Genomic DNA, 332,079 nt, shown 5'->3' with positions numbered 1-332,079 from the left:
CCGCGACGGGGGGTCAGGTCGTGATCTTGAAGGTGGCGTCGGCCTTGCCGACGCTGTCGCCGCTAGGAATCACAGCGGTCCGGAGGATGTTGTACGCGTGGCGCACATGCCGGCTGGTGTCGCCGTAGAGCTGGAATGAGGTCCAGGTCGAGTCCGCGAGGCCGGCGACCGCGCGGAAGGTGGCGTCCTCGGCGAACTGCGCCGAGCCGTCGTTCTCTTCCAGCTTGAGGACCGTGTCGTTCACGCGCAGGTAGTAACCGGGGAGGTTGACCGACTCGAACGAGACGCAGTCGTCGGCGCGGTCGGCCAGGCCTGCGGAGACCTGGAACCAGGTGTCCGCTGCGGGGCTCGCGTTCTCCGCGATGCCCGCGGCGAAGCCGACGTGGCGCCAGTACCGGGTCTGGAAGTTGTAGGACTGGATCCGGTTGTAGGGCACCGTGGCCCGGTCGCGGGAGTACAGGAGTGTGCCGTACCCGAGGGCGTCGTATCCGCCGGAGGTCGTGCCGTAGTCGCCGCCGCCCCCTTCCGGAGCGACCTGCTCGGTGATCGCGGCTGTGTTCGGCATCGCGATGCCGCGCCGGGAGTAGTAGTGGCCGTAGACCATCGCCCACACCGGCCGCACGCTGCCGCGCCCACCGCTGCCGATGACCGTCTGCTCGTTGTAGGCGCAGTTGTTGCCCGAGCCCCAGCTGTAGGTCGTGTAGGGGACGTTGTTGCCGAGGTTGTAGGAGGCGACGTACTCGGCGGCCTTGGCGAACGCGTTGTCGTCTGCCGAATAGAGGTCGATCCCCTGGTTCCAGGCCGTCTCCATGAACGTGGCCATGAGCCCGATGCCGAGGATGGTGTGGGCCTGGTCGCGGCCGGACTCCTGCCACTGCGCGAGGCCGTCGTCGTGGGTGAAGGGGATCGCGCCCCGGATGGAGCCGTTGCCGACGCCGTTCCAGAAGTAGTCGATCGCCTGGTCGATGATCGTGTCGTCGTCGCAGAGGATGCCGGTTGCGATCACCTCGTTCATCGCGGCCAGGTCCCAGTTCGCCCAGTAGTGGGTCGCGCAGGTCCCGTTGTGGCTGCCCAGGAAACCGGTGGTCAGAGGATGGAAGACGTCCATCATCATGTTCTGGAACGCGCCGAGGTCGAAGCCCGGGGCGCCGCGCAGCAGTTCGGCGGCGTTCGCGAACTGGTAGCCCTGGAGCCCGGCGCACAGCAGTGCGTCCGTGCTGCCGTTGATCTCGGTCAACGTCGACGACCACGCGTTGCAGATCGCGACGGCGGCGTCGCGGTTGGCGGTCGTGCCGGCGATGCGCCAGCGCAGCGCGTTCTGATAGGCGGCGTGGACGTCCCGGTAGAGCACCGGGTAGTTCTGGGTGCCGGAGCCTCCGCGCGTGATGACCGAGGTGGCGCTGGGGGTCCAGGTGCTCTGCGAGTGGGAGCTGGCCGTCAGCTTGCTCCAGCCGGTGAGCCAGGGCTCGGCGCCGGCGGCGACTTTGGCCGAGATGTAGTCGAGGTCGGACTGGGTGTGCAGCAGCGCCGGGTGGCTGACGGCCTGGATGCCGGACGTCTGGGCCTCGGCGTTCCGCGCCGTGTCGAAGGCGAGGCTGCCGAGTCCGGCGAGAGCCAGGCCGCCAGTGACAGCGGCGCCTTTGAGGAGGGGTCGCCGGGCGAGGCGGCCGGTGTCGAATGGTGTCATGGTGCTCCTTTGCGCCATGCGATGTGCGATGCCGGGGAATTGCCACCGCGAACCGGATTTGATCTGCGTGATCGCTCACGCAGCATGAGTACGATAGCGCTTTCTATGAATTCATGTCAATACACCGAGGTGTCTGATGTGCGGATACGCGGTGGCGTCCGGCGATAGAACGCAGTCCTCCACCTGATCGAGGGCTAAGCCGAGGGGCGAATTATCGCCGAGGCGAACGACCAGGGCGGCAGGATCAGGTCGATCCCGTTCTCGCCCTTGGCCTTCTCGGTGACCGGTCTGATCGGCGACGCCTCGAAGAGTGCACCCTCGTCGGGTCCGGCCCCGGCCAGGAGCTCGATGTCGGCCGCGACTGCGCCGGGCGCGTCGTCGAGGTCAACGCGGACGGCCTTCTCGGTTTCCTCGGCGTTGACGAGCCTCACCAAATACTCGGTCCCGCCGTCTGCCGCGGTGCGCGAGAGCGCCCCCGCGGCGACGCGGTGTTCGGGCCGGGTGTCGAGTTCGAGGTCATGGTGGAGTTCGCCGTCGACCCAGACCCGGAGGCGCGGCCCGTCGAGTCGGACCCGCACTCGGACGGGGACGCCGTCGCCCCACTCGGGCCACGGGCAGGTCGCCTCCCAGTTGTCGATCCTGTCGTCGCGTCGGAGCACCACGGTGTCGCGGTTGCCCCCCATGCAGAAGTTGAACTTCACGGAACTCAACGGGTCGTCCGGGCCCAGGCGCAGTGAAAAGCCGTCGGCGCCGTCCCGTCGGACCGCGGTGAACTCGATGTCGGCGGCGTCGGGGCCGATCGCTGCGAGCACCGCGCCGTCGCTTCCGGGGACGGTGGCGAAGTCGGAGACCGGTCGCCCGTCGACCACGACATCGCTGAAGGCCGCGGTGGCCCGAGGCGAGTGCACGTGCGCCTCGCCGGTTCCCGAGACGGGCCGGGTCCACGGCACCACGCCTTCGAGCTCGACTGCACGAACCCGCTCGCCTCGCTCGGTGCCGAACGCGCGCTGCACGTAGTAGGAGGCGGTGAGCCGCACCTCGTCGGCGGTGAAGTAGATGAGGTCAGGGGTCCATTGCGAGTGCCCGACGCGGGCGAGGAGCGGGGCGTAGGAGGCGAGGCGCACGACGTCGGGGTTGCGTTCGAGGCCGATCATGTACGCCGCCTCGGCGAGCGCCGAACGCACCGTGCTGGAGCAGCCCGCGTATTCGCCGAGGTAGACCTTGGGCCCGTCGGGGTCGTAGGCGGCGTAGCGGTCGAGGTTCTGGTGCAACCAGCGGGGGCTCTGATAGCCGTGCTCGTCGACCATCGCGACGCCGCGCTCTCGCGCGTACTGCCAACCGGCCTCGAAGTCGGGACCGGTGGTGCACGGTCCGGAGGTGCCGATGACGGTGATCTCGGGGTGGGCTTCGCGGACGGCGTCCTCGATGCGGGCGTACCGGTCTCGGAACGCGTCGGTGATCTCGTCCTCGTTGCCGAGACCGAGGTACCGCAGCCCGTACGGCTCGGGGTGCCCGTGCTCGGCCCGTTTCGCGCCCCAGCGCGTCTCAGGTCCGCCGTTGGCGAACTCGATCAGGTCGAGCACGTCCTGGATGTAGTCCTTCATCTGCGATTCTGGGATCGCGTGCTGGCCGCCGGGCGAGTTCTGGCAGCAGACGCCGGCGGCGACGATGGGGATCGCGGTGGCGCCGAGCGCTTCGCAAAGCTCGAAGTACTCGCCGTAGCCGATCTGGCGGGACTGGTGGTAGGCCCAGATGTTCCGCGTCTGCGCTCGCCTCCAGCGTGGCCCGATCGTCTCCTTCCAGTGGTAGATGTTGCCGAGGCCGTAGCCGTGGGCGAGGCAGCCGCCGGGGAAGCGGATGAAGCTCGGAGCCAGGTCCTTCAAGGCTTGGAGCAGGTCTGGCCGGAAGGTCAGGGGCGAGCCGTCGTCGGCGAGGGGCCGCAGGGAGACGGCGTCGAGGTCGGCGTCGCCTCCGGCGGGCACGGTGATCCGCAGTTCGCCGCACCCCGTCGCGGTCGGAGCGAGGTCGGCCTCCAGGTAGCGCCATCCGCCGGGCTCGACGTCGAGATCAGTGCTCGCGAGGCCGTTGCCAAGGGTCACGGCCAGGCGGGTCGGCTCGGTCACGCGGGCGAACAGGGACAGCCGCAGTCGCTCGCCTTTGGTCACGCGGATGCCGTACCAGCCGCTGTTGGCGATGGCGGCCGGGCCGATGAGTGACGCGTAGTGGCGGTTGTTCGGGTGCAGCGGGGATCCGGTCCGCACCTGGACAGGGCCCTCCGTGGCCCATCCGGTGAGGTGGTGGAAGTCGTTCCGCTCGGACGGGTCGAACTCGAAGTCGCCGTTGCGGATGAGTTCGGCGTTGAGCCCGCCGTCAAGGGCGTCGTTGAGGTCTTCGATGAACAGGCCCCACAGGTCGGGGGCGGTGTCGGCGGTCGCGGCACCGACGCGGACGGCGATTCGGTCGTTCATGGTTGCCTTCCTGGGCAGTTGGTACAGGACCGTCTGCGGCGGCGCCGCTTCCGGCTGTGGGGTGAAACCGCGTTCCGACCGGAACCGCATCGACGGGGATAATGGGGAATATGCAGCGACGTGTAACGATCGAGGACATCGCCCGCGAGGCTGGAGTCTCCCGGCAGACCGTGACCCGGGCGATGAACGGGATGCCGCGGATCAGCGAAGCGACACGCGCCCGCATCCTTGAGATCAGCGAGCGGCTCGGCTACCGCCCCAGCCGCTTTGCGTCGAACCTGGCCCGGACGAGCAAGACGAAGACGATCGCATTCGTCGTCGATTCGTTCCGCAACCCCTACTACTCCGAGCTCGCCGCCGACCTGCTCGACGCCGCGTCGGCGCGCGGCTGGCAGATGACGATCGTCTCGCACGAGGACGAACCGGAACTCCAGCTGATCAGCCGCCTCGCGAACCAGGTCGACGCGGTCGTCGGCTATCTCGGCCAGACGGACGAGGCGGCGTTGACTGCGGCTGCCCGCGGTGTCCCGTTGGTCCTTCTGGGCCGCACTGCTACCGCCGAAGGTCTCCACTCGGTCGACTTCGACTTCGGTCCCGCCTTCGCCCACCTCGTGGACGAGCTGCGGAAGCGCGGTTCGAAACGGTTCGGGCTGCTGGAGAGCCAGCCGCTCGGCGCGGTCTACAAGCCGAGCACTCGCCGGATCGCCTATGAGGACGCGGTCGACCCGGTGTCGGCCGAAGCGGTGGTCGTCTGCGAGGCGCCGCCGCAGTCGGTGGACGCCGGTGAACTCGGGTTCAACGAGCTCATGGACCGCTTCCCCGAAACCGACACCGTGATCGCCTTCAGCGACCTCATGGCAATGGGCGCACTGAGGGCCGCCCACCGCCGCGGCATCGACGTGCCGGGACAAGTCCGACTTGTCGGCGTCGACGGGCTGTCGCTCGGCGCCGTCACCTCCCCCGCGCTCACCACCCTGGCGATACTGGGTACCGCATTCGCCGAGCAGATCGCCGACGTCATCGGGGAGGCTTTGGACGGCGCCGGGGACAGCGCCGAGCGGCGACGCACGGCGCTGCCGATCCTCTGGCGCGAATCCGCCTGAGCGGCAAGGGTTCACGGCCCGCCTGGCGGCAGGATGGGCGCGGTCAGCACCTCGTCCCGGTCGCACACCAGCCGCCCGTCCACCACATGCGCCCGCGCAACCTGGATCGAGGTGCGGCGGTGGGCGTACAGGTCGTCGCGGATCTGCTCGCCGGGGACGCGCCCGGGATGGGTGAAGTAGAAGACGAGCGCGTCCTCGCCGACCACGACCACGTCGGCGTGGAGCCCGTTGCCGCCGTCGTCGGCACCCGAGCCGGACTCGGCGAGGATGCGGTCCTGGATCTCCCAGACGCGCAGATCATCGGAACGGTGGACCCGCAGGCCGGCCCATTCGTCGGTGAGCATCCAGTACGAGCCGCCGAGCGCGAAGACGTTCGGCCCCTCATGCGGGCGGTTCTCGATGGCGGGCCCGGTCGGTCGCCACTGGTACAGGTCGGGGCTGTCTGCGGTGTAGGTGTGCGCGCCGCGGGAGCTGTCCTTGAACCACATGCGCCAGCCGCCCTCGGGGAGCGGGAAGACGCACGCGTCGATGACCTGCTTCGAATCGAGGTCCAGCGTGGACTGGTAATCCCAGTGTGCGAGGTCCGCGCTGGTGTAGTGGCGGATCAGTCCTTCAGCCCCCCACCGCGAATGGACGCCCTCGATGCAGCTCGCGTACATGTGGTAGGTCTCGCCGTCGTCGATGATCTCGGGCGCCCAGAACGTGTTGCGGCCCCAGCCGGTCTCCAGGCCGTCCGCGATGCCGCGGTGGACCCAGGTCGCCCCGCCGTCCTCAGAGGAGGCGATGCCGATGTCGGTGCCGAATACCCAGGACACGTCGTCGAACGGCGGCGACCAGACTCGCCGGTTGGTGTAGAACATCCACCACTCGCCGAAGTCCCGGTTCCAGATCACGGTGGGGTCGGCGGCCCCGTCGTGGATCGGGTCGCGGAACAGCGGTTTCGGAATAGTGCTCATCATCAATTCCCTTCTTCGCTCAGCCGATGGTGATGCAGGTCCAGGAGACCGGCGGGAGCTCGATCGTGATCGTGCCGTTCTCGCGGCTGATCTTGGTGTTCTCGCGCAGGGTCACGCGCTCGGGCTGGTCGAGGGTGTTCTTCGCGTGGCGGTCCTCGTCCCAGACGCCTTGGGCGCGAATGGTTCCCTCGATGCCGAGGGCGGCGATGTCGATCGTGAACTGCGCGGTGTCGTCGATCGAGCGGTTGAGGACGAACACGGCGGCGCGGTCGCCGTCGAGGGTGGCGACGGCGTCGACGGAGGGCACGTCCCCGAACTTCGCGGTCGGGACTTCCGGTGCGTCCAGGACACCGCGCAGCGCGGTCCCCGTCGCCAGGCGTGAAGTCGTGGCGAACGGGAAGAACGTGGTCTGGCGCCAGGCCGGCCCGCCCGGTTCGGTCATGATCGGCGCGATCACGTTGACCAGCTGCGCGAGATTCGCGGCCGTGACGCGGTCGGCGTGTTTGAGCAGCGAGATGAGGAGCCCGCCGAGGACCACGGCGTCGGTGACGGAGTACTGGTCCTCCAGCAGCCGGGGGGCGACCGGCCACGCGTCGAGATCGAGGGTCTGCCCGGCCTGGTACCAGATGTTCCACTCGTCGAAGGAGATGTCGATCCGGCGGTCCGACCGCTTGACCGCGCGGACGTGCTCGATCGTGTGCACGACGCTTTCGATGAAGGCGTCCATGTCCACACCGGAGGCGAGGAAGCTCGCGACGTCGCCGTCCACTTCGTGGTAGTAGGCGTGGCAGGAGATGTAGTCGATCTGGTCGAAGGCGTGCTCCAGGACCGTCCGCTCCCAGACTCCGAAGGTGGGCATGCCCCGCCAGGAGGAACCGCAGGCGGCGAGCTTGAGGTCCTGGTCGATCGCGCGCATGGCGCGGGCGGTGACGGCGGCGAGCCGACCGTACTCCTCGGCGGTCTTCGACCCGATCTGCCAGTCGCCGTCGAGTTCGTTGCCCAGGCACCACAAGCGCACGTCGAGGGGCTCCTCGCGGCCGTTCTCACGCCGTGCGTCGGAGCGGGTGGTGCCGGAGGGGATATTGGCGTACTCGAGGAGGTGCAGGGTCTCGCGGATCCCCCGAGTGCCGAGATTGGTGCCCAGCATCAGCTCCGAGCCGACGAGGTCGGCCCAGTCGGCGAACTCGTGGAGGCCGACCTCGTTGGTCTCGGTCGAATGCCAGGCCGGGTCGAGTCGCCGGGGCCGCTGGTCCACCGGGCCGACGCCGTCCTCCCAGTCATAGGCGGACACGAAGTTCCCGCCGGGATAACGCACATGGGAGATGCCGAGCTCGCGGACGAGGTCGACCACGTCGCGGCGGAACCCGTCGGGGCCGGCGGTGGGATGGCCGGGTTCGTAGATGCCGCCGTAGATATGGCGGCCGAGGTGCTCGACGAACCCGCCGAAGAGCTGCCGGGAGACGGGGCCGACGGTGAAGGCGGGGTGCAGTCTGAGGGAGGCCTGGAACATGCCTTGGGTTTCCTGTTCGTTGGTGGGAGGCGGGGCGTGCGGGCTCAGCCCTTGACGCTGCCGGCGACGAGACCGGGGACGATGTGGCGCTGGGCCGCGATGAGGAAGACCACCAGCGGCGCGAGCACGATGACGCTGAGGGTCATGAACGCGGGCCAGTCCGGCGGGTGAGCCGGGGTTCGCTTGAAGGCTTCATTGCGCTTCTCCTCGGGGTTTTCAGTAGGGGTCGGAGAGGCGGACAGGGTCGCCGCACCTCGGGACGCCGCGCCGGGGCCGAATCGCCGCCGGCATCCTCCTGGATTGCGAATTCGCGTCGAGCGCTTGCCCGGTTCGAGCCGATCGAGGCCCGCGAGCGGAACCGCGGCCCCTATCGACGAGGACCATTGTTGCGTGAGCGCTCACGCATCTTCAACATATCACCGCCGTCAACCCCGGTGTCAAGGAGCACGGTGGAGGTGGGTCCGGTCGGCGGTTGGAGAGCAAGGACGGCCGCGAAGACAGTCCTTCTTTCGGATGCGCGACGATCGATTCCGATGTGCATGAAGTCGTCAAGCGATCCTCGGAGTGGACACCCCCGCTCGAAACCGCTTGGACCGCGTACGCGACCACGAAAACGGTCATCGAGGACATGGCAACGAACATTCAGGGCGACGCCGAACAGGAACGGCATTTGCCTGATAAGTGGAAATATGTCAATATGCCAGGCCGCGGCGGGCGGCGTGGGCACCTTTGCCACTTTGAGAACCGCAGAGGTCGGTGCCGCAGGTAGATGGACAGGTCACTATTTGCGTGATCGCTCACGCAAACGCTACGATGGCACCATCCCGACCCGGGCACCACATCGACGAGCAGGAGCAGCGCCATGTACTTCGGCGGCGACTACAACCCCGAGCAATGGCCCGAGGAGGTGTGGGATGAAGACGTCCGCCTCATGCGCGAGGCACGCGTCAACCTCGTCAGCGTCGGCATCTTCGCCTGGGCGCGCCTGCAACCGGACGAGGGCGAGTTCGACTTCGCCTGGCTCGACCGCCTCCTCGACAAGCTCCACAGCGGCGGCATCTCCGTCGACCTGGCAACAGCTACCGCCTCCCCGCCGAACTGGCTCGTGCGCCGCTACCCCGACGTCCTGCCGGTCACCGAGACCGGCACCGTCCTCGGCCCCGGCAGCCGCCAGCACTACGCCCCCACCGCACCGGACTACCGGCGCCTCGCTGCCGACCTCGTTGCGGCGCTCGGGCGCCGCTACGCCGACCATCCCGCGGTCGCCATGTGGCACATCAACAACGAGTACGCGTGCCATGTGCGCGCCGACTACTCCGAGCACGCCGCCGTGGCCTTCCGCACCTGGCTCACCGGCCGTTACGGCGACATCGACGCGCTCAACGATGCGTGGGGGACGGCCTTCTGGTCCCAGCACTACAACGACTTCGACGAGGTACGGCCCCCGCGGGCCTCGCCGACCACCCAGAACCCCTCGCTCGTGCTCGACTGGCGCCGCTTCACCTCCGACTCCATCCTGGACCTCTACCGGATGGAGCGCGACGCGCTCCGCGCCGCCGGCGCCGAGCAGCCGATCACGACGAACTTCATGGGCGCCTTCCCGGCGATGAACTACTGGGACTGGGCCGCCGAAGTGGACATCGTCTCCCACGACGGCTACCCCGATCCGCGCGATCCCGACGCGCACCGCCACGCCGCGTTCGCTGCCGACCTCATGCGGTCCCTGAAGCCCGACCGGCCGTGGCTGCTCATGGAGCAGGCCCCGAACGCCGTCCAATGGCGGCCCAACAACGCCGCCAAAGCACCGGGGCAGATGGCCGCCTGGAGCGAGCAGGCCGTCGCCCGCGGCGCCGACAGCGTCCTATTCTTCCAATGGCGCCAATCCCGAAGCGGCGCTGAGAAGTTCCATTCCGCGATGCTCCCCCATTCGGGGAAGCGATCACGGACCTGGAAGGAGATCGCCCAGCTCGGCGCCGCCCTGGAAGACCGCAAACCGGCATCGCCGCCGCCCGGCGACGTCGCCATCGTCTTCGACTGGGAGAACCGGTGGGCGCTCACCCAGCCCGACCTCCCCGCCGACATCGACTACCAGGCCGAGGTCTTCGCCTGGTACCAAGCACTGCACGCCCGACACGTCCAAGTGAGCTTCGTGCGCGCCGAAGCCGACCTCTCCAGATTCCGCCTGGTCATCTCCCCCGCCCTGTACCTGCTCACCGAGGCCGGCGCCGCCTCGCTCGCGCGGTTCGTCGAGACCGGCGGCACACTCGTCACCACCGCCTTCACCGACATCGTCGACGAGCACGACCGTTTCCGCCCCGGCGGCTACGGCACGCAGCTCAGCGAAGTCCTCGGCGGTCGGCCCGTCGACTTCTTCGGCGTCCTCCCCGAAGAAGGACGGGTCGCCCACGCGAGCGGCGCGGACTTCGCCGTCACGACGATGATCGAAGACTTCGACCTCGACGGCGGCGACGTCCTCGCGCACACCCGCGAAGGCCAACCCGTCCTGATCCGCAACCGCTTCGGTGCCGGCATCTCACTGCACCTGGCCTGCTTCACCGACAAGGCAGGCACCGAATTCGCATTGGACCGTGCCCTCGAAACCGCGACAGTGACGCCGATCGTCGACGGGCTCGACCCCGCGGTCGAAGCCGTCGCCACCGTCCACGGGGTCACGCTGATCAACCAGTCCGCGAACCCCGTCGGGATCAAGACCGAGAACCACGCTTTCACCCTGGCCCCGTTCGAAGTCCGCCACCTGTCCCAGTGACCCGCGATCAATTTCACCAACAGACCAGGAAACCTGCCATGCGCAACTCCGAACGCCCGAACGCCCGCGACCTCACCGGCCCCGGGCGGCTCCTCGTCGGCGCCAACTACCACCCGCACGACTCCGACCCCGCGACCTGGCGACGCGACGCCGCGATGATGCGCGAGGCCGGACTCGAGATCGTCCGGCTCGGCCACCTCGCCTGGGATACCTTCGAGCCCGCCGACGGCGACTTCCGCTTCGACTGGTTCGACGGAGTCATGGACCTCATGCACGAGCACGGCATCGGCGTCATCCTCGACATCGCCGCGCGCCCGGCGCCACTGTGGCTGCACCGCAAGCACCCCACCATCGATGTCATCGACCCCGACGGCACCCGCCGCTACCCCAACCACCGCTACACCCTGGACACGGGCGACCCCCACTTCCGCGAGCACGCCGTCCGTTTCACCGACCGCCTCACCCACCGCTACGCCGGCCATCCCGCCCTGGCGGCCTTCGGGATCGACAACGAGCCCGGCGACGGCCCGATCTCGTACTCCACGACCGTCCGCGCCCGCTTCATAGCCTGGCTCCAGGCGAAGTACGGCACCACGGAGACCCTGAACCGCGCCTGGGCAGGACATCGCTGGTCCCGCCAGGTCAGTGACTTCGAGCAGATCGGCCTGCCCCGTCCCGGCGTCGCGGGCGGCGCGCCCGAACGCGTCCTCGACTTCCGCCGCTTCATCTCTGACGAGATGAACGGCTACCTCGACGCGCTGTTCGACACGGTCGAGGCGAACGCGCCGGGCATGCTGACCACCTCCAACATGTGGTACTACACCGCGAGCAAGCACTTCGACTGGGCATCAGGCGCCTACGCCGGACGCCTGACCCGCCCCGGGAACGGCCTCTACCCCAGTCTCTCGCTCCTCGACACCGACAGCATCCGGGATGCCCTGTTCGGCATCGCCCGCATCCGCTACGAGAGCCCGGAACCGTTCTGGTGCACCGAGTTCACGACCATGACCGCCGCCCCCGGCTCCATCCGCCGCTCCGCCTACGCCTCACTGATGCTCGGCAACCAGCTGGTGTGCGGCTGGACCTGGCAGACCATGCACGCGAGCGAGGAGCAGTTCCTCCAGGGCATGGTCGACTGGGATGGCGAGCCCACCCGCAAGCTCGACGAGTACCGGCAGATCGCCGCCGAGTTCCGCAAGATCGAAGCCCACGGGTTCCCTTACGAAGTGAACGCCGAGATCGCGATCGCCATGGACTTCCCCAGCCAGATCGCCAGCGCCGCGTTCCCCGAACGCCACGACGACCAGGCGCTGACGGCGTTCCGCACCGTCCTGGACCGCAACCTGGACGTTCGCATCGTCGACCTGGCGCGCTCCGAACTGGACTACAAGATCCTCATCGTCCCCGGCCTGCTCGTCCTCGACGAAGCGGCCGCCGAGGCGATCCGCGGCTACGTCGAACGCGGCGGCACCGCCATCATGACCTCGTATTCGGCGATGATCGACGCCGATGGCCAGGTCTTCCGCTCCACCAGGCCCGGCCGCCTCGCCGACGTCTTCGGCGTCCGCGTCGGCCGCTACGAGGAGACCGCGCTGCTCAATGAACTCGCGAAGGGGCGCAGCGGAGACGACGAGGTCGCAGTGCGGTGCGGCGACAGTGCGGTGCGCACCAGTGCGCCGCGGTTCGACCTGGTCGAGCCGCGCGGCGCGGCGGTGGCGGCCACCATCGAGCTGGACCGCGAGTACCCCGCCGTCACGACGCACCGGTACGGCGAGGGCACCGCGATCTACGTGGCACTGCCCGCCCGCCGGGACGTGCTCGACTTGGTGCTGGACGGCGAGATCGAACGCCTCGGCGTCCGCCCCGGACCGCAGGTTCCCGAAGGCGTCATGGCCCGCGCCGTCACCGACCGGCATGTCCTCTACCTGAATCTCGACGGGGAGCCGAAACCAATCGACCTCCCCCGCAACACATCCGGCGTCCTCAGCGGCCAGCGCTTCAAGAAAGGCTTCAACATCGGCCCCTGGGACGCAGAACTCGTAGAACTTGACCCGCCCCTATGACCAACACGGCGGCGTCCCCCGCGCTCGCCCCGACCAGCCCGACCTTGATCGCGAAGGGAATCGGCAGGAGTGCTGATCGCCCAATTTGATGCGCGGGTGGGTCGAGGAAGAATCGGGAGGCCGACCCACTCGCCGTCGCCTCTCTCATCGTTCCGCTCCTGCACGCGCATGACGGACAACGACGGCCGGGAAGTCGACTTCGTGCTTGAACGACGCGACGGCACGTCGTCGTGCTTCGACTTCCCCTGCCGCAGCGGCATCGGGCGCCGCTGGTCTCGATCGCCAGCGCCTTGTGCATCCTGGGGAGCACCGTGATGAATGGCAGTGACTCGCAAGAGTTCCGCCCACCGGTGGTTCGTGTCGTCCGCCGACCACGGTCGACCACAGTGCGACCCGGCTTCCATCGATCCGTTCCCATCGATGCCTCGGGGCGGCTGCGACCCCCGACTTTCCGCCCGGCGGCGGGCACGGGCGACGAACTACCGGCTTCAGCCGGTGGCAGTTGACTTGTCGCGGTTGAGACACCACTTCCGAGCAGCGCGGGTCGCCAGGCAGGCGACGGCGGCAAGTGGCATCCCGAGGTACGCCAGAACCCAGAGCATCAGCTCGGGCGCGCTCTTGCGGCCGTACGCGTACGGTTCGGACATTATCGAGAGCAGATGGGCTGCGATGAGCCCCGCGACCGAGACGCAGAGCAGCATGGCTGCACACCAGGCGAGCAGGCCGCTCCGACTGAGCAGGGTCGACAGGACTCCAAAGGCTGCAGTGACGGCTGCGATCAGCGCGATACTGAGGTAGTGCCTCTCTCCATTCAAATAGAACTGCGTTCGGATGAACTCGTATGCCGTGACGGCGAACCCGTTGGCGAAGAGGAGCCACAGTAGCGTTTGGGCCACTGTGACGACCTCGGGTTTGGCTTGAGGCGGGGACGGTTCGGTGATGAGGACTCCTTATGTCGGGCAGGAAGATCGGACCCATGCTAGGCACTGGGTGCCAAGGCACCCGGGAAACGCCCTGAAGGACGAGCGACAGTTTGCGCGAGGGTCTTGTCGCGTTTGGTCTTCTTGCCGGGGTCGCGGATTGGTGCCCTGCGCCGGTTCCGTTGCCCGGCAGGGCGTCCGGGTCCGGGCTTACCGGGTGATGGGACGCTGGTGAGGCAGGGCAGTGTGGCGTGGAGGTTCGAGAAAGCCCGGCGGACGCGCGCCGGCCCCGGGGAAGCCCCGGCCGAGCACGGTCGTTCACATCTATTTGCAGCCGGTCACAGTGCACACGCGGTTACACGTCGACCTAATACTCCCGAACGGCTGGGCGGCGGTGCGTTTACGCACTCGCCTCAGACGCCGCACGGTGCCCTTCCTCGCGAGCCTGCGCGAGCATGGCCTCCAGGCGCAGCCGCGAACGGCGGCGGCCCCACACGCTTGAGCCGATCATCAGGGCTATGCCCGCCAGGACGATGACCTGGGGCCACGGCACGGCCCAGAAGCCGGCGTCCGCCGTCACCGCGTCGACCGCGGTGCCTTCGCCCGCGCCGACAACGGTCGGCGTCACCTCGAGCGAACCGGGCACGAACACCAGCGGCCACACCTCTTCGACGGTCACCGTGAACGACCGCCGGTCGCCGGGCAGCAGCTCTTGATCGATTTCGTCATCTCCGGGGAACGCGACCTCCTGGCCTCCGGCTGTCACCACGCCCGTGACCAGAAGGCGGGCGTTGCCGGAGTTCACCACGTCGAACGTCACCTGCGCCTCGCCCGGCGCCAGCGGATTCCACGACATGTCATACGACGACGCCACCGCTTCCAGCGACGCCGCAGGCGCCAGCTCCCCGGTCACGCGGGTCATCACGCGGAACCCCACGCGCGACTCCACCCCGACCGTCGCGCCGTCCTCGCCGACCTGCTGCGACAGGACCGACGCCGCGATTCCCGCCGCATGGTCTCCCGGGGTCGCGTTCTGCGGCACCGTCGTCGTGAAGGGCACGATCGCGGTCTCGTTCGCGCCGACCGTGACCTCGTCCTGCACCTCGATCCACAGGCCCGCGTCCACCGACTCCTCGCCGGATGGCAGCATGCTGAACCGGCCGTTGTCCTGGAAGTACCCGTCCGCCGCCGAGATGCGGAACGTCACCTCCTGATCCGAGAGGTTCCGGACCGCCAGGTGCTCCGTCGCGGTCTCACCCGGGTCGAGCTCCTGCTCCACCCACGACCGGCCGTCCTCCCCCGACTCGTCCGCCGGACGCACCGACCACGTCACGGTGCCCGGGTCCCCGCCGTCCGTCTGCGCGGCAGCGGGACCGGCGGGCCCCCACGCGAGCAGGAACGCCGCCGCAGCGGCGAGCAGGCCGCGCAAGGCGCGGGAACGGGGGGAGGGAACCATGATCGGCCTTTCCGGGAATCAGACGTCGAGGAGAGCCCGAACACGCGGGCGCACCTCGACCAGCATCGCCGATGGGCGGACGCCTCGCAAATACGGCGCCCGCCCGACCGGTCTCATTCGAACAGCGAGAGCGTGATGGTCGAGGAGTAGGAACCGGGCTCGACGTCCGACGGCACCAGCAGCGTCAGGCCCGCGTCGGCCTGCCACGAACCGATCGCCTCCTCGCTCGTGAGCGCCATCGCCAGCAGCTCGCGACCTTCGAGGCCCACGTTGTTCGGAGCCTGGTCCGTGTCCAGCACCGGAGCGACGTCGGGGCCCACCGCGACGGCACCCGAGCCGTCGTCCACGATCGACGGCGACCAGCCCAGGTTCTCCGCCCCGATCTCCGGCTGACCGGCATCGCCCACGAAGCTCGACGCCGTGCCCTCGACCCACCAGAACGCGCCGTCGGGGATCTCATCCGCCGTCCGCGTGTCCGTCACCGTCACCGTCGGCAGATCGCCCGTGAACTGACGCACAGTCCCGGTCGACCCGTCCTCCACCAGCGTCGTCGTCGTGCCCGCCACGCTCATCGCGAGAACACCGGTCTCGGTGTCCTCGATCGTCACATCGACATCCACGTTCGAACCGGACCCGACCTGCTCCTGCGCGAACGCCGCGCCGGCGACACCCGCCAGCATCGCGCCGCCGACCGCGGCCACCGACACCCGCTTCACCATTCCACGATTCATGATTGGAGACCTCTCCTCGATCCATTCCGGGGGGGCGACCATCGCCCTCCGGATCACCACGTCGTCCGGGATGCCCCGCCGCCGGCCCAGGTGCCGGAACGGCGGGGACGGCGGCCCCGGACCGCCGCCTTGCGCGTCTCAGCCGCAGCTCGCGGCCGCGAAGGCGACAGCGTTCTCCGACGACGCGCCATCCGCATCTGTCGCCGTCACGGTCACCGCGCCCGCTGCGATCTGCACGGCACGGGTCGTGAACGCGGTGGTCGACGTAGCGCCGGCCGCCAAAGACGTGATCGTCTTGTCGCCGTAGGGCGTCGAGACGACGAGCGACACCGGGCCGTCGTCCTCGTTGAGCGCCTTGACCGTCAGCACGACCTTGCCCGAGACGCAGCGCGACCCCGGCGTCACCGTGATCTCCGGTCCCGGCGAGGGCACGGTCTGCGGCGCGACGCTCGTGAGCGTCGGCGCGACGGGCTGGAACAGGCCGTCCTCGCCGATCTCGAGCTTGTCGATCGTCGTCTCGCGGTGGGTCCCGTCGCCGCCCGAGAGCGCGAACCGGTGGTAGGCGATGTACCAGTCGTCCGTGCCGGGCACGTTGACGATCGAGCTGTGGCCCGTGCCCTTGATGCCGAGCGACGTGTTCTTCTGGAGGATCACGCCTCGGTACGTCCACGGCCCGTCGAGGCTCGTCGACGTCGCGTAGCCGACGCGGTAGTTCTCCGAACCGGTGTCGTCGATCGAGTACGTCAGGTGGTACAGACCGTCGCGGTAGTTGAGGAAGACGCCCTCGCGGAAGTCGGTCAGTCCCGAGATCCGCTGGTAGGTGCCCGCCTTGATCGACACCATGTCGTCGTTCAGCTCCGCGATGACGGGGCTGCCGTTGCCCCACGCGAGGTAGTACTTCCCCGACACCGGGTCGTGGAAGGCCGCGGGGTCGATCGCCTGGCCCGACGTGACGGCCTCGTTGTTGAGGATCATCGCCGCCGGTTGCGCCGTGAACGGACCCTCGGGGCTGTCGGCGACCGCGACGCCGATGGTCTTGCGGTTCAGCGCCGTGTTGTGGCCGCTGAAGTAGAAGTAGTACTTCCCGTCCCGCTCGATGATCGTCGGCGCCCACGCGTTGCCGCTCGCCCAGGGGACGTCGCCGTTCGCACCGTCCAAGGTCAGGATGGGCTCATCAGAGCGCGTCCAGTCGACGAGGTTCTTCGAGGACCACACGTAGAAGTCCTTGCCGCCCCAGCCGGGGTATCCGTCGGTTGTCGCGTAGATGTAGTAGGTGTCGCCGAACACCGCGATGTTCGGGTCGGCGTAGAGCCCCGGCAGCACCGGGCTGTTCACGATCTGGGCGGAGAACGTCCACGTCGTGGTCTCCGTTCCGGCCGTGACCGTGTACTCGACCGGTTCGGACAGGTCCACGACCGTGCCCGACGGCGGAGAAGCGGTCGCGCCCGTGGACGTCGTGAAGATCGGCGCGAGCGCCGAGACGTCGGTGCCCTTCACGACCGGGAAGACGACGGTGTGCGCCTGGGTGTCCACGAACGGCGCGGTCGCGAGCGCCTCGGCGTCGGTGAGCGACACGTCGGTGACCGCGCCCGTCGCGCCCGCCGCGTCGAGCACCTCGGCCGAGCTCAGCGCGCGGTCGTAGATCGCGAACGACCGGAACTTGCCCTTGAAGCGGGCGTCCTGCTCGTACAGTGAGCGACCGAGGTAGTTCGCCCAGGTCTCACCGCCGGAGATGTCGCCGGGATCGATCGTCACGTCCGTCTTGGTCGCGACGAGCACGCCGTCGAGGTACAGGCGGGCCGTCGCTCCTTGGAGTGTGTAGGTGAGATGCGCCCAGCGTCCGCGCGGCAGCGCCGAACCCGAGCTCGCCGTCTGCTCCGACGTGTACGTGCTCTCCGTGATGCTCGTGCGGTACGAGCCGTTGCCGGTCGTGAAGAGGTACCCTCGTCCGGCGCCCGCGGCGTCGGTGTTGCCGAGTCCCCAGATGAAGTAGCTGCCCGACTGCGCCGTGTCGACCCACACGTCGGCGTCGACCGAGATGTCGGTGAGGCCGGCCATGAGGTCGTCGGGAAGGTCGACGTAGTCGTTCACGCCGTCGAAGGTCAGCGCGCCGTCGGCCCAGGTCGCCCCGTTGATCGTGGCGTCCCGTCCGTTGCCCGACACGTCCGAGAGCGTCGTTCCCGCGCCGTCCGAGAAGTCGTAGCGCACGACCTCGCCTTCGTCGTTCGACGAGATCGGTGCCCGGCCCTCGTAGAGGCCCGCCAGTTCCGCGGCGGTCACGGGGATGACGGTGCCGTGGCGCGGGCTCGCGGGGAGGTCGTAGTCCGAGGCGACGGTCCATCCGCCGGTCGCGATGTCGTCGGTCACGAGCGGGATGTAGCCGCGCCCGCCGTACTCGTCGACGAACAGGTAGTGCTTGCCGCCGCCGTTCACGTCGCCGGGGTTGGACTTGAAGATCGAGGGTCCCTCGACCGCGCTCGTGCCGGCGTCGCGGCCGATGCACGAGTCGATCATGGTCCACTCGGGAAGCGGGGCTCGCAGGGAGGTCGAGGACTCCTGGATGATGTCAGAGCATCCGGTCGATCCCGCGCCCTCGTCCTTCGTGAAGCGGTAGTAGACGCCGTCGTGCATCGTGACGGTCGAGTCGATGCGCGACTTGCCGTCCTGCCAGATCTGCGGCTCACTGAACGTGACGAAGTCGCGCGTCGTGGTGTACAGCATGCGGTTGTAGGTGTTGCCCGTGTGCCCCGGATCGCTCGCCGCGTACAGCTTCGACGCCCAGAACACGACGTAGGCGCCGAGCTCCTCGTCGTAGTACGCCTCGGGTGCCCACGTGTTGCCGGCCGTCTCGGGCGAGACGAGCACGTGGCGCTGCGCCGACCAGTTCACGAGGTCGTGCGACTCCCACACCTCGAGATACCGGCTGCCCTGGCGCTGCGAGGTGTCCCACGAGGTGCCGGAGCCGATCGAGAGGTCGGTCGCGATGAGATAGAACTTGTCGCCCTCGGGCGAGCGGATGATGAAGGGGTCGCGCAGGCCCTGCTCGCCGTACTGCGACGACAGGACGGGGAGCCCGCCGTTCAACTCGTTCCAGTCGAGGGCGTTGTTCCCCTCGCTCGCGGCGAAGTGGATGTTCTCGCCCGCCACGGAGTTGCCCGTGAAGTACGCGAAGGCGTAGCCCTCGTACTCCTCCTGCTCGTTGGCGGCCCGCACCGTGAGGGCGAACTCTCGCGTGAGGCCGCCCGCGGTCGCGGTCAGGACGACGTCCTGGTCGGCGGTTCCTCGCGTGACGACGCCGGGCGCGATCGCACCGTCGGCCTCGGTCGACACCACTCCCTCGGGTGACGCGGTCCACGTGATCGGGCTCCCGTGCACGGGGCCGGTCACGGGAAGCGTGATGTTGCCTCGGATGTCGTCGGCGTTCGGGATCGAGATGGCATCGAGATCGGCCTGGAGATCGGCCTCGCCCGTCGCGGGCACCGAGGCGGTGAAGTCGCGCGTCATCGTCGCGGAGCCCTTCGCGGCCGTCGCAGTGAGTGTGACCTCGGCCGTGCCGCTCGCGGGTCGCGTCACACGGCCAGTGGACGAGATGACGGCCTCGTCGCTGGAGGCCCACGTGATCGTCGAGCCGTTCGGCGCCGTCGTCGGGAGCGCGAGGTCGGTGGTCACGTTGGAGAGGTCGCCGAGCGAGATCGCGTCGAGGTCGCGCTGCGCCTTCGTCTGGTCGGACGGCTGGAGCGTCGCGACCTCGGATGCCGAGAGCGCGACGTCGTAGATGCGGAAGTCGCGGACGCTGCCGGCGAGGTACTTGTCGGCCGCGTAGTTCGAGCGGCCGATGTAGTTGGCCGTCGTCGTGCCGCCGCCGATCTGCGCGGGGGTGACCGTGACGCCGGTCTTCTGTCCGACCTGGACGCCGTCGAGGTAGATGGTCGCGGTGTCGGTCGCGTCGTCGAGCGTGTAGGTGATGGTCTTCCACACGCCGCGTGCGAGGTTCGCCCCGCTGGTCGTGTTCTGCTCGCCCGACCAGTTGCCCGTCGTGATGGCGGTGCGGTAGGCGTTGCCCGTCGAGAACAGGTATCCCGTGCCCGAGCTCGAGGTCGCGGCGTTGCCGAGACCGTAGATGAAGTAGGGCGTGCCCTGTTCCGGGCGAATGAGCACCTCGGTGCTCACCGTGATCGAGGTGAGCCCGGCGAGGATGTTGTTCGGCAGTTTGACGTGGTCGTCGGCACCATCGAGGCGGATGCCCTCGCCGCCGGTGAGCGTCGCGCCTCCGGCGATCTGGGCGTCGCGGCCGTTGCCGGAGCCGTCGACGGCGACGGTACCGCTCGTCTCGTCGAGCGCGTAGTGCGCCACGAGGTGGTCCTCGGCTGCGGCCTGGGCCGGGCTGATGCCGGCGGCCAGTGCGATGCCAAGTGTCGCAACCGATGCGACGAGCGCGCGAAGCGTGCGGCTCGCCAGGGGTGAGGCGACCATGCGCTCTCCTTCGAGGGGTCGTGGCAACATCATTGTTACCGGTATCAGAGTGTAACTGGGTCGGCTGTTCGAGGCAAGTGGAGCGACCCGGCCCTTCGGGCCGGGCCGCTTCGGTTCAGCCGCAGGTGGCGGCGGAGTAGTCGGCGACGACAGAGGACCCCGCGGCGGTCGTGGTCACCCTTCCCGCCGGGATGTCGGTGAGTCGCGTGGAGAACACCACCGACGAGGTCGCGCCGGGTTGGAGGCCAGAAATCGCCTTGGCGCCGTATGTCGACGAGAGCGCCACGTCGAGCGCGGTATCGCCTTGATTCGTCGTCTTCACGACCACCGTCGCCTTGCCGCCGACGCACCGAGTGATGGCCGAGACGGCGATCGGCGCCGTGACGGTGACGGTCGCCTCGACCGGAACGCGCGAGTCGTCCTGCGCCACACCCGAGACCGTGAAGACGCCCGGCTGCGCGTACTGCGCGGGATCGATGTCGTCCCACGCGACCGCGACGTCCTGCTCCGAGCCGTCGACCTTCGTCAGGTGCGCGCCCGGCAGCACGGGCGCCGTGCCCGCCTTCGTCGTCACGGCGATCTCGTCGGCCGCCGCGACCGCGATGCGGGGGGCGAAGGCCTCCAGCACGGTCTCGTACTCGGCACGCGTGACGGGGATGACGGTGCCGTGGCGGGGTTTGCCGCCGTCGGCGTTCTGCGGCAGGTTCTCCCGGAGCGTCGACCCGACCGGCTCCCAAGCATTCCCGTCGGCGATGTCGTCGGTGGCGAACGGGATGTAGTAGTTCGGGCCCGCGTGGTACGACGGCTGGTCGATGAACAGGTACCACTCGTAGCCGTTGACGTCGCCTTCGTTGGCCGGGAAGATGCTCGGACCCTCGCCCTGCGTGAACGTCCCGCCGGGCTCGCCGTTCGGCAGGCCGGTGGCGACCTGGTCCTTGACCAGCGTCCACTCGTCGGCGGCGCCCGTCGTGCCGGGGAGCGTCCCGGTGACCGTGGCGAGCAGGTCGTCCGACTGCTCCTGCCGGATGGTCATGGACGCCTCGTCCTTGATGAACCGGTAGTAGGTGTCGTCGACGCGGGCGATCGTCGCGTCGATCGTGCCGCGGCCGGTGCCGCGCTTGACGTCGACCCAGGGCTTCGCCTCAGAGAAGGTGACGAAGTCATCGGTGGTCGCGTACATCGTGCGGTTGTACGTGACGGCCGTGCGCGCTGAAGCGTCCGTCGTGTCGTACAGGTTCGAGGCCCAGTACACGACGTAGGTGTCGAGCTCCTCGTCCCAGTACGCCTCCGGCGCCCAGGTGTTGCCCGCGTAGTCGCTCGACACCTTGACGTGGCGCTGCTCCGACCAGTTCACGAGGTCGTTCGACTCCCACACCTCCATGTAGAGCGATCCGCTGCGCTGCGCGGTGTCGAAGCCGCCGGCGAGGCCGGCGACCTTGAGGTCGGTCGCGAGCATGTAGAACCGGTCGCCTTCGGCCGAACGCATGATGAACGGGTCGCGCAGGCCCTCCGTCCCCTGGTCCGAGGTGAAGAGGGGCGCTCCGTCGTTGAGCGTGTTCCAGCTGAGGGCGTCGTTGCCGCGGGAGGCCGCGAGGCTGACGCGCTCGGCGCCGTCGCCCTCGCCGGTGAAGAAGGCCCACACGTACGCCTCTTCATCGGCCTGGTCGGCCGGCAGCGGCTGGATGACCAGCGGCACATCGCGCGTGCGCACGGCGTCGCCGACGCGCGCGGTGGCGGTCGCGACGACCGTGACGGCCGGCTCGCCCGCGGCGGGGCGCTCGATGACGATCGTCTGCGTGCCCGCTGCCGCGCCTGCGCGCAGGGTCGCCGGCGCGCCGTCGGGGAGGGTCCATTCGATCGCGGATCCCTGCGCGCCCGTCGTGGGCACGGAGACGTTGGTGCGGACGTCGTCGGCGGTCGCGATGGCGATCGCGTCGAGGTCGGCCTGCGCCTTCTCGTCGTCGGTGAGGTCCTCGGGAACGATCAGGGTGTAGGACTTGGTCCGCGTCTCGCCTGCCGCCGTGAACGACGCCGTCAGCGTGACCGTCGCATCGCCCGATCCGGGCGCCGGCCGCGTCACGGTCGCGGCGCCCCCGTCGATCGCGATCGCGGCGTCGTTCGACGCCCACGAGATCGTCGCGCCGTAGGCGGAGGTCGGCAGTTCGAAGTCGGTCTCGGCCGTCCCCTGCACCGACACGGACGCGACGGCGCGATCGAGCGCACCGTCGGCGTACAGCGCCTGCGCTTCGGCGGTGCTGAGCGCCGAACCGTACACCGCGAGGTCGTCGAAGTCGCCCGCGAAGAACGCGTCCGGGTACGTCGAGCGGCCGAGGTAGGCGACGAGGCTGCTGCCGAAGCTCGAGATGTCGCGCGCGATGGCGTTCTCGGCCGCCTTCACGCCGTTGACGTAGAGGGTGAGCTTGCCGTTCGTCCCGTCGATGACGGTCGTGTAGAGGGCCATGCCCGACGGCGTCGTCACTCCCGACGTGGGCGTGTTGGTGGCGCCGGCGCCGACCTCGGTGCCCCACGGCGCCGACGCGTTCGTCGTGTTCGTGACGACCGACTTCACGTACCCGCGCGGGTTGGAGGGGTTGAGCAGCCAGTAGCCGCTCGAGAAGGAGGCGCCCGACGCGACGGGGGCACCCACGAACGCCGCGGCGACGTTGGCGGGTCCGGAGCGGTCGGACACCCACGCCGACACCGTGACGTCCTTCAGCCCCACGAGGTCGGCCGTCGGGATCTCGACGTACGCCGCCGAACCGGTGGACGATCCGCCGGGGAGCGAGAGCACGCCGTCCGAGAACGAGGCGCCCGACTGGCGCACCAAGCCGTCGTTGCCGTTGCCCGAGGCATCCGCGATCGTGACGCCGTCGGCCGGCGCCGCATCGAAGGAGTAGTGGATGAGGGGCGTCGCGTCGGCGGCGGTTGCGGGGACGGGCGCGACGGCCAGCCCCAAGGTGAGGGCGGCGGCTATGCCGAGCGCCGCGGGTCGGATGTTTCTCATGGAAGGAGCCTCTCGTCTTTGAGAAATGACGGCGCTACTCGCGACGCCGTGGGAGCACGGCGCGCTGCAGCAGGACGAACACGAGGAGGATGCCTCCCGTGATGATGGTCGTGGCCTCCGGCGGGATCCCGCCGTCACGTGTGATGAGGACGTTCATGAGGCCGAGCACGAGGGCGCCGACCACCGAGCCGAGCACGAAACCCGCGCCGCCCGTGAGGAGCGTGCCGCCGATGACGACGGCCGCGACGGCGTCGAGCTCCCAGCCGATGCCCGTGATGTTCTGCGCGCTGCCGAGCCGGGCCGTGTAGACGACCGCCGCGAGGCCGGCCAGCGAGCCGCTGATGATGTAGACCCGCAGCTTCGTCGCGGCCACGGGCAGCCCCATGAGCGCGGCCGACTGCTCGGAGCCGCCGATCGCGTACACCGTGCGGCCCATGCGCGTGCGGTGGAGCACGAAGTACGCCGCCGCGACAACGAGGGCTGCGATGACGACGCCCGGCGTGATGACGATGTCGTCGACCTTGGGGCCGTCGAGGATCTTGAGCTGCGTTCCCAGCAGGCGCAGGACCGAGTCGTCCGCGACGCGCTCCGGTTCCGTGCTGAGCATCGACGCGAGCCCGCGCCCGAGGAACATCATCGCGAGCGTCGCGATGAACGGCTGCACGTGGAAGTACTGGATGAGAACGCCCGAGGCCGCGCCGAACGCCGTGCCGATGAGCACCATGAGCGGCATCGCGAGCCACGGATGCCAACCCGCGTTGATGAGCAGGACGCCGGCGACGCTGCTGACCGCGATGACCGCGCCGACTGAGAGGTCGATGCCGCCCGTGAGGATCACGAACGTCAGCCCCACGGCCATGACGATGAGGTGCGCGTTGTTGATGAGCAGGTTCGACAGGGTGCTGAACTGCACGATCCGCCCGTAGGCGGCCTCGCCGTAGACGATCATGCCGACGAAGATCACGACCGCCGCCGCGCTGGGCAGCGTGTCGAGATGCGGCGACAGGCGCTTCGCGAGGGCACGGGCCCCTTCGGGCTCCGCCGCAGGAAGGGTGATGAGAGCGCTCATGCCGCGACGGCCTCTCGCTCGGCCGGACCGGCGGAGCCCGCTGCTCGGCGCTGCCGGAAGGCACGTCGCACCCGCTCCGACTGAAGGAGGCAGAGCGCGACGATGACGATCGCTTTGAAGGCAGGGGTCGCGGATGAGGAGACGCCGAGGAACACGATGGTCTTGTCGAGCGTCGCGATGAGCATCGCGCCGACGACGGCGCCCGTGATGTTGCACTTGCCGCCCGCGAGGGAGGTGCCGCCGATGACCACGGCGAGGATCGCGTCGAGTTCGAGCTGGTAGCCCGTGCGCGAGACGTCGACCGTCATGACGCTCGCCGTCGCGAACACGCCCGCGAACCCGGCGAGCACGCCGCCGAAGATGTAGACGGTGAACAGGAGCGCGCGGCGGTTGACGCCCGCGAGCCGAGCCGCCTTGGCGTCCATGCCGATGGCCTCCAGCATGAGCCCGAGCGCACTGCGCCGGACGAGGAGCCCGACCGCGATGGCGACCAGCAGGGCGAGGAGGAATACGACGGGGAGGCCGAAGACGTAGCCGTTCGCCGTCCACCGGAACGCCTCGTTCGTAGCGGCCGTGTTCTGCCCGCCGGTGATCGCCTTCGCGAGGCCGCGGCCCGCGAGCATGATGACGAGCGTGCTGATGAAGGGCTGCAGTCCCACGACCGACACGAGCATGCCGTTGACCGCGCCGAGGACCGCGCTCACGACGACGACGAGGCCGAGCGCGGCGAAGGCCGAGCCGACGGTGTCGGGCGCGTTCTTGAGGAACTCCATCGACACGGCCCCTGCGACGGCCATGACAGATCCGACCGAGAGGTCGATGCCGCCCGTGGCCACGACGAGGCACATGCCGACGGCGATCAAGATGACGGGCGCCGCGGCGCGCAGGATGTCGATGACGTTGCCGACGAGATTGCCGGACGACCCGATCGAGATGGCGAGGTAGCCGGGGTCCTTGATGAGGTTGACGAGGAGCAGCAGCGCGATGGCCGCGATGCCCCAGAAGTACGGGCGCCGGAAGAGGCCCTGGAGTGCCTCGATCGGCCCGTGTGCGTTGGCGCTCATGCTCTCGGCCTTCACTTGCGGCCGGCAAGGGCCGACTCGGCCGACTCGGGCGAGTCGAACGCCGCGCTCGGAACGACGATGCTCGATTCGACGGTCTCACCGGCGAGCACCTTCTCGACGACGTCGAGGGTCATCGCTCCGAAGAGCGGGTTGTACTCGGCGACGAAGCTCAGCTCGTCGGCGGCGAGTGCCTCGAGAGCGTTCTCGGTGCCGTCGATCGTCGCGATCTTGACGTCCTCGCCGGGGGTGAGCCCGGCCTCCTCGACGGCCTGGACGGCGCCGAGGCCCATCTCGTCGTTCTGGGCGAAGATGAACTGCACGTCGTCGCCGTTCGACTTGAGGACGGTCTCGACGACGCTCTTGGCCTCTCCCGTCGACCAGTTCGCCGTCTGCGAGCCGACCCTGACGAAGCTCGACTCGCCGCCGACGACCGCGTCGAAGCCCTCGTTGCGCTCGTTGACGACCGAGACGCCGGCCGGGCCTTCGAGCACGAAGTAGTTGGCGCCGTTGGGGAACGCCGAAACCGCCCAGTCGGCGACCGCCGTGGAGACCTCGAAGTTGTCGGGGGCGATGCGCGTGACGTAGAGGCTCGTGTCATCGGGCTCGATGCCGCGGTCGAGCAGGATGACGGGGATCTCCGCCTCCTGCGCGCGCTTGAGCGAGTCCTCCCAGCCCGTGGCCTCGGTGGCCGACAGCAGAATGACGTCGACGCCCTCGTCGACGAACGACGTGAAGGCGTCGATCTGCGATTTCTGGTCGAGGTTCGTCGCGGGAGCGTACTTGAGCTCGTAGCCCGCGTCCGCAGTGAACGTGTCCTGGATGTCGGTCTCGTTCGCTTCGCGCCACGCGCCCTCGGGGCCGACCGCGACGAAACCGATCGTCGTCAGGCCGTCGTCTCCCCCGGAACCCGAACAGGCGGTGAGGCCGAGCGAGAGTGCACCGACGGTCGCGAAACCGAGCACCGGGGCGATGCGCTGCCTTGCAGACATGGCTCTCCTCATTGAGAACGCCGGACGCGGGACCGTCCTACGAGGCGGATCCACGCGGATCCGCTGCCGATTGCAGTGACGCGGGGCTGCGTCGCATCGGTGATGTTACCGGGAACAATCAATCTCACGCAAGACCGTTGTCACAATCGTGACCTGGTAACTCTCCGGGCTCTCCGTCCAGGTCGGCCGCGATCATCTCGACGATCGTGTCGACGGTGACACCGGGGCCGTTGCTGAGCTCGCCGATCTTCTCCCTGTCCTTGAGCACGACGATCCGGTCGCTCAGTCGCACGACCTCCTCCAGCTCCGAGGAGATGAACACGACCGCGATGCCCTCGCCCGCCAACTGGGCTACGCGCCTTTGGATGTCGAGTTTGGCGCCGATGTCGATGCCGCGCGTCGGCTCGTCGAGGATGAGCACGTGCGGCCGCGTCGCGAGGAGGCGCGCGAGCAAGATCTTCTGCTGCGTGCCGCCCGACAGCTCCTCGATGGGGCGATCGATGTCGCTGGGGGAGATATGGAGCGCGTCGAGGTACGTCTCGATGAGCGCAGCCTGCTCGCCGCGCGACAGCGGGCGCGACCATCCGCGCATCGCCTGGAGGGCGAGCACGATGTTCTCCCGCGCCGTGAGCCCGCCGATGATCCCCTCCTCGCGGAGGTTCTCCGTCGACAGGGCGATGCGGCAGCGCAACGCGGCCCCGGGGCTGCGCAGCTGCACGCGAGCACCGTCGATCCACAGTTCACCGCTGTCGGCGCGCTCGGCGCCGCCCAAGAGGCGGGCGAGCTCGGTCCTGCCCGAACCGTGCAGCCCCGCGAAGCCGACGATCTCGCCGCGCGAGAGTTCGATGTCCGTCGGCTCCAGCGTGCCGCGCCGGCCGAGCGCGGAGGCCCGCAGCGTCGGCTCGGCGGAAGCCGAGTAGTGGTGCGCGAGCCGCTCCGACCGCAGTGCCTTGAGCGCCTCGATGTCCTCGCCGATCATCTTCGAAATGAGCTCGGCGCGATCGAAGTCGTCGGCGAGGAACTCCCCTACGAAGCACCCGCCGCGCAGCACGGTCATCCGGTCGGCGACGTCGAAGACCTGCTCAAGGAAGTGCGAGACGAAGAGGACGGCGACGCCGCGGTCGCGCAGGCCCCGCACCACTTGGAGGAGGGCGTGCACCTCGGCCGCGTCGAGGCTCGACGTCGGCTCGTCGAGGATGAGCACGCGCGGCTCCAGGACGAGTGCCCGCGCCACGGCCACGAGCTGCTTCACGGCGGGCGACAACGCCGACAAGGGGCTGCGGGGGTCGAGGTCGTCGAGTCCCAGACGGGCCAGCACCTCGGCCGTGCGAGCACGGTTCGCCTTCCAGTCGATGCCGAACGGCCCGCGCACCTCGTTGCCGATCATCACGTTCTCGGCGACGGTCAGGTGCGGGCTCAGGTGCGTCTCCTGGAAGACCGTCGCGATGCCCTCGGCTCGGCTGCGCGCGACACCCGTGGGCATGCGCTCCTCGCCGTCGATGCGCACCTCGCCGGAGAGGATCGGGAACGTGCCGGTCAGCGCGCCGATGAGCACCGACTTGCCGGCGCCGTTCTCGCCCATGAGCGCGTGGACCTCGCCCGGATACAGCGTGAGGTCGACGCCGTCGAGCACGCGCACCCCCGAGAACTCGACCGTGGTCCCCGTCATCTCCACGACGGGCCGACGCGCGGTCATCGGCCCGTCTTCCGAGGGGCGCCGGTCGACGACCGCACGAGGAGCTCGGCGGGAATCCTTGTCACGCGCGGGATCTCGCGCTCCTCGATGGCGGCGCGGAGCATGTCGACGGCCGAGACGCCCAGCGCGCGGAAGTTCTGCCGCACGGTCGTGAGCGGCGGCAGGACGTGCGCGGCCAGCGGCACGTCGTCGAAACCCACGACGCTGATCTCGTCGGGCACGGAGAAGCCGCGATCGTGCAGACCGTGGATGAGCCCCACCGCCATCTCGTCGTTGGCGACGAAGACCGCCGTGTAGTCGGGCAGCTCGTGGATGCCCTTGGCGAAGTCGTAGGCGAAGTCGGCGGTCCAGTCGCCCACGACGATCGGACGCTCCCGGACGCCCCACGCCTTGGCGCGCGCGTGGAACGCGCGCTCGCGAGCCCGTGCGTCGAGCCAGTCGAGGGGGCCGGCGAGATGGAGGATGTCGCGATGCCCCAGCGAGACGAGATGGTCGACGGCGAGCGTCGTCCCCTCCTGCTGGTCGAGCGAGACGGTGAGGAACGTCGGGTCCTTGTCGGGCTTCACGACCAGCACGGGGATGCTGATCGAGATCTTCCGGAGGGCCGCGATCGACGACGAGCGCGGCGTGACGACGCAGAGCGCGTCGATGCCCTGCGCCGTGAGGTTGTCGAGGGCCTCCTGCGGCGAGAGGTCGTCGCCGTCGCCGAGGGCGATCGAGCTGACGGCGTACCCGGACGAGCGCGCGGCGAACTCCAGCGCGCGCAGCGTGCTCGTCGGACCGAACTCGATGGCGCTGTCGACGAGGACGCCGATGCGCTGGCTCTTCTGCGTCGCAAGAGCGCGCGCGGCCATGTTGGGGCGGTAGTCGAGCTCCTCGATGACGTCGAGGACGCGTCGCCTCGTCGCCTCCTTGATGTGCGGGTAGTCGTTGAGCACCCGCGACACCGTCATGTGGGAGACCCCGGCGAGCCGCGCGACCTGCCGGATGTTCGGCCTCTCAGCGCTCGTGTTCGGCACGCGTTGCCTCCATCGGGTTCGTTCGTCTCGCGAGCTGGGGTGTGCCGCGCGTCGTGCCGCGCGGCACCTCCAGCCTACCGATCCGGACATTGGTATCGGAAACGTCAGCCGCAGGATGCGGCGGCATAGACCGCCTCACCTGCGTAGTCGCCTGCGGCCGAGGTGCCTTTCACTTCGACGGCGCCCGCCGGGACGGCCGCCTGACGGGTCGTGAAGGCGACGGAGGCCGTACGGCCCGGCGCGAGCCCCGTGACGGTCTTCCCTGCGCCGCCGGGGCGAGACTCCCGGCGATGATCGCCCCCGCGATCAGGCACGTCAGCGCGCGCCGCACGGTGGAGGTCGTCATGGTGCGCCTCCTCGTCATCCGCAGTGCAGTGCGGAGTAGTCGACTGATTCGGTGCGCTCGCCCTCGCCGGCGGTACCGGTCACCTCGACGGTCCCGGCGGGGAGGTCGGCCGTGCGCGTGTTGAACGCCGCCGACGACGTCGCGCCCGGTTCGATGCCGGGGAGGGTCTTGGCGCCGAACGGTGTCGACAACCGGAACGACGCGATCGCGTCGCCCGTGTTGCGCACGGACACGGTGACGTACGCCTTGCCCGCGACGCAGCGTGTCGTGGTCGTCGCCTCGAAATCGGGTCCGGCCTGCGGCTCGACGGTGACCGTCATGGTCACGGTGCGGTTCGCTGCGGCAAGCCATTCGGCGTCCGTCATGTCGAGGATGGGCGTGCCGTCGGTGCGGAAGTAGACCATCCGCACGCCGGCCGTCCGCGCGCCCGTCGCCGTCGGCTTCGCGTGGAAGACGTTGAGCAGGTTGCCGTCGTCGTCGAGGACGTACGCGTTGTGCCCTGGGCCCCAGTTGTTCGCGATCGGCCCTTCGTAGCTCCAGATCGGGTAGCCGCGCTTGTGCCACGACGCGGGGTCGGTGAGGTCGGCGTCGGCGGACGCCTCGATGAGCCCGACGGCGTACGTCTCGTCGACGCCCGACCCTGAGAACGTGATCATGATCCTGCCGTCGCGCTGGATGACGAACGGGCCCTCGTCGACGGGCGAGGTGTTGTAGTCCCAGCCGAGATCGGGGGTGGAGAGGATGACCGGATCGGTGGTGATCCGCCATGCGCCCGACGCCGACACGTCGGCCTTCGCGATCTTGACGACGGCCGGGGCCAATGCGCCGCTCGTCGAGGGCTGACCGCTCGCGTTGTACTTCGTGCGCTGGTTCCAGACGACGTAGTCCTGGTCGCCGACGCGCAGGTGCGTCATGTCGATGGTGAGCGTGAGACCCGCCGTGGCGAGGGGGCCGCCGTCCGTGCCCTGTACACGCTGCGGCGTCTCCCAGCTCGCAGCGAGGAGCGGGTCCTGCCCGGGCTTGAGGCGCATCGTGTGCGACTGGATGTTGGACAGGTCGCCGCCGCTCGCGACGTTGCCCGCGAACAGGAGGTACAGGTCGCCGTCGACTTCGTGGAACTCGGGAGCCCACAGTTGGCCGCCCCTGCCGTAGAGGCCCGTGCCGAGGATCTTGTTGTCGGGTGCCGTCTTGATGCCCTCGATCGTCGACGCCTCGCGGATGTAGAAGTCGTCCTGACCGCTCTCGTCGGTGGCGATGAAGAGCCAGGTCTTCTCGCCCGTGGTCGGATCGGTGTATCGGTGCATGTGCGGGTCGGCGCGGCCGGTGATGAGCGGGAAGACCTGGGGCTGCCACCGGGGTGTGCCCGTCACCGTGTAGGTGCCGGGTGTCGACGTGTCGACGGCCGCGAGCTGGTCGGCGTTCCAGGTCACGCCGAGGTCGTAGGTCTGTCCGTCGGAGTACTCGGCGGTGACCTTCTCGGGTGCGGTGAGTTCGTCGCCCTGCGCGATCGCGACCTCGGGGTTCTCGATGCTCGTGTTCGCGACGCGCCCGAGGAGCCGCCCGAGCTCCGACGCCTCTTCGCCCGTGAGCGGGATGAGCGACGCGGTCGTGGAGTTCGCGACCCCGATCGCCGACAGTCGGCCCGTGTAGGCGCGGGCGTCGGCTGCGGGGGTGAGCGTCGCCCAGTCCGTCGTCGTGGCGGCGTCCACCGAGCCGTCCGCCTCGCGCCACACGATGCGGTACGCCTCGGCCTGCGCATCCCATTCCGCGGCGGCGCGGGTCACCGCGGCCGAATCGCTCAGCGGCAGGACGCCCACTTCCGTGAAGTGGACGAGGTCGGGCGTCGTGAAGAGGATCGCGCCCCGGGCGTCGGCCGTCGTCTGCGTGCCGTCGACGTTGATGCGGCGCGCGATGACGCCGAAGCCCTCGTCGCCCGCAAGTCGGAAGACGCTCGGGTCGGCGAGACCGCGCTTGACGCCGTTCGCCGACTCGCTCTGCCCTTCGGCGGAGGCGTACACGACGCCGGCGCCCGAGTTGAGGGCCGTGTACGACGCGCCGTCGACGCTCAGTGCGAGGTGGACCGACGTCTCGAGTTCTGGGTCGTCGGTCCCGCGCGTGGTCTTGGTGGTCGTGTAGGCCGCGAGCGTCGCGTTGCCCTCCTCGATCACGCGCACGGGGATGTCGCGCTGCGCTGCGGCGTCGCCCGTGCCGACTACGGCGCGGAGCACGGCCTCGGCGAGCCCGTCGGCGGGGCCGGACGCGATGGCGCCGTCGACGACGCTCGTCGGTCCTGAGAGGACGCTCCATGCGATGTCGCGTCCGGCGATCGTGGCCGGAAGCGCGTCGCCGCGCGCGATGACGGACGGCAGCACGATGGCGGCGGCCGCATTCAGGTTCGCGCCGGCGGGGTCATCGGTCGCCGGCACCGCGAAGTCGTAGGTCGCGATCTCAGTGACCGTGCCGCGCTTGAAGGTCGCAGTGAGCGTGCCCGTGGCGTCCGTGTCGAGGCGGTTGACCTCCCCGGCGTCGCTCACGGCGTCGGGCGCCGAGCTCGACCAGCTGATGGCGACCTCGCCGTCGGCGCTCTTCGCCGGGAGCGAGAGGTCGGAGACGAGCGCCGAGAGGTCGCCGAGGTCGGTCTCGTCGATCGCCTTCGCCACGAAATCCCCGCTGTAGGTGTCGTACACGGATGCCACCTGCTCCCCCGTCAGCGCCTCGGACCACACCGTCATGTCGTCGACCGCGCCGTCGAAATAGGGGTCGACCGAGAAGGGCGACTTCGAGAGCCACCCCGAAGCTCCCGAGGTCGCGATGCTGGAGGCCGTGTAGCCGGTCGAGACGGAGCCGACGGGGGCGCCGTCCTGGTAGAACGCGAACGACGATCCGCCGTCGAGGACGATCGCGACGTCGACCCAGTCGTCTTCGGGGATCGTCGCGTTCTGCTTCGTCACGGCCGTCGAGCCGCTCTTCATCTCGGCTCGCCCGCAGCCGGCGAGGTAGGAGAGGTATTTCGTCGACGAGTCGCCGAGTGTGAAGGGGTACCGGCATCCCGTGGTCGTGTTCTCCCAGCGCACGCGCGCCGTGATCGTGACGTCCTGCTGACCGGACAAGATCGCGCCGTTGGGGATGACGACGTAGGGGGCCGCTGACCCAGCGGTGCCGCCGGGGAATCGCAGCGCACCGCCGCCGTGCGTGTCGTCGACGAGGGTCGCGCCGCTGTTCACGATGCTCGCCGTCAGCGCCGCGCCGCGGCTGCCGGTGTTGGCGATCGACGTGCCGGCCGTTGCGGCCGTCAGCTCGTCGAACGTGTACTGGACGGCGGGCGTCGGCAGGTCCGCCGCGACGGCTGGAGCGCCCACCACGAGCGACGCCGCCACGGCCATCCCGACGGCGCCCACCGCCGCGCGCACGGCGCCCCAGCGCCCGCTCGCACTCGATTGCGACCTCATCGTCGATCCTTTCCTCGCGACGGTTCCGTCGCGGACGTCGTTGTGAACCAGGGGCTCCCGCCGCAGTGGCGGGAGCCCCGGTGTCGATCAGCCGCAGGAAGCGGCCGCGTACGGCGCTACGAGCTCGGTCTCGCCGCCGGCATCGGTTCCCGTCACGGTCACGTTGCCGGCGCCGATCGAGGTCGCCCGCGTCGCGAAGACGGTCGAGACGGTGCGCCCCGGTGCCACGGCCGCATGGGTTTTCGATCCGTAGGCGGTCGAGACGACGACATCGGCCGCGGTGTCGCCGTCGTTGCGCACCGACGTCACGAGCGTCGCTTTGCCTGCGACGCACCTCGTCGACACGGTCGCGTCGAGTTCGGGGCCCGCGTCGGGGTCCTCGCCGACGCCGGCGTAGTGGAACATGAGGCGGTCGTACTCGCGCTGCGTGATCGGCAGGATCGTGCCGTGGCGCTTCTTCAGGGTGCCGAAGTCGACGTCGGTCGCCTTGCTCCAGTCGGCGGCCGAGGTCGAGCCCGGGTCCGTCGTGCGGAACGGCAGGTAGCCCTTCCCGGCGGCGTACTGGTCGGCCATGAGCCCGTAGAGCTCCTGCGCGGCGCCCTTGTCGTCGTCGCTGTAGCGGAAGAACTCGGGACCTTCGAGGCAGCCGCCGGAGTAATTGCGGCCCGTGCTGCAGGCCTCGGTCGTGCCGCCAAGGATGGACTGCAGCGTGCCGACGAGCACCCATTCGTTCTCCGAGCCCGTCGTAGGGGCCGTCGCCGAGATCGTCGGTGCGTCGATGGACTTCGACTTCTCGATCGTGATCTGGCCGTCGCCGGAGGCGCGGTAGTACCAGTCGCCGACCTTGAACATCGTCGTGTCGATGATGGAGTGCTGTCGATCGATCCAGACCTGCGGCGTCGAGAAGGTCACGAAGTCGCGGGTCGTGGCGATGTACACGTTCACGGGGTCGCCGAGGGTGTTCTCCGCGTCGGACTTCGTCGCCCAGTAGACGTAGTACTGCTGCGTCGCCTCATCCCAGAAGGCCTCCGGCGCCCACATCATCCCGGCGCCGGGGATGGGTCCGGCGAGATCGGGAAGGCGCGGCTCGCTCCAGTTCACGAGGTCCGTCGACTCCCAGACGACGATCTTCGTGGAGCCGGTCGTCGTCGCCTGCGCGGCGCCCCAGCCGCCGCGGTGGTAGATGCTGAGGTCGGTGGCGATGAGGTAGAAGCGGTCGCCCTCGGGCGAGCGCACGAGGAACGGGTCGCGGACGCCGCCGTCGCCCTCGTCGGCGGCGAGCGAGAGCACCGGCGAGCCGTTCGGGCGCGTATCGGTGAACGTCGCGCCGTTCTGGCTCGTCGCGAAGTAGATCTGCTCGTCGGTGTGGCTGCGCTCCGTGCCGGTGAAGTGCGCGAAGAGGTAGTCGGTGGTCTCGGGCATGTCATACGCCTTGCGCACCAGCAGCTCGAACTCGCGTGTCGCGACGGCGCCGCCGTTCGTCGCGGTCGCCGTGAGCGTCACCGTCGTGTCGGCTGCGGGCCGCGTCACGACGCCGGGCGCGACGTCGCCGTCCGGGTCGAGGTCGACGATCTCGGGATGGTCGACCGACCAGGCGACGGCTGATCCGTACCGCGAGCCGGTTTCTGGAAGGGCGATGCTGCTGCGGATGTCGTCCGAGCCGGGGAGGACGACAGCCGCGAGGTCCTTCTGGGCCTGCTCCGCAGCGCTCGGCGCGTGAAGCACCGTGACTTCGAACGTGCGCGAGGCGGTCTGCCCGCGCACCTCGGCCGTGGCCGTGAGGGTGACGTCGGTGTCGGCCTCCGGCTGTGTGACGGAGCCGTCGGCGGTGATGACCCCTGCGGGCTCGGCCGACCACGTCACGCCGCCCGCGGTGGGCAGCGCCATGTCCGACTCGATCTGCGCCAGGTCCTGCTCGTTCACCGCGTCGAGGTCGATGGCGGCGACGGTCTCCGCGGCGGCCGCCGGGGCGTCGGCGGCGGCGATGTCGCCGAGCTGGACGGCCGTGAGCGCCGTGTCGTAGATCCGGAACGACGACACCTTGCCGCGGTAGAGGGCGTCGGCCGTGTAGGCGCTCTTGCCGATGTAGTTGAGGGTGTGGGTCGTAAGGTCCGCGAGATTGACCGTCGAGTCGGTCTTCTCCGCCCACAGCTCGCCGTCGACATAAAGACGGAGCGTCGAGGTGGTGCCGGTTCCGTTGCGCGAGATGGTCGCCGCGATCGACTGCCATTCGTCGAGCGCGAGCTTGCGCGTCGCGGTCGCCGTCTGCTCCCCCGACCAGTTCGTCTTCGAGATCGACAGCCGCGGTGCGACGGGCTGGATGAAGAACTGGCCGGTGCCGGCATTGCCCGAGCCGCCGATGTTCCACAGGAACTGCGCCCCGGCGAGGTTCTCGGGGCTCGTCTCGATGACGATCGTCGCGGCGTCCTTGCCCTGCAGGATGCCATCGGGCAGTTCCACGTGGTTGGCCCCGTCGAACTGCATGTAGCCGGCGTGCCAGTCCTCGCCGCCGACGACCGCCGCGTCGCGGCCCGCGCCCGACGCGTCGTGCAGCACCGTGCCCGACGTCTCGGAGAAGTCGTACGACGCCAGCAGGCCCGTCGTCGGCACGTCGGCCGCGGCCGCGGGGGCGCCGGCGAGCAGCGCTCCGATGAGCGCCACCCCCGCGGCTCCCGCCGATGCCCGCCCGGCGCGTCGCCGCACCCTCTCGCGGGCAGTCCGATCACCCATGTCGATCTCCTTTGATCATCGCCGCGACGGTCGCCGCGGCCTTGTTCCATCGGCCCCGAGGGACCGCCGTCCAATCCGCGGCGCTATCCGCAGGTGTGCTCCCCGTAGTGCGCCGCCACCTCGGAGCCGACACGACCGTCCGCCGTCGCCGAGACCGTCACGTCGCCAGGCGCCACCGACGCGGAGCGTGTGGCGAACGCGATCGATACCGACTTGCCGGGGGCGACGGCCGCGAACGTCTTCGTCCCGAACACCGAGGCGATGTCGATGTCGGCCGCGACCGCATCGGTGTTGCGCGCTGTGACGACGAGCGAGACCTTGCCTGCGACACAACGCGTCGAAACCGTCGCGGCGACCGCGACCTCCGGTGCCTTCACCGTCACGACCGCTGTCACCGTGCGGTGCTCCGGTGCGACCTCCTGCTCGGCTGTGACGGCGAGGTCGAGCGTGCCGTCGGCGCGCACGTTGACGCTCTTGACCGCGGTCTGCCGGTCGGGGTCGTAGAGCCCGCCCGCGCCGGCCTGCCCGGCGTGCGGGTCGGGGTACGGCCGCGCGTGGTAGACGAGCGCGAGGTTGCCCGCCTCGTCGACGACGAAGGAGTTGTGCCCGCCGCCGACGTGCGCGGCGCCGCCGATGGAGCCGTCGACGGTGTCGTACGACGTGAGCAGCGGGTAGTCCCGCGCCGTCCACGAAGCGGGGTCCATGATGTCGGCGTTCGCGTCGGCCTGCAGGAGACCGAGGGTGTAGTACTTGTCGACGGTGGCGCCGCTGTAGGTCAGGTAGATGCGCCCGTCGTGCTCGACGACGTAGGGCCCCTCGACGACGCACTGGTCGACGCCCTCGTTCGTCGAGGAGTACGAGCCCTCCTGCTTGCCGTAGTGGAAGGGCTTGCTGCAGCCGTAGATCGTCGTCGTCGCGCCCGTCGTCTGCGGGACGACGCCCTCGCCCATCTGCGCCTTCACCACGCGGATGGTCGCCGCGCTCGGGATGAGGTAGTAGCCCTGGCCGTCCTGTTCGAAGTAGGTCACGTCGAAGGCGGCGACTCCCGGCAGCTCGATCGGCGTCCCCCAGTAGGCGGCGTCGAGCATCTTCCCGTCGCTGACGTCCTGCTCCGAGCCCGTGAAGGGGATGAGCACCGTGACGTCGGGGAAGCTGCCGCCCTGCGACCACCCGCGGTTGACGCCCACGAGGATGTACCACGTGCCGTTGATCTTGTGGAACTCCGGCGCCCAGATGAACCCGCTGTAGCCGTACGTGTGGCCGGCGACGTTGTCGGGGTCGACGATGACGTGCTCGGGGGCCGTCGCAAGGCCCTCGATCGTCGCGGCCCGGCGGATGCCGATGTTGCGGTAGCTGGTCGCCTGGACGATCTCGCCGTCCCACGGCTCGGTGTAGTGCGAGCCGGTCGCGTAGTAGTGCCCGTCGTCGGCGTTGTAGAAGACGTGCGGGTCGGCGCGGCCTGCGATGAACGGGAAGTCGTACGACGACTGCTGCACGGTGCCGGTCACGGTGTACTCGCCCGGGGTCGAGGTGTCGACGGCGGCGAGCTCATCGGCGTTCCATGCGACGTCGAGGTTCTTGGTGGAGCCGTCGTTGTAGGCCATGGTCGCCTGCGGCAGGTCGTCCGCTGTCAGCTGGTCTCCTCCGGAGACCTCGACCGCGATGGGCTCGACGCCGGTGTTCTGCAGGCCGCGGTAGGTCTTCGTGAAGGCGTCGAACTCGGCTGCCGACAGGGAGAGTTCGGAGGCCTGCGCGGCGAGGGCGCCCTCGGGGAGCGCACCGCTCGGCGTGTCGGCGACGGGATCGGCGTCGAAGGTCGCGCTCGGAGCGGCGCCCGCCGCGAGATCGGCGAGTTCGGAGACGAAGCCCGCGCCGGAGGCGTCGCTCCAGAAGACCTTGTAGACCTGCGCCGCGGCGTCCCACACGATCGACGGGTCGCGGACGACCCCGCTCTCGGCGATGCGGATGAGCCGCTGGTTCGCGAAGGTGCGCCCGTCGCCGTCCCAGACGTAGATGCCGGTTCCGGCGTCGTTCTGCGAAGCGACGGCGCCGAGCGAGCCGTCGGCGGCGCGGAACAGCGTCGGCGAGCCCATCTGGTTGTTCGGCGCGGCGCTCTGCGTGCCGTCCCAGGTGACGTAGAGGATGGCCTGGTTGCGGTTGAGGGCCGTCCACGTCTCGTCATCCTCGGCGCGCGCTGCGACGTAAAGGGCGTCGGAGCGACGGTCGTCGGGGTACGCCAGGAGGTCGCCCGCGCCGGTCTTCACGAACGATGCGATCGAGCCGCCGTCGTCGAGGATCTCGACCTCGGCGCTGACCGGGTCCGCCCCCTCGATCTCCGCGGTGAGCGTGCCCGCCACGGTCTCCGCCGGGCGCGTCACGACGCCGTCCTGCGCCACGATGCCGGGCACGCTGAACGACCACGAGATCGCGCGGCTGCGCGTCGAGCTCGGAAGGTCGCCGGACACCTTCGCGGGCAGCGCGAAGGAGCGCTCGGGCGAGACGGCGACGAGCGTCGCCTCGATCTCGCGCGTCACGCTCTGGCCGCGAACGGTCGCCGTCGCGGTGAGGAGGACCTGCTCGTCCTGGTCAGTCGGCAGACTCACGTCTGCCGTGACGCCGTCGGCTCGGACGACGACGGCGGGCGACGAGGAGCTCCAGGTGACGGTCCCGCCGCCGGTCGGCAGGGCGGCGACGCTGCGAGCGAGGGACACGGTTCCGAGAGCGCCGAGCGTCTCGCCCGCGACCTCCCCGGCGTCGGCCGCGGATGCCTGCGCGACCTCGGCCGCCGACAGCGCGCGGTCGTAGACGCGGAAGCTCGAGATGCGGCCGCGGAAGTTGGGGTCGTTCCATGCGCTCTTCGCGATGAAGTTCGCGGTGTGGTCGGCGATGCTCGCGAGGTTGTTCGAGGTCTGCACCGACACCTGCTGCACCCCGTCGACGTAGAACGCGAGGGTCGAGGTCGTCGTGTCGGCGTTCTTCGCGATCGTCGCCGTGACGCTCTGCCAGGCGCCCGCCTTGAGCTTCGTCGTCGAGTTCGCGACCGTCGCGCCCGTGTTGCCGGAGAGGCCGATCTGAGTGCCGGGGCGCGGTGGATGGGCGAACCACTGCCCCTTCGCGGGTGACGTCGTCGCGAGCCCGCCGATGTTCCACAGGAAGTTGTTGCCCGTGAGCGTCGCCGCGTCGGGCGCCGTCTCGACGACGATCGTCGCGGAGTCGCGCCCCTTCAGGAGGTCGTCGGGAAGGTCGACATAGTTCGGTCCCGTGAACGCCAGCGCGCCTGCGCCCCATGCCCCGCCGCCGACGAGGGCGGCGTCGCGCCCGTTGCCCGACACGTCGTAAAGCGTCGTCCCCGCCGTCTCGGAGAAGTCGTACGCCGCCACGAGGCCGTCCGCCGGCGCCGTCTCGGCGAGAGCCGGCTGCGCCGTGCCCGCCGCCAGACAGAGCACCGCGAACGCGGCCATGAACGTCCTTCGCTGCATGTCAGCGCCACCTAGCCTCATCGCTATCGGGTGAGCCCGACCAACGCACGACCGCGAGGAACGCGACCGGCTTCAGCCGACCGGTCACGAGCAAGTCGACGCGACCACAGAAATGTTACCGGGAACAATTCAGCTGCGTCAATACCTGCGCGGAGGGGCACGACCGGCGCGAGTTTCGAGCGGCTCCCTGATGGCGGCCGCGTCGACTGCTTTACTTTGCGGTATGACGGCACGCGACGACTTCCTCACTTGGGTCCACACCGAGCTCAGGGAGGCCGAGATGGCACTCCATCAGGGCGACGCCTCCGGTCGGCGGGCGATCTGGTCCCGCAATGAGCCGGTGACGGTCTTCGGTGCGTGGAGGAACGCGCTCGGCCGAGCCGAGGTCGACGCGCTGTTCGCCTACCTGGAGCAGACATTCTCCGGTTGCAGGTCCCATGAGTACGAGATCCTCGCCGCCGACGTCATGGGCGACATGGCCTACACCGTTGGCATCGAGCACACGCAGGCCACCGCTGAGGGCGAGGATCGCGCCTACTCGCTGCGCGTGACCCAGATCTACCGGCGCGAGGCGGGCGAGTGGAAAGTCGTCCACCGACACGGCGACGAGTCCCCTGAGCGGGACCAGGCCGTGTTCGAGAACTTGGGAAGTCCCCGATTAAATCCGTTGTGTTGCAACAGGATCTCGCGGGACTCCTGACAGGGTGTGGGCGAAAGTCGTTGATGCCGGCCATGGGGTGAAGTCGTTGAGGGCGGCCCCGTGCTCCCAGTGCGTGAAGAACCGGTCTCTTGGGAGGGCGTCGCGTTCGTAGCATCTTGGCCATGACCACGTTCGAATTCGAAGCAGTCTTCCTCGCCCGGTACGGGCAGACTCAGTGGAACACGGCAGGGCGCAAGCAAGGGCAGCTCGACTCGGCATTGCTACATGACCCCGCATCAACGTTTCGCGGGCCTGCGCTGTGGTTCGGGCAAGACGTTCAAACGCAGTTTTGAAGCGCAGTGAGTGGCGGGTATGGGATCGATCCATACCGCCTCGTGGTGCGTTCACTTGACTCGACAGGTACCGGGGCTCGAGGAATCTGCGCCCGTTCTCGGGGCTAATCACCCGCGACCGCGACTACCGGTCGGGCATGGCTGCCGGCACCCCTCCCCTCCTCAGTCCGAGTCCGGCCATGGGTCAGCTCGCTTTGCAGCACGAGGGCCGCTGCGCCGATCGCTGCTGCGTCGGGGCCGTTGACCGACGGCATCACCCGCACCGGGTGCGTCCGCCAGGTGACGGTGCGGCGGTCCACTTCCTCCTGGATCACGGTCTGGTAGATGGAGCCCGCTACCGCGAAGCTTGGACCGGCCAGGACGATCGCGTCCACATCGAAGAGGATGGTCATGGTGACGGCGGCGGCACCGAGGTAGCGGGCCGACCGCTCGATGAGGTCACGGGCGGCCGGATCGCCGGCGTTGGCGGCAGCCGCGATCCGCGCGAACTCGGTGAGGAAGTCGGCGGTGTCGGGGTCGGGCACCAGTCGCTCGGCCAGCGCGGGCGTGGCCGCGGCCTGCCGGACCAGGGCTGACGGTCCGGCGTAGTTCTCCAGGCAGCCGACGTTGCCGCACGGGCACTGGTCGCCGTTGACGTCGATCGACATATGGCCGAGTTCCACGCTGTTGGAGGAGCTGCCTCGGTATACCTCGCCGGCGACCACGATCCCGCCGCCGATCCCGCTGGCCATGTAGATGCAGCCGTAGGTGCTTCGTCGGTCGACCGCGCCCATCCAGTATTCGCCGATCGCGGCGGCCGCGGCGTCGTTGTCGAGCAGCACGGGCAGGCCAAGGCTCTGCGCGAGTCGCTCCGCGACCGGGTATTCGAGCCATGGCTCGGAGGGCTGCGGGCTCAACAGCACCCCCGCGCGGCGGTCCTGCGGGCCGTAGCTGACCAGCCCGACCCCCAGCACCCGGTCGCGGTCGACGGCAGCCGTGGCCAGCAGGGCGTCCACCTGCGAGGCGATCATCGGCAGTGCCTGGTCCGGCGGCATCGACGCCACACCCTGGAACGAGGTTCGGGCCACCGGCCGGCCGGCCAAGTCGACGATGACGATGACGCAGGCGTTGCGCTCCATCTGGACTCCGACGCTGTAGCGGGCCCGGGGGTCGAGCTGCACCAGCGTGCGCGGCTTTCCGCCGGTCGGCGCACCTCGGCCGGCCTCGACGACCAATCCGTCGTCGATGAGCTCCCGCACGAGCTCGGAGATCGTGGCGCCGGTAAGACTCGTCGCTGCCGCGAGCTCCACCCGGCTGATCGTGCGGGCCGCACGGATGGCGTCCAGGATCAGACCCCTGGTCCTCGATTTGTTTGTCCACGTCGGGCTGAGCGCCACGTGTGCCTCCTTCGCTGTACTTTGTCAGGCTGCCTTACTTACCCGCCTGCTTGCCCTTTCGCCCATTTCGCCCGATCGGCTGCACGATGATCACTAAGCATAGATTCATGTGAATGCTTGACTTTATTCGGGTGCCTAACTAAGGTGATAACGGAAGCGCTCCCATACGTCCCTCACGAGAATCAAGGAGCTTAGATGCGACATCGTCAGACACTGTTGGTCGCCGGCGCCGTCGGCACACTGGTACTGGGTGGCTTGGCAACGGCGACCCTTCCCGCATCGGCGGCCACCTCGGGCTGCGCGGTCACCTATACCGTGCAGAGCGAGTGGCCGGGCGGGTTCCGCGCCGACCTGGACGTCACCAACCTCGGCGACGCGATGTCCGACTGGACATTGACCTTCGACTTCCCGAACGCCGGCCAGCAGGTCACCCAGGGCTGGAGCGCCGGCTGGACCCAATCCGGCGCCAGCGTCTCCGCCGCCAGCACGAGCTGGAACAGGTCACTGGACACCGACGCCTCCACCTCGATCGGGTTCGTCGGTACATGGCGCGACGCCAACCCAGAACCGGCGTCCTTCGCGCTCAACGGCACGCCCTGCACCGGCTCGACGACACCTACCGGGGGCCCGACGACCACCCCCAGCGAGGACCCGACCACCTCCCCGCCGGACGGTCCGGCGCCGCAGCTCAGCGTCTCCGGCAACCAGATCGTCACCGAGGACGGCGAGCCGTACCGGCTGCTGGGTGTGGACCGGTCCTCCGCTGAGTTCGCGTGCGTGCAGGGCAAGGGCCTGTTCGACTCCGGCCCGGTCGATCAGGCGTCCGTCGACGCCATGAAGGCCTGGAACATCCACGCCGTGCGCCTCCCGCTCAACGAGGAGTGCTGGCTCGGCCTCAACGGCTCACCCAGCGGCGCCGCCTACCAGGAAGGCATCAAGGACTACGTCGATCTCCTGGTCGCCAACGGCCTCAACGTCATCCTCGACCTGCACTGGACCTGGGGCGCCTACACCACAGGACCGGACTGGCATTGCACCGATGTGCACGCCACCTGCCAGAAGCCGATGCCCGACGCGCAGTACGCCCCGCAGTTCTGGGCCGGCGTCGCCGACACCTTCAAGGGCAACGACGCCGTCGTCTTCGACCTCTTCAACGAACCGTACCCGGATATGGCCAGCAACTGGGACAAGACGTTGGGCTGGCAGTGCCTGCGCGACGGCGGCACCTGCGCCGGCATCGAGTACGAGGTGGCCGGTATGCAGGACCTCGTCGACGCGGTCCGCGACACCGGCGCCACGAACATACTCATGGTCAGCGGGCTTGAGTGGACTAACGACATGCGGGAATGGCTGGCCTACATGCCGAATGACCCGCTGAACAACATCGCCGCGTCCTGGCATTCGTACAGCTTCAACCGGTGCGTGACCGAGTCCTGTTGGGACGGTGAGATTGCCCCGCTGATGCAGGAGGTGCCGGTCGTGCTCGGCGAGTTCGGCCAGGACGACTGCGGGTTCGACTACATGCAGGGGCTGGTGGACTGGGCCGACGCGAATGGTTTGGGCTACCTGGCGTGGACCTGGAACCCGTGGGGCTGCACCAGCGGCGCGGTCCTCATCAAGGACTGGTCCGGCACTCCGGAGCCCGGTGTCGGCGAAGGCTACCGGAGCCACCTGCTCACCCAGAGCCCCTACCTGTGACCCGACGAGACGCTTAGGCCGTGTTTACGGACTGAGAAAGACTCCTGTTGAGTTCCGTTGTGCCACAACAGAACTCAACAGGAGACTTCCATATCGAACCAATTTCGGCGCGGGGATCTGTCCGAGCATCCACACCATAAGGGTCTTATTCGAACCTAGGACAGAAGTACAACAACGCACGCAAAATTCGCGAAACTGGACTTTCTGGCAGCGGCCGAGAACCTCCCGATCGTGCCGGCCGCTCGAAATTATCGACCAGTAACTCCGCTATATCAATGAACGCATACGAAAACACCGGGAACATCATCGATGTTCCCGGTGTCCGTTTGTCGGGCTGACAGTGTGTTGGTTCAAGGCATAGGAGATGCCGAAGCCGGGGGCGAGCTGCTCGTAGGTGTGGCCTTGATACAGGTAAGCGAGGGTGAGCAGGGCCTGGGCGCCGGGGTCGAGCACCCGCCAGCGGGACCCGATGGTCCGGCGGTGGGCTCGGATGAGCCGGGCGGTGAAGGTCAGGGTGCGGCTCGACAGCGGCAGGCCGCCTGGAACAACAGAATGGAAGCTCCTGGGAGACGACGTGTTTGGCGACTGTTGTTGTACCAGGAGCTTCTTCATTGCCGTGCAACGGAACTCACTCAGGATGAGAAGGGTTCAATCTAGGTCATGTGCAGCGTCTTGCGGTCTCGCTCAAAGGAGCTCCTTGCGGACCCGGTCGAGGTTGAATCGGAAGGACTCGAGAGCCCGTTCCTCCCAGGCGAAGACGGCGACGGTGGCGATGCCGTCGAACTTGAGGTCGCGGAGCGCTGTGAAGAATTCGTCCCACGGAACTTCGCCTTGGCCGATGTCGAGGTGCTGGTGGACGCGGGCCGGGGTGCCGGGTGGGTTGAGGATGTAGCGGAGGCCGGAGGAGGCCATGGGGTTGAAGGAGTCGGCGAGGTGCAGGTGGGCGAGCTTGTCGCCGGCGCTGCGGAGCATCTCCCCCACGTTGCCCTTGCCGTTGGAGACATGGAAGGTGTGGGGGGCACAGTAGACGTACTTCACCCACGGCTTGTTGATGGCGCGCACCAGGTTCAGGCCGGCTTCGTGTTCTTCACAGAAGTCGTCCGGGTGAGGTTCGAGGTTGAGGGCGATGCCCTCGCGCTCGAAGATCGGCAGGAGTTCCTCCATGGAACGCCAGAACTGCGCCTCAGATTCGGCCGCTTTTTCGGGGCGGCCGTTGAACTCCGAGTTCATCTGGTCGACGCCGAGTTCGGCGGTGATCTCGATGGCCCGCTTCCAATAGCGAACGGCGGCTTGGCGTTCGTCCTCGTCCGGGCCCGACCACTTGTACAGCGGCAGGACGCTGGCGATCTTGACTCCGGTCTCGTCGAGGGCCGCTTTGAGTTCCTTGATGCGGTCGGCGTCGGCCCGGGGGTGGACGAAGAACGGCATGAAGTCGTCGCGCGGGCTCAGCTCGATGTACTCGTAGCCGAGGTCGGCCACGGCGCGGACCATGTCGGTGAGCGACAGGTGCCGGATCATGGTGGGGTCAACGGCGATCTTCATCGGTCGGATCCTCCCTGGTCGTGGACCGCGCCGATCTCGGGCGCTTCGATGCGTTGGAGTTCGTGCTTGAGCGCGTCGAGCTCGGCCCCGCCGGACATGTGGTGGGTCAGGTCGTCAAGCGTGAGCTCCTTGCGCGGCGCCGAAAGCTCCAGCTCGCCCTGGCGCAGCACCGCGAAGTGGTCGCCGACGAGGAACGCGTGATGCGGGTTGTGGGTGATGAAGATGACCCCGAGCCCGGCGTCGCGAGCCGCAGAGATGTACTTCAGGACCACGCCGGACTGCTTGACGCCCAAAGCGGCCGTGGGCTCGTCGAGAATGAGGACCTCGGCGCCGAAGTGGATCGCGCGGGCGATCGCCACGACCTGGCGCTGGCCACCCGAGAGCGTGCCGACGGGCTGGTCGATGTCGGGCACCTGGATGCCCATCTTCTGGAGTTCCTCGTCCGCGGTGCGGCGCATGGTCGCCACGTCGAGCCGCCGCACGGGCCACGGGCCCTTGGTGAGCTCGGAACCGAGGTAGAAGTTCCGCCACACCGATTGCTGCGGCGTGAGGGCGAGGTCCTGGTAGACGGTGGCGATACCGCGGTCCAGGGCCTCGCGCGGAGAGGCGAAGCGGACCTTCTCGCCCGCCACACGATAGGCGCCCGAGTCGTAGCCGTGCAGCCCGGAGATGATCTTGATCAAAGTGGACTTGCCCGCGCCGTTGTCGCCGAGGATGCAGGTGACCTCGCCTTGGCGGACGGACAGGCTCACGCCGCGCAGGGCGTGGATGTTGCCGAAGTTCTTGCCGATGTCGGTCAGTTCCAGGATCGGCGGTTGCTTCTTGTCGACGGCCATGTCGGTCACCTCCGCTGGGTGCGCACGCGCACCCACATGTTGAGCACCACCGCGACGAGCAGGGTGGCGCCGATGAAGAACTTGAACAGGTCCGGGTTCCAACCGGCGAAGACGATGCCCTGGTTGGTGAGACCGAAGATCAGGGCGCCGATCGCGGCGCCGATGGCGGTCCCGTAGCCGCCCATGAGGGCGCAGCCGCCGACCACCGCCGCGGCGATGTAGATGAGCTCTTGGCCCACGCCGCCGCCGGACTGGATGCTGGAGAACAGGAACAGGTTGTGCATGCCCATGAACCAGGCCATGAAGCCCACGGCCATGAACAGGCCGATCTTGGTCCACTTGACCGGGACGCCGACCGCGCGGGCCGCGTCCTGGTTGTCGCCGACCGCGTAGATCCAGTTCCCCGCCTTGGTGCGCAGCAGGATCCAGGTGGCGATCGCGGTGAACCCCAGCCACCACAGGACCGTGACGCGAACGCCGACCCCGCCGATGTCGATCGTGGAGGCGAACACGGCCTTGGCCGACTCGAATCCGTCCATGTCCGAGATCGAGGGGCTGGAGACCGCGCCGGTCACCAGGCGGGTGATGAACAGGTTGAGGCCCTGCAGGATCAGGAACGCCCCCAACGTGATCAGGAAGCTCGGCAGTCTCGTCTTGGTGACCAGCCACCCGTTGAGGAACCCGATCCCGAGCGAGAACACGAGCGCGAACCCAACGCCGACCCATACGTTCACTCCGAACCACCAGGTGAACATGCCCCCGGCGAGTGCGGAGGTGATGACCGCGACGCCGGCGGAGAGATCGAACTCGCCGCCGATCATCAGCAGCGACACCGCGACGGCCATGATGCCGATGGTCGAGGTCGCATACAGGACCGTCGAGACCGCGTCGAGGCTCCGGATCGGCGGTGCGACCGCGAAGAACAGCACCACCACCGCGATCGCGCCCATGAGGGAGCCGATCTCGGGCCGGCCGGCGATCCGGCGGAACGTGGAGCGTTGCGATACGCGGGCGGCACGGTTGTCGGGCCCGGAGGCCGCGATCGGTGATGCGGCGCCGTCCGCGGTCTGCGGAGAGCTTTCAGTGGCAGCCATTGCTACTGGTCCTCTCATGAGTGGGTCGGGAAATGGAAGGCGGCGTCGACGGTCTGGCGGACCTCGGGCCAGCGGCTGGTGACGGTCTTGGCTCGCGTGTAGAAGCGGACGCCTTCGGGGCCGTGGATGGGACTGTCGCCGATGAGCGAGTCCTTCCAACCACCGAAGGAGTAGTAGGACATCGGGACCGGGATGGGGACGTTGACGCCGATCATCCCGACCTTCACCTCCCGCTGGAAGCGGCGCGCGGCCGCACCGGAAGAGGTGAAGATCGCGGTGCCGTTGCCGTACGGGTTGGCGTTGATCAGCGCGATCGCCTCGTCCACGTCGGCGGCGCGGGCGATGCCCAGGACGGGGCCGAAGATCTCCTCTTTGTACGCGTCCATGTCGGTAGTGACCCTGTCCAGGAGCGAGGGACCGACGAAGAAGCCCGCTTCGTGACCAACCACGTCGTAGTCGCGGCCGTCCACGACGACCTCGGCGCCCTGGTCCTGGCCGGAGGCCACGGCGCGGATGACGCGCTCCTTGGCGGCAGGCGTCACCAGCGGTCCCATGTCGGACTCCGGGTCCTCGCCGGGGCCGACCTTGACCTCCTCGGCCTTGCGCTTGAGGACCTCCACCAGAGCGTCGCCGGCCTCGCCGACCGCGACACCGATGGAGATGGCCATGCAGCGCTGCCCGGCCGAGCCGAACGCGGCCGCGGTCAGGTGGTTCGCGGCGAACTCGATATCGGCGTCGGGCAGGACCACGGCGTGGTTCTTCGCCCCGCCGAGCGCTTGGACGCGCTTGCCGGTCGCGGTCGCCTTCTCGTGCACGTACTTCGCGATCGGGGTCGAGCCGACGAACGAAACGGCGGCGATGTCCGGGTGGTCCAGGATCGCGTCGACCGCGGTCTTGTCGCCGTGGACGACGTTGAACACGCCCTCGGGCAGGCCCGCTTCGGCGTACAGCTCGGCGACGAGGTTCGAGACCGACGGGTCGCGCTCAGAGGGCTTCAGGATGAACGTGTTCCCGGTGGCGATGGCCATGGGGTGCATCCACATCGGGACCATGATCGGGAAGTTGAACGGCGTGATGCCCGCGCAGACCCCGAGCGGCTGGCGGAAGTTGAACACATCGACGCCTCGGGACACCTGGTCCGAGAACGAGCCCTTCAACGCGTCGGCGATGCCGCACGCGTACTCCACGACCTCGCGGCCGCGGATGATCTCGCCGCGCGCATCCTCGATCACCTTGCCGTGCTCGGAGGAGATCAGCCGGGCCATCTCGTCCTCGTGCTCCATGAGGAGCTCGCGGAAGCGGAACATGATCTTGGTGCGCTGCGACAGCGACGAGTCGCCCCAGGCTTCGAACGCCTTCGCAGCCGAGGCCACGGCCGCGTCCACGTCGGCGGTCTCGGCGAGCAGGACGTGCTTCTGCTCCTCGCCGGTCGCCGGGTTGAACACGGTGCCCGTCCGGGTCGAGGCGCCGCGCGTGTACGCTCCGCCGATCCAGTGCTCGATCGTCTTCGTTGACATGATCTTCCGGTCCCCCTAGAGATAGTGGCGCTGGGTGCGCTTGTGGTCGGCGTAAGTTTTGTAGGCCTCGCGGGTGGAGTCGAGTTCGGACACTTCACTGACGGGCACGTCCCACCACGCGGATCCGGGCGGGTTCGGGCCTTCGAGGTCGGTGTCGACGTGGACGACCGTGGTCCTGGTGCTCGCCTTGGCTTTGGCGATCGCCTCACGGAAGCCGGCGACGCCGTTCGCGGTGATGACCTCGGCCCCGAAGCTGGCCGCGTTCGCGGCCAGGTCGACCGGCAGGGTGTCGCCGTCGAGCTGGCCCGACTGCTCGTCGCGGTAGCGGTACTTCGTGCCGAAACGCTGGGAGCCAAGGGATTCCGATAGCGCGCCGATGGAGGCGAATCCGTGGTTCTGGACGAGCACGATGATGACCTTCAGGCCCTCGGAGATCATGGTCGTGATCTCGGAGGAGAGCATGAGGTAGGAGCCGTCGCCGACCAGGACCACGACCTCGCGGTCGGGTGCGGCCATCTTGGTGCCGATCCCCGCGGCGATCTCATAGCCCATGCAGGAGAACGCGTATTCGACGTTGTAGGCCTTCGGGTCGCGTGCGCGCCAGAGCATCTGGAGGTCGCCGGGCATCGAGCCGGCCGCGTTGATGACCACGTCCGAGTCGTCGAGGGCCTCGTTGAGAACACCGAGGATCTCGGTCTGGGCCGGCAGCGGGCCATGCCCGATCGTGAAGCAGCGGTCGGTGGTCGCCCGCCATGCGGCCGCCATTTCACGTGTCTCAGCCCTATACGCCTCGGGCACGGACCATTCGGCGAGGGCGTCGGCCAGCGCGGTGATGCCGGTTTTGGCGTCGGCGAGCAGCATTTCGGCCGAGTGCTTGGCCGCGTCAAGCCTGGCGACGTTCAGGTTCGCGAACACGACATCGGGGTCGGCGAAGAGCGTGTGGCTGGCGGTGGCGAAGTCGGAGTAGCGGGTGCCGATGCCGAGCACCACGTCCGCTTCGGCCGCAAGCATGTTCGCGGCGGCGGTGCCGGTGGAGCCGAGACCGCCGACCGCGCACGGGTGGTCCCACGGGACCGCACCCTTCCCCGCGTGCGTGTCCGCAACCGGGATGCCGGTGGCTTCGGCGAAGGCCCGCAGTTCGGCCATCGCGCCGCTGTAGACCACGCCGCCGCCCGCGACGATCAAGGGCCGCTCCGCGTTTCGCAGGAGCGCGGCGACGCGATCGACTGCGTCCGGCTCCGGTACTGGTCGGCCGATGCGCCAGGTGCGCTTGCGGAAGAACTCGACCGGCCAGTCGAAGGCCTCGGCCTGCACGTCCTGCGGCAGACACAAGGTGACCGCTCCGGTCTCGACCGGGTCGGTCAGCACCCGCATGGCGGCCAGAGCGGCCGGGATCAACTGCTCGGGTCGCGAGATGCGGTCGAAGTACTTCGAGACGGGCCGGAACGCGTCGTTCACGGTGACATCGCCTGCGCGGGTGTCCTCGAGTTGCTGCAGCACCGGGTCGGGCACCCGGGAGGCGAACATGTCGGAGGGCAAGAGCAGCACGGGGAGCCGGTTCGTGGTGGCGAGGGCCGCGCCGGTGATCATGTTGGTCGAACCCGGGCCGGTCGAGGCCGTGCACGCGAACGTCTGGAGGCGGTCGCGCATTTTCGCGAACGCGGCCGAAGCGTGGACCATGGCTTGCTCGTTCCGCGCCAGGTAGTAAGGCAGGTCGGCCTCGCCGGTTTGGGCGGCTTGGAGGAGCGCCTGTCCGAGCCCGGCCACGTTCCCGTGCCCGAAGATCCCCCACACACCCGGGATGAGGCGCTGCTCGATGCCGTCCCGTTCCGAGTACTGGGCGGCGAGGAACCGCACGAGCGCTTGCGATGTCGTCAGGCGGATCGTGCTCATCGGGCGCCTCCCTTTGTCTCCCAGGTGGATCGGATCCAGGCGTGGGCCGGGTCGTCGCTGATCAGCCAAGCGCGGTCCTCGCCGGGACCGGCCATCACGTTGAGGTAGAACAGGTCGTACCCCGGGGCGGCGGCGCTGGGGCCGTGCCAGCCGTGCGGCACGAGGACGACGTCGCCGGAGCGGACTTCGGCGGTGACGTCGATCGGGCGGTCCGGGGTGCCGTAGACGCGGTGGAACGCGAAGCCATCGCGAGCGACCTCGAAGTAGTAGATCTCTTCGAGCACAGACTCTCCCTCGCGCTCCTCGTCGTGCTTGTGCGGCGGGTACGAGGACCAGTTGCCGCCGGGCGTGATCACCTCGCACACCAGGAGTCGGTCGGCGTCGAACGTGCCGGGCAGGCAGTAGTTGCGGACCTGCCGTGCGCACGTTCCTGCACCCCGGTCTTCGACCGGGACCGCTTCCGCTTTGCCGTAACGGGCGGGGAGTCGCCGCTCGCACTTCGCGGAGGCCAGTGCGAATCGGCCGCCTCTCGCGCTCGTCACTGTGGCCTCGGTGCCCCTTGGCAGGTAGGCGAAGTCGGTCACGCCATCGAAGACGCTCTTGCGGCCTTCGAGTTCGAACAACTCGCCGTCGCAGGTGATGGTGCACCCTCCGGACAGCGGCAGCACGAGAGTCTCGGCGTCGCCAGTCGCGAACGTCGTGCCCCAGGGGCCGAGTTCGAGGATCTTCAGTCCGGAGTAGCCCCAGCCGGCGGATTCGGGCGTGACAACCGTGTCGTACTGGCCGTCCGCAGTGGATTGAGCGGGAAGGTGGTAGCGGCTCACAGCAGCTTCACCACCTTGTCGATCGCACCGGCGACGTCGCGGTCGGCGGGGTAGAGGAGGGACCGGCCCACGGTCAGGCCGATGACGTTCGGCAGGGCGAGCGAAGCGCCCCATTGGTCGCGCATGGCCTCGATGTCGGCGACTTCGCCGCCGAGCATCACGATCGGCAGCGTCGAAGCGGCCGCGACCCGGTCCATGCCGGGGACGGTGGGGAGTTTGAGCCAGGTGTAGGCGGAGGTGGCGCCGAGTCCGGAGGCGATCGCGGCGGACTTGATGACGGCTTCAGTGGAGAGGTCGTTGACGATCCTGCCGTCGACCCATGCGGAGATGAAGGGTTCGACCATGGCGATGCGTCCGAGGGCCGCGAGTTCGTTCACCGCGTTGGCGGTGTGCTCGAGGACCGAGGGGGTGGAGGGGTCGTCGAGGGCGATGCGGGTGAGGGTCTTGCCGCCGTCGAAGCCCATCGCGTGGATGGTCGCGGCGTCGTAGCCGGTGAAGCGGTCGTCGATCTCGAATGTGGATCCGGCGAGGCCGCCGCGGTTCATCGAGCCGAAGACCGCTTTGCCGTCGAGCGCCCCGAGCAGCAGCAGGTCCTCGATGATGTCGGCGGTCGCGAGCAGCCCGTTGCAGCCGGGGTTCGCGAGGGCGATGCGGAGCCGGTCGAGCAGGTCGCCGCGGTCGGCCATCGCCAGCGGGTCGCCGCCGGTGCCGAGCGCGCCGCGCGCGGGGTGGTCGGCGGCGATGATGAAGCACTTGCCGCTGGGCCCCACCGGGCTGTCGGCCTTGATACGTTTCGCGGCGGCTTCGGCGATCGCGCCGGGCCGGTGCAGACGGGTGTCGGCGAGCGAGGCGAGCGTGTCAACGTGCATCGGCACTCTCCTTCAGTTTGTGCTCGACCTCAGCCGCGGTGGGCATGGCGTCCGAGCAGGACAGTCGGCCGGCGACGATGGCGCCCGCCGCGTTGGCGAATGCGATGGTGCGCTCGACGTCCCAGCCTTCGAGGAGGCCGTGGCACAGGGCGCCGCCGAAGGCGTCGCCGGCGCCGAGGCCGTTGACCACGTCGACCGGGACGGGCGGCACTTCGACCGGGCCGGAGCCGTCGTCAGCGAGGACGCCCTTGGGGCCCTGCTTGACCACGGCCAGCGACGCCCCCGCGGCGAGCAGCGCCTTGGCCGCCGCGAGCGGTTCGCGGACGCCGACGGCGGTCTCGCATTCTTCGAGGTTGCCAACGGCCACAGTCACATACGGCAGGGCGCGTTGGACCTGTTCGCGGGCTTCCTCTTGGCTGGACCAGAACATGGGGCGGTAGTCGAGGTCGAGGACGGTGATGCCGGACTTGCCGCGCGCCTCCAGAGCGGCGAGGGTGGCCGAGCGGCTCGGCTCCTGGCAGAGTCCGGTCACGGTCACCCAGAAGACCTTCGCAGCGCGGATCGCGTCGAAGTCGAGTTCGTCGGGGTTGATCTCCAGGTCGGGGGCCTTGGGTTCGCGGTAGAAGTAGATCGGGAAGTCGTCAGGCGGGAAGATCTCGCAGAACGTGACCGGCGTCGGAAGCCCACGGACTTCGATGACGTACCGGTCGTCCACCCGGTAATCGCGCAGAGCTTGATGGATGAAGCGTCCGAACGGGTCCGCGCCGGTGCGAGTCACGACCGCGCTGGAACGCCCGTAGCGGGCGGCCGCGACTGCAACGTTGGTGGGGCTGCCGCCCAGGAACTTCCCGAACGAGGTCACCTCGTCCAGGCCCACGCCGATCTGGTTCGGGTAGACGTCCACGCCGACCCGCCCCATGGTGAGGACCTCGAACGGTGCTGATGTCTCTGACGACACCGGTTGACTCCTTTGCGTTGGGTGGGGCCGCCCTTGCTGATCGCCCGAAAAGCAAGGGCGGCCCCTGTCTTGAACCCGGCTTTAGCGAGTGCCGCGCTCGGCGTACTCGGCCACCGCGTCGACGTTGGTCGAGTCCACGAACGACGGTCCGGTCAGGACCGCTTCGCCGCCGCCGAGGGTGTTCCCGTTGGTGGCGTAGAGGACCAGGCCGTTGACCGAGTGGAAGCCCTGCAGATAGGGCTGCTGGTCGATGGCCCACAGGAGGCCGCCGTCCTGGATCGCGCCGACCACTTCGCCGTTGAGGTCGAAGGTGGCGACCTGGGCCTCGGACCCGGCTGCCTCGACCGACTGGATGGCGGTCATGGCGATCGGAGCGCCGAGCGTCATCACGTGCGTGATCGAGGGGTCCTCACGGAGTTTCGCCTCGAGCGTGGACTGGACCGAGGTCATGTCCTCGCCGTCCACGTACAGCTTCTCGGTCTCGCCGCCGAAGCCGGCGATGACGCCGTCGCAGCGAGCCTCCAGTTGCACCTGGCCCTGGGCCTGAAGGACGCACAGGACCTTGCCCGCGCCCTCGGTCTTGAGCCGCTCCCCCGCGGCCTGACCGGAGACGGTCTCGTTCTGGCCGAAGAACATCAGCGCGCCCGAGTCCTGCCAGTTGTCGACCCCGGCGTTGAACTCAACGACCGGGATGCCTGCGTCGATCGCCTCCTGGATCGCCGGGTTGAGGGCGTCCGGGTTCGGGTTCGAGACGGCGATGCCGTCCACGCCGCGGTCGACCGCGTTCTGGATGAGCGTCGCCTGCTCACTGATCTCAATGCTGTTCGAGTACTCGAAGTCGACGCCGTAGTTGTCGGCGGCGTCCTCGGCGCCCTTGCGGATGATGTCCCAGAACGTGTCCCCCGAGGGGGCGTGCGTGATCATGGCGATCGTCATGTCGACGTCGTCGGTGGCCGACTGCTCGTCGGTCTCCCGTCCGCCTTCACTGGAACAGGCCGCTGCGCCAAGTGCGATCGCGGCCACGACGGCCCCGAGTCTCCACTTGAAGGATGTCAGCTTCATCGGTGATCCTTCTTCCTTTACTTTCGTGCGTAATACATGGGCAGAGGTTCCGGAGCGGAACCTAGATTCCGGCCGCAGCGTATGCGGCATTCAAGTTGTCGGCCGCGAGTCGCAGACCCTCGACACGGTCGAAGTGCTGGTCCTCGTGCTCGATGTTGACCGCGATGTCCGGATCGACGGCGTGCAGCGCTTGGAGGAACCGGGTCCAGTAGGCGTTGTCGTGGCCTTGGCCGAGCGCGACGAACTCCCAGGTGGGATTCGCGGGCCATTTGGTGACGGTGTAGCGGCCGCCGACCGGGAGGGGATCGTCCTCCGCCGGGATGCGGGTGAACCGCTCGTCGAGGACGCCGTTGATCTTGACGCTGTCCTCGTAGATTTTGATGTCCTTGGCGGCGGCGTGGAAGATCCACTCGCCGAGGTGCTCGACCACCGCGACCGGGTCCATGCCCTGCCAGAACAGGTGGCTCGGGTCCATCTCGACGCCCACGTGCGTGGAGTCGATCGCCTCGGCGAGACGCAGGAACGTGGCCGGGTTGAAGACCGTGTTGTGCGGGTGCAGCTCGATGGCGATCTTCACGTCGGCGTCCGCGGCGCGGGCCTGGATGTCCTTCCAGAACGGGACCAGGACCTCCCACTGGTACTCGATCGATTCGAGCAGGGCGGTGTTCCAGGGGTTGACCACCCAGTTGACGCGTTCACCGCTCGCTTCGCCCGCCGGAAGGCCCGACATCGTGACGATCCGCTTGACGCCCAAGCGACTCGCGACCTCGATGGAGCGGCGCAGGTCCTCGGCGTGTGCGATCCCGACCTCGGGGTCGGGATGCAGCGGGTTGCCGTTGCAGTTGAGGCCGGTGAGTTCGATGCCGCGCTCGGCGAAGACGCCGAGGTAGTCCTTGGCGGCGTCCTCACTGGACAGGATGGCGTCGATCGGGACGTGCGGGGCTGGCAGGAACCCGCCGGTGTTCACTTCCGCGCTGGTGAGGCCCAGTTCGGCGAGGAGGTCGAGGGCCTGTTCGATCGGACGGTCGTGCAGGCAGGCGGTGTAGGCGCCGAGTTTCATACGATCACGGCCTTTCCGTTGGCGTTGTATGCCTCGACGACCGCGTCGAGGACCTTGAGGTTGTGGAGCCCGTGGGAGAAGGACGGGCAGGGCGGGAGCCGGTCGAAGCCGGCGATCTGCTCCAGGAAGGCGCGGGCCTGGAAGACGAAGCCCTCGTTCTGGCCGTAGCCGACCGAGGGGAAGTCCATCGCCATGCCGCCCTTGAGGTACGGATGCGAGGGCCCGGCGAGGACCTGCCGGTAGCCGATCGAGTCGGCCGGGGCGGTCTGGTCCGCGACGTCAAACTGGGCGGGGCGGTCGAGCTCGAACGCGGCCGAGCCGTTCAGGCTGAAGACGCGGAAACCCAGGGCGTTCGCGGAGCCGAAGGCGACGCGGGAGACCTGGATGGTGCCGGTGGCGCCGCCCGCGAAGGTGAGGTTGAAGGTGGCGATGTCCTCGTTCTCGACTGTCTGGCGTTCATCGGAGAGTGCGACGCCGCCCGCGTGGCCGACGGCCGTCCCGAGCGGGACGGGACGGGTCTTGTTCACCGTGGAGAAGACGGTGCCGCGCACGCTTTCAACAGGGCCACAGAGGAACTCGCCGACGTCGATCACGTGGCTGCCGGTGTCGGCGAGCATGCCCGAGCCGGGACCGCCCTTGTAGCGCCAGCTCATCGGCGCGTTCGGGTCGAAGCCGTAGTCGCACCAGTAGTGGCCCTCGAAATGGCGCACGGGCCCGAGTTCGCCGTTCTCGATGCGGTCGCGGATGGCGTTGATCGCCGGGTTGCGGCGGAAGGTGAAGCCGAGGGCGGCGACGAGGCCGGTCCCTTCGGCGGCGCGGACCATGGCCTGGGCGTCGGCGACGCTCGGGGCCATCGGCTTCTCGCACAGGACGTGCTTGCCGGCCGCGAGCGCAGCTTCGGCGATCTCGCGGTGGAGCGAGTTGGCGACAACGATGCTGACGGCGTCCACGTCAGGAGCGTCGATCACGGCCCGCCAGTCGGTCTCGGCCCGTTCATATCCGTAGCGCTTGGCGGCGTCGACCGCGAAGGGCTCGTGCTTGTCGGCGACCGCGACCAGCCGGATCTCGGGCAGGTCGGTCTCGTACAGCGTCGAGGCCGTCCGGTAACCGGCGGCGTGCGCGCGGCCCGCCATGCCGGCACCGATGACCGCTACGCCGATCGAAGGCTTCCCCATCGAAACTCCTCGTTTTAGAAGGCGATTATTACCGCCATGACCTGGTATTCCGATCCGTCGGTGACCACCGACACTAGACCGGTCTAGGCACAAACCTAGACCGGTCTAGACTCAACGTCAAGGGTTCGACCTAGACCGGTCTATACTTTTCCGCAACGGTTCGATAACGGCATCGAAATACGAGGCGGATTCGAATGCACCGCGGACGAGCGGTGCGACAGGGGATGCGGCAGGCTGGACAACGGCCGATCAGCGTGCTGCACATTTGAACGACGTGGAGAGACGACGTGAACGAGAACAGCCACGAGGCGCAAGGACCCGCGGGACGCCCGACGATGCGCGACGTCGCCGAGCGGGCGGGGGTCTCGAAGGCGCTCGTCTCGCTGGTCTTCCGCGGCGCACCCGGGGCGAGCCCCGAGAACCGCGCGAAAGTGCTCGAGGCCGCCAACGAGATCGGCTACCGGCACAACCGCACCGCGAGCCTCCTCGCCCTGCGGCGCAACCACCTCATCGGCGTCTCGATGATCCTGCGCAACACCTTCCACGCCGAACTGGTCGAGGAGATCCAGGCCGCGGCCGACGAGCGCGGCTACCAGCTAGCACTGAGCCCGCGCTCCCGCACGCACGATGAAGAGCGGTCCATCGAGACGCTGCTGGAACTGCGCTGCGAAGGGCTCATCCTGCTCGGACCCGACATCCCTGCCCCCCGGATCGATGAGCTCGGCCGCCAGTTCCCGCTCGTCGCGGTCGGCCGCCGCCTCAAGTCCGACCGCATCGACCTCGTCCGCACCGCCGATGACAAGGGCATCGAGCAGATCGTCGACCACCTCGTCGAGCTCGGCCACCGCAGCATCGTCCATGTGGACGCGGGCAAGGGCACCATCTCCTCCGACCGGCGCCGCGGCTACCGTAACGCCATGCGCCGCAATGGCCTAGAGGAATTCACTCAGATCATCCCCGGCGATTTCACCGAGGAGGCGGGCCGCCAGGCGGTCGGGGCCATCCTCGAGAACGACCGACGCCCCACCGCGGTCATCGCCGCGAACGACCGCGCTGCCACCGGCCTCCTCGACGGACTCAACCGGGCCGGCCTCGACGTCCCCGGCGACATCTCGATCGCCGGGTACGACAACAGCCTGCTGTCGCAAATGGCCTACATCAACTTGACCACGGTCAGCCAGACCATCCCCCAGCAGGCCGAGCACGCCGTGAACCTCGTGGTCGAGCGTCTCGAAGGCACCAGGACCGTCCCTCGCGACGTGGTCCTGACCCCCAAGCTCATCATCCGCGGCACCACCGGTCCCGCCGGCGCGACCGTTTAACCCGGCCGCAAAGCCGAAGGCCCACGCTCACAACGGAAGCGGCCGGTCCTCCACGACGCTCTTCATGACGAGTGTGGAGGTGAGGCGGAGGACGCCGGGGAGTGTGGAGAGGCGTTCGTCGTAGATCGCCTGGAACTCGGGCAGGTCGCGCGCAATGACACGTAGCAGGTAGTCGGGGTCGCCGAAGAGCCGCTGGGCCTGAATGACATCGGGTACTTCGGCGACCGCCTCCTCGAAGGTGGTGACGGTGCCGCGGTCGGCGGCGGTCATCGTGACGAAGACGAGCGCCTCGAAGTTCAGCCCGAGCGCCTGGGGATCGAGTTGAGCGCGGTAGCCGGTGATCACCCCCGAGGCCTCCAAGGCCCGGAGCCGCCGGTGACAGGCCCTCCGTTCCCGAGGCCGGCCAGGACGAGTCGGGCGACTCCCCGATCCGCCAGGCGCTCAAGGGCGCCGGGTGAGCGGACTGAACCCGAAGTGTTCCTGCTGTTCCTGGCCCTGCTGCCGCAGTTCACCGACCCCGACGCATCCTGGCCGGTCGCGTTGCAGATCATCGTGCTCGGCCTGGTCCACACCGCCACCTGCGCGGTGGTCTACTCGGTGGTGGGCGTGTGCGCCCAGCGGGTGCTGAAAACGCGGCCGACGGCGGCGCGGTGGACCGTCCGAATCTCCGGCGCCGCGCTCATCGTCATCGCCGCCGCGCTCCTGACCGAGCAGTTGGTCGCGTGAGTCCGGTGAGGCGCAAGGGAAGGAACGGCTCGTGACATCGAGTGATGCGTATTTCGAGCGCGAAAGCGAGGACCGGTTTCGGCCCACTCCGCAAGTAGGCGGCGGCTGGAATCCGGCCGAGCAGCACATTTCACCGGCGATCGGGCTCCTCGCCCACGCGATCGAGACCGAGCACGACCGGCGCCGCGGCCATCGCCTCCAGCTCTCGCGCCTGTCGTGCGACATCCTCGGTACCCTCCCTCTCGAAACCGTCGAGGTCGACGTGACCGTGGTGCGTCCCGGCCGGACGATCGAACTCGTCGAGGCTCGCCTCATCCAGGCCGGCCGTACCGCAGTCCTGGCCCGCGCATGGCTCGCCCAGCACTTCGACACCGCATCCCTCAATGCGACCCCGCTGCCGCGGATCCCACCGCCGTCGTCGACAGCGCTGGTGAAGACCGCGCTGAGGACCATTTTGAGCATGCGGCGGTTCGCCACCGAGAGCCCGCCGGCCTTGAGGATGGACAGCCACTGCTTGATGGTCGTCGGAATGATGTCGCTCAGGCGCCGGTGACCGAAGAACGGCAGCAGATGTGCGTGGAGGGCGCAGGTGTAGCCCTCGCGCGTTGAGGCCTCGACGGGGTGGTTGGGCAGCCAGTACCGCAACGCGTACTCCCCGAAAAGGATCCCGTCACCGAAGCAGGCGCCAGCCGGGCCCGAGGTGGTCGTATCGGGCGGTTCTCCCCCGCCGAAGGGACGCAGTGCCCCGGGCTGCGGTGGTGGGGTGTCGATGCCGTGGATAGCCATCGCGTAGAGCGCCGAGCGCTGGGCTCGGCGATTGGTCAGCATGCTCATGCCGTTCTCGCCTCCATTCATGCGACCAGCTCCTGTATCGCCGGTCTGCGGAGGGGACGGATCGGTCCAGCATCTATGACGAGAAATGCGACAGAACCACAGATGTTCACCTGTTCGGGTGTAGACACGGCCGCACTTGAACCCGCCACCCTTTGGCGTCCTGACAAGTGCGAGCGGCGGACCCTACCGGAACAACAACGCAGCGTTTCCGCAGGTTACACGATTGCGGGCGTGGCAGTGTCACTTGAACCTGCCGCCCTTTAACCACGTCCAGAGTGGGCGAAAATCGTCCATAAACGACGAAACCCAGGTCAGAGAAACCTCTCTGACCTGGGCATTTGTCGGCCTAACACTCGCTTATTCGAACCCAAACCCCCAGCTAGACGGCCTGTTGAAACGCCTGACCGGCCCCTCGCCCGCCCGCGGCCCCGAAACCGGCCCGTTGGCCCCCGAATCCCCCGGCGAACCGCCCCCGGTCGCGTACCCGCCAGCACCCTCACGAGCCCTCGGAAAGCGCCTCTCCCCCACCGACCGCGACACCCTCGTCGCCGCCTTCAACGCCGGCGCCAGCCAGCAGCACCTCGCCACCGAATACGGCATCAGCATCCGAAGTGTCAAACGCCTCGTCCACGGCAACTCCAACCGGCCCCAAGCCACCAACAACCGCCTCACCCCCGACCAACGCCACACCATCGTCCGCGCCTACGCAACCGTCGGCACCACCCAAGCCGAACTCGCCCGCGCATATGGTGTCGACATCAGCACCATCAAACGCATCCTCCGCGAACACCGATAGGCACGAAAGCCAAGAGCCACTGGTTCGTGTTGGGGCAGGCCGAATCGGCCTGCCCCACCTGGGATTAGTGGCCGGCGGCGGTTTCGCGAAGCCAGACGGCCATGGTGGATTTGCCGCGGTTGGCCCACGAGAAATAGGGCACGGCGCGGATGCTCGTAGGTTCGGCCTTCGGTGCGTCGGTGCTGTAGAGCGCGTCGCCGCTCTGGCGTTCGCAGACACCCTCGACGGTGACGGTGTCGAGGTTGGAGCTGCTGTCGTGTTCGATGCGGAGTTCGGCGTCGGGCCGGATCGTCAGGGCCGGGACGGCACCGGCGTTGTCGATGCCTTCGGCGCAGTAGATGATCGGGCCGTTCTGGAGGGCGACCTTGCCGAGGACGGCGGCGACCTTCTGGTTGGCGCGCACCCGCTTGGGGGACATGCCCAGGTCGAGGTCGATGACGGTGCCCGGGGCCCAGGTGCGGGCCAGGTGCAGGTAGCCGTCCTCGATGGTGGTGTCGACTTCGGTGCCGTCGATGGTGAGCGTCGGGCCGTCTGACCAGTCCGGGAGGCGCAGCTTGAGCGTGAGGTCGGTGTCGTGGTCGGCCTCGAGGGTGAGGCGGACGCGTCCGTCCCAGGGGTAGTCGGTGGCCTGGGCGAGGCGGATGGTCTGACCGCCGTGTTCGAGGCGGGCGCTGCCGGCGATGTAGAGGTTGACCACGAGTCCGGTCGGGTCGGTGGCGTAGATGTAGTGCTCGAGGGAGGCCAGGAGGCGGGCGAGGTTGGGCGGGCAGCAGGCGCAGCCGAACCATTCGGAGCGTTCGACGGAGCCGTCGCTGGCGAGCGGGTTGCCGTAGAAGTAGCGGGTGCCGTCGGCGGAGATGCCGGAGAGGACGCCGTTGTACAGGGCCCGTTCGAGGACGTCGGCGTACTTCGCCTCGCCGGTCAGCAGCGTCATGCGCTGGGCCCACATGACCAGGCCGATCGCAGCGCACGTCTCGGCGTAGCCGTCGCGGTCGGGGAGGTGGTAGGCGGGGCCGAAGCCTTCGATCTCATGGAGTGCGCCGAGGCCGCCGGTGACGTACAGCTTGGTGCCGACCATGTCGTCCCATAGCCGTTCGCATGCTGCGGTGAGGGTCGCGTCGCCGGTCTCGGCGGCGAGGTCGGCCATGGCGGTGTAGAGGTACATGGCGCGGACGGCGTGCCCGACGGTCTCGGTCTGCTCGCGGACGGGCAGGTGGGTCTGGTTGTACTGGCGGAACCAGTCGACGCGGCGGACGCGGTCTTGGAGAAAGGTGCCGAAGTAGCCCTCGGTGCCGCGGCGTTCGCATTCGGCATCGAAGTAATACGGCTGGGTGCCGCGGTTATCGACCAGGCGCAGTGCCAGGTCGAGGTAGCGGCGCTCGCCGGTGGCACGGTAGAGCTTGACGAGGGCCAGTTCGATCTCCTCGTGGCCGTCGTAGCCGCCCTCGCAGGATCCGCCGGGACCGAATTCGCGGTCGATGAGGTCGGCGTAGCGGCGCACGATGTCCAGCAGCGTCGTCTTGCCGGTGGCTTCATGGTGCGCGACGCCGGCTTCGATGAGGTGACCGGCGCAGTACAGCTCGTGGGCGTCGCGCAGGTCAGTGAACCGCTGACCGGGTTTGACGACGGTGAAGTAGACGTTCAGGTAGCCGTCGTCCTGCTGGGCGCCGGACAGGAGCGCGATCGCCTCGTCCACGGCCGCATCGAGGTCGGGGTCCTCTTCGCGTGCGAGGACGTAGCTGGCGGCCTCGATCCACTTGGCGACGTCGGACTCCCAGAAGATGTGCGGCTCGCCCGCAACTCCGGGCTTCCATTCCAGTTTGAGGGCCTCGAATTGCCCGCCTGTGCGCAGCTGGTGCTCTTGATGGGGGAGGGACTTGGTGCGGACGGTCTCGCGGTGCGGGGCCCAAAACGCGTCCTCGATGGTGACGTCGGGGATCGGCAGCGGGGTGCGGCGGGAGTGGTGGCTGGACATGTGTTTCCTTTCGAGTGGTGGTCAGCGCGGTTGTGCCGCGCGCTGGCGCCCTTCCAGATCGTTGCGGCTGGCGAAATCGTTCACGATCGCCTTCTTCTCGTTTCGATGCCTCAGCACGTAAGCGAAAAGGATTTCGAACGCTCCGAATGGCCGGCGGAGCTGAACAGGGCTGCGCTCGCTTCGGCGATGCCATATGTCATGAATCGCCTGTGAGATGCGGTTGTCTGTCGCATGACAGTCGGGCGAGGGGCGGTGCATCTCATGATGAGCCTCCTAGGTGTGCGGAGCGGTCCCGTAGGTGTCCTTCGCGGTGCGGGGAAGTTTCGAAAAGGTTTTCGAGGATGCTAGACTGTCGATCGACCGCCTGTCAAGCCGCCCCCGAAAAGGAGCCCGATGTCCGAGGAGCCGCGAGCGCGCGCGACGTTGACGGACGTGGCGAAAGCGGCCGGCGTCAGCGTCGGCACCGCCTCCAAGGCGCTCAATGACCGCTTCGACGTCAAAAGCGAGACCAAGGCCCGCGTGCAGCGAGCGGCCGCCGATCTCAACTTCCGGCCCAACGCCCTCGCCCGGGGCCTGTTGGCCGGGCGCACGCAATCGGTAGGCATCGTCACCAACGACCTCGACGGGCGCTTCGCACCAAAGATTGTGGTGGGCGTGGAGAACGCGCTCGGCGCCGACCAGTCCAGCGTCCTGCTCTCCATCACCCGAGGCGACCCCGCGCTGGAGGCCCACTACATCCGCGGGTTCCAGGAGCGCAGGGTGGACGGCATCCTCATCGTCGGCAACATCCCCGAGTCCCGGCCCCCCGCTCAGGACCTCCACGACACCCCCGCGGTCTACGTCTTCGCGCCCTCCTCCGACCCCCGCGACGCCTCAGTCATCGCCGACAACCTCGCCGCCGGCACCATGGCGACCAAACACCTCACCGACCTCGGCCGCCGCGACATCTTCCACCTGGGCGGCAGGCCCGGCGAAGTCGCCGCTCGCGACCGCGCCGAAGGCACCCGATCGCAGCTCACTGCCGCTGGACTCCCGGTCAGCCCCTTCCAGATCCTCTACGGCGACTGGTCCGAGCAATGGGGCTGGGATGCCGTCGGCGGGATCCTCGCCTCAGGAGCCGCCGTCGACGGCCTCGTCTGCGGCGACGACACGATCGCCCGCGGCGCCATCGACCGCCTTCTGGCCGAGGGCATCACCATCCCCGACCAGGTCGCCGTCGTCGGCTTCGACAACCGCCCCGTCCTCGCCCAGTACGGACGCCACCCCATCACCAGCGTCGACATGGAACTCGAGGCCATCGGCTCACGCGCTGCTCAAGCGCTCATGACCGGCCACCCCGCCCCCGGCGTCCTCGCCCACCCCGGCCACGTCGCCGCTCGCTGGTCCACCCTCGGCACCGCCAACCAGCGCTGAACAGCCGACTTGCCGCAGAGGCGCGTGGTACAGACGGTGTGGAATGGCCCAGGCCCACTCTCGACATCATCTTGGGCAGGCGGGCCGGACGAAGGCTACGCGTTGGTGGTGGCCAGAAGGTCGGCATTGGAAACGCACTCGTCCGGCATGACGGCGACCAGCTCGGAGGTCCAGGTAGTCAGTCGGCGCCGCCGAGGCGGAGCATGGCGCGGTAGAGCTGTTGGGCGGTCAGGGGCGGTTCGGGGAGTGGGTGGGCGCGGTCGGCGCGGAAGCCGTCGAGCATCAGGTGCAGGTGGCGGCGCCAGGCATGCGGGGCGATCCCGTCGGTCGCCTCGATGATCCGGCTGTGGGACCAGATGATGAAAGCGAGGTCCTCAGGCGCCAGGTCGGGTCGTAGGCTGCCCTGTTCTTTCGCCCGTTCGACAATGCGCACGCCGAGGTCATGAATCCGGGTCTGCTGGCCGGCCAGGCAGGCGTTCTCCGGCAGCCGGATCGAGACGAAGTCGTTGAAACCCCGGTCACGGGCCTGAAGCTCGCACATGGTTTCCAGGAACAGGCACAGCCCTTCCCACGCGTCCTCCATGTTCAGCGCCTGCTCGGCGGCGGCGACCCAGATCGCGAGCTTGCTGGCGAAGACCTCCTGCACCAGGTCGAGCCGGGCGGGGAAGTGTTTGTAGAGCGTGCCGATGGCCACCCCGGCGCGCTTGGCGACCTGCTCCAGCGACGCCTTCATCCCGTGCTCGGCGAACATGGCCCGGGCTGCGGCAAGCAGCGAGTCGCGGTTGCGCTGCGCGTCCCGACGCAGCGGCCGGGCGGGCGCGGAGGCTGTGGTCGCGGCCGGTACGGGTTCAGGAGGCATACTCCGCAGCTTACCAACTTGAGGGGGGACTCGACTTCCGTGCTACGCTCGCCCCGAAAGGTGAGGCACCCCTCGTGTTGTTTGGCAGTGCCCCGCTTCGGCTCGGACCAGGCTCGGGGGACTTGATGAAACTGACCATCTTCGGCGCCAGCGGGCGCACTGGCACGCACCTGGCCGAGCAGGCGCTCGCCGCGGGCCACGACGTGGTGGCGTTCATCCGAAATCCGGCGAAGCTCACCTTGCGCCACGAACGGCTGCGGATCGCGCAGGGCGAACTGACCGACGAGGTGGCCGTTGAGGACGCTGTCCGCGGCGCCGACGCCGTCCTCGCCGCCCTGAGACCCAAGATCTTCGGCGGGCCACGGGACCTGCCCCTCGCGTCAGGAACAGGGACCATCCTGGCCGCGATGCGCACCCACGGCGTCCGCAGGCTCGTCTACAGCTGGGGGCCGAGCATCTTGATTCCCCGCAACCCCCTGCTGCGCGCGTTGCGCGGCGCGAGCTTCGCTCTGTTCAGGCTGCTGCCCGCCACCCGCCCCATGGTCAACGAGTCGGCCGCGGTGGGCGAAGCCATTCGCAGCTCGGATCGCGACTGGACCATCGTGGCCGTCACCGCGCCTGACGACACGCCTGGATCGGGAAGTGTCAAGGTGCGCACCGCGACCGGATCCGGGGACCGGGTCGGCTCGCGCATCTCCCGGGCCGACCTCGCGGAGTTCATGCTCACTCAGGCCGATGACCCGCGATACGCGCGGCAGGAGTTGCGGATCAGCAACTGACACCGGCCCTGCACGCCGCCGAGCGCCTGCCCCGCCTGCATCTCTTCCGCCTCACCAACTCAAGCAGTCCTCGGTTCCACCGAATCCCGCTGTTCACAACGCTGTTCTCATCGAAGGAGAAGTCATGCCTACCATCGCCATCATGGGTGCCGGTCCCGGAATGGGGCTCGCCATCGCCCAGGCCTTCGGCAAGGAAGGCCACCGGGTCGCGCTGCTGTCGCGTAGTCCAGCCAAGCTGGACCCGGTCGTGGCCGAACTGACCGGCCAGGGCATCGAAGCGGCGGTCTTCGCCGCCGACGTACTCGACCGGCCATCGATCGTCTCCGGCCTCGCGGCGGTCAGGCAGCGATTCGGGCAGATCGACGTCTTCGAGTACTCGCCGGCCAACCCGACACTGCCGGCGGCTTCCTCCACCGAGCTGACTCATGACAACGTGCAGATCCAGCTCGACTTCTACGTGCACGGTGCCGTGGCGGCGGTCAACCAGGTGCTTCCGGAGATGCTCGCCCGAGGCTCGGGCACGATCCTGTTCACCACCGGCGCCTCGTCCGTGCACCCGGAACTCGGTCACGACATGTTCGGCAACATCGCCCCTGCCGCGGCGTGGCTGCGCAACTGGGCCCACGGTCTACACGCCGCCGCCGCTCCCCGAGGAGTACAGGTCGGCCACATAGCGATCGGCGCGTGGATCGGCCGCCAGCCGGGCGCCACCGCACCGGAAGAGATCGCGCCGCTGTACTGGGAGCTGCACACCCAACACGACCAGGTCGAGAAGGTCTTCTTCCCCAGCGACCAACCCGCGTCCTGAGCACACAGCGACAGCACCGAGGCCATGGACGAGCTGGGCGACCAGGCTTTCAGGGCATGCGGTGTCCGGCCCCGAACTGGAGTCGGACACCGCATGGGCGGCTGGGTCAGACGGCCGACCAGCCGCCGTCAACGGGGGCACGACTTCGAGCCAGGGGTGGGTCGGCGACCTGACCTGGATCGAGAAGACCCAGGTTCGCCCGAGCAGTCTTGCCGACAGGCCGGAAACCCGAGAGTTTCCGGCCCAGTTCGCTACCACATGCGGGAATGGTCGCACCATCGCCGCTACGCAGAGCAGTCGGTGCCCGCTCAGGTCCCGACTACTGCTCCCACCAGGAAGTCGCCATGGTGCGCAGCGTGTTGGTGCCGCAGTGGACTTCGCCGCCCATCACATGGTGGCTGTCCCAGTCGTCGATCCATTGCACGGTCATCCCCGCGTCGGCGTAAGCGCGCGAGACGGCTTCAGCGAAGATGTCAGTGCCGTCCACGACCGGTCCCCACTGCTGCGGGGCGAGGTAGTCGGTGCCGATGACGATGCCGTTGATCGCCCCCGGCACGTAAGCGGCGGCCCAGCCGTGGTCCGGGTCGTCCGGTCCCCGGTCGTCGTTCGCGAACCCCGGCGGCATCTCGAACTCCTCCGCGCCCTCGTCGGAAGGCTCACCCTCGGCGGGCGCCTCTTCGCTCGCACCGGCATCGGAGAAGAACGCCATGTCCTCGAACAGCGCCGGGATGCGCACCACCTCGTCGGCGCCGACCCCGGTCTCCTTGAGCAGGACTTCCAGGTTCTCCTCGATGTGCGACGCCGCGCTCTCGTTCTGCGCGAGGGCATCGGCGTCGGCCAGGTACTCGTCGATCGTCCGCTTCGGCGGCTCGGGGAAGAAGGAGTCGGAGCCTCCCTCCTGGACCGGGCGGGAGTTCGTCAACGCGTCCCCGTGCCCGGCCGCCTGCGCATCCTCGAGGACCTTGCGGCCCACGGCCGGGTCCATGACCGCGATCGTCCAGCCCCGTTCATTGTCGGCTGGCAGGAACTGGACGAACTCGTCCACGTGCCCGATGCCGAGCCAGTTGGAGTCGAGCACGATCGGGTCCTGCGCGCCCTGCGCCTGGAAGAACTCAAGCGACGCCGGCAGTTTCTGTCCCTGGGCGCCGGTGATGATCCGGCCCGCCGGGTAGGAGACCCCGTTGAGCTCGTACGGCGGGGTGGTCTCGACGTTGCCCATCGAGTTCACCTCGTCGCGCCGGCCCTCCTCGAACTGGATGGCGCCGACACCGGGCCCGCGCAGCTCGAACACCTGGCGTCCGGCCTCGCGCACGGTCTGCGGCGAGCGGATGATGATCCGGATCGACGTGACCGTCCCGTCCGGGCCCGGCATCGTCGCGTAGCCCGGCTCCATGTAGTCCTGCGCCCACTGGTCCCACGGCGCGTTCAGCGCGATCGGATCGGGCTGCCCGATCACCCCCGTCCGCTCGGTCAGGTCCGCGACGAACCTCGTCTGCTCCGGACTGCCAGGGTCCGAGGAGGTGACGACCTGCTCGACCTCCTGCAGGTGGTGATGGGTGAGGACCGGCGCGACGCGCATCTGCACCTCGTCGGTGTCGTCCATGAGCCCCTGCTCGACGGTGAACCGCACCGTGACCGTGCCGTCCCACTCGCCCGGGCGGATCACGTCGCGTCCGTCGATGCCGAGCACGAGACCGGCCGCGAGCTCGTCGCGGGTCAGCTCCGTGGACTCGTCGACGAAGACCCATTCGCCGCCCCGCTCCAGGAACAACCGAGCCTTGTCGGCGCCGTCTCCCACGAGCGCGACCGTGCCGGTGGCGTCGCCGTCGAGGTCGTCGATCGGCATGGTGCGCAGCGGCGCAAAGTTCTCCGTCGCCCTGGGCACGTCGTCGTTCGCGTCGTGGATCGCCGCGAGCTCCGCGTCGCTCAACCCCGCGTTGGCCGGGTCGCTCGGCCTGCCGCGTCCGGCGCTGTCACCGATGTTCGGCAGGAAGACCGCGCCACGCTCCTCCGTCCACTCGCCCTTGCCCTCGACATCGCTGTCGCCCTCGACGTCCACGACACCGTCCCGGTTCGTGTCAGCGCGCAGGTCCGCGACGCCCTGCCCGGCCAGGGCCCAGGGGACTGCGATCACGACCGCCGCGACAGCGACGGCCCCGGCCACCAGGCCGCCGATCACCGCCGTCCGCTTCCGGCGCACCGGGGGTTCCTCTTCGTTCGCCATGAGACTGCTCCAAACTGTTCGTCTGGATACAAACTGCTCGAACGCACCGGCCGGACTCATCGGCCGATCGGGTACGGTCGCGTCCGACCGGGTGGGGTCGCGGCCTGAGAGGTCCGACTTTCGTCGGACGGCTCCTAAGATGGGACCATGCCCGACTCCGCGCCGATCCGCCTCGTCATCGTCGACGACGAGGCCCTGATCCGATCAGGGTTCGAGTACATCCTCGGTGCCGCTCACGACATCAAGGTCGTCGCGACGACCGACGGGTACAACGCGGTCAAGGTCATCGAGGCACACCGGCCCGACGTCGTGCTCCTGGACATCCGGATGCCCGGACGCTCCGGGCTCGACGTCCTCACCGACCTGCGCCGGCGCGGCAGCACCACCACGGTCGCCATGCTCACCACGTTCGGGTCCGACAAGCACGTCGCCGCCGCGCTGGCCGCGGGCGCGGCCGGGTTCTTCCTCAAGGACACCGATCCCGAGCAGCTCCCGCAGCTCGTGCGCACCCTCCACGGCGGCGGGGTGGTGTTCTCGCCTGCGGTGAGCCGCACGGTGATCGCCGGATACCTCCGGCCGAAGGCCCCTGACGATGTCAGGCTCGTCGGGAAGCTCACCGACCGCGAGCGCACGATCCTCATCCGCCTGGCGACCGGCGCGTCCAACGCGGAGATCGCTCAGCAGCTCTACCTGAGCCCGGCGACGGTGAAGGCGCACATCAGCACCATCCTCAGAAAGCTCGAAGTCGAAGGCCGCGTCGCCGCCGCGCTCGTCGCCGAACGCGCCGGGCTGCTGCGCGTGGCGCCATGAGCCTGCGCCGCATCGCGATCGAATCGTCGATCGTCGCAGTGGCACTCATCGACGGCGTGCTCGGCCTGTACCGGCACGGGGCGGTGGAACTCGCGCTCACCGTCGTCGCCGCCCTCGGCCTCGTCCTGCGCCGCCGATGGCCCTGGGCCAGTGTGCTGCTCGCACTTCCTGCACTGTTCGTCGTGGGCGGGCCGACCGCCGCGGTCATCGCTCTGTACTCTCTCGCCGCCTCGACCAGCTCGATACCCGTCCTCGCGATCGCCGGGAGCGCCGTCTTCCTCGGTCTGAGCGGGTTCTGGGTGTACTTCGCATCGGTCAACACGACGCTGATCTTCGCGGTCTACGCCCTCATGACCGCCGGAGGCGCCATCGCGATCGGGCAACTGCAGCGCACCCGGCACATGCTCAAATCCAGCCTCGCCGCGCTCCGCGAGGCCCGCGAGCACGAGCACGGGCGGATCGCCCAGGAAGCGGCCGCGACCGAACGCGCCCACCTCGCCCGGGAGATGCACGACGTCGTCTCCAACCAGGTCAGCCTCATCGCCGTCCAATCCGGTGGCCTGCAAGTGCGCTCAGAGGACCCGACCACCGTCGAGACCGCCCGGAGGATCCGCACCCTCGCGGCCGCGACCCTCGACGAACTCCGCCAGATGGTGCTGCTGCTGCGCGACAGCGACGCGCCGGTGTCCGACCTCGCCCCTCCGCCCACCGTCGACCGGCTCCGCGAACTGCTCGCCGAACAGGACCTGCCGATCGAATCCCACCTGGACCTCCCGGACGACCTCGCCCCGGCGATCCAGCGCGCCGTCTACCGGACCGTCCAAGAAGGACTCACCAACATCCGCAAGCACGCCCCGGGGGCCCGCGTCCGCATCACCGCGACCGCCGACGCCCAAGGCATCCTCGTCGAAGTCTCGAACTCGCCCGCGACCGAACCGCCTGACGAACCGCTGCCCTCTGCCGCGACAGGCCACCTCGGACTCGCCGAACGCGCCGCCAATCTCGGCGGCACACTAGTAGCCGAATCACTCCCGGACGGCTCACACCTCTTGCGCATGCGCATCCCGCACTACCGGCGATAGCCAAGGGGCAGCCCAACCGCCTTCATACTCGCCTCCGCGGCCCCGGTGGGCCCATGTTCGCCCAGACGACTCGAGTGCAGCCTTTCCTCACTGTCTGACCCGGAGGTCGGGCCGTCGACGGGTCATTTGTCCGGCCGGAGGCCCGACCAGCCTCCTGTGGGCACGCTCGACCACCGACGAGTTCACCACGACTCCATCGCATGTCGGATCACCGCCGCGAGTTCCTGCACGACCTGGTCGACGGGGTCGCCCGCGATTATGGCGGCTTCAGCCTTGCCCACGACCCGCCATACTGTCCGCATCTGAGGGAATGCCGGCATCATGTTGCCAACCTGGCACTCCGCCTGCAGCATGGCTACGACCGAGTCGTGCGGCACGAGGTCGACAAGCGCGACCAGTGCGTCCAGCCCAGCCATCAGCGCCTCCATGACATCGACCCGGGAGAGGTAGTCCGGAACGAAATCGTGTCCAATGAGCTTCGTGCGCCCGCGCCGCGAGACGAACATGCCGTTGAGACTCACGAAAGGGAGCGGACCGGTAGTTCCTGCTCGGCGCGGCGATCGACCGGTCCCGCGTGGGCACCAGCGTGCCGTCCACGATCAGCACGGGTTTCTTGGTGAATCGTCTGCGCGGACGCAAGACCAACTTCGGCCAGGTCATCGATGATCCGGTCGGCGGCGGATTTCGAGATGCCGAACAAGGGCACGAGCTGGCACAAGGTGAGGTTGGTCCGCCAGTAGGAGACCACCAGCAGCAGTCGGTAGGACAGCGGCAGGGCCGACCAGGACGAGGCGCGTTTGGGCCAGATCTCGTTGAGCACCAAGCGATCTCGCGGCGAGTACAACGAAAGGAACTCATGCAAGATGAGTCCATCTCGCACGAGTTCCCTTGCCGCACAATGAATATGAATCATATTCATACTCGTATATATAGTTGTCGGGCTGACAGGACTTGAACCTGCGACCCCTTGACCCCCAGTCAAGTGCGCTACCAAGCTGCGCCACAGCCCGTTTTCCGCCGCGTTGTCCGCAGCGGTGACAACTTTAGCCTATAGCCACTGGGGCCTCGGAGGCGAGGTCCCCAGTGTGAGACTGGCTATTTGCGCTTGTCCTTCTTGCGGGATTCGCGGGGTTTGACCACCAGTTCGATGGGCGTTCCCACGAAGCCGAAGTCCTCGCGGAGCTTGCGCTGGATGAACTTGAGGTACTGCTTCTCGAACGGCGCGTTCGTGAAGAGGAGGAAGCGCGGCGGCTCGGCCGCGGCCTGGGTCGCGTAGATGACCTTCGGGGCCTTGTTGGCGCGAGTCGGGTGCGGAGTCGCGGCCTGGAGGTCGCTGATCCACTTGTTCAGTTCGCCGGTGCTGACGCGCTGACCCCAGCCTTCCAGGGCCTCACGCAGCGCGCGGGCGATCTTCTCCACGGCGCGGCCGGTCATGGCCGAGACGTTCACCCGCGGGGCCCAGGAGACCTGGCCCAGCTCGCGGTCGATCTCTTTTTCAAGGTAGTAGCGGCGGTCGTCGTCCACCAGGTCCCACTTGTTGAAGGCCAGGACCATCGCGCGGCCGGACTCCGTCACCTGCGTCAGGACCCGCTGGTCCTGCTCGCTGATGGGCTCGGAGGCGTCCAGGAGGACCAGGGCGACCTCGGCGGCCTCCACGGCGGCTTCGGTGCGCAGCGAGGCGTAGTACTCCGTGCCCGACGCGAACTTCACGCGCTTGCGCAGGCCCGCGGTGTCGACCAGGATCCAGTCCTCGCCGTCGATCTCCACGAGGGAGTCGACGGAGTCGACGGTCGTGCCCGCCACGTTGTCGACCACTACGCGGTCTTCACCGGCGATGCGGTTGAGCAGGCTCGACTTGCCGACGTTCGGGCGTCCCACCAGGGCCACCTTGCGAGGGCCCTGCTCCTTGAGCTGGCCCGTCGGCTCCTCCGGGAACGCCCAGATGATCTTGTCGAGCAGGTCGCCCGAGTTGCGGCCGTGCAGCGCCGAGATCGGGAACGGCTCGCCCAGGCCCAGGCTCCACAGCTCGTGGACCTCGGCCTCCTGCCGCTCCGAGTCGGCCTTGTTGGCCACCAGGATGACCGGCTTGCGGGTCGAGCGCAGGATGCGCACGGCCGCCTCGTCGGCGTCCGTGGGACCCACGCGGGAGTCGACCACGAACACGATCACGTCCGCGGTGCGCATCGCCAGCTCGGCCTGCAGGGCGATGGACTTCGCCATGCCCTCCGCGTCCGGGTCCCAGCCGCCGGTGTCGACCAGGCTGAACTCCCGCCCGGCCCACTCGGCGTCGTACGCCACGCGGTCGCGGGTCACGCCCGGCTCGTCCTGCACCACCGCGGCGCGGCGCCCCAGGATGCGGTTGACCAGTGTCGACTTGCCCACGTTGGGGCGGCCGACCACGGCCACCGTCGGGACCGGGCCGCGCTCGTCGGTGTCCTCGCCGTCAATCCAGCCGGAACCGTCGAACTCGGCCATGGTCTCTTCGTCAGTCATCAATGTCCCTGTTATTGAGCAATGCCAGAATCTTGGCCACTACCTCCACGATCGGCAGCGTCGTGGAGTCGATCACCACGGCCCCCTCCGGAGCCTCCAGGGGTTTGGTGGTCTTCGAGTCGGCCGTGTCGCGCCGCTCGATGTCCTGCTTGGTCGCGGCCTGGTCCGCGCCGTTCTCGGCGGCGCGGCGCTTGGCGCGCTCCACCGGGTCGGCGGTCAGGTAGACCTTCACGTTCGCGTCGGGGGCGACCACCGAGACGATGTCGCGGCCCTCGACCACGATGCCCGCCTTGGCTTCGGCGATGATCCGCCGCTGCTCGTCGATGAGGAACTTCCGCACCGTCTTGTTCCCGGCCACCGCCGAGACCGCCTTCGTCACGTCGTCGCTGCGGATCGCCAGGTCGGCGTCCTCGCCGTCGACGCGCGTGAACGGGTCTTCGGGAGTCGTCCCGAATTCGAGCTTCGCGTTCTTCACCGTCTTGGTGACCTGCGCGGTCTGCGAAGGGTCGACGCCGGCGTTGAGGACCGCCAGCGTCGCGGCGCGGTACATGGCGCCGGTGTCGAGGTACGCGGCGTCGATCGCGGTCGCCAGGGTCTTGGCCACGGTCGACTTCCCTGCCCCGGACGGGCCGTCGATCGCGACGACCGGTCCGCTCTTCTGCTCAGGCACTGTCGCGCTCCGTTCTTCAACTGCAAACCCAGCAAACCTACATCATGCCGGGTTTTACCTGGTGACCACGGCGAACGCGCGGTGACTCAGCGGCGGTCGACCACCTGGGCGCCCATCGGCCACAGCGCCAGCGGAATCATCTTCCAGTTCGCCACGGCCAGCGGGATCCCGATGATCGTGACCGCCTGGGCCAGACCGGTCACCAGGTGGGCGATCGCGAGTTCCCAGCCGAAGAGGATCAGCCACAGGATGTTGCCGATCAACGAGAAGCACCCGGCCGACCGGTCGTACACGACCGTTCTTCCGAAGGGCCACAACACGTATCCGGCCAGCCGCATGTTCGCGATGCCGAAGGGGATCGTCACGATGAAGATGCAGAAGATCAGGCCGGCAACGAAATAGCCGATGGCGAGCCACAGCCCGGCCAGCACGAACCAGATCACGTTCAGAATGGTTGACATGCCGGAACCCTAACCGGGCCTTGCCCTTCCCGTCAGTACAGCTAGCTAGAGTCCGACTTCGCGGTACAGCTCCCCGATCTCGTTCGGGGTGAGCCGCCGCAGGGTCCCCGGCTTGAGGTTCCGCAGCTTGACGGGCCCCATCTCGGTGCGCACGAGTCGCGAGACGTGATGCCCGACCTCGTCCATGAGCCGCCTCACAATGTGCTTGCGGCCCTCGTGGATCGTGATCTCGATCAACGACTGCCCGGCGTGCTCGTCGATGATCTTGAGCTTGTCGGCCTTCGCCAGGCCGTCCTCGAGCTCGACGCCCTTGAGCAGCTTGTTCCAGGTGTTGCGGTCCATGATCCCGGCGACCTGCGCCCGGTAGACCTTCGGCAGGCCGTGCGAGGGGTGCATGATGCGGTTGGCGAGCTCCCCGTCGTTGGTGAGCAGCAGCAGGCCCTCGGAGTCGGTGTCGAGCCGCCCCACGTGGAAGACGCGCTGGTCGATGCCCTTGGCGAACTCGGCGAGCGAGGGGCGGCCCTCGTCGTCCTCCATGGTCGAGACGATCCCGCGCGGCTTGTTGATCGCGAAGTACACCAGGTCGACGTTCGTCACGACCCGCTTGCCGCCGACCTTGATGACGTCCTTGGCCGGGTCCACGCGCTGGCCGAGGCGGGCGGGCTCGCCGTTGACCTTCACCTTGCCGCGGGAGATCAGGTCCTCTGCGGCACGGCGGGAGGCGATCCCGGCCTGCGACAGCACTTTCTGCAGGCGGATGCCCTCTTCGTCAGCGTTGTTCATCTTCCTCGATATCCGTCACGTCGTCCGGTAGGAACGGGGCCAGCTCTGGGAGCTGTGCGACCGTGTCCAGTCCGATCTTCTCCAAGAACAGGGTGGTGGTGCGGTAGAGCGTCGCCGTCGAGTCCGGGTCGGTCCCGCACTCCTCGACCAGGCCGCGCGCGACCAGCGTGCGCATGACGCCGTCGCAGTTCACGCCCCGGATGGCCGAGATGCGGCCGCGGGTGACCGGCTGCCGGTAGGCCACCACGGCGAGCGTCTCCAGCGCCGCCTTGGTGAGGCGGGCCGAGGCGCCGTCGGTGACGAACCGCTCCACGTAGCGGGCGTAATCAGCCCGGGTATAGAAGCGCCAGCCGCCGGCTTGGCGACGCAGATCGAATCCGCGTCCATCACCAGTGTATTCGGCGCTGAGTCGGCCGAGCTGCTCGCGCACCTGTGAACGTGGCCGCTCCAATACCGAGGACAGGAAATCCTCGCTCAGCGGCTCCTCGGCGATCATGAGAATCGCCTCCAGGACCGCGCCGAGGTCGACGTCGTCGGGGACGGGGCTCGTGTCCTCGACCTCGTCCCCCGGTGCCGCCGCGGCCTCGGCGGAGGACTGGGACGGGACGCCGACGGCCTGCGCGTACTCGTCGGGGTCGCCGACGGGTTCGTCCGCGGGCGTGTCCGGCCGGGCAGGGGCCGCTTCGTCGTGCGGGGCGTCCTCGTGGCGCTGCCAGGGCGGGCGCCATTCGGCCACCTCGTCGGCTCTCAGGTGCTCGGTCATGTCGCGGCTTCCTCCCCCGTCTCCGGTGTTCCGGCGTATTCGTCGACCTCGATCTCGGTGATGTTCCCGCCGAGCCAGCGCACTGTGAGTTCGCCGAGCGCCTGCATCTGCTCGAAACCGACCAGGGCCTCCCGGTACAGCTCCAGGAGCGCGAGGAACCGGGCGACCACTTCGAGGTGGGATTCGCAGTCCGAGGTGAGGGCCCGGAAGGTCGCGGTCTGGACGCGCTGGAGGCGGCGGGAGAGGATCACGGCGTGCTCGCGCACCGAGACGCGCTGCATGTGGATGTGGCCGGTGCCCACGGTGGGCACCTGTTTGGGGACCATCGCCTTGGCCGCCAAGGCAGCCAAGGCTTCGGGGGTGAGGTCGAGGACGAGTTCGGGGAGCAGGCCTTTGTAGCGCTCTTCGAGTCCGACGTTGCGGGGCACGCGGGTCGAGGCGGACTCGACGAACGTGGCGAGGGCGCCGGCGGCCTCCTTGTAGGCCTTGTACTGCAGGAGCCGGGCGAAGAGCAGGTCGCGGGCTTCCAGGAGCGCGAGGTCCTCTTCGTCGTCGACGACGGTGCCGGGCAGGAGCCGGGCGGTCTTGAGGTCGAGCAGGGTGGCGGCGATGAGGAGGAACTCGGAGGTCTCCTCGAGGTTCCAGGCGTCGTCGAGTCCGGTGACATAGGTGATGAACTCGGAGGCGACCTGGTGGAGGGCGAGTTCGGTGACGTCGAGCTTGTGCTTGCCGATGAGCTGGAGCAGCAGGTCGAACGGGCCCTCGAAGTTGGCGAGCCGGACGTGGAAGCCGCTCTCGGCCTCCTCCGGTTCGCCCTCCCGCTGGGTCGGGAGCTGGGGCGGCTGCTGGTCGGTCACGCACGCAAGCTTAGACGGGCGCCCAGGACACTACGGGGTGAACTCCGGGTTTCATGTGCCGTAAGGACTTCGACACCCTATTTGTCGGTGGCGGCGATCAGCTCACGCGCGAGCTGGCGGTAGGCGCGGGCGCCGGAGGAGGCGGGGGCCCACGTGGTGATGGGCTCGCCCGCGACCGTGGTCTCGGGGAAGCGCACCGTGCGGGTGATGACGGTGGAGAACACCTTGTCGCCGAAGGCTTCCACGACGCGCTGGAGCACCTGGCGCGAGTGCGTGGTGCGCGAGTCGTACATGGTGGCGAGGATGCCGTCGAGCTCGAGGTCGTAGTTGAGGCGTTCGCGGACCTTGTCGACGGTGTCGAGCAGGAGGGCGACGCCGCGCAGCGAGAAGAACTCGCACTCGAGCGGCACGAGCACCGAGTGGGCGGCGGTGAGCGCGTTGATCGTCAAGAGCCCCAATGAGGGCTGGCAGTCGATGAGGACGTAGTCGAAGTCGGGGATCACCGGGCGCAGGACGCGGGCGAGGGTCTGCTCGCGGGCGACCTCGTTGACGAGCTGGATCTCGGCGGCCGAGAGGTCGATGTTGGCCGGGAGCAGGCGCAGGCCGGCGACGTTCGTCTTGACCATGACGTCGTCGATGTCGACGTCGTCCTGCATGAGGAGGTTGTAGACGGTGAGGTCGAGCGTGTGGGGGTTGGTGCCGAAGCCGACCGAGAGCGCGCCCTGCGGGTCGAAGTCGACCATGAGGACCTTGCGGCCGTACTCGGCAAGGGCCGCACCGAGGTTGATGGTCGTGGTCGTCTTGCCGACCCCGCCCTTCTGGTTGGCCATGGCGATGACGCGGGCCGGGCCGTGTCGTTCCAGCGGCTGCGGCTGGGGGATCTCGCGCTTGTTCGTGTACGCCTCGGGGTCGGGCGAGGAGAGGTCCTCGGTTCCGTCAGCGGGAGGCATCTGCGCGGCACCGCGCAGGGCCGCCCATTTGTCGTTGCTGTCCACACTGCTCATTTCTTCGCGCCTCCGGGTGCGAGGTCGACACCGGGTGCCGGGCGTCTCACCATTGCCTGTCTTAGCGACTGTACGTCAGTGTATCGAGGCTGTCGACGGCTTGGGAGACTCCGAGGCACCCGGCGTGAGTTCGCCCGCTGTGCGGGTGAGCGGCTCGAGTCCTGTTGGGACGTCAGTTCTCCGCGAGCACCTGCGCGATCGGTTTGAGCGGCAGGTGGTGCGTGAGCGCGACGGGTTCGTTGGCGACCTGTCCGGCGTAGGTGTTGAGGCCGCGGGCGAGGGCCGGGTCGGCCTTGAGGGCGGCGACCCAGCCGAGGTTGGCGAGCTTCATGACGTACGGGAGGGTGGCGTTGGTGAGCGCGTACGTGGAGGTGTTCGGGACGGCCCCGGGCATGTTCGCGACGCAGTAGAAGAGCTTGCCCGCGTGGGTGAACGTGGGGTCGTCGTGGGTGGTGGGCTTGGAGTACGCGAAGCAGCCGCCCTGGTCGATCGCGATGTCGACGAGGACCGCGCCGTCCTTCATGTCGGCGAGCACTTCGTCGTCGACCACGGTGGGGGCCTTGGCTCCTGGGACGAGGACGGCGCCGATGACGAGGTCGGCCTCGCTGCAGGCGCGCTTGACCTCGAAGCGGTTCGAGACGATGGTGCGCAGGCGCCCTTGGTAGAGGTCGTCGGCGGCGTGGAGCTTGTCGATGTTGAGGTCGAGGAGTTCGACGTCGGCGCGCATGCCCACGGCGATGGCGGCGGCGTTCATGCCCGAGACGCCGGCGCCGATGATGACCACGCGGGCGGGCGCGGTTCCGGGGACGCCGCCCATGAGGGTGCCGCGGCCGCCTTCGGGGCGCTGGAGGTGGTAGGCCCCGGCCTGGACGGCGAGGCGTCCGGCGACCTCGCTCATGGGCGCCAGGAGCGGCAGGCGCCCGTCGGCGGTCTGGACGGTCTCGTAGGCGATGCCGGTGATGTGGCGCTCCAGGAGCGCGTCGGTGCATTCGGCGCTCGCGGCGAGGTGGAGGTACGTGAAGAGGGTCTGGCCGGGCCGCATCCGGTGGAACTCGTCATGGATCGGCTCTTTGACTTTGAGGACGAGATCGCCTGCGTCCCAAGTCGAGTCAGCGTCTGGGTAGATGAGCGCGCCGGCGGCGCGGTAGTCGGCGTCGCTGATCGCGGAGCCGAGCCCGGCACCGGTCTCGATGACGACGTCGTGGCCGGCGGCGACGAGCTCGTGGACCCCGGCGGGGGTGAGGGCGACGCGGTACTCGTTGTTCTTGATCTCGCGGGGGACGGCGACTTTCACGTGCGGGTTCCTTCCGAAGCGTTGTGCCAGTTCGGGGCCGATCGGCATCCCGCACGGGCAGTCTAGGACGCCAGGCGTCCGAGAACCCGCATTCCTTCTGGGTCAGCGGTTCGGACGGCGTCGTCGCCGTGATCGTAAGTCGGCCCGCCGCACAACGCGCGGCGGGCCATGTGAGCGTGCGCCTTATTTACCGAGGTGCAGCTTGGCGAGGCTCAGCGCGAGGGCGCAGACGCCGTTGCGGATCTCGCCGTCGGCGACCGCGGCGAGGGCCTTGTCGAAGTCCCACCAGACGAGCTCGATGTGGGTCTCCTCGTCGGTGCGCTCGTGCCGCTCGGCCTCGGGCACCGGCGAGAGGCCGGTGGCGAGGAAGTAGTGGATCAACTCATTGGAAATGCCTGGGCTGGTGAAGAACTCGCCGAGCTTCACCATGTCGGCGGCCTGGAGGTCGGCCTCTTCGGCGAGCTCGCGGCGGGCGCAGTCGGCGGGGTCCTCGTCGGGGATGTCACGGATGCCGGCGGGCAGCTCCCACATGAGTTCCTTTGGCGGGACCCGGAACTGGCGGATGAGGCCGACCCGGCCCTGCTCGTCGAGCGGGACCGCGACGACGGCGCCGATGTGGGCGATGAACTCGCGGCGGGCACTGCCGCCGCCGGGCATCGCCACGGTCTCGGCGGTCAGGTCGTAAGCCCAGCCGCGATGGATGATTTCGCTGTCGAGAACTCGGTACTCATGCACGAGGGCCACACTAGTCGGCTCAGGTAACCGGCTCAGTCCTCTCCGGCGGCGTCTTTGAGTCGCCGCAGGATCCCCTCGATGACCTCATGGCTCGGGAGGGGCACGCCCGAGAGCGCCGAGAGGAACAGGCCGTCGCCGACGAGGCGGACGATCTCGGCGGTGACCGGGTCCTCGATCTGCTCGTGGATGAGCTCGGACCAGCCGTTGAAGATGAAGAGCACGTCGTCCTTGGCGGCTTCGGAGAGCTCGGCCTTGCCGCGCATGGCCGTCAGCAGGGCCCAGAGTCCGGCCGCCGACTCGGCCGACTCGACCTCGGAGACGCGCAGGAAGGTCTCGACGACACCGGTGGCGCGGGCCCGGGCGATGTTCGCCTCTTCCTGGAGGCGGAAGCGGCGGGCCAGGCCGTCGTAGAGGTCGGACTTCGACTTGAAGTGGTAGAGCAGGCCGCCCTTGGAGACACCGGCCTCGGCGGCGACCTTCTCCAAGGTCACGCCCGAGGAGCCCTCGTCGACGAGGATGCGCTGGAGCGCGTTGAGAATGCGGTCCCGGGTGGTGATCTCCGGCTCGTTCATGTTTCCTCCTCGTGACAACTGTACCGTCCGGACGGTACAGTTGGTGGGCGTGTCGGCCTCCGGCACGCCCGGCGTCTGGGATGCCGCCTCGCGAGCCGTGCTTCGGCTCACGTTCAGAAAGTAGTGAAACCCATGGCCACCACGCTTCGCGCACCGCAGGAGCCCCGCGCCCGCATGAGCGCCAAGCAGGGCTGGGCACTGGCGGTGCTCGTGCTCCCGGTGCTGCTCATCTCCATCGACATGACGGTGCTCGGCTTCGCCGTGCCGTTCCTGTCCGAAGACCTCGCGCCCACCAGCTCGCAGCTGCTGTGGATCGTCGACGTCTACGGCTTCGTCCTCGCCGGACTCCTGGTCACCATGGGCACGCTCGGCGACCGCTTCGGGCGCCGCCGCCTGCTGATCATCGGCTCGGCCGCGTTCGCCGCCGCGAGCGTCCTCGCCGCATACGCGCCGAACGCCGAATCGCTCATCGCCGCCCGCGCGCTCCTCGGCGTCGCCGGCGCGACGCTCATGCCGACCACGTTGGCGCTCATGCGCAACCTCTTCCACGACGACCGTCAGCGCCGCTTCGCGATCGCCGTGTGGGCCTCCGGGTTCTCCGCGGGCTCGGCGGCCGGGCCGATCATCGGCGGCTGGCTCCTGGAGCACTTCTGGTGGGGCTCGGTGTTCCTGATGGCCGCGCCGGTCTCCATCGCGGTCGTGCTGGCCGCGCCGTTCCTGCTGCCGGAGTCGAAGAACCCGAACCCGGGCACGCTCGACCTGGCCAGTGTCGCGCTGTCGTTCCTGGCGCTGTTCCCGTTCGTGTACGGGGTCAAGACCATCGCCGAGCACGGCTTGACGTGGACGGCCGCCGCCGCGATCGGCGTCGGCGCGCTCGCGGGGGTGCGGTTCGTGCGTCGCCAGAAGCGGCTGGAGCACCCGCTGATCGACGTGGGACTCTTCAAGCTGCGCCGCTTCAGCGCCTCGCTGGCGACGAACTTCACCATCGTGTTCGCGATGATCTCGGCGCTGTTCCTGCTCACGCAGTACCTGCAACTGGTGCTGGGCTACTCCCCCATGGAGGCGGGGCTGCTGCTCCTGCCGGGCATGGCGGTCTCGGTCGTCACCGGTCTGGTGGCGGTGCGCATGTCCGAGCGGATCGGCATGGTGCGCACCATCATCGGGGGTCTGGTGTTGGTGATCGCCGGATTCGCGGCGATGGCGTTCATCGGGGTCGACTCGGGGGCGCTCGTGGTCGCGGTGTCGTTCGCCCTCATCGGCGGCGGCTCCGGGCTGGCGCAGACGGTGACCAACGACGCGATCCTCGCGGCGGCCCCGGCCGACCGGGCGGGCGCGGCCTCGGCGATCTCAGAGACCGCGTACGAGCTCGGCGGCGCGATGGGCGTGGCGCTCCTCGGTTCGCTCTCGACCGGGATCTACCGGGCCGAGATGGGCGATGCCCCGGCCGCCGCGGCCGAGACGCTCGGCGAGGCCGCGCACATGGCCGCGACGCTCCCGGCCGCGGCCGGCGACGCGCTCATGGAGACCGCTCGCACCGCGTTCACCGACGGCCTGCGCACCGTGGCGGTCATCGCCGCGGCACTGGTCCTGATCGCCGCCGTGGCGGTCGGCCGGGCCCTGCGGACGCGGTCCTCGGAACGCTGAAGTCCGCTCTACTGTCGACGGTTTCGCCCTACGATGTCCTGGTCCGGTGCCGTTCGGTGCCGGATCATGGCATCGCTCCGCCACGCGGAGCGGGGAAGGGGCACGGCTATGAGCTGGTACATGACCGCCCTCAAGAAGTACGCGGTGTTCAGCGGCCGCTCCCGCCGTCGCGAGTTCTGGTGGTTCGTCCTGGTCAACGCCATCATCGGCGCGATCTTCCAGTGCCTGGGCAACGACCAGAACGACCCGAACTTCTGGAACTTCATCGGCTGGCTCTACGGACTCGCGGTCCTCATCCCGAGCATCGCGGTGCAGGTGCGCCGGCTCCACGACACGGGCCGGTCCGGCTGGTGGTGGTTCATCGGGCTCATCCCGTTCGTCGGCTGGATCGTCCTGGTCGTCTTCGACCTGTTCGACAGCGAACCGGGCCCCAACCAGTACGGCCCCAATCCCAAAGGCATGTAAGCGGATACGACGAAGGCGGGGCTCGAGCGAGCCCCGCCCTTCTCGTGTTCGGTTACGCCGCTTCGATGTCGAGGCGGTCGGCGGCCTGGCGCTTGAGGGCCGCCTCGACCAGGCCCGCGAAGAGCGGGTGCGGGCGGGTCGGACGGGACTTCAGCTCCGGGTGGGCCTGGGTCGCCACGAAGTACGGGTGCACCTCGCGGTCGAGCTCGATGAACTCAACGAGGCGCCCGTCGGGCGAGAGGCCCGAGATCACGAAGCCGGACTTCTGCAGCTGGTCGCGGTAGGCGTTGTTGACCTCGTAGCGGTGGCGGTGGCGCTCGTTGACCTCGGTCGCGCCGTAGACCTCGGCGGCGATGGAGCCCTCGGCGAGCTGCGCCGGGTAGGTGCCCAGGCGCATCGTGCCGCCCATGTCTCCGCGCCCGGCGACGATGTCGGTCTGGTCGGCCATCGTGGAGATGACCAGGTGCTCGGCCTCGCGGTTGAACTCCTCGGAGTCGGCGCCGACGAGCCCGGCGACCTCGCGCAGGCCCTCGATCGCCATGCACTGCATGCCGAGGCACAGGCCCAGGGTCGGGACGAGGCGGGTGCGCGACCACGTGAGCGCCTGGATCTTGCCGGGCACGCCCCGGTCGCCGAACCCGCCGGGGATCACCACGGCGTCGACCCCGGCGAGGGCCTTCGCGGTGCTCTCGGTGGAGGCGCACTCGTCGGAGACCACCCAGCGGACCTTGACCTTCGCGCGGTTGGCGAAGCCGGCCGCGCTCAGCGCCTCGACCACGGACTTGTAGGCGTCCGGCAGTTCGACGTACTTGCCGACGATCGCGACCTCGACCGTGGCGCTCGGGTTGTGGACCCGGTCGAGCAGGTCGTCCCACGCGGTCCAGTCGACGTCGCGGAACGGCAGGTCGAGCTTGCGGACCACATACGCGTCAAGGCCCTCCGAGTGGAGGGTCTTGGGGATCTCGTAGATCGACTTCGAGTCGGGGGCCGAGACCACGGCGGCGTCGTCCACGTCGCAGAACCCGGCGATCTTCTGCTTGAGCCCGTCCGGCAGCGGCCGGTCGGAGCGGCAGACGATCGCGTCGGGCTGGATGCCGATGCTGCGCAGCTGCGCCACCGAGTGCTGGGTCGGCTTGGTCTTCATCTCCGAGGACGCGGCCAGGTACGGCACCAGCGAGACGTGGAGGAAGAAGCAGTTGTCGCGGCCGATGTCGTGCCGGTACTGGCGGATCGCCTCGAGGAACGGCAGCGACTCGATGTCGCCGACGGTGCCGCCGACCTCGGTGATCACGACGTCGGGGACGCGCCCGGTCTCGGGGTCCGGGTCGGCCATGGCCGCGAGGCGGGACTTGATCTCGTTGGTGATGTGCGGGATGACCTGCACGGTGGCGCCGAGGTAGTCGCCGCGGCGCTCCTTGGCGATGACGTCGGAGTACACCTGGCCGGTGGTCACGTTGGCGTGCTTCGACAGGTTGCGGTCGAGGAACCGCTCGTAGTTGCCGATGTCGAGGTCGGTCTCGCCGCCGTCGTCGGTGACGAAGACCTCGCCGTGCTCGTACGGGTTCATCGTGCCGGGGTCGACGTTGAGGTACGGGTCGATCTTCTGCATCACCACGTACAGGCCGCGCGCGGTCAGCAGATTGCCGAGACTGGCGGCGGTCATGCCCTTGCCGAGAGCGGAGGTGACTCCACCGGTGACGAAGAGGTGCTTCGTGGAACGGATCTGACCATTAGCGGCGCTGGCCAAGGCGGACTCCCGTGATGTTCGTGGCGAACGAGCCGCTCAAGAAAGCAGCCGGTGGATCGCATCATCCACGGGATTCCACACTAACACTTTCGCCGCTGTTTTCCTCATCGACCCACGAGGGTGCGTCGACGATCATGTCCGAGTACTGGCCGTCCTTGACGTGCGCGCGGGCCAAGACGCGGTGACTCATGATGACCGCCAAGGGAACCATGACCGCGAGGGCCGAGCCGAGGCTCATGAGGCCCTTGCCGAGGAGGAGGCCCGCGATGGCGGACCCGGCGACCGCGGCCGAGAACGCGGCGCGCAGCGGCGGGTACAGGCCGAAGGCGCGGCGCAGACCGCCGCCGGGACGCAGGAGGATGAGCCAGCAGTAGGCGCCGGCCATGACGGTGAGCACGCTCAGCGGCGAGGTGAAGACCGCCACGATGTTCGAGCCGACGCCGGAGGCGATGACGCCGTTGGTGTCTCCCAGGATGTCGCCGAGGAAGGAGCCGAGCACGCCGCGTTCGGCCGCGGGCCGCTGGTAGTCGATCCACGAGAGGCCGAACAGCACCGCGACACCGGCCAGGCCCGACCACACGAAGCGGGGGAAGGTGACCCAGCCGCCGGTCGCGAGCGCGGCCGCGAGGCAGGTGCCGACGATGATGGCGACGGCCGCCGGGACGGAGTCGCCGAGGAACCCGACCGAGACGATGAGGACGCCGACGCAGCCGATCCCGGCCATGGCCGGGGACTGGAAGCGGCGCGGGAGGCGCCAGGCCACGGCCGCGGCGAGCAGCCACAGCGAGGCGATGAACATGCCGGTGGCGACCGGCCCGAGCGCGTTCGAGGCGGAGTCGGCCACCGTGTAGTCGCCCAGGAGGGTCCCCAGCGGGTCCTCGGTGTGGAGGAGCATCGCGAGGACGGTCACGAGGATGCCGAAGGCGGACACCGAGACCATGAGGCTCGAGGGCCCGTGGCGGCCGGGCAGTCCGATCGCGATGAAGGCGCACACGATCGCGATGCCGAGGGCGGTGAGCGGTCCGATGAGGCCGGGGCGCTCGGCGGACCACCAGCCGAAGAAGTCCGCGAGGATCCCGGCGGCCACGAAGAGGGCGCACACGAGGGCCGTGACGATGTTCAGCCGCATGAGCCACAGCGGCGGGGGTTTGACGCCGGGCTGCCCGGCGCGGCGCAGGAGGTGCAGCAGCGGCCAGGCCACGAAGGTCAAGGCGAGGAACAGGAGCACCTGGAGCCACTGCGTCGCCGGGGCGGCGACGTCGGCGGCCATGAGCCGGGTGTCGGTGTCGTCGAAGACCGCCTGTCGGTCCTCATAGGTCAGCAGGTCCTCGGTGGCCCCGGCCGCGGTGCCGGTCACGGTTTCGGGGAGCGGAGAGTCCAGGAGGGTCAGGACGGTCGCCGTCAGGTCGGTGAGCCTGAGGTAGCCGGGGCGTTCGGCGGCCAGGTCGAGGAGGTTGTGGCCGTTCCCGGTGCCGAAGTTCGCGATCGTGGCGAGGAGCCGGTTCGGATCGGCCACTTGGCTGACGCCGGTGATGATGAACGCCGAGTCCTCCCCGCGGGCCGCCTGGAGCTCACCCACGGTGGCGTCGAGGCTTTCGAGTGCGGCGGCGCGCGACTGGGGCTCGGTCGGCAGCACGCCGCCGTCCACCACCGAGAGCGGGCACTCGGCGAGCGCATCGGTCAGGTCGTCGCCGGTCGGCATGGCCGGCACGTAGTCGGCCACGCGCCCGACCGAGTTCGCGGTCGCGTACGCCGCACCGGAGCCGATCGCGGTCGCGCAGCTGGTCCCGGCGGCGAGCATCCCGAGTTCGGTGCCCTGGTCGAGTTCGCGGTTGAGGGTCACGAGGTCGGTCATGTCCCCCACCGTCGCGGTGGATCCGGAGACCGTGATCTGGTCGGAGGTGACCAGGCCGCAGTCGGAGGACTGGCCGTAGGGGTCGCTGACGGCGGGCGCGCCCGCCGAGAGGGTGAGCCAGCCGTCGAGGGTGCAGGTGAAGTTGCGGCCCGAGTCGGTGTTCAGCTCGGCGAGCGAGCCGTTCTCCGCCAGCGCGGCGAGGTTCGGGGTCGTGTCGGCGTCGATGTCGGTCCAGGAGAGGCCGCCGACGCCGAGGAGGACGACGGAGCCGACCGTCTCGGGCAGGGCCTCTTCCGCGTCGTCGGGCAAGAGCTGGAAGGCGGCCGCACCGGCGAGGACGGCGACGCCGAACCAGGCCGCGATGGGGCCCAGGTTCTCGGTGATGCCGCGGCTGATCGCCTTGCGGGCTTTGCGGGTGAGGCGCCCGGCATCGAATTTTCGCGACACGGCGGCGCTATCTTCCCGTCAATTCCAGATAGAGCGCGTCGAGGGCGTCGAGCATCTGGGCCTCGTCGGGCCAGGTGGCCGCGCGGGCGAGGCCCTTCTCCGCGTAGGCGGCGAGGCGGGCGGGGTCGTCGAGGAGGTCGCGCACGGTCTGGTCGAGAGTGTCGACGTCGCCCACTTCGAAGTAGACGGCGGCGTCGCCCACGAGTTCGGGGATGCCGCCGGTGCGGGTGGTCACGAGCGGCACGCCGGCCTGCAGCACCTCTTGCGCGAAGAGCTGGCGGGCCTCCCACTGGCTGGTGATGACGGCGAGGTCGGCGGCGGCGAGGAGGTCGGCCACGTCGGTGCGGTGGCCGAGGAGGCGCACGTCGGCACCGGTGGCGTCGATGAGTCCTTGCAGCCGCATCCGTTCGGGGCCGTCTCCGGCTACGGCGACCACGGGCTGGGCGGCGAGGTCGGTCCAGCGTTTCGCGGCGGCGATGAGGGTGTCGTAGTCCTTCTGCGGGTGGAGGCGGCCGACGGTGAGCAGTAGCGGGCGGTCGCCGATGCCGAGTTCGGCGCGGATCGACTCGGGGTCGCTCACGGCGGTCCGCGGCGGGGCGGCGACGGGCGCGAGGCGGGCGTCGCGCGCGCCGAGTTCGATGAGGTGCTCGTGGAGGTCGGAGGAGGCCGCGAGGGCGACGTCGACGCCGCGGGCGAGGCGCTTCTCGATCTGGTCGGAGACGCGCCGCTTGATCCCGGTGGTGATGAGCTGGTTGTGCCAGGTGGTGACGAGGGCCGCGCCGGTGGGGCGGGCGGCGAGCGCGGTGAGCCCGGCGGTGAGGCCGTGGGCGTGGACGAGGTCGACGCCGCGTCCGGTGATGCCGCGCAGGGCATTGCGGGCCGCCCACCAGGCGAGCGGGAGTTCGGGCGAGGGCTTGGCGGTGATGGGCGCGGGCAGGAATCGGGCGCCCTTGGCGCGGAAGCCGAAGCGCTCCTCGGTCTCGGGCGGGCCGACGACCAGGACGGCGTCGCCGCGCTCGACGAGGCCCGCGGCCACGGAGGCGACGTGCGTCCCGATGCCGCCGGTCGAGGGGCCGAGCACCAAGGCGATTCGGCGATGGCTCACTTGTCTGCTCCAGTGGGTTCGTCGGGTGCGTGCTCGTCGGATGCGGGTTCGTCCGGTATTTCAGACGCTCGGATTATGCCAGCGCGTCGCAGGACCGGGCGCACGACACCGGAACCGCCGATGAGCGCGGCGAGTCCAAGGTAGATGACACCGGTCGCGGCGCCGACGACTATGCCCTGGAAGAGGGCCGAGTAGAACGAGTCGGCGTGGCCCCAGAGGGCGATGATTTCGCGGGCGGCGAGGACCGCACCGATCGCGGACACGATCGTCGCGAGCGCGGCGCGCGGGATGCCCCTGAGGCTGGCCGCGCCGGTGTGGCGGGCGATGGCGGCGGTGAGGGCGAGGCCGATCACGGTCATGCCCGCGGACCAGGAGATGGCAAGCGCGAGCGTGCGGTCCTCGACGGGCATGGCCTCGGAGAGGACGATCGCGGCGACTGCGCCTGCGGCCCAGCCGATCGAAGTTGCACCGGCGGCGTACTTGTTGCGGCCGATGGCGTACAGGCCCCTCGAGTAGATCGCGAAGACCGAGTAGCCGAACAGGCCGAAGGCGAGGCCGGTGAGCGTCGCCTGGAGCTGCGGCTGGGTACTCAGTCCGCTGTCGGCCGAGACGGAGGCGAGGACGGTGCCGATGGGTTCGGCGAGGCCCGCGAGCGCGGCGACGCCGAGGCCGGAGAGGAGCAGGATGGCTCGGCCGGTCTGGGACAACCGGCGCTGGTAGCGCTCGTGCTCGCCGAGTGAGAATGCTTCGGCGAGAACGGGATAGGCGGCGGTGGCGAGCGGGACGGCGAGCACGGCCCACGGCAGGAGGAAAAAGGTCTGCGAGACGGTGAAGATCGCGGCCGGTCCGGTCCCGGCGTCGTTGGCGAGCCGCAGCAGCAGGGCCTGGCAGAGCTGCTGGGCGCCGACGGTGATGGCTCCGGCGATGGCGAGGGACTTGAGGCCGGAGGCGACGTGGGTGTCGAGCCGCCACGCGGGCCGCAGGCGCAGACCGAGGCCGCGCAGCGGGAAGATGAGGCACCCGGCGAGGACTGCCACGCCGCAGGTGGTGCCGAGGGCGAGGAACACGATGCCGTTCTGGCCCAGGTTCTCGACATCGGCCTGGCGCCCGGAGATGACGCCGTAGACGACGTAGACCCCGGCCATCACGACGCTGGAGAGGAGCGGTGCGAGGGCGGGCCAGGCGAAACGGCGGTGTGATTGGAGGATGCCGGTGAGGACGACTGCGACGCCGTAGAGCGGGATCTGCGGGGCGAAGAGGACGAGCATCTCTGTGGCGGCGTCGATCGTCGCTTCCCTGGCGGCCGGGTCATCGACTGCGTTGTCCGGCATGAGCAGGACGATGATCGGGCGCGCGAAGAATGCGACGATGAGCCCGGCGGGGATGAGGATGGTCAGCGCCCAGGTCATGAGCGCGGAGGAGATGTGGCTGACCTGCTTGGGGTCGTTCCTCGCGAGCGGCGCGGCCAGGAGCGGGATCACGAGTGCGGCGAGCGCGCCTCCGGCGACGAGCTCGAAGATGATGTTGGGGATGCTGTTGGCGGTCTGATAGGCGGTACCGAGCGTCCCTAGACCGATGGCCCAGGTGAACACCATCGTGCGGCCGAATCCGGCCAGGCGGGAGGCGACGGTGATCGCACCGATGACCGAGGCGGCACGACCGACTTCGCGTCGGGTCTCGGTCAAGACTTCGTCCGACCCAGCTCGTCCAACTCCCGCAGCACGGGCGTCTCGGCGATCACTTTCGTGAAGCTCACTTTTTCGGAGGTGGCGATGAGCGCGGCGACGCCCGCGAGGGCGACGTGGCGGCCGATCATGCCGGTCCGGGCGATGAAGGCCAGGCCGAGGAGTGCGCCGAGGGCGTTCGCGCCGCCGTCGCCGAGCATGGTCTTGCCGTCCAGGTCTTCGGCCATCGCGGCCCCCGCGGCCGCGGAGACCGCGAGCGCGGTGTTGGCGCCGCCCGCAGCGGTGCGGCGGCGGGACTTCGGGCCCGCCGGGCGCGAGAGCGGCGCGGAGGCGAGGGTGACGACCTTGAGGGCGCGGCCGGGCCGCAGGTCGAACAGGTTGATGACGTTGGCGGCACCGGCGATGACGCCGCCGCCGACGCCCACGTTCCAAAGGCGCCGAATCAAGGGGCGGCGTTCGTCGGTGAGTTCGCCGTTCTGCAGGTCGATGAGGGCGGCGGAGGCGATCCCGGCGGTCGAAATGCCGAGGACTTTGATGAGGCCGGCGCTCATGCGGCCCTTGAGGAGCGCGCCGACGTGGCCTTTGAAGCCCTTGGCCTTCTCGCCCTTGGCGTCGGCGATGTCGTCGTAGAGTCCGACCGCTCCGGCGGTGAGTCCGGCGGTGGCCGCCGCGGCGGCGTAGGCCGGCGAGTTCGCTCCGACTATCGCCCCGGCGGTGGCGCCGATGGTGATCCCCGGGCCTTCGGCCAGGGACACGGTGTCGCCCTTGTGGTTGACGCGTTCCAGATCGGCCGCCCACTTGGAGCGCCGTACGGCGCTGATCGCGGCGATGGTGCCGCCCGCGGCGAGGCCTCCGATGAACGCCCGCCCGACCGTGCGCGTTAGCTGGCTCATGGGCGCGATACTAGGCCGCGTCGGGAAGCAGGCCTGAAGCGCCCTCCCCGATCCCGAGATGGTCGACGGTGGCGTTGTTGACGAAATCGGCGAGCGCGGCGACCGCGGCGATCTGGCCCTGCGGGAGGGAGACGTTGTCGACGGTGGCGATCGTCTCGGCGTTCTCGGTGCGCAGCGTCAGGATCGGGTTGCTGTCGCCGGTCGAGGTCGTGGCGGCGTAGACGGTGGGGTCGTCGGCGGCGAAGGCGTTGGCGAAGTCGACCATCCCGGCGTTGCGGTCCTCGGCGTCGGAGTCCGTGAAACCGGACCCGGCGAGGACGAGGACGCCGTCGGCGACGCCGGTCGGCGGGGTCTCGACGGTGAGCATCGACATCGCGGAGAGGCCGGCGGTGACGGTGGTGATGTCGCCCGGTGCGATGGTCACGGCCGCGCCGGCGGCCTCGCCGGTGGTCACAGCCGCGAGCACGTAGCTCATGGCGGTCACGCCGTCGTAGGTGACGGGGGTTTCGACGGTCTGCGGGGTGGTGGTCTCGGCGAGGTCGCCGAGGGCGTCGGTGTTGGCCGGGTCGAAGTAGTCGTCGAGGACCGAGAGGCGGCCGGTGACCGTGGCCCCGGAGTAGCCGAGCATCTCGACCGCGCTGTCGACGACCTCCGTGTCGACGCCGGGGAGGGCGACGACGAGGATGCTGCGGCCCGTGAGCTGCTCGGACAGGTAGGCCGGGGCGATCTCGGCGGCGAAGGCCTGGTCTTCGCCGAGCTGGTTGTCCAGTTCCCGGTTCTCGTCGCGCAGCTGCTCGTTGCCGTCGCGCAGGCTCTGAATGGTGTTCTCGAAGGCCACGATGGCGGGCCCGTTGAGCGCGGCGGTGCCCAGGATGAGGCCCACGGTGAGGGCGAGGAACACCGCGGTGAGGCTCACCAGGTGGTAGCGGAAGTTGATCACGAGAACAGCCTTTGGATTTGGAAGAGCAGTCCGTCCCACCAGTCGGCGACGACGTCGACGAAGGAGCGCCCGACGGTGGAGATGGCGACGGCGGTGGCCATGGCGGCGAGTCCGGAGACGATGAGCAGGAGCAGTGCGGAGATCGACATGTCCTGGCGGTAGAGGCGTGAGACGCCCTTGGCGTCGACGAGCTTGCCGCCGACGCGCAGTCGGGTGAGGAAGGTGGAGGCCATGCCGCCGCGTCCCTTGTCGAGGAACTCGACCATGGTGACGTGGGTGCCGACGGCGCAGATAAGCTCGGCGCCCTTCTCGTCGGCCATGAGCATGGCGATGTCCTCGGAGGTCGCGGCCGCCGGGAACGGGATCGCGGGGACCCCGAGCTTGTCCATGCGCTCCATGCCGGGGGCGCGCCCGTCGGCGTAGGCGTGGACGACGATCTCGGCGCCGCAGCGCAGGGCGTCGTCGGAGACCGAGTCCATGTCGCCGACGATCATGTCGGGCGTGTAGCCGGCCTCCAGGAGCGCGTCCGCGCCGCCGTCGACGCCCACGAGCACGGGCTTGAACTCGCGGATGTACGGGCGCAGGACGTCGATGTCCTCTTTGTAGTTGTAGCCGCGGATGACGATGAGCGCGTGGCGGCCGTTGAAGGAGGTCTTCACGTCGGGCACGCCCACGCCGTCGAGCAGGAGGTCCCGCTCGCGCTTGAGGTACTCCATCGTGTTGGCCGCGAAGGCCTCCAGCTGGATCGAGAGCCCCTCTTTGGCGGCCTCCATGTCGGCAGTCACGGACTCGGTCGTCTGGACGGCGCCTTCGGCGATCAGGTCGCCGCCCGAGAAGATCTGCCCCGCTTCGAGGTCGACAGAGACGGGCTTGCCCTCCCGGACGAGGTCGAAGATCTCGTCGCCGACGCCGTCGATGAGGACGATCCCGGCTTTGACGAGCACTTCGGGGCCGAGGTTCGGGTAGCGGCCGGAGATCGACTTCGAGGCGTTCACGACCACGGGCACGCCGGTGCCGACCAAGGTGTCGGCGGCGACCCGGTCGAGGTCGACGTGGTCGATTATCGCGATGTCGCCGGGTTCGAGCCGACCGCACAGCCGTTTCGTGCGGCGGTCGAGGCGGGCGGTGCCGACCAGCCGTTCATCGGAGGGATCGCCCTCCGGGTTCCGCCCGGGCAAACGCAAGCTAGGTACACGCATCGTGCATCATCATGCCATCCGATCGCACGGGTCGAGGCGACGGCGCGCCGCTTCGCACCGTACGGGTGAGTTGTCGCTAGGACTTCATCTTCGCAGCCTCGGCAAGGAGTTCCTCGGCGTGGGCCACGCCCAGGTGGGAGTCGGGCATGCCGGCGAGCATGCGAGCAAGCTCACGTGCCCGCTCCGCGTCGTCGACGACCCGGACGCCGGAGACCGTGACGGCCCCGGAGGTGTCCTTCGAGACCACGAGGTGGCGGTCCGCGAACGCGGCGACCTGCGGCAGGTGGGTGACGACGAGCACTTGGTGGCGGCGGGCGAGCTTGGCGAGGCAGCGGCCGATCTCGATCGCGGCGCCACCGCCGACCCCGGCGTCGACCTCGTCGAACACCAGCACCGGCGGGCCGCCGATCTCGGCGAAGACCACTTCGATGGCGAGCATGACGCGGGAGAGCTCTCCGCCCGAAGCGCCCTTGTGGAGGGCGGCGGGCAGCGAACCCGGGTGCGGGCGCAGGAGCAGTTCGACCTCGTCGGCGCCGTCCTCAGTGGCACCGGAGACGGCCGTCTCCACGGCCAAGTCGACACCGCCGCGACCGGCAGGGCGCGGCTCGACCGCGGCCGTGACCGCGGCGTGCGGCATCGCGAGGCCCTTGAGCTCGGCCGAGACCGAGGTGGAGAACCGCTCGGCGGCGGCGCGGCGCGAGGCGCGCAGCTGGGTGGCGAGCTCGGCGGCCCGCGCGGTGAGCTCCGCGTGCTGCGTCTCGAGCTCGGCGACGCGCTCATCCGAGACGTCGAGCTCCCCGAGGCGCTTGGTCGCGTTCTCGGCCCAGGCCAGCACGCCGGGGAGGTCCTCGGCGTACTTGCGGTACAAGGTCTTCAGGGCCGCCTGACGCTGGTAGATCTCCTCCAGGCGCCGCGGGTCCGCCGTGAGGTCGTCGAGGTAGGCGGAGAGGTCCACGGCGGCTTCGGCGAGCAGCGCCCCTGCCTCGGCGAGGCGCTCGGCGAACTCGGCGAGCTTGGGATCGGCGTGGGCGTCGTGCTCGAGGGCGCGCGCGGCGGCGCCGACGGTGTCGGTAGCGCCGCCTTCCCCGGTGGCCGGGTCGCCGGAGATCGCGCCGTGCGCGGTGGCGGCGGCCAGGCGCAGGGCCTCGGCGTTCTCCAGGCGGCGGGCCTCTTCGGCGAGCTCGGCGTCCTCCCCGTCCTGCGGGTCGACGGCGGTGATCTCGTCGAGGCCCAGACGGAGCATGTCCGCCTCGCGGGCCATCTCGCGGGCGCTGGTGCGCAGGCGGGCGAGCTCGGCGGCGCACGTACCGAGCTGGCCGTAGGCGGCTCGGTAGGCGTCGAGGAGCTTGCCGTGGTCGGCACCGGCGAAGCGGTCGAGCGCGGCCCGCTGCTCGGCGGGTTGCAGCAGGCGCATCTGGTCGGACTGGCCGTGCACCGAGATGGCGAGCTCGCCGAGTTCGGACAGGACGCCGACTGGCGCGGAACGCCCGCCGACCCAGGCCTTCGAACGGCCTTCCGAAGAGACCGAGCGGGCCAGCAGCAGCTCGCCGTCCTCAAGGTCGGCACCGGCCTCGATCGCGCGTTCGCGCAGCTCGAGCGCACCTTCGCCCACGGCGAAGCGACCCTCCACAAGGGTTTTCTCCGTGCCTAGGGGGGCACGGGAGGCACGACCGCCGAACAGCAACCCGAGACCGGCGACGACCATGGTCTTCCCGGCCCCGGTCTCACCGGTGATACAGGTCAGACCCGAATCAAGCGGCAAGGTGGCGTCAGCGATCACGCCCAGATTCTGGATGCGAAGCTCCTCCAACACGCTTCGAAGCCTAGCCGGTCCGTCCGACAATCGGCGCGTGGTGCGAACTAGATTCGGCCGTGACGCCAACCGTCAACGGGCAGAGAGAGTTTCGACACCAGTCGCTGTGCGAAGGGGTGACCCGACATGCGCACCAGGCGCACCGGGCGATCGGAGCGGCGGATCGTCACCGTCGAACCGGACGTGAGCCGCGTGAGCTCCTTGCCGTCGGCGATCAAAGCGCCCTCGGTCCCGATCGACTCGACGCCGATGCGGATCACCGAAGAGGAATGCACCACCATCGGCTTGGCGAACAGGGCGTGCGCGTTCATGGGGACGACCACGAGAGCGTCCACATCGGGCCAGACCACCGGGCCGCCCGCCGACATGGCGTGCGCGGTCGAACCGGTCGGCGAGGCGACCACGACCCCGTCAGAGCCGTAGCGGGAGATCCGGGTGCCGTCGATCTCGATGAACAGCTCCAGCATCCGCGCCGGCTCGGCCTTCTCCACGGCGATGTCGTTGAAGGCCCAGGCGAGCTGCTCCTCGCCGTCGTTGCCGGTGGCCTCCACGGTCAGCGCCGTGCGCTCCTCGACCGTGTACTCGCCGTCGAGCAGGCGCTGGACCACGGTCTCGAGTTCGCCGGTCTCGGCCTCGGCGAGGAAGCCGACCTTGCCGAAGTTGACGCCGAGCAGCGGCACATCGGCCGCGGCGGCGATCTTCGCGGAGCGGAGCACGGTGCCGTCGCCGCCGAGGGCGAGCACGAGGTCGGCGGTGTCGCCGGTGACCTCGTCGCCGACCAGGAGGGCGTCGGGGCGACCGAGCGACCGGGTCGCACCGGAGCAGATCTTCACCGCCACACCCGCCGACCGCAGGGCGGCGGCCAGTTTCTCGGCGAGCTCGGCGACGTCCTCGCGGAGCGGATGCGTCACGACCAGGACGCGGTCCGGCTTCTGCTGCGACCCCACTCGCGCTCCTTCACTGACGGCTACAGGGCCTCGAACTGTACTCCAGGCGGGATCACCCGCAGTACCGGAGAGCATACCGAGGACAACGCTTGCACGAAGTGGTTCGGACGAAAGGCCTGCGAGCCGACTTTCCTTGGGCGGCAACCCGCTTTGACGCTTCGGCAGGTGTGATTCCTTGCGGCACAATGTGTCCCCAACACCACCCGAAACCATTGGAGACCCCATGGCAACCCGCAGACGAATGCTCGGCTACTCGGCGCTCACCGCCGCCGCCACCGCCGGGCTCGCCACCGTCGGCCCCCGCGCCGCCGCCGCGAACGGCGCACACGTCCCGGCCATCGTCATCGGCTCCGGCTACGGCGCCGCCGTCTCCGCCCTGCGCCTCGGCGAGGCCGGCATCGAGACCACCGTCCTGGAGATGGGCCGCCTCTGGAACGAACCGGGCGAGGACGGCAACGTCTTCTGCACCATCACCGCCCCCGACGAGCGCAGCATGTGGTTCAAGAACCGCACCGAAGCGCCCCTGTCCACCCTGCTGTGGCTCGACGTCGTCAACCGGAACATCGACCCCTACCCGGGCGTGCTCGACCGGGTCAACTACGACGACATGTCCGTCTACGTCGGACGCGGCGTCGGCGGCGGCTCGCTCGTCAACGGCGGCATGGCCGTCGTCCCCCGCCGCGACTACTTCGAGGAAGTCCTCCCCGGCATCGACGCCGCAGCCATGTACGACCGGTATTTCCCGCTCGCACAGGCCGAACTCCACGTCAACACCATCGACCCCGAGTTCTACGCCTCCACCGAGTACTACCGCTTCAGCCGCGTGGCCGCCGCCCAGGCCGAGGCCGCCGGGCTCAAGACCACCTTCGTCCCCGACGTCTACGACTTCGACTACATGGAGCGCGAAGCGGCCGGAACCGCGACCAAGTCGGCCCTCGGCGGCGAGGTCATCTACGGCAACAACCACGGCAAGATGAGCCTCGACAAGACCTACCTGGCCTCCGCACTCGCCACGGGCAACGTCACCATCGCCTCCCGCCACCAGGTCCGCGCCATCGAACGGGACGCCGACGGGAACTACGCGCTCACCGTCGAGCACCGCGACGACGCGAACGAGCTCATCGAGACCAAGCGCTTCACCTGCCGCCACCTGTTCCTCGGCGCCGGCAGCCTCGGCACCACGGAACTGCTCCTGCGCGCCCGCGACACCGGCGCCCTCCCCGACCTCGACGAGGCGATCGGCTCCGGCTGGGGCCCCAACGGCAACGTCATGACCGCCCGGGCAAACCACATCTGGAACCCGACCGGGCTCAAGCAGTCCACGATCCCCGTGATGGGCATCGACGACTGGGACAACCCCGAGGCCAGGGTCTTCGCCGAACTCGCGCCGCTCCCCGCCGGCATCGAGACCTGGATCAGCCTCTACCTCGCGATCACCGACAACCCCGAGCGCGGCCACTTCACCTACGACGCCGCCACCGACTCGGCCAGGCTCAACTGGAGCGCCGAGCAATCCCAGCCGAGCGTCGCCGCCGCCAAGTCGATGTTCGACCGCATCAACAAGCAGCACGGCACCTCGTACCGCTACGACCTGTTCGGCGACCACCGGGCCTTCGCGGACGACTTCTGCTACCACCCGTTGGGCGGGTGCGTGATCGGCGAGGCCACCGACGCGTACGGGCGCCTCAACGGCTACGACCGGCTCTACGTCACCGACTCCTCGCTCATCCCCGGATCGATCGGGGTGAACCCCCTGGTGACCATCACGGCGCTGGCGGAGCGGAACCTGGAGGCGATCCTCGCCGCCGACTTCGCTTAAGCGGGGACGCCGCAGGCCGTGTCGACGCCGGCGCGGTCGATCGGGTCGCCTTCGGTGACCATGCGGCAGAAGAACTCCACGTTCCCCTTCGGGCCGGGCAGCGGGCTGGCGGCCACCGCAGTGGTGGTCCAGCCGAGCTGTCCGGCCTTTTCGATGACGTTCCAGACCGCGTCGGCGCGCTGCTTCGGGTCCGCGACCACTCCCCCGGGGCCGACCTGGCCCTTGCCGACCTCGAACTGGGGCTTGACCATCGGCAGCATCACGCCAGTGGACTTGGTGCAGGCGGCCAGCGCGGGCAGGACGAGTTCGAGGGAGATGAAGGAGAGGTCGCCCACGGTGAGGTCCACCTGGCCGCCGAGCAGCTCGGGGGTGAGGTGGCGGACGTTGGTGCGGTCGTGGACGACGACGCGTTCGTCGGTCTGGAGCTTCCAGGCGAGCTGGCCGTAGCCGACGTCGACGGCGAGGACCTCGGCCGCGCCGCGGCGCACGAGGACGTCGGTGAAGCCGCCGGTGGAGGCGCCGGCGTCGAGGACGCGGAGGCCTTTGGGGTCGACGTCGAAGGCGTCGAGGGCGCCGATGAGCTTGTGGGCGCCGCGGGAGACGTAGTCGTCGACGTCGCCGACGAGGCGAATGGAGTCGTCGCCGGTGACGCTCGTGGCGGCCTTGGTGGCGGGGATGCCGCGCAGGTGGATGCGGCCGGCCGCGATGAGTTCGCGGGCGTGTTCGCGGGAGCGGGCGATCTTGCGGCGCACGAGTTCGGCGTCGAGTCGGTAGCGCGTCGGCATGGCGCGGGATCAGTGCTTTCTAGGTCAGGCGTCGTCGACGTTGCTGAGGATCTCCGAGAGGCGCTGCTGGACGCCTTCGAAGACCTGGACGTGCTCGGTGATGGGGAGGTCCGGCAGGGCTTCGAGGCGGCCCAGGGCCTCCTCGACTTCCATTTCGACGTCCTCGGTGTCGCTCGAGGGCTTCAGGCGGCCGGCCAGGGCCCCCGGGTTGGGCATGTCGGTCATGCGTCCTCTTCCTCGTCGCTGGGCGCTTGAGTCGCGGCGGGGGCGGAGGGTTCGGGGGCGTCGGTCGGATCCGCGTGCTTCGCGGACGCCGATGCCGCGGTCGCGCGGGCCTCGGCTTCGGCGAGGCGGATGCGGAGGTCCCGGATCTGCTCTTCGGAGTGCTCGAGGCGGAGGTTGAGGTCGTCGAGGTCGGCCTGGGTGGCGACGCCGAGGCGGGTGAGGCCCGCGTCCATTTCGGCGCGGAGGAGCCGGCCGATGTCCGCGACGGTGCGGGAGCCGTGCTCGCGGGCCTGCTCGGCGCCGGTCTTGAGGTTCTCGGAGCCGGAGCGGAGGTCCTCGCGGACCTTGCCGGCGAAGTCGCGGGCGCGGCGGGCGGGGTCGCCGGCCATGCCGAGGATCGTGTCGAAGTAGGCGCGGGCGGAGTCCGTCATGGTGGTCCCACTCCCTCCAGGGTCGGCCGTGTCCGCGGGACGCGTGTCCCACTGCGCGGTGCGTGCGAGCCGTAGTCTGACTCTGGCCTCAACGGTACTGCCAAGCTACCGGTCCACGGCCATGCCCGCACGGCCGTACCGGCCGGTAACATTCTGACCGGGCGCACTGCCGCGCCCGCGCCGATCGAACAGGAGGGCCCCATGGCCACCATCGACGAATGCCGGACCGCGCTCGAGCAGTTCGCTGACAACCTCGCCTCGAACCCGAAGTCGGTGCGCAAGCTCCAGGGCTTCCAGCGCAGTCTCGCCGCCGACATCACCGACCTCAGCGTGTCCTTCAACGGGAAGTTCGACGGGGGCAAGCTGGTCGACATCGTCGACGGCGACAACCCGGACGCCGAGATCCGCATGGTCGTCTCCTCGGACAACCTGCTGAAGCTCGTCGCCGGGGAGCTCGACTTCATGAAGGCCTTCACCGGGGGCCAGGTCAAGTTGAAGGCCAACATGATGGACCTCATGAAACTCCGTGGCGTGCTTTAGTTCCGCCGCTCACGGGGCCGATTCGCATTGGGGCGCTTGTGTTCTCTTTGTGACGTAGGGTGCGCGAGCTCGGGCCGTGAGGCCGAGTTCGCGCCCTTCGAGTTCCACATGGCCAAATCCGTCCCGGTCGGACGCAAGGGCATTCGGGGCACGTTGTAATCTCTCGGCAGTCGAGCGCTTCGAGCTCAAAACTATTCCGGGAGGACCGTATGGCCACTGTTGACGAATGCCGCAATGTTCTGGAGAAGATGGCGGGCAAGGTCTCCAAGAAGTCGGACGAGCTGCAACTCGAGGACGACTTCGAGCGCACGCTGGCCGTGGAAATCACCGACCTGAACCAGGTCTTCAGCGCCAAGCTGGCCGGCGGCAAGCTGACCGACCTGCTCGACGGCGACGCCCCCGACGCCGAGGTCCGGATCTCGCTCGACTCCGAAGCCCTGATCCGCATTGCCAAGAAGGAAATCAAGCCCGCCAAGGCGTTCCTGCGCGGCCGGATCAAGGTCAAGGCCTCCGTGAAGGACCTCGCCAAGCTGCGCAAGGCCCTGAAGGTCGACTAAGACCGGCAAGCCCGCTGGACCCCGAGGCACTGTCGCCCGAAAGCGCAGTGCCTCAAAGAAAACGAAGCCCGGACTGCGGCAGTCCGGGCTTCTCGCTTGTCCTGCTCAGGCCGACAGGAGCTTCTCGGCGGCCTCGCCGACCGGGATCGGCGGCACCGTCGGGTCGTATCCGGCCATATCGGCTGCGGCCCAACTCAACTCGCACAGGGCCCGCCAGGCGTCGAGCTCGGCGCCCTGGCCACTGAGGCGGATCTCCTTGCCGTCCAACGCAGCGGTCCAACCGCCGCATTCGATGCGGTCCACCGCCTCGTTCCAGTCCGGCTCGGGGTGCGTCTCGGTAAGGGCCGCAAGGCTCCAGCCGAGGTACGTCGGCCGCTGCTCCGGCGGGAGCGCCAGCGCCTGGCGCGGCGAGACGACGCCGGTGAACACCAGCAGCGAGTCGATGCCGGCCCGGTTGGCGCCCTCGATGTCGGAGTCGGGACGGTCGCCGACCATGAGTCCGCGGCCTCCGGGCTTGCGCGCCAATGCTTCCCGGTAGATCGCTTCGCCGGGCTTGCCTGCCACCACGTCCGGCCCGCGGCCGAGCGCGATGCGGATGGCCTCAGCCAGTGCCCCAGTGCCCGGGAGCGGACCGTCCGGAGTGGGCAGTGTGGCGTCGAGGTTCGTGGCGACCCAGATCGCGCCCTGGCGGGCCGCGATGGTCAGGTCGGCCAGGTCGCGCCAGGTGGTCGTCGGCGTCATGCCGTACCCGATGCCCTGCGCCACTGCCGGATCGGTCGTGAGCGTCAGCCCTGCGGCCTCGACGGTGGCTCGCAGCGCGTCGGAACCGCAGATCAACACCGGCGCCCCCGCGGGGAGCCGCTCGCGCAGCTCCGCCGCGACCACCTGCGCGGAGGTCAGGACCTCGGCCGCGTCGGCCGGGATGTCCATGCCCCGCAAGGCGTTGGCGACGGTCTCAGGGCTGCGCGAGGCGTTGTTCGTGACGAACACCGGCGCGCAGTCCAGCCCCGGAAGGGCCGCGATGGTCGCGGCCGCTTCCGGGATCGGCTGGCTCAACAGGTAGACGACGCCGTCGAGGTCGAGCAGCGCCAGGTCGTAAGCGCCGGCGAGTGCCTCAGGGGCGCCTTTCAATCGAGTCATCGGAGTCCTCAGCGTCGGGGGTCGACTCGGCGTTGGAAGGCGCCGGGGTCGCGAACGGTGTGGTCGAAGGCGGCGCAGGCGTCGTCCCGGCCTTCACGTCGCCCTTGACGTCGGCCTCGGACTCCTCGTCTTCTTCTTCGTCGTCGAAGTCGTCGTCCTCGTCGTCTTCATCGTCGTAGTCGTCGTCTTCGTCATCACCGTCGAAGTCGGCTTCCGCGCCGCGGTCGTCGTCCGAGTCCTCGTCGTCTTCATCGTCGAAGTCGTCGTCGTCTTCTTCGTCGTCATCGAGGTCGTCTTCGTCCTCGTCTTCGAACTCGTCGTCCTCGTCGTACTCCTCGACGACGATGCCTTCGAGTTCGAGCAGGCGCTCAGCGGCACCGGTCTCGCCGGTCTCGTCGGCCGCAACGGCCTTCGAGAGCCACTCGCGGGCCTCGTCCTCGTGGCCGTCGGCCAGGAGGCCTTCGGCGTACGCGAAGCGCAGACGCGCGACCCACGGCTCGGTCTTCGGCGAGTTGAGCCCGCCGACCTTGAGCATCGCGGTGGCGGCTTCGCCCATGCCCATGTCGCGGCGTGCGCCGGAGGCGACGATGAGCAGCTCGACCCGCACTTCGGGGTCGACGCTCTCGTCGCTCCCGAACTCGCGGTAGAGGTCGATAGCGCGCTCCGGGTGCCCAAGGGCGCGTTCGCAGTCGGCGATGAGCGCCACGTGGTCGTGGGTGCCGCCGAGGCGCTGCGCGGCGCGCAGCTCGTTGACGGCCAGCTGCCACTCTTCGGCGCCGTACGCGGCCACACCGGTGACTTCGCGGACCACGGCCACGCGGGACGCCTTGCGGCGGGCGTAGCGGGCCTGCTCGAGCGCGCCTTCGACGTCGTCCTCGGCGAGAAGCGCGGCGGCGGCGATGAGCCGGTTGCCGACGGCCTCGGCGAGCTGCTTGTTCAAGCTGCGCAGCCCGGCCTTGGTCTCCTTGTCGAGCTGGTCGAAGCCGTACTCGATGCCCTCGGGGAGGTTCGGGGCCTCGTCGGACTCGCCCAAGCGGATCGGGCCTTCGTGCCCGGCCTCGCGCTCTTCGAGCGGACGCAGGTTGTCCTTGCCGCGGCGTTCCTTGCCGTCCCGACCGAAGCGGTCATCGCCCCGGTCTTCGGTACGGCGCGGGCGGTCGTCGCGGCGCGGGCCGCCTCGGTCGTCACGGCGGGGTCCGCTCCGGTCGTCACGGCGCGGTCCACGGTCGTCGCGGTTGCCTTCGAAACGGCGGGGACGGTCGTCACCTTCGCGGCGCGGACGATCATCACGGTTCTCGAAGCGACGCGGACGGTCGTCGTCCCTGCGGGGGCGGTCCTCGCGGTTGCCTTCGAAACGACGCGGACGGTCATCACCTTCGCGGCGCGGCCGGTCGTCCCGGCTGCCCTCGAAACGACGCGGGCCGCGGTCGTCGCCGTCACGGCGCGGGCGGTCGTCACGGTTGAAACCGCCACGTCCGCCTCGGTCATCGCGGTTGAAGCCACCGCCGCGGTTGTCGCGGTTGAAACCGCCGCCACCACGGCTGTCGCCGTCACGGCGCGGACGGTCATCCCGGCTGCCCTCGAAACGACGCGGACCACGGTCGTCGCGGCTGTAGCCGCCACGGCTGTCGCCATCGCGGCGCGGCCGGTCGTCGCGGTTGCCTTCGAAACGGCGGGGTCCACGGTCGTCGCGGTTGAAACCGCCACCCCCGCGGTTGTCACGGTTGAAGCCACCGCCGCGGTTGTCGCGGTTAAAGCCGCCACCACCACGGCTGTCGCCGTCACGGCGCGGACGGTCGTCGCGGTTGCCTTCGAAGCGACGGGGACCACGGTCGTCGCGGTTGCCCTCGAAGCGGCGCGGACGGTCATCGCCGTCACGGCGGGGACGGTCGTCGCGGTTGCCTTCGAAACGGCGGGGTCCACGGTCGTCGCGGTTGAAACCGCCACCCCCGCGGTTGTCACGGTTGAAGCCACCGCCGCGGTTGTCGCGGTTAAAGCCGCCACCACCACGGCTGTCGCCATCGCGACGGGGACGTTCGTCACGGTTGCCCTCAAAGCGGCGAGGACCCCGGTCATCGCGGTTGAAACCACCACGGCCACCGCGGTCGTCGTCACGGCGAGGACCGCGGTCATCGCGGTTGAAACCGCCGCCGCGGTTGTCGCCGTCCCGGCGGGGACGGTCGTCGCGGTTGCCCTCGAAACGGCGCGGACGGTCGTCACCGTCACGACGGGGCCGGTCGTCCCGGTCCTCGCTGCGCCGCGGGCGATCGTCGCGGCTTTCGTTGCGGCCGTAGCCGCCTCGGCTGTCCCCTCGGCCGTCCTGGCGGTTGTAGCCGCCTCGGCCCGAACGGTCGCCGTAGCCGCCGCCCTCGCGCCGGCCGTAGCCACCACGTCGGTCATCTCCACCCTTGCGGGCGCGGCCGTCTTCAGCCACTCGATTCTCCCCCTCTATTCACCGCGACAAAACCGTTCAAGTGTAGGCCTCAGCCGACGACCTCGAACCCGGCGACGGTCTTCTTGCCGCGCCGGGTCACTCCGTACCGTCCGTGAAGCAGGTCAGAGGGGTCGATAACGGCCTCAGGATCGCTCACCCGGTCGTTGTTCAGGTAGGCCCCGCCCTCCTTCGCGGCGCGGCGGGCCTCGCCCAGGCTCGCGACCACGCCGGACTCCTTCATCGCCTCGGCCACGGTCACGCCGGGCTTGGTGATCTCGGCGAGGCCGGCCTCCACGAGCGCGGCGCGCAGCGTCGACTCGGGCAGCTCGGCGAGGTCGCCGCGCCCGAACAGGGCCTGCGAGGCGGCGACGACGTGCGCGGTCTCCTGGGCGCCGTGCAGCAGCGTGGTCAGCTCCTCCGCGAGCGCCTTCTGCGCGAGGCGGGCGGCGGGCTTCTCGGCAGTTGCCCGCTCCAGCTCCTCGATCTCCTCGTGGGACTTGAACGAGAAGTACTTGAGGTAGCGCACCACGTCGGCGTCGCCGGAGTTGAACCAGAACTGGTAGAACGCGTAAGGGCTGGTCAGCTCGGGGTCGAGCCAGACCGCGCCGCCCTCGGTCTTGCCGAACTTCGTGCCGTCGGCCTTGGTGACCAGCGGGGTCACGAAGGCGTGCACGTGCTCGGCCGCCTTGCGGCGCACGAAGTCGACCCCGGCGGTGATGTTGCCCCACTGGTCGGACCCGCCGAACTGGAGGGTGCAGCCGTGGCGGCGGTGCAGTTCGTAGAAGTCGTTCGACTGCAGGAGCTGGTAGGAGAACTCGGTGAACGAGATGCCGGACTCGAGCCGGGCCTTCACGACCTCGCGGGCGAGCATCTTCGAGATCGGGAAGTGCTTGCCCACGTCGCGCAGGAACTCCACGACGCCCATCTCGCTGGTCCAGTCGAGGTTGTTGACCGGGATCGCGCCGTTGTCGCCGTCGTAGGTGACGAACGGGGCGAGCTGGCCGCGGATCTTCTCGACCCAGCCGGCGACGACCTCGGGCGGGTTGATGCTGCGCTCCCCCGCTTCTTTCGGGTCGCCGATCTGGCCGGTCGCGCCGCCCACGAGCAGCAGCGGCTTCAGCCCCGCCTGCTGGAGGCGGCGGGCGGTGACGACCTGCATGAGGTGGCCGACGTGCAGGCTGACGGCGGTCGGGTCGAAGCCCACATAGAAGGTCGTCGGGCCCGCGTCGAGGTGCTCACGGAGAGCGTCGATACCGGTCGAGTCCTGGAGGAGGCCGCGCCACGCGAGGTCGTCGAGAATATGCACGTCACCATTGTGCCCTAGCGGCCGAAACGCTTTTCGCGCTCCGCGCGCGGTCGTGACCCGCGCCGTCAGGCCTCCGGGGGCCGTCCCGTCTCGCCGAGGGCGAGCGCGACCTCGATGTGGACGCGCAGTTCAAGGGCCGCATTGGTCTTCGCGACCTGCTTGGTCGGGCCCTTGCCTTCGGCGGTGACGCGTTCGCCCGTGCTCGGCATCCAGCCTTCGGCACGGCACGTGAAGATCCGCTCATGTGAGGGACCGTCGACCACGAAGTCCCAGGTGAGCGGTTTGACCATGCCTCTGGCGGCGTAGATCTGGACGGCTTCGGCGGGATTGACCGCGGCGTCCACGAGGAGCTTCTTCGGGCCCTCCACGCGCGGCATCGCGGCGGCGTCGGCGGAGAGGTCCGGCAGGCCGGCCAGCTTGGCCACGAGCGCCAGCGCGGCCTGGTTCCTGGCTTCCTTCTTGTTGCGCTGCAATCGCTTCGGTGAGTCGACCCGTTCGCCGTCGTAGCGGATGACGACCTGCGCGGAGAAGAGCGGCCCCTCGAAACCGGGGGCGTCCTCGACGGTCCACAGCACGTTCGTCTCGTTGCTGACCGGGCCGCCGAGGCGGTCCTGGAGGTAGACGTTCACGATCGACTGAGCCTGCTGGGGCTCGTCGGCGAGCATCCGGTTCATGCGTTCGCGCAGCGGCTCGAACTCGCCGCGGCCGTACAGGTAGACGGAGGCGAACTCGCGCAGTTGGAGTTCGCGGGCGTCGAGGCGGCGGGCGGTGTCCTCGGCGAGCCCGGCGGGGGTCTCGCCCCGCTCGACCGCGAACTGCAGGACGCGGGAGAACTGCTTGTAGGGCAGGGCGGTGAAGTCGGCGGCCTCGGCGTGCCTCGCGGTCTGCTCGTGGGCCTTCTGCTTGAAGTACTCGGCCTTGGCGCGGCGTTCCTCGTCGACGCGTTCGTTGACGTGCTCGGCGACCGCGGTCAGCTCCTCGATCGGGTAAGGACTCGGGTGGCCGAGGGCGGCCGCGAGGATGATGCGCTGGGTGACGAGGTCGGGGTAGCGGCGGATGGGGCTGGTCGCGTGCGTGTAGGCGGGCAGTTGGAGTCCGTGGTGGCCGTGGACGGTGGGGCCGTAGGTGGCGGCGCGGGCGACCATGCGCATGCGGGTGCGGAGCATCTCGAAGGCGGTGCCGTCGCCGGCGGCCGCGATCGAGTCGAGTTCGTCGCGCAGCTCGGCCGGGTCGCCGGCGACGGCGGCGAGGCGGTGGTTGCGGAAGAGGATCGGGAGGTCCTCGCGGACGGCCCACGCCGCGATCTGCGCGTTGGCGGCGATCATGAACTCCTGCACGATGATGTAGCCGGAGTTTCGTTCGGCGCTGTCGAGCCGGACGAGTTGGCCCTCTTCGTTGGTGGCGAAGCCCGAGAGGAGGTCGTAGAACGCGAGCGCGCCCGCGTTCCGGCGGGCGGAGAGCATGGTCTGAGCGAAGCGCAGCGCGAGCGCGAGGGTGCCGTGGAGCGGGTGGTCGGGGTTCGCGGCGGCGTCGGCGGCCTCGCCGTGGGACATGATCCAGGAGCGGGTGAGGCGGCCGGGTCCGAAGTCGGCGGAGACGACCTGCCCGGTGGTGTCGAGCCGAAGGTGGACGGCGAAGGTGTCGTTCTCGCGGTCGGGTTCGAGGGAGGCGGCCTCGACGACGGGCGCGGGGAGCATGTGCCGGGTGTGCTCGGGCCGGTATCGGGTGTGGACGCGGCGGTGGGCCTCGGTGTCGGCGCGACCGCCCGTGGTGACGTGGTCGGCGACGCGGGCGATGTGGACCCAGACGTCGAAGCCGTCCCCGTCGGATTCGATCCAGATCGCGTCGTCGCGGTCCGCCGTGGTCACCGAGTCGATCATGATCCCGGTCTCGGCTGGGCTGTAGTCGGCCAACTGCGCTCCTTCGAAGTCCAGCCGCAATGTTGACATCCTCCCCGCCCTCAACGGACGGGGACTCCCGGCTTGCGGTCCGCTGGCGCGAACCGACTACGGGCGGGTTCCTCGTTCTTCAAGATTCCCACCCGATACAACTGAGAAGGCATTTCTGTTGAATCGAGCGGCCTGCCGTGCCGCGCGTTTCTTAAATCGAGGCGGCCCGATCCTCGGGCCTGGCCGTTTACCCGAGACGGACGCGAAGAAATCGGTGTAAGCCGTTGCGAGGTCGCACAGCGCCTGCTGCAACGGCACTGCTGACACCTCAGCCGACCATGCCCGCTCACCGGTTCGCTTCACATCAGTGGTGACCGCCTTCGCAACTGCACCCATCGAAGGCCGATCCCCTCCGGCTCGCCAAGCGTCCTGGAAGATCCTGAGCGCATCGTTGTAGACCGTGCGAACGCACCCGAACGTCCGAGCGAGCATCCTCGCCTGCGGACGTGTCGGGTAGATCCGGTACTGATACCGAAGCGCGACCATGGCGTACACAGTAACGCAGTGTGCGAGACCGGTCGCACGCCATTAGGGGCGCAGGTCCCAGGTCTCCAGGCGCCCGCACATGCCCCACTTGCGGGCAACGTCCCCGGCACTGGCGACGTGGGCGTCGCACAGGTGGGTCGCGTCGGCTTCGGCGAGGGCGTCCAGGTGGTCGCCGGTGGCGTCGGCCTGGGCCTTGGGTCCGTCGGCCCAGAGCCGGCGCCAGGTGTCGGTGCGGGAGGAGACGAGGTGGGCCGCTTTGTCCCACAAGGATTTCATGGCCGCCGGGCCTTCGGACTCGACGCGCTCGCGCAGGGCTAGGTAGCCGTCGATGGCGAGGTCCCGGCGGGTTCGGGCGGCTTCGCCGCGTTCATGGTCCTCGAGGTGCGGGGCAGCCGGTGCGGAGGCCGCTCTCGCGTAAGCCTCCGGGTCGGCCAGCACCGGTTCGGGGAAGGTGAACACGGCGTCCCCGGCTTCGGGGATGCCCGCGTTCTGCATGACCACCACGAGCTGCAGGTCGCCCGAGAGGTTGACGAGGCGGTGGACCGTCCCGGGGGTGAACCACAGAACGGTCCCTCGCGCGAGGTCGTGGCGCTCGTAGCCGTTCCCCGAGAGCGTCTCGACCGCTCCGGTGCCGCCGGTGACGACGTAGCCCTCGGTGGAGGCGGTGTGCAGATGCGGGCTGCCGCCCGCCTGACCGTCCACGGTGGGCCAGTCGTAGACCGTGACGAGTGAGACGGCCGTGCCGCCGGGGAAGCCGCTCATCGCTACCCCAGCCGGGCCAGTTCGGCGGCGGCGAGTTCGGCGGCCTTGGCGGCGCCCTCGACTCCGGTGTCGCCGTTGCAGATCGCGACCGCGTGCCGCAGGGTCACGGTGTCGCCGGGAGCCATCGGCAGCTCAGTGTCGAAGAACGGCGCGGGGCAGACCGCGGCGAACGGGGTGGTGCGGACGAACCACTTGACGGGTGCGCCGGGGTTCTCCGGGTGGTCGGTGAAGACCAGGGTGGAGGCGGCGTCGACCGAGTCGTGCGCGCCGCGGAAGGCCATCCAGTCCCCGCGCACGCCCATCATCTCGTCGCCGCCCTCGCCGTCGGCGGTGTAGACGCGGCCCTCCGTGAAGGAGCGCGGCCCACGCCAGAAGAAGCCGCCGTAGCCGGCGTTCTCGCGACCCTCGGTGGTGGGGCTGCCCATGACGACCGTGTCCTGCGTGTCGTTGGTGAACGCGGTCGAGAAGGAGAGCACCCACGTGTCGTCCGAGAGCACGGTGACGGTGAACGAGCGGGTCTCGGAGAAGAAGTGGCGGCCGTCCTCGGTGATCCAGTCGAGGCGCTCGACTGCCTTGACGCCGTTCTCGTCCGAGGTGAGCTCGGTGAACTCCTGGTGGACCATCGCGCCGTCGTTCTTCTCGTCCACGTAGCCCTTGCCACGGCGGAAGGTGCGCCCGCCCCAGAAGTTCTCGGGGCCGGCGTTCGGCAGCGAGAGAGCGATGCCCTTGTGCCACACGTGGTCGTGCGGGCGGTAGAGGCTCACCTGGTGGCCGGCGAGGTCGTACAGCGGCTCGAAGTAGGGCCGGGGGGATTCGAACTGGTCGTTGTCGGGGCGGTACACGTACCGCAGGATCTGCAGGTCGCCCTTGGTGATCGAGAGGGCGGTGCCGTCGTCGGCGAGGCTCAGCGTCATCGTGGTTCTCTCCAGTCGGATCTCGGTCGGGCGGTCACTTGCGGTCGGGCCAGGGGGCACCGGTGCCGTCCATGCGCTGGTAGAAGGGCGAGGTCGGGTCGATCTCCCCGGCGCGGATCCGCTTGCCGGTGAAGGCGGAGGCGTAGATCGCGGCGAGCAGTTCGAGGGTGCCGCGGGCGTCCTCGAGGGTGACCGGCGGGGCGGCCTTGCCGTCGAGGGCGTCGGCGATGCGGGCGAACTGGGCGCCGTGGCTGGAGTTGCGGCCGCGCGGCTCCCCGGCCCAGGCGCGGTTGACTTCCTCTGCGGCCGAGTCGATCGGGTGGACGCTCCAGTTGTCGTCGCCGTAGCCGTAGAGGTGGTCGAGCTCGACGGTGGCGTTGTCGAAGTCGAGGCGGATCTGGGAGACCTCGCGCGGGGAGAGCAGCGAATTCGTGATGACCGCGGACGCACCGGATTCGAGGGTGACGATCGCGTGCGAGACGTCTTCGGTGTTGGTGATGCGGCGGTGGCGGTGCGCGGTGGCGACCACTTCGGACCAGGGCCCGACCATCGACAGGAGCGTGTCGATCTGGTGGATGCCGTGGCCCATCGTGGGGCCGCCGCCTTCGGTCTCCCAGCGGCCGCGCCATTCGACCGCGAAGTACTCCTCGGGCCGGTACCAGAGGGTGTCGCATTTGGCGACGGCGAGGCGGCCGAGGACGCCGGAGGCCATCATGTCGCGCACGCGTTCGGCGGCGGACCCGAAGCGGTGCTGGGAGATGAGGGCGAAGTCGCCCTCCGAGCCGGAGGCGGCGGCCGCGATGCGGTCGAACTCCTCCAGGCTGAGGGCCGGGGGCTTCTCGCAGATGACGTCGACCCCGGCTTCGAGGGCGGCGATCGCGCCCGGGGCGTGGGCGACGGGAGGCGTGCACAGGTCGACCAGGTCGAGCGGCCCGGCGGCGAGCAGCTCCTCGATCGAGGCGTAGCCGTGCTCGACGCCGAACTTCTCCTTGAACGCGTCGAGGCGGGCGGTGTCGGGGTCGACGGCCGCGACCAGTTCGATGCGGCCCTTGCAGTGATCGAGCAGCTGCTGCGCGTGCAGATGTGCGATGCCGCCGGTGCCGACAACGGCAAGACGGTAGGGGGAGGTCACAGTGGACTCCTTTGTCACGAGGGTCTGTAAACGTTTTCCAGCGTCTCCGGCAATACTAGCCGACAACGGTCTCGGTGGTGGCCTGGGTCGCGAGAGCGCGGGTCCCCGGTTCCAGGCGCCGCGTGCCCGTCACCTCGACGCGCACCGGTGCGGCGAGGTCGGCGGCCGAGCGCCCGAGGCGCAGTTCGAGCGTCCCGGCCTCGACGACCCACTCGCCGTCGACGCCGACGAACGCGGCCAGGTCGACGGGCATCGCGAAGCGGGCCTCGCCGGCCTCGCCGGGGGCCAGGTCGAGCCGGGCGAAGCCGACCAGGCGCTGCACCGGGCGGACCACGGAGGCCACCGGGTCGTGGAGGTACAGCTGCACGACCTCGGAGCCCTGGCGACCGCCGGTGTTGCGCACACGGACGGCGACCTGCACCACGCCTTCGGTCCCGACCTCCGGGCCGGAGAGCAGTTCCGGTGCGTCCCAGGTGAACTCGGTATAGGACAGGCCGTGGCCGAAGACGTACCGGGCCGTGGGGTCGACGGAGGAGACCGAGGAGCGGCGGGCCAGTTCGGGGCCGAGGTAGGTGGCGGGCGGGGAGTCCGGGCGCGCCGGGACGCCCGCGGGCAGGCGTCCTTCGGGCTCGGCCGCGCCGGTGAGCACCGCGCTGATCGCGCCCGCGCCCTCTTGGCCGGGCAGGAACGCCTGCACGATCGCGGCGGCCCGGTCGGGAGCGGTGCCGAGCGCGTACGGGCGGCCGGAGATCACCACGACCACCGTGGGCGTGCCCGAGTCGAGGACCGCTTCGAGCAGGGCCGACTGGCGGCCCGGCAAAGCGTGCGAGGGCGCGTCGCAGCCTTCGCCGGAGGTGCCGCGGCCGAAGAGTCCGGAACGGTCGCCGACGGCGACGATCGCGAGGTCGGAAGCCGCGGCGGCGTTCGCGGCGGCGGCGATCTCGGCGTCGGTGGCGTCGAGGACCGAGCCCGAGGCGAGGTGCTCGATGGCGGCGGCCGGCAGGTCGGCGGCGAGCCGCTCCGCGAGGGTCGCGATCGCGACGCCCATGTCGACGTGCGGGTACGGGTCGTCGGAGTCGATGGAGTCGGCGTCGTTGCGGCCGTGGTGGTTCGGGAAGGCGTAGCAGCCGAGCATGACGGCCTTGTCGTCGGCGACCGGGCCGATGAGCGCGATCCGGCCGAGCTGTGCCTCTGCAGACCCTGCATTGAGCGGCAGCGTGCCGTCGTTGGCGAGCAGCACGATCGACTTCCGCGCCACTTCGGCGGCCAGCGCGCGGGCGTGCGGCGGGTCGAGGTCGATCGTCCCGGCGGGCTCGGGCAGCTCGTCGAGGAGGCCGAGCTCGATCTTCTGGGTGAGGACGCGTTCGACGGCGCGGTCGATCACGTCCTCTTCGATGCGTCCGGCGGCTACGGCGGCCCGCAGGGGCTCGCCGTAGCAGTCCACGCTCGGAAGTTCGACGTCCACACCGCCCGCGAGGCCGAGCGCGGCGGCGTCGGAGCGGTCGGCGGCGACGCCCTGCAGGGAGTTGAGGAAGTTGACGCCGAAGTAGTCGGAGACGACGGTGCCTTCGAAGCCCCATTCGTCGCGCAGGACGCCTTGGAGGAGTGCGCGGTTGGCGTGGGTGGCGACGCCGTCGTTGGCCGCGTAGGAGGGCATGACGGAGCGGGCGCGGCCGATGCGCACGGCCATCTCGAACGGGGTCAGGTAGGTCTCGGCGAACTGGCGGGGGCCGATGAAGACGGGGCCGAAGTTGCGGGCGGCGTGCGAGGCGGAGTATCCGGCGAAGTGCTTGAGGGTGGCGACGATCCCGGCGTCCTGCAGGCCTGAGACGTAGGCGGTGGCGAGGGTGCCGGTGAGGTAGGGGTCCTCGCCCATGGTCTCTTCGGTCCTGCCCCAGCGGGAGTCGGCGACGACGTCGAGGACGGGGGCGAGACCCTGGTGGACGCCGACGCTGCGCATGGAGACGCCGATCTGCTGGGCCATGGCGCCGATGAGTTCGGGGTCGAAGGTCGCGCCCCAGGCGAGCGCGGTCGGGAAGATGGTGGCGCCGTGGGCCATGAAGCCGGTGAGGCATTCCTCGTGGGCCAGGGCGGCGATGCCGAAGCGGCTGGAGGAGCGGATGCGCCGCTGGAGGGCGGCGAGGTTCGCGGCGCCCTCGGCGGCGGCCACGGGGGCCGAGCCGAAGGGCCGCGTCAGCTGGCCCAGTCCGTGCGCGATCGCCTCGTCCTCGGAGACGTCGCTGACCTGCTCGCTCTGGTGCGGGGCCATGTCGCCCGCGTCCGCGTCGACGCCGCGCCACAGGCCGTACAACTGCGCGCATTTCTCTTCGAGCGTCATTCGCTTGACCAGACCGGCGGCCCGTTCGGCCGCGTCCGCAGAGGTGACGGTGTCCATGCTGCTCCACTCAAGCGGCCCGAAGCGCTGGAGAACACTGCTTCCGGGCCGATAGTTTCTGAAACTTTTCTGATCGTTTTCGATACAGGTTCGCACACCATAACATCGATGACGGGCTACTTCTAGGGCTGATCTGAGGTTGGGATGCGTTTGCCCAGGGTCGCGAAACGGTCCTTATTCCCGAAACTTTCAGATGGAATCCGGGAGCCCGGGGAAGCCGCTATAGGATGTCGGCATTACGGTTGGGCATGGACGACCAGGAGGACTCTTGAGCGAAGACGAACACGGGCGCATCACGATCCGCGCCATCGCCGACGAGGCGGGGGTCAGCGTGCCGACGGTCTCGCGGGTCATCAACGGACGCTCGGACGTCGCGCCCGAAACGCGCAAACGCGTCGAGGAGCTGTTGAACGAGCGCGGCTACCAGCGCCGCCGCTCCACCCGCGCGCCGAGCCGTGCGCGCTTGGTCGACCTGGTCTTCAACGAACTCGACAGCCCGTGGGCCGTGGAGATCATCCGCGGCGTCGAGGACGCGGCGCACGCCGCCGGCGTCGGCACCGTGGTCTCGGCCGTCCACCGCCGCCGGGCCTCGACCGAGCAGTGGCTCGACAACCTGCGCACTAGGGCCTCGGACGGCGTGATCCTGGTGGTCTCGCAGCTGGCGTCCCCGATCCTGGAGCAGCTGCGCCACCTGGGCGTCCCGATGGTCGTGCTCGATCCCTCAGGCGGCCCGACGATGGACGCCCCGGCGATCGGGGCGACGAACTGGGCGGGCGGCCTGGCCGCGACCGAGCACCTGGTCTCCTTGGGGCACCGCCGGATCGGCTTCATCCACGGCCCGAAGCAGGTGCTGTGCTCGCGCGCCCGCTTCGACGGCTACCGCGCCGCGTTCGACGCCGCGGGCCTCGCGTACGACCCGACGATGGTCTACGACGGCGACTTCAGCCACCAGTCGGGCTTCGACGCGGCGGCCGCGCTGCTGCGTCTCCCCGAGCCGCCGACCGCGATCTTCGCCTCGTCGGACCAGATGGCCTTCGGCGCTTATGAGGCGATCCGGCAAGCGGGTCTGCGGATCCCCGAGCAGGTGAGCGTGGTCGGCTTCGACGACCTCCCCGAATCGCGCTGGACCAGCCCCCCGCTCACCACGGTCCGCCAGCCCCTGGCCGAGATGGGCGCCCTGGCGGCGCGCACGGTCCTGGAGATGGCGGCGGGCAACGAGATCGACTCCCCCAGGCTCGAACTCGCCACCGAACTCGTGGTGCGCGAGTCGACCGCGCGGTATACCGACTAGACGGGTCAGCCCTGGGGGATGCCGGCGTTCTCCAGGGGCACCGGCGCGGCCTCGACCTCGGTCACCTGGCCCACGTTGACGTTGTACGTGGTGCCCTCGTAGTCCTGGACGCCGTCCTCGATGGTGGCGATGCCGACGGTCTGGTATCCGGCGTGGTTGTCGTCGCTGTAGGAGAGCGGCACGATGCCGTTGCCGAGCAGCTCCCCCGATTCCACTGCGGCGATGAGCGACTCGCGCGTCGGCTCCTCGCCCGCTGCGGCGAGGGCCTCGGCGAACAGGTACCCGGCGCTCATGCCGAACACGGTGTTGGCGGTGAACGGCGCCCCGCCGTTGTACTCGTCGTTGATCTGCGTGAACAGCGCGACCCAGTCGCTGTCGGGGCTGAACGGCAGGTAGTTGACGCTCACCATGCCCTCCAGGAGAGCCGGGCCGGTCTCCTCGCCGAGGTACTGGACCAGCGTCGGATAGTCGGCGCCGGAGGAGGAGACGTACCACTGCGGCGACCACCCGAGCTGCGCGGCCGTGCCGATCGCCATGGCGGTGAAGCCGTTGATGGTGCCGAGGATGTTGACCTCGCACTCGGCCGCCATGAGCCTGCCGATCTGGTCGGTGATGTCGGCGTCCGAGGCCAGGTAGGTCTGGACCTCGGCGATCTCGTTGCCGCCCAGGACGGTCTCGACGCCTTCGAGGATGCCGTCCCCGTAGTCGTCGGCCTGCCCGAGCACGCAGACCCGGGCGTCCGGCTGCCGGTCCAGCGCGTACTGGGCCAGCGCGGCGCCCTCGGTGACGTACTCGGCGTTGAAGCCGAAGGTGTTGGGGTAGACGTGGGGCTGGTTCCAGACGCGCGAGCCCGAGGAGATGAACAGGTCCGGCACGCCCTCCTCGTCGACGTAGTCGAGCACCGAGGAGTGGGTGGGGGTCCCGAGGCCGTTGACGATGGCGAAGACCTCCTCTCCTTCGACCAGGTCGGTCACCGCGCTCTGGGTGTCGACCGGGTCGTAGGCGTCGTCCTTGACGAGGTATTCGATCTGGCGCCCGTTGATGCCGCCGTTGGCGTTGACGTAGGCGAAGTAGGCCGAGGTGGCCGCCGAGATCGACGCGTACCCGGCCGCCGCCTCACCGCTCAGCGGCTGGTGTGTGCCGATCGTCACCGTGTCGTCGGTGATGCCGGGCGTGCCTTCCTCGACCGGCTCGGAGCAGGCCGCAAGTGCCATTGACGCCGTTGCCGCCAGGGCCACGACGGCCGACATCGTTGCGGGAGTGCGCATTCCGATCACCTCTGTGTGTTCGCAGTCGATCCGGTCCCTACTGGCGAGTAGTAACCGGGGTGAAGCGAAATAGTACGTGCATTCGGTGAGCCGCGGGGTCCCGCCCACCTGGCCGATCGGTCAGAATTCCATCGAGCAACTCCGATATGTCGGACAAAGACGGGGCCGCCCTTCGGGCGGCCCCATCGTGCTCGATCGCGTCGTTTGTCGCCCCGAGGGGCATCGGTCCCGTCAGGCGTTCGGCGCCACGTCGGTGCCCGCCCCTCGCTTGCGGACCTTCACGGCTTCGCGGACCTCCGCCGGAGCCTGCTCCAGGCCGAGGGGCACGAGGCCGGCGTCGGCGATGAGCGCCAGGTCGTCCTTCGCGGCCTGGCCTTCGCTGGTCAGGTAGTCCCCCAGGAAGACCGAGTTCACGATCTGGAGCGCCACGGCCTGCATCTGCCGCAAGTGGACTTCGCGTCCGGCCGCGAGCCGCACCTCGGCGGCCGGGTTCGCCAGGCGCACCATCGCCAGGATGCGCACGCACCGGCGCGGGTCGAGCTCCCACGTGTCCTCCAGCGGCGTGCCGTCGAAGGGCAGCAGGAAGTTCACCGGGATCGAGTCCACATTGAGTCCCCTGAGTCCCAAGGCAACCGACACGAGGTCGGCGTCCGACTCGCCCATGCCCGCGATGAGGCCGGAGCACGGGGAGAGCCCCGCGCCGTGCGCGGCGTTCACCGTGTCCACCCGGTCGTTGAACGTGTGCGTCGAGCAGATCTCGGCGTACGAGTCCTCCGAGGTGTTCAGGTTGTGGTTGTAGGCGTCCGCGCCGAGGTCGGCGAGGCGCTCGGCCTGGCCGCCCTTGAGCAGCCCCAGGCACGCGCACACCTCGACCCCCGGCGCCGCGTTCTTCACCGCCGCGATCGTCTTGCCCACCCGCTCGACGTCCATATCGGTCGGCCCGCGCCCGCTCGCGACCAGGCACACCCGCGAGGCCCCGCCCGCGACGCCGGCCGCGGCCTGCTCGGCGGCCTGCTCCGGGCTCAGCCACGTGTACTTCAGGACGTCGGCCTTCGAGCCGAGCCGCTGCGAGCAGTAGTTGCAGTCCTCGGGGCACAACCCGCTCTTGAGGTTCACCAGGTAGTTGAGTTTGACGGTGTTCCCGAAGTGGCGGAAGCGAAGTCGCGCCGCGGCGGCCACCACGTCCATGAGCTCGGCGTCCGTGCTCGCCAGCACCGCTTCCAGGTCGGCGGCGGCCGGGGCCTCACCCGCGTCGGCGGCGGCGGACAGGCGGCTGAGGGCTTCATGCACTGCGGTCATGGCAAAAATATTGCCACAGCTCCGGCGCGCCGAACCTTTCGCATGGTTCGCGGCCATTGGGCGAAATAGCCTCCGGAGTTCACACTCCGACCGCAGCGTCGCCATCTGGATACACTTGCTACAGTGGGTGGTCGGTGCTGCGAAGAACGCGGCGGGCTGGTGGAGATCCCCCCTGCTCGCGTTTCATACGACGAACCGCCCGAACCATCCGGAGAGAATCAACCGTGCCGATCGCACCTGGACAACCGGCGTTGATCGCCGTCGCAGTCGCGACCCTCTGGGCCCAGCCCTCGGCCCCCAGACCTGAGGACCGGCTCGCGTTGGGCGTGCCGTCCGCCATCCGAGAATGGGTCGCCCGGCTCACCAACGACATCCGCGCCAACGGCCTCAAAGGACGTGTGCGTACACAATGCCTCCTCGGCACCCGTGTCGAGGTCCGCAAGGTCGAGGACGGCTGGGCCGAAGTGGTCTGCCCGCAGCAGGAGACCTCGGGCTGGGTACCGCTCGATCAGCTCGTGTACCCCGCCGAAGGCGACTCGGAGGGCGTCGAGCACCTCGTCAGCGCCACCGCCACCGCCGTGCGCGAAGAGCCGGGCGGCGACGTCGCCATCCCCGGCGTCACGCTCGGCACCCGCCTGCGGGTCGTCGGCGCGCCCTACCGCGGCTGGGTCCCCGTGGCCCTGCCCGGTCCCCGGCAGCCCGGCTGGGTGCCCCAGCGCGACCTTTCCAACGAGCCCGCCTCCGCCTCGCCCTCGGACTCGCTGATCGCGGCGGGGCTCGACGCGGTGAAGCTCGCCCATCAGCTGCTGGAGATCCCCTACCTCCACGGCGGTGTCAGCGCCTACGGCATCGACGCCCCGGGGCTGGTGTGGATCGTTTACCGCCAGTTGGGGATCGACGTGCCGCGCTTCAACGAGGCGCTCATCGAGACCGGCGAGTCGGTCGAGTTCGAGGACCTCCACCCGGGCGACCTCGTGTTCATCGAGCACGGCGGCGACCCCAGGACCCCGGCGATCATGGCCGAGCGCAGCCAGTCGGACCTGCCCGAGATCATCTTCTCCTCGCCGGTCTACGGCAAGGTCGTCGTCGAATCGCTCCGGGACGCCGAGCTGGCCCGCATCACCGCCTGCCGGCGGCTGCCCGTCAAGGCGGGCAACAGCAGCGCCGTCTGACACGGACACAGCGAAACGGCCCGCCTTCCCTTTCGGGGAGGCGGGCCGTTGCACTTGCCGTGGCGCTATTCGGCCGTCGCGACTGCGGGAGTCGCAGGCGCCATCGCGGCCTCGGACTCCGCGAAGAGTTCCTTCCAGGTCTTGCCATGACGGCGCAGGAGGACGCCGTTGGCGATCACGACCGTGGCGAGCACGCCGGCGATGACGCCGAGCGAGATCGTGGTCGGGATGTGCGGCATCCACTCGATGTGGTGGCCGCCGTTGATGAACGGCAGCTGGTTCTCGGCGAGGCCGTTCATGACGAGCTTGATGCCGATCCAGCCGAGGATCGCGGCCAGGCCCAGGTGCAGGAACTTCAGCGACTTGAGCATCGCGGCCAGCAGGAAGTACAGCTGCCGCAGCCCCATGAGCGCGAAGATCGTCGCGGTGAAGACCAGGTACGGCTCCTGGGTGAGCCCGAAGATCGCCGGGATCGAGTCGAGCGCGAACAGGATGTCCGTGGACCCGATCGCGAGCATCGCCAGCAGCAGCGGCGTCACGAACTTGACGCCGTCGATGCGGGTGAAGAGTTTGCTGCCGTGGTAGCCGGAGCTGACGCGCAGCTTCGACTCGACGAACGTCATGAAGCGGCCCTTGGAGAACTCCTCCTGTTCGCCTTCGGCCTCATGGGCTTCTTGGTTGTTCTCGCGAAGCTGGCCGATCGCGGTCCAGATGAGGATCGCGCCGAAGATGAGGAAGACCCAGCTGAACCGCTCGATGAGCACCGAACCGACGGCGATGAATCCGCCGCGCAGGATGATCGAGAGGACGATGCCGACGAGCAGCACACGGGACTGAAGCTCCGCGGGGACGCGGAAGCCTTGGATGATGAGGAGGAAGACGAAGAGGTTGTCGACCGAGAGCGCCAGCTCGGTCAGGTAACCGGCGTAGAACTCGCCGCCGTAGGTCGCACCTTGGGTGGCGAACATGATGAGGCCGAAGATCAGGGCCGCGCCGATGTACACGCCGGCCCAGGTGGCCGATTCCTTTGTCGATAGTTTGTGGGGGTTGCGTACGGCCATCGAGAGGTCGAAGACGACTACTGAGGCGAGCAGCACCATCGTGAGAGCCCAGGCCCACGCGGGGAGGTCCAATGTGTTGCCTTCCTTGCCTTTGGAGGGTCACATGGTCTCTCCCGGTCCCTGCGGACCAGCGCCACCGGGGACCGATCGCGGTCCCGTGCATTGACGACGACGCTAACAGCGGCTTACGCGCTGCGGGATACTCCCCATATACCTGATTCTGAACAGACGGGACTATTCTGCCTGCCGAAAGCCGACTTGTCATCAGTCAGATTTGTGACTTCACTCTCGACACTACAGCGGGTGGTGTCAGCGTGGCTGAAGCTGTGGGAGGCTCCGCCCATGGTTCTCGAAGTCGCTGAAATCAAGATCATCCCTGGCCAAGAAGAGGGCTTCAAGGAGGCCTACCGCACCGCCCGCGAGCTCGTCAAGGTCTCCCCCGGCCTGCGCTCGATGCGCATGACCCAAGGTGTCGAGTCGCCGAGCCGCTTCGTGCTCCTCATCGAATGGGACTCGGTCGAGGCCCACGAGCAGGGCTTCCGTGAGACCGACCGGTTCCCGAAGTGGCGCGAGTCCATCGGCCCGTTCTTCGCCGAGCCCCCGCTCGTGGAGCACGTCGCCGACATCGACTAAGGCCCCCAGCCGCCCTCAAGGGCTCGTGCCCGCGGCACGAGCCCTTTCGCCTTCTCAGGCTCCGGCTTCGTCGAGCTGGCGGAGTTCGCGTTTCAGATCGGTGATCTCGTCGCGGTAGGCGGCCGCGAGCTCGAAGCGCAGTTCCCTTGCGGCGGCGAGCATCAGGTCGTTGCGCTCTTCGAGCTGCTTCAGGATCTCCGAGCGGACCTTCCCTGCGCCCTTCTCCTGCTTGCTCTTCGGCAGCGTCGCCCACGGATCGTGCTCGACGAGGTCCTTGGTGTCGGACGCCGTGTCGTAGAGGTCTTCCATGATGTCGCCGATGCGCTTGCGCAGCGGCTGCGGGTCGATGCCGTGCTCGAGGTTGTAGGCCACCTGCTTCTCGCGGCGCCGGTCGGTCTCATCGAGCGCGGCCTTCATCGAGTCGGTGAGCTTGTCGGCGTACATGAGCACCGTGCCGGACACGTTTCGGGCCGCACGCCCGATCGTCTGGATCAGCGAGGTCCCCGAACGCAGGAACCCCTCCTTGTCGGCGTCGAGGATCGCCACGAGCGACACCTCGGGCAGGTCGAGGCCCTCACGCAGGAGGTTGATGCCGACGAGGACGTCGTAGTCGCCGCGGCGCAGCTCCCCGAGCAGCTCGACCCGGCGGAGCGTCTCGACCTCCGAGTGCAGGTACCGCACCCGGATGCCGTTGTCCATGAAGTAGTCCGTGAGGTCCTCGGCCATCTTCTTGGTCAGCGTGGTCACGAGCACCCGCTCGTGCTTCTTGGCCCGCTCGTTGATCTCGTACATGAGGTCGTCGATCTGGCCCTTCGTGGGCCGGACCTCCACATGCGGGTCGACCAGGCCCGTGGGGCGGATGACCTGCTCCACGAACTGGCCGTTCGTCTGCTCCAGCTCCCATTTGCCCGGGGTGGCCGAGAGGTACACGCTCTGGCCCACGCGCTCGCGGAACTCGTCGAACCGCAGCGGCCGGTTGTCCATCGCGCTCGGCAGGCGGAAGCCGTAGTCCACGAGGTTGCGCTTGCGCGAGGCGTCGCCCTCGTACATCGCGCCGACCTGCGGGACGGTCTGGTGCGACTCGTCGAGGATCGTGATGAAGTCCGAGGGGAAGTAGTCGATCAGCGTGTGCGGCGGCGTGCCCGGCTCGCGGCCGTCGATGTGCCGCGAGTAGTTCTCGATGCCGTTGCAGGTGCCGATCTGCTTCATGTTCTCCAGGTCGAAGACGGTGCGCATGCGCAGCCGCTGCGCCTCCAGTAGCTTCCCCTGGGACTCCAGCTCGGTGAGGCGCTCCTCGAGTTCGGCCTCGATGGTGCGGACCGCGCGGGCCATCCGCTCGTTGCCCGTGGCGTAGTGCGAGCCGGGGAAGATGAGCACCCGGTCGACCTCGCGGACCACGTCGCCGGTGATCGGGTGCAGGTAGTAGAGCCGGTCGATCTCGTCGCCGAACATCTCGATGCGGATCGCCAGCTCTTCGTAGGCCGGGATGATCTCGATCGTGTCGCCGCGGACCCGGAAGGTGCCGCGGGTGAAGGCGATGTCGTTGCGGCTGTACTGGACGTCGACGAGGCGGCGCAGCAGCTTGTCGCGGTCCCACTCCTGGCCGATCGCGACCTCGGTGGCCTGCTCGAGGTACTCGGCGGGGGTCGCCAGGCCGTAAATGGCCGACACCGTCGCGACCACGACTACGTCGCGCCGCGTCAGCAGCGAGTACGTGGCGCGGTGGCGCAGCCGCTCGACCTCCTCGTTGATCGAGGCGTCCTTCTCGATGTAGGTGTCGGACTGCGCGACGTACGCCTCGGGCTGGTAGTAGTCGTAGTAGGAGACGTAGTACTCGACCGCGTTGTTCGGCAGGAGCTCGCGGAGCTCCTTCGCCAGCTGCGCGGCCAGGGTCTTGTTGTGGACCATCACGAGCGCGGGCCGCTGGAGCTTCTCGATCAGCCACGCGGACGTGGCCGACTTGCCGGTGCCGGTAGCGCCCAGCAGGACCACGTCGCGCTCGCCGCGTTCGATGCGTTCGGTCAGGTCGGCGATCGCCGTCGGCTGGTCGCCTGACGGCTCCCACTCCGCGACCACCTCGAAGCGCCCTTCGGCGCGGGGAATGTCGAATGCCACGACCCAACGGTAGCGCCGGGGTACGACAGTGGTTCATCACGACTCCGCTCCCCCGGTATCGGCGGCCGGTATTGGCGGCCCGGGGCCGGTGACTTTTCCCGGCCCGACTCGTTGGACCCTGCGTGAGCTCCACTACCTCAGTTCCCTGGAAATCGGCCCTGATGTGGGTCATGGCCATCATCGTCGCGATCGCGGTCGCCGGCTGGTTCGCCGTCTCGTGCACTCCCGGCAAGACGAACGCCGAGCGGCCCGTCAACGAGGAGGAGGCCGCGCTGCTGGCCGGTATGCGCGAGCGCAACCACGACGCCGATCCGGTCGCGGTGCGCATGAGCGTCCCGATGGACGGCGAGACGGTGATCGCGGACGGCTACCTCGACTGGGCCGTCCCGATGCTGTACGCGCGCGTGCCGGACGGCGAGGGCTTCAAGCTGGTCCAGGCCATCCCCGGTCTCATCGCCACGCGAGCGGACGACGAGGCGGCCTTCACGGACCTCCGCGTCCCCGAGGACGGCTGGACCACCAGGCAGATGCTCTCGGGGGCGGAAACGCCACTGGAGACCACGGTCGACATCCTCGCGTCGTCGCTGTTCACGCTGACCGCCGACAAGGCTGACGACCCGGCCGTGCTGGCCGAAAAAGCCACCTGGCGCGAAGAGGGCGTCATCGACGGCGAGCCCGTCGAATCCTTCCGCGCGCCGATCATGGTCGAAACTGACACAGCCGAAACCGACCAGGAGGCCGCCGGTGAGGCCGGGGCGAGCCCCGAGGCGCTGTACTCGCTCGACGCCGAGGGAGACCTCCGGCGCTTCCAGGTGAACACCGGCGAGGCGAGCCTCTCGGCCGTGGACTTCCTGCGCGAGGTCGCCTTCGATCCGAGCGGCCTCGTCCCGGTGGACCTCCTGGGCGGCGCGGCGATCGAACCGGTCGCGGTCGAGCCCGAGCTGGCCGAGACCATCGCCGAGGTGCGCCACGAGAACTGGTCGAGCACCGCCATCGTGGACCTGACCGTGCCAACGGGCGACGGCCAGATGACGACGGGCGAGGGCACCATCGACTGGCGCACCATGACCGCGTACCTGCTCCTGACCGACACCGAAGCCGCGGGCGAGAGCGGCCAGCGGCTGTTCCTGGCGCGGCCCGGCGGGTACGCGACCCTCGCCCACGAAGGCGGCGAACGGCCCGAGACCCCGCCCGGCGAGGACTGGGAGACGCACGCGCTCACCGACGCGGACACGTCAGAGCAGTTCGGGCCGGTCGAATCGCTGGTCTTCCGGCTCCTGGAGATGGCGGCCGAGGAGGCCGAGGACGCGGACGCGATCGGCGAGAAGGCGCACCTGCTGCGGGTCGACGAGATCGACGACGCCCGGGTGCAGGTGGTCGAGTTCCCGGTCGCCGGAGACGCCGAGGCGGCCCCGGGCCAGTCCGCGTTCCGCTACCACCTCAGCGAGGAGCGACTGGGCGAGGTGGAGATGATGTCCTATTTCGGCGTCGCGAGTGCCGAACTTGCTTATGAGGACATCATGATGGCCGAGATCCCTTGGGACGTGGCCGAGAAGATCGGCTGACCGCAGAGGACCTGAGACGGGCCTGGCACTCCCGGCGACGCTTGCAAGTCGTCGATTGGCAGAGTGGCCAGGCCCGTCCGCATCTCACCTCCGCTAACAGAGGGGTGCGTGCCAGCCGGTTTCGGCGGCCCAGGCGTTGGCGCGCGGCCAGGCCTCCTGGTCGAACCAGGGTTCCTTGGCAGCGGTGTAATCAGTCACTGAATCGAACTTCGCGGCGAGCACGCCCTTGGCGTGGGCGTATTCGGCGCGGGCCTGCGGGTCGGCGCGCATCCAGTCGCGGAACAGCAGCGCGAAGCGCTGGCCGGGGCTGTCGATCGGCCGGAAGTGGATGTGCGCGAGGTTGCCGGGGTCGGCGTAGCCGTAGAAGCGCTTCTCCCACTGCGCACGGTCCGGGAACTCGAGTTTGATCGAGTCGAACATGACCTTGCCGAAGTACCCCGCGTCGGACAGCGCCTCCGCGAAGGCGTCCACGATGTGCAGCGTCACCACCGTGATCTGGATGTCGATGACCTCCTTCGCGGGGAGGCCGGCGACGGCGGTGGACCCGACGTGGTCGATGCGGACGGCGCTGGGGCCCATGACGCGGCGCAAGCGCGCGGCGTGGTGCTCGAAGCGGTGCGCCCAGGCCGGGTCGGACTCGACGAGCTGGAGCTTTTCGGGCCGGGGCTCGTACCTCCCGCTGCGCAGGTTCTCCGCGAACGGGACGATCCGCTCGTCCCAGAGCATCGCGACGCGGTGCTCCAGGTCCTGGTGGGAGTCCCGGTTGTAGAGGACGACGTCGCAGACCTCGCGGCGCTCCGCGTCGGAGGCCTGGGCGTCGATGCGTCGGATGGCGTCTTCGCGGGGAAGGCCCCGCTCGGCGAGCCGTTCGAGCCGGAGCTCTCGCGGCGCTTCCACGTCGATGTTGAGGTGGAAGCCGGGCGCCTGGCCGGTCTCGGCCAGGAGCGGAATGTCTTGGACGACGATGGCGTCCTCGGGAAGGGCATCGGTGAGTTCACGGGCGCGGGCTCGGACGCGCGGATGGACGATCGCCTCGAGCTCGGCCCTCGCGGGCGGGCTGCTGAAGACGATCTTCGCGAGTTCGGCACGATCGAGCGCGCCATCGGCGGTGAGCACCTCTGGGCCGAAACGGGAGACCACCGCGGCGAGCCCCTCGGTGTTCGGGGCGACGACTTCGCGGGAGAGGGCGTCCGCGTCGACGACGCGGGCTCCAAGCTCTGACAGCTTCGCTGCGACCGTGCTCTTACCGGCTCCGATGCCACCGGTCAATGCGACTTTAAGCACAACTAAAACACTACCCGCCCCAGGCGAACAGCCTGGGACGGGCAGTGGTCTATTCAGCTAAACGAGCGACAACTTAGTTGCCGGCGAGCTTCTCGCGCAGAGCGGCGAGCGCCTCGTCGGTGGCCAAGGTGCCCTGCGGCTCGGCCGAAGGAGCCTTCTTCGACTCGGAGGTCGTCGTCTTCTTGGCACCCTTCTCGCCCTTGGGGGCGGCTTCGCCCTCAGCGGGCTTGGCGGGAGCTTCGGTGATGACGCGCTCGGCGATCTGCTTGCCGTGCTCCTCCCAGCGGGTGCGGGCCTCGGCGTACTGCCGCTCCCACTCCTCGCGGGCCTCGTCGAAGCCTTCCATCCACTCGCCGGTCTCGGAGTCGAAACCGTCCGGGTAGATGTAGTTGCCCTGGTCGTCGTACTGCGCGGCCATGCCGTACAGCGTCGGGTCGAACTGCTCCTCGTTCTCGACGAAGGCCTCGTTGGCCTGCTTGAGCGAGAGCGAGATCCGGCGACGGTCCAGGTCGATGTCGATGACCTTGACCATGGCGTCGGAGCCGACCTTGACGACCTGCTCGGGCACCTCCACGTGGCGCTCGGCCAGCTCGGAGATGTGCACCAGGCCCTCGATGCCGTCCTCGACGCGAACGAACGCGCCGAACGGAACGAGCTTGGTGACCTTGCCCGGCACGATCTGACCGATCGCGTGGGTGCGGGCGAACTGACGCCACGGGTCTTCCTGGGTCGCCTTCAGCGACAGGGAGACACGCTCGCGGTCCAGGTCCACCTCGAGGACCTCGACCTCGACCGGCTGACCGACCTCGACGACCTCGGACGGGTGGTCGATGTGCTTCCAGGAGAGCTCGGAGACGTGCACCAGGCCGTCGACGCCGCCAAGGTCGACGAACGCGCCGAAGTTGACGATCGAGGAGACCGTGCCCTTGCGGACCTGGCCCTTCGCAAGCTGGTGCAGGAACTCGGTGCGGACCTCGGACTGGGTCTGCTCGAGCCAGGCGCGACGCGACAGGACCACGTTGTTGCGGTTCTTGTCGAGTTCGATGATCTTGGCTTCGAGCTCGCGGCCCACGTACGGCTGCAGGTCGCGCACGCGACGCATCTCGACCAGCGACGCGGGGAGGAAGCCCCGGAGGCCGATGTCGAGGATGAGACCACCCTTGACCACTTCGATGACAGAGCCGCGAACGACGCCGTCCTCTTCCTTGATCTTCTCGATGGTGCCCCAGGCGCGCTCGTACTGAGCGCGCTTCTTCGAGAGGATCAGACGGCCTTCCTTGTCCTCCTTCTGGAGGACGAGGGCCTCAACGTGATCGCCCACAGAGACGACGTCTTCGGGGTCCACGTCGTGCTTGATCGACAACTCGCGCGAGGGGATGACACCCTCGGTCTTGTAGCCGATGTCGAGCAGGACTTCATCCCGGTCGACCTTGACGACGGTACCTTCGACGATATCGCCGTCATTGAAGTATTTGATGGTCGCGTCGATCGCGGCGAGGAGCTCCTCGTCGGAAAAGACTTCTTCGACCGTGCTGTTCTCAGCGTTGCTCGAGGTGGCCTCGATGCTGCTCGTCATGTGGGCTGGTGCTCCGGATACGTAAGAATCGTGGGCTCGCGCCCGCGCCCTCGCTAGACGCGAATGCTCGCAGTTCGTTCCCGGGCCGCCCTTGCCGCTGGCAACGCGCCCTACTCCATTCTGAGGACGCGGACATGCCCAGGCCATCCCAGGTTACCGTGCGCGATAATGCCGCGCCAGTCCGGGCTGGGGACTCGTGTCCACAGCCACCGCTAATGGGCAGCGGCTTCCCAGGAAGCGCCGAATCCGGCCTGCACGGTGAGCGGCACCGCGAGCTCGGCGGCGTTCGACATCTGCTCGCGAACGAGCGTTTCGAGGCGCTTCGCTTCACCAGGTGCAACCTCGCACACCAATTCGTCGTGGACCTGCAGCAGCACGCGCGAATCGAGCTTTTCGGTCCGCAGCGCGCTGTCGACGCCGAGCATCGCGGTCTTCATGATGTCGGCCGCGCTGCCCTGGATCGGGGCGTTGAGGGCGGCCCGCTCGGCCATCTCGCGGCGCTGGCGGTTGTCCGAGGTGAGGTCCGGGAAGTAGCGGCGCCGGCCCATGATCGTCTCGGTGTAGCCGGTCTTGCGGGCCTCCTCGACCACCCGGTGCAGGTAGTCGCGGACCTTCCCGAAGCGCGCGAAGTAGTCGTTCGAGAGCTGCTGGGCCTCCTCGGTGGAGACCGCGAGCTGCTGGCTGAGCCCGTACGTGGACAGGCCGTAGGCGAGCCCGTAGGACATCGCCTTGATCTTGCGGCGGTGCTCGGCAGTGACCTTGCTCGGCGCGACCGCGAAGACCTTCGCGGCGACGGCGCTGTGGATGTCCTCGCCCGCGACGAACGCGTCGATCAGGCCCTCGTCGCCGGTGAGGCTGGCCATGATCCGCATCTCGATCTGGCTGTAGTCGATGGTCATGAGCGACTCGAAGCCCTCGGAGACCACGAACCCGGCCCTGATGTTGCGGCCGGCCTCGGAGCGGACCGGGATGTTCTGCAGGTTCGGGTCGGCCGAGGAGAGGCGCCCGGTGGCGGCCACGGTCTGGTGGAACGTGGTGTGGATGCGCCCGTCCGTCTGGATCGTGGCGCGCAGCGTGGCGACGATCTGCTTGAGCTTCTCCACGTCGCGGAACCGCAGGAGCTGCTCCAGGAGCGGGTGCTGGTTCTTCGCGTACAGCTGCTGGAGCGCCTCGGCGTTCGTGGTGTAGCCGGTCTTGGTGCGCTTGGTCTTCGGCATCTTCAGCTCTTCGAAGAGGATCTCCTGGAGCTGCTTGGGCGAGCCGACGTTGAAGGGGCGGCCCACGATCTCGTGGGCGCGCTCGGTGGCCTCCTTCGACTGCAGGGCGAACCCGGACTCGATGTCCGCGAAGTGGCCCTCGTCAGCGGCGATCCCGAGGATCTCCATGCGCGCCAGGACGCCCGCGATCGGGTACTCCATGTTCTCGGCGAGCTTCGCCTGGTGCCGGTCGGCCAGCCGCGTGGTCTGCTCGACGGCGAGTTCACCGATGACCGCCGCGGCGGCGCAGTCGGCCTCCAGGCGCGCGGCGCCCTCGTTCATGGCCGCGTCAAGGCCCACCAGCGCGCCGTCGTCAGCGGGCGACTCAGGGGTCTCCAGCTCACGGCCGAGGAACTGCATGGCGAGGTCGCCGAGCGCGTACGAGCGCTGCTCGGGCTTGAGCAGGTACGCGGCGATCACCGTGTCGGCCTTGAGCCCGGCGATCTCGGGCCAGCCCGCGGCGTCGGCGCCCCACAGGAAGGCCTTCGCGTTGTGGACGACCTTGCCCTTCTCGGCGTCGGCGAGCCAGGCGACCCAGGCCGACTCGTCTTCGGCGTCGAGCTGCGAGGGCTCGAACCACAGCGCCTGGCCGCCTTCGGCCAGCGCGATCGAGTCGAACGAGCCCGCGCCGGAGGCGAAGGTGCCGCTGTAGGCGACGGCGACGTCCCCCTCGCGGGCCTCGAGCCAGGCGGCGAGCCCGCCGGGCACGAGCGCGGCCGCCTCGGTGCTGGCGACCTCGGCGGCCGGGGCGGCGACGGCGCCGACGGCCTTGGAGGCGAGGTTGGCGTTGAGCCGCTCGCCGAGCGCGCGGAACTGGAGGGCGTCGAACAGGCGGTTGGTCTCGGCGACGGACCAGCCTTCCCAGGCGAGGTCCTCGATGCCCTTGTCGAGCTCGAGGTCGCGGACGAGGTTGTTGAGGCGGTGGTTGCGCAGCACGTCGTCGAGGTGGTCGCGCAGGCTCTGCCCGGCCTTGCCGGTGATCTCGTCGACCTTGGCGACCAGGCCGTCGAGGGAGCCGTACTTGACGATCCACTTCGCGGCGGTCTTGGGGCCGACGCCGGGCACGCCGGGCAGGTTGTCGGCCTTCTCCCCCACGAGCGCGGCTAGGTCGCGGTAGTGGTCGGGGGTGACCCCGTACTTCTCCTCGACGGCGGCGGGCGTGTAGCGCGCCAACTCGGTGACGCCCTTGACGGGGTAGAGGAGCGTGGTGGCCTCGTTCACCAGCTGGATCGCGTCGCGGTCGCCGGAGGAGATCAACGTGGACAGACCGGCCGCCTCGCTGCGCGCGGCGAGGGTGGCGATGATGTCGTCGGCCTCGAAGTTGGCCTTGGTGAGCCACTTGATCCCGAAGGCGTCCAGCACTTCCTGGATGATCGGGATCTGGCCCTTGAACTCCTCGGGGGTCTCGCCGCGACCGTCCTTGTAGGCCGGGTACTCCTCGGTGCGGAAGGACTTGCGGGAGACGTCGAAGGCGACCGCGACGTGCGTGGGCTCCTCGGCCTTGAGCAGGTTGATGAGCATTGAGGCGAAGCCGTAGACGGCGTTCGTGACTTGCCCGTCGTCGGTGGAGAACTTCTCAGCGGGCAGCGCGAAGAACGCGCGGAAGGCCATCGAATGGCCGTCGATCAGGAGCAGGCGCGATTGCGAAGCGGTCACGCCCCCGAGCCTAGCGAGTGGGTCCGACAAGTCCGGCACAAGCCGGTGACGGCGTGGCTCTGGCAAGCGAAAGGCCCGTGTCCGGCTGGACACGGGCCTCGTAAAACGCTTGGGAGCCTATTCGGCTTCCTGGGCTTCCTTCTGCGCTGCCTCGTCGATGACGCGCTCGGCGACCGCGCGCATCGAGAGCCGGTGGTCCATCGCGGCGCGCTGGATCCAGCGGAACGCGTCGGGCTCGGGCATCCCGTACTGGGTCATGAGCAGGCCCTTGGCCCGGTCGACCAGCTTGCGGACCTCGAGGCGCTCAGTGAGGTTCGCGACCTCCTTCTCGAGGGCGGTCATCTCGGCGAAGCGGGTGAGGGAGAGCTCGATCGCGGGGACCAGGTCCGACTTCTGGAAGGGCTTGACCAGGTAGGCCATGGCCCCGGCGGACTGTGCCCGGCTGATGAGGTCGCGCTGGCTGAAAGCGGTGAGGATCACGACCGGGGCGATGCGTGCGGAGACGATCTTCTCGGCGGCCTGGAGACCGTCCATGATCGGCATCTGGATGTCGCAGATGACCAGATCGGGCTGGTGCTCCTGGGCGAGGCGGACGGCGGCTTCACCGTCGGCGGCCTCGGCCACGACCTCGTAGCCCTCCTCGGTGAGCATCTCGGCCAGGTCGAGGCGGATGAGCCCCTCGTCTTCGGCGATGAGCACGCGCTTGCGCGGCTCCTCGGTGGCCTTGCTCGTCATGCGGTCCGTACCTTTCATACGCGTCTGTATGTGGGGGCGTGCGGCGATGCAGGCACACCAGGACGCTAGCCTAGCCGCTGCCGGTTGCGTCCGCACGTTCCTATGCCGAGCGTTTCGGACGGCAGGGCCCAAACATCGGCCGCTCCGCCACGGGAGTATCATATGCAGCGGTCCGGACGCACCATCCCGGCACCCGGCCCGGTATTCCAACTGGCAGAGAAGACGGATTCAAAACCCGTACAGTGTGGGTTCGAATCCCACCCGGGCTACTCGTCGCAGTAGCGGACAGAGCCGTAGAAAACCGCCGCTGACCAGCTTTGATGATGGTCAGCGGCGGTTTCTTCATGCACGGGTTCGGGCGGGCGTCGTCGGGACCGAGCGGTCCCGCCGTTCGCCTATGTGGACTTGACGGTTTCCTTCGCCGGGGCGGCGTCCTCGAGGTGCGGGTGGCGGCGCTCCAGGGCGGCGCCCTCGACGTCCACGTCCGGGAGCAGGCGGTCGAGCCACCTGGGCAGCCACCAGACCTTGTCGCCGAACAGGTGCATGAGCGCCGGGATGATGAGCATGCGCACCAGGAACGCGTCGACCAGCACGCCGAAGGCGAGCGCGAACCCGATGGGCCGGATCATCGCCGAGTGTGAGAAGACGAACCCGCCGAACACGGCGATCATGATGATCGCCGCGGCGGTGACCACCGACCGCCCGGCGCGCAGACCGTGCACGACGGCGAGCCGGGCCGGGGCGCCGTGGGCGTAGGCCTCGCGCATGCCCGAGCCGAGGAACAGCATGTAGTCCATCGCGAGTCCGAACAGGATGCCCACGAGCAAAGTGGGCAGGAAGTTCAGGATCGGGCCGGGGCTGTCGACGCCGAAGACGTCGGCCAGCCAGCCCCACTGGTAGATCGCGACGACCCCGCCGAGAGCGGCGAAGTAGCTGAGGACGAACCCGAGGGTGGCGACGACCGGCACGAAGATCGAGCGGAACACCAGGATCAGGATGAGCAGCGACAAGCCGACGACGACCCCGAGGTAGGTCGGCAGGGCGTCCGCGAGCTTGTCCGAGATGTCGATGTTGCCGCTCGCGTTGCCCGCCACGCCGATCGCGTCGACGCCGTCGATGTCGAGGCCGCGCAGAGTCTTCACGAGCGCTTCGGTGGCCTCGCTAATCGGACCGGATTCGGGCAGCACCTGGAAGGCCGCGACGGTGCGATCCTCGGAGGTGCCGATCGGGGCCACGGCGACCACGCCGTCCTGGTCGGCGAGGGCCTGTGCGATGTGGACCTGCGCGGTCTGCACCGCGGCCTCGTCCGGGCTGCCGGGGAGCGTCGCAACCACGAGCAGCGGCCCGTTCTGGCCTTCGCCGAAGCGATCGGCGACGGTGGCGTAGGCCTGGTACTGGGTGGTGTCGTGCGCTTCGGAGGAGCCGTCGGGCAGGTTGAGGCGCATGTCCATGGCGGGCATCGCGACGAGCGCGAGCGCGCCGATGCCGATGAGCACGCGCAGGAGGGCGCGCGGCGCGCTCATGGCCTTCAGGGCCGGCTTGTCCTCGGCGGCGGTCTCCGGCGTCGGGTGGTCTGCGGCGAGGGCGGTGCGCTCGGAGCGGCGGAGGATCTTCAAGCCCACCAACGAGAGCAGGGCCGGGATGAAGGTGACGGCGACGAGGACGGCCGTGGCGACGCACAGCGCGCCGACCGTGCCCATCAGGCCGAGGAACGGAATCCCGGTGATGTTCAGGGCCGCCAGCGCGATGAGCACGGTGGCGCCAGCGAAGACGACGGCGTTGCCTGAGGTGCCGGTCGCGAGGGCGATCGACTCGTCGAGTTCGTAGCCCTCTTTGAGCTGGCGGCGGTGACGGTTGACGATGAACAGCGAGTAGTCGATGCCGACGGCGAGGCCGAGCATGAGGCCGAGGATCGGGGTCACCGAGGCCATGTCGATGACGCCCGAGAGCGACATCGTGGTCATGGCGCCGACGCCGACGCCGACGAGCGCGGTGAGGAGCGGCAGGCTCGCGCCGATGAGGGTGCCGAGCATGACGATCAGGGCGACGGCGGCGACGACCAGGCCGATGACCTCGCCGACACCGAAGACGCTCGGCACGGATTCGAGCATGTCGGAGGAGTAGTCGGCCTCGACGCCGTCGATCGGGTTGTCGTCGAAGAGGTCGGTGACGGCGGCTTTGGTCTCGGGGGTGACTTCGAGCTGCGGTTCGGTGAAGGCGACGGAGACGACGGCGGCGCTGCCGTCCTCGGCGACCATGGTGATGCCCGAGGCGAGGTCGAGCAGGGTCGCGCCCTGTTCGAGTGCGGCCGATCGGGTTTCGAGGTCGGCGAGCCCGGCGTCGAGCTGGGCCTGCTGAGCGTCGAGCTCCGCGGAGTCCCCGGCCTGTTCGCGGGCGAGGTCGAGCTGGCTTTGGGCGGCGGTGAGTTCGGCTCGGGCCGTTTCAATCTGGGCCCGTCCGTCCTCGATGGCCTGTGCCTGCGCGGTGCGCTGGGCCTCGGTGGCGAAGGGGTCGATGGCGGTCTCGACGCCGTCGACGTCGCCGGCGCGGGCGACGAGGTCGCTGATCTGCGCTTGCTGCTCGGCGGTGAACGGCGTGCCGTCGCCGGCGCTGAGGACGATGCTGCCGGTGCCGCCCGCGGCGGCGGGTATCGCGTCCTTGAGTTGTTCGGTGACTGCCTCGGTGGGCGTGTCCGGGATGGAGAACGCGGTGGTGAGCGTGCCGCCGAAGAGCACGTAGGCGCCTGCGGCGGCGGCGAGGATCGCGACCCAGGCGGCGATGACAGTCCGGGCGCGGCGGGCGCACCAGCGGCCCACCCGGTAGAGGAATTCAGCCATGTCGGCCTTTCAAGTTCGCAGGGATCGGTCAGGACTCGGGTTCGCGCAGGACGGCGACCAGGCTGGCGAGGAGGTCGTTCCAGACGAGTCGGGAGGCGGCGGTGTCGGTGCCGCCGGTGGCGGCCGTCCACCGTTCGACGAGGCCGAGGAGGCCGCCGCAGAAGGCGGAGACCAGGAATGCGACTCGGAGTTCGTCGACGCGCGGGTGGCGGCGGGCGACGACGCCCGACATCTGTGCGGTGAACAGGGCGAGGGCCCGCTGCATGAGCACGGCCCCGCGCTCGGATGGCCCCTGGTCCATGTCGCCGAGGACTTCGATCAGGTAGGCGACGGTGGGCACCAGGTGATCGGCCGAGCTCGCCACCGCGAGGTCCCCGAGAACCGTGGCGCCGTCGCCGGAGGCGTTCGCTGCCTCGGCTTCCATGGCGTCGACGATGTCGACGAGCATGTGGCCCGCCACCGCGGTCACCACATCCGCCAGCGAGTCGAAGTGGTTGAACACGGTGCGGCGGGAGACGTCGGCGGCGGCGGCCAGTTCGTCCACGGAGAAGTCGGTGGATCTGCGGCGGCGCATCAGGTCAGCGGCGGCGTCGAGGATCGCCTGGCGACTCCTGGCCTTCAGGGCGGCGCGGCGGTCGACGGCTTCGGGTTCAACGGGCATGATAATTACACTAAGTGCAACGACGCACTGAGTGCAAATTCCCGATGGCGTGGCCCTGGCCACAGCGCCACTCGAATCCCAAGTACCCCCCGAACCCCAAGGGCCGCTTGCGGGGCGAATTCAGGAAGTCTCGGTACGTTAGTGTGGAGCGCGACACATGGGGGCGATTCGGCTTTAGCGAGTGGAGAGACGGTTGCGCGCTGGGCAGGTTGTGGGCGATCGGTACCGGTTGGAAGAGCGGCTCGGTTCGGGCAGCCAGGGACAGGTGTGGCGAGCCGCCGACCTGCGGCTGCGGGAGCGGCCTGTCGCGCTCAAGCGGGCCCTCAGCGGGGGCGACGCGGCCGCGGCCGCGAAGGTCCGGCGCGAGGCTGAAGTGCTCGCGAGCGTGAACCACCCCAACGTGGTCACGGTCTACGACGCCGTCGAGGAGGACGGCGACTGGTGGATCGTCATGGAGTACGTGAACGGCCGGACCCTCGCCGAGACCGGGACGGTCGCCGCCGAGGAGGCCGCCCGGTACGGCGCGCAGCTCGCCGGGAGCTTGGAGGCGGTGCACGCCAAGGGGATCCTGCACCGGGACGTCAAGCCCGCGAACGTCATGGTCACCGACCACGGGATCGCGAAGCTCGCGGACTTCGGGATCGCCCGGCAGGTGCACGCCGAACCGACCCTCACCGGGACCGGAGCCGTCACCGGCACGCCCGGGTACGTCGCGCCCGAGGTGGTCAAGGGCGCCAAGTTCGCTCCGGCTGCCGACGCCTTCTCGTTGGGCGCCACATTGTTCTATCTGGTCGAGGGCACTTCGCCGTTCGGCGAGGGCAACGCGCACTCGCTGCTGTGGCGGACCGCGCAGGGCGACCGGGTCGAACCGAAGCGGGCCGGGGCGCTCGCGCCGGTGCTCGACCGGCTGCTCCAGACCGATCCCAAGCGGCGCATGAAGGTCGGCGAAGCGCGCCTGGAACTCGGCAGGCTCAGCGGCGAAACGGTTCCCGGGCCCGGACGCCGGGCGGGCCGGAGGCGGCAGTGGATCTGGGCGGCCGCCGCCGCCGCGGCGCTCGTGGTCCTGACCGCCGCCGTATGGACCGGGTTGCGCCCCGGCGATGACGACCCGGCCGAGGACCGCACGTCCGCCGGGGCGGACACGGACCTCATCGGCGATGAGACCACCGCCGATCCCTGCGCGCTGCTGGACGTCGACGCACTGGCCTCCCTGGGCGAGGCCCGGCTCGACACCGACAACGGCAGCCCCGCCCACTGCAACGCCGTCGTCCATGCCGAGACCGGGTACGTCGAGATCGATCTGTACTTCTATTCCAGCAACGGCGAACCGCCGGAGGGCGAGACGACGATGGTCGGCTCGATCGGAGTCATCCGGTACGAAGGCGATCACGATCGGTGCGGGCGGCAACTGGTCCTGCCAGACGGAGTGCACCTCATCACCGTGAACGCCAGGCAGGACACAGGCGGCGAGTCTGACCTGTGCGCGGTGGCGGACGCGGCGGTCGACAGCGCGGTCGCCGTGCTGAACGAAGGGCAGGTGCCCCGGCGCGAACCGGAGCTTGAGGCCGCCTCCCTGTTCCGGCTCAACGCATGCGATCTGCTCGACGGTGCAGGGCTCGAAGGGTTCCCCGGCGTCGACGCCCACCATCCGCTGGAGGCATTCGGCGGATGGGAGTGCACGTGGTACAGCACGACCAGCGAGAACGAACTGGAGCTGGTCTTCGACCGCTCCGACCCGCCGAACGCCGACGACGGCCCGCAGATCGAGCTCGCCGGGAGGGTCGCGGTGAACCAGGGCGAACACTGGGGCGAGGACACCTGCATGGTGAGCATCGTCTACCGCCAGTTCCCCAGCCCCGACAACGACGGGACCACCACCGTCGAATACCTCCGGGTCATCGTCGAGAGCGACGACCCGCCGGACGAGCGGTGCGAGCTGGCCCTGGCCATGGCCGAGCCCGCGGCGGAGGCGCTGGTCTAGCCCTCACCGGGGTAGAGGCGGATCACGGCCCGGTCGCCGTCGATCGCGCGGGTCTCGATGTTGAGCACGTTGTTCATGTTGCCCACGTTCCCCGGGCCGAGGTTGAATGAGATGAACGCCCCGCCGCCGTTGCCCACGACGTTCACGTACTCGTCGATCGAAGCGACTGTCAAAGCGCCCGTGCGGAACTCGTCGTCCAGCTCGATGACGACGCCCTCGGTCACGAGCACCTCGCAGTCGCCGTCGTAGCAGGCGCCGTAGTCCTCGCCGTCGGCCGCGTCGGGGAACGGGAGCACGATGGGCGTCGGCGGGGCGGTGCGCTCCAAGGCGGCCCGCCCCGTGGGCGCCGCTTCGGGCGTGGCGGCGGCCTCTGACTCCGAGCCGCCGCAGGCGGTCAGGGCCAGCGAGAGCGCGGCGGTCAGGGCCGCGAGCGTCGCGTTGCGGTGCATGGGGTTCCTCCTCGATCGGGTGCCTGCTCCAGTTGTAGGCCGACCGGCTCGGGACGGGTCCCGGAGCGAGGTGCGAGGCTGTGAAGCAGGAAGTGATCCGGAGGTCGACATGACTGACATCCCCCAGGTCGAGGGATTGGAGCCGCTCTCGGCGAGCCACGCCAGCCTCGCGTTCGGCGTACCCGAATCCGAGCCGGGCACGATCTACGCCCTCTCGGTGTCCGGCGGGGTCCGATTCCGCCCCAAAGAGGAGCGGGTGGTCCTGTTCGGACGGAACCGGCCCGAGGTCCACGTGTGCGTCGGCGAGGACGACCGGCGCGTCAGCCGCAGCCAGGGCCGCCTGGCCCGGCACGGGGACCACTGGTGGCTCGCCAACACCGGGCACCTGCCGCTCCAACTGCCGGGCGCGCGGATGCTGTTCCCCGAGGACGAGGCGTATCCGCTGGAGGTCGGCTACACGCCGGTGTTCATCAGCGGCACCGCCCGGCGGCGGCACCTCGTCGAGCTGTACGTGGCGGGCGTCGACGGGCGCCTGCCGACGCCCGCGCCCGACGCGTCCACCTTGAAGGACCGGCCTTGGAAACTCGACGCGGACGAGCGACTGGCGCTCGTCTGCCTGGCCCAGCGCTACCTGCTGCACGACGCCTACCCGCAACCGGTGTCGTGGAAGCAGGTCGCCGCGGAGCTCGCGGAGCTGCAACCCGACGGCGGCTGGCGGTTGAAGAAGGCGGAGCACCTCGTCACCAAGGTGCGCAAGCGCCTGTCCGCGGCGGGCGTCCCGGGCCTGACCAGGGAGGAGGTCGGCGAGCCGGTGGGCAACATGCTCAACCACAACCTCGTCACCGAACTGCTGCGCACACGAACGCTGGTGCCGCCGGATCTGCTCGTCTTGGGTGAGGACTGAGAGCGAATCGGGACCGACCGGTGACACCACCACGCAGCGTCGGGGAGAATATCGTCCATGTTGATCGCAGTCCAAATCCTCGCCGCGCTCGCCGGCCTCCTGCACGTGTACATCTGGGTCATGGAGTGCCTGCGGTTCTCCGACCCGAAGGTGCACCACGGCGTGTTCCGGGTCGACACCGCGGACGTCGAACGCGTCCGCAGCTGGGCTTTCAACCAGGGCTGGTACAACCTGTTCCTGGCGATCGGGGCCTTGACCGGCGTCGCGGTGGTGCAGGCGGAGGCCGCCGTCGGGATGACGCTGATCGTGTTCGCGTGCGGCTCGATGCTGGGCGCGGCGCTCGTGCTCGTCCTGAAGGACCGGTCGATGGCCTCGGCGGCCCTCAAGCAGGGCCTGTTCCCCGCGCTGGCTTTGATCTTCGCGTTGACACAGATCTAGGCGGCCGGGTTAACCTGACGCCATGGACGATCGGCGGTTGGTGAAGGCCTCGAAGTACCTCTCACGGCATCTGCGCCACGACCCCGCCCGAATCGGGATCGAGCTGGACGAGCACGGCTGGGTCGAGGTCGACGTGCTCCTCAAGGCCCTTGCCGCACAGCGCTTCCGCCTTTCGCTCGAAGAGCTCGAAGCGGTGGTTGCCGGCAACGACAAGCAGCGGTTCGCCTTGCGGGACGGGAAGATCCGGGCCAACCAGGGCCACAGCGTCGAGGTGGACCTCGGTCTGGCCCCGGCCGATCCGCCGCAGGTGCTGTTCCACGGCACGACCGGCGGCTTCCTCGACGCGATCCGCGCGGAGGGCCTCAAACCGATGAACCGGCACGACGTGCACCTCTCCCCCGACCACGAGACCGCGATCCGCGTGGGCTCTCGCCGCGGCAAGCCCGTCGTCCTCGTGGTCGACGCGGCCCGCATGGCCGAGCAGGGACACCTGTTCCACCGCTCCGACAACGGCGTATGGCTGGCCGCCGCCGTCCCCGCGTGGGCGATCACGTTCCCCGGTTGATATTTCCGTTGCAGAGGGGTTCCACAGCGCACAGAATCACGTTCCATGAATGGAACTTTGATCATCACCGGGACCCCTGGGGCCGGTAAGACGACCGTTTCGCAACTGGTCGCCGAGCGGTTGCACCGGTCGGCGCGGCTCGACGGCGATGTCATGGCGCACATGATGGTCAGCGGGTGGGCCCCGATGCTCGACGAGGACGGGAACTGGAACCCCGGGCCCGAGGGGAAGCGACAGTTGCAGCTCAGGGCGATCAACGTGTGCTCGGTGGCCGACAACTTCGCCGCCGCAGGGTTCGTCCCGGTGATCGATCACGTCATCGAAACCCGGGAGGAGCTCGACTTCATCGCTGGGCGCTTGGCGGCCCGGCCGCTCATGCTCGTCGTCCTGTCGCCTTCGCTCGAGGTGGCGATGCGACGGAACGCGGCGCGGCCGGAGCGGGAACGGGTCGACTACGACTTCTCGCCGCTCGCGCGGACCATGCGACGTGAACTCGGCGAACTCGGCTGGTGGCTCGACTCCGGGGAGCTGACGGCGGAGGCCACCGCGGATCTCATCGTGGCCGAGGCCTCCGAGCGAGCCGTGCTCGACTTGTGAACGACACACGCCCGGGGCCGCCATCCTCAGTGGATGGCGGCCCCGGGCGTGTGTCGTGTCAGCCGACGGCCACCGGGATCGGTTCGGCTGCTGTGTCCGATGCCTTGCGGGTCTTGATCACCGTGATGGCGATGATCAGGGCCGCCGCGGCGAGGGCGGCCGCGACGCCGTAGCCGAGACGGAAGCCGCCGGTCAGGGCCTCGGCCTGGGACTGGCCACCTTCGAGGAGCGTGCCGGTGCGGGCGGAGACCACGGTGCTGATGACCGCGAGGCCGACCGCACCGCCGACCTGCTGGGCGGTGTTGAACAGACCGGAGGTGACCCCGGCGTCCTCGGGCTTGGAGTCGGCCATGCCGAGGGTCATCAGGGCGGGCATCGCCAGACCGAAGCCGAGCGGCGCGGTGACCATGCCGGGCAGCACGTCCACGAGGTAGTTGCCGTCGGCCCGCATCTGGGCGAACAGGATGAAGCCGACGACCATGAGCGACAGGCCGACGACCACCATCGGGCGGGCGCCGAAGCGGGTCAAGAGCCGCGGGGCGAGCGCCATCGAGACGACCGCGATCACGATCGGGGCGGGCAGGAACGCCAGGCCCGCCGCCAGCGGCGCGAACTCGAGCACCTGCTGGAGGTAGAGGACGGTGAAGAACATGAACCCGAAGGCCGAGCCGATCATGAGCGACTGCGAGATGTTCGCCCCGGCGATGTTGCGGGAGAACAGGATGCGCAGCGGGATCAGCGGCGAGGCGGCCTTGGCCTGGCGGACGAAGAACCCGGCGAGCAGGACGATCGCGACGGCGCCGAAGCCCAGGGTGCGGGCAGAGGTCAGGCCGTAGCGCTCGGACTCGATCAGGGTGTACACGCCGAGCATCAGACCGGAGGTCACGAGGGCCGCGCCGATCACGTCGGCTCCGGCCTTCAGGCCGATGCCGCGATCGGAGGGCAGCAGCTTCCAAGCCATCGCGGCCACGATGAGGCCCAGCGGAAGGTTCACGTAGAAGACCGATTCCCAGCCGAGCGTCTCGGTGAGCACGCCGCCCACGACGCTCCCGGCGGCGCCGCCGCCCGCGGAGGCGAAACCGTAGACGCCGATGGCCTTCACCTGGTGCTGCGGTTCAGGGAAGATCGTGACGATCATCCCCAAGAGGCCGGCGGCCGTGATCGCGCCGCCGATGCCCTGCACGAAGCGGGCGGCCAGCAGGAAGCCCTGGCTGTCGGCCAGCGCGGCGCCGACCGAGGCGAGGGTGAAGAGGGCCAGCCCGGCGAGGAACACCTGCTTGCGGCTGATCAGGTCGCCGAGCCTGCCGGCGAGGAGCAGCAGGCCGCCGAAGGGGATCACGTAGGCGTTGACGGTCCACACGAGGTTCGCCTGGCTGAACGCGAGGTCCTCGCGGATGGCCGGGAGCGCGATGCTGACGATGTTCTGGTCCAGGACGATCATGACCTGAGCGGCGGACAGGGCGATCACCGCGAGCCATCGGGTTCGAAGGCTTTGGGCTGCAATGGGTGACATCGGATTACTCCCTCGGATACTGCTGCACGGGGAACGTTTTGTTCCTGGGGTAATCATGTGTTCCAATGGAGGGATCCGTAAGAAGGCACTTTCATGTGCCAGGGGGGACATGGATGTTCCTGTCCAGGTCATCCGGACCTTTCCCTGCATGTGAGGTGCGTCATATGTGCCCCGCGCCTCCGGCCGGGACGAGAGGCGAACCGATGAGCGACGACTGCGTGCTGCCGAAGTCCGACGTGCAGGCCGAGGCCTGCCCCATCGTCCAGATCATCGACCGGGTCGCGGGCAAATGGTCGGTGTCGATCCTGGTCGCGGCGATCCGAAACCCGGTGCGCTACACCGAGCTCGAGCGCTCGATCCCCGGCATCAGCCGCCGGATGCTGACCTTGACGCTGCGGAACCTGGAACGCGACGGGCTCTTGGAGCGCACGGTCTACCCGACCGTGCCGCCGAAGGTCGAGTACAACGCGACGCCGAGCGCGCGGGAGCTGTACGGGCACTTGACGGGCCTGCTCGAATGGGCCGAACGGCATCGCCCCGACATCATCGAGGCGCGCAGGAACTACGACGAGCAGGCACTGGCGGCTTAGCGGCGCGGTCGAGCAGGCACTCGCCGCTTAAGATCAAGGGCCGCAACGGCTTCGCCGAGGCCGGCGTCAGGCGCGGGCCTGCAAGACCGTCTCGAACAGGTCGACGTGCAGGCCGGCCATCTGGTCGGGCTCGTAGCGCTTCGCAGTGCCGAACGCGTTGTCCGCGAGTTTGCGGCGCAATTGCGGGTCGTTCATCAGGCGGCGCAGCGCGGCCGCGAGTGCCGCGGGGTCGTTCGGTTCGACGAGCAGCCCGTTCGTCTCGGGTTCGATGAGCAGCAGCGGCCCGTGCTTGACCGCGCTGCACACCACCGGGACTCCGGCGGCCATGGCCTCGACGATGACCAGGCCGAACGGTTCGAAGCGCGAGGGGATCGCGGCGATGGAGGCCCGCTGCCACTCCTCGCCGAGCGCGGTCACGGCACCGGGCAGTTCGACGCGGTCCTCGAGGTCGTGGTCCGCGATGAGGCCCTGGAGGGAGTGCTTGGCCCGGCCCCGCCCGAAGATCTTGACCTTCCATTCGGGGAACTCGTCGGCGACCTGCGCGAAGGCCTTGATGAGGACGTCGAAGCCCTTCATCCCGGTCATCCGGCCGGCGGTCATGATGACCGGCTCCGTCAGTTCCGAAGGGGGCAGAGGGCTGGGCGGGACCACGTTGGGAACGCAGACGACCTTGTGCGCATGCTCCGGCAGCGCCTCCCGGTAGGCGTCCGCATCGGCCTCGGTGATCGTGACGACGGCGTCGAGCTTCGGGTAGTTCGCGAGAATGCGGTGCTTGACGGGGGCTTTGTAGACCTCGAGGTAGAGGTGCTCCTGGGCGACCGTACGGTACTGCTCCGGCCGCCCGTACTCGGCCATGTACAGGTTCATGGCGACCTGGGTGCCGATGAGGACGTCGGTGTGCAGGCCGCGCAGGAATCGCCGCACCCTGACGTCGAGCAGTTTCGAGGACTCGCCCATGTTGTTGACCTCGTCGGCGTCGAGGTACGACGGTCTCCTGGCCCGCCAACGGTCGAGGAGGGAAAGGCGATCGGCGCTTTCTCCGCGCCGGCGCACATCCCACAGTGAAACGACTTTGATGCGCGGGTCGATGTCGAAATCGGGGGTCGCCTTGGTCCGGATGCAGGACGTGATGGTCACGTCATGACCCAGGTCCACCAGGGCCGCAGCCGTATTGAGGGTGGCTTTGATGGTGCCGCCGACGCCCCAGATATTGCGCACCAGAAAAGTAATCCGCACTCGCTCGAGCTCGCTCTCACCGCATCGACACCACCGACCACAACAGACGGTCGAGGATCAGCTTTTTGCACTGTCCTCTCAGCCTTGACGCTCCGAGACCGGCATCTGGTTGCAACCGTCGGGCACGACACAGTCACCGGAAAGCACTGGCCCGCCTCCGCGATCCGGAAGCGGGCCTTCGAGCACATCGACGGCTATGGGCGAGCAGACCGGCCGTCAGCCGAGTTCGGCGAGCAGCGCCCGGTGGATCTGCGGACCCGCGGCCAGCACCGAGAGCGCACCGTCGCCGTAGTCCACGCCGTCGAGGTCGGTGACGAGGACTCCGGCCTCGCGGCAGATCACGGTGCCCGCGGCCACGTCCCAGAGGTTGATGCGCTCGTGGAGGACCGCGTCGACGCGGCCAGCGGCGAGCCAGCACATGTCGAGGGCGGCGGTGCCGAGCATCCGGATCCGCTGGACCTTCGGCACGAGCCGCTGGAGCGTCGCCAGGCGGCGGAGGTTGCGCTTGGCGGCGTCCTCGCCGACCGGGAAGTCCCCCATGGCGACCACGGCCTCGGCGAGCTCCGACGGACCCGTCGCGTGCAGGGCCTGCTTGTTCAAGGCCGCGCCATGGCCGAGGGCGGCGCTGAAGCGCTCCTCCGACATCGGTGCGAAGACGACGCCGACCACCGGCATCCCGTTGCGCATCAACCCGAGCGAGACGCCGAACATCGGCGAGTGGTGGGCGAAGTTGATGGTCCCGTCGATGGGGTCGAGCACCCATTCGTAAGGAGAGTCGGAGTCGCCGGTACGGCCCCGCTCCTCCCCCAGCATCGGGATGCCGGGCGTCTCCTGTTCGAGGAACGCGCGAACCGCGTCTTCAACGGCGTAGTCGAGGTCCGTGGCGAAATCGCGGTCGCCCTTGCCGCTGATGGAGCGTACGCGGCCGAGTCCCGTCCGGATCACCTCGACCGCCGTCTCTGCCGCCTGCTCCGCCGTGCCCAGGTACTCCAGCAGCTCGCTCATTATTCGGTTCCTCGTCTCGATCCGACCCACCCTGCGGAAATCATCCTAAAGGTGCAAGACCATGCGGCACTTGGACTCCCAGTGCGACGTTCCGCCGGATATTTCCGGCGGAACGCTCGAGAGGGGCCGGTGCTCCCGCATTCCGGTTCGCACCGGCCCAATCCGGTCAGCTCAGCGGCAGCCACACCCGCATCGAGGCCGGACCCCGGGTCGCCCTGCGGTGGAAGGGAACGAGCGCGACCTCGGCGGACTTCCCCTCCTCATCGGACGCGGCCGGGCCGTAGGGCCAGTCGGCCTCGCGGTCGTGGATCTGCGCGGACACGTACACGCGGCCGTCGCGCTCGACCGGAGCGACCGCCGCGTCGACAGTGAGTTCGGCCACGTCAGCACCGCCGGGCAGGTCGATCGACTCCGCGCACAGCACCACCGGGCCGCGTTCCACGGCGGCGCAACCGCGCACGGCGTCGATCCGCGGGTCCGGCACCGTCCAGCGCGGCTCGACCGGCAGGTGCAGACGGATCTCGTCGCCGGGCGCGAACGCCGCCGTCACCGTGGCGGGCCGCCCGGCCTCGACCGGCCGGGGCACGCCGTCGGGGCCCGTGACTTCGGCGCCTTCGGCCCAAACCGGCACCCTGAGCGAGACGGTGCGTTCACTACCCTGGTTGGCTTCCACCCGGATCACCACAGTGCCCTCGTCCGGGTACGCGGTCGCCACGGTGAGCGCGAACCGCGAACCGTCCACGAGCGTGTCGATCGAGGACGGGGTGTACTGGTGGATCTGGATCCCGGCGTCGTCGGCGGTGGCCACGTAGACGGCGAACTGCGCGAAGGTGCGGGCCAGGTTCGTCGGGCAACACGAGACGTCGTACCAGGGCGCGCGCTGGCCGCCCGCGGCCTGGTGCGGCAGGGCGTGGTCGTGGGGCGGCGTCGCGTCGGCGGTGCGCACGTGGAGCGGGTTGGCGTAGAAGAACGTCGTCCCGTCCGGTGCGACCGCACCTGAGAGGACGTTCCAGGAGACCCGTTCGATCACGTCGCCGTAGCCCAAGTCGCCGGTGGCGAGCATCAGCCGCCACGCGGTCATGACGGCGGCGACGCCCGCGCAGGACTCCGAGTAGGCCCGGTCCGGGGGCAGCGCGAAATCGGGCCCGAAAGCCTCGTCGATGTAGCGCGAGCCCATGCCGCCGGTGAGGTGGGTGCGGCGTCGCACGGTGGCGTCCCATTGGCGGCGAACGGCTTCCAGCAACGCGTCGTCGCCGGTGTCGACCGCGACGTCGATCGCGCCGGACGAGAGGTACAGCGCCCGCACGGCGTGCCCGCGCAGGACCTCGGCCTCGCGGACCGGCATGTCGTCCTGGTAGTAGGCGCGGCCGAAACCGCCGTCGCCGAGCGTGTGCGTGCCGCGCCGCTCGACGAACAGCCGGGCCTGCTCCAGGTAGCGCGCCTCGCCGGTGGCGCGGGCGAACTCGGCCAGGCCCGCCTCGATCACCGCATGGCCGCAGACCTTCTCGATGCCGCCGAGCCCGAACACGTCGCACACGTGGTCGGCGACGCGGCGGCACAGCCGCGTGAAGTCGTCCTCGCCGTGGCAGCGCAGCCGCGCCACCCCGGCCTGGAGGAGGTGGCCGTAGCAGTACAGCTCGTGCCCCCATTCCAGTTCGGAGTAGCGCGGCAGCTGGCCGGGGTGGCCGAACATGGTGTTGAGGTAGCCGTCCTCCTCTTGTGCGACAGCGATGACGGCGGTGAGCTCGGCGAAGCGCGCCTCGAGCCCGGGATCGCCGGTGCGGCCGATCTCCCAGGCCATGGCCTCGACGAGCTTGTAGATTTCGGAGTCGGAGAACTCGCGGCCGGCCCGCTCGAAGGGAGCGCCCGCGGCGGCCCTCGTGAAGTTCTCGATCCAGCCGATCGTCTCGAGCCAGTGCAGGCAGTGCCGGATGGTGTTGGCGGCGTTCACGGCCTGGCGTTCGCCCCAGTGGCCGCCGGTGAGGCGCACTTCCTGGAGGCCGAGCGGTCGCAGCCTGCCGCTCCCGGGTTGGACGGGTGTGGTCATCCTTTAATGGCTCCTGACATGAATCCTCGGACATAATGGCGCTGGAGCAGGGCGAACAGCACCAGGCACGGCAGCGCCATGACGACCACGCCCGCCTGCGTCGCCCCGAAGTCGATGGCGCCCATCGACTGCTGGCGCAGGTTGGCGATGGCCACCGGCAGCACGGCCTTGTCGGCCTCGCTGACGAGAATGAGCGGGGCGATGAAGTCGTTCCAGGCGGCCAGGAACGAGAAGAGCCCGACGGTGATGAGGCCGGGCCACACGGCGAACAGCATGATCCGGGTGAGGACCCCGAAGGTGCCCGCGCCGTCGCACATCGCGGACTCCTCGATCTCCTTCGGCACGGCCTCGAAGGAGATGCGCATCATGAAGATCGCGAACGGCAGCTGGTAGAGGGTGAGGACGAGGGCGAGCCCGAAGAGGGAGTTGCGCAGGCCCAGGTCCCCCAGCATCGAGTAGAGCGGGATCAGCAGGGTCGAGTACGGGACCATGAGGATCGCGATCGTGACGATGAACAGGGTGTCCTTGCCGGGGAACTTGAACCGTGCGAACGCGTAGCCCCCGAGGATCGACAGCGCGAGGGTGAAGGCGACCGTGAGCACTGAGACGTAGGTGCTGTTCCATAGGTAGCGCCAGAGCCCGGCGTCGTACCCGAGGAGGCTCACGTAGTTGCCGAAGCCGAAACCGTCCTGCTGGCTCGTCGCCCCGGCGGGGGCTACCGAGGCATAGCCGGTCCAGATGAGCGGGAACAGGAACAGGACGGCCAGGCTGCCGGCGAGCACGTAGTAGGAAGTGTTCCAGAGCCTCGGGCTCATCACGTGTCCTTTCTGAGGGCGCGGAGCTGCCCGATGTTGACCACCACGAGAGCGGCGAGGACGACCACGGAGATCGCGGCCGCGGCGCCGAGGTCGAAGCGCTGGAAGGCCTCCCGGTAGATCAGTTGCACGACGGTGACGGTGGAGTTGTCGGGGCCGCCCTTGGTGAGGATGAAGAACTGGTCGAACGCCAGGAGCGAGCCGGTGACGGAGAGGATGAAGACGAGCCCGAGCGCGGGCCGCAGCAGCGGGATCGTGACGTGCCAGAAGGCCTGCCAGCGGTTCGCGCCGTCCAGGCGGGCGGCCTCGTAGACGTCCGGAGAGATCGAGTGGAGGCCGACCAGCAGGATGATCATGAAGAACCCGGCGAACTTCCAGACGATGAGCACCACAGTGGACCACAGTGCGGCCGTTGGGCTCCCGAGCCAGGAGACCGGTTCGTCGATGAGGCCGAGCCCTTGCAGGATCGGGTCGAGCGGGCCGATCGCGGAGCTGTAGAACCCGTAGAACAGGAGCGACGCGGAGGCGAGCCCGAGCGTGGTCGGCAGGAAGTAGGCGGTGCGGAAGAACCCGGTGCCCTTCGCGTGACCCGAGACGATGAGCGCCAGGACCAGCGAGAGTCCGATGAGGAGGACGACGACGATCCCGGTGTACTTGAGCGTGAAGCCCACGGCGGGCCAGAACAGCGGGTTGTCGGCGATCCCTGCGTAGTTGTCGGGCATGTTGATGCCGAGGTCGCCGGCCAGCAGCGGCCAGTCGGACGCGGACATGCGCCCGACCAGCAGCAGCGGCGCGACGAAGAAGACCAGCACGAAGGCCGCCACCGGGGCGGCGTACGCGGCGCCGGCCAGCTTGCGCGAATGTCGCATATGGAGTTGTCCCGTCTAACTGGAGAGAGAGGCCGTGACGTCGTCGTTCAGGGTGCCGAGGTCCGCGCCCGCCTCGCCGTAGACCGCTTCGCGGACAAGCGGCAGCCAGGGGCCCTGCGGGTCGTTGAAGGTCTGGCCGAAGTTGAGCGAGTAGGGGGTGCGGCCGACCTGCACGAGGTCGTTCATGATCACGGCGTTCGGGTTGTCGGCGTAGTGCTCGTTGTCGCCGAGGTCGGTGCGGGCCATGACGTCGCCGTTGGCGGCGAGGATGTCGACCTGCTGCTCCTCCTCAAGGCTCCAGCGCAGGAAGTCCCACGCCTGGTTCGCATGCTCGGAGTTGGCGCTGATGCCGATGGAGTCGCCGCCCACGAACGTGGACCGGCCGCCGGTGAGGCCCGGGATGGGCGCGACGCCGATGTTCATGTCCTCGGGCATGAGCCCGAGCATCGTGGAGGGCATCGGCATGACGCCGATGTTCCCTTCGGGGAACAGGGAGACCCAGGTCGTGCCCGTCTCCTCGTTGTGGCCGGGGGCGACGACGTCGTCCTCGACGAGGCCGCGGTAGGTCGCGTAGACCTCTTGGGCCTCAGGCGAGCTGAGGAGGGACTCGGTGCCGTCCTCGTTCATGACCTCGGCGCCCTCGGCCCAGATCGTTGGCCACCAGGTGAAGACGTAGCAGCCGCCGCAGTTGCCGCCGAAGAACGTGCCGCTCACGTCGCCGCCGAGGGCGTCTACGGCACGGGCGTGCTCGGCGAACTCGGCGAGGGTGGTCGGCGGCTTCTCCGGGTCGAGCCCGGCCCGCTCATACAGTGTCCGATTGTAGAACAGGACAGAGAGATCGAGCGTGTGCGGGACCAGGTACCGGCGGTCGTCCACAGTGCCCACGTCGAGGTGCGAGGGCGCGAGGGCGTCCTTGAACTCGAGCGAGTCGATGCGGTCGGTGATGTCGAGGTAGGCCCCGGCGGTGGTGAAGTTCGGGGCGAAGACCACGTCGAGGGCGAACAGGTCGGGCAGTTCCCGGTTGCCCGCGGCGGTGCCGACGCGGGTCTGGTAGTCGTCGGTGGGCACGACCGTGAGCTCGATCTGGTTCTCGTGGCTCGCGTTGTAGGCGTCCACAAGGGCCTGCGACTGGGCCTCGGTGGCGGCGCGCGTCCACATGGTGAGGGTGGTGCCGTCGTCGACGCCTTCGAGGACGACCTCGTCACCGCCGCCGCCGTTCGGGCGTCCGTCGCCGCACGCGGCGGCGAACAGCGCCGCCGCGGCGACCGCAGCCCCCGCACGCAAGGCTCGTGAGGGGCGCTTGTCGATTCTCATTTCCGGTCTCCTCTGTGTAAGGGATCAAAGGGGTTCGGCGGTGGCTATCGCCGCCGCCAGTAGAGGTGGTACGGGGCGCGGTTCCCGAGGTGGAAGGGCGCGAAGGTGTAGCCGTCGGCGGTGAAGTGCAGCGGTTCGTCGGTCGGTTCGAACGCCGAGAGGTCGTCCCCGACGGCGACGTCGATGAGGCCGGTGGCGAGGTCGTCGCCGACCGCCTCGTGCTGGATCGCCAGCAGCGTCGGTCCGCAGTAGACCGATTCGATGCCGGGGTCGTCAAGGGCCGCTTCGGTGTGGAGGAGCAGCGGCATGGCGATGTCGACGGTGTCGCCGCTCCGCCAGGTGCGGCTGACGGTGACGTGGGCGCCGGGGGCGGTGTCGAGGTCCTGGGTGCGGCCGTTCACCTTCACGCTGAACTCCTCGGCCCAGGAGGGAACTCGGAGCTTCAGAGCGAAGGTGGCGCGGCGGCGGGTGCGCACGGTCAGACGGCTCGCGCCTTCGAACGGGTAGTCCGTGGTCTGCACGACCGTGACGCCGCCCCAGGCCAGGGTCGAGGGCATGTAGAGGTTCACGTAGAGCGCGTCGTCCCCGGCCGCGGCGAAGTAGACCGAGTCCTGGTACTTCGTGTGGTTCTCCATGCCGGTGCCGCCGCAGCAGGTGCCGGTGTTGCCGAAGTCGCGCCACCGGCCGGGCCGCACCGGCGCGAAATAGGTCACCTCGGGGTCCTCGGTGCTGTCCTCGTCGTGGCGCGAGCCGAGGATCTGGTTGTACAGGGCCCGTTCGTAGTACTCCATGTACTTCGTGTCCCCGGTGTGGAAGAACAGGTTCCGCGCCAGCTTGAGGAGGTTGTAGACGCAGCAGGTCTCGGCGTGGTTGGGGTCGTTCGGGTACTGCCACAGGGACCCGGCGATCACCCCGCGCCTGCGGAAGATCTCGCCGACCCCGGTGCCGCCGTGGGCGTAGAGCCGGTGCGGCGCGACCATGTCCCAGAACTGCAGGGCAGCGGTCTTGTAGTCCTCGCCCGCGCCCTGCTCGTGCATGCGCAGGTAGCCGGTGAACTGCGGGATGTGCTGGTTGGCGTGCTTGCCGTCGAGGAGGTCGGTGCCGGCGACGGTGGCCTGCAGGAGCGCGGTGTTGTCGAAGAGCTTCGCGGTCTCGAGGTACTCGGGCCGGTCGGGCCGCGCCTCGGCGAGGTTCGCCAGGCTCTCGTTCATGCCGCCGTACTCGCCCGCGATGTAGATGGACCACATGCGGTCCAGGCGCTCGCGCGGCAGCCGGGACAGTCGCGAGTGGATCCAGTCGCCGAGTCCCGTCGCCAGCTCCAGCGCCGCCGTGCTGCCCGAAAGACGGTGGACGTCAAGGAGTCCGGCCATGATCTTGTGGGTGGTGTAGTACGGCGCCCAGATCCCGGCGTTGCCGCCGTAGTTCGCGAACTCCTCGAGCCGCACGAACTGCGTCTCCGAATACGCGGCGATGAAACCGGCATGGCGGTTGCCGTCGCCGGGGCCGATCAGCTCGGCGTCGCGGCCGTTGCCGGAGGCATCGGCGCACACGGGACCGGGCTCGTCGTCGAAACGGTAGGCGGCCAGGTCACCGCCCTCGCCCTCCCCAGCGGCGAGGGCGGCGACCTGTTCGGCGCCGAGAGCGGCGCCGAAGACGTGGAACTCGTCGATATCGGCGTTGAGGTACTGGGTGAGCCCCTGCGGGAACTGCCCGCGCCCGATCCAGTTGGCAACTGACGCACCGAGATCGGCCGGGGTCAAAGTGACCGGGCCGGAGCCCGCGGCGGTGCCGTTCACGTAGAGGACGGCGTTGCCGCCCCCGAGAGTCACCGTGAGGTGCGTCCACTCCCCCGCAGGGAGCGGCGCCGTCGCGGTCACCCGCTGCTCAGCGGTGGCACCGCCGGTGGTGATCGCGAAGCGCGGGAACGGGTTCGCGTTGTCGGCGCGAACCGTGAGGTACATGTGCGCATTCGCGTCGGTTCCAAAGTCGAAGACCTTCACGCCGTTGGCGAGCGGGGCCGGGTCGGCGTTCGGGTCCGGCAGCTTCGAGCGGTCCGCCGAGCCGGGCTTGATCCAGGTCGCGACGGTGACGGCGGTCAGGCCGTCCACGAGCCCGGCCGGGAGCGCGAGGTGCTCGGCGTGCCCGATGGGCGAGCCGGTGAGCCGCACGGCGGTCCCGCTCCGGCCCTCCACCCGCGGCGTCGCCCCGGCGGCCGCGGCGGCGAGCGCGTCACGGCACTCGCCCAGGCCCGCAACGAGATGGTCGAGCTTGCGCTTGTAGACGCGGTCGCCCGTGCCCGCCCATGCCTGCGCGAGCATCGACAGGAAGTGCCCGCTGTAGTGGCCGCGCAGGTAACCGGTGTCGTTGTCCCAGCTGCCGGGCGGCTCGATGCCGTCCGGATTGGACAGTCCCGCCGCGGCGCGGAAGTTGTACAGCATGCGGTCGGGCCCGGCGAGCTCGCCGAGCTCGGCCGCGTAGCCCTTGGCGTAGCCGAGCATCCGGTCGCGCTTGTCGGTGAAGATCGAGTCGTCGAGCGCGACCTCGCCGAGGCCGAACGGGCGGATCGCCCAGGCGTCGGGCACCGCCGCCGCGGGGGCGGCCCCCGCCGGGCTCGCGAAGAGCCCGGCGGGTGCCGCTGACGCCAAGGCGCCCAGGCGGAGTGCGTTCCTACGGGTGAAACGCGGATTCATCGGGCGCCTCCGGTGGTCTGGATGACCTTCTGCATCGTGCCGTCCGCATTGAAGGTCAGCTCGTCGATGGCGACCGAGCGGCGGAAGTCGCCGCCGCCGGGGGCGTCGGCGGTGTGGTAGACCATCCACCACTCGCCGCCGAACTCCATGATCGCCGGGTGGTTGGTGGTCGAGGTGACCTGGCCGAGAACGACACCGCGGTGCGTCCACGGGCCGGCCGGGCTCGAGGCGGTGGCGTACCGGATGCACGCGTACGCGGAGCTGGTGACGCAGTCCGCGCCGGCGTTCGAGGCGTACGCCATGTAGTAGGTGCCGTTGCGCTCGAACAGCCAAGGGGCCTCCCAGAAGTCGGTGAGTCCCTGCGGGGTCGTCACCGCGCTCGCGAGCGAGGTCATGTCCTGGCCCAGCTTCACCATGCGCGGCTGCCAGTAGGAACCCCAGTACATGTAGATCTGGCCGTCGTTCGCGATGTGGACCGTCGGGTCGATGTTGAGCGCCGAGGAGTTCGGAGTCGAGTCGGCGATCAGCGGGGCGCCGATCGCGTCCTCGTAGGGCCCGAGCGGGTCGTCGGCGACCGCGACGCCGATGTTCATCCAGCCGTTGTCGGTCGCGCCGTCGACGGAGACGAACCAGTAGTAGCGCCCGTCGGGGCCCTGCACCACTTCGGAGGCCCAGGCGTTGGCCCCGGCCCAGTCGAAGGTGTCGAGCGAGAGGATCGCGCCGTGCGATTCCCACGCGGCCGGGTCGTTGTCGGGCGCCTTGGAGGAGAAGGCGTGCCATTCGTTCATCACGAACGCCTCCTGGCCCGGCTGGGCCTGGTCGCGCCCGGAGAAGATGTACGCGGTGTCGCCGACGACGAGCGTGGCCGGGTCGGCCGTGTAGATGTCGGTGACGATCGGGTTGCCCGCCTGGGACGCGCCGCCTTCGCCGAAGACCTTCCATTCGAGGACGCCGACGCTGGCCGCGCCGCTGGTGATCACGGCGCGCACGGCGGTCGTGGTGACCTGCGCGAAGTCCACCGAGTTGTACTGGTTCGCGGCGGTGCCGTAGGAACCGGTGGCGCTCACGGGCTGCCATGTGCCGCCTGCCAGGTATTCGATGCGCCAGGAGGCGGGGATCCGGACGCCGCCGGGGCCGCCTTCTCCGGAGTCGTCGAAGAAGTACATGTCGGAGGAGGCGACGGTGACCGGCTGGTTCCAGGTGAGCTGCACCCACTGGGTGCCCTCTTCGGGCCAGGTGCCCCAGCGGTCGTCGGCGGTGTCGTTGGAGCGGCTCGGATTGATGCCGTCGTTGACCGCCGAGACGGTCTCCCACGGCGAGGTGTACGAGGCGGTGGGCGTGGCCGAGGTCGCGAGGTTGACCTCCTGGGCCGCGGCCGGACCGGAGGGTACGGCTGCCAGCGCCAGCGCGAGTGCTGCCGTGGCCCCGGCGGACAAGAGGGTTCGCGGTCTGAGTGCTTTGTGCTGCATGGGAAGTCTCCTAAGTGCCGGTGGGAGATCAACTGACGACGGTGACGGTGGCTTCGGCGGCGAGGGAGGTGCCGGCGATGGTGCCTTGGACGGTGAAGGTGCCCGGTTGGGCGTAGTCGGCCGGGTCGACGGCCGCCCAGGTGACATCGGTGCTCACGTTGTCCTTCGAGCCGTCGTTGTAGACGGCGGTGACGGTGGGCGGCAGCTGGGGTGCTCGACCGGCGACGGTGGTGACCGCTTCGGCTTCGAGCGCGGTGATCTCCACCTGGTCGTGGAGTCTGACGTGGACGGTGGCGTTCGCGGGGAGCGCGAGGCCGGTGACGAGGCCGCCGACTTCGACGTGCGTGGCGGGCTCGTCCAGGTCCTCGGGCGTGAGCTGCTGCCAGACGACGGGCTGTTCGACGCGGGTGCCGTCGGCGTACACGCAGGTCACCGTGGATGGTAGGTCGGGCACGGTGCCGACGATGGTCGGCTGGTGCACGGCCCTGACCTCTTCGGGCGCTTCGGCGAAGGTCTTCCATTCGAGGATGCCGACGCTGGCGGCGCCGCTCTGCAGGACCGCGCGCATGCCGGTGGTGGTCACGGGGTCGAAGGTCACCTGGTTGTACTGGTCGGCGGCGGTGCCGTAGGCGCCGTCGGCGGCGACGTCCTTCCATGTCTCGCCGTCGCGGTACTGGATCCTCCAGGAGGCGGGGACTTGCACGCCGCCGCCGTCGTCGAGGAAGTACATGTCGCTCGCGTTGACGCGAACCGGTGTGTCCCAATCCAACTGGACCCATTGCTCGCCGGTCTCGGGCCAGGTGCCCCAGCGAGGGTTGTTGCCGTCGTTGGAGCGCGGCGGGTCGATGCCGTCGTTGACGGCGGTGACGTTCTCCCAGGAAGAGGTGTAGGAGGCGGTCGGTGTCGCGTAGAGGGCCGCGTTGGTGCGGTCGTCGGGTTCGGCGATCACCACGTCCACGGTGGAGGCGGCTTCGGCGGCGCCGTCGTCCGCGGCGAGCTGGAGCGTGTAGGTGCCCGGTTCGGTGAAGGTGGCGACGGTGGTCGAGGCGGCGGCGTCCTCGAAGACGACTGAGCCGGGACCTTCGACCTTGGACCACTGGGAGGTGACGGTGCCGTCGAGCGGCAGGCCGTCGTCCTTCACGGAGCCGGTGAGGAGCGCCTGCATCGGCTGACGGAAGTGGAGGTCCTGTCTCGCGAGTGCGTACGGCGCGACGTTCTCCGGTGGTGCGGCGTCGTGGCCGCTCTGCACCACTTGGACTTCCTTGAGTCCGGTGGCGTGGCCGTCCTGGTGGTCCATGAGGATCCGGATGCGGTCGGTGCTGACCCCCGGGAACTGCACGAGGTTGTAGTTGGCCTGCGGTATCGCGGGGGTCTTGGCCTGGTCCTCGACGGTGACCCAGTCGGTGCCGTCGTGGTACTGGATTTGGTAGACGGCGGGTTCGGCGAGTCCGTCGACAGTTCTGTCGCGGTAGAAGTAGAGCCGGGCCTCATCCACCGTGACCGTGCCGCCGAGGTCCACTTCGTACCAGTCGGTTTCGTCGCCGGACCCGGCGCTGGACCAGTAGGGGGCGTTGACGGTGGTGCCGTCCACGGCGCCTTCGACACTGCTGCCGGTCGCAGTGTGGGAGGCGGTCGCCGTCTGGCCTTCGGCGAGGTTCTCGGCGTCGCCTTCGAGGTCGGCGCCGGCCTTGGCGAACACGTCGACCACGCGGCCGTCGAGTTCGACGTCCTCGGGGGCCGAGAGCTCCTTGATCCTCTTGGTCTTGAGGACGTTGCCGCCTTCGGCCAGGTCGATCTGGCCGGTGTTCGGGTCCCAGACGGCCGGTACGAGGCTGTCGAGGGTGAAGGCGCGCTTGCCGTCGAGGTAGACGGAGTAGCCCTCGGGGACGCCGGGGTAGTGGACGGTGCCGTCACCGGGCTCGTCCCAGACGATGGTCAGGTCCGAGTCGCGGTAGCGGAGGTTGTCGACGGTGAAGTGGTCCCAGCCGATGTCGATCGGGGAGAGCTCGATCTTGTCGTCGGTGCGGGGCCGCAGGCCAGCCACGTCCTCCACATAGGTCCAGATGCTGGAGCCGAGGGTGGTGTGGTGGATCCAGGATCGGTAGTCGATGCTCTCGTTGCCGGCGTTCCAGTCGGCCCAGAACTCGTTCGAGTCCGGCCAGGCGGTGTCACCGCCGATGTATGTGGACCAGGCGTTCCAATACAGGAGCTTCTTGTAGTCCTCTGCGGTGATGGAGTCCTGGTCGTAGTCGCGGATCGCCGAGGAGAAGAGCCGGAACTGGACGGTGGAGTTGATCTGGGAGAAGTTGTTCGAGCCGGGGTTGCCCTGCTCGGCGGCCTCTTCCTTGTCGGCCTGGTTGGCGGTGTAGAAGGGGAACACCGGGTACTGGGCCGGGTCTTCGAACAGGCGCAGGGCGTCGGTGTACTGGGCCTCGTTCGGGATGGCGCCCACGGAGAACGGGTAGTAGTTGTTGATCTCCTTCCACGGCACGTGGTCGCCGGATTCGACGTGCACGTGCTCGAAGAGCTGCGTTTCGGGATTCCAGAGCACGTCGGTGAGCGCGGCCTGGATGTTCTCGGCGAGGGTGCGCATCTCGGCGGCCTTGGCGGTGTCGCCGATGAGCTCGTAGGCCTCGGCGGCGGCCATCGCGCCGGAGTACTGGTAGGCGGATTCGGCGCGGTCGAGGTCGCCTTCGCGCCAGTGGAAGGAGACGGCGTCGGCGTCGTTGCCGGTCATCGCGCCCCAGTCGTACTCGATGAGGTAGTTGTCGTTCGAGTCGAAGGTCTCGAGCTGGCCCTTCACATCGCCTTCGGCGTAGCGGGCCAGGTTCTCCACGACCTCCTCAGGGCCGCCGTGGATCTGGTAGGAGCGCCAGGCCGCCTCGGCGATGTACTGGGTGTAGGAGTTCGACCAGTTCTCGGGGTCGCCGGGGTTGTCCATGAAGCGGCCGCCCTTCGAGGTCTCGCCGGTGGAGACCCAGGGGCCGTAGGAGTACGCGGGGTCGCGCAGGTACTTCAGGTCGTCGATGAACATCGGCACGGTGAGGGCGATGGCGTTGTTGTAGCCGGTGACGCCCTCGATGGAGGTGGGGAACTGGAAGTCGTTGCCCGGGATGTCCGCGTCGAGGTAGTTGTAGCGCATCAGCCACCAGCGGTAGTAGATGAACTTCTTGTGGGCCTCGTCGGGGACGTCGAAGTAGGGGAGGTTGTCGGCCCACCACTGGTTGTAGGTCCGCACGTGGGTGGCGAAGGCGTCAGCAGGGTCCAGGGCCCGGTAGGCCTCGTACTCGTCGCTCGATGCCGGGAGCTCGGTGGCGATCATGCCGAGCTGGACCTTGAAGGTGGCCGATTCGCCTTGGGCGAGTTCGAGTTCACCGGTGAGGCCGCCGTCCTCGGGGGCCAGGCCCGAGCCGGAGAGGCGCGGGAAGACGGTGGTGAGGCGCTCGCCGCGGGAGTTCTGGACGTCGAGCACGCCGGTGAGTTCGTCTCCCGATGCCTGCCAGGCGAAGTCGGAGTCGACGCGGATCGGCACGGCGGCGGCGGGTCCGTCGTTCTCGACCGTCACGTTGGCGACCGCGACGTTGTCGTCGGTGATGAACTTCTGCACTTCAGCGGTGAGGTCGCCGCCCTCGTGCACGCTGGTCCAGTGGCTCGGCGTCTGGCGGCGCCGGTCCGCGACCTCGGTGAACTCGCCGTCGCCGATGTCGATCGTGAAGCCGTCGGTGTTCGAGGCGCGGTCGAAGAACGGGTCGTAGTAGGCGAGTTCGCCGCCGAAGCCGATCACCTCGGGGTCGTGGACGCGCATGAGCAGCGCCCGGCCGCGGGTCATGAGCCACTGGTCGCCCGCCGGGTCGTCGCCCTCGCGGGCGAGGAGGCGGTCCATCCAGAAGTCGGTGCCGTCGGCTTCGGCCTCGAACATGGCCGGCATCATGCCGCCCACGTCGTACGGCACGGGTTCATCGGGGACGGCGTCGCCGCCGGTGAACTCGGGGTAGCCGATGGTCTGCTGGGCCGCCGCGGGTCCGGCCGCGCCGACCACGAGTCCGGCTGCGAGGGCTGCTGAGGCGGCGGTGGCGAGGAGTCGGGTGGACGTGGGGCGATGCACCATTTGCGTGCCTCCGGAAAGGATGCGGGGGTGTGCCGGGGCACCGAAAGGATCCGAAAACCTTTTCGGCCATTGCGTCGAAACCGATGCTATGGGCCGCGGCAGGGCGATGTCAATGCATCGATTACCGTGAATTGAAATATTACTGATGGCCGAAAGCCGGTTCGGCAAAGTTTCGGCCGGTCGGCTACAGTCGAGCCAGCCCGGAGGAACACCGGCCGCCCCACCCGCGGTCCCGGTCCGGGCCGACCCAAGGAGGACGAGTGGCCCGAACCCCCGCGCCGCGCGGCACGCGCGCCACCACACTGTCCGATGTGGCCCGCCTGGCGGGCGTCTCCGTGGCCACGGCCTCGAAGGCGCTCAACGGCCGCAACCACGTGCACGCCCAGACCCGCGAACGGGTGCTGGAGGCCGCCGCGCAGCTCTCCTTCTCCCCCAACTCGCTCGCCCGCGGACTGCTCGCCGGCCGCACCGGCACCGTCGGACTCCTGACCTCGGACCTGGTGGGCCGCTTCAGCCTCCCGATCCTCATGGGCGCCGAGGACGCGTTCGGCGCGGGCCAGGTCTCGGTGTTCCTGTGCGATGCGCGCGGCGACGCGATCCGCGAACGCCACCACGTGCAGGCCCTCCTGAGCCGCCGCGTGGACGGCCTCATCGTGGTCGGCTCCTCCACCGATCCGCGCCCGCCGCTGGCCGACTCCGTCGACGTGCCGGTCGTGTACGTCTACGCGCCTTCGGAGAACCCCGAGCACCTCTCGATCGTGCCCGACAACGTGAACGCCGGCCGGATGGCCGTCGAGCACCTCGTCGCCTGCGGCCGCACCCGGATCGCCCACATCAGCGGCGACCGCCACTACAGCGCCGCGCGCGACCGCGCGGCGGGCGCGCAGGCGGCCCTCGACGCGGCCGGACTCGAACTCGTCGGCGAAGTCGCTTACGGCGCTTGGGAAGAGGGCTGGGGCCGGGCCGCGGCCGGGATGCTGCTCGACCGCGAGCCCGAGGTCGACGCCGTGCTGTGCGGCTCCGACCAGGTCGCCCGCGGCGTGCTCGACACACTCCGCGAACGGGGCCGCCGCATCCCCGAGGACGTGGCGGTCATGGGCTTCGACAACTGGGACGTCCTCGCCACCGGCGCCAGGCCGCAGCTCACCAGTGTGGACATGAACCTCGAAGAGCTCGGCCGCGCCGCCGCCCGGGCCCTGTTCGAGGCCATCGACGCCGAGCACGGCCTCGGCGTCCACACCGTCCAGTGCCGTGTCGTCGTCAGGGGCTCCACCGCTTCCGCCGGGTGAGAACCGCGATCTCGCGTTCTGGGTGGACGACCCCTGGAGGCATGACCGCGGTTCGCGCAGAATTTGGCGATTATTTTCATGTTAGAGACTACCCGTGTAACTGATTTTCATGGGATCTTGGGAAGGCCCCTGCACGCCACTCCCCCGAAGGCCAGGTTCCATCGTGCGCACGACCCCTTGGCTCGCCGCGGCCGTCCTCGCCGCGACGCTCGCCGCCCCGCCCGCGAACGCCCAAGAGGCGAGCGGCGACTCGATCCCCGTCGACTCGGGCGCCTCGACCCTCGCGCCCGGCGTCGACCTCGAATCCTTCGACCGCTGGGAGGACCAGGGCTGGATCCGCGGCGACGCGGCCGTCATCGACCTCACCGCCGAGGTGCGGGCCGAATACCTCTCCCCCGGAACGGTCGCCGCCGCCGAGCCCGTCCGCGAGCAGCTCGACGGCCTCAAGGGCGCAGTCCTGGCATTCAACGCCGACTTCTTCGACATCAACGACACCGGTGGCGCCGAAGGCGTCGCGATCGCGGACGGCGAGCTCGTCAAGTCCGCGGCCACCGGATCATCCAATGTGATCGGCTTCGACGCCGACGGGACGGCCTCGATCCAGTCGATCGGATTCACCGGGACGGCGACCACCGACACGGCCGCGCTCGACCTCCACGGCCTCAACACCACCGCCCTGCCCGCCGGAGCCATCGGCGTGTACGACGCCGACTGGGGCGACGCGAGCCGCGCCCGGGTCGCCGACGGCGCCACCGAGCTGGCCGAAGTCCACATTGCCGACGGCATCGTCACAGCCGTCACCGATGCGCCGCAAGAAGGCGCGATCGCCGAGGGCACGGTCACGCTCGTCGGCCGCGAGGCCGGCGCCCAGGCCCTCGACCGGCTGCAGGTCGGCGACCAGGTCGCGGTCGACTACGCCGCCGTCCCCCAAGGCGACCTTCCCGAGACCGCCGTCTCCGGCCGACAGATCCTCTTGCAGGACGGCGCGATCGTGCCGCACGCCGACCAGGCCCGCCACCCGCGCACCGCCGTCGGCGTCTCCGAGGACGGCCGCCGGCTCTTCGTCCTCACCGTGGACGGCCGCCAAGCCGCCAGCGGCGGCTACACCCTCCAAGAGACCGCCGAGCAGCTCCTCGTCATGGGCGCCCACAGCGCCCTCAACCTCGACGGCGGCGGCTCCTCCACGCTCATCGCCCGCGCCCCCGGCGCCGGCGACCTCGTCACCGTCAACAGCCCCTCCGACAACACCGAACGCGCCGTGGGGAACGGCCTCGCGTTCACCGTCCCCGCCGGCGACGGCGAGCCCGCGGGATTCGCGGTCGCCCCGCAAGCGCCCTTCAAACCCGGCGCGATCGACGGCGCCGACTACGACCGGGTCTTCCCCGGCCTGACCCGGCCGCTGTCCGTGGCCGCCTATGACGGCGCGTACGGGCCCGCTGAAGCCGACCCGAACTGGCAGACCTCCCCGTCCCGTCTCGGCTGGGTCGACGACGACGCGGTCTTCCACGCCCGCAACCGCTCCGGCACCGCCACCGTGACCGCGAAGGACGGCGACGCCGAAGGCTCGACCGAACTCACGGTCCTCGGCCCCCTGGCCGGACTCGAACCCTCCCAACGGCTCCTGTCACTCCCCGACGTCGCAGCCTCCGCGACCTTCCAGCTCCTCGGGGCCGACGCCGCGGGCTTCACCGCGCCCATCGACCCCGGCGACGTCGCCCTCGCCTACGACGACAGCCTCTTCACGATCGCACCGGACGGCCTCGGCGGCTTCACCGTCACCGCTAAGGCCACCGGATCAGGCACCGTCGAACTCGAGGTCAGCGGACTCACCACCGCGCTCGCCGTCACCGTCGGCCTTGAAGAGAGCGCCGTCGCCGACTTCGGCGATGCCGCACAGTGGACGTTCTCGACGGCCCGCGCGACCGGCTCGATGGCGCCCGCGCCCGGCCACGACGGCGACGGCCTCGCCCTCACCTACGACTTCACCCAGTCCACCGCCACCCGCGCCGCCTACGCCCGGCCGCCCGCCGACATCCCCGTCGAGGGCCAGCCGCAGCGGTTCGGCATGTGGATCGAAGCCGAGGGCGACGGCGAGTGGCCCTCCTTGCAGCTCAAGGACGCCAACGGAACCGACGTGGTCCTCCGCGGCGCCCACCTCAATGAACCGGGTTGGAACCGGGTCGAGTTCGCGGTCCCGGACGGCGTGAACTATCCGGTCTCGGTGTACCGCTTCTACGTCGCCGAGACCCGCGCGACCGCCTCCTACCACGGTTCGATCACCATCAGCGACCTCGTCGCGTACACCGCTCCCGATGTCGCTATCCCGAGCGCCGAACCCGCGGCCGACCCGCTGGTCGCCGGGGACTTGGACGGCGCCGACTGGACCTTCGCGGTCATGTCGGACGCGCAGTTCACCGCCGAGAACCCCGACGGCCCCATCGTCACCTCGGCCCGCCGCACCCTCCGCGAGATCAAGGCATCCGACGCCGAAATCCTCGTGATCAACGGCGACCTCGTCGACGAATGCGAGAGCGACGACCTGGCCCTCGCGGAACGGATCCTCGACGAAGAGCTCGGCGACGACCTCGACTGGGTGTACGTGCCGGGCAACCACGAGGCCATGGGCTGCACCGTGGACGACTGGTCGGCGGTCTTCGGGCCCGCTTATCGGACCTTCGACCGCGGCGGCACCCGCTTCATCACCCTCGACACGTCCGGCCTCACCGTCGCCAAGGGCGGCTGGGAGCAGATCCTCATGCTGCGCAACGCCCTCGACGAGGCCGCCGCCGACCCCGATGTCGACTCGGTCGCCGTCGTCGCGCACGTCCCGACGAACGACAAGAGCCCGCAGCAGGCGAGCCAGTTGGGCGACCGGCTCGAGGCCGAGGTGATCGAGGAGTGGCTCACCGGCTTCGAGACCGGCAGCGGCAAGGAAGCCGTCTACATCGGAGCGCATGCGGGCTACTTCGACGCCTCCCGCGTCGACGGCGTCTCCTACTGGGTCAACGGCAACTCCGGCAAGGCCCCTTCCAGCCCGCCCGAGGACGGCGGCTTCATCGGCTGGACCGAGTTCGGCATCGGCGCCTCAGGCCAGGAATGGCTCACCGCGCAGGTCCGGCCCCAGGTCGACGAGCTGACGGTGAACGCCCCCGACCTCGCGCCCGGCGCCACGGTCCTTGTCGAAGCCGAACTGGCCCAAGCGGGTTCGACCATCCCGGTCGTCTACCCGATGGGCGTGGAGTGGTCCGGATCGAACGTCCACATCGGCGAGCACCCGCCGGGGCCGCTCAACTGGTGGCGCTTCGACGCCTGGTTCGACCCCGAGACCCGCGAACTGCGCGCCTGGCGCACCGGCACGGTCGAGCTGACCGCCGCGGTCAACGGCGTCGAGGCCACCCGAACGATCACGATCGCCTGAACGCCCGGAGCCGGTCGGAAGGTTGGACGCCCGCTACGAACGCACGGGGACGTGGCAGTCGGCGAGGTGGTCGTCGACCATGCCGATCGCCTGCATCATCGCGTAGGCCGTGGTCGGGCCCACGAACTTGAAGCCGTGCTTCTTGAGCGCCTTCGACAGAGCGGTCGACTCGGCGGTCACGGCGGGCACGTCGGCGATCCGCTTCGGACGCTCGCGCGGCTCGGGCGCGAAGGACCACACCAGGTCGCTGAGGCCGCCGTCCAGTCGGGCGGCGGCCTTCGCGTTCGCGATGGTCGCCGCGATCTTCAAGCGGTTGCGCACGATGCCGGCGTCCTCCAGGAGCCGTGCGGCGTCGTCGTCGGTGTAAGCGGCGACCTTCGCGATGCGGAAGCCGTCGAAGGCCTTGCGGAACGCCTCGCGTTTGCGGAGGATCACCAGCCACGACAGGCCGGACTGGAAGGCCTCCAGGCTGACCCGCTCGAAGAGGGCGTCATCGCCGCGGATCGGGCGGCCCCACTCGAGGTCGTGGTAGTCCCGGTAGATCTCGGGCGCCGTGCCCCAGGGGCATCGCGCCAGGCCATCGCCATCGAACTCCACGGTATCGCTCACCGTTCACTCCCCTGCCTCGTGCGAACCGCCCGAGCGTACGCGCCGCCACCGACAGTCCCACATCGCCGGATCCCCCTAGCTTATTGCAAGTATCTTGCAATAGAGTGGTCGCGTACCCGACACCCCTTGAGGAGCCGCATGTCCACGCCCCACGCGATCCCCGAACTCGTCATGGCCTGGGGCGGCGGACGCGCCGTCTCGCGGCTCACCGCACCGCCGACGCCCGTCGAGGGCGGGTTCGAGGTCGCCGTGGGCCGACCCAGTCTCGAGGTCCGCCAGGTCTTCCACACCTACACCCCCGCGTCCCTCGCCGAAGCGGCCGAGCGCCTCTCGGTGCCGGGGCGCCAGCTCATGATCGCCGGACCGACGGCGCTGCTGCGCGAATCGGTGCCGTCGACGTGGACCATGGACGAGGCCGGGCACCTCATGGCGACCGAGTTCGCGCCCACCCGGTTCACCGTCCCGGAGGGCTACCGCCTGAGCGTCGAGACCGAAGAGGACCTCACCGTGGCGCGGGTCCACTACTTCACGGGCGACCTGGCCGCATCGGCCCGCCTCGGCCGGTCCGGCGAGTTCGGCGTCTTCGACAAGGTCATCACGAGCCCGGCCCACCAGCGCCGCGGCCTGGGCTCCACCATGATGCGGGCGCTGTCGAACCACGCGCTCGGGCTCGGCATGGCCTGGGGGCTCCTCGTCGGCAGCGACGAGGGCCGCGCCCTCTACGAGCACCTCGGCTGGGATCTCGTCGCCGACTTCCCCGGAGCGCGCAGCAAGGGAGATTGAGCAAACCGCTTGCCGCCCAGCCGGCCCGCTGCGAAAGTGGTGCCCATGACAAGTGGATCAGAGCACTCCGAGGAATGGATCGCGGCCAACCGGGCGATGTGGGACGAGCGCGTCCCGCTGCACGCCGCCAGCGCCCTGTACGACCAGGACGGGTTCCGCGCCGGGCGTGACGAGATCCGCGGTTTCGAGGCGGCTGAAGTCGGCGACGTGACGGGCAAGCGGCTCCTGCACCTGCAGTGCCACATGGGGCAGGACACGCTCTCGTGGGCCCGGCGGGGCGCCGCGAAGGTGGTGGGGCTGGACTTCTCCGAGCCCGCCGTCGCGGTCGCACGGAGTCTGGCGGCCGACATCGGGCTGGCCGACCGCGCCGAGTTCGTGGTCTCGGACGTGTACGAGGCCGCGGCGGCGCTGCCGGACAAGGACTACGACATCGTCTACACGGGCATCGGGGCGCTGTACTGGCTGCCGGACATCCGGCGCTGGGCCGAGACGGCCGCTTCGCTGGTCGCGCCGGGCGGGTTCCTGTACTTGACCGAGTTCCACCCGTTTCTGAACGTCTTCAGCTGGGACAACGCCACCGAGGTCAAGGAGGACTACTTCCGCGCAGAACCGCTGGTGACGGACGAGCCGGGCTCGTACGTCGATTTCGAGGCGGAGACGGTCGACAATCTCAGCTTCGCGCGGTTGCACACCTTGGGCGACATCGTCTCGGCGATCTGCGGGGCCGGGCTCCGGCTCGAGTTCCTGCACGAGCACGACATGACGGTGTTCCAGCAGTTTCCCGAGCTGGTGCAGGGCGAGGACGGCATGTTCCGGCTTCCCGAGGAGCGGCCGCGGCTGCCGCTGATGTACTCGTTGAAGGCGTCGCGTCCCCTGTGATCCCTCAAGTGCCCTTTTTCTCCGAGGTTTCTTTGACATCGTTCCGAGATTCGCCGGTGGTTCCGGCCGCAGACTTCGGTGGACGAACTGCCAGAGAGGGGAAAAACGGTGGGGACGAAGCAGCAGGAGACGCTGACCTATGAGGGTCGCCCGTACGCGAAGCAGGATGAGGAGCTGGTCGACCAGGGCCTGCAATTCGACATCGGGACGCTGATGAGCCGGCGCGGGGTGCTCTTCGCCGGCGGCGCGGTCGCGGCGGTGGGTCTGGCGGCGTGCACCACGTCCACCGATCCCGCGAGTGAGACCACCACCGGCGGCACGGACGCCGCCGCGGATCTGACCGAGATTCCGGAGGAGACTGCGGGCCCGTACCCGGGCGACGGTTCGAACGGGGTCGACGTCCTCGAGGAGAGCGGCATCGTGCGCAGCGACATCCGCTCGAGCTTCGGCGACAGCACGACCACGGCCGAGGGCGTGCCGATGACCCTCGAACTCACGATCTACGACATGGCGAACGGCAACGCGGCCTTCGAGGGTGTGGCCGTCTACGCCTGGCACTGCACCAACAACGGCGAGTACTCGATGTACTCGGAGGGCCTGGAGAACGAGAACTTCCTCCGCGGTGTGCAGGTCGCCGACTCGAACGGCGTCGTGACCTTCACGAGCATTTTCCCTGGCTGCTATTCGGGACGCTGGCCGCACATCCACTTCGAGGTGTACCCGGACGAGGCGTCGATCACCGACTCGGCGAACGCCATCGCGACCTCACAGGTGGCGCTGCCGCAGGAGACCTGCGACCTGGTGTACGCCGAAGAGGGCTATGAGGACTCGGTCGGGAACCTCGCGCAGATCACGCTCGAATCCGACAACGTGTTCAGCGACGACTCCGGGGCGTCCCAGCTCGCGGCGGCGAGCGGCGACGTCTCCAGCGGATTCGTGATCACCCTGCCGGTGGGCGTGGACACGTCGACCGAGGCCGGCGGCGGCGGTGCTGCACCGTCCGGTGGCGGCGGTGGCGGCGGCGAAGCCCCGGGCGGGAGCGAGATGCCTTCGGGCGAGCCGCCGTCGAACAACGGCTAGCACCACGCGAAAGGCCGCTTCCGTATCGGAAGCGGCCTTTCGCGTGCGTGGGTTCAGTGCAGCACCACGAGCCCGGTTTCGCCGAAGAGCGTGGCGGCCAGGGAGGGGCGGTTCCCGGCTTTGACGGGGAGCTTCGCGCCGACCGCCGCGATCTGCGGTTCGACCCGCTCCGGGTGGGGGTGGACGCCTTCGAGGCCCACGAGCGGCACCACCGGGAGGTTCACGGACGGGTGGACGGCCTGGCCCCAGTCGATGAGGAAGGGGACGAGGCCGGTGCGGCCGCGTTCGATGTCGAGGGTGAGCCGCCACGAGAGCTGCTCGCCGCTGGGGGTCTGGCGCGACATCGCGCGGGGTTCGCCCGGGTCGTGCCCGGCTTCGCGGGCGGCCCCGACTGCGGCGTCGATGTCCTGCACGCGGACGGCCCAGGTCGCGAGGCGGGCTTCGGTGAGGCCGTCGATGCCGAAGGGGCGCGGCCCTTCCGGCTCGCCCTGCTCCGGGTCGGGGCCGATGATCTCGAGATAGCCGCCCTCGCCGAGGCCGAGCAGGAAGTTCCTGGTGCCCAGGCCCAGGTGGACGCCACCGGGGGCCGGTCGGGTCCCGGTGAGTCGCGTGACTTCCGCGACGGTGGCGGCGAGGTCCGGTGTGGCGAGGACGAGGTGGTCGAGTGAGGACATAGGCCGCAGTTTAGTCACCGTGCGCCACTGGCATAACGGGTGCCGCGGTCTCGTTTCAGCGCCGGTCAGGGTCGGTGAGGGCCTCGAGGACCTCGTTGCCGGTTTCGGCGAGCGCCCGTTCGGTCGCCTCGCGGACTTCGGACTCGCCGTGCAGGTAGTCGAAGCGGCAGCCGTCGGGGCCGTACGCGGCGTCGGGTGCGGGCGGTTCGGTCTCGCGCCGCATGAGGTCGCCGATGCCGTGCTCGAGCAGCCCGAAGGCGTGGTGGGCGGCGTTCACCGCGGCGAGGCGGATGTCGTCGATCGGGTCGCCGGCCAGCAGGCGCCGGACGTTGACCTCGACGAGGATGTGCTGGGTGTGCAGCAGCTGGGAGGCGACCAGGCGCGAGGTGAGTTCGGAGTTGCCCTCCTCGATGAGGGCCGAGGCGAGCTGCACCGAGGCCTGGCGGCGGTAGTCCATGGCGCTGATGCGCAGGGACGGGGTGGCCATGATGAGGTGCTGGACCCGCAGGAACACGGGGTTGTCGCTCAGGCCGACCTGCGGCGCGCTCCGGTCCAGCAGGTGGAGGTAGTGCTCGCACAGGGCCCCGTGCGGGGTCTGGCCGCGCCGGCGCTCGCGCACGATCCGGGCGGCGTCGCCGGTGTGGTGCTTCATGCCGCCGATGACGAGGTCTTCCTTGGCCGGGAAGTAGTTGAACACCGTGGCCTTGGAGACCTCGGCCGCCGCGGCGATCTCGGCCACGGACACGTTCTCGAAACCGCGTTCCTCGAACAGGTCGAGGGCGGTCTTCCTCAAAAGCTCCCACGTCGCGTTCTTCTTGCGCTCTCGCAGGCCGGTGCGTTGCTCCACCCTTTTACTGTACCAGACCAAAATATGAACCGGGAAAAAATTTGTACCCGGTCCAAATCTACGTTATGCTCGTCCGCATGACAGGAAAACCACCCGCACCCCCGGCCCCGAAAGCGGGCCCTGACGAGGAGGCCTCACCCGAAGGCTCGATCATCCGGCTCCTCGCCGAATACCTCCGGCCCCACCGCCGGAACCTCACCCTCACCGTCGTCCTCCAGATCCTCGGCACCCTCGCGTCCCTGTACGTGCCCACCCTCAACGCCGACCTCGTCAACCACGGCGTCGCCACCGGCGACACCGACTACGTCCTGCGCCACGGCGCGATCATGCTCGCCGTCACCCTCGTGCAGATCACCGCTTCCGGCTTCGCCGTCTACTTCGGCGCCAAGACCGCCATGGCCCTCGGCCGCGACCTCCGCGCCGACCTCTTCGCCCAAGTGCAGCGCTTCTCCGCCGCCGAGATGGACCGCTTCGGCGCGCCCTCCCTCATCACCCGCGCCACCAACGACATCACGCAGATCGTCACCATGCTCGTCATGGGACTCACCCTGCTCCTGACCGCGCCCATCGCCGCCATCGGCGGCCTCGCGCTGGCCCTGAGCCTCGACGTCCCGATGACCGGCGTGCTCCTCGCGGCCCTCCCCGTCGTGGCCGTCGTCATCTACAGCATCGTCGTCGCCATGATCCCGGCCAGCCGCGTCATGCAGCGCTGCATCGACGGCATCAACCGCGTCATGCGCGAGCACATCACCGGCATCCGGGTCATCCGCGCGTTCGCCCGCGACGGCCACGAGCAGCGCCGCTTCTCCGAGGCCAACACCGAACTCACCGATGCCGCCCTCAAAGTCGGCCGCGTGCAGGCCTTCTTCGGCGCCACCGCCATGGCCTTCGGCAACCTCACCTCGATCGCCATCGTCTGGCTCGGCGCCGGACGCATCGCCGACGGCACCATGCAGATCGGCGACCTCATCGCCTTCCTCACCTATGCCGGCATGATCCTCGGCGCCGTCATGATGTCCATGGGCGTGTTCATGATGGCCCCGCGCGCCAAAGTCGCCACCGGCCGTATCCGCGAAGTCCTCGACACGAAGCCGGGCATCGTGAACCCGGCCGAGCCGGTCACCGAACTCGCCGGACTCGGCGAACTCGACCTCAAGGGCGTCAGCTTCCGCTACGCCGGCGCCGAAGAACCCGTTCTCGGCGACGTCGACCTCATCGCCAGGCCGGGCCAGACCACCGCCGTCATCGGCTCCACCGGCGCGGGCAAGACCACCCTGCTCCACCTCATCCCCCGCCTGTTCGACGTCGACGCCGGCGCGATCCGCGTCGACGGCGTCGACGTCCGCGACATGGACCGGGCCCTCATCGCCCGCACCATCGGACTGGTCCCCCAGCGCGCCTACCTGTTCTCCGGCACCGTCGCCTCCAACCTCCGCTACGGCGACCCCGACGCCGACGACACCGCGCTCTGGCACGCCCTCGAGACCGCCCAGGCCGCCGACTTCGTGCGCGCCATGCCGAACGGCCTCGACACCGTCATCGGCCAAGGCGGCACCACCGTCTCCGGCGGCCAGCGCCAACGCCTGGCCATCGCCCGCACCCTCGTGGCCCGCCCCAAGGTCTACCTCTTCGACGACTCGTTCTCCGCGCTCGACACCGCCACCGACGCCGCCCTGCGGGCCGCGCTCGCCACCGACATCGCCGACGCCGCGCAGGTGATCGTGGCCCAACGGGTCTCGACCATCCGCGACGCCGACCGCATCGTCGTGCTCGACGCCGGGCGCGTGGTCGGCACCGGCACCCACGAGGAACTCCTCGCCGGCAACGCCGTGTACGCCGAGATCGTCAATTCCCAACTCACCCTTCAGGAGGCGCTGTGACCATGATGGGAGTCAGGCCGGGCGCACCGGCCTCGACCAAGGCCGAGGACTTCCGCGGCACCGTCCGCCGCATCCTCGCACTGCTGCGGCGCAACCCCTTGCGCCTCGCCTCGGTGGTCGGCTTCGGCGTGCTCATGGTCGCCGGCATGCTGTCCATCCCCACGGTCCTCGGACGCGCCACCGACCTCGTGATCGCGGGCGCGACCGCCGGAGGCCTGGACTTCGGGGCTTTGGCGCGCCTGCTCGGGCTCGCGGTGGCGCTGGCGTTCGCGACGTTCACGATCACGGTGTTCAACGGCCGCACCATCGCGAAGCTCGCGCAGGAGATGGCGTTCGAGCTGCGTGCGGACGCGGACCGCAAGGTCTCCTCGCTCCCGTTGCGGTACTTCGACTCCCGTTCGCGGGGCGAGGTGCTCTCGCGGGTCACCAACGACATCGACAACCTGACCCAGACGGTGGGGCAGGTGACCCAGCGGATCGTGCAGGGCCTGCTGTTCCTCGTCGGCGTGCCGATCATGATGCTCACGATCTCGCCGCTGCTCACCTTGGTGGTGCTCTTGACGATGCCGCTCACGGTGCTGGCCACGCGGATGATCGGCAAGCGAAGCCAGCCGCGGTTCGCCAAGCAGTGGGCGACCACGGGCAAGCTGAACGGGCACATCGAGGAGATGATCACCGGCCACCAGCTGGTGACCCTGTTCGGACGCCAGGCCCAGGGCGCGGCCCGGTTCAAGCGCGACAACGAGGAGCTGTACGACAACACCGTGCGCGCCCAGTGGGTGGCGGGGCTGCTCGGCCCGGCCATGGCGTTCCTGGGTTCGGTCACGTACGTGCTCGTGGCCGTGGTCGGCGGGCTCCAAGTGGCCGCGGCAGTGCTCACCTTCGGGCAGATCCAGGCGTTCATCCAGTACACCGGCCAGTTCTCGAACCCGTTGAACATGCTGGCGGGCATGTTCGGCCAAGTGCAGTCGGCCGTCGCCTCGGGCGAGCGGGTCTTCGAGTTCCTCGACGCCGAGGAGCAGTCGCCCGACCCCGAGTCCGCCGACGCCCCACTGGAAGCGGCCAACGGCGCCGCTCCCGCAGACGCCAGATTCGGCGGCAGGGCCTTCAAGGGCACGGTCGCCTTCGAGGACGTCTCGTTCCGGTACCTGGAGGACGAGCCGCTCATCGAGCACCTGTGGCTCTCGGCCGAACCGGGCCAGACGGTGGCGATCGTGGGCCCCACCGGCGCGGGCAAGACCACCCTCGTCAACCTGCTCATGCGCTTCTACGACCTGGACGCGGGCCGGATCACCGTGGACGGCGTCGACATCTCGAGCGTGGAGCGCGAGCGCCTGCGGCGGCGCATCGGCATGGTCCTGCAGGACACGTGGCTGTTCGATGGCACCATCGCCGAGAACATCGCCTACGGCAAACCGGACGCGACCCGCGAGGAGGTCGTGGCGGCCGCTTCGGCGGCGCACGCGGACCACTTCATCAGGACCCTCCCGGACGGCTACGACACCGTGGTCGGCGCCGAGGAGGGGAGCCTGAGCGCCGGGGAGCGCCAGCTGGTGACGATCGCGCGGGCGTTCCTCATCGACCCGTCGATCCTGATCCTCGACGAGGCGACGAGCTCGGTGGACACCCGCACCGAGATGCTCGTCCAGCAGGGCATGGTCGCACTCCGGCAGGGCCGCACGAGTTTCGTGATCGCCCACCGCCTCTCCACGATCCGCGACGCTGACGTCATCGTGGTGATGGAGCACGGCCAAGTGGTCGAGCAGGGCGACCACGAAGAACTCCTGGCCTCGGGCGGCGCCTACGCCCGCCTCTACGAGGCCCAGTTCGCCCAGCCGGCGATCGGAGAAGCACCGGCCGGCGCCTGAGGGCGCGAGGCCAGCGGGAAAGGCCGGAAACCAGGACCCGCGAGACCGGTGGGCCGGGGCGTGCGCCCCGGCCCATCTCCTCCGTGCCACTTCAGCAGTCGCTCCGCGACGCCGATACGGCCTATAAGGACTTCTTCGCCACTCGCAACGGGAAGCGTCAGGGCCGCAAGGCGGGTCCGCCGCAGTTCAAGAAGCGGACGCACCGGCAGTCCGCACGGTTCACGCGCCATGCCGGGTTCCGCGTGCTCGATGACGGCAGGCCACGGCTCCTCAAGATCGGGGATCTGAAAGTCGCCCGGTAACGCAAACTCCCTGCGATGCTTCGAGTGTCACATTGACCAGGAAGCCGTCGGGGAAGGACTTCGTCTCCTTCGTAGTCCCTGCCGGAGGCGACGCCATAAAGCAACCGTGAAGCGGCTCCACTACCGGCGACAACTCACCCTCACAGCATGAAACTCGAACCATCAACTGGAGTATCAGCCGATCCGGCGCAGGTCCCGCACCTCGGGTCGGGGCTGGAATCCGGCCGCTCGATAGGTGGCGACCGCTGCGGCGTTGGCGCCTTCGGCGCACACGGTCGCGCTGGACGCACCCATGTCACGCAGGGCCGCAGCGGCGGCGACCGCAATCGCCTTGCCGTAACCGCGTCCATGGTGGTTACTGTGCACGCCAAGGGGTTCGACCAGGCCAGGCCTGCCCGGACCCGCCGACCACACGGTCGTGGCCGCGACCGCGGCACCCTGGTCGTCGTACCCGACCAGGCATCGGGCGTTCGCGTACGGTGTCCCGGCGGCCATGGCCCGCCACCGCTCCGCGTCGAACTTCGACCCCTTGAAGGCCCCGCGGTGCACCGCGACCCGTTCCTCGACCCGCTCGGCTCCGACCACCTCGATCCGCAGGCCGCCGTCCGCCACGGGTTCGCTCAGGTCCCGCACCATCGGGATCCACGGCTCGTCCGGTACCCAGCCGTCCTCTTGCAGCGCCTCGCGGAACCGGCCGCCCCAGAGCGCTTCGACATTGGCCGCGTCCGCCGACAGGACGCCGCGCTCGGGCCGCGTCACGTCCTCTGCCATCTGCCGGGCGAGCGCGTCGTCCTCCTGCGCTTCCGGCGCCACGGCCAACCGCACGAGGTCAGGGCCGTCGATGAGGCCGACGCCCATGATCCGGCCGTCGCGGCGCCATATGCGCAACGCCGCCGCGGTCTTCTCCGGACCGAACTGCCAGTAGAACCCGACGTCCCCCGAGTGCAGCTGCATCGGGGAGCCTTCCCGCCGCCACTCCGCCAGCGCGCGAACAACCTCGTCCAGGTCGCCAGGACCCGGTGTACTCAACACGATAGACATCCCGTGATCAAACACGGTCGCACCCGACGCGTCCAACGATTTGCACCGGGCGGCCGCAAAACGGCCCCGCCACCGGCGACAGCACCCGCTCACCACAGGAAACCGAAACTCAGACCAGGATCATTCGCGAGAACCAAGCGGTGTTCGTGGAGTCGTTGCCGGTATCGGGGTTGTCGCGGAGCCGGTCGGCGAAGTCGATGCACGACACCTCGTTGGGAAAGTCCCTGCGGACCCTGGAGTCGAAATGCGAACGATACGGTCGCGGTGTCGTCGCCGTCGATCGTTGGTTTCCCTCGACCCGGTTGTGCTCAGTGCGTGAAAGGCCAAGCTGAACTCGCTGTGCGGCGATGGGCGTATCCGTGCGGGGCGAGACATGGCCGGGATGCCGATGCAGCGACCACTGCCGCGAGGCAGGTGGATCACCGAAAGGTGGGCATTCCCGCCATGCAAAGCGGGGAGGATGTCAAGGTGAACGTATGCGACTCACCAAGTTCGGCCATGCGTGCATCCGGTTCGACACCGACGACGGCGCCTTCGTGATCGACCCCGGGGTCTTCTCCGATCCCGCGGCTCTGGACGGTGTGGACGCCGTGTTCATCACCCACCAGCACGCCGACCACTGCAACGATCCCGAGCTGCGCAACCTCCTCGAAGACCGGCCCGACACGCGGATCTACGGCCCCGAGTCGCTCTCCGAAGTCCTCGGGAACCTCCCGTTCACGACGGTGAGCGCGGGCGATGCGATCCCCGTGGCGGGAACCGAAGTCAAGGTCGTCGGCAAGCGGCACGCCGTCATCCACCCGGACATCCCGGTGGTCCCGAACGTCGGCTACCTGGTCGACGGCGTCTTCCACCCCGGCGACGCGTTCACGGTCCCCGACGAGCCGGTGCGGGTCCTGTTCGCGCCGGTGTCAGCACCTTGGCTGAAGCTTTCGGAGTGCGTCGACTTCATCCGCGCGGTCGACGCGCCGGTCGTGCACCCGATCCACGACGCCATCCTGAGCAAGGACGGCATCACCATCGTCGACCGCAACCTCGTCAACCTCATCGGCGCCCGGTTCCAGCGCATCGCGGACGGCGACACCGTCACCATCTGAGACCGCAAGGGCCCGAAGCGACCGCCGCTCAGGCGAAGACCGTGAAGAGGCCATAAGCGACGCTGACCGCGACCGCGGTCGCGCACACCACCAGTGCCGCCGCGATCAGGACCCAGTCCGCCGCGTGCATCCGCTGCTCTCTCGCATGGGTTCTCGGGATCTCCGAATCGAATCCGCGCGCGTCCATCGCCGCCGCCAGCCGCCCGGCGCGGCGGATGGCGCCGACGAGCAGGGCGAACATGGTCGAGGCGAACAGGCGCACGCGCCGCAGCGGGTTCCATCCGCCTTCCAGGCCCCTCGCGCGGCGGGCGCTGGTGATCTGCCGCCATTCGGCGCCGAGCAGCGGCAGCAGCCGCAGGGCGGCCAGCGCTCCGATGGTGAACCGGGCGGGGGCGTGCAACTGCTGCGTCAACGCGTCGGCCAGGTCGGTCGGGTCGGTGGTCGCGAATCCCAGGACCCCCGCGGTGGCGGCCACGCAGACGCGCAGGCCGATCGCCGTGCCGTCGATCAGCGCGCCGGTGCTGATCTCCAGGGGGCCGAGGTCGATGAGGAGGCGGCCGGTCTGCTCGGCGGCGAAGATCGCGTTGACGGCCACCACGGTCGAAGCGGCGAGCCACAGCCAGCGGAGCCGGATGGCCAACGCGCCCAGGCGGATGCCGGTGAACGGGAGGACCGCGAGGAGTGCGGCGAGCAGGAGCAGCGGGGTGAGCCAGTCGGCGGCGACGAGCGCGGTGGTCGAGACGGCGGCGACCGCGGCGAGCTTCGCCACCGGGTTGGCACGGGCGATGGGTGCTCGGGCGTCGCAGACGGACGCGAGGGCCATGGTCATCGGCGGCGCTCCTCGACGATGCGGCCGGCACCCAGGACGAGTTCGCGGTCGGCGAGGGCCGCGGCGAAGTCGCGGTCGTGGGTGACGGCGAGGAGCGCGGTGCCCTCGTCGCGGATGTCGGCGGTGAGGTCGACCAGTTCGCCCCAGGTCCGGCGGTCCTGGCCGAAGGTGGGCTCGTCGAGCAGGAGCACTTGGGGCGCTGCCGCGAGTGCCCCGGCGACCGAGAGGCGGCGGGCCTCGCCGCCCGAGAGCGTGTGGGGGTTCGCGTTGGCCAAGGGCGCCAGACGGAGCCGCTCGAGCAGTTCGGCGACGCGGGCTTCGATCCGGGCCTTCGGCCAGCCTGCCTGGCGCGGCCCGAAGGCGAGTTCGTCATGCACTGTGGGCGTGACGAACTGGTGCTCGGGGTCTTGGAAGACCGAGCCGACGCGCGTTGCCAGGCGCCGTGCGGGGAGCCGGTGGAGCGGCCGCGGCTCGCCGGGGACCGTGGAGCGGCCGCCGGTGGGCCGCACGAGCCCGCCGGCCAGGAGCGCCAATGTGGATTTGCCGGAGCCGTTGGGTCCGGTGACGGCGAGCAGTTCGCCTTGACGCAGTTCGAAGGAGACGCCGTCGAGGGCGGGCCGGCCGGTCCCGGGGTGGGTGAGGGCGAGCGCTTCGCCGCGCAGCGCCACCTCCCCCGCGTCCCGGGACGGGTGCGTCGGGAGCGGCACTCCGGGGACCCAGACGCCTTGGGCGGCAAGGTGCTCGCCGTGTTCGGCGAGGACCGCTTCAGCGGGACCGTCGGCGAGGAGGCTGCCGCCGGGGCCGAGGGCGATGACGCGGTCCACCAGGTCGAGGATCTCGGCGACACGGTGCTCGACGACGATCAGCGTCGCCTCGGTCTCGGCCAGCGCGGCCCGCAGGGCCTCGCGGACGTCTTGGGCGCCTTCGGGGTCGAGGTTCGCCGTGGGCTCGTCGAGGAGGATCAGGTCGGGGCGGCGGGCCAGGACGCCGGCGAACGCGAGGCGCTGCTGCTCGCCCCCGGAGAGGGCGTGCGTGGAGCGGTCGACGCCGTAGGGGAAGCCGACCGCTTCGAGGGCCTCGTGGACCAGCGGCCAGATGCGACTGGGCGGCACGGCCTGGTTCTCGAGGCCGAAGGCGACGTCGTCGCCGCTGCGGGCCATGACGAGCTGCGTCTCGGGGTCCTGGAAGAGGATGCCGACGCGGTCGCGCTGGTCGGCGGCGGGCTTGCCGTCGATGAGGACTTCGCCGTCCTGCTCGCCGGAATCCTCGGTGAGGAGACCGGCGAGCGCGGCGAGCAGGGTGGACTTGCCCGACCCGGAGGGGCCGAGCAGGAGCACCCGCTCGCCGGGCTCGATGCGCAGGTCGACGCCCGTGACCGCCTGGGCGCGGCGTCCGGCGTGGCGCCAGGCGAAGCCGCGGAACTCGACCGGGATCATGGCTGCGTCAGATCCGGGCCCGTTCGCGGCCGGCGGGGAACCGGTCGAGGACGCCGGTGGGGAGCATGGCCTTGACGAGGGCCTTGGAGCCGAGACCGGCGACGATGGCACCGGAGAGCATCGCGAAGGCGATGTAGGGGACCTTGTACGCCCAGAGGTCGTAGGTCGGGTAGTAGGCGATGACGTCGAAGAGCGTGGCGGCGAAGCAGGCGAGCGCGCCGGAGGCGACGGCCGTCAGGGTGCCGTAGCGGCGGTACCGCCCGGCTGCGAACGCGAGTTCGCCGCCGAGGCCTTGGACGAGGCCCTGGTAGACGACGAAGAGGCCCCAGATGGAGCCGAGGAGGGCGGAGACGGTGGCGGCGAGGGCCTCGGTGAGCAGGCCGGCGCCGGCGCGGCGGACGATGAGCGGGGCGAGGACGGCGGGGATCAGCCAGACGCCGTAGAGGATGCCTTTGAGCGGGGGCAGGAACGCGAGGGTCGGCTCGAGGCCGGCCCAGACGAAGTTCCAGGCCCAGAAGACGACGCCGAAGGCGACGGCGATGACGGCGCAGGTGAGGATGTCGACGGTGCGCCAGCGGGCGGAGGCTGCAAGGGCGGTGCTGTCGGGCATGGGCATGCCTTTCACGAGAATCATGGACACGGCGCGACAGCGGTCGACGAACGACTTCCTACGCCGGTATTACCCGGATCAGGTTTGAGGGTCTGCGGTCGGTTCCGCACTCTCAGCCAATCGGCTCCCCTGTCTCCTCCGACGTTAACACCAGGTGGCGCCTCGGTAGGAGGGCCGATCCCGGCAGGTGGCGGCCGACGCTGCGGGGCGGGGCCGTTAGGCTCGCGGACATGACCACTGAAGAGGACTGGGAGCTGGTCCGCCGGGTCGTCGACGCACTCCCCGAGGGCACCTGGACCTCGTACGGGGACCTCGCGGAGCTGATCGGGACGGGGCCGCGGCAGGTGGGGGCTTTCATGCGCGACGACGGCAACGTCCCGAAGGCCTACCGGGTGCTCACGGCGGGCGGCACGGTCTCGGACGGGTTCCGCTGGTCCGACGGGAGCAGCGGCACGGACGTGCCGGAGCTGCTGCGCGAGGACGGCGTCACGGTGAGCGCGAACGGCCGCGCCGACCGGTCCCAGCGCATGTCGGTCTACGACCTCAAGCTCCTCGCGGGCGAGCTCGACGAGGACGAAGCGGCACCAGACGATGAGGAAGACTGGAAATAACCCGCTAAGTCAAGCTATTCCCAGTCTCAGGGATCCGGTCTCGGCGACGCTTGCGAGCCGTAAACCGGCAGAGCGCAAAAGTACCCGCGGTAACAGGACGCGAGCGGCGCTCAATGCAGCGCCGCGTCAGGCTCGGTCAGCCGCCAAGCGGTGAAGGCGACCGTCAGGCCCGCCCGCGAAGGCGCGCAGCAGTAAGGCCCGGCCTGAACCACAGCATCGGGATCAAGCGGAGTGAGGCGCACGAGCCGCCACGGTTCCTCTTCAACGCGAGCACGGACGATGATCGCGTCGTCGAAGCGGCTGGCCCGGACGGTGACCTCGCGGCCGGCCCACTCCGGCACGGGCGCGACCGACCAGTCGGACTTCCCGGCGGTGACCACGGCGCCCACTTGCGGCGCGCCGTCGGCGAACTCGACCCCGGCCTTGATCCAGCGCTCCGCGTCGACGCGGATCATCAGGCCCGCCTGGTCGAACTGCGCCTCGAACGAGGCGATGAAGCTCACCTCGACCGCCTGGCCGCGATCCCAGTCCTCCAAGAGCGCGTGCTCGTCCTCGTGGACGAAACCGTAACCGGTGTGCCGCCACGCGTCGCTGCCCTCGGCCGCGGTGACCAGCAGTCGCCCCGCCGATTCCTCCGCCGCGACCGGCAGCGCCGTCCAGGCGCCAGACTTCCAGGGAATGTCGATCGGTGCTTCGATGTGCATCGCCCCGAGCCTAGTGTCGTCACGGGCCGTCACACCAGTGCGGTACAACGGTCACATGGCAGGAAGCACGACAGAAACGCTCAGAGACGAAGCCGAAGCGCTGCTGCGCGCCCTCGCGGGCGAGCACGCGCGGCTGCGCGAGGACCAGTGGCGGGCCATCGAGGCGCTCTGCGACAAGGGGGCGGGCGAGAGCGGCCGCCGCGTGCTCCTGGTGCAGCGCACCGGGTTCGGGAAGTCCGCCGTCTACTTCACGGCCACCTCGCTCCTGCGCCGCCGCGGCGCGGGCCCGACCGTGATCGTCTCCCCGCTGCTCGCGCTCATGCGCAACCAGATCGAGGCCGCCCAGCGCGCCGGCGTGCGCGCCCGCACCATCAACTCGGCCAACCCCGAAGATTGGGACGCGATCGCCGAGGCCATCGCCGAGGACGCCGTCGACGTGCTGCTCATCAGCCCCGAGCGCCTCAACAACCCGGCCTTCCGCGACTACCAGCTGCCGAAGCTCGCCGCCGGGTGCGGCATGCTCGTCGTCGACGAGGCCCACTGCATCTCCGACTGGGGCCACGACTTCCGGCCCGACTACCGGCGCATCGCCACCTTCATCGACGACCTCCCCGACAGCGTCCCGGTCCTGGCGACCACCGCCACCGCGAACGCCCGCGTCTCCGACGACATCGCCGAGCAGCTCGACAAGAAGGACGCCGCGACGCTCGTCCTCCGCGGCAGCCTCGACCGCGAATCCCTGCGCCTGTCCGTAGTGGACATGCCCGACAACGCCCACCGCCTCGCCTGGCTCGACGAGCAGCTCCCCCGCATGGACGGCTCGGGGATCGTCTACACGCTCACCGTCGCCGCCGCCGAGGAGGTCAGCGACTACCTCGCGAGCCGAGGCCATTCCGTCGCCTCCTACACCGGCCGCACCGACAACGCCGAACGCCTCGAACGCGAGGAGGAGCTGCTGGGCAACCGCATCAAGGCGCTCGTGGCCACCAGCGCGCTCGGCATGGGCTTCGACAAGCCCGACCTCGGATTCGTCGTCCACCTGGGAGCGCCGTCCTCGCCGGTGGCGTACTACCAGCAGATCGGCCGCGCGGGCCGCGCCCGCGACCGCGCCGAGGTGGTGCTGCTGCCCGGCAGCGAGGACCGCGCGATCTGGGACTACTTCGGGTCCCTCTCCTTCCCCGCCGAGGAGGCGGTGCGCCGCACGCTCGACGTGCTCGCCGCCGAAGGACGGGCCCTGTCGACCGCGGCGCTCGAGACGCGAGTCGACTTGCGGCGCACCAGGCTCGAGATGATGCTCAAGGTCCTCGACGTGGACGGCGCGGTGCGGCGCGTCAAGGGCGGCTGGGAGGCCACCGGCGAGCCGTGGGCCTACGACGCCGACCGGTACGCGAAGGTCGCCGCGGCGAGGAAGCACGAGCAGCGGCGGATGCTCGCCTACGAGGCGACGACCCAGTGCCGGCTCGAATTCCTCCGCTCCGAATTGGACGATGCCGGGGCGGCGCCGTGCGGGCGGTGCGACAACTGCACCGGCACCCGCACCGAGGCGGGCGTCTCGGCGGAGGCGGCCGAGGGCGCGGCGGCGGCCCTGTCGAAGCCGGGCGTGCCGTTCGACCCGAAGCGCATGTGGCCCACCGGTCTGCAGGCCATCGGGATCGACCTGAAGGGGAAGATCCCGGCCGGGTCGAGCGCGGAGTCGGGCCGGGCGCTGGCGCGGCTGTCGGACATCGGCTGGGGCGGGCCGCTGCGCGCGCTGCTGTCGGACGGCGCGGACCGCGAGGTCCCCGACGACGTCTTCAAAGCCGTGGTGCAGGTGCTGGCGTCCTGGGACTGGGCCGAGCGGCCCACGGCGGTCGTCTCGCTAGGGTCGCTCTCGCGCCCAAAGCTGGTCAACGGGTTGGCCGAGCGCATCGCGCAGCTGGGCCGCATGGAGTACCTCGGTTCCCTCGGCCGCGCAACCGATACGGGCTCGGGCGCGCACCGGGCCAACAGCGCCCAGCGCCTCCAGCAGGTGCTTCATGCGTTCACTGTGGACTTCCCGGTGCCGGCCTCTTCCGTGCTCCTGGTGGACGACGTGCGCGACAGCGGATGGTCGATGACCTTGGCCGCCATGCGGTTGCGCGAGGCCGGGGCCGCGGCGGTCTACCCGCTGGCGCTCGCACTCCAGGCCTGAGCGCCGCGAGCCCGCCCCGGTAGACGGGGCGGGCTAAGGTCACCGGATGGTCATCGCCTTCAACACCAATGGTTTCGAGCCGATCAGCGTCGGCGGCATCGACGGCTGGCAGGATCCGAACACGGGCGACAGGATCGCCGTGACGGTCACCGAAGGGATCCCGTTCCCGGGGGAATGGCTTCACGACCCGTACGCACTGCGGCGCGGCTTCGCGGGTTTCTGGTCCAAGGACGCGTGCCTCATCGAGGTCGAGCTGGTGAGCCTCGGCGGGGTGACCGCCGTGCGCCAGCTCGTCAAGGTCCCCCTCAAGGACCGCCCGAGCGGTCTGCGGTTCCTTTCCGTCTTCACCCTGGCCAAGGCACCCGTCTACGCGCAGTTGATGTACACGGCCACCGAGCACGGGATCACCGGGATCCGCGAATCGATGCTCATGTCGGAGCTGGGTCATGAGGGCTTCTTCATGCCCCACCCGTTCGATCCTCAGCTCCAGACGGGCCTGCCGTTCCACCGCGGCGACGACCCGGCCTTCGACGCCCGGTTCCCCGACCACCCGCTGTCGCGGGCCCGGGCGTGGACGTGGAACGTGGGCCGGTACGCGACCGTGGACCCGGCGTTCGCGGCGCTGCCGGACAACTGGAACGTCTGAGATCACAAGCAGAACGGACCCGGCCGGGGTGCTGCCGGGCCCGTCGTCGTATCGGTGTCCTAAAGGGCGCCGAGCAGGGCCGGGAAGTAGCCGCTGCTGTGGCCTGAGGCCTTCGGGTGGTAGGGGATGTCGGTGAGGGTGAGGCCGTGCAGCCACGGCTGCCTCGAGCAGACCTCGTGGCCGGTGAACTCGTCGCGCACGTCCACATAGGTGAACCCGTGGTCCTCCGAGGCCGCCTGGATGACCGCGGACAGCACGTCCGCACCGGTGTTCATGCGCTTCTGCTCGGCGATGCTGATCGATCCGAATGCGTCGCAGGTGTTCACGGCGGCGAACAGGCGCGGGTAGCCGGTCACCAAGACCTCCGCGTCAGGGGACCGCGTCTCGATCTCGGTGTAGACCGCGTCGAGCTTCGCGGGCAGTTCCTCGGTGGCCTTGCGCTCGGCCTCCTCGATCGCCGGGGTGCAGTCCTGGAACGGGGTGATGCACGCGGTGATCGCGCTGGTCCACCCGATGTCGTTGCCGCCGATGCCGATCGTCACCAGGTCGGTCTCGGCGTCGAGGGATTGGACCTGCCCGGCGAGCACGTCGTCGGTGGTCGCGCCGCCACAGGCGACGAAGGTGAACTCGGCGCCCAGCTCCTCGGCGAGGAGCGACGGGTGGGCTTTGACGGAGCGCTGGCAGATCGCGTCGGTGTAGGGACCGGCGCCCGAGCCCGAGGAGTAGGAGTCGCCGAGGGCGACGTAGTCGAGTTCGGGGGCTTGGGCTTGGGCCGCAGCGGGAACGGCGATGAGGGCGAGGGCGGCGGTGGCTACGGCGGCCGTTCTGAGGAGTCGATGCATGGGGGAAGTTCCTTTGCGAGTCGGCGATGACTTGCCCCATATTGTGAACCCGCCGGTAACTTACTGGGAAGTACTGCACCGTAACAAATCGGGAACTTTACATATCTCATTCTATAAGTGGCTTTGGACGCATTGCGCCGCAGGCGATTCGACGGGACGTACGGGACGCCCCGTCGAGGACCGCACTATGCGAGCGCCCGGGCGACCGCCGGGTAGTAGCCGTCGAGATGGCCCAGGACGTTCGGGTGGTAGGACTCGCCGGTCGGGTAGGTCAGACCGTTGAGGTAGGCGACGTCGTCGCAGATCGCATGACCGGCAAAGGATTCGCGCACATCCACATAGGTGAAATCGTGCTCTTCGGCCTTGTTCTGGAGGACCTCGGCGAGCCGGTCTGCGGCCTCGTTCATGCGCAGCTGCTCTTCGACGTTCGGCTGTCTGAGTGCGCCGCAGGCGCGCTCGCCGTTGAACAGGTGCGGGTAGCCGAGCACGTAGACGTCGGCGTTCGGGGCGCGGTCCGCGATCGCCCCGTAGGCGCCGTCGAGCAGGCCGGGCAACTCGGTCTGGACGAGGACCTCGGAGGCCTCGATGTCGTCGATGCAGTTCAACAGGGGCGTGATACAGGCTTTGATGGCCCTCGCCCACTCGATGTCGTTGCCGCCGATCGTGACCGTGACCAGATCGGTCTCGGTGTCGAGCGACCCGAGTTGGGTGGCCAGGAGGTCGGCGGTCGACGCCCCCGAGCAGGCCGCGAAGTCGAGCTCGGCGCCCAGCCCGTCGGCGAGGAGCTGCGGGTAGGCCTTTGCCGAACGCCGGCACTCCTCGTCGAAGTAGTCGCGGGTGCCGGTGCCGGAGGAGTACGAGTCCCCGAGGGCCACGTAGTCAAGGGGCGCGGTCCCGTGGAAAGCAGGGTCATGGAGCCCGGTGTCGTGGAGAGCGGCCTGGGCCGCGGCGGCCGGCAGGAGGGCGAATGCAGCGGTGGCGGCCAGGGCCGCGGCCGCGAGGCGCGCAGGGATCATGCGGGCTCCGTTCCGAATCGGGTTCGTGCAGGTACGTTAATGCCCGATCAGTGCCGATCATGGGGGAAACATCCACAAATGGCGAAAACTGTCGAGAAGGCGACGTTCAGGCCGTTGCGACCCAGCGGACGCCGCACCGTTGCCCCCGATGCGGACGCCGATGACGCAGATTGGCCACCGGGCCTTCTGCAAGACGTGGCGCCGGCGTCACACTCCTCCCCTAGGCTGGAGACATGGGTGAATCGACCGCACCGCGTCGCCAGACCATGTCCGACCAGGCCCTGATCGAGGGCACCGGCGCGGACTGGAAGACCTGGCTGGCGCTCCTCGACGAGCGCGGCGCGGCGAAGCTCGACCACACCGCCATCGCGCGGATGCTGGTGCAGGAGTTCGAGATCGACGGCTGGTGGGCGCAGTCCATCACCGTCGGCTACGAGCAGGAGCGGGGCATGCGGGAACCCGGTCAGCGGCCCGACGGCACGTTCAGCGCCAACGCCTCCAAGACCGTGTCCGCCTCCATCGGCGACGCCTTCGAGCAGCTCGCCGACCCCGAGGCGCAGGCCGGATGGCTCGGCGACCTCGAACTGACCCAGCGCAGCGCGTCCCCGCCGAAATCGGTGCGGTTCGACGCCTCCGACGGCACACGCGTGCTCGCGAACCTCACCGCCAAGGGCGAGGCCAAGACCGCGGTGCAGGTCGAGATCGCCAGGCTCGGCTCGGCGGAGGAGGTCAGTGCGGCGAAGGCCGCGTGGAGGACCCGCCTCGAGGAGCTCGCGGAACGCTTGGCGCGCTTAGGGTTTCGCGACCGGAACGTCGGCACCGTCCGCAGCGGCGGGCTCGAGCGGCGGCTTCGAGGTCGCGTCCGTATTCTTGCGGCCGCGCGAGCGCGAGATCGCCACGCCGACCAGCGCCAGCGCGCCGCCCGCGAGGGTCAGCCAGGTCGGGATCTCGTCGAGGAGCAGCCAGGACATGCCGACGACGATCGCCGGGACCACGTAGGTGGTCGCGCCGAGTTTCCCGGCGGTGGTGAAGCGGAGTGCGTAGCCCCAGGTGAGGAAGGCCAGCGCGGTCGGGAACAGGCCGAGGTAGAGCACGTGCAGCGTCGCCGAGGTCGGGGCGGACTCCAACTCGGAGAACAGGAGCGGCGCGAACGGCAGGCACAGGACCGCGGCGATCAGGTTGCCGAAGGCGGTGAACTGGAGTGAGCTGCAGTGCTTCAGGGTCGGTTTCTGGACGACGACGCTGATGGCGTAGGTGACGGCGGAGACCAGGCACAGCAGGACGCCGAGGACCGAGGAGGCGCCGTCGCGGGACATGGAGAGGCTGACGACGGCGACGCCCGCGAAGGAGATGGCGATGCCGAGGAAGAGGCGGGGCGGGAAGCCCTCCTTGAGGAACCAGCCGCCGAGGAGGGCGATGAGGATGGGCCCGATGTTGACGATGAGGGCGGCGGTGCCGGCGTCGACGAGCTGCTCGCCCCAGTTGAGGGCGACCATGTAGAGGCCGAACCAGAGGACGCCGGCGGTGAGGATGCCGGGCCATGCGGCGCGGGCCGGCAGGCCTTCGCGGCGGATGGCCCAGACGGCGAGGAGGACGATGGCGGCGATGGCGGCGCGGCCGAGGGTGAGGGGACCGGGGTCGAGGTGGCGGCCGGCGTCGCGGATGGACACGAAGGCCGAGGCCCAGCACAGGACGGTGATGCCGATGGCAAGGGCGGCACGGGGGTTGAACTGCTCGCTCACTGGGCTCCTCGCGGTGGGCGGGCCTCGCGCGGGTCACGCGGGCTCCGTTCGGGGGCGCGGGTGGCGCCGGGCCCAAACCTAGCATCGGAGGCCGGTTTCGGTTATCCGTTAATCGACTGGGAACCCTTCCCGGTCGCGCGGCGTCGAAGGGACATGATGGGACACATGATGATGCAACGACTCATCCCGGTCGCGGCGCTGCTGATGCTGGCCGCGTGCGGGCAGGGCACGGGCGATGCGGGCGGGGATCCGGCCGATCCGGCGAACTGCGAGGCGGAAGGGACGTGCTCGGGCGACGATTCGCAGGCGGGCGCGGGTGCGACCGACGACGAGGACATCGTCTACCAGGGGGCGCTGACGGTGCTGCAGGGCATCGAGCGCGACGCGGCGGAGTTGTGCGGCGTGGTCGCGGAGTCGTATCCGCCGCAGTGCGGGGGCCTGCCGGTGACCGGCTGGGACTGGGACTCGGTCGAACACGAGGAGGCCGAGGGGGTCCGGTGGGGTTCGTACCTGGTGACGGGCACGTTCGACGGGAAGTCGTTGGTGCTCACGGAGGACCCGGTGCCGACCTCGGAGATCGACATGGCGGACTACCCGGCGCTCCAGTACCAGGAGCCGGAGATCGGCGACCCGGCCGAGGATTTGAGCGTCGAGGAGCTGCAGGCCATGGCGGACGAGATCACCGCGGACTTCCCGCGGTACGTGAACGGCGGCTGGGCCGACGAGCAGAACGGGGTGGCGTTCATCGACACGCTGCTGGTGACTCCGGAGTTGGAGGCGTACGCGGCGGAGCATTATCCGGCGGACACGGTGGTGTTCTCCTCGATGCTCAAGCCCGTGGAATAGGTTGATATCGCGTTTAATCGCGATAAATCCCCCTTAAGGGACCCAGTCTCGGCGAAGCTTGCGAGCCGTAAATTCGGAGAGCTCAAAAATAGCCCGGGGTCCGACATCGCTTTTCACTCCCTGAACATGAATGCCTCCCGGGTATTGACACCCCAGTGGTCGCCCTTAAGATAGAAACCGGTATCTATACCGTCCGCCTGCTGATTGAGACAGCGGGACCCGGCGCGGTAGCAGCGTCCGCGCCATGGCGGACAATGAGCAGGCCCGTACCGCCGATCCGAGACGAGGCGGCCGCGTTGACGCGCGGCAGCTCGGCGGATGCGGGCCAGCAGTCCGCCAGGCCCTGTGCCGAACGGACGGATCGCATACTGGAAAGGGAACCTGGCGATGAGCCGAACCGATTTCTCCTACGTGGAAAGCGTTAGCCCAGGCAGCGGGCGGCGCAATCCGCGGGCGGCGCTGGCCTCCGACGCCGCCGCGCTGAGCCTCGACGGCGAGTGGCGCTTCCGGCTGGGAGCCGGCCTCCACGACACCACCGAGGGCTTCGAGGCCCCCGGCTTCGACACCGGCTCCTGGGACACCCTCGCCGTCCCGTCGATGTGGCAGATGCACGACCTCGACGGCGAAGCCCCCTACGGGAAACCGCAGTACACCAACACGGTCTACCCGTTCCCGGTCGACCCGCCCCGGGTCCCCGACGCCAACCCCACCGGCGAGTACCGACGCACCTTCACCCTCCCGGCCGACTGGCCCGCCACCGGCCGCACCCTCCTGCGCTTCGAAGGCGTCGACTCCGCTTTCGCCGTGTGGGTCAACGGGATCCTCCTCGGCGACGGCAAGGGCTCGCGCCTCCCCACCGAGTTCGACGCCACCGCGCACCTCAAGCCCGGCGAGAACACCGTCGCCGTCCGCGTCCACCAGTGGTCCGCCGCGTCCTATCTGGAGGACCAGGACATGTGGTGGCTCTCGGGGATCTTCCGCCCCGTCGCCCTCGTCCACCGCCCCGAGAACGGCGTCGAGGACGTCTTCGCGCACGCCGACTACGACCACGCCACCGGTCTCGGCACCCTCAAGGTCGAAGCCGCCGAAGGCGCCCGCGTCACCGTGGCCGAACTCGGCATCGACATCGCCGCGGGCGAGACCGCCGACGTTCCGGTCGAACCCTGGACCGCCGAGACGCCCCGCCTCTACGACGCCGTCGTCGCCACCGCCACCGAGCGCGTGAGCCTGCGCATCGGCTTCCGCACCGTCAAGATCGAGGACGGCCTCCTCAAGGTCAACGGCAAGCGGATCCTCCTGCGCGGCGTCAACCGCCACGAATGGGACCCCGACAACGGCCGCACCCTCTCCGTCGAGACCATGCGCCGCGACCTCGAGATCATGAAGCGGCACAACGTCAACGCCGTCCGCACCAGCCACTACCCGCCGGACCGCCGCTTCCTCGACCTCTGCGACGAGATCGGCGTCTGGGTCGTCGACGAATGCGACCTCGAGACCCACGGATTCGTCCACCATGGATGGCGAAAGAACCCGAGCGACGAGCCGATGTGGCGCGAGGCCTACCTCGACCGCATGGCCCGCATGGTCGAACGCGACAAGAACCACGCCTCGGTCATCATCTGGTCCCTCGGCAACGAGAGCCACACCGGTCAGAACCTCGCCGCCATGTCCGAGTGGGCCAAGCAGCGCGACCCCGGCCGCCCCATCCACTACGAAGGCGACTGGGACTCCGGCTACGTCGACGTGTACAGCCGCATGTACGCCGACCACAACGAGACCGACCGCATCGGCCACAAGACCGAGGACCCCACCAAGGACCCCGCGCTCGACGAGCACCGCCGCAACATCCCGTTCGTCCTGTGCGAGTACGCCCACGCCATGGGCAACGGCCCCGGCGGCATGAGCGAGTACCAGCGCCTGTTCGAGCAGCACGAACGCTGCCAGGGCGGGTTCATCTGGGAGTGGATCGACCACGGCGTGCGCCGGCACACCGAGGACGGCCGCGAATGGTTCGCCTACGGCGGCGACTTCGACGAGCCCCTCCACGACGGCAACTTCGTCGTCGACGGCCTGATCTTCCCGAACCGCGAGCCCTCCCCCGGCCTCGTCGAGTTCAAGAAGGTCATCGAGCCCGTCCGCCTCACCGTCCACCCTGGAGCGCGCGCGATCACCGTCGCGAACCTCCGCGACTTCGCCGACACCGGCGACCTCGCGTTCACCTGGGCCGTCGAGGACGGCGGCGAGCAGGAGCTCCACGGCGACCTCGAAGTCCGGAGCATCGCCGCGGGCGAGTCCGCGATCGTCGAGTTCCCGGCCGCCGTCGCAGGCCTCGGCCTCCCCAAGGGCGAGCGCTGGCTCACCGTCCGCGCCGTCCTCGCCAAGGACGAGCCCTGGGCCGAAGCCGGGCACGAGATCGCCTGGGGCCAAGCACAACTCAGCAGCGCCGCCGCGCCCGAGCCCATCGGCTCCGGCACCGCTCCCGTCGCTGAGGGCCGCGGCTACCGCCTCGGGAACGCCGCCTTCGACGCCCTCGGGCGCCTGACCGCCATCGGCGGACTGGAGATCGAAGGCCCGCGCCTCGACCTGTGGCGCGCCCCCACCGACAACGACCTCCTCTCCTGGCACGCCCCGCTCGCGAACCAGTGGAAGGACCGCAACGCGGCCCTCTACCGCCTCGAGCACAAGGTCCTCGACATCGAGTCCACTGCGGACGGACTCACCGTCGCGACCCGCGTGGGCGCCGCCGGAGCCGAGATCGCCATGGGCGCGGTCTACCGGTGGAAGCTCGCCGAAGGCCGCCTGTGGCTCACCGTCGAGGTGAACCCCGAAGGCCAGTGGGACTTCCCGCTGCCGCGCCTGGGCGTGCGCGCCTCGGTGCCGAAGGGCCTCAATGATGTCGAGTGGTTCGGCGGCGGGCCCGGCGAGGCCTACGCCGACACCCGCGCCGCCGCCCGCGTCGGCCGCTACCGGTCCACCGTGGCCGGCATGCAGACCCCGTACGTCTTCCCGCAGGAGAACGGCTCCCGCATCGACGTGCGCTGGGCGAGCCTGAGCGGCGAAGGCAAGTCGCTCAAGGTGTTCGGTGCCCCGCACTTCGCGTTCACGGTGCGCCCGTGGACGAGCGAGGACCTCGAGGCCGCGAACCACCAGACGGACCTCGTCGAACACGACCGGCTCTACGTCAACCTCGACGCCGACCTCCACGGCATGGGCTCGGCCGCATGCGGCCCGGGGGTCCTCCCCCAGCACCGCCTGCTCCCGAAGGCCACCGCGTTCACCCTCGGCTTCGAAGCAACCGCATAAGACCATGCGACGGGTTCGCGCACAATGGAAACTGCGAGCGTGCACTACCCTGGGTGCGGACCCGTCGCATCCCCGAGAACGGTGAGAGAAGGCCCCAGTGCCCAAGAAGTCGAATGCCGAAAGCGGCAAGCGCCCCACCATCAGGGACGTGGCCGCGCTGGCCGGCGTGTCGGTGCCGACGGTCTCGCGGGTCCTCGCCGGGAACTACCCGGTGGCCCCCGCGACCCGCGCCAAGGTGCTGCGCGCCATGCGCGAACTCGACTACGTGGTCAACGCGCACGCCCGCGCGCTGGCCGGGGCGACGACGAAGACCGTGGCGTTCGTCGTGGACGACGTGACCGGGCCCTTCTACGCGTACATCGCGCGCGGCGTCGAGCAGCAGGCCGCCTCTGAAGGGCGGCTGTGCCTGCTGTGCACCACGCACGGCGACCCCGAGCGCGAGCTCGCCGTCGTCGAGCTCATGCGCGAGCAGCACGCCGAGGCCGTGATCGTCGTGGGCGGGGCCTGGGACGACGACAAGTACAACGAGCGGATGCGCTACTTCGCGTCGGCGCTGGACCGCTCGGGTTCGCGGCTGGTGCTGTGCGGGCGGCCCTCGCTCGGCGAAGACGTCCCGGCCACGGTGGTGCACTACGACAACGAGGGCGGCGCGTACGCCATGACCTCGCACCTGCTCTCGGCCGGGCACAAGGTCGTCGCCTACCTGGGCACGGGCATCGGACATTCCACCACAGACGAACGCATACGGGGTTTCAGGCGCGCGCACGCCGACTACGGGATCGAGGTCGACGAATCGCTGCTGATTCCCGGCGAATTCTCCAAGCAGAGCGGTTACGAACTCACCCGCGAGCTCATCGCGAAGCGCGACGACGTGACGGCGGTGTTCAGCGCGACCGACATGATCGCCGCGGGCGTGCTCAAGGCGCTGCGCGAGGCCGGGATCGACGTCCCGAAGGACATGTCGGTGGTCGGCTTCGACGACATCCCGCTGGCCTCGGACCTCACCCCGGCGCTCACCACCGTGCACGTGCCCCATGAGGAACTCGGCCGCGAGGCGGTGCGCCTGGGGCTGCGCCGCGAAGGGACGGGCGTCGACCAGGTCGTGCTCGGGACCCACATCGTGGTGCGCGAGACCGTCGCACCGCCGCGTCGCCGCACCTGAACGAACGATTTCGGGGCCGGACCGCATTGATGCGGTCCGGCCCCGTCCGTTCGCAGTGCCGAGCGGCTACCGGTCAGCGCCCTTTGCCCCGATCCTTGTCGGTCGTACGCGCCTTGGCTTCGTGGAGTTTGTCATCGGCCTCCTCCTTGAGGTCGTGCCACTCCTCTTTCGCTCTGCCCTTCATCTGCTCGGCGCGCCCCTTGTTCGCGAGGCTCTCGTTGTCGGTCGCGTCGCCGATCTTCTCCTTGGCGCGCCCCTTGAGCTGCTCTGCCTTGTCCTTGGCCTTGTCAATGCCACCCATCGGCTTCCGTCCCTTCTCAAACGGTGATTGAACGAAGGGCGTACCCCGTCAGAGCCCGATGACACTTCAGGCGCGATTATTCGGACGTCTCATACGAGGCGTAGTCGAAATCGGCGAAACCACCCTCCGCGGCGAGATCCTGGACCCAGAGGCCGGTGAACGCTCCGGTGAAACCGAAGGCGTGGAGGAGGCCGGGCTCGATCCAGGTGGCGTGCTCGTCGGCGAGGATCGTGGCGTCGCGTTCCGCTTCCAGATCGACCCAGTCGGCTCGGTCGCGGTAGGCGAATCTCAGGACCGGTCCGTCGAAGACGATGCGCAGCTCCGGCTTCCGGCCGACCTCGGCGATGGGCTCGAACGTGCGGCGGCCGCGGTCAGAGGTCACCAGGGTCAGGGCGCGGCGGCCCTGCTCCAAGCCGACTTGCAGGTAGACCCAGTTGAAGCTGTTGTAGTAGGCCGTGATCCCGGCCGTCTGGTCCACGGTCTGCGGGTCGAATTCCAGGCCCGCTTCGAAGACGCCGTGCTTGGCGGTGACGCGTTGGGCCACCAGGCTGGGCGTGCGCTTCCCGTATGGGGACTGGCCTCCGGTGACGCGCAGATGCGAGGAACGCGCGGTGAGGCTGAGCCATTCCGGATCGGCATGGCGGCGGAGGGTGCTCCAGCGCGGATCGAGCCGGGGCGCGTCGAAGTCGTCGCGGGCGGGCGCGTCCGGCCAGGGATGCGCGCGCAGGTCCGGGGCGGGGACCTCGAGTGCCGGTGCGGCACCGTCGATCCGGGGCCAGCCGTCGGTCCAGGAGACGGGGGCGATCGCCGTCTCGCGGCCGAGGACGCACCGGCCGGTCGCGTCGCGGTCCCGGGCTCCGGTGGGAGGGCCGTTCTCGACTTCGGTGTAGGGCCGCGAGGTCAGGTAGGTCATGTACCACTCCCCCGCCGGTGTCGCGACGAAGCAGCCGTGGCCGGCCTTCTGGAGCGGCAGGTCGAGCTTGTCACGGGCGGTGATGAGTGGTCCGTTCGAGTCGATCTCATAGGGCCCCAGGAGGTTCCGGGAGCGGGCGACAATCGCGCCGTGGTTGAACCCGGTGCCGCCCTCGGCGCACAGCAGGTAATACCAGCCGTCCACTTTATAGAGATGCGGGCCCTCGGTGACGCCCGCCGGGCTGGATTCGAGCAGCAGCGTCGGCTCCCCCACCGCCTTGCCGCCGTCGAGCAGTTGGATCTCGACGCCTTTGAAGCCCGAGATCATGTTGAGGAGCCAGGTGGAGCCGTCGTCGTCGTGGAAGAGCGCCGCGTCGAACCCCCGCCCGGGAAGGCGGACCGGATCGGACCACTGTCCCTCGATCGACTCGGCGGTGGTCAGGTAGTTGGCACAGTCCTTGAAGCCGTAGGCGTAGTTGTCGAGGACCGAGAAGACGAGGTGGAAGCGGCCGTTCGCGTAGGTGAGGTCGGGCGCCCAGACTCCACCGGAATCGGGGACGCCGGTGAGGTCGAGGAGCCGAGGCGAATCGGCGATCCCGCCGAGCGGCCGCCAGTGCCGCAGGTCCCGCGAGTGGTGCAGGCGGATCCCGCTGCACCACTCGAAGGTCGAGGTCGCGAGGTAGTAGTCCTCACCGACCCGGACGATCGAGGGGTCGGGGTGGAAACCGGGAAGGATGGGGTTGCGGATCACGTCGCTCACGGAACTCGATTCAACCGGTACAAGGCGCAACTTGCAAGCGCTGTCCCAAGAATGTTCGCACTACGTGAGGCAGAATCTTCTGGTGACTGCATCCAGCGACTTCCAGATCCGCCCCGTCCTTCCCGGCGAGCACGAAGCGCTCGGCGACGTGTCGATCCGGTCCTACCTCGAAGGCGGCCTGCTGCTCGGCGGCCTCGACGACCCCTACGCGCCGAACCTGCGCGACGTCTCGCTCCGCGCCGCTTCGGCGACGGTCCTCGTCGCAGTGGAACGGGAAGGCGCCGTTGGGGAGAGCAGCGGTCCAGCGCTGCTCGGCGGCGTCACCCTCGCCTTCCACGGCAGCCCCATGGCGCAGCTCGCCGGACCCGGCGAAGCCGAGATCCGGATGCTCGCCGTCGACCCCGCCGCGCAGGGCCGCGGCGTCGGGTCGGCACTCGCCAAGGCGTGCGTCGCAGGTGCTCGCGCCGATGCCGGGACCAAGCGCGTCGTCCTCTGCTCGCAGCAGGCCATGACGACCGCGCACCGCGTCTACACCCGCCTCGGCTTCGAGCGCGCGCCCGACCTCGACTGGTACCCGCTGCCGGACGTCCTGCTCTGGGGCTTCCGCCTCGACCTCTAGAGCAGCGGCGCGAACGCCCTCTTGTACTCCGCGAGCGCCTGGTCGACCTCGCCCTCGGTGAGGCCGTACCGGGCCAGGTCGTAGCGGTGCCCCGTCGGCCGGTGCACCAGTGCCGCGTCGAGCGCGTCCGCCTCCGCGCTCCCCCACGGCGCGCCGAGGCGGTCGAACAGCTGCGGCATGTACTCGCGGGCGTCGTCGGTGAGGTGTCGGAACGGCACGTCGATTACCGAGTAGGCGGGCAGGCGGCGACGCACGGCGCGGGCCCGGTCGAGGCCGGTCGCGAAGAGCCCCAACCAGGTCCGGCCGATCTCATGCGGGTCGATCTCGGCCGTGTTCATCGCCATCGCGGTCTCGGTCATCGAGCACAGCGACGCCAGCGCGGTGGCGGGGTCGCGGTGGGTCCACACGATCTGGGCGTCGGGGAAGGTCCTGGTGAGGCAGCCGAGCTGCCAGAGGTGCGCGGGGGCGCGCAGGACCCAGCGGCGGCGCGGGCGGCCGTACTGGAGGACCTGGAGGGTCTGCTTGAGGTAGCGGTAGTCGGGGGTGTAGTCCCGATCGAGCATCCACTGGACGTAGCCGGGCGGGTGGGCGCGCACGAGGTGGCCGATGCCGTGCGGGAGGACCCAGACGTCGGCGTCGGGTTTCTCGGCGGCCATCTCGTAGACGGAGCCGAAGGTGGGGATGGCCTTCTCGAGGAAGTCGGCGACGCGTTCGGACCGGCGCAGGTGGTCGGCGGTGGCGAGGTCGGCGTACTGGAGCTCGTGCATGAGCGGGGAGCGGTGGGTCTCGGGGGTGGCGAGGAGGCGCTGGAGCATGGTGGTGCCGGTGCGGGGGACGCCGGTGACGACGACGGGCCGGGAGATGGGCTCGTCGGCGATGTCGGGGTTGAGGGCGTGGAGTTTGCGGATGCGGAGGCGGTTCTCGAGTCGGTCGGTGATCTCCTGCTGGACGCCGACCCAGCCGGTGAGGGTGAGGCCGTGGATGTCGGCGTAGCCGGCGAGCAGGACGCGCATGCCGGCGATGAAGTCGTCTTCGCCGTGGGCGGTGGAGCCGGTGCGGTGCTCGGCTTCGCGGACGGCGCGGTCGAGGAGCCGGTCGATCTTCTTGCGGCGGCCCGCGATTGCGGGGGTGAGGACGGTATTGACGGCCTTGAGCCAGGGTGCGACGCGTTCCATCCGGACCACTCCTTTTGTCCCGCTTACGTAATGAGGTGAGCCTACATTCGAGTGCGAATGCGGGCTCACCTCAGTGGGCACAATGTGGTCCGGGCCTATTGGGACCCGGGGTCGGCCGCGAGCGGGATCGCGGCCGCGACCTGCGGGGCGAGTTCGGCGACGAAGCTCGCGGAGAGGTGGTTGGCGTCGCGGTAGACGAGGAGGTTGCCGATGACGACCGGGCAGGTGCCCTGGTCGATGTCGCAGAGCCACGGGATCGGGTCGACGACGTGGGCGCCGGCGTCCGTGACGGCGTTGACGAGTTCCTCGCGCCGCTCGGGTTCGATCACGGCGTTCTCGAGGTCGCCGACGCACACGCTGGCGTCCTCGGGGTGCTCGGCCAGGCAGCCGGGCACGTCCTCGCCGATGTCGGGGTTGTCGGCCATGTAGTAGACCTCGCCCGCGACGTCTTGGAGGTCGTTCACGGTCTCGACCCAGCCGTCGATCCAGGCCTGGTCGGGGTCGTCGGCGATGACGTCCTTGCCGTCGTAGGAGGTCGCGAGGACCACGTCGGGTTCGACTTCGCCGAGGTAGTCGATGACGTCCTGTTTCCAGGTCTCGCACTCGGTGTACTCGCGGTCGAGTTTCGGGTCGTGCTCGCGGACGTCGGCGACGGAGCAGTTCGACTTGCTCATCACCAGCAGTCGCCAGCCGGAGGCCTCGGCGTTCTGCCTGAGGGCCGGGAACCATTGGCCGGCGTGGGAGTCGCCGAAGAGGACGATGGTCTTCTCGCCTTCGGGGTCGCCGTACCAGCAGTCCTTGTTGACCTTCGGGTCGTCGCGGTCGACCTGGCATCCGTCGTCGTAGAGGGCGGGCTCGTCCTCGACCGCGCCGTCCAGCGAGGGCGTGAGGTTGGCCGGGACAGTGTCCACGTCGGAGGATTCGCCGAGCATCTCCCAGACGGTCGAGTCGTTGCCGGTGATCTCGGCGACCTCCTCGTTCGACTGCTCCGGCATGGGCTGCCCGGCCATGAACAACGACGCGGCCAGGGCCGTGGCGATGAGGCCGCCGCCCATCGCCAGTGCCCGGGAGGGCACCTGGACGAGGGGCTTGCGCGTCCGGATCGGGTTCTCCACCAGGTAGAACGTGGCGATCGTGAGCAGGAACGCGACGGCCATGAGGAACAGGTAGTGGCGCACGCGCACGTCTTCGAGGCCGAGGACGGTGGGGCCGATCATGATGAGCGGCCAGTGCCAGAGGTAGAGGCCGTAGGAGATCTTGCCGATGAACTGGGCGGGCTTGATGCCGAGGAGCAGGGTGGCGCCGAAGCGGTGCTGGGCGCAACCTGCGGCGATCACGAGTGCGGTTCCGGCGACGGGCAGCATCGCCGCGGTGCCTGGGAAGACGGTGCGTTCGTCGAGGAGGAACACCGAGGCGACGATGAGCGCGAGGCCGGCCCAGGAGGCGACTGCGGCGGCCCAGGCGGGGGCGAACGCGCGGATCCGGCCCGCGGCGACGGCGATGAGTGCGCCGATGGCGAGTTCCCATGCGCGGGTGTGGATGCCGAAGTAGGACCAGATGGGGTCGCCGGCGGTCCAATTGGCGCTCATCCAGAACGAGACGCCGGCGGCCATGATGAGGAACGCGGTGATGGCGGCGGTGCGGCCGACCCCGCGGTGGCGGTGGCGGGCGGCGGTGTACTTGCCGGGCTTGCTGAACTTCGCGCCGACGAACGCGATGGCGAGGAGGACGAGCGGCCAGACGATGTAGAACTGCTCTTCGACCGCGAGCGACCAGAAGTGCTGCAGCGGTGAGGGATCCGCGTTGGCGTTGAGGTAGTCGGTGCCCTCTTGCGCCAGGCGGATGTTGATGACGTTGAGCGCGGCGGTGGCCGCGTCGGCGGCGATCTCGCCGAGTCTGGTGCGGGGCAGCCAGAGCCAGGAGGCGACGAGCGTCGCGAGCAGCACTGTTGCCGCGGCTGGAAGGAGGCGTACGGCGCGGCGGGCGTAGAACCCGGCGATGGAGACGGTGCCGGTCTTGTCGATCTCGCGCAGCAGCAGTGAGGTGATGAGGAAGCCTGAGATCACGAAGAACACGTCGACGCCGACGAATCCTCCGGCCATGTACGGGAAGCCGATGTGAGCGGCGATGACGACGCCCACGGCGACGGCCCTGAGGCCTTCGATGTCGGGGCGCCAGTGGCTGGGGCGCGCACTGGGGCCGGTGGTTTCGGCGGTCTCGGGGTTCCGCACTCGGGTTATTTCGGCGGTGGCGTCAGTAGACGCATTCGCCGGTTCTGTTGCGTTGGTCAGACGCATAAATGTCGGTCTCCGAACGATTCTCCGGGCATCGGACTCCCCAGCCGGGCAAGGCTGGGCGGACTGGGGTCGGGGGTCTTACCGGGGACGAGTGCCGACCATAACATTGCCGATTGAATGGGATCTACCCCCTCTAATGCGGTGATATATCACTCAGTCAATGTGTGGTGCAACAGAATGTGGCGCGGTGGTTTCGCTACGCAAAAGGACGAGGGTGCCCCGAATGGGTGCGCCCTCGTCCTTCAATGCGTTTCAGGCGTTACGGAACGCCGGGGGTCTCGGGGGTCTGGCGGAGCAGGCCCTCCTGGGTGGCCGAGGCGATGTGCAGCCCCGACGCGTCGAAGAACCGACCCTGGGCCAGGCCGCGGCCGTCGGCGGCGGTCGGCGACATCGAGTCGTACAGGATCCAGTCGTCGAAGCGGAACGGGCGGTGGAACCACAGGGCGTGGTCCAGGCTCGTGCCGAGGTACCCGCCGGGGCCCCAGACCGCGCCGTGGCGGCTGAGCACCGAGTCCAGCAGCGTCAGGTCGGAGGCGTACGTGAGCACGCACACGTGGATGAGCGGGTCGTCCGGGAGGTTCCCGTCGGCTTTCATCCAGACCCGCTGGTGCTCCTGCGCCGGGCGCTCGCCCGAGGCCGAGAAGCCCGAGCCGCCCCCGGCGTAGCGCACGTCGATCGGGCGCGGCACGCGCGCCCAGATCCCGAGCCGGTCGGGATGGGCCTTGAGCTGCTCGCTCAGCGGCGGGATGTCCTCGGGGGCGGGCAGCCCGTTCGGCGCGGGATCGGTGTGCTCCAAGCCCTGCTCGCCGGTGTGGAACGAGGCGGACATGAAGAAGATCATCTGCCCGTTCTGCAGCGCCACCGTACGGCGTACGGAGAAGGAGCGGCCGTCGCGGATGTTCTCGACCTGGTAGACGATCGGCTTCTTGGAGTCGCCGGGGCGCACGAAGTAGCCGTGCAGCGAGTGCACCCGCCGGTCGGCCGGGACGGTGCGCCCGGCCGCCACCAGGGCCTGGCCGGCGACCTGGCCGCCGAAGACCCGCTGGAGGCCCACTTCGGCGCGCGGTCCCCGGAACAGACCCTTGTCGATCTCCTCCAGGTCGAGGACGCCGAGGAGCGAGTCCACGGCGTCCTGGCCTACGAGGACTTCCCTCCCTGAACTGTTCAAGGGATCAGGAGCCGATTCGGTGGACCCGGACGGTGTTCGTCGAACCGGGGGTCCCGGCCGGCGTGCCGGCCACGATGACCACGAGGTCGCCCGGCTGCGCCAGGTTGTGCTCCTGCACGGTCTTGTCGACCAGTTCGAACATCGTGTCGGTGTGGTCGACGTGCTCGACGAGGTACGAGTCGGTGCCCCAGGAAAGCGCCATCTGGTTGCGGACGCTCTCGATGGGGGTGAGCCCGTAGAGCGGCCGGTTCGGCTTGAGGCGGGCGAGGCGCTTCACGGTGTCACCGGTCTGGGTGAACGCCACGAGGGCCTTCGCGCCGATCGCCTCGGCGATGTCGGCGGCCGCGTGGGTCACCGCGCCGGACTTGGTCTTCGGGTCGTGCAGCAGCTCACGCAGCGGGATCGGACCGTTCTCGGTGGTCTCCACGATCTTGGCCATGGTGCGCACGGTCCCGATCGGGTACTTGCCGACCGAGGTCTCGCCGGAGAGCATCACGGCGTCGGTGCCGTCGAGGACGGCGTTGGCGACGTCGGAGACCTCGGCGCGGGTGGGCCGCGCGTTCTCGATCATCGAGTCGAGCATCTGGGTCGCGACGATCACGGGCTTCGCGTTCTCGCGGCAGAGGCGCACGATCTCCTTCTGCACGAGCGGGACCTCGTCGAGGGGCATCTCGACGCCCAGGTCGCCGCGGGCGACCATGACGCCGTCGAAGGCCAGGACGATCTCCTCGAGGCGCGCGACGGCCTCGGGCTTCTCGACCTTGGCGATGATCGGGCGGCGCACGCCGACCTCGTCCATCACCTTGTGGCCCAGGCGGACGTCGTCGGGGCTGCGCACGAACGACATCGCGATGAGGTCCACGCCGAGGTTCAGCGCGAACTTCATGTCCGAGATGTCCTTCTCGGACAGCGCCGGGACCGAGATGTTCACGTTCGGGAGCGACAGGCCCTTGTTGTTGGAGACCGGGCCGCCCTCGACCACGAGGCACTCGACGTCGGTGTCGTCGGCGCCGAGGACCTCGAGCGCCAGCTTGCCGTCGTCGACCAGCAGGCGGTCGCCCTTGGAGACCTCGGCCGGCAGCTTCTTGTAGGTGCAGGACACGCGGTCGTGGGTGCCGTCGACGTCGTCAGAGGTGATCTTGACGCGGTCGCCCGCGTCCCACTGCTCGACGCCGTTGGCGAAGGTGCCCAGACGGATCTTGGGGCCCTGCATGTCGGCCAGGATGGCGACGGGCTTCCCGGCGGCCTCGGCGGCTTCACGGACCATCTGATAGACGGCCTCGTGATCGGCCTGGGCGCCATGGGAGAAGTTCATGCGGGCGACGTTCATGCCGGCGTCGATCAGGCCGGCCATACGCTCGGGCGTGGCGGTTGCAGGCCCGATGGTGCAGACGATTTTTGCTCTACGAGTCACCCTGCGAGCTTATATCGGACGCTCACTCGCACTCGCACGGTCTCCGCAGTTGAGAGGTGGAATTCACCGGTGCCGGAATGCAAAAGAAAGATAGGCGGAATTGAGCGCAGCGATATATTCACTGCACTCAATTCCGCCTATTGCACTTTATGCCGCGAGCGGCTGTGCGCGCGCGTCGACGGGCGCCGGAAGCGCCGTCTGGCCGCCGAGGTAGCGGTGCGCGGCGGCGGCCGCGGCGCGGCCCTCCGCGATCGCCCACACGATGAGCGAGGCGCCCCGGTGGGCGTCGCCCGCCACGAACACGCCCGGCGCGTCCGTCTGCCAGTCCTCGCCGCAGTCGATCACGTTGCGCCGCGTGCGCTCGATCCCGAACTGCCGCAGCAGCGGCTGGTCCTCGGTGCCCGCGAATCCGATCGCCAGCAGCACCAGGTCGGCCGGGACGATCTCCTCGGTGCCGGGCACCGGGACGATGTCGCGGCGGCCCTGGGACTTGTCCACGGTGACCTCGCTGAAGCGCATCTGGCGCACGTGCCCGTGCTCGTCGCCGATGAACTCGGCGGCGGCCGACGCGTAGTTGCGCTGCCCGCCCTCTTCGTGGGCCGGGTAGTTGCGCACGATGACCGGCCAGGTCGGCCACGGGTCCTTGCCCGCGTCGCGCAGGTCCGGCGGGGTCGGGTACAGGTCGAGCTGGCGCACCGAGGCCGCGCCCTGCCGGTGGGCCACGCCCAGGCAGTCCGCACCGGTGTCGCCGCCGCCGATGATGACGACGTGCTTGCCCTTGGCGTCGATCGGCGCGAACGGGGCCTTGCCCGCGACCACCTGGTTGGCGCCCACGAGGTGCTCCATCGCCTGGTGGATGCCGGCGAGCTCGCGGCCCGGCTGCTCGGTCTCGCGGCCTTCGAGCGCGCCCACGGCCAAGATCACCGCGTCATGGCGTTCACGCAGGTCCTCGGCGGTGAGGTCCACACCGATGTTGGTGTCGCACACGAACTCGACGCCCTCGGCGCGCATCTGCTCGACGCGGCGGTCGATCTGGTGCTTCTCCAGCTTGAAGTCGGGGATGCCGTAGCGCAGCAGGCCGCCGGGCGCGTCGTCGCGCTCGTAGACCGTGACCGCGTGGCCCGCGCGGGCCAGCTGCTGGGCCGCCGCCAGACCCGCCGGGCCCGAGCCGACCACCGCGACGGACTTGCCGCTGGAGGACTCGGCCGGCTGCGGCCGGACGTTCGCGTCGTCGAACGCGCGGTCGATGATCTCGACCTCGATGTTCTTGATGGTCACCGGGTCGTCCCCGATGCCCAGCACGCAGGCGGCCTCGCACGGCGCCGGGCACAGCCGCCCGGTGAACTCCGGGAAGTTGTTCGTCGCGTGCAGCTGCTCGATCGCCGCGCCCCACCGGCCCGTGCGGGCCAGGTCGTTCCACTCGGGAATCCGGTTCCCCAGCGGGCAGCCGTTGTGGCAGAACGGGATGCCGCAGTCCATGCAGCGCGAGGCCTGCGCCGTCACCAGCTCTTTGGAAGTGCGGGTGTAGACCTCGCGGTTGTCGAGGATGCGCACCGGCACCGGGCGCCGCTTGGGCACCTCGCGGCCGTGCTCGAGGAATCCGCTCGGATCAGGCATTGGCGGCCTCCTTCTCGGTCAGGACGAGCGTGCGGGTCTTGATCGTGTCAATGGCATGACGGGCGAGGACGGCCTTGTACTCGCGGGGGATGACCTTCGTGAAGCCGCTGGCCGCACGCGGCCACTCGCCGAGCAGGTCGGCGGCGACGGCCGAACCGGTGGCCCGGCCGTGGCGCAGCAGCAGCGAGTGGACCAGGTCGATGTCGGAGGCCGACAGCGGGTCGAGGTCCGCCAGCGCGGTGTTGGTGCGCGCCTCGTCCAGGCGCCACACGTAGGCGACGCCGCCGGACATGCCGGCCGCGAAGTTGCGGCCGGTCGGGCCGAGGACGAGGACGGTGCCGCCGGTCATGTACTCGCAGCCGTGGTCGCCCACGCCTTCGACGACGGCGACCGCGCCGGAGTTGCGGACGGCGAAGCGCTCGCCGACCTTGCCGCGGATGTAGACCTCGCCGGAGGTGGCCCCGTACAGGAGCGTGTTGCCGGCGATGACGTTCTCTTCGGCCTTGAAGGGGGCTCCGGCGTCGGGGGTGAGCACGAGGCGCCCGCCCGAGAGGCCCTTGCCGACGTAGTCGTTGGCGTCGCCGATGAGCTTGAAGCTCGCGCCCCGGGTGAGGAAGGCGCCGAAGGACTGTCCGGCGGTGCCGCGGAAGGTGAGGTTCACCGAGTCCTCGGGCAGGCCCTCGCGGTGGGCGCGGCTGACGGCCGCGCCGAGGAGGGCGCCGACCGAGCGGTCGGTGTTGCGGATGTCGAGTTCGGCCGTGACCTGCTCGCCGTTTTCGACGGCGGGGCGGGCGAGGTCGACGATGCGGGCCCCGAGCGTGGTCTCGACGCCGTGGTCCTGGACGGTGGCCTGCGTGCGCGGGCCCTCGACCGGGGAGGCGATGATGTTCGAGAGGTCGACGCGGGCGGCCTTGCGGCCGGGTCCGGGGACCTGCTTGAGGCGCTCGACCGCGCCGATCGCCTCGTCGAGGGACCGGTAGCCGAGTTCGGCGAGGAGTTCGCGGACCTCTTCGGCGATGTAGCGGAAGAAGTTCTCGACGAATTCGGGCTGGCCGGTGTAGCGCTGGCGCAGGACCGGGTCCTGGGTGGCGACGCCGACGGGACAGGTGTCGAGGTGGCAGACGCGCATCATGACGCAGCCGGTGACGACGAGCGGGGCGGTGGCGAAGCCGTAGCCTTCGGCGCCGAGGAGGGCGGCGACGAGGACGTCGCGGCCGGTCTTCATGGCGCCGTCGACTTCGAGCTTGACGCGGTCCCGCAGGCCGTTGCGGACGAGGGTCTGCTGGGCCTCGGCGAGTCCGATCTCCCACGGGGTGCCCGCGTGCTTGATCGAGTTGGCCGGGGAGGCGCCGGTGCCGCCGTCGTAGCCGGAGATGAGGATCGTGTCGGCCTTGGCCTTGGAGACGCCGGCGGCGACGGTGCCGACGCCGGTCTCCGAGACGAGCTTCACGTGGACCTCGGCGTCGCCGCCGCCGGCGTGCTTGAGGTCGTGGATGAGCTGGGCGAGGTCCTCGATGGAGTAGATGTCGTGGTGCGGCGGCGGGCTGATGAGGCCCACGCCGGGTGTGGCGTTGCGGGTCTCGGCGATCCACGGGTGGACCTTGTAGCCGGGCAGCTGGCCGCCCTCGCCGGGCTTGGCGCCTTGGGCCATCTTGATCTGGATGGCGTCGGCGGTGGCGAGGTACTCGGAGGTGACGCCGAAGCGGCCGGAGGCGACCTGCTTGATGGCGCTGCGCCGCAGCGGGTCGTAGAGGCGGTCGACGTCTTCGCCGCCTTCACCGGAGTTGGAGCGGCCGCCGAGGCGGTTCATGGCGATCGCGAGGGTCTCGTGGGACTCCGCGGAGAGCGCGCCGTAGGACATCGCGCCGGTGTGGAACCGCTTGACGATGGATTCGACCGGTTCGACCTCGTCGATCGGCACGGCCGGCCGCGAGTCGTCGAAGCCGAGCATGCCGCGCAGCAGACCGGAGTCGGCGGCGATGGCGTTGACCTTGTCGGTGTAGCGCTTGAACACGTCGTACTGGCCCGAGCGGGTGGCGTGCTGGAGCAGGAACACCGTCTCGGGGTTGAACAGGTGCACTTCGCCTTCGCGGCGCCACTGGAAGTCGCCGCCCGGGGGCAGCGGCTCGGAGGTCTCGATCTTGCGCTCGTAGGCGGCGCGGTGGCGTTCGGCGACCTCTTTGGCGAGGGTCTGGAGGCCGATGCCGCCGATCGAGGAGTCGGTGCCGGTGAAGTAGCGGTCGACGAAGTCCGAGTCGAGGCCGACGGCTTCGAAGATCTGGGCGCCGGTGTAGGAGGCGATGGTGGAGATGCCGATCTTGGACATCACCTTGAGCACGCCGGTGCACAGGCCCTGGATGTAGTTCTCGACGGCCTGGGCGGGCTCGTGGTCGATGACGCCCTGGGCGCACAGCTCTTCGATGGAGTCGAAGGCGAGGTACGGGTTGATGGCGGCGGCGCCGTAGCCGAGGAGGACCGCGGCGTGGTGCACGGTGCGGCAGTCGCCGGTCTCGACCAGGAGCGCGACCTTGGTGCGGGTCTGCTCGCGCACGAGGTGCTGGTGCACGGCGGCGGTGAGCAGGAGCGACGGGATCGGCGCGAGGTCGGCGGTGGAGTCGCGGTCGGAGAGCACGAGGATGCGCACGCCGTCCTCGATGGCCTCGGAGACGTGGCGGCAGATCTCGACCAGGCGGTCCTTGAGGCCGCGCGAGCCGTGGCGGGCCTTGTAGACGCCGGAGACGCGCACGGCTTTGAAGCCGGGCATGTCGCCGTCCTCGTCGATGTGGAGGATCTTCGCGAGCTCCTCGTTGTCGAGGATCGGGCGGGCGAGTTCGATCTGGCGGCACGAGTGCGGGCCGGGCTCGAGCAGGTTGCCCTCGGGGCCGACGGTGGTGCCCAGGGCGGTGACGAGCTTCTCGCGGATGGCGTCCAGCGGCGGGTTGGTGACCTGCGCGAACAGTTGCGTGAAGTAGTCGAACAGGAGCTTGGGCCGCTTGGAGAGCCCGGCGATGGGCGTGTCGGAGCCCATGGAGACGAGCGGTTCGGAGCCCTCGGCGGCCATCGGAGCGAGGATGAGCCGCAGCTCTTCGTCGGTGTAGCCGAAGGTGAGCTGGCGGCGGCGCACGGACTCGGGGTCGTGGGCGACGTGCTCGCGTTCAGGGAGCTCTTCGAGGCGGATGAGCCCGGCGTGGAGCCAGTCCCCGTACGGGTGCTCCTTCGCGAGGGAGTCCTTGACCTCTTCGTCGTCGAGGATGCGGCCCTCGCCGGTGTCGACGAGGAACATGCGGCCCGGCTCGAGGCGGCCCTTCTGGGCGACCTTCGAGGGCTCGATGTCCACGACGCCCGATTCGGAGGCGAGCACGACGAGGTCGTCGGTGGTGCGCCACCAGCGGGCGGGGCGCAGGCCGTTGCGGTCGAGGACCGCGCCGATCTGGACGCCGTCGGTGAAGCAGACCGCGGCGGGTCCGTCCCAGGGCTCCATGATCGAGGCGTGGTAGCGGTAGAAGTCGCGGCGCTTGGGGTCCATGGTCGCGTTGTGCTCCCAGGCCTCCGGCATCATCATGAGCATCGCGTGGGGCAGGCTGCGCCCGCCCAGGTGCAGCAGCTCGACGACCTCGTCGAAGTTCAGGGAGTCCGAGCCGCCCGGGGTGTTGATCGGGAAGAGCCGGCGCAGCCGCCCGGGAAGGGCGTCGGTGGCGAGTTCGGCCTGGCGGGCGGTCATCCAGTTGCGGTTGCCGCGGATCGTGTTGATCTCGCCGTTGTGCGCGACCATCCGGAACGGGTGGGCGAGCGGCCAGGACGGGAACGTGTTGGTGGAGAACCGCGAGTGGACGAGGGCGATGGCGCTCTGGAGGCGCTCGTCGGCCAGCTCGGGGTAGAACTGCGGCACCTGCGCCGGGGTGAGCATGCCCTTGTACACGATGGTGCGCGAGGACAGTCCGACGATCGCGGAGCCGTCGAGGTGGCGTTCTCGCAGTTCGCGCTCGGCCTGCTTGCGGACGGCGAAGGCGAGCCGGTCGAGGTCGAGCCCGGAGGCGACGGCGTCCTCGGCGGCGAGGAACACCTGGGAGACGCGGGGTTTGGAGGCCAGGGCGGCGGCGCCGAGCCCGGAGGCGTCGGTGGGCACGTCGCGCCAGCCGAGCACGCGGCAGCCTTCGGTGACGGCGTACTTCTCGACGATGGAGCGGGCGCGCGCGGTGGCGTCGTCCGCTTCAGGGGTGAAGATGAGGCCGGCGGCGTAATGCCCGGCCTCGGGGAGGGCGAAGTCGACCGTGTCGCGGTAGAAGGCGTCCGGGATCTGGAGCATGATGCCCGCGCCGTCACCCGAGTCGGGGTCGGGGGCGGTGGCACCGCGGTGCTCCATGCGGACGAGCGCGGAGAGTCCTTGCTCGATCACGCTGTGAGCGGCCCGGCCTTGCATGTCCGCAACGAAGGCGACGCCGCAGGCGTCGTGTTCCCAACCGGGGCGGTAAAGACCGGGCTCTGAGTTCAGGGCAGAACGCAACCGTGGCCTCCTTCGTCGTCGAGGGCTCCAGCAGCAGGTGGGGGCGCGGAGCACTACGGTGTGGCATACGGGACGACGTCGGCCCGAGAGAATGCAAAGTGTCAGACGAGTGTAATGCATCGCTCATCTGATGGACACCATCGTCCTACGATTCGAGCAGGTGACGCGGTTTTTCTCACACGTGCCGCGGAAAACGTGCAATCGCTTCGTAATGACCGCGTAACGGATCGGTTCCGGAGGGGCGGGCCGCGCAAAGCGGTGGTGGCCGGTGGTTAGAGTGAACCGATATTTCGCGCGGTGCCCATCCCCCGCGCTTGTACACCCCTTCCACAGTACGTTCGCAAGGAGCAATGCACCAATGAGCTATCCCCCGCCCCCTGGCTACGGGCAGCAGCCGCAGCAGCCGGGTTACCCGCCGCAGCAGCCGGGCGGGTACGCCCCGCAGCCGCCGCAGCAGCCTTACGGGCAGCCGTCCCAGCCCGGTTACGGCGCCCCGCAGCAGCCCGGCTACGGCGCCCCCCAGCAACCCGGATACCCGCCCCAGGCCGGCGGCGCGTACGGCGCCCCGCCGCCCATCCCGCCCGGTGGGGGCGGCGGCGGCTTCGGAGAGTTCGCGAAGGAGACCGGCAAGGGCCTCCTGTGGAAGATCGTCCCGGTCATCCTGGTCGTCCTCGGTCTGGGCATCTACCTCGTCGTCAAGCTCGCCGGCGGCGACAGCGCCGGTGAGGCGCTCGACGACCTCGGCGACTCGGACACCGCGGCGACCGTGGCGGAGGGCGACTGCCTCATCGAGGACCTCACCACCATCACCGGCACGGACACCGACCCGACCGCCGGCCTCACCGCCGAGTGCGAGGCCACCGAGGCGTTCTGGACCGTGAGCAAGCTCGTCGACGACCCGGACCTGCGCGCCGACTCGTCGGGCACGCTCGAGGACTACACCGGAATCGAGACCGAGTGCGGCGCGGTCGCCCTGCGCGGCGCCTTCGGCGAGGTGTGGCAGAGCTACTTCTACGTCTACGACTGGGACGGCGGCAAGGTCGACTACCTGATGTGCCTGACCGCCATCGAGAAGGAGAACGCCGACGGCGGACTCCCGATCACGCCCAACGTCGGCGACTGCACCAACGACGACCTCGTCAAGCTCGACTGCTCCGCCCCCGGGGCGCTCTACGTCGTCGACGAGGTCGAGGCCTACGACCCGCCGCTCGACATCTCCGCGTTCGACTACACGACCGCCGTCGGCGGTTGCGCGAACTCCGGGTACTACGCGGCCGAACTCTACGGCGGCGACGAGCTCATCTGGGGCGCGATGTGCCGGAGCGACAACGCCTAAACGCATGGAACAGCGCTTAGCCGCTGCAGGGCCGCCTCCGTTACCGGAGGCGGCCTTTTCTGTTGTCCGGCCTTGAACATGTGTGCGGTGTCGCTTGCGGAGACGTACGTGAGCACCCACGTCGAACGCTTGCGGAGACGTAAGTGAGCACCCACGTCGAACGCTTGCGGAGACGTAAGTGAGCAGAGCGTCGCAAGAGAGCAATATGATGGAAGCCAAGCGAATTGACTTCGCCCTCAAGCCCGGCCCGCGACGGAGAACCCCATGACCTATCCCCCGCCGAACCCCTACGACCCCAACCAGTCGCCGGGCTACGGCCAACCCTCAGCGCCGCAGCACTACACGACCGACGCCGACCCGTATTCGCGCCCCGATCCGTACGGTCCCGGCTCGGGTTACAACAGCGCCCCGAACCACCCCGGCAGCGCCCCTCCCGGCCAGCCGTACTCCCCCGGCCCCGCCTACGCGCCCGGCCAGACCGGCGGCTACCAGCCCCCGCCCGGACCGCCCGGAGGCGCCTTCCAGGTCGGCCAGGCCGCGCCCCCGCCGCCCGGCGCGTCCTCATCGAACCTGCCGCTCATCATCACGCTCGTAGTGGTCGTCGTCGCCGTCATCGGCGGCGGGATCCTCTTGGCGGTCAACATGGGCGGCGGCGAACCCGACCCCGACCCCACCGAGGCCGCCGGCAGCAGCAGCGCCGCCGAGGAGTCGAGCGAGCCGGTCGAGGAGACCAGCGAAGCGGCGAGCGAGGAGGCGACCAGCGAGGGCGAGTCGGTCTACCGCGTTCCCGCCGAAGGCGAGTGCATCGAGAACAACACCGAGGGCTTCTACGTCATCGACTGCGCGGCCGAGAGCGCCTACTGGGAGGTCCTCAAGATCGTGCAGTCCCCCGCGGACCCCGAACCCACCGACGCGTACCACTCGGTCGCCGCCGCCGACGCCTGCGAGGGCAGCGGCAACACGAACTACTACTACACGGACACCGCGATCGCGGCCGGCCGCGAATGGGACCCGGACATCGACTCGATCACCGCGGTCTACTGCGTCAAGGAAGTCTAGAAGCACAGGGCTGCAACGGGTCGCATCTGGATTGATGCGGCCCGTTCGCGTGCGGGCTACGATCGGGTCATGTCCGTGACCCTGGCCGAACTCGACCGGTTCGAGGCCTGCAGGCCCCGTCTGGCGGCCATCGCCTACCGCCTGCTCGGCTCGGCGAGCGAAGCCGAAGACGCCGTGCAGGACGCGTTCCTGCGCTGGCAGTCGGCCGACCGGGACCGCATCGAGGTTCCGGAGGCGTGGCTGACGAAGGTGCTCACCAACCTGTGCCTCAACCAGCTCACCTCGGCGCGGGCGCGGCGCGAGACCTATGTGGGCGAATGGCTTCCCGAGCCGGTGCTCGCGGGCGACCCGATGCTCGGCCCGGCGGACACGGTCGAGCAGCGCGAGTCCGTCTCCTTCGCGGTGCTCACCCTCATGGAGCGCTTGACCCCTGTGGAGCGCGGCGTGTACGTGCTGCGCGAGGCCTTCGGCTACCCGCACCGCGAGATCGCCGAGATCCTCGAACTCACCGAGGCTTCGAGTCAGCAGATCTTCCACCGCGCCAAGAAGCACCTCGCGGACGGCAAGGCCCGCAAGCAGATCGACGAGACCGAGGCGCGGAAGATCGTCGAGGAGTTCCTTGCGGCCGCCACGGGCGGTTCGGTCGCTCCCCTGGTGGAGCTGCTCACCGAGCACGCCGTCGCGGTCGGCGACGGCGGCGGGAAGATCCCGGCCCGCACCAGGCCCTTCGAGGGCGCGACCGCGGTCGCGAAGTTCCTGTGGGGGCTGTTCAGGCCTGCCGAGTCCAAGCGCAAGCTGCTCGGCGGCTCGCCCGAGGTCTACGCCTGGACCGCGAACGGCGGCCCCGCCGCGGTCGCGGTGCTCGACGGCCGCGTCGTCGGCATCATGTGCCTTGAAGTCGGCGAGGACGGCATCGCCGCGTTCCGCAACCAGGTCAACCCCGACAAGCTCGAGCGCGCGACCGCCGTGTGGGCGACGATCGACCACGGCGAACCGCTGATGCGCGCCGCCTTCTAACGCCATGTGACGTGATTCACGATCTATTCCTGTCAGGAAACGGCGGGCCGCCCGGTTCAAGTGGCGAACCCGAACCAGACAGGAGCAAGACCATGCAGCACCGCATCATCGTCCTCGGCGCCGGCTACGCCGGTGCCAGCGCCGCCGGCCGCCTCGCGCGGAAGCTCAGCCCCGAGGACGTCACCATCACCCTCGTCAACGCCGAGCCCGACTTCGTGGAGCGGGTCCGCATGCACGAGCTGGCCGCCGGCAAGGACCTCAAGCCGCGCCCGCTCGTGGACATCCTGGCGGGCACCGGTGTCGAGCTGCGCCTCGCGAAGGTCACCGCCGTCGACGCCGACCGCAAGACCGTCGCGGTCATCGACGCGGACGGCGGCGCCGAGCTCGCCTACGACACGCTCGTCTACGCCCTGGGCAGCGGCTGGAACGACCTGGGCGTCCCCGGCACCGCCGAGCACGCCTGCCAGATCGCGAGCCGCCCCGGCGCCCTCGAGGCCCGGGAACGCCTGGCGCGTATGGACGCCGGGCAGCCCGTCGTGATCGTCGGCGGCGGCCTCACCGGCATCGAGGCGGTCACCGAGATCGCCGAGGCCCGGCCCGACCTGGACGTCGCCATCGCCGTCCGCGGCGGCTTCGGCGACTGGCTCACGCCCAAGGCCCAGGAGCGCCTGCGCGAGGTCGCCGACAAACTCGGCATCACCGTCCACGAGCACGCCGCTGTCACGGCGGTGCACGCCGACGCGGTCGAGACCGAGACCGGGACCATCCCTGCCGCGGTCGCCGTCTGGACCACCGGCTTCGCCGTCCACCCGATCGCCGGAGCGACCACTATGGAGGTCACCGACCGGGGCCAGATCGTCGTCGACCGCGACATGCGCTCGGTCTCGCACCCCGACGTGTACGCCGTCGGCGACTCGGGTTACGCGATGAGCGATGTCGGCAAGCCGCTGCGCATGTCGTGCGCGAGCGGCATCCCGATGGCCTGGATCGCCGCCGACGCGATCGCGGCGGAACTGACCGGCGGCAAGCGCGGCAAGGTCCCGCTCGCCTACGCCCAGCAGTGCATCTCACTGGGCCGCAAGGAGGGCCTGATCCAGTTCGTCACCGCCGCCGACCAGGCCAAGGCCGGTTTCCTCCGCGGCCGCACCGCCGCGATCTACAAGGAGTTGATCTGCAAGGGCGCCGCCTGGAGCGTCGCCAACCCCACGCTCGGCATCCCGGTGCGCCGCAAGCACGTCCAGAACGCCGAAGCCCGCACCGAGGCCGGCTCGGCCGTCAGAGCCCTCGCATAGGGCCCCAACGACCTCACCTCCATCGCGACAACGCGGCGGAGGTGAAGTCCGTCTCTAACGAGAAAATGACAAAGGTTACGCATTTTGTCACCGTCCGGGTGATTCGTAGCCTCGTACAGGTGACAACCCAAGCACACGACAATCCGCTGAAGCTCTGCCGAGAACGACCAGCATTCGCAGTCGACCTCGCCAGTGGGATTCTCAACCTCCCGATCCCCGACTACAGCGAAGTCCTCCCGTATTCAGAATCGTGTACTGACAAAGAAGTCCGAGACCTCAACGCCGACAACGTGGTCGTCTGCCGGGTTGGCAGCGAGAACCGTCTCGGCATCATCATCGAGATCCAGCAAGGGAAGGACGATCGCAAGCTGTTCTCCTGGCCCGCATATCAGGCGAACCTCCGCCACCGCATCAAAGCACCGGTGGTCCTCATCGTGGTCTGCACGAGACCGTCCGTGGCCGCCTGGGCAGCCGAGCCGATCGACATCGGCCAGCCCGGGAGCGCCTTCCGGATGCTCGTGATCAGCCCCGCCAACTACCCGAAGCTCTTCGAGAACTCGGAGAACGGGGCACTCGCTGAGCAGATGGTGCTCGGAACGCTCATTCATGAACGATCGGACGACATCGAACGACTCCTCAAAACCGCGTCGGCGGAACTGGCGCCGCTCGATGAAGAAATTGCGAAACGATACACTCAGTACATGTTGGGGCAGCTCAGCGAGCATCCCCGCACGATCCTGGAGGCCCTGATGCAGCAAGAGACGTACCCGTACCAGAGCAAACTCCTCGCCGATCTCAAGGCCGAAGGAAAGGCCGAAGGCAAGGCCGAAGGAGAAGCAAACGCGCTGCTCATCATCGTCGAGTCGCGTGGCCTGGCGATCACCGAGGACCAGCGTCGCAAGATTGAGAACTGCCAGGACCTTAATGAGCTGAACTCCTGGCTCAAGCTCGCATCAACCGCACCGACCGTCAAAGCCATCATCGGGTAGATCTCCCGTGTGAATGGCGGGCGCCCTAGAGGGCGCCCGCCTTCGCGTTGTTCGGCGACGCCCCTTCCGTCCTGGTGACCTCCGCCGCTCTCCGTCTGCGTCCGTCAGGGATTACCTCGCTGCCTTGTCAAGTCGGTCAACGACAAGCGAGGAGGACATGCCGATGGGACATCGCATTCTCATGCTCGGGGCCGGTTATGCCGGGCTTACCGCCGCGCGCAGGCTCGGGACCTTGTTGCGGGGCACCGATGCGGAGATCGTGCTAGTCAACGACCGGACCGATTTCGTCGAACGTCTTCGCCTGCATCAGGTAGCAGCAGGGCAGGACCTGCCGCGATACGAGCTGGCCGAACTGCTGCGCGGGACCGGCGTGCGGCGCCACTGCGCCCGCGTCGAGTCGGTGGACGTCGACCGGCGAACCGTCACCGCCGACGGCGAGCCGCTCGCCTACGACACCCTCGTCTACGGCCTCGGCAGTTCGGGCGCTCCGATGCCGGACGCCGAGCATGTCTGGAGCGCGGCCTCACCGGTCAGCGCGATGCGGTTGCGGGGCAGGCTCACCCGGGCCGCCGCCGGGGAACGGGTGCTGGTCGTCGGCGGCGGCCTGACGGGTCTGGAGGTGGCCGCGGAGATCGCTGAGGCGCGGCCGGAGCTGTCGGTCGCGCTGGCGACCTCGGGCGGGCTCGGCGATCGGCTCGTGCCGGGCGCGCGGGCGCATCTGCGCAAGGGCTTCGCGCGGCTGGGCATCGAGGTGTTCGAGGGCGTCCGGGTCGAGCGCTTCACCGAGGCCGGCGCGATCCTCGCTGACGGGTCGGTCGTGGCCGCCGACATCGCGATCGGTGCGACCGGATTCGCGCCGAATCCGATCGCGGCCGCGTCGGGGCTCGAGGTGGACGGCCGCGGGCAGGTGGTCGTGGATGCGGCGATGCGCTCGGTCTCGCATCCCGAGGTGTTCGCGATCGGGGACGCGGCCCTCGCGCCGGGTCCGGGCGACCGCCCGCTGCGGATGTCGTGCTCGTCGGGGATGCCGACGGGTTGGCTGGCGGCCGGGCACCTCGCCGCCGCGATCGCCGGGCGTCGTCCGCCCACGCTGCGGGTCCGGTACTTCCACCAGACGATCAGCCTCGGCCGCCGGGACGCGGTGGTGCAGTTCGTGACGGCCGACGACCGGCCCAGGCGCGCGTATCTGACCGGTCCGGTGGCCGTGCGGTACAAGGAGGCGCTGTGCCGGGTCGCAGTGTGGAGCTTCGCGCACGACCTTCCGGCGGGCAGGCGCGGAACGGCTGCGGCACAGCGCGTTCCGGGGGTGTAGCCCGGGAACGCAGGAGGCCGCGCTCTTCGCGAGCGCGGCCCTCCTGTCGGTCTATTCGGCGACGATCCTCGGGTGGAGGTCTTCACCCGGGGGCTCCCAGGCGTCGACGTCGACGGTGATCTGGTCGCCCGAGCGGATGTCCTTCATCTGCGTGCCTTCGTCGTTGACGAAGAGCACGAACGGGATGCCGCGCTTGTCGGCGAACTTGATCTGCTTGCCGAACTTCGCGGCCGAGGGCGAGACCTGGGTCGGGATGCCGCGCTTGCGGAGGCGCTGCGCGAGGCCGTTCGCCGCGCCGCGCTCGTCCTCGTTGGCGAGGGCGACGAGGACGCAGGTGGGCACTTCGCGGGTGGCGTCGAGCTTCCCGGTCTGGAGCAGCGGCACCAGGATCCGCGAGACGCCGATCGAAAGGCCCACACCGGGATAGGTGTTCTTGCCGTCGGAGGCGAGCTTGTCGTAGCGCCCGCCGGAGCAGATCGAGCCGAGGCTCTCGTAGCCCTCCATGACGGTCTCGTAGACGGTGCCGGTGTAGTAGTCGAGGCCGCGGGCGATCTTCATGTCGGCCACGACGAACCCGGGGGCCTCCTTCGCGGCGGCCTCCACGACGGCCGCCAGCTCGTTGAGGCCCTCGTCCAGGAGCGGGTCGGACACGCCGAGCGCTCGGACCTCGGCCACGAACGAGGTGTCGGTGGAGTTGATCGAGGCGAGCTTGAGGCACGCTTCGGCCTGCTCGGGGGTGGCGTCCACGGTGTCGATGAGGAGCTTGGCGACCGCGTCGTGGCCGATCTTGTCGAGCTTGTCGATGATCCGCAGCGCCTCATCGGTGTCGCTGATGCCGAGGCCCTGGTAGAAGCCCTGGGCGAGCTTCCGGTTGTTGACGTGCATGCGCACCTTGGGAAGCGGCAGCCCGCTCAGCGCCTCGGCGATGACGAGGGCGACCTCGACCTCGTAGTGGGCGGGGAGCTCGCCCAGGTCGACGATGTCGATGTCGGCCTGCATGAACTCGCGGTAGCGGCCCTCCTGCGGGCGCTCGCCCCGCCAGCACGGCTGGATCTGGTAGCGGCGGAACGGGAAGTTGAGCTTCCCGGCGTTCTCCAGGACGTAGCGGGCGAAGGGCACGGTCAGGTCGAAGTGGAGGCCGAGCCCCGCGTCGCCGCCCTCGGCGTCGGCCTGGAGGCGGCGCAGCACGTAGACCTCTTTCGAGGTCTCGCCCTTGCGCAGGAGCTGGTCCATCGGCTCGACGGCGCGGGTCTGGAGGTTCGCGAAGCCGTGGAGTTCGAAGGCGCGGCGGAGATGGTCGACGACCTGCTGCTCGACGATCCGCTGCCGGGGCAGCAGTTCGGGGAATCCCGAGAGCGGCTGGGGTCGTGACATGGCGGTCTCCTAGCGTTGTTCGATCGAAAACGGCGCGCGGCGGGGGGCGCGTCTAATGGGCGCGCTGCGCCGCGCGCTTGAGGTACGGGTTGCGGGCGCGTTCGGCCGCGATGGTGGTGCTCGGCCCGTGCCCGGGGAGGACGATCGTGAGATCGTCGAGCGGGAGGACCTTGTCGCGCAAGGTGTCCTGCATGGCGGCGTCGGAGCCGCCGGGCAGGTCGGTGCGGCCGATGGCGCCGCGGAAGAGCACGTCGCCGGTGACCGTGTAGAGGCCCTCGTCGTCGGCGGTGTGGAACATGGCCGAGCCGGCGGTGTGGCCGGGCGCGTGGTCGACGGTGAAGCGCATCCCGGCGAGTTCGATGATCCCGCCGTCGACGAGCGGCTGCACGTCGTCGGGTTCGGTCCAGTCGAGGCCGGTGCCCACGAGCGACATCATGTTCGCGCTGAAGCCCTGGGCGGGGTCGGCGAGGAGGTGCGCGTCGTCGGTGTGGATGAACGCCGGCACGTCGTTCGCGCCGCACACGGGCGTCACGGAGAAGGTGTGGTCGAGGTGCCCGTGCGTGAGGACCACCGCGACGGGTTTGAGGCCCTTCTCGGCGAGGAGGTCGTCGAGTCGGGGGGCGATGCCGATGCCGGGGTCCACGACCACGCACTCGGATCCGGGACCGGCCGACAGCACATAGCAGTTCGTGCCGAACGCATCCGCCACCAGCGTCTCGATGAGCAACCGCTCCCCCTCCCTTCGCCGGGTCAGGATACACCGGGCATCCTGCGGTGACGCGTCTGACTTGTCCCGGCTAAACTGCGGAACTCGTAACCCCTGAAACGGGCGGTGTGCGTCCTTACGGTTCGCTGGCATCGCCGAGACCGGTCATACGTAGGAGGCCAGGTGCCCGCCAAGTCCAAGCACATGGAGCAGCGCAAGCAGCGCATCGCGAACGCGAAGAAGAACGCGCGCCTCGCGGGCAAGCTGCGCCGCCGCCGGCAGCTTCAGGCGTTGGGTGGGCTCCTCGCGATCGCCGCGGTGCTGACCCTCGCCTACCTTTGGCAGTCGGGCTTCTTCGAGGACGAGGAACCGCCGGCCGAGGAGACCCCCACTTCGGAGGTCACCGAGACCGCTCCCGTGGATCCGAGCGCCTCGGTCGACCCGAGTGCCACAGTCGATCCGACCGCGACCGAAGCGCCTTCCGAGGGCGCTTCCGAAACAACCGAGTAAGAACCCCTGTTACGCGCGACGAAGGAGATCCGACGGTGGCGTCGAAACAAGCCCAGCGCCAGGCCGCCCGGCAGCAGCTGCAGGAGCGGATGGCCGCCAAGGCCCAGCAGGAGCAGCACAAGCGCAAGAACGGGTGGATCGTCGGCGCCGTCGGTGGTGCCCTCGTCCTGGTCGCCGCCGCGATCGTGATCACGGTGAACGTGTCGAACGGCGACGGTGACGACACCGGCGGGCAGGACCCGGAGATGGCCGAGCTCATCGACCAGGCCAAGGCCGCCTCGACCCGCTGCGACGGGATCGAGCCCAGCGGCGAGGGCGCGGTCGGCACGGCCACCGAGGGCGTCACGGACGGGCAGCCCGTCCAGGACGTCTACCTCGAGTGCGTCCAGATGACCACGCCCGACCCGGCCTCCAGCGAATCGTGCATCTACACCTCCGCCGACGGCACCAGCCCGACCCCGGCCTCCACCCAGCCCGCCGCGGGCACCCAGGAGTTGTCGATCGTGACCAACCTGGGCGTCATCACCGTCGACGTCGACACGGCCGGGGCGCCCTGCACCGCCGGGTCCTTCACGTTCCTCGCCAAGGACGGCTACTTCGACGGCCAGCAGTGCCACCGCCTGGTCAACGACGGCATCTGGGTCCTCCAGTGCGGCGACCCCGACGCGCGCGCCGCGATCGAGGCCGGCACCCCCGAGATGGCGGGCGCGGGCTCCCCGGGCTACTCGTACGAGGAGGAGAACCTCCCCGTCGAGGCCGAGAACAACTACCCGGCCGGGACCATCGCGATGGCGAACGCCGGACCGGGCACCACCGGCAGCCAGTTCTTCATCGTCTACCAGGACTCGACCCTGCCCGCGGACTACACGATCCTCGGCCAGGTGACCTCGGGTCTCGACCTCGTCGAGCAGGTGGGGGCCGCCGGAGTGATGCAGGTGACCGCCCCGACCGGCATGTGAGACCTGAGAGGTGTCCCGCGTCCCGGCATCGGTGGCGGATCACACCACCCCTCGCGGTTAGGATGGATGTCGAGGCTTTGTCGAATCTTTGCGAAGCTGTTGAGCTCTGCCGATACCGAGGAGGCGTGCGTGGTGACCGAGCGAGCCGCGTCCGGCAAGTCCGCTGACGCCGCGCCGACCTCGGGAGGCCCGATAGGGCCCCCGACGGGGCGGCGGATGCGGGCGCGCCTGGCCCGCTTCAACGCGCCGTGGCAGTCCTCGCAGCTTCCGGAGGTCCTCGAGCCGCTGGTGGCCGCCCACAGGGCCGCGCACCCGCGCGCCGACGTCCGGCTGCTCCAGCAGGCGTACACGCGGGCCGAGGAGCTGCACAACGGGCAGTTCCGCAAGTCCGGCGACCCGTACATCACGCACCCGCTCGCGGTCTCCTCGATCCTGGCCGAGCTGGGCATGGACACGAACACGCTCGTGGCCGCGCTCCTGCACGACACGGTCGAGGACACCGACTACCAGCTCGACGAGCTCTCCGAGGAGTTCGGCGGCGAGGTCGCGCTCCTGGTCGACGGCGTCACGAAGCTCGACAAGGTCAAGCTCGGCGACGCGGCCAAGGCCGAGACGATCCGCAAGATGGTCGTCGCGATGGCCAAGGACCCGCGGGTGCTCGTCATCAAGCTCGCCGACCGCCTGCACAACATGCGGACCCTGACGTTCCTGCCGCCCGAGAAGCAGGAGCAGAAGGCCCGCGAGACCCTGGAGATCCTCGCCCCGCTCGCCCACCGCCTGGGCATGAACACGATCAAGTGGGAGCTGGAGGACCTCTCCTTCGCGACGCTGTACAAGAAGCGGTACTCCGAGATCGCGCGGCTCGTCTCGGAGCACTCCCCGCAGCGGGAGATGCTGCTCCAGCAGGTCATCGCGCAGGTCAAGGACCACCTGAAGAACTCGCGCATCAAGTCCGAGGTGTCGGGCCGGCCGAAGCACCTGTACTCGATCTACCAGAAGATGATCGTGCGCGGCCGCGACTTCAACGACATCTACGACCTGGTGGGCCTGCGCATCCTCGTTGAGAGCGAACGGGACTGCTACGCGGCCCTCGGTGTGATCCACGCGAACTGGCAGCCGGTGCCGGGGCGTTTCAAGGACTACATCGCGATGCCGAAGTTCAACATGTACCAGTCGCTGCACACCACGGTGATCGGTCCGAACGGCAAGCCCGTCGAGATCCAGATCCGCACGTGGGCCATGCACCGCACCGCCGAGTACGGCATCGCCGCGCACTGGAAGTACAAGGAGACCAAGAACTCCACCGTGGCCGGTCCCCCGGCGCACATCGACGACATGGCCTGGCTGCGACAGCTCCTGGACTGGCAGCGCGAGGCCGCGGACCCGTCCGAGTTCCTCGACGCGCTCCGCTTCGACCTGGCCTCCTCCGAGGCGTACGTGTTCACGCCCAAGGGCGACGTGGTCGCCCTCCCGGCGGGCTCGACCCCGGTGGACTTCGCGTACGCCGTCCACACCGAGGTCGGCAACCGCTGCATCGGCGCGCAGGTCAACGGCAAGATCGTGCCGCTGGAATCCACGCTGTCGAACGGCGACGTGGTCGAGGTCTTCACCTCGAACTCCCAGGACGCCTCCCCCAGCGAGGACTGGCTCGGATTCGTCAAGAGCCCGCGCGCCCGCACGAAGATCAAGCAGCACTTCAAGCGCGAACGCCGCGAAGAGGCGATCGAGCTGGGCAAGGACGAGCTCACGAGGGCGATGCGCAAGCGCCGCCTGCCGTTGCAGCGCATGCTCACCCACGACAACCTCACCTCGCTCGCGAAGGACCTGAACCTCAAGGACGTCGAAGCGCTGTACGCGGCCCTGGGCGAGCACCACGTCTCGCCGACCCAGGTCGTGCAGAAGCTCCTCGACGTCCAGGGCGGGGCCGAGGGCGCCGCCGAGGACATGGCCGAGGCCACCGCGCCGACCCAGCCGGCCCGGATCGTCCCGGAGGCGCACGGCGACATCCACGCCGCCGTCACCGTGTCGGGCATGGAGGAAGGCGAGATGCCCGTGCGTCTCGCCCACTGCTGCAACCCGATCCCGGGCGATTCGATCATCGGCTTCGCCACGCGCTACCACGTGATCTCGGTGCACCGCAGGGACTGCGAGAACGCCGAGGAGCGCATCGAGCTCCAGCCGGACCGCGTGCTCGAAGTGCACTGGTCCCACGAGGACGACCAGGCGACCTTCGTCGCGACCGTGCAGGTCGAGGCCCTCGACCGGCACCGCCTGCTCGCCGACGTCTCGCAGGTCCTCTCGGGCGAGCGGGTCTCGATCCTCTCGGCCACCGTGACCACGACCCGCGACCGGGTCGCGCTGTCCCGCTTCACGTTCGAGATGGCCAACCCCGAGCACCTCGACCACATCATCAAGGTGATCCGCAAGGTGGACGGCGTCTACGACGCCTACCGCCTCACCGGCGCCGAACGTTCCTGATCCCCGCACTGGAAGGGCGATCCCTTGACGGATCTCTCCGCGTTCTCCGAAGACGAACTCGACCTGATCACCGAGACCCCCGGGGCGGTGCTGAAGGGCGCCATCGCGGCCGACGGCTCGACCAACGCCCTCGCCTTCCTCAAGGAGGTCACGGCCGGGGCCAAGGTCTTCAAGCAGGCCCAGAGCCACGACAACGGCTTCGTGAAGGCCGTGGCGCTGGCCATCAGGGAACGGGTGAAACCCGAGGAGGAGGACCGCGAGGTGCCCTTCGCCGACGGTGCGATGGCCTTGGCACTCAAGCAGACCGGCGAAGCGATGGCGCTCCTGCGCGAGAAGGCCCCGGAGGCCGACGCGGACGCCTACGCCGCCTGGCTCATCACCCTCGCCACCCAGGTCGCCGAGGCCTCCAAGTCCAAGAGCGGCGGCTTCTTCAGCAAGAAGGTCGCCGTGACCGAGGCCGAGCAGGGATTCATCGACGACCTCTCGCAGCTCGCCGCCCGCTAGACGGCTACCGCCTCCCAATCGATCGTGTGGGCGTACTGCCACGCGGATTTTTCCGGGGTCATGAAGCGCTCCATGACGAACGGCATCACGGCGTCGCGGATGCGGGCCGCTATCGGGCCGGCTGCCTTCGACTGGTTGGTGCGGGCCGCGGCGGCGATGATGCGTTCGACACGGGCGCGGCGACCCGACTCGTAGGCCGTAAATGCTTGGGCCACAGGAAGATCGCGCAGGCAGCGGGCGAGTTCCACCGCCGATTCGGCCGCGAGGCTCGCGCCTTGGCCCGACGAGGGCGAGGTGGCGTGCGCGGCGTCGCCGATGAGCGCGATCCGGCCCTTGGACCAGACGGGGACGTGCGGCACGTCCTCCAGCGGTGAGGCCGGCGCGAACTCCTCTGGGGTCACGCGGTCCAGGATCCGCAGCGCCGGACCGGCGTCATCGGCGAATGCCGCGCGCAGCCGCGCCATCCACTCCTCGAATCCGGTGTGCCGCAACACTTCCCGGTCCAGGTGCTTGACCGGGAGGTTCGCGAACCAGCCTGCCCGGTCGCCCTGGATCACGTAGCCGAAGAACGCGCGGCGCCCGAAGATGAAATGCCAGGCTCCGCCCGAGTCCGGCACGCCAGAGCCGTCCGCGTAGCCGCCGAACCCGATGAGGCCGGTGTACCGCGGCTCGGGGGCGGCCGGGTCGATGGTGCGGCGGACCGCCGAGCGGATGCCGTCACAGCCGATGAGCACGTCAGCCTCGGCGGTCGTGTGGTCGTCGAACTGGGCGATGACGCTGTGCCCGGTGTCCACGGCGTCGACGAACCGCTTGCCGAAGTGGAAGGGCACGCCCTGCTCGGCTGCCGAGTGCTGGAGCGATTCGACCAGTGCGCCGCGCGGCAGGGTCACGCGGGGCGGCAGGCCCGGCAGGTCGTCGATCGCGCCGAGCACCTTGCCGGTGCCGCTGCTGATGACCATCCGCGGGGTGGACCAGCCGGTCTCCTGGACGGCGCGGTCGGCGCCGACGACGGCGAGGGCGTTCTGGCCGTTCGAGGCGAGCGTGATGGGCCCGCCGCGGCTGCCGGTGCCGGGAGCGTAGGGCTCGTAGACGCGCGGCTCGATGCCGGCCTTCTGGAGCGCCAGGGCGGCCACGGGGCCGGCCACGCCGCCGCCGATGACGATCGCGGTGCGGGCCCGCGGGGTGAGGTGCTTGTCGTTCATGGTCACGACGGTAGAGAGCAGACGACCCGTCCCGCGTCATCCTCCAGTAGCCTTCGGCGGTCTACCTGGGATGTACTCGAAACTCCGACAGGACCGTCACCGCGCTCATATAGTGATACCGACTCACGTAGGGAGGGGTTCACCGTGGGGATGCAGGACAAGTTCAACGAGGCGAAAGACAAGCTCTCCGAGAACGCAGGGGACATGAAGGACAAGGCCGAAGATCTGTACAACAAGGCCAAAGAAGCGCCCGTCGGCGATAAGATGGACGGCATCGCCGACAACGTCAAGGACAAGACGCGAGACGTCATCGGCAAGATGAAGGGCGACAAGTTACTTCAGTCCTTCGTCCACAAGCGGCCTAGCCGCCGGTTCACGACGAGCCACCAGCACAGAGCGGCGGGCGGACCCACCAGGTCCGCCCGCCGCTTCGTGCCTGCTATCGGTGTTCTTAGCGGCGCTTGCGCTTCTTCGAGCCGCCGCCGGAGCGGGCCGCCGAACCGCTGGAGGCCTTCTCGGGCTCCTCCAGGAGTTCCAGGGGGATCTCGTCGCTCTTGGCGAGCACGAGGCGGTCCTCGTCCTCGTCCTCCGCCTTCGCGGCCTTGCGGGCCGGCTTCTCGTCGTCCACACCGGCGCGCTTGTTGGCGACCTTCTGGTTGTGGCGCTTGTAGACCGCGCCGCGCTCCGCCATGTCGACCACCCAGGGGGCGGCCAGGAAGATCGAGGAGTACGCACCGACGATCATGCCCACGAACAGCACCAGCGCGAGGTCCTTCAGCGTGCCGACCCCCAGGAGGCCCACGCCGACGAACAGCAGCGCCGCCACCGGCAGCACGCCGATGAGCGAGGTGTTGATCGAGCGCATCAGTGTCTGGTTGATCGCGTCGTTGACGCCCTCGGCGAAGGTCTTGGTGCGGGTCTGGAGCAGCTGCGCCGTATTCTCCTGGACCTTGTCGAAGACCACCACTGTGTCGTACAGCGAGTAGCCGAGGATAGTCAGCATGCCGACGATCGTGGACGGCGTGATCTCGAAACCGACCACCGCGTAGATCCCGGCGGTCAGCACCAGGTCGTGGATCAGCGCCGCGAGGGCCGCGATGGCCATGCGCCGCTCGAACCGGACCCAGATGAACCCGGCCACCAGGACCAGGAACACGCCGAGGGCGATCAGGGCCTGTCGGGAGACCGACTCGCCCCAGGTCGCCGAGACCTCGGAGACCGAGATCGAGTCGGACCCGACGCCGGCTTCCTCGGCGATGGCCGCGCGGATCTCGGCGGCCTCGTCGGTGGAGAGCTCGCCGATGCGGACGATGTAGGACCGGTCGTCACCGGAGCCGACGACCTGGCCGCTGGCCACATCGGCACCGGCCGCGGCGGCCGCGCCCTCGACCTCGTCGAGGGACGCGGAGGTGTCGCCCGCCGGCACGTTGTACTGCACGCCCCCGGCGAAGTCGATGCCGAGGACGAAGCCCTTGGTGAGCATGACGACCGCGAGCGCGGCGATGATCACGGCGGAGGCGATGTAGAACTTCTTGCGGTGCGCGACGAACTGGAAGTCCGTCTCGCCCCGGTACAGCTGGCTGAAGACGTTGGGGTGCTTCTTGCCGTTTTCGTTCTGCTTGGTGCTCATCGGATCTCCTTAGGCTTTCGCGGCCGCGTCGCCGGTGGCCGGGGTCGCTTTGGAGTGGAGCCCGGAGAGGTGGACGTTGGTGAGGACCCGGCCGCGGGAGAGCCATTCGGCGATCGGGTGGGTGAACATGAACACCACCAGGAGGTCGACGACGGTGGACAGGCCGAGGGTGAAGGCGAAGCCCCGGACCGGGCCGATGGCCAGGATGTACAGGACCACCGCGGAGATCATCGAGACGGCGCTGGCGGAGAGGATGGTGCGCCGCGCGCGGACCCAGGCCCGCGGGACGGCCGAGCGGACCGACCGGCCCCCCGCCATCTCCTCCTTGATGCGTTCGAAGTAGACGACGAAGGAGTCGGCGGTGATGCCGACCGCGACCACGAAGCCCGCGATGCCCGCGAGGGTCAACGTGAAGCCGATCTGGGAACCCAGGAGCGCCACGGTCGGGTACAGGACCGCGGCCGCGACGACGAGGCTGCCGAGGACGACGAAGCCGATGACCCGGTAGTAGATGAAGCAGTAGATGATGACCAGCAGCAAGCCGATGGCCATGGCGAAGATGCCGGCCTGGAGCTGGTCGACGCCGAGGGTGGCCGTGACCTCGTTGACGGTCTCGACCACGAAGTTGGTCGGGAGCGAGCCGAAGTTGAGCTGGTCGGCCAGCTGGTTGGCCTCGTCGGCGGTGAACTCGCCGGAGATCTGCGTCGAGTTCGAGGAGACCTCTTGGATGGTCGGGGCGCTGACGACCTCGTTGTCGAGGACGATCGCGACCTGCGACTGCAGGTTCTCGGTGGTGAGGGCGCTCCACTTCTCGGCGCCCGCGGCGGAGAACTGCACGTTCACGACGAACTGGTTGAGGTTCGCCTGGTCGGTGCCGACGTCGGCGGAGGTCACGTCCGAGCCGAGCACGGTGGCCGGCTGCAGCAGGTACTTGTACTGGAAGGTGAGCGACGGGTCGTCGGCCGCCGCGGGCTCGGGGGCCGAGCACGCGGTGACTTCGATGTCGGCCTGCTGGACGGCGCCCGGCGGGCGCGAGTCGAGCATCTCGCAGGTGATCTGCGGGATGAAGAACTGGGTGGCCGCGGGCAGGAGCGCGATCTCTTCGGCACTGAGCTCGCCGAAGGGGGCGAGCAGCGGAAGGGTGGCCTCGTCGGGAGCGGCGGTGAGGGCCTGCGCGGCCGCGGCCGCTTCAGGACCGACCTTGGCCCACACCTCGTCGAGGGTGGCGGCGTCCTCAGTGGTGGCCGCCTGGCCGGAGCCGGTGGTCTCCTCGGTGGCGTCCTCGGCGGGGGTGGTCGCGTCTTCGGCCGGGGCCTCGCTCGACTCCGCCGTGGGTTCCTCGGCGGCGCCGTCGGTGGGCTCCTCGGTCGGCGCCTCCTCCGCGAGCTGCTCTTCGAGGGCGGAGGTGTCGGCGACGGAGTTGGTGACGATGCGGAACCGGAGTTCGGCGGGGGCGCCGACATCGCGGAGGGCCTCTTCGTCGAGGTCGTCGCCGGCGACGTTGACCACGATGTTCTCAGAGCCCTCGACGTAGACCTCGGGTTCGGAGACGCCGGTCGAGTTGACGCGGTTCTCGATGATCTGGCGGGCCTGCTCCATGGTCTCGGCCGTGGGGGGCTCGTCGCTCCCCTGCTGGTAGGCCGAGAGCGTCATGGACAGGCCGCCCTGCAGGTCGAGACCGAGCTTCGGCGTGGGGAACTTCCATCCGGAGCCCGCCAGCGCGGCGACCCAAAGGACCGCGAGCACCAGGATCAGCCCCACGAAGTAGGGGGCTACCGGCAGGCGCTTGCGCTGGATCTTCTTCCGTGGGCGGTCAGCGCCCGTTACTGAAGCCAATGGTCGGTCTCTTCCTCAGAACTCGAATAGGGGCGGGCGCGAGGAGGCCGGCCGCACGGGAGACGTGCGCCTCGGCTGTGCTCTCGCACACGTACCCTCGGCGGGGCTCATTCTAGGACGGGTGCCTCAAAGGCGAAGAAGGGCCTAGTACTCCTTGCGGTCCGGGTTCCCCGCGTGCTTGCCCTTGTCGTCTTCGCCGTCGCCTTCACCGGGGGCCTCGTCCGTCGCGCGGAGCTTGTCGAGGTCCTCGTCGGAGAGGGTGGCCTCTTCCTCGGTGATGGTCTCGGCCTCGGTGCTCTCGTCGTCGGCCTCGGGGGTCTCGGCGGGGGTGACGACCTTGGCGATGGCCTGGCGGGCGAAGACGAGGAAATTGTCGTCGCTGGCCTCGAGGGTGACGGTCTCGTCGTCGGAGTCGACGACGGTGCCGTAGAGGCCGCCGATGGTCATGACGCGGGCACCGGGCGCGACGTTGGACTGCATGGTCTGCTGTTCCTTCTGCCGCTTCTTCTGCGGACGGATCATCACGAAGTACATGAGGGCGATGAAGCCCACGATCATGATGAGGAACATGATGTTCGAGCCGCCGGCGCTGTCCTGTGCGAGGACGTCGGATGCAAGCACGATGGTGCCTTTCGTCGTGGTCGGTCACTTTTTCGGTAGGTGACGTGGGCGGAGTCTATCCCGATGGGCGTGACGGCCTGTCCCTACGGCCCACCCTACGCGTCGCCGGATCCGAATAGCCCTTCGGCGTTCGGGGGGTTCAGGCCCAGGTGGTGCCAGGCGGCGGCGGTGGCGACGCGGCCGCGGGGGGTGCGGGCGAGGAGTCCGGCCCGCACGAGGAAGGGCTCGCAGACCTCTTCGACGGTGTCGGGCTGCTCCCCCACGGCGACGGCGATGGTGGACAGGCCGACGGGTCCGCCGTTGAAGGTGCCGGTGAGGGCGCGCAGGACGGCCCGGTCGAGGCGGTCGAGGCCGAGTTCGTCGACGTCGTAGAGGGCGAGGGCCTCGCCGGCGACCTTGGCGGTGATGACGCCGTCGGCGCGGACCTGGGCGAAGTCGCGGACGCGGCGCAGGAGGCGGTTGGCGATGCGGGGTGTGCCGCGGCTGCGGCCGGCGATCTCGGCGGCGCCGGCGGGGTCGACGGCGACGTCGAGGATGCCCGCGGAGCGGGTGACGATCGCTTCGAGCTCGGCGTCGTTGTAGAACTCGAGCTGGCCGAGGAAGCCGAAGCGGTCACGCAGAGGGCCGGTGAGGAGTCCGGCCCGGGTGGTGGCGCCGACGAGCGTGAAGGGTTCGAGTTCGAGCGGGATGGCGGTGGCGCCGGGGCCTTTGCCGACGATCACGTCGACCCGGAAGTCCTCCATGGCGGTGTAGAGGAGTTCTTCGGCGGGCCGGGCGATGCGGTGGATCTCGTCGATGAAGAGGACTTCGTTCGGGCCGAGGCTGGTGAGGATCGCGGCGAGGTCGCCGGAGCGTTCGATGGCGGGGCCGGAGGTCTGGCGCATGGCGACGCCGAGTTCGGCGGCGACGATCATGGCGAGGGTGGTCTTGCCGAGGCCGGGCGGGCCGGAGAGCAGCAGGTGGTCGGGGGAGGCGCCGCGGCGGCGGGCGCCTTCGAGGAGGAGGCTGATCTGCTCGCGGACGCGGGTCTGGCCGATGACGTCGTCGAGTTTGCCGGGGCGGATCCCCTCTTCGACGAGGCGGTCGAGTTCGGTGGCCTCGGCGGCGGTGAGGGCCGCGTCCCACTGCTCGGAGGTGTAGTCCTCGGGTTCGGCTGCACGGGGTTCGGATGCGTGGTCGTCGGACATCGCCTATCGCTTCCCGAGGAGTCGGATGGCCTGCTTCAGGAGTGTGGGGACGTCGGTGCCGTCCGCGCCTTCGGCGTCGAGCTTCTCGATGGCGGTCTCGGCTTCCTTCGCGGACCAGCCGAGGGCCTGGAGTCCCTGGCCGACCTGGGTGCGCCAGCCGCCGGGGCGGTTTCCGGCCTGTTTGGGGACGCCGCCGAGGTCGACGTGGCCGATCTTGTCGGCGAGGTCGAGGACAATGCGCTCGGCGCCTTTCTTGCCGACGCCGGGGATGCGCGAGAGGGTCGCGGTGTCGCCCGTGGCGATCGCGTACCGGAGGGTGTCGGGGCTGAGCACTTCGATGGCGTCGCGGGCGATGCGGGGGCCGATCCGCTGCGCGCTCTGGAGCAGCTCGAACAGGTCGCGTTCCTCGGCGGTGTTGAAGCCGTGCAGGGTGATCGAGTCTTCGCGGACGATCGTGGAGATCGCGAGCACCGCCTGCGAGCCGACCTTGAGGTTGGCGAGGGTGTGGGCGCCGGCCTGGACCGCGTACCCGACCCCTTGGACGTCGACGACGGCGTAGGACTCCCCCACGGACGCGACGGTTCCGGTGAGCTGGGCGATCATCGGTTGTTCTCCTTGCTCACGGCTGCGGCGATGCGGGCCTTGACGCCGCCGCGCCAGAGGTGGCAGATGGCGATGGCGAGGGCGTCGGCCGCGTCGGCGGGCTTGGGCGCTTCCTTCAGGCGGAGGATGCGGGTGACCATGGTGGTGACCTGGCGTTTGTCGGCGGTGCCGTTGCCGCACACGGCGGACTTCACTTCGGACGGTGTGTAGGTCGCGGTCGGCAGGCCGAGGCGGGCGCCGGCGAGCAGCGCGATGCCGGAGGCCTGCGCGGTGCCGATGACACTGGCCACATTGTGCTGACTGAAGACGCGTTCGACGGCGACGGCCTCGGGCTGGTGGTCGGCGAGGAACTCGCGGAGTCCGTCGTCGAGGGCGAGGAGCCGGTCGGCAAGGGGCGCTTCAGGATCGGTGCGGACCACGCCGACGGCGACCATGGTCCCCGGCGCGCCGGGACGGCCGTCGACGACCCCGACGCCGCATCGGGTCAGGCCCGGGTCGATCCCCATGACGCGCACGCGTTCCTCCTGTCGCTCGGTTCGCGTCAGCTTATCCGGCCGGTCCGACGTTCGGCCCGCAAGCACGTCGCGGGTGCGTCCCGGGCCGACTGCGCTTGGTCGGGAATCGGACCGGTGGCCTTGCCCATAAACCACTTGCCGGTCGGCAAGTAACGTGATTGGCTTGTAGCAGCCGGACCGATCGCGCCCGCCTCCCATCGGCGGACTCCCATTGAAGAGAGCCGCGAGACGTGAGTCCGGCTCCCCGCTGTCCTACTCCGCCCCGCGAACCACAGGTTGGGATCACTGTGTCTGCTGCTGCCTTCATGCCGCCCGTCGCCGCGTCCGGGCACTCGCGACGGTTCATCGCCACGATGGTCTTCGTGCTCGGCGCGCTCTCGGCGACCGCGCCGATCGCCATCGACCTCTACCTCCCGGCGTTCCCCGAGATGGCCGACGCCCTCGGCACCCCCGAGAGCCGCATCCAGCTCACGCTGACATCGATGATGATCGGCATGGGCATCGGCCAGGCCGTCATCGGCCCGCTCTCCGACCGGATCGGCCGGCGCAAGCCGCTGCTCATCGGCATGGCCGTGTTCACCCTGACCTCCCTGGTGTGCGCGATCGCGACCAGCGCCGACCTGCTCATCGCCATGCGGTTCGTGCAGGGCCTCAGCGGCGCGGCCGGAGTCGTCGTGGCCCGCGCGGTCATCCGCGACCACTTCAAGGGCGACGACATGACCCGCTTCACGGCGAAAATGATGTTCGTCACGATGCTCGCGCCGATGCTCGGCCCGATCGTCGGCGCCCAGCTCATCCGCTTCGGCCCTTGGCCGACCGTGTTCGTGTTCATGGCGGTGCTCTCGGGTCTGTCGACGTTCCTGGTGTGGAAGTTCCTGCCCGAGAGCCTTCCGGCCGAGGAGCGCCGCTCGATGGGCGCACGCGAGTTCGCCTCCTCGCTCGGCACGCTGGTGCGGGACGCGCGCTTCATCGCGCCGACGCTCGTCGTCATCTTCAACTTCTCGATGCTGTTCACGTACGTCTCGACGTTCAGCTTCATCTCGCAGGAGGAGCTCGGGGCCTCCGCCGGGTTCTTCTCACTGCTCTTCGCCATCGGGACGCTCGCGCTCCTCGCCGGCAACCAGGCGAACATGCTGATGATCGACCGCAGCCGGCCGCACCAGCGGATGATCGCCGGGATGTCGATCTCCCTCGTCGGCATCGCGTGGATCGCCGCGGTGCAGCTCATCGGCGCCGAGAACCTGTGGACGATTCCCACCGGGATCGTCCTGATGATGTTCGGCTGCGGCGTCCTGTTCCCCAACGCGGGCGCGGCCGCGATGTCCTCGCAGCCGCCGCAGATCGCCGGTACCGCTTCGGCGTTCATGGGCTCCCTCCAGATGGGCGCGGGCGGCGCGATGCCGGCGCTGGCCACCATCGGCGGCGTGACCTTGGCGAACATGACCTGGGGGCTCGGCGTGTACGCGACCGCCACGGCCCTCGCGGTCGTCTGGACCATCGCGGTCTACCGCCGCGAACAGGTCGCGGCGAGCGCGTAGTCCGCGCCGGGCCGGGTATCCGGCCCGTATGGAAGCGCCGGTGACCATCCCGGTCGGTCCCGCCGAACTCGAGGGCGAGCTGGTCATACCCGCGGAAGCGCGGGCCGTGGTCCTGTTCGCCCACGGGTCCGGTTCGAGCCGCCACAGTCCCCGCAACCGGTTCGTGGCCGAGCGGCTGCGGCAGGCTGGACTCGGGACGCTCCTGTTCGACCTGCTCACGCCGCTCGAGGCCGACGACCGCGCGAACGTCTTCGACGTCTACATGCTCGCGGACCGCCTGGTGAAGGCCACCCGCTGGCTCCGCGGCGGCCACGCGGACCTGCGATTCGGGTACTTCGGAGCGAGCACCGGAGCCGCCGCGGCGCTCTGGGCCGCGGCGGCTCCGGAAATGAACATCGGCGCGGTGGTGTCCCGCGGCGGCAGGCCGGACCTCGCGGCCGACCGGCTGCCGGAGGTGAGCGCGCCGACGCTGCTCATCGTGGGCGGCTACGACGAGGTCGTGATCGAGCTCAACCAGAAGGCCGAGCACCTGCTCGGCGGGCCGAGCCAGCTGGCGATCGTGCCGGGCGCGACCCATCTGTTCGAGGAGCCGGGGACGCTGAGGGCCGCGGCCGACCTGGCACGCGACTGGTTCACGGAGTACCTGACGCCGGGCGGGCCCTAGAAGGCCGGATCGTCCTGGCCGCTGTCGGCGGCGGCGAGCAGTGCGCGGACCTCGTCGTCGGTGGTCTGGGTGAAGTCCCGGTAGAACTCGCCGACGGCGAGGAAGTGCTCCGGTTCGTGCAGGCAGATCATCGCGTCGACGAGCACGGTCAGCTCACGGCAGGTCGATACCGGCGCCACGGGCACGGCCACGACCACCTCCGCGGGCCCCAGCTCGCGCACGGCCCGCACCGCCGCCCGCATGGTCGTGCCGGTGGCCAGGCCGTCGTCGACGAGCAGGGCCGTCTTGCCGTCCAGGTCCAGTGGCGGCCGGTCGCCCCGGTAAGCCGCCTCACGGCGTTCGAGCTCGACCGTGGCGCGCTCAGCGGCGAGGTCGAAACTCCCGTTGGAGATCCTGAGGCCGTCGACGACCTGGTAGTTCATGACCACCGCGCCACCCGAGGCGATGGCGCCCATCGCCAGCTCCTCCTGGCCGGGCGCACCGATCTTGCGGACGGTGAACACCTCCAGCGGCGCTTCGAGCGCCCGCGCCACCTCGAACGCCACCGGTACACCGCCGCGCACCAATCCCAGGACCACCACGTTCTCGCGTCCTCGGTAGTCCGCCAGCCCCTCGGCCAGCTTTCGTCCGGCGTCGCGCCGGTCGGCGAACACCTGCTTGCCCATATAGCTGAGGTGCCCGCCCGGTCCCGAGGCCAAACCCCTCGCGGGACGGACGACGGGCCCGGAGCGCGTGCTCCGGGCCCGTTCTTCGCCTGTGTCCTATTCCGCGTCGAGCTCCGCGAGGACCTGGTCGGAGATGTCCGCGTTGGTCCACACGTTCTGCACCTCGTCGGAGTCCTCCAGCGCGTCGACCACGCGGATGACCTTGCGGGCGCCGTCGACGTCGACCTCGATGTGCGTGGAGGCCTGGAAGCCGGCCTCGGCGGAGTCGTAGTCGATCCCGGCGTCCTGGAGGGCGGTGCGCACCGCGACCAGGTCGGTCGGCTCGCACAGGACCTCGAAGCCGCCTTCGCCGAGGTCGTTGACCTCTTCGGCGCCGGCGTCGAGGACCGCCATGAGGATGTCGTCCTCGGTGAGCTTCTCGTCGGCCGAGACGATGATGGTCCCCTTGCGGGAGAACATGTAGCCGACCGAGCCGGCCTCGCCGAGCGAGCCGCCGTTGCGCGTCAGCGCCACGCGGACCTCGGCCGCCGCGCGGTTGCGGTTGTCGGTGAGGCACTCGATGAGCACCGCGACGCCGCCCGGTGCATAGCCTTCGTACATGAGCGTCTCGTAGTCGACGCCGCCGCCGTCGAGCCCGCCGCCGCGCTTGACCGCGCGGTCGATGTTGTCGTTGGGGACCGAGCTCTTCTTGGCCTTCTGGATCGCGTCGAAGAGCGTCGGGTTGCCCGTCGGGTCAGGACCACCGGTGCGCGCCGCGACCTCGATGTTCTTGATGAGCTTCGCGAAGATCTTGCCCCGCTTGGCGTCGATCGCGGCCTTCTTGTGCTTGGTCGTCGCCCACTTGGAGTGGCCACTCATACCGGCGTTCCTCGTTCCTCTTACTCGACCGGTCCGGCGTCTGCGCCTCGGACCATATCCACGAAGTACTCGTGCACCCGCGCATCGGAGGTCACCTCCGGGTGGAAGGAGGTGGCCAGGCAAGCGCCCGCACGTACGGCGACGATCCTACCGCCCTGCCCGTCTGCCGAACCCTCGCCGCTGTCGACCCTGCCCAGCACCTCGACCCCGGCGCCGACCCGCTCCACCCAGGGGGCGCGGATGAAAACCGCCCGGAACGGGCCGCCGGCGATCCCGTCGATGCCGATCTCGGTCTCGAACGAGTCCACCTGGCGACCGAAGGCGTTGCGGCGCACCGTCATCGGAATGGCGCCGAACGAGCGCTGGTCGGGGCGGCCGTCGAGCACCTCGTCGGCGAGCATGATCATGCCCGCGCAGGACCCGAACACCGGGAGCCCGGCGTCCAGGCGCTTCTTGACCGGGTCGAACAGGTCGAAGATGTCGAGGAGCTTGCTCATCGTGGTCGACTCCCCGCCGGGGATCACCAGGCCCTCCACGGCGTCGAGCTCCGAAGCGCGGCGCACCGGCACGGCCCGGGCCCCCGCGGCCTCGAGCGCGCGCATGTGGTCGACCACGTCGCCTTGCAGGGCGAGTACGCCGATCTGGGGCACTGGCGTCATCAGAGAACTCCAAAACTTGTGCATCACCGGGCGCCACAAGCGTAATTCCGGTTCGCTCCCGTGCCTACCTGGAAGATCGCCACTGTGACCGAAACCAGGCTGAACTCGGTGGGCGGGTGACGATCCGTTAAAGTCTGCGAGCGAACGTGACGCACCCCTTCATGCCCGGGAGTAAGAAGAAGATGGCGAAGACCTCGAAGCGCAACCCGATGCCCCGCGCCGTTCGGGCCGGACGCAACACCATGTGGATCGAAGCGGCGATCGCCCTCGTCGCGGGCGGCCTCATCGTGCTGCTGCACCACAAGGCGAACGACTTCGTGCCCCCGGCCGCCGTCCACGACGTCTACCGCGCCGCGGCCGGCCTCGGCGCCCTCGCGCTGTTCCTGGTCCTCGCCATCGCCCTCATGCGCTTCCAGTGGCGCATCCTGTGGCTCCTGATCCTGCTCGTCCAGGCCGCCGCCATCGTCGGCCTCGGCTGGCTGCTGTTCACCGGCGGGCTCTACTGGGCGCTGTGCATCGGCCTCGTCATCGTGCCGATTACGATCATGGGAACGCTTACCGAGCGCTTCGCCCGCCGCTGGTTCAACCACTAGGGCGAGCGCCGCGCGGCGATCCGGACGACACCGCTGAAAGGCCACATAATGCTTCCGCAACCGAACTTCGGCCGCGACAAGGGCCCGATCGAGCCTGAGAAGGACGCGAACGGCGAGGGCGCGATGCCCCGCAAGAAGCTCCTCCGGTTGCAGATCGCGATGTGGATCCAGGTGGTGTGCGCCGTGCTCGCCGGCAATCTCCTGGCCATGACCACCATCAGCGCCCGCGGCGCGAGCCTCGCCGATATCAAGGCCAATTACGAGAACCCCGACTTCGTCGGCCCGACAGGGACACCGCAAGGGGACTTCGACTACTACCAGAGCCCCGGCTTCCTGGGGCTGTACCTGACGATCGCGGGCATCACGCTCCTCGCCGCGATCGTCGGGGCCCTGTGCGCGATCCGGTTCAAGTCCCGCCTCAAGGCGGTCCGCTGGTCGGCGGTCGTCGCCACCGCGATCCTGTTCGTCATCGGCATGCTCATGTCCGTCGGGGTCGGGCTCATCGTCGCGCCGTGGGTGTTCGCGTCCGTGTTCGCCCTGTGGTGGCTCTTCGCCAGCGACATCCGCTACTGGCTCAACCGCCGCGGCGGCGACAAGCTCACCGAGGACTAGGAGTCCGACGCGTCGGCGTCGCCGTGCTTCTGGATGTAGTCGATGAAGGCCGCCCGCGCCAGCGGCTCGGCCGAACCCCAGTCCCCCTTCGTGCCCTCGCGCCACATGCTGAGCAGGTCGTCGATGGCCACGCCGATCTCGGAGACGTCGGGGTCGAGGTCCTCGGCTTCGAGTGCGGTCGGGGTGTGCCGGAACAGGTCGATGAAGAACCGCCAGTCGTGGCGCCCGCGCGCCAGCGCGAAGGCGCGTTGCTGGAGGTCGGCGGTGGGGAGCTGATCGAGATCGCTTGCGTTCATGGCCCGATCCTAAAGCGTGTCAAACCGAGCGCGGACGCCTCCCGCTCCTTAGGATCGGGCCATGAAGAAGCTCGCCGCCGGCGCCGCCACCATTGGCGCCGCCGCACTCGTCGCCATGAATCCCACTCCTGCGCAAGCGCTGCCGACACCGGTCGACCACGGTATCGGCGGCAGTGCCGAAGGCCTCGTGTTCCTGGAGGTCGAACGCGGCCAAGGACTCAAGAACGCCGCGATGCTGCTGTGCCCCGACGGGGACGGGCACGACAAGGGCGCCGACGCCTGCGCGCAGCTCACCGCCGCCGGGGGCGATTTCCATGCGCTGCCGGTGGCCGATGGCATCTGCACCAAGGAGTACGACCCGGTGACCTTCCGGGCCGTCGGGTTCTGGGACGGCGAGCTCGTCGTGTTCGAGGAGGAGTACTCGAACTACTGCACCGGGGTCAACGAGACCGGCGGTGCGGTCTTCGACATCGGGAAGCCTTAGGACATGTGAAAGGGGCCCGAGCGCCAACGCTCGGGCCCCTTTTCCATGTCTTGCTTACCAGCCGCGCTTGGCGAGCTTCTGCTCCTCGCTCAAGGTGTCGACGTTGATGCCGACCATGGCCTCGCCCAGGCCGCGCGAGACCTCGGCGATGACCTTCGGGTCGTCGTAGAAGGCGGTGGCCTTGACGATCGCCGCGGCGCGCTTGGCCGGGTCGCCGGACTTGAAGATGCCCGAGCCGACGAAGACGCCCTCGGCGCCCAGCTGCATCATCATGGCCGCGTCGGCGGGGGTGGCGATGCCGCCGGCGGTGAAGAGCACCACCGGGAGCTTGCCGAGCTTGGCGACCTCGGCGACGAGCTCGTACGGGGCGCGCAGGTCCTTGGCGGCGGCGTACAGCTCGGTCGAGTCGAGGTTGGTGAGGCGGCCGATGTCCTGGCGGATCTGTCGCATGTGGCGGGTCGCCTCGACGACGTTGCCGGTGCCGGCCTCGCCCTTGGAGCGGATCATGGCCGCGCCCTCGGCGATGCGGCGCAGGGCCTCGCCGAGGTTGGTCGCGCCGCACACGAACGGCACGTTGTACTGCCACTTGTCGATGTGGTTGGCCTCGTCGGCCGGGGTGAGGACCTCGGACTCGTCCACGTAGTCGACGCCGAGGGACTCCAGGACCGCGGCCTCGGTGAAGTGGCCGATGCGGGCCTTGGCCATCACGGGGATCGAGACGGCCTCGATGATGCCGTCGATCATGTCGGGGTCGGACATGCGCGAGACGCCGCCTTCGCGGCGGATGTCGGCGGGGACGCGTTCGAGCGCCATGACCGCGACGGCCCCGGCGTCCTCGGCGATCCTGGCCTGCTCGGGAGTGACGACGTCCATGATGACGCCGCCTTTCAGCATGTCGGCCATCCCGCGCTTGACGCGGGCGGTCCCGATTTCGGCCTGGGCCTTCTGGGTCTCTGACACGGTCACCGGCTCCATCTGAGGTAGACGTCAACTGCTGGGCAAATCCATGGCGCGCAAGCGTGCCATGAGGGGTGCTGACCTGGCTGATTCTACGCCGCGACCTGCCTCACAGGCCCCTTGATACAAACCGGTCACCGGGGACGCGGTTCACTGTCCCGGGTCCTCGATGTCCCAGTACTCGGGGCGGGGCAGGCGGCGGTGGAGGCGCAGGACGACGGCCATCGGGAGGGAGCGCGAGGCGACGGCGTCGCGCACGAAGTCGGTGTGGATCTGCCGGGCGAGGGCGACACGCCGGTTGGCGGCGTCGAGGTCGTCGGTCCAGATCGGGTTCTGGGCGAGTTCGCGGAGGGCGCGGGTGAGGTCGTTCTCGGCGTACTCGCGCAGTTCGCGCTGGCGCTGGGTGTCGGCGGGGACGGCGACGACGGAGAGGGCGAGGGCGACGACCTCTTCGAAGCCGGGGTTGCCGACGAATTTGAGGACGGTCTCGGCGCGGTCGTCGAGCTTGGTGAGGAGGGCGCCTTCGGCGGCGCGGGCGCGGCGGTGCAGGCGTTCGACTCGGGTGACCGTCCACGTCGCGTACGCGCCGACGACGGCCACGATCGTCACGAGCACAGCCAACCACCACATCGGCCTGATAGTACGGGCATACGGCAACGGGCGTGGCTCCCGGCCACGCGCAAGCGCCCGCAGCCGGTGATCGGCTGCGGGCGCTGTCATGCGGGTTCGGGTGGAATTACATCTCCCCTCCCGATGCTTCGCGGAAGTTGCGGACCTGCCAGGCGGCCATGAGGCCGAGCAGGAAGGTCAGCGCGCCGACCACGATGTTGTTCCAGATGAGGCTCGTCTCCGGGTTCGTGATGAGAACCCATGGCGAGACGGCCAGCCAGATACCGACGGCGCACAATGCCCAGCTCATGCCGTACATGCGCTCGGGGGCAACAGTGAATCCGAGCGCGAGCAGTCCGACCGCGATGCCCACGATCAGGTTGTGCGTGGCAAAGTCCGCCTGCGTGGCCGAGAAACCGACCACCCAGGGGGAGATGATGCAGTACAGACCGACGAGGAAGACTGGCGCGTCGATCATCGCCACGTCCTTCCGGCCCAGCATCCTGTCGTATCGGGCCCGCATCTCATGGACGTCCGGGTGAGCGGTCATCGCTTCACCCTTGTGGGAGATATCGGCCATCCAACTGCCCTCCGTAGGGTCCGCGCGCGTGCGACTGCACGGATTGACGCGAACCGTTCGACCCCAGTATGGACCTTTGCGCACTCTGAGTAAAGAGTCAATCACACGTTTTGTAGGGTTCAGCGGCGTTCGGTGCCCGCTTCGATGGCGGCGCGGTAGACCTCCAGGAGGCGGGAGGCGACCTCAGGCCAGTCGTAGCGCTTGACCCATTCGTTGGCGCGTTCGACGTACGCCGTACGGAGATTCTGGTCGTCGAGGAGGCGGCCGGCCTTGACCGCGAGGTCGGCGGCGTCACCGACGGCGAACAGCTCCCCCGCGTTCCCATCGTCGAGGACGGAGCGGAACGCCTCGATGTCCGAGGCGAGGACGCAGGTCCCGGCGGCCATGGCCTCGGTGAGGATCATGCCGAAGGACTCGCCGCCGGTGTTGGGGGCGACGTAGAGGTCGACACCGGCGAGCATGGAGGCCTTCTCCTCGTCGGGGACGGCGCCGAGGAAGCGGATGCGGCGGGCGATGTCCGGGTCGAGCCCGGCGACGGCCGCTTCGGGGTCGCCGCGGCCGACGACGAGCAGGTGCAGGTCGGGGCGGTCGGCGGCGAGGCGGGCGAAGGCGTCGCGGAGGATCGGGAAGCCCTTGCGCGGCTCGGTGAAGCGGCCCATGAAGCCGATCGTGGGGCCCTCGGGCAAGTCCTGGAGCGGGGCGGCCTTGCGGTAGAGGGCGACCGAGACGCCGTTGGGGATCTCGACGGCGCCGCCGCCGAGGTGCTCGACCTGGACTTTTCGGGCGTAGGGGCTCACGGCGATGCGCGCCGAGAGGTTCTCAAGGACGAGCTGGGCCATGTGCTTGCCGGCGGCGAGCATCCGGGAGCGGGTCATCGCGGTGTGGAAGGTGGCGACGACGGGACAGCGGGCGTTGAGGACCGCGAGGTACGAAAGGCTCAGCGTGAGCGGTTCGTGCACGTGGATGACGTCGAAGTCGCCTTCGGCGCACCATTTGCGCACGCGCGCGGCCGAGCGGGGGCCGAACGCGAGCCGCGCGACGGACCCGTTGTAGGGCACCGCGACGGCCTTGCCGCCGGGGACGACGAAGTCGGGCAGGCCCTCGGTCTCGGTGGCGGGGGCCAGGACCGACACGTCGTGCCCGGCGTCGATGAGGGTCTCGGCGAGGTCGCGAATGTGGAACTGGACCCCGCCGGGGACGTCGAAGGAGTACGGGCTGACGATCCCGATCCGCAAGGACCCCATGTCAGACCGTGCTTTCCCGCGGCGCCTCGAAGTCGGCGGTCCAGAAGCGCTGCAGCATGTGCCAGTCGGTCGGGTGGGCGCGGATGCCCTCTTCGAAGGCCTCCGCCATGCGCTGCGTCGTGCCGGCGACGCGGTCGCGGAAGGAGCCGGTGCCGGTGTCGACGGGCCCGGTGATGTGGCAGACCGCGCGATCGTCCTCGTAGTGGATCGCGGCGGTGAACAGCTCGACCTTGTTGCGGATCGCGAGCAGGGCGGGCCCCGTCGGGAACGTGGTGGCCTCGCCGAAGAACTTGACGTCGGTGCCGCCACGGCCCAGGTCGCGGTCGGCGACGAGCGCTACCACGTGCCCGTCGTCGAGCGCTTCCCCAAGGGCGGCTTGGGGATTGCGGTCGCCGCCGGAGGTAGGGATGATCGTCATGCCGAGGGACTCGCGGTATTCGAGGAAGCGGCGGTAGACCCCTTCGGGCTTGAGGCGCTCGGCGACCGTGGTGAGCCGGTCCTTCGCGACCGCGCCGACCCAGGCCCCGGCGAAGTCCCAGTTCCCGCAGTGCGGCAGCGCCACAATCGATCCCAGGCCCTGCTGGGCGCGCTCGTGGACCGGCTCGTAGCCGTTCATCTCGAACTTGCGCTCGAGGTCGGCGGTGCTCATCGACGGCAGCCGGAACGCCTCGAGCCAGTACCGGGCGTACGAGCGCATCGCCTGGCGGATCAGCTCCTCGCTCGGTTCGCCGTCGACGACGCGGGCGAGGTTCTTGCGCAGCTGGCGGACGCTGCGACCGTCCTTCTTCACGGCCCGGTCGGCGAAGCGGTTCCCCAGTGCCCTCGCGGCGCCCTCGGGAAGGAGCCTGACGCCGCGCCAGGCGGCCAGGTAGGCGAGCTCGGTGAGGCGCTCAGACATCGATGCGCTCCTCGCCCGAGGCGAGCACCGCGCGCGCGAACACCAGGCGCTGCACCACCGTGATCGAGGCGAGCACGGCCAGCAGGCCCATGCCGACCTCCAGGGACCACGGGACGCCCAGGACCTCGACGAGGACCGCCAGCGCGGCGATGATGAGGCGTTCGGGGCGCTCGGCGATGCCCACATTGCATTCGGCGCCGAGGGATTCGGCGCGGGCCTTGACGTACGAGACCATCTGGGAGGCGATGAGCGCCCACAGCGCCAGCGCGGCGCCCACGCCTCGGCCTTCGGCGAGGAGGAAGTAGGCGAGCCCGGCGAAGATCGCGCCGTCGGCGAGGCGGTCGCAAGTGGAGTCGAGGAGTGCGCCGAAACGGCTGGTGGTGCCCTTGACGCGTGCGATCGCGCCGTCGAGCATGTCGGTGAGGACGGACAGCGCCACGACGATGAGGCCCGCGAGCAGGTGGCCCGGCGCGAGCAGCAGGACCGACGCGCCGACGACGACGGCGGTCCCGGTGACGGTGACGGCATTGGCGGACACGCCGACGCGGATGAGGACCTTCGCGGCGGCGTCGACGTAGCGTCGTACGCCCGCACGGCCGGAGGTCCGAAGGAACTTCGCCATGGTCTCCTGTTTTCTCGGCATCGCCCAAGTGGGTGTTAGGGCAAGTGGGTGCGGCCCTCGTCCCCGGATCGGGCCGGAGAGGAGTACTGCTTCGACTCTAACGTTGCCCGGCCGGTCACACCCGCTCCCATGCGGCCGCCAGTTCGGCGCGGGTGTCCTTCAGCAGCTGCGGGAGGGTCTTGGTGCGGCCGATGATGGGCATGAAGTTCGCGTCGCCGCCCCAGCGCGGGACGATGTGCTCGTGCAGGTGCCCGGCGATGCCGGCCCCGGCGACCCGGCCCTGGTTCATGCCGATGTTGAACCCGTGGGCGCCCATGACGGCGCGCAGGACGGTCATGGCGCGCTGCGTGAGCGCGCCCATCTCGGCGATCTCGTCGGTGTCGAGGTCGGTGTAGTCGGGTACGTGCCGGAAGGGCACGACCATGAGGTGGCCGTTGTTGTACGGGTACTTGTTCATGACCACGTACATGGCGGTGCCGCGCGCGACGATGTTGCCGTCGGCGTCGTCGAGCTTCGGGATCTCGCAGAACGGGCAGCCCTCGATGTCCTCGTCATCGCCCGTGGGCTTCCCCTCGCCTTGGATGTAGGTCATGCGGTGCGGGGTCCACAGCCGCTCGTACCCGTCGGGGACGCCGACGCCTTCGCCTTCGCGCTCTTCCACGGGACGATCCTAGGCCACGCTGATGTGAACCGGAAACCCGACGAAAACACCGTGACACGACGTGTCGGTTAAGCTCCGGACGTGACGTTGCCCCAGCTGTACCTCGTAGTGCTGATCGGCTGCGTCACCGTGCTGCTCTCCGTTGCCGCGCTGCGTGCCACGCAGCGGCTGGGGCTTCCCGCGCTGCTGGTGTTCCTCGCGGCGGGGCTCGTTCTCGGTGAGGGCGGCTTGGGGATCGTGTTCGAGGACTTCGAGCTCGCGCAGGCGCTCGGGACGTTCGCGTTGGCGCTCATCCTCATCGAGGGCGGTCTGTCGACCCGTTGGCAGGCGATCCACCGGCAGTTGGCGCCGGCGGGGATGCTGGCGACGCTCGGCGTCGGCGTCTCGGTGACGGTGACGGCGCTGGGGGCGCATTTCCTGCTCGGCTTCGACTGGCAGCTGTCGCTGACGATCGGCGCGGTCGTGGCCTCGACCGATGCCGCGGCGGTGTTCTCGGTGCTGCGCGGGATCGGCCTGCCGAAGCGGCTCAGCGGCACTCTGGAGGCCGAGTCGGGCTTCAACGACGCGCCCGCGGTGATCCTGGTGCTGGCGTTCTCGTCGGCGACCGGGATTCCGGATCCGGCGCATCTGCTCGGGGGCCTGATCTGGGAGCTCGCGGTGGGTTCGGCGATCGGCGTCGCGGTCGGCTTCGGCGGGGCCTGGCTGCTGCGGCGCCTGGCGCTGCCGGTCTCGGGTCTCTATCCCCTGGCGGTCTTCAGCCTGGGGCTGGCCGCGTTCGCGGCGGCCGGTGCGCTGCACGCCTCGGGGTTCATCGCGGCGTACCTGGCGGCGCTGGTCCTCGGCAACTCGCATCTGCCGCACCGGGCGGCGACGCAGTCGTTCGCGACGGGCCTGGGCTGGATGGCGCAGTTGGGCATGTTCGTGATGCTGGGGCTGCTCGCCTCGCCGTCGAGCCTGCTGCAGGCGATCGTGCCGGGCCTGGTGCTCGGGGTGGTGCTCACGCTCGTGGCCCGGCCCCTGGCGGTGTGGCTCTCGTTGCTGCCGTTCAAGTTCACGTTCAAGGAGCAGGTGCTCATGTCGTGGGCGGGCCTGCGCGGGGCGATCCCCATCGTCCTGGCGACGATCCCCCACGCGGCGCATCTGCCTGGCGCGCAGAAGCTCTGGGACATCGTGTTCGTCCTCGTGGTGGTCTTCACGCTCCTGCAGGGGCCGTCGCTGCCGTGGGTGGCGCGCAAGCTGGGTCTCGCGCAGGAGGGGGCCGTGCAGGAGATCGACATCGAGACGGCCCCGCTCGACGCGGTGGACGGCGAGGTCTTGACGATCACGGTCCAGAAGGCCTCGGGCCTGGCCGGCATCAGGATCTTCGAGCTGCGCCTGCCCGAGGGCAGCGCCATCGCCGGAGTTGTCCGGGGAGACAGCCTCTTCGTCCCGGCGAAGGCCGACCGCCTCCGCAGCGGCGACCAGCTCATCGTGGTGACGACCCCGAAGCTCCGCGAAGCGACCGAGCAGCGCCTCACCGCCCTGGCCAGGGCCGGAAGGCTCGCCCGCTGGCTCGGCGAAACCGGCAAGGCCTGATATCCTTTATATAGGGATTATCCATCTCTTATATGAGGAAGTCTCATGACAGTCACGTCACTCGACATCGACGACTCGGCTTTGGAGAAGGTTCTGAAGCTCACCGGCCTGCGCACCAAGAAGGACGCTGTGAATCTCGCCCTGCGGGAGTACGCCGAGCGCCACGAGAAGATCGCCGCATACGAGCGATTCTCCAAGCTCAGCCAGAACTGGAACTACGAGGGCTGGAAGGCACAGCACGACCGGGAGAAAGCCGACCTGGAGTGATCCGCTACCTCATCGACTCCTCGGCGCTCTGGCGCCTGCACCGTGAACCGGAGGCCAACCGCGCGTGGGAAACCGCGGTGGTCTCCGGCACGATCGGGTCGTGCTACCCGCAGCGAACCGAGTTTCGCCGCTCCGCAAAGGGCCGTGACGAATTCGATCAGATGACCGAGATGTTCGCGGGACTGTACCCCGATGTCCCAGTTCCAAAGTCGGCGCCGCGGTGGGTCGAAGCGACGCAGAACCGCCTGATGTCGAAGGGCGGCCACATGGCCCCTTCGCCCGTTGACCTCATTATCGCCGCGACAGCCGCACACCACGGGCTCGTGGTCCTTCACGATGACGACGACTTCGCCACTATCGCCGACGCCGTGAACGATCTGGACCAGCGAAGCGTCTACGACTTCCCCGCGTAGGGCCGGCAGGCCACTACCGCGGTGTGCTCCATGACGTCATTGTCACCCAAAACAGCCGCGCGCCTTGGGAACCAGCTCCGCGGTTCCCAAGGCGCGTCGTGGCGTTCTAGGCCTCTTCGGTTGCGGCCGAGGGGCCTTCGTTCACTCGGGACTTGACGAACTCCTCGACGTGGGCGATGGCCTCGTCGGCGGGGACGCCGTTGCGCTGGCTGCCGTCGCGGTAGCGGAAGGAGACGGTGCCCGCGTTCTGGTCGTCGTCTCCGGCGATGATCATGAACGGGATCTTCTGGAGCTGGGCGTTGCGGACCTTCTTCTGCATGCGGTCGTCCGAGTGGTCGACCTCGCCGCGGATGCCCGCCGCGCGGAGCCTGCCGAAGAACGCCTCGAGGTAGTCGGCGTTCTCGTCGCGGACGGGGATGCCGACGGCCTGCACCGGGGCGAGCCACGCCGGGAACGCGCCCGCGTAGTGCTCGGTCAGGACGCCGAAGAAGCGCTCGATCGAGCCGAAGAGCGCGCGGTGGATCATGACCGGCTGCTTGCGGGTGCCGTCCGCCGCCGAGTACTCCAGGTTGAAGCGCACGGGCTGGTTGAAGTCCAGTTGGATGGTCGACATCTGCCAGGTCCGGCCGATCGCGTCCCGCGCCTGCACCGAGATCTTCGGGCCGTAGAAGGCCGCGCCGCCCGGGTCCGGGACCAGGTCGAGCCCGGACTCCTCGGCGACCTGCCGCAAGGTGGCGGTCGCGGAGTCCCACAGCTCGTCGTCGCCGATGAACTTGTCCGAGTCGCCCTTGGTGGAGAGCTCCAGGTAGAAGTCGTTGAGCCCGTAGTCGCGCAGCAGCTGCAGCACGAACTCGAGCAGGCTCTTGATCTCGCCCGGCGCCTGCTCCTCGGTGCAGTAGATGTGCGCGTCGTCCTGGGTCAGGCCGCGGACGCGGGTGAGGCCGTGGACGACGCCCGACTTCTCGTAGCGGTACACGGTCCCGAACTCCGACAGGCGCAGCGGCAGCTCCCGGTAGGAGCGCCCCCGCGAACGGAAGATCAGGTTGTGCATCGGGCAGTTCATGGCCTTGAGGTAGTAGCTCGCGCCTTCGAGCTCCATCGGCGGGAACATGGTGTCCGCGTAATACGGGAGGTGCCCCGAGGTGTGGAACAAGTGCTCCTTGGTGATGTGCGGGGTGTTGACCACCTCGTACCCGGCCTCGCGCTGGCGTTCGCGCAGGTAGGACTCCATCTCGTGCCGGATGATGCCGCCCTTGGGGTGGAACACCGGGAGCCCGGATCCGAGCTCGTCGGGGAACGAGAAGAGGTCGAGCTGCTGCCCGAGCTTGCGGTGGTCGCGCTTCTCGGCCTCGGCCAGGCGCGCGAGGTAGTCCTTCTGGTCCTGCACGGTGGCCCAGGCGGTGCCGTAGATGCGCTGGAGCTGCGGGTTCTTCTCCGAGCCCATCCAGTACGCGGCGGCCGAGCGCATGAGCTTGACCGAACCGATGAGCTTGGTCGACGGCAGGTGCGGGCCCCGGCAGAGGTCGGACCAGACCTTCTCGCCGGTGCGGTCGTGGTTGTCGTACGCGGTGAGCTCGCCGCCGCCGACCTCCATGATCTCGTCGGCGTCGGTGCCCTCGCCCTTGGTCTCGATGAGCTCGAGCTTGTACGGCTCGTTCGCGAGTTCGGCGCGGGCCTCGTCGAGGGACGCGAACTTGCGGCGGTGGAAGGTCTGCCCCTGCTTGATGATCTGGAGCATGCGCTTCTCGACGGCCTTGAGGTCGTCGGGGTTGAACGGCTCCTCGACGTCGAAGTCGTAGTAGAACCCGTCGGTGATCGGCGGGCCGATGCCGAGCTTGGCCTGGTGCAGCTCCTGCACCGCCTGCGCCATGACGTGCGCGGCGGAGTGGCGCATGACGTTGAGCCCGTCGGGGCTGTTCAGCGGCACGGGCTCGACCTTGGTGTCGGCCTCGGGCGACCAGGCGAGGTCGCGCAGCTGGCCCTCGGCGTCGCGGACGACGACGATCGCGTTCGGGCCGTGGGCGGGGAGGCCGGCCTCGGCGACCGCTTCAGCGCACGTGGTGCCAGCAGTGACCCACAGCGGTTCGATGACGGCTGGGTTGCTGTGGTTCGGCGCTGCGGGTGCCACGGTTCTCCTCGTTCGGTGCTGGTCATCGGAGTTCCCGATGTCGGATAACGGGTCCATGGTAGTAGCCGCGGCGTTGTGGACTCCATCGCATTAGTCTCCGCGTGAGCGTGTCCGAGATTCCTTCGGGCCCGGACTTGACCTTGGTCCTGACACCAAGGTTTACCGTCGAGGCATGACCGCAGCAACCGTCGCCCTGACCATCGGCAAGCTCGCCGAGGAGGTGGGCGTCTCCACCGACACGATCCGCCACTGGGAGCGCGAGGGCCTGTTCCCCGCGCCTGAGCGCACTGCGACCGGATACCGCCAGTACGGGACGGTCGCGCTCGACCGGGCCCGGTTCATCCGGGCGTGCCAGAGGGCCGGGCTGCGCCTGGCCGACATCGCGGACCTCCTCGCGGTGCGCGACACGGGCTCGTGCCCGTGCGAGCCGGCCGGGCAGCACCTGGAGCGGCGCATCGGCGAGATCACCGCCGAGATCGCGCGGCTGGAAGGGCTGCGAACGCAGCTGACGAACATGCTTCGGGCGGTCGACGCGGGCACGTGCGACCCGCCGCTGCCCGAGAACTGGTGTCCCCCGATTGCTTCACAAGGAGGTGAGTGCCAATGAACACGACCGAGGAGTGCTGCACCTGCTGCAATGACACAGCATGCGACTGCGGCGGCCAGGACTGCTGCCACGGCTGCTGCGAGAAGTAGCTTCGCCCTGCGACGGCCCGCCGATGCGATCGGCGGGCCGTCGCGCTATTTGGCGGTGAGCACGATCTTGCCGAAGTGGCCGCCCGCGCCCATGAGCCGGTGGGCCTCGGCGGCCTCGGCGAGCGGGAGGCGGGTGGTCACGACCGGCTCGATCTCGCCGGTGTCGAGGGCGGGCCAGACGCGGTCGAAGGCCTCGGCGAGGATCTGGCGGCGCTGCTCGAGCGGGCGGGCGCGCAGGGTCGTGCCGGTGATGGTGGCGCGCTTGGCGAGCAGGCCGCCGAGGTGGATCTGCGCGGCGTTGCCCTGCTGGAGGCCGATGATCGCGAGCCGCCCGTCCTGGGCGAGCGCCTTGAGGTTCGGCTCGAAGTAGGCCGCGCCGATGACGTCGAGGATGGCGTCCGCGCCGCCGGCTTCCATGGCCAGCGCGGCGAAGTCCTCGTTGCGGTAGTCGATGACGCGGTCGGCGCCGAGGGCCTGCAGTTTCTTGGTCCATTCGCCGCGGGCGGTCGTCCAAGTCTCGGCGCCGGCGAGTTTCTTGGCGAACTGGATCGCGAAGGTGCCGATGCCGCCGGCGCCGCCGTGGACGAGGACGCGGCGTTTGCTGCCCGCGTCCTCGCGGAGCAGGTAGCCGAGGTTGGAGTAGACGGTCGCTGCGGCTTCGGGGAGGCCCGCGGCGTCGACGAGGTCGACGTTCTCGGGTTTGGGCAGGACGAGTCCGGCGTCGACGGTGACGTACTGGGCGTAGCCGCCGCCGGGGAGCAGGGCGCAGACTTCGGCGCCGAGGAAGGTGGCGTTGTCGCTGCTGCCGACGTTGACGATGGTGCCGGAGACTTCGAGTCCGGGCCAGGCGGGGGCGCCGGGCGGGCTCGGGTAGTGGCCGGCTACTTGGAGGAGGTCGGCGCGGTTGACGCCGGCGGCGGCGACTTCGATGAGGACCTCATCGGGGCCGGGTGCGGGTTCGGGCACCTGGGCGGCGGCGAGGCGGCCGTCCGCGACGGTCATGGCAAGCATCCCCGCATAGTATGACTGTGGCCGGAGGCCGTGGCGTCATACCCGACAGTACGTCTCGTTAATCCCAATTGGATTCACGGATTTTATTGTGCCGCAACGGATCACGGATTTTCGCTGGAGTGTCCAGGGAAGAGGTGCGCATCGGGGTCGATCGCGACCGCGGCGTTGTTGACGGCGGTTGCGGCCTCGCCGAAGCCCGTGGCGATGAGTTTGACCTTGCCGGGGTACGCCGCGATGTCGCCCGCGGCGTAGACGCGCGGCAGGTTGGTGGCCATCGTGGAGTCCACGACGATGGTGCGGCGGTCGAGGTCGAGGCCCCACTCCCCCAGCGGCCCGAGGTCGGCGGTGAAGCCGAGGGCCGCCACGATCGCGTCGGCGGGAAGCGTCTTGGACCCTTCGTCTTTCACGTCGATGTCGACACCGGTCACGAACTCGGTGCCGTGGATGGCGGTGACCTGGGCGTTCACGATGACGGGCACGCCGAGGCCGCGGACCCGCTCCACACTGGCCTGGTGGGCGCGGAACTTCTCGCGGCGGTGCACGATCGTGATGGAGCGGGCGATGCCCTGGAGCGCGAGCGCCCAGTCGAAGGCGGAGTCGCCGCCGCCGACGATCACCACGTCCTGCCCGGCGTGGGCGGCGAGCTCGGGGACGAAGTAGACGATGCCGGCGCCGTGGAAGTCCTCGGCGGCGGGCAGCGGCCGGGGCGCGAAGCTGCCGAGGCCACCGGTGACCAGCACGGCCTCGGTCTCGATGCGGGTGCCGTCGGCGAGGTCCAGGACGGGCTTGCCGTCGCGGTGCTCCAGCTTGGTCGCCTGGCGGTCGAGCAGGTAGAGCGGCTCGAACGGGGCGGCCTGGCGCAGCAGGTTCTCCACGAGGTCGCGGCCCTTGATCTCGGGGAAGCCCGCGACGTCGAAGATCTGCTTCTCGGGGTACATGGCGGTGATCTGGCCGCCCGCTTCGGGAAGCGCGTCGAGGACCGCGGTCCTCAGGCCGCGGAAGCCCGCGTAATAGGCGGCGAAGAGGCCGGTGGGGCCGGCGCCGACGATCGCGAGGTCGACGGTGAGGACGGACATTGGCGACCACCGACTCCATTGTTGGCTCAGCGCTGTCGGGATGCAGCTCTGGACATCCTAGCCATCTGGAGGCCTCCGTGGGGCTTCGCGGAGCCTGCGCTCCGCGAAGCCCCTTCAGGCTAGCTGCGGAAGGGACCGGTGACTTCGAACGTCATGCCGCCCGAGCTGGAGCCGGTGGTGCCGCGCTGGGACGAGAAGTAGAGGCGGTTCCCGGCCGGATTGAACGCCGGGCCGGTGATCTCGGAGGAGCCGTGGCCCGAGAGGCGCAGGAACGGCGCCACGATGTCGTCGGGCGTGATGATGCAGATCTCCTGGTTGCCGCCGTCCTCGGCGACGAACAGGTCGCCGCTGGCGGTGGCGCCGGTGATGTTGTCGACGCCGGACAGCGGCGGGTTGGGCGTGAGGTTGTCGTCGTAGGCGATGACGATCGTGTTGTTGACCGCGTCGTAGGCCCAGACCCGGTTGTCTCCCTTCGTGGTGAAGAAGCAGACGCCCTCAGCGTAGTAGCACCCCTCGCCGCCGTTGAAGCGCTTGGTGTTCGCGACCTGGTTGCGGGTGGCCGTGGGCGAGCCGTCGGGATCGGGCACGGTCCTCCAGGTGAGGGCCCCGCCGGACTCGGTGAGGACCTCCAGCGTCCCGGAGGAGAGGTCCCCCCAGGTGGTGGGCTTGAAGCGGTAGAACGCGCCGTCGGAGACGTCCTCGGTCTGGTAGACGACCTTCCGGTCGGGGTCGCAGGCGGCGGCCTCCTTCTTGAAGCGGCCCATGGCGTCGCGCCGCACCGCCGCGTTGACGCCGAAGGGGTCGGTCTCGTAGGTGTAGCCGAGGTCGATCTCCTCGCAGGAGAGCCAGGTCTGCCACGGGGTGGCGCCGCCCGCGCAGTTCCTGCGGGTGCCGGTGAGGGTGCGGTAGGCGTCGATGACGTTGCCGCTGGCGTCGAAGCGCAGCGCACCGGCGCCGCCGGCGGGGGCGGACAGCTCGGCGTTGGAGGTGTAGATCCAGCCCGTCCCGTCGGCGTAGCAGGCGCCGCCGTCGGGGGCGCCGTGCCAGGTGTAGGAGGTGCCGGGCACGGTCTGGGAGGAGCGGGCGACGATGCGGGAGGTGAAGCCCTGCGGGAGCAGCACGCCGTTGGCGTCGGCCGATTGGAGCGAGCCGTAGGGGCTCGGTCCGGTCTGGACGGGGTAGGCGGCGAAGGAGGGGCGGGTCATCGTGAAGCCGAAGGCGACGGAGCCGGTGCCGACGACGGCGGCTCGCAGTACGTTGCGTCGATGCATGAGGCGGTTCCTTTGCGGGCGAACTGATGGGAGGGATCGCTTGCCCACACACCGTATGGAATCGCGGCCGCTCGGCGTGGCAACTCGACGAGGCGGATCGGTGATGTCTCGATGACCGTGATGTGAACGCCGCTCGCGCACAGCCCTGTTGCCGCAGCGTGCGGCCTCAGATCGGCTCCAGCACCGCCAGCGGGCTCCCTTGGGCGACCAGGTCACCGGGGCCCGCGAGGATCTTCAGGACCCGGCCGGCCTGCGGAGCGAGCACCGGGGTCTCCATCTTCATCGCCTCCAGGACGAACAGCGGGTCGCCGGCCTCGACCTCCCGCCCGGGCTCGGCCAGGGCCTTCCAGACGGCGGCTGCCAGCGGCGCGGCCACCACGGCGCCGCCCGGCGGGGCCGTCACGTCCTCGGTCTCGACCGGTGGCGGCTCGGCCTGCTGGCGGTCGAACTCGCCCGAGGCCTCCCAGGCGGCGCGTTCGGCCGAGAACGCCTCCGATTGGCGCGCTTTGAAAGCGGTGATGCCTTCGGCGTTGGACTCGAGGAAGCGGCGGTAGTCGCTGTACCGGAACTCGCCCTCCGCGGTCCTGGGGACGAAGCGGCCCGCGTCCATCTCGGCCCGCAGCTCCCCCAGTTCACCGGTGTCGACCGGGTACCAGCGGATCCGGTCGAAGAAGCGCAGCAGCCACGGTTTGCCCTCGGTGAAGGGGCCGCGCTGGCGGTGGGTGTTCCAGACCTGCACGGTGCGGCCGACGAACTGGTACCCGCCGGGGCCCTCCATGCCGTAGATGCACAGGTAGGCCCCGCCGATGCCGACCGCGTTCTGCGGCGTCCAGGTGCGCGCCGGGTTGTACTTGGTGGTGACGAGCCGGTGCCGCGGGTCGAGCGGGGTCGCCACGGGCGCACCGAGGTAGACGTCGCCGAGGCCGAGCACCATGTACTCCGCGTCGAAGACCGTGCGGTACACGTCGTCCACGCTGTCCAGGCCGTTCATGCGGCGGATGAACTCGATGTTCCAGGGGCACCAGGGCGCGTCGTCGCGCACGCCGTTCATGTACCGGTCGATCGCCTCGCGGGTGGCCGGGTCGTCCCAGGACAGCGGCAGCCAGACCTCGCGGCTCGGCACGGCGAGCTCCTCGGTCGACGGCAGCGTGGATTCGATTGCTGTCAGTTGATCGACGAGCGCGGACTGGCTCAGGCGGGCCGGATCGAAGTGGACTTGGAGGCTGCGCACGCCCGGCGTCAGGTCGAGCAGCACCGCGTCGTCGAACCGCGCCTCGACGGCCTCGGCGAGGGCGTGTACGCGCATCCGCAGGGCCAGGTCGAGAAGGTTGGGCCCGTACTCGATCAGGACGTTGTCGTCGCCCGAGCGGCGGTAGGCGACCGCCGGGGCGTCCGGCCGGGCTGCGAGCCGGTCCAGGACGCCGCCGTCCGCGACAGAGGCGCGGTCGGGGGCCGGGGCGAGCGCGGGGCGCCGCCGGGCGGCGGGGACAGCTGCGTCGCTGACGGGGACGAAGTTCACGGTGTCGCCGGGGCGCAGCTGCCCGAGCCGCCAGCGGTGCGCCGCGATCACCGTTGCGGGGCAGACGAATCCGCCCAGGCTCGGCCCGTCGGGTCCGAGCAGGACCGGCATGTCGCCGGTGAAGTCGACCGCGCCGATCGCGTACGCGTTGTCGTGGATGTTCGAGGGGTGGAGGCCCGCCTCACCGCCGTCCGGGCGGGCCCAGCGCGGCTTCGGCCCGGTGAGGCGCACCCCGGTGCGGGCGGAGTTGAAGTGGACTTCCCAACGGGCGCTGTAGAAGTCGTCCATGTCCTCGCGAGTGAAGAACTCGGGGGCGGCGTGCGGACCCTCCACCACGGGCAGCTCCCAAGTGTTCGTGAAGCGGGGCCGGTCCGCTTCGGGCACCGGGCCGGGCGCCTTCGGCCCGGCGGGAGCCGCGCGCAGCACGTCCCCGGGCTTGAGCGCGGCCCCGGTGAGGCCGCCGATCTCGCCGAGGGTGAACGTGGCGGCCGAACCGAGGTAGAGCGGCACGTCGAGGCCGCCTCGCACGAGCAGGTACGTGCGGATGCCGGCGGCCTCGGGCGCGCCGATGGCGAGTTCGGCGCCGGCGGGGACGGTGAACGGCTCCCATTGCGGTGCAGGCGCACCGCCGGCCGTGACCGGTGCCGGAGCGCCGGTCACGCACACGGTGGTGTCATGGCTGAACCGCAGTGCGGGTCCCTGGGCGACGCATTCGAGGCCGGGGGCGCCTTCGGGGTTGCCGAGGGCGCGGTTGCCGAGCCGGAACGACAGGTCGTCCATGGGGCCTGAGGGCGGCAGGCCCACCTGCCAGTAGCCGGTGCGGCCGGGCCAGTCCTGGACCGTGGTCTGCGTGCCCGCCGCGAGGACGTCGATGCGGGGGCGCGGGTCGTGCACGTCGGCGAGGGTGGCGGTGGTGTGCCGCGCAGCGGCGAAGTCGGGGTGGGCGAGGGCGGCGGCGAGCTGGCCCTGGTTGGTCTCGACCCCGGCGATCCGCAACTCCCCCAAGGCCTTCGCGGCCGTGGCGATGGCGTCGGCGCGAGTGGGCCCGTGGCTGATGAGCTTGGCGATCATCGGGTCGTAGTGCGGTCCGACCTCGGTCCCGGCCCCGATCCAGGCGTCCGTGCGCACGCCTGACGGGAGCGTGAGGTGGGTGACGGTGCCGGTGGAGGGCCGGTGCCCTTGGGCGGGGTCCTCGGCGTACAGGCGGGTCTGCACAGCGTGCCCGCTCGCCCGCAGCGGCCGCCGCATCGGGGCGGCGTCGCCTTGGGCGAGGCGGAGCATCCACTCCACAAGGTCGACGCCGAAGACCGCTTCGGTGACGGGGTGCTCGACCTGGAGCCGGGTGTTCACCTCGAGGAAGGCGACCTCCTCGCGCTCGGTGTCGTAGAGGAACTCGACGGTGCCCGCGGAGCGGTACCGCACGTCGGCGCAGAGCCTTCGGGCCGCTTCCTGGTAGCGCTCGCGGAGGTGGTCCGGGACGTCGGGCGCGGGGGCCTCCTCGATCACCTTCTGGTTGCGGCGCTGGAGGGTGCAGTCCCGGTCGCCGAGGACGGCGACCTGGCCGAGGCCGTCGCCGAAGACCTGCGCCTCGACGTGCCGGGCGCGGCGCACGAGCCGTTCGAGGAAGAGCCCGGCGTCGCCGAAGCCGCTCTCGGCGAGGCGCTTGACGCTGCCCCAGGCCTCGCGCAGTTCGGCCGGGTTCGCGGCGGGGCGCATGCCGATGCCGCCGCCGCCCCCGGTCGCCTTGAGCATCACGGGGTAGCCGATGCGGTCGGCTTCGGCGAGCGCGTGCGCCACGTCCTCCAACAGGCCGGTCCCGGCTAGCAGCGGGACACCTGCGGCTTCGGCGGCGGCGCGCGCGGTGTGCTTGGCGCCGAACAGTTCCAGGTGTTCGGGGGTGGGGCCGACGAAGGCGATCCCGGCGTCCTCGACGGCCCGCGCGAAACCGGCATTCTCGGAGAGGAACCCGTACCCGGGGTGGATCGCGCCCGATCCGGTCGCCGCGGCGGCCTCCAGGATCGCCTCGGGCCGCAGGTAGGAGTCGGCGGGGGCCGGGCCGCCGATGCGCACCGCCGTGTCGGCGGCGTCCACGTGCGCGGCGGCCCGGTCGGCGTCGGAGTAGACGGCGACTGTCTTGAGGCCCATGCGCTTCGCGGTCGCGATGAGGCGCACGGCGATCTCGCCGCGGTTGGCGATCAGGAGGGTGTCGAAGGACAAGTCAGGACTCCGCTCTCGCCGACGCTTGCGAGGCGTCGACTTGTGCACTGACGGCGACGCGGATGGCGGTTGGGTTGAACGCGTTGCACGGGTTGTTGATCTGGGGGCAGTTGGAGATGAGGGCGATGACGTCCCGCTCGGCGCGCAGGGCGACTTCGAGGCCTGGCGCGGAGATGCCGTCCACGATGCCCAGGCAGCCGTCGTCCTCGACGGGCACGTTCATGAACCAGTTGATGTTGCCGGTCATGTCGCGTTTGCCCAGGCCCCATTTGGCGCCCTCGTGGAGGAAGTTCTCGACGCAGGCGTGCTGGGCCCAGGTCTGGTGGCCGTAGCGGAGGGTGTTGGACTCCTTGGAGCAGGCGCCGCCGATGGTGTCGTGGCGGCCGCAGTTGTCGGCCGTCACCGTCGCAAGGGGACGGTGTTCGACGTCGCGGAGGACCGAGCCGGTGGTGAGGAACAGCTCCCCGGCGGCGGCGATGGTGTTCTGGGCGCTGTAGCGGAGGGTGGTGTCGGCGGCGTCGAAGAGGAGGAAGTCGACGGCCTGGTTGCCTTCGAGGTCGGTGATCCGGAGGGTCTGCCCGGCTGCGATGAAGCCAGACCAGGGGGCGCGGGCGTCGACGACGTGCTCGGTGAGGGTCTTGGCGGTCATGCGGCTCCGATCCGGGCGGTGGTGTTGACGAGGGCGCGGCGGCCCTCCGGGGTGGCGTCCCAGCGGGCGTCGCCGGGGGCGGTGGGGCGTTCGCGCCAGGCGAGGACGCGGACCGGGGAGGCGGTGTAGTCCTCGCGCGGGTCGAGGGCGTGCGGGGCGTTGGCGAGCAGGATCAGGAGCGGGGCCTCCGCGAGCAGGCGCACCCTCCGGCCGGGTCCGGCGCCGCCCTGCCAGTGCAGGCGGCCGTCCTCGTCAGCCTTGAGGCCCTTGAAGAGCCCGATGGTCGCCGGGAGGTCGCGGGCGGTGAGGTCGTGTTTGGCGGCGGCCAGTTTGAGCAGTTCGCGGGCGGCCGGAGTCGGGCCCCACGGCGTGCCGTCGCCGTAGCGCTCCTCGTTCTGGACCGCTGTGGGCGCGCCGCAGAAGGCGTCGTGGCGGCCCGATTCGTCGAGGACCAGGCTCGCCAGCGCGCGGCCCTGGTCGGAGAGCAGCAGGCTGTCCTGGCCGAGGTAGGCGTTCCACTGGACTTTGACGGTGTCGGCGACGCAGAGGCGTTCCCAGGGGCTTCCGGCCCAGGCGAGGGCGAGGTGGACGCAGGCGTCGCCGTCGAGGTCGGTGAGCTCGACGACCGTACCGGGGGCGACGACCTGGTGGGCGTAGCCGCCGCCTGCGACGGTCTCGGCCCAGAGGAGGTTCGCAGGCTCGATGCCGGCCGGGGTGTGGCGGTATTCGGTGGCGGGGACCCAGGCGCGTTCGGTGGCCGCGGCGGCGGCCTCTTGCGCGCGGGCGTGGTCGCGCGCGGCGTAGGTGCTGCCGGTGGCCGACGGTTCGGCTTGCGGTTCAGGGGTTTCGGTCATGGAGGCCTCCGCTCCGATCAATTTCTGTCGCTTGATAGAAATTAACTTCGCGAGTGTTCAAGGCGGTGACTTTCGCGTTTCGGCTTGATTGCGTCGATCGCACAACCGGGTCAGGGTCCGCAAGCTGAGAACAGCAAGCGGGCTCCCGCGAGCGGCCGGTGGGGCCGTTCGCGGGAGCCCGTTTGCGGTTCTCAGGCTTTCGCGGCCACCGGCTCGAGCACGCTCGGTGTGGCCGGTGCGGCGGCGCGGTAGGCCTTGGCGGGGCGCACCATCGCGACCGCGACGTAGGCGGCTGCGCCCGCCACGAACGCGATGAAGGTCGGCCAGCCGTCGAAGGACGCGGTGAACACGTCGTTGTCGAAGTACAGCAGGTCGTTCGGGACGCCGTACGCCGTCGGGGTGAGGGCGAACAGCACCAGGCGGACCGTGAAGCCCACCGCGATCGCGGCCGCCGCCGAGGCCGCCCCGCCGCGCTTCCACCAGTGCCCCAGGGCGAACGGCACGACCAGGCCCGCGAGCATGAGGTCGAAGGCGAGGGTGAGCAGGATACCGGTCTGCGGCACCCGCACCGCCACGAGGACGGCCAGACCCACGATCGGGAACATCGCGATGCGGCTGGCCCGCAGGAGCGGGTCCTTCCCGGCGCCGAAGATCTTCAGCTCGGGGAGCTTCCCGCCGTCGGTCTCGCGAATCCCTGCGATGTTGCGGGCCGCCACGGCGCCGGTGCCGAGGATCGCGCCGTTGGCCGTCGAGCACGAGGCGGCCACGATCGCGGCCAGGACCATCATCGCCAGCCAGGCCGGGGCGTGGTCCTCCAGCAGCGTGAACAGCACCGCGGAGCCCGCGTCGGGGCCGACGATGTCGACCGCGGAGAGGGCCACGTAGGTGAAGGGCACGCCGATCAGGAGGGTCCCGGCCGCGCCGAGGAAGCAGGCCCGGCGGGCGACCGACGGGCTCTTGGCGGAGAAGATCCGCTGCATGAAGTCGATGGCCACGATGTCGCCGACGCCGAGGGCGATCAGGGTCGCCCAGTTGACCGGGGCGCCTTGGGCGGGGTCGGTGAGCTGCCCGAGGTCGAAGGCCCCCATGCCTTCCGGGACGGTGATCCCGTGCGTCAAGGCCACCCACGTGAACAGGGAGGCGGTGCCGGCGACGGTGATGACCATCTGGGCGGCGGCGGTGTACGAGTCGGAGAACATGCCGCCCGCCACGGTGTACGTCATGACGACCGCGACGATGAGGAGGACGCCGAGGGTGTAGTCGATGCCGAGGAAATGCTCGAACAGGAAGCCGCCCGCGACGAGGTTCCCCGCGAGCAGGAGCACGTACGCCCCGATCATCGCGACCGAGGCGGCCAGTTCGATCCGGCGTCCGTACCGGCGGGCGTACCAGTCCGGGAGCGTCAGGAGTTTGGCGGCGTTCATGCGGCGGGCGAAGAGCAGGCCGGTGAGGAGCAGGCACAGTGCCAGTCCGATGGGCAGGCTGGCCCCGGCCCAGAAGCCGAAGCCGTAGGCGAGGTCGGTGTTGCCGAGGGTGGCGTTGGAGTCCACCGCCTGGGCCATGAGCCCGGCGGTGACGAGCGGGACGCCGAGCGTGCGGCCCGCGACGAGGTAGCGGCCGGAGTCGCCTTCCACCTTTCGCGACACCACGAGGCCGATGACCAGGACGACGACGATTGAGAGCCCTACACCGAGGAGTATCATCGGGCACCTTCCGGGGTTGATTTCTATCAGGCGATAGAAATAAATCGCCCCGGGATTTCGATCAACTGACAGAATTTATTTCACCGGCATGAACACCCCCGCACAACGGCAATAAGCGATTACCGAACGTACGCCCGGCACCGCGCTCGCGTCCGGATTGAAAGCCCGCGAACTAGACTGGTGCGCGCACACAGGACAGGAAGGCCTACCGATGCCCACCGCAGCGAAGGAGTCCCCGGCGGACCGGCCCAAGCGGCGGGTCGGCCGCCCCCGGGTCGCCCCGGAGCCCGGCGGCGGCACCGCCCAGGCCGCCGAACCCCGCGACCAGCTCCTCGCCGCAGCCGCCGAGCTGTTCACCGTCCAGGGCTACACGGCCACCTCCACGCGCGCCATCACCGCCAAGGCCGGTATGCGCCAGGCCAGCATGTACTACCACTTCCCCAGCAAGGAAGCCCTGCTGAGCAGCCTGCTGGAGACCACCGTGGCCCCCTCCCTCGAATTCGCCGAATGGGCGCTGGCCGAGCAGGACGCCTCTGCCGAGGCCCGACTCTGGGCGCTGGCCCGCATCGACGCCGCGCAGCTCGCCGGGGCCGAGCACAACCTCGGCGCGCTGTACCTGCTGCCCGAGGTGCGCCAGGAGGTCTTCGCGCCGTTCCGCGAGATGCGCGAGCGGCTGCGCGAGTCCTACCGGGAACTGCTCGGCCGCACCGCCGCGGCCCTCGACTACCCGCCCGGCGGGCTCGCCCAGCGCGCGGACCTCGTCTTCGGCCTCGTCGAAGGCGTGATCCTCGCCCGCATGGAGCACGCCCCGGTCGCCGACCCCGCCACGTACTCGGCGGGCGTCGCCGACGGCGTCCTGCGCCTGGCCGAATGCGGGCGCCTCGCCGCCGCCCGCACCCAGGGCCGGCGGCTGTGCGCCGACTGGGTCGGACGCTCCGAACACCTGCCGAGCTCGACACCAGCGAAGGACCGCCAATGACGACCGCTTCCGGCAAGACCGCCCTCATCACCGGCATCACCGGTCAGGACGGCTCGTACCTGACCGAGCTGCTGCTCGCCAAGGGCTACACGGTCCACGGGATCGTCCGGCACGCGTCGTCGCAGATCGCCAACACCTCCCGCCTCGACGCGGTCTACCAGGACCCCCACGAGTCGGAGCGGAAGCTGTTCCTGCACAAGGGCGACGTCACCGATGCGGGCATGCTGGTCAACCTCATCCGCGACGTGCGGCCCGACGAGATCTACAACCTCGCCGCGCAGAGCCACGTGCGCGTCAGCTTCGACTTGCCCGAGTACACCGCGAACGTGACCGCGCTCGGCGTGATCCGGCTCCTGGAGGCGGTGCGCGCCAGCGGGATCGACACCCGCATCTACCAGGCGTCCACTTCGGAGATGTTCGGCACGGCCGCGCCGCCGCAGGACGAGACCACGCCGTTCCACCCGCGCAGCCCGTACGGGGTCGCGAAGGTCTACGCGCACTGGGCCACCGTGAACTACCGGGAGTCCTACGGCATGTTCGCCGTCAGCGGGATCTCCTTCAACCACGAGAGCCCGAGGCGCGGCGAGACGTTCGTGACCCGCAAGATCACCCGGGCCGTCGCCCGGATCGAAGCGGGCCTGGAGAAGAAGGTCTTCCTCGGCAACCTGGACGCGGTGCGCGACTGGGGCTACGCGCCCGAGTACGTCGAGGCCATGTGGCTGATGCTCCAGCACGACGAGCCGGTCGACTACGTGATCGCCACCGGCAGGCCTGCCACGGTGCGCGACTTCGCCGAGGCGGCCTTCGGCCACGCCGGCCTCGACTGGCGCGACCACGTCGAGCACGACGAGCGCTACGAGCGGCCGGCCGACGTCCCCGAGCTCATCGGGAACCCGGCGAAGATCGCGCGGGAGATCGGCTGGAAGGCGAAGGTCCACTGGGAGGAGCTCGCCACGATCATGGTCGACGCCGACCGGAAAGGGCTCTGAGGTGGTTACCCTCGGGGCATGACTGATCTCAGCGCACCGATCGAGCTCAACGACGGCATCAGCATGCCCCGCATCGGCTACGGCACCTACAAGGTCGGCGACGACGAGGCCCAGCAGGCCGTCGAGACCGCTCTCGCCACGGGTTACCGGCTGATCGACACCGCCGAGATGTACCGCAACGAGGTCGGAGTCGGCCGCGCCGTGGCCGCCTCGGGCGTCCCGCGCGAGGAGGTCTTCCTCACCACGAAGGTCTGGAACGACCACCACGGCGCGGAGAAGGCCCGCGCCGCGCTCGAGGCCTCGCTGGAGCGGTTGGGCACCGACTACCTCGACCTGTACCTGATCCACTGGCCCTCTCCCAAGCAGGGCCTGTACGCCGAGACCTTCCAGGCGCTGCTCAAAGCCAAGGAGGAGGGATTGATCCGCTCGGCCGGCGTCTCGAACTTCCTGCCCGAGCACCTCGAGGTGGTCCACGAGGCCACGGGCGTCTACCCCTCGGTGAACCAGGTCGAGCTGCACCCGTACTTCAACCAGCCCGAGCTGCGTGTCTGGCAGACGGCCCGCGGCATCGCCACCGAATCGTGGGGGCCGCTGGGCCAGCGCAGCGGCTCGGTGCTCGCCGAGCCCGCCGTCACGGCCGCCGCCGAAGCGCACGGCAAGAGCCCGGGCCAGGTCGTGATCCGCTGGCACCTGCAGAACGACTGCATCGTGATTCCCAAGTCCTCCAAGGCGAGCCGCATCGCCGAGAACTTCGACGTGTTCGACTTCGCGCTCTCTGAGGACGAGATGGAGGCGATCGACGCGCTGGAGAACGGTCAGCGCCAGGGCATCGACCCCGGCAGCAACGAGCGTTGATCCCTTGAACGAGAAGGGGGCGGGTGGCCAGGCCACCCGCCCTGTCGCGTTTCTCGGCGGTGCTAGTCGATCGCTATGCCCGCCGCGAGTCGCCGGAGTTCGGCGACGTGCCCGCTGAAGGCGTCCTTCCCCGCCGGAGTGAGCGCGGCCCAGGTGCGGGTGCGGCCGTCCAGAGGGGACTTCCGGACGCTGAGGTACCCGGCGTCCTCGAGGGCCTTGAGCTGCTTGCTGAGCACCGAGTCGCTGACCCCGAGGGCTTCGCGCAGAGCGGCGAACTCGACCTCGTTCATCGCCGAGAGCATCGAGCAGATCCGCAACCGGTTGGGTGCGTGGATGATCTCGTCGAACCGCGCTTCCGTCATGAGGTCTCGCGCAACTCGGCCCGCAGGACCTTGTCGTAGTGGCGGCCCCACACCGCGAGGGCGACCGCGACGACGAGACCGGTGACCGGGGCGGTCCAGCGGATCTCCATGCCCATCGCGAAGGCCGCGCCGATGATGATCACGACGAGCATGATCCCGAAGAACCGGTAGATGCTGCGGCGGGACTTGGGCCCGCCTTCGGTCCCGTTCAGCCACACACCGGACTTGCGGCGGTACGCGGTCACCAGGGCGGCCATGCCCGCGCCGTAGGCGATGAGCACGCCGATGACGACCGCGAACGGCGGGTCCGCGAACGCGACGGTGATGAGCCCGCCGACCAGGAGGCCGAGCGCGGGGTGGTACCACCACGGCGTATAGAGGCGGTCGGCGATGTCGGAACGGGACTGCTCCACGGTGGCGAGGGCGGCCTGGGCTTCTTCGGGGGTGAGTTGACTTTCCATGTCGGAAAGTCTAACCCGCGACTTTCCATCGCGTCAAGTCGAGACTTTCCACAACGGCAAGTTTCTCCGAATACGCGTTTGCAATCGCCTGCCAAATGGGTAGGCTCGCGCGCATGAGCGAACTGAGCACGGCAGTCCCCTTGTCCGGCGGGGCCGAGATCCCCCGTTACGGCTACGGCACCTTCAGGATCGAGGACGGCAGCGACGTGCAGACCGCCGTCGAGACCGCGCTCGAGACGGGCTACCGGCTCGTCGACACCGCGGTCGGCTACAACAACGAGGTCGGCGTCGGCAAGGCCGTCAAGGCCTCCGGCCTCGCCCGCGGCGAGATCTTCCTGACCAGCAAGACCTGGGACCACGGCTACGACGAGGTCCGCCGGAACCTCGACGAGTCCCTGGAGCGCCTCGGCACCGACTACCTCGACCTGTACCTGCTCCACTGGCCCCGCCCGGGATTCGGCAAGTACGTCGAGTCCTGGCGGGCGCTCCTCGACGCGCGCGAGGAGGGCCTGCTCCGCTCGGCCGGCGTCTCGAACTTCACGATCGAGCACCTCGCCGCCTGCGAGTCCGAGACCGGCACGGCGCCCGAGATCAACCAGGTCGAGCTCCACCCGTACTTCAGCCAGCCCGAGCTGCGGGCCTGGCACGAGGAGCACGGCGTGATCACCGAATCGTGGGGGCCTCTGGGCCTGCGCGCGGGCGCCCTGTTCGACGAACCGGCCGTCAAGGCCGTCGCCGAGGCCCACGGCCGCACCCCCGCGCAGGTGGTGCTCCGCTGGAACCTCCAGCGCGGCAACGTGGTCATCCCCAAGTCGGTCACGCCCGAGCGCATCCGCGAGAACTGGGAGGTGCTCGATTTCGCCTTGACCGACAAGGATCTCGCCGAGATCGACGCGCTCGACACCGGCGTGCGCCAGGGCGGCGACCCGCTCGAGATCAACTAGCCCAAGCGAATCGGCGTCGGCCGCACCTCGCGGTGCCGCCGACGCCTCTCGCTGTTCAAGCCGGCTGCGAGACGCGCGAATCGCGAGCGGCGCGGCTGCGGATCGCGACGACTCCTGCGACGCCCGCGATGACGACGCCGAGCTGCTGCAGGGCCTGCCCGAAGATCGGCGCGGTCCCGGCGTCACCGGTCAGGTTGGCGAGGCCGATCCCACCGCCGATGATCGCCTCCATGACGAAACCGACCACACCCGACAGTCCGAGCAGCGCGGGCACGAGCGCCGCGTAACGCAGCCGGGGTCGCATCAGAGTGAAGGCCAGCGCGCCGGCGGTCATGATGAGCATGCCGGGCGGCGGGTAGAACGGGAACTCGAGACCGGCGGCCCACAGGACCGCGATGCCCGAGGCGCTCGTGAGCAGTCCGATGACGGCGGTGATCTCGGGGCGGGTCCAGGTCCGCTTAGTGTTCATGTCGGGGGCTCCTCTGCGAAAGCGTTGATGCCCTGATGGTGTGCGCCAGAGGCACTCCCGAACATCAGCACCTGAACGGATTCCGCCCTCATCGCCTCGACGTAGTCCCGCGAGATCGCTTCTAGAATTCCGCGTTCCAAGTGAAGACGGCTGGGAACCTTCCGAGGCTGAAGACTTCACCGGTCGCCGCCTCCTCGAACTCTCCCGTCGGTGCGAAGTTCACTCGGAACTCGCTTTCGGCCGCAGGGACTTCCACGACGACGGTATGGCGTTGGCCGCGAGCGGCGGAGGGGTTGTCGCGCGTGCTCCATCCGATCGGCAGCGCGACCTCCGAACCGGTCCTGACGAAGAGCGACCGCTCGGAGTCGAGCGTCCAGATGCCGTCGTCGTAGACGCCCGCACCGGTGCACCACCAGAACTCCACTTGCAGGAACACCGATCCCTCTGGCGCCCAGCCGTAGTCCTCCAGCCACATCGACCGCGTGAACTCGACGCGGTTGGAGTGGCACCCAACGGTCCACGATCGGCCGTCGGACACGAAGTAGGCGTCCAGGGTTTCGAAGTCGCCGTCGGATTCGGTCCAGAAGCCGGGATCCGTGTAGTAGGCCTCCACCCGGTCGAGGGGTTCACCGGTGCGAAGGTCGAGCCCCTGGGCACGGCCGTCGTCTTCCACCCACAGCGTCGCCGCCGCGCCTACCGGAGCGCTCAACACGAGATATTGCCCCGGTTCCGGTGTCGTCTCGAGGTCGATACGCTCGCCGTCCACCTCAATCCACGACTCGACCCAGGTGGGGTCGGTACCGTGCTCCGCAAGAAAGTCCGCTTGGAGCGCGACCTGGGCGATCAAGAACTCAACGCCTTCCCCCGCCTGCGGCATCTGCGCCAGCTCGGGAATCGCGGCGAGCTGTTCCGGCGTCATTGAAGCGTCTTTGAAAAGGCACGCCAGCGATATCGAGAAGTGCGCACCGCGAAGGTCGGCCGGCTCGTCGATGACGCTCGCGTCGTCTCCCGGTTCGCACCAGAGGCGCCGATCGATTCCCGTAGCCAGCTCGTAAGGTCCGGTTCGGAGGAACGAATCGGAGTCCATACTGCCGCCGACGGTTAGGAAAGCGGCTGCCAGCAACGTCAACGCGACGAGAGTCGGGATTCGGCGCATGAGGGGGTTCGTTGTTCTGTTATGCGATGGGGGCACAACGGGACCCTAGGTGATCACGTCCGGTGATGACTCAATAGACGGTCACGTTCCACAATCTATCCGATACCGTGACGAACCGCCCACAATGCGGCCTGTGTGCGGTCGGCGGCCCCGATGCGGCGGAGGAGGTTCGTGACGTGGGTCTTCACGGTCTTCTCCGAGACGCCGAGGGCCCGGGCGATCTGGCGGTTCGTCTGGCCCTTGGCGATCAGGCCGAGCACCTGGCTCTCCCGCGGGGTCAGCGACGGCGCCGACGGGGCATTGCCGTTGCCGTTCATCAAGCCCCGCATGGCGATCGGCGCGAGGAGCAGTTGTCCGGCGTGGACGGTGCGGATCGCGCTCGCCAGCGCGTCGGGGTCGATGTCCTTGTACACGAACCCGGCCGCTCCGGCGGTGATGGCGGCCGGGACGCGTTCAGCGTCGGTGGCCGAGGTCAGGACCAGGATTCGGGGCCCGTCGTCGGCCTTGCCGAGGCGGTCGAGCACGCCCTGGCCGTCGAGTCCGGGCATCTTGAGGTCGAGGAGCACCACGTCCGGGCGGGTCTCTTCGATGGCGCGCAGGGCTTCTTCTCCTTCGCCCGCTTCGCCGACGACGGTGAAGTCGGGTTCGAGTTCGAGGTACCCGCGGAGGCCGCGGCGGACCACGGGGTGGTCGTCGACGAGGAGGAGTCGGATCTCAGGCACGGTCGGCCTCTTCGGGATCGGTTGCGGAGCTGTCGAGTTCGAGGGTCACGACCGTGCCTTCCCCGGGCGCGGTCTTGAGGTCGAGTTCGCCGCCGAGGGCCTTGGCGCGTTCGCGCAGCGAGAGCAGGCCGAGCCCGCGGGTGGCGGCCTCGGTGGCGTCGAAGCCATCGCCGTCGTCGGCGATGGTGATGCGCTCGGTCTCGACGGTGACGGAGACGTGGCGGGCGCGGGCGTGGCGGAAGGCATTGCTCAGGGCCTCCTGGACGAGCCGGAGCACCTCCACCTCGCCGTCCCGGGAGAGGTCCACCGGGGAGCGGAGCTCGAACGTGACCTCGGTGTCGTGCAGGCGGTCGAGGAGCGTGACGTGGCGGCGAAGGGTCTCGACCAGGCCGTGCGCGTCGAGGTCGGCGGGCCGGAGTTCGACGATGACGGCGCGCAGTTCGGCGATGGCTTCGGCGGCGAGGGTCTCGACCTCGCCGAGGCGGTGGGCGGCGGCCTCGGGGTCGGTCGGGGCGAGCTTGCGGGCGGCGCGGGCGGAGAGCCTGAGGGAGAACAGGCGCTGCATGACCGCGTCGTGGAGTTCGCGGGCGAGCCGGTTGCGTTCCTCGACGACGGTGAGCTCGCGGCTGCGCTCGTACAGGCGCGCGTTGGTGATCGCGATGGCCGCGTGCGAGGCGAGCAGTTCGATCAGCTCGGTGTCGGCTTCGTTGAAGCCGGGTTTGCCGAGGTCGTTGGTGAGCACGACGATGCCGATGGTGCGGCTGCAGTCGGCCTCGGCGGAGCCGACGGCCGGCTCGCAGCCGCGGATGGGCACGCCCAGCAGCGCGGCCATCGTCGGGTGGGCTTTGGGCCACCACTGGAAGCGCGGGTCGCGGCGCAGGTCGTCGAGGCGGATCGGCTCGCTCTCGGCGAGGATCGCGGCGAGCATGCCGTGCTGGCGCGGGAGCGGGCCGATCTCCAGGCGCTGCTCCTCGCCGATGCCGTCGGTGATGAACTCGGCGAATCCGCCTTCGTCGTCGGGGATGCCGATCGCGGCGTAGTCGGCGCCGACCAGGCGCCGGGCCGAGGAGACGATCACCTCGAGCACCTGGTGCACGGACAGGTGCCGGGTGATCGCGCCGACGGCCGCCGACACCTCGTGCAGCAGCGACGTGGCTTCAGAAGCGGACCCGGTGGTCTCGGAGGCGGTCACGGTGCCAATCTAGTCGACGCGGCGCCGTCCGGGCCTCGGTCGCTGGTCCTAGGACCTGCGCCGCAGTCTCGACCGCGACCTCGGCCCGATGCGCGGGGCCCGCGCCGGCAATAGCGTGAGGCCATGAGTGATCAACTGATGCCGCAAGTGGACGACCGCACCGCCATCATCACCGGTGCCTCAGCCGGACTCGGCGAGGCGCTCGCCGAACGCCTGGCCGCCTCCGGCTGGAACCTGATCCTGACCGCCCGCGGCGAGGAGCGTCTGGCGCGGGTCGCCGAGCGGCTCGGCGCCCGGTATCTGGCCGGGGACGTGACCGACGCGGTGCACCGCCGGGAACTGGTCGCCATGGCCGGGGACCGGCTCGACCTGCTGGTGAACAACGCCTCGACGCTGGGCGAGGTGCCGCTGCCCCTCCTCGCGGACGCGGACCTGACGGTGTGGCCGCGCCTGTTCGAGCTGAACGTGTGGGCCCCGATCGCCTTGGCGCAGTTGGCCCTTCCGGTCCTCCGGGAGCGGGGCGGGGCGATCGTCAACATCTCCTCGGACGCCGCGACTGGCCCGTACGCGACGTGGGGCCCGTACGGGGCGACGAAGGCCGCGCTCGACCAGCTGTCGAACGTGCTCGCCGCCGAGGAGTCGGCCGTCGCGGTCTGGGCGCTCGACCCCGGCGAGATGGCCACCGGGATGCTCGCCGACGCGGTGGGCGAGGCCGACGCCGCCGAAGCCGACCCGCCCTCGCACGCCGCGGCGGCGATCGTCTCGATCATCAAGGGCCGCTGGTGCACCTGCGAATGGCGTGCACCCGAGAGCGGCCGCTACGCCGCCCGTGACTTCGACAAGCTGCACACCCACACCAATGAGGAGGCGAGGGCATGAGCACGACGTTGACCACCCCTTTCGATTTCGCGCTGGACGCCGCACTGGAGGCGGACCAGCCCGCCGAAGCTCGCGGCAGGGCCCGCTCGGACGTACGGCTCCTGGTGTCCGACAAGGCGACCGGCGACATCAGGCACCAGCACTTCGAAGACCTCCCGGCGCTCGTGCGCCCCGGCGACCTGCTCGTGGTCAACAACTCCGCGACCCTCCCGGCGGCCGTGCCCACGAGGCAGGGCCTGCGGGTCCACTTCTCCTCCACGCGGCCGGACGGCTCCTGGCTGGTCGAACTCCGCGACCGCGACAAGCCCTACCTGGGCGAAGTCCCGGGCCGGGTCGTGGATCTCCCCGGCAAGGTGCCGCTGCTCCTGGAACGCCGTTTCGGCAAGCGGCTCTGGGTGACCCGGCCCCCGATCGACTCGATCCCCGGCTACCTCGCCCGCTACGGCAAGCCGATCCGCTACTCGTACGTCGACCGCGCCTGGCCGATTGGCGCCTACCAGACCGCGTTCGCCACGGTCCCCGGTTCGGCCGAGATGCCCAGCGCGGCAAGGCCGTTCACCCCGGAGATCGTCACACGGCTGGTCTCGGCCGGCGTCGGCATCGCACCGATCACGCTCCACACGGGAGTGGCCTCGCTGGAGAGCGACGAGGACCCGTACCCGGAATGGATGGAGGTCAGCGAGTACACCGCGCGGATAGTCAACGCGACCAAGGCATCCGGCGGTCGGGTGATCGCCGTCGGGACGACGGTGGCCCGGGCTTTGGAGAGCACCGTGGTCGGCGGCAAGGTCGTCGCGGCCTCGGGCCACACCGAACGGATCATCTCCCCCGCGAACCCGGTCCACGTCACTGACGGCCTGCTCACCGGCTTCCACGAGCCGAGGTCCACCCACCTGTCGATGCTGGAGGCCATCTGCGACACCAGCCTCCTACGCGACTCCTACACGGCCGCAATCGAAGCCCGCTACCTCTGGCACGAGTTCGGCGACGTCCACCTCATCGCATGAGGCGAGGCCTCTTCGGCGACCGCGACGTGCGCCTGCTGTGGTCGGCCACGGCCTGCCTCTCGGCGGCGTTCTGGATGCTCCAGATCAGTGTCGCGCTCCACGTCCTCGCGGTCGCCGGGACCGCGGCGCTCGCCGCGGTCCAGCTGGCCGGGGTCCTGCCCGCGCTGCTGCTGACGCCGGTGGCGGGCCTGGCCGCGGACCGGATGCGGCTCCGCCCACTGCTCCTGTGGGCCGTCACCGCACAGACCGTGGCGGTCGCCGGCATGGCGGTCGGCGCTTGGGCGGGGAGCCTCGCGGTGCTCGCGGTCTGCTATGCGGCGCAGAGCTTCGCGATGGCGTTCTGGCCAGCGGCCCGGCAGCAGTGGCTGTACGGGCTCGTGGAGCTTGAGTCGCGCCAGAAGGCGAACGCGGCGTTCGGGTCGCTCGGCGGGATCATGACGATCGTCGGCGCGATCGCCGCAGGACTCGTGTCGGCCTGGTCGACCGTGGCCGCGATCGGCGGCGCGGCCGCCCTCATCGCCTGCGACGCGATGATCCAGGCCCGTGTCCGCGAGACACCACCGGTCAAACCGGCAGCGACGAACGAGCGAATCGCCACCCGAGTGCGCGTCTTCATGGCAGGTCTTCGCGAGGGCTTCGGAGCCACCCGACGGTATCCGCTGGCCCGCTCGGTGATCTGGATCGGGATCGCCTGGGGCTTCATCGGCGGCGGCTACACGGTGATGCTCAGCGGCCACCTGGTCGACGACCTCGGCGGCGACGCCGTAACCGTCGCGGCGATGTTCGTCTGCGACGGCCTCGCAGTCCTGGCCGGGACCATTCTCGCGGGCCGCCTGCGCCGTGCGGCACACCTCCCAGTGTGGGCGGTCTGCTATGTGGCGCAAGGGCTCGCGTGGGCAGGCTTCTTCGCCGCCCCCGGCCTGGCCGGTGCCGCGGCCTGTCTGGCGGTGATGCGCCTTTCAAGCGGCTTCATCATCGCCTTGGACACGACGATCCTGCTGGAGACCGTTCCGGCCGAGTTCCGCGGAAGAGTCACCTCGATCCACGTGACCACCTACAACGCCACAGCCCGCCTCTCTCTGGCAGTGCTCGGCGCGGCCCTTGGCTGGGCCACCCTCACCGCCCTCGGTATGGCCGCCGGTCTGCTCGCAACGGCCACCGGCATCGCATGGTGGCTGTTTGCGGGCAGGCGATCGCAAGCTGCATACCGCGAAGCCGCTCCCGACCCGGCATAACCAGGCCGTTGGCATCCCGGTGGTCCTTCCCATGCCAGGGTCGGTCCACCAAGTGATCTCGCAAGGGCCGTGGCCGAGCGACGCCGGGCTCCTCATGGCCCGACACCGGTATCGACGTCCGTGCAATGCAGGCAGATGGCCAGAGGCTCATGTCGTAGTCTGCTTACCACCATCTCGTTCACCTACACGGATTCCGTATCCCTGTACGTACCTCAATTGTCCAGGCTCTGAGGCCGGCCCGCATCACCCACACGATGCAAAAGGTTTCACGTTCCGCGCCCGCAGACGGCCTGATCGACTGCGCCCCAACCGAAACGGAGCCGGCCACCGCCGCCCTCCCCCACTCCACCACCCACCGCTTCGTCGCTGACGCCTTGACCGCAAGCCGCACGCACCCGAAGGCCGAACGGGACAACGCCGGCGAAGGCCGCCCCGCGCCACGGGGCCTTCAGGCGAGTTCGGCTCCAGCATCGCGTGGGTGGTGGACCGGTCCGCGGCGGCAATCCCGCACCGGGTGCCGGAAGGTGCTGCGACGTAGCATTGATACGTGGTCTATCCAGTCGGTCCAGCGATGGGAGACGGGCCGAAGCGCCGGGCGCGCTTCGCGATTCCCGACTCGCCCGTGATCGCCGTCGTCACGGCGCTGCTCACGCTCGCCCTCGCAGTGCTCCTGTTCCTCACGGCGCTGCCCGGCGAGGAGCGCGTGCTCTATTTCGAGGGCCGAGAGGTCAGCCCGGCCGCGATCTGCGTGACCACCGGCGCCGACGGCGAAGCCGAGCCGCGTGCGTGCGCCGAGGTCGGTGAGTACGAGACCCAGCCGACCCCGTGGAGCGTCCCCCGGGTCGTGATCGCCGCGGTGCTGGCCGGGCTCGCCGGGGTAGTCCTCGCCGGTGTCCCGAAGCAGGTCAGAGACCGCCGCGAGGATGAGCAGGCCAAGTTGGCGCGCCTCACCGACGAGGACTTCAAGCCCTAGTCGACGTAGATGTCCGGCTGGAAATCGGTCTGCCCCGGTACCACGGCATAGCCCGACAGGTCCGTGATGCCTTCGGCGGCGAGCACGTCCTCGACCATGACCGCGTTGCCGGTGTAGGCCTTCGGGTCCTTAGCGAGGATCGCCAGCGCGGCGTCGGCGACGATCTCGGGCTTGCGGCTGCGGTCGAGCATCGGCTGCCCGCCGAGGGCGTACGCGACGGCGGCGGTGGCGATGGTCGTCCTGGGCCACAGGCAGTTCGCCGCGATGCCCGGTTCGGTCTCGGAAGCGCCGAGGGTCATGATCGTCATGCCGTACTTGGTGGCCGTGTACGGGCCGCCGGCGAACCATTTGGAGTCGGTGTTCAGCGGCGGGCTGATCGTGAGCAGGTGGGCGTGGTCGGAGCCGCGCAGGTACGGGAGGGCGGCGCTGATCGAGGCGAAGGTGCCGCGCAGGTTCACGCCCGTGATCAGGTCGAACTTCTTCAGGCTGAGCTCGCCGATGCCGGTGAGGTCGAGCGCGGAGGCGTTGTTGACGCAGATGTCGAGCCCGCCGAACGCGGCGGCGGCGGTGTCGATGGCCTCCCCCACGGATTCGGCGTCGCGCAGGTCGCCGACGATGGGCAGCGCCTCGCCGCCGACCGCTTCGATGGCCTTCGCGGTCTCGTAGAGGGTCCCGGGGAGCTTCGGGTGGGGCTCGCCGGTCTTGGCGAACAGTGCCACCTTGGCTCCGGCCGCGCCCAGCGCGACGGCGATGGCCGCGCCGATGCCGCGGCTGGCGCCGGTGACGAACGCGGCCCTGCCCTGCAAGGCTGCGGTGTTGACGGCTGGCTCCATTGCTCTGCCTCCAAGTGTTCGGTGTCACCCGAATACTACTAGTCAGTAACTTCTGGCGGAAGACCACCGGGGACGACACTCCAATCGAATGCTGAATGCCAGCTGAGAGCGCGTCCAGAACTCCCCTGGAAACGCATCCGAACCCTGTCAGCGGCGCAAAGGGTGAAATAGGCTGGCCGAGCGAACGCGGGCGCGGGCAACCGACCGGGGCCCGGACGAGTACTTAGGAGCGGTGGATGACTTCGACCAGCGGGCCAGCCGGGGCTACACCGCCAGCGGTGCCGCTCCGGGGCGACGGGTCCCCGGCGCGTCTTCTCGTAGTGGATGACGAGGAGAGCCTGGCCGACCTGCTGGTCGAAGCCCTTTCGTTCCAGGGGTACGAGGTCGCCGCGGCGCGTTCGGGCACCGAGGCGCTCGCCTCCTTGGAGAAGGTGCGACCCGACCTGGTCATCCTCGACGTGAACATGCCCGGACTCGACGGCTTCGGCGTGGCCGACCGCATGCGGGCCTCCGGCGACCAGACCCCGATCATCTTCCTGACCGCCCGCACCGCCCCCGACGACCTGCGCGACGGTTTCGGCTCCGGCGGCGACGACTACCTGATGAAGCCGTTCCGGCTCGAAGAGCTCAGCCTGCGCGTCTCGGCGGTCCTGCGCCGCACGCTCGGCAGGGAGTCGGCCTCCTCGCGCGGAAGCGACACGGTCGCCGTGGCCGACCTCATCCTCGACCTCGCGGCCCACCAGGTGACGCGCGACGGCAAGACGATCGACCTGTCCCCCACCGAGTTCCGGCTCCTGCGGTACCTCGCGGCCAACACCGGCCGCGTCGTGTCCAAATCGGAGCTGCTGCGTCAGGTCTGGGGCTACGACTTCGAGACCGATTCCAGCCTCGCCGAGACCTACGTGTTCTACCTGCGCCGCAAGCTCGACAAGCTCGGCCCGCGGCTCATCCACACCGTCCGCGGGGTCGGCTACATGCTGCGCCCGCCACAGGAGTAGAGCGTGGCCATCAGAACGAAGATCGCCGCGGCCATGGCGGTCCTGCTCATCGTGGCGGTGAGCATCATCGGTTTCGTCACGGTCCAGGCGGTCTCGAGCCACCTGATCGACCAGGTCGACCAGAAACTGCACGGCCTGCTGGATCAAGGCAGCGTCCGCTCGGTCCCCGCCAACGGCTCCTCCGACGAGGTCCTCTACAACGAGTTCGCGTTCCTCGTCTTCGACGAATCCGGTGATCTCGTGCTCGACTTCCCCGCCGGATACAAGGACGCCCCCTACTCGCTGCCCGCCATCGCCGCACCGCCGAGCGAGAGCGGCTTCTTCACCGTCGACAGTGTCGACGGGGACATGACCTATCGGGCCGTGACCGCGGCCGACATCGATGCCAGTGTCAACGGCGTCCCCGGGACTTACACGATCGTGTTCGCCACCTCGATGGAAGGCGTCGAAGCCACGATCTCGACGCTGACGCGCACGGTCGTCGTCACCGGCCTGGTCGTCGCCGCCATCGGCATCCTCGCCGCCTGGATCATCACCCGGCGCGGCCTGCGCGTGGTCGACCAAATGGTCGCCGACGCCGAGCACGTCGCGACCGGGAACCTCGACCACCGCATCACCGCCGCCGACCCGCGCACCGAGATGGGCCGGTTGTCGTTGGCGCTCAACCGGATGGTCTCGCGCCTCACCGACGCGATCACGCAGCGGGACCGCCAGCACGAGCGGCTCCGCCAGTTCGTGGCCGACGCCGGACACGAACTCCGCACCCCGCTCACCGCCATCGGCGGCTACGTCCAGCTCTACGAGTCCGGCGCCACTCCCCAGGGCGAGAAGCTCGACCGGGCCATGAGCCGCATCGGCAGCGAGAACGCGCGACTGGCGAAACTCGTGGACGACCTCATGGTCCTGTCCCGCCTCGACGAAGAGGTCGGCGGCGACCGGGAACTGGTCGAACTCACCCAGCTCGCACAGGACGCCGTGGACGACGCCGAGGTCGCCGACCCCACCCACCCGGTCACCCTCGATGCGCGCGAAGCGATCACGGTCGTCGCCAACGAGGGCCAGCTGCGGCAGGTGCTCGTGAACCTCCTGACCAACGCCCGCGTCCACACCCCGCAGGGCACGGCCATCGAAGTCTCCGTCGCCCAGAGCAACGGCTGGGCGGTCATGCGCGTGGCCGACCGCGGCCCCGGCATCCCCGCCGAGCACCGCCAGAAGGTCTTCGACCGGTTCTACCGGGCCGACGCCTCGCGCTCGCGCGCCACCGGCGGCTCCGGCCTCGGACTGTCCATCGTGTCCTCGATCGTCGCCGCCCACGGCGGACAGATCCGCCTCGACAGCGAGCCCGGCGAAGGCACCTCGATCGAGGTGCGACTGCCGGTCGCCCGCCTCGAATAGCGGAGTAACCGGCCTTTTCGATAAATCCTTCGACAAGGGCCCCAAGCGGTTTCAGCGTGTCGGACGGATAATCGGCGACACCGTCCGACTGCTACGCTCGATCGTCGTGACCCGCATCCTTCCCTCATGGTTCGTCGAACGCATCAACCCCGTGCCCGACGAGGACGACCTCCCGGTCTCCACGCTGGAACTGTTCTTCGACCTCATCTTCGTGTTCACCGTCGCCCAGTTCACCGCGATCATCGCCCACGACCCGCTCATCGGCCTGCTCCAGACCGTGCTCATGTTCGGCTTCCTGTGGTGGATTTACGCCGGCTACTCCTGGCTCACCAACGTGATCCCGCCCGAGCGCCCCGCCCGCCGGATCCTGCTCCTGATCGCCATGGCCGGATGGCTCGTCATCGCCCTGACCATCCCCGCCGCCTTCGAGAGCGGCGGCCTCTGGATCGCCGTCGGACTGCTCGTGGTCGTGCTCGTCCACGGCCTCATGTACCTCCAGGCCGCCCGCGCCTTCGGACCCGTGTTCATCGCGAACCTCGCCGCGGTCGCGGCCGTCTTCGCCGCCGAACTCGGCCCCGAAGGCCTGTGGCGCTATGTGTTCTGGGGCCTGGCCACGGCCATCGTGTGGTCGGTCCCGATCTGGCACGGCCAGCGCGGCCTCAACCTCCACCCCGCGCACATCACCGAACGGCACGGCCTCGTCGTGATTGTCGCCCTCGGCGAATCGGTGGTGGCCATCGGGATCGGCGCGGCCGGCCTGCCGATCGACGCGGACCTGCTCGTCGCCGCGGTCCTCGGCCTCGCGATCGGCGCGTGCATGTGGTGGTCGCTGTTCGTGCACGACCTCCCCGCGACCGAGCACGCGCTCACCGCCACAACGGATGCGGTGAAGCGCGTGCGGAAGGTCCTGGTGGGCCTGTCCTACTCGTTCATCCCGGTGCTCATCGGCATCCTGGTCACCGCCGCGGGCCTCAAGCACGCGGTCGGGCACGCCATGGAACCGCTCGACCCCGCCTCGACGCTGCTGCTGTCCGGCGGTGTGGCGATGTTCCTGCTCGGCACGGCCGGACTGCGGTTCTCGATGCCGCTGCCCAGGCCCTGGGAGCGCGTGGCCCTCGCGGCGGTGGTGCTCCTGGTCGCCCCGCTCGGCCTCGTCAACACGGCACTCCAGTTGGGCGCCATCGTGATCGTCCTGATCGCGGGGCTCGAAGTGGAACGCCGGACCGCTAAAGCGGCGCTGAAGCCAGTGCCTTCGGAATGACCAGCGGCGTCCCGGTCTCGGGGTCGTCGATGATGCGGCACGGCAGGTCGAAGACCTGCTTCACGGTCTCGGCGGTCACGATCTCGGCCGGGGCGCCCTCGGCGACGACCTCGCCGTCGCGCATCGCGATGAGGTGCGTCGCGTAGCGCGCGGCCTGGTTGAGGTCGTGGAGCACCGCCACGAGGGTCCGGCCCTCGCGGTGGAGCTTCGCGCACAGGTCGAGGACCTCGATCTGGTGCGTGATGTCGAGGAACGTGGTCGGCTCGTCGAGCAGCAGCAGCGGCGTCTGCTGGGCGAGGACCATCGCGATCCACACGCGCTGGCGCTGGCCGCCGGAGAGCTCGTCCACGCCGCGGTCGGCGAGTTCGGAGATGTCGGTGGCGGCCATGGCTTCTGCGACCACGCGTTCGTCGTCGGCCGACCACTGCTTCAGGAGCCCCTGGTGCGGGTAGCGGCCGCGGGCGACGAGGTCGGCCACGGTGATCCCGTCGGGCGCGATCGGCGACTGCGGCAGCAGGCCGAGGCGGCGCGCGACGGCGCGGGTGGGCTGGGAGTGGATGTCCTTGCCGTCGAGCAGCACGCGTCCGGCCGAGGGTTTGAGCATGCGCGCCAAGGCCTTCAGCAGCGTGGACTTGCCGCAGGCGTTGGGGCCCAGGATGACCGTGAACTCCCCTTCGGGGATGTCCACGCTGAGCCCTTCGCTGATGGCGACGCGGCCGTAGCCGATGGTGGCGTCTTCGACGACCAGTGGACCAGCAGCGGTCACGACATGACCCCCTTCTTGCGTTGAGCGATGAGCAGCCAGACGAGGTAGAGGCCGCCGACGACGCCGGTGACGACCCCGGTGGGCAGCTGGCGTTCGCCGACCCCGGCCACCGCCACGGCGTCGGCCGCGGTGACGATGAGCGCGCCGACGATGGCGGACACCAGGAAACTGCGGGCCGAGCCGGTGAGGCGGGCGGCGATGTGCGGGGCCGCGAGCGCGACGAACGCGAGCGGCCCGGCGACGGCGACGGCCCCGGCTATGAGCACCGAGGCGGCGATGAGCGCGACGACGCGAGTGCCGGTGACGTGCACGCCGAGACCGGTCGCGGTGGCCTCGCCGAAGCGCAGTGCGTCCAGGCCCCGGGAGAGGAACGCGACGACGATGACCCCGGCGGCCAGGACGAGCGCGACGATCCTGGCCTGTTCCCAGTCGCGGCCGGAGAGGTCGCCGGTGAGCCAGTAGACCGCGCGGAACGCGTCGATGGTGTTGGTGCGGGTGAGCAGGTAGCCGTTGATGCCCGCGAGGATCGCCGCGACGCCGATGCCCACGAGCACGAGCCGGTACCCGGACGGGTCGCCGCCGCGGGTGAGGGCCCAGATCACCAGGCCGGTGGCGAGGGCGCCGAGGGCGGCGAACCCGGCGGTGAGCTGGAGGGTCGCGTTGGTGAGGACGATCGCGATGAGCGCCCCGGAGGTCGCGCCCTGGGTCAGGCCCAGGATGTCGGGGCTGCCCAAGGGGTTTCGGGTGAGGGTCTGGAACAGGGCGCCGGAGAGGCCCATGCACGCGCCGACCGCGAGGCCGGTGACGAGGCGCGGAAGGCGCAGGTCCCAGAGGATGAACTCGTCTCCTTTGGTGCCTTGGTCGATCAGTGCCGCCCAGGTCCGTTCGAGGCCGAGCGCGGTGGAGCCGGTCGCGGCCGACCACAGGCTGACGGCGACGAGGACGGCGAGCGAGCCGAGGATCGCGGCGATCGTGCGGTGGCGCAGGCGGATCGAGCTCTCGCCGAGGCGCACGACCGTCGATCCGGAGGTCAGGGTGCTCACAGCCGGGCCACCTTCCTGCGGCTCACCAGGTAGAGGAAGAACGGGCCGCCCGCGACGGCGCAGACGATGCCGACCTGCACTTCGGCCGGGCGGGCGATCACGCGGCCGAGCACGTCGGCGGCGACGAGGAACGCCGCGCCCGAGAGCATCGAATAGGGCAGGACCCAGTTCTGGTCCGGTCCGGTGAAGGCCCGGACCACATGCGGCACAACGAGACCGACGAAGACGATCGGGCCGCACACGGCCGTGGCCGTGCCGGCGAGCACCGTGATCGCGGCGATCCCGGCCACGCGCAGCACCCGGGGGTCCACGCCGAGACCGGTCGCGGTCGCGTCCCCGAGCGCGAGGGCGTTGAGCGGGCGCGCGAGCAGGACGCCGACCAGGGCCGCGCCGCCGATGAGGAGCACGACCGGCAGCATCGGCGCCACATGCGCGTTCACGAGCGAGCCGACCGACCAGAACCGCATCTGGTCGAGCGTGGCCGCGCTCATGAGCTGAATCGCCGAGACGTACGCGTACCCGGCGGCGGTCACCGCGGCCCCGGCCAGCGCGAGCCGCGCGGGGGTCGCCGCGGCGGCGCCTGCGATGAGGTAGACGGCCACGGAGGCGACGGCGGCACCGGCGAACGCGAACAGGATGGTCTGCGTGAACCCGAAGGAGCCGAAGAAGAACGAGGCGGTCACGACCGCGGCGGCGGCGCCGGTGTTGACGCCGAGGAGGCCGGGGTCGGCGAGGGGGTTGCGGGTCATGGCCTGCATGAGGGCCCCGGCGAGGCCGAGGGCGGCGCCGGCGGCGAGGCCGAGCACGGTGCGGGGCACGCGCAGCTCGGTGACCACGGGGTAGGACTCGGAGGCCGGGTCGGTGAGCCCGGCCCAGACCTGGCCGAGGTCCATCGCGCGGGAGCCGACGGCGACGCTGAGGACCGCGAGGACGGCCAGTGCGGCGACGAGGACGAGGAGCCCGAGTATGCGGCGACCCGTGCGCGAGCGCGGCACGGGTCGGCCTCCGCCCCTTGGCGAATCGAGCGCCGGGGCCTGCTCCCTGGCGCGTTGGGCGGTTGACAAGTGCGGACTCCGGAGGGATAGTGACAGCGGTTTTGTTTAGGCTAACCTAACCCCGAAACCCCGGCCATCCTCGCTCTCCCCCTAAAGGAGTTCCCCGTGCCACTCCGCGTCCGACCGCAGCTCGTTCCCGCACGTCAGAGCTCCAAGAACCAGGGCCTCTCCCGTCGCGGACTGTTCGCGGCCGGCGGCGGCCTCGGCGCCGCCTCTCTGCTCGCGGCCTGCGGCTCTGACGTGGACGCCGGCACCGAAGGCGACGGCGCCGGGTCGGGTCCGTTCAAGTTCCTCGACGAGCGCGACCAGCAGGACGTCGAGCTCGACGCGGTCCCGACGAAGATCGTCGCGTTCACCGGCCTCGCCGCCGCGCTCTACGACTACGGCGTCGAGGTCGCGGCCGTGTTCGGGCCGACCACGCTCCCCGACGGCGCCCCCGACATCCAGGCCGGGCGCATGCCCGTGGAGGAGTTGACGATCCTGGGGAACGTCTGGGGCGAGTTCGACGTCGAGAAGTACGCGGAGCTGAACCCCGAACTCATCGTCTCGCACTACTACGAGGGCTTCGACCTGTGGTTCGTGCCCGAGGAGCGCCTTGAGGAGGTCGAGTCCCTCGCACCGGCCATCGGCATCGAGGTCTCCAGGCCCACGATCGACGAGATCATCGACCGCCATGCGTCCCTTGCGGAAGCGCTCGGGGCGGACTTGGCCTCGGAGGACGACGCCGCCGGCGTGGAGCGCTTCGGCGCCGCGGCGGGGGGCATCGCCGCCGCGATCGCGGACAAGCCGCTCAAGGCGATGGCGGTGGGCGCCTGGCCCGACGGGCTCTACATCGCCAATCCGCCCACGTTCAACCTCCTCGCCAAGAGCGTCGAACTCGGCGTGGACTTCGTGGTGCCCGACAACCCCGACCAGAACGACTACTGGGAGCTCCTGTCCTGGGAGAACATCGACAAGTACGAGGCCGACGCGATCTTCCTGGATCAGCGCACCGGGAACATCACGGCCGAGCAGCTGCTGGCCGACTACCCGACCTGGGCGGCGCTTCCGGCCGTCGCGGCGGGGCAGTTGTACACGTGGAACGCCGAACCGGTGTACTCGCACGTCGGCGGCGCCGTCGAGCTCGAGTTGATCGCCGAAGGGCTCACCGCGGCACAGCCGCTCACCTCCTAGCCGCAGGGCCAGTGGTTGACGCCACGTGAGGGCCCCAGTTCAGAGGGCCGGAATCTGATGAGGTTAGCCTAACCTTCGATCGGCCAGACCGCGTCCGAGAGCCGTTCCCAGTCCGGCCCTCAATCGCCCTTCAAGAAGGAGAAACACATGGCTTTCGATGCCGACAGCGTCAAGTTCGGCCGCCGCGGCCTGCTCGCGGGCGGCGGCGCCCTCGGACTGACCGGCGTCCTCGCCGCCTGCGGCGGTGGCGACGACGAGACCTCCGAAGACTCGGCCGACTCCGGCCCCTGGGAGTTCACCGACGACCGCGGTGAGACGACCGAGCTCGACGCGGTCCCCACGAAGATCGTCGCGTTCACCGGCATGGCCGCCGCGCTGTACGACTTCGGCATCGAGATCCCCGCGGTCTACGGCCCCACCACGAACGAGGACGGCTCGCCGACCACCCAGGCCGGGAACCTCCCCGTCGCCGACCTCGAGGTCTTCGGCAACGTCTACGGCGAGTTCGACGTCGAGGCCTACGCGGCCTACGGACCCGAGGCCATGTTCACGCACTTCTACATCGACCCCGCCTCGCTCTGGTACGTGCCCGCCGAGACCTCCGCCGACATCACGAGCCTCGCGCCCGTGACCGCGCTCAGCGCCAACGACGAGGGCCTGTCGAACACCCTCGACCAGGTCATCGGCCGCCACGCCGAGCTCGCCGAATCCCTTGGCGCCGACCTCGACTCGGACGAGAACGTCGCCAACAAGGAGCGTTACGACGCCGCCGTCGAGGCCCTGAAGGCCGCCGCCGCCGCGAACCCCGTGAAGGTCCTCGCGTGCGCCGCCGCCGCGGACACCTTCTACGCCTCCAGCCCGCTCATGGGCAACGACACCCGCTTCTTCATGGAGCTGGGCGTCGACATCATCGTGCCCGACGCGCTCGACGAGGCCACCGGCTCCTACTTCGAGTTCCTGTCCTGGGAGAACGTCGACAAGTACCAGGCCGACCTCCTGCTCCTCGACAACCGCGTCCAGTCGCTCCAGCCCGACCAGCTCACCGAGTTCCCGACCTGGACCGCCCTCCCGGCCGTCCAGGAAGGACAGATCGTCGGCTGGGAGGCCGAGCCCATGTACTCCTACGGCCTCGCCGCCGCCTCGATCGAGGCCCTGGCCGAAGCGATCACGAATGCGAAGAAGCTCTTCTAACGACTTGCAACTGAACGCAAAGTGGCAGGGGCGGACCGTTCGGTCCGCCCCTTCGTCTTGCGCTGGTGCTACCTGATGTCGATCGTGACCACGGACGGATCGTGGTCGGAGACACCGTAGTCGCCGTAAGCGGGCTCCTCGCCGAACTCGTAGGCGTCGGCCGGGTAGTCCGAGTTGATGTGCGCGGACACCGCGGACTCGACCTCGCGCATCAGCCGCGGCGAGACGAACATCTGGTCGAGGGTCTGCGTCTGCCCCATGTAGGTGTAGGAGTAGGCGGCCTCGGGGTGCTCCTCCAGCATGTAGTCGTGCAGGCTGGAGAGCCCCGAGTCCTCGTACAGACCCGCGAGCTGGTCGGACGGGCCGACCCAGTCGCCGGCGATCGTCTGGCCCTCGGCGAACGGGTCGTCCGGGCGCGGGAAGACGTTGAGGTCGCCGCCGGCCAGGACCTTCGCCCTGCCGTCGTTGTCCAGGATCGCGGCGCTGATCGCGGTCAGGTAGTTCGCCTGCTCGGTGCGGTGCAGCACGCGGGTGTTCGGGCTCGAGGAGAAGTGGTTGTTGATCAGGTAGATCTCCGAGGCCTTGAGGCCCCACTTGTCCTTGAGGTAGAACTTCGCGACCTGCGCCGGACGGCTGAAGACGTCGAAGCCGTTGCAGGCGTAAACGCCCGAGCTCGTGCACTGGTCGATGACCTCTTGCGGCAGCGCCGCGTTGAGGGCCTTCGGGTTCTGCACGTCGGCATTGATCGCGTCGGCCTCGGTCGGGTACTCGACCTCCGGCGCGTCGCCGAAGACCGGGTCCCAGCTCTTGACCTTCGACAGCCCGGCCAGCTTGGGCTGGTACAGGAAGCCGGTCATGATGCCGCGGGTGTCGGCCGAGTCGAGGTCGCCCACGGCCTGGTAGGTCGGGCCGCCGTTCTCGGCGATGACGAGTGCGAGCTCCTGGATCGAGTCGGGCGCGCCGTCGCCGCCGGTGTTGGCGTCGCCGGTGTTCACCAGGTCGCAAACGAGGCGGTCGATGCCGAGGTCGGCGTCCTTCGTCCACTCGGGATTGACCGCGCAGACGTCCTGGGCCTCGCCCTCCTGGGTCATCAGGATCGCGGGGCTGTGCAGGTCGTCGATGATCTGCCCGGCCTGGCGCTGCAGCTGCGCGTCGTACTCCTCATAGGAGGCCGGGACGTAGTTGAAGGGCGGCTTGACGTTGCCCTCGGGGTCCTCGGCGTCGGTGCAGCCGGTGTTGCCGGTGAAGTCGCAGCCGGAGTCCGGGTTGTCGCGGAAGTCGTAGAGGTTCTCGATGTTGTACGAGGCGATCGCGGCCTCGTTGCGGCCCGCGGGCTCGACCGGCTGGTTCTCGGCCGGCTCCAGGCCGACTTCGAGCGCCAGGTCGTTCGCGACCTGGATGCCGTACTTCGCGAAGGAGAGGTACACGCCGCCGGTGTTGGCCTCGGTGATGACGTCGTAGGTCTTGGCCGGGGCGATGATCGTCTCGTTCGTACCCTCGGTGGCGCGGATGCCCATGTCGCCCATGACGAACAGGTAGCCGTTGCCGTCGTCGAAGTTCCCCTCGACCGTGTCGAGCGGGTGCGCGTCGCGGTAGGCGCGGGCCGCGTAGTCCTCCTGCTGGGCCGCGGCGCTGTCGCCGCGCATCGCCCAGACCTCGCCGCCGCTGGAGTACACGTCGCGACCGGCGGTGACCACCGAGTCGGCGGGGACCGTGAGCTGCATGCCGAGGTGGCGGCGGAAGTACTCGGTGGAGGCCTTGGCGCTGTCCGGCGGGTCGACCTCGACCGTCTCGATCGCGGCGAGCGGGTCCAGGCCGGACTCGACCACGTCGTAGACGTACGTGGAGCCGCCGCTGAACTGGATGTTCCCGAAGTAGTTGCCGACCACGGCGCGCACGACGATCTCGTCGCCCACCTTCACGGTCCAGTTCGCGCCCAGCTCGGTCTGCGCGGGCGAGCCGTTGAGGGTGCGGACGGTCGAGAACTTGTTGTTGAAGACGAAGATGCCGTCGGAGGAGAGCGGGTCGCCGTCCGTGGCGTCGGCCTTCTCCTGCAGGAAGAAGCCCTTGTTGCCGGAGGGGTCGAGGGTCTCCTGGGTGACCACGCCCTGCACGTAGACCGTCTGGCCGGCGAGAGGCGAGGTGAAGTCGGTGTCGCCGTCGGCGATCGAGCCCTGGACCTCGCCGATGTTCACGACGTCGACGTCCGCGAAGGCGGAGGAGGCGAAGACGAGTCCGGTCGCGCCGACGATGACCGCGCCAGCGGCCGCCGTCGCGAGCCGGGCTCGGCGTCTGAGGGAACGCACAGGAAGACTCCAATGCTGTCGAATGGGACCTCGGCGCCAAAGGGCGCCGGAGGCGGGATGATGGGGGCGGTTTTCACTCAACCGCAACAGCGGGTCGAACGCAAGACTTCAGAGTGAATTCCTCGTATCATCCCACGTCTCAATTGGGCCACGGCCGGGTCCGGACGCACTGAGGGCGGGACCCCGGAGGAGCCCCGCCCTGTTGCGCCCGTTCAGATCCGGCTGCTACCGGCCGTACCGGGGCGTGTGGTAGTCCGGCACTTCGACCTCGCCGAAGTCCATGTCCGCCGCCATGTAGAAGCTCGTGTACTGCGGCTGGTTGTAGGTGGTCTGCTGGTTCGCCACGCCGACCCGGTACTGCGGGTCGTGCATGAGCGTGAACAGCTTGTGGTCGGTGACCTCAGTGGAGAGGAAGACGCGGATCGCGCTGGAGTCGCGGGTGCGCACCAGCAGTTCCTCGCGCCAGTCGCCGAGCACGTCGGCCACCAGGCCCGGGTTGCCCTTCGTGTAGTTGTTGGTGAGGGTTCCGGCGGCGTCGAGCACGACACCGTCCTGGTAGTCGCGGATCGTCGTCTCCTCGACCGTGGCGGCGTCAGCGCCGTGCACGATCTGGGTCGTCAGGTCGGCGTCCCAGCGGATGTTCATGTTGGTGCCGGGAGTCGGCCCCTCGATCGGCACGCCGGTCACGGTGAAGAGGCCCTCGGGGTTGCCGGCCTGGTCGGGCGGGAGCGAGGCCCACGCCTCCAGTCCCGGTGTGCCCGGGTCGATGTCGCCGACCATGCCGCGCCCGGTGTCGCGGCCGGAGTAGCCGCCCCACAGGACCTCACCGGTCTCGGCGTCGCGCATCGCGTAGCCGTACGGCGCCCACGCGCCGCCCTCGAAGACCGAGAAGATCTCCAGGCCGTCGCGGTCCGGGTCGAAGTCGCCCACGTGCAGGGCGTCGCCGTGCCCGAGCTTCGCGAGGGTGCCGGGGTTGTTGGCGCCCTCCGGCATCGTCGCGTACGAGGAGTACAGCAGCGAGCCGTCGTCGTCCAGCGTCGCGGCGCCGTAGACGATCTCCTGCCTGCCGTCCCCGTCGACGTCGGCCACGCTCAGCGAGTGGTCGCCCTGCGTCGTCAGCGTGCCCCACTCGGGGTCGGGACCTTCCACGCCGTGCGGAGAACCGTTGAACGGGTTCGACATCGGCGCATGGCCGGAGTCGGCCTGCCAGCGCTGCTCGAGGCGCTCGCCGTCCCAGTCGATCGCGGTGATCGTCGTCCGCGTGTAGTAGCCGCGGGCGAAGATCGCCGTCGGGTGCTCCCCGTCGAGGTAGGCGACGCCCGACAGGAACCGGTCGACGCGGTTGCCCGGCTCGATGCGGGCCATGGCGTAGTCGCCCCACAGGAGGCCGTCGTCGTCGCGGTCGACCGGGAAGTCGATCGTGTCCATCTCGAGTCCGGTGCGCCCGTTGAAGACGGTCAGGTACTCGGGTCCGGAGAGGACGAAGCCGGCGAAGTTCCGCAGCTGGTTCCTCGTGGACCTCGAGGGCGCGTAGACGTCGATGAAGTGGTCGGCGAGCGTCTCCGCGTCTTCCTGCGAGAGCGGGTAGGCGAGGTCGAACTGGGCGTCGGCCCCGAGGGCCGCCTCGATCGTGGCGGGCCAGTCGCCCTTCAGGACCTCGGGGTGCTGGTCCCAGCCCATGAACATCTGGACGAGGTGGTCGTAGTACCCCGCCGCCGAGAGCCGGTAGTCGTCCTCGTGCGTGACGCCGGCCTCCACGTCGTCGGAGGGCAGCGTGATGTACCGCTCCGTGCCGCCGCGGACGTAGGAGGTCGACTTGGTGCCGGGCGCGGTCTTGAGCATGACCTCGGAGATGCCGTCGCCGTCGTAGTCGTACACCTGGAACTGCGTGTAGTGGGCGCCGGCCCGGATGTTGACCCCGGGCTCGATGCGCCAGAGCAGCTCGCCCTCCTGGGTGTAGGCGTCGATGAGCACGGGCCCGGTGTAACCGACCTGCGAGACGTCCTTCGAGTTCGAGGGGTCCCACTTGACGACGTACTCGTAGTCGCCGTCGCCGTCGAGGTCGCCGGGGCTGATGTCGTTGGCGCGATAGGTGTAGGCCTCTCCGGCGGGGGTGACCCCGTCGGCGGGCTTCTCCAGCGGGATGTCGAGGTATTCCTCGGACCAGGGGGTGACTTCGTCCGAGATGTCGGTGGGCCATCCGCGCTCGTAGGCGACGACCTTGTACTCCGCGTCGGCGTCCCCGTTCTCGTCGAGGAAGTTGGTCGAGTCCGAGACGGTGGCGATCTTCTTGCCGTCCCGGTAGACCCTGAAGGTGGCGCCGGTCAGACCTGAATCGTTATAACCGGACACTTCATCGGCGAGCAGGCGCCAGCTGAGGAACACGCCCTCGCCGGTCACGGCCGCCACGAGGCCGCGGTCGAGGCGCTCGAGCTGGATCTTGTCATCGTGGCCGCCGCCGTGCGACTGCACCGAGGCGGTGACCCCGGCCCCGGCCAGCGCGCCGACGAGCGACACGGCGACGACTTTGCGAAACATGGTGGGAGGACTCATGGAAGGGGCTCCTCGAAAACGCATGTGGCCTGTGAAAACGCGCCGAAGTATCAGGGGAGACGCGCCCAGGCCATAATTGAAACGATTTAACGCATCGAAGAATATCGACCTCACCCCCACCTGTCAAGCGCCGCCCCGCCACCCGCCCTGTGACCACCGGTACGCAAGACCCCCCACGGCACCCCTCCGCAAAGGATTCCGGTACAGTTATGCCTCGTCGCGCTCGATTAGCTCAGCGGGAGAGCACTCGCTTCACACGCGAGGGGTCACTGGTTCGATCCCAGTATCGAGCACCATAGGAAATGCCCCGGCTGACCAAGCCGGGGCATTGCTGTAAGAGCCAAATCCAGAGCCAACAGCACCTCAAAGCCACCCCCAACACGCCTTCCGGCCCGTGGCGAGCCCTCTTCAAGGTCTTGCAATGTTCAAGCCCAACCGCCGCGTGGCAGTCAATCCCGTTGCCCTCCAAGGCATTCGGATTGATCGGGCAACCTACATTCCAACGAACCACAACATGTTGAGCGATAACAACAAGCTAACCACAACATGTTGTGGTTAACGGTCGTTTAGTCGGACACCTGCTGCTACACTCGTTTCAACGGGCATCTGAAGCCCGGCGGCCAGGCCATAGTTCAGACACACGAGGGGGAGCCTTGGCTTCGCGCAAGATCACAAGGAGCGTCAGGGTGCAGCGCTCAGTACGGGTCACCAGGACCACGCAGGTTCGTGGGACCATCCGTCTCACCGGTCCGACAATTTCGGGGGTCCCGGTATCCATGCCGACACCGATCACCAACAACTACTACAGCAGCAACGAAGGCGTCATCATCGAGGGCGACGTTACCGAGTCCTATGTCGTCGGCCAGGCCGAGCAGGTGGTACAGATCGGGCAGGTGCAGACCAGCCCGGCGTTCACCGAGTTGGCCTCCATCATCGAGAAGATTCACCAGCAGGTGAACCGTCTCGGTCTCGATCCAAACATCCAAGTGCCTGCAGTCGGCGCTCTTGCGGCGGTCGCGGACACGCTGGCGACGCCCGAGCCGAATGAGACCGCAATTCACGGCGGGCTGAGGTACTTCTACTCCATCATCGAGCCCGTAGTCGGTGGTCTCGGTGGCATCCCCCGCGATGCACTCGAGTTCGCAACAGGCCTCCTCGAGCTGGTTTCCAAAGTGAGCTAGCAGCCTGAACCTCAAGGTCAGTGACGTATTCACGACTCCCTGAGGGAAACTCGCGCAGGGACGTCCTGGTTCACCATGGCGTCCCCCACCAGTCTAGTTCACCCTTACTCCAAGAAGTCCGGCCCAAACTCCTCATCAAGGATCTCCGCGCCCCGCGTAATCACAGGTCGAAGCTGGTGCCGGTAGACCGTCCGCGTGGTCGAGGTCTTCTTGTGACCGACGAGATCGGCGATCAACTCGTCGCGCACGCCGCGGTCCGACATCCACGAAACGAAGGTGTGCCGCAACTCCTTCGGCACCCAATTCCCCTCCACTTTCGCCCGCTCCACAATCGTCTTGAAGTAGCGCCGGACGTTCTTCGCTTCCATCACCGTGTCCTCGCGGGTGCCGAACACATAGACGATGCCCTCGTACTTGTGGCCGTTCCGCTTCCTATCCTCGATCTGCTCGAGCTGGTAGTCGGCGAGGATCCGAACGACGAAGCTCGGCAGGGCGATGGTGCGCCGGCTCTTCTCGGTCTTCATATCGCCGCGGACTCGGACCGATCGCCAGACCTCGATGTGCGGCGGCAAGTCCTCGCGATGCCGCTGCCCGCACGAGCACTCCTCCCCCGTCACCGCGTTGAGGTGCGTGTGCTGCCACTTGAGCGGCCGCGCTTCCTCAGTACGGACGCCGGTGAACATCGAGGTCGCGATGTAAGCCTGAGCCCAGGCCCGCTTCTTGACCCGCAGGATTGCCTTGCCCTGCTCGAAGGTGAGAGCCTTACTTGGACGCCCTTCGAGTCCGGCCGGCGCTTCCACAAGCTCGGCGACATTTCGCGTGACCTTGTTGCGCCGCTGAGCGAAGCGGATCACGCGACGTAGCGTCCCGAGGATGCGCGCGATGTAGCTCGTCGCCCGCTTCTTGGTCAGCCCTGCGAGGAAGTCGTCCACCTCATCGGCCGTCAGCCGCTTCAGTTTGGCCTTGCCCAAGTCAGGGATGATGTGGTTGTCAATGTGGGTCACGACCCCGCTGACCGTGCTCTTCTCCTGTGTGGGCAGACCACGTTTGAGGAAGTCACGGCAGGCCTGCTCGACGGTGTAGCTGTCGCCGAGCTCGATGCCGTTGTCGTGGTCTTCCCGAAGCTCTTTGAGCTTGGCGCGGACTTCTTTCTGTGTCACGCCCCGGACGCTGGGACGATTCCGGCTCCCGTCTGGCTTGGTGCCCAAGGAGATCGAGCCGACATAGCAGTCGTTGGCCTCATCCCAGTAGATCGAACCGTCACCGCGGCGCGCCTGCTTTCTCGGCTTCTTGGCCTCAGCCATGACGCACCGCCTCGCAGCACCCGTCGCCGAGGAAGTCGTCGAGGTCTTCCTTGGCGAAGCGGACGTACTTGCCGACCTTGTAGTAGCGGATGCGCTTCTCGGCGACCAGGCGTCGGATGAACCGCACCGGCACGGACATGTAGATAGCGGCGTCATCGACACCGATCACTCGTGGGCTCATCGGTCCTGATCCTTTCTGTTGTCGCGGTTGAGTTTTCGATCTAGCAGGGATTCGGCGGTGGCGGCGGCGTACTCGCGTTCGGCGTCGTTGTCGTGGCCGAAGGCGACCGCTTCCCAGTCGTTGACGACGAGCACGTCATCCTCGGCGACCTCGAGCGCGGCGAGGGTTTCGGCGAGGCGGTAGCGGGCGCGGATGTTCCGCAGCTCCCCGAGCGTGGTCGACCAGGCGCGCGACTTGGTAAGGAAATGGCCGCGGAAACCGAGCATGTGCGCCCAGCGACGCAGGTTCAGTTCCTCGTAGGCGTCGAGGCCGCCGAGTTCCCAGGCGGTGTGCATCATGGCCTTGTGGTGCGCCGAGACGCTCAGCCGGTCGATGTCCTCTTCGGATCGGATCTTGCGGTCAGGCCCATCGTGGGCGCCGGTCGATTTCGTGGCGTACTTGGCGATATAGGAGGCCAGCCGCGAGGACTTGATGTCGGCCTCCTCCCCCACCTCCCCGGAACCGCCGGCCGCAGCTGTGATGTCCCGCAGATCCAGCTGCGAACCAAACTGGAGCTCGAGCACTTCCCCGGTCCGCCGGGCGACGGTGATGACCGTGTTCTCGGCGGCGGCACGGATGGCTTCGGCGAGCCGTTCCTTCGTGGCCCACACCGGAGCACGAGTCGCAGCGCCCTCGGGGCCATCGAGTCGGATCGCGGCATGGAAGTGGATCAGGCCCCGCCGCTGGTATTCGGCGACCTTGGCGTAGGAGAGCCGAGCAGCATCCTTGAACTCCGCAACCTTCAGGCCAGCGGCGTGAGCGAGGTGGCGGCGCAGCGCGATGGTGAACCGGTGCCACAGCTTCCCCGCGTGGGCCTGCCACAGCACAGCAGCCTCAAAGTCGTAGGCGCCGAGGTCGATGGCGGTACCCAGCCGCGTGTCAGCCTCGCGGTGCCACTCCCCGCAGGAGCAGGGCCGCTTGAGACGGCCACCGGCACCGACAACGCGGGAGTGGACCGGCCCAAAGGACGGCGGTGTGAGCGTGACGAAGTAGCGGGGCCGGTCGGCGACCTCAGCGGCAATCCCCTTGGCTGCGTCGCCATCGAGGCCGGCGCGGATGAGGTGGAACGCGTCCTCGGCGTACCACTGCGAGCAGGCCGGGCATAGGTTCTCGCGGCGTGTCCCGCACGGCACCCACACCGACCCCGCGGTTTCCTTAAGGATGGCGCCGGTGTGCCTGTGAGTGATGGTCGAGGAGCCGCGGAGCTTGATCGGTGCAGCGCAACCGTGAACGGACTTCACTTTGTCCTTCCAGGCCCGGAAGCCCGGTCGGGTGAACAAGGCGCGCAGTTCGGTGTCGTTGTCGATGGTGGCGGTATGCTGCATGGAGTTTCCTGCTTTCTGCTAGCGGAGAGCACAAAGCCCGGACCAGGTGCGAACTGGTCCGGGCTTTCGCGTGCTGAGGATCGGATTCGGTTGGGGCCCTTATGACTCGGAGGAGTCCGAGCCCCGAAATTTGGCGGCGCGGGCTTCGAGCCCGGCGACGTAGGTTCCGGATTCCGCTTCAATATAGGAGCGGATGAGCTCGACGGCGAGGACGCTCCCGATCTCTCCGTTCGCGTTCCGCGGGACGAGGATCGCCTTCGGGTTGCGGTGCGGGACCTCGGCGACGGTGGCGGTGTCGCCGCCGGAGTAGTCGATGGTCACGTACTCGCCGCCGTTCTCGGCGATCGCGGCAGCGGCTTCGGGGGTTTCGGCCGCCACGAGCTTGTAGCCGAATTCTTCGAAGCCGGATCGGATCGCGTCGCGCAGGTCCGAGGTACCGGAATAGATGATGTAGGACATGAACATGGTGATTGCCTTTCGTTGTGTTGCAACGGGTTACACCGGGGCGTGTGCGGCGGCGTAGTACTTGGCTGCCTGCTCGGCCATAGCGGCAGGCAGTTTGATGACGGCCTGCACGTCAGCCGCGGTAATCGCCCGCCCGGTGTCGGCGAGTTCAGCGGCCTTGGCCTCGATGCCCTGCGCGATCTGCGCGGGGAGCTTGGGCGGCGTCAGGTGCGCAGGTGGCGTCAGGTCAGGGTTCGAAGTTGTCAGCGGCGGCAAGCCCGGAGAGACCGGAGCCGGAGCTGAAGGACGAGACGGAAGCTCAGCCTCGAGACTCGCCACGGTCGTCGGCGGCGATGCCGGAGCCGGTTTGGCCGGCACGGTCTCGCGAGCGGCTTCCCGTTCGGCGGCGGCCGTGAGGTTGGCGATCTCGGCGAGGACCTTCGCCCGTGCCATCGCGAACCGGTCTTGCACGATCGGCATGACCTCGGCGAGGCAGAACACCAGGCCGGGGAAGGCGACGTGCAGGACCTTCTCGACTGTTGTTCCGTCGAGGGAGGAGAGCACGTTCATGGCGAGCGTGGAGCCCAGCAGCGCCCACTTCGTGAAGGAGACCCATTTCGAGTCGATGGCGATGCCGCGCATGAGCATGGCCGCCTCCCACCGGAGCACGGTGATGAGCATTCCGGCGAGAGCCGGTTCGACAGCCCAGGCGCCCCACCACATTGGTTCGGCGATGGTCAGGCCCTCGGCGATGAAGTCGTGGACGCCGACCGTGGTGTAGGCGAGCCCGACCGACAGGAAGAACCACAGTGCCCCGGTGATCGAGGTCCGGAACCGGTCGAGTTCCACGATCTTCAAGTACGGGTCGTCAGCGATCCGGTGGACCTGGCGAGCCTCCCCGACCTTCTTGCGGAGCTTCGCGACCTTCTTGGCCTCCTCTTCGGCATCATCGGATGGTTTCGCTTGTCGTGCAGTCATGTTTGTTTCCTCCCTTCAGGAGTAATCGGGTTAGGCGACGAGGCGCAGGTGTGGTTCGGCGGTGCCGGTCGAGGAGTCGGTCACGAAGTCGACCAGTTCGCGAATGTCGGCGTCCGAGGAGTAGGCAGCTCGGACGCGCACCGGGGTGCGGGTGTACTGGGCGACTTTGAAGCCGATGCCGGCACTCTCGGGAACGGCGGGGATCTCGTCGGCGATCGCGCCGCGGGTTCGCATCCCGTCGCCGAGCACCATGTCGGCATGAGCCGCATTCGTCGCGCGGAGGCAGACGCGGAGGGTGAACAGCTCGCGGCAGCTCACGACATCCTTGGTCGGCTCTTGGACGAAGCCCCACATGGCGTGGCCGGTGGCGAGGCCTTGGGAGCCGATGAGGTCCATGCCGGTGCGGATGGTCCGCATGTTCGCCCGGTCGTTCTTCTCGTCCCCGGATCCGTAGGCGAGCATCGCGCCGAGTTCGTCGGCAACGAGGAGGTTCAGCGGCGTCTCGACACTCGGTGTGAACTTCCGAAGGCCCTGTTCCTGCAAGAGCGCCTGCACGCGTTGCTGATCGGCCAGGAACTCCTTCACCACCTCGGCGCTCTCGCCAACGCCGGAGCCGTACCGGTAGGCCATCTCCTTGCCGAGCGCGAGTTCAGTCTGTTTCGGGTCGCACAGCCACACCCGGACAATCCCGTCCCGGATGAGCGGCGCCAACGATCGGAGCAGCGCCCACGTGCACGAGTTCTTCCCCGAGCGGGAAGCCCCGGCAAAAAGCATGTGGTTGTCCACGACCGATTCACGCCACTCGGCTCCGTATTCGTCCAGACCGAGGTACACCGAGGTCAAGTCGATCTCTTCGGCATCCTCAACCAGATCCGGAGCGGGAATCACAGCAGTGAACGGCTCGGTCCGCTGCACGATCAACGCCACGATCTGCGGTTTCACCTTCTCGATCGAGACCCGCTCAGCGTTGAACGCCACGGCGAGGGCTTCGAGGGCATCGGTCCACAGCTTGTGCGTCTGGCCTTTCAGGAGTTTGACCCACACGGTTTCGACGTGCGGGGAGTGCGCCCGGAGCTTGGTCACCCGCGGGACGAGGAGTTCCCCGGTGTCAGGGTGCTGGCGGGTCAGGCCGATCTCGCGCATGTTCCGCCGCCACGCCGGGCCTGTGTAGGTCAGGGAGAGCCAACGGCGACGAGCAGTCCGCAAGTGCGGCATGACGATCCGGTCGAAGCTGCCGGGGTGGGCGCGTGCCCAGGCGATCGAGGCTGCCAGGCCCGTCCCAGCGGCCCATGCGGTGATCTCGGGAGCCGAAGTGGCGGCGTACCCCAGTGCTGGCAAGCCCACCGACAAGCTCGGGTGGTGCACGGCCCAGGCGGCAGCCTTCCATTCCAGACCGGTCTTGCGTTTCGTATTGATGTGGTTTTCAGGCATGACAGATACCTCCCGCCTAGTGGCGTGATTCGTTGTGAGTCAATGGATTTCGTTCAGTGTTCGGCGGATGTGACCGCCCCTCGGTCCCCGTGTGCCGAGGGGGATCAGACCGGCCGAAGCGGGTCTAGTTGATGCGGGCCGTTTCCTGCAGCAGCACCATGAAGTGCGCGGCGTCGCGGGCGGCGGACTCGTGGGATCGCTTGAATCCCATCTCCTTGTCCGGCAGGCCCACCATGGCCTCGCGCAGTTGCTTCATGGCGAGGTCGATCGCGGCGGCGGTGTTCTCGATGTTGCGGCGGCTCAGTTCCATGTGTTCGTCCTTTCCGTTGTGCGCCTGGGGTTTCTAGGTCCATTCCCAGGACTTGAGTTTCGATTCGTGCTTGCGGGCCTTGACGACCAGCGAGTTCATGGAGTCGTTCAGGTCCTCCGCGGCGTCGAAGAGTTCGTCGGGCTCCACGTAGCCCCATCCGGTCGGCTTCTCGGTGTCGTAGGCGTGTCCGTAGGCCCTGACGAGCTGATCGGCTTCCTCCAGGGCCATCCCGAGGGCGGACAGTGCGTTGACGAAGTTCTCGTACTTCTGCTTCGAGCGACCGTTGAGTTTGAACCAGTCGATGCGTTCCACGCGGTTCTCCTTCCTATGCGCGGAGATTGGCCAGGTGGCCACGCAACCCCACCGACCCCCGTAGGCGGTGGAGCAGCGAAGCAATCAGGCATTGCTCTCCAGGTCAGTTAGTTGGTCCAGTAGCGGAAGATGCGGCGCGCCGCGAACTTCAGCAGCGCGACGTTCAGCAGCAGGGACGCGGCCAGGACCAGCCACACCCACCAGAAGTCCTCCATGGGTTCATCTCCTTTCATTTCGCTTGGGGCCGTTTACAACAGCCCGCTTGGGTTGAGTCGGAACCAGGTCTCGGCGTCGTGTTGATCGGCGACGCATTCGACGTGGACGACATGACCGGCCAGCAGATGCTGGGCGTACAAGACCACCTCAGGAGGCGGTCCGAATTCGAAGCCGGGATCGGCGCCGGTGGCATCGCACCAGTCCGCGAAGTCCCGCACCGCCCCGTAGCCCTCGAAGATCCCGGTCAACTCGCGACCAGCGACCCAGCGAGGCTGGATAGTGCCGGCAGGCACAACTTCCGCAAGCACCTGCCGGAACAACATGTCGACGTCGGCCGGATTCTGTGAGGACCGGACCCGCTCGACGTCGGTCGGCAGGATCCCGTTCACCACAGGCCGTGCGCCTCGGCTTCTTCATCTGAGACGTAAGCGCACAGGTGCACCTTGACGCCCTCGATCTGGACGACCGTGAAGGCCTTGACCGAGCGATCCCAGGAGCGTCCGGCCTCGTAGTCGATCTCGCCGCCGTATTGGTCGACGAAGTACCGAAGATCGCGCAACGTGTCGAGCTTCGCCTTCAGCTCAAACTGGCCGAAGTAGTAATGCGGCTCAACCAATCCCATAGTTTTCAAGTGCTGGTCGACCCGGGCTCGCGCCTCCCGCTCGAACGGGTTCAGATCCCGGAACAGCTTCGACAGCTCGCTCACCGCGCCACCCCCGCCAGACCGACATGGGCCCGATGGGCCTCCACGCACAATGGCGCGATCAGCGGACTGACCGGCGGCAGCTCACTCCGATCGGCACAGGACCGGCAGACCGTGACGCAGGCCAGGCCGGCATCCGTTTCGATCTCCCGCACCTCCAGGCCCCGGCGTTTGCCGCAGGCCGCGCATTCGGAGGCCAGAGGGCAATCGCGAGTCTCTCGATTTGCCATTCGATCACCTCATTCCTTGTGACCCGCACATCGACGTTCGACGTGCACAAACCTCCACGGAGAAGCAGCTCCTTCCTTGTGCCCGTGGAGGAATGAACCCAGCGACCGCGACACGATGTGTCTATTGCGGACGGCGAGTCAGCCCGGAAAAGGCAAGCTCAAACACACTGTTGAATTCAGAAACAACTCGCCAGCAGACGAACGCGCAGATCTATTCGATCCACCCGAACGGAACCGCTAGCCCCGTGCCCTAGCCGGACTCAAACCGGCCGCTCCCGCAAGCTTTAGGAGGTAGGGCCACCCAGCAGCGCCAACTGCTGGTTAGCCCCCGAGGGGGACGATCGTGCGGGCCTTGAAGGACAGGCCGGACATCGTGATCTGCCCGCCGTCCTTGATCTCATAAGGAGAGACCGTCGCGCCGGACAGCTCGACAAGCGCGCCCTCTTCGAACCCGTCACCGGGGTCGCGCGGCAGCGTCACCTTGATCTCTTCGCCCTTGGAACGACGGCCGTTTGCGTTCGCCTCACGGGCCTTCGCGAACAGCACCACCACATACTGCGGCTCATCGGAGTCGTAACCCATCGAGGGAACGACCTGCCCCGTCTCGCGGTCAACACGCGTCTTCATCTCCGGAGCTTCCGTGACCATCAGCTTGTAACCACCCAGGTCAACCGGCAGATTCTGCATGAGAACACCTTCCTTCCGAGCGGAGATCGAGACCGCCTCGATCCCCATCTGATTCGCCCTACGCGATCAGATCGTTCGCTGCCCTCAACTTGATGTTTAGGGGCATAAACCAAGTGAACCACGCGGTCATACATCCGTCAAGGGCCATCAACAAGAAAATTTCGCCCAGCTCAACAACAGCGGCAACTCACGGTATCTAGCAGGCAAAACGCAGCTGGTGACACCACATCCCCGACTTGTTTACCCCCCTTACTCATGTACGCTGGGGGCATGACGATCAACTTCGAGGTACCTCAAGTGGCTCGGGCGCTCCGTGAGATCAAGGACCCTCTTGAGCGAACGAAAGCAGCGCACAAGGCTGTCGATCAGCTCAACGACGAGATCAACAAGGTGTACGCAGTCAGACGAGAAGGCCTTGACGAATTGATCAACGGCGGCATGCGGGCCATCGATGTCGCAGATGTCCTCGGAGTGTCACGATCCCGGATCTCGCAGCTGCGGGCCCAAGGAGCGAAGCCTGAGCGGGCGTTCTTCGGCACAGGCACGCTGACCATCGCGATCGGCACTAAGCCCGAACAGGGACGTACTGATACCGCTTCGAAGTACGTGGTCTCGACAGAAGCGATGAACGCGTTCCACGTTCTTGCTGATGCCGCAAGCGCCCTCGGACTTGACGCCGTGAACGAGGAAGTTCCTCCTCCTGGTCTAGTCAATCTCAACCGTCCGAACCTCGTTGTTCTGACCGCCCCGCGAGTACTCCCCTTCCTCGAGCAAGTCCTCGCTGCGGATTCACACCTTGGGTTCAAGGAAGACAGCACAGGCTGGTACCTGGTCGACAAGACCATCGGCGTCGAGTACCGCTCCCCGAGCGACAAGGGCATCAGCCAGGACTACGGCTACATCGGCAGACTGCCTCGTCCCGACGGCAACGGCACATTCCTCTATGCCGCCGGCATTCACTCTGAGGGAACGCTTGGAGCTGCAGAGTGGCTCTCGGAGAACGTGGGCAAGCTGTACCGCGAGCTCAAGACCAAGCGCTTCTCGGTCCTCTTGTCCGTCAACTACGACGAGAAGACCCGCAAGATCACGACCGTCGAGCCGCTCAGCCAGGTCTACGAGCAGGGCGGCGCCTGACGTGAAGGTCACCGCGTACAGCAGCCCTGGTTCACCAGCGAAGCCGAACGAGGACTACTTCCTGGTGGATCCCACCACGGCCATCGTGCTTGATGGCGCCACGGCACGAACCGATACAGGATGCATCCACGGTGCAGACTGGTTCGCCACCAACCTAGGCAATGCCCTCAAGCCACACGTCAGCGAGGAGGGAAACCTCAGGCGCGCCCTCGAACTTGCTATCGAGGAGGTCGCCGAACGCCACCGTGGAACCTGCGATCTAACCCACCCTGGGACACCGAGCGCAGCGGTAGCGATCATCAGTGTTGCCCCGGAGGAAACGAGGTGGCTCTTGCTCGGAGACGCAACCATCCTCTTCGAAACCTCCGAAGGAAGGTTCGTTAAGAGCGACCAGCGTGGCCGGCTTCCGATCCCTCCCGAACAGCAAGAAGCCGACAAGTACCTGATCGGAGACCCACGCAAAGACGTTGCCCTTCAGGCGATGAAGCGAGCAGAGTTGGCAACCCGTAACACGCCTGATGGATTCTGGGTAGCTGCCGCAGACAGCTCAATTGCATACCAGGCCCTTATCGGCGGACTCCCGACCGCAGAGATCGAAGCACTCGTGATCATGAGCGATGGCGCAGCCCGAGCTGTGGATCTCTTCCACCTCGTGTCCTGGGAAGAGTTTGGAAAAGTCGCATTCGGCGATGGGCCTCAAGCGATCATCGACGCCGTTCGAGAAGTTGAGAAAGCGGATCCCGTAGGCGAACGATGGCCGCGAAACAAGCCGTCGGACGACGCCACGATAATCGCATGCAAGTTGGGTCATGAACGAAGAAGTGCTGGAATATAGCCAGGATTGGGAACATTCTCCTGTTTTCGTTCAGGCCCCATGCAAGATTTCTCGGAATTACCACGACGAACCACAAGCCATCCCTAGACTGTCGGAGGATATTACATGGGTCCATCGTTCAGATAGGAGAATCTTCAATGAGAGTCTCACCGTATTATTCTGCTGATCCTGATGATCCCGATGTGTACCACTATCATGATACTTGCCCCGCTGGAAAGCGGATCAATCCAGGGAACCTACGCCAAGGCACCGGACCGAATGGGACGTACCGGCGATGCCATCGGTGCGAAGAGATCGACTAGTGTGCTCTTCATGCGCGCAGAATCTGCAAACTAGTCAGCTTCCGACTGAAGCAGATCAATTTCCTCGGGATTTCAGGGGTGGCCCCGAGGATCTGGCTCGGCATGGGATTCACGGAATTTGCGAATTTCCTCTTTACTCGGGGCCATGCCATAATCGCGACCGTCTGTCCGACCGCCCGTAAGAGCAAGATTGAATCGGGCCACAATTTCGTTAGCTGCGGCGATATCGGCTGCATGAATTCGCCGGTATTCGGTGAACATCCAACCGTACAGATCTTGCATCTGTTTCGAATACTCTTCTATAACCGTACGAAGTCTAATTGAATCGCCCGATGATTCAATAAACTTCCGCACAGGAGCGGTCCAATTGTCCCAGCCTAGTAGAGCCTGGCAATTGAGAAGTACTTTGCTGTCTATGACACTGGAGCTGATCGTTACAGTGTGATCAAACGGCACCATTCCGTAATGGAGAAGATAGTTTCGAAGGTTCCTCAGGAATTTCGAACTCGACAAATTCCAGATCTTCTCATTGCGGCGAGCAAACTCCGCAGCGAACTCGGTATCAGGGTACTTACCCAAGAGCCTCTTCGTGTGCTCCACGAGCGCGACCGCGGAGCTGATCATGTTCTGCAGTCGCTGGTCCAACCGTCCATAAAACTCGTCAGCTACGTCAGGAGGCCGTACATTCTGAATGAGCTCGAGCGCTAGCTCTTGGTCAGTCTCAGCAGCCACCACCAAGCCGTGCAGTTCTTTCATATTTCGAAAGAACACGTCACACGAACGAGTAATCTCGCTCCGTCGATCGTCTGCAATCTTTCCAGGATGTACAGCCAATTGCCGCCGAAGTTGATTCATCTGCAATTGATCATCTTCGCCCGATTTCTCCATATGCGACTCCCATCATCAGGATTCAGCGCGGCTGGCTCAACCGCTAATTCCCTATTTGAACAAACTCCGTCCAGGATGGCAAGAGCGAAAGAGTGCTCTCGGCGACAAGGTTTCGGCTGCCGCAGCTCAGGTGAGATGGCGAACGGATCTCAGGGGAGCCGCGAATCATTCGGCCTCCGTCCTGTTACCGCCAAACTTCCCGCCGAGGTTCCTTCGAACACTCCATGACTTCCCTCGCTTCCGCGGTTGCCGATTCTCAGTTACGCCTTGGCGTGCGTGTTCAAACTTTCTATACATCATCAAGGGCGCGCTGCGCGCGCCTGGCGCACGCCGCTCGCCCGGGGCATGCGGCCTCCGGCCGTTCCGCGGGCGGCGGCGGCGCCAGCGAGGCGGACCAGACGAAGAACGGCCGGCACGGGCACGACTCCGGGCCGGGTGGGCGCAGGGGCGCCAGGGCAGCGACAGCGGGAACGTGGGAAGCGTCGCGTACCTCGGAACCACCGACCGACTTCATCGCGCGAGACTCCGGCTCCGATCGCGTAGGAGCCGAATGAACGTTGTCCGCGTCCGCGGGGTCGAGACCGTGGCGGTCGCCGTCACCGCCGCAGGTTCGGATAGGGCTACTTGCCGCCGCAAGCGTCGGCTACGACAAGGTTGCAGCACTGTTTGACTCATGCACCGTCTGTCTTTCAAGTAGCCTTAGCAGATGGTCAATATTCATGTTCATCTTGGGACTGAGGATGACACACTAACTGGTCTAATCACCGCCTATGGAACAGCTGCCGCCGCACTCATTTCAGCAGCCGCAGTAGTCGTTGCACTATTCCTGGCGTCACGAAGTAGAAAGCACCAGCTACTCGATCGCAAAGAGGACCTGGAACGGGAACTTCAAGCCCTGGCAGATATGATCGTCGTTGATTTCGTGGTTCAAGATATGGGGTTCAATCGTAGATCAGGTCAGACTCATCAGGTATATGCAAAGGTTAGTAATCACAGTGGGTATCCAATCTTGGACGTCACTCTCGAGTTTTACACAAGACCGCTCATCGATAATCCCGAGCTCCTCTCTAAAACTGAGAAGATAATTCTTCCGGATGATCAAGAACACTTCATTATCCAAGTTTGCGAACCCGAAGACGCCTCGAATCCTGTCACTGCATCGAGGCTGAAATGGCGGGACCATTACGGAAATCACTGGTTCCTCGACCGAGATGGTGATTATCCGAAGCCCTTTCAGCGTGTATTAGTCCCTTCAGAAGCGGTCCGTCGACCCCATCTGAACCGAAAGGAACTGAATCCGTCGGGAGTGTCGTACTCCTTCATCGCGCACGCAGTCGCAACTAGGTCGGTCGGTCACGTCGCCGATGCACCTGGCAAACCTTGCCACGGTGTCGACTCGGCTATCCCCCAGACCAGGCAATGCCACCGACAGGCAGATTCGCACGCGTCCCAAGGGAACGCCTAAGCGGCCTGCATAGCACCGGCTCAGAGCCAAATCCAGAGCCGATGAAGCGGACAGCAGAGGTCAACGAGGGTTCTCACGGGCGCGGACGATTCGGCCTTGAGCTGGGCATATGCCTCTGACCAGGCATCTAAAATGGGCCAATTCAGCTTCACACGCGAGGGGTCACTGGTTCGATCCCAGTATCGAGCACCAAAAGCATTGCCCCGGCCGATCAGGCCGGGGCTTTTGCGTTGAGGCCGAACCCGGAGCCGATAGGCCCTCAAGGGCATCATGCGAAGAGCGCATGACACTGCCGCCCAGCCTCGGTTGAAGCTGGGCGGCAGCGGCTGTTTACGTCAGGTTAGGACCGGACGGTGAACTTGAGCCGGTTGCTCTCTCCGGTGGAGTTGGACAGCAGGATCTGTCCGCCACCGGCAGCGAGGCCCCGAGGGACCCGCACCTTCACCTGGTCGTCCTCGCCGCGTTGGACGATCTCGCCGCGGCGAGTGTCCTGCCCGACCTGGAACGTGGCCTTCTCCACCGAGGCCAGGTTGCGGCCCCTGATGGTGATGGTGTCGCCCTCGCTGCCGGACTCCGGCGACGCCTGTTCGATGGTCGGCGTCCGAGCGTCGAGGTTCTTGTCCAGTTCGGGACGCTGCTGTGCCTGCGTCATTTTCTACCCCCGTGTTTGACAGACTCCGGATTCTCCGAGAGTCGCTCACACCGAATCTTGCGGGAGATGCAAGCCGGCGTGACTGAAACCGCGAAGCTCGGACTGTCCGAAATCCGACACAACCATTTCAGGAAGAGGACTAACCGAAGACGAATGTTCTAATACTGCGGGCCGGGAGTTGGGAGCCGAAAGAGCCGTTGGTCATGGGGACCGAGGTGTAGGGCGCGAGGGTGCGGGTCGCGTCGGTGAGCCAGGTGGCGAGGCTGCCGGAGCCGGCGTCGCGAATGGTGAAGGGGAGATAGACGTCCGAGGCGTTCTTGTTGATGGCGACGATGACGATCCTGGCGCCGCTCTTGAACGCCGTGATGAAGACGTTCGACTGGGGATTCGCGGTCGCGGTGATCCGGGAGTAGCCGGGGCGGACCCACTTGGAGAAGTGCGCCATGTTGGCGCCGCGCTTGCTGATCTGGCCGTCCTCGCGCATCGGGCCGTAGCTGCGCCGGATGTACCACCAGACGTAGGTCTGGAACCGGCCGTAGACCAGCGCGCGGTGGAGGTGCTCGCCGGTGTCGAGGGCCCCGGGCCAGAGGTCGGCCGAGTCGCTGCTGTTGGGGTGGTAGACCTCCGTCATCCACAGCTCCTTGCCGCCGCCCTTCTGCTGGAAGAGCGGGTAGGGGAAGTCCGCGGCCTGGGTGCCGTAGAGGTGGGCGCCGATGATGTCCACATTGGCCAGAGCGGCGGGGTCGTTGAGGATCGGGTCGGAGAGGTTCTTGCGGTACTGGAACGATTCCGGCGCGATGACTCTGGTGTTGATCGATCCGGCGTTGTTGCGGAGGAAGTTGACGATCTCGGTGGGGGTCCATGCCGTCCACTCCGCGGCGTAGTCCGGTTCGTTCTGCACCGAGATCCCGTACAGGCTCACCCCGTTGTTGCGCATGAACGTGGAGAAGTCGTTGAGGTGCTGCGCGTAGGCGCCGTACTGGTCGTAGCGGAGCCGCTTGCCGCCCGAGAAGCTCTCGGTCATGGAGGCCGGCGGGTTCCACGGCGAGGCGATCACCTTGGCGCCCAGGGCACTCGCGCGCTGTGCCGTGGCGAGTTCGCGGCTCCAGTTCGCCCGGTCCTCGTGGACGGGGATGCGCAGCACGGTGAAACCGAGCTGCCCGGCGCCGTTGCCGAACGCGGTCTCGCGCTGGGCGGCGGTGAGGTCGTTGATCCAGACCGTGTGGTTCATGCCGCCGAAGCCCAGGATGGTCTGCTGCACGGTGGCCGGCTCGACGACCACCGTGGTCTGGGCCGATGCCGGGGCGGCCGCCGCGAGTACCGGGAGCGCGACGCCCGCAGTCAGCAGTGACCGCCGACGGAACGACCGCGAACCCGCGGCCTCGGATCGGTCCTGGCCTGGTTCCAAGGGGTCACGTGTCATGGGTCCTCCTTCTGCGGCGCGAGAATGAAGCGCCACATGCGACGGTTCGGGGAGCGGCGGAACCGTGCGATCCACCGTGGTTATCGCATAGATTAAGTTCGATATATGGGTATGTCAACACTCGCATTGCGACTGACGTGGAGCCGTTCGTGGAGCGTTTCTTAGATTTCCAGGACCTGCTCCACGCTGCTAGGGTCGCTCCATGAAGGGTTCCTCAGGTTCGCGGCGGTCCCGTGGCGAGATCGAACGGCTCCCGAGCGGATCGCTGCGAGTGCGGGTCTACGACGGCCTCGACCCCGCGTCGAAGAAGCGCCGCTACCTGGTGGAGACGGTGCCCGCGGGGCCCGAAGCCGCGGCCGAGGCCGAACGGGTGCGCACCCGCCTGGTCGACGAGGCCGCCGAGCGCCGCGCGTCCAGGACCCGCGCGAGCGAAGGGCGCCATGGCGAATCACGGGTGGCGCGAAGCGCCGAAGGGCCGGTCTCGGCGGTGCCCGTGGAGCGGACGCGGAGCCAATTGACCGTGGCGGCGATCGCACGGTTGGCAGGGGTGTCGGCGCCGACCGTGTCGAAGGTGCTCAACGGTCGTCCGGGCGTGGCCGCCGAGACGCGCGGGCGCGTGGAGCGGCTGCTGCGCGAGCACGGGTACCGCCGCCCGGAGAAGGTGTCGCGGGCCGCGAGCGTGGAAGTGGTCTTCTACGGCATGCACGGCCAGCTCGCGGTGGACGTCATGCGGGGAGTGAAGACGGTCGTCGCCGAGCACGAGCTGGCGGTGGCCTTCACCGAAGCGCGGCAAGAGGAGTCGACCGGCCGAGGCTGGGCGCGCGAGCTGCTCGCGCGCCGCCCGACCGGGGTGATCGTGGTCCACATGGGATTCACGCCCGAGCAGCACGCCCTCCTGGCCGCCAGCGGCATCCCGCTGGTGGCGCTCGATCCCGCCGGTGAGCCGCTGCACCCGATCCCCTCTGTCGCCGCAGGAAACCGGCACGGCGCGATCGCCGCCGCGCAGCACCTGCTCGACCTCGGCCACACCAGGATCGGCGTGATCACCGGGCCGCTCGAGCGGTTGAACGCGCGGGACCGGTTCGAGGGCGTCAGCGCCGCAATGGAAGCGGCCGGCGCGCCGTTGGACCGCCGCCTGGTCCGCACGGGCATGTGGTTCTCGTTCGAGGAGGGGCTGGCCGTCGGCAGGGAGCTGCTGGGACTGGCCGATCCTCCGACCGCCGTGCTGTGCGGCAACGATCTGCAGGCGCTGGGGGTCTACGAGGCCGCGCGCATCGCCGGGGTCGCCATCCCCTCCGATCTGAGCGTGATCGGCTTCGACGACCTCTCGTACACGCGGTGGTGCGGACCCGCGATGACGACCGTGCGCCAGCCGTTCGCCGAGATGGGGGCCACCGCCGCCAAGCTGCTGCTGGAGCTGGCGGCAGGCGAGGCCGTGACGCAGACCCGCATCGAACTGGCGACGACGCTGGTCGTCCGCGCCAGCACGGCGCCGCCCTCGGCTTGAGCCTGCGAAACGATCCCTGCGCGGGACGAATGTTTCCGCTGAACGTCGTCCCTCGATTTGCATCGATGCTTTATTGCGGGGGTCGCATTGGCCGCCATTGCGATTCAGTCGCGTTGTTGAAGGCGCTCGGCGGTGGTTTCGGCGACTTCGCAGGCGATCTCGATCGCCCGGGCGGCGAGCGGGGCGTGCGTGCGTCCCGCGCGCCAGTAGACGCGGATCTCGCGCGGCGGGAGCGCAGGCAGCAGCGGGTGGACGGTGAGGCGGTCGTCGGTCCAGGCGGTGGTGCCGTCGAGGACGAGCCACGGCAGCAGCGCCGATCCGAGTCCGGCGCGCACCATGGACATCAGCGCCTCGTTGCCGGCGGTGCGGAACACGACCTGCGGCCGGACGTCGTGGTGTGCCAGGGCCTTCTCGATGCGGGGCTGGTCGCAGGCCTCCGGCCACGCCACCATCGGCTCGCCGTCGAGACGCTCGAGTGGCACGGGCCCTTCGGGAAAGGTGCCGCGTTCGGCGACCAGGAGATAGGGGTCGTCGAGCAGCTTCCGGTGCTCGACTTCGCGATCGAAGGAGGCGGCGTCGAACGTGGCGTCGTAGAACAGCAGGTCGAGATCGCCGATGCGCGGCTGGTCCGGCTCGTCCTCGAACAGCCTGATGTCGCAGCCGGGGTGCTCGTCGCGCAGACGCCGCACCACGGTCGGAAGGATCACATTGGACACGCTGTGGAAGGTGCCGATGTCGATCCGGCCGTCACCGGCCTGGAACCGTTCGACGGTCTCCGCCAGCGCCGCCGCCTTGGCGAGCAGGTCGCGGCCGTGGGGCAGCACCACGGCGCCGAGCGGGGTGAGCCGGACGGGCCGGGGGCCGCCGGGGCGTTCGAACACCGCGCCGCCGACCGCCTTCTCCAGCGCGGCGATCTGCTGGCTCACCGTGGACTGGGTGTACCGGAGCCTGGCGGCCGCCCGCCCGAACGAGCCCTCGTCGACAACGGCGGCCAGGGTCGCGAGATGCCGAAGCTCGATGTGGGACATGGGCTCAGGCCTTCCAGGGAGCATCGGATTCTGCGATCATGATGATCGAAATATATCGCTTTTCATGATGCTTGGCGCGGCCTAGTGTCTTGTCCATGACCACAACAACGAAGGCCGAACCGGCGACCAGCGGAAAACCGCGACTCGGCACGCCGTCTCGGCCCGTCCTCGTCGGCGTCGCCATCGGCATCGTCTATCTCGTGTGGGGATCGACCTATCTCGGCATCCGGATCATGGTGGAGGACATGCCGCCGATGCTCGCCGCGGGAGCGCGCTTCATGCTCGCCGGACTCATCCTCGCCGCGATCGTGGCGACCCGCGGCGGCCTGGTCAAGCTCAAGGTGACCCGCGCCGAACTGCTGTCTTGCGCGCTGATAGGGCTGCTGCTGCCGGTCCTCGGGCAGGGCATGGTGACGGTGGCCGAGAACGGCGGGGCGCCCTCCGGTCTCACCGCCTTGCTGATCGCAGTGGTGCCCTTGTGGGTGCTGCTGTACCGCTTGCTGTCCGGAGAGCGTCCCAAATGGACCACCGTTGCGGGTGTGCTCCTGGGTTTTGTCGGCCTCGCCGCGCTGCTCGTCTCGAACGGCGTGGCCGCGGACTTCCCGTTCTGGACCATGGCACTGGTGGTGTTCTCGGCGGCGTCATGGGCCTTCGGCTCGTGGCTGCAACCGCGGTTGCGCATGCCCCGCAACCCCTTCGTCGCCGCGCTCTACGAGATGCTGATCGGCGGGGCGCTGCTGATCGGAGTGGGCCTGGCCAGCGGCGAACCGCTCGACCTCGGCGCGTACTCCGCACAGTCCTGGGCCGCATGGGCTTACCTGGTGGTGTTCGGATCGGTGGTCGCGTTCTCGGCCTATGTCTGGCTGCTGCAGGCCGTGCCCGTCTCGCTCGTCGCGACCTACGCCTACGTCAATCCCCTGGTGGCGGTCTTCCTCGGCTGGCTCGTCCTGTCAGAGGCGGTCACGCCGGCCATCATGGCGGGCGGCGCGGTGGTCGTCGCCGCGGTCGCGCTCGTCGTGAGCACCGAACGCCCCCGTCGTACTGCGACCAAGTAGTGAGGAAAGCGATCATGTTGCACCGGAACGAGTCCGCGACCTTCGTGCTGATCCACGGCGGCGGCAGCACCAGCTGGGACTGGCACCTCGTCGCACCGGTCCTGCGCGAGCTCGGCCACGACGTGGTCGCCGTCGACCTGCCCATCGAGGACGACGCGAACGGCATCTCGGAGCTCGCCGACGCGGTCGTCGAGGCCTGCGGCGACCGCACCGACCTCGCCATCGTCGCCCACTCCTGGGGCGGACTCGTCGCCCCGGTGGTCGCCGCCCGTGTCCCCGCCGAACTGCTGGTGTTCGTGTCCGCGCTCATCCCCAAGCCGGGTGAGGCGCCGAACGCCTGGTGGAGCGCCAGCGGCTACAACGATCTGGGCATCTCCTTCGAGACCGAGGAGAAGGAGATCGAGCTCTTCTACAACGGTGTGCCCGCCGACCTGATCACCGCCTCCTATGCGACCGCCCGCGACCAGTCCTGGGCGAGGGGCGACGAGCCGACACCGCTCAAGGCCTGGCCCGAAGTGCCGACCCGGTTCCTGCTCTGCCGCGACGACCGCTTCATGCCGCCCGAGTTCGCACGCGCGCAGGTCCGCGACCGCCTCGGCATCACCCCTGACGAGATCGACGGCGGCCACATGGTCGCCCTGTCCCGGCCCCGCGAGCTGGCGGAGCGCCTGCACCGGCTCTGGACCGAACCGCGCCGCGAGACCGACCCCGCGTAGCTGCTTGCTCCACAACTGAACGGGCCCTTCAGATCCCCGCGGCACGAGCGGCCTCCTCGAAACGCCCGGCTCAACCGGTCCGGTTGAGCCGGGCGGCCTGCTTGAGGAGATGCGCGTTCTCGGCGATGCTGGGGGCGCTGCGGGCGGCGAGTACGTAGAGGCGCGCGGCCTCGGCGCGGTTCCCGGCCCGTTCGTGCAGGTAGGCGGCCACGGCGTCGCGGCGCGGCAGGCCGGGGTCGAGTGCTTCGATCAGGCGCAGTCCGGCGAGGGGTCCGTCGACGTGTCCGACGGCCACGGCGCGGTTGAGTTCGACGACGGGGTTGTCCGGGGTGATCCGCGCGAGTTCGTCGTACCACTCGAGGATCTGCGGCCAGTCGGTCTCGTCAGCAGAGGCCGCGTCGTCGTGCAGCGCGGCGATCGCGGCCTGCACCTGGTATTCGCCGAGGAGGTCGGACGCGAGCGCGTGCTGCAGGAGGTCGACCCCTTCGGCGATCATCGCGGTGTCCCAAAGGGATCGGTCTTGAAGGGGCAGCGGGACGAGCTGGCCCGAGGGGTCGATCCGGGCCGCGCGGCGGGCGTGGTGCAGCAGCATCAGGGCGAGCAGGCCCGCGGCCTCGGGGTCGCGCGGCACTGAGGCGGCCAGTTGCCGCGTCAGTCGGATCGCTTCGGCGGCCAGGTCGGTGTCGCCGGGACCTTGGTCCCCAGTGGAGCCCCGGTTCACGAAGCCCTGGTCGAACATCAGGTAGAGCACGCGCAGCACGGCGCGCACATCGCCGGGCTGTTCGAACCGCTCCCCCGCCAGAGTCCGCTTGGCGCGCGAGATGCGTTGCGCCATCGTCGCTTCCGGGACGAGGAACGCCCGGGCGATCTGGGCGGTGGTGAGGCCGCCGACCGCACGGAGGGTCAGACTGATCGCCGACGCCGGGGAGAGGGCCGGGTGGCAGCAGCGGCTCAGGAGCAGCAGCGTGTCGTCGGCCTGCTCGGCGGGCCCCGGGGAAGGCTCGCGGTGGACCGCCACCTCGCGCAGGACCCGGGCCGACGCGGAGCGCCGCGCGTCCAGGAACTTGCGCCAGGCGACGGTGACCAGCCAGGCCTTGGGTTCGTCGGGAGTCCCGCCGTCCCAGCGCCGCACGGCTTCGGCGAGCGCTTCCTGGACGGCGTCCTCGGCCGCCGCGAAGTCGGCTCCGCGGCGGACGAGGACGCCCAGGACTTGCGGGCTCAGGTCCCGCAGCAGTGCTTCGTCGATCATCGGACCGGACTACTCGACCACCGGCGGCTCGGACAGGAACGGCCGGACTTCGAGCCACTCGTGGAGCGGTTTGCCGCCCGGGCCGGGAGCCGACGACAGCACCGCCGCCGCCTCGTAGGCGCGCTCCTTCGTCTCGACGTCGATGATCATCCACCCGGCGATGAGGTCCTTGGTCTCGGCGAACGGGCCGTCCGTGACCGGCGGCCTGCCCTCGCCGTCGTAGCGCACGAACTCGCCCTCCGGGGAGAGCGCCTGCCCGTCCACGAACTCGCCGCGTTCACGCAGGTCCTCCGCGAACCGGCCCATGAACGCGATGTGCTCCGAGATCTCGTCCGGAGTCCACTCCTCCATGGGCGCCTCGGCGTTCGGGTGGGGCTTCGGGCCGCCGCGGTAGTGCTTGAGCAGCAGGTACTTGGCCATGATGTCCACATCCTTCGTCTCGAGCGGCGCGTCTCGCCGCTGACAACCCTAGGACGGCGCCGATCCCCGCTTCTCGACATCCTCAGAGACTTTGTTTGGGATTTTCTTCGAGGAACTTCGGACCGGAACGATCGAGGCCCGGCCGCTCTCGCGGCCAGGCCTCGTTCATGTTGTGCGCGTTGGGATCAGACCTCGGTCCAGCGGCTCTCGTCGGCGGCGCTCGCCTCGACCGCGGCCAGGACCTTCTGCACGCGGAGCGCGTCCGCGAAGGACGGCGTCGGCTGCTCGCCGCTCGCGATCGCCCCGACGAGGTCCACGACCTGGTGGGTGAAGGCGTGCTCGTAGCCGAGCCCGTGCCCGACCGGCCACCAGTTGCCCGTGTACGGGTGCTCGGGCTCGGTGGCCTGGATGCGGCGGAAGCCCGCGTTCGGTTCGTCGGACGCGTCGTAGAACCACAGCGAGTTCATGTCCTCGAAGTCGAACGCGAGGGACGCCTTGGTGCCGTTGAGCTCCACGCGCATAGCGTTCTTGCGCCCGAGCGCGAAACGGGTCGCCTCGAAGACGCCCACCGCTCCGTCGTCGAAGCGGGCCGTGAACATCGCGGCGTCGTCCACGGTGACCGGGCCCTTGGGCCCGTCAGTGCCGCCGTGGCCGCCCAGGCCCACGAAGTCGCCGCCGACCGGGCGCTCCTTCACGAAGGTCTCGAGCATCGCCGAGACGCCCGTGACGTTCGACCCGGCGACCCACTGCGCGGCGTCGATGATGTGCGCGCCGATGTCGCCGAGCGAGCCGGAACCGGACTTCGACTTGTCGAGACGCCAGGTCAGCGGCGCGTTCTCGTCGGTGAGCCAGTCCTGGAGGTACTGCGCGCGCACGTGGCGGATCGGTCCGAGCGCACCCGAATCGACCAGGCGCTTCGCGAGCGAGAGCGCCGGCGTGCGGCGGTAGGAGAAGCCGCACATGGCGTACACGCCTTCGGCTTTGGCGGCTTCTGCGGCGGCCGTCATCTGCTCGGCCTCCTCGACGGAGTTGGCCAGGGGCTTCTCGCACAGCACGTGCTTGCCCGCTTCGAGCGCCGCGATGGCGATCTCCGCGTGCAGGTTCCCGGGGACGCAGATGTCGATGAGGTCGATGTCGTCGCGTTCGATCAGGCGGCGCCAGTCGGTCTCGCTCGAGTCCCAGCCCAGCTTCGTCGCCGCGGCGGCGACCCGCTCGGGGTCGCGACCGGCCAGCGCGGTCATGTGCGGCGCGAGCGGCAGGTCGAAGAAGCGCGGCGCGGTCCGCCACGCGTGCGAATGGGCCGCGCCCATGAAGGCGTAGCCGATCATGCCGACGTTGAGGGATTCACTCACTGTCGCTCCTCTTAGAGCTCAGGGCCTCCCGGACGGAAGGCCACGATTTCAGGACGGCGAGCACCTCCGGGTCGCGCTCGGTCGCGACCGCAGAGTCGTAGGAGCGGTCGAGCACGTCGTCGATCGCGACCCGCCTCCCCTGTGCCGCACTCTGCGTCGCGGCCTCGACCATAGCGAGGCTCATGACGTTGGCGTGCACGCGCCCCATCGGCTCGCTGCCGTCCCGGAGTGCGGCTACGAACTGCCGCAAGGAACCCGCGATGTCCCGGCCGTGGTCCTCGCCGGATTCGAAGGGCTCGTCGGGGGCGGCGCTCGGGTCGTTCTCGCCGTCCCACAGCACGGTGCCGCGCTCGGCCGAGATCCGCCAGGAGCCGTTCCAGGAGGTCTCGTGGCCGGGGCTGCACCAGGAGCCGTTGAACGTGAAGCGGGCGCCGCCGTCCATCGCGAAGACCGCGTTGGCGGCCGCGTCGCCGGCGTACCAGCTCCAGGCCGGGTTGTACTCCTCGCAGGAGACCGAGACGGGGTCGGCGTCGAGGAGGTAGCGGGCCATGTCGAACTGGTGGATGGCCATGTCGAGCAGGAGCGGGCTGGCCATCTCGTCGCGGAAGCCGCCGAAATGCGGCGACTGGAAGAAGTCGACTGAGACGATGCCGACCGCGCCGAGCCCGGCGAGCCGCTGCTTGGCCTGGTGGAGCGCCGGGTGGTAGCGGCGGTTCTGGCTGACCATGAACAGCTCCCCGGTGCGCTCGGCCGCGGCGGCGAGCGCGAGGCCTTCGGCCACGGTGGCGGCGACGGGCTTCTCCCCCAGCACGGGGAGGCCCGCGCTGAGCGCGGCGATCGTGACCGGGTGGTGCGCTTCGGGAATGGTCGCGTTCACGATGGCGTCGGCGCCCGTTCGCCGCGCGAGTTCGATCGCTTCGGTGCCCGTGGCGAGGCCCTCGATGCCGGTCGCGGCGGCGAGCGACGCGGCGGCCTCCGGGTAGAGGTCGGCGATCCCCACGAGCTCTGCGTCGGGGCTGTCGACGATGTTCCGGGCCCAAGCCCCGCCCATGCCGCCCGCGCCGACCACGACGAGCCGCAGGGGCCCTTCGGTTTCGATGGTTCGGAAGCTCATCGCTCGAATGCCCCTCGGTAGCCCTGGCCGTTGAAGAAGTCGTCGGTGTCGTAGCGCAGCAGGGTCGGCGTCTCGCGCTCGCGGTCCGGGCGGGCCCATTCGATGCCGTTGGCGATCACGTGGTTCACGTCCGGGTGGTGGTAGACGGGGAAGTCCTGGTCGCCGGGGCTGAAGTAGAAGATGCGGCCGAAACCGCGGCGGTAGGTCATGCCGCTGCGGAAGACCTCGCCGCCGGTGAAGCCCGAGATGAAGATGAGCTCGTCCGGGGTGGGCACGTCGAAGTACTCGCCGTACATCTCCTGCTCGGGGATGACGATCGGGTTCGGGATGCCGCGGGCGATCGGGTGCTGCGGGTTCACGGTCCACACCAGTTCGCGGTCGTGCTCGCTGCGCCAGCGCAGCGTGCAGGTGGTGCCCATGAGCTTCATGAAGATCTTCGACCAGTGTCCGGAGTGGAGCACGACGAGGCCCATGCCGGCGAGGACGTGGCGGTGGACGCGCTCGACGATCTCGTCGGCGACCTCGCCGTGGGCCGCGTGGCCCCACCAGACGAGGACGTCCGTGGCGTCCAGGACGTCGGAGGTCAGCCCGTGCTCGGGCTCGTCGAGGGTGTGGGTGGTGATCGTGGCCTTGGCGCCGAGCCATTCGCTGACGCCCTTGGCGATGGCGCCGTGCATGCCGTCGGGGTAGCGCTCGGCCACGGAGGGCTCGACCTGCTCGTGGCGGTTCTCGCCCCACACGACTACGCGGATCGGTTCATTGGACATGCGGTGTGTCTCCTTTGGTGGTTTCGCACATTGTGAGCTTAAAAATCGTTGAGTGCCATCGCGATTCATCAGATCTTCGGGGCGGTGCTGGACCGTTCGACGAGCGCGGGCGGCAGCAGCAGGTGTTCGGGCTCGTCGGGCTGTTCGATGACGAGGCGCACCAGTTCGGCGGCGATGGCGGCCGAGGGCTGGCGGACCGAGGAGATGCCGACGGTGCCGAACGAGGTGAGCGTCGTGTCGTCGTAGCCGGTGACGGCCACGTCCGCGCCCGGGGCGAGGCCGCGGCTCTGCAGGGTGATGACGGCCCCGGCGGCGAGGGGGTCGGAGACGCAGACGATCGCCGTCGGCGGCTCGGGAGAATCGAGGAGGGCCGCGGCGGCGCGGACCCCGGTCTCCAGGTCGCGGCCGCATTCGACGATCCGGCCGGGCGCGAGCGACCCGGTGAGCCCGCGGCGCTCGCAGGCCTCCCGGTAGCCGATCTCGCGCTGGGCCATGGTGACGATCGCCCGGTTCGCGCCCACGAACGCCAGTTCGCGGTGCCCGCGGTCGGCGACGTGGTCGACGGCCATCGCGATGCCCTGCGCGGCATCGGCTTCGACCCAGCTCCACGGGCTCGCGAAGGCCTCGGCGGTGCGGCCGTAAGCGGCGAACGGGATGCCCCGCTTGCGCAGGCCGACGGGCCGCGGGTCCTCGGGGCCCAGGTTGGAGATGACGAACCCGGCCGCGGACTGGCCGAAGTAGAGGTCCTCGCAGGCGGTCAGGAGCGCGTCGGCGCCCCGCTCGGCGACGAGGGTGAGGTTGCGGTCGACGGCCTGGCAGCTCTCGGCGAGATCGTGGACGAAGGCGTCCATGTACTGGTTGCCCACCGAGTCCTGGGCGGGGAGCACGTAGGCGATCTGGCGCGGCTGCGCGAGTCTGAGGCTGCGGGCGACCAGGTTGTTGCGGTAGCGCAGTTCGCGCATCGCGGCGTGGACCTTCTCCCGGGTCGCCTCTGAGACGACTGCCGGCCGGTTGATGACATTCGAGACCGTCATCGTGGAGACGCCCGCGAGTTCGGCGACGTCGGACATGCTCGCTTTCCGCGCACTGGGGGTCTTGCCGCTCATCCGCCGCCTCCTCTCTGAGGTCACTGGGTCCGCGCCAGATTTTAAGCATAAAAATGAGCGGGCGTCAAACGGGAATGCGGCCGGAGACGACCAGTGCCCCGGAGTCCGCGGACTCCGGGGCACTGGCGCAGGTCGTTAGTCGGTGCCGAACTCGAGCGCGGCGTGGTCGAGCAGCTCCTCGTCGGGAGCTTCGCCACGTGAGGCGATCGCGAGGGCGCCGCCCGAGGGCATCGCGCCGATCAGACCGGTCGAGGCGGCCTGGGCCGCACCGATCATCGTCGGGTGCGAGCTGCCGACCATGCCGATGCCCGCGTACTGCTCGAGCTTGGCGCGGGAGTCGGCGATGTCGAGGTTGCGCATGGTCAGCTGGCCGATGCGGTCGTTCGGGCCGAACGCCGAGTCCTCGGTCCGCTCCATCGAGAGCTTGTCCGGGTGGTAGCTGAACGCCGGCCCGGAGGTGTTGAGCACCGAGTAGTCCTCGCCGCGCCGCAGCCGCAGGGTCACCTCGCCGGTGACGGCGGTGCCGACCCACCGCTGGAGCGACTCGCGGATCATCAGGGCCTGCGGGTCGAGCCAGCGGCCCTCGTACAGCAGCCGGCCGAGCCGCCGTCCCTCGGCGTGGTAGATCGCGAGGGTGTCCTCGTTGTGGATGGCGTTGACGAGCCGCTCGTACGCGGCGTGCAGGAGCGCCATGCCGGGGGCCTCGTAGATGCCGCGGCTCTTGGCCTCGATGATCCGGTTCTCGATCTGGTCGGACATGCCCAGGCCGTGCCGGCCGCCGATCGCGTTGGCCTCCAGCACGAGGTCGACGGCGGAGCCGAACTCCTTGCCGTTGATGGTCACCGGGCGGCCCTGCTCGAAACCGACGGTCACGTCCTCGGCGGGGACCTCGACGAAGGGGTCCCAGTACTTGACGCCCATGATCGGGTCGACGATCTCGATGCCGGCGTCGAGGTGCTCGAGGGCCTTGGCCTCGTGGGTCGCGCCCCAGATGTTCGCGTCCGTGGAGTAGGCCTTCTCGGTGCTGTCCCGGTACGGGAGCCTCCGGTCGGCGAGCCATTCGGACATCTCGGTCCGGCCGCCGAGCTCGGAGACGAAGCCGGCGTCGAGCCAGGGCTTGTAGATCCGCAGCGACGGGTTGGCGAGCAGGCCGTAGCGGTAGAACCGCTCGATGTCGTTGCCCTTGTAGGTGGAGCCGTCGCCCCAGATCTGCACGTCGTCCTCGAGCATCGCGCGCACCAGCAGCGTGCCGGTCACGGCCCGCCCGAGCGGGGTGGTGTTGAAGTAGGTCCGGCCGCCGGACTTGATGTGGAAGGCGCCGCAGGCGAGGGCCGCCAGCCCTTCCTCGACGAGGCCGGCCTTGCAGTCGACCAGGCGGCCGATCTCCGCGCCGTAGGCCGCGGCGCGGCCGGGGATCGAGGCGATGTCCGGCTCGTCGTACTGGCCGATGTCGGCGGTGTACGTGCAGGGCACCGCGCCCTTCTCGCGCATCCAGGCGACCGCCACCGAGGTGTCGAGGCCACCGGAGAAGGCGATGCCGACGCGTTCGCCGACGGGGAGCGAGGAGAGAACTTTAGACATGGTTATGAGTATGCATGAGGCTGAATTTTCATGCAAATCCGGGGTCGGCCCTTTTTACCGGGATCACTCCGCGACCAGGCCCGCTGTGCCCGCGTTGCGCGAAATCATGGCGAGCCTCACGCTGCGGGCAAGACGAAGGCGGGCCGTCCTCGCTCGAGGACGGCCCGCCTTTGGCGTGGTTTCGGGTCAGACCGCGGGCGTGCGGGCGGCCTGCTGGGCGCGGAGCGCCGCGAACATGGGCTTGCGGGACGGCGATTCGGCCAGGCCGCTGTGGAGGACCGCGGTGATCGCGACCGAGGCCGCGGCGTCATCGGCCGCGGCGACGCCCGCGGCGACCATGTCGAGGATCTCGTTGGCGGCGGCCGAGACGAGCTCGGGGTCGGCGGCCTTGGAGGCGCGCGAGAAGCCGAAGGCGAGATCCTTGTCCGCCGTGACGTTCCAGACCGCGCAGGTGTGCAGGCGGGTTCCGTACCCGGTGCCCTCGATCCAGCAGTCGACGGCGTACACGAACGTACGGGCATCGTGGTCCCACAGCAGTTCGGCGTCGAGCATGTCCGACAGCGCGGCGAGCCTCTGCGCATTGGGGTATTTCGACTCGATGATCGCCGTCGCGGCGTCGCTCGAGAGATAGCTGTAGGTCATCCTTCAACGGTAGCCGCCCGAACCTGGGTTCTCGCAAAGCCCGGACCGCTCGTTTTCACGATGCAGGTGGGTGCTTCCTCACCAGAGACCCAGAAAACGGACATTAGGCCTTGTTGAGCCGCATATGTCCGGGTGACCTGGGACCCTGGTCGGCGGCGGCGAATCGACTGAAAGACGAAGCGCTCTCGGCGCGGCGAACCGGGCCGAGAGCGTTCGGCGTCGGTCTAGAGAGTGCCGGCCCCGGCTCCCGCGGGAACCGTGGACGGCAGGCTCGCCGGGTCGTCCAGGGTGTAGTCGTAGTAGTCGCCGGGTTCCTGGACCGAGCCGGAGGTCTCGCAGGTACCGGAGTCGACGAAGACATTGTCGCGCTCGACCAGGCGCCCCGGGCCGCTGTCGGCGTAGCCGCTGGCCGAGAAGCACGGGAAGGGCACGTCCTCGAAGTAGTTGCCCTCCACGAGCACGCCGGCGTCCATGGTCGAGGCGGCGGCGTACAGCTCGTTGGCCCGGAAGTAGTTGTTGTACACATGGACCGGCTCGCCGAAGCGCACTCGCGGGTGCCGCTGGGTCGAGCCGTCGAAGTAGTTGTGGTGGATGCTCGTCTTCAGGTGCCCCGCGTCGCCGGAGGCGCCGTCGGAGTGCCCGAGGAGCATCGACTTGTCGGTGCCGTCGAAGTGGTTCCAGGAGACGGTGACGTAGTCGGCCTGGCGCGCGATGTCGATCGAGCCGTCCGCCGGGTTGGCGAAGGTGTTGTGGTCGACCCAGATGTGGTGGGACTCCTGCCCGATGCCGACCGCGTCGTCCTCGGCGTCGGTGAAGTGCAGGTTCTGGATGATGATGTTGTAGGAGCGGTAGAACTCGAAGCCGCCGCCGTTGATGGTGGCGTCGCCGCCGACGCCGAGGATCGTCTTGTTCGGACGGACCCCCTGCTTGCTGGTGATGTCGATGGTGCCTTCGACGAGGATCGTCATGGCGCCCACGGTGTCGATGGCCTCGAGCAGCTCGTCCGTGGTGTCCACGGTGACCGTGGTGCCGCCGGCCCCGCCGGTGGTGCCGTTCTGGCCGAGCGCGTTCACCGAGGCGAACCCGTCCGCCGTGCCGACGACCTGCGCCGCCGCGGGCTCGCCGATGGCGTCCCGGGTGCCATCGGCGGCCTGCGCGGACTGCAGCGTCGCCGTCGTCGCCGTCGCGGCGGCCAGTGCGGCCAGGCCTGCGACGACGACGCGGGTGCTTCTTCGTCTGCTCATGCCGGTTTCCCCTTTCATGAGGATATTGGTAGATATCGATATGATATCGACCTGTCGATCCTCATGCAAGCGTTTGCATCAACGCTTCCGGGCGGGGCTCCGGACCTTGTGGACACGGGGTTTGCGGTAATGGCGTTCGGTTGGGGGCGGTTGTCGGGTGTGGAGGTGTCTGCGGTGGCGGTGGCGAGGTGGGTGGGGTTTGTTGCGGGCCGGGGGTTCAAGACAAGGGCGGCATCGACAGGGGCGGGTGGCGGGTCGGGGCGTGGTCGGCCGTCCGGTCGGGATCGCCCCGGGGCAGGGCGGGGTGGGTGTGTGGCGGGGCGGGGTGGGGTGGGTGGGTTGTGTTGCGGCCCTGCGGGGTTGGTGCGAAAGGTGAGGATGTTGTCATCGTGTGGGTGATGCGGTTGGGGGTGTGGGGTGGGATGATTGGAGTACGCACAGGGACAGGGAATCTGTACAGGTGTCGGGTAGGTGCAACGCAGACTAAGCCAAGCCTCTGGCCGACTCGATCTTCCTGGCAGGTTCCGAGGCGTGTGACGTCGAGAGGATCGGCGCCGGTAACTGATCTCATCCCCGCGTGCTATCGGGATCCGCAGCTGTCCGCAGCCTCCGAAGGGCCGGATTGGGTGGGAGATCTCCCGGCCTGGATCACCTGGGCCGGGCGGCAGTGTCCGGAACGAGGCACACCAAGCACACGCGAAGCGAAGCGATGCGCCGCGGCGTTCAACAGCGGCACGCCAGGGCCGTGCATGAGACGGGCCCTGCCCGGGGCGGCCTGCACGGCATCAGCCCCCGGGGAGCGAGCAGCCCGACAACCCGAAGCCGTGAAGGCCGAAGGCCCGAAGGCGGAAGGCCCGAAGGCGGAAGGCTGGGGTTGGAGAGCAGCAGCCGGGAAGTGGAGGTCGGCAGAGCGAAGCCGCAGGACCGAGACCGGAAGGAGATGCGAAGGCCATGACGAACCCGCCGCGCCCACCGCGCCTCAACCCGGTCGATGCCGACCGGCAGGCGCCGCGAGCCGCCAAGCACCCCACCACAAGGCACTCGGCGCGCTCCGAGACGACCGGTGCGGCCGAGCCGAGCCGAGCCGAGCGCCCACCGCGGGCCGGAGCCTGACCGAACCGACCGTCGCTGACCGCCCGAGCCTCGACCCGAGCCAACCCGGCCACGGCCACGCCCCCGACACGGCCGCCCCGCTTCCCGTCGCTGACCGCCCGAACCCCCACCCGAACCAACCCGGCCACGGCCACGTACCGCTGTTCCGCTGTTCCGCCAAGCGCCCCACGCCTACCAGCCGGGGCCGGAACCGGGCTCGACAACCCGCCCACAGCCCGAACCGAACGCCATTGGACCTAGCCGAGGACGTCGCAGTACGGCTTGACGGCCTCGACGATCGAGGGGCCCTCGGCCTCCTCGACGCCGAAGAGCGAGGCGGCGTCGCGGGCCAGCTGCTCCTCGTCGGCGTTGTCGGCGACATCGGCGCAGATGTCGCGGGCGTTGGTGAGGATCTCTTCCGGGGAGGCGTCGGGGACGATCTCCTGCAGGTCGGTGGCGAGATCGGTCGGGAGCTCCGAGGCGAGCTCGTCGAGGGACGAGTCCCAGTCGGGGAGCGTGGGCGAGTCGATCGGGATCTCGCCGCCGTCTTCACTGCAGGCGCTGAGCGCCAGGAGCGCGCCGATGGCGAGGGCGGCGAGGGTTCGTCGTGCCGTCATGGGTTCTCCGTTCGCGTGATGAAGGGCCACGCTAACAGGCGAAGATTGCCGAATTGTCCCTCCGGCACCCGATTGCCGCATCCGTCACGGCCGCGGCACGGGCCGAACGCCCGTGCCGTTCCGCATGAGGCCTAAGCCTCTTCCCACTCGAAGCCGTCGGGGTCGGTGAAGGTCCCGGCGTCGCCGCTGAGGACGACGCGGTGCGATCCGGAGCCCTCCTGGTCGACGAACGAGGTCTTCGCGGCGAACTTGCGGCTGTAGAGCGAGAGCGCCACGGAGCCGCCCGGGGCCTCGAACTCGACGTACTTGCGGCCGAAGCTCTTCGCCACGGTGAGGCCGCGGTCGATGTAGAACTGCTTGGTGGCGGCGACGTCGGCGACGCCGATGCCGATGTTGACCGAGTCGACCTCGCGGGTGACCGGGCCGGTGTCCTTCTTCTTGGAGGTGGCGATCTTCCAGATCGCGCCCCACGGGTCGCGCAGGACGGCGCCGTAGCCCCACAGGCTCTTCTCGGGGGCCTTGATCGCGGTGGCCCCGGCGGCGACGGCCGTCCCGAAGAGGCTGTCGACGGTGCCCGGCTGGTCGACCACGAGCGAGAGGGCGTAGCCGCGGAAGCCGCTGCTCGGGTCCTTGGCGGGCCGCACGCGCAGCCAGGAGTCCTCGCCCAGGTCGAAGGCCGCGGCGTAGAAGGCCTCGGCGGCGGCGGTGTCGTCGACTTCGAGGGTGACGGTCTGGATGGCGATCATGGTCTTCTCCTCAGCGGATGCGGTGGTGTTGCTCATGTCCACAACGATATTTCCGGGAGGGGCCCCGAGGCTTCTCGATTCCTGATCACTCCGCCGCTCTTCTCGCGCGCCCGAAATCAGGCTATATTCATCAAAGTCGATATATAGGTGCAAGTCCGCCGTCGGGTTGGGGTGGAGCGGGCCCGACCATAGGAGGACAGTGCATGCCTGTCATGCGAACTCGGCGACTGATGGCCGTCGCCGCCGTCTGCGGGGCGCTCGCCGCGGGAACGATCGCGGTGGTCGCGGCGGGCCCGGCGCACGCCGACGCCTGCGAGCGGATCGATTACACGGTGGTGAGTTCCTGGAACGGCGGCCACCAGGCCGCCGTCGCGCTCACGGCCGGGAGCGAGCCGGTGAACGGCTGGACCATCGCGTTCGACCTGGCGAGCGGGGCCGCGGTCCAGAGCGCCTGGAACGTCGACTGGGAGCAGTCGGGCACGACGTTCACCGGTTCGGACGTCGACTGGAACGCGTCCATCGCCCAAGGCCAGACCCGGGAGCTGTTCGGGCTCATCGTCTCCGGCGCCGCGGCGCAGCCGCCTTCGTTCTCGCTCGACGGGATCGAATGCGGCAACGTCGCCCAGCCGACCGACACCCCGACCGGGACGCCCAGCGAGACCCCGAGCGAGGACCCGACCGATCCGCCCGACCCGGCCGACTGCCCGGCCGGGGCCGTCTGCGACGACTTCGAGGACCAGACCGGCACCGTGCCCGGCGGGGACTGGACCGTCGGCGCGGCCGACTGCACCGGCACCGGCATCGCCGCGGTGGACAAAGAGGTCGCCAACAGCGGCGGCACCTCGATCCGCATCGAGGGCGGCGCGACCTACTGCAACCACGTCTTCATCGGTCGGGACCTCCCCGCCGACGCCGAGTGGTTCCGCGTCTACATGCGGCACACCACCACGCAGCCGCAGAACCACACCACGATGATCGCCATGCAGGACACCGATGACGCGGGCACCGACCTGCGCTTGGGCGGCCAGAACGGTGCGCTGCAGTGGAACCGCGAGTCGGACGACGCGACCCTCCCGGCCCAGAGCCCGGCCGGCGTCGCGCTCAGCCGCCCGCTCCCGGTCGAGACCTGGACGTGCGTCGAATTCCAGATCACCGGCGGGAACCTCGCCACCTGGGTGGACGGCGCCGCGGTCGAAGGGCTCGCCGTCGACGGCACCCCGACCCACGATGTGGACGAGCAGTGGCTCTCCAAGCCCGGCTGGAGTCCCGACCTCGCCGACCTGCGGCTCGGCTGGGAAAGCTACGGCAATGACGCCGACACCCTCTGGTACGACGACGTCGCCTTCGGCACCGACCGGATCGGCTGCTGATGAACCGGTGCCCCGGCGAGGACTCGCCGGGGCACACGTTCACTGGTTGAAGATCTGCTCGATCAGGCCCAGCCGGAAGGCGGCGTCGCGCGCCAGGAGGAAGCCGACGATGCCGAGCACCCAGCCGGTCGTGGAGGCGGCGTTGCGGACCATCCAGTCGTTGATCTTCACCAGGACCGGCTCGACGGCGCTGCGGGCGACCAGGCGAGCCGCGAGCAGCACGAGCGCGGGCAGCACCATGACCGCGCAGTACGCGGCCATCGTCATCGTGATCCCGGCGGCCCCGATCCCGGCGGAGGTGACCATCCCGATCGCGGCCAGGTACGGCAGCATCGTCGCGACCTCGACGGTGGCCGCGCCGAGCGCCAGGCCCATCAGCGGCAGCACCGAGGCGCGCGTGCGAGTGGCGCCTTCGTCTTGGGACGCTTCACCTGTGCCTCCTTCGGCTGAGCCTCCTTCGACACCGAGTGCCCGCTCGCGCCAGCGCGTCATGCGCCCGCCCTCCTTGGCCTGCTTCTTGGAGTCGAAGCGGAAGCTGAGCAGGAGCAGGCCGACGCCGAGGACGAGCTGCGTCCACAGCGCGGGCCGGGTGTCGAGGAGCGCGCCGATGTCGTCGATGAACGTGGTCGCGCCGACGGCGATGAGCATGCCGACCGCGAAGTAGAAGACGGCGACGGTGCCGAGGTAGACGAGGATGCGGCCGCCCCGCACCCGGCCGGGGGCCAGGAGCAGCCAGATCGGGATGAGCAGCGTGCCGAAGCTGGTCGAGTCGATCAGCGCGAGGGCCGCGAGCGAGGCGGCGAGGGCGAGGTCCATGTTCCGAGCGTATGGACGCGCAGGGCCGGGCGCGTCGGTCTCGGGGCTGAGGTTCGTATGGGGGCCTGCATCTTTGGTGGCAAGCCCTTGGTTGCGGTCGGGGCCGGTCCACGGTTGGATACCGCTTGCAGATACTGTCGGTGCTCGATGCGTCCGCGCCTGGCGGACCCGCCGGAGGAGGCCGTCATGCCCCGATTCGCCGAACCGATCGTCGTCAATGACAACGGCGCATGGTGCTGGTTCCAGGACGAGCGCGCCCTGGTCGACCCCGAGACGCACCAGCTCGTCGTCGGTTCGATCGCGGCCGCAGAGGGGCCCGGCGGCGAGGCCCGCTCGGGCAACGTCGAACTCGCGGTCGTCGACCTGCGCACCGGCGAATCCGAGGTCGTGGTGCTCCACGAGCGGTTCGAAGTGGACGACCACGACGTGCCCGCCCTGTGGCGGCGCACCGACGGCCGCTGGCTCGCCGTCTACACCAAGCACAAGACCGACGACCGCACCCGTTGGCGCATCAGCGAACCGAACGACCCGACCAGGTGGGGTCCGGAGCGCTCCTTCGACTGGGGCCCTTACACGGAGGGCCGCGGCGTCACGTACGCGAACCTGCGGGCCATGGACGGGCGGCTGTACTGCTTCGCGAGAGCGGTGAACGACGACCAGTGCGCGCTCGTCTCCGACGACGAGGGCGAGACCTGGGCGTACGCGGGCAAGCTCTTCACCAGGCCGAAGGTCGGCTACGTCAACGGCTACACCCGGTACGCCCAGGCCGAGGACCGCATCCACCTGGTGACCACCGACCACCACCCCCGGGACTTCGACAACTCGATCTACCACGGCTACCTCGAGGACGGCGCGCTGCACCGCAGCGACGGCACCGTGCTGGACCCCAAGGCCCTCAACGGGGAAGCCCTCTCGCAGGAGGGCCTGACCACAGTCCTCGAAGCGGGCTCGCGCTGGGGCGGCGAGCGGATCTCGCACTGCTGGACCACCGATATCCGCACCACCGCGAACGGCGGCGTCGCGGCGATCCTGACCGCCCGCGCCGGTGAAGGGGAACTCCACCTCGATCGAAAGCAGGCCGCTCCGGACCTCCGGTTCTTCTACGCCCGCATGGCACCCAGCGGCGAGTGGACCGTGAACGAGATGGCGAAGGCCGGGCCCGGGCTCATGCCGCACGAAGAGGACTACACGGGCCTCGCCGCGATCGACCCCTACGACCCCGGCTCGGTCTACATCTCCACGCCGATCGACCCGCGCGACGGCACCGTGCTCCCCCACCGCGAGATCTTCCACGGCCGCGCCGCGGCGGCCGGCCGGTTCTGGGCCTGGACACCCGTAACCGAGAACTCCGAAGTGGACAACCTGCGGCCGATCTGCGCCCCGGGCGACCCGTCCCGCACCCCGCTGCTGTGGTTCCGCGGCCCGATGACCGCTTCCCAGCACTACCGCTGCGAGGTCGTCCTCCTGGACCTCCCCCGCGCCTGAGTGTCAGCGGCGTTCGAGCGGCGCGATGGCCGGGCCCTCGATGACGTTGCCGTCGAGGTCGAACCGCGAGCCGTGGCACGGGCAGTCCCAGGTGCGTTCGGCGTCGTTGAAGCCGACGACGCACCCGAGGTGGGTGCACTTCGCCACCAGCGAGTGCAGCTCGCCGTCCTCGTCCCGGTAGACCGCTCGGCGTTCGCCGTCGATCCGCAGGACCGCTCCCTCGCCGCGGCCGAGCTCGTCGGTGTCGCTCGGGCGCTTGTGGATCCGGTCGCCCACGTAGTGCCGCGCTACCTGCTTCTGGAACGAGGCGAACCGCACGGCCTCCTTGCGCGGGTGGACGCGCGACGGGTCGAACAGGTCCGCCCACTCGGGCGGATCGCCGGCCACGAGGCCCGCGATGAGCCGCCCGGCGGCGATGCCGTTGCTCATCCCCCAGCCGCCGAATCCGGTCGCGACGTACACGTGCTGGCCGCCGGGCAGGCGACCGACGAACGGCAGCCGGTCGGTGGTGGCGCTGTCCTGCGCGGCCCAGTGGTAGGTGAGGTCGGTGACGCCGAAGCGCGCGGCGGTCCAGTCGGCGAGCCGCTCGAACCGACCGCTGACCTCGACGCTGCCGGGCGTGAAGACCTCGCCGGTGACGATGAGGAGCCGCCGCCCGTCCGGCAGGGGCGCGGTGCGCACCGACCGCGTGCGGTCCTCGGCCGTCCAGTACATCCCGGCAGGGTCGGACTCGGCGGCGATCGGGGCGGCGACGACCACTTCGCGGCGCGGGGCGAGCCGGGTGAAGAACCGGACCCGGTCGACGATCGGGTAGTGCGTGGCGAGAACGACCTCCTCGGCCCGGATCCGGGTGCCGCTGCCGAGCCTGAGGACGAACGGTCTCGCGTCGGACTCGAGGTCGACGACGCGCGAACCCTCGACGATCCGCCCGCCGCGGGCGGTGATGGCGGCGGCGAGCGCGAGCAGGTAGCGGCGGGGATGGAACTGGGCCTGGTCTTCGACCCGGACGGCGCCGCGGACCGGATACGGCAGGCCGGTCTCGTAGGTGAAGGACGCCTCCAGGCCCGCTTCGGTCGCCGCGTCGACCTCGCCGGTGATCCCGGCGAGCCCTTCGTCGGTCTCGGTGTAGGCGAAGGCGGGGACGCGCTCGAATTCGCACTCGGCGCCGATCTCGTCGGCGACCGCGGCGGCGTGCTCGATCGCCTCGGTCTGCGCGGTCGCGTACCGCCGCGCCGCCTCGGCGCCGTAGAGGCCGCGCAGGTGGTCGTAGATGAGGCCGTGCTGCGCGGTGAGCTTCGCCGTGGTGTGGCCGGTGACGCCGGAGGCGATCCGCCCGGCCTCCAGCACGGTGACCGTCCGGCCCGCTCGCACGAACTCCCACGCGGTGGAGAGCCCGGCGATGCCGGCCCCGACGACCGCGACCTCGGTCGCGAAGTCCTCGATCGCGGGCGGGTGGAACGGCGCCTCGGTCGAGGCGATCCAGTACGACCGAGGCCTGCCGGAGATCAGGCTCACCGACCCGGGATACCCCCATCGGCGCGGTTCCATACCGCGCGTTTACACCCGGTTCACAGCTTCACTCTTACCGTTCGGCGCATGAAGCGCATTTCTCTCATTCTGGCCGCGGCACTGCTGTCGGCCGCCTGCACCGTCGGCGACGATCCGGAAACGGACGCCGCGGGCTGCAGTGCTGATTTCACCAGCGCCCTGAGCCAATGGGCCGACGCCGGATTCAGCGGGGCGCTGGCGATGGGCGACGGCGAGGGCTACGAGTGCCGGGCCGCGTTCGGCCTGGCCGACGAGGCCGGGATCGCGAACACCGACGAGACGGTGTTCGCGATCGGTTCGATCAGCAAGGCGTTCACCGCCGCCGCGGTCCTCGACCTCGTCGACGCGGGCGAGTTCGCGTTGGACGCGCAGGCGGGCGCGCTCCTGCCCGAGCTTGCGGGCCCGGCCGCCGAGGCCACCGTGCAGCAGCTGCTGCTCCACACGAGCGGTCTCGACGGCGGCCTCGGCGACGACCACCAGCCGCTGGAACGGGACGCGGCCATCGCGAAACTCAGCGGTCTGCGCTCGGCATTCGAGCCGGGCACCGAGTTCTTCTACTCGAACGCCGGGTACACGCTGCTGGCGCTCATCGTGGACGAGGCGACCGGTTCGTACCGCGAGTACCTGGCCGAGGAGATATTGACAGTGGGGGGCGAACGCATCGGCGGGTTCTGGGACGGCGAGCCGACCGCGCCGGGGCCGCGCGCGATCGGCTCGGTCGACGGCCGGCCGGCCGAGCAGACCGGCGATTTCGCTGGGCCGCATTGGGCGCTCGCAGGGAACGGCGACGTCGCCATGAGCGCCGCCGCGCTCGGCGCGTGGACCAGGGGCCTGTTCACCGGCGAGGTCATCTCCCCGGATGCAGTGGACCTGTTGCTGGGCAGCAGCTTCGACAACGGCGACGGGACCAGGGAGATCCCCGGCTGGGTGTCGGTCGGGCCCGACATGTTCGGCACCCCGCTCATCACCGCCTCGGGAGGCGGCGGCGACACCGGCCACAACGCGGTCGCGGCCTGGCTGCCGGACACCGGCACGTCCCTGACGGTCGCCTCGAACACTGACGGCCTGATCGCCGGGGAGCTGGTCGACGCGATCGGCCCGGCGCTCATCGCCGGGGAGCCGATCCCCGTCCCTGAGGGGCACGCCGAGGTCGACCCCGCCGAACTCCAAGCGCGCGAAGGCGTCTACACCATCGAATCCGGTTCCGCGTTCACTGTTGGAGCCGCAGGGGACGGCCTGGAGGTCGCAGCCGAAGGCGCGGATGCGGTGGCGGCCTTCTACGACTCCGGCGAATTCGCCGCCGAGGACGTCGCCGCCCACGAGACCGCCCTGCTCGCGCTCCTGAACGGCGAGACCGAAGCGGGCCGGGACGAGCGCGAAGCGATCGAAGCCGACCTCGGCTCGATCGAGGGCATCGAACTCGCCGGGACCGCTGTCGAAGACGGCGAACTGCACACCTATGTGCGCATCAGCGCCGCGGACGGCGACGTGCTCAGTTGGTACGCGCTCGGCGAACACGGTGATGTCGGCGCGGTCTCGTACGGGGTCGAGCCGCCCGCGTTTACGCTGGTCCCCATGGGCATAGGCGAGTACCGCCTGGACGACCCGGCCGGGGCCGGGGAGGGCGTCCAAGTGTCCTTCGAGGACGACCTGATGACCGTCGCCGGACCCACTGCCGCGGTCGAAGCCCGCCGCGGCGCATAGAGAGGAGAGGGAACCGTGCGCATCCTGCTGGTCGAGGACGACCGCGACCTGGGTCCGGTCCTCGCGCTGGGCCTGCGCAACGAGGCCTACGCCGTGGACCTCGCGACGACCTGCGCCGACGCCGAAGCCCTCCTGTGCTGCAACGACTTCGACGTGGCCTGCCTCGATCTCGGCCTGCCGGACGGGGACGGCCTCGCGCTGCTGCGGCGGCTCGGCGTCGACCCGGCGCTGCGCCGCCCCCGGCGCCTCCTCGTGCTCACCGCCCGCGACGCGGTGGACGACCGCGTGGCCGGGCTCGACGCGGGCGCCGACGACTACCTCGTCAAACCCTTCAGCTTCCAAGAGCTGACCGCGCGGATCCGGGCGCTCACCAGGCGAACCGACGTGCACGAAGCGGTCCTCACTGTAGGCGACCTGCGCCTCGACTCGGCCGCGCACCGGGCCTGGCGCGGCGGGGGCGAACTGGAGCTGACCCCGAGGGAGTTCTCGATGCTGCGGTACCTCATGCACCACCCGGACCGGACGGTGAGCGCCGAAGAACTGCTCGAACACGTCTGGGACGCCAACGCCGACCCGTTCACCGCCTCAGTGCGGGTGATCCTGAGCCGCCTGCGGCGCAAACTCGGCGAACCCGGCCCGATCGCGACCGTGACCGGCGTGGGCTACCAACTGCGGGAGACGCCGTGATCGGGGCGCTGCGGTCGCTGCGGGTCCGCTTGGCGCTCACCGGATCCCTGGCGATCTACCTGCCGGTGGTGCTCGTCTTCGCCGTCACCGCCATCAATCAGCGCGAGGTCGCCGACATCGCCCCGGACGGCAGCACCCGCCAGGTCACGCAGACCAGTGTGGACCCCACCGGCTGGACGACGACCACGGTGATCGCACTGCTCCCGGTCACCGCCGCGCTCGCGTGGTGGTGGTCGGGGCGGGCGGTACGCCCGTTCGTGCGCATTCGTGAAGCGGCCGAGGCGATCGAGGCCTCCGACCTGAGCCTGCGCGTCGGCGGCGCGCAGGGCACGACCGAGGCGATCGGGCTCGCCGCCGCGTTCGACGCGATGCTCGACCGGCTGGAACGCTCAGCGCAGGTGCAGCGGCGGCTCATCGAGGAGACCAGCCACGAACTGCGGACGCCCTTGGCGGTCTTGATCACCGGGGCCGACGTGCTGCTGCGCCACCCCGAACCGGACCTCGACCTCTACCGGGAGGGCTTGGAGCGCAGCCGGAACGCGGCCGAGCGGCTGCGGGACGCCGTGGGCGAGCTGCTGGTCGACGCGCGCGGGCGGGCCCGCGTCATCGACCGGCGCCCGACGGACGTGACCGCTCTGGTGGGAGAGGTGTTCGAGGAGGCGGCGGCCTTCGCCGCCTCGCGTTCGGTCCGTTTGGCCCTGCGCGGCACTGCTTCGGCAGAGGCCCCGGTGGACGGGCCGAGCGTCCATCGCGCGATCGCGAACCTCGTCCACAATGCCGTCAAGCACGCCCCTGAAGGCACGGCCGTCGCAGTCGAGGTGACACGGTCGAGCACCGGCATCGCCGTGGTCGTCACCGATGAAGGCCCGGGTATCCCAGCGGCCGAGAGGGATCAGGTCTTCGAGCGGTTCTGGCGCGGCGAGCGGGCACCGGGCACGGGCCTGGGGCTGCCGATCGCGCGCCAGATCGCGCAGGCCCACGGCGGCGAGGTCGAACTCCTCGACGCCGAGCAAGGCTGCCGGTTCCGGCTGACGCTCCCGGTCCGGGAGCCGGAGCCGCTCAGCGGCCCTCGCGTTCGTCCTGCTCGCGCATGAGGCGTTCGGCGGCGGCCCGTTCAGCCTCCTCCGCCGCCTCGGCGTGGTGGTGCGCGGCCAGGAGCCGCTCGTACTCGGCGCGCTGCGCGGCAGTCAGTTTGGACAGGTCGGGCGGGTTCCGTTCAAGGTCCTCGATTTCCTCGCGGAGCTCGCGCCGCGCCGAGCGCACGCCGAAGTAGAGGGCGCCCGCGAGGCAGACGAGTATGACGAGGGTCCAGATCAAGGGCCTCCGTTCTCCTTCCGAGCCTGCTCCATCTGCTCGTCGTTGTTGCGGCCCCGGTTCACTTCGGTCGCGGTGTATTTGAGGACCTTCTGGGTGTTGATCGGGTTGCCCCAGTTGTTCTTGAGCGGGTCGAGGCTCTTGGAGAGCGGTTTGAAGGACTCCATGCGGATGTTGTGGGCGCCGTTCATGGTCAGTCGCCCGCCGTTCATCATCGCCTTCGACCCGCCCTTGAGGAGCTGTTGAGCGGTGGCGTCCATCGCGCCCTTCAGGCCTTGGGACTGGGAGCCGAACGTGCGGAACGAGGCGATCCAGCGGCCGAACTTCGACATGAGCTGCCCGACCTTGCCGACGATGTTCGCGAAGACGCTCACGGCCTTGGAGACGATCCGGGCGATCGCGGCGGCGAGCGTCGCGCCGAAGGTGAACCCGGCGGTGGCGAGGGCGCTCAGCGCCCACATGATCGCCTCGGCGACGAAGTTGGAGATGATCTCCAGGATGATCGTCCGCAGGATGCCGACGGCGACACCGGCGATGTTGATGCCGTTCGCGGTGGTCGCGGCCGCTTCCGCACTGGCGCGCAGGACCTGCTCGAATCCGGCCGAGGCGGTCCGGTAGGCGGTCGCGTCCGCCCCGTCCCAGTCCTCGACGTTCCCCAGCTCGGCGGCCCATTCGTCCGCGGCCGTGCTCATCTCCATCGAGATGTTGTTCCAAGTGAGGGCCAGGCCTTCGATCGCCTGGGGGTTGCCGGCGACCCAGTCGAGCGGTTCGCGCAGGAACGAGATGTGCTCGAAGAGCCAGCCGACCCCGGCCTGCAGCAGGTGCTTGAAGGGGTTGGCGACGAACGAGAGGACGTCGAGCGCGGTGGTGGCGGTGGCGACCCCGGCGTCCAGGAAGCTGAAGTTCTGCCCGGTGAAGGCGGCGCCGTAGGCGGTGGCGGTCTTCTCCAGGCCGGCGATGACCTTGGTGCCCTGGAGGGCCGGGGTCGCGGTCGGGCCTTCGATGAGGGGGTTGGTCATGGGGTGTGCCCGTCCAGTTCCTTGCCGAGTTCGTCGAAGAGGGCCGCGACCTCCTGGTCGGCGGCCAGGTGCTGGATCGCGGTGTCGTTGACGGCTTCCGCGAAGCCGAGGCCGAGGTCGTCGGCGGAGGCGAGGGCCGCGCCGGCGTCATCGAGGAACAGGTCGAGGACGGGCGGGATCACCTGGGCGAAGACGATCCCGTAGGCGTCCTCGTCGCCGAGGCGGACGGTGTTCGCGGCGTCGGCCGCGGTCTTGACCCTCGCCATGGGGCCGTTCGCGAGTCGCGCGGCGTGGTCGCGCAGCGCCTGCGGGTCGACCTGGACCATCAGTCCTCCGATCGCGGCGCGGTGAAGGACTGGAGGAGGCCCGTGGCCTCGGGGTCGCCGCCGAGGAGGTCGGACATGATCGCCGCGGTCTTCCGGCCGGATTCCTCGACGGCCCGTCGGTAGGTGTCGAGCACGAGTTCGGCGAGTCCGTTGCCGGACATGTGCTTGGCCTCGTTGGTGAAGCGGAGGCCGGTGAGGGAACCGCCCGCGTTCACGGTGACGTGGACCGCGCCGTCGTCGCTGGCGAGGGTGGTCGCCGAGTCGGCCAGGGCCTGCTCGGCGCGGCCGGCCTGCTCCTGGATCACGGCCACGCGGCTCTCCAGGTCCTGCATGATCTCTTCGGGGGTGCGCATCGTCTTCCTTCGCCGGTCAACTGAGCCTGGTGGTGCGGTTGTCAAGCTAGTCAACGAGAGTGAACCGACGGTGACCCACCGCTGAACGGGACGGGCTGCGGGGTCAGCCCGCGCGGCGCAGCTCGGCGAGGAGTTCGGGGCCGGTCCAATCACGACGCCCGCCGTCCTCGGCAGCGTGCACGAGGGCGGTGAGGCGTCCGTTGATCGGAGCGGCGAGGCCGTGTTCGGCGGCGAGCGCAGCGATCTCGCCGTTGAGGTAGTCCACTTCGGTGGGACGCCCCGCTTCGAGGTCCTCCCAGGTGGAGGAGCGCGCGAGGGGGTCCATGGCGAGCATCTTGGCGGCGGCGCGCGTGAAGAGGGCGTCGGGCAGGCCGAGCAGGACCGGGAGCAGGCGCGGGTCGAGACCGGCGGTCTTGGCCGGGCCGATGCCTGCCGCCCTGTAGGCGGCGAGCGCTTCGCGTTGGGCGAGAGCGAGACAGCGGCGGTACGCGCGCTGCGACAGCTCGGTCTTCAGCGGCAGCCCCGAGAGCGCGTTGATGGCGTTGTTGAGGTTGAGCAGGAGCTTCCCGGCCTGCACGCCGGTGAGGTCGGCCTCCCGGGCGAGCGTGAACCCGGCCCGCTCGAAGGCCGCCGCGTGGGCGTCGAGCGCGGGATGGTCCTGCACCCCCAGATCCCCCACGGTGCCCTGGTGGAAGCGGCCCTCGCCGGAGTGGACCACGTTGAAGGCGACCATGCCCGGCAGCGCCACCGCCTGCGGCAGGCGCTCGCGCAGGACGGCCGCGTTGCGCAGGCCGTTCTGGAAGCTGACGACGACTGCGCCCGGCTTCAGGTGCGGCGCAAGCGCTTCGGCCGCCTCAGCGGTCGCGGCGGACTTGACGGTGACGAGCACCAGGTCGGCCCCGGCGGCAGCCGCCGGATCGGTCTCGTACCGCGGCGCCTCCACCCGGAGGTCGGCGCCGTACAGATCGGTGAGGGTGAGCCCGTGCTCGGCGGTCTCGCGGGCGAGCCGTTCGCGCCCGACGAACACGACGCCGGCCCCGGCGGCCGCGAGCCTGCCGCCGACGTAGCAGCCGATGCTCCCGGCGCCATAGATACAGATCATCCCCGGATGCTACTGCCCCGGCGCGGCAGGGGCTTTCGCCGGAAAACGCGATCCGCCACCGCTGAAACGTTTCGGGATCGACATTGGTCGTTCAATATGGGGTCATGGGATGACTCCCCTGGTCAGGTGCAATACTCCTCACATATCGCTCGAATCCCTCGGCGCAGAATCAGGAGCAACGCCATGACAGTCAACCGCAGAACCCTCCTCGGGGCATCGGCCGCCGCGGGGGCGGCCGCTGCAGTCGCCGCGGCCTCACCCGCCGAGGCCAAGCCGGCCAAGCGCTACTCGTTCACGGTCATGGGCACGACCGACCTCCACGGCAACGTCTTCAACTGGGACTACTTCAAGGACGCCGCCTACAGCGACACCGCCGGCAACACCCGCGGCATCGCCCGCATCGCCACCCTCGTCAAGCGGATCCGCGAGGAGAAGGGCCGCAAGAACACCCTCCTCATCGACTCCGGCGACACCATCCAGGGCACGCCCCTCGCCTACTACTACGCCCGCGTCGACCCGATCGTCGCCGAAGCCGGACCGGTCCACCCGATGGCGCAGTCCATGAACGAGATCGGCTACGACGCCGCCGCCCTCGGCAACCACGAGTTCAACTACGGCCTCGACACCCTCCGCAAGTTCGAGTCGCAGCTCGAGTTCCCGCTCCTGGGCGCCAACACCATCGACGTCGCCACGCGGCAGCCCGCGTTCCCGCCCTACCACATGGTCCGCATGAGCACCGGCTGCGGCAAGGACGTCAAGGTCGCGATCCTCGGCCTCTGCACCCCCGGCGTGACCATCTGGGACAAGGCCTACGTCGACGGCGTCCTGGAGTTCCCGAGCCTGGAGTCCGAGGCCGCCCACTGGGTGCCCAAGCTCAAGGAGATGGGCGCGGACGTCGTCGTCATCTCGGCGCACTCGGGCACCTCCGGCAAGTCCGCGTACGACACCTCCACGGGCCTCGGCGTCGAGAACGCCTCCGCGCTCGTCGCCCAGCAGGTCAGCGGCATCGACGCGATCCTGGTCGGCCACGCCCACGTCGAGATCGAGGAGCTGCGCGTCGCCGACCCCGACGGCCACGAGGTCGTCCTCTCCAACCCGCTCTGCTACGGCCAGCGCCTCACCCTGTTCGACTTCGAGCTGGTCCTGGAGCGCGGGAAGTGGAAGGTCGAGTCGGTCAAGGCGTCGATCCTCAACTCGAACGAGGTCGAGGAGGACCAGCGCATCGTCGAGATCCTCTCCGCCGAGCACAACGAGGTCGTCACCTACGTCAACCAGGTCGTCGGGCAGGCCGCGATCGACCTCGACACGGCCGAGGCGCGGTACAGGGACGAGCCGATCATCGACCTCATCACGAAGGTCCAGGAGGACACGGTGAAGGCCGCGCTCGCGGGTACCGCGCACGCGGACCTGCCGGTGGTCGCGCAGGCCTCGCCGTTCTCGCGGACCTCGGTGATCCCGTCCGGGGACGTGAAGATCAAGGACCTGTCGAGCCTGTACATCTACGACAACACGCTGGTCGCGAAGCTCATGACGGGCGCGCAGATCCGCGACTACCTCGAGTACTCGGCGCAGTACTTCGTGCAGACGGCCCCGGGCGGGGCCGTGGACCCGGCGGCGATCACGAACGCGGGCGACCGCCCTGACTACAACTACGACTACGTCTCGGGCTTCACGTACGAGATCGACATCGCGAAGGCCGCCGGTTCGCGCATCGCGAACCTGCGGTATGCGGGGGCGGACGTGGACGACGCGCAGCAGTTCGTGCTGGCGGTCAACAACTACCGCGCCAACGGCGGCGGGAACTTCCCGCATGTGGCGGCGGCCGAGGAGCTGTGGAGCGAGTCGATCGAGATCCGCACCCGGATCATCGAGTGGGTGACCGCCAAGGGCGCCCTCGACCCGGCCGAGTTCGCCTCGGTCGACTGGGTGCTGACCCGTGAGGGCACGCCGGTCTTCTAGGGACGCAAGCGAAACGGCACCGCCGCTCGGCGGTGCCGTTTCGCTCGCCTCAGGTCATCTCGACGCGGTCGATCGCGGGGTCGGGCCGCTCGCCGAGGAATTCGACCCAGGCGTGCCGGATGCGGGGGTAGTGCGTGGCGGCCTCGACCAGGTCCATGAACGCCGCGACGTTGTCGACCAGGCGTTTGCGGAGCGGATCGTCCACGAGGTCGCCTTCGGATGAGAAGGCCGCATGGGCCTGCGCGAGCGAGAACATGTCGGGGTAGACGCGGGCCCCCAAGTGCTCCAAGGGGATCCGCAGCGCCCACAGGCCCCGGTTGCCGCCGGCCATCGACGGCGAGGCCGACATGACGAGGACCTGCTTCTCATGGAACGGCTGCGGGTGGATCCGCGAGGTCCAGTCGACGAGGTTCTTCACCGATCCGGGCACGGAGGCGTTGTACTCGGGGCTGGCGAGGATGAGCGCGTCGTTGAACTCAAGTCGTCTCCGGAATTCCTCGGCGCCTTCCGGGACGCCTTCGCCGCCTTCGAGGTCGCCGTCGTAGACCGGTACCGCGAAGTCGGTGATCAAGGCGGCGTCCACGATCCCGCCGCGGTCGGCGACCGCCCGGGCGGCCCGGTCGGCGAGCTGCCGGTTGACCGAGCCGGACCGGCCGGAACCGGACATGACGAGGTACTTCAGCGGGCGGATCTCAGTGTCCATGTCGACTCCTCGGTCGGTGCGTCCTCTCCGCAAGGTCTAGCCCACTCCCCCGCCGCGTGGGCTGCGAACGGCGATATCGGCTGTGCGGAGGCCTGTTCGCGCACAAGAGCGGCATGGCAGTATTGCGTTCACTGGAACGACTAGCCGACCGGCTAGTCGTTGAGAACTCGATACGCCCCAGGAGGGGAAATGGATTTTCGGGAAGAGGCCGCAGCGATCGCACCCGAGCTGATCGCCTTGCGGCGCGAGCTGCACCGCATCCCCGAGATCGGACTCGACCTCCCCAAGACCCAGGCGGTCGTCCTGGCCGCGCTTGAGGGTCTGCCGCTGGAGATCACCCTCGGCAAGACCTCGACCGCCGTCACCGCCGTCCTGCGCGGCGGGAATCCGGGGCCTGTGGTGCTGCTGCGCGGCGACATGGACGCGCTGCCGGTGACCGAGGAGACGGCCGTGGACTTCACGTCCGAGCACGTGGGCACGATGCACGCCTGCGGGCACGACATGCACACCGCCGGGCTCGTGGGCGCGGCGCGGCTGCTCGCGGCGCACCAGGCCGAGCTGGCCGGGGACGTGGTGTTCATGTTCCAGCCGGGCGAGGAGGGCGAGGACGGTGCGGGCCACATGATCGCCGAGGGCGTCTTGGAGGCGGCCGGTCGCAAGGCCGATGCCGCCTATGGGCTGCACGTCATCTCGGACATGGTGCCGCGCGGGGTGTTCACGACGAAGCCGGGGCCGATGATGGCCGCTACGTCGGGGCTGTTCGTGACCGTGGTCGGCAAGGGCGGGCACGCCTCGCGGCCGCACGCGACGCTCGACCCGATCCCGGTGGCCGCGGAGATCGTCACCGCGCTGCAGACGTTCGTGACGCGCCGGTTCAGCACGTTCGAGCCGATCGTGATCACGGTGGGGACGTTCCACGCCGGGACGCGGTACAACATCATTCCCGACAAGGCCGTGTTCGAGGCGACGGTGCGGACGTTCTCAGATGAGGCGCTGGACCAGGTCGAGAAGGAGTCGGTGAAGCTCGCCGAGGACATCGCGACCGCGCACGGGCTGACGGCCGAGGTGCGGTTCGAGCGGGAGTACCCGGCGACGGTGAACGACGCGGACGAGGCGGCGTTCGTGGAGGCCACGGTGAAGGACCTGTTCGGCGAGGAGCGGTACACGGAGATGCCGAACCCGGTGATGGGTTCGGAGGACTTCTCGCGGGTGCTCGAGAACGTGCCGGGCAGCTACATGTTCTACGGCGCCACCATCAAGGACGACCCGGACGAGGCGGCCTCGAACCACTCCCCGCGCGCGGCCTTCGACGACGCCGTCCTCGCCGACGGCTCGGTCCTCCTCGCGGAGCTCGCGGTCAGGCGCATGGCCCGCGGCTAGCAAGGCCTGCAATGTGAAAGGGGCGGCCCGCGATGCGGGCCGCCCCTTTTCGCCACTTCGGCCCGAGGACCCCGTTCGAGTGAATCGGGGCCCTCGACCGCCGAACGACCTCGTTTCCTGTCGGACCCGCCTGCCACGATCGCGCTGGGCCTCGCGGTCCCCTCTTGGGTGGGTGGGGGCTTGGGATGGTAAACGCCGTAAGCGCTTTCGCGCCCCGCATCGCAACGCTAGCGCTCGATCCGCACCAGTTCGCCGATTTCCAGCGCCGCCCAGACCGCGCCGTCGGGGGCGATCGCGATGCCGTGCGGTTCGCTGTGCTCGGTCGGCAGGTCGTGGCCGGTGACCTGGCCGTCCGCGGTCACGTGCCCGATCCGGTTGCCGCCCCACTCGGTGAACCAGCAGCCGCCCTCGGCGTCCGCGACCACCGCGTGCGGCTTCGCGCCCTCGCTCAGTGTGATCGCCGTGACCGTGCCGTCCTGGTCGATGTGCCCGATCCGGTCGCCCATGATGTCGGCGAACCACACCGCGTCCACGCCCGCCGCGATCCCGACCGGCGCGACCCCTTGCAGCGCAAGCGGTATCACCGTCACCGCGCCGTCGGCGTCCACGCGCCCCACCGAGGCCGCGGCGTTCAGCGTGAACCACAGGTCGCCGCCCGGTCCGGCAGCGATGGCCGAAGGGAATCCGCCCTGGTGCGGAATCGCGAACCGGCTCACCTGCCCGTCCGGCCCGATCCGGCCGATGTGGTCGGTGGCGGTCTCGGTGAACCACGCCGCGCCCGAACGGTCGACCGCGATGCCGTACGGCCCCGATCCTTCGGCCAACCGCACCTCGCTCAGCTCGCCGTCCGCGCCGATGCGCCCGATCCGGTCGGCCTTGTACTCGGTGAACCAGGCCGCGCCGTCGGGCCCGACCGCGATGACCGTGGGCTGCGATCCGTCCGCCAGCTCCCGGTAGACCGGCTGCGCGCCATCGGCGATGCACCCGATCCGGTCGCCCTCGGCCACGGTGAACCAGGTGGTCCCGTCCGCCGCGAATGCGATTCCATACGCGCCCTTGGCGACTTCGACGGTCCTCATCAGACGATCTCCTTCCGCGCAATTACTTCGTACGTTGTACAACAATAGTGGGCGCGGAAGAGCGGTCGACGGGACCCCCTTGCGTCCCGCCGACCGCAGAGGCCGGTTCCCTCTGTGCCGCTAAGCGACGCCGGCCAGAACGAAGATCAGGCTGGCGATCGCGAAGCCCATGAGGCCGATGGTGGTCTCCATGACCGTCCAGGTCTTCAGTGTGGTCTTGACGTCCATGTTCAGGAAGCGGCCCACGAGCCAGAACCCTGAGTCGTTGACGTGACTTAGCATGACCGAGCCGGCGGACATCGCGAGCACGATCGCGGCGAGCTCGACCGCGTTGTAGCCGTTCCCGGCCACGATCGGCTGGACCAGGCCCGCCGCCGCCGTCAGGGCCACGGTGGCCGAGCCCTGCGCGACCCGCAGCGTGGTGGCGATGAGGAAGGCCGCCACGATGACCGGCAGGCCGATGTCCGAGAGCGCGCCCGAGAGCGCGTCTCCGATGCCGCTGGCGCGCAGCACGCCGCCGAACATGCCACCGGCGCCGGTGATCAGGATGATCGCGCAGACCGGGGCGAGCGCCTTGTCGAGCAGGTCCTCGACCCAGGCGCGGGTGCGCCCGCGCCGCTCGCCGAGCACGTAGCTGGCGACGAACACGGTGACGAGCAGGGCGATCGGAGTCGAGCCGAGCGCGCGGGCAACGTTGAACCAGTTGGCGTCCGAGTCGACCCAGCCCGCCGAGCCGGCGGTGTTGAGGCCGGTGTCGAAGAAGATCATCACGAGCGGCAGGAGCAGCAGCAAGATCACGGAGCGGGCCTTGGGCGGGTTCGGCGCGTCCTCGGCCTGCGGGCCGCCGGAGAGCACGTCGGGCACCGGCAGCACGATGCGCTTGCCGGCCCAGAGGCCGAACAGGTAGCTGGTGAGGTACCAGGTCGGGACGGCGACGAGGAGGCCGAGCGCCACGACGAGGCCGACGTCGGCGCCGAGCAGCGTGCTCGCCGCGACCGGGCCCGGGTGCGGCGGCACATAGATGTGCATGACCGAGAAGGCGCCGGCGGCGGGCAGCGCGTACTTGAGGACGCCGCCGCCCAGGCGGCGGGCGACCGCGAAGATGATCGGCAGCATGACGACGAGCCCGGCGTCGAAGAAGATCGGGAAGCCGAAGATCAGCGAGGCCACGCCCAGGGCGAGCGGGGCGCGCTTCTCGCCGAACTTGTCGATGAGCATGTCCGTGAGCGCTTTCGCGCCGCCCGAGACCTCGACGAGCCTGCCGAGCATCGCGCCGAGACCGACCAGGAGTGCGACGTTCGCGAGCGTGGCCCCGAATCCGCCGGTGAGCGTCGGGATCAGGTATTCGGCGGGGATGCCGGTGGCGAACGCGGTCAGCGCCGAGACGGTGACCAGCGCCAGGAAGGCGTGGACGCGCAGCCAGATGATGAGCACCAGCAGGAGCGCGACGGCCCCCGCGGCGATCCCCAGGAGCGGTGCCGCTCCGAGGGTCTGTGTCCAATCCATTTCCACCATGGGTGAAAGCTCCTTTGCTTTGCGGGGGAATTACTTCGCGCGGTGGGCGCTATTCGAGGCCTTCGCAGACGCGGTCGGCGATCTGCTCGGGCGGGGCGGTGACGTCGACGGTGATCCCGTCTTCGTCGTCGCCGAGCGGTTCGAGGTCGGCGAACTGGGAGTCGAGGAGGCTGGGCGGCATGAAGTGCCCGCTGCGGGCGCTCAATCGCTCGCCGATGACCTCGGGGGTGCCGCTGAGGTGGACGAAGCGGACCTGGGCGGTGGCCCCGCGCAGGAGGTCCCGGTAGGTGCGCTTCAGCGCCGAGCAGGTGACCACGGTGCCGCGGCCCTCCGCGTCGTGCGCGCTGATCCAGTCCCTGAGCGACAGCAGCCAGGGCTCGCGGTCCGCGTCGGTGAGCGGGGTCCCCGATCGCATCTTGGCGATGTTGGCCTCGGGGTGGAAGTCGTCGGCCTCGGCCATGGGCCGGCCGAGCCGATCGGCGAGCAGCCGCGCGACGGTGCTCTTGCCCGAGCCCGCGACCCCCATGACCACCAGGCAGGTCGTCACCATGGACCCCTCCTCATCGAAAGGTAGTACTTAATCAACGGAAAGGTAACACCATTTCAACCACGGCGCAAACGCGGCCCGGATAGGATTCGGGCATGGGCGACAAGCGCAATCACACCGGCACGGGCCTCCACGATCCCGTGCTGGAGAAACTCGGCATGGAGATCGCCTCGGGCGAACTCCCCACCGGGCACGTGCTCACCCTCGACCGCATCCAGGAACGCTTCGGCATCTCGCGCACCGTCGCCCGCGAAGCCATGCGCATTCTCGAATCGATGGGCCTCGTCCAGTCCCGCCGCCGGGTCGGCATCACCGTTCGCCCCATAGAAGCCTGGAACGTCTTCGACCCCAAGGTCATCTGGTGGCGGCTCTCCGGCCCCGGACGCGGCGCGCAGCTGCGCACCCTCACCGAACTCCGCATCGCGGTCGAACCGCTCGCCGCGGGCGCCGCGGCCCGGGCCGCGACGAACTCGCAGCGCTCGCACGTCGTGGAACTCGCCGCGACCCTGCGCCGCCTCGGCGAGGCCGCCGAACTGACCGAGTTCATGGAACGCGACGTCGAATTCCACGCACTCCTGCTGCAGGCCAGCGGGAACGAGATGTTCGGCGCACTGGCCGACGTGGTCGCCGCGGTCCTGCGGGGCCGCACCCAGCTCGGGCTCATGCCGCACAAGCCGGTCCCCGAAGCCCTGGATCTGCACGAAGCGGTAGCTCAGGCGGTGGCCGACGGCAGGTCGGCCGACGCCGAGACGGCCATGCGGCGGCTCCTGGCAGAGGTCCGCACCGCCATGCTCCCCGACTGAGTCACCTGAACCGAATTCCGACGCCACGCCGCATTGGATCAGTGTGCGGCGTTTTCTCCCGTGCCCACTGCCACACCCAGGCGTTTGCAACTCGCGGTGGTACATCACGCGTCACATATCAAGAACGTCAACCACCACACCCACACCGCAAGCAGCAGACAACAACCACCACAGGCTCCTTTGGCACAGGCAGCCACCCCCGGCGCACCGGCCGCGTCCGACCAAACCGTATTTGGGCGACGACACGGCGTTTCACCTGGTCTGACCAGTGAAGCACGGTCCGTAACCGAATAGCATGTGCCACAACACCGCCCCGACCCACAAAGCCGGGACACCACCGCAGATCGGACCAGCCATGCCCGAGTTCGCACCAGTGCGTTTGCCGCACTACGAAGGCCAAGGCCCGCACTCGCTCCTCGCCGACGTCGCGGCCTGGACCGGCTCCGAGCCGATGCACCGGCTTCTCGCACTCTTCGGCGGGGCACTCCCGGGCAACGGCACCGCGGAGGACCTGGCATACCTCGAGGCCTTCTCGGCAGCCCACTGGGACTTCCGCGCCGGGCGCGAACGCCACGAGACCGCACCCCAGCCGCTCTCCCCCGAGCACGAGCGCGCCGCGACCGAAGCGGCACTCGCCCTGGGCCTCGGCGCCGACGCGAGGCCGCGCCTGCGGCACTACACGCACGTGCTGGTCCTCGGCGGGCTCGTCGCCTCGTGCCTGTTCCGCACCCGCTTCGCCGCCGAGTTGCTCGAAGACGGGATCAGCGCCGACCACGTGACGGGCGTCGGCGGCTTCCGGCCACTCGGCGGCCCCGATCTGGAGACGGCAGCGCTGAGCGGCATCGACTGCGGCGGCTTCGAAGTGGACGCCATCGAAGCGAGCCTCAAGCGCGCCTTCAGGATCGGCGGCGCACCGCTCGTCGACGAAGGCGGCGACCCCCACGGCGACCCGGGCCGGGCGTGGAAGGTGGCCACCTACGCGGCCGGGCCGGTCACGGTCCGGGCCGTCGCCGCGCCGTCCTCGCAACCGGGACATCGCCGCGCCGACACCGTGGACACCTGCCAGTTCTGGGCCGACCACGTCGTCGACCTCGCCCCGGGCGACAGCGTCCTCGTGGTCACCTCCGCGCCGTACACGGCCTTCCAGCACTGCGACGCGATCACCCACATGGGACTGCCGTACGGCTGCTCGATCGACACCGTCGGCGTCGACCCCGCCACCCTCCCCGAACCGCACTTCCGCAAGGCGCACACCGCGAGCGGGTACCTCCAAGAGGTGCGCTCCGCGATCCGCTCCATGCACCGGCTCTACCACACCGCTTACGCCGCAGCGCAATCCCCGATGCGGACGGTCGGGACGGCGCCGGTCGAGACCGTGGCCGGGCGGCGTTTAACTCCCGGCCGGCCGGCGCGACGGACCGACCGGCGTCCCCGCTGAAACGTGCGAATCCCCAGAGCCGGATACATCCATGTCGATATATATTTAGGCGGCCTCGGCAAAAGCAAGGCGGAGCCGGACCGCGCGGGAACGGGTCCGGCTCCGCCACCTGGGGCCGTGCTCACTCAGGAGCACTCAGCAAGGTCGGTCGAAGCGCCGCTCAGCCGCCGTTCGCGAGGAACCGCGTGTAAGCGGGGATGGTGAGGAACGTCGGGTAGTGCTCCCCCAGCGCGCATTCGGTGAAGACCGAGAGCGCGTCGTCGAAGCGGTCGCCTTCGAACCGTTCGAGCTTCGCGAACTCGTCCTTCAGCAGCCGTTCGACCCAGCCGCGCGACACCGTGGGCCCGTCGGCCGTGACGGCCTCGGCGTTGATCCACTGCCAGATCTGCGAGCGCGAGATCTCGGCGGTGGCGGCGTCCTCCATGAGGTTGTTGATCGCCGCAGCACCGTTGCCGCGCAGCCACGACTCGATGTACCGCACGCCGACCTCGAGGTTCTTGCGGATGCCGGCCTCGGTGATGTCGCCCGGCGTGGAGGCCACGTCGAGCAGGGCCGCCGCGTTCGGAACGACGTCCTCGCGCTGCTTGTCGATCTGGTTCGGCAGGCCGCCGAGGGTCTCGTCGAAGACCGCCATGGCCACGGGCACCAGGTCGGGGTGGGCCACCCACGAGCCGTCGAAGCCGTCGTCGGCCTCGCGGTTCTTGTCGGCCCGCACCTTCTCCAGGGCGAGGGCGTTCGCCTCGGGATCCTTGCGGCTGGGGATGAACGCGGCCATGCCGCCGATGGCGGAGGCGCTGCGCCGGTGGCAGGTGCGCACGAGCAGTTCGGTGTAGGCGCGCATGAACGGCGCGGTCATCGTCACCTGGTCGCGGTCGGGCAGAACGAAGCGGGGTCCCCGCTCGCGGAAGTTCTTGATGACCGAGAAGATGTAGTCCCATCGGCCGGCGTTGAGCCCGGCGGAGTGGTGCCGCAGCTCGTAGAGGATCTCCTCCATTTCGAATGCGGCGGTGATGGTCTCGATGAGGACCGTGGCGCGGATCGTCCCCTGCGGCAGGCCCAGCAGGTCCTGCGCCATGACGAACACGTCGTTCCACAGCCGCGCCTCGAGGTGCGATTCGAGTTTCGGCAGGTAGAAGTACGGGCCGCGGCCGAGTTCGATGAGCCGGTGCGCGTTGTGGAAGAAGTACAGCCCGAAGTCCACGAGGGACCCGGCGACCGGGACGCCGTCGATGCGCACGTGCAGTTCGGCGAGGTGCCAGCCGCGCGGCCGGACCAGGATCGTCGGCAGATCGGTGAGGGTCTCGCCCTTGAGGCGGTACTCCTTGCCCTGCTCGCTGGTGAAGTCGATGCGGCGCTCGATGGCGTCGCGCAGGTTCACCTGGGAGTCGATGACGTTGTGCCAGTTGGGGGTCGAGGAGTCCTCGAGGTCCGCCATCCAGCATTTCGCGCCCGAGTTGAGGGCGTTGATCGTCATCTTCCGGTCGCAGGGGCCGGTGATCTCGACGCGCCGGTCCTCCAGGCCCGGGGCGAGGGTGGCGACGCTCCAGGAGAAGTCGTCGCGCACGTCGGCGGTCTCGGGCAGGAACCCGGGGTCGACGCCGTTGCCGATCTTGATGCGCCGTTCCTGGCGGAGCTGCAGCAGCTCCTGGCGGCGGGGGGCGAACGCCCGGTGGAGGGCGGCGACGAACGCCAGCGCCTCCGGGGTCAGGATCTCGTCCTGGCGGTCGATGGCGGGCCCGTTGACCGCGATGCCCGAGTCGTTGCGGGTCTCGGCTGAAGTAACCACGTGGTTCTCCTTAGGTGGCAGGGCGGAGCCTCGCAGTACAGGCTCCGCCGCAGCGGACAGGTCGCAGGGCAGCTAATGGAATTGTCCCGCCTCGGTGGATCCGGCGAGCGCGAGTGTCGAGCTTTGCGGGTTCAAAGCTGCGGTCACCTTGTCGAAGTAGCCGGTGCCGACCTCCCGCTGGTGCTTGGTCGCGGTGTACCCGCGTTCCTCCGAGTCGAACTCGCGCTCTTGGAGTTCCACGTAGGCGGTCATGCCGTCGCGGGCGTATCCGTGGGCGAGGTCGAACATCGAGTGGTTGAGAGCGTGGAATCCCGCCAATGTAATGAACTGGAAGGTGAAGCCCATGGATCCGAGCTCGCGCTGGAACTTGGCGATGGTGTCGTCGTCGAGGTGGCGCTTCCAGTTGAACGACGGCGAGCAGTTGTAGGCGAGCATCTGGTCGGGGTGCTCGGCCTTGACCGCTTCGGCGAACGTGCGGGCGGCCTGGAGGTCGGGCGTGCCGGTCTCCATCCACAGCAGGTCGGCGTAGGGCGCGTACGCGTTGGCGCGGGCGATGCACGATTCGATGCCGTTGTTCACGCGGTAGTAGCCCTCGGCGGTCCGTTCCCCGGTGAGGAAGCGGTGGTCCCGCTCGTCCACGTCCGAGGTGAGCAGCGTGGCGGCTTCGGCGTCGGTGCGGGCGATGATGAGTGAGGGCACGCCCTCCACGTCGGCGGCGAGGCGCGCGGCGTTCAGGGTCCGCAGGTGCTGGGAGGTCGGGATGAGGACCTTCCCGCCCAGGTGGCCGCATTTCTTCTCGGAGGCGAGCTGGTCCTCCCAGTGGACGGCGGCGGCGCCGGCGTTGATCATGGCCTTCATGAGTTCGAAGGCGTTGAGCGGGCCGCCGAAGCCCGCTTCGGCGTCGGCGACGATGGGCACGAGCCAGTCGTCGACGCTCTGGACGCCTTCGGAGGCCTCGATCTGGTCGGCGCGCATGAGCGCGTTGTTGATGCGGCGCACGACCTGCGGGACCGAGTTGGCCGGGTAGAGCGACTGGTCGGGGTAGGTCTGGGCCGCGAGGTTGGCGTCGGCGGCGACCTGCCAGCCGGAGAGGTAGATGGCGTGGAGGCCGGCCTTGACCTGTTCGACGGCCTGGCCGCCGGTCATGGCGCCGAGCGCGTGCGTGTACCCGCCGGTGGCGGCGTCCTCGGTGAGCCGGGTCCAGAGGTTCTCGGCGCCGCGGCGGGCGAGGGTGTGCTCCTCGGTGACGCGGCCGCGGAGGCGGACCACGTCTTCGGCCGTGTAGTCGCGGGCCGTGGTGGCCCAGCGCGGGTCGGAGGCCCATTCGAGGGTCAGTCGTTCGGCGGCGAGGCCGGTGTCTTCGGCTTGGCGATCGCGGTTGTCAGACATCGTCGGCTCCGTGACTCGGGGCCGCATCAGCGG

Annotated in this window: 278 protein-coding genes, 3 tRNA genes, 4 pseudogenes and 1 riboswitch; of the genes and pseudogenes, 97 read left to right on the top strand and 188 right to left on the bottom strand. The window is 69.2% G+C overall.

Annotated elements, in window-relative coordinates:
* Nucleotides 1–13 precede the first annotated feature (13 nt).
* Both ACFO8M_RS24640 and ACFO8M_RS24635 read right to left on the bottom strand, forming a co-directional pair.
* Nucleotides 14–1,687 carry an AbfB domain-containing protein gene (locus ACFO8M_RS24640; RefSeq protein WP_387980441.1) on the bottom strand — a complete coding sequence of 558 codons (1,674 nt, stop codon included), beginning with the start codon at nucleotides 1,685–1,687 and terminating at the stop codon, nucleotides 14–16.
* A 194-nt stretch (nucleotides 1,688–1,881) separates the two neighbouring features.
* A complete protein-coding gene (locus tag ACFO8M_RS24635; RefSeq protein WP_387980440.1) occupies nucleotides 1,882–4,155 on the bottom strand; it encodes an alpha-L-arabinofuranosidase C-terminal domain-containing protein in 2,274 nt (757 codons plus the stop codon).
* A gap of 110 nt (nucleotides 4,156–4,265) precedes the next feature.
* Between ACFO8M_RS24635 and ACFO8M_RS24630 the strand changes: the two genes are divergently transcribed.
* A complete protein-coding gene (locus ACFO8M_RS24630; RefSeq protein WP_387980438.1) occupies nucleotides 4,266–5,258 on the top strand; it encodes a LacI family DNA-binding transcriptional regulator in 993 nt (330 codons plus the stop codon).
* Nucleotides 5,259–5,269: 11 nt separating this feature from the next.
* Here ACFO8M_RS24630 and ACFO8M_RS24625 read toward each other — a convergent pair whose 3' ends face one another.
* Nucleotides 5,270–6,214, bottom strand: a complete 945-nt coding sequence (locus ACFO8M_RS24625; RefSeq protein WP_387980436.1) for a glycosyl hydrolase — start codon at nucleotides 6,212–6,214, stop codon at nucleotides 5,270–5,272.
* Between the two features lie 19 nt (nucleotides 6,215–6,233).
* Nucleotides 6,234–7,724: an arabinosylfuranosidase ArfA gene (arfA, locus tag ACFO8M_RS24620; protein ID WP_387980435.1), complete on the bottom strand. Its 1,491-nt coding sequence runs from the start codon at nucleotides 7,722–7,724 to the stop codon at nucleotides 6,234–6,236.
* An 862-nt stretch (nucleotides 7,725–8,586) separates the two neighbouring features.
* Between arfA and ACFO8M_RS24615 the strand changes: the two genes are divergently transcribed.
* Both ACFO8M_RS24615 and ACFO8M_RS24610 read left to right on the top strand, forming a co-directional pair.
* A complete protein-coding gene (locus tag ACFO8M_RS24615; RefSeq protein ID WP_387980434.1) occupies nucleotides 8,587–10,491 on the top strand; it encodes a beta-galactosidase in 1,905 nt (634 codons plus the stop codon).
* A 38-nt stretch (nucleotides 10,492–10,529) separates the two neighbouring features.
* Nucleotides 10,530–12,554 (top strand): beta-galactosidase, encoded by a 2,025-nt coding sequence (locus ACFO8M_RS24610; RefSeq protein WP_387980432.1) that lies wholly within the window; start codon nucleotides 10,530–10,532, stop codon nucleotides 12,552–12,554.
* Between the two features lie 488 nt (nucleotides 12,555–13,042).
* On the opposite strand, the gene ACFO8M_RS24605 is transcribed toward ACFO8M_RS24610, so the two are convergent.
* The 13 genes from ACFO8M_RS24605 to ACFO8M_RS24545 all read right to left on the bottom strand — a co-directional run bounded on the left by ACFO8M_RS24605 (nucleotide 13,043) and on the right by ACFO8M_RS24545 (nucleotide 38,979).
* Nucleotides 13,043–13,450, bottom strand: coding sequence for a hypothetical protein (locus ACFO8M_RS24605; RefSeq protein ID WP_387980430.1), 408 nt, complete (start codon nucleotides 13,448–13,450; stop codon nucleotides 13,043–13,045).
* A gap of 424 nt (nucleotides 13,451–13,874) precedes the next feature.
* Complete coding sequence (locus ACFO8M_RS24600; RefSeq protein WP_387980429.1) at nucleotides 13,875–14,930, bottom strand: WxL protein peptidoglycan domain-containing protein; 1,056 nt, start codon at nucleotides 14,928–14,930, stop codon at nucleotides 13,875–13,877.
* 113 nt (nucleotides 14,931–15,043) lie between these two features.
* Nucleotides 15,044–15,649, bottom strand: a complete 606-nt coding sequence (locus ACFO8M_RS24595; protein WP_387980427.1) for a hypothetical protein — start codon at nucleotides 15,647–15,649, stop codon at nucleotides 15,044–15,046.
* 150 nt (nucleotides 15,650–15,799) lie between these two features.
* A complete protein-coding gene (locus ACFO8M_RS24590) occupies nucleotides 15,800–20,134 on the bottom strand; it encodes a family 43 glycosylhydrolase (protein ID WP_387980426.1) in 4,335 nt (1,444 codons plus the stop codon).
* A 115-nt stretch (nucleotides 20,135–20,249) separates the two neighbouring features.
* On the bottom strand, nucleotides 20,250–23,138 hold the full coding sequence (locus tag ACFO8M_RS24585; protein ID WP_387980424.1) for an immunoglobulin-like domain-containing protein: 2,889 nt from the start codon (nucleotides 23,136–23,138) through the stop codon (nucleotides 20,250–20,252).
* Nucleotides 23,139–23,172: 34 nt separating this feature from the next.
* Nucleotides 23,173–24,207 carry an ABC transporter permease subunit gene (locus tag ACFO8M_RS24580; protein WP_387980423.1) on the bottom strand — a complete coding sequence of 345 codons (1,035 nt, stop codon included), beginning with the start codon at nucleotides 24,205–24,207 and terminating at the stop codon, nucleotides 23,173–23,175.
* Nucleotides 24,204–25,271: an ABC transporter permease gene (locus ACFO8M_RS24575; RefSeq protein ID WP_387980421.1), complete on the bottom strand. Its 1,068-nt coding sequence runs from the start codon at nucleotides 25,269–25,271 to the stop codon at nucleotides 24,204–24,206. The genes ACFO8M_RS24580 and ACFO8M_RS24575 overlap by 4 nt, the downstream gene beginning before the upstream one ends.
* Before the next feature lie 11 nt (nucleotides 25,272–25,282).
* On the bottom strand, nucleotides 25,283–26,260 hold the full coding sequence (locus ACFO8M_RS24570; RefSeq protein WP_387980419.1) for an ABC transporter substrate-binding protein: 978 nt from the start codon (nucleotides 26,258–26,260) through the stop codon (nucleotides 25,283–25,285).
* 124 nt (nucleotides 26,261–26,384) lie between these two features.
* Nucleotides 26,385–27,956, bottom strand: coding sequence for a sugar ABC transporter ATP-binding protein (locus ACFO8M_RS24565; protein ID WP_387980417.1), 1,572 nt, complete (start codon nucleotides 27,954–27,956; stop codon nucleotides 26,385–26,387).
* Entirely contained in the window at nucleotides 27,953–28,975 is a 1,023-nt protein-coding gene (locus ACFO8M_RS24560) for a LacI family DNA-binding transcriptional regulator (protein ID WP_387980415.1), read from the bottom strand. Before ACFO8M_RS24560 ends, ACFO8M_RS24565 begins: the two co-directional genes overlap by 4 nt.
* 360 nt (nucleotides 28,976–29,335) lie before the next feature.
* Nucleotides 29,336–32,770, bottom strand: coding sequence for a family 43 glycosylhydrolase (locus ACFO8M_RS24555; protein WP_387980413.1), 3,435 nt, complete (start codon nucleotides 32,768–32,770; stop codon nucleotides 29,336–29,338).
* An 87-nt stretch (nucleotides 32,771–32,857) separates the two neighbouring features.
* On the bottom strand, nucleotides 32,858–35,500 hold the full coding sequence (locus ACFO8M_RS24550) for an immunoglobulin-like domain-containing protein (protein WP_387980411.1): 2,643 nt from the start codon (nucleotides 35,498–35,500) through the stop codon (nucleotides 32,858–32,860).
* 83 nt (nucleotides 35,501–35,583) lie between these two features.
* Entirely contained in the window at nucleotides 35,584–38,979 is a 3,396-nt protein-coding gene (locus ACFO8M_RS24545) for a family 43 glycosylhydrolase (protein WP_387980410.1), read from the bottom strand.
* 223 nt (nucleotides 38,980–39,202) lie between these two features.
* Between ACFO8M_RS24545 and ACFO8M_RS24540 the strand changes: the two genes are divergently transcribed.
* The gene (locus ACFO8M_RS24540; protein ID WP_387980409.1) at nucleotides 39,203–39,679 is read left to right on the top strand and encodes a nuclear transport factor 2 family protein; all 477 of its coding nucleotides are present in this window, start codon (nucleotides 39,203–39,205) and stop codon (nucleotides 39,677–39,679) included.
* 122 nt (nucleotides 39,680–39,801) lie between these two features.
* Nucleotides 39,802–39,972 (top strand): hypothetical protein, encoded by a 171-nt coding sequence (locus ACFO8M_RS24535; RefSeq protein ID WP_387980408.1) that lies wholly within the window; start codon nucleotides 39,802–39,804, stop codon nucleotides 39,970–39,972.
* 104 nt (nucleotides 39,973–40,076) lie between these two features.
* On the opposite strand, the gene ACFO8M_RS24530 is transcribed toward ACFO8M_RS24535, so the two are convergent.
* Complete coding sequence (locus tag ACFO8M_RS24530; RefSeq protein WP_387980407.1) at nucleotides 40,077–41,348, bottom strand: ROK family transcriptional regulator; 1,272 nt, start codon at nucleotides 41,346–41,348, stop codon at nucleotides 40,077–40,079.
* A 195-nt stretch (nucleotides 41,349–41,543) separates the two neighbouring features.
* Here ACFO8M_RS24530 and ACFO8M_RS24525 point away from each other — a divergent pair, with 195 nt between their 5' ends.
* Nucleotides 41,544–43,046, top strand: coding sequence for a cellulase family glycosylhydrolase (locus ACFO8M_RS24525; RefSeq protein WP_387980406.1), 1,503 nt, complete (start codon nucleotides 41,544–41,546; stop codon nucleotides 43,044–43,046).
* 303 nt (nucleotides 43,047–43,349) lie between these two features.
* Here the strand turns inward: ACFO8M_RS24525 and ACFO8M_RS24520 are convergent, their stop codons facing one another.
* The 12 genes from ACFO8M_RS24520 to ACFO8M_RS24465 form a co-directional block, all read right to left on the bottom strand.
* Nucleotides 43,350–43,658 (bottom strand): transposase family protein, encoded by a 309-nt coding sequence (locus tag ACFO8M_RS24520; RefSeq protein ID WP_387980404.1) that lies wholly within the window; start codon nucleotides 43,656–43,658, stop codon nucleotides 43,350–43,352.
* Between the two features lie 72 nt (nucleotides 43,659–43,730).
* Nucleotides 43,731–44,588, bottom strand: coding sequence for a sugar phosphate isomerase/epimerase family protein (locus ACFO8M_RS24515; protein ID WP_387980402.1), 858 nt, complete (start codon nucleotides 44,586–44,588; stop codon nucleotides 43,731–43,733).
* Nucleotides 44,585–45,424 carry an ATP-binding cassette domain-containing protein gene (locus ACFO8M_RS24510; RefSeq protein ID WP_387980401.1) on the bottom strand — a complete coding sequence of 280 codons (840 nt, stop codon included), beginning with the start codon at nucleotides 45,422–45,424 and terminating at the stop codon, nucleotides 44,585–44,587. Before ACFO8M_RS24510 ends, ACFO8M_RS24515 begins: the two co-directional genes overlap by 4 nt.
* 5 nt (nucleotides 45,425–45,429) lie before the next feature.
* Nucleotides 45,430–46,518, bottom strand: coding sequence for an ABC transporter permease (locus ACFO8M_RS24505; protein WP_387980400.1), 1,089 nt, complete (start codon nucleotides 46,516–46,518; stop codon nucleotides 45,430–45,432).
* Nucleotides 46,519–46,532: 14 nt separating this feature from the next.
* Entirely contained in the window at nucleotides 46,533–48,035 is a 1,503-nt protein-coding gene (locus ACFO8M_RS24500) for a CoA-acylating methylmalonate-semialdehyde dehydrogenase (RefSeq protein ID WP_387980399.1), read from the bottom strand.
* Between the two features lie 15 nt (nucleotides 48,036–48,050).
* The gene (gene iolD, locus ACFO8M_RS24495) at nucleotides 48,051–49,928 is read right to left on the bottom strand and encodes a 3D-(3,5/4)-trihydroxycyclohexane-1,2-dione acylhydrolase (decyclizing) (RefSeq protein WP_387980398.1); all 1,878 of its coding nucleotides are present in this window, start codon (nucleotides 49,926–49,928) and stop codon (nucleotides 48,051–48,053) included.
* Entirely contained in the window at nucleotides 49,925–50,752 is an 828-nt protein-coding gene (gene iolB, locus ACFO8M_RS24490) for a 5-deoxy-glucuronate isomerase (RefSeq protein WP_387980397.1), read from the bottom strand. Before iolB ends, iolD begins: the two co-directional genes overlap by 4 nt.
* Nucleotides 50,749–51,621: a Cgl0159 family (beta/alpha)8-fold protein gene (locus tag ACFO8M_RS24485; protein ID WP_387980396.1), complete on the bottom strand. Its 873-nt coding sequence runs from the start codon at nucleotides 51,619–51,621 to the stop codon at nucleotides 50,749–50,751. The genes iolB and ACFO8M_RS24485 overlap by 4 nt, the downstream gene beginning before the upstream one ends.
* Entirely contained in the window at nucleotides 51,611–52,579 is a 969-nt protein-coding gene (iolC, locus tag ACFO8M_RS24480) for a 5-dehydro-2-deoxygluconokinase (protein WP_387980395.1), read from the bottom strand. Before iolC ends, ACFO8M_RS24485 begins: the two co-directional genes overlap by 11 nt.
* Before the next feature lie 81 nt (nucleotides 52,580–52,660).
* Nucleotides 52,661–53,641, bottom strand: a complete 981-nt coding sequence (locus ACFO8M_RS24475) for a sugar ABC transporter substrate-binding protein (protein WP_387980394.1) — start codon at nucleotides 53,639–53,641, stop codon at nucleotides 52,661–52,663.
* A gap of 61 nt (nucleotides 53,642–53,702) precedes the next feature.
* Nucleotides 53,703–54,701, bottom strand: a complete 999-nt coding sequence (locus tag ACFO8M_RS24470; RefSeq protein ID WP_387980393.1) for a sugar phosphate isomerase/epimerase family protein — start codon at nucleotides 54,699–54,701, stop codon at nucleotides 53,703–53,705.
* Nucleotides 54,698–55,876, bottom strand: coding sequence for a Gfo/Idh/MocA family protein (locus ACFO8M_RS24465; RefSeq protein ID WP_387980391.1), 1,179 nt, complete (start codon nucleotides 55,874–55,876; stop codon nucleotides 54,698–54,700). Before ACFO8M_RS24465 ends, ACFO8M_RS24470 begins: the two co-directional genes overlap by 4 nt.
* A gap of 287 nt (nucleotides 55,877–56,163) precedes the next feature.
* On the opposite strand from ACFO8M_RS24465, the gene ACFO8M_RS24460 reads away from it, so the two are divergent.
* Complete coding sequence (locus tag ACFO8M_RS24460; RefSeq protein ID WP_387980389.1) at nucleotides 56,164–57,198, top strand: LacI family DNA-binding transcriptional regulator; 1,035 nt, start codon at nucleotides 56,164–56,166, stop codon at nucleotides 57,196–57,198.
* A gap of 27 nt (nucleotides 57,199–57,225) precedes the next feature.
* On the opposite strand, the pseudogene ACFO8M_RS24455 reads toward ACFO8M_RS24460, so the two are convergent.
* Nucleotides 57,226–57,579: pseudogene (locus ACFO8M_RS24455) on the bottom strand (Lrp/AsnC family transcriptional regulator); the annotation flags it as partial.
* 93 nt (nucleotides 57,580–57,672) lie between these two features.
* On the opposite strand from ACFO8M_RS24455, the gene ACFO8M_RS24450 reads away from it, so the two are divergent.
* Together ACFO8M_RS24450 and ACFO8M_RS24445 are read left to right on the top strand one after the other, a co-directional pair.
* Complete coding sequence (locus tag ACFO8M_RS24450) at nucleotides 57,673–57,924, top strand: LysE family transporter (RefSeq protein WP_387980387.1); 252 nt, start codon at nucleotides 57,673–57,675, stop codon at nucleotides 57,922–57,924.
* Nucleotides 57,925–57,955: 31 nt separating this feature from the next.
* Nucleotides 57,956–58,477: an acyl-CoA thioesterase domain-containing protein gene (locus tag ACFO8M_RS24445; RefSeq protein ID WP_387980385.1), complete on the top strand. Its 522-nt coding sequence runs from the start codon at nucleotides 57,956–57,958 to the stop codon at nucleotides 58,475–58,477.
* 5 nt (nucleotides 58,478–58,482) lie between these two features.
* On the opposite strand, the pseudogene ACFO8M_RS24440 reads toward ACFO8M_RS24445, so the two are convergent.
* Nucleotides 58,483–58,710: pseudogene (locus ACFO8M_RS24440) on the bottom strand (hypothetical protein); the annotation flags it as partial.
* Nucleotides 58,711–59,149: 439 nt separating this feature from the next.
* Between ACFO8M_RS24440 and ACFO8M_RS24435 the strand changes: the two are divergent.
* Complete coding sequence (locus tag ACFO8M_RS24435) at nucleotides 59,150–59,554, top strand: hypothetical protein (RefSeq protein ID WP_387980384.1); 405 nt, start codon at nucleotides 59,150–59,152, stop codon at nucleotides 59,552–59,554.
* Nucleotides 59,555–59,618: 64 nt separating this feature from the next.
* On the opposite strand, the gene ACFO8M_RS24430 is transcribed toward ACFO8M_RS24435, so the two are convergent.
* Nucleotides 59,619–61,529 carry a glycoside hydrolase family 127 protein gene (locus tag ACFO8M_RS24430; RefSeq protein ID WP_387980383.1) on the bottom strand — a complete coding sequence of 637 codons (1,911 nt, stop codon included), beginning with the start codon at nucleotides 61,527–61,529 and terminating at the stop codon, nucleotides 59,619–59,621.
* Nucleotides 61,530–61,922: 393 nt separating this feature from the next.
* Here ACFO8M_RS24430 and ACFO8M_RS24425 point away from each other — a divergent pair, with 393 nt between their 5' ends.
* A complete protein-coding gene (locus tag ACFO8M_RS24425) occupies nucleotides 61,923–62,942 on the top strand; it encodes a LacI family DNA-binding transcriptional regulator (RefSeq protein ID WP_387980382.1) in 1,020 nt (339 codons plus the stop codon).
* Nucleotides 62,943–63,120: 178 nt separating this feature from the next.
* Here the strand turns inward: ACFO8M_RS24425 and ACFO8M_RS24420 are convergent, their stop codons facing one another.
* Nucleotides 63,121–63,801, bottom strand: a complete 681-nt coding sequence (locus ACFO8M_RS24420) for a TetR/AcrR family transcriptional regulator (RefSeq protein WP_387980381.1) — start codon at nucleotides 63,799–63,801, stop codon at nucleotides 63,121–63,123.
* 125 nt (nucleotides 63,802–63,926) lie between these two features.
* On the opposite strand from ACFO8M_RS24420, the gene ACFO8M_RS24415 reads away from it, so the two are divergent.
* Together ACFO8M_RS24415 and ACFO8M_RS24410 are read left to right on the top strand one after the other, a co-directional pair.
* Nucleotides 63,927–64,580: an NAD(P)-dependent oxidoreductase gene (locus tag ACFO8M_RS24415; protein WP_387980380.1), complete on the top strand. Its 654-nt coding sequence runs from the start codon at nucleotides 63,927–63,929 to the stop codon at nucleotides 64,578–64,580.
* Nucleotides 64,581–64,704: 124 nt separating this feature from the next.
* Entirely contained in the window at nucleotides 64,705–65,388 is a 684-nt protein-coding gene (locus ACFO8M_RS24410) for an SDR family NAD(P)-dependent oxidoreductase (RefSeq protein ID WP_387980378.1), read from the top strand.
* Nucleotides 65,389–65,707: 319 nt separating this feature from the next.
* Here ACFO8M_RS24410 and ACFO8M_RS24405 read toward each other — a convergent pair whose 3' ends face one another.
* The gene (locus ACFO8M_RS24405; RefSeq protein ID WP_387980376.1) at nucleotides 65,708–67,612 is read right to left on the bottom strand and encodes a protein-arginine deiminase domain-containing protein; all 1,905 of its coding nucleotides are present in this window, start codon (nucleotides 67,610–67,612) and stop codon (nucleotides 65,708–65,710) included.
* A 147-nt stretch (nucleotides 67,613–67,759) separates the two neighbouring features.
* Here ACFO8M_RS24405 and ACFO8M_RS24400 point away from each other — a divergent pair, with 147 nt between their 5' ends.
* Nucleotides 67,760–68,422 carry a response regulator gene (locus ACFO8M_RS24400; protein ID WP_387980374.1) on the top strand — a complete coding sequence of 221 codons (663 nt, stop codon included), beginning with the start codon at nucleotides 67,760–67,762 and terminating at the stop codon, nucleotides 68,420–68,422.
* On the top strand, nucleotides 68,419–69,504 hold the full coding sequence (locus ACFO8M_RS24395) for a sensor histidine kinase (protein ID WP_387980373.1): 1,086 nt from the start codon (nucleotides 68,419–68,421) through the stop codon (nucleotides 69,502–69,504). Before ACFO8M_RS24400 ends, ACFO8M_RS24395 begins: the two co-directional genes overlap by 4 nt.
* 182 nt (nucleotides 69,505–69,686) lie before the next feature.
* Here ACFO8M_RS24395 and ACFO8M_RS24390 read toward each other — a convergent pair whose 3' ends face one another.
* From ACFO8M_RS24390 to ACFO8M_RS24330, 13 genes and pseudogenes are all read right to left on the bottom strand, one after another.
* Complete coding sequence (locus ACFO8M_RS24390) at nucleotides 69,687–70,025, bottom strand: hypothetical protein (protein ID WP_387980819.1); 339 nt, start codon at nucleotides 70,023–70,025, stop codon at nucleotides 69,687–69,689.
* Between the two features lie 13 nt (nucleotides 70,026–70,038).
* A pseudogene (locus tag ACFO8M_RS24385) lies at nucleotides 70,039–70,417 on the bottom strand (transposase family protein); the annotation flags it as partial.
* 23 nt (nucleotides 70,418–70,440) lie between these two features.
* Nucleotides 70,441–70,514: transfer RNA gene (locus tag ACFO8M_RS24380), tRNA-Pro, on the bottom strand.
* A gap of 85 nt (nucleotides 70,515–70,599) precedes the next feature.
* Nucleotides 70,600–71,997, bottom strand: a complete 1,398-nt coding sequence (gene der / locus ACFO8M_RS24375) for a ribosome biogenesis GTPase Der (RefSeq protein WP_387980372.1) — start codon at nucleotides 71,995–71,997, stop codon at nucleotides 70,600–70,602.
* Nucleotides 71,990–72,667, bottom strand: coding sequence for a (d)CMP kinase (gene cmk, locus ACFO8M_RS24370; RefSeq protein WP_387980371.1), 678 nt, complete (start codon nucleotides 72,665–72,667; stop codon nucleotides 71,990–71,992). Before cmk ends, der begins: the two co-directional genes overlap by 8 nt.
* A gap of 86 nt (nucleotides 72,668–72,753) precedes the next feature.
* Nucleotides 72,754–73,128 carry a YccF domain-containing protein gene (locus ACFO8M_RS24365; protein ID WP_387980369.1) on the bottom strand — a complete coding sequence of 125 codons (375 nt, stop codon included), beginning with the start codon at nucleotides 73,126–73,128 and terminating at the stop codon, nucleotides 72,754–72,756.
* A 45-nt stretch (nucleotides 73,129–73,173) separates the two neighbouring features.
* Nucleotides 73,174–73,911 carry a pseudouridine synthase gene (locus ACFO8M_RS24360; protein ID WP_387980367.1) on the bottom strand — a complete coding sequence of 246 codons (738 nt, stop codon included), beginning with the start codon at nucleotides 73,909–73,911 and terminating at the stop codon, nucleotides 73,174–73,176.
* Nucleotides 73,898–74,674, bottom strand: a complete 777-nt coding sequence (gene scpB, locus ACFO8M_RS24355) for an SMC-Scp complex subunit ScpB (RefSeq protein ID WP_387980366.1) — start codon at nucleotides 74,672–74,674, stop codon at nucleotides 73,898–73,900. The genes ACFO8M_RS24360 and scpB overlap by 14 nt, the downstream gene beginning before the upstream one ends.
* Entirely contained in the window at nucleotides 74,671–75,531 is an 861-nt protein-coding gene (locus ACFO8M_RS24350) for a segregation and condensation protein A (protein ID WP_387980365.1), read from the bottom strand. The genes scpB and ACFO8M_RS24350 overlap by 4 nt, the downstream gene beginning before the upstream one ends.
* 77 nt (nucleotides 75,532–75,608) lie before the next feature.
* The gene (locus ACFO8M_RS24345; protein WP_387980806.1) at nucleotides 75,609–76,481 is read right to left on the bottom strand and encodes a ParA family protein; all 873 of its coding nucleotides are present in this window, start codon (nucleotides 76,479–76,481) and stop codon (nucleotides 75,609–75,611) included.
* Nucleotides 76,482–76,707: 226 nt separating this feature from the next.
* On the bottom strand, nucleotides 76,708–77,829 hold the full coding sequence (ald, locus tag ACFO8M_RS24340; RefSeq protein ID WP_387980364.1) for an alanine dehydrogenase: 1,122 nt from the start codon (nucleotides 77,827–77,829) through the stop codon (nucleotides 76,708–76,710).
* Nucleotides 77,830–78,012: 183 nt separating this feature from the next.
* Nucleotides 78,013–78,564: an NUDIX domain-containing protein gene (locus ACFO8M_RS24335; protein ID WP_387980362.1), complete on the bottom strand. Its 552-nt coding sequence runs from the start codon at nucleotides 78,562–78,564 to the stop codon at nucleotides 78,013–78,015.
* A 32-nt stretch (nucleotides 78,565–78,596) separates the two neighbouring features.
* The gene (locus ACFO8M_RS24330) at nucleotides 78,597–79,136 is read right to left on the bottom strand and encodes a TetR/AcrR family transcriptional regulator (RefSeq protein WP_387980361.1); all 540 of its coding nucleotides are present in this window, start codon (nucleotides 79,134–79,136) and stop codon (nucleotides 78,597–78,599) included.
* A 132-nt stretch (nucleotides 79,137–79,268) separates the two neighbouring features.
* On the opposite strand from ACFO8M_RS24330, the gene ACFO8M_RS24325 reads away from it, so the two are divergent.
* Both ACFO8M_RS24325 and ACFO8M_RS24320 read left to right on the top strand, forming a co-directional pair.
* On the top strand, nucleotides 79,269–80,780 hold the full coding sequence (locus tag ACFO8M_RS24325) for an MFS transporter (protein ID WP_387980359.1): 1,512 nt from the start codon (nucleotides 79,269–79,271) through the stop codon (nucleotides 80,778–80,780).
* A gap of 108 nt (nucleotides 80,781–80,888) precedes the next feature.
* The gene (locus ACFO8M_RS24320; RefSeq protein ID WP_387980358.1) at nucleotides 80,889–81,245 is read left to right on the top strand and encodes a DUF805 domain-containing protein; all 357 of its coding nucleotides are present in this window, start codon (nucleotides 80,889–80,891) and stop codon (nucleotides 81,243–81,245) included.
* Nucleotides 81,246–81,297: 52 nt separating this feature from the next.
* Here the strand turns inward: ACFO8M_RS24320 and ACFO8M_RS24315 are convergent, their stop codons facing one another.
* From ACFO8M_RS24315 to ACFO8M_RS24275, 9 genes are all read right to left on the bottom strand, one after another.
* A complete protein-coding gene (locus ACFO8M_RS24315) occupies nucleotides 81,298–82,992 on the bottom strand; it encodes a CTP synthase (protein WP_387980357.1) in 1,695 nt (564 codons plus the stop codon).
* A 61-nt stretch (nucleotides 82,993–83,053) separates the two neighbouring features.
* Nucleotides 83,054–85,294 carry a hypothetical protein gene (locus ACFO8M_RS24310; RefSeq protein WP_387980356.1) on the bottom strand — a complete coding sequence of 747 codons (2,241 nt, stop codon included), beginning with the start codon at nucleotides 85,292–85,294 and terminating at the stop codon, nucleotides 83,054–83,056.
* Nucleotides 85,295–85,301: 7 nt separating this feature from the next.
* Complete coding sequence (locus ACFO8M_RS24305; RefSeq protein ID WP_387980354.1) at nucleotides 85,302–86,399, bottom strand: glycosyltransferase family 4 protein; 1,098 nt, start codon at nucleotides 86,397–86,399, stop codon at nucleotides 85,302–85,304.
* Complete coding sequence (gene murJ, locus ACFO8M_RS24300) at nucleotides 86,396–88,084, bottom strand: murein biosynthesis integral membrane protein MurJ (RefSeq protein WP_387980352.1); 1,689 nt, start codon at nucleotides 88,082–88,084, stop codon at nucleotides 86,396–86,398. The genes ACFO8M_RS24305 and murJ overlap by 4 nt, the downstream gene beginning before the upstream one ends.
* Nucleotides 88,081–88,977: a hypothetical protein gene (locus ACFO8M_RS24295; protein ID WP_387980350.1), complete on the bottom strand. Its 897-nt coding sequence runs from the start codon at nucleotides 88,975–88,977 to the stop codon at nucleotides 88,081–88,083. Before ACFO8M_RS24295 ends, murJ begins: the two co-directional genes overlap by 4 nt.
* Before the next feature lie 10 nt (nucleotides 88,978–88,987).
* Nucleotides 88,988–89,917, bottom strand: a complete 930-nt coding sequence (locus tag ACFO8M_RS24290; RefSeq protein WP_387980348.1) for a copper transporter — start codon at nucleotides 89,915–89,917, stop codon at nucleotides 88,988–88,990.
* Nucleotides 89,914–91,116: a putative cytokinetic ring protein SteA gene (gene steA / locus ACFO8M_RS24285; RefSeq protein ID WP_387980346.1), complete on the bottom strand. Its 1,203-nt coding sequence runs from the start codon at nucleotides 91,114–91,116 to the stop codon at nucleotides 89,914–89,916. Before steA ends, ACFO8M_RS24290 begins: the two co-directional genes overlap by 4 nt.
* Nucleotides 91,117–91,192: 76 nt before the next feature.
* On the bottom strand, nucleotides 91,193–92,929 hold the full coding sequence (gene recN / locus ACFO8M_RS24280; protein ID WP_387980345.1) for a DNA repair protein RecN: 1,737 nt from the start codon (nucleotides 92,927–92,929) through the stop codon (nucleotides 91,193–91,195).
* Between the two features lie 47 nt (nucleotides 92,930–92,976).
* Nucleotides 92,977–93,876, bottom strand: a complete 900-nt coding sequence (locus ACFO8M_RS24275; RefSeq protein WP_387980344.1) for an NAD kinase — start codon at nucleotides 93,874–93,876, stop codon at nucleotides 92,977–92,979.
* Between the two features lie 223 nt (nucleotides 93,877–94,099).
* Between ACFO8M_RS24275 and ACFO8M_RS24270 the strand changes: the two genes are divergently transcribed.
* Entirely contained in the window at nucleotides 94,100–95,695 is a 1,596-nt protein-coding gene (locus tag ACFO8M_RS24270) for a GMC oxidoreductase (protein WP_387980342.1), read from the top strand.
* On the opposite strand, the gene ACFO8M_RS24265 is transcribed toward ACFO8M_RS24270, so the two are convergent.
* The 3 genes from ACFO8M_RS24265 to ACFO8M_RS24255 are packed head-to-tail and all read right to left on the bottom strand — an operon-like array spanning nucleotide 95,692 to nucleotide 97,136.
* Nucleotides 95,692–96,480: a TlyA family RNA methyltransferase gene (locus tag ACFO8M_RS24265; RefSeq protein WP_387980341.1), complete on the bottom strand. Its 789-nt coding sequence runs from the start codon at nucleotides 96,478–96,480 to the stop codon at nucleotides 95,692–95,694. The two genes, ACFO8M_RS24270 and ACFO8M_RS24265, sit on opposite strands and share 4 nt — an antisense overlap.
* Before the next feature lie 24 nt (nucleotides 96,481–96,504).
* Nucleotides 96,505–96,705, bottom strand: a complete 201-nt coding sequence (locus ACFO8M_RS24260; protein WP_387980339.1) for a hypothetical protein — start codon at nucleotides 96,703–96,705, stop codon at nucleotides 96,505–96,507.
* Nucleotides 96,702–97,136, bottom strand: coding sequence for a hypothetical protein (locus ACFO8M_RS24255; RefSeq protein ID WP_387980338.1), 435 nt, complete (start codon nucleotides 97,134–97,136; stop codon nucleotides 96,702–96,704). Before ACFO8M_RS24255 ends, ACFO8M_RS24260 begins: the two co-directional genes overlap by 4 nt.
* A 201-nt stretch (nucleotides 97,137–97,337) precedes the next feature.
* Here ACFO8M_RS24255 and ACFO8M_RS24250 point away from each other — a divergent pair, with 201 nt between their 5' ends.
* Both ACFO8M_RS24250 and ACFO8M_RS24245 read left to right on the top strand, forming a co-directional pair.
* Nucleotides 97,338–97,676 (top strand): SCP2 sterol-binding domain-containing protein, encoded by a 339-nt coding sequence (locus ACFO8M_RS24250; protein WP_387980337.1) that lies wholly within the window; start codon nucleotides 97,338–97,340, stop codon nucleotides 97,674–97,676.
* Nucleotides 97,677–97,885: 209 nt separating this feature from the next.
* Nucleotides 97,886–98,233 carry an SCP2 sterol-binding domain-containing protein gene (locus tag ACFO8M_RS24245; RefSeq protein ID WP_387980335.1) on the top strand — a complete coding sequence of 116 codons (348 nt, stop codon included), beginning with the start codon at nucleotides 97,886–97,888 and terminating at the stop codon, nucleotides 98,231–98,233.
* A 105-nt stretch (nucleotides 98,234–98,338) separates the two neighbouring features.
* Here the strand turns inward: ACFO8M_RS24245 and ACFO8M_RS24240 are convergent, their stop codons facing one another.
* Both ACFO8M_RS24240 and ACFO8M_RS24235 read right to left on the bottom strand, forming a co-directional pair.
* Complete coding sequence (locus tag ACFO8M_RS24240) at nucleotides 98,339–99,373, bottom strand: HAD-IIA family hydrolase (protein ID WP_387980334.1); 1,035 nt, start codon at nucleotides 99,371–99,373, stop codon at nucleotides 98,339–98,341.
* Nucleotides 99,348–100,406, bottom strand: coding sequence for a hypothetical protein (locus ACFO8M_RS24235; RefSeq protein ID WP_387980333.1), 1,059 nt, complete (start codon nucleotides 100,404–100,406; stop codon nucleotides 99,348–99,350). The genes ACFO8M_RS24240 and ACFO8M_RS24235 overlap by 26 nt, the downstream gene beginning before the upstream one ends.
* A 15-nt stretch (nucleotides 100,407–100,421) precedes the next feature.
* On the opposite strand from ACFO8M_RS24235, the gene ACFO8M_RS24230 reads away from it, so the two are divergent.
* The gene (locus ACFO8M_RS24230) at nucleotides 100,422–101,945 is read left to right on the top strand and encodes a hypothetical protein (protein WP_387980331.1); all 1,524 of its coding nucleotides are present in this window, start codon (nucleotides 100,422–100,424) and stop codon (nucleotides 101,943–101,945) included.
* On the opposite strand, the gene tyrS is transcribed toward ACFO8M_RS24230, so the two are convergent.
* The 7 genes from tyrS to ACFO8M_RS24195 form a co-directional block, all read right to left on the bottom strand.
* A complete protein-coding gene (tyrS, locus tag ACFO8M_RS24225; protein ID WP_387980330.1) occupies nucleotides 101,857–103,113 on the bottom strand; it encodes a tyrosine--tRNA ligase in 1,257 nt (418 codons plus the stop codon). The genes ACFO8M_RS24230 and tyrS overlap by 89 nt on opposite strands.
* 65 nt (nucleotides 103,114–103,178) lie before the next feature.
* Nucleotides 103,179–105,026 carry an RNB domain-containing ribonuclease gene (locus tag ACFO8M_RS24220; protein WP_387980328.1) on the bottom strand — a complete coding sequence of 616 codons (1,848 nt, stop codon included), beginning with the start codon at nucleotides 105,024–105,026 and terminating at the stop codon, nucleotides 103,179–103,181.
* 93 nt (nucleotides 105,027–105,119) lie between these two features.
* On the bottom strand, nucleotides 105,120–105,548 hold the full coding sequence (locus tag ACFO8M_RS24215) for an RNA-guided endonuclease InsQ/TnpB family protein (RefSeq protein WP_387980804.1): 429 nt from the start codon (nucleotides 105,546–105,548) through the stop codon (nucleotides 105,120–105,122).
* A 42-nt stretch (nucleotides 105,549–105,590) separates the two neighbouring features.
* Entirely contained in the window at nucleotides 105,591–106,310 is a 720-nt protein-coding gene (locus ACFO8M_RS24210) for a cupin domain-containing protein (RefSeq protein ID WP_387980326.1), read from the bottom strand.
* A 2-nt stretch (nucleotides 106,311–106,312) separates the two neighbouring features.
* Nucleotides 106,313–107,224 carry a DUF6807 domain-containing protein gene (locus tag ACFO8M_RS24205; protein WP_387980325.1) on the bottom strand — a complete coding sequence of 304 codons (912 nt, stop codon included), beginning with the start codon at nucleotides 107,222–107,224 and terminating at the stop codon, nucleotides 106,313–106,315.
* Between the two features lie 34 nt (nucleotides 107,225–107,258).
* The gene (locus tag ACFO8M_RS24200; protein ID WP_387980323.1) at nucleotides 107,259–108,356 is read right to left on the bottom strand and encodes a Gfo/Idh/MocA family protein; all 1,098 of its coding nucleotides are present in this window, start codon (nucleotides 108,354–108,356) and stop codon (nucleotides 107,259–107,261) included.
* A 55-nt stretch (nucleotides 108,357–108,411) separates the two neighbouring features.
* Nucleotides 108,412–110,751: a beta-glucosidase family protein gene (locus ACFO8M_RS24195; RefSeq protein ID WP_387980321.1), complete on the bottom strand. Its 2,340-nt coding sequence runs from the start codon at nucleotides 110,749–110,751 to the stop codon at nucleotides 108,412–108,414.
* A 268-nt stretch (nucleotides 110,752–111,019) separates the two neighbouring features.
* Here ACFO8M_RS24195 and ACFO8M_RS24190 point away from each other — a divergent pair, with 268 nt between their 5' ends.
* Nucleotides 111,020–112,042 (top strand): LacI family DNA-binding transcriptional regulator, encoded by a 1,023-nt coding sequence (locus ACFO8M_RS24190; RefSeq protein WP_387980320.1) that lies wholly within the window; start codon nucleotides 111,020–111,022, stop codon nucleotides 112,040–112,042.
* A 5-nt stretch (nucleotides 112,043–112,047) separates the two neighbouring features.
* On the opposite strand, the gene ACFO8M_RS24185 is transcribed toward ACFO8M_RS24190, so the two are convergent.
* Together ACFO8M_RS24185 and bioB are read right to left on the bottom strand one after the other, a co-directional pair.
* On the bottom strand, nucleotides 112,048–113,310 hold the full coding sequence (locus tag ACFO8M_RS24185) for an ABC transporter substrate-binding protein (RefSeq protein ID WP_387980319.1): 1,263 nt from the start codon (nucleotides 113,308–113,310) through the stop codon (nucleotides 112,048–112,050).
* Between the two features lie 231 nt (nucleotides 113,311–113,541).
* Nucleotides 113,542–114,609, bottom strand: coding sequence for a biotin synthase BioB (gene bioB, locus ACFO8M_RS24180; protein ID WP_387980318.1), 1,068 nt, complete (start codon nucleotides 114,607–114,609; stop codon nucleotides 113,542–113,544).
* Nucleotides 114,610–114,833: 224 nt separating this feature from the next.
* Here bioB and ACFO8M_RS24175 point away from each other — a divergent pair, with 224 nt between their 5' ends.
* Nucleotides 114,834–115,781 (top strand): C40 family peptidase, encoded by a 948-nt coding sequence (locus ACFO8M_RS24175; protein ID WP_387980317.1) that lies wholly within the window; start codon nucleotides 114,834–114,836, stop codon nucleotides 115,779–115,781.
* A 65-nt stretch (nucleotides 115,782–115,846) separates the two neighbouring features.
* Here ACFO8M_RS24175 and ACFO8M_RS24170 read toward each other — a convergent pair whose 3' ends face one another.
* Nucleotides 115,847–116,914, bottom strand: coding sequence for a TerC/Alx family metal homeostasis membrane protein (locus tag ACFO8M_RS24170; protein ID WP_387980315.1), 1,068 nt, complete (start codon nucleotides 116,912–116,914; stop codon nucleotides 115,847–115,849).
* Between the two features lie 270 nt (nucleotides 116,915–117,184).
* Between ACFO8M_RS24170 and ACFO8M_RS24165 the strand changes: the two genes are divergently transcribed.
* A complete protein-coding gene (locus tag ACFO8M_RS24165) occupies nucleotides 117,185–117,475 on the top strand; it encodes an antibiotic biosynthesis monooxygenase family protein (RefSeq protein ID WP_387980313.1) in 291 nt (96 codons plus the stop codon).
* Between the two features lie 54 nt (nucleotides 117,476–117,529).
* Here the strand turns inward: ACFO8M_RS24165 and uvrB are convergent, their stop codons facing one another.
* Nucleotides 117,530–119,590 (bottom strand): excinuclease ABC subunit UvrB, encoded by a 2,061-nt coding sequence (gene uvrB, locus ACFO8M_RS24160; protein WP_387980311.1) that lies wholly within the window; start codon nucleotides 119,588–119,590, stop codon nucleotides 117,530–117,532.
* Between the two features lie 122 nt (nucleotides 119,591–119,712).
* Between uvrB and ACFO8M_RS24155 the strand changes: the two genes are divergently transcribed.
* Nucleotides 119,713–121,155, top strand: coding sequence for a hypothetical protein (locus tag ACFO8M_RS24155; protein ID WP_387980310.1), 1,443 nt, complete (start codon nucleotides 119,713–119,715; stop codon nucleotides 121,153–121,155).
* Between the two features lie 93 nt (nucleotides 121,156–121,248).
* Here ACFO8M_RS24155 and coaE read toward each other — a convergent pair whose 3' ends face one another.
* The 4 genes and pseudogenes from coaE to ACFO8M_RS24135 all read right to left on the bottom strand — a co-directional run bounded on the left by coaE (nucleotide 121,249) and on the right by ACFO8M_RS24135 (nucleotide 127,662).
* Nucleotides 121,249–122,439 carry a dephospho-CoA kinase gene (gene coaE / locus ACFO8M_RS24150; protein WP_387980308.1) on the bottom strand — a complete coding sequence of 397 codons (1,191 nt, stop codon included), beginning with the start codon at nucleotides 122,437–122,439 and terminating at the stop codon, nucleotides 121,249–121,251.
* Nucleotides 122,440–122,575: 136 nt separating this feature from the next.
* Nucleotides 122,576–124,015: pseudogene (gene rpsA / locus ACFO8M_RS24145) on the bottom strand (30S ribosomal protein S1); the annotation flags it as partial.
* A 212-nt stretch (nucleotides 124,016–124,227) separates the two neighbouring features.
* Nucleotides 124,228–126,927: a DNA polymerase I gene (polA, locus tag ACFO8M_RS24140; RefSeq protein WP_387980306.1), complete on the bottom strand. Its 2,700-nt coding sequence runs from the start codon at nucleotides 126,925–126,927 to the stop codon at nucleotides 124,228–124,230.
* Nucleotides 126,928–127,044: 117 nt separating this feature from the next.
* Nucleotides 127,045–127,662 (bottom strand): ANTAR domain-containing response regulator, encoded by a 618-nt coding sequence (locus tag ACFO8M_RS24135; protein WP_387980304.1) that lies wholly within the window; start codon nucleotides 127,660–127,662, stop codon nucleotides 127,045–127,047.
* A gap of 195 nt (nucleotides 127,663–127,857) precedes the next feature.
* Between ACFO8M_RS24135 and ACFO8M_RS24130 the strand changes: the two genes are divergently transcribed.
* Nucleotides 127,858–127,931: transfer RNA gene (locus ACFO8M_RS24130), tRNA-Leu, on the top strand.
* Between the two features lie 126 nt (nucleotides 127,932–128,057).
* Here the strand turns inward: ACFO8M_RS24130 and ACFO8M_RS24125 are convergent.
* Nucleotides 128,058–130,499, bottom strand: coding sequence for an MMPL family transporter (locus ACFO8M_RS24125; RefSeq protein WP_387980302.1), 2,442 nt, complete (start codon nucleotides 130,497–130,499; stop codon nucleotides 128,058–128,060).
* A 28-nt stretch (nucleotides 130,500–130,527) separates the two neighbouring features.
* Entirely contained in the window at nucleotides 130,528–131,160 is a 633-nt protein-coding gene (locus tag ACFO8M_RS24120; protein ID WP_387980300.1) for a TetR/AcrR family transcriptional regulator, read from the bottom strand.
* A 193-nt stretch (nucleotides 131,161–131,353) separates the two neighbouring features.
* Between ACFO8M_RS24120 and ACFO8M_RS24115 the strand changes: the two genes are divergently transcribed.
* Nucleotides 131,354–133,141, top strand: a complete 1,788-nt coding sequence (locus ACFO8M_RS24115) for a serine/threonine-protein kinase (protein WP_387980298.1) — start codon at nucleotides 131,354–131,356, stop codon at nucleotides 133,139–133,141.
* Here the strand turns inward: ACFO8M_RS24115 and ACFO8M_RS24110 are convergent.
* Entirely contained in the window at nucleotides 133,138–133,590 is a 453-nt protein-coding gene (locus ACFO8M_RS24110; RefSeq protein ID WP_387980296.1) for a hypothetical protein, read from the bottom strand. The two genes, ACFO8M_RS24115 and ACFO8M_RS24110, sit on opposite strands and share 4 nt — an antisense overlap.
* 109 nt (nucleotides 133,591–133,699) lie before the next feature.
* Between ACFO8M_RS24110 and ACFO8M_RS24105 the strand changes: the two genes are divergently transcribed.
* Genes ACFO8M_RS24105 through ACFO8M_RS24090 form a run of 4 tightly spaced genes read left to right on the top strand, consistent with a single transcriptional unit; the run spans nucleotide 133,700 to nucleotide 136,094 of the window.
* Entirely contained in the window at nucleotides 133,700–134,494 is a 795-nt protein-coding gene (locus ACFO8M_RS24105; protein WP_387980294.1) for an FHA domain-containing protein, read from the top strand.
* Between the two features lie 57 nt (nucleotides 134,495–134,551).
* Complete coding sequence (locus ACFO8M_RS24100; protein WP_387980292.1) at nucleotides 134,552–134,932, top strand: DUF1304 domain-containing protein; 381 nt, start codon at nucleotides 134,552–134,554, stop codon at nucleotides 134,930–134,932.
* A gap of 22 nt (nucleotides 134,933–134,954) precedes the next feature.
* A complete protein-coding gene (locus ACFO8M_RS24095) occupies nucleotides 134,955–135,497 on the top strand; it encodes an RNA 2'-phosphotransferase (protein ID WP_387980290.1) in 543 nt (180 codons plus the stop codon).
* A 45-nt stretch (nucleotides 135,498–135,542) separates the two neighbouring features.
* Nucleotides 135,543–136,094 carry an AAA family ATPase gene (locus ACFO8M_RS24090; protein WP_387980288.1) on the top strand — a complete coding sequence of 184 codons (552 nt, stop codon included), beginning with the start codon at nucleotides 135,543–135,545 and terminating at the stop codon, nucleotides 136,092–136,094.
* A gap of 58 nt (nucleotides 136,095–136,152) precedes the next feature.
* Here ACFO8M_RS24090 and ACFO8M_RS24085 read toward each other — a convergent pair whose 3' ends face one another.
* Nucleotides 136,153–137,607, bottom strand: a complete 1,455-nt coding sequence (locus ACFO8M_RS24085; RefSeq protein WP_387980286.1) for an MFS transporter — start codon at nucleotides 137,605–137,607, stop codon at nucleotides 136,153–136,155.
* 203 nt (nucleotides 137,608–137,810) lie between these two features.
* Here ACFO8M_RS24085 and ACFO8M_RS24080 point away from each other — a divergent pair, with 203 nt between their 5' ends.
* Complete coding sequence (locus tag ACFO8M_RS24080) at nucleotides 137,811–138,197, top strand: winged helix-turn-helix transcriptional regulator (protein WP_387980284.1); 387 nt, start codon at nucleotides 137,811–137,813, stop codon at nucleotides 138,195–138,197.
* Nucleotides 138,198–138,263: 66 nt separating this feature from the next.
* On the opposite strand, the gene ACFO8M_RS24075 is transcribed toward ACFO8M_RS24080, so the two are convergent.
* The 9 genes from ACFO8M_RS24075 to ACFO8M_RS24035 all read right to left on the bottom strand — a co-directional run bounded on the left by ACFO8M_RS24075 (nucleotide 138,264) and on the right by ACFO8M_RS24035 (nucleotide 153,750).
* Complete coding sequence (locus ACFO8M_RS24075) at nucleotides 138,264–139,415, bottom strand: glycosyltransferase (protein ID WP_387980283.1); 1,152 nt, start codon at nucleotides 139,413–139,415, stop codon at nucleotides 138,264–138,266.
* 234 nt (nucleotides 139,416–139,649) lie between these two features.
* Nucleotides 139,650–140,438 (bottom strand): inositol monophosphatase family protein, encoded by a 789-nt coding sequence (locus ACFO8M_RS24070; RefSeq protein WP_387980281.1) that lies wholly within the window; start codon nucleotides 140,436–140,438, stop codon nucleotides 139,650–139,652.
* A 166-nt stretch (nucleotides 140,439–140,604) separates the two neighbouring features.
* Nucleotides 140,605–142,485: a glycoside hydrolase family 127 protein gene (locus ACFO8M_RS24065; protein WP_387980279.1), complete on the bottom strand. Its 1,881-nt coding sequence runs from the start codon at nucleotides 142,483–142,485 to the stop codon at nucleotides 140,605–140,607.
* Nucleotides 142,482–143,300 (bottom strand): carbohydrate ABC transporter permease, encoded by an 819-nt coding sequence (locus ACFO8M_RS24060; RefSeq protein WP_387980278.1) that lies wholly within the window; start codon nucleotides 143,298–143,300, stop codon nucleotides 142,482–142,484. The genes ACFO8M_RS24065 and ACFO8M_RS24060 overlap by 4 nt, the downstream gene beginning before the upstream one ends.
* Entirely contained in the window at nucleotides 143,300–144,169 is an 870-nt protein-coding gene (locus ACFO8M_RS24055) for a carbohydrate ABC transporter permease (protein ID WP_387980276.1), read from the bottom strand. The genes ACFO8M_RS24060 and ACFO8M_RS24055 overlap by 1 nt, the downstream gene beginning before the upstream one ends.
* 15 nt (nucleotides 144,170–144,184) lie before the next feature.
* Entirely contained in the window at nucleotides 144,185–145,483 is a 1,299-nt protein-coding gene (locus tag ACFO8M_RS24050; RefSeq protein WP_387980274.1) for an ABC transporter substrate-binding protein, read from the bottom strand.
* 44 nt (nucleotides 145,484–145,527) lie between these two features.
* A complete protein-coding gene (locus tag ACFO8M_RS24045) occupies nucleotides 145,528–148,128 on the bottom strand; it encodes a beta-L-arabinofuranosidase domain-containing protein (RefSeq protein ID WP_387980272.1) in 2,601 nt (866 codons plus the stop codon).
* Between the two features lie 41 nt (nucleotides 148,129–148,169).
* Entirely contained in the window at nucleotides 148,170–149,642 is a 1,473-nt protein-coding gene (locus ACFO8M_RS24040; protein ID WP_387980270.1) for a family 43 glycosylhydrolase, read from the bottom strand.
* Nucleotides 149,643–149,670: 28 nt separating this feature from the next.
* The gene (locus ACFO8M_RS24035; protein WP_387980268.1) at nucleotides 149,671–153,750 is read right to left on the bottom strand and encodes a galactose-binding domain-containing protein; all 4,080 of its coding nucleotides are present in this window, start codon (nucleotides 153,748–153,750) and stop codon (nucleotides 149,671–149,673) included.
* A gap of 260 nt (nucleotides 153,751–154,010) precedes the next feature.
* On the opposite strand from ACFO8M_RS24035, the gene ACFO8M_RS24030 reads away from it, so the two are divergent.
* Nucleotides 154,011–155,039 (top strand): LacI family DNA-binding transcriptional regulator, encoded by a 1,029-nt coding sequence (locus ACFO8M_RS24030; protein ID WP_387980266.1) that lies wholly within the window; start codon nucleotides 154,011–154,013, stop codon nucleotides 155,037–155,039.
* Between the two features lie 163 nt (nucleotides 155,040–155,202).
* Entirely contained in the window at nucleotides 155,203–158,457 is a 3,255-nt protein-coding gene (locus ACFO8M_RS24025) for a phosphodiester glycosidase family protein (RefSeq protein ID WP_387980264.1), read from the top strand.
* Nucleotides 158,458–158,490: 33 nt separating this feature from the next.
* Here the strand turns inward: ACFO8M_RS24025 and ACFO8M_RS24020 are convergent, their stop codons facing one another.
* A complete protein-coding gene (locus tag ACFO8M_RS24020; protein WP_387980262.1) occupies nucleotides 158,491–159,066 on the bottom strand; it encodes a DNA-3-methyladenine glycosylase I in 576 nt (191 codons plus the stop codon).
* 138 nt (nucleotides 159,067–159,204) lie between these two features.
* Between ACFO8M_RS24020 and ACFO8M_RS24015 the strand changes: the two genes are divergently transcribed.
* The 3 genes from ACFO8M_RS24015 to ACFO8M_RS24005 all read left to right on the top strand — a co-directional run bounded on the left by ACFO8M_RS24015 (nucleotide 159,205) and on the right by ACFO8M_RS24005 (nucleotide 161,808).
* Nucleotides 159,205–159,849, top strand: coding sequence for a GNAT family N-acetyltransferase (locus ACFO8M_RS24015; protein ID WP_387980260.1), 645 nt, complete (start codon nucleotides 159,205–159,207; stop codon nucleotides 159,847–159,849).
* A gap of 45 nt (nucleotides 159,850–159,894) precedes the next feature.
* Nucleotides 159,895–160,728 (top strand): class I SAM-dependent methyltransferase, encoded by an 834-nt coding sequence (locus ACFO8M_RS24010; protein WP_387980258.1) that lies wholly within the window; start codon nucleotides 159,895–159,897, stop codon nucleotides 160,726–160,728.
* A 108-nt stretch (nucleotides 160,729–160,836) separates the two neighbouring features.
* A complete protein-coding gene (locus tag ACFO8M_RS24005) occupies nucleotides 160,837–161,808 on the top strand; it encodes an intradiol ring-cleavage dioxygenase (protein ID WP_387980256.1) in 972 nt (323 codons plus the stop codon).
* Between the two features lie 53 nt (nucleotides 161,809–161,861).
* Here the strand turns inward: ACFO8M_RS24005 and ACFO8M_RS24000 are convergent, their stop codons facing one another.
* Both ACFO8M_RS24000 and ACFO8M_RS23995 read right to left on the bottom strand, forming a co-directional pair.
* On the bottom strand, nucleotides 161,862–162,482 hold the full coding sequence (locus ACFO8M_RS24000; RefSeq protein ID WP_387980254.1) for a VOC family protein: 621 nt from the start codon (nucleotides 162,480–162,482) through the stop codon (nucleotides 161,862–161,864).
* Between the two features lie 55 nt (nucleotides 162,483–162,537).
* Nucleotides 162,538–163,329 carry a TetR/AcrR family transcriptional regulator gene (locus ACFO8M_RS23995; RefSeq protein WP_387980252.1) on the bottom strand — a complete coding sequence of 264 codons (792 nt, stop codon included), beginning with the start codon at nucleotides 163,327–163,329 and terminating at the stop codon, nucleotides 162,538–162,540.
* Between the two features lie 77 nt (nucleotides 163,330–163,406).
* On the opposite strand from ACFO8M_RS23995, the gene ACFO8M_RS23990 reads away from it, so the two are divergent.
* The 3 genes from ACFO8M_RS23990 (at nucleotide 163,407) to ACFO8M_RS23980 (ending at nucleotide 167,379) form a co-directional block, all read left to right on the top strand.
* Nucleotides 163,407–165,209, top strand: coding sequence for an ABC transporter ATP-binding protein (locus ACFO8M_RS23990; RefSeq protein ID WP_387980250.1), 1,803 nt, complete (start codon nucleotides 163,407–163,409; stop codon nucleotides 165,207–165,209).
* 2 nt (nucleotides 165,210–165,211) lie between these two features.
* The gene (locus tag ACFO8M_RS23985; RefSeq protein ID WP_387980803.1) at nucleotides 165,212–167,077 is read left to right on the top strand and encodes an ABC transporter ATP-binding protein; all 1,866 of its coding nucleotides are present in this window, start codon (nucleotides 165,212–165,214) and stop codon (nucleotides 167,075–167,077) included.
* Nucleotides 167,078–167,160: 83 nt separating this feature from the next.
* Nucleotides 167,161–167,379 carry a hypothetical protein gene (locus ACFO8M_RS23980; protein WP_387980248.1) on the top strand — a complete coding sequence of 73 codons (219 nt, stop codon included), beginning with the start codon at nucleotides 167,161–167,163 and terminating at the stop codon, nucleotides 167,377–167,379.
* A gap of 174 nt (nucleotides 167,380–167,553) precedes the next feature.
* Here ACFO8M_RS23980 and ACFO8M_RS23975 read toward each other — a convergent pair whose 3' ends face one another.
* Nucleotides 167,554–168,333 carry a GNAT family N-acetyltransferase gene (locus ACFO8M_RS23975; RefSeq protein ID WP_387980246.1) on the bottom strand — a complete coding sequence of 260 codons (780 nt, stop codon included), beginning with the start codon at nucleotides 168,331–168,333 and terminating at the stop codon, nucleotides 167,554–167,556.
* A gap of 563 nt (nucleotides 168,334–168,896) precedes the next feature.
* Between ACFO8M_RS23975 and ACFO8M_RS23970 the strand changes: the two genes are divergently transcribed.
* Complete coding sequence (locus ACFO8M_RS23970) at nucleotides 168,897–169,517, top strand: MBL fold metallo-hydrolase (RefSeq protein ID WP_387980244.1); 621 nt, start codon at nucleotides 168,897–168,899, stop codon at nucleotides 169,515–169,517.
* A 28-nt stretch (nucleotides 169,518–169,545) separates the two neighbouring features.
* Here ACFO8M_RS23970 and ACFO8M_RS23965 read toward each other — a convergent pair whose 3' ends face one another.
* Genes ACFO8M_RS23965 through ACFO8M_RS23955 form a run of 3 tightly spaced genes read right to left on the bottom strand, consistent with a single transcriptional unit; the run spans nucleotide 169,546 to nucleotide 172,392 of the window.
* Nucleotides 169,546–170,346: an energy-coupling factor transporter transmembrane component T family protein gene (locus tag ACFO8M_RS23965; protein WP_387980242.1), complete on the bottom strand. Its 801-nt coding sequence runs from the start codon at nucleotides 170,344–170,346 to the stop codon at nucleotides 169,546–169,548.
* Complete coding sequence (locus tag ACFO8M_RS23960; RefSeq protein ID WP_387980240.1) at nucleotides 170,343–171,782, bottom strand: ABC transporter ATP-binding protein; 1,440 nt, start codon at nucleotides 171,780–171,782, stop codon at nucleotides 170,343–170,345. The genes ACFO8M_RS23965 and ACFO8M_RS23960 overlap by 4 nt, the downstream gene beginning before the upstream one ends.
* A 7-nt stretch (nucleotides 171,783–171,789) precedes the next feature.
* Complete coding sequence (locus tag ACFO8M_RS23955) at nucleotides 171,790–172,392, bottom strand: ECF transporter S component (protein ID WP_387980238.1); 603 nt, start codon at nucleotides 172,390–172,392, stop codon at nucleotides 171,790–171,792.
* A 38-nt stretch (nucleotides 172,393–172,430) separates the two neighbouring features.
* A riboswitch (TPP riboswitch) is annotated at nucleotides 172,431–172,533 on the bottom strand.
* An 89-nt stretch (nucleotides 172,534–172,622) separates the two neighbouring features.
* Between ACFO8M_RS23955 and ACFO8M_RS23950 the strand changes: the two genes are divergently transcribed.
* The gene (locus ACFO8M_RS23950) at nucleotides 172,623–173,003 is read left to right on the top strand and encodes an MGMT family protein (protein ID WP_387980236.1); all 381 of its coding nucleotides are present in this window, start codon (nucleotides 172,623–172,625) and stop codon (nucleotides 173,001–173,003) included.
* 110 nt (nucleotides 173,004–173,113) lie between these two features.
* On the opposite strand, the gene ACFO8M_RS23945 is transcribed toward ACFO8M_RS23950, so the two are convergent.
* Entirely contained in the window at nucleotides 173,114–173,707 is a 594-nt protein-coding gene (locus ACFO8M_RS23945) for a DUF1349 domain-containing protein (RefSeq protein WP_387980234.1), read from the bottom strand.
* Between the two features lie 55 nt (nucleotides 173,708–173,762).
* On the opposite strand from ACFO8M_RS23945, the gene ACFO8M_RS23940 reads away from it, so the two are divergent.
* Both ACFO8M_RS23940 and ACFO8M_RS23935 read left to right on the top strand, forming a co-directional pair.
* The gene (locus ACFO8M_RS23940) at nucleotides 173,763–175,877 is read left to right on the top strand and encodes a RecQ family ATP-dependent DNA helicase (protein WP_387980232.1); all 2,115 of its coding nucleotides are present in this window, start codon (nucleotides 173,763–173,765) and stop codon (nucleotides 175,875–175,877) included.
* A 46-nt stretch (nucleotides 175,878–175,923) separates the two neighbouring features.
* A complete protein-coding gene (locus ACFO8M_RS23935; protein WP_387980230.1) occupies nucleotides 175,924–176,523 on the top strand; it encodes a hypothetical protein in 600 nt (199 codons plus the stop codon).
* Between the two features lie 59 nt (nucleotides 176,524–176,582).
* On the opposite strand, the gene ACFO8M_RS23930 is transcribed toward ACFO8M_RS23935, so the two are convergent.
* The 3 genes from ACFO8M_RS23930 to ACFO8M_RS23920 form a co-directional block, all read right to left on the bottom strand.
* Complete coding sequence (locus ACFO8M_RS23930) at nucleotides 176,583–177,365, bottom strand: SGNH/GDSL hydrolase family protein (RefSeq protein ID WP_387980228.1); 783 nt, start codon at nucleotides 177,363–177,365, stop codon at nucleotides 176,583–176,585.
* A gap of 185 nt (nucleotides 177,366–177,550) precedes the next feature.
* Nucleotides 177,551–178,381, bottom strand: coding sequence for an SGNH/GDSL hydrolase family protein (locus ACFO8M_RS23925; protein ID WP_387980226.1), 831 nt, complete (start codon nucleotides 178,379–178,381; stop codon nucleotides 177,551–177,553).
* 791 nt (nucleotides 178,382–179,172) lie between these two features.
* Complete coding sequence (locus ACFO8M_RS23920; protein ID WP_387980224.1) at nucleotides 179,173–180,123, bottom strand: DMT family transporter; 951 nt, start codon at nucleotides 180,121–180,123, stop codon at nucleotides 179,173–179,175.
* 165 nt (nucleotides 180,124–180,288) lie between these two features.
* Here ACFO8M_RS23920 and ACFO8M_RS23915 point away from each other — a divergent pair, with 165 nt between their 5' ends.
* The 3 genes from ACFO8M_RS23915 (at nucleotide 180,289) to ACFO8M_RS23905 (ending at nucleotide 185,434) form a co-directional block, all read left to right on the top strand.
* Nucleotides 180,289–180,969, top strand: a complete 681-nt coding sequence (locus ACFO8M_RS23915; protein ID WP_387980222.1) for a hypothetical protein — start codon at nucleotides 180,289–180,291, stop codon at nucleotides 180,967–180,969.
* 387 nt (nucleotides 180,970–181,356) lie between these two features.
* Nucleotides 181,357–184,272, top strand: a complete 2,916-nt coding sequence (locus ACFO8M_RS23910; protein ID WP_387980220.1) for a glycoside hydrolase family 2 TIM barrel-domain containing protein — start codon at nucleotides 181,357–181,359, stop codon at nucleotides 184,270–184,272.
* Nucleotides 184,273–184,369: 97 nt separating this feature from the next.
* Nucleotides 184,370–185,434, top strand: coding sequence for a LacI family DNA-binding transcriptional regulator (locus ACFO8M_RS23905; protein ID WP_387980218.1), 1,065 nt, complete (start codon nucleotides 184,370–184,372; stop codon nucleotides 185,432–185,434).
* 73 nt (nucleotides 185,435–185,507) lie between these two features.
* Here the strand turns inward: ACFO8M_RS23905 and ACFO8M_RS23900 are convergent, their stop codons facing one another.
* The gene (locus tag ACFO8M_RS23900) at nucleotides 185,508–185,735 is read right to left on the bottom strand and encodes a CsbD family protein (protein ID WP_387980216.1); all 228 of its coding nucleotides are present in this window, start codon (nucleotides 185,733–185,735) and stop codon (nucleotides 185,508–185,510) included.
* 76 nt (nucleotides 185,736–185,811) lie between these two features.
* Nucleotides 185,812–187,407 (bottom strand): family 43 glycosylhydrolase, encoded by a 1,596-nt coding sequence (locus tag ACFO8M_RS23895; RefSeq protein WP_387980214.1) that lies wholly within the window; start codon nucleotides 187,405–187,407, stop codon nucleotides 185,812–185,814.
* An 82-nt stretch (nucleotides 187,408–187,489) separates the two neighbouring features.
* Between ACFO8M_RS23895 and ACFO8M_RS23890 the strand changes: the two genes are divergently transcribed.
* The gene (locus ACFO8M_RS23890; RefSeq protein WP_387980212.1) at nucleotides 187,490–188,026 is read left to right on the top strand and encodes a GNAT family N-acetyltransferase; all 537 of its coding nucleotides are present in this window, start codon (nucleotides 187,490–187,492) and stop codon (nucleotides 188,024–188,026) included.
* On the opposite strand, the gene ACFO8M_RS23885 is transcribed toward ACFO8M_RS23890, so the two are convergent.
* The 6 genes from ACFO8M_RS23885 to gltB all read right to left on the bottom strand — a co-directional run bounded on the left by ACFO8M_RS23885 (nucleotide 188,023) and on the right by gltB (nucleotide 200,321).
* Complete coding sequence (locus ACFO8M_RS23885; protein ID WP_387980210.1) at nucleotides 188,023–189,201, bottom strand: sulfotransferase family protein; 1,179 nt, start codon at nucleotides 189,199–189,201, stop codon at nucleotides 188,023–188,025. The genes ACFO8M_RS23890 and ACFO8M_RS23885 overlap by 4 nt on opposite strands.
* Before the next feature lie 95 nt (nucleotides 189,202–189,296).
* Nucleotides 189,297–191,432, bottom strand: a complete 2,136-nt coding sequence (locus ACFO8M_RS23880; RefSeq protein WP_387980208.1) for an acyltransferase family protein — start codon at nucleotides 191,430–191,432, stop codon at nucleotides 189,297–189,299.
* Nucleotides 191,433–191,757: 325 nt separating this feature from the next.
* Nucleotides 191,758–192,666, bottom strand: a complete 909-nt coding sequence (locus ACFO8M_RS23875; RefSeq protein ID WP_387980206.1) for an acyl-CoA thioesterase — start codon at nucleotides 192,664–192,666, stop codon at nucleotides 191,758–191,760.
* 4 nt (nucleotides 192,667–192,670) lie between these two features.
* Nucleotides 192,671–194,080 (bottom strand): pyruvate kinase, encoded by a 1,410-nt coding sequence (gene pyk, locus ACFO8M_RS23870; protein ID WP_387980204.1) that lies wholly within the window; start codon nucleotides 194,078–194,080, stop codon nucleotides 192,671–192,673.
* A gap of 147 nt (nucleotides 194,081–194,227) precedes the next feature.
* Nucleotides 194,228–195,697, bottom strand: a complete 1,470-nt coding sequence (locus ACFO8M_RS23865) for a glutamate synthase subunit beta (protein ID WP_387980202.1) — start codon at nucleotides 195,695–195,697, stop codon at nucleotides 194,228–194,230.
* The gene (gene gltB, locus ACFO8M_RS23860; protein ID WP_387980200.1) at nucleotides 195,690–200,321 is read right to left on the bottom strand and encodes a glutamate synthase large subunit; all 4,632 of its coding nucleotides are present in this window, start codon (nucleotides 200,319–200,321) and stop codon (nucleotides 195,690–195,692) included. Before gltB ends, ACFO8M_RS23865 begins: the two co-directional genes overlap by 8 nt.
* 238 nt (nucleotides 200,322–200,559) lie before the next feature.
* Here gltB and ACFO8M_RS23855 point away from each other — a divergent pair, with 238 nt between their 5' ends.
* From ACFO8M_RS23855 to ACFO8M_RS23830, 6 genes are all read left to right on the top strand, one after another.
* The gene (locus ACFO8M_RS23855; protein WP_387980198.1) at nucleotides 200,560–201,537 is read left to right on the top strand and encodes a hypothetical protein; all 978 of its coding nucleotides are present in this window, start codon (nucleotides 200,560–200,562) and stop codon (nucleotides 201,535–201,537) included.
* 264 nt (nucleotides 201,538–201,801) lie between these two features.
* Nucleotides 201,802–202,596 (top strand): hypothetical protein, encoded by a 795-nt coding sequence (locus ACFO8M_RS23850; protein WP_387980196.1) that lies wholly within the window; start codon nucleotides 201,802–201,804, stop codon nucleotides 202,594–202,596.
* Nucleotides 202,597–202,665: 69 nt separating this feature from the next.
* Nucleotides 202,666–203,613 (top strand): RNA polymerase sigma-70 factor, encoded by a 948-nt coding sequence (locus ACFO8M_RS23845; protein WP_387980194.1) that lies wholly within the window; start codon nucleotides 202,666–202,668, stop codon nucleotides 203,611–203,613.
* A 92-nt stretch (nucleotides 203,614–203,705) separates the two neighbouring features.
* Nucleotides 203,706–204,905 (top strand): NAD(P)/FAD-dependent oxidoreductase, encoded by a 1,200-nt coding sequence (locus ACFO8M_RS23840; protein WP_387980192.1) that lies wholly within the window; start codon nucleotides 203,706–203,708, stop codon nucleotides 204,903–204,905.
* Between the two features lie 119 nt (nucleotides 204,906–205,024).
* Nucleotides 205,025–205,894: a hypothetical protein gene (locus tag ACFO8M_RS23835; RefSeq protein WP_387980191.1), complete on the top strand. Its 870-nt coding sequence runs from the start codon at nucleotides 205,025–205,027 to the stop codon at nucleotides 205,892–205,894.
* Nucleotides 205,895–206,057: 163 nt separating this feature from the next.
* Entirely contained in the window at nucleotides 206,058–207,206 is a 1,149-nt protein-coding gene (locus ACFO8M_RS23830) for an NAD(P)/FAD-dependent oxidoreductase (RefSeq protein ID WP_387980189.1), read from the top strand.
* Nucleotides 207,207–207,257: 51 nt separating this feature from the next.
* Here ACFO8M_RS23830 and hisS read toward each other — a convergent pair whose 3' ends face one another.
* Both hisS and ACFO8M_RS23820 read right to left on the bottom strand, forming a co-directional pair.
* Nucleotides 207,258–208,580: a histidine--tRNA ligase gene (gene hisS / locus ACFO8M_RS23825; RefSeq protein WP_387980187.1), complete on the bottom strand. Its 1,323-nt coding sequence runs from the start codon at nucleotides 208,578–208,580 to the stop codon at nucleotides 207,258–207,260.
* A 52-nt stretch (nucleotides 208,581–208,632) separates the two neighbouring features.
* Nucleotides 208,633–209,307 (bottom strand): MBL fold metallo-hydrolase, encoded by a 675-nt coding sequence (locus ACFO8M_RS23820; RefSeq protein ID WP_387980185.1) that lies wholly within the window; start codon nucleotides 209,305–209,307, stop codon nucleotides 208,633–208,635.
* A 162-nt stretch (nucleotides 209,308–209,469) separates the two neighbouring features.
* Here ACFO8M_RS23820 and ACFO8M_RS23815 point away from each other — a divergent pair, with 162 nt between their 5' ends.
* The 4 genes from ACFO8M_RS23815 to ACFO8M_RS23800 all read left to right on the top strand — a co-directional run bounded on the left by ACFO8M_RS23815 (nucleotide 209,470) and on the right by ACFO8M_RS23800 (nucleotide 213,737).
* On the top strand, nucleotides 209,470–209,796 hold the full coding sequence (locus tag ACFO8M_RS23815; RefSeq protein ID WP_387980184.1) for a hypothetical protein: 327 nt from the start codon (nucleotides 209,470–209,472) through the stop codon (nucleotides 209,794–209,796).
* A 35-nt stretch (nucleotides 209,797–209,831) separates the two neighbouring features.
* Nucleotides 209,832–210,755, top strand: coding sequence for a peptidylprolyl isomerase (locus ACFO8M_RS23810; protein WP_387980182.1), 924 nt, complete (start codon nucleotides 209,832–209,834; stop codon nucleotides 210,753–210,755).
* A gap of 66 nt (nucleotides 210,756–210,821) precedes the next feature.
* Nucleotides 210,822–213,233, top strand: a complete 2,412-nt coding sequence (locus tag ACFO8M_RS23805; protein ID WP_387980180.1) for a RelA/SpoT family protein — start codon at nucleotides 210,822–210,824, stop codon at nucleotides 213,231–213,233.
* 24 nt (nucleotides 213,234–213,257) lie between these two features.
* Complete coding sequence (locus tag ACFO8M_RS23800) at nucleotides 213,258–213,737, top strand: hypothetical protein (RefSeq protein ID WP_387980178.1); 480 nt, start codon at nucleotides 213,258–213,260, stop codon at nucleotides 213,735–213,737.
* On the opposite strand, the gene ACFO8M_RS23795 is transcribed toward ACFO8M_RS23800, so the two are convergent.
* From ACFO8M_RS23795 to ruvC, 7 genes are all read right to left on the bottom strand, one after another.
* A complete protein-coding gene (locus tag ACFO8M_RS23795; RefSeq protein ID WP_387980176.1) occupies nucleotides 213,734–214,939 on the bottom strand; it encodes an FAD-dependent oxidoreductase in 1,206 nt (401 codons plus the stop codon). The genes ACFO8M_RS23800 and ACFO8M_RS23795 overlap by 4 nt on opposite strands.
* Before the next feature lie 451 nt (nucleotides 214,940–215,390).
* Nucleotides 215,391–216,569 carry a protein translocase subunit SecF gene (gene secF, locus ACFO8M_RS23790; protein ID WP_387980175.1) on the bottom strand — a complete coding sequence of 393 codons (1,179 nt, stop codon included), beginning with the start codon at nucleotides 216,567–216,569 and terminating at the stop codon, nucleotides 215,391–215,393.
* A 9-nt stretch (nucleotides 216,570–216,578) separates the two neighbouring features.
* Nucleotides 216,579–218,405 carry a protein translocase subunit SecD gene (secD, locus tag ACFO8M_RS23785; RefSeq protein ID WP_387980173.1) on the bottom strand — a complete coding sequence of 609 codons (1,827 nt, stop codon included), beginning with the start codon at nucleotides 218,403–218,405 and terminating at the stop codon, nucleotides 216,579–216,581.
* 144 nt (nucleotides 218,406–218,549) lie between these two features.
* Nucleotides 218,550–219,026, bottom strand: coding sequence for a preprotein translocase subunit YajC (yajC, locus tag ACFO8M_RS23780; RefSeq protein ID WP_387980171.1), 477 nt, complete (start codon nucleotides 219,024–219,026; stop codon nucleotides 218,550–218,552).
* 95 nt (nucleotides 219,027–219,121) lie between these two features.
* Nucleotides 219,122–220,213, bottom strand: a complete 1,092-nt coding sequence (ruvB, locus tag ACFO8M_RS23775; RefSeq protein WP_387980170.1) for a Holliday junction branch migration DNA helicase RuvB — start codon at nucleotides 220,211–220,213, stop codon at nucleotides 219,122–219,124.
* Between the two features lie 3 nt (nucleotides 220,214–220,216).
* Nucleotides 220,217–220,816 (bottom strand): Holliday junction branch migration protein RuvA, encoded by a 600-nt coding sequence (gene ruvA, locus ACFO8M_RS23770; protein ID WP_387980169.1) that lies wholly within the window; start codon nucleotides 220,814–220,816, stop codon nucleotides 220,217–220,219.
* Complete coding sequence (ruvC, locus tag ACFO8M_RS23765) at nucleotides 220,813–221,331, bottom strand: crossover junction endodeoxyribonuclease RuvC (RefSeq protein WP_387980167.1); 519 nt, start codon at nucleotides 221,329–221,331, stop codon at nucleotides 220,813–220,815. Before ruvC ends, ruvA begins: the two co-directional genes overlap by 4 nt.
* 287 nt (nucleotides 221,332–221,618) lie before the next feature.
* Here ruvC and ACFO8M_RS23760 point away from each other — a divergent pair, with 287 nt between their 5' ends.
* Both ACFO8M_RS23760 and ACFO8M_RS23755 read left to right on the top strand, forming a co-directional pair.
* A complete protein-coding gene (locus ACFO8M_RS23760; protein ID WP_387980165.1) occupies nucleotides 221,619–222,869 on the top strand; it encodes a multidrug effflux MFS transporter in 1,251 nt (416 codons plus the stop codon).
* 40 nt (nucleotides 222,870–222,909) lie between these two features.
* The gene (locus ACFO8M_RS23755) at nucleotides 222,910–223,533 is read left to right on the top strand and encodes a dienelactone hydrolase family protein (protein ID WP_387980164.1); all 624 of its coding nucleotides are present in this window, start codon (nucleotides 222,910–222,912) and stop codon (nucleotides 223,531–223,533) included.
* Here ACFO8M_RS23755 and ACFO8M_RS23750 read toward each other — a convergent pair.
* The 3 genes from ACFO8M_RS23750 to pdxT all read right to left on the bottom strand — a co-directional run bounded on the left by ACFO8M_RS23750 (nucleotide 223,530) and on the right by pdxT (nucleotide 225,715).
* A complete protein-coding gene (locus ACFO8M_RS23750; RefSeq protein WP_387980162.1) occupies nucleotides 223,530–224,198 on the bottom strand; it encodes a phosphoribosyltransferase in 669 nt (222 codons plus the stop codon). The two genes, ACFO8M_RS23755 and ACFO8M_RS23750, sit on opposite strands and share 4 nt — an antisense overlap.
* 96 nt (nucleotides 224,199–224,294) lie before the next feature.
* Complete coding sequence (locus ACFO8M_RS23745) at nucleotides 224,295–225,056, bottom strand: YebC/PmpR family DNA-binding transcriptional regulator (RefSeq protein WP_387980161.1); 762 nt, start codon at nucleotides 225,054–225,056, stop codon at nucleotides 224,295–224,297.
* 20 nt (nucleotides 225,057–225,076) lie between these two features.
* Nucleotides 225,077–225,715 (bottom strand): pyridoxal 5'-phosphate synthase glutaminase subunit PdxT, encoded by a 639-nt coding sequence (gene pdxT / locus ACFO8M_RS23740; protein WP_387980160.1) that lies wholly within the window; start codon nucleotides 225,713–225,715, stop codon nucleotides 225,077–225,079.
* Between the two features lie 161 nt (nucleotides 225,716–225,876).
* Here pdxT and ACFO8M_RS23735 point away from each other — a divergent pair, with 161 nt between their 5' ends.
* Together ACFO8M_RS23735 and ACFO8M_RS23730 are read left to right on the top strand one after the other, a co-directional pair.
* Entirely contained in the window at nucleotides 225,877–226,308 is a 432-nt protein-coding gene (locus ACFO8M_RS23735) for a hypothetical protein (protein ID WP_387980159.1), read from the top strand.
* Nucleotides 226,309–226,356: 48 nt separating this feature from the next.
* Nucleotides 226,357–226,920: a hypothetical protein gene (locus ACFO8M_RS23730; protein ID WP_387980158.1), complete on the top strand. Its 564-nt coding sequence runs from the start codon at nucleotides 226,357–226,359 to the stop codon at nucleotides 226,918–226,920.
* On the opposite strand, the gene ACFO8M_RS23725 is transcribed toward ACFO8M_RS23730, so the two are convergent.
* Complete coding sequence (locus ACFO8M_RS23725) at nucleotides 226,917–227,216, bottom strand: hypothetical protein (protein WP_387980156.1); 300 nt, start codon at nucleotides 227,214–227,216, stop codon at nucleotides 226,917–226,919. The genes ACFO8M_RS23730 and ACFO8M_RS23725 overlap by 4 nt on opposite strands.
* A gap of 61 nt (nucleotides 227,217–227,277) precedes the next feature.
* Between ACFO8M_RS23725 and ACFO8M_RS23720 the strand changes: the two genes are divergently transcribed.
* Nucleotides 227,278–227,700 (top strand): SSI family serine proteinase inhibitor, encoded by a 423-nt coding sequence (locus ACFO8M_RS23720; protein WP_387980154.1) that lies wholly within the window; start codon nucleotides 227,278–227,280, stop codon nucleotides 227,698–227,700.
* A 54-nt stretch (nucleotides 227,701–227,754) separates the two neighbouring features.
* On the opposite strand, the gene pdxS is transcribed toward ACFO8M_RS23720, so the two are convergent.
* The 7 genes from pdxS to ACFO8M_RS23685 all read right to left on the bottom strand — a co-directional run bounded on the left by pdxS (nucleotide 227,755) and on the right by ACFO8M_RS23685 (nucleotide 233,271).
* Entirely contained in the window at nucleotides 227,755–228,675 is a 921-nt protein-coding gene (pdxS, locus tag ACFO8M_RS23715) for a pyridoxal 5'-phosphate synthase lyase subunit PdxS (RefSeq protein WP_387980153.1), read from the bottom strand.
* Nucleotides 228,676–228,807: 132 nt separating this feature from the next.
* Nucleotides 228,808–229,287 (bottom strand): hypothetical protein, encoded by a 480-nt coding sequence (locus tag ACFO8M_RS23710; protein ID WP_387980151.1) that lies wholly within the window; start codon nucleotides 229,285–229,287, stop codon nucleotides 228,808–228,810.
* 106 nt (nucleotides 229,288–229,393) lie between these two features.
* Complete coding sequence (locus tag ACFO8M_RS23705; RefSeq protein WP_387980149.1) at nucleotides 229,394–229,846, bottom strand: SPW repeat protein; 453 nt, start codon at nucleotides 229,844–229,846, stop codon at nucleotides 229,394–229,396.
* A 119-nt stretch (nucleotides 229,847–229,965) separates the two neighbouring features.
* A complete protein-coding gene (locus ACFO8M_RS23700; protein ID WP_387980802.1) occupies nucleotides 229,966–231,081 on the bottom strand; it encodes a glycosyltransferase family 4 protein in 1,116 nt (371 codons plus the stop codon).
* A 10-nt stretch (nucleotides 231,082–231,091) separates the two neighbouring features.
* On the bottom strand, nucleotides 231,092–231,988 hold the full coding sequence (locus ACFO8M_RS23695) for a phosphatidylinositol mannoside acyltransferase (protein WP_387980148.1): 897 nt from the start codon (nucleotides 231,986–231,988) through the stop codon (nucleotides 231,092–231,094).
* The gene (pgsA, locus tag ACFO8M_RS23690; RefSeq protein ID WP_387980146.1) at nucleotides 231,981–232,610 is read right to left on the bottom strand and encodes a phosphatidylinositol phosphate synthase; all 630 of its coding nucleotides are present in this window, start codon (nucleotides 232,608–232,610) and stop codon (nucleotides 231,981–231,983) included. Before pgsA ends, ACFO8M_RS23695 begins: the two co-directional genes overlap by 8 nt.
* A 115-nt stretch (nucleotides 232,611–232,725) precedes the next feature.
* A complete protein-coding gene (locus ACFO8M_RS23685) occupies nucleotides 232,726–233,271 on the bottom strand; it encodes an HIT family protein (RefSeq protein WP_387980144.1) in 546 nt (181 codons plus the stop codon).
* An 81-nt stretch (nucleotides 233,272–233,352) separates the two neighbouring features.
* On the opposite strand from ACFO8M_RS23685, the gene ACFO8M_RS23680 reads away from it, so the two are divergent.
* From ACFO8M_RS23680 to ACFO8M_RS23670, 3 genes are read left to right on the top strand one after another with little or no spacing between them, the layout of a single operon-like run.
* Nucleotides 233,353–234,846 carry a potassium/proton antiporter gene (locus ACFO8M_RS23680; RefSeq protein ID WP_387980142.1) on the top strand — a complete coding sequence of 498 codons (1,494 nt, stop codon included), beginning with the start codon at nucleotides 233,353–233,355 and terminating at the stop codon, nucleotides 234,844–234,846.
* 45 nt (nucleotides 234,847–234,891) lie between these two features.
* Nucleotides 234,892–235,113: a type II toxin-antitoxin system VapB family antitoxin gene (locus tag ACFO8M_RS23675; protein WP_387980140.1), complete on the top strand. Its 222-nt coding sequence runs from the start codon at nucleotides 234,892–234,894 to the stop codon at nucleotides 235,111–235,113.
* Nucleotides 235,110–235,526 carry a PIN domain-containing protein gene (locus tag ACFO8M_RS23670; protein WP_387980139.1) on the top strand — a complete coding sequence of 139 codons (417 nt, stop codon included), beginning with the start codon at nucleotides 235,110–235,112 and terminating at the stop codon, nucleotides 235,524–235,526. The genes ACFO8M_RS23675 and ACFO8M_RS23670 overlap by 4 nt, the downstream gene beginning before the upstream one ends.
* Nucleotides 235,527–235,632: 106 nt before the next feature.
* On the opposite strand, the gene thrS is transcribed toward ACFO8M_RS23670, so the two are convergent.
* Nucleotides 235,633–237,654: a threonine--tRNA ligase gene (thrS, locus tag ACFO8M_RS23665; protein ID WP_387980137.1), complete on the bottom strand. Its 2,022-nt coding sequence runs from the start codon at nucleotides 237,652–237,654 to the stop codon at nucleotides 235,633–235,635.
* 172 nt (nucleotides 237,655–237,826) lie between these two features.
* Here thrS and ACFO8M_RS23660 point away from each other — a divergent pair, with 172 nt between their 5' ends.
* Nucleotides 237,827–238,261: a MerR family transcriptional regulator gene (locus tag ACFO8M_RS23660; RefSeq protein ID WP_387980135.1), complete on the top strand. Its 435-nt coding sequence runs from the start codon at nucleotides 237,827–237,829 to the stop codon at nucleotides 238,259–238,261.
* Between the two features lie 134 nt (nucleotides 238,262–238,395).
* Here ACFO8M_RS23660 and ACFO8M_RS23655 read toward each other — a convergent pair whose 3' ends face one another.
* From ACFO8M_RS23655 to ACFO8M_RS23625, 7 genes are all read right to left on the bottom strand, one after another.
* Nucleotides 238,396–239,361 (bottom strand): NAD(P)H-quinone oxidoreductase, encoded by a 966-nt coding sequence (locus ACFO8M_RS23655; RefSeq protein ID WP_387980133.1) that lies wholly within the window; start codon nucleotides 239,359–239,361, stop codon nucleotides 238,396–238,398.
* A 101-nt stretch (nucleotides 239,362–239,462) separates the two neighbouring features.
* On the bottom strand, nucleotides 239,463–240,437 hold the full coding sequence (locus ACFO8M_RS23650; protein ID WP_387980132.1) for an NAD(P)/FAD-dependent oxidoreductase: 975 nt from the start codon (nucleotides 240,435–240,437) through the stop codon (nucleotides 239,463–239,465).
* A 119-nt stretch (nucleotides 240,438–240,556) separates the two neighbouring features.
* Nucleotides 240,557–241,708, bottom strand: a complete 1,152-nt coding sequence (locus tag ACFO8M_RS23645; RefSeq protein ID WP_387980131.1) for an alkaline phosphatase PhoX — start codon at nucleotides 241,706–241,708, stop codon at nucleotides 240,557–240,559.
* A 166-nt stretch (nucleotides 241,709–241,874) separates the two neighbouring features.
* Nucleotides 241,875–245,444 carry an urea carboxylase gene (gene uca, locus ACFO8M_RS23640; RefSeq protein ID WP_387980129.1) on the bottom strand — a complete coding sequence of 1,190 codons (3,570 nt, stop codon included), beginning with the start codon at nucleotides 245,442–245,444 and terminating at the stop codon, nucleotides 241,875–241,877.
* A gap of 1 nt (nucleotide 245,445) precedes the next feature.
* Complete coding sequence (locus ACFO8M_RS23635; protein WP_387980127.1) at nucleotides 245,446–246,093, bottom strand: urea amidolyase associated protein UAAP2; 648 nt, start codon at nucleotides 246,091–246,093, stop codon at nucleotides 245,446–245,448.
* A complete protein-coding gene (locus ACFO8M_RS23630) occupies nucleotides 246,090–246,947 on the bottom strand; it encodes an urea amidolyase associated protein UAAP1 (RefSeq protein WP_387980125.1) in 858 nt (285 codons plus the stop codon). Before ACFO8M_RS23630 ends, ACFO8M_RS23635 begins: the two co-directional genes overlap by 4 nt.
* A gap of 191 nt (nucleotides 246,948–247,138) precedes the next feature.
* Nucleotides 247,139–248,650 (bottom strand): sodium:solute symporter family protein, encoded by a 1,512-nt coding sequence (locus tag ACFO8M_RS23625; RefSeq protein WP_387980123.1) that lies wholly within the window; start codon nucleotides 248,648–248,650, stop codon nucleotides 247,139–247,141.
* 211 nt (nucleotides 248,651–248,861) lie between these two features.
* On the opposite strand from ACFO8M_RS23625, the gene ACFO8M_RS23620 reads away from it, so the two are divergent.
* From ACFO8M_RS23620 to ACFO8M_RS23610, 3 genes are read left to right on the top strand one after another with little or no spacing between them, the layout of a single operon-like run.
* On the top strand, nucleotides 248,862–249,629 hold the full coding sequence (locus ACFO8M_RS23620) for a TetR/AcrR family transcriptional regulator (protein ID WP_387980122.1): 768 nt from the start codon (nucleotides 248,862–248,864) through the stop codon (nucleotides 249,627–249,629).
* Nucleotides 249,626–250,618, top strand: coding sequence for a GDP-mannose 4,6-dehydratase (gene gmd / locus ACFO8M_RS23615; protein WP_387980120.1), 993 nt, complete (start codon nucleotides 249,626–249,628; stop codon nucleotides 250,616–250,618). The genes ACFO8M_RS23620 and gmd overlap by 4 nt, the downstream gene beginning before the upstream one ends.
* 18 nt (nucleotides 250,619–250,636) lie before the next feature.
* A complete protein-coding gene (locus ACFO8M_RS23610) occupies nucleotides 250,637–251,473 on the top strand; it encodes an aldo/keto reductase (protein WP_387980118.1) in 837 nt (278 codons plus the stop codon).
* Nucleotides 251,474–251,535: 62 nt separating this feature from the next.
* Here the strand turns inward: ACFO8M_RS23610 and ACFO8M_RS23605 are convergent, their stop codons facing one another.
* Together ACFO8M_RS23605 and ACFO8M_RS23600 are read right to left on the bottom strand one after the other, a co-directional pair.
* The gene (locus tag ACFO8M_RS23605; protein WP_387980116.1) at nucleotides 251,536–251,835 is read right to left on the bottom strand and encodes a transcriptional regulator; all 300 of its coding nucleotides are present in this window, start codon (nucleotides 251,833–251,835) and stop codon (nucleotides 251,536–251,538) included.
* Entirely contained in the window at nucleotides 251,832–252,296 is a 465-nt protein-coding gene (locus ACFO8M_RS23600; protein ID WP_387980114.1) for a hypothetical protein, read from the bottom strand. The genes ACFO8M_RS23605 and ACFO8M_RS23600 overlap by 4 nt, the downstream gene beginning before the upstream one ends.
* A gap of 113 nt (nucleotides 252,297–252,409) precedes the next feature.
* On the opposite strand from ACFO8M_RS23600, the gene ACFO8M_RS23595 reads away from it, so the two are divergent.
* The gene (locus ACFO8M_RS23595) at nucleotides 252,410–253,240 is read left to right on the top strand and encodes an aldo/keto reductase (RefSeq protein WP_387980113.1); all 831 of its coding nucleotides are present in this window, start codon (nucleotides 252,410–252,412) and stop codon (nucleotides 253,238–253,240) included.
* Nucleotides 253,241–253,295: 55 nt separating this feature from the next.
* Here the strand turns inward: ACFO8M_RS23595 and ACFO8M_RS23590 are convergent, their stop codons facing one another.
* From ACFO8M_RS23590 to ACFO8M_RS23575, 4 genes are all read right to left on the bottom strand, one after another.
* Complete coding sequence (locus ACFO8M_RS23590) at nucleotides 253,296–253,709, bottom strand: hypothetical protein (RefSeq protein WP_387980111.1); 414 nt, start codon at nucleotides 253,707–253,709, stop codon at nucleotides 253,296–253,298.
* A 121-nt stretch (nucleotides 253,710–253,830) separates the two neighbouring features.
* Nucleotides 253,831–254,865: a hypothetical protein gene (locus ACFO8M_RS23585; RefSeq protein ID WP_387980110.1), complete on the bottom strand. Its 1,035-nt coding sequence runs from the start codon at nucleotides 254,863–254,865 to the stop codon at nucleotides 253,831–253,833.
* A 95-nt stretch (nucleotides 254,866–254,960) separates the two neighbouring features.
* On the bottom strand, nucleotides 254,961–255,587 hold the full coding sequence (locus ACFO8M_RS23580) for a response regulator (RefSeq protein WP_387980108.1): 627 nt from the start codon (nucleotides 255,585–255,587) through the stop codon (nucleotides 254,961–254,963).
* Nucleotides 255,580–256,779 carry a GAF domain-containing sensor histidine kinase gene (locus ACFO8M_RS23575; protein WP_387980106.1) on the bottom strand — a complete coding sequence of 400 codons (1,200 nt, stop codon included), beginning with the start codon at nucleotides 256,777–256,779 and terminating at the stop codon, nucleotides 255,580–255,582. Before ACFO8M_RS23575 ends, ACFO8M_RS23580 begins: the two co-directional genes overlap by 8 nt.
* A gap of 123 nt (nucleotides 256,780–256,902) precedes the next feature.
* On the opposite strand from ACFO8M_RS23575, the gene ACFO8M_RS23570 reads away from it, so the two are divergent.
* The 4 genes from ACFO8M_RS23570 (at nucleotide 256,903) to ACFO8M_RS23555 (ending at nucleotide 260,873) form a co-directional block, all read left to right on the top strand.
* Nucleotides 256,903–257,658: an SDR family NAD(P)-dependent oxidoreductase gene (locus ACFO8M_RS23570; protein ID WP_387980104.1), complete on the top strand. Its 756-nt coding sequence runs from the start codon at nucleotides 256,903–256,905 to the stop codon at nucleotides 257,656–257,658.
* Complete coding sequence (locus ACFO8M_RS23565; RefSeq protein ID WP_387980102.1) at nucleotides 257,655–258,665, top strand: S-adenosylmethionine:tRNA ribosyltransferase-isomerase; 1,011 nt, start codon at nucleotides 257,655–257,657, stop codon at nucleotides 258,663–258,665. Before ACFO8M_RS23570 ends, ACFO8M_RS23565 begins: the two co-directional genes overlap by 4 nt.
* A complete protein-coding gene (locus tag ACFO8M_RS23560) occupies nucleotides 258,662–259,900 on the top strand; it encodes an MFS transporter (protein ID WP_387980100.1) in 1,239 nt (412 codons plus the stop codon). The genes ACFO8M_RS23565 and ACFO8M_RS23560 overlap by 4 nt, the downstream gene beginning before the upstream one ends.
* 547 nt (nucleotides 259,901–260,447) lie before the next feature.
* Entirely contained in the window at nucleotides 260,448–260,873 is a 426-nt protein-coding gene (locus ACFO8M_RS23555; RefSeq protein ID WP_387980099.1) for a hypothetical protein, read from the top strand.
* Here the strand turns inward: ACFO8M_RS23555 and ACFO8M_RS23550 are convergent.
* Complete coding sequence (locus ACFO8M_RS23550; protein ID WP_387980097.1) at nucleotides 260,870–261,706, bottom strand: SDR family oxidoreductase; 837 nt, start codon at nucleotides 261,704–261,706, stop codon at nucleotides 260,870–260,872. The genes ACFO8M_RS23555 and ACFO8M_RS23550 overlap by 4 nt on opposite strands.
* 320 nt (nucleotides 261,707–262,026) lie before the next feature.
* Between ACFO8M_RS23550 and ACFO8M_RS23545 the strand changes: the two genes are divergently transcribed.
* From ACFO8M_RS23545 to ACFO8M_RS23535, 3 genes are all read left to right on the top strand, one after another.
* Complete coding sequence (locus ACFO8M_RS23545; RefSeq protein WP_387980096.1) at nucleotides 262,027–262,704, top strand: response regulator transcription factor; 678 nt, start codon at nucleotides 262,027–262,029, stop codon at nucleotides 262,702–262,704.
* A 3-nt stretch (nucleotides 262,705–262,707) separates the two neighbouring features.
* The gene (locus ACFO8M_RS23540; protein WP_387980094.1) at nucleotides 262,708–264,099 is read left to right on the top strand and encodes a sensor histidine kinase; all 1,392 of its coding nucleotides are present in this window, start codon (nucleotides 262,708–262,710) and stop codon (nucleotides 264,097–264,099) included.
* Between the two features lie 106 nt (nucleotides 264,100–264,205).
* Nucleotides 264,206–265,360: a low temperature requirement protein A gene (locus ACFO8M_RS23535; protein ID WP_387980092.1), complete on the top strand. Its 1,155-nt coding sequence runs from the start codon at nucleotides 264,206–264,208 to the stop codon at nucleotides 265,358–265,360.
* Here the strand turns inward: ACFO8M_RS23535 and ACFO8M_RS23530 are convergent.
* The 3 genes from ACFO8M_RS23530 to ACFO8M_RS23520 are packed head-to-tail and all read right to left on the bottom strand — an operon-like array spanning nucleotide 265,326 to nucleotide 268,164.
* Nucleotides 265,326–266,126, bottom strand: coding sequence for an ABC transporter ATP-binding protein (locus ACFO8M_RS23530; RefSeq protein WP_387980090.1), 801 nt, complete (start codon nucleotides 266,124–266,126; stop codon nucleotides 265,326–265,328). The genes ACFO8M_RS23535 and ACFO8M_RS23530 overlap by 35 nt on opposite strands.
* Nucleotides 266,123–267,169: a FecCD family ABC transporter permease gene (locus ACFO8M_RS23525; protein ID WP_387980089.1), complete on the bottom strand. Its 1,047-nt coding sequence runs from the start codon at nucleotides 267,167–267,169 to the stop codon at nucleotides 266,123–266,125. Before ACFO8M_RS23525 ends, ACFO8M_RS23530 begins: the two co-directional genes overlap by 4 nt.
* A complete protein-coding gene (locus ACFO8M_RS23520; protein WP_387980088.1) occupies nucleotides 267,166–268,164 on the bottom strand; it encodes a FecCD family ABC transporter permease in 999 nt (332 codons plus the stop codon). The genes ACFO8M_RS23525 and ACFO8M_RS23520 overlap by 4 nt, the downstream gene beginning before the upstream one ends.
* 165 nt (nucleotides 268,165–268,329) lie before the next feature.
* On the opposite strand from ACFO8M_RS23520, the gene ACFO8M_RS23515 reads away from it, so the two are divergent.
* Nucleotides 268,330–269,397 (top strand): ABC transporter substrate-binding protein, encoded by a 1,068-nt coding sequence (locus ACFO8M_RS23515; RefSeq protein WP_387980086.1) that lies wholly within the window; start codon nucleotides 268,330–268,332, stop codon nucleotides 269,395–269,397.
* 147 nt (nucleotides 269,398–269,544) lie between these two features.
* Nucleotides 269,545–270,588: an ABC transporter substrate-binding protein gene (locus ACFO8M_RS23510; RefSeq protein ID WP_387980084.1), complete on the top strand. Its 1,044-nt coding sequence runs from the start codon at nucleotides 269,545–269,547 to the stop codon at nucleotides 270,586–270,588.
* A 68-nt stretch (nucleotides 270,589–270,656) separates the two neighbouring features.
* Here ACFO8M_RS23510 and ACFO8M_RS23505 read toward each other — a convergent pair whose 3' ends face one another.
* Nucleotides 270,657–272,894 (bottom strand): hypothetical protein, encoded by a 2,238-nt coding sequence (locus ACFO8M_RS23505; protein WP_387980083.1) that lies wholly within the window; start codon nucleotides 272,892–272,894, stop codon nucleotides 270,657–270,659.
* A gap of 225 nt (nucleotides 272,895–273,119) precedes the next feature.
* Nucleotides 273,120–275,447, bottom strand: a complete 2,328-nt coding sequence (locus ACFO8M_RS23500) for a rhamnogalacturonan lyase (protein WP_387980081.1) — start codon at nucleotides 275,445–275,447, stop codon at nucleotides 273,120–273,122.
* Nucleotides 275,448–275,668: 221 nt separating this feature from the next.
* Between ACFO8M_RS23500 and ACFO8M_RS23495 the strand changes: the two genes are divergently transcribed.
* Nucleotides 275,669–275,743, top strand: a tRNA-Val gene (locus ACFO8M_RS23495).
* 480 nt (nucleotides 275,744–276,223) lie between these two features.
* Nucleotides 276,224–276,628 (top strand): hypothetical protein, encoded by a 405-nt coding sequence (locus ACFO8M_RS23490; protein ID WP_387980080.1) that lies wholly within the window; start codon nucleotides 276,224–276,226, stop codon nucleotides 276,626–276,628.
* 104 nt (nucleotides 276,629–276,732) lie between these two features.
* Here ACFO8M_RS23490 and ACFO8M_RS23485 read toward each other — a convergent pair whose 3' ends face one another.
* From ACFO8M_RS23485 to ACFO8M_RS23435, 11 genes are all read right to left on the bottom strand, one after another.
* Nucleotides 276,733–277,932, bottom strand: a complete 1,200-nt coding sequence (locus ACFO8M_RS23485; protein WP_387980078.1) for a tyrosine-type recombinase/integrase — start codon at nucleotides 277,930–277,932, stop codon at nucleotides 276,733–276,735.
* A complete protein-coding gene (locus ACFO8M_RS23480) occupies nucleotides 277,925–278,113 on the bottom strand; it encodes an excisionase family DNA-binding protein (protein WP_387980076.1) in 189 nt (62 codons plus the stop codon). The genes ACFO8M_RS23485 and ACFO8M_RS23480 overlap by 8 nt, the downstream gene beginning before the upstream one ends.
* Nucleotides 278,110–279,477, bottom strand: coding sequence for a replication initiator (locus tag ACFO8M_RS23475; protein ID WP_387980075.1), 1,368 nt, complete (start codon nucleotides 279,475–279,477; stop codon nucleotides 278,110–278,112). The genes ACFO8M_RS23480 and ACFO8M_RS23475 overlap by 4 nt, the downstream gene beginning before the upstream one ends.
* Nucleotides 279,478–279,576: 99 nt before the next feature.
* A complete protein-coding gene (locus ACFO8M_RS23470; RefSeq protein WP_387980074.1) occupies nucleotides 279,577–279,942 on the bottom strand; it encodes a hypothetical protein in 366 nt (121 codons plus the stop codon).
* Between the two features lie 30 nt (nucleotides 279,943–279,972).
* Entirely contained in the window at nucleotides 279,973–280,899 is a 927-nt protein-coding gene (locus ACFO8M_RS23465; RefSeq protein WP_387980073.1) for a hypothetical protein, read from the bottom strand.
* A 30-nt stretch (nucleotides 280,900–280,929) separates the two neighbouring features.
* Nucleotides 280,930–282,330: an FtsK/SpoIIIE domain-containing protein gene (locus ACFO8M_RS23460; RefSeq protein ID WP_387980072.1), complete on the bottom strand. Its 1,401-nt coding sequence runs from the start codon at nucleotides 282,328–282,330 to the stop codon at nucleotides 280,930–280,932.
* Nucleotides 282,331–282,454: 124 nt separating this feature from the next.
* Nucleotides 282,455–282,640, bottom strand: coding sequence for a hypothetical protein (locus tag ACFO8M_RS23455; RefSeq protein ID WP_387980071.1), 186 nt, complete (start codon nucleotides 282,638–282,640; stop codon nucleotides 282,455–282,457).
* A gap of 33 nt (nucleotides 282,641–282,673) precedes the next feature.
* Complete coding sequence (locus tag ACFO8M_RS23450) at nucleotides 282,674–282,952, bottom strand: hypothetical protein (RefSeq protein WP_387980070.1); 279 nt, start codon at nucleotides 282,950–282,952, stop codon at nucleotides 282,674–282,676.
* 248 nt (nucleotides 282,953–283,200) lie between these two features.
* Entirely contained in the window at nucleotides 283,201–283,560 is a 360-nt protein-coding gene (locus tag ACFO8M_RS23445; protein WP_387980068.1) for a hypothetical protein, read from the bottom strand.
* On the bottom strand, nucleotides 283,554–283,874 hold the full coding sequence (locus ACFO8M_RS23440) for a hypothetical protein (RefSeq protein WP_387980066.1): 321 nt from the start codon (nucleotides 283,872–283,874) through the stop codon (nucleotides 283,554–283,556). Before ACFO8M_RS23440 ends, ACFO8M_RS23445 begins: the two co-directional genes overlap by 7 nt.
* 548 nt (nucleotides 283,875–284,422) lie before the next feature.
* Entirely contained in the window at nucleotides 284,423–284,788 is a 366-nt protein-coding gene (locus ACFO8M_RS23435; RefSeq protein WP_387980064.1) for a hypothetical protein, read from the bottom strand.
* A 270-nt stretch (nucleotides 284,789–285,058) separates the two neighbouring features.
* Here ACFO8M_RS23435 and ACFO8M_RS23430 point away from each other — a divergent pair, with 270 nt between their 5' ends.
* Both ACFO8M_RS23430 and ACFO8M_RS23425 read left to right on the top strand, forming a co-directional pair.
* A complete protein-coding gene (locus ACFO8M_RS23430; RefSeq protein WP_387980062.1) occupies nucleotides 285,059–285,922 on the top strand; it encodes a sigma-70 family RNA polymerase sigma factor in 864 nt (287 codons plus the stop codon).
* Nucleotide 285,923: 1 nt separating this feature from the next.
* Nucleotides 285,924–286,757 carry a protein phosphatase 2C domain-containing protein gene (locus ACFO8M_RS23425; protein WP_387980060.1) on the top strand — a complete coding sequence of 278 codons (834 nt, stop codon included), beginning with the start codon at nucleotides 285,924–285,926 and terminating at the stop codon, nucleotides 286,755–286,757.
* Nucleotides 286,758–287,131: 374 nt separating this feature from the next.
* Here the strand turns inward: ACFO8M_RS23425 and ACFO8M_RS23420 are convergent, their stop codons facing one another.
* The 3 genes from ACFO8M_RS23420 to ACFO8M_RS23410 form a co-directional block, all read right to left on the bottom strand.
* Nucleotides 287,132–287,947, bottom strand: a complete 816-nt coding sequence (locus ACFO8M_RS23420; protein WP_387980058.1) for a hypothetical protein — start codon at nucleotides 287,945–287,947, stop codon at nucleotides 287,132–287,134.
* Between the two features lie 1,805 nt (nucleotides 287,948–289,752).
* On the bottom strand, nucleotides 289,753–290,064 hold the full coding sequence (locus ACFO8M_RS23415) for an IPT/TIG domain-containing protein (RefSeq protein ID WP_387980057.1): 312 nt from the start codon (nucleotides 290,062–290,064) through the stop codon (nucleotides 289,753–289,755).
* 139 nt (nucleotides 290,065–290,203) lie between these two features.
* On the bottom strand, nucleotides 290,204–291,487 hold the full coding sequence (locus tag ACFO8M_RS23410) for a glucuronoxylanase (protein WP_387980055.1): 1,284 nt from the start codon (nucleotides 291,485–291,487) through the stop codon (nucleotides 290,204–290,206).
* 202 nt (nucleotides 291,488–291,689) lie between these two features.
* On the opposite strand from ACFO8M_RS23410, the gene ACFO8M_RS23405 reads away from it, so the two are divergent.
* Nucleotides 291,690–292,994, top strand: coding sequence for a LacI family DNA-binding transcriptional regulator (locus tag ACFO8M_RS23405; protein WP_387980054.1), 1,305 nt, complete (start codon nucleotides 291,690–291,692; stop codon nucleotides 292,992–292,994).
* A 104-nt stretch (nucleotides 292,995–293,098) separates the two neighbouring features.
* Here the strand turns inward: ACFO8M_RS23405 and ACFO8M_RS23400 are convergent, their stop codons facing one another.
* Nucleotides 293,099–294,022, bottom strand: coding sequence for a LysR family transcriptional regulator (locus tag ACFO8M_RS23400; RefSeq protein WP_387980053.1), 924 nt, complete (start codon nucleotides 294,020–294,022; stop codon nucleotides 293,099–293,101).
* Nucleotides 294,023–294,117: 95 nt separating this feature from the next.
* On the opposite strand from ACFO8M_RS23400, the gene ACFO8M_RS23395 reads away from it, so the two are divergent.
* Both ACFO8M_RS23395 and ACFO8M_RS23390 read left to right on the top strand, forming a co-directional pair.
* The gene (locus ACFO8M_RS23395) at nucleotides 294,118–295,077 is read left to right on the top strand and encodes an EamA family transporter (RefSeq protein ID WP_387980052.1); all 960 of its coding nucleotides are present in this window, start codon (nucleotides 294,118–294,120) and stop codon (nucleotides 295,075–295,077) included.
* Nucleotides 295,078–295,091: 14 nt separating this feature from the next.
* Nucleotides 295,092–295,793: an alpha/beta fold hydrolase gene (locus ACFO8M_RS23390; protein ID WP_387980051.1), complete on the top strand. Its 702-nt coding sequence runs from the start codon at nucleotides 295,092–295,094 to the stop codon at nucleotides 295,791–295,793.
* Nucleotides 295,794–295,863: 70 nt separating this feature from the next.
* Here ACFO8M_RS23390 and ACFO8M_RS23385 read toward each other — a convergent pair whose 3' ends face one another.
* The 9 genes from ACFO8M_RS23385 to ACFO8M_RS23345 form a co-directional block, all read right to left on the bottom strand.
* Nucleotides 295,864–297,039 carry an RNA polymerase sigma factor gene (locus tag ACFO8M_RS23385; protein ID WP_387980800.1) on the bottom strand — a complete coding sequence of 392 codons (1,176 nt, stop codon included), beginning with the start codon at nucleotides 297,037–297,039 and terminating at the stop codon, nucleotides 295,864–295,866.
* 12 nt (nucleotides 297,040–297,051) lie between these two features.
* A complete protein-coding gene (locus ACFO8M_RS23380) occupies nucleotides 297,052–297,462 on the bottom strand; it encodes a YciI family protein (RefSeq protein ID WP_387980049.1) in 411 nt (136 codons plus the stop codon).
* A 185-nt stretch (nucleotides 297,463–297,647) separates the two neighbouring features.
* On the bottom strand, nucleotides 297,648–298,790 hold the full coding sequence (locus ACFO8M_RS23375; protein ID WP_387980799.1) for a Gfo/Idh/MocA family protein: 1,143 nt from the start codon (nucleotides 298,788–298,790) through the stop codon (nucleotides 297,648–297,650).
* A gap of 16 nt (nucleotides 298,791–298,806) precedes the next feature.
* Entirely contained in the window at nucleotides 298,807–299,928 is a 1,122-nt protein-coding gene (locus ACFO8M_RS23370; protein WP_387980048.1) for a Gfo/Idh/MocA family protein, read from the bottom strand.
* Nucleotides 299,925–300,695 (bottom strand): ThuA domain-containing protein, encoded by a 771-nt coding sequence (locus ACFO8M_RS23365; protein WP_387980047.1) that lies wholly within the window; start codon nucleotides 300,693–300,695, stop codon nucleotides 299,925–299,927. The genes ACFO8M_RS23370 and ACFO8M_RS23365 overlap by 4 nt, the downstream gene beginning before the upstream one ends.
* Nucleotides 300,696–300,763: 68 nt before the next feature.
* Nucleotides 300,764–301,801: a LacI family DNA-binding transcriptional regulator gene (locus ACFO8M_RS23360; RefSeq protein ID WP_387980046.1), complete on the bottom strand. Its 1,038-nt coding sequence runs from the start codon at nucleotides 301,799–301,801 to the stop codon at nucleotides 300,764–300,766.
* Between the two features lie 135 nt (nucleotides 301,802–301,936).
* Nucleotides 301,937–303,382 (bottom strand): argininosuccinate synthase, encoded by a 1,446-nt coding sequence (gene argG, locus ACFO8M_RS23355; RefSeq protein ID WP_387980044.1) that lies wholly within the window; start codon nucleotides 303,380–303,382, stop codon nucleotides 301,937–301,939.
* Nucleotides 303,383–303,568: 186 nt separating this feature from the next.
* Nucleotides 303,569–304,024: a hypothetical protein gene (locus tag ACFO8M_RS23350; protein ID WP_387980043.1), complete on the bottom strand. Its 456-nt coding sequence runs from the start codon at nucleotides 304,022–304,024 to the stop codon at nucleotides 303,569–303,571.
* Between the two features lie 224 nt (nucleotides 304,025–304,248).
* Entirely contained in the window at nucleotides 304,249–305,268 is a 1,020-nt protein-coding gene (locus ACFO8M_RS23345) for a pectate lyase family protein (RefSeq protein ID WP_387980042.1), read from the bottom strand.
* A gap of 951 nt (nucleotides 305,269–306,219) precedes the next feature.
* Here ACFO8M_RS23345 and ACFO8M_RS23340 point away from each other — a divergent pair.
* Nucleotides 306,220–306,381: a hypothetical protein gene (locus ACFO8M_RS23340; RefSeq protein ID WP_387980040.1), complete on the top strand. Its 162-nt coding sequence runs from the start codon at nucleotides 306,220–306,222 to the stop codon at nucleotides 306,379–306,381.
* A gap of 236 nt (nucleotides 306,382–306,617) precedes the next feature.
* On the opposite strand, the gene ACFO8M_RS23335 is transcribed toward ACFO8M_RS23340, so the two are convergent.
* Nucleotides 306,618–306,977 carry a hypothetical protein gene (locus tag ACFO8M_RS23335; protein ID WP_387980039.1) on the bottom strand — a complete coding sequence of 120 codons (360 nt, stop codon included), beginning with the start codon at nucleotides 306,975–306,977 and terminating at the stop codon, nucleotides 306,618–306,620.
* Nucleotides 306,978–307,108: 131 nt separating this feature from the next.
* A complete protein-coding gene (locus ACFO8M_RS23330; RefSeq protein ID WP_387980797.1) occupies nucleotides 307,109–307,723 on the bottom strand; it encodes a glyoxalase in 615 nt (204 codons plus the stop codon).
* A 203-nt stretch (nucleotides 307,724–307,926) separates the two neighbouring features.
* Between ACFO8M_RS23330 and ACFO8M_RS23325 the strand changes: the two genes are divergently transcribed.
* Nucleotides 307,927–309,093: a cellulose binding domain-containing protein gene (locus ACFO8M_RS23325; protein WP_387980038.1), complete on the top strand. Its 1,167-nt coding sequence runs from the start codon at nucleotides 307,927–307,929 to the stop codon at nucleotides 309,091–309,093.
* A gap of 39 nt (nucleotides 309,094–309,132) precedes the next feature.
* Here ACFO8M_RS23325 and ACFO8M_RS23320 read toward each other — a convergent pair whose 3' ends face one another.
* On the bottom strand, nucleotides 309,133–309,909 hold the full coding sequence (locus ACFO8M_RS23320; protein ID WP_387980036.1) for a GAP family protein: 777 nt from the start codon (nucleotides 309,907–309,909) through the stop codon (nucleotides 309,133–309,135).
* Nucleotides 309,910–310,095: 186 nt separating this feature from the next.
* On the opposite strand from ACFO8M_RS23320, the gene ACFO8M_RS23315 reads away from it, so the two are divergent.
* Nucleotides 310,096–311,394 carry a BNR-4 repeat-containing protein gene (locus ACFO8M_RS23315; protein ID WP_387980035.1) on the top strand — a complete coding sequence of 433 codons (1,299 nt, stop codon included), beginning with the start codon at nucleotides 310,096–310,098 and terminating at the stop codon, nucleotides 311,392–311,394.
* A 3-nt stretch (nucleotides 311,395–311,397) separates the two neighbouring features.
* Here ACFO8M_RS23315 and ACFO8M_RS23310 read toward each other — a convergent pair whose 3' ends face one another.
* Nucleotides 311,398–312,909, bottom strand: coding sequence for an FAD-dependent oxidoreductase (locus ACFO8M_RS23310; RefSeq protein ID WP_387980033.1), 1,512 nt, complete (start codon nucleotides 312,907–312,909; stop codon nucleotides 311,398–311,400).
* 81 nt (nucleotides 312,910–312,990) lie between these two features.
* On the opposite strand from ACFO8M_RS23310, the gene ACFO8M_RS23305 reads away from it, so the two are divergent.
* From ACFO8M_RS23305 to ACFO8M_RS23295, 3 genes are read left to right on the top strand one after another with little or no spacing between them, the layout of a single operon-like run.
* Nucleotides 312,991–314,646, top strand: a complete 1,656-nt coding sequence (locus tag ACFO8M_RS23305) for a serine hydrolase domain-containing protein (protein ID WP_387980032.1) — start codon at nucleotides 312,991–312,993, stop codon at nucleotides 314,644–314,646.
* 15 nt (nucleotides 314,647–314,661) lie between these two features.
* Complete coding sequence (locus tag ACFO8M_RS23300; RefSeq protein WP_387980030.1) at nucleotides 314,662–315,333, top strand: winged helix-turn-helix domain-containing protein; 672 nt, start codon at nucleotides 314,662–314,664, stop codon at nucleotides 315,331–315,333.
* Nucleotides 315,330–316,427, top strand: a complete 1,098-nt coding sequence (locus ACFO8M_RS23295) for a HAMP domain-containing sensor histidine kinase (protein ID WP_387980028.1) — start codon at nucleotides 315,330–315,332, stop codon at nucleotides 316,425–316,427. The genes ACFO8M_RS23300 and ACFO8M_RS23295 overlap by 4 nt, the downstream gene beginning before the upstream one ends.
* On the opposite strand, the gene ACFO8M_RS23290 is transcribed toward ACFO8M_RS23295, so the two are convergent.
* From ACFO8M_RS23290 to ACFO8M_RS23270, 5 genes are all read right to left on the bottom strand, one after another.
* A complete protein-coding gene (locus tag ACFO8M_RS23290; RefSeq protein WP_387980027.1) occupies nucleotides 316,393–316,650 on the bottom strand; it encodes a hypothetical protein in 258 nt (85 codons plus the stop codon). The two genes, ACFO8M_RS23295 and ACFO8M_RS23290, sit on opposite strands and share 35 nt — an antisense overlap.
* Nucleotides 316,647–317,666 (bottom strand): WXG100-like domain-containing protein, encoded by a 1,020-nt coding sequence (locus ACFO8M_RS23285; RefSeq protein ID WP_387980026.1) that lies wholly within the window; start codon nucleotides 317,664–317,666, stop codon nucleotides 316,647–316,649. Before ACFO8M_RS23285 ends, ACFO8M_RS23290 begins: the two co-directional genes overlap by 4 nt.
* A complete protein-coding gene (locus ACFO8M_RS23280) occupies nucleotides 317,663–317,992 on the bottom strand; it encodes a hypothetical protein (protein WP_387980024.1) in 330 nt (109 codons plus the stop codon). Before ACFO8M_RS23280 ends, ACFO8M_RS23285 begins: the two co-directional genes overlap by 4 nt.
* Nucleotides 317,992–318,345 carry a YbaB/EbfC family nucleoid-associated protein gene (locus ACFO8M_RS23275; RefSeq protein WP_387980022.1) on the bottom strand — a complete coding sequence of 118 codons (354 nt, stop codon included), beginning with the start codon at nucleotides 318,343–318,345 and terminating at the stop codon, nucleotides 317,992–317,994. Before ACFO8M_RS23275 ends, ACFO8M_RS23280 begins: the two co-directional genes overlap by 1 nt.
* Nucleotides 318,346–318,448: 103 nt before the next feature.
* Nucleotides 318,449–319,447 (bottom strand): 2-dehydropantoate 2-reductase, encoded by a 999-nt coding sequence (locus ACFO8M_RS23270; protein WP_387980020.1) that lies wholly within the window; start codon nucleotides 319,445–319,447, stop codon nucleotides 318,449–318,451.
* A 183-nt stretch (nucleotides 319,448–319,630) separates the two neighbouring features.
* On the opposite strand from ACFO8M_RS23270, the gene ACFO8M_RS23265 reads away from it, so the two are divergent.
* Nucleotides 319,631–321,406, top strand: coding sequence for a bifunctional metallophosphatase/5'-nucleotidase (locus ACFO8M_RS23265; protein WP_387980018.1), 1,776 nt, complete (start codon nucleotides 319,631–319,633; stop codon nucleotides 321,404–321,406).
* A 49-nt stretch (nucleotides 321,407–321,455) separates the two neighbouring features.
* Here the strand turns inward: ACFO8M_RS23265 and ACFO8M_RS23260 are convergent, their stop codons facing one another.
* Nucleotides 321,456–322,109, bottom strand: coding sequence for an NADPH-dependent FMN reductase (locus tag ACFO8M_RS23260; protein WP_387980017.1), 654 nt, complete (start codon nucleotides 322,107–322,109; stop codon nucleotides 321,456–321,458).
* Nucleotides 322,110–322,298: 189 nt separating this feature from the next.
* Here ACFO8M_RS23260 and ACFO8M_RS23255 point away from each other — a divergent pair, with 189 nt between their 5' ends.
* The gene (locus ACFO8M_RS23255; RefSeq protein WP_387980016.1) at nucleotides 322,299–323,489 is read left to right on the top strand and encodes a M20 metallopeptidase family protein; all 1,191 of its coding nucleotides are present in this window, start codon (nucleotides 322,299–322,301) and stop codon (nucleotides 323,487–323,489) included.
* A 227-nt stretch (nucleotides 323,490–323,716) separates the two neighbouring features.
* On the opposite strand, the gene ACFO8M_RS23250 is transcribed toward ACFO8M_RS23255, so the two are convergent.
* The 3 genes from ACFO8M_RS23250 to ACFO8M_RS23240 all read right to left on the bottom strand — a co-directional run bounded on the left by ACFO8M_RS23250 (nucleotide 323,717) and on the right by ACFO8M_RS23240 (nucleotide 326,633).
* Nucleotides 323,717–324,568, bottom strand: coding sequence for a Vgb family protein (locus ACFO8M_RS23250; protein ID WP_387980015.1), 852 nt, complete (start codon nucleotides 324,566–324,568; stop codon nucleotides 323,717–323,719).
* 120 nt (nucleotides 324,569–324,688) lie between these two features.
* A complete protein-coding gene (locus ACFO8M_RS23245) occupies nucleotides 324,689–326,083 on the bottom strand; it encodes a GntP family permease (RefSeq protein ID WP_387980014.1) in 1,395 nt (464 codons plus the stop codon).
* Between the two features lie 49 nt (nucleotides 326,084–326,132).
* Nucleotides 326,133–326,633, bottom strand: coding sequence for a gluconokinase (locus ACFO8M_RS23240; RefSeq protein ID WP_387980013.1), 501 nt, complete (start codon nucleotides 326,631–326,633; stop codon nucleotides 326,133–326,135).
* 92 nt (nucleotides 326,634–326,725) lie between these two features.
* On the opposite strand from ACFO8M_RS23240, the gene ACFO8M_RS23235 reads away from it, so the two are divergent.
* Both ACFO8M_RS23235 and ACFO8M_RS23230 read left to right on the top strand, forming a co-directional pair.
* Nucleotides 326,726–327,433, top strand: coding sequence for a FadR/GntR family transcriptional regulator (locus ACFO8M_RS23235; protein ID WP_387980011.1), 708 nt, complete (start codon nucleotides 326,726–326,728; stop codon nucleotides 327,431–327,433).
* Nucleotides 327,434–327,788: 355 nt separating this feature from the next.
* On the top strand, nucleotides 327,789–328,871 hold the full coding sequence (locus ACFO8M_RS23230; protein WP_387980010.1) for a hypothetical protein: 1,083 nt from the start codon (nucleotides 327,789–327,791) through the stop codon (nucleotides 328,869–328,871).
* 160 nt (nucleotides 328,872–329,031) lie between these two features.
* On the opposite strand, the gene aceB is transcribed toward ACFO8M_RS23230, so the two are convergent.
* Together aceB and aceA are read right to left on the bottom strand one after the other, a co-directional pair.
* The gene (gene aceB, locus ACFO8M_RS23225) at nucleotides 329,032–330,621 is read right to left on the bottom strand and encodes a malate synthase A (RefSeq protein ID WP_387980796.1); all 1,590 of its coding nucleotides are present in this window, start codon (nucleotides 330,619–330,621) and stop codon (nucleotides 329,032–329,034) included.
* A gap of 108 nt (nucleotides 330,622–330,729) precedes the next feature.
* Entirely contained in the window at nucleotides 330,730–332,046 is a 1,317-nt protein-coding gene (aceA, locus tag ACFO8M_RS23220) for an isocitrate lyase (RefSeq protein WP_387980008.1), read from the bottom strand.
* Nucleotides 332,047–332,079 lie beyond the last annotated feature (33 nt).

It is taken from the genome of Glycomyces rhizosphaerae (assembly GCF_042647865.1).
Lineage (GTDB): Bacteria > Actinomycetota > Actinomycetes > Mycobacteriales > Micromonosporaceae > Glycomyces > Glycomyces rhizosphaerae.
This window is presented reverse-complemented; position numbering and strand designations above follow the sequence as displayed.

Excerpts from the sequence above, each read along its gene's own strand:
- gmd (WP_387980120.1), top strand. The coding sequence starts at position 249,626 with ATGACGACCGCTTCCGGCAAGACCGCCCTCATCACCGGCATCACCGGT.
- ACFO8M_RS23910 (WP_387980220.1), top strand. The coding sequence starts at position 181,357 with ATGAGCCGAACCGATTTCTCCTACGTGGAAAGCGTTAGCCCAGGCAGC.
- ACFO8M_RS23435 (WP_387980064.1), bottom strand. The coding sequence starts at position 284,788 with ATGCAGAATCTGCCGGTTGACCTGGGTGGTTACAAGCTGATGGTCACG.
- ACFO8M_RS23455 (WP_387980071.1), bottom strand. The coding sequence starts at position 282,640 with ATGGAACTGAGCCGCCGCAACATCGAGAACACCGCCGCCGCGATCGAC.
- steA (WP_387980346.1), bottom strand. The coding sequence starts at position 91,116 with ATGCGTGTACCTAGCTTGCGTTTGCCCGGGCGGAACCCGGAGGGCGAT.
- ACFO8M_RS23885 (WP_387980210.1), bottom strand. The coding sequence starts at position 189,201 with ATGGAACGCGTCGCACCCTGGCTCAAGGCCGTCAATACCGTCCTCACC.
- ACFO8M_RS23940 (WP_387980232.1), top strand. The coding sequence starts at position 173,763 with ATGGCAGGAAGCACGACAGAAACGCTCAGAGACGAAGCCGAAGCGCTG.
- ACFO8M_RS24585 (WP_387980424.1), bottom strand. The coding sequence starts at position 23,138 with ATGAGAAACATCCGACCCGCGGCGCTCGGCATAGCCGCCGCCCTCACC.
- ACFO8M_RS23565 (WP_387980102.1), top strand. The coding sequence starts at position 257,655 with ATGAGCACGACGTTGACCACCCCTTTCGATTTCGCGCTGGACGCCGCA.
- pdxT (WP_387980160.1), bottom strand. The coding sequence starts at position 225,715 with ATGACGCCAGTGCCCCAGATCGGCGTACTCGCCCTGCAAGGCGACGTG.
- ACFO8M_RS23380 (WP_387980049.1), bottom strand. The coding sequence starts at position 297,462 with ATGGCCAAGTACCTGCTGCTCAAGCACTACCGCGGCGGCCCGAAGCCC.
- iolD (WP_387980398.1), bottom strand. The coding sequence starts at position 49,928 with ATGAGCACGATCCGCCTGACGACATCGCAAGCGCTCGTGCGGTTCCTC.
- ACFO8M_RS23405 (WP_387980054.1), top strand. The coding sequence starts at position 291,690 with ATGAAGGGTTCCTCAGGTTCGCGGCGGTCCCGTGGCGAGATCGAACGG.
- ACFO8M_RS23960 (WP_387980240.1), bottom strand. The coding sequence starts at position 171,782 with ATGATCCCGGTCGAGTTCCGCGGCTTCGCCTGGCGCCACGCCGGACGC.
- ACFO8M_RS24165 (WP_387980313.1), top strand. The coding sequence starts at position 117,185 with ATGGTTCTCGAAGTCGCTGAAATCAAGATCATCCCTGGCCAAGAAGAG.
- ACFO8M_RS24470 (WP_387980393.1), bottom strand. The coding sequence starts at position 54,701 with ATGAAACTCGGCGCCTACACCGCCTGCCTGCACGACCGTCCGATCGAA.
- ACFO8M_RS23370 (WP_387980048.1), bottom strand. The coding sequence starts at position 299,928 with ATGAGCTTCCGAACCATCGAAACCGAAGGGCCCCTGCGGCTCGTCGTG.
- ruvB (WP_387980170.1), bottom strand. The coding sequence starts at position 220,213 with ATGTCCGACGACCACGCATCCGAACCCCGTGCAGCCGAACCCGAGGAC.
- ACFO8M_RS24120 (WP_387980300.1), bottom strand. The coding sequence starts at position 131,160 with ATGCCCGTTGAACCCGAAGCCGTCGACCGCCGCGCCGCCCTGAAGGCC.
- ACFO8M_RS23485 (WP_387980078.1), bottom strand. The coding sequence starts at position 277,932 with ATGGCTGAGGCCAAGAAGCCGAGAAAGCAGGCGCGCCGCGGTGACGGT.
- ACFO8M_RS24320 (WP_387980358.1), top strand. The coding sequence starts at position 80,889 with ATGAGCTGGTACATGACCGCCCTCAAGAAGTACGCGGTGTTCAGCGGC.
- ACFO8M_RS23420 (WP_387980058.1), bottom strand. The coding sequence starts at position 287,947 with ATGGAGAAATCGGGCGAAGATGATCAATTGCAGATGAATCAACTTCGG.
- ACFO8M_RS23845 (WP_387980194.1), top strand. The coding sequence starts at position 202,666 with ATGTCCGTGACCCTGGCCGAACTCGACCGGTTCGAGGCCTGCAGGCCC.
- ACFO8M_RS24485 (WP_387980396.1), bottom strand. The coding sequence starts at position 51,621 with ATGCACGTTGACACGCTCGCCTCGCTCGCCGACACCCGTCTGCACCGG.
- ACFO8M_RS24415 (WP_387980380.1), top strand. The coding sequence starts at position 63,927 with ATGAAACTGACCATCTTCGGCGCCAGCGGGCGCACTGGCACGCACCTG.
- ACFO8M_RS24555 (WP_387980413.1), bottom strand. The coding sequence starts at position 32,770 with ATGAGGTCGCAATCGAGTGCGAGCGGGCGCTGGGGCGCCGTGCGCGCG.
- ACFO8M_RS23625 (WP_387980123.1), bottom strand. The coding sequence starts at position 248,650 with ATGATACTCCTCGGTGTAGGGCTCTCAATCGTCGTCGTCCTGGTCATC.
- pdxS (WP_387980153.1), bottom strand. The coding sequence starts at position 228,675 with ATGGAGCCGGTGACCGTGTCAGAGACCCAGAAGGCCCAGGCCGAAATC.
- ACFO8M_RS24510 (WP_387980401.1), bottom strand. The coding sequence starts at position 45,424 with ATGGCCGTCGACAAGAAGCAACCGCCGATCCTGGAACTGACCGACATC.
- ACFO8M_RS24500 (WP_387980399.1), bottom strand. The coding sequence starts at position 48,035 with ATGTCAACGAAGACGATCGAGCACTGGATCGGCGGAGCGTACACGCGC.
- ACFO8M_RS23340 (WP_387980040.1), top strand. The coding sequence starts at position 306,220 with ATGACGAACCCGCCGCGCCCACCGCGCCTCAACCCGGTCGATGCCGAC.
- ruvA (WP_387980169.1), bottom strand. The coding sequence starts at position 220,816 with ATGATCGCCCAGCTCACCGGAACCGTCGCGTCCGTGGGGGAGTCCTAC.
- ACFO8M_RS23990 (WP_387980250.1), top strand. The coding sequence starts at position 163,407 with ATGACAGGAAAACCACCCGCACCCCCGGCCCCGAAAGCGGGCCCTGAC.
- ACFO8M_RS24535 (WP_387980408.1), top strand. The coding sequence starts at position 39,802 with ATGACCACGTTCGAATTCGAAGCAGTCTTCCTCGCCCGGTACGGGCAG.
- ACFO8M_RS24525 (WP_387980406.1), top strand. The coding sequence starts at position 41,544 with ATGCGACATCGTCAGACACTGTTGGTCGCCGGCGCCGTCGGCACACTG.
- ACFO8M_RS24060 (WP_387980278.1), bottom strand. The coding sequence starts at position 143,300 with ATGAGCCCGAGGCTCTGGAACACTTCCTACTACGTGCTCGCCGGCAGC.
- ACFO8M_RS23320 (WP_387980036.1), bottom strand. The coding sequence starts at position 309,909 with ATGGACCTCGCCCTCGCCGCCTCGCTCGCGGCCCTCGCGCTGATCGAC.
- ACFO8M_RS23620 (WP_387980122.1), top strand. The coding sequence starts at position 248,862 with ATGCCCACCGCAGCGAAGGAGTCCCCGGCGGACCGGCCCAAGCGGCGG.
- ACFO8M_RS24545 (WP_387980410.1), bottom strand. The coding sequence starts at position 38,979 with ATGCAGCGAAGGACGTTCATGGCCGCGTTCGCGGTGCTCTGTCTGGCG.
- ACFO8M_RS23460 (WP_387980072.1), bottom strand. The coding sequence starts at position 282,330 with ATGCCTGAAAACCACATCAATACGAAACGCAAGACCGGTCTGGAATGG.
- ACFO8M_RS23475 (WP_387980075.1), bottom strand. The coding sequence starts at position 279,477 with ATGCAGCATACCGCCACCATCGACAACGACACCGAACTGCGCGCCTTG.
- ACFO8M_RS23645 (WP_387980131.1), bottom strand. The coding sequence starts at position 241,708 with ATGCATCGACGCAACGTACTGCGAGCCGCCGTCGTCGGCACCGGCTCC.
- ACFO8M_RS24055 (WP_387980276.1), bottom strand. The coding sequence starts at position 144,169 with ATGCGACATTCGCGCAAGCTGGCCGGCGCCGCGTACGCCGCCCCGGTG.
- ACFO8M_RS23865 (WP_387980202.1), bottom strand. The coding sequence starts at position 195,697 with ATGCCTGATCCGAGCGGATTCCTCGAGCACGGCCGCGAGGTGCCCAAG.
- ACFO8M_RS23655 (WP_387980133.1), bottom strand. The coding sequence starts at position 239,361 with ATGCTTGCCATGACCGTCGCGGACGGCCGCCTCGCCGCCGCCCAGGTG.
- der (WP_387980372.1), bottom strand. The coding sequence starts at position 71,997 with ATGACTGACGAAGAGACCATGGCCGAGTTCGACGGTTCCGGCTGGATT.
- ACFO8M_RS23720 (WP_387980154.1), top strand. The coding sequence starts at position 227,278 with ATGAAGAAGCTCGCCGCCGGCGCCGCCACCATTGGCGCCGCCGCACTC.
- ACFO8M_RS24395 (WP_387980373.1), top strand. The coding sequence starts at position 68,419 with ATGAGCCTGCGCCGCATCGCGATCGAATCGTCGATCGTCGCAGTGGCA.
- ACFO8M_RS23265 (WP_387980018.1), top strand. The coding sequence starts at position 319,631 with ATGACAGTCAACCGCAGAACCCTCCTCGGGGCATCGGCCGCCGCGGGG.
- ACFO8M_RS24265 (WP_387980341.1), bottom strand. The coding sequence starts at position 96,480 with ATGCCGACGCGCTACCGACTCGACGCCGAACTCGTGCGCCGCAAGATC.
- ACFO8M_RS24325 (WP_387980359.1), top strand. The coding sequence starts at position 79,269 with ATGGCCACCACGCTTCGCGCACCGCAGGAGCCCCGCGCCCGCATGAGC.
- ACFO8M_RS24590 (WP_387980426.1), bottom strand. The coding sequence starts at position 20,134 with ATGGTCGCCTCACCCCTGGCGAGCCGCACGCTTCGCGCGCTCGTCGCA.
- ACFO8M_RS24090 (WP_387980288.1), top strand. The coding sequence starts at position 135,543 with ATGAATGGAACTTTGATCATCACCGGGACCCCTGGGGCCGGTAAGACG.
- ACFO8M_RS24640 (WP_387980441.1), bottom strand. The coding sequence starts at position 1,687 with ATGACACCATTCGACACCGGCCGCCTCGCCCGGCGACCCCTCCTCAAA.
- ACFO8M_RS23335 (WP_387980039.1), bottom strand. The coding sequence starts at position 306,977 with ATGACGGCACGACGAACCCTCGCCGCCCTCGCCATCGGCGCGCTCCTG.
- ACFO8M_RS24070 (WP_387980281.1), bottom strand. The coding sequence starts at position 140,438 with ATGAGCGAGCTGCTGGAGTACCTGGGCACGGCGGAGCAGGCGGCAGAG.
- ACFO8M_RS24365 (WP_387980369.1), bottom strand. The coding sequence starts at position 73,128 with ATGTCAACCATTCTGAACGTGATCTGGTTCGTGCTGGCCGGGCTGTGG.
- ACFO8M_RS24410 (WP_387980378.1), top strand. The coding sequence starts at position 64,705 with ATGCCTACCATCGCCATCATGGGTGCCGGTCCCGGAATGGGGCTCGCC.
- ACFO8M_RS23285 (WP_387980026.1), bottom strand. The coding sequence starts at position 317,666 with ATGACCAACCCCCTCATCGAAGGCCCGACCGCGACCCCGGCCCTCCAG.
- arfA (WP_387980435.1), bottom strand. The coding sequence starts at position 7,724 with ATGTTCCAGGCCTCCCTCAGACTGCACCCCGCCTTCACCGTCGGCCCC.
- ACFO8M_RS23375 (WP_387980799.1), bottom strand. The coding sequence starts at position 298,790 with ATGATCGGCTACGCCTTCATGGGCGCGGCCCATTCGCACGCGTGGCGG.
- ACFO8M_RS23400 (WP_387980053.1), bottom strand. The coding sequence starts at position 294,022 with ATGTCCCACATCGAGCTTCGGCATCTCGCGACCCTGGCCGCCGTTGTC.
- ACFO8M_RS24095 (WP_387980290.1), top strand. The coding sequence starts at position 134,955 with ATGGACGATCGGCGGTTGGTGAAGGCCTCGAAGTACCTCTCACGGCAT.
- ACFO8M_RS23230 (WP_387980010.1), top strand. The coding sequence starts at position 327,789 with ATGCCCGAGTTCGCACCAGTGCGTTTGCCGCACTACGAAGGCCAAGGC.
- ACFO8M_RS23830 (WP_387980189.1), top strand. The coding sequence starts at position 206,058 with ATGGGACATCGCATTCTCATGCTCGGGGCCGGTTATGCCGGGCTTACC.
- ACFO8M_RS23695 (WP_387980148.1), bottom strand. The coding sequence starts at position 231,988 with ATGTCTGAGCGCCTCACCGAGCTCGCCTACCTGGCCGCCTGGCGCGGC.
- ACFO8M_RS23610 (WP_387980118.1), top strand. The coding sequence starts at position 250,637 with ATGACTGATCTCAGCGCACCGATCGAGCTCAACGACGGCATCAGCATG.
- ACFO8M_RS23410 (WP_387980055.1), bottom strand. The coding sequence starts at position 291,487 with ATGACACGTGACCCCTTGGAACCAGGCCAGGACCGATCCGAGGCCGCG.
- ACFO8M_RS24580 (WP_387980423.1), bottom strand. The coding sequence starts at position 24,207 with ATGAGCGCTCTCATCACCCTTCCTGCGGCGGAGCCCGAAGGGGCCCGT.
- ACFO8M_RS23745 (WP_387980161.1), bottom strand. The coding sequence starts at position 225,056 with ATGAGTGGCCACTCCAAGTGGGCGACGACCAAGCACAAGAAGGCCGCG.
- ACFO8M_RS24105 (WP_387980294.1), top strand. The coding sequence starts at position 133,700 with ATGACTGACATCCCCCAGGTCGAGGGATTGGAGCCGCTCTCGGCGAGC.
- ACFO8M_RS24260 (WP_387980339.1), bottom strand. The coding sequence starts at position 96,705 with ATGACCGACATGCCCAACCCGGGGGCCCTGGCCGGCCGCCTGAAGCCC.
- ACFO8M_RS23330 (WP_387980797.1), bottom strand. The coding sequence starts at position 307,723 with ATGATCGCCATCCAGACCGTCACCCTCGAAGTCGACGACACCGCCGCC.
- ACFO8M_RS23600 (WP_387980114.1), bottom strand. The coding sequence starts at position 252,296 with ATGGAAAGTCAACTCACCCCCGAAGAAGCCCAGGCCGCCCTCGCCACC.
- ACFO8M_RS23975 (WP_387980246.1), bottom strand. The coding sequence starts at position 168,333 with ATGCAGCTGCACTCGGGGGACGTCGGGTTCTACTGGCAGTTCGGTCCG.
- ACFO8M_RS24210 (WP_387980326.1), bottom strand. The coding sequence starts at position 106,310 with ATGAGCGGCTTCCCCGGCGGCACGGCCGTCTCACTCGTCACGGTCTAC.
- ACFO8M_RS23255 (WP_387980016.1), top strand. The coding sequence starts at position 322,299 with ATGGATTTTCGGGAAGAGGCCGCAGCGATCGCACCCGAGCTGATCGCC.
- ACFO8M_RS23280 (WP_387980024.1), bottom strand. The coding sequence starts at position 317,992 with ATGGTCCAGGTCGACCCGCAGGCGCTGCGCGACCACGCCGCGCGACTC.
- secF (WP_387980175.1), bottom strand. The coding sequence starts at position 216,569 with ATGAGCACCAAGCAGAACGAAAACGGCAAGAAGCACCCCAACGTCTTC.
- ACFO8M_RS23390 (WP_387980051.1), top strand. The coding sequence starts at position 295,092 with ATGTTGCACCGGAACGAGTCCGCGACCTTCGTGCTGATCCACGGCGGC.
- ACFO8M_RS23730 (WP_387980158.1), top strand. The coding sequence starts at position 226,357 with ATGCTTCCGCAACCGAACTTCGGCCGCGACAAGGGCCCGATCGAGCCT.
- argG (WP_387980044.1), bottom strand. The coding sequence starts at position 303,382 with ATGTCTAAAGTTCTCTCCTCGCTCCCCGTCGGCGAACGCGTCGGCATC.
- ACFO8M_RS23350 (WP_387980043.1), bottom strand. The coding sequence starts at position 304,024 with ATGACCTACAGCTATCTCTCGAGCGACGCCGCGACGGCGATCATCGAG.
- ACFO8M_RS23945 (WP_387980234.1), bottom strand. The coding sequence starts at position 173,707 with ATGCACATCGAAGCACCGATCGACATTCCCTGGAAGTCTGGCGCCTGG.
- ACFO8M_RS23415 (WP_387980057.1), bottom strand. The coding sequence starts at position 290,064 with ATGACGCAGGCACAGCAGCGTCCCGAACTGGACAAGAACCTCGACGCT.
- ACFO8M_RS23930 (WP_387980228.1), bottom strand. The coding sequence starts at position 177,365 with ATGCATCGACTCCTCAGAACGGCCGCCGTAGCCACCGCCGCCCTCGCC.
- ACFO8M_RS23605 (WP_387980116.1), bottom strand. The coding sequence starts at position 251,835 with ATGACGGAAGCGCGGTTCGACGAGATCATCCACGCACCCAACCGGTTG.
- ACFO8M_RS23360 (WP_387980046.1), bottom strand. The coding sequence starts at position 301,801 with ATGAGCGGCAAGACCCCCAGTGCGCGGAAAGCGAGCATGTCCGACGTC.
- ACFO8M_RS23560 (WP_387980100.1), top strand. The coding sequence starts at position 258,662 with ATGAGGCGAGGCCTCTTCGGCGACCGCGACGTGCGCCTGCTGTGGTCG.
- ACFO8M_RS23365 (WP_387980047.1), bottom strand. The coding sequence starts at position 300,695 with ATGTCCAATGAACCGATCCGCGTAGTCGTGTGGGGCGAGAACCGCCAC.
- ACFO8M_RS24245 (WP_387980335.1), top strand. The coding sequence starts at position 97,886 with ATGGCCACTGTTGACGAATGCCGCAATGTTCTGGAGAAGATGGCGGGC.
- ACFO8M_RS24050 (WP_387980274.1), bottom strand. The coding sequence starts at position 145,483 with ATGAGAATCGACAAGCGCCCCTCACGAGCCTTGCGTGCGGGGGCTGCG.
- ACFO8M_RS23935 (WP_387980230.1), top strand. The coding sequence starts at position 175,924 with ATGGTCATCGCCTTCAACACCAATGGTTTCGAGCCGATCAGCGTCGGC.
- ACFO8M_RS23750 (WP_387980162.1), bottom strand. The coding sequence starts at position 224,198 with ATGGGCAAGCAGGTGTTCGCCGACCGGCGCGACGCCGGACGAAAGCTG.
- ACFO8M_RS23985 (WP_387980803.1), top strand. The coding sequence starts at position 165,212 with ATGATGGGAGTCAGGCCGGGCGCACCGGCCTCGACCAAGGCCGAGGAC.
- ACFO8M_RS23550 (WP_387980097.1), bottom strand. The coding sequence starts at position 261,706 with ATGGAGCCAGCCGTCAACACCGCAGCCTTGCAGGGCAGGGCCGCGTTC.
- ACFO8M_RS23805 (WP_387980180.1), top strand. The coding sequence starts at position 210,822 with ATGTCGAGGCTTTGTCGAATCTTTGCGAAGCTGTTGAGCTCTGCCGAT.
- ACFO8M_RS23590 (WP_387980111.1), bottom strand. The coding sequence starts at position 253,709 with ATGAACACTAAGCGGACCTGGACCCGCCCCGAGATCACCGCCGTCATC.
- ACFO8M_RS24405 (WP_387980376.1), bottom strand. The coding sequence starts at position 67,612 with ATGGCGAACGAAGAGGAACCCCCGGTGCGCCGGAAGCGGACGGCGGTG.
- ACFO8M_RS23345 (WP_387980042.1), bottom strand. The coding sequence starts at position 305,268 with ATGAGCAGACGAAGAAGCACCCGCGTCGTCGTCGCAGGCCTGGCCGCA.
- ACFO8M_RS23270 (WP_387980020.1), bottom strand. The coding sequence starts at position 319,447 with ATGATCTGTATCTATGGCGCCGGGAGCATCGGCTGCTACGTCGGCGGC.
- ACFO8M_RS24475 (WP_387980394.1), bottom strand. The coding sequence starts at position 53,641 with ATGAAGCTGACATCCTTCAAGTGGAGACTCGGGGCCGTCGTGGCCGCG.
- ACFO8M_RS23250 (WP_387980015.1), bottom strand. The coding sequence starts at position 324,568 with ATGAGGACCGTCGAAGTCGCCAAGGGCGCGTATGGAATCGCATTCGCG.
- hisS (WP_387980187.1), bottom strand. The coding sequence starts at position 208,580 with ATGTCACGACCCCAGCCGCTCTCGGGATTCCCCGAACTGCTGCCCCGG.
- ACFO8M_RS24255 (WP_387980338.1), bottom strand. The coding sequence starts at position 97,136 with ATGACGGACTCCGCCCGCGCCTACTTCGACACGATCCTCGGCATGGCC.
- ACFO8M_RS23500 (WP_387980081.1), bottom strand. The coding sequence starts at position 275,447 with ATGAGTCCTCCCACCATGTTTCGCAAAGTCGTCGCCGTGTCGCTCGTC.
- ACFO8M_RS23675 (WP_387980140.1), top strand. The coding sequence starts at position 234,892 with ATGACAGTCACGTCACTCGACATCGACGACTCGGCTTTGGAGAAGGTT.
- ACFO8M_RS24465 (WP_387980391.1), bottom strand. The coding sequence starts at position 55,876 with ATGGGGAAGCCTTCGATCGGCGTAGCGGTCATCGGTGCCGGCATGGCG.
- ACFO8M_RS24010 (WP_387980258.1), top strand. The coding sequence starts at position 159,895 with ATGACAAGTGGATCAGAGCACTCCGAGGAATGGATCGCGGCCAACCGG.
- ACFO8M_RS23705 (WP_387980149.1), bottom strand. The coding sequence starts at position 229,846 with ATGGCCGATATCTCCCACAAGGGTGAAGCGATGACCGCTCACCCGGAC.
- ACFO8M_RS23915 (WP_387980222.1), top strand. The coding sequence starts at position 180,289 with ATGATGATGCAACGACTCATCCCGGTCGCGGCGCTGCTGATGCTGGCC.
- ACFO8M_RS24625 (WP_387980436.1), bottom strand. The coding sequence starts at position 6,214 with ATGAGCACTATTCCGAAACCGCTGTTCCGCGACCCGATCCACGACGGG.
- ACFO8M_RS24270 (WP_387980342.1), top strand. The coding sequence starts at position 94,100 with ATGGCAACCCGCAGACGAATGCTCGGCTACTCGGCGCTCACCGCCGCC.
- ACFO8M_RS23585 (WP_387980110.1), bottom strand. The coding sequence starts at position 254,865 with ATGCGCCGAATCCCGACTCTCGTCGCGTTGACGTTGCTGGCAGCCGCT.
- ACFO8M_RS24250 (WP_387980337.1), top strand. The coding sequence starts at position 97,338 with ATGGCCACCATCGACGAATGCCGGACCGCGCTCGAGCAGTTCGCTGAC.
- ACFO8M_RS24515 (WP_387980402.1), bottom strand. The coding sequence starts at position 44,588 with ATGAAGATCGCCGTTGACCCCACCATGATCCGGCACCTGTCGCTCACC.
- ACFO8M_RS23480 (WP_387980076.1), bottom strand. The coding sequence starts at position 278,113 with ATGAGCCCACGAGTGATCGGTGTCGATGACGCCGCTATCTACATGTCC.
- ACFO8M_RS24425 (WP_387980382.1), top strand. The coding sequence starts at position 61,923 with ATGTCCGAGGAGCCGCGAGCGCGCGCGACGTTGACGGACGTGGCGAAA.
- ACFO8M_RS23795 (WP_387980176.1), bottom strand. The coding sequence starts at position 214,939 with ATGAACGACAAGCACCTCACCCCGCGGGCCCGCACCGCGATCGTCATC.
- ACFO8M_RS24080 (WP_387980284.1), top strand. The coding sequence starts at position 137,811 with ATGAGCGACGACTGCGTGCTGCCGAAGTCCGACGTGCAGGCCGAGGCC.
- ACFO8M_RS24295 (WP_387980350.1), bottom strand. The coding sequence starts at position 88,977 with ATGAGCCAGCTAACGCGCACGGTCGGGCGGGCGTTCATCGGAGGCCTC.
- ACFO8M_RS23430 (WP_387980062.1), top strand. The coding sequence starts at position 285,059 with ATGACGATCAACTTCGAGGTACCTCAAGTGGCTCGGGCGCTCCGTGAG.
- ACFO8M_RS24345 (WP_387980806.1), bottom strand. The coding sequence starts at position 76,481 with ATGCCTCCCGCTGACGGAACCGAGGACCTCTCCTCGCCCGACCCCGAG.
- ACFO8M_RS23315 (WP_387980035.1), top strand. The coding sequence starts at position 310,096 with ATGCCCCGATTCGCCGAACCGATCGTCGTCAATGACAACGGCGCATGG.
- ACFO8M_RS24360 (WP_387980367.1), bottom strand. The coding sequence starts at position 73,911 with ATGAACAACGCTGACGAAGAGGGCATCCGCCTGCAGAAAGTGCTGTCG.
- ACFO8M_RS23570 (WP_387980104.1), top strand. The coding sequence starts at position 256,903 with ATGAGTGATCAACTGATGCCGCAAGTGGACGACCGCACCGCCATCATC.
- gltB (WP_387980200.1), bottom strand. The coding sequence starts at position 200,321 with ATGCATTACACTCGTCTGACACTTTGCATTCTCTCGGGCCGACGTCGT.
- ACFO8M_RS23595 (WP_387980113.1), top strand. The coding sequence starts at position 252,410 with ATGAGCGAACTGAGCACGGCAGTCCCCTTGTCCGGCGGGGCCGAGATC.
- ACFO8M_RS24065 (WP_387980279.1), bottom strand. The coding sequence starts at position 142,485 with ATGACCACACCCGTCCAACCCGGGAGCGGCAGGCTGCGACCGCTCGGC.
- ACFO8M_RS23710 (WP_387980151.1), bottom strand. The coding sequence starts at position 229,287 with ATGTGGTGGTTGGCTGTGCTCGTGACGATCGTGGCCGTCGTCGGCGCG.
- ACFO8M_RS23965 (WP_387980242.1), bottom strand. The coding sequence starts at position 170,346 with ATGACCATGGCCCTCGCGTCCGTCTGCGACGCCCGAGCACCCATCGCC.
- ACFO8M_RS23970 (WP_387980244.1), top strand. The coding sequence starts at position 168,897 with ATGCGACTCACCAAGTTCGGCCATGCGTGCATCCGGTTCGACACCGAC.
- ACFO8M_RS24015 (WP_387980260.1), top strand. The coding sequence starts at position 159,205 with ATGTCCACGCCCCACGCGATCCCCGAACTCGTCATGGCCTGGGGCGGC.
- ACFO8M_RS24570 (WP_387980419.1), bottom strand. The coding sequence starts at position 26,260 with ATGTCTGCAAGGCAGCGCATCGCCCCGGTGCTCGGTTTCGCGACCGTC.
- ACFO8M_RS24195 (WP_387980321.1), bottom strand. The coding sequence starts at position 110,751 with ATGGACACCGTCACCTCTGCGGACGCGGCCGAACGGGCCGCCGGTCTG.
- ACFO8M_RS23650 (WP_387980132.1), bottom strand. The coding sequence starts at position 240,437 with ATGTCCGTCCTCACCGTCGACCTCGCGATCGTCGGCGCCGGCCCCACC.
- ACFO8M_RS24540 (WP_387980409.1), top strand. The coding sequence starts at position 39,203 with ATGACGGCACGCGACGACTTCCTCACTTGGGTCCACACCGAGCTCAGG.
- ACFO8M_RS24610 (WP_387980432.1), top strand. The coding sequence starts at position 10,530 with ATGCGCAACTCCGAACGCCCGAACGCCCGCGACCTCACCGGCCCCGGG.
- ACFO8M_RS24565 (WP_387980417.1), bottom strand. The coding sequence starts at position 27,956 with ATGACCGCGCGTCGGCCCGTCGTGGAGATGACGGGGACCACGGTCGAG.
- bioB (WP_387980318.1), bottom strand. The coding sequence starts at position 114,609 with ATGACCGCAGTGCATGAAGCCCTCAGCCGCCTGTCCGCCGCCGCCGAC.
- ACFO8M_RS23725 (WP_387980156.1), bottom strand. The coding sequence starts at position 227,216 with ATGAACGCAAGCGATCTCGATCAGCTCCCCACCGCCGACCTCCAGCAA.
- ACFO8M_RS23955 (WP_387980238.1), bottom strand. The coding sequence starts at position 172,392 with ATGCCCGACAGCACCGCCCTTGCAGCCTCCGCCCGCTGGCGCACCGTC.
- ACFO8M_RS24520 (WP_387980404.1), bottom strand. The coding sequence starts at position 43,658 with ATGAAGAAGCTCCTGGTACAACAACAGTCGCCAAACACGTCGTCTCCC.
- ACFO8M_RS23240 (WP_387980013.1), bottom strand. The coding sequence starts at position 326,633 with ATGGTGACGACCTGCCTGGTGGTCATGGGGGTCGCGGGCTCGGGCAAG.
- ACFO8M_RS23630 (WP_387980125.1), bottom strand. The coding sequence starts at position 246,947 with ATGACCGAAACCCCTGAACCGCAAGCCGAACCGTCGGCCACCGGCAGC.
- ACFO8M_RS24575 (WP_387980421.1), bottom strand. The coding sequence starts at position 25,271 with ATGAGCGCCAACGCACACGGGCCGATCGAGGCACTCCAGGGCCTCTTC.
- ACFO8M_RS24595 (WP_387980427.1), bottom strand. The coding sequence starts at position 15,649 with ATGGTGAAGCGGGTGTCGGTGGCCGCGGTCGGCGGCGCGATGCTGGCG.
- ACFO8M_RS23395 (WP_387980052.1), top strand. The coding sequence starts at position 294,118 with ATGACCACAACAACGAAGGCCGAACCGGCGACCAGCGGAAAACCGCGA.
- ACFO8M_RS23325 (WP_387980038.1), top strand. The coding sequence starts at position 307,927 with ATGCCTGTCATGCGAACTCGGCGACTGATGGCCGTCGCCGCCGTCTGC.
- ACFO8M_RS24185 (WP_387980319.1), bottom strand. The coding sequence starts at position 113,310 with ATGCGCACTCCCGCAACGATGTCGGCCGTCGTGGCCCTGGCGGCAACG.
- ACFO8M_RS24400 (WP_387980374.1), top strand. The coding sequence starts at position 67,760 with ATGCCCGACTCCGCGCCGATCCGCCTCGTCATCGTCGACGACGAGGCC.
- ACFO8M_RS23900 (WP_387980216.1), bottom strand. The coding sequence starts at position 185,735 with ATGGGTGGCATTGACAAGGCCAAGGACAAGGCAGAGCAGCTCAAGGGG.
- ACFO8M_RS24430 (WP_387980383.1), bottom strand. The coding sequence starts at position 61,529 with ATGTCCAGCCACCACTCCCGCCGCACCCCGCTGCCGATCCCCGACGTC.
- ACFO8M_RS24125 (WP_387980302.1), bottom strand. The coding sequence starts at position 130,499 with ATGGCTGAATTCCTCTACCGGGTGGGCCGCTGGTGCGCCCGCCGCGCC.
- ACFO8M_RS24600 (WP_387980429.1), bottom strand. The coding sequence starts at position 14,930 with ATGGTTCCCTCCCCCCGTTCCCGCGCCTTGCGCGGCCTGCTCGCCGCT.
- pgsA (WP_387980146.1), bottom strand. The coding sequence starts at position 232,610 with ATGGCGAAGTTCCTTCGGACCTCCGGCCGTGCGGGCGTACGACGCTAC.
- ACFO8M_RS24505 (WP_387980400.1), bottom strand. The coding sequence starts at position 46,518 with ATGGCTGCCACTGAAAGCTCTCCGCAGACCGCGGACGGCGCCGCATCA.
- ACFO8M_RS23510 (WP_387980084.1), top strand. The coding sequence starts at position 269,545 with ATGGCTTTCGATGCCGACAGCGTCAAGTTCGGCCGCCGCGGCCTGCTC.
- ACFO8M_RS24330 (WP_387980361.1), bottom strand. The coding sequence starts at position 79,136 with ATGAACGAGCCGGAGATCACCACCCGGGACCGCATTCTCAACGCGCTC.
- ACFO8M_RS23850 (WP_387980196.1), top strand. The coding sequence starts at position 201,802 with ATGACCTATCCCCCGCCGAACCCCTACGACCCCAACCAGTCGCCGGGC.
- ACFO8M_RS24000 (WP_387980254.1), bottom strand. The coding sequence starts at position 162,482 with ATGTCCTCACTCGACCACCTCGTCCTCGCCACACCGGACCTCGCCGCC.
- ACFO8M_RS24630 (WP_387980438.1), top strand. The coding sequence starts at position 4,266 with ATGCAGCGACGTGTAACGATCGAGGACATCGCCCGCGAGGCTGGAGTC.
- ACFO8M_RS24135 (WP_387980304.1), bottom strand. The coding sequence starts at position 127,662 with ATGACGAGCAAGGCCACCGAGGAGCCGCGCAAGCGCGTGCTCATCGCC.
- ACFO8M_RS23275 (WP_387980022.1), bottom strand. The coding sequence starts at position 318,345 with ATGCGCACCCCCGAAGAGATCATGCAGGACCTGGAGAGCCGCGTGGCC.
- ACFO8M_RS24215 (WP_387980804.1), bottom strand. The coding sequence starts at position 105,548 with ATGGTCGCGCTTCGGTATCAGTACCGGATCTACCCGACACGTCCGCAG.
- ACFO8M_RS23950 (WP_387980236.1), top strand. The coding sequence starts at position 172,623 with ATGACCACTGAAGAGGACTGGGAGCTGGTCCGCCGGGTCGTCGACGCA.
- ACFO8M_RS23235 (WP_387980011.1), top strand. The coding sequence starts at position 326,726 with ATGGGCGACAAGCGCAATCACACCGGCACGGGCCTCCACGATCCCGTG.
- ACFO8M_RS23465 (WP_387980073.1), bottom strand. The coding sequence starts at position 280,899 with ATGACTGCACGACAAGCGAAACCATCCGATGATGCCGAAGAGGAGGCC.
- ACFO8M_RS24550 (WP_387980411.1), bottom strand. The coding sequence starts at position 35,500 with ATGGGTGATCGGACTGCCCGCGAGAGGGTGCGGCGACGCGCCGGGCGG.
- ACFO8M_RS24615 (WP_387980434.1), top strand. The coding sequence starts at position 8,587 with ATGTACTTCGGCGGCGACTACAACCCCGAGCAATGGCCCGAGGAGGTG.
- ACFO8M_RS24085 (WP_387980286.1), bottom strand. The coding sequence starts at position 137,607 with ATGTCACCCATTGCAGCCCAAAGCCTTCGAACCCGATGGCTCGCGGTG.
- ACFO8M_RS23855 (WP_387980198.1), top strand. The coding sequence starts at position 200,560 with ATGAGCTATCCCCCGCCCCCTGGCTACGGGCAGCAGCCGCAGCAGCCG.
- ACFO8M_RS24035 (WP_387980268.1), bottom strand. The coding sequence starts at position 153,750 with ATGGTGCATCGCCCCACGTCCACCCGACTCCTCGCCACCGCCGCCTCA.
- aceA (WP_387980008.1), bottom strand. The coding sequence starts at position 332,046 with ATGTCTGACAACCGCGATCGCCAAGCCGAAGACACCGGCCTCGCCGCC.
- ACFO8M_RS23840 (WP_387980192.1), top strand. The coding sequence starts at position 203,706 with ATGCAGCACCGCATCATCGTCCTCGGCGCCGGCTACGCCGGTGCCAGC.
- ACFO8M_RS23735 (WP_387980159.1), top strand. The coding sequence starts at position 225,877 with ATGCCCGGGAGTAAGAAGAAGATGGCGAAGACCTCGAAGCGCAACCCG.
- scpB (WP_387980366.1), bottom strand. The coding sequence starts at position 74,674 with ATGACCGAGCACCTGAGAGCCGACGAGGTGGCCGAATGGCGCCCGCCC.
- ACFO8M_RS23925 (WP_387980226.1), bottom strand. The coding sequence starts at position 178,381 with ATGATCCCTGCGCGCCTCGCGGCCGCGGCCCTGGCCGCCACCGCTGCA.
- ACFO8M_RS23660 (WP_387980135.1), top strand. The coding sequence starts at position 237,827 with ATGACCGCAGCAACCGTCGCCCTGACCATCGGCAAGCTCGCCGAGGAG.
- ACFO8M_RS24040 (WP_387980270.1), bottom strand. The coding sequence starts at position 149,642 with ATGCAGCACAAAGCACTCAGACCGCGAACCCTCTTGTCCGCCGGGGCC.
- ACFO8M_RS23490 (WP_387980080.1), top strand. The coding sequence starts at position 276,224 with ATGCCGACACCGATCACCAACAACTACTACAGCAGCAACGAAGGCGTC.
- ACFO8M_RS24240 (WP_387980334.1), bottom strand. The coding sequence starts at position 99,373 with ATGACTCGATTGAAAGGCGCCCCTGAGGCACTCGCCGGCGCTTACGAC.
- ACFO8M_RS24420 (WP_387980381.1), bottom strand. The coding sequence starts at position 63,801 with ATGCCTCCTGAACCCGTACCGGCCGCGACCACAGCCTCCGCGCCCGCC.
- ACFO8M_RS23470 (WP_387980074.1), bottom strand. The coding sequence starts at position 279,942 with ATGTTCATGTCCTACATCATCTATTCCGGTACCTCGGACCTGCGCGAC.
- ACFO8M_RS23245 (WP_387980014.1), bottom strand. The coding sequence starts at position 326,083 with ATGGTGGAAATGGATTGGACACAGACCCTCGGAGCGGCACCGCTCCTG.
- ACFO8M_RS23305 (WP_387980032.1), top strand. The coding sequence starts at position 312,991 with ATGAAGCGCATTTCTCTCATTCTGGCCGCGGCACTGCTGTCGGCCGCC.
- ACFO8M_RS23635 (WP_387980127.1), bottom strand. The coding sequence starts at position 246,093 with ATGACCGCCAAGACCCTCACCGAGCACGTCGTCGACGCCCGCGCCCCC.
- ACFO8M_RS23260 (WP_387980017.1), bottom strand. The coding sequence starts at position 322,109 with ATGGACACTGAGATCCGCCCGCTGAAGTACCTCGTCATGTCCGGTTCC.
- ACFO8M_RS24100 (WP_387980292.1), top strand. The coding sequence starts at position 134,552 with ATGTTGATCGCAGTCCAAATCCTCGCCGCGCTCGCCGGCCTCCTGCAC.
- ACFO8M_RS24205 (WP_387980325.1), bottom strand. The coding sequence starts at position 107,224 with ATGACGCTGAGCCTCGCCGACGACGGCACCGCCCTCTCGATCACCAAG.
- ACFO8M_RS24635 (WP_387980440.1), bottom strand. The coding sequence starts at position 4,155 with ATGAACGACCGAATCGCCGTCCGCGTCGGTGCCGCGACCGCCGACACC.
- ACFO8M_RS24110 (WP_387980296.1), bottom strand. The coding sequence starts at position 133,590 with ATGCACCGCAACGCGACGCTCGCGGCCCTGACCGCCGCGCTCTCGCTG.